The organism is Caldinitratiruptor microaerophilus (genome assembly GCF_025999835.1).
GTDB lineage: Bacteria > Bacillota > Sulfobacillia > Symbiobacteriales > ZC4RG38 > Caldinitratiruptor > Caldinitratiruptor microaerophilus.
In genome coordinates, this window is sequence record NZ_AP025628.1 from 631,434 (window position 1) to 1,087,271 (window position 455,838).

Genomic DNA, 455,838 nt, shown 5'->3' on the forward strand with positions numbered 1-455,838 from the left:
GAGGGGTGAAATCCGGCCGACCAGTTCGTCGGTCCCCTTCATCTCCTGCAGTGCTTTCAAAACGTCCCGGAACGGTGGAATAGCGATGGGCCCACTCGGAACAACGGGGTGAAGCGGTATACCCTTGCTTAGGTATACCTGTTTCATAGCCTCTCGCAACCTGTTTTCCTGCTGCACACCGAGCCCGAAGACCCGCTGCAGGATCCCCGCGATCTTGTAGATGTGGCTTATGGCGTTGACAGTACCACTATGGGGGTCCGGAGGGAGGGCAAGGGGATTGAACGGCAGCCCGTTGGCTGCTACGTCGTACACCTCTAGATGTTCTACCTTAGCATAGTCGCGACCCGAATAGTCGTCCTTGAAGTCTAGGATCAGCGTCGGAAAACCGGCGCGGCGGAGCTGTAGCAGAATGCTTTTAATCGCCTGTGTCTTGCCAGTACCAGTAGCTCCAGTGATGATGATGTGCGGATTAGGAAGCGGATTGTCCGGCCGGTGTGGTTCGAACCAAGCCTGAACCGCTGTCGCTCCCCGCATCCCCTTACCAATAAAGACCCGTGGAAGCTCAGTGGGACCGAGATGGCTTGACGAGTGTTGCCCCGTACTCTGGATAGGTTCGGTTGAGTCATCGGTACCTTTTCCAGGCGTTACACTCAACTGATTCTCTCCGTCAGACGTCCCCTCTCCTTTACCCGGTCCTTTACCTTGGCTTTCTTTTTCCGAGTCATCTGTACGGGGAGAAAGGGGCGTTGCTTCGCCTTCCTGTCCATACGTCACGCTTTGCTCTGAAGGGTGAGGGGCCAGGACCTCCACGAGTTGCTCGTTTAACTGGACTAGACGAACGGGCGTTTGAGGTTGGCCTACGGTCTTAAACTGTCGGATGGGCTGATCCACCGTCTGACCAATAAGGACCATCGCTAAATTTAGTCTAATATCGACCGCCAACTCCCCATCGAACAAGCGATCGAGAATCTTAGACCACGTCTTTCGTTGGTCTGAGGAATAGATGGCCTTGGAGATTTCGCGGTAAAAGTGCTCACGCAGTACCTCCCGGCGGGCGGGAGTTACCAAGAGTTCATTTTCTCGCTCCGAAGCCGATGCGAAAACCTCTCGCAGGGTCGACTCAGTGGCCAGCAACTGGTCGATGGCGGGTCCAGAGATCCAATCGCCATCAATCTGAAATTCGGCGTTTCCATTGTCTATCGTCTTGACTTCTATCACATCAAGGCGGACCGAATCCTCCGCCAAAACCACACCGAGCAAATCAGCCCGGTGCCCATCCGAGCGTAGGCGAAGCCAGCGACGAGATTCCTCGCTGTCAAGACTGACTACCATCGCGTTTTCGGCCTGTTTCTTGTACCAGCGAGCAACAATAAGTGTGCCCAGCAACCCTTTCACCCGGGCCGATTCGTCATTGGACCCCAGGTGAATCAGACCTTGGTCTAGAAGGTTACTTAGTTCCTCAAGCAAACCGTCTAACTCGCCGTCCGTGACAGCCGTATTATAGCGGGTGACCACGTCCCGGAGAATGCGCCGGAAGCGGCCTGCCTGGTCGGTGAAGGCTGCGAGTTGCCGTGCCCCTTCCCTTGCTGTGGCAACGCGGAGCATGCCAAACTTCAGGTCACGATCAACATGGCGATCGGCGATAATCACCCACGGCGCTACTCCCGCTAAATGCCCCAATTGTTCGCGAAATGCCTGGTCTTGATGAGTAGCTACATAGGAAGGATGCGCGTTTTGGTCCAATTGAACGGCCACGTCGTAGTAGGCCTTAAACAGTCCGCCTGGAGCTGGCACGAGCTCAACCTGTTTTGTGTTCATTCGGTACTGGAACTTTCGCGGCTGGTAGAGGGGCTGGATTGCCTGCTCACTGGTCCGGCTGCGCTGCGTTGCGCCTGGAGTTCGATCAAAGACCAACAGGACGTGCATGGGGAGATCCAATTCCCGCACCTGCGCAACCCAGTCCTCGGCTGCTGTTAGCACTTCCAAGGTGAAGGCTCGTTCCCGACCCACACCACGGAAGCGTTCGCCAATTCGTTCTTCATCGTCGTGGGATAGTTCCGCCGTAAAGAGCTCTTGCCCCTTGCCCTCGGTGGTAAGCACGGTCACGTGCGCGCCTTGGATTGTCCCCTCGTCCGCTAGATCACAGATACACTTGAGCAACTCCTGACCAAGGGAGCGAGGGCCTACCAGTGCGACCCTGAGCCCATACCGGGCGTGTCGATACAACTGTACAAACTGGCGCAACCACTCGGCCACAGTCTCCATACCGTCAGAACTATGGAGTCTGCCGGCCGACTCTTCATAATGGGGCAACGGCCCGATTCTCCCTTGGGCTGTTAACACCCTCGTGCCACTCCCAGTTATCCGGTTGGTGATACAGAGATTACTGAGGAAATTCGGCAATCGCAATGAAGTGTTTAGGATCAGTTCCTTCTCCATATCATCCAACCGGTCGACTTGTGTTTTCACTAATCTGCAGAGTTCGGCGTAATGCCAAAGGTAGAGGGGATGGAGAGGGCCGAGCAAACCTGAGAAGCCTCGCGGATGCTTGACGACAATAGTATCAATTTCTAAAACGCGGGCGAAGAGTTCCCGCACGTCCTCTCCATACTCTTCAAACAGCACACCGTATGCCCGATTGAGTAGGGAGAGGAAAGTGGCAAAGGATTCAATGTAGTTATTCACCTGGTGAAGGTACTCGTCCTGTGCAAGGAGCAGCAAGGGAGAGGAGCAGAGAAGCGGGATAGACGGCACGAGCGCAGCGCGCTTGTCCATGTAGTCCCGATAAGCGTGGTGCAGATGAGCACCTGCTTCAACCTCGTGCATGTACTCCAGGTACTCCTCGACCTCGGTTCGCGTCCACTCAAGTCGCAACGAGTCAGGGGTCAGTTTACGCAAGGCTTCTGCGAGATGGGGTACGTCGCTTTCAATCAAGCCCCCGAGACGTGTCTCGGTAAAGAGGGCGGAGCAAACCGCCACGATCGCCGGATCGACCGTAAACACGACTTTTGCGGTCGAGTCCTGATCCTGGAGTCTGAATTCCTTGGGTCTGGGATCGTCCAACGGCAGAGATATGTTGACGCCTGTGAGTTTTTTCTGCGCTTCGGCCAGCAGGTCTTGTAAGAAGTCCGACTCGTCAGTTCCTGACAATAGCGCACGCAGGACGCGTTGATCTAGTTGCGATTGGCTTGTGCGAGCCAGCCGCGCGGCGGCGGGGCGCCATCGCCAGAGTTCTATCACGTCATCAAGAGTAAGCTGCGCGAAGCCCTGTCCGTTGGACTCGTAGAGTCCACGAATTAGCCGAAAGGTGCGCTGGAGCCGCGCCCTGGCCTCCGGGTTGTCGACGAGGCGCAGTGTCTCAGCAATTTTCTTACGGTCGCTCTCAGTCAACTCGGTGATCTTCCCCACAAACTCCCAATTGAGCTCTAAACGGCGGAGGATGTCCTTCTCCTTCGGATAATCAAAGAGATGGGGATCCGGCAATAGCCCGAGTCTGTGAATCTGTTTCGCAGCTTCTTTCACGTACTCCTGATACGGTAGTGACCGGAGGTTCACGTAATAGTCGAGCAGATTACCTAAGGAAACGCGAGGGCTCTCCTTCAGTATTTTCCACCACCGGGGTTGAACCTCGTTACCACCAGGTTCGTTCTGAAGTCGCTGGATCTCGTGTTCGCAGAGTTGTCCCTTCAACTTCGACGAAGTCAGCTGGTAAAAGTCATCAAACGAAGTTAGCTTGGCATGTTCGGAAGGGGCAAAGACGACAATAGCAGCTGATAGGGGAAGCGTATTCCGCCAGTGTTCTGCTTCCTCCACGGAACATACAAAGTTGTCGCCTAGCGCAAAACCGGCAGTCCGGGCATGCTGACATAGGCGCTCTCGCTCGGTTCGCAACTCCTCCGGCGTGGGACAGTCGGGGATGACTGCCACGTGCAGGGGTAGCCCCTGTTGCAGGAGGCCACCCAACGTATCGATGACGGAATGGTAGTTGATTCTCGGGATATCTTTGACCAGTAGGCGTATTGGAGGAGCGCTACGCTTGATAACGGCAGCTACCAATTCGGAAATTATCGCCTGGGCTTCTTTCGTACTCAAACCGCTACCCCTCACTCCACAAGAACTATTGTCGTACCATCAGCGTAAGTATGGGCGTAGCCTATGTCTTCTAGATGCCGCTTAAGCAACTTCACGTTTTGGCGCAACTCATCTTCGTCGACCGGTGTGGGTAACCCAAAGACGTATGGCAGGAGATTGTTACGTCGGATGACATCGTCGTCTTTTTCCTGCCCCACGACAACCCCGAACTGTGACCGCCATTGATCGAGGAGTGCAGGGAATTCAACCGGTTCGCCCTGGTCGACCGTGGCGATGACCAGTACCTCTAGGAAATCACTGGTCACCTGATAGCGTTTCCGCTCGGACCGGTTGCCCCAGGGACCGACAAAACCTGCCCGACGGCCGAGTTCTTTCAAAAAGCCCATAGGACTACCCGTTCTACTCTCGAGTCCTTGATCGACGACGCTACGTACTACGGCATCGGCGACGGAATAACCTTCGGACTGGCGTAGGGCTATGAACCGCTGAAGCAGGCGTTCCCGGTTTTTTTCCTCTCCTGCTAACTGCGTGAGAAATGCTCGGGCGTCGTCATCACTAGTGGGAAGACTCCCTTCCGATTCAAAAGCCACTTTCACTCGATAGCGGAGGAATTGCTCAACAGCTTGGCCAGCAGCGCGGAATGAAGCGTGGCTAGCGATGGCTACGCTTCGTAACGTGCCTTCACTTACATCGAAGAGTATCGGAGGTCGGGCTGCTTGCTCGTCGCTCTTAGCTGTTTCGACCCATCGGGTGATAAGGTGAAGGAAAGTGGCAAAAGAACTCAGAAGCCCCAGTCGCCGCAGGCCACTTAGTTTGCTCCGACGGCGCCGTTCGAATTGAGCTAAGCGGTCAAAGGCAGCTCGGAGGCCGCGCATAATTGGGGAATCAAGGGATTCTACTGCTTCCTCAGACGTTGAATCGGGTCTCCACTGGCTGCGCTCCAGCAGCGGCCATGCTAGCGTGGACCAGGGGTCAGTGTTGTCCTGTAATACCTCTAGCAGCCACGCGACGGTAGGACTCCCCGCTGCCCCCCGCCCAGCGGTTAGCAATCGGTATAGAAATCTACCGACCCCGTTGTGGGACCGGTCGCCGGTCACCGCCCGCTCGTTGGCGAGGGTAAACGAGGATTGATCGCCCTGCTCATACACTGCTCCGTCCGCCCCATAGGTGGCTTTCAGTAGTCTGCGGAAGTCCTCGAAGCGGGCCTGTTGTTGGGAAGTGGCTACGTTAGGCCATAGTGTGGAGTATTCTTCCAGCAGGGCATTCGATGGGTTTCGCTCCTCGTCAAATCCGGCCTTTTGCTTGCGCACCCACCACACTGCCGTCCGGTTCAACGGTCTCGTGTCATAGTAGCCGCCTAAACAGGCCCGGCATAGGCCGTTCACGATGTGGACTGGCTTAATAGAGTTATTTGTCGGTGTGTAGCCGAGTGTTTGGTATATGTCTTTAAAAATCTGCTCGATCCCATCCTGACGAGCCATACTTGCTTACCCCTTGCTCCGCTTCTAGAACTGATACGAGGAGTGTGAGGACCGCTGGACCTTAAAGACTGTACTGAGGCCGTGTTTTATGCTCTGAGCCGTAACAGTGTGGATTGGCTCACTCGTGGACACGACACGGCGTAGGTCGTCGATAAATCGAGTGATCCGCCTGGTGGATGAACGGTTCCAAGTTGGCTCGATAAACCCCCGGGTGGCATCCTGGAGGGTCAGGTAAAGTTCCACATCCACCAAAAGCGTGGCGCGCTTTCCGAGGCTATCTCGCTCCTTGGACGCTACTATAAAGTGCTGGGGTAAGAATGGAAGGCCTTCTCCCATCCATGCCTGCAACCAGGGAGCCGGCTTGGGAATAGCGATTTGTAGGCGATCGAGGGAAACGTAACTGGTAGCAACGAAAACGTCTGGCGCCTTGGCATCGTAGCGGTGACTGGTCCAGAGGTAGAGAATATCATCCTTATGCTCGTCCCAATTCGGGACGAAGAACCGATTGAGCGCCAGGACGATGCTACGGAGCAGGCCGGCCACGTTGGTGTCGCCCTGGGTCAAGAGTCTGTGAAACCGCACGAAATCCTGGGGCATCATCTTAAGCAGCGAGTCGCCGTTTACATGTTCGAAGTAAAACCGCCGTTTGAGTGATCGAAAAAGGGTTTCCTGGTGGTCGGAGGGAGCACTCTGTGGAATCGGTGGGCTTCCGTTTTGCAACCAATCCTCGGACCTAGTCTGCCCTGTCCAGAGAGCTTCGTCGAGCCGAGGGTGGGTCACTACTGCGGGGTCAAAGAACGATCGGAGGGCTTCAAACAAAGGCCCATCCCCTGAGAAGGCCAAGTTGTAGTAATGAAGATCACAGTTACCTTGGGAGCGCTCACGGGTCAGGCGATCCTGTCCACCGGTGAGCAGATAGGCGACGAAACCCACTAGTTGCCGCATCGTCACATGCAGTCCCTGTCGACCAAGGGCCTCGAGGAGGTCACAAAGCCGCTCCTGTACCCGTAGTTCCATGAGGCGCTGCCGGTTCTTCAGCATCGGGTCCAAGTGTGAAAGGCCCTGATAGAAACGGTCATTAGTCAACCGGGCGATGACTGCCTTTACCACTGCTGGCGCCAGGAGGTTGCGGTGATTCAGATCGATAACCTGAACGTTCTCCTGGGGGGGCGCAGGACGTTCATCGTCAAAGTAATATAACGCCTCTTTGACCTGCCGCCACGCCTCTCTCAGTGGAGGGAAGTCGGGGGCTACCCCGAGGAGTTTGTACAGTGGAAATTCGTTAATCGCCAGACAGAACGGTCGCCCTTCTGAACGTGCGAGTTTCCACTGCCTAAGGATCTCCTCATCGGGCACTGCGTTAGCGTCGGTAATCACGATGGCGCCTTCGGCTTCCAGCGATGGCCGCAACCGTTCGATTAAGTGGGTTTTCCCGTCTCCTGGGTTACCCGTCACGATGATGTGCTTATTCCGACCGCAGGCCTCAAGCACGCAGTTGTCGATGGTATCAAAGGGTACATGGATCCAGTTCCGCTCATCTTCAGTTAGGTGATCAGAGTAACTGCCGATGCTACGGTACAGGTGGCGGACAAATTCGCTTCCTTGAGGCCGCCCTGACGGTTCCTGCTGGCTCGCCAGTGCCTTCGCCTCAGTCTCAAGTTCTGCCAAGAAAGTGCGTTGATTGGGCTCTGCCACTAGTTCTTGACTCAAGGCAAACTGCTCCGGCCGGAAGGAAGCAACTTTCGAAAGCACCTCCTGGCCCTTTTCGTGGGAAATGCGACTTGCGAGCCAACGCTGTAGCCAATAGTTAGCTATTTGACGAGTTCGCTCCTTCGGTTGGTCCATCGGCAGGAGGTAATTCAAGTGATCTTCTTCACACCGTAGGACGGCCTCGCTATTACTAGCCAAGAACGCACCATAGATGATTCGTTGGTCAGCATGCTGTAGGAAGAGGTCAGAATTAAGACCCAGCGCGTCGAGGCCCGCACGTAGTTTGCGTAACTTAGGACTATGGCCTTCACCAAAGATGTGGTTTACATTTCTCATCCCTTTAGCCGCTTGGTCCACTCGGTACAAGGCTTCTGCCGCCTCCGTTGAGAAGTGGACCGTTCCGTAACTGTTCGTATAGCCCAACTGCTCTAAGGTCAATAGAGCGTCTCCGGTTCCGCCGACATACCGAACTGGGATTCTCAGACGGTTATATTGGCTGGAGCCTACGGCATAAAGGCTGGTGGTACCGATGAAGGCCAGATCAGCGGGTCGCACCACGGGTTCACCTTTCATGGCTGAGGCGATGTAACTGACTTGCCCGGAATAACGATCGCGGTAGTCGGCCCAGACTTCTGGGGAGAGCATTAACATGCTGACCAACTTGCCTCCAAGCAGGTAAGTATACGGTGGGATTGCCCCACACACCGTCAATTCCATCATATTAGTGCCGACCCGTTCCCTCTTCATCGCCGCTATCGCTAGGGCAATGGCCCGCCGCCCTGACTCGTTTTGTAGTAGTTGACGTATGGCCGATGAAGGATTTTGCAACAGACTGGTCTGACGAAACAACTTGCGGGCAAATAAGGCATCAGCAAGAGTCCTTGCTCTTTTATAGCGGTACAGCTGGGTATCGCTTAGCCGGCGCCAGTCGACTTTCTCGAGACGTCCTTCGGTCGCATCCTGGAAGGCCTGCTTTAAAAGAGTGATTTCTTCGTGATTGCCTTGCTTTAGGTCAAGCCGCCGTTGGTTCGCACTCTGTTCAGCGATGGCGCGTAACTTATTGATTATCTCGTCGGTAGGATCATCAAGCGCAGCAACCTCTTTAGCATCGTCCAATAATCCGTCGAGTCGGATGCCATCAATGGCCTGAGTGATTACTCGCTCCATCGCCATCGCTAAGCGAATCAGGCGGTTTTCCAAGTCTTGCCTGATCTGCACCCCCTTGGCTGGGTTGAACTTCGCAGCCTCTTTCGCTGCTTGCTCCTGCCTGAGTATGAACTGTCTCAGTTCCTCTACGCTCCATAGCAGCCTCTTGTCGCGGGGTGTGAGTTGCATGGGGGCGTTCCCGAGGGCGGCTATACCGATAATCGCTTTGTTGGGAGTAGCTAGATCACGAACGAGGTAAAACATGTTTCTCCCTGGCTGGCTCTGGTACGGAATCGACCAGTAGTGGCGGAAATAGCGCCAGATGTCCTGTAAGCGGAGTCCGGTAACGTCATCGCGGGCTGCTGCCTCAACCAATTGCAGAGACGGGCGGATGATTTGCCGCTCGACCAAAGTTGCAGGCCGCTCCTGGATCGGGATCGCCAGAACGTCCCCCAACCGGCGTGCCAACTCTGCCCCGTTGGCAAGAAGTTTTAGTACCCCCCGGCGTTCCATAGCGCGGATAAACTCCGATGTCGCGGGTTCATTGAGTTGCAGTTCGCGAGCGAATTGATAAGACCGTCGAACTGCATGTTTCGCTTTGGCCGCATCGCTCTTGTCGGTATGTGAGACAGGAGGTGCGACCTCGAGTTGCCCTTCCTTCAACGTAAACTCCCAGCCCTGCGCCGTTAGGTCGCGCACCAGCAGCAAAGCGGCTAAGTATTTACGCGTAGGCAACAACTCCAACTCGGTTGTTCCGCGACTCTCCAGTTCCCGTATATCAAGTCGCACGCGGGCGATCTCGGAGCGAACGATCTCTGGGTTGTTACTGGCGATAAATTCCATCACCGTGCGCTGTAGGCGTTCCGTGTGTTCTTCCGTAAGCGTAGGCGCGAATACTCTAGGACCAATAATGGGAGCCTTACTCATCGACATCAGCTTCAACTCCATCACTCCGCGTGGTCTACACGTCAAACAAATACGCCAAAAAACAGCGCTGGCTAAAAACCTCGTCGAATGTGAACCTCTTTCGCCGCGCGGACGAGTCCCGCTCCTCTACATCTCGCCTCGGGGGATCACTGTATTCGTTCACATTTCGGCTAACCACTTCCAGTTTACCACGGAATACCCCATTAGTATCGCGGCCCGTAGGGGACAGGCCTACCGGAGGTCTATGGGTGGGCGGCGATGACGTCTCGTCCCCCCTCGCTCCAGAGACAAGGTGTAATTTAACCTGCTCACCGGTCCGCTCGTTCCACTACTCGCCGCGCCGGCGAAGGCGGTGCTGCCCGGACTCCGGTGGGCGCCCCGGGGTCGCGGAGGTGCCACAGGACTACCGGGCGCGCATCGACATGGAGTCCCCCACCTCGGCCCCGAGCAGGTGATCCGGGCGCTACACGCGGCCTTTCCCCGCGAAGCTCATCGCCGTGGCCGTGGGCGCGTACAAGATGGCCACGGGTCAGGTGTGGCATAGGACTGTGTTCGGGAGATCTAAGAGCCGAACGGGCTCTCGTCGATGGGCATCGGTCGGGATCACTCGCACCGTACGCCGTCTCGTACTCAGCCCCGTCCCAATCGGATTACACTGTTCGCGCGGCGGCTCTTCGCTCCGCCGCATCCGATTGCCGGCGCACCGTACGCTTGACCTGGACCTTGGCGCCAGTGGGTGTTCCGGACCTCTATTGTCTCATGCGTCAGCCGACCGGGATCCCGCCCACTGCGCCACTGCAGCGGCCCGGGCTGTTCACCGTTACGCTACCCGGCGTTTGTTCCAGGGTTCGCACGAATCGCGTTCAGTGGCCTAACCTCCTGCCCCATCGTTCGTACCTGCCAGGCACTCTCGCATCCGGGGCGAATCCTCCATCACAGTTACGCACTGAAGTGCTGAGTGGGCATCGAACGGAGGCCGAAGCGAATGACAACCGTCGCACGCTGGATCGGTCGCCGGCTCAGGGAAGCTGGCATCCGGCACGCGTTCGGGCTACCGGGCGGCGAGGTGGTCGAGCTCATCGAGGGGCTCCGGCAGGAGGGCGTGGAGTTCATCGTCACCCGCCACGAGGCGGCGGCGGCATTCATGGCCAACGCCTACGGTCAGGCGACGGGCCGGCCGGGCGTCTGCATCGCCACCCTCGGGCCCGGGGCGACGAACCTCGTGACCGGGGTGGCGCACGCGTACCTGGACCGGGCCCCGGTCATCGCCATCACGGCGCAGCTCCCGGACGCCAAGTACACCATCGCCACCCACCAGGCCCTGGACCTGATGGCGCTCTACCGGCCGATCACGAAGTGGCAGGCCCGGATCGACCCCGGGAACGTGAAGGCCGTGGTCGAGCGGGCGCTCCGGGTGGCGACGCAGGAGCGCCCCGGCCCGGTCTACCTCATGCTGCCGTCGAGCCACGCCGCGGCGGAGGTTGACGACCGCCCCTACCCGGCGCCCGAGGTGCCGGCGCGGGGCGGATCGGCTGCTACGGTCGCCCCGGAGGCGATCCGGGCGGCGGCGGAGCGCATCGAGCGCGCCCACCGGCCGGTTCTCCTCGTGGGCCTGAGCGCGGCCCGGGCCGGCGCCTCCGGCCAGGTGGTGGCCCTCGCGGAGCGCCTCGGGGCGCCGGTCATCGTCGGGCCGAAGGCGAAGGGCACCTTCCCGGAGGACCACCCGCTCTTCACCGGCACGATCGAGATGCTGGGCACGGACGTCCTCTTCGACCTGATCGCCTCGAGCGACCGGGTGATCGCCGCCGGCTTCGACCCGGTGGAGCTCGACAGGGACTGGACGTTCGACGCGCCGGTGCTGAACGTCGACACCGTCCCGGCCGACCCCTACTACCCGGTCGACTTCGACCTCACCGGGCCCCTCGTCCCGACCCTGGCCGCGCTGGCGGAGGCGGTGCGGCCCGGGGCACGGTGGGCGCTGGAGGAGGTCGCGGAGGTGCGGCGGCGTCTCCGGGCGCGCATCGACGTGGAGGTGCCCGGCCTCAGCCCCCAGCAGGCGATCCGGGCCCTGCAGGCGGCCTTCCCCCGGGACACGCTCATCGCCGTGGACGTGGGCGCGCACAAGATGGCCACGGGTCAGGTGTGGCAGAGCACGGTGCCCGGGACGTTCTACATGTCGAACGGGCTCTCGTCGATGGGCTACGCCTTCCCGGCGGCGCTGGCGCTGAAGCTCGTGCACCCGGAGCGGAAGGTGGTGGCGGTGGCGGGCGACGGCGCCTTCGCCATGAGCATGGCCGAGCTGGAGACGGCGGTGCGGGTGGGGCTGGGGGTGACCGCGGTCGTCCTGGTGGACGGTGCCCTGAGCCTCATCGAGATGGCCCAGGAGCGCCGGGGCTACCCGAGCACGGGGACGCGGTTCGGCAACCCCGACTTCGCCGCGGTGGCCCGGGCGTTCGGGGTCGAGGCGAGGACGGTCCGCACGCCGGAGGAGGCGGAGGTGGCCTTCGCCGAGGCCGCCCGGGCGGACGGGCCCTTCCTCGTCGCGGTGCACGTGAACCCGGCGGGGTACCGGCTGAAGTGACGTGAGGTGACGCACCGCAGGCCCCGGAGGCGGCGGGCCCGGAGGCGGGGGCGGTGCACCGCCAGGTGCCTGCGGGAGCGGCTACGGATTCGGGCTTGCCCTGCCCAGGTTCGCCCTGCCCGGGCCGGGGCCTGGCACGCGGCGCCGCTGATCCGGGTGCCCCGGCACGGGGCGGGTGGCCGGTTCGTGGGGCCTGCGGTCGGTCAGGCCCGGATCGCGGTCCTTCCCGCCCGCACCGCGGCGATGACCGGTCCCGGCGCCCCGACGGGAGGGATCGGCGGACGGTCTGGCCGCGTGCGGTCTCGTGTTCCCTGGCGAGGTCGCCCTGCCCCCCGATCTGCGGGGGCAGCGGATCGACCGGCTGGGCCTGGTCCCGGCCCGGTATGTGGGCCTGGGCCTGGCGGGCGAGGGCGGCACCGCCGCGGACCCGGCCGGGTTCTCGCGGCGCGTTCCTTTGAACTTCTATCCAGGCCGGGTAGCGCCAGCGGTCTCTGACTCCGGTGACGTCATCACGATGGTGCCCTGAGCGGTGGCGCAAAGCACCTCTTCTGCACTGCCCTTGGCAACGAAGACATCGCAGCGACACACGGCCTGACGTTTACCGGCGTGAACGACGGTGGCCCGCCCGATTAACTTTTCCCCGACAGCGGGTCGCAAATAGTTTATCTTGTACTCGGACGTCAGGACGTTTGGCCCGAGAACGGTGCCGCCAGCGAACGTCAGCGCGTTGTCGGCCGCGTAGCTGAGAACGCCGCCGTGGACGAACCCGTTCTGTTGCAGCAACTCCTGGCGCACCGGGATCTCCAGTACTGCCTCCCCCGGCTGAAACTGCACGAGTCTCGCTCCAACGAGTCTGCTGAATGGTTGTGCGGCAAGGACCTTTTCACCGAGGTGGAGCAGCTCATGTCCGCCCATGTTCTTTCCCTCCCCCAGGATGATCATCGCATGCGTGGGTCTGTGCGCAGTGCCACGGTGACCGGGGCTGCCGTCCCAGGTAAGGGCGCAAGAGGCCTTTGCCCTGGTGGCGGTCGACAAGAATGGTCGCGGGCTTCTTCCCTTCGATATCTGCACCCGGGCCGTTGTCACCTGGGCGCCGGGGGCGATCTGCCAAGCCGTCGGGTTGAAGGTGGGGCAGCGCCCGGTCGCCGAATGGGCTGCAGCCCCGAGGCGATGCCGCGAGCACCTTTGATCACGCCCAACACGGGATCCGGGACACCGATGCAGGCGGCCAGCATGACGTCGGGATGCTGGGACGGGACCTCCTGGATTTCGAGGGGTATACGTTGTGCCGCAGGGCGAACCAGTGCCACCACCTCGCCACGGTCACCGGAGGTATACTGGGTGGTAAGGAAACAGAGTAAGGGGATGTGGTAATGCGAGAGCCTCGACGGAGGGGGAGGCGGCGATGCCCACCTATCGTGCGAAACTTACCCGAAAAGGACAGGTCACCGTGCCGCGTGAGGTACGCCGGGCGCTTGGCGTGGGGGCGGGGGATGAGATCACGTTTCAGGTCGATCCCGATGGCGTGTGGGTGACGCCAGTACGGGAGCGTAGCCGCTTTCGCGAGTTCGAGGGGCGTTGGCGCGAGCCAGGGGGAGAGCCTCCTGAGGCGGTGGACAGCTGGCTGCGCCGGCTGCGGGGGCACGAGAGCGAATGAGCACTGCGGTGGATACGAACGTCCTGATCGACTTCCTGGCCGGTGAGCCCGCGGCGGCGCGACGTGCACACATGGACTTCCTCATCGGCGCACATTCCACGTCCAGGACTTCTGCAGGCCGTCGGGGCGTAGTGCCCCGTTTCAGCCACCTTTGGCCCGACATATCAACTCGATGCCTTCCGATCATGGATTCAGGGCAAGTAACTTACGCAGCTACAAGCCCCGGCCGGGCTCTGTGAGGAACTGGCCGGGGTAGTTGGACCACCGTGGACTAGAGCCTCCGGAGGAAGTGCAGGACGTAATCGGCGAGCCTCCGCTCCATCTCGGCGGGCTGTTCCTCGCGGTTCAGGAGGGCGTGTAACGAGCTGGTGACGTCCACCACGTTGACCTTTCCCTTCCGGGTCACCTGGCGGTTTGCCACCTCGGTGGGCACCCACGCGCTCCGGGCCGCCTCCTCCATGACCTTGATCACCGCCCCGAGTCGGCCCGGTTTCGGGGTGACCCGGATGAGAAAGCGCTCCGCCTTTGCCGGGCTCACGAAGACCGATGCGGCCAGGTCGGATGTCCCCTCACGCAGGTAGAGCTCTACGATGTCGCCCGCCTCGATCCTGTGCCAGCCCAGCTTACGGGCGCCCTGGCGGGTGCTCTCCCACAGCTTGGCGAAGTTCCGCTTGTTACGCCTGATCTCTTCGCTTTGGGGCCCTCTTTTCGGCCCTGCGAATTCGCCGAGCCAGGGGAGCGGCGGTGTGAAGCCGAGCCGCTCGAAGCCCTCCTTGAGCCAGCCCAGGAAGCGGTCCTGATCGTCCAGCAGCGGATAGAAATCCCGCCACAGGAAGTGGTCCCGATTGGAGGGGCGGATGTACCTGGGGTCGGCCAGAACGGTGTCCGGGAGGGAGCGGAACGAGGAGCATACGTACGCCACTCCGTCCACCGGCAGCGCCAGGTAACGCTGCAACTGGTTCCGCTCGCCGGTCTCCCTTTCTACCGTTTCGGGGGCCTCGAGCTTGTGCTCCACCAGGATCACGTGGCCGTCATCAAGGGTGAGCCGTAGGTCGGGCTGGCTCGACGCACCCGGGTAGGATACCTGGGTCTCCACCCTGGCGATGATGGGTTCCGGCCAGCCTTGCCTCGACGCGTACTCACCCAGCAACAGGGCCGCATAGCGGGCCCGGAAGATCGGGGAGAGTTCCAGCGCGGCGGCAAAGAACTCGGTGAGGTGGTCTTCGCGGTTGCTGGTGAGGGAACGAGTGGACCAGAACAGATTCATCTAAATCGGGTCTGGGGTGGAAGGCCCCGACCTACCCGTGGTCGGGAAGGCCCCAGGCGCTCGTCTGTACGAGCGCTATACCCCCTCACCTCCTCTGCGTGGCGGCCTGGAGTGCAGACACGGGTTGTACGGAGGCCGCAGGGTGCTTCGCCGGCGTACCCCTTACCAGGGGTTCCGGATACGGGTTTGACTCAGGCCGCGGTCATTTTCAACAAAGCAGGACAGTTTCCTGTCGGAACGCCGCTCGTACTGGAACCCCGAGGCGGAGGCACTGCAGGTGGCGCCGCCGAAGAGGGGGCCCGGGCACTGCGCGCGTGTCCGGTGCGTCAGGCCCGGTCACGATCCGTCCCGCCTGCACCGCGGCCGCCGCCCCCCGGCGCCCCGGGCCGGGCAGAAGGGCTGCGGGCAGGCGTGATCAAATCCTTCTATCAATCACGAATGCGGACAGGACGGGCAGGCCCCGTCCGCCGCCCCGGCCATGGGCCGGCCCGGGAGGCATGGCGTTGCTACCGCTCTTCGACACGGTGCCCCACCGCTCGCCCCCGCTCACGACGTGGGGACTCATCCTGGCGAACGGCCTCGTGTTTCTCCTCGAAGCCGCCCTGCCTGCGGACCTGCGAGAGCTCCTGATCCACTGGCTCGGGCTGGTGCCGGCCCGGTACGCCGGCCTGGCGTCGCCGGGCGGGGGCGGCATCGCCCCGGACGGCGGGTGGCCGTTTCTCACGTCGCTGTTCCTCCACGGCGGCTGGGTGCACCTTCTGAGCAACATGTGGGCGCTCTACCTCTTCGGCGACAACGTGGAGGACCGCATGGGGCACCTCCGCTTCCTCGCCTTCTACCTCCTGAGTGGGGTGGCGGCCGGCGTGACCCACGTCGTGACCAACTGGGGGTCCGCGGTGCCGGCCATCGGCGCCTCCGGTGCCGTTGCGGGCGTGATGGGGGCCTACATGGCCCTCTTCCCCGGGGCCCGGATCATCACGCTGGTGCCCGTGTTCCTGCTGCCCTGGTTCGTGGAGGTGCCGGCAGCCGTCTACCTGGGGGGCTGGTTCGCCTCCCAGTTCGTCAGCGGCGCGTTCGCCCTGCTCGGCCCCGGCCAGTGGGGTGGGGTGGCCTGGTGGGCGCACGTCGGGGGCTTCCTGGCGGGGCTCCTCCTGTACCGCCTGTTCCTGAAGCCGCGGCGGTACTACCGCGCGTTCTTCCCGGACGAATACCGCCCGTGGTGAGGGTGGGCGTGAGGAGGTTGGCGACGTGCTCGGCGAAATCCTCTGGCTCTTCCTGTTGGCCTCCGCCCTGCAGCCGGTGCTCCGCCAGCGCCTGCTGGAGGCGGCGCGGCAGCGGCTGATCGCCCGGATCGAGGCCGAGCGGGGCTCGCGGGTGATCGTGCTGGTCCACCGGGAGGAGCGGATGAGCCTGCTGGGCTTCCCGGTGTACCGCTACATCGACATCCAGGACTCGGAGGCGGTGATCCGGGCCATCCACATGACGGACCCGGACGTGCCCCTGGACATCATCCTGCACACGCCGGGCGGCCTCGTGCTGGCGGCGCTCCAGATCGCCCGGGCCATCCGGAAGCACCGGGCCCGGGTGACGGCCTTCGTGCCGCACCACGCGATGTCCGGCGGCACCCTGATCGCCCTGGCCGCCGACGAGATCGTCATGGACGAGCACGCCGTCCTCGGCCCCGTGGACCCCCAGCTCGGGGAGTACCCGGCCGCCTCGCTCGTGCGGGTCGTCGAGACCAAGCCGCCCGCCGAGCTCGACGACCGGACCCTGATCCTGGCCGACGTGGCGCAGAAGGCCATCGCCCAGGTGCGCCGCCACGTGGAGGAGTTGCTGCAGGGCCGGTACGAGCCGGAGGCCGCGCGGGAGATCGCCCGCATCCTCTCCGAGGGCACGTGGACGCACGACCACCCCATCACCTTCGAGGAGGCGCAGGCGCTGGGCCTGCACGTGCGCAGCGGCGTGCCCCAGGAGATCTACCAGCTCATGGCCCTGTACCCGCAGCCGGTACGGCAGACCGTGTCCGTGGAGTACCTGCCGGTGCCCCGCCGCGGCCAGCGCACGCGGTGAGGCGGAAGGGGCCGGGCTGGGCCTGAGGTCTCCCTCGCCCCGTGGTCGCCGCGAACGACGGATTACGCCGTGGGACGGGCCCACGCGGGCCGGGCGGTGCATCCCCAGTTCGCCTCGTGTGATCCCTTCGTCCGGCCCACGGGTAGCGGCGTTCGAAACGCACCTGCGCCCAGGAGCGACAGCTCCCGGGCGCCTATTTTTCGGCAGTGCCCGGTCAGCGGGTACCTGCACAACTTCTGTGCCGATCGGCGCGGGGGCATGTGGCACAAGAATTGTGCCAGCGAGGCCACCAGGGCGCTTTTGACCGTTGGCAGCCTCCGTCGGATGCCGGCCAAGTAGACAGAATAACGGGTTGTATGTGACATAACATCGTCATTCCGTAAAGTCAGAGGCGGGCGAAGGGCGAACAGGGACAAAGCTTGACCTATGTACCCGGGGAGGTACATCGGTCGATTTGTGTGCCGGTGGCCTGAGGGTCGCCGGGCGACAGGGCCGGCTCCGGACCGGCGGCCCGCTGGGCGATCTGGCGGCACTCTTCCGGGCTGAGCACCCACAGGGCCTGATCAGCTGACCCCCGCGGTTCCACACGACTGAGCCAGACGGGGGGCGCTTCGACGCAGGCTCGGAGCCGTATGCGCCGCAGACCCGCCAGTCGCCAGTCTCCGGGGTGAGGCAACATGCCGGCGCGGACTGCCCGTCTTCGTGATCTGCCAGCCAGCCCCCCGAAGTTTGCTCGGGTTCGGGGCGACTCCGGGTTGGCCGTTCTTCCCCGAGCGCGACTGCTGAGAAGACCCGGGCACGAGCGCGCGACCGCCTCGGTCTCTCGCCGCCCGAGCCGTAGCAGGCGCCAGGAGATCTGCCAGGCGCCCCCGGCAGGAACGCTGGCGGGCCGGGGCGAACATAACAGGACAATTCGGACGGCCGCGGCTCGGCGGCGCAGGGGGGAGACCCGGCGGTGCGGGTGCGGGGCGGTCGGAACGTGTACGGGGTCCCGATCGGCATCCTCATGCTCGACACCCGGTTCCCCCGCGTCCCCGGCGACATCGGGAACGCGGAGACGTTCCCCTTCCCCGTCCTCTACCGGCGTGTGCCGGGCGCGTGGGTCCCCCGGGTCGTGCAGGAGGGGGACCCGGCGCTTCTGCAGCCCTTCATCGAGGCCGCCCGGGAGCTCGAGCGGGACGGGGTGGCGGCGATCACCACGGGCTGCGGCTTCCTGGCGAAGTTCCAGCGGCAGATCGCGGCGGCCCTCCGCGTGCCCTTCTTCTCCTCCAGCCTCATGCAGATCCCGCTGGTGGCAGCCATGCTGCCCCCCGACCGGAAGATCGGCGTGCTGACGATCGACGCTCGGTCCCTGACCCGGGAGCACCTCGAGGGAGCCGGGGTGTCGCCGGCGATCCCCCTGGTGATCCGGGGCCTGGAGACGGAAGAGGAGTTCTCCCGGGTGATCCTGGGGGACGAGCCCGTCCTGGACGTGGAGAAGGCCCGGGCGGAGCACGTCCGGGTGGCCCGGCGGATGGTGGAGGAGGAGCCGGCGATCGGCGCCATCGTGCTGGAGTGCACGAACATGCCGCCGTACGCCCGCGACATCCAGGCGGCGACGGGGCTGCCGGTGTTCGACATCCAGACGCTGATCCGCTTCGTCCACGCGGCGGTGGCGCAGGCGGGGTACCCTCCGCCACCGGCCGGGATGCGGATGCCGGAGGCGTAGGGGCGGGGCAGGCCGGGCGGCGGGCCTTCCGGGGTGCAGAGTGTACAGGCAGGTGGAGCGAGTGGACCGGGCAGACGTGGTCATCGTGGGCGGCGGCATCATCGGCATGAGCATCGCCTACCACCTGCTGAAGCGGGCGCCCCGGACCCGGGTCGTGGTGCTGGAAAAGGAGGAATCGCCCGGGCTCGGGGCGACGAGCAAGGCGACCGGCGGGATCCGGCACCAGTTCTCGACGGCCGTCAACGTGAAGTTGACGCTCTTGTCGCTGCCGGAGTACGAGAACTTCGAGCAGGAGTTCGGCGTCGACATCGGACTGGTGAAGAACGGTTATCTCTTCGTGACGGCGCAGGAGTCGGTGCTCGGCGGCCTGAAGGAGGCGGCGGCGCTCCAGCGGAGCCTCGGGGTGCCGGCGGAGGTGCTCGCCCCGGCCGACCTGGCCCGGCTCCTCCCCGCCATGCGGCACGACGACCTCGTCGGCGGGACGGTCTGCTGGCAGGACGGGACGGCCGACCCGCACAGCGCCCTGCAGGGTTACTGGCGGCGGGTGCGGGACCTGGGCGGCGAGGTCCGGACGGGGTGGGAGGTGACCGGCTTCCGCCGGGAGGGGGCGGCGATCACGACCGTCGAGACCACGGCCGGGCCCGTCGCCGCCGGCGTGGTCGTGAACGCGGCGGGGCCCTATGCCGGGGTGGTCGGCCGGATGGCGGGGGTGGAGGTGCCCGTGGAGCCGTACCGGCGCTCCGTCTTCGTCGCCCGGCCGCTGCCGGCGCTGGACCGGACCATGCCGCTGGTGGTCGACATGGACACCGGCTGGTACATCCACCGCCAGCACGGCTCCGGCCACCTCCTCCTGGGCGGCACCGACAAGGTGACGCACCCCGGCTTCTCCACCGAGGTGGACTGGGCCGACCTCCAGCGTGTCCTGGAGGCCGGCTTGCGGCGCTTCCCGGTGCTGGCGGAGGCCGAGATCCAGCGGGCCTACGCCGGGCTGCGCGAGATCACCCCCGACTTCCACTGCATCCTGGGGCCGGCGCCGGAGGTGCCGAACTTCTACCTGGCGTGCGGGTTCAGCGGGCACGGCTTCATGCACGCGCCCGCGGCGGGCCGGCTCACGGCCGAGCTCATCCTGGACGGGGCGGCGCGCTCGCTCGACGTCACCCCGCTCGGCCTGGAGCGGTTCCACGGGGGCGAGGTCCACGCCGAGGCGGCCACGTTCTAGCACCGGCGGCAGCGGGAAGGGAGGGAGAGGCGGTGCGGGAGCTCGGCGGATGGCTCGGACAGCTGGTGAAGGCCTACGGCATGCTGGCATCGCTCCTGGCGATCTACACCACGTGGTTCGGCGCCCTGGAGCCCCGGCTGCTCCGGCCGCTGCACGTGCTGCTCCTGCTCCCGCTCGTCTTCTTCCTCTATCCGGCGACCCGCCGGTCGCCCCGGGACCGGCCCACGTGGGCCGACTGGGCCTGGGTGGCGGCCGTGCTGGCCGCGGCGGGCTACCTCGTGCTGAACCACCGGGAGCTGAACCTGCGCTACGACGGGGTGAGCCCGGTCACCCCGGCGGAGATCGTCCTGGGCACGGTCATGATCGGGGCCGCGCTGGAGGCCGCCCGGCGGGCGGTGTCGCCGTGGCTGCCGGTGACGACGCTCGTGGCCATCGCCTACCTCTTCGTGGCCCCGTACCTGCCGGGGGTGCTGCACTACAAGCCGATCCCGTACGCCCGCGTGGTCGAGATGATGTTCCTGCGCGGGAGCGAGGGGATCTTCGGCTTCCTGATGGGCATCAGCGCCACGATCCTGGCGATCTTCATCCTGTTCGCCGTCTTCCTGCTCGAGTCCGGCGTCGGCCAGTACCTCATGGAGCTCGCCACCAGCCTGGCCGGCCGGTTCCGGGGCGGGCCGGCGAAGGTGGCCGTGCTGTCGTCGGCGCTCTACGGCATGGTGAGCGGGTCGAGCTCCGCCGACGTCTACGCCACCGGCTCGTTCACGATCCCGCTCATGAAGCGCACCGGGTACTCGGCCCGGATGGCGGCGGCGATCGAGGCGGTGGCGTCGGCCGGCGGGCCGCTCATGCCGCCCGTGATGGGCGCCGGCGCCTTCATCATGGCCGAGATGACCGGCATCCCCTACTCGAAGATCGTCGTGGCGGCGCTCCTGCCGGCCCTCCTGTACTACGTCGGGGTCATGGCGGTGGTCCACCTGGAGGCGGTGCGCCTGGGCCTGCAGCCGGTGCCGGCGGACGAGCTCCCGAGTGCCGCCGGCCTCCTGCGCCGGTCGTACCGGCTGCTGCCCTTCGCCGCCGTGCTCTACTTCCTGCTCGCGGGCTACTCCCCGGCCAAGGCGGCGCTCTACGGGCTCCTCCTGAGCGTCCTGGTCAGCCTGCCGGACCCGACGACCCGCCTGGGCCCCCGCCGCCTGGCCGGCACCCTGTTCCGGGGTGCCGTCTCGATGGCCGGCATCGCCACGGCGCTGGCGTGCTCGGGGATGATCGTCGCTGCCCTGACCCAGACCGGGCTGGCTCTCGCCTTCTCGAGCCTCATCATGGGGGTCTCCCGCGGGAACGTGGTGCTGGCGCTCCTCATGGTCTTCCTGCTCGTCTCGGTCCTGGGCACGGGGATCCCGACGACGGCGGCCTACGTGATCGCCGTGACGGTCGCGGCCGGGACGCTGACGAATCTCGGCGTGCCGCTCCTGGCAGCGCACCTCTTCGTGTTCTACTACGCGGTCCTGGCCGACGTCACCCCGCCCGACGCCGTGACCGCCTTCGCGGCGGCCCAGATCGCCGGTGCCGACCCCATCCGGACCGGCCTCACGGCGCCCGTCATCGCCGCGGCCGGATTCCTCGTGCCCTTCGTCTTCGCGCTCGAGCCGGCGCTCATCCTGCAGGGACCGTGGCCGGCGACCCTGTGGGTCACGGCCAGCGCCGTGGCGGGTATCGTCGGGCTGGCGCTCGCCGTCGTCGGTCACCTCCGCGGCCGGCTGAGCCTGCCCTGGCGGGTCCTGTTCGCCCTCGTGGCCGTGGTGGCCATCAGCCCGCGGTTCGTCCCCTCCCTGATCGGGATGCTGGGGCTCGGCGCGCTGATCGGGCTGCGGACGTGGCTCGTCCGGGGGGACGGCGCCTGGGTCGATCCCCGCCACCCGGTGGGGGCCGCCATCGACGCCGGTCGCACGGAGGCCGCGGCTCTGGAGTCCGCACGGGAGGTGGAGTGAGGGGTCTTCGGAACGAGTGCGGGACGCCGTAGCGACGCAGGGCTCGGAACTTGCACGGGAGGGACAAGGCGATGCAGAGGCGCAGTGGGTGGAGGGTCGCACTTTTCACCGTATTGGTCGGTGCGCTTCTGGCCGGCTGTGCGGGGCAACCGCAGGGCGGCGGCCAGGGCCAGGGCAGCGCCCCTCCGGCGCAGCAGCAGCCGGCGGCGCAGTCCTCCGGCGGGGGCGCGCAACGCCAGCCGGTGACGCTGACGTGGGCGGCCGGGTCGGTCGGCGGCGGCTGGTACACGCAGGCGGGTGGCCTTGCCGACGTCATCCACCAGAAGGTGCCCTGGATCAACATCAAGGTCGTGCCGGGCGGCGGCGTGCAGAACGTCCTGGCCGTCGACGCCGGTCAGGAGGCGGAGCTCGCCTGGGGCCTGCCGCCCCTGGTCGACGCCGCGATGAAGGGCCAGGACCCCTACAAGGCCCCGGTGAAGAACGTGCGGGCGATCCTCGCCGGCATGGGCATCAACCACTTCCACATGATCGCCGGGGCGGATACGGACATCCGCAGCTTCGAGGACATCTTCGGCGGCAAGAAGCCGCTCAAGATCGCCCTTCCGACCGTGGGCTCGTCGGACGAGTGGGTGTTCCGGCGGATCATGGCGTTCTACAACACGAGCTACGAGGATCTCCAGAAGAAGGGGTACAAGTTCTTCAACGTCTCCTACCAGGAGCAGTCGAACGCCTACCGGGACCGCAACGCCGACGTCTGGTTCACCCAGCTCGCCCTGCCGGCCGCGGCCGTGCAGGAGGGCACGCAGGGCCGCAAGGGACGGCTCATCCCTTTCCCGCCGGAACTGGTCCAGCACCTCCAGGGGATGGCCCTGCTGTCCCAGAAGATCCCGGCCGGGACGTACAAGAACGTGGAGAACACGGAGGACGTCCCCGTCGTGGCCATGGGGAACGTGATCCTGGTGAACGCCAACGTGCCGGATGACGTGGTCTACGCCATCACGAAGGCGCTCAACGAGGACGGCCTGAAAGAGGCGAAGGCCGTTCAGCCCCAGTTCGCCTCCTACGACCCCTCCGTCGGACCCAAGGGGACCGGCGCGCCGCTCCACCCCGGCGCGGAGAGGTGGTACAAGGAGAAGGGGCTGTTGAAGTAACAGGGCGCGTCACCGGCCCGGCGGGTGCATCTCGGCTGGGGGTCGACGGTCGCCCATGGCCGGCTAGCGACAAGCCGGCGAGTGTGCAGTGGGTGCACGGACGCCCGCGGAGGCACTCGCCGGCTTTCACCGCGTTCACCATCCGGAGCGGACCGGCGTACATTATGTCACCCAGGGATCACCGGCCGAACCGAGGTGGACGCCATGTCTGCTGTCGAGCAGGCCTTCGCGGCGGGACAGGGCAAGCGGGCGCTTCTCCTGCTCACGGGTTTCCCCTTTCTCCTCATCGGGACCGTCGAAGGGGTGGCGCCGGGCCTGACCGTCGTGCGGGCAGAGGATGCCGTGCCCTCGGAACTGCGAGGGCGGCCCTTTCACGTGGTGACCGACGTCATCGCGGCATTCTACGTCGAGCGTGCCCCCGGCGAGATTCCACGCCTGGACGGCAGCACGCACCGCAAACGCTACGTGGCGCTCGGCGACATCCCGTCGGCGGACGCCGGGGAGCTCTTGCGCGGGCCGCGGGGGTCGGTCGCGGTGGCTCTTCACGGCCTGCTCGGGCGAGACGTGCTCCTGGTGCTGAGGCCCGACCGACTCCACCTCCTGGGATCCGTCTTCCGTCCCCTCCTCGTCGGTCGCGTCGGTGCCGTGCAGCCCGGTCTCGTCTGGCTCGACGCGCCGAACCTGCGCCTGCCCAGCGCACCTGACTTCGTCTTTCCGCTCCCGCTGGCCGTGCCTCTGGGCCAGATCGGCTCCTTCGCGCCGCTGTCCAGGGACGTGCAGTTTCCACTGGTGTGAGGGGTGTGATGAGCCGAATGCTGCGCCGGTACCACGTGGTGGCCGTGTCCGTGCCCATCACCTACAACCGCCATGGTGATCACGACCCCAACGGAAAGATGCTGGTGCTGGCGGAGCACCTGGACGAACTGCGCCGCCAGGTAGCAGAGCGCCCCGCCGAGCCCGTCCCCCTGGCGCAGCCGCTGGTGCTGCGGGCCTGCCTCGGCGATCGGGTACGCGTCGCCTTCGAGAACCGCCTCGACCAGCCTGCCTCCCTGCACGTGAACGGCTTGACATATGACGTGTACGCGTCGGACGGGGCGAGCGTGGGTGCCAACCCGGACACCACCGTGGTCCCGGGCGGGGTCATGGTCTACGAGTGGCATGCCGACCGTCTGGGAGCCTATCTGTTCCACGACCTGGCCGATCCGCGCGCGGGCGACGCCGGCAGCCAGGTCCACGGCCTGTGGGGCGTCGTCCTCGTTGAGCCCCCGGGCTCCCGCTGGTTGGACCCCGAAACCCATCGCCCGCTCGCCGCGGGGACGGAGGCGGTCGTCGAGCATCCCCTGCTCCCCGACCGGCGCGAATTCGTCGCCTGCTTCCACGACGAGGCCCCCGTGGTGGACCGGGACGGAAACACACCGGTCGATCCGCTGACCGGTCAGCCGGACGCCACGCATGCCATCAACTATCGCGCGGAACCGATGCGGAACCGGATGCGGGCAATCATGCAGGGACGGTGCGCGGGTTGCGTGGGTGAGGACGTGGCGCACGACTCGTGGCCTTTCGGGGATCCTCCGATCGTGTTCCGGGCATACCGCGGAGACCCCGTTACGCTGCATCTGGTGATGGCCGCGATCAAGGAGAGCCACGTCTTCCATCTGCACGTCCACCAGTGGCTCCGCGATCCGGACGAACCCGACTCCAACGTGATCGACTCGATCGCCGCCACGCCCCAGCAGGTCGTCCGCATCGATCTGCTTTACGGAGCGGGCAGCTTCCAGCGCGCCATCGGTGACAGCATCTTCCACTGCCACTTCTACCCACACTTCCACCACGGGATGTGGGGGATCCTGCGCACTCTGGACGTGCAGGAGGACGGGACGCGCCGCTATCCGGACGGGTCTCCCATCCCGGCACTGCTGCCGCTGGCCGACCGCCCGGCGCCCCCCCGGCCGACGCCTTCGCGACCGGGGTTTCCCCACTTCATCCCGGGGAGGTTCGGGCAAAAGGCGCCCAAGCCGCCCCTGGCCATCGCCGGCGGCCGGGCACCCACCCCGCTGGAGGCGGCCCACATGGACGCGCGGGCGACGCCGGGGGCCGTGTTCGCCAATCCCGCGCCGGCCGGCGCTCCCGTGCGCCGCTATCGCCTGGTGGCCATCCAGCGACCCATTGTGTACAACCGCGCCGGGTGGCACGATCCGCAGGGGCGACTGTTCGTGCTCGCCGAGGACGAGGAGGCCGTGCGGCGCGGAGAACTCGAGCCCGAGCCCCTGGTGATCCGCGCCAACGCGGGTGAGGTGCTGGAGATCGAACTGACGAACAAGCTACCGGCGACCTTCGGTGGCACGGCGTTCATACCCGAGGTCGAGACCACCGACTGTGGGCTGCATGTGCACCTGGTCAAGTTCGATCCGCTGGTCGCGGACGGATCCAACGTCGGCTGGAACTACGACAGCAGCGCGGGCACCGGAGAGACCATCCGGTACGTGTGGTATGCCGACTCCGAATTACGGGTCGTCTACTTTCACGATCACCTGTTTGCCACGACGCACCAGCGGAACGGTCTGTTCGGTGCGGCGGTCGTCGAGCCTGCCGGTTCCACGTTTCACCGGCCCGCGGACCTCGCTCCGGCGGACAGCGGAACCCGGGCCGCCATCCTGCATCCCCTCGAACCAGACTACCGTGAACTGGTCCTGGCGGTGCAGGACTTCGCACCCCTCTTCGACCGCGACGGCAACCCGCTTGACCCGCCGCCGGTCCCGGGGCTCTTGGACGACAACGGCGTCATGGCGGTCAACTACCGCAGCGAGCCCCTCCGGGAGCGCCGGGACCGGGGTGACAACGCCTATGCGTTCAGTTCCTGGGTCCACGGCGATCCCGTGACCCCACGCTTGGAAGGCTATGCCGGCGACCCGGTTCGCCTCCGGCTGTTCTCCGGCGCTCACGAGGAGATCCACTCCTTCAACCTCCAGCGCTATCGCTGGCTGGAGGAGCCGCGGAACCCGGACTCACGCAGGCGGCAGCAGCAGGCGTTCGGGGTGTCCGAGGCGTTCACACTGGACTTCAACCTGGCAGGCCACGGAGACCGGGATTTCGACGTGCTGTGGTACTTTGGCGCCATCGATGACCTGTGGCTGGGTTGCTGGGGCCTGGTGCGCGTCTTCGGCCAGGCGGTGCCGCACCTTGCCGCACTGCCCGATCGACCTCCGCCCAGCCCCCGCACCCGTCCGCTGCCGGCTCCGACGGGACACCCACCGGCCCCGGCCGCGCCGCCGGAGCCCGGCGGCCCGGTGCGCCAGATCCGACTGGTGGCTGTCCGGCAGCGGCTGAAATACAACCGGTTCGGCGACCACGATCCCGAGGGGCTGGTGCTGATCCCCGAAGAGGAACTCCCGGCCGTGCGCGCGGGACGGCGCGCACCCCGTCCGCTGGTGCTGTACGCCAGCGAAGGCGAGTGGCTGGAGGTGCGCGTGCGCAACGAGGTGCCGCCGCTCACTCCTCCCGTCCGTCCCGCAGTACCCGTGGACGCACCCTGGACACCGTCCGAACGGGTGGGCGTGTTTCCCCAGTACCTGGCCTTCGACCCCTTCACCGCTAGTGGTGGTGCCGTGGGATTCAACGCGGACGCCACTGCGGGTCGCGGCGGGGAAATCGTGTACCGCTGGCGGGCGGAAACCGGGGTGGGGGCCGGACTGCTCTTTGCGGGGGCGGATCCCCGTACGCACCGCCACCATGGCCTCTTCGGGGCGGTGGTGGTCACCCCGCCGGGAACGGTACCGGTCGACCCGCGCACGGGTCGCCGTGTGGCCTTCGGCGAGCGGGTAGTGCTCCACCACCCGTTGCTCCCGTCGTCGCGCTCCCTGACCCTGTTGCTCCACGATGGGGCATACCTGCTGGACGCGCGTGGCAACCCGGTACCGGACCCCGGTGGCAACCCCACCGGGGGACCGCCCCTCGGGGGCTCGACGGTCGACGAAGAAGACCGCGGGCAGCGGGGATTCAACTACCGCAACGAGCCGTTGTGGCGCCGGCTGCGGCGCGTTCCCCGGGTGCGTCACGTCTTCCGTTCGCAGGTCCACGGGGATCCGGCGACGCCACTGCCCAAGGTGCGGGCGGGCGATCCCGTCGTCATTCACCTGCTTCATGCGGCCGACAAGCCCCGCACCCACAGTTTCCTCGTCCACGGCCACCGCTGGCTCGCGTGGGGCGCTGCCACCGGCGGGGCGACCATCGGTGTGATCAGCGTGGGCGACGGGATGAGCCTCTGGCTGGAAGGGGGGGCGGGCGGCTGGCTCAGGCGCAGGGGTGACTACGCGTACCGCTCTGGGGTCCTGCGCTGGCACCTGGAGATGGGTTTGTGGGGTCTCCTGCGCGTGTACCCGGCCCGATGGGGTCACCGAGACCCGCGGATCGGGTGGGCCGGTGCCGGGGTGGCGCCGGTTCCGCCGCGGGCTCGGGAGCCGGCCAAGGCGGTGCGGGAACCCCTCGGTCCGCGCCGCCCGGGTCGCGGACGCTGAGGTGTGGCACCTGGGAAGGGCCTGTTCAACAGGCCGCGCCCCTCCGGTCGCACGTGGGCGACCGAGAGGGGCGCGGCCGTTCGCTTCGGTGGGGCCGCCGGCATGGCGGGCGGCGCGGGCGGGTTCTCAGAGCGTCGCCAGGAGGGCGGCGAGGAGCGCGGTGCGAGGTGCGAGGCTGGAGACCTCCACGTACTCCCACGTCGTATGGGCGCCGTCGCCGGCGGCGCCGAGGCCGTCCAGGGTCGGCAGTCCCGTTCCGGCCGTGAAGTTTCCGTCGCTGGCCCCGCCCACGGCTGCTTCCGGGAGTGGATAGTCCATCTGTGCGGCCAGGGCGCGGGCATGCTCGTACATTTCCGCGACCGCTGCCGTCCGCTCGAGCGGGGGCCGGTTGATGCCGCCCTCCACCCGGAGCGACGCCCCCGGGCCCGTGGTCAGGCTGCGGACGGCCCGGTCCACCCGGGTGGCCTCGTCGAGGTGGAAGAAGCGGACGTCGACCTCTGCCCGGGCGAACTCCGGGACGACGTTCGCCCGGGTCCCTCCCTGCACCACGCCGATGTTCACGGTGGTGCCGCGCTCCAGGTCCGACAGGGCGTGGAGGGCGAGGATGAGCCGGGCCAGCTCGACGTTGGCGCTGACCCCGCGCTCGAAGTCGTTGCCGGCGTGGGCGGCCTTCCCCTGCACGGTGAGGTCGTAGCGGGCGACCCCCTTGCGCGCCGTCTTGACGGCGCCTCCCGGCGCGGCCGGTTCGAGCACGAGCGCGTACGCGGCCTCTCGTGCCCGGGCCTCGATCAGGGCGCGGGAGGTCAGGCTGCCGACCTCTTCGTCGGTCGTGACGAGGAGGACGACGGGCCGGGCCGGCGCGAGCCCCAGCTCTTGAAGCGAGCGGGCGGCGTGGAGCGCCATGACGATCCCCGCCTTCATGTCGTACGACCCGGGCCCGTAGGCCCGCCCCTGCTCGACCCGGAACGGGTTCCGTGCGAGCGTGCCCACGGGGTGGACGGTGTCCATGTGGCAGAGGAGGAGAGCGGGGCGGGGCGGTGTGTCCCCGGGGCCGGCGGGCGGGGCGCCCGGCCAGCGGATCTCGAGATGAGGCCCCACCCCGGGCACGGGATGGCGGCGCACCCCGGCCCCGAGGGCGCTCCACCGGGCGGCGAGGATGCCGGCCAGCGCCGTGAGGGCGCCTTCGTCCCCGGTGGGTGACTCGTGCTCGACCAGGACGCGGAGGTCGGCCAGCATGGCCTCGGTGCGCTGTTCCAGATGCCGCAGGAGCCGTACGGGGTCCATCGGTCAGATCACCTGTTCCTTCCGGGCCCGGGGGTCCAGGAAGTCCCGGACGCCATCGCCGAGCATGTTGAGGCCCAGCACCGTGAGGGCGATCGCCAGCCCCGGGTAGACCGTCATCCACGGTGCCTGGCGGATGTAAGAGCGCCCCTCGGCCAGCATGCCGCCCCACGAGGGCTGCTCCGGGGGCACCCCCGCCCCGAGGAACGATAGGGACGCCTCGGCCAGGACGGCGTTGGCGAACGTGAACGTCGCCTGGACGACCAGGGGCGACAGGACCCCGGGCAGGATGTGCCGGAAAAGGATCCGGGCGTCGCTGCAGCCCAAGGCCCGGGCGGCCTGGACGTAGTCGGCGTTCCGGAGGGAGAGTGCGCCGGCCCGCACCACCCGCACGGTGCGTGGTGTGTAGACGGCGGAAAGGGCCGCGATGACGTTGATGACGTGGGGGCCCAGCGCTGCCATGATGGCGATGGCCAGAAGAATGGCCGGGAATGCCATGAGGCCGTCCATGAGCCGCATAATCAGATGGTCGGCCCGGGGGTAGTAGCCGGCGAGGAGCCCCAGCACGACCCCAGCCACGGAGGTGACCAGCGTCACGGCGCCGCCGACCAGCACCGACACCCGGGCCCCGTAGAGGATGCGGCTCCACACGTCCCGGCCGAAGTCATCGGTTCCGAGCCGGTGGAGGGGGGAGGGGGCGGACAGGCGGTTGGGCACGTCGAGTGCCGTCGGGTCGTACGGGCTCACCCACGGGGCCAGCGCGGCCCCCAGGCAGACTACGGCCACGATGGCCAGCCCCAGCCAAACGGTCGGGTAACGCCGGAGAGCACGCCACAACCGGCGCGAGATCACCACCTGCCACCCCCCCAAGCCTAGTCATACCGGATCCGCGGGTCCAGCGCCGCATACGCGATGTCGACGAGGAGGTTCACCAGCACGTACACCGTGGCGGTGGCCAGGACCGCGCCCTGGATCACAGGGTAGTCCCGGCGCTGGACCGAGGCGACCACCAGCGAGCCCATTCCCGGGATGTTGAACACCGTCTCCACGACGACGGCGCCCCCGATCAGGAGGCTCAGGCTGATACCCACGACGGTCAGGACGGGGACCAGGGCGTTGCGCAGCACGTGCCGGATGAGCACCCGGGCTTCCGACAGGCCCTTGGCCCTGGCGGTGCGGACGTGGTCCTCGCGGATGACGTCGATCATGGCGGTGCGCGTCATGCGGGCGATGAGCCCGGCGTGGACGCTCCCCAGCGTGACGGCGGGAAGCGCCAGGTACTGGAGGGAGCGGAGGAGGTCCCGGGCCGGCGACACGTACCCCGCTACCGGGAAGAGGCGCCACTTCACGGCCAGCCACAGGATCAGGTTCAGGCCCAGCCAGAAGCTGGGGATCGAGATGCCGGCGAGCGCCAGGGCCATGACGAGGCGGTCGACCCAGGTGTTCCGGCGCCAGGCCGCCAGCACCCCGGCGGGGACGGCGATTGCCAGCGCCACGGCCTCCGAGAGGAGCGCCAGCATAAGGGTGGGCTCGGCGCGCTCGGCGAGGGCCGTGGTGACGGGCTTGTCCAGGAAGATCGACCGGCCCAGGTCTCCCTGGAGCCCCCGCACCACGAATTGAAGGAACTGCACGTGCAGGGGGCGGTCGAGGCCCAGCTGGTGGCGGACCCGGGCGAGGTCCTCCGGGGTGGCGTCCGGGCCGAGCATGTACGCCGCGGGGTCGCCCGGGGTGAGGTGTACCAGCCCGAACGCCACCACGCCCACCACCAGGAGCACCGGGATGAGCGACAAGAGCCGCTTGACGACGTAGGCGGTCACGAGCCCACTCCCTCCGGAGTGCGCTACTCCGTCTTCCAGACGTTCCAGAAAGCGATGTCGAACCGGTTCACGTAGCCCTGCACCTTCCGGGACAGTACGACCTGCTCGAAGGCGTCGCCGTACTTGATCATGGGCGCTTCCTCGTAGAAGGCCTGCTGGATCCGGTCGAACACGGCCTTGCGCTGGGCGGTGTCGGTGGCGGCGTTGAACTCCTTCATGAGGTGCTGGACCCGCTCGCTTGTCCACCACCCCGGCCAGGCGCCTCGCGCGCCGATGAACGGGATCTGGCTCGGGTCCGCGGAAAAGAGGATGCCGGTGAAGAACATGTCCCAGGCGTCCTTCCGCGCGCGCCGCTCGACCAGCGACGGCCAGTCGTACACCTGCAGGTCCACCTTAAAGCCTGCGGCCTCGAGGTGCGACTTGGTCACCAGGGCGGCCTTGTACATGTAGTCGTAGTCCTTGGTCGTCAGGAGGATGACCGGCTGCCCCGCGTACCCGGCCTCCTGCAGGAGGCGGCGCGCCTTCTCGGGGCTGTTCTGGTTGTAATACTCCGCCCCGGCGGTAGAATGGTAGACCTGCTCCTGGAACTGCAAGCCCGGGTCGAGCCGCCAGAACTCCTGTGGGCCGATCGCCGCCGCCATCACCTCGGCCGGGTTGACGGCGGCCAGGGCGGCCTGCCGGACGCGGACGTCGTTGAAGGGCGGCTTCACCGTGTTGAATACGCCGACGACCCATCGGAAGGGCTTCTCGATGACGACCTGCAGCTCAGGGTTGTCCTTGAGCCGTTCGTACTGGTCCGCCGGGATGATGTCGGCCACGTCGTACTCGCCGGTCTGCACCCCGTCGGCGCGGACGGTGGGATCCTTGACCGGGAGGAAGCGGATTTCGTCCAGGTAGGCGACCTTCTTACCCCCGAGGCCCTCGGCGGGTTCGGGGCGGGCGGCGTACCGGTCGAAGCGGACGAGCCGGATGTACTGGTCCTTCTTCCACTCCGCGAGCCGATAGGGACCCGTGCCGACGATCTCCTTGACGGGGTCCTTGCCGGCGGCCTCGGCGATCTCCCTGGGCATGATGGCAGGCGCCTGATCCGTCGAGGCCAGGGCGGGCAGGAGGGAGCTGTAGGGCTCCTTCAGCCGGAACACCACGGTGTGCGGGTCGGGGGCGGTGAGCGACTCCACGTTGGCGAAAAGGGCCCGGCCGCTCGGTGCCAGTTGCGCCCAGCGCTCGAGCGAGGCCACCACGTCTTCGGCGGTCATGATCTTGCCGTTGTGGAACGGGACGTCGCGGCGGAGGGTGATGGTGTAGGTCTTGCCGTCGCTGCTGACGTCCGCCTTTTCCGCCAGCATGGAGACGACCTCGTAGTTCTTGCCGAGAGTGAACAGTGTTTCGTAGATGTGCCAGGCCACCTTCTTGGTCAGTCCGGCCGTGGTGTACTGGTAGTCCAAGGTGGGCGGTTCCGAGTTCAGCGCCACCCTGAGCACGCCCCCGGTGCGGGGTTCCCCGGCCGGAGCGGATCCCTGGGCGGCCGTGCCTGTCCCGGCGGCGCCCGGTTTCCCCGCGGTCCCGGAACCCTGGCGTGCGCAGGCGGCAAGACCGAGCGTGCCGATCAGCAGGATGGCGGCGATGGCCGCGCGCGTGCGCTTCATGGTGCTGACCTCCCGATCGCGTGTCTCAGGCGGCAAAGTCTTTTGCGGTGACCGTGTAGTGGTCCAGGGCCTCCTCATCGATATCCACCCCGATGCCCGTGCCCGTCGGGACCGTGATGGTGCCGTCGGCGTTCAGGGTGAAGGGCGGGCTCACGATGTCCCGCTCCCAGTACCGGTCGCTGGGCGACGTGTCCCCGGGCAGCGTGAAGCCCGGCAGCGTGGTGAGGTGCAGGTTGATGGCCCGGCCGATTCCCGACTCCAACATCCCGCCGCACCACAGCGGTACCCCCCGCTGGCGGGCGAGCCGGTCGAGCGCCTGCACCGCGCTCAGGCCGCCCACGCGCCCGACCTTGACGTTGATGATCCGGCAGGACCCCAGGTCGAGGGCCCGGCGGGCGTCCTCGGGGCTGTGGATGGACTCGTCGAGGCAGATCGGGGTAGAGAGTTCGGCCTGGACCCGCGCGTGATCGACGATATCGTCATGGGCCAGCGGCTGCTCGATCATCATGAGGCCATGCCGGTCGAGTCGACGCAGGAGGTCCAGGTCGGCCAGCGTGAAGGCCGAGTTGGCGTCGGCCATGAGGGGGATGTCCCCGAAGCGTTCCCGGATGGCGGCGATGATCGGCTCGTCCCACCCGGGGCGGATCTTGACCTTGATCCGCCGGTAACCCCGTTGCAGTGCCTGTGCGATCTGGTCCAGCAGGGTCTCCGGGTGCTCCTGGATCCCGAGGCTGATGCCGACGGGGACCGCCTTGCGTGCCGGGTCGCCGCCCAGCACCGCCCAGAGGGGCTGCCCCTGGGCCCGTGCGTACAGGTCCCAGAACGCGTTCTCGAGGCCGGCCTTCGCCATGTGGTTGCGCCGGAAGTGCTGAAGGGCGGCGGCGAGGTCGTGGGGGTGGGGGAAGTCCCGGCCCAGGACCTGGGGGATGAAGTTCTGCTCCAGGATCACCCAGGCGGAGGCCGTCGTCTCCTCGTTGTACAGCGGGGCAGCCATGGTGGAGACTTCTCCGTACCCGCGAAGACCCTCGCCGCGGACCTCGACGATGAGGAACTCCCGGTCGTACTGGCGCCCGAAGCTGGTCTCGAAGTAGCTCTTGAGCGGCATCCGGACCTGGCGGAGCCGGACTTGTTCCACGCGCACGGGCGGGCTGTACCTCCTTGGTTCGTCAGACGATTCGTCGGATGCTTCGTTGTGTGAGCCGGGTCCCGGGTGACCGTGGCATTCAGGGGCCGAGGAACGGGTCGAGGTCCTTGAGGGCTTCCTCGAGTCGCCCGAGGGTCCGGACCACGCGCTCGCGCAGCCCGAGGCTCACCGCCCCGAGGAGCGCTCCGGCCAGCCCGAACGCCGCCGCGTACGAGTCCCAGGTGAAGCCCGAGTCGATTGGACAGGTGAAGGCGACGGTCGAGTGGGGGACGAGGGGCGAGAGCGGGCTGTCGGTGATCCCCACGACCGCTGCCCCCCTGCGTCGGGCGGCCCGGGCGATGTCGACCGTTGTGCGGGTGTAGCGGGGAAAGGTGAAGACGACGGCCACGTGGCCGGGGCCCATCCCGGCGACGTGGGGCGCCGCGTCGCCTACCCCGCCGTCCAGGATGTGGACCATCGGCCCGAGCATGGCACGAAGGATGAAGCCGAGGTACTGCGCCAGGAAGCGGGAAGACCGGGCGCCCACGACGTGGATGGCCTCGGCCTCACAGAGGAGGTTCACGGCCCGCTCGAAGTCTGCCTCGGTGATGTGATTGCGGAGCCCGCGGATGTTGGCGGCCTCCTGTTCCAGAACCCGGTGCAGGACCCCTCCCGGCCCCTGCGCGTCGGCCGCCTGGCGGCTGAAGGTCCGGAGTGTCCGCCCCAGACCTTCTCTGGCGGCTGCCTGCAGTTCCGGGTACCCGGCGTAGCCCAGGGCCACGGCCAGGCGGATCACGGTGGCCTCGCTGACGCCCGCCTCGCGTGCCACCTGCGCGGCTGTCAGGAATGCGACCTGAGGGAACGTGCGCGCGATCCACTCGGCCGCCTGGCGCTGCCGAGGCGTCAGGCGCGGGCCGGCCTGCTGCATTCGTTCGGGCAGGGATGCCCCTTCCGGCACTGCATCGCCTCCTTGTTCTCCGCGCGGTCGGGGGGGTGGCGGAGCCGCACCGCGCGGGTTGGTGTGAAGGAATTACGCCAGAAATGGCTGCTGATGAAGGATGTGCTTCATTACATTCTCGGACCTCTACAGAACTCCTGCCGGTTCCCGTCGCTGTTCGGCAGGCAGTACCCATGTCCTGTGTGGGCCTGCGCCGGGCTGGCCGGTTCGCCGGCGCGAACGAAGGGGGCCCCGGGCGGTTCGCCCGGGGCCCTGGTACGGCCGGTCTCAGTCCACCGAGTGGGCCGACCGCGGCCGGTTCGCGGGGACGATGCAGAGGAACCCGAGCACGTCCGGACCCGGGTTCCGGAACTGGTGCCGTTCCCAGCCCGGAATGTACACCACATCGCCGGTGCGGACCGGGTGCTCCTCATCGCCCAGGAGCACCGTGCCGGAGCCCCGGAAGATGACCACGCCGTGTTCGTAAGCGTGGGACTCGAGCACGCTGTACCCGCCCGGCTGGATTTCGAAGTACCGGAGCGCGAACGTCGGCGCCTCCTCCTGCCGGCCAATGAGCCGCTGCACGGAGGCGCCGAGGGAAGCGCCATCGCCGTAGCGCTGGACTTCCACGCCCTCCCAGGAGTGAGCCTCGCCGTCGCCGGTGTACCGCTTGATGACCGCCATCGACCCGAACTCCTCCCGCCCTTCATCGGTACTGCAACAGCAGATCCACCAACCGGCGGCTGTTCTGTGCCAGGTCCGGGCCGTCCCGGTGGAGGCCACCGCCGATGAGAAAGATCGCGTCCTGACCGTAGAACACCGACATCTCCGGGATCCGCTCCGGGGTCATGCCGCCCGCCGGGGTCGGAAAGGCCGGCTTCAGGTGCCCCATCGGCGCCTCACAGCCTTCGGCGATCTGGCGGCACTCGTCCCGGCTGAACGAGAACCGCCCGCCCCAGTTCGGGTAGATCACCGCGTCGGCACCGGCCAGGCGCATGATCTGGCCGAACAGGGCGTGGTGGGAGATGCCGCTGGTCGGGCTCGTCACCCAGCTCCCCAGGAAGGCGGGGTGGCTCATCACAGGAAGGGCGATGCGGTCGTCTTCCGCCAGACGCCGCATGGTATCGAACCCCGTCAGCCCCGGGCAAACCAGGAGCCCGCCCGCCCCGGCCGCCTTCGCCAGCAGCGCCCGTTCGAGCGCTTCCTCCCCGGGGGCGGTGACGTTGGCCACGTAGATCGAACGACCCCCGGTCTCCCGGTTGGCGCGGCGGACTGCCTCCGCGCACCGCTCCACCCGCTCCCGGAACGGGGCGAAGGGCTGATCCGTGAGACCGTGGTCGTCCTTGATGATGTCGATGCCCCCGAGCGCGAACTGGTAGGCCTGCTCCGCCAGCTCGTGGGAGGTGAGCCCCACGGGTTTGAGGGCAGTGGCGAGGAGCGGCCGTCCGGATGCTCCGAGCCAGTCGCGCAGGCCCTCCCGGCCGAAGCGGGGCCCCCGGTAGCGCTGGAGGAGGCTCTCCGGCAACTCCAGCCGCTCGAGGCGGACCCCGGGCTTCAGGCTGATGTTGCCGAACACCACGTTGAGGAGCTGGGTCAGGTCCGCGCCCACGATCTCCACCGCGTAGCTGACCACGACCTCTACCTGGCCGGGCTCCAGTTCCTCCAGGGCCTCGACGCGGCCCACGAGGTGGTCCCGGATCTCCCCTGCCGGTAGCAGTTCCTCCGGGAATTCCACCGTCTGCTCGAAGCAGATGTCCTGCGCCCGGGCCCAGGCGGCCTCCAGGGAATCGCTGAGGCGGTAGGCCACGGCGAAGCGGTTGCCGGAGAGGTTGAGGGAGCTCTTGGCGGGCATCGGCGACCTCCGTGGGAGCGGAAGGCTGCTGCAGCGCGGCAGCGTGACGGATACGAGGGAAGCCCGGCTCGACGCTGGATCACCACGACTGTACCAACCCCGGGACCCGCGGGGCAAGCCCTGGCCTGCGGGCGAGCGTCCCCGCCCGCCGGCATGCCGCCCGGGAGGCCTTCGCCACAGGACTCCCGCCGGATCGCGTCCAGGAGGCCCCGGGGGATTCCCCCGTGGCTGGTGCCGTCGTGGGCGGACAGTCGATCGGTCGCGGTGAGTGTCAGATCGAGTTCACATGTTCACATGCATTCTTGTCGGTCGACAGCAGGACTTCGTCTGTCCGAGGAGAATGTAACGAACGATACAGATGCGCCCTTTGAAGTAGCAAATGTGACATCCAGGGCGGGGTGCGCGTGGACAGCTTGTCGGAGCGGATTCGTCAGGCTTCGGAGGGCCTCTCGCAGGGGGGGAAGCGGGTAGCGACCCACCTCCTCGAGCGGCCGCAGGACTTCGCGTTCCTGTCGGTCCGGGAGGTCGCGCAGCGAATCCGGGTCAGCACCGCCACGGTGATCCGGGCGGCGCAGGCCCTGGGGTTCGCCGGCTACGCCCAGCTCCAGGCCGAGGCGCAGCGGATCGTCTGGTCCAACCGGTACACGATGCGGCTCTCGGCAGTCGAGCCCGACGCCTCGCCAGGCCAGCCGCCGTCGCTGCAGGCCCTGATGCAGGACGACGTGGACGCCATCCGGACCACGATGAGCCGGGTGGATCCGGGCCACGTCGAACGGGCCGTGCGCCTCCTCGTCCGCGCGCGGCGGATCCTGGTGCTGGGGCAGCGCCTGTCCGCGGGGCCGGCCGAGTTCTTCGGCCGGATCATGGACACGCTGCTCGGAAAAGTCCATATCCTCGGGCGGGAGCCCGGCATGCTCTTCGACGCGCTGGTTGGGGCCGGTCCGGAGGACGTCGCCGTCATCGTGGCGTTCCCGCGTTACACGATGTCGACCCTACAGTTCGCCAGACTGGCCGCCCAGAAAGGGATCCCCCTGATCGCCGTGACGGACAGCCCGCTCTCGCCGTTCGTCTCCCTCGCCCAGTGCTGGTTCTGCGTCGCGAGTGCGTCTTCGGGGCCTGTGGACACCTACGTCGCAGCCGCCTCGCTGCTCAACGGGATCGCCGGTCTCGTCGCTCTCCAGAACCCCGAACTCGTCATGCAGCGGCTCCAGGAGCTGGACCGCGTCCTCGACGCCAGCGACACGTTCGCGCGGCTGAAGTAGGGTCGGCCCCGGAGGCCAGACCGGTCAGGGGAGGTGGGCGGTGTTCCGTAGAACCACCAGCGCTCGCTGTTCTGCCGCAAACCGTACCTTGTGCGAAACGGAGGTCGTACCATGGCTCTGCTGAAGTCGTCCCGACTCACGCCGGCGCTCGTTGCTGCCGCCGCTCTCGTGGTGACGGCGGCCGGCTGCGGGGGCAAGGCGACAGAGACGCCTGCCGGGGGTTCCGGCCCCGCCGCGGCCGGTTCGTCCGCCCAGGCGTCCGGCTCCGCCAAGAAGGGCTCGGACTACCCGAACAAGGCCATCGAATTCGTGGTTCCGCTACCCGCCGGCGGCGGAACGGACGTGGCCGCCCGGGTCATCGCCAAGGCCCTGTCCAAGGAACTCGGCGTACCTGTCAACGTGGTGAACAAGCCGGGCGGCAACCAGATCCCGGGCGTTATGTCCGTCCTGATGGCCAAGCCGGACGGCTACACGCTGCTGGCCGAAGGCGCAGCGTTCAGCTCGCTCCACGCCCTGGTGGAGGACCTGCCCTACAAGCTGGAGGAGCGGACCTTCATCGCCCGCATCTCCGTGGCCCCGCACGCCTACTTCGTGAACGGGAAGTCGCCGTGGAACACCCTCCAGGAGGCGATCGAGGCGGCAAAGAAGGATCCGGCGTCCTTCAGCTGGACCTACCTGGGCGGAAACACGACCACGGACTTCTCCCTGCTGCAGCTCTTCGACGTAGCCGGCATCGACGTCGCCAAGACGAAGCGCGTGCCCTTCCAGGGGAGCGGCCCCGGCGTCCAGGCGGTGGCGGGGGGTCACGTGCAGTTCGGAGCCGCCGGCGCCAGCGCGGTTTTCTCGCTCCGGAAGTCGGGCGACCTGAAGGTCCTGGCCGTGACCGGGGCCAAGCGCTTGCCGGCGCTGGAGGACGTGGCGACCACGGCGGAACTCGGCTACCCGGGCGCCGACATGACTTGGTGGGTCGGCATCTCGGGGCCGAAGGGGCTGCCGCAGGACGTCGTCGACAGGTTGGCTGCCGCGGCGCAGAAGGTCGCGCAGGACCCCGAAGTCGCCAAGGAACTGGAGGCCGTGGGCGCGTACCCCTCCTACCTTGGGCCTGAAGACACCCGGAACTACGTGCTGAAGGAAGCCGACATGTTCAAGACGCTGGCAGCCAAGGTCGGTACGACCAAGTAGGCCGGGAAGCCGGCCACTGGGCGGGGCCGCGGCTATGTGGCGGCCCGGCGGCCGCGGCCCCGCGATCACGAACGCCGGGAGAGGGGGCGTCACCATGCGCCGCACCAAGGCGCTTTTCGCGCTGCTGACCGTCCTGGCCCTCGTGACCGCCGGTGAGGGGTGGCGGCTGATCTCCCGGTACGGGAGCCAGCTCGGTGGGCGTCAGGCCGGTGGGTACCTGGTGCTGCTGGGCGCGGCACTGATGATCCTCACGCTGCTGGGCCGGCATCGGGGAGAGTTTGCTGGGGACCCGGGTCCGGCGACCGGAGGCGGTCCTGCCGGCGGTGCCCGGCGGGTGACCGTGTGCCTGGTCATCCTCGCCGGCTACGTGTTCCTCACCCCGCGGCTGGGGTACCTCGTCTCCACCGTGCTGTTCTTCCTGACCTACCTGCGAGTGTTGGGCAACTACCGCTGGGCCGCAGCGATCGCGCTTTCCGCTCTCTTTGGGGTCGGGTCGGCGGTCGTGTTCGCCCAGGCGGGCATGGTGCTGCCCCGGGGCATGATCGCCTGGCCGTGAGACGAGGGAGGCGCACAGGTTGAGCTTCGTGGGCTTGCTCGAGGGCATCGCGAACGTCATGACCCCGGGAAACCTGCTCTTCGCGTTCCTGGGCTGCCTCCTGGGGACGCTGGTCGGGGTGTTGCCCGGGCTGGGGCCGGTCTCGGCCGTCGCGATCCTGTTCCCTCTGACGACGTACCTCCCCCCGACCGGCATGGTGATCGCCCTCGCGGCCATTTACTACGGGGCGATGTACGGGGGTTCCACGACCGCCATCCTGATGAACATCCCCGGAGAGGTCTCGTCCGTGCCGACCGCGCTGGACGGCTTCGCCATGACCCGGCAGGGCCGCGCGGGGCCGGCGCTGGCCATCGCCGCCATCGTCTCGTTCGTGGCGGGCATCTTCGGCACGGTGGTTCTGTACCTGGTCGGCCCCCCGCTCGCCCGGTTCGCCCTGCTGTTCGGTCCGGCGGAGTACTTCGGACTGGCCGTCTTCAGCCTCACCGCGATCGCCGGGCTCTCGGGTCGGTCCGTGATCCGGGGGCTGATCATGGCCGTTCTGGGGATGGTGCTCGCCGCGGTCGGGATCGACGTCGGGTCGAGCGTCACCCGCCTGACGCTGGGGTCCGAGGCGCTCCTGCAGGGGTTCGACATCGTGCCCGTGATGATCGGCCTGTTCGGTATCGGCGAGGTGCTACGGGAGCTCCAGGAGGGGAGTCCGGGGATCTTTCAGGGGCGTCTCGGCCGGCTGCTGCCGAGCGGGGAGGAACTGCGACAGGGGATGGCCGCCGGCGGAAGGGCCACCGTACTCGGGTTCCTGCTGGGTCTGCTGCCGGGGATGCTGCCTTCGATCACCTCGTTCCTCGCCTACTCTTACGAGAAACAGCGGTCCCGGCACCCGGAACGTTTCGGGCGGGGGGCCATCGAGGGCGTGGCGGCTCCCGAGGCGGCCAACAACGCCGCCGCCATGGCCGGGTTCGTACCGCTCCTGAGCCTGGGGATCCCCACGAGTCCCACCATGGCGCTGATCCTGGCCGCGCTCATCGTCTACGGGCTCATCCCGGGGCCCACCCTCTTCACGGAGAATGCGGCCTTCACGGCTACGGTGATCGCCAGCTTCCTGGTCGCCAACGTGATCCTCCTGATCCTCAACCTCCCGCTCGTGGGTCTGTGGGTCCGGATCGCGCGGATCCCTTACCGCATCCTCGCGCCGGTCATCCTCGGCGTCTGCGTGGCGGGGGCGTACAGCATCCGCAACACGATGTTCGACGTGTGGGTCGCGCTCGCGTTCGGCCTGGTGGGGTGGGTGCTGGCCGAGTGGTCCTGGCCGCTGGCCCCCCTCGTGCTGGGGTTCATCCTGGGACCCATGGCGGAGACGTCGTTCCGCCAGGCGATCTCCATCTCGCCGGCCATCTTCCTGCAACGTCCGATCTTCCTTGGCTTCGTGGTCCTCGCCGGGGTTTCGCTGTGGCTGACCCGCCGGTGGAATCTGGGCGCTGGCGAGAAAGGCGGGGCCGAGGCTGAGGTCCGGGCGGCAAAGTGACCGTTTCGTCAGAACGAGGGGATGAGGCATGCAGGTTCGGGTCGGTGTGGACGTGGGCGGCACGTTCACCGACGTCAGCTTGTTCGATCCGGACTCCGGCACCGTGCACGTGTTCAAGCTGCTAAGTACCCCGCACGACCAGTCCGTCGCCATCGTCGACGGCATCCGGGCGATCCTCGACCAGGCCGGCGCAAGCCCCGCCGACGTGGTGTACCTCGCCCACGGGACCACGGTGGCGACGAACGCTCTCCTCGAACACAAGGGGGCGCGCGTCGGCTTGATCACGACGCGTGGATTCGCGGATCTGCTGGACATCGGGCGGCAGAAACGGCCCAGCCTCTACGACCTGTTCGCGGACAAGCCTCCGGCGATCGTGCCCCGGTACCTCCGCGAGGAGGTGGCGGAGCGGCTTCGCAGCGACGGCACCGTGCTGGTACCGCTCGATCCCGACGAGGTGGAGGCGGCGGTCGAATCGCTGGCGCGCCGCGGCATCGAGGCCCTGGCGATCTGCTTCCTCCACGCGTACCGCAACCCGGAGCACGAGGCCCGTGCCCGGGACGTCGCCGAGGGGACGGCGCCGCACCTCTACGTGTCGGCGTCCCACGAGGTCGCACCGGAATTCCGCGAGTACGAGCGCTTCAGCACGACGGTCATCAACGCCTATCTGGGGCCGGTGATGAGCCGGTACATCAAGAACCTGGGCGACCGGGTGCGCGACCTCGGCGTTGCGGTGGAGCCCTTCGTCACCCAGTCCAACGGCGGCATCATCTCCTTGCGCACCGTGCAGGACAACCCCGTCCGCACGGCCCTCTCCGGCCCCAGCGCCGGCGTCGTCGGGGCTTCGTACGTGGCCCGCACGGCCGGCTTCGAGGACATCATCACCTTCGACATGGGCGGCACGAGCACCGACGTGTGCCTGGTCAAGAGCGGGACCCCGACCGTCTCGAGCCAGCGCAGCATCTCCGGGTACCCGATCCGCGTCCCCATGGTGGACATCCACACCATCGGGGCCGGGGGTGGCAGCATTGCCTGGATCGATCCGGCGGGTGCCCTGCGGGTGGGTCCGGAGAGCGCCGGCGCCCGTCCGGGGCCGGCCGCGTACGGGCTGGGTGGCGACAGGGCGACCGTCACGGACGCCAACGTGGTACTGGGGCGCCTCAACCCGCGGTACCTCCTGGGCGGACGTGTGGCCATCGACTATGCGGCCGCCGAGCGGGCGGTCGGCCGGCTGGCCCAGGGGCTCGGCGTCCCCGCGGTGGAGGCCGCCATGGGCGTGCTGCGGGTGGTCAATTCGAACATGGCCCGGGCGATCCGGGCGGTGTCGGTCGACAAGGGTGAGGACCCCCGGTCCTACGTGCTCCTCGCCTTTGGCGGTGCCGGCCCCGTCCACGCGGCGGAGCTGGCGGCCGAGCTGGGCATGAGCACGGTACTCGTCCCTACCAGGCCCGGCATCCTGTGCGCCATGGGCCTCCTGGCTACGGACCTGCGGAGCGATTACGTCCGCTCGCGGGTGCTGCCGGCGGTGCCCGAGGCCGTACCCGAAGTGAACCGGGTCTTCGCCGAGATGGAGGCGCTGGCCGGAGACTGGCTCGACCGGGAAGGGGTTCCGCCGGAGAAGCGCCGGTTCGTCCGGAGCGTGGACATGCGGTACAGCCGGCAGAACCACGAGCTCCCCGTGGCGGTCCCGGACGGCGAGTTCACCGTGCAGGTCCTCGAACAGGTCGTCGGTGATTTCCACCTCGGCCACGAGAAGAACTACGGCTTCGCCGACCCGTCCTCTCCCGTCCACTTCGTGAACTTCCGCTTGGTGGCCATGGGCGACGCGCCGAAGCTCCCGATCGCCGCGCTGGCGAAGGGCACCGGTACGCCTCCGCCCGACGCCGTGCTCGAGCGCCGGCCGGTCTTCTTCCCGGCCGCGGGGGACTACGTCGAGACCCCGGTCTACGCGCGCGATCACCTGCGGGCCGGCGACCGGTTTGAAGGGCCTGCGATCGTCGAGCAACTCGACACCACCACGGTCGTTCCGCCCGGCTGCGCGGTGACCGTGGACGCATACGGCAACCTGGTCGTGGAGGTGGGACGGGCGTGAACGGAGGTCCATCCGCTCGTGCGCAACTCGATCCGGTAACCGTCCAGGTGCTGGGCAACTACTTCATGTCGATCGCCGAGGAGATGGGCGCCCGGCTGATCCGGTCCTCGTACTCCTCGAACATCAAAGAGCGGGCGGACTGCTCGGCCGCCCTCTTCGACCGGGACGGGAACGTGATCGCCCAGGCCGACCACATCCCCATGCACATGGGCTCCATGCTCGGCATCGTGCGGGCCATCAAGGCGCGCTACGGCGAGTCCGGCGTAAGGCCGGGCGACATGTTCGTGACGAACGACCCGTACAGCGGCGGCGGCACCCACCTCCCGGACATCACCGTGGCCGCTCCGGTCTTCTACGAAGGCGAGCTGGTTGGCTTCGCCGCCAACATCGCACACCACTCCGACGTCGGCGGCCGGGTCCCGGGTAGCAACTCGGGCGACTCCACCAGTATCTACCAGGAGGGGCTGCGCATCCCGCTGGTGCGCCTGGTCAGCGAAGGCCGGTTGCAGACGGAGATCCTCGACTTCATCCTGCTCAACTCCCGGTTGCCCCGGGAGCGGGAGGGCGACATCCAGGCCCAGATCGCCGCCAACCGCGTGGGCGTGGAACGGCTCCAGGAGGCGTGCCGGCGGTACGGGGTGGCCACGGTCACCGGGGCCATGGTCGGCCTGCTCGACTACGCCGAGCGCCGGATCCGTCTCGCCATCGAGAAGGTGCCCGACGGCACCTACACGTTCACGGACTACATGGACGACGACGGGATCACCGACGAGCCCATCCCAATCACCGTCACCGTCCGCGTTCAGGGTGACAGCATCCACCTGGACTTCACCGGCTCGGGCCGGCACGCCGGAGGCGCCATCAACATCGTCCGGACCGCCCTGGAGGCGACGGTGTACTTCGCCTTGAAGGCGGCCCTCGACCCCGACATCCCGGCGAACGGAGGCTACCACCGGGCGATCCGGATCACGGCGCCCGAGGGCACCATCGTCAACGCGGTGCCGCCGGCCGCGGTCGCGGGCCGCACCGATACGGCCCAGCGGATCGTGGACACGGTCCTGGGCGCGCTCGCGCAGGCCATTCCCGACCGGATTCCCGCCGCCTGCCACAGCGCCATGTCCGCGGTCATGTTCGCCGGGTTCGACGCGGAGGGGGCCAACTACTTTGTGTACCCGGAGACCATCGGCGGCGGGTTCGGCGCCCGGCCCTCGAAGGACGGCATGGATGGGGTGCAGGTCCACGTGACGAACTCCTCCAACCTCCCCGTCGAGGCGCTCGAGCTCGAGTACCCCCTTCTCATCGAGCACTACGGCCTCATCCCCGACTCCGGCGGACCGGGGCGGTGGCGCGGCGGCCTCGGGATCCGCCGGGATATCCGGATCCTGGGCCGCGACGTCGAGTTCTCGTCCCACGCCGACCGCCAGAAGTTCGCCCCCTGGGGGCTAGAGGGAGGGATGCCGGCGAAGGCGGGTCGCTTCGTGATCAACCCTGGCACCCCCCAGGAGCGCAGGCTGGCGTCCGGGAAGGTGTCGCACGTCCGCCTCGCTCCGGGCGATGTCCTCAGCGCCCAGACGCCCGGCGGCGGCGGGTTTGGCGACCCGCTGGAGCGGGAACCCGAGCGGGTCGCGCAGGACGTGCTGGAGCGGAAAGTCAGCGTCCGGGCGGCGCGGGAGGTCTACGGCGTCGTCGTGGACGCCGAGGGGCGTCTCGACCTGGAAGCCACCGCGCGCCTCCGCCAGGAGCTGCGTGGCGCCCGGAACCAGCAGGCTGGCTTCTTTCCCAGCGTCTAACCCCGCGAAAAGGCAGGTCATGTAGACATGCTGACCGTTCGCTTCCTGAACCAGGACGACGTGATCGCTTGCGGCGGGGCCGACATGGCCGCTGCCGTGCAGGACATCGAGAACGTGTTCGCGCTCCATGCCCGGGGTGACGTGGTGCTTCCCTCCAAGACCGTGTTGCGCTGGGGGGGTATCGAGTCCGAGTACTCGCACGGGCGCATCAACGCCATGCCGGCGTACGTGGGCGGCGACGTGCACATGGCCGGCATCAAGTGGATCTCCGGTTTCCCCAAGAACCCCTTCACGAACGGGTTGCCGAGGGCCGTCGGCATCACCATCCTCAACGATCCGGACACGGGCGTTCCCCTGGCCATCATGGACGGGACGCTGATCAGCGCCGTGCGAACCGGCGCCGTGACGGGCGTGGCCGCCAAGTACCTGGCCCGCCCGGACAGCGAGATCGCCGGGATCATCGGGACGGGCGTGCAGAGCCGGACCCAGCTCAGGGCCCTCAAAGTTGTCCTCCCGGCGCTGAAGGAGGTGAAGGCCTTCGACGTGGACCGGGGCCGCCGCGAGCGGTTCGCGGAGGAAATGTCCGCGGACCTCGGAATCGAGGTGAGGCCGGTGAACTCCGCCGAGGAGGCTGTCCGCGGCAGCCAGGTACTCGTCACGGCCACCACTTCGAAGGAGCCCGTCGTCAAGGCGGAGTGGATCGAACCCGGGCTCTTCTACTCCGCCGTGGGCGGCCATGAATTCGAGTATGCGGTGGCCGACCGGGCGAGCAAGATCGTCGTCGACAACTGGGAGGAGATCAAGCACCGGGGCAGCCAGACGCTGTGCTTCATGCACCGGGAAGGCCTCCTGCCCGACGATCGCATCCACGCCGAACTGGGCGAGGTGGTGATCGGCCGCAAGGCGGGCCGGCAGAGCGCCGGCGAGTTCATCCTCTTCGCCTCGGTCGGGATGGGCCTGGAGGACGTGGCCGTCGCCAGCCGGGTCCTGCGCACGGCCAGGGAACGAGGGATCGGTAGCGATCTGGTGCTGTGGCGGGAGCCGTTCTCGAAGTGATATTCGAGCGGGCTACCCACCCCACGGAAGCGGGGTGGGTGGCCGGTACGAGATCGCGCGAAAACGTGGGAGCTGACGTATGCGTCTGGCGAGTCATCCGGTTCTCGGACCCGTGCCCCGGGGCGAGCCCGTCACGATCTACGTGGAAGGCCGGCCGGTCGAGGCCCACGCCGGCGAACCGCTGGCCGTCGCCCTGCTGGCGGCCGGGATTCACGCCTTCGGGCACACCCGCAAGCTCGACCGGCCGCGGGGGCTCTACTGCGCCGAGGGGACGTGCGGTGAGTGCCGGGTCGAGGTGGACGGCCGGCCGGGCGTCCTCGCCTGTGTCGCGCCGGTCGTCGCGGGCATGCGGGTCCGCCTGCCCCGGGGCGAGCTCGACCTGCTGGGGGAGGAGCGGCGGTGAGGGCGGACGTCGTGGTCATCGGCAGCGGTCCGGCCGGCCTGTCGGCCGCGCGGGCGGCGGCGGCCGCCGGAGTGCAGGTCGTGGTCGTGGAGGAGGCGCCGTGGGCCGGTGGGCGGCTGGCCTGCCGGGTCGACACCCTCGATTCCCCTCCGGCCCTCGCCGGCCGCCGGGCCGACCAGGCAGCCCGGGAGCTCGTGGCGGCCGCCGGGGCCGCCGGCGCGACGATCGAGACGGGCACCCTGGCGTGGGGCCTCTTTCCCGGCGCTCCCGGCACCGTCGCCGTGCGGCGGGACGGGCGGGTGGAGGCCGTCGAGGCGGGGGCCGTGGTGGTCGCCACCGGGTCGCTGCCGGCGCCGTATCCCTTCACCGGCTGGACCCTGCCCGGCGTCATGACGGCGCCGGCGGTGGAGCGGCTGATCAACCGCCACGGATTCCTCCCCGGCCGGCAGGCCGTGGTGGTTGGCGATACCTCGGAGGCCGGGCGGGTCGCCCGGCTCCTCGAGCTCTGCGGCGCCGCGGTGGAGCAGGTGCAGGACATCGAGAGCGCCGGCGGGCAGGGGCGGGTGGAGGAGGTGACGGTCGGCGGCCAGACCCGGCCCGCCGACCTCGTCGTGCTGGCGGTCGGCCGCCTGCCCCAGGTGGAGCTGCTGAACGCGGCCGGGTGCCCGATCGGCGCCGATGGCGTGCCGCAGCACGACCCCAGCACGGGCCGGACGCCGCTTGTCGGGGTCTTCGTCGCTGGCAGCGCCGGCGGTGCCGGGAACCTGGCGATGTCGATCGGGTCAGGGGCGATCGCGGGGATCTCGGCGGCGGAGCACGTGGGAGCCCTGACCCGAGCGGAGGCGGCGGCCCGCCGGTGGGATCTGATCCGGCAACTGCCGCCTCCGGCCCGGCTCTCGGCCCCGGAGCGGCCGCTTCCCGTGGACGAGTTCGCCCTGGTCTGCCGCTGCGAGGAGATCCCGCGTACCGAGGTGGAGGACGCCATCCGTGCCGGGGCCCGGACGGTCGATGACGTCAAGCGCATGACCCGGTGCGGCATGGGCTTCTGCCAGGGCAAGAACTGCACGCGCACCGTGATGAACCTGCTGGCCTTGCGCGGGGCCGCCACCCGGGGGCAGGCGGGCTCTGGCGCCGCGGCGCCCGGCGGTCCGCTGCGGCCGGACCGGCCGGGGGCGGTGGAACTCCGGCCCATGCGGCTGCGTCCCCCGGTGCGCCCCGTGCGGCTGGGCGAGCTGGCCGCCGCCGGGCGGGACGTCTCCCTGCTGGAGCGGGCCATTCATCCGGAGGGGGAGGAGCCGCACCCGTGAAGTTCGATTACGACGTCGTGGTCGTGGGCGGCGGCATCGTCGGCGGCAGCGTCGCCTTCCACCTGGCCGAAGCCGGCAGGTCCATCCTCGTCGTCGACCGGGCCTTCCCGGCCAGCGGCACCTCCGGGGCGACCCAGTCCTGGGTCTGGGTGCACACGAAGAGCCCGCCCTTCTACGGGGAGTTCAACCACCTCAGCGCGATGATGTACCCGGACTTCGAAAAGCGGCTCGGGGCGGACATCGAGTACCAGCGCACGGGCGGCATCAGCCTTCTCTTCACGCCCGGAGAGGTGGAGAAGGCCCGGGAGCTGGTGGAGCGCCAGCGGGCCGTGGGGATCGACGTGAGCCTGCTCACGCGGGAAGAGATCCTCTCGCTCGAGCCCGCCGTCAGCCCGGACGTCCTGGGTGCCACCTACAGCCCCGCGGACGGCAACGTGAACTCGCTGCGCCTGGTCTTTGCGGTGATGCGGGCCAACCAGGCCCGCGGCGTGACGTACTGGACCTACACGGCCGTGACGGGGATGGAGCTGACGGACGGCGGCGTGCAGGTGCACACGGAGCGAGGGAGCGTCACGGCCCGGCAGGTGGCGATCTGCGGCGGGCCGTGGGCGCCGGAGCTCGGCGCGATGCTCGGCATCCGCATCCCCGTCCGGCCGGTGCGGGGCCAGGTGCTGGTGACGGAGCCCCTGGCGCCCCTCATCCGCCACACGATGGTGGGGATGCGGCAGGCGGTGAACGGGGAGATGCTGATCGGCTTCTCCTACGAGGAGGTGGGGTACGACAAGGGCAATTCGCTGGCCCCCATGCTGGAGGGGGCGCGGCTGGCGCAGCGGATGGTGCCCGCCCTGGCCGCCGCCCACGTCGTTCGGTGCTTCAGCGGGCTCAGGGCCATGCCCCAGGACGGGCTGCCCATCCTCGGGCCGGTGCCGGGGAAGCCCGGGGTGTTCGTGGCGGCCCTTCACAGCGGCTTCACCCTGGCGCCCCTCGTCGGGACGCTCATGGCGGAGGTCATGTGCGGGGAGGAGCCCTCGGTGCCGATGGAGCCGTACAGTATCACGCGTTTCGGGTAGGCCTTTTCGGGTGCGGTCTGGACCCGGTGCGGCGGGGACGGGGATACCCCGCCCCGGGGCGTAACGCCATGGTGTTGCCCGAAGCCTCCGGCCTCGTCTCGTGGCCCGGCCGGGGGTTTCCTCACTTTGCGGCGCTGGCCCCGGACCGGTCGGCGTCCCACCGGTCAGGGCTCGATGCGGGTTCCCAGCACCTCGAGGAATTTCGCCGGCCACTCCGGGCGGGCCGGCCATGCCGGGGGAGGCAGGACTTTGCCGTCCTGCGCCGTAGTTCGGAATAGTGGAAACCGGCTGGATGATCCTTCCATCCGCCGCCGGTGGTCGGAGGCGCCAGGCCGGTTTCCCCATCGGAGAGGAGGTCGGGACGCATGGCGCTGTCGGACGAGCTCGCGTACCTCCCGGCGACCGAGTTGGCCGCACGCGTCCGGCGCCGGGACCTGTCGCCGGTGGAGGTGACGGACGCCTTCATCCAGCGCATCGAACGCCGGAACCCGAGTCTCAACGCGTTCGTCTACCTCGCGTTCGACGACGCCCGGCGCCGGGCGAAGGATGCCGAGCAGGCGGTGCTGCGCGGCGAGGAACTGGGCCCGCTGCACGGGGTGCCCACCGCCATGAAGGACCTGTTCGACTTCCATCCCGGCTGGCCGAGCACCCTGGGCGGGATCCGGGCCCTGAAGGGCCACGTGATCGACGCCTACTGCGCCTGGGCTGAGCGCATCGAGCGGGCCGGAGCGATCATCCTGGGCAAGACGAACAGCCCTATCATGGGCTTCCGGGGCACCACGGACAATTACCTCTTCGGCCCCACGCGCAACCCCTTCAACCTGGCCAAGAACCCCGGCGGATCGTCGGGCGGCAGCGCCGCGGCGGTCGCGGACGGGCTGGTACCGTTCGCCGAGGGGACCGACGGCGGCGGCTCGATCCGCATCCCGGCGGCCTGGTCCGGCGTGTACGGGTACAAGGCGTCGTTCGGCCGGGTGCCGGCGGTGGCGCGGCCCAACGCGTTCTCCCTCGACACACCCTTCATCTTCGAGGGCGTCCTGACCCGGACAGTGGAGGACGCCGCCCTGGTCCTGAGCGCGCTGGCCGGCTACGATCCCCGCGACCCCTTCAGCCTGGACGAGACCGTGGACTTCGCCGGCGCCGTGCGCCGGTCCATTCGGGGGATGAAGATCGCGTACAGCCCGGACCTGGATGTCTTTCCGGTCGACCGGCGGGTACGCAAGGTCGTCGACGAGGCCGTCCGGGCGTTCGAGGAGGCGGGCGCTCGGGTCGAACCGGTCCGGGTGGGCATCCGCCACCACCAGCGGGAGCTCAGCGACGTCTGGTGCCGGCTCATCATGCCGATCAACATCGGCGCGCTGGAGAGCTTCCGGCGCCAGGGGATCGACCTCCTCGGAGAGCACCGGGAGGACTTCCCGCCCGAGTACCTGGAGTGGGTCGACCGGGGTTACCGGATGACCATGCTCGAGTTCATCCGGGACCAGGAGATCCGCACCGAGGTGTACGACGCGATCCAGGGCGTGCTGAACCGGTACGACCTCCTCGTCACGCCCACCCTGGCGACCGTGGCCGTGGACAACGCCACCGACGGGAACACGGTCGGGCCGCGTGAGGTCGAAGGCGAGGCGGTGGACCCGCTCATCGGCTGGTGCCTCACCTACGTCGTGAACTTCACCGGGCATCCGGCCGCCTCGGCACCGGCCGGGCTGTCGGACGACGGCCTGCCGGTAGGGCTGCAGATCATCGGCCGGCGCTACGCCGACGCGGACGTTCTCGCCGCCAGCGCCGCCCTCGAGCGGGTGCGGCCGTGGAAGGACCTGTACCGGATCCCCGCCGCCCGGCCTGTTTGACGTACCGCTTTTCAGCCCCGCCGTCGGGAGAGGCCCGGGCAGGAGGAGGCCGCCCTGCTGGCAAATTCATCCCTGCCGCGATGACGCGCGGTACGTTCTGATGCAGGGGGGTCAAGCCATGAGCCTGATTCGTCCGGACCCGTTCGAACAGTGGTTCCGGGAGATGCGGCAGTTCTTCGAGCGGCCTTTCACCTTGGTGCCACTCCCGTTCATGCGGGAAGGTCGGGAATTCGCCCCGGCAGTGGAGGTCTACGAGCAGGGCGAGGAGATCGTGGTCCGGGCGGAGCTTCCCGGCGTCAGCAAGGACCAGGTGGAGGTCCGGGTCAACCCCGACTCCGTCGAGATCCGGGGTGAGGTCCGGCAGGAGGTCACCCGCGAGCAGGCAGGGTATTACGTGAGTGAGCGGCGCTACGGTAACTTCCACCGCGTGGTCCCGTTCCATGTCCCGGTCGACCCCGACAGCGCCACGGCCCGGTTCCACGAAGGGCTGCTGACGGTGCGCGTACGCAAGGTCAAGGACGAGGGGCGCGGGCGCCGGGTTCCCATCGAAGGCTGACGTAGGGGTCATCCTCCGGCAAAGTTCACCGGAGGCACCTGGGAGGCACCTGGCCTCTGTCTCGCGAAATGCGGCCGGCGGGTCGACGGGCCGGCCGCTTGCCCCCTCCCCGACGGCGGGAGGGGGCGCCTTTCTCGCCGCGGGGCCGGTGTCGTGGCGAAGGGGGAGGCGGTGGGGTGGGGTCCGGGTGTTCGGAGGCAAGCAGGGCTGACCTGGAAGACTCTGGACACAAGGCGCAGAAGTTGCGCGGCAAGGGGTGCGCCTGCCGCGCAACTTCTGCGTGAGCAACGCCCGGCGAGGAGTCCATGGTAGACATAACAACACACGCGGGTCGCCTTGACGCCCCCAAATGGCGTCACCTTTTCCCTCCTGACCCGTGTGATAGGGGGTGGTGGCGCAAAAGTTGAGAGTCGACGGGCCTGTTCGCCGCGCAATCGGTGCGTTTCGTGCCGCAGCGCGCACCGGCATTCTGCACTGCGGGACCCACCACCCGGGGCCGCGCGGCCAAGACCGCCCCCCCGACTCCGGCCCGCTCGGGCCGGGGCCGCGGACTGGGGCGGTGACCCGCGCGGGCGCCGCTCCGTGTACCTGCGAGGCAGGGATGCGCGGCGGTTCGGTGTATTCTTGCCATGGAGCGGCTACGAAGGAGTACCGTCGATGGCGACCATACGCGACGTCGCGAAGCGGGCGGGCGTGTCGATCGCGACCGTCTCGCGGGTCCTGAACAACGTCGGCCACCCGGTCCGCGAGAGCACGCGCCAGCGGGTGCTCGAGGCGGCCCGCGAGCTCAACTTCTCCCCGAACGACCTCGCCAAGAGCCTCCTGCGCGGACGGACGGCGACGATCGGGCTCCTGGTCCCCGACATCTCGAACACCTACTACGCCGACATCCTGAGCGGCGTGGAGGCGGTGGCGAGCGAGCGGCAGCTCGTCGTGCTCCTCGGCAACACGAACCGGGATCGGGAGCGGCAGGTCCGCTACCTGCGCGTCTTCCAGGAGAAGCGGGTGGACGGGGTCATCCTGGCCGGCGGCGACACGGAGCACGGCGTGGAGCCCGGCTCGTTGGCGGAGTCGGGGCTGAAGATCATCTGGATCGGGTACGGCGCGCCGGGGATCCCGGCCATCCACCCGGACAACGAGGGCGGGGCGATGGAAGCCACGCGCCTCCTGGTGGCGCTCGGCCACCGGGCGATCGGCTGTATCACGGGGCCGCCGGAGTCGAACAGCTCCCGGGCGCGGTTTGTCGGGTACCGCCGGGTGCTCCAGGAGGCTGGGCTGCCCCTGAGACCCGAGTGGGTCACCTCCGGCGGGTTCCGGCCGGAGGGCGGCTACGAGGCGGTGCGGCGCATTTTCCGGAGCGGCCACGGCGAACGGCCGACGGCGCTGTTCGTGGCCAACGACCAGATGGCGATCGGGGCGCTGCGGGCCTTCCAGGAGCTCGGCCTGCGGGTGCCGGAGGACGTCGCCGTGGTGAGCTTCGATGACGTGCCGATCGCCCGGTTCCTGCGCCCCGCACTGACGACCGTGGCCATCGCCGGGGCCGATCTCGGCCGGCAGGCGATGGAGATGCTGTTCGAGTTCCTCGACACCGGCAGGCCGCCGGCCTCCCGCCAGCTGACGACCCGGCTCGTGGTGCGGGAGTCGAGCGGTGGCCCTGTAGGGACCCTGCAGGCCTGACGGGGGCCGCTGGCCCCGAGCCCCAGCGGTGTTCCCCCTCTTCTTGGCCCCGGAGAAGAGGGAAACTTCGGTCCAAATGCGCAAAAAGAAACGATATGGCGAGCCAGGAGAGGAAGAATCCAGCCAATTCGCCGTCTGTGCGTTTGACACCCCCAGGCTGGCCCTCCTATCGTAAAGGAAAAGCTTTTCCGCAACCCCCAACTCATCCCGACTGGAGGGTCCGCTGTGGGTCACGCCTACGAGAGCTTCTACCTGCACGATGTCCCGGAGAAGGGTCGGAAGCGCAACATCCTGGCGCTGTCCTTCGCCGAGGTCGCAGAGCGCCTGAAGGAGCCGGGCCAGGACGTGGTCATGGTGCCGCTGGGGAGCACGGAGAAGCACGGGGCGCACATCCCCCTCGGCACGGACAGCTACATCACGATGACGGCCGTGGTCATGGCCTCCGAGATGGCGGACTGCCTCTACACGCCGCTCATGCCCTTCGGTTACTCGCCGCACCACATGGGGCGCCTCCACGAGGGAGCGGGCACGATCACCCTGCGGGCCGAGACGTACCGGCGGATCATGCACGACATCGCCCTGAGCCTCATCTTCCACGGCTTCAACAAGATCGTCTTCGTCAGCCACCACGGGTCGAACACGAAGCCGATCGACGAGCTCCTCCGCTACCTGCGCTACCGCACCGGTGGATTCTTCGCCTTCTACAAGACGCCGACGGAGCGGGAGATCAACGTCCTGAAGGACGTCCTGGAGAACCCGCCGGAGGAGACGCCGGGCTGGCACTCCAGCGAACTCGAGACCTCCTGCGTCATGGCGGTGCACCCTGGTCTGGTCGACATGAACCGGGCCGTCGCCGACCGGGCGCATGCCCCGCACTGGATGGGCCCGAACTTCTCCAAGATCGACGGCACCGGCACGGTGAACTTCCAGGGCTCCGAGAACATCTGGGTGCCGATGGAGCACCACGAATACTCGGACACCGCCGTGATCGGCAACCCGTTCCGGGCCCGGGCGGAGAAGGGCGAGGAGATCTTCAAGCGGATGGCCCGGCACCTCGCCGACTTCATCGAGGAGGTCCGGAAGTTCCCGGTCGAGGTCAGGAACCGGGACTACCCCGAGCGTGCGTGGAATCCCTGAGTCACCCCTGAGTCGAGGGAGACGAGGCCGATGCCGGCGCAGACGGATACCATCGCCGACCTCCGCCGCACCCTGGTCGAGCTTTCCCACCGGGCCTACGCCCTGGGGCTGGTCCCCGGGGTCAGCGGCAACCTGAGCGTCCGGGTGCCGGGCGAGGACCGGGTCCTCATCAAGGCGACGGGCTTCTCGCTGGGTGACATGACCCCCGCGCACACGCTCCTCGTCGACCTGGACGGGCGGGTCCTCGAGGGCACCGATCTGCGCCCCTCCAAGGAGATGTTCTTCCACCTCGCCATCTACCGCCGGCGGCCCGAGGTCGGCGCGGTGGTACACCTGCACCCCCCCTACACGACGGCGTTCGCGGCGGTGCATCAGCTCCCGCCGGCGCTGACGGGCGCCGCCCGGGCCTTCCTGGGCGGGAAGGTGGCGCTGGTTCCGCCGGCTCCCTCGGGGTCCCGGGAGCTCGCCGCCATGGTCGAGGCGGCGTTCCGGGACCCCGAGATCCGGGCGGCGGTCCTGGCCGAGCACGGCAGCATCACCGTCGGCCCCGACCTGTACTCGGCCTTCTACCTAAGTCAGTACCTGGAGGACGCGGCGCGTACCGCCCTCCTGGTGCGGATCCTTCGGGGACCCCAAGACTGACCGCCCGGGAGGGGCACGGATGCGCCCGGAGCGTGTGGTGGCCATCGTCGCCACGCTGGACACGAAGGGCGAGGAGGCGGTCTTCCTCCAGAACTGGTTCTGCCGCCGGGGCTACGACGCCCGCCTGGTGGACGTCGGCACCCTGGGCGACGCTCCGCTTGCCGCCCGGGAACCCGATGTGAGCCGGCGCCGGGTGGCGGCGGCCGCCGGCATCTCGCCCGAGGCGTTCGCGGGGATGCGCCGGGACGAGATCATGGCGGCGATGGGCCGCGGGGCCGCGGCGGTCCTCCGCCGGTGGCACGACGACGGCGTCCTCGCCGGGGTGATCGGGCTCGGCGGGAACCAGGGGACAGCTATCGCCTGCACTGCCATGCGGGCGCTGCCGATCGGGGTGCCCAAGGTGATGCTGTCGACCGTCGCCTCCGGCAACCTCCGCCCGTACATCGGCAGCAGCGACATCGCCGTCGTGTTCTCGGTGGGCGACCTCCTGGGCGGGTTGAACCGGGTCACCCGTGGGGTCCTCGTCCGGGCGGCGGGGATGCTGGCCGGGATGATGGAGGCAGCGGAGGCCCCGGCGGACGGCGGGAGCGTCCCCGCCGTGGCCATCACCGCCTTCGGCAACACGCACCCGGCCGTGAGCCGCATCATGAAGGAACTCCGCCGGCACGGCTACGAGGTCGTGCCGTTCCACGCCTCGGGGGCCGGTGGGTCGGCGATGGAGGCACTCGTGGCGGAGGGCGTCTTCCGCGGCGTGATCGACCTCACGACCCACGAGCTGATCGGTGAGGTCTTCGGCGACGACATCTACGCCCCGGTGCAGCCCGGCCGTCTCACTGTGGCTGGCCGGATGGGCATCCCGCAGGTGGTGGCGCCGGGCGGGCTGGAGTACTTCTGCTTCGGGCCGGAGGAGAGCATCCCGCCGCGCTACCGTGGGCGGCCGACCCACTACCACAATCCGTACAACACCAACGTCCGCGCCACCGCCGGGGAACTCGCGCGGCTGGGCGAAGAACTCGCCCGCCGGCTGAATGAGTCCCGGGGGCCGGTGGCGTTTCTCGACCCCCTCCGGGGCTGGTCCCAGGTGGGCAGCCCGGGCGGGCCGCTCTGGGACCCCGAGGGGAACGAGGCGCTGCGCCGGGCCCTCCGGCGGGCGCTCCGGCTCGACCGGGTGCGGTACGTCGAGGTCGACGCCGCCATCAACGACCCCGTCTTCGCCGATGAGGTCGTGCGGGTGTTCCTCGAGCTCTGCACCCACCCGGTGACCCCGTCGGGGACCCCGTGACAGGCGGACACACCGAGAGCGAGAGGGAGGGGACGGCCTTTGCCGGTCGGATCCGCTGTTCGACCGAATATTCCAGAGACCATGAAGGCTTGGGCGCTGTTCGGGCCCGGCGACCTGCGGCCGGTGGTCAAGAAGGTGCCCCGCCCGGGGCCAGCCGAGGTCCTGGTGAAGATCGAGGCCGTGGCGATCTGCGGCACCGACCTCGAGATCCTCTACAACGGCCTGCCGGCCATGATCGAGGGCGAGTTGCCCTGGGGCCGCGAGCACGTGATCGGCCACGAGTACGTGGGAACGGTGGTCGAGGTTGGCCCGACGGTGGACGAGTTCCAGGTCGGGGACCGGGTGGTCGCCGAGATCCACGCCGGCTGCGGCCGGTGCGAGCGCTGCCGCCACGGCATGTACACGTCGTGCCTCAACTACTCGTACAAGGCGAAGGGTCACCGGGCGAACGGCTTCACCACCGACGGCGCGTTCGCCGAGTACGCCGTGAACCACATCAACACGCTGTACAAGCTCCCGGACCACATCCCCTTCGACGAGGCCACCCTGATCGTCACGGCCGGGACGGCACTGTACGGCATCGACGTGCTGGGCGGGTTCATCGCCGGACAGACGATGCTGGTGACGGGCCCGGGGCCGATCGGGCTCATGGCGGTCGCCTGCGGCAAGGCCCTGGGCGCCGAGGTCATCCTGACCGGCACCCGGGAGAGCCGGCTGGCGCTGGGCAGAGAGCTGGGGGCCGACCACGTCATCAACGTCCGCGAGCGAGATCCCGTCGAGGCCGTCAGGGAGATCACGGGCGGGCTGGGGGTCGACCTCGTCATGGAGTGCTCCGGCGCACCGAACGCCGTGAACGAGGCGCTCCATGCCACCAAGCGGGGCGGCCGCATCTGCCTGGCGGCCTTCAGCAAGGAGCCGGTGCAGCTGGACGCGGCCTACATGGTGCGCAACAACATCTACATGTACGGCATCCGGGGTGAGGGCAACGGCGCGGTCCGGAAGGCCGTCGCGCTCTTCGCCCAGGGGAAACTCAGCGGCAAGCCCTTCATCACCCACCGGTTCAAGCTGGATGAGCTCCCGAAGGCCATCGAGACGTTCGAGAAGCGGATCGGGGACGCGATCAAGGTGGTCGTCACCCCGTAGCGGCAAGACAGGAGGTGGTTCGAGTGAGGCGCAGGCTCATTCTGGCTCTCGTCCCGATGTTCGTGGCCATCCTCGTCGCCGGGTGTGGCGGCAGGGCCGCCGCCCCCAAGTATCCCACGAAGCCGATCGAGATGACCGTGCTCTTCGGCGCCGGTAGCAGCGCCGACCTCGTGGCCCGCCAGCTCGCGTCGGGCCTCGAGAAGGTCCTGGGGCAGCCCGTGGCGGTGGTGAACCGCACCGGGGCGGGCGGCGCTGTCGGTTACAACTACGTCAAGACCAAGCCGGCGGACGGGTACAGCATCGTCTGGAACTCGAACTCGATCTCGACGGCGTATTACGCCGGCAACATGAAGCTCACGTACAAGGACTTCGACCCGGTCGCGCAGGTGAGCGTGGAGACGGCGACCATCGCCGTGGCGGCGGACTCGCCGTGGAAGACCCTGCCGGAGCTCATCGAGTACGCCAGGCAGAACCCCGGCAAGGTGCGGATCGGCAACTCCGGCAACGGCAGCTACACCCACCTGACGGCGGCCGCCCTCGCCAAGGCCGCGGGGATCGAGGTCATCCACGTTCCGTTCGGCCAGGGGCTGGCGGTCTCGAGCCTCCTGGGGGGCAAGATCGAGGCCAGCGTCCAGTTGCCGGCGGAGATCATGTCGCAGTACCAGGCCGGGAAGGTGCGGATCCTGGCGGTGACCGACTCCGAGCGGGACCCGGCACTGCCCGACGTGCCCACGGCGAAGGAGCAGGGCGTCGACCTGGTCATGAACCTGTGGCGCGGCGTGGCCGCACCGTCGGGCACGCCGAAGGAGGTCATCCAGGTCCTCGAGGGCGCCATCCAGAAGGTCGTCACCAGCGACGAGTTCAAGGAGGCCAGCAAGAAGCTCTCGTTCCGGCCGGCGTTCCTGGGCGCCCAGGACTTCGGCAAGCTCATCGCCGACGACGATGCCCGCATCGGACAGCTCATGGCGGACCTGGGCCTGCGCAAGACGCAGTGAACCCCGGGAGGGGTGGGGATGCCGGCTCGAGGTGACCGGATCGTCGCGCTGATCATCGCCGCGGTGGCCATCCTGTGGTGGTTCCCGACCCGGCAGCTTGCCGTGGCCTCGGCCGACCATTCCCCGGGGCCGGGCTTCTTTCCGCGCCTGGTGCTCATCGCGCTGCTGGTGCTGTCCGGGGTGCTGTTCGTGTCGACCTTGCGGCCGCCGGCAGCGGACGCCGAGTGCGGCGACGGAGCGCTGGCGACCCAGGGACAGCCTCCCGCGGCCAGGAGCCGGCGGGAGCCCGTGACCGCCGCGCTCCTTCTCCTGGGCCTTCTCGCCTACGCCCTGTCCCTGGAGCGCCTCGGCTTCCTGGTCGCCACGCCGGTCTTCCTGGGCGGCCTCTTCGTGTGGCAACTCGGGTGGCGGAACTGGCTCAGGGCGGCGGTGACCGCCCTGGCGGTGGCGGTGGGGGTGTGGGCGATGTTCGACCTCCTCCTGGAGGCCGCGCTGCCCACCTGGCCGTCTTTCTGAACTCGTGCCGCCGCCCTGACGAGTCGGAAAGGGGGGAGGATCGTGCCCGAGGCCGTGCAGGCCGCACTGGCGATGGTGCTGAGCGGGGAAGGCCTCCTGTCGATCCTGGCCGGGGTCCTCATCGGGCTCGTGGTCGGGTGCGTGCCGGGGCTCAACGTGACGATGGGGATGATCCTCCTCCTGCCGTTCACGTTCTCCCTGGAGCCCGCATCGGCCGTGGGCCTCCTGATGGGCATCTACATCTCGGCGATGACGGCGGGGGCCGTCCCCCCGGTCCTCTTCGGCATCCCCGGGGTGCCGTCGTCCGCCGCCACCGTGATGGACGGATACGCTCTCTGCCGCCAGGGTCGGGCCGGCAAGGCGCTCGGCGTGGCGATGCTGGTCGGGATCGTGGGCGGGCTCATCGGCGTGGCGCTCCTGATGGTCAGCGCGCCCCTCATCGCCCGGGTGGCCCTGAACTTCGGCCCGGCGGAGATCTTCGCGGTCGTGCTGTTCGGCCTCACCTCGATCTCCGAGGTCACCGGCATGGGGCTCGTCAAGTCCTTGATCGCCGCCGGGCTCGGGCTCATGCTGACGACGATCGGCATGGACCCGCTCCTGGGCACCGCCCGGTACAACTTCGGCTCGGCGGCGCCGGTGGAGGTCGACCTGGTGGCGGCCATGCTGGGCGTCTTCGCCATCCCGCGGGTGATCGAGCAGCTGGTGCGGCGCCCGGGGCGGGAGGCCGTGACGCTGGACTACCGGGTCTCGGCCGAACTGCCCACCTGGGCCGAACTCCGGAGCCTGTGGTGGGTGTTGCTGCTCTCCTCGCTCATCGGGGTCTTCGCCGGGGCGATCCCGGGTCCGGGCGGCCCTGTGGCGGTCTTCCTCTCCTACGACCTCGTGCGCCGCCTGAGCAAGAGTCCCGATCCGCCGTTCGGCCAGGGGAACCTGGCCGGCGTGGCGGCGCCCGAAGCGGCGAACAACGCCATCACCGGCGGCGCCCTCATCCCGATGCTCACCCTCGGCGTGCCCGGTGAACCCCCGGCGGCGGTCCTCATGGGCGCCCTGCTGATCCACGGCCTGCGGCCCGGTCCGCTGCTCTTTCAGCAGAACGCCGCCTTCGTCTACTCGATCTTCCTGGCGATGCTCGTCGGCAACCTCTTCAGCCTCGTCATCTCGGTCTGGGCCATCCGGCTCTACGTCAACGTCCTCCGGATCCCCAAGGCGTACCTGATGCCGGTCATCCTCGTGCTGGCCGTGGTCGGGTCGTACTCGATCAGCCACAACATGGCCGACGTGTACGTCATGCTCGGCCTCGGCCTCGTGAGCTACCTGCTGGAGAAGGGCGGGTTCCCCACCATGCCGATGGTGCTGGGTCTCGTCCTCGGCGGCACGGCGGAGAGCGAGTTCCGGCGGGCCCTCATCCTCAGCGCGGGCGACTACACGGTGTTCCTCCGGAGCCCCATCAGCCTCACGTTTCTTGTCGCCGCCTTCCTGTGGGTCTTCGGCCCCACCCTCTGGCAGGTCGTCCGGGGGCTCCGTCCGGCGGCGACCGAGAGCGACTGACGGGAGGTGGCGACGTGGACGCCCCGATGAAGCGCTACATGCGGCCCGGGATCGTGCACTTCAAGGCGTACCCGGTCGAGAGCGGCGACGGCCCGATCATCGAGAGCCTCCTCAAGCTGGCGGAGGACGAGTTCTTCAGCGCCATCGAGGTCGGCTGGATGAAGGATCCCCGGGTCCGCAGCGAGGCCCGGCAGATCCTGGAGCAGAGCCACCTGGAGGTCTGCTACGCCACCCAGCCGGCGATGTTCAGCCAGAAGCTGAGCCTGAACGCCTTCGATCCGGAGGCGCGGCGGCGGGCGCTGAACCAGGTGAAGAACTGCATCCGGGAGGCCGACCAGCTCGGCGCCCGCTGGGTGCGGCTCACGGCCGGCAAGGACCCGGGCCCCGAGCGGCGGGAGGAGGCCAAGGACATCCTGGTCGACTCCCTCCTCCAGATCTGCGAGTTCGCCAGGGAGTACGGCGACCCGGGGCTCACCCTCAAGATCTTCGACCGCTCGATCGACAAGGAGTCGCTCATCGGCCACTTCTCGGACGCCCGGGACGTGGCCGAGCGGGTGCGCAGGCACTTCCCGAAGTTCGGCCTCCTCGCCGACCTGTCCCACTTCCCCCTGCTCGGCGAGGATCCGGCCGAGGCCATCCCGATGATCCGGGAGTGCCTGGTCCACGTCCACATCGGCAACTGCTACCTCAAGGACAGGCGGCACCCCGTCTACGGCGACCTCCAGCCCCGGTTCGACTTCCCCGACAGCGAGGTCACCACGGACGACGTCCGCCGGTTCTTCCGCCTCCTCCTCGACCTGGGGTTCCTGAACCCGCAGGACCGCCCGGTGGTGAGCGCCGAGGTCCGCCCGCTCGTGGCCGGCGAGCGCCCGGAGCTCATCGTGGCGAACGCGAAGCGGGTCATGGAGGAGGCGTGGGCCCTGGCCTGAAGGCGGTCCCCCGGCAGGTGCGGCCGGTGGCAGGACGAAGAGCTACAGAGGGTCGTGGCGGTAGCACCACACCCCAATGCGGCGGCAGCCGGGAGGGAACGGCGTGATCCACGAGGTGGCGGTGATTCCGGGCGACGGCATCGGGCCGGAGGTGGTGGAGGCGGCGCTGGGGGTGCTGGACGCGGCGGCGGAGGCTCACGGGGGCGTCCGGTTCCGCTACACCCACTTCCCCTGGAGTTGCCGGTACTACGCCGAGCACGGCCGGATGATGCCCGAGGAAGGGCTCCAGACGCTGTCGGGGTTCGAGAGCATCTTCCTGGGTGCGGTGGGCTGGCCGGGGGTGCCGGACCACGTCTCGCTGTGGGGGCTCCTCCTGCCGATCCGGCGCCGGTTCGAGCAGTACATCAACTACCGGCCGCTCCGGCTTCTCCGGGGCCTTCGGAGCCCCCTGAAGGGGATCGAGCCGGGCGACATCGACCTGGTGATCGTCCGGGAGAACAACGAGGGCGAGTACTCCAACATGGGCGGCCGGATCTACGAGGGCACGCCGAGGGAGATCGTCATCCAGAACACCGTGTTCACCCGGACGGGCACCGAGCGGGTGGTACGCTTCGCCTTCGAACTCGCCCGGCGCCGCTCCAGGCGCCTGGTCTCGGCGACCAAGTCGAACGGGATCAACTTCACCATGCCCTTCTGGGACCAGGTCGTGGGGGAGATCGCCCGGGAGTACCCCGACGTGACGGTGTCTTCCTATCACATCGACGCTCTGGCGGCCTACTTCGTCCTCCGGCCCAAGACCCTTGACGTGGTCGTGGGCTCCAACCTCTTCGGCGACATCCTCAGCGACCTGGCCGCGGCCATCGTCGGCGGGATCGGCCTGGCGCCGTCGGCGAACCTCAACCCGGAGCGGAAGTACCCGTCGATGTTCGAGCCGGTGCACGGCTCGGCGCCGGACATCGCCGGGAAAGGCATCGCCAACCCGACGGCGGCGATCTGGTCGGCCGCGCTCATGGCCGAGCACCTCGGACACCCGGACATCGCGAGCGCCATCGTGCAGGCCCTGGAGGACACGCTGGCGGCGGGGATCGTGACGCCGGACCAGGGAGGGTCAGCCAAGACGGCCGACGTGGCGGCGGCCGTGAAGGCACGGGTGCGGGGCCGGAGCTAGCCACAGGATGGCTGTAAGGCCGTCTGCCGGGGCGGGGGGTCGCCGTCCTGGGGCACGCGAGCCGTTCGGCTTCAGGGGGCGGTAGGCGGACGTGCTCGGGTGGAGCGACCTGGCGTGTCGCTTGGTAGGCGTGCACTTCAGGCCCCGCGAGAGTTTCTCTTGCGGGGCCTCTACTGCACTTCTCGGCCTTCGTTCGGGCCGAGAGCGGGGGGTTGGAGGCCGTGTGGGACCCAAATAGTTACTGAGATGGAACCTTATGTAACACCAGCGCGGCCACGCGGCACCAGCACACACGGCCGGGGACCCGTACCACGATCGGGATCGGGGGTGGGAAGGCCGCCGATCCCCGGCCGCCGGACGCCGATCGGCCGTCCACCCCGAGGCTGCCTGTGAAGGCGGTCCTGGACCGGGCGCCGTTGCCTTCGGGCCACGAAGGAACGCGGGCCCCGCGTCGCCAACGTCTTAGGGTGGGGACGACTGTGGCAACCGAAACGTGACAGGATTCTGTGGCAAAGGAGGAGGCCGGATGTTGCCCGACTTGTTCCTGACGCCCCGCCAGGTGCTCGCCCCCGACGGCACCGTGGTGGGGCCGGTCCCGGACCTGCCACCGGACCGGCTGGTGGGCTTCCTGCGCTGGATGTACCTCGGCCGCTACTTCTCCGATCGTATGGTGAACCTGCAGCGGCAGGGCCGGATGGGCACCTTCGGACCGATCGCCGGCCAGGAGGCGGCGTCGGTGGGCCTGGCGGCACCGCTGGAGGGCCGGGACTGGCTCGTGGGGTCGTACCGCGAGCTCCTGTCGTACTTCGTCAAGGGCGTGCCGATGCTCGCCCTGATGCAGGTGTACCGCGGCTACGTCGGCGATCAGTACCCGCCCGAAGCCCGCTGTCTACCGATCCAGATCGTCATCGGGGCCCACATCACCCATGCCGTGGGCATCGCCATGGCGGCCCGGATCGCCGGCGACGACGCCGTGGCGCTGGCCGCCTTCGGCGACGGGGCCTCGTCGGAGGGCGACGTCCACGAGGCGATGAACTTCGCCGGGGTGTACAAGGCGCCGGTGGTGTTCGTGCTCCAGAACAACCACTGGGCGATCAGCACCCACCGCAGCCGGCAGAGCGCCGCCGCGACGCTCGCCCAGCGGGCGGCCGGCTACGGCTTCCCCGGGGTGGTGGTCGACGGCAACGACGTCCTGGCGACCTACGCCGTGGTCAAGGAGGCGGTCGACCGGGCCCGGGCGGGCGACGGCCCGACCCTCATCGAGGCGATCACGTACCGCTACGGCGCCCACACCACCGCCGACGACCCCACCCGCTACCGCCCCGACGAGGAACTGAAGGAGTGGCAGGCCCGCGACCCGATCACCCGCTACCGCCGGTTCCTGCTGGACCGGGGGCTGCTGGACGAGGCCGCCGACCGGCAGCTGCAGGAGCAGGTGGCGGCCGAGGTGGACGCGGCGGTGGAGCAGCTCGAGGCCATGTCGCCGACCCCGCCGGAGCGGATCTTCGACATCGTGTATGCGGAGCCGACGCCGCAGCTGCGGGCGCAGCGGGCCGAGATGGCGGCCCGGACGGGGGGTGGCCGCCGTGGCTAGGATGACGATGGTCGAGGCGCTGAACAGCGCCCTGGCGCTGGAGCTGGAGCGGGACCCCCGGGTGGTGATCCTCGGGGAGGACGTGGGGAAGAACGGCGGCGTCTTCCGGGTCACGGACGGGCTCATGGCCCGCTTCGGGGAGAAGCGGGTGATCGACACGCCGCTGGCGGAGTCGGGGATCGTCGGGACGAGCATCGGGATGGCGATCTACGGCCTGCGGCCGGTGGCGGAGATCCAGTTCGCCGGGTTCCTGTACCTGGCGATGAACCAGATCGCCTCGCAGGCGTCCCGGATGCGGTTCCGGTCGGGCGGGGTGTTCACGGTGCCACTGGTGATCCGGGCCCCGTACGGCGGCGGGGTGCGGACGCCGGAGCTGCACTCGGACAGCCTGGAGGCGCTGTTCCTGCACACGCCGGGGATCAAGGTGGTGATCCCGTCGAGCCCGTACGACGCCAAGGGGCTCCTGGCGGCGGCGATCGAGGACCCGGACCCCGTGCTCTTCCTCGAGCCGATGAAGCTCTACCGCTCCGTGCGGCAGGAGGTGCCGGAGGAGCGGTACACGATCCCGCTGGGGAAGGCGGCGGTGGTGCGGGAGGGCCAGGACGTGACGGTGGTCGCCTACGGGCAGATGGTGCCGGTGGCGCTGGAGGCGGCCCGGCAGGCGGCGGGCGAGGGGATCGAGGCCGAGGTGGTGGACCTGCGGACGATCTCGCCGCTCGATGAGGAGACGATCGCCGCCTCGGTGGAGAAGACGGGGCGGCTGGTGACGGTGCACGAGGCGCCCCGGGCCGGCGGGGTGGCGGCGGAGATCGCGGCGGTCGTGAACGAGCGGTGCTTCTACTCCCTGCATGCTTCGCCGGTGCGGGTGACGGGGGCGGACACCCCGTTCCCGGTGCCGGCGGTGGAGGACTTCTACGTGCCCGACGCGCCGCGGGTGCTGGCGGCCATCCGCCAGGTGATGTCGGCGTGAGGGGGGAGGCGGCGGTGTACGAGTTCCGGCTGCCGGACATCGGCGAGGGGCTGCACGAGGCGGAGGTCGTCCGCTGGCTCGTGGCCGAGGGCGAGAGGGTGGCCCGCGACCAGCCCCTCGTCGAGGTGATGACCGACAAGGCCACGGTGGAGATCCCCTCGCCCGTCGCCGGGACGGTCGTGTCGATCCAGGTGCCGGCCGGGCAGACGGCGAAGGTCGGGGACGTGCTGGTGGTGCTGGAGGCGGCGGGGGCGGCGCCGGCCGGGCGGGCCGGCGGCGCGCCCGCCGGGGCGGAGGGGGCCGCCGCGGCGCCCGGGGTGGCCGCGCCCGCCGGGACCCCGGCCGAGCCTTCGGCGGGCGGCCCGGCCCGGCGCATCCTGGCCGCCCCGTCGGTGCGCAAGCGGGCCCGGGACCTGGGGGTCGACCTCGCCCGAGTGCCCGCCACCGGGCCCGGCGGCCGGATCACGATGGAGGACGTGGAGCGGTTCGCCGGCCAGCGCCAGGGGGCGCCGGACGGCGTGACGGCCCCGGCCGCGCCGGCGACGCCGGCGGCGGATGCGGCCGGGCCGGCCGTGCGCGCCGCGTCCCCGGCGGCGCCGGCCCCCGCGGCCCCTGCGCCCGCGGCACCGGCCCCCGCGGCGGCCCCGGCCGGGACCGAGGACGTGGTGCCGCTCCTCGGGCTGCGGCGGCGGATCGCCGAGCGGCTGTCCCGGGCGTGGCGGGAGATCCCGCACGTCACCTCCCACGAGGAGGTCGACGTGACCGCCCTGGCCGCGCTGCGGGACCGGCTCGCCGCCCGGGCGGAGGCGGCCGGGGTGAAGCTCACCTGGATGCCGCTGGTCGTCAAGGCCGTGACGATCGCCCTGAAGGACCATCCGTACCTGAACGCCACGTTCGACGAGGCCCAGGGGGCGATCGTCCTCAAGCGGTACTACCACATCGGGGTGGCGACGGCGGTCCCCGACGGCCTCCTGGTGCCGGTGATCCGGGACGCCGACCGCAAGAGCGTCCTGGCGATCGCCCGGGAGCTGGCGGACCTGGTGGAGCGGGCGCATGCCAAGACGCTCACGGCCTCCGAGCTCCAGGGCAGCACGTTCACGATCACGAACTACGGGCGCTTCGGCGGCACGTACGGGACGCCGATCATCAACCCGCCGGAGGTGGCGATCCTGGGGGTGGGCCGGGTGGCAGAGCGGCCCGTGGTGCGGGACGGCCAGGTCGCCGTCCGGCTGACGATGCCGCTGTCGCTCAGCTTCGACCACCGGGTGATCGACGGCGAGGGGGCGGCCCGGTTCCTGAACCAGGTGGCGGAGCTCCTCTCGGACCCCGACGAGCTCCTGCTGAGGCTGGGGTAGGCGATGGTGGTCGGCGACATCCCCACCGCCACGGGGCTCCTGGTGCTGGGCGGCGGGCCGGCCGGGTACGTGGCGGCGATCCGGGCGGCGCAGCTGGGGCTGCAGGTGACCCTGGTCGAGCCGGAGCGGGTGGGCGGGACGTGCCTGAACTCGGGCTGCATCCCCCTGAAGGCGTTCCTGGAGGCGGCGGCCGGGGCCCGGCAGGTGGCCCGGCTGGCGGAGATGGGCGTGGCAGCCGGCCCCGGCCGGGTGGACTTCGCCCGGGTGCGGGCCTGGACGGCGTCGGTGGTGGCCCGGCTCACGGGCGGGGTGGAGCAGCTCCTGCGGGCCGCCGGGGTGCAGGTGGTGCGGGGGCGGGGCTGGTTCCTCGGCCCGACGGAGGTGCGGGTAGAGGGCGAGCACGGCTCGCAGCGCTTCACCTTCGACGCGGCCCTCGTGGCCACCGGGGCGGAGCCGGCGGCGGCCGGGGGGCTGGCGGTGGACGGCGAGCGGGTGCTGACGCCGCAGCAGGCGCTGGCCCTGCCGGAGCTGCCCGCCCACCTGGCGGTCTGCGGTGACGACTACGTCGCCCTGGAGCTGGCCACGGCCTTCCGGGGGCTGGGGAGCGAGGTGACGCTTGTCCTGCCGGGGGACCAGCCGCTGCCGGACTTCGAGCCCGCCGCCGTCCGGCAGGTGGTGGCGGGGCTCAAGGGGCAGGGGATCGCCGTGGTGCCCCGGGCGGTGCTGGCCGGCCTGGATGAGGCAGGGCTGCGGTGGCGATCCGGCGGCGAAGAGGGGGTCGTGGCGGCGAGCCACGTGGTGGTCGCCGGCGCGGTGCGGCCCCGCACCGCAGGCCTGCGGCTGGAGGCGGCGGGGGTGCGCACCGGCCCGGACGGGGCGATCGCCGTGGACCGGGCGCAGCGCACCTCCGTCCCCCACATCTACGCCGCCGGGGACGTCACGGGCGGTCCCTTCCTGGCGCACCGGGCGATGCTGCAGGCCCGGGTGGCGGCGGAGTCGGCCGCCGGCCGGGCGGCGGCGTACGAGCCCCAGGCCGTGCCCCAGGTGGTGCTGACCGACCCGGAGGTGGCCCGGGTCGGCATGAGTGCGGAAGAGGCCCGGCAGCAGGGGATCGACGCCGTCACCGCCCGGTTCCCCTTCGGCGCGAACGGCCGGGCCCTCACCCTGGGCCGCCCGGAGGGGTTCGTCCTCGTGGTGGCCGAGCGGGGCTCGGGGGTGGTGCTCGGGGTCACGGTGGTCGGACCCCGGGCGGCGGAGCTCATCGGCGAGGCGGCCCTGGCCGTCGAGATGGGCGCCAACCTGGAGGACCTCGCCGCCGTCATGCACCCGCACCCCGGGCTGGGGGAGGCGCTGCAGGAGAGCGCCGAACTCGCCCTGGGCCGGCCGGTCCACGTGGCGCGGCTCAGATGATCCGGTCCGGCTCGGCCGGCCCCTCCCGCCCGGGCGCGGTGGCGAGGTTCTCCAGGCGCCAGTCGCCGGCCACCCAGACGAAGTAGTCGCCGGCCCCGTCGGCCTTCTGCAGGTCGAACCGGGTCTGGTTGCCGACGCCGTGGTGCAGGCCGGTGACCCGGAACTGTTCCAGGTAGATGGTGCCGACGTTGCCGGTGGCCTCGCTCATCTCCTCCTCGGGCTCGCCGAGGCAGAGGAAGGGCCGGTCGCGGTCGTCGGTGCCGACGGCCCAGATGCCGAGCGTCATCTGGTTGAGCCCGTCGGTCCAGGTGAAGGTCGGGCGGTTCGCCTCGTCCCGGATCTGCGCCTCGATCGCCTTGAGCATCAGGCGCTGCAGTTCGTCGCCCACAGCGTTCACCCCGGCGACAGTGTGCGCGCCGGGGTGAACGGGCGATACCGGCCGACCGGGTCACTCCCCCATGAACTTCAGGACAACGCGCTTGGGCCGGCGGCCGTCCCACTCGCCGTAGAACACGCGCTGCCAGGGCCCGAGGTCGAGCCGGCCGGCGGTGATCGGCAGGATCACTTCGTGGCCGATCGTGAGGCTCCGGAGGTGCGCCGCGGCGTTGTCCTCCCCGGTCCGGTTGTGGAGGTAGTCGCCGCCCCGGGCTGGGTGGCGCTTCCAGGGCGCGATGTGCCCCTCGAGCCAGTCGAGGATGTCCTCCCACAGCCCCGGCTCGTGGTCGTTGACGAACACGGAGGCGGTGATGTGCATGGCGCTCACCAGCACCATGCCCTCCCGGATGCCGCTCTCCGCCAGGGCGCGCTCGACCTCGTCCGTGATGTCGACGATGGCCTGGCGCTTCTCGGTGTTGAAGGTAAGGTACTTGGTGTGAAACCGCACCTTCACCCCTCCCTGCCGCCTGACGGCCGGCGGCGCCTCAGATCCCGCCGAGCTCCCGCAGCGCTTCGAGGAGGGCCGGATCGGCAAGCCCGGCCAGCACCTTGCGGAGGCTGCCCAGGGCCGGCCACCGCCGCCCCGGCGCCGTGAGGGGGAGCGCCAGGAGGTGCGGGGCCCGGGTGCTCAGGGTCCTCAAGAGCCCCGGCATGAGCCTTCGAAGGAGATCCGCCGTCTTCCTGCTGGCTGGGAAGCGGGCGGCACCGGTTCAGCGAATCACCACCCGGTACTCCCGCATCCAGGCGTCGACCTGGATGAGGTAGGCGAAGAACTGCGGCCCGCTCATGAGCTGGCCATACCACGGCAGGTTCGATGAAGCTTGCGCGGACCGGGCCAGGTCCCGCACGGCCTCGGCGTCGAAGAGGGAGCGGAGCGGGGACCCCGGATCGTCCAGGAGGCGCAGGGCCCGGTCGCGCACGAGCTCCAGGTACGCCGGGTCGTGGGTCTTGGGGTACGGGCTCTTGCGCCGCTCCAGCACGTCGTCCGGAAGGACCCCCCGCAGCGCCCGGCGGAGGATGCCCTTCTCCATGCCGTCGGCCATCTTCATGTCCCACGGGATGTTCCAGACGTACTCGACCAGCCGGTGGTCGCAGTACGGCACCCGCACCTCCAGGCCCACGGCCATGCTCATCCGGTCCTTGCGGTCGAGCAGGGTGGGCATGAAGCGGGTGATGCTCAGGTAGGCGATCTCCCGCAGCCGGGCCTCGCGGGGCCCCTCGCCGGGGAGGCGGGGCACCTCGTCGAGCGCCTCCCGGTAGCGCCGGTCGACGTACTCCTCCGGGCGGATCCACTCCCGCACCTCCGGGGCCAGGAAGCGGGCCCGCTCCCGGGTCATCCGCATCCAGGGGAAGGTGGGCGCCGACAGGGCGTCCTCCATGCGGAACCAGGGGTAGCCGCCGAAGATCTCGTCGGCCGCCTCGCCTGACAGGGCGACGGTCGCTTCCTTCTTGATCTCCCGCGAGAAGAGGAGGAGGGAGGCGTCGACGTCCGCCATCCCCGGCAGGTCCCGCGCCCGGGTCGCCGGGACGAGGGCGTCCGCCAGGTCCGGGGTGTCCACCACGACCTCCCGGTGGTCCGTCCGGAGGAAGGCAGAGACCCGCCGCACCCACGGGGTGTCGGCGCCCGGCTGAAAGGCGGTGGGGCGGAAGTGGCGGTCGTTCCCGGCGTAGTCGGTGGAGAAGGTCCGGATCGGCGCCCTCCCCTCCCGGGCGAAGGCCGCCGCGGCGAACGCCGTCACCGCGCTCGAGTCGATGCCGCCGGACAATAGCGTGCACACCGGCACGTCGGAGACGAGCTGCCGCTCCACCGTGTCCTGCAGGAGCTCGCGCACCCGGCGGGCGGTGGTATGCAGGTCGTCTTCGTGGGGCCGGCTCTGTAGCGCCCAGTACCGGGCGACGTGCACCCCGCCCCGGTCGAGGCGCAGCCAGTGGCCGGGCTTCAGCTCGTGGATCCCCCGGAACACGCCGTGCCCGGGCGTGCGGCCCGGGCCCATGACGAGCACTTCTGCCAGGCCCTCGGCGCCGACTTCCGGCCGGACGGCGGGGTGCGCCAGGAGCGCCTTCAGCTCGGAGGCGAAGAGGAAGGCCGTCCCCCGCTGCGCGAAGAAGAGCGGCTTGACTCCCAGCCGGTCCCGGGCCAGGAAGAGGCTCTGGTCCGCCTCGCTCCAGATCCCGAACGCGAAGATGCCGTTCAGGCGGTGCACGCACGCCGGGCCCCATTCGATGAAAGCCGTCAGGAGCACCTCCGTGTCCGAGTAGCCCCGGAAGCGGTGGCCGGCCGCCTCGAGTTGCTCACGCAGGTCCGCCGTGTTGTAAAGCTCCCCGTTGTACGTGATCACGTATGTTCGCCCGCCGAGCGTCTTCACCATGGGCTGCGCGCCGCCCTCGGGGTCAACCACCGTCAGGCGCCGGTGCACGATCGCTGCACGGGGCGAGAGCCACGTGCCGGCGTCGTCCGGCCCCCGGTGGCGGAGCGACTCGCGGAGCGCCTCCGCGACCGGACCCGCCCGTGTCAGGTCCGCTTCCCAGTCGATCCACCCTGCGATCCCGCACATGCCGGCTTCATCCTCCCGGGGGCCGCCCGGGCACCGGTGCGGGTGCACCGGGCGGAACGGGCTTTCGTTCTGCGACGGTGCATCGTACGCTCTTCCCGACGGTATTGCGCGTGCGGTGGGACGGGGAGGTACCGGCAAACGGAGGCGCAACTCCAGGTCCGCGTGCCGGACGGCGGAAATGGAATCGACCCGGCGCGGCTGGCGCCGGGCCTGGGACTTCGTGCAACGGCCGCCCGAAGGCGCGTTCACCCGCCCGGCTCAGGGCGCGCCGCCACGGCTCCCCAGGGCACCGCGACCAGACACGGCGCGAGCCCGGCTGCCGTCCCGGGCGCGAAACCCTTGTGTGCCCGCAGCGGAATGGCCAGCATGACGCCGGCGCCGAACCCGGTGGCCAACTCGGCCAACGGGACGACGCTCAGGATCCTGAGCAGGACCCGCCGGGCCGGACCTTCTCGACCGCACCTTCTCGACCGCCCCTTGACGGCGGCCCCGGCCTCGTGTACGCTTGGGAATGCAATTTGGGTCTTTTGGGGGTGGACAAGGCGGGCCTGACCGAACGCCGCAAGCAGTTCTTGCAGAAGCTGCTCGATCTCTACCGGCGGACGAACCTGCCGGTCCACTACGAGAGCGTTGCCCAGGCACTCGGGGTCAGCAAGTGGACGGCCTACGACATGCTGAAGGCGCTCGAGAAGCTGGGGTACCTGCGGCGCGACTACGCCGTGGGCCGCGGCGAGGTCGGGCGTTCGCTCATCGTCTTCACCCCGACGGCCGAGGCGGAGCGGCTCTTTGCGCGCGCCCGGGCCTCCGTGGCCGCAGCGGAGGAGTGGGAAACCGTGAAGGCCCAGGTCATGGGGGTTCTCCGCCAGCTGCGGGGCATGCACCCCGGCGAAGCGATCCAGCAGCTGCTGCGGGACCTGCCGCACGTGGAGTCCCGGGTGTCGTTCTGCGCGCACCTCCTGGGCCTCTTCATCCTGCACGTCCGGGGGCTGGGGGAACGGACGGTGCGGTGGGTCGAGCGGCTCGTCGGGGCGGCCCCGGGGGCCGAGATGCGGCTCACCCTGTTCGTGGGGGTCGTGTCGGGAACGGCGCTGCAGACCCTGGGCCAGAGCCTGAGCACCGAGCTCGCAGACTTGGTCGGCCGGTTCCTGGGCTACGTGCGGGACCTGGACCCGCGGGAGCAGGAGATGCTGGGCCGGTTTCTCGACAGCGCCCTGGGAGAAGTCATGTAACCCGGTCCCGCCGTGCTCGCGCACGTTCGCCCTGATCCCCAGGGGTCCTTGCGTCGATTTTTTGGGTTTTATAGGTCAGCACAGCCGGGTCGCCGGCGGAGGTACCGGCGGGGGGGACGTCGTGGGTCTCACCGGGTTCGGGTCGGGGCTCGCGCGGGGCGTGGGCGGGGTCACGTGGGGGGCGGCTGCGACGATCGGGAGGTGCTCACGTCATGCACGAGGCGGGAATCGGCCTCGCCCTGGGCGGCGGGGCCGCGCGCGGGCTGGCGCACATCGGCGTCCTGCGGGAGCTGCAGGCGGCCGGGGTCGCCGTGACCCATGTGGCCGGGTGCAGCTTCGGATCGGTGGTGGGCGCCGCATACGTCTGCGGCACCCTCGGAGAACTGGAAGACCGCATCCGAACCCTTGGCCGGGCAGAGCTCGTCCGCTACGCCGATGCGACCTTTTCCGGGGGAGTTCTGCGCGGTGACGCCCTCCTCGACGAGCTCCGGCACCTTACCCGGGGGCTTCACTTCGAGGATCTGGCGGTGCCCTTCGCGGTGGTGGCGACGGACCTGGAGAGCGGCGCGCCGGTCGTGCTGCGCACCGGTTCCATCGCCGAGGCCGTCCGGGCCAGCGTGTCGGTGCCGGGTCTGTTCGCCCCCGCTGTGGTCGGCGGCAGAGCGCTGGTCGACGGGGGGCTCGTGGAACTGGTCCCGCTGAGCGCTCTGCGTGAGCTCCGGCCGCCACGGGTCGTCGCCGTCGACGTCTCCAGCCAGGACGACGTCTGGACACGGGCCGCCACCCGGGCGCGCCTGTCCGTCGGTGGCGTGCGGAGCCGCTGGCGCCGGCTGAGCGAGGCCGCGACCGACCTCGTACCCGGGCGGGTGTTCACCCTCCTCGCCGCGCACGCCCGGACGGGCGAGCAGGGGTGGGGGCTCGTCCGGACGGTCCTCACCGCCTTCGACATCACGGAGGCCCGCCTGCAGCGGGGTACCTCCCACTTCCAGGCCGACCTGGTGATCCGGCCGGACGTCCGGCGCTTCCATGGCCACCAGTTCGACCGCGCGGCGGAGATCATCGCGGCCGGACGGGCCGCGGCGCGGCAGGCCCTCCCCGTCATCACCGGCACGGCCGCGGCGTCCGATCCGGTGTCACGGTCCGGAGCGGTACCCGTGCCGCGGCCCGCCGCGGGAGGGGGAATGGCGGGGTGAGGGTCGCGTTCTTCACCGACTCCTTCCGGAAGAACCTGGGCGGGCTCACCCGCGCGGCCATCTCCCTCCACGACCGGCTCACCCGGGCCGGGTACGCCGTGCGCGTGTTCACGCTGCCGCAGACGGGCGGCCCGCTTCACCCGGGGGATGTCCGTCTGGTGCGGGCCATCCCGCTCCGGCCGGTGCCGGGCCTGCCTCCGGACTCCCACCTCGCCTGGGACTACCGGGAGGTCCGGCGTGAGCTGGCCGCCTGGCGGCCGGACGTGGTGCACCTGCACACCCTTCTGCCGGTGAGCTGGCTCGGCCTGCTGGCGGCCCGGTCCCTCGGGATCCCGGTGGTGGCCACCTACCACGCCAACGTCCGGTCGGCCGCGATGGTACTCCCCGCGGGGAAAGCCGTGGCGGCGGTGGTGGGCCCGCTCGTGCGGACCTTCTACAACCGCTGCGACGCCGTGATCGCCCCCAGCCGGTTCGCCGCGGGGGAACTGCGGCGCTTCGGGGTGAGGCGGCCCGTCGAGGTGATCTCGAACGGGATCGACCTGGACCGGTTCGCCCCGACTCAACCCGTGCGTCCCGAAGAGGCCAGCGGGGCCGCCGGGCCTGCCGAACCCCGCTGGCCGGAACGTCCCGTCACCGTTCTCTTTGCGGGTCGCCTCAGCCCGGACAAGGGCGTGGACAGCCTCCTGGAGGCGCTGGAGATCGCCCTGCGGGAAGAGCCGGGCCTGCGGGCCCGCATCGCCGGCGACGGGCCGCTGGCGGGCGCCGTGCGACGTGCGCTCGCCCCCCACATCGCCGCCGGGCGGGTTACCCTGTGCGGACACGTGCCGTGGGAGGCCATGCCTGCGGAGTACGGCGCGGCGGACATCCTCCTGTTCCCTTCCCGGACCGAGACGCAGGGGCTGGCGGCTCTGGAGGCCATGGCCGCGGGGCTTCCGGTCGTGGCCGTCCGTGCCGGTGCCCTGCCGGAACTGGTCCGCGACGGCGAGAGCGGGATCACCGCTGCGCCCGGCGATGCCGAAGCCCTGGCCCGCGCGGTGCTCCTCCTGGCCCGGGACCCGGATCTGCGGCACCGGCTCGGGGCGGGGGCGCGCGCCGTTGCCGGGGAGCACGAGGCCGGCCGGGTGCTGGAGCAGGTGCTGGCGCTCTATGCCCGCGTGGCGGGTGCGCGTGCCGGCCGCGGCGAGGTGCACCGGCGTGGCGCTGCCTGAGTGGGCCGCCGGCCTGCCCCCGTGGGCGGCGAGCTGGGCGGGCCTGGCGACCGGGTTCGCCCTCCTGGCCGCAGGGTTCCCGCTGTCCTCCCTCGCCCTTTTCGGTCTCCTGGCGGGGACGGCGGCCCAAAGCGGAACTCCCTGGTGGGTGGCGGGGACCCTGGCCGGAGCGGCCACGGCGCTGGGCCACGGCGCCAGCTACGCGGTCTTCGCGCGCCTCGGCCCCCCCTTCCTGCAAGCGGTAGCCGCGTGGATTCCCGCCCTGGCTGTGCCGGTGGGCAGCCTCCGCCTCGTCCTGGCACGCCGGCGGCCGTGGCTGCCTCTCTTCCTCCTCCGGTGGGTCGGGCTCGGCTACACGCAGGTCTTCTGGGTCCTCGGGGCCACAGGGGGCGGACGGCCGGCCCTTCTGGCCTTCCTCCTGCTGAACGACCTCGTGTGGGGGCTCGTCTGGGCCTACGGCAGCGTCGATCTCGTGGTCGCCGCCCCGCCCATCGGTCGGTGGCTGACCCTGGGTGCCCTGGCCCTGCTCGCGATGTCGCTCGTGGCCGGTTCCTGGCAGTTCTACCGGTCCCGCCGCCGGCCCGATCGCACATCCTGAGGCCTTGTCCACGGGCAGGGGTCCACTTCGGGCGGATCGCCAACCGGCGTGTTCAGGTGTTTTCCCAGACGTAGTCCCTGTACTGCTCGCGCAGGGCGGACTTCAAGAACTTGCCCGCTGCGGTGCGGGGGATCTGGTCCGTGAACACGAAGGCGTCCGGCAGCCACCACTTCGCGAAGCGCGGCTCCAGGAAGGCCCGCAGCTCGTCGGCGGTCGCCTGGGCGCCCTCGCGCAGCACCACCACCGCCAGCGGCCGCTCGCCCCACTTCGGGTGCGGCACCGCCACGACGGCCGCCTCCTTGACCGCCGGGTGGCCCATGATGGCGTTCTCGAGGTCGACGGAGCTGATCCACTCGCCGCCGGACTTGATGAGGTCCTTCGCCCGGTCGGTGATGCGCACGTAGCCCTCCGGGTCGATGGTGACGATGTCCCCGGTGCGGAACCAGCCGTCGGGGGTGAACTTGTCCGCCTCGGCAGGGTTCTCGAAGTAGCTGCTGGCGATCCAGGGACCGCGTACCTGGAGTTCACCCATCGTCCGGCCATCCCACGGCACGGGGCCCGAGTCGCCGACCGCCCGCACCTCCACGAAGGGCACAGCGTACCCCTGCATCGCCCGGTAGCGGTACCGCTCCTCCTCCGGCAGGGCCTCGAGGTGGCGCTTGAGCCGGGAGACCGTGCCGAGGGGGGTCGTTTCCGTCATGCCCCAGGCGTGGACGACGTTCAGGCCGTGCCGCTTCTCGAAGCCCTCGATCATGGCCTGGGGCGCCGCCGCCCCGCCCACGACCATCGCCCGCAGGCTCTTGAGGTTGTAGGCGTCCGGCTTTCGATCCAGCAGGTCGAGGATGCCGAGCCAGATCGTGGGCACGCCTGCGGTGAAGGTGACCTGCTCGCTCTCCATCAGGCTCAGGAGGCTGTCCGGGTCCAGGTGCGGCCCCGGGAAGACCTGCTTGGCGCCGGCCAGGACGGCGGTGAACGGGATGCCCCAGGCGTTGGCGTGGAACATGGGCACCACGGGCATGACGACGTCCCGCTGGGACACGGCGAGCGTGTCCACGAGGGCCGAGGCCAGCGAGTGCAGCACGATCGCCCGGTGCGAGTAGACCACGCCCTTGGGCCGGCCGGTGGTGCCGGAGGTGTAGCACATCCCGGCGGCCTGGTTCTCGTCGATCTCCGGATAGGCGAAGGACTCGGGCTCCGGCTCGATGAGCGCCTCGTAGTCGATGAACCCTTCCGGCACGGGCTGCCCGTGCGACCAGACGATCACGTGGCGGGGGTGCACCTCGGCGCGGAAGCGCTCGAAGACGGGGAGGAGCACGTCGTCCACGAGCAGGATGCGGTCGCCGGCGTGGTTCATGATGTACGCGAGGTCGGACGGGTGGAGTCGGGGGTTGAGGGTGTGCAGGACCGCTCCCGTGGCGGGGATGGCGAAGTACGCCTCCAGGTGGCGGTAGTGGTTCCACGCCAGGGTGGCGATGCGGTCTCCCTTCTCGACGCCGAGACGGCGCAGCGCGTTGGCGAACCTGTGGGTGCGGCGGTAGAAGTCGGCGTACGTGTAGCGCGTGATGGACTTGTCCGGGAGCCGGGAGACCACCTCCACCCGCGGGAAGTACTGCGAGACGCGTTCCAGGAGATGGACCAACGTGAGCGGGTAGTTCATCATCAGGCCTTCCATATGAGGTTCCATCCTCCTGTCCTTGTCACCGGTTCGGTGGGCAGGGCTCGGAGACCGGGCCAGCCCCGGTGGCGGTACTCTGTACAAACTGAAAAAGCAAGAAACGTGCCATCCTGCGACGGCACGCTCGGGCGGGAGGATCCCCTGCTGGCGGCTTTCCCTGAGGATGGAGTGCAGTGGGCCGGTGTGTGCGATGCAAGACGGGTGCACAGTCAGTGTACGCGATCGTGGACAACCGCTGCGGGGTCAACCGGTTTCCCGGGTGCGCACGGACGCGGGATCGCTCACGACGCCCGCCTCCAGCAGTTCCCGGATCCGGTCCTGGTCGTAGCCGGCCCATGACAGGATGTCATGCGCCGTGCCACCCTGAGCGTCCCGCTTTTCGGGGGATTCCGGGTGGCGAAAGCCCCCGCCTGTCGCCGGTCGCACGCGCCACGGCGGTCTCGGCCCCTTCACGTCCCCCTGGGCGAAGGCGTCCAGCGCCCGCGCCTGGGGGTGGTGCGGGGCAGCGGAGGGGTCCACGGCGACCTCGAGGCAAGCAGACGGGACCTGGGCAGCGATCCGGGCCCATTCCGCCGCCGGTTTGGCTGCCACGACCGCCGCGACCTCCGCTGCCAGCGCCTCCTGATCCCGATCGTTCTGCCGCGCGATCCACTCCGGGTGACCGGCGGCCAGACAGAACTCGGCCCAGAACCGGGGTTCCAGAGCACCGACGGACAGGATGCCCCCGTCGGCGGTGCGGTAACAGCGGTAACAGGCCATGGTGCCGGCGAGGGGCAGGTCCGACCGGTGCAGGCCTCCCCGGGCGGCAGCGGCCGCCAGGAGGTAGCCGCCCAGGCTCCAGAGCGCCCCGAGGATGGGGATGTCGACGTGAAGCCCGTGCCCGACGGTGCGGGCGTGGAGAATCCCCGCGACGGCCGCCAGGGCGGCCTGGAGACCCGCGGACAGGTCACCCAGCTGGAGAGGGGGGAGGAGCGGCGTTCCGTCCGGTCCGGGCGGGAACAGGGAAAGCAGCCCGCTGGCGGCCAGGTAGTTGAGGTCGTGTCCGGCCCGGTCGCGGTACGGCCCGTCCGCGCCGTATCCGCTCAGCGAGACGATGACCAGCCGGGGATTGCGCTCCCACAGCGCCGCCGGGGAAAGCCCGAGGCGATCGATCACCCCGGGGCGGAAGCCCTCCAGCAGGGCATCGGCCCTGCTCGCCAGGTTCAGGAGCACCTCCCGTCCGTCCGGATGCTTGAGGTCGATCCGGGCTCCTCGCTTTCCGGCGTTCAGCCAGGCGAACCACTCGGGCTGGAGCTCTCGCAGGTAGTCACCGCGCTCGGGGTCCTCGATCTTGACGACCTCCGCGCCCAGGTCGGCGAGGAGGCGGGTGGCGTATGGGCCCGGGAGCAGGCGGGTCAGGTCGAGCACGCGCACGCCCGCCAGGGGGCGCACCGCTGCATCTCCGGGGATCGTGCCGGCGTTCAGGGCTCCCACCTCCGAAAGCGCCCGGGCATGCCGGATGGGCCGGCATCAGGGAGGTCGCTTGCACCGTCTGCGCCTATGACGGACCGCCCAGGAGCCGGTACCGTCGCAGGCGCTGGTAGAAGGCCGAACGGCTCATGCCCAGCAGGCGGGCGGCTCGCACCCGATTTCCGCCGCTTTGCCGCAAGGCGGCCAGGATGGCCTCGCGTTCGGCGGCCTCGACGGCCTCGACGATGCGAGGCGGCCCCGCGGTGCGCGCTGGACCTTCCTGTTCCAGCCTCACCGCCAGCCCCGAGCGGGACACGGCGGCCGCAATCTCTTCGGGAAGGTCGCCCGGGCCGATCTCCCCCGACTCGCAGAACACCATGGCCCGTTCGATGACGTTGCGCAGTTCCCGGACGTTGCCGGGCCACGTGTATCGGCGCATGGCCTCCAGGGCTGCCTCCGAGACACCGGCGACGGTCGTGCCGAGGAGAGGGTTGAGCTCGGCGATGAAGCGCCGGGCAAGCACCTCCACATCTTCTGGCCGCTCGCGCAGCGGCGGCAGGGTGAAGGAGATGACGTTCAATCGGTACAGCAGGTCGGCGCGGAACTCGCCCCGCGCGACCTTTTCCTCCAGGGGCTGGTTGGTCGCCGCGATGATGCGCACGTCCACCCTCACAGGCTCCACGCCGCCCACCCGGTAGAACTCGCCTTCCTGCAGCACCCGGAGGAGCTTGGCCTGCAGGTGTGGGGACATGTCCCCGATCTCGTCCAGGAAGAGCGTGCCGCCGTCGGCCAGGTCGAACTTCCCCAGCCTTCCCTTGCTGCTGGCGCCGGTGAACGCGCCCGGCGCGTAGCCGAAGAACTCCGCCTCCGGCGGCCGGGTTCCGGCCCTGTGCCCGGGCGTCACGCCCAGGCGACAGATGCCCGACGGCCGGCAGCGTGTCCGCGGGCGTCTCGAAGCGCGAGGCACTGACGAGGGTGATCCGGTCGCCGACCGGGCAGCGGAGGCCGACCACCCGTCCGGGATCGGCGAGCACCTGGTCGAGCGGGAAGCCGGGGATGACCTCGGTGAGGGCGAGGCCGGCCAGCTCGCCGGAGGGCCGCCCGGTGAGCTGGCCGAAGGCCGGGTTCGCCAGGACGATGCGGCCCTGCCCGTCCAGCACTGCGGTGCCGCTGGGCATCGCCGTCAAGACGGCCGAGAGGAGGGCGCCCAGGTCCTCCGCCTGTTCGAACAGGTAAGTGATGAGATCGAGCTTGGTGAAGACGCCCACGACCCGGCCGTCCTCGTCCAGGACGGGGCCGCTCCCCACGGGGCTCGTGAGGGTGAGCCGGATGACGCTGGCGTAGTCCAGCGGATAGGAGGCGGAGACGGAGAAGACCTGCCGGGTGCAGACGGTGTGCAGAGGGGCCTCGAGCGGGCCACCCGCCAGGATGTGATCGTAGAGCCGGGAGCGGGTGAGCACGCCGGCAAGCCGGCCGCCGGCGTCCGCCACCGGACACAGGTCCAGGCGGGTGCGCCGGAGGAACCGGATGGCGTCGGCCACCGTGTCGTCCGGCCCCAGCAGGCTCTCCAGCGGGGTCATGCAGTCCCGGACGGTGTGCCGCTGCGGCACCGCTCTTCCCTCCGCGATCGGGCGGCCCCACGGCCGGAGGAGGCGGAGCGGCCCCGGCCTCCGCTCCGGGCCGGGCCTCACGGGGCACCCGGCTCCCGGCCCAGGATCGAGACGAAGGCGACCGACTGCCACGGCAGGCCGCCCAGGTTGTGCGTGAGGCCCAGGCGCGCGCCGGGGATCTGCCGTTCGCCCGCCCGGCCCTGAAGCTGCAGGTACACCTCGTACATCATGCGGAGGCCGCTGGCCCCCACCGGGTGCCCGAAGGACTTGAGGCCCCCGTCCGGGTTCACGGGCAGTTCGCCGCCCAGGTCGAAGACCCCGCTCAGGGCGTCCTGCCAGCCCTTCCCCCGCTCGCTGAAGCCGAGGTCTTCGTAGAGGATGAGCTCCGTCGGGGTGAAGCAGTCGTGCACCTCGGCCAGGTCGAGCTGGCGGCGGGGGTCCGTGATCCCCGCCTGGCGGTACGCCTCCTGCGCCGCGTGCACGTTCTCCCGGATGGTGGTGAAGTCGTAGTCCTGGTGGAGGCCCCCGTGGCCAGGGCCGGCGGCGACGGCCATCGCCTTGACGTAGACGGGATCGGGGCGGAAGCGCCGGGCGTCCTCCGCCCGGACGATGACGGCCGCGGCGGCGCCGTCGGCCACCCCGGAGCAGTCGTAGACCCCCAGCGGCTCGGCCACCATGGGCGCCTTCAGGATGACGTCCATGGGGACTTCCTTCTGGTACTGCGCCCGGGGGTTCAGCGCCCCGTTTTTGTGATTTTTCCACGCGATCCGCGCCAGGACCTCCTTGCCGTGCCGCGGGTCCAGGCCGTACTTGGCGAAGTAGGCCGGGGCGAGGAGGGCGAAGGCGGCGGGGGCCGTGAGGTTCGGACCCGTGCGGTCGGCGGCGTCCAGGTTGGCCACCAGGCCGCTGTAGCCCGAGTCCTTGAGCTTCTCCACTCCGACCGCCACCACCACGTCGTACACGCCGGCGGCCACCGCGTAGGCCGCGTTCCGGAACGCCTCGGACCCCGTCGCGCAGAAGTTCTCGACCCGGGTCACGGGCTTGTACCGGGTCTTGAGGGGGACCGACAGGGTGAGGCCGGAGTTGCCGCTCGAAAGGGTACCGAGCCAGTAGGCGTCGACCTTCTCCGGGCCGATGCCGGCATCTGCCAGCGCCTCGGTCACGGCCTCCACCAGCAGGTCCTCGGGGCCCTTGTCCCACAGCTCGCCGAAGCGGGTGCAGCCCATCCCGACGATGGCCACCCGGTCCCGGATGCCCTGCGCCACGTTCACTCGCCCTCCCCTGCGGTCCGCACCGGGCGGGCCTTCCAGAAGTAGTTCTGGATGCCCTCCGCCTCGTACAGCCGGCGGAAGGTCATCTCGACGGGCATGCCCACGTGCAGTTCGTTTGCCATGCAGTCGGTGAGCTCCACGAGCATGCGGCCGCCGCCCTCGAAGTCGATGGCGCCCAGGAGGGTCGGCGGGTCCACCGCGGCGGCCAGGTGGTCGGCGGTGAAGGTGACGAGGCGGGCCGGGCGGTCGGCGAAACGATAGGGCTCCATGTGGTCGACGGCCTGGCAGTGGACGCACACGCGCTGCGGCGGGAACTGGGGGGTGCCGCAGGCCGTGCACCGGCTGCCGGTGAGGGCCAGGTTCTTGGCCCGCCGGCGCCACAGGGCCGGTGCCGAAGGCCGGGGCCGCGCCGGCCGGCGCCCGGGCTCGGCGGGAACGAGGCCGCGCCAGCGCAGGTAGCGCATGTACGTGAGCCCTTCCCGCCCCACCTCGAGCCAGCCCGCCACCCCCCGGCGGGGCCGGAACTGCGAGGCTGCCTCCGTGACCCGGAAGACCAGGGCGTCGGCGCCGTCGCCGTAGCTCACGTAGAGGAGACGGTCGCCGGGGCGGGCCTGGGCCAGCGCCGCGGCCAGCATGAGGGGGGCTGCGGCCGCCCCCGCCAGGCCCACCGCGGCGAAGAGCGGGTCCTGCACCTGCTCCGGCCGGAAGCCGAGCCCGGCGGCCAGCGCGGCGTGGTGGCGGGGGTGCAGGGGATGGAGGATCACCCGGGCGAAGTCGGCCGGCCCGAGGCCGGTGCGCTCCCGCAGCCCGATGAGCACCTCGCGGACCAGCGCCCCGTAGCCCTCGCTGACTACGAAGCGCTCCTCCCACGAGCGGACGAAGGGGTCCTGGGCGCCCCGCCACTGCCCCACGAGGTCGGCGGTGACGCTGTGGGCCGCCTCCAGGGTCGCCAGTACCCCGGGCCCGCTGCCCACGAGGAAGGCGGCTGCCCCATCCCCGACGATCGACTCCAGGGGGCCCTGGGGCGCGGCGGGCCGCAGGTCGGCCACGGCGACCAGGACGCTCCCGGCCGACCCGGCCCGCACGGCGTCCACCGCCGCCAGGAGGGCCGATGCCCCGGCCTGGAGCGACCCGGAGAACGCGGCGGCCCGCACGGACGGCCGTACCCCCAGGGCGGCAGCCACCGTCGCGGCTGCCTGCTTCTCCCGGTAGGGGGCCGTCGTCGTGGCGAGGTAGACCGCGTCCAGGCCGTCCCCCCGCTGGCCGCCGAGGGCGTCCCGGGCGGCCTCCACGGCCATGGTCACGCTGTCCTCGTCCGGCCCCGCGACGGCCCGCTGCCCGGGCAGGGCCGTCTCGCCCGTGGCCTCGGCGATCGCCTTGCGGCTCAGGCGGTGGTAGGGGATGTACGCCCCGTAGGCGGTGATACCGATCAAGGCGGACCTCCTCTCAGAGCCCCAGCCGGCGGGCGATGATCGTCTTCATGATCTCGGTGGTCCCGCCGGCGATGGTGTGGAAGCGCACGTCCCGGTAGAAGCGCGCGATGGGGTACTCCTCCATGTAACCGTAACCGCCGTGGAGCTGCAGGCAGTGATAGGCCACGCGGTTGGCCATCTCGCCGATCCACCACTTGGCCATGGAGACGCGCGTGACCACGTCCTCCCCCCGCATGTGGGCGGCGATCAGGGCGTCCAGGAAAGCGCGGCCGAGGGCCAGCTCCGTGGCCATCTCGGCGATCTTGAACTGACTGTGCTGGAAAGAGGCGACGGGCTGGCCGAAAGCGACGCGTGCTTTCGCGTAGCGGACGGCGTCCTCCAGCATCCGCTCTGCCATCGCCTGGGAGAGGATGGCCATCACGAGGCGCTCCTGCTGGAGCTTCTCCATGAGGTACTGGAAGCCCCGGTTCTCCTCGCCGATCCGGTTGGCGACGGGCACCCGGCAGTCCTCGAAGAGGAGTTCGGCCGTGTCCTGGCCGTGTGCGCCCAGCTTGTGCAGGTTGCGGACCTTGGTGAACCCCGGCGTTCCGGCCTCGACGGCGATGAGGCTCAGGCCCCGGTGGGCGGGGCGCGCCTCGGGGTCCGTGCGGGCGACCACGATCACGAGGTCCGCCGAGATCCCGTTGGTGATGAAGATCTTCCGGCCGTTCAGTACGTAGTGGTCGCCGTCGCGCCGGGCGGCGGTGCGGATGGCCTGCAGGTCGGAGCCGGCGTCCGGTTCGGTCATGGCGATGGCCAGCAGGAGATCGCCGCTCACGCAGCGGGGCAGCCAGCGGGCCTTCTGCTCCGGGGTGCCGTAGCTGGCGATGTACGGCGCCACGACGTCGCTGTGGAGGGCCACGGCGATGTTCGCCCCCACCCGGGCCAGCTCCTCGTCGATGATGGCCGAGTAGAGGAAGTCGGCGCCTGCCCCGCCGTACTCGGGATCGACCCACGGGCACAGGTAGCCCTGCTCCCCCATCCGCTTCCACAGTGCCCGGGGGGCGAGGCCCGCCGCCTCCCACGCCGGGATGCGGGGCACGACCTCGCGCTCGACGAACTGCCGGAAGGTCTGCCGGAAGAGGCGGTGCTCGTCGGTGTACAGGCTGGACTGCAGCAGCGTCTCAAGCGTCTCAGGCATAGAAGCCACCGTCGACCTTCAGGACCATGCCGTTCACGTAATCCGAAAGGGGCGAGGCGAGGAAGAGGATCGCCGCCGCCGCCTCCCGGGCCTGCCCGGGCCGCTGGAGGGGGATCATGCGCTCCATGGTCGCCCGCATCTCCTGCGGGATGCCCACCGCCTTGCCCTGTACCATCTCTCCTCTTTCCTTGGGCTGGGTGAGGCGTGTCTCGATGAGCCCGAAGGCGACGGCGTTGCAGTTGATCCGGAAGGGACCCCACTCCTTGGCCACGGTCTTGGTGAGCCCGACCACGCCGGCCTTCGCGGCCGCATAGTTGGCCTGCCCCGGGTTGCCCATGAGGCCGGATACGGAGGAGACGTTCACGATCTTCCGATGCACCACGACCCCTTCCGCCATCTCCCTCTTGGCCGCGTCGCGCATGAGGGGGGCCGCGGCCCGGATCATCCGGAATGGCGCCACGAGGTGGACGTCGAGCATCGCCTGGAACTGCTCGTCCGTCATCTTGTGGAGCACGCCGTCCCAGGTGTAGCCGGCGTTGTTCACCAGCACGTCGAGCCGGCCGAAGCGCTCGGCCACCTGCGCCATGATCCGGTCCGGGAGCCTCGGGTCCGTGATGTCCCCGGCGACCGTCAGCACCTCGGCCCCCAGCGCGCGCACCGCCTGGGCGGTTTCCTCGAGGGGCCCGGGGTCGAGGTCGCACGCCACCACCCGGGCGCCCTGCTCGGCCAGCATCTCCGCCGTCGCCCGGCCGATCCCCCGACCCGCCCCGGTCACCACCGCCACCTTGCCGTCCAGGAAGCCCATGTTCAGAACTCCTTTCCTTTGCGGATACGGGGTTTGCGGATGGACCCCGTCTACCGGTGTGCACACGCCAGCGCGCCGTGGGCCACTATGCGCCGCGGGAGGCCTGCACCGGCAAGGCGGCCTCGAAGGAGCCCTTCGCCTTGACCCGCCCTTCCTGGTCCCGGATCACGAGCTCCGCCGTGATCCGGTCCTCCCCTGCCTCGGCGCGCCTGCCCGTGACGGTACCCTCCACGGTGAGGGCGTCGCCCGGCCGGGTGACGTCGACGAAGCGGACCTGAAGGCGCCGCACGGACCGGAGGGGCACCCAGGAGGCCACCGCCTGGGCGGCGAAGCCCATGACGAGCATGCCGTGGGCGATGGGGCCCCCGAAGCCGGCGGCCCGCCCCACCGCCTCCACGGTGTGGACCGGGTTGAAGTCGCCCGAGGCCCCCGCGTAGCGGACCAGTTGCATCTGGGTCACCGGCTCCTTCACCAGCGGGGGGAAGGTGTGGCCAGGCTGCACGCCCTTCACCTCCGCTCGATGATCGTGGCCACGCCGACCAGGACGTCCTGGCCGTGCTGGTTGGTGTACGTGGTCTCCAGCTCGACGATCCGCAGCACGCCGTGGCTCCCTTCCCGCTCGGTCTCCTTGCGGACCCGGGACCGGGCCCGGATCGTGTCTCCGGCGCAGATGGGAGCACGGTACTCGTAGGCCTGCTCCCCGTGCAGCACGCGCACCGGGTCCATCCCAAGACGCCGCACGAGCTCTTCGAAGTCCGGGCCGCCCCAGAGGTCGATGCAGGTCGCAAAGGTCAGAGGCGCGACCAGGTCCGGGTAACCCGCCGCCCGGGCGGCCTCGACGTCGTGGTGGAGGGGGTTCGGGTCGCCGATCGCCCGGGCGAACTCCCGGATCTTGCCGCGCTCCACGGTGAACTCATACGGGGGGAACTCGCGGGGATCTGACTGCGTGTGGGCTTCCATCGTTACCACCTCTCCGCAGGCTTGTGCCGGCACCTCTCCTCTGCGCCCAGGGTCATCGACCGGGCCGGGTCGTAGCTCCCCATCGCCTCATTCCCCCTGGGAGTGCTGCACCGGTTCAGCCGCATCGGGTACGCAAGCTCCGTGCCAGCAGGGCCCGTCGCCTGCGTCGGGTGGTGCCACGGGCCGCGGGAGCGCCGTCGGGTGCCGGTGTGGGCGGAAGAACCATCCAGCCGGTGTCCGATTTTGTGTACAGCCGCCGGTACCTCTTGTCCAGATATGAGGACACCATGGAACGGGGCACCCGCTGCAGGGCCCCGCCGCGCGGGTGGCCAGCGGAAGCGGCACGGCGAGGCCCCCGTGACGGTCCGGGCAGCCCGTTCGGGGTCCCACCGCGGGTTCAGGAAACAAATCGAACCAATCGGTTACAGGATGCTTGGCGGTGAGCAGCGAATCCCATCGGCAAAGGTCCGTTCCATCCGCGTCGGGGGCGGGCGTTCCGGGAGGATCACCGGCATGGACTCCACCAACCGCCCGGCCGCCACGGCGGCCCGGCAGATCGCGGCTGGCATGGGCGCCGCAGCGCTGGTGGCGGTCGCCGGACTGGCCTACGTGAAGTGGTGGCCTTACTACCACCGCATCCTGACCGTGGCCACCACGCACCGGCTGGGTGGCTCCATCTTCGGTCCCCAGGGCCACTTCGCCTCCGTCAGCCTCGCAGCGGCCTGGGAGTACACCGTGAAGTACTTCCAGGCCGTGTGGCAGGCCGCCATCCTCGGCATCGTCCTGGGTGGGGCCGTGGAGGCGCTCCTGCCCGCCGACTGGGTGGAGCGCTTCCTCTCCGGCCGGGGTGTTCGCGCCACGCTGATTGCCGGCATCTCCGCGCTGCCGGGGATGATGTGCAGTTGCTGCGCCACCCCGGTCGTGGCCAGCCTCCGCAGGCGCAACGCCTCCGCCGGCGCTTCCTTCGCCTTCTGGATGGGCAACCCCGTTCTCAACCCCGCCACCCTCGCCGTCCTGTTCCTGGTGCTGGGTTGGAAGTTCGGACTCATCCGGCTGATCTTCGGCGTCGTGATGGTCTTCGGCGTGAGCTACGGGTTGGACCGCCTTTTCCCGGACGAGAACAGACCGCCACAGGCGGCGCCGGCGCTGGTCGAGGTGAACCTGGGCCGTCCGGAGCACTGGTCGTTGCGCTGGCTCAGGGCCAGCGGCCGCCTCGCCGGATGGATCGTACCCGAGTACCTGGGGATGGTGCTCGTCACCGGTCTGCTCGGCGGCTACTTCTTCCCCGCCGGGATCGGGACCTGGACCGGTACGATCCCCGCCCTGCTGCTGATCGCCCTGGCCGGCACCCTGTTCGTCATTCCGACCATGGCGGAGATCCCCATCGTACAGGGTCTCATGGCCATCGGCCTGCCACCCGCGCCGGCGGCAGCGCTCCTGCTCACCCTGCCGGCCGTCAGCCTGCCGTCCCTCATCATGCTGGGTCGCTCGTTCCGGCGGCGCACCCTGGTGGCGGTCACGCTCGCCGTCGCCCTCGTGGGCCTCGCCGGCGGGCTTGCTGCGGCGGTGCTCTTCTAGTTCGGCGGCTGTCCGGGCAGGGACGAGGGCGGCATGCGGGCCTCAGCGCGCACGGTCGTGCGCGGCCGCAGCAGCAGGTTCGGCGGCGATGGCCGGATCGGGCGCCCGCCCCATCTCCTTTTGCGCCCATGTGTAGCACACGGTGACGAACGTGGGCACGAGCACCGCCATGCTTCCGGAGCTTCATCAGGGTGCCGCCCAGTTGCTGGTCTTCCAGCGGGGTCAGCCGGAGTACCCGGGAAGCCAGGGCGTGGCGCGGGTAGAGCACGTGGTCGGCGAAGGTCAACAGGGCGAACACGTCGGGCATGACGCCCGTCTTGCGCCCGCCCGGATCCGGCGCGATGCTGGAAACCGCGGGTGAGGATGGTGCAGGCATCGTCGTCACATGTACGTGGCCCGTCCGTCCCGGAACGCGTGCGGCTTCGCCGGGCCGCCACCGGCGCGCTGGTGGGCGCGGTTCTGATCACCGCCGCCTCGGACCTGACCCACCTGGCGGTGGGGGAGGTGGTTACTGGCCTCTGGCTCCTGGCGTCGGCCGCGCTCTGCGTTCCGCTCGCGGATACGTTCGCCCGGAGGTTCTTCGTCGTCCTGGGCACCGCCAGCGTGGCGCTGGTCCTTGCCCGGCGTCTTCCGTGGTCGGTGGCGTGGTCGGGAGCCGTGACCGGCGGTACGGTGCTCGTGTTCCTTCTCCTGGTCGAGTTCCTGGGCGCGGCCATCCAGGTGGGCGGGTACGATCGCGCGCTGACGGCCTTGCTCGCCCGCCGCGCCCGCTCCGGCAGTTCGGCCCGGCGGGCGGCGTGGATCGGGGCCTTCACCCTGGCGTCGATCGGGATGTTCATGGCCTCCGTTCCGGCCGTGTACTACGCGCTGGGCCTGGGGGGCGACGAGCGCCGGCTCCCGCTGGTGGTCGGCGCCACCCGGGGGTTCGCCGCCGCCGTCCTCGTGAACCCACTCTCCCCCCTGGTGGTCATCGCCCTGAGCATCAGCGGGGCACCATTCGGTCGTTACCTTCTTTACGCGCTCCCCGTGTTCGTCCTCATGCTGGCGGTCGAGTGGTGGGCCGGGGCCCGGAGCGCCGCGGCGCCGCCCGAGTTGCCGGAGGCGGATCCCGCCGAGCCGCTCTGGCAGCGGCGGCACACCCTGGCCCTGATGGGGGCCGTGGTGGCCTTTGTCCTGGCCTATGGCTTCCTGTCGCTGCTCGATGCCGGCGCGCTGATGAGCACGGCGCTGTCCGTCGCTGCGGCCGCCGGCGCCCTCGGCCTGGCCGCCCCGTCGCGGTGGCCCCGGTCCCTGGGGGCGGTGCCCGCCGAGCGCTTTCCGAAGCACTTCGGCGCGGCGCCTCTCTTCGTGGGCGGCGGCCTCTTCGGGAACGTGCTCGTCCACTCCGGCCTCCTCGATCCCGTCATCGGCGCCATGCAAGGCGTGCCGGTCCCCTGGCTCTGGGTGCCATTCATCGTGGCACTCGTCCTCCTCCTGCGGTGGCTCGGGGTGGCGCCGACGGTGAGCGTGCTGATCGTCGGTCCCGTGCTGGCCGGGGCCGTGTCGATCACCCCGGCCCTGTACGCCCTCGCGCTCGTCTTCGGCGGTGTGATGGCCTTCCTCGGGTCGCCCCTGAGCGGGACGAACCTGTTCGTCGCCGGTGCCACGGGGCTCTCGCCGCTGCAGGTGAGCGTGCGGCTCCAGGGCGGGTATGTACTGGCCACGATGGCGCTGTTCCTCGGCTACGCGTGGGTGCTGCAGGTCCTCGGGACGCCGTTCTGATGGGGTACTTCCCGGGGGCTGGTTGCACCGGAAAGGGGGCGGTCGACGCCGTGAGGCGGGGGGAGCCCCGCACCATCGTGGATACGGTCGAACCCTGGTCCGCACGCCTCGGATCCCCATACCGGTCGATTGCGAGGAGGATGGCATGCGCCGTCACGATAAGGCCTTCCACGACCCCCAGGCCATCGCCGACCTGATGCGCCGGGCCCCCACCGGCTTCCTGGCTCTGGCCGACGCCGAGGGTCCCTTCGCCGTCCCGGTCAACTTCGCCTACGTTGCGGAGGAGCAGCGCATTTACTTCCACTCCGCCGCCGAGGGGCGGAAGGTGGCCGCCATGGACGGGTCACCCCGTGCCGGCTTCACCGTGTGCGAGTACCTCGGCACCATGCCCGACCGCGTGCCGGGAAAGGTGGGGACCGCCTACCGCTCCGTCATGGCCCGCGGCCGCCTGCGCCGGGTCACCGACCTGGCCGAGGAGACGCGGGTTCTTCAGCTCCTCCTCGACAAGTACGTGCCCGGGTTCTTCGACCGGCCGCTCTTGCCCTCGCATGTCGACCGCTACCGGTCGAGTCGCGGTTCACGGGTGCTGGTGGTGGCGTTCGAGATCGAGGAACTCACCGCCAAGGCCGCTCTCCCCCGGGGGAGGGCGATCTTCACGCCCGGCATGACGGTCCGGGACCTGCCCCTGGTGCGCACCCGCTCGCCGAGTGCCGGGCATGACCACGGTGTGCCCGGCCCCGGTGGCTTCTGACGGCCGGTGCATGTCCGGCGGGCAACGCCTGTGGACCAAAATCGGGCGGCAGCGTTTGCCCGCAGAACACAACCGGCCCCGCCGTGGGGTACTTCGTGGCGTAAGCCGCGTGTTTTGCAGAGGTCGGCCGCGAGTCAGTCTGCGGAAATCGCCGTTGGTCCCGCGAGACGGTACGGCCTCCCGGGGTGGGGCACGAAGCGGCGGCCCGGGGAGCACCCGGGCCGCCGCGGGGTGCAGGGCGGCGTCACCCCTTCCGGTGCGGCGTCGACTGCACGCGGTAGTCGGGTCCCAGCCGCATCTTGGCGATGTACAGGATCTGCCCGACGTGCTCGGACAGGTGGGTCGCGACGCCGAAGATCAGGTCGAGGACGGTCATCTCCCGGTCGCGCACCCGCCGGGTCTCGGCCAGCTGTTCGGCGGAAAGCGTCTCCAGCACTCGGTCGGCCGCGCCGAAGGCGTCCCCCAGGATCTCCAGGACCCGGTCCCGGGTCAGGAAGTCCCGCGAGTTGAACTCGGCGTCCCGGTCGCGGGTGTCGGGCGCGCCGCCGACGGCGGAGACGAGGCGCTGCCCGATGTTGCCGGCCATGTGCAGCACCAGGTTGGCGATGCTGTTGCTCTCCTCGTTGGGCCGCCAGTTGACGTCCTCGTCCCGGAGCTGCTCGATCGCCGCCCCGGCGCGGCGGTGGAGGTCCCGCAGCCGGTCGCGGTGAATCCGGATCACGGTCTGCCCGAGGTCCACGGTCTTCCCCTCCCTGCGGAAATGGGTCGGTGGTTCCTTCTTGCCCGGTGCGTGGGTTTCCTCTCCGGCCCGGCCGAACGGCCGGCTCGCCGCCGGCTCACACTATCGCCGGGAGGTGTGGGCGACATGGCGAAGACCGGTCGCAGGCAGGATTCCGACAGCGTGGACCGTCCGATCCCCGGCCGGGGGTCCCGCGAACCGGCACCCCTGAGGGAGCCGCACCCGGTGGGGGAGGGCCGGCGCGAGCGGACCCGGTGCCTGTCCGCCCGGCTCACTCGTAAAGGTGGAGGAGGGCGTCGACGGGCGCGTGGTCGTCCGTGAGGACCGGCACGTCGTCGACCGGGAGGGGCCGCGTGTGCAGGGCGGCGGCGTACTCGGGCAGGGAGGGGGTCCCGAGCGCGTCCGCCTGCGCCTCCGCTGCCTTGACGATGTCCTCGCGGCTCCACCGGTGCGGCTCCCTGGGGGCGAGGAGGATGACGTTCTGGTAGGTGTCGGGGCTGCGCCCCCCGACGGGGAAGAGGTACACCTCGGGAAACACCGTCGCAAAGGTGCGCGCCATCGACCGCAGGAGGGCGCTCCGGGGCCCCTCGAGGGCGCCGATGAGGTTCGCGGCCACCAGCCCGCCGTCCGTGAGGCGGGCCCGGACGCGCCCGAGGAACTCCCGCGTGGTCAGGTGGAACGGAATGGCGTCCGCGTAGTACGCGTCGAGGAGGATGACGTCGTAGGCCGGACCGGCGCGGTCCAGGAGCCGCCGGCCGTCCTCCACGTGCACGGTCAGGCGCGGGTTGTCCGGGACGCCGAAGTAGGTGCGGGCGACCTCGACCACCACCGGGTCGAGTTCGGCCACGTCCAGCCGCAGGTCCGGCCGGTAGGCGAGGAGCTTCTTGACCACGGAGCCGCCCCCGAGCCCGACCATCAGCGCCCGCCCGGCGTCCGGTCGCAGCGCGAAGGGGAGCAGCAGGTAGTCCGTGTACTCGAAACGGGCCCGGAGCGGGTCATCAAGGTACATGCCGCTCTGCCACGAGTTGTCGAACCGGAGGTAGCGGCTGCCGCCTGCGTTCTCCACCCGGATGTGGTGGTACAGGCTTTCCTTCTCGAAGACCACACCGTCCTCGAAGGGGCCCCGGATCTCGCCGACCGCCGGGCCGCCGGACACCACCCCCGGCTGCATGCCGCCGCCGACTGCCCGGGGCGGCTCGATCCGCGCCGGCGCACCGGTCTCGAAGAGCGCCGGTGGACGCAGGACGGCCGAGGTGAAGAGGAGCAACGCGGTCAGGGCCGTGACCCCGATTGCCTGGGCCCGCCGGCGCGCGGCGGCCAGGTCGAGGGCGGCCAGGGCGAGGAGGACGAGCCCGCAGCTCCGCAGGAGGTCGGCGACGCCGAAGGCGGGGATCAGGAAGAAGGACGTGACGAGCGTGCCGGCGATGCTCCCGCCGGTCGACAGCGCGTAGAGGACGCCGGCGGTGCTGCCCACGCTCCGGATTTCCCGCGCCGCCAGCCGCACGGCCCAGGGTGACACCAGCGCCAGGAGGAGGGCGGGGCCGGCGAACAGGGCGAGCGAGGCGACCAGGGCCCCGAGCCGGGGCCCCAGATCCCGGGCGGCGAGCCAGGCATTCACCCGCGTGGCCGCCTCCGGCAACAGCCAGGTCCACACCCCCGCCAGCGCCAGGACGCGGGCCAGGGGCGGGAGCGACGGGTGCCGGTCGGCCAGCCGGCCTCCGAGGTAGTAGCCGGCGCTCAGGGCGGTCAAGATCACCCCGATCAGGCTGCCCCAGACGAAGATCGAGTTTCCGAACTGGGGCGCCAGCACCCGGCTGCCCAGCATCTCCAGGGCCATGAGCACGGCGCCGGAGACCAGCACGGTGAGCTGCAGCACGCTGCCGGACCACCTCCCCGGATCGGACTCAGAGCCAGCTCAGGGCCGCTTCCCGGGCCAGCACGACGGCGAAGAAGAGCATGATGGCGCCCGATGCCCGCCGGACCCAGACCTGGTGCGCCGGCGTCAGCCGGGCGCCGAAGAGGGCGCCGCCCAGGGCCAGGGTGAGGAAGAAGAGCCACGAGGCGGCCACCGCGCCGGCCGCGAACGCCGCCCGGGTCGCCGGGGCCCGGCTGGCGATGGCCGAGCCGAGCACGGCCACCGTGTCGAGGATGGCGTGGGGATTACCCCACGAGACGCCGACCCCCGTCAGGACGACGGCACGCGCCGGCGCGGCCGCCGCAGCCGCCTGCCGGCCGGCCGCTGCGTCCCCGGCGGCCAGGACGGCCGGCTCGGCAGGGTCCCGCAGCGACCCGAAGCCGAGGGCCGTCAGGAACAGCGCCCCCACCGCCAGGAGGACGGTCCGCAGCCAGCCCACCCCGGTGAGCAGCGCGGACAGGCCGGCCGCACCCGAGAGGATCAGCACGGTGTCGCACACGCCGGCCACGACGGCAGCGAGGAGGCCCCGCCGCAGCCCGCCGAGCAGGCCCTGGTTGAGGACGAAGACGTTCTGCGGGCCGATGGGGAGGATCATGGAAAGGCCGAGCAGGAGGCCGCTGAGGAACGCCAGCGCTTTCACCCCTGAGGGACATGTGCCGGTATGGATTCGGCTCCGCGCCGGCGCGGTCCTCCCCTGCCCGGGCCGCGTGTCGGGGTGGTGGCGGCGGCAGGACCCGGCCGGGGCAGGCGCGACCTGTCTGCGCGTAGAAGGATGTTCCCAGTACCGCGCAGGAGGTCGTTGCCATGCCGTTCGCTCCCGGCCCCGAGGTTGCCGCGGTGGAGATGCTGCCGGGCGTGTTCCGCAAGACCATGACGACGACGCCGTCCATGATGCTGTGCGAGATCAGCCTCAGTGCCGGCTCGTCGGTGCCCATGCACCAGCACCCCCACGAGCAGATCGGCTACGTGGTGAGGGGGCGCATGCGACTGGTCATCGGCGATGAGGAGCGCGTCCTGAACGCCGGGGACGCCTACGCCATCCCGGGCGGTGTACCGCACATGGCCGAGCCCGTGGACGGCGACTGCACCGTCGTTGACATCTTCCACCCGCACCGGGAAGAGTACCGCTGAACCGGCGGCCACGCGGCGGTGGTCCGGCAGGACTGCCGCCGGCGTGCCACGCCCTGGCAGGCGAGGAGGGGATTCGCCCTGCCGCTTCTCGTCCTTCAGGACATCTGGCGCACGTACCGGGACGGAGCCATCCGGGTCGACGCCCTTCGGGGCGTCGACCTGACCGTGGAGGATGGGGAGTTCGTCTCGATCATGGGGCCGTCCGGGTCCGGGAAGTCCACCCTCCTCAACATCATCGGCTGCCTGGACCGGCCGACGTCCGGCGTGTACACGCTCGCCGGCCAGCGGGTCGACGGCCTGGCCGACGTCCGCCTGGCAGCAGTGCGCAACCGCTTCATCGGCTTCATCTTTCAGGAGTTCCGGCTGCTCCCGGACCTCGACGCCCTGGGCAACGTGGCCCTCCCGCTCATCTACCGGGGCGTGCCGGCCCGGGAGCGGCGACGCAGGGCCGAGGAGGCCCTGGCGGCCGTCGGGCTGGCCGACCGCGGGCGGCACCGCCCCTCGCAGCTGTCCGGCGGCGAGAAGCAGCGAGTGGCCATCGCCCGCGCGCTGGTGGCCGACCCCGCCCTGATCCTGGCGGACGAACCGACCGGCGCGCTCGACTCGGCCAACGGGCGGGCCATCATGGCGATCTTCCAGCGCCTGAACCGGGAGCGGGGCCTGACCGTCGTCCAGGTGACGCACGATCCGACCGTCGCCCGGCACGGCACGCGCATCGTCCACCTGCGGGACGGGGCGGTCGAGCGTGAGGAGGCCGTCGCCGAGCCCCTGGTGGCTCAGGAGAATGCCGCCGGTGGGGAGGGCTGATGTCCGGGTGCTCCGGGAAGGAATGGGTTCTTCGGTGCAGCGCGTGCTGGCCATCGTCTTGATCGTGGCCCTGGCGGTCGCCGGGGGGTACTACGCGTTCCGGAGCCTGGTCCCCCCGCCGGCGGACCAGGCGGCAGGGCCGCTCTACGCCACCGCCGACGTCGTGCGCGGCGACATCACCGTCGCCGTCGACGCCAGTGGCCCCCTCAGCCCCTCGAGCGGCGGCGGCATCCAGGCGCCGTTCCCCCGCGGCCCGGTCCGGGGCGGGATGCCCAGCTTCATCGTCGACAAGGTCCTGGTGCAGGAGGGCGACGCCGTCCGGATGGGGCAGCCGCTCCTCCAGCTCGTCGCCCCGGAACTGGCGTCTCAGGTGCAGACCCTGGCCGCCGAGATCGAGGCGGACCGCCAGGACCTTGCCGACCTCCTGGGCATCCCGCCGGAGGCGGTGGACGCAGCCAACCCGGCGCAGGGGGTCACGCTGCGGGCGCCGATCTCCGGCCGCATCAGCGGCCTCAGGGCCCGCGAGGGCGAAGAGATCCAGCAGGGGCAGATCGTCGCCCGGATCGTGGACGACTCGGAGTGGCGGATGACGGTCCGGCTCAGCCCCCTGGAGTTTCAGGGGCTCAAGCCGGATGACGTCGCCCTGGTCCGCTTCACCCAGTTCGACAGCGTGATCGAGGCCCGGATCACCGACATGAACCCCAACCCCATCCCGACGCCGGCGTCGGCGCTCGGCGCCTGCCCGAGCGGTCCGGTCCTGCGGCCGCCCCAGGGCAGCGAGGGGACGGGCTCCGGCGGTGGGGAAGGCAGCCCGCAGGCCGGCCCGACGTTCTACCAGTTCGCCCACCTGGTCACGATCCAGGGGCCCAACCCGGGGCTGATCCTGCCGGGCATGACGGCCTACGTCGGCTTCCTGCCCAGGGAGGCGCAGGACGTCCAGGATCCCCTGCAGCGTGCGGCCCGGGCTCGCTGGGCGGGCAACTGCGCCACCGTCGAGGGTTACGCCCGGGAGGAGCGGGTCATCAGCCGGACGAACGGCATCCCCACCCAGGTTTTCGTCCAGGAGATGCAGAAGGTGAAGGCCGGCGACCCCATCGTGGCCCTGTCCGGCGACGAGACCCAGGACGCCATCGAGAAGCGCCTGCGCGAGCTCCAGCAGAAGGAGACGGAGCTCGAGGCGATGCAGTCGCAGCTGGACCAGCTGACGATCACGGCGCCCATGGACGGCGTGGTCTCCGAGCTGCGCGCCCAGGCAGGACAGCGGATCGAGCCCGGCGAGTGGCTGGGTTCGATCTTCCACACGTCGAACATGGACCTCTGGGTCGAGGTCGACGACGCCGACGTGCTCAAGGTCCGCCCCGACGCGCCCGTCAAGGTCACGGTGGATGCCCTGCCCGGCCAGACCTTCGAGGGGCGTGTCACGCAGATCGCCATGGCGGGCCAGAACCAGAGCGGCATCACCGTGTTCCGGGTGCGCATCCAGGTGCGGGGCGGGCCCGACCTGCGCCCCGGCATGCAGGCGCACGCGCACATCGAGGCCGGCAGCGCCAGGGGCGTGCTCCTCGTGCCGCTGGAGGCGGTGTTCGAGGAGGACGGCCAGACCAAGGTCGAGGTCCTCCAGCCCGACGGCACGACCAAGGTCGTCCCGGTCGAGCTCGGCCTCATGAACGACCGGGTGGCCGAGGTGAGGAGGGGGCTCGAGGAGGGTCAGAAGGTGGTGACCGGCAGCTCGGCCGACGTGTTGCCGAGCCAGCGCATCCAGTCCCGGGACCTCCTGCTGCCCGGCCAGCAGGAGCGTGAGGGCGGGGGCACGAGCGGGCGCGACGGCGAGCGCGGCGGCGACCGGCCGGCCCCGCCAGGCTCCCGGCGCTGAGGGGGCGAGCCCATGCGGGTGACGCGGTGGCTGCAGCGCACCGGTGTCCGGATCTGGTTCAGCGCGCAGATGGCGGGCCACGGCGTGCTCGCCAACCCCCTGCGCTCCGGGCTCACCGTGCTGGGGGTGGCGATCGGGGTCGCCTCGGTCGTGAGCCTCATGGCGATCGGCGAGGGGGCCCGGCGGGCCGTGGTCGAGCAGTTCCGCAGCCTCGGGGAGAACGTGATCGTGGTGCGGGCGGAGGACCCCTCGGCGGAGTTCGACCCGGACGAGGCCGGGGACCTGGTGGAGCGGGTCGGCGTGCTCACCCACGCCACCCCGGTGATCGAGGCTCAGGCCACGATGCGCTGGCGCCGCACCCGGGGCGTCGTGGGCGTGTTGGGGGTGAACGAGCAGTTCCCCATCATCCGCGACCACCCCCTGGCGGCGGGCCATTTCTTCACGAGTCTCCACGTGAAGCAGCGAGCCGCCGTGGCGGTCCTGGGCTACAACCTGGGCTCCGGGCTCATGGGCGGCCGCAGCCCCGTGGGGCAGGCGTTCACGCTCGGCGGGCGGACCTTTCGCGTGATCGGCGTGCTGGCGCCGAAGGGCGCGGGGCAGGCGGAGGGGATCGACGACAAGGTCGTGATCCCGTACACGGCGGCGCAGCCGATCGCCGGGAAGGTGACGGCCTCCCAGATCTGGGCCAAGGCCCGGTCGGCCCGGGAGGCGGACCTCGCCGTCGTGCAGCTCGGCCGCATCTTCCGGCGCCAGCTCGGGATGGACCCCGGGGCACCGACCCCTGCCGGCACGGACACGGCGGCCGGCCCGGCGGCGGCTCCCGGTCCCGGACCCGGACCCGGAGGCCCGTTCTTCACCAGTCCCGGCGTGGGCGTCTTCCCGAGGGGGGCGTTCGGCTTCCGGGCGCCGCCGACGGGCAGCGCGGGCCCGCCCCGCCCGGGCGCGCCGGGGGCCGAGGGCGGGGAGGCGGGGCCGCTGCTGGGCGGGCGTGCCCTGATCACCGTCACGAACCTCAACCGGATGGTCCAGCAGGCCGACAAGGCGAACCGCATCATGACCCTGCTCCTGGGCGGGATCGCGGCGGTCTCGCTCCTGGTGGGCGGCCTGGGAATCATGAACATCATGCTGGTCGCGGTGACGGAGCGCACGGCCGAGATCGGCCTGCGCCGGGCCCTCGGCGCCACGCAGGGCGACCTGGTGGTCCAGTTCCTCCTGGAGGCGCTCTACCTGAGCGGGATGGGTGCCCTCGCCGGCATCGCCGCCGGCGTCTGGGGCAGCCAGCTCTTCGCCCGGTACGGGCTCGAGACCGCGGTGAACCTGCAGGCGATCCGGACCGCGGTCATCGTGGCCCTGGGTTCCGGCCTGCTGTTCGGCGTGTACCCCGCGGTCTCCGCGTCGTCGCTGCCGCCCGTGGAGGCGCTGCGGCGGTGACGGGGCCGGGGACGCCCGTCCTGCCCGTGTTCCGCCTGGAGCTACCGCCTGGGCGCTGGGCTAGTAGTGCCAGCCCACCAGGTTCACCTGGTGCGCGGCCCAGATGAAGCCTGCGGCCGCTCGTCCGCGGGCTCATCGTGTGCCGGCCGCCGGCACGTCGCCCTGCACGGTGTCCCAGGGGGGACCGCCGGCAGGGCCGGCGGCGGGCGCCGCTCCGGCCAGCTCCAGGGCCAGCCGCACCGCCTCCTCCGGGTCGGAGGCGAACCGGATGGCCACGAGGCGGCGGTGGTCGAGGTACTTCCCCTCGATGAGGACCGGCTGCAGGCGGTCTGCCCATCCCCCGCTGCCCCGCACGGCCACGATGGGCTTTCGGTATAGGTACGCGTTGGAGATCTCGCCCAGCGTGCCGTTGCCACCGCCCACCGCCACGACGGCGTCGGCGGTGTGGATGAGGACCTGGCTGCGGCCTTCCATCGTCAGTCCGGTCGTGATGGGGATGTCGACGTACGGATTGGCCTGGCCGAGGTCGTCCCCGGGGAGAATGCCCACGGTCACGCCGCCTGCCTCCCGGGCCCCCTGGGAAGCCGCGGCCATCACCCCGTCACGGCCGCCCGTGAAGAGGATGGCGCCGGCCGCCGCGACGGCCGCGCCCACGCGGCGGGCCAGTTCGCGCAGCTTGGGCCCGATCTCCCCGGACTGGCCGATCACGGCGATGCGAAGCGGCACCGGTGTTCCTCCTTCCGTGCTCCGGGGGGTGGATTCGCCGGCCCCGCAGCGATTCCTCCGTCGCGCTGCCCTGGCAGGAACTGGCGGTCTTTCGGGGAATTCCAGGCGGTACTCAGCGCGGCCAGGTGCTGGGGCGAATAGGGTCGGCCCGTCCACCCGCCCGGGCCGGGCTCTCCGGAGCCCGGCTCGGGCGTTTCGCGGGTGCGGCCCGGACCCGGGCTCCACGACTGGCGTGGGCGCGGATCGCTGCCCGGGGACGGGGCGGGGCGATGGGACGGGTTTTCCGGGCCACCTCAGGGACAGAGGCCGCACACTGACCTTGACGGACTCGCCAAAATGAACGATACTTTTCCGGGTACTCTGCTTGGTACGAAGACACTGCACAAGACAAGCAGGAGGTGGTCCGCGTGGAGATCGGCAGGGAGGAACTGCTCTGGCTCTACGAGCGGATGCGGAAGATCCGCGAGTTCGAACTGGCCACGCGGGAGCAGTTCGCGCAGGGCAAGCTGCCGGGTTTCGTCCACCTGTACGCCGGCGAGGAGGCGGTGGCGGTGGGCGTGTGTGCGCACCTCACGGACCGCGACTACATCACGAGCACCCACCGCGGGCACGGGCACTGCATCGCCAAGGGCTGTGACGTGAAGGGGATGATGGCGGAGCTCTTCGGCAAGGCCACCGGGCTCTGCAAGGGCAAGGGCGGCTCCATGCACATCGCCGACGTCGACCGCGGGATGCTCGGTGCCAACGGCATCGTCGGCGGCGGGTTCGGCATGGCCACCGGGGCGGCCCTGAGCGCCAAGCTGCGCGGCACCGGTGGCGTGGCGGTCTGCTTCTTCGGGGACGGCGGCGCGCAGCAGGGAGCCTTCCACGAGGCCCTGAACCTGGCGGCGATCTGGAAGCTCCCCGTGGTGTTCGTCTGCGAGAACAACATGTATGCCGAATCGACGCCCGTCTGGTACCACAGCTCGGTCCAGAACATCGCCGACCGGGCGGCGGGCTACAGCATCCCCGGCCTGGTGGTGGACGGTCAGGACGTCTTTGCCGTCTTCGAGGCAGCGGGCGAGGCGATCCGCCGCGCTCGCGCCGGCGAGGGGCCGGCGCTCATCGAGGCCAAGACGTACCGCCACTTCGGCCACTTCGAGGGCGACCTGCAGACCTACAAGCGCAAGGAGGACCTTGAGCTATACACCGGTGAGCGCGACCCGATCCAGGTCTTCCGGCGGACCGTGCTGGGCCGCGAGCTGTTGACCGAGGACGACCTCGCCCGCATCGACGCCGCCGTGAAGGCCGAGATCCAGGAGGCGCTGCGGTTCGCGCTGGAGAGCCCGTATCCCGATCCCTCCGAGGTGACGACCGACGTCTACGTGAACCCGTGACAGCGACCCCATCGCGGTCAGGGGCGAGTCTGCCACCCGAGAGGAGGACCGTGAGATGGTCACGGAGGTAAGGTCCCGGGAACTGACCTTCGCACAGGCGATCAACGAGGCGCTCCGCCTGGAGATGCGCCGGGATCCCGCTGTCATCCTGATGGGCGAGGACGTGGCCGGGGGCGCGGCGGTCGACCACCTGGAGGGCACCGGCGCCTGGGGTGGTCCCCTCGGGGTCACCAGGGGCCTCGTGGAGGAGTTCGGCCGGGAGCGCGTCCGGGACACGCCGATCTCCGAGACCGCGTTCATCGGCGCCGCGGTGGGTGCGGCCGCCACGGGCCTGCGCCCCGTCGCCGAGCTCATGTTCATCAGCTTCATCGGCGTGGCCTTCGACCAGCTGCTCAACCAGGCCAGCAAGCTCCGCTACATGTTCGGCGGGAAGGCGAGGGTGCCGATGACCATCCGCACGCTCATCGGCGCCGGCTTCCGGGCGGCGGCCCAGCACAGCATGGCGATCTACTCCGTGTTCGCCCACATCCCGGGCCTCAAGGTCGTCGTCCCCTCCGACCCGGCCGACGCCAAGGGCCTCCTCGCCGCCAGCATCCGGGACGACGACCCCGTCGTCTTCTGCGAGCACATCGCGCTGTACAACGAGAAGGGCAACGTGCCGGAGGGCGAGTACGTCGTGCCGCTGGGCCGGGCGGCGGTGAAGCGCCCCGGTTCGGACGTGACGGTGGTCGCCATCGGCCGCATGGTGCGCCACGCCCTGGAGGCGGCCAGGGCGCTGGAGCGGGAGGGGGTCGAGGTCGAGGTGGTCGACCCGCGCACCCTCCACCCGCTCGACGAGGACACCATCCTCGAGTCCGTCCGCAGGACCGGCCGGCTCGTGGTGGTGGACGAGGCGAACCCGCGGGCCAGCATGGCGGCGGACATCACCGCCACGGTGAGCACGAAGGGCTTCGATTTCCTCGACGCCCCGCCGGTGATGGTGACCGCACCGCACGCCCCGGTTCCGTTCAGCCCCGTCCTGGAGGACGCGTACATCCCCTCGCCGGCGCGGATCCAGTCGGCCGTCCGGCAGGTCCTCGGCCGGTGAGGTGGGCAGAGTGGCCGTTGCCGTCGTCGTGCCCAAGATGGGTCTCAAGATGGAGAGCGCCACGCTGGTCCGCTGGCTCCGGGCGGAAGGGGAGCGGGTGGAGGCGGGGGAGGCGGTCGCCGAGATCGAGACGGACAAGGTCACGGCCCAGGTGACCGCCCCGGTCTCGGGCTTGCTCACCGGCCTCCGGGCCCAACCCGGGGACACCCTGCCCGTGGGGGCGGTGCTGGCCTACGTGGGCACCGGCCCCGAGGACCGCCCGGAGCCGTCGCCGGGACCGGTCGCCGCCGAGGTCGCGGCCGCCGCTCCTCCCGTGCCGTCGATGGCCGGTGCGGGGGCGCCCACCGCCGCGGAGGCCCAGGCGCCCGGCCGCCTGAGCCCGGCCGCCCGCCGGCTCGCCCAGGAGCTGGGCGTGGACCCGGACGAGATCGCCCGGGCCCACCCGGGCGTCCGGGTGACCCGGGAGGACGTCGAGCGCTGGGCGGCGGCCCGCCGGCCGGCGTCCCCCGTGTCCGGAGAGGCGACGCCGGCGGTGCGGCGGGTCCCGGCCAGCTTCATGCGCCGCACCATCGCCCGTCGCATGGTGGAGAGCCTGCGGGAAGCGGCGCAGCTCACCCTCTCGGCGGAGGTCGACGTCACCGAGCTGGTGCGGGTTCGGGAGGACCTCGCCCCGCGGCTCGAGAGGCGCTACGGCGTCCGCCCCACGTACACGGACTTCCTCGTGCGGGCGATGGCCCTGGCCGTGGCGTCCGTGCCCCAGGTGAACGCCCGCTGGGACGGGGATGCCGTGATCCTGCTCCCCGAGGTGAACGTGGGCGTGGCCGTCGCCCTCGAGGACGGGCTCATCGTCCCCGTCGTCCAGGGCGCCGACCGGCTCTCGCTCATCGAGATCAGCCGGCGCGTCCGCGACCTTGCCGAACGGGCCCGCACGGGGGCTCTCCTGCCCGGCGAGGCGTCGGGGGCGACGATCACCCTGACGAACCTCGGCGCGGAGGGGGTTGACGTCTTCACGCCGATCCTCAACCCTCCGGAGGTGGCGATCCTGGGCGCGGGGCGCATCCGCTCGGTCCCTGTCCTGGCCGACGGGCGGCTCGAGGCGCGGCAGGTGATGACGCTGAGCCTGACGATCGACCACCGGGTGGTCGACGGCGCCCCCGGTGCCCGCTACCTGCGCCGCGTCGGCGAACTCCTGGCCGACCCCCTGGTGCTCCTGGCGGGCGGGGCCTGAGGCAGAAGCGGGCGGACGCCGGCCCGCCGAACCGAAGCCGCCGTCGCCGGTCGCACGTTCAAGGAAGCCCTCTTGGGCAGGGCGCTCGTGTGCCTCCCCGGCGACCTGGTCAATGCCCTGGCGGCCTCCGGCGCGGCGGTGGCGGTCCGGCACCGGTATCCTGCCAGGCGGGCATCGGATCAGACGGCCTGACCGACGGCGCGCCACACGGGCCACAGGGGAAACGGCCCTGGCCGTGGAAGTTCCATGTTCCATGGAAGTGGACACACGGCCGGGGCGCTCCGCGCGCCCCCACCCGCCCTACCGCACCGTGATCACGGCGACCCTGATGGGGTTCGCCCTCCTCGGCGACTCCATGCTGTACGCCGTGCTGCCGGCTCGCGCTCCGGAGGCGGGCGTCACCGCCGTTCAGGTGGGGATCCTCCTCAGCGTGAACCGGTGGGTCCGGCTCGTCACGAACAGTCTGGCGGGTCGAACCGGCGAGCGGGTGGGTTGGTCGTGGGCCTTTGTGGCCGCCTTGTGGCTCGGCGCCGCGACGACGGCCGTCTACGGCCTGGCCTCGTCGTTCTGGCTCCTGCTCGCCGCCCGCCTCGCGTGGGGCCTGTCGTGGTCGTTCCAGCGCCTGGCCGCTTTCGGCGCCATCATCGCCGACAGCAGCCCGGCTGACCGCGGTCGCCTCGCCGGGCTCGCCAACGGCGTGTTCCGGCTGGGCAGCCTCGTGGGTGCGCTGGCCGGCGGGCTCCTGACCGATGCCGTGGGATTCCGGCCCACACTGTGGCTGTTCGCCGGGATCTCCGGGGCCGGGGCCCTGGCGGCGACCTGGGGGGCTCTCCGCCGTCCCGACCTGAGCCCCCCGCACCGGCTGAACGGCCCTGCGGCCCCGCCGGCCCGCCGGGTCGGGGGCCCGACCGCCCCTGCGGGGGACGGCCCGCCACCGGTTCGCCGCGCCGCCCTCTACCTTGGCGCCTTCGCCACGCAGCTCGTCGTCAGCGGCCTGGTGACGGCGACCATGGGCCTCCTCGTCGTCCGCCGCCTCGGGACCATGGTGAACCTGCCGGGCTTCGTCCTGGGGGCCGCCTCGTTCAGCGGCGTGATGCTCACCGCGAGGTGGCTTGTCGACCTGGCCCTGGGAGCGCCGCTGGGCGCGCTCTCCGACCGGATGGGGCGCGACCGCACCCTGGCGGCGGCCGTCGGGCTCTGCATCGTCGGTCTCCTCGCCCTCAGCGTAGCCCGGAGCGCCGGGGCAGTTGCGGGCGGGGCGGCCCTGGTGTGGCTCACCGGCACCACGCTGGCGGCCACGCTGGACGCCCGCGCGGCGGAATGGGCCGGTAGCCGTCCGGAACGGACCCTGGCCCGCTACACCACCGCGGCCGACACGGGCGCCGCGCTCGGCCCGCTTCTCGGAACCCTCCTGGCCGAGCGATGGGACCTCGCCGTGGCGTACCGGGCGGCAGCCGGAATCCTGACGGCGTTCTGGCTGGTCCACGCCGCAGCGGCGTTCCGACGCAGCCGGGACGGATCGACTCCGCCTCCGGTCCGCCCCGATCCGCTCGCGCCACCGTCCGGGCCCTGAGAGTTCGCCACCAGCAGGGACGGCGCAGGTTGCGGGCGAACCCCTTATGGCCGGGGGTGGGGGACCTGCGCGCGGTGGGGATCATCGCCAACCCGGCGGCAGGGAAGGATATTCGCCGGTTGGTGGCGCACGCGTCGGTTTTCGACAACGCCGAGAAGGTGAACATCGTCCGGCGGGTCCTGTTCGGTCTCGAGGCGGTCGGCGTGGAGCGGGTCATCATCATGCCCGACTCGTACGGGATTGGCCTGCGGGCGCTGGACGGGATCCGTCTCTCGATCGACGCGTCGGTTCTGGACATGCCGCTGACCGCATCGCAGGAGGACTCGACCCGGGCTGCGGCGGTCATGGCCGGCCGGGGCGTGGGGGCGATCGTCGTCCTCGGGGGTGACGGCACGAACCGGGCCGTGGCGCGGGCGAGCGGCGACGTCCCCCTGGTCCCCGTCTCGACCGGCACCAACAACGCGTTCCCGGAGATGGTGGAGGGAACGGTCGCTGGGATGGCGGCGGGGCTGGTGGCCCGGGGCGTGGTCCGCGCGGCCGTCCGCCGCGTCCCCTGCCTCGAGGTGCTGCGGGGCGGCGAACCGGTGGACATCGCGCTGGTCGATGCCGTGGTCTATGACGAGCTGTTCACCGGGGCGCGGGCGATCTGGGACGCAGGGAAGATCCGGCGCGTCTTCCTGGCGCGCACGCGGGTGGATGCCACCGGCATGGCGGCGCTCGGCGCCTATCTCGGGCACCGCTGCCCGGGCGACGGGCAGGCAGGGGCGATGATCACGATCGGCGAGGGCCGTGGGAGGGTCCTGGTCCCCATCGCCCCCGGCATGGTGCGCTGGCTCCCCGTCGCCGCCTGCGAGGCGCTCGCCCCGGGCCGGCGTGTGCCGGTGGCGGATCGGCCGGCGGTCATCGCCCTCGACGGGGAGCGGGAGGTCGAAGTGCGGCCGGGGGACGGGACCGAGATCCGTCTGAGCCCGCACGGCCCCCGGGTGGTGCGCATCCGGGACGCTCTGGCCGAGGCCGCGCAGCAGGGGTTCTTCGTCGACTCGAGCAGCCTTGACGGCTGATCGGCTTCACCGGATCGGTTCAACGTCTGTTATACGGGGCGCGCGGGTCCCCGCGCATCCCCGTCCCCGACGATCCTCGCGTACCCGACGATGGGGTGACGGCAGTGTGGCGCGATCCCCCGACCGGACCCCCGGACTCCGCCCGACAGCTGGTGGCCGTGCTGGAGGCGACCACCGACCTCGTCGCGACGCTGGAGGCCGCGGGCCGGCTCCTGTACCTCAATCCGGCCGGCCGGCGCCTGCTCGGGCTGGACGTGGACAGGGACGTGAGGGACCTCCGGGTCGGTGACCTGTTTCCGGAGCGGCTGCGCGCGCAGGTCCTGGACGAGGCGCTGCCGGCGGCGATTCGTGCCGGCGCCTGGAGCGGGGAGACAGTGCTCGCGGCTGCCGGCGGCCGCGAGATCCCGGTATCGATCGTCTTCCTCGCGCACAAGGCACCGGACGGCACGGTGGAGTTCCTCTCCGCCATCGCGCGGGACATCGCCGCGCACAAGCGCCTGGAGGAGGAACTGCTCCACCTGGCGAACCACGACGACCTCACGGGCCTCCTGAACCGCCGCCGCTTTCAGCAGGAGCTCGAACGGGAGCTGGCCCAGGCGCGGCGGTACGGCACCCACGGGGCCCTCCTCTTCGTCGACTTCGACAACTTCAAGGCGGTGAACGACTCGCTGGGCCACCGGGTCGGCGACCAGATGCTGGTCCGGCTGGCGGGGCTCCTCCGGGAGCAGCTGCGGGAAACGGACGTCCCGGCGCGCCTCGGCGGGGACGAGTTTGCCGTGCTGATGCCGCATACCGGGCCGGAGGAGGCGGAGATCGCCGCCCGGCGGATCCTGAAGGCCGTCCGGGAGCACCGCACCGTCGTGGGCGAACAGGCCGTGGGGGTCACCGCGAGCATCGGCATCGCGGTGTACCCCGAGCACGGGACGACGGCAGAGGAACTGCTCACCCGGGCGGATCACGCCGTGTACGAGGCCAAGAAGACCGGCGACCGCCACTGCGTCTACGCGCCGGGCGAGGGGCCCCACCAGCCGATCGGGGGTCCCCGGCCGCAGCCACCCCGGACCCCTGGCTCGCCGGAGCTCGATTCCCTCTGGGCCAGCGGCCTGGCCCGGGGGCTCATCGCCCCGGTGTCGGCCCTTCGCCGGGCGGTCGACGCGCTCGCCGGCCGCCCTCCGGACGCCGGCGAGATCGCGGACGCGGCCCGACTGGAGCTGAGCCGGCTGGAGCGGGTCGTCCAGGCGCTCCACGTCGTGGCCGATCTGGACCGGGTCGGGCCGCGCACCCTGGAGCCGGTCCCGGCCCAGGACCTGCTACTGCAGGCGGCGGAATCGCTCAAGGATCGGGCCGACGCCCAGGGCGTCCGCTTCTTCGTTCCCACCGGCCGGCCGGCCCTGCCGGGGCAGGAGACGCCGGGCGGACAGCCGGTCGGGGACTGGCTGGTGGTGACCGCACACCCGGCGCTCCTGCGGCAGGCCTTCTCGTTCCTGCTCGAGAACGCGCTCGATGCCATGCCGGGCGGCGGCCTCATCCTCCTTGACTGGACGGCCGAGGAAGACGGGGTGCGACTCGACGTCATCGACAGCGGTCCGGGCATCGACCCGGAGGTGCAGGGGCGGGTGTTCGAGCCGTTCTTCACCACGCGCCCCGACCGCCTGGGCGTGGGTCTCACCCTCTGCCAGGCGATCGTGCGGGCCCACGGCGGCACCGTCCGGCTGGGGGCCGGAGTGGCGGGCGGGGTCCGGGCCTCCGTCTTCCTCCCTCGCCGGAGACCGGGCGGGACCGGGCCGCGCCCTGCCGGGATGGCCGGCGGCCAGGAGCCGGCATCCGCCGCGGAGTCCGCCCGCGCTCGCCTGGAACTCTACCGTCTGGTCGATGCGCTCGGGCCGGAGGACGTCCCCGTGGCGCGGCGCTTCCTCGAGCTTCTGAGCCGGGCGGACGGCCCGTGAGGTCACGCGGGGTCAGGCCGGCGCGACCGCGAGTACCACCTTGCCGAATTGCTCGCCCCGTTCGAGCAGGGTGAAGGCCTGCGCCGCCTCGGCAAGTGGGAAGACCCTCGCCACCTGGGGGACCAGGCGGACGTGCCCGACGAAGCGCAGGGCGGCGGCGAACTCGGACTGGTTGCTCATCGTGGTACCCAGGAGGGCGACCTGCTTCCAGAAGAGCGCCCGGAAGTTCAGCGTGCCCTCCGCACCGGTCGTCGCGCCGAAGTAGGCGATCCGGCCGCCCCGGCGCACCGCCTCCACGCTGATCGGGAGGGTCAGCCGGCCGCCGCTGTCGACCACCAGGTCGGCCCCGCGCCCGTCCGTGAGCTCCTTCACCCGTGCCGCCACGTCTTCCCGGCGGTAGTGGATGGCCGCGCTCGCGCCCATCTCCAGGGCGCGGCGGAGCTTGTCGTCGCTGCTGGAGGTCACGATGGCCCGCGCGCCCATCGCCACGGCGATCTGGAGGGCATAGAGGGCCACGCCGCCGCCGATGCCGTGGATCAGCACCGTCTCTCCGGGCTGGAGGCGGCCCCGGCTCACGACCGCCCGCCAGGCCGTCGCCAGCGCGAGCGGGAGCGCGGCGGCCTGGCGGAAGTCGAGATGCTGCGGCTTGGGGTAGAGGTTCTGGGCCGGCACGCGCACGAACTCCGCCAGGGTGCCGTCGCTCGGCCCGCCGAGGATCTGGAAGCGGTCGCACAGGCTGTGCTCGCCGGCCAGGCAGGCGGGGCACGTCCCGCACGACAGGGTCGGGTTGATGACGACCGGGTCGCCGGGCCGGACCGAGGTGACACCGGGCCCGACGGCCTCCACGACCCCGGCGCCGTCCGAGCCCATGACGAAGGGCGGGAACCCCTGACTCGTCGCCCCCGACCTCAGAAAGAGGTCGCGGTGGTTGAGCGCCGCCGCGTGGAGCCGGACCACGGCCTCCCCGGGGCCCGGGGACGGGTCCGGCCGCTCCGTCAGGACCAGGGAGTCCGCCGTGCCGGGCTGGGCAAGAACGACGGCTTTCATCGACGTCCCCTCCTCTCCGCTCCATCCTGCCGGCGCCGGATCGCCTGCCGCTACCCGGTGGGCAGACCCGCCAGACGCTCGAACAGGAGCCCGTACGCTTCCAGCCCCCGGCGGAAGCTGGACAGCCGGAAGAACTCGTTCGGGGCGTGGATGTTCTCGTCCGGCAGCCCGAACCCGAATGTCAGGGTGTGCACGCCGAGCAGCGAGAAGAACATCGCCAGCACCGGGATGGTGGCGCCCGTGCGGACGTACACGGGCGGCCTGCCGTACACCGCCTCGAGGACGCCGTGCGCGATCCGGTTCGCCGGATGCTCCGGCGGGATGCGGTACGGGCGGGCCAGGCCCTCGAGCCGCCGCACGGCGACCCGCACGCCGGGGGGCGTGTGCGCCTCCACGTGCCGGGCGATGAGCTCCTGCACCTCCGCCGGGTCCTGATCGGGGACCAGCCGGCAGGTGATCTTGGCGTGCGCCTCGGCGGGGAGCACGGTCTTCACGCCCTCGCCCTGGAACCCGCCCCAGATGCCGTTCACCTCGAGGGTCGGGCGGGCCCAGCGGCGCTCGAGCGTGGAGTACCCCGCCTCGCCGAAGAGCGCCGGCACGCCGAGTTCGGCCATGTAGTCCTCGTCCCGGAAGGGGACGGTCGCGATCTGCACCCGCTCCTCGTCGGAGAGGGGCCGCACGCGGTCGTAGAAGCCCGACACCCGGATCACCCCGTCAGGCCCCCGCAGGCTGTCGAGGATCCGGACCAGGGCGTGGATCGGGTTCTGGACCGCGCCCCCGTGGACGCCGGAGTGCAGGTCGGAGGCGGGGCCGCGGACATCGACCTGGACGGCGCAGAGCCCCCGGCTGGCGATGCACAGCGCCGGCTGGTCCTCCGACTCCTGGCCCCCGTCCGCGTTGACCACGAGGTCGCAGCGGAGGAGGTCCCGCCGGGCGGCGATCAGCGCGCCCAGCTGCGGGCTGCCGATCTCCTCCTGCCCCTCGAAGAGGAACTTCACGTTGAGCGGCAGGCGGCCCTCGGTCCGGAGCAGCGCCTCGGCGGCCAGGATCGGGATGAGCATGCTCCCCTTGTCGTCCGAGGCGCCCCGGGCGTACACCCGGTCGCTGTCCCGGTGCGGCGAGAAGGGCGGGTGGTGCCAGAGCTCCAGCGGGTCTGCGGGCTGGGTGTCGAAGTGGCCGTACACGAGCACCGTGGGGGTCCCCGGGGCGTGCAGCCAGTTGCCGTAGACCACCGGGTGGCCGCCGGTCGGCAGCACCTGCACGTTCTCGATCCCCGCGGCTCGCATCCGGGCGGCGACCCAGTCCGCCGCCCGGGCGACGTCGGGTGCGTGCTGGGGGAGGGCGCTCACGCTGGGGATCGCCAGGAAGTCGAGCAGTTCGCCGACGTAGCGGTCCCAGTTCCGGTCGATGTGCAGGCGATACCCGGTCATCTCCGTTCAACCCTCACCGTTCCTTCTGCTGCGGCCTCCCTCAACGTTCCACCCGGGGCCCCGCGGCTCCTTCCTGCCCCAGGGCAGGAACGGGCCAGTTCGCGTCCAAGGATCTCCGGGACTGCCAGGCACGCGTGCAGCGGGGAGGCGAGAACATGGCCCTCCAGGTCGAGTGGCTCCGCCATGCGAGCGTCCGGATCCGCACGGAAGAGGGCTTCACCGTTTACGTCGATCCCTGGGAGGTCAGCGGGCCCCCGGCGGACCTCATCCTGGTGACCCACCCGCACTACGACCACTGCTCCGCCCCCGACGTGCGGAAGCTCCTGGGTCCCCGCACCACCGTCGTGGCGACGCCGGCTGCCGCGGCCGACCTGCGCAGAGGTGGCGTCCGCGCCGCGATCGTCGAGGCCCGCCACGGCGAGCCGGTCGAGGTGGAGCCCGCACGCGTGCTTCCCGTGCCGGCGTACAACGTGAACAAGTTCCGCTCGCCGGGCGTGCCCTTTCACCCCCGCCACCCCGACTTCGCCGGCTACGTGCTCACGCTGGGCGGGGAGCGCGTCTACGTGGCCGGGGACACGGACGTGATCCCCCCGGAGGTCGAGCCGCCCATCGACCTCGCCATCGTGCCCGTCTCGGGGACCTACGTGATGACCGCCGAGGAGGCGGCCGCCGAGGTGAACCGGCTGCGGCCCGCCCGGGCGATGCCCGTGCACATCGGGGCGATCGTGGGCAGCATGGCGGACGCCCACCGCTTCGCCGCCGCCTGCCGGGTGCCGGTAGTGCGGCCGGGGGAGTAGGGCGGGGCGCGGTGGCGGTCCGGGCCCTGGCCCGCGTGCCGGGCACCTGGGGGGAGCTGGTACAGGGGGCCCTCGACGGGGTCGACTTTCTCATCACGTGCCCCGTCGACCTGTGGGTGGATGCCCTGGCCAGTGCCGGGCGCGCCGGCGCCGACCTGCGTGGCGCCGGGCGGACCCACGCCGGCTGGCGGGCGCCGCCCGGCCGGGAGAAGGTCGCTGCGGTCCTGGCCAGCCTCCCCGGCCGGGGGCGGGTACGGATCTGGAGCCCCCTGCGGCCCGGAGCCGGCATGGGGAGCAGCACCGCCGACATGGCGGCGGCGCTGGCCGCCGCGGCGGCAGCCGGCGGCCGGCCTCTCGATCCCCTGGACGTCTTTCGCCGCTGCCTGGCCGTCGAGCCCACCGACGGACTGATGCTGCCCGGCATCGCCCTGGTCGACCACCGCCGGGGCCGGCGTGTCGAGCCCCTGGGTCCGGCACCGCCCCTCGTGATCCTGGGAGTCGACCCGGGCGGTGCCGTGCCCACCCGGGATTTCAATCGCCGGGAGGATCTCGACGCGGCCAACCGCCGCAAGGAGCCGCTGGTGCGGGAGGCGCACGACCTTGCCGTGCGGGCCGTCGCCGCCGGGGATCCAGCCGCCCTGGCGGCGGCAGCGACGCTCAGCGCCCGCGCGCACCAGGCAATCCTGCCGAATCCGCTGTGGGAGCGGGCCACTGCCCTTGCGAGGGAGATCCGGGCCCTCGGCCTGAACGTGGCCCACAGCGGGGTGGTGCTCGGCTTCCTGCTCGATCCCCGGCACGCGGACGCGCCGGCCGCCCGGGCGTTCCTCGAGCGCCGGCTGGGCCTGCCGGTCCGGTTCCTGCGCCTGGTCCCGGGCGGGGTGCGGGTCGCGTCACTGGGAAGGGAATTCGTGGGATCCATTCGCGCATCGGAGAGGAGGCGGCCGGATGCCCCCTCGTGTCCGCATCTGGGGCCGGCACGACGCTGACACCCTCCGCCAGCTCGAGATGTGTGCCCGAACGGGCGAAGTGGCGGCCGCGGCACTCATGGCCGACGGGCACAAGGGGTACTCCCAGCCGATCGGGGGCGTGGTCGCCTACCGGGGCCAGATCAGCCCGTCAGGCGTGGGTTTTGACATTGCCTGCGGCAACAAGGCGGTGCGCACCGACCTGCGTGCGGAGGAGATCCGCCGCGACCTGCCGCGGATCATGGACGAGATCGCCCGGACCGTGAGCTTCGGGATCGGACGGAAGAATCCCCGCCCGGTCGACCACGACCTCTTCGACGATCCGGCGTGGACGGTCCACCCCGGCGTGGCGGCCCTCAAGGACCTTGCCCGCCAGCAGCTCGGGACGGTCGGAGGCGGCAACCACTACGTCGACCTCTTCGAGGAGCCGGCAACGGGCCTCGTCTGGGTGGGGGTGCACTTCGGCAGCCGCGGCCTCGGGTTCAAGACGGCCACCGGCTTCCTGAACCTCGCCGCCGGCCGGCCGTTCGACGCGCCGGGCCGGCGGGAGTCGATGGACCAGCCCCCGGTGGTCCTCTCCCTTCGCTCGGACCTCGGCCAGGCTTACCTGGAGGCCATGAAGCTGGCCGGCCGGTACGCCTACGCCGGGCGGGACTACGTGGTGAACCAGGTACTGGCGATCCTGGGCGCCCGGCCGACCCTCGAGGTGCACAACCACCACAATTACGCCTGGATCGAGAAACACGACGGCGAAGAGCTCGTCGTCGTCCGCAAGGGAGCCACGCCGAACTGGCCGGGCCAGCTGAGCTTCATCGGCGGCTCGATGGCCGACATCGCCGTCATCGTGCGCGGCAAGAACAGCCCCGAGGCGCGGGACGCCCTGTACAGCACCGTCCACGGGGCGGGGCGGATCATGAGCCGGACCCAGGCGGCAGGCAAGTGGAAGCGCGTGCGGGGGCGCCGTGTGCGGATCGGGGGCGCGGTGAGCGAGGAGGCGATGCGCCAGGCCGTGCGCGGCTACGGCGTGGAGCTGCGCGGCGGCGGTCCGGACGAGGCGCCCCAGGTGTACCGCCCCCTGCAGGAGGTCCTCGACGCCCACCGGGGGACCCTCGAGATCGTCCACGTCCTGCGGCCGATCGGGGTCGCCATGGCCGGGCCGGAGGAGGAAGACCCGTACAAGGATTAGCCCCTCTTGGTCCCGCAGCGGCGGTCGGTCCTGCCGGGAAGCAGCCGGGCCCCACCCGGCGGCACGTGTAGCCCGGCTCGATCACTCGCCGAGCAAGAGGCCCTCGAGGCGCTCGCCGTAGGCGATCTGAATGAGCCACCGCCCGTGGACGGAAGGCCAGCCCGGGCTGCCGAACCGCCCCGCCTCCCGGCAGGTGGCGGCGCCCGGCGCGCAGCGCCACACGGTGCCCGAGTCGGCGACCACGACCAGCTCGCCACCGGGAGCCGCCACGGCGGCGAAAGGGCTCCAGGGCTCCGCGGGCAGCGGCGGCGCCCCGGCTCCGCCCCACCCGGTCGCGAGGGGCTCGGGCGTCCCGCCGGACACCGACTGGATCTCCAACGCCCACGTGGGGCCCACGGCCACGATCTGCCCGTAATTGCCGCGGGCCTCGCGGACGCGGGTTGCGGGGCCGCGGAGAGGGAGGAGGAACAGGCCGGCGTCGCCAAGCGGCTGCCCCGTGTCGACGTCGGCGTCGGGCGTCACCCCTGGCGCTACCCGCGCGGCCCGCACCACGAGGCCGCTGGAGTCCGGCAGCCAGCGCATGTCGAAGATGAACGGGCCCTCGCCGGGGCGCGCGGACCGGGTCTCCACCGGGAGGGTGAGCGTGGCCACCTCCCGGCCGTCGCGGTCCACCACGCGAACCGCGCCCGCCAGCAGGAACCCCCCGTCCTCGCCCTGGAGCCAGCGCCCCGTGTACCGTTCACTGCGCACCCGCAGGGCCAGCAGCCGGCCGTCCGGCGACCAGGCGCCCCCGCCCGGTTCCACGCCGGCCGGCAGGAGCGGCAGTTCCTCGCCGGTGTCCGCCCGGAGGAGGCCCTCCCCGTAGAAGCCGTACAGGACCCGTTCGCCGTCGGGGGATACTGCCAGGGGCACGGTGCCGGACGGTTCGAACACGGGCATGTTCCGCCGCACCGCTCCCGCGGCGCCCGCCTCGAGGTCGAAGCGGTAGAGCGTGCCCGTGCTGAGGTAGGCGTACCGGCCGGAGAGCCAGCCCTCCTCGAAGTCGATGGGCCGCACCACGGCCGGCAACGCTGCCAGGCGTCGGACGGTGCCCCGGTCGACGTCGTACTCCTCGGCGACGATCGACGGCCGGGCCGGCTTGCCGTCCTCCCCCGTGAAGGTCGTGCGGAGGACGACGAGCCGGTCGGCGCCCCGCCAGCCCAGCGGGAAGAACCCCACGGTCGGGTACGCGTCGGCGGTGTTGTGGCCGCGGGTCGGGAAGACCACCTGCTCCGCCAGGACGCGGCGCACCCCGCGCGCCGGGTCGAGCAGCACGAGGCTTTCCAGGGCGTCCTGTGGCTCCTTACCCTCTCCCTGGCTGAGGAGCACGACGGCCAGCCGTTCCCCGTCCGGGGACGGCAGCCAGCGGGGCGGTGGACCGGCGGGGAGCTGCAGGGACCACCGGGTAGGTTCCGACTGCCACGCCAACCCGTCCCGGAGGGCGCGCAGTCGCTCGAGCCGCGCGCCTGCCGGCACGGGAGGCAGGGGGGTCAACTCGACTTTGCGGGGCGCGTCGCCCGGGTTCATGAAGTAGTACAAGGGCTGGTATCCGGGCGCCAGAAAGGCGAACATCCCGTACTCGGGCAGCGTCACCGGCAGCCGCAGCGGCGTCGTGCCCAGAAGCTCGCCTTCCAGGTACACCTCCGCCCCCGGGGGGTCGGTTTCGACCAGCGCCCCGGTGGCGTTCCCCACTGCCGGTTCCGGCGATTCGCCGCCCGGCCCGGCGCCCGCTTCGGGTTTGCCGGGGGTGGCCGGCGGCGCCCCGGCGAGGTCCCCTGCCGGGCCGGCGGGAGAGCCGGCGTCCGAGGCGGGGGAGCCCGCCCCCGGTCCCTCGGGCCGGGGGCCTGGCGGCGTGCGGGCGGGCGTGCCCCCCGTACACGCGGTGGTGGCGGCGATGAGCGCGATCGACGCGAGCCACGCGGCCCGGCGCCTTGCTGTCATCGGTCTGACCTCCGGCGGAAGCGTCTTCACAGCGTTTGACGTTGCGCACAGCCCCCGGGTTGCCGGCCCGAAGGCTCGGGCCGTGCAGCTTTTCCGATTCGAATCGGCAGAAAGTTTCACTTACGGCTTGACAGAGCCTGACAGTATCATGGCTTCGGGGGAATGATCCGGTGCTGAACGCGCGTCAGCGGACCATCCTCGCCACGCTGATCGAGCAGGCGGACTATGTGGCCATCGCCGATCTCTCCCGGCGCCTGGGCGTCACCCCCCGCACCGTGCGTCTCGACCTGGAGGCCATCGACGAGTACCTGCGCGCCACCCCGTACCGCCTGGAGCGCCACAAGCATCGGGGCGCCCGCCTCGACATCCCACCCGAGGAGCGCGCCGAGTGGCTGGCCCGCCTCAGTCCCCTGATGGACCATGCCTACCGGCTCTCCCCCGAGGAACGCCGGCTGGCCATCCTTGCCGCCCTCTTGCGGCGGAACACCCCGATCAGCTTAGGACGGCTGGCCGACGAGCTCTTCGTCAGCCGTCGCACGGTGGTGGAGGACGTGAAGGCGGCCGAAGCCTGGCTGCGGGACCACGGGCTGGCGCTGCGCCGGCTTCCTTCCGGCGTTGCCGTGGCCGGGCCGGAGTCCGCATGGCGCCGGGCACTGGCGGAAGTGCTGGCCCCGCAGGGGGCGACCACCGGACGTACGCCAGGCTTTCCGCTGCAGCCGCTGCCCCCGGACGAGATGGAGCAGATCCGCCAGGCGGTAGCCGACGCCGCCCGGCACCTGCCGTTCGAGCTGGCCGACGTCGCCTTCGAGGGGCTTGTCTACCACCTGGCCGTCGCGGTCATGCGCCTGCGGTCCGGCCACGACATCGTGATGGATCCCACCCAGATGTCGGAGCTCGAGGGGCGACCGGAGTGGGCGGTGGCCAGTGCTCTCACCAGGGATCTGCAACAGCGGTTTCATCTCCGGCTGCCCCGCGACGAGGTCGGCTACATCACCCTTCACCTGCTGAGCGCCAAGGCGATCGGTACACGCAGCTCCCACCCGGGTGATGAGGATCGGGACGCCCCCTTGGTCGCGGCCGTGGATGCTTTCATCCGGATCGCCGGTGCGCACCTCGGGACCGATCTGACCGGGGACGACGACCTGGTCCGCGGCCTGATCCTCCACCTGCGTCCGGCGGTGTACCGGCTGCGATACGGCCTGCGGCTCGTGAATCCGCTGAAGGACGAGATCCTGCGGGAGTTCCCGTTCCTCGTGGCAGCCGTGAGGGCGGCCGCGCCCGCGCTCGAAGAGCGACTCGGCGTGCGCGTCACGGTCGACGAGCTCACCTATCTGGCGATGCACGTGGGTGCGCACCTGGAGCGGCAGGCCCGGCAGCTGCCCCCGCGAGCGCTCCTGGTCTGCGGGAGTGGTATTGGCACCGCCCGCCTTCTGCAGAGCCGCATGCAGCGGGCGTTTCCCGAGGTGCAGATCGTGGGCGTGGTCCCCTCGGCCAGGTTCCCCGCCGACCCCTCCCTCCGGCAGGCGGACCTGGTCATCTCCACCGTGCCGCTGCCGCCGGGTCCGAAGCCGGTCGTCGTGGTTAACCCGTTCCTGACGCCGGAGGACGTGCGGCAGATCCGGCAGGCCCTCCCGCAGGCGGGCACGGTCACTCCCACAGAAAGGATGCGAGGTCCGATGCTCGATGAAGTACTGAACGACGCGCTCGTGCGGCTGGACGTGCCGGCCGCCGACTGGGAAGAGGCCATCCGGCTGGCGGGTGGCCCCCTGGTGGAGGCCGGCCACGTCGAGCCGCGGTTCGTCGACGCCATGGTGGAGACGGTTCGCCGGATCGGGCCTTACATCGTGGTGGACCGGGGGGTGGCACTGCCCCACGCGCGCCCCGAGGACGGGGTGATCTCGCTGGGCATCAGCTTCGTCCGACTCCGGGAGCCGGTCGCCTTCGGCCACGAAACGAACGACCCGGTGAAGCTCGTGTTCGCCATCGCCAGCCCGGACGCCGAGATCCATCTGCGGGCCCTCCAGCAGCTGGCGGACCTCCTAGCGAAACCGGAAACGCGCGCGGTGTTCGAGCACGGAAGCGCGGCAGACATCCTGGGTATCGTGCGGAAGACGGGCACGGAAGAGAGGAGCTGAGCGCAGTGAAGATCCTGGCCGTGTGCGGGCTCGGACAGGGCACCAGCCTGATCCTGCGGATGAACATCGAGGACGTGCTCCGGGAGTTGGGGGTCGACGCGGAGGTGGACCACATGGACGTCAGCGCCGCGGCCGCGGAGAAGGCCGACATGATCGTCGCCAGCCCGCAGCTCGCCCCTCTCCTCGCCGGGCACAAGGCGAAGGTGGTGGTGGTGAACAGCTACCTCAACAAGGCGGAAATCAAGAAGGCCATCCAGGAGAACCTCTAGGGCCCCGAACCGCTGGCGTCCGCAGTTCTCGTCGAGGAGGGATCGAGCGTGCTCGCCGTCGCTCAGTGGCTGGCCAACAACCTCTTCGGGCAGCCCGCCTTCCTGATCGGTCTCATCGTCCTGGTCGGCCTGCTGGTCCAGAAGAAGACCGCCAGCCAGGTGATCAGCGGTACCCTCAAGGCCGTGGTCGGGTTCCTCATCATCGGCACCGGCGCCGGTGCGATCGTCAACTCGCTGCTGGTCTTCCAGCCCATGTGGGCCGAGGTCTTCGGCCTCCAGCAGCAGGCGCTCTCCAACTTCATGGGCTTCGAGACGTTCAGTCAGAAGTACGGCGGCGCCGTCGCCCTCGTCATGACCTTCGGCTTCCTCATCAACGTCCTCCTGGCCCGCTTCACCCGGTTCAAGTACATCTACCTGACCGGCCACATGATGTTCTGGACGACAGCCATCTGGATGGGCGTCGTCCTCGACTCGCTCGGGTCCGGCACCACCGTCAACACGTGGGGCCTGATCGCCTTCTTCTCGGTGTTCATGGGTCTGTACTGGACGCTGCAGCCCGCTCTCACCCAGCCCTTCATGCGCAAGGTGACCGGCGGGGACGACATCGCCTTGGGTCACACCTCCGCCTCGGTGGCGGTTCTGGGCGCCCTGGCGGGACAGATGTTCGGGAACAAGGAGCAGGACGCCGAGTCCTTGCAGCTGCCGAAGGGGCTCGACTTCCTGAAGGACTCCAACGTCGTCATCGCCCTGCTGATGGGCATCCTGTACGTGATCGGGGCCGCCATCGTGGGTGCGAGGTCGACGCCGGCCGCCCTCGAACTGGTGAAGAAAGCGGGGCAGAACAGCTTCATCCTGTACTCGTTGCAGGAAGCCTTCAAGTTCGCCGGCGGCATCGCGGTGGTGCTGTTCGGGGTCCGGCTCCTGATCGGCGAGATCGTCCCTGCCTTCCGGGGTATCGCCACCAAGATCGTCCCTGACGCCAGACCGGCGCTGGACTGCCCCGTGGTCTACCCGTACGCGCCGACTGCCTCGATCGTCGGCTTCCTGGGCGCCTTCGTCGCCTCCCTGGTGTGGCTGGTGGTCCTGGGCAAGACCGTGGGTTACGTCTTCGTGCCGACCATGATCGTGCTCTTCTTCCACGCTGCGACCGCCGGCGTGTTCGGCAACGCCACAGGCGGCCTGCGGGGGGCTTTCCTGGGTGGGGTGATCACCGCCACCGTGGTGGCCTGGGGCCAGTGGCTCATGGTGACCCGGCTCCTGCCCACGACCATCCCGGACACTGCCATGTGGGCGGCAGACAGCGACATGTTCCTCTTGGGTCCTCTCGTGAAGCTCCTGGGCGGGGTCCTGAGGTTCCTCTTCGTCTAGTCCCACAAGGCGCCGGAGGCCGCCCGCCCCGCCAGGGGCGGCGGCCTCCGGCCTTCCTCAGACAAGGAGTGGTACGACTTGCCGTTCGTCCGCACGCTCCTCGGTGACATTGATCCGGAAGAGATGGGCGTCACCTACTCCCACGAGCACATCGTCTGCCGGCCCCCGTACTGGCAGGAGAAGGGCGAGGACGACCTGCTCCTCGATGATCCGGTGAAGTCCCTGGAAGACGTGAAACGCTTCGTCCAGGCGGGCGGGAAGACCATCGTCGACGCCACCTGCCACGATTACGGGAGGGACGTGCCCGCGGTCGCCGAGATCGCGCGGCAGGCGGGCATCCACGTCATCGGCACGGCCGGGCTCAACAAGGGCTTCCTGTGGTCGGCCCGGCGCCCCGGCAGCGACGAGACCTTCGCCGAATGGATCGAGCGCCTCACGCTGGAGGAGCTCACCCGGTTCGTCGCCGACGAGGTTGAGGTCGGCATGGAGGGGACGCCCTACCGGGCCGGACAGGTCAAGTTCGGCACCGGCTACAACTCGATCTCCCCGCTGGAGGAGAAGGTCCTCCGGGCGGTGGCCCGGGCGCACCACGAGACCGGGGCGCCCGTCCACTCCCACACCGAGGCCGGGACCATGGCTCTGGAGCAGATCGAGCTCCTGAAGGAAGAGGGGGTCGACCTCCGCCACGTCAGCTTCGGCCACATGGACCGGAACCCCGACACCTACTACCACCTGAAGATCGCCGAGACCGGGGCCTACCTGTGCTTCGACGGCATCGGCAAGGTCAAGTACTACCCGGAGTCGGTACGGATCGCCTGCATCCTCGAGCTGGTCCGGCACGGGCACGAGCAGCAGATCCTCGTGAGCGGCGACACCGCCCGCAAGTCGTACTACCGGTCCTACGGGAACGGGCTGGGGCTCGGCTACATCCTCGAGAAGTGGGTACCCCGGTTCATCGAGGAGGCCGAGAAGGCGGGGTTCGACGGGAAGCGGCTCGTGCACCTCTTCTTGGTCGAGAACCCCCGCCGCTGCTTTACCTTCAAGAAAGGGGCGTGACGCGCTGTGCCCTGCTGGGAGATGGAGGCGCTCTCCGGGGAAGAGGCTCAGCGGCGCCTCTTGGAGACGGGGATCGCGATCCTTCCCCTCGGTGCGGTGGAAACGCACGGTCCGCACCTGCCGCTCGGCACCGACAACTACCTGGCGGCCTACGTCGCCCGGCGGGTGGCCGAGGCCCTCGGAGCCGTGGTGCTGCCGGTCATGCCCTACGGCCAGGTCTGGTCGCTCTATGGCTTTCCCGGGACCCTGTCGGTTGACGACCGGGCGCTTGCCGGGATCCTGACCGGGATCGGTCGGAGCCTGCGCGATCTCGGCGTCCCGATCTTCGCCATCGTCAACGCCCATCTCGGCAACGCGAACGCGATGAGGGAGGCGGCTCGGGCCCTCGAGGCGGAGGGCGGCCCGCTCACGTTCTACTTCTCTCACCCGGGTCTGAACGAGGCCGCGGAGCGGGTGCGGGAGTCCCCCCGGTTTCACGGCAGCCTGTTCCACGCTTGCGAGCTCGAGACGTCGATGATGCGCTACGTGGCGCCGGAGCGGGTCGACATGGCGAAGGCGATCCGGGAAGACCCCCGGGTGCCGCCGGACTTCGAGTACCGGCCCACCCGATGGCGCGAGCTCACCCGCACCGGCGTCATGGGCGACGCGACCCTGGCCACGGCGGAGAAAGGCAAGGTCCTCGTGGAGCACACGATCGAGCGGATCGTCGCGGTGCTCGCCGGGGCGAGGGCACGGCTGCGCGGCCCCGGGGAGGCTCAGCCCAGCACCCGCCGGTAGACCTCCAGGTACCCTTCCACCATGCGCTCGGCGCTGTAGTGCGCCTCCGCCCGCCGGCGGCAGGCGGCGCGGTCGATCTCGCCCAGCCGCCGGAGTGCCGTGACCGCCTCGTCCAGGTCCCGGACCACGAAGCCCGTCTCCCCGTGGGCCACGACCTCCGCGACCGAACCGAGGTCCATCCCGATCACCGGCGTCCCGCAGGCCTGGGCCTCGGCGAGCACGAGGCCGAAGGGCTCCGGCACCGTGCACAGGTGCACCAGCGCCCGGGCTCCGCCCAGGAGCCGGGCCCGCTCCTCCCCGCCGACCTCGCCCACGTACCGGATCCGGTCACCGTCCAGATGGGGCTCCACGCGGGTGCGGAAGAACTCCTGCTCGTCCGGCGGGACGTGCGCGGCGATGAGGAGGCGCCAGCCGGCACGGCGGGCCAGCTCGATGGCGAGGTGGAGGCCCTTCTTGGGGGATGCCCGTCCCAGGAACAGGAGGTAGGGGTCCGGGTCGGGTTCAGGCCGGAACGGGAACTCCCGCAGGTCGATGCCGTTCGGGACCAGGCCGGCGTAGTTCAGCTCGGGGACCGCCTCGATCTCCGCCCGGCTGATGGCCACGTACGGCCGGTCCCGGAAGCGGAGGAAGGCCTGCCGGCTGAGGGGCTCCAGCATGGCGGCGCCGTGCAGGGTGGTGACGACGGGCGTCCGGACCAGCTCGGCGTAGGTGAGCGGGAGCCAGTTGAGGTGGTTGTGGATGAGGTCGAACTCCCCGGCGCGGCGAAAGGCGTTGGCGATGTGGAGGGGGAGGTAGAGGGCCGGGTCGAGCGAGGGGTCCTCGCCGGTGGGCCGGGGACAGACCGTCTCGAGGCGGGCCCGTGTCTCGGACGTGCCGGCGGCGAACAGCGTCACGTCGTGGCCCCTGGCCACGAGCCCCTCGGCCAGGAGGCCCGCCACGTGCTCCCACGGGCCGTACCGCCGGGGCGGGACGCGCCAGGTGATCGGCGCCAGGATGCCGATGCGCAGGGGGATCACCTCCGGAGTGGGAAGCCGTCCGCCCCGTACTGTAGGGGGAGGCGGGCAGGGCCGCAACCGCGCCGGGTCCCCGTCAGGAGGGCTCCAGTGCGGCCACGGCCCCCGCGCGCCGCCGGGCGCGCCCTGGGCGATCCACATGGCTCGGACGGAGCGGGAACCCGCCATTCGAGCGTCGAAACGTCTCCGAAGACCGGTGAGTGCGGTGCGTTCCGGCGTGGAACGCTGCTGGTGCCGGATTTCCGGAGGTGATCCCCTTGGCGGTGGCGCCCATCGAGTGGGCCGACGGCCGGCTGCGGCTCCTGGACCAGACGCGCCTGCCGGGGGAGGTGCGTTACGTCGAGCCCGCCACGGCCGAAGCGGTCTGGGAGGCCATCCGGGCGCTGCGGGTCCGTGGCGCCCCGGCGATCGGCATCGCGGCGGCCTTCGGCCTGTACCTGGGGGTGCGCGGGTCGGAGGCGCGGACCCGCGAGGCCTTCCTGGCCGACGTCCGCCGGGTCGCCGAGTACCTGGCCACCGCCCGGCCGACGGCGGTCAACCTCTCCTGGGCGCTGCGGCGCGTGCAGCGCCGGGTGGAGGTCCTGGAAGCACCGGTCGACACCCTCAAGGCGGAGGTCCTGGCCGGAGCGCTGGAGCTCCTGGAGGAGGACCGGCGGACGTGCCGGGACATCGGCCGGCGCGGCGCGCCGCTGCTGGCCGGCGCCCGCGCGGTGCTGACGCACTGCAACGCGGGCGGGCTGGCCACGGCGCAGTACGGCACCGCGCTGGCCCCCATCTACCACCTGCACGAGCAGGGCCACACCCTGCGCGTCTACGTGGACGAGACGCGCCCCCTGCTCCAGGGGGCGCGCCTGACGGCCTGGGAGCTGCTCCAGGCGGGCATCCCGGTCACGCTCATCACCGACAGCATGGCGGCGGTGGTGCTGCGGCAGCGCCGGGTCGACGCGGTCATCGTCGGCGCGGACCGCGTCGCCAGCAACGGCGACACCGCCAACAAGATCGGCACCTACGGGCTGGCGGTGCTGGCCCGCGAGCACGGGGTGCCGCTGTACGTCGCCCTGCCGACCTCCACCTTCGACTTCTCGCTTCCGGACGGGGACAGGATCCCCATCGAAGAGCGCTCCCCCGACGAGGTCACCCACCTGGCCGGCGTGCGCACGGCTCCCGAGGGCGTCGACGTGTTCAACCCGGCGTTCGACGTGACCCCGGCTCACCTGATCACGGCCTTCATCACCGAGGTGGGGGTGATCCACCCGCCGTTCGGGCCGGCCCTCGCGCAGTTGCGGAAGGACCTCGGCCGGTGAGCGCCCACCGCCCGAGGCCGCGCAAGGACCGGCCTACCGCCAGCCCAGCAGGCGGCGGCCCTCCTCGGTGATCCGGTCCGGCGACCACGGCGGGTCCCAGACCAGTTCCACCTCGGCGTTCGTGACTCCGGGCACCCGGGCGAGCGCGTACTCGGCGACCCTCGGCAGCGACCCGCTCATCGGGCAGCCGGGGGTCGTCAGCGTCATCTTCACCCGGACCGAACCGTCCTCCTGGATGTCGATGTCGTAGACCAGGCCCAGGTCGATGACGCTCAGGCCCACTTCCGGATCGATCACGTTCCTGAGCGCCTGCCGGACGTCCTCGATGCGGACCAGCGGCACGGCTTGCACCTCCTCCCGGTCGCGCGGGCCTGACCTCAGGGTACCCGGGCGCCAGCGGTCGCGGTGTGACCGGAATCACCGGCAGACCGCCCCGGAAACGAAACGGGGCTGCACGTGCGTGCAGCCCCTTCCGTACGCCTCCGAGCGGCTAGCCCTTCGCCGCCTGGTACCGCTTCGCCACCTCGTCCCAGTTGACGACGTTCCACCACGCCACCAGGTAGTCCGCCCGACGGTTCTGGTACTTGAGGTAGTAGGCGTGCTCCCACACGTCGACGCCCAGGATGGGGGTGTCCCCGTCCATGTACGGGCTGTCCTGGTTGGCTGTGCTGTAGATGGCCAGGCTCTTGTCCGGCTTCATCACCAGCCAGGCCCAGCCGCTGCCGAACCGCCCCATCGCCGCCTTGGTCAGCTGGTCCTTGAAGGCGTCGAAGCTGCCGAAGGTCCTGTCGATGGCCGCGGCGAGGTCGCCCGTGGGCGACTTGCTGCCGCCCGGCTTCATGATCTCCCAGAACATGGTGTGGTTCGCGTGCCCGCCGCCGTTGTTCCGGACCGCCGTCCGGATATTCTCGGGCACGGTCTGGATCCGGCGCAGCAGATCCTCGACGGAGAGCGCAGCCAGGTCGGAGTGCCCTTCGAGGGCAGCGTTCAGGTTGCTCACGTACGCCCCGTGGTGCTTGTCGTGGTGGATCCGCATGGTCTGCTCGTCGATGTACGGTTCGAGTGCCGCGTAATCGTAGGGGAGCGGCGGGAGCTCGTGTGCCACGGAAGACCCCTCCTTGGTCTGGAATGAAGCGCGACCCCCGGTGACCGGCGAGAGCCGCCCGGGGCGGAGTATCCCCCTGGATGGCGGAGCCATTCGGGGGGCACGCGAGCGGGGTACCGGACGGAACCCCACTTCGGCAACTTGTTGTGAGTGCAAGTTACCGTACGACTCCGGACTGATTCTACGCGGCCCCGGAACTTTCCTCCTCCGCGAAGAGGGCTTGCCGCCAGGGCTGGTGCGCACAGATCCGTGGGAGGTGACGCACGTGGGAGCCGATGGTGCGCACCCTGAAGGCGGCAGAGTCGCTGGCCGAGGGGCAAGACCTCGAGATCCTCAACGACCGCGTGCCCGTCTTCCTGCGGCCGGTGCTCAGAAGCGGGGGTTTGCCTGCAAGGTGCACGAACTCCCCGCCGGCGGGGCGCGCGTTCGGATCGGGCGTAGGCCGGTCGGATAGCGAAACCTTTACCTTCCTTTGGTCTAGCTTGAATGCACCTTTCTCGGGGTGGCGAGTCTAACCGGCCCGCCGCTACGATCTTCCCGGAAACGGGACAGACCCGCCCCGGGTGCAGGCGAGGCCCCCGAGGCGGACGGGAAGGAGCGATGGCTCCATGCGCAGGGTGCTTCTCGCCACGGATGGTTCGCAGGGTAGCCTGCGTGCCGCGCGGACCCTCGGGGCCATGCTCGAGTGCATGCCCGAGGTCGAGGTGACGGTTCTCTACGTCGCCCACGTCCCGCGGGAGCTCTACATGACCGACGTCTACGGGAACAAGGTCGTCCCCGAGATCCCGCTCGACGTGATGATCCGCCGCTCGGCGGAACCGATCCTGAATTCCACCATCGAGGCCCTCGGCATCCCGAAGGAGCGGGTACGGGCCGAGGTCCAGGTGGGTGACCCGGCCGAGGAGATCACCGACCTGGCCCGCCTCGAGGAGTACGACCTCATCGTCGTGGGCAGCCGGGGTCTGGGGCCGGTCAAGGAGATCCTGCTGGGCAGCGTCTCCAACCGGGTCCTCCACACCGCCCCCTGCCCCGTCCTGGTGGTCCGCTGACAACCTCCCCTCCCTTTCCTTGGCCCCCGTGCGCACACGGGGGCGTTTTCTTCGTGCCGGCCTCCGTCATCCGCAAGACGAGAGGCGGCCGCCTTCGCGGCGGCCACCGGTACGGATGAGGGCGGATCAGACCAGCTGGCGGCGGCGCCGGGCCGCCCGCCGGTGGTCCAGCAGGTCGGCCACCAGCGAGGTGAGCCGGACGGCCGCCGGGGGAAGCGGACGTGCGCTGCGGGAGAGGGCGAGGTACGGGAACTCGACCCGGAATCCGCGCACGTCGAGGAGCTGCAGCGTTCCGGCCTGCAGGCCGCGCCGGACGGCGCGCCGCGGCAGCCACGTGAGCCCGACCCCCGTCTCGACGAGGGTCTGGATCGCCTCCAGGCTGCTGAACTCCGCCCGGACCTGCAGGTGCTCGGGGGGCAGGCCGGCGCTCACCATCGCGGCGTGGAGGGCGCGGCGCAGGCCGCAGCCCGTGGGGAAGAGCACGTGGGGCTGCTCCAGCCACTCCTCCGGGGAGAGGGCGGGCCGGACGTTCCACACGTCGGCGGCCGACCCCACCAGGCGCAGCGTATCCCGCCCGATCGTCGTGACGCGCAGCCCCGGCCGGTCGAGCGGCCCTTCTGCGTACACGATGTGCAGGGTGCCGTCTTCGAGGTCCCGGAGTAGCTCGTCCAGCACCCCGATCTGGAGGCTCGTCACGACCTCCGGCGCGACCGTCCGGAGGGCCAGCAGGGCCTGGGGGACCGCGTCGGCGGCCAGGACCGGCGTCGCTCCCACCCGGACCGTGACAGGCTGGGCCGGGTGAGGCCGTTCGACCTGACGAAGCAGCGCGATGGCTCTCAGGGCGACCCGTAGGATCTCGTCGCCCGCCGGGGTGGGGACGACCCCACCCGGGCCGCGCGCCAGGAGCTGCACGCCGAGATCCTCTTCCAGCGCCTTGATCCGCTGGCTGGCGGCGGCCTGGGTGAGGCCGAGGCTGCGGGCTCCGCCGGAGATGCTTCCGGTGCGAACGGCGGCGCAGAAGGCTTCGAGCTGCTCGAGCCGCACAGGCGTCACCCCCGCCGTCGATCTCCGTTCAGCGTACCGGACGCGGATTTAGACCTGGCATCCCCCGGAGGGCTCCCAGGCCCGCCCCGTTCGGGCTACCGGGCGCATAGACCGCTTCGGCGGATGGTCCGCGCCCGGCCGGGCCTCCGGCAGAGCCGGTGCATACCGATGGAACGCGAAGTCTCCGACGCACGACCGAGGAGGAGGACGACGCCGTGCCCAAGCCCCTGGTCTGCCTGGATCCCGGGCATGGCGGGGCGGACCCCGGCGCAGCGGGGAACTCCCTGGCCGAGAAGGATCTGGCCCTCGACCTGGCCCTGCGGATCCGGGAAGAGCTGCTGTCGGGCTACCACGTCGACGTGCTCATGACCCGGGAGACCGATACGTTCGTTTCCCTCGCGGACCGCGCCCGCATGGCGAACGACGCCGGCGCGGACTACTTTCACTCGGTGCACCTCAACGCCTTCGAGCCTTCGGCGCGCGGCTACGAGGACTTCGTCCACACCAGCGTCCGGGACGACGGCCGGGCCGCCCGCATCCGCGCCGCCGTGCACGAGGCGGTCATGGAGCTGCTGACCCCCTACGGCGTGCCGGACCGGGGCTACAAGCGAGCCGATTTCTTCGTGCTCCGGGAAACGGCCATGCCCGCCGTGCTCACGGAGAACCTCTTCGTCACGAACGAGGCCGATGCCGGCCTGCTCCGCCAGGAGCTGTTCCGCCAGGCCCTGGCCAGGGCGCACGTGCGAGGGATCGCCCGGGGGCTGGGCCTGCAGCCCGTGGCCCGGCCGCCCGTGCTCTACAAGGTGCAGGTGGGCGCCTTCACGCAGCGCGAGAACGCGGAGCGCCTGGCTGCGGAGCTGCGCGACAAGGGTTACTCCGTCTACATCGTGCGCACGTCGCCGGACTAGCGCCATCCGGGCGAGGCGCATACGATGGAGCGGAAACCCCCGGGAGCCCGGGCGGACCCTCCTTTCGCATCCACCGCGGGCTTGACGCAGTTGCGGCTCCCGGGGCGTTTCCGCGCCCACCAGGGAAAGGGCGGGTCGGACTCGAACCATCAGGGGGAATCCTGAGGGATCGAGAGGAGACCGTGCATGGAGGACCTGTGGCCCCTGGTACGCGCGCACGCCCTGGGAGCGGGTGCGTTCGGCGCGCTCGTGGCCGTGCTCTATTTCTTCCTGCCCGGGATGAACTGGGTCTTCCTGGCGCTGGCCCTGGCCTACATCGTCGTCCTGAACCGCTACGTCGCCCGCCTGGTGCCCCGGCCGCCCTTCGCCCGGCCGCGCAAGGGGAGCCACAAGCCGCCCAAGAACGCCGGCTGGCAGATCACCGGGTGGGTCCTCCGCACGACCGCGGTCGGCATGCTGGCGCAGATCAGCGGGTTCGGCGTCGCGTTCGTGCTCGTGTACGAGGTCTTGCGGGCGCTCCTGCGCTAGGCCCGGCTACAGCTGGGTCCGGGTGCCGCGCCCCGTGACGATCCGCAGGAAGGCTGCGGCGATGACGGGGTCGAACTGGCTACCGGCGCAGCGCCGCACCTCATCGGCGGCCTCGTCCGCGGAGAGGGCCGGCGCGTAGGGGCGCTGGGATGTCATGGCCTCGTAGGCGGTCACCACGGCCAGGATCCGCGCCCCCCGCGGGATCTGAGCCCCTTGCAGTCCGTCCGGGTACCCCGGGAATCGCCCGCTGGTGGCCCCGTCCCAGCGCTCCCGGTGGTGGCGGAGCAGGGGGGCGACGGGCGCCAGGGGCCCAAAGGCAGCGGCCAGGTTGGCGCCGTACTCGGGGTAACGCCGCACCTCCGCCCACTCGTGCGGCTCGAGGGGCCCCGGGCGGTGCAAGATCGCGGGGGGCACGGGCAGCTTGCCCACCTCCACGAGGAGGGCCGCGACGCCCACCGCGCTGATCTCTTCCGGGGGCAGACCGAGCTCCCGCGCCGTCGCCACGGCGAACCGGCGACGGCGCTCCCCGCGGCTGCGCGCGCCCGGGTCGACCCGCTCGAAGAACTCCGCCAGGGCGGCCGCCGCCTCGAAGGCCTGCCGCTCCCAACGGTGCGCCGGCGCCTCGAGGAGGCTCCAGAGGCGGCGCCGATCCGACCGGCGCTTCGAATCGTACATCTCGGCGTCCGCCCGGGTGAGGATGGTCTGGAGCTCGGACGGGGGGGCCGAGTCCACCCCGATGTTCAGAAGAAGCGGCGGCTCGCCCGGCTTGCGGGAGCGGTTGAACTGGGCCACGGCCTCCTCGACCCGGCGCTTGACCGCCTCGGCCTCCGCCCGGCCCGCCCCCGGCATGAGGACGACGAACTCGTCGCCGCCGTAACGGATCACCGTGTCCCCGGAACGGACGCTGCGCCGCAGGAGGTCCGCCGTCTCCCGCAGGAGGGTGTCGCCCGCCGGGTGCCCCCACGTGTCGTTCACGCGCTTGAAGTCGTAGAGGTCGACCATCAGGACACCGATCTGCTCCGGCGGGTCGTGCCCGGGCTGCGGGGCCAGGTGGGGCACGGCGTCCAGGTAGCGGCGGTTGTACGCCCCGGTGAGCGGGTCGGTGACGGACAGGCTGCGGGCCTCGTCGTACAGGCGGGCGTGGTCGATGGCGATGGCGGCGTGCCCGGCCAGCACCTGGAGGAGCTGGAGGTCCTGGACGTCGAACTGGTTGAGCCCGCGGCGGCTCGCCCGGATCACGCCCAGGAGCCTGTCGCCGGCGGTCATCGGCACGATGCAGACGGACTCGTCGTCCACCGGGGTGCCGGGCAGGTGCGCCGCCCGGGGGTCGCGCTCGGCGTCGCCGGAGAGGATGGGCTGGCGGTGCTTCGCCACCCAGCCCGTCAGGCCTTCTCCGACCTTCACGGTGATCCGCTGCCACGCTTCCAGCTCCTGGGGATCGTGAGCGTGGGGAGCGAACCGGATGACCCGGGGCCGCAACACCTGGACCTGGGGGTCGAGGAGGAAGATCACGCACACGTCCGCCCCGGTCGACTCGATGACCTGGGTGGCGGTGATCTCCAGCGTCTCGGTCAGGTCGAGGCCGCAGAGGATGGCGGTAGAGGCAACGACGGCCCGCAGGTACTGCCTCTGATGCTCGTTCTGGAGGTGGAGGTTGACCGCCCGGGTGGCTGCCCCGAAGATCGTCCACAGCACCACGATGGCGACCAGCCCGGGGAAGAGATGCCGCCCGGGGTAGAGCACGAAGCCCGCGAGCGCGTGCGCGGTGCCCGCGCCGGCGCCCAGGGCCCCCACCCGGGTCCCGTAGGTGAAGGCCAGGTACCAGGTCAGCGAGGCATAGCTCATCGCCAGGATGAGGTCGTTGTGGCCGGCGAGTTCCGTGGCCGTGGCCGCGGACACCGCCATCGAGGCGCTCAGCAGGTGGGTGAAGACGGGGCGGGATCGCCGGTCGGGCAGTTCGAGCAGGCCCACCGTCGCCACGGCGACGGCGACGAGCAGCACGACGGCCAGGGGCGCGCGGGCTCCCGCCGAGCTCGACGCCGCCAGCCCGGCCGCCGCGACGGCGGAGACGAGCCCGAGCAGGCCGGCCAGCCGCCGCTCCCCCGGGGCCCACGACTGCTGGCCCCTCTCCAGCCCGATCCGTTCCCAACCCGACCGCACCATCGGCTGGTTTCACCATCCATTGCATTTCCACAGTATGGCACTCGATTCCTGCCAACCCCAGGCGGCGGGCCTGTCCGGCCGGGATCTGCGCGGCGGGGGCGGAAGAAGGGCCAGGGGGACGGGCGGCGAATCCTGTGGACGAGACGGGGAAGCACCATCGGCGGAGGAGGGGCCGGGATGCGTGCGGTCGTGTTCGATGCTCACGGAGGTCCGGAGGTGCTGCGCCTGGCGGAGATGCCCGATCCCGAGCCCGGTCCGGGCGAGGCGGTCGTCCGGGTGGGGGCGTGCGGGGTCAACTGGCTCGACGTCATCCTGCGGCGGGGGGAGACCCCCGGCAAGCCGGCGCTGCCCCACATACCGGGGTCGGAGGTGGCCGGGGAGGTCGTCGCCCTGGGCGCGGGCGTCAGCGGGGTTCAGGTGGGGGACCGGGTGGCCGTGGCCCCGTACCTCTTCTGCGGCACCTGCGAGTACTGCCTGCGGGGGCAGGAGAGCCTCTGCCTGCGCGGGGACATCCTCGGCCTGATGAGCCAGGGCGGGTACGCCGAGTACGTGCGCGTGCCGGCCCGGAGCGTGGTACCCCTGCCCTCGAACCTGAGCTTCGAGGATGGGGCCGCGCTGGGCCTCAGCGCCCTGACCGCCTACCACATGCTCATCACGCGGGCGCGCCTCTCCCCCGGCGAGACGGTGCTGGTCCTGGCCGCCGGCAGCGGGGTGGGCAGCGCCGCGATCCAGATCGCCCGCCTCGCCGGTGCCCGGGTGATCGCCACGGCCGGGAGCCCCGAGAAGCTCGCGAGGGCGCGCGAGCTGGGTGCCGAGGCGGTCATCGACCACCGGCAGCAGGACATCGCCCAGGAGGTGCGGCGCCTGACCGGCAAGCGCGGGGTCGACGTCGTCTTCGAGCACGTGGGGCAGGCCACCTGGGACCAGTCCGTCGCGGCACTGGCACGGGGCGGGCGGCTCGTCACCTGCGGGTCGCTCACCGGCCCGGACGGGCGGGTGAACATCTGGACCCTCTTCGCGAAGGAACTGAGCCTCATCGGCTCGTATGGCGGCAGCCGGGGCGAGCTGCGCACCGTCCTCGAGCTCGCCTCCCGTGGGGCGCTGCGGCCGGTCATCCACGCCGTCCATCCCCTCGAGGAAGCCGCGGCCGCCCACCGGACGGTGGAGGCCCGGGAGCAGTTCGGCAAGCTGGTGCTCCGCCCGTGAAGCCGGGCTCCCTTGCCTGCCCGCAGCCCATGGGGTAGGATACACGGTGGATCAGGATGGATCAGGAAGCGGGAGCCGAGGGAGCAGCCGCCGATGTCCAAGAGAGAACGGCCCGTTCCGCCCCGTTACGAGGAAATCGCCGTGGACCTGGCCCGCCGGATCGTGGACTACGAGTACCGGGAGGGCGAGCGCGTGCTGGGCCGGTCGCACCTGGCCGGTACCTACAAGGTGTCCCCGGAGACGGTGCGGCGGGCCATCGCCATCCTCCACGACCGGGGGGTCGTCCGCGCGGTCCCGGGGAGCGGCATCCGGATCGTGTCGCGGCAGGCGGCGGTCGAGTACCTCGAGAGCCTCAGGACCCGCAGCGCCATCGTCGAGCTCCAGGAGCAGGTGGCCGATCTCCTGGCCCAGCGGCGGGAGATCGACGAGAAGCTGGAGGACGCCTGCACCCGGCTGGCCGCACTCGCCGGGCGGGCGCTGGCCGCGGCGCGCCGCGTCGAGGAGGTCACCATCCCGGCCGGGTCGTGGCTCGCCGGCCGCACGCTCGGGGAGTCGCGCCTGCGCAACATCTCGGGGGCGACCGTGATCGCCGTCGTCCGGGGGACCGAGGAGTACTACTCGCCCTCGCCCGACTTCACGTTCGCGGCAGGCGACCTCCTGCTCATCGTGGGACCGGAGACCGCCCGGGAACGGCTGGAAAAGGCGCTCGCCCTGCCGGAGCCGCCGCCGGGGGCGGTCAGCACGGACGGCGCCCCGGTGCCGTGACGGTGGGATCGTCCGCAGGCAGAGAAGCCCGGGGGCCGGCCTCCGAACCGAGGCCGGCCCCCGGGCATGTCCCTTCAGCCGCGGTTCGCCCGGTCGCCGGGGCGGGGCTGCTTGGCCCCGTGGGTGACGTTCGGCGCTGTCGGGAACGTCTCCAGGCCACCCACGTGGAACCCGCCGCCCGGTTTCTCCGGCGGACGGGCGGCCTGCTCGAACGTGCCCGGTGCGGGCGTGGCGGCCCCGATCGGTCGCAGCGGACGCCGCGGCGAGTCCTGCCGCTCCGGGTCCTTGGGCTCCAGCACGGTCGTCGCCCCCTGCCCATGCGACGTCGCACCCGTTCCTAGGCTGTCCGCGGCAGGAGGCGCCTACGCGTCGGCGACGTAGACGGCGGCCGCGACGGCCCGGCCGACGACGTGCTCGCGGTTGCCCACCCGGATCCGGTACGTGTCGCCCACCCGGTCCCGGGCCAGGACCTGCACCTCGGTGCGCGGGAAGAGCCCGAGGTCGCCGAGGTGGGCGAGGAGCTGCGGGTCGTGCTCGGCCACCCGGGCCACGACCGCGGTCTCACCCGGACGCAGTTCGGTCAGCGGCCTCACCGCGATCTCGTCCACGTTGCCCGACCGGTCCGGGATCGGGTATCCGTGCGGACAGGTGCGGGGGTGGCCCAGGACGTCGTCGATCCGGTCCACCACCACGTCCGGCAGGGCGTGCTCCATCTGGTCGGTGATGGCGTCCACCTGATCCCACGGGATGCCCAGGATGTCGACGAGAAACCGCTCGGTGAGCCGGTGGCGGCGGATGTACCCGGCCGCCGCCCGCTCTCCGGCCGGCGTCAGCGTGGCGCCGGCGTACTCCTTGTGGTCGACCAGCCCGGCCTCGGCCAGCTTGCGAAACATGTAGGACGTGGAGGCCGGGCTCACCCCCAGGCGCCGTGCCACCGCGCCGGTGGAGGCGGTGCCCCCGTGCAGCGTGAGCCGCCAGATGGCCGCGATGTAGTCCTCCATGGCCCGACTCACCACAGGCACCACCTCGCTCCGGCAAGCAGGTTCATCAGCGCCTTTTAGACGCATTTAAAGCCCGCTACCAGTATCGCGACCGGCCCGGCGGGCTGTCAACGGGCCTCGGGGCGAGCCCCGCGGGCGGGGCAACGCCGGGAGCGGCGGCCGCCCTGAGCCCCAAAGCGGGCGACGGTACGGGGGATACCCGTACCGTCGCCCGGATCGGCATGCCTGGCGGATGGGGTGGGATTTGAACCCACGAGCCAGGTTTAGGCCCGGCTACACGCTCTCCAGGCGGGCGACGCACCAGGATTTAGTATATCACGTCCTCTCCAGACCGCTCTACCATGCGGTTTTCCATATGTTTCCTCGCTGAAAATCGCAGGTTCTATCGTCCGGTTCCAGTCGCCGTTCCAGTCAGGCTGTCTCCTCTCCGCCGGCCCGAGCTCGCGCTCGCTGCCGGCGCTTCTTCTCGCGCTGGCGGCAGGTCTCGGAGCAGAATCGCTCCCGGGGCGGCAGGACGGGGTTAGGGCATCCTTCTGCTTCGCATTTGGTGACGTTCACCGGGGCCATTTCCTGGAAGAACCACTGCAGGAAGGCCGCCTGGAGGGCGCCCTTGGCGATGAAGGAAAAGGTTACGGCCGGAGACCCGGCGCGACCATCCTGCGTGCGAGGGACGATGACGACCTTTTGCATGTACCCACGCACGGCATCGACGGCCGCCCGCCATGCTGCGATGTATAGTTCATCATCCGTGGAGGGGTGGAACCAGTAAACCTGCCGGCGCCGCACGAAGGGCCAGGGGACGAAGTAGATACCGGGCACGTGGTAAACCCCCGCCGATGGGCCGGGGAATAGGGTGACAGAAGCCGGTTCTTGGTCCGTTCGGCGTGGCGCAGACCGGAAGAGGTCCCACAGCGGCCCCGCCTTCTGCTGTTTCACCCATTCGATGATGAGGGTCAAGACCCGGAACCAGTCAAGGGCGGTTGCGACCGTATCCCATCGCTCGGTTCTCTCTGACCTGTCCGCCGGGAAGCCGAAGGCCCCGTATCGCTGGTAGAACTCCCTGACGGCGCCCTGGTCCCCGTCCCGGAACCGGAAGGCCATGCTGCGAACTGCGCGCCAGAAGCCCGGTTCCCTATCGGCTGGGTTCCATAGTTCCTCCGGCCGCAAGTACCGCGGGCGCACCAGTCGGATGATGCCGTCCTCGAATGCGACTTCTTCCCAGGGCGTCGGGACGTAGCCTATCGCCCCGTACAGCGTGAAGAGGCGCTCCGTGTACACTGCCGCGTCCCCCCTCTGTCCCCCCTCATGATAGCGTAGAGGCCAGGACAAAACCAGGGGGTGGCAGAGAGTGCAGGCCACGGAACGGCGATTGGTGCGCGTGCCAGAGGGAGCCCGAATCACGGGGCTGTCTGTCGCGACCATGTACCGGCTGATTGCCAGCGGCAAGCTGCCGGTCGTCCGAATTGGCCGCGCGGCCCGCATCGATATCCGGGATCTCGAAGCGTTCATCGCCGCGAACAAGACCGGGGCCGCCTGATCGGAGCCCCGGTTCTCGCCGCGCCCACGCGGGACAGTGGGTTAGAAGAAGAGCGCCCGCCGGAGCCGCTCGGCCGGGGGAGGAGCCCGGTCTTACGGGGCGACGGCGGGGCCGTGGCGCAGGAGGCGAAAGGAGGCCACTTTCGTTGACAATACTAGCACACCATCGGTATAGTGTCCACCCGCCCCCGAGTGAGCGCGTGCGGGGACAGGTGAAAGACTGGCTCCCCATCTTCGCGGCCCTGGGCGTCACCCTTCGTGGCCGTGGGCCGTGGCTTTCAGGCCGGTGCCCGTTCCACGACGACCACTCACCCAGTTTCTCTGCCAACCGAACGACGGGCTCATGGCGGTGCTGGAGCGGCTGCGGCTCCGGCTCCGTGTTCGACCTCGCCGCCCGGCTAAGGGGAATCCCCTTCGGTGAGGCCGTCCGACTGGTGGCCGACATCGCGGGCGTCCCCATGAACCCGCCGCCTCGGCGCCGCTCCGGCCCCCCAAGGATGTGGGGGACGTGGCGATGAAGGCGCCCGGGGCGGGATTCACCCTGGCCGCCTACGCCGAGGCGAAGGGAATTCCCGTCGAACACCTGCGCCGGAACGGCGTCATCGACATCACGTATCGAGGTCGGTCCGCGGTTGGGTTCCGTACGCAGTTGCTGGACGGCTCCGCCGGACGGACACACGTCCGCCTGCGCCTTGAACCTGGCGACGGTCCGCGGTTCGTGTGGGCGGACGAGGACCGCCCGCAGGCCCCCTGGGGGCTGTGGCACCGGAAGCAGGCCCTGGCACGGGGCCGCGTGTGGCTGGCCGAAGGCGAAACCGATGGCTTAGTCCTGTCCCTCGTCGGTGAGCCCGCCTACGCCCTGCCTGGGAAAGACCGGGCGGACCTGCTGGAGCTCGCGCACGTCGAGGGGTTGCGCGAGCTGTATGTCACCCAAGACCGGGACCAGGCCGGTGAGGAATTCGTCCGGCTGGTGCGCGACCGCTTGAACCGGCTGGGCTGGAACGGGACCCTGTATGTGGTCCGGCCCCCGGCTGAGGTGGGCGGGCACCCCGTCAAGGACTGGGGGGACGTGTGGCTTGCTGTGGGGCGCGACCGGGAGCGGTTCCTTCGGGTCCTGTCGGAACTGGCTGAAGGAGAACGTTACTCACTCCCGGAGGCCGTGGCACAGGCCCACGAGGTGGAGGAGGCGGCTCCCGTCGCACCCCCTGATCCACCCCCCGCCATCGAGCACGGCCCGGTCGAGCGCCAGGACGTACCGTATCCCCTGGATCGGCTGCCCGACTGGCTGCAGGACTATGTGCGGATTGTCCGGCCCGTGGCCGCCAGTCCTACACCGTTCTTGGTTACGGCCCTGCTGCCATTCCTGAGCGCCGCCATCGGGACTAGGGCGTGGGTGCAACACGGCTCCCGGCCCCTCTACCCGTCCCTGTGGACCGCGATTCTCGGGCCGTCCACCATCGCCGCGAAGTCTACGGCGCTGGACCTCGCGGAGAGCGCGACCGTCCGGCCGATCCAGCAGGAGTTTGACCGGCGCTATCGCGAGGCCGAAGCCGCATGGCGCGAGGCGAAGCGGCAGGCCCGTCACAGCGACGATGTGGAGGTTCCCGACCGCCCCGCGGAGCGCCGCCTGCTGTACCCATCCGACGTAACCTGGGAGCGGCTGATCCGCCTTATGGGGCTCAACGCCGAGGAGGCCCCGGACGGGACCACCCGAACGCCCTACGCCATGGTGTCCTTCCCCGAGATTGCGGCGTTCCTCAACAGCCTGAAGCGTAAGTACGCGGCGGGCGTTAAGGAGAACCTGACCGCCATGTACGACTGCGCCCGGGTGGACTACGGGCGGGTCGGACAGGGCGACGAGTCGCCCCGCGTGGTGATCGACGTAGGGTTCCTTTCCATCTCGGGAGCGAGTACGCCCGAGTGGTTCACGGACGCCGTAGAGGCCGGGGACGTGGAAGGCGGCTTCCTGCCCCGGTTCCTCTACGCGAAAGTTGAGCGGATCGACGGGCGCCGGGCCGCCTTCCCGAAGCGGCTGGAGCCAGACGCCCTGGACGGTTTCCGCCAGCTCTACCGGCGCGTGTTTGAGATGCCCGAGCGCCTGCGCGGCGAGTGGGGTATCGACGCAGAGGCCAGGAACTTGTACGAGACCTGGTTCAACGGCGTAGAGGACGCCCTGCACGGGCTGCACCAGGATGGGCGCGCCAAGCTCATCCCGTTCTGGGCGCGCGCCCAGGAGGCCGCCCTGAAGTTGGCCCTGGTGTTCGCGGTGTTCGACGCCGCGGCCGGGAACGGACGGGCCGGCGTGATTGGCGCGGCCGCCATGCGCGCCGCCGTTGCCCAGGCGGATTATCACCGGCAGGTTGCTGAGCGGGTGCTGCAGGCCGACGTAGCAGAGACCCGGCAGGAGCGGCTTGAGAAGATCATCGTCCGCGCGCTGGAACGGCACGGGTCTCTCACGCCGCGGGACCTGCACCGCTACGCGCACCTGCACCGGCACGTCCGCGACACGTACGAGCGAGACGCCCTCCTGTGGAGCATGGCCGAAGCTGGCGTGCTCACCGTGCGGACGGATGAGCGCGGCAACATCGTCCTCGTGGGGTTGCCCGTGCATGGTGGAGAACGTGGCGACATGGCGACGCGGGACCGGAGCACCGCTCCTGGGGCGGCTTAGCAGGTGTCGCCGCGTAATGGCGACGCATGGCGACAGGTGGCGACACCGCGCACCGTGAACGGTCGCCAGTGTCGCCACCTGTCGCCACGGCATGGCGACGGTCCCAGCCTTAGAGCCATGCCCATTAGACGCACCCGTCGCCATTGTCGCCATTTCACCCACCCGACTGCATGAAAGGAGCGTGGCCGACGTGACTGGGCTCATCCGGCAAAGGCGGCTGCACCGACTCTTACCCGACCTTTGCCCGACCTGCCGCCGATTTCCGGCCGCCTTCCCCGTGAGGGTTTCGGAAGGTAACGGGGGTCCTGAAGGCGACTTACATCTGCGGCCGGTGCGGCCGGGTGTGGAACTGCTGGTGGAACGCGCAGGTGGTCCGCGAATGGGCCGCCGGAAAGGAGGCGTGACCCGTGCTCATGGAGGTCGCCAGAATCTGCCACGGCTGCGGCTACGTCGTGCGGCTCGAACTGGTGTCTGACCCGCGCTACGCGGAGCGCCGTGCCAACACTCTGCGTGCCAGGGCGCAGGAGCGCCGCGGCCAGTGCCCCCGGTGCCGGAGCCGTGACGGGGAGATCGTGGCCCGGCCGGTTCCCAAGGGAGGCGGCGCCGCATGAGCCCCCGCCGGCTGAACGCCCGACCCGATGAGGTGCCGCTATACACCCGGGCCCAACGCCTGGAGGGCGCCGCCATGTTCATCGACCTGGCCTGCGAGGAGCTGGAGCGAGGCGGGGAGCACATCCTGATGAACTCCGCGTACGGCCTCCGAAACGAGGTGCTGGCCTGGCGGTTCCGGCTCCTGGATGAGGCGAAGGCGCGGGGCGAGGTGAGGCAGTGCGACGCCTGCGGCGGCTCAGGCAAGGCGCCGAACGGCTGGGCCTGCAAGGCGTGCGCCGGGGTTGGCCTCGTGAGCCGGGACGGCCTGCGGCTGCCGGGCGAGTGAAGCCATGGCGGCACCGATGAAGTCACCCTACTGCCCGACCTGCGGCGGCCCGCTCCGGCGGCGGGCTCCGGGGTGGTGGGCCTGCCCGCAGGGCCACGGCGAGTGGCTCGGGGCGGAAGGCGAGGTGGGAGACGACGTGACGGAACTCATGGCCGTGGGCTCGCTGCGGCCCGACCCGCCGGACCCGCCGGCGGACCCGCTCCATGCCCTGATACCCTGGTTGCCCCGGAAGGCGGCGCGTGCGGCCGAGCCGGTGAGCCGGGCAGAAGTGGGGACGAGGCGCAAGGGAGGAGGCAGGCGAGGCCGCGGGAAGAGCCCGCAGCAGCAGAAGATGGACGCCTGGCAGCGGCGGCGGAAAGGGGGCGGTGCGGCGTGAACGACATCCTCGAAGCCCTGCTGGCGGCCGCCCTGGCCGCAGCGGTGCTGCAAAGCCTGGCGGGCTGGGCGTGGGCGGTCACGACGGCGGTCCGCTGGGTGCGGCGACGGCTGGAGAGGAGGGCCTGAGCCATGGGGCCGCTGCGGTCAACGCTGCGGTGCGGGGAGTGCGGCCAGGCGGTGGACGTGCTCACGAAGGCCCACATCAGGCTGAGTTACGGCATGACCAAGCGGGAGTACCTGCGGTTGCACCCCGAGCACGCGGACCCGGTGTACTGGGGAACCGTGCCGGCCGTGGCACAGCGGATGAAGCAGCATGGCAAGGGCGGGACGGATGCGGCGTAGGGAGGCGTGAAGCACGCCCCGTGGTCGCTTGGTGCTAGTGTCAATCGCAACGCCCTATGATGCTCAAGGCCGTGACGATGAGCTGGATGACGCCCACGACTGCCAACACCCATGTCGCCCGTATCATCGCTTTCGACTGCTTTTCTGCGGCGGTCATCTGGTCGTACGCGACCTTGACCTGCAGTTGATGCTCAAACGTGCGTGCGTTGATGCCGTGATGATACGGGCCTTCAGCGATTCTCTTGAACAGTTCCTCGTACGACTCGGGTACCGGGTTTTCCACGTGTACGATTCCTCCCCAAGCGGTATTGGAGGGGGACTTCGGCGAGGTGTTTCCTGCTCCTTCCTGAGAAGGGGTAGGGGGGTGTAAATTTCTGGTACATGTCAGCCAGAGACCGGGCGGGCGGCTTTCTTCGTGCGAAACCCGGTCAGGCATAATTGAAACGGGTGGTGAAAAATGGCAGCTAAGGCACCGGCGCACCTGAGCGCAGAAGCCAAAAAGTGGTGGAATCGGGTGGTCAAGGAGTTCGAGGTCGACGACACGGCCGGCCTGATGGTGCTGCAGCAGGCGCTGGAGGCATTCGACCGCATGCGGCAGGCGCAGGAGATCCTCGCGGCGGAGGGGCTGGTGATCCGCAACGAGGCGACGGGCATGGTCCGGGCGCACCCGGCGGCGAAGATCGAGCACGACGCCCGCATGGCGCTGTTGCGGTACTGGAAGGCCCTCGGCCTCGACATCGAGCCGCCCGGCCCCGTTGGCCGGCCGCCGGGGAGGTGAGGTGCGGTGTGTGCGGTCAAGCGGCGCCGGCGGGGACGCCGGGTTTCGGACGACGCTCTCACCGACGCCCAGTGGTGGGAACTGACGCTTGGCCCCAGCGCTTCCGACGCCAGGGCCTTCAACCCGAACGCTGGCCCGCACGAGCGTTCGGCCTTCAAGTCCCCGTGGCACCGGCGGTCGGCGTGGCTCCGGCACCGTGAGGCGATCATGGCAGAATGGCTGGAGGACCACCCGGGGCAGCGCCCGTGGGCCTTCTGGCACTACGACCACCCAGACGCCCGGGAGGTCATCGGCGAGGCGGAGGCCACCGACCCGACTGGCCGCCGGACGTACACCTGGACCGTGCGGGAGGACGACGACATGGCCCTGGTGCGGCTGGGCTTTGCGACCGAAGCCGACCTCGCGGAGTTCATCCGAAACACCGAGGTGAATTGGGCGGCCCGGGAGTACCGCTGCAAACACCGGACGGATCCCGATTGGTGGTGCGAGAAGTGGCGGCGCCGCAAGGAGCTGTACCGGAAGGTGACCGGGAGGGAGGCGCCGTTCGGCGCCGGTGACGTTGAAGCTGAAGGGGAGGATGCTCCCGATGGGGATGAACTGGGCGAGTGACACCGCCGAGCTGAAGGCCGAGATGGACGAGCTGCGCCGCCGGCGCGACGAGTTGAAGCGCCGCTTCCACGTGGCCCCGGCAGGAGGGAGCACCGCGCTGCCGGACGAGGGCGCGGAGGGGCCCCCGGCGCCGGCCGAAGCGGGTGATGAGGCCGAGGAGGGCGAGGATGACGACGCCGCGGAGTGGACCGCTGAGGTCTGACACCACACCGCCGCTTCTGCGGGCGTACCACCTTCTCCTGGGCCACGTGACCCAGCAGGGGCGGCCCATGACCGGCGAGGAGCGGGAGGCGCTGCGGGCGATCCTGGACGCCCACGCGAAGCTCGAGCGTGACGCCCTGAAGCGGCGGGAGCGCGAGCTGCGCCGGAAGGCGAAGCGGCGGGCCGCCGGCGGGGGCTGGGCTTGAAGGCGGCAATGGAACGTGGTACCATTGAACCAAAAGACGTGCCCGGCCGAGAGCGCCGTTGGAGGCGCTGACGCCGGGGCCGAAATCCTGGAGCGCGTTGGAGCGCCCGGGAGACGTGGCAGGACTGCGCCCCTGCCATGTTTCCCGGGCGCTTCGCGTTGAGAGGGGGTGTAGAGCATGCGAAACGTGCAGGGCATCGAGTTCGCGGCCCATCCGTTGGCGTACCGCTACGGCGGGATGACCGCCCTGGCCGGTGCCGCGCTAGCGGCACAGATTCGGGCGCTCGGCTTCGTGGTGGAGGAGCTGGTCCGGCGGGTTGAGGCGAACGACGGGCGACGGCGGCAGGTGCATGCGAGCCTTCAGGCGCGGCGCCTGCGGCTCATGAACATGACGGAGGTGTGAGCGTGCTTTCGGCAGTGGAACAGCGGGCACAGGTCCTGGCCCAGGCCCGCGCCATCATCGAAACGGCCGAACGGGAAGGGCGAGGCCTCACCGAGAGCGAGCAGAGGCGATGGGACGGGCTCATGGCAGAGGCGGAGCGGCTGCGGGCCGTCGCCCGAGGAGACGATGCTCCACGGCCCCGGGTGCAGTTCCGGGAGAAGCGGCTCCTGAACCTGGGGCCGGAGTACAGGGCCGCCTTCGCACGGTACCTGGTCCAGGGGAACGAGCTGCTCGGCCAGTCCGACCAGCGCGCCCTGGCGGCCGGCGAGTTCCCCCGGGGCGGATACCTGATCCCCCCGACCATGCTGGCCGAGGCCCAGGTGATCATGGCCGGCGTCAGCCCGCTACGGAACCTTGTCCGGACGTGGCCCCTTGAGCACGAGTACAGTCTGGGCGTCCCGACGGTCGATGTCGGCGACGATGCGGTGTGGTCCCCCGAAACCAGCATCGGGGCCGAGGACACCAGCGTGATGTTCGGCAAGCGGGAACTCCGCCCCCACGATCTGACGGCGTTCTTCAAGGTCTCGAACAAGCTCCTCCAGACCAGCCTAGCGGCCGAAGACGTGGTGCTGGCCGTGCTGGCGGAGAAGCTCGCCATGGCCCTGGAGAGGGCTTATCTCACTGGCGACGGGGTGCAGAAGCCCTTGGGCGTGTTCGTCGCGTCCTCGCAGGGCATCTCCACCGCCAGAGACGTGAGCGTGGGCGCGGGGGCCATCACCTATGACGGCCTCGTGGCCATGAAGTACGCTCTCAAGGCGACGTACTGGCCCCGGGCCCGCTGGGTGATGCACCGGGATGTGGCGAAGGCCATCGCCCAGATCAAGGACACGGCCGGGCAGCCGATCTGGAAGGAGTCCACCCGGGCAGGTGAACCAGACCGGCTCCTGGGCCTCCCCGTGATCCTGAGCGAGTACGCGCCGAACACGATCGCCACAGGGAACTACGTGGTGGTCCTCGGCGACTGGTACTGGTACTGGACCGCGGAGCGCCCGACAGTCTCCGTCCAGGTCCTGAGCCAGCTCTGGGCCGATCAGAACCTGACCGGCTACCTGACCCGCGGCGAGTTCGACGGTGGCCCGGCCCTGGAGGAAGCGTTCGTCCGGGGGAAGGTGTCGTGATTCGAGAGGCGGGGCGTCTCCGTGGCGCCCCGCCCATGCTATTGGGGGTAGAAGGCCATGACGCTGACGAAACGCGGCAAAGCAGCCGTCAAGGCCCTTCTCCGTGGCGAGGGCGTGTCGATGAACGGCTGGCCCCGGGATGAGGTGCTGGCCGTGCTTGACGCTGCACTCACGGAGTTGGAGCGGATGCGAGAGCGGGGCCTGCGCTCTATCGCAAAGATGGAGGCGCTGATTACCGAACTGCAGGGGCATGTCCGGGACTTCGAGGCGGACATCGCCAGGGTGAGGGAACTGCGCGCGCAGGTGGTGGGTGGCCAGTGAAGGCCGAGATCAAGGGCGCCAGGGAACTGATTCGCGCCTTCGACCGGCTCTCGGACGAGCTCAAGGGCCAGGTGCTGGCCGAGGCGGCCAAGGCGGGCGCCGAGGTGATCCGGGCCGAGGCCAGCAGACGGGCGCCGCGCAAGACCGGCGATCTGGCGCGGAGCATCGTGGCCGAGGTGCTTGAGCAAGCCCCGGGCAAGGTCACGGTCGGGGTGGGGCCGGACAAGGACCGTTTCTACGGCCGCTTCGTGGAGTTCGGCCACGCCCTCGTCCGGGGCGCCCGCAAGGCCGAGAAGAAGGTCGTCGGTCACGTCCCCCCGCATCCGTTTCTCCGCCCGGCCCTGGACGAGGGCGCGGAGCGGGCCAAGCAGGCCATCGCTGACGAGTTGAAGGCGGCCATCGAACGGGCCGCAAAGGGGTGAGATCGTGGCGAACATCGGTAGCCTCACCGTGGCCGTGGTGGCGGAGACGAACGCCTTCACGGCGGCGATGAAGCAGATGCAGGACCAGGTGGCCGGGGTCGCCAAGGCCGCCCAGTCGCACATGGGCACCATGCAGGCCGCCATCGAGAAGGCCGCCGGGCCGTCCACGGCCCTGGCCGGGTGGCTCGGGAAGATCGGCGCCCTTGGCGGGGCGGCTCTGGCGGGCGTCGGCGTTGCAGCCGTAAAGATGGCGGCTGACATGGAGCAGAGTCGGATGGCGTTCACCACCCTGCTGGGGAGCGCAGAGGCGGCACAGTCCTTCCTGAAGCAGCTTTCCGACTTCGCGGCCAAGACGCCCTTCGAACTGCCGGGGCTCATGGACGCTAGCCGGAAGCTCCTGGCCTTCGGGTTCGACGCTCAGAGCATCATCCCCATGATGACGGCCATCGGCGATTCCGTGGCGGCCCTGGGCGGCGGGGCGGCGGAGATCGAGCGGGTGACGACGGCCCTGGGCCAGATGCAGGCGAAGGGCAAGGTCTCCGCCGAGGAGATGATGCAGATCGCCGAACTGGGCATCCCGGCCTGGGAGATGCTGGCGCAGAAGATCGGGGTGTCGATCCCCGAGGCCATGAAGATGGCCCAGAATGGCGCCATCAGCGCCAGCACGGGGATTCAGGCCATCCTCCAGGGGGTGAACCAGGCTTTCGGCGGCGCCATGCAGCAGCAGTCGCAGACGCTCCTGGGCCAGTGGTCCACCGCCAAGGATAACGTGAGTTCGATCCTCCGCACCGTGGGCGACGAGATCATCAAGGCTTTCGACCTGGGTGGGGTGCTGACGAAGCTGAACGAGCAACTGGGGGCGCTGGCCGACACCATCAGCACCAAGGGGCTGCGGGGAGCCCTGGCGGAGATCGTCCCCGCCTGGCTGCCCGAGACCATCACCCTGGTGGGCGGCGCCATCGCCGGCGCCCTCGTGCCCGGGCTGGTGAAGATGGCCGTCACCCTGTTCACCCAGACCATCCCGGCGCTGTGGGCGGCCTATGCGCCGCTCTTGCCCTGGGTCCTGGCGGGGACGGCCGTCGCCGGCGTGGCGCTCCTGATCTACAAGAACTGGGGCACCATCTCAGAGTTCTTCTCGAACGTATGGACGGCTGTCGCCACCAAGGTGACGGACGTGACCGGCCGGCTGAATGACTGGCTCTCCGACACGTGGGAGAAGATCCGGACGACCGTATCGAATGTCTGGCAGGGGATCAAGGACTTCTTCGCCAAGTGGTGGGACGAGCTGCTGGTGATCTTCACCGGCCCCATCGGGCTCCTGATCGCCATGATCGTGAAGAACTGGGACCTGATCACGGCCAAGACGAAGGAGATTTGGGACGGCATCAAGTCCTGGCTCGGCGGCATCTGGGACGGTATCAAGGCCACGGCCTCCAGCCTGTGGAACGCGATCCACGACACGATCGCCGAGCCGGTGCGCCGGGCGAAGGAAAGCATCACCAACGCCTTCACGGCCGCCCTCAACTGGCTCAAGGACCAGGTGAAGCCCTGGCTGGACGCCGGGAAGAACCTCATCAAGGCCCTGATCGACGGCATCGCCGGCGTGCGCATCCCGCTGCCCACGTTCGAGATCAAGTGGGCGGTCGGGCCGTTGGGAATCCAGATCCCCAAGCTGGACTTCGGCATTTCGTGGCGCTCCCTGCGCGACTTCATCCCGTTCCTGGCCGAAGGCGGCATCGTCACTGCGCCCACCCTGGCGATGATCGGGGAGCGAGGCCCAGAGGCCGTGCTCCCGCTCACGGGGGCGGCCGGCGGCGGGTTCATCGCGGCCATCGAGGAGGCCGTGGCGCGGGGTACGTTCGAGGGCAACCGGCTGGCCGGGCAGATGAACCGCATCGGCGAGCGAGGCCAGCAGCAGGAGATCGTGATCAAGATCGACAGCATCGTGCTGGCGCGGGCGCTGATTCCGGCCCTGATGAGTGAGGGCCAACGGAGAGGCGTGCGGATCTTGCTGAGCCCTCGGGAGGAGTAGGCGGCCGGCGCCGACACGCACGAAAGCCCCCGGTCGAAAGGCCGGGGGCTTTTCGCGTCCGGTTCCGCGAAGTGGTTCCCGACACCGGTTCCCGAGCGCGCCCACATATAGGGGGTACGGGGGAGGCGCGCGGACACGCTCCGCGGAAACGGCAGGACTGCCGCGGGGGCAAGCGGGGCTGTCGCGGCGCGGGGGGTAAGCCGAATTTAAGCCCTCCTGTGGGTGAACGGCTCGTTGATCCATGCCAAGGGGGTGCTTACTGAGCACCCCCTTCGTGCGGCCGATGGTGTCGGTAATCCCGACGTCCCTGTTGTTATCGGCAACAGGGGGGCTGTGTTCAGCACAGGCCCTTATTCCACGTGTAATACCGCGCCGCGCCAGGTGGCCAATTTGACCACCTGCTTCCACATCCTGCCGTGGCTTCCATTCCTACCGGCCCGTCTGAGGCCCGGATCGTGGCGGGGGGGCCAGAGGCATTGCCCCTGCCCGAAGCGGGCGCAGAAGGGCCGCCGCAGGGGCAAGGGGCAATGCCCTAGCGTGGCGGCTCGTCCTTCGGCAGGCGGCCGGCCTCGTGGAGGCGGCGGAGGATGTACCGCTCCAGGTCGTCCTGAATCGTGATGCCCTCCTCGGCGCAGAGGGCCTTGTAGCGCCGGTGCAGTTCCTCGTCGATACGGACCACGATTCCCCTGCGCTTCTCCAACGTGCATCACCTGTGCCAGATCATACCAGTCAGCAAGCTAAATCGCAACCGAATTTGCGTTCCCTCTTGATAGCAAGCTAGCAAATCACTAGACTGGTGCCCAGGAGGTGTTGTCCGTGGGCACTCACATCGGCGAGACGGTCGAGCAGAGGGCCAAGGCGGCAGCAGCGGCGGGCTCGGAGTGGATGGACCCCGAGGTGGCCGCCTATGTGGTGGGCTTCCAGGACGGCGCCAGGGCGGTTCTTGATGATCTGGCGTGGCGAGTCAAGGACATGTACGTGGACCTGGACGCCTCGCGCTTCAGCCCGATGATGGAGGCGATCTTCAAGCAGATGCAGGCGAAGCGTCCGAGGCTCGACCACATCTCCATGGTGCGTGGGGGGTAAGGGGGGCTTGCCCGATGGCGTTCGCCTCGACGAACGGGGGTTGGTCATGATCACGGAGTGGGTAGAGCTGGAACATAGGCACGTGCAGGTGCTGGTGAAGGCAGCCTGGGCGTGCCACAAGTCGTACCTGGAGACCGGCGCCCCCGACGCAAAGAAGGCGCGGGACTGGTGCATGAAAGGTGCCAGGCTACTGAAGCGGGAGCTTGAATCCGGACGTCAGGTGTGGCTGGCGCCAGGGGGCGGACTCTTGGTCGCCGAGGGAGACGATGTAGGCCAAGGCCAAGGGGCGGAGGACGCCGGCGCCACGGCGGCGAAGTGAGCGAAAGGGTGTCAGCACTGCTTACGCCCCCTGGGTCGCTGGCCAGGGGGCTTCGCATCAGGGGGTGGCGGCATGAGCCTGCGCGGGTTCCTGTACGCCCTGGCCCGACTGCTGGGCGACGTGAACGCCGTCCGGCGGGGCACCGTGGGGAAGCGGATCGTGCGCCGGGCGGTGGGAAGGGCGGTAGGGCGGTCGCTGTGGCGGTGGCTCAGGTAGGCGAGGTCCCGGGCCCGTGGGGCCTGGAGGGAGGATGCACATGGCGAAGAAGAAGGGCGCGAAGGCCAACGGCGAGGGCAACATCGTCAAGCGGAAGGACGGCCGATGGATGGGGCAGGTGATGCTCGGATACCGGCCGGACGGGACCCGGGACCGCCGCACCGTCTACGGCAAGACCCGGCAGGAGGTGGCAAACAAGCTCGCAGAGCTGAAGGTGAAGGCCGCCCGGGGTGAACTGCCGGCGCCGTCGAAGGACACCCTGGGAGCTTACCTGCGGGAGTGGCTTGAGGCGCACCGGCGCTTCGGGGGAAGCGGCGGCCAGGGGCTGCGGCTGAACACGTACCGGGCATACGAGAGCACGATCCGGCTGCACATCGCCCCCATGCTCGGGGACCGGCCGCTGCAGAAGGTGACGGCTACCGACCTGGAGCGGCTCTATCAGGCCATGCTCGACAAGGGCCTGGGGATGCGGATGGCGGAGATGGCGCACAACATCCTGCACCTGGCCTTCACCGCCGCCGTCAAGAAGGGGCTCCTCGCCCGGAATCCATGCGACCAGGTGCCGAGCCCGCCCCGGACCAGATACCGGGCGGAGGACCGCCCCCGGCTGGCCTGGGAGGACGTGCCCCGGGTTCTGGAGGAGGCGCGCAAGACCCGCTACTACCTGCCCATCCTCGTGGCGATGGGGACCGGGCTCCGGCGGGGCGAGGTCCTGGGGCTGACGTGGCGCCGGATCGACTTTGAGGCCGGGGTGATCCAGGTCCGGGAACAGCTCCAGTACGACGCCGACAACAAGTTGCGGCTGGTCCCGCTCAAGACCCGCTCCTCCGTTCGGGACGTGCCCATGCCCGCCGACGTGGCGGCGGCGCTGCGGCGGCACCGGGCGGCCCAGAAGGTGGTGAACCTGGAGGGATTCGTGTTCACGAACCGGAACGGCGGTCCCATCCGGCCCAAGGACCTCGACTACGCCTGGATCCACATCCGCCGTAGCCTTGGGCTGGACGAGCGCCTGCACCTGCACGACCTGCGGGGTAGTTACACAACCTGGCTTGCGGAACGGGGCGTGAACCCGAAGGCAGCGGCGAAGATCCTCGGGCATTCGGACCTCAAGACTACCCTGGCGCTATACCAGAGCGTGACGAAGGGCATGATGGAAGAAGCCGCCCGGGCGCTTGACGGCTTCGCCCGGACGGCCGAAGAGAAGTAAGATGGCTATCACCTGCGCCCGGTGCTGCCACATCGGGCGCTTTTTACTTCGCGGTTCCGGTTCCAGTCGGGTTCCAGTCAAGCCGGCCGTTCCAGTCCGACAGGAACCGTGGACCTGAACCCGGAAACACGCTCCTGAAGCCTGCTGGCGGATGGGGTGGGATTTGAACCCACGAGCCAGGTTTAGGCCCGGCTACACGCTCTCCAGGCGTGCCCCTTCAACCACTCGGGCACCCATCCGTGCCCCAAGGCGGCGCGGACCGCCGGCACCGCTTCATTGTAGGTGCCGCCGGTGCCGGTGTCAACCTCGGCCGCCGCCGACGGGTGGGAAGAGCGCGAGCTCGTCGTCCTCGCCCACCGGGGTGTCGAGCCCCTGCAGCTCGCGGATCGAGCGGCCGCTGAGGAACACGAGCACGTGGGGGAGGAGGCCGGAGCCGTCCGGCGACAGGACCAGGGGCCGCAGGGCGGGGTGCCGGGCGAAGACCCGGCCCAGCACCTCGCCCACGGTCTCACCCGGTTTCGCCGGGACGGTTACCACCCGCGTGCCCGCGACGTCGCGAAGACTCGCGTACAGCCGGACTTCCATCTCAGACGATCTCCAGTTCCCTCAGCTTCTTCTCCGGCACGACGCCGTTCTCCCAGCCCCTGGCCTCGTAGTACTCCCGGAGCATGACGTCCAGCTCCGTCACCTGACCGGCGCTCGCGCCCGTTGCCGGCTCGCTCAGGAGGCGCTTCGGCAGGGTGTCGTCCTTGCCGTCGAAGCCGTTCAGGTTGTTGTAGTACCGCTCCAGGTTGTAGATGCGCTCGCCGGTGCGCAGCACGTCCTCGGCGGTCATCGGGATGCCGGTCATGGCGTGATACAGCGCCGCGTACTGGGCCGGGGTCAGGGAGAACGAGGAGAACTTGCAGATGTCGAGGCTGTCGGTGAAGGCGAACAGGTCCTGGAAGAACTTCGCCAGCTTCCCCTTCCCCTCCACCGCCAGGCGGTCGACCGGCTCGGGGATCCCCAGGACCTCGGCGGCCACGGTGTAGCCCCTGAGGTGGCAGGCGCCCCGGTTGGAGGTGGCATACGACACGCCCATGCCCTTGACGCCGCGGGGATCGTAGGCCGGGATGCCCTGACCTTTCACCGACATCGCCATGTCCGGGTCGCCCAGCCGCTTCGCCGCGCCCGCCGCGCCCTCCGCCAGGGCGTCGCCGAGCCCGCGCCGGTAGGCGGTCGCCTGGATGAGCTCGACCATCTTCTCGGCGTCGCCCCATTCGACCTTCTCGGCCAGGAGCCCTTTCTGGTGCGCCTCCATGGCCACGGCGAGGGCGTTGCCCATCTCGATCGTGTCGAGGCCCAGGTCGTTGCAGCGGTCGATCATGTAGGCCAGGGCTTCCCGGTTCGCGTTGCCGACCTGCGCGCCGAGCGCCCACGCGCTCTCGTACTCGAAGCTCTCCACCCGGACCTTCCACCGGCCCTCCCGGACCTCGACCTCCTTCTTGCAGGCCACCGGGCAGGCGTGGCAGGTGGGGTCGCTCACGAGGATGTGCTCCTTCACGGCCTCGCCGCTGATGGCCTCGGCGCCCTCGAAGTGGGTGCTCTGGGCGTTGCGGGTGGGGAAGGCGCCCAGCTGGTTCAGCACGTTCGTGAGAACGTTGGTGCCGTACACGGACAGTCCGCCCTTGTGCGGGCCGGTCACTGCCCCTTCCAGGATGGCGTGGAGGGCGTCCTTGCGGGCAGAACGGAACACGCCGTCGGCCACGGCGGGCTTCGGCGCGTTGTTCTTGTCCCCGACGATCACGATGGCCTTCAGGTTCTTGGACCCCATGACGGCGCCGGTGCCGCCGCGGCCCGAGGCCCGGTTGTCCTCGTTGAGGATGGCGGCGAAGCGCACCCCGTTCTCGCCGGCCGGGCCGATGGCCATCACCGAGGCGTCGTCCCCGTACAGCTCCCGCAGCCCGGCGATGGTCTCGTACACGCCGTGGCCCCAGAAGTCGCCGGCAGCGTGCAGGGACACCATCCCGTCCTTGACGAGCACGTAGGTGGGTCTCGCCGCCTTCCCGCGGAACACCAGGCCGTCGAAGCCTGCCCAGCGGAGCTTGGCGGCGGTGTAACCGCCCATGTGGGAGTCCGTCACGGTGCCGGTCAACGGGGAACGGGTGACCACGGCGAGCCGGCCGGACATGTTGACCGGGGTTCCGGTCAGCGGTCCGGTCATGACACAGAGGATGTTGCGGGGGGACAGGGGTTCGACCCCGGGGCCGTTGTCGTAGACGTACTTGACGCCCAGGCCCCGGCCGCCGATGTACTTGCGGGCGTCCTCCTCACGGATCCCTTCGTACCGGATGGTGCCCGTGTCCAGGTCAACCCACGCCACCTTGTTGTGGTACCCGCCGATGTTCACCGGTCAGCACCTCCCTGCTTGCTGCCCTGCGCGGTCCGGCAACAGGAACTTCTGAACATAACCTATCACACGCCAGGATTAGACCTGATGGTCTAGAAGCGCTATTCTGTACAGCCGACACAGCCGGTCGGCGATCCGGCGCGCGACCGACCCCCGCGTGCGGATCCGGCGCCCGCCCGGGTCGGGGCGCGGGTGGACGATGCCGCCGACGCAGGCTCCCTTGCGTCGGACGGGCGGTCGGTAGTATGCTCGACCTGGAAGCACCGCCGAGCGGAACAGCGTTACGCTACGCGGGACCGAAACGCCGAGCGGCGCTGTAATGAGTCCAGACCCTTCGACGACAGCCCGTCGGGCGTCAAGAGGAACTCGCGACTCCCGACTCACAACTCACAACTCACAACTCATAACTAGAAGGGGCCGATGAAGGTGCAGTACCGGGATCCCTTCGGGGCGAAGGCGGAGTTCCACACGGGATGGGGCCGGGCGGTCATCTACCGCCTCGACCGCCTGGAGGCGGCGGGGCTCACCCGGATCGACCGGCTACCCTTCTCCATCCGGGTGCTCCTGGAGAACCTGCTGCGGAACCTGGACGGCTACCTGGTCACGGAAGACGACGTGCGCGCCGTGGCGGCCTGGCGCCCGGGTCCGCTGCCTGCCCGCGAGATCCCCTACATGCCGGCCCGGGTCGTGCTCCAGGACTTCACCGGCGTCCCCCTCGTGGCCGACCTCGCCGCCATGCGCGCGGCCACGGCGAAGTTCGGCGCCGACCCGAAGCGCATCAACCCGCTCATCCCTGCCGACCTGGTCATCGACCACTCGGTCCAGGTCGACGCCTTCGGCGCCGAGTGGGCCTACCGCTTCAACGTCGAGAAGGAGTACGAGCGGAACCGGGAGCGCTACGCCTTCCTCAAGTGGGCGCAGAAGGCGTTCGAGAACTTCCGGGTGGTCCCGCCGGGTACGGGCATCATCCACCAGGTGAACCTTGAGTACCTGGCCCGGGTGGTGCAGCTCCGCGAGCGCGACGGGGAGACCCTGGCCTTCCCGGACACGGTCGTCGGCACGGACTCGCACACGACGATGGTCAACGGGCTCGGGGTCCTCGGCTGGGGCGTCGGCGGGATCGAGGCGGAGGCCGTGATGCTCGGCCAGCCTTACTACATGCTCATCCCGGAGGTCATCGGGGTGAAGCTGGTGGGCGAGCTCCCCGAGGGCGCCACGGCCACCGACCTCGTCCTCACCGTGACCCAGATGCTCCGGAAGCGGGGCGTGGTCGAGAAGTTCGTCGAGTTCTTCGGCCCCGGCCTGGCGAACCTCAGCCTTGCCGACCGCGCGACGATCGCGAACATGGCCCCCGAGTACGGCGCGACCATGGGCTTCTTCCCCGTCGACGACGCCACCCTGGAGTACCTGCGCGGCACCGGCCGGGACGAGGGGCTGGTGCAGCTGGTGGAGCGCTACTGCAAGGAGCAGGGCCTCTTCCGGACGGCGGGCACCCCCGACCCCGAGTACACGGACGTCCTGACCCTCGACATGGGCACCGTCGAGCCGAGCCTCGCCGGGCCGCGGCGGCCGCAGGACCGGGTGCCCCTGGTCCAGGTGAAGGCGTCCTTCCGGCAGGCCCTCACCGAGCAGTTCGGCAAGGCGCCGGCCCGCCCCGCCGGCGACGGCGCGGTGGCCGTGCAGGAGAAGGTCGACCTCACCCACGGCTCGGTGGTCATCGCCGCGATCACGAGCTGCACGAACACGTCCAACCCCTCCGTGATGATCGGCGCCGGCCTGCTGGCCAAGAAGGCCGTCGAGGCAGGCCTGAGCGTGAAGCCCTGGGTGAAGACGAGCCTCGCCCCGGGCTCCCGGGTCGTCACGGACTACCTGCAGAACTCCGGCCTCCTGCCCTATCTCGAGCAGCTGCGCTTCCACGTGGTGGGGTACGGCTGCACGACCTGCATCGGCAACAGCGGCAACCTGCCGGAGGACGTCGCCCAGGTCGTCCGGGAGAACGACCTCGTCGTGGCGGCAGTCCTGAGCGGCAACCGCAACTTCGAGGGCCGCATCAACCCGCTCGTGAAGGCGAACTACCTCGCGTCGCCGATGCTGGTCGTGGCGTACGCGCTGGCCGGGACGGTGGACATCGACCTCACCACGGAGCCGATCGGCCACACGTCCGAAGGCAAGCCGGTCTACCTCAAGGACATCTGGCCGAGCCAGCAGGAGATCCGGGAGACCATCGCCCGCAGCCTGAGCCCCGAGCTCTTCCGGGGCCGCTACGCGGAGGTCTTCGAGGGCGACGAGAACTGGCGCGGCCTCTCGGTCCCGGAGGGCGACCTCTACGCCTGGGATCCCGCCTCGACCTACCTGCAGGAGCCGCCCTACTTCCACGACATGCCGCTCGAGCCGCAGCCCGTCCGGGACATCCGGGGTGCCCGGGTCCTGGCCCTGCTCGGCGACTCGATCACCACCGACCACATCTCCCCGGCGGGCTCCATCCCCCTCGACAGCCCCACCGCCCGCTACCTGCAGGAGCACGGGGTCGACCGGGCGGACTTCAACACCTACGGCTCCCGCCGCGGCAACCACGAGGTCATGATGCGGGGCACCTTCGGCAACATCCGGCTGAAGAACGCCCTGGCCGGCGGCAAGGAGGGCGGCTGGACCCTCCACCTGCCGGACGGCGAGCTCCTGTCGATCTACGACGCGGCCATGCGCTACCAGGCGGAGGGCACCCCGCTCGTGGTGCTGGCCGGCAAGGAGTACGGCACCGGCAGTTCCCGCGACTGGGCCGCCAAGGGCACGTACCTCCTCGGCGTGAAGGCGGTCATCGCCGAGAGCTTCGAGCGCATCCACCGGAGCAACCTGGTCGGCATGGGTGTCCTGCCCCTCCAGTTCAAGGAGGGCCAGAGCTGGAAGTCCCTGGGCCTGACCGGCCGGGAGACGCTCGACATCGCCGGCATCGCCGGTGAGCTCAGGCCCCGTCAGGACGTCGAGGTCGTGGCCCGGCGGGAGGACGGCGGCGAGGTCCGGTTCACGGTCACGCTCCGGCTCGACTCCGTGGTGGAGATCGAGTACTACCGCAACGGCGGGATCCTCCAGACGGTCCTGCGCCGGATCGTCAAGGGCAACTGAAGCGGTGGGGAGGCGGGCTCCGGCCCGCCTCTCCCCGTCCTGGCTCCGTCGCCGCCGGCCCCCGCTGCCTCCGTGTGGGCCGGGCCCGGAGCGGGCGGCCGGTGTGTTCCGCCAGGGGGGCTGCCGTTCCGCCGAGTGGTACGTATGGCAGTCCGTGCGCTACAAGCCCGGCGTTGTGTGTCACGATTTGCCCTACAGCCCCGTCGAGCGGGCCGGAGCGCCGGGCGATCGGCAACCGGGTCTACGGTAATGTGACGTTATGTCGAGCCAGAGACGGCCAGAGACCCCGGCGGAGGGGTCGACGGGAGCTCGTCAGGCAATCGGTGACACGCTACGGCTTTCGTCGACTGTCGCTTCTTGCCTGTTGGAGGGTTGGCCAGCCATAACTGTCAGTATATGGAATCTATCACGCCGACAGAAGGGTGCCGGGCCGCCACGGGGTACTTCGCGGGGAGACTCAATTTGGGACAATGTGAGGCTCGTGTAAACGAGGGGCTCAGCCTGGCCCGGCGCACAGCCCTGCACGCTCGTGTTGCCGCCGCGATCGAGGGATTCGGCCGCGCGGGGATGGCCGGCCACCCCGAGGAGCTGGAGCACCACTGGCCCGAGGCCCTGGACGCGGCGGGCCGGGAAAGCCTCGAACAGGACCTGCTCGGGGTCATGGACCGGTTCCACCGCTCGGGCGACGACACGATGGTGGTACCGGCCGAGTACCTGGAGGTGGTCGCGGTCAAACGCTGATGTGGCGGGGCCTGCGTTCCTGTGCCCCGTTCCAGGAGGTCACCCCGTCCCGGCGGGGCTTGACGCCGGCTGCCACGCGTGGTAGGCTCAAGCCGACAATGGCAAAGAGTCTCGTGCGGGAGCTCGGGTGAGCCGGGCTGAGAGGGTGACCTGCACCGTCACCGACCGCTGAACCTGATCCGGGTAATGCCGGCGTAGGGAAGGCGCATTCGGTCGCCGTGTGCACACCGCCTCTCGGGGCGGTGTTCGTTTTCGAGGCCACAGGCCCCGGGCACTCCCGCCGAGGTAGGTCCCGGGGCTTCTGCGCGTCGGCGTCGGACAACCGGTCCCGGAGTAGGGGGGCGGACGGCGTGCTGCAGGCACCGGAGGTGGCCGGACCGGTCCTGTCGGTGGAGGGGGTCTCCTTCTCGTTCCGTCAGGGCCGGCAGGTGGTCCAGGTACTGAAGGACGTGAGCCTGCGGGTCGAGGCCGGGGAGTTCGTCACCCTGATCGGCCCCAGCGGCGCGGGCAAGTCCACCCTGTTCCGCATCGTCGCCGGGCTCCTGGAGCCGTCGGCCGGCCGGATCCGGCTGCGGGGCGGGCGCGGCGGCGTCGCCTACATGCCCCAGAGGGACTGCCTCATGCCCTGGCGGACCGTGCTCGGCAACGCCGCCCTGCTGCTCGAGCTTCGAGGCGTCAGCCGGCGGGAGGCGCGGGAGCGGGCCATGGCGCTCCTGCCCGAATTCGGCCTGGACGGCACCGCCGATCGCTTCCCGCACCAGCTCTCCGGGGGCATGCGCCAGCGGGTGGCCTTCCTCCGGACCGTCCTGGGCAGCCAGGAGCTGCTCCTCCTGGACGAGCCCTTCGGTGCCCTCGACGCCCTCACCCGCACGGCCATGCAGGACTGGCTCCTGGGCCTGTGGGAGCGCCTTCACAAGGCCGTGCTCTTCATCACCCACGACGTGGAGGAAGCGGTGCTCCTCAGCGACCGGGTCTACGTCCTGGGTGGCCGGCCTGCGACCGTGGTGGGCGAGGTGCGGATCGACCTGCCGCGCCCCCGCTCCTCCCATCTGGTGACGGATCCCGGGTTCGTGGCCTACCGCCGGCGGCTGCTCGGGCTGCTCCGGGGGGCGATCGGGTGACTGGTGGGGGCCTCGCGCGGCAGTGGGCGCCCCCCGCGCTCCTGATGGCCGGCCTCCTGGCCGCCTGGGAGGCGGGATGCCGGCTCCTGCGGGTGCCGGCCTTCATCCTGCCGCCGCCGTCGGCGGTGGCGGCGGCGCTCTGGGAGATGCGGGAGCCGCTCTTCCGGGTCCACCTGCCGGTCACGGCGCTGGAGGTCGCCGTCGGGTTCGTGGCGTCGGGCGTGGTGGGGGTGGCCCTGGCGGCGGCGATGCGGCTCAGCCCGCACCTGGCCCGCGCGCTCTACCCCCTGGTCGTGGCCTCGCAGACCATCCCGGTCATCGCCATCTCGCCGGTCTTCCTGCTCTGGTTCGGCTACACCCTGACCCAGAAAGTGGCCGTAACCGTCCTCATCAGCTTCTTCACGGTGACGGTCAACACCTACGACGGGCTGCGCTCGGCCGACCCGGACCTGGTCGACCTGCTCCGGGCCGCCGGCGCCACCCGGTGGCAGATCTTCACGCGGGCGGAGGTCCCGTCCGCGCTGCCGCTCTTCTTCTCCGGGCTCAAGGTCGCGGCGGCGGTGAGCGTGATCGGCGCCACGATCGGCGAGTGGCTCGGGGGCGAGGCCGGCCTGGGGGTGTTCGGGCGGCGGATGGTGTCGAGCCTGCGTGCCGCCCCGCTGTTCGCGTCCGTCTTCCTGCTCTCCCTCCTGGGGATCGGCTTCTTCCTGCTGATCGCCTGGGTGGAGCGGTGGGCGATTCCGTGGCATTTCCGAGAGGTGCAGGGGAGGCGATCCGCTTGAGAATCCGTGCAGTCATGGCTCTCTTGGCGCTCGGTGCCTTCGCCCTCACGGCCTGCGGGAAGGCGGCAGGCCCGGCGCCGTCGGCGCCGGCGGCGGGCGCGGCGACCTCCGGCCAGGCGGCCGGTCCGGCTGCGTCCGGGCAGGTCCCGGCGCAGTCGGGGGCGCAGGCCGGGGCGCAGCGGCCGGTGCGGGACGTGAGCGTGGTCCTCGACTGGTACCCGAACGCCGTGCACTCCTTCCTCTACCTGGCGCAGGAGAACGGGTACTTCGAGCAGGAGGGCCTGAAGGTCACCTTCAAGATGCCCGCGGAGAACCCCACCGACGGCATCAAGCTCGTCGGCGCCGGGCGGGAGACGTTTGCGCTCTACTACCAGCCCGACGTCCTGGTGGCGAGGGCGAACGAGCAGATCCCGATCGTCTCGCTGGGCGCCGTGGTGCGGCACCCCCTCAACGCCGTGATGGCCCGGCAGTCCAAGGGGTTCAAGTCGCCCCGTGACCTGGAGGGCAAGACCGTCGGCTACCCGTCGATCCCCCTCAACCTCGCCATCGTACGCACCATGGTGAAGTCGGCCGGAGGCGACCCGGACAAGGTGACGATGAAGGACATCGCCTGGGACCTCATCCCGGCCGTCGCCACCGACAAGGTCGACGCCATCTCCGGCGGCTACATCAACCACGAGCGGGTGCTGCTCGAGAAGCAGGGGATCCCCCTGACCGTCTTCCGCCCCACCGACTTCGGCGTTCCCGATTACTACGAGCTGGTCGTGATCACCGGTGAGAAGACCGCCCGGGAGGACCGCGCGCTCGTGGAGGCGTTCTGGCGCGCCGCGGCCCGGGGGTTCGCCGACATGAAGAAGGATCCCCGGCACGCCCTGGACGTCCTGCAGAAGCACCAGGCCAAGGAGTTCCCGCTCGACCGGGAGGTGGAGGAGAAGAGCATCCAGATCCTCCTGCCCCTCATGGACCCCGGCGACGGGCGCGCCTTCGGCGTCCAGGACGCGGCCACCTGGCGCCAGGTGGCGGAGTGGATGAAGGGCCAGGGGCTCCTCAAGGGTGACGTGAAGCCCGATGAGGCCTTCATCACGGCGGGCGGCTAGCTGGCGGGGAGGATCGGCGATGGAGGACCGGCTGCAAGCGGCGGAGCGGTACATCGACGAGCACCGAGGGGCGCTCCTCGCCCTCCTGCAGGACCTGGTCGCCTTCCGGACCGAGGCCCCTCCCGCCCGCAACGCGGCCGGGGCGCAGGCCTACGTGGCGCGCTACCTGCAGGAGCTGGGTCTCGTCACCGACGTGTGGGACGTCTTTCCGGGCGATCCCAACGTCGTGGGCGTGCGCCGGGGCGACCCCCGGAAGCACTCGCTCCTGATCAACGGCCACATCGACGTGGCCGAGGTGGGGGAGGGCCACGGGTGGACCCGGGACCCCTTCACCTGCGTCCTCGAAAGCGGCCGGGTCTACGGCCGCGGGACGGCGGACATGAAAGGCGGTCTGGCGGCGGCCCTGTTCGCCCTGCGGGCGCTGGCGGACGCCGGCGTGCCCACCGGTGGCGACGTCATCTTCGAGTCCGTGGTGGGGGAAGAACAGGGCGAGGCGGGGACCCGGTCGTGCAACGAGCGGGGCTACCGTGCCGACTTCGGCCTTGTACCGGACACGTCGGGCCTGGCCATCCAGGGCCAGGGCGGGGTGATCACGGGTTGGATCACGATCCAAAGCCCCCGCACCTTCCACGACGGCATGCGCTCCCGGCTCATCCACGCCGGCGGCGGGGTGCGGGGCTTCAGCGCCATCGAGAAGATGGCGAAGGTCATCCAGGCCCTGGGCGACCTCGAGCGGTACTGGGCCGTGACGCGCGCCTACCCCGGCATCCCGCCGGGCTCGAACACCATCAACCCCGCTGTCATCGAGGGCGGCCGGCACCCGGCCTTCGTCGCCGACCGCTGCGCGCTCTGGATTACCGTCCACTTCCACCCCGACCAGACGTACCAGGAGGTGACCCGGGAGATCGAGGAGCACGTCCTGGCGGCTGCCCAGGCCGACCCCTGGCTCCGGGAGCACCCGCCCACCTTCCGCTGGGGCGGCCGGTCGATGATCGAAGACCGGGGCGAGATCTTCCCCGCGCTGCCGCTTCCGGCCGACCACCCCGCCACCCGTCTGCTGGTGGCGGCGCACGAGCAGGTGGTGGGTCGGCCGCCGGAGCTGGGGATGTCCCGGACGGTGACCGACGCCGGGTGGCTGGGGGACGCTGGCATCCCGGCGGTCATCTACGGCCCGGGCGAACTGGATCATGCCCACGCGGTGGACGAGTCGTGCGACTTCGAACAGATCGTCCAGGCGGCGAAGGTATACGCCCGGTTCATCGCGACCTGGACGAATACGGATCGCCCTTGACGCCGCGCCCGGCCGCATCGAGAGGAGCGGATCACCGATGCGCTTCACCGACCTGCTCCGCCAGGAGGCGGGGCCCATCTGGGAGGCGGAGAAGCAGCACCCGTTCGTGCGGGGCATCGGCGACGGGTCACTGCCACTGGATCGGTTCCGGTTCTATCTCCTCCAGGACTACCTCTTCCTGATCGAGTTCAGCCGCATCTTCGCCCTGGGCGCCGCCCGGGCGGGCGACCTCGCCACCATGCAGCACTTCGCCTCGCTCCTCCACGAGACCCTCCACACGGAGATGGCCCTGCACAAGCGGTACGGCGAGCGCTTCGGCATCTCGCCGGCGCAGATGGAGGCGGCCGAGCCCGCCCCGACCACGATCGCCTACACCCGCTACATGCTGGAGGCCGCCTGGCGGGGCACGACCGCCGACCTCGCCGCCGCGGTGCTCCCGTGCCAGTGGGGGTACGCGGAGATCGGCCGCCACCTGAAGGAGACCGGCGACACGTCGGAGGCGAACCCGTACCGGGACTGGATCCTCCTTTACAGCTCGGAGGAGTTCAAGGCGACCGGCGACTGGCTGCGCGAGCACCTCGACCGCGCCGCGACAGAGTCCGGTACCGGGGACCGGGAGCGGTGGCGGGCGCTGTTCCTCACCGGCAGCCGGTACGAGTACCTCTTCTGGGAGATGTCCTGGCGGCAGGAGCGCTGGCCCGTGTAGAAGTCCCGCGGCACAGGAGGGGGCGCCCGGTCACCGGGCGCCCTGCTTCTTCTTCCACTCCCGCTCCCGCAGCTCCACCCGGCGGATCTTGCCGCTGATGGTCTTCGGGAGCGAATCGACGAACTCGATCTCCCGGGGGTATTTGTACGGGGCCGTCACCCGCTTGACGTGCTCCTGCAACTCCGTGACCAGTTCCGGCGACGGGCTGTAGCCCGGCGCCAGTACCACGAAGGCCTTGACGATCTCGCCCCGCACCGGGTCGGGGCTGGAGACGACCGCCGACTCGGCCACCGCGTCGTGCTCCAGGAGGGCGCTCTCGACCTCGAAGGGGCCGATCCGGTACCCGGAGCTCAGGATCACGTCGTCGGCGCGGCCGACGAACCAGAAGTAGCCGTCCTCGTCCATGTAGCCCCGGTCGCCCGTGATGTACCACGGGCCGATCCGGGTCGAGCGCGTGGCTTCCTCGTTCTGCCAGTAACCCACGAACATGCCGATCGGGCGCTCCGGTTCCACCTTGACGGCGATGTTCCCTTCCTGTCCGGGTGGCAGCACGTTGCCCTGGTCGTCGACGATGGCCACCTCGAACCCGGGCGAGGGCTTGCCCATCGAGCCGGGCCGGACCTCGATGGTGGGGAAGTTGGCCACGAGGCACACCGTCTCCGTCTGTCCGTAGCCGTCCCGGATCGTGAGGCCGGTGGCTTCCCGCCAGGTGTGGATGACCTCCGGATTGAGCGGCTCGCCGGCGCCCACGCAGTGGCGGAGGGTGGGGAACTTCCACCGGGACAGGTCCTCCAGGACGAGCGACCGGTAGATCGTGGGTGCCCCGCAGAGGGTCGTGATGGGGTAGGTCGACAGGATGTCCAGCGTCCGGCGGGCGTCGAAGCCGCCCTTCGGCTGGTGGACGAACACCGCCGCGCCGGCGTTCCACGGCCCGCACAGGCTCGACCACGCCGCCTTCGCCCAGCCGGTGTCGGAGATGTTCCAGTGCAGGTCGGTCGGCTTCAGGTCGATCCACAGCTCGCCGGTCACGCGGTGGCCCACCGGATAGCTCTGCGTGTGCAGGACCATCTTCGGGTAACCGGTGGTACCGGAGGTGAAGTACAGGAGAGCGGGGTCGTCCCGATGGGTGTCGGCGTATGGGGCGGGCTCCGCCGCGGCGAGCGCGTCCTCGTAGGCCGTCCACCCCTCGCGGGCCGGGCCGGTGGTGAGGAAGGCCTTGATCCCCGGGAACTGTTCCCGCACCTCGTCGACCTTGCGGGCACCTGCCTCGTCGGTGATCACCGCCGCCGGGCCCGCCAGCTCGAAGCGGTACCGCAGGTCCCTCGGCGTCAGGAGCACCGTGCCCGGCGCCGCCACCGCCCCGATGCGGAAACAGGCCAGCATGGTCTCCCACCACTCGGGGACGCGGCCCAGGAAGACGATCACCCGGTCCCCGGGACGCACCCCGGCCTTCTGCAGGGCACCCCCGAGGCGCGCCGAGCGGTCGACGAAGTGCCGGAAGGTCAGCTTCTTCTCGTTACCATGGTCGTCGATCCACCACATGGCCAGCTTGTGGGGGTCCTGCGCCCACCGCTCCACGACGTCCCGTGCCCAGTTGAACCGCTCCGGCACCTCGAGCCGGAACTGCCGGCGCGCCACCTCGTAGTCCCCGATGTTCCAGCCGCCATTCTCCACGACGATGACCCCTTTCCGCGCGGCAAAGATGCGGTTGCGAAAGCTCCGTGGGGATCTCGAGTGGAGAATTCTGCGGCAATCCGGAGCTTCCTGCCGACCGTTTGGTTGGGTATGACCGCCAGACGCAAACGTTGCGCGGCACGCCCGGCCTTTGCCTGTCAATCTGTGCGTTTTGGCACGGCTAGGACCTGGTCCAGGTCGACATAACACCAGGATTACGTTACACTACGCCTTCGGAGTCCGCCGAACCCCCGTCCTCCGGCCCCACCACCGGCTGCAAGACGCAGAACTTGACAGGCGAGGCGCCCGTTTGCCTGTCAGTTCGTGCGTTTTGTTCCGCCGGTCGCAACGGCACTCTACCTGTCGGAACAGGGCGATCGGGTGGGCGGCCGCGGCCAGGCCCGCCTCCCTCGAGAGGTGGCTGGAGCGGGAGCTCGCCGCCCTCGGTGCCGCCCTGCGGGAACTCGAGAGCGAGGTCACGGTGCTCGATCCCCGTCCCCCGCACCGGGCGGGAGGGGCGTCCCGGCGCCTCGCCCACCTTCTGGGCGCGGCGTGGGGCGGCCTCGAGGGGCACGGGCCCGCCACCACGCCAGGAGAGCGAGGATCGACACGAGGCTGAGCCCGCCGCCGGCCAGGAACCCGGTGGCGACGCCGAACGCCTCGGTGATCGAGCCGGCGAAGAGGGCGCCGATGGGCGTCACCCCGGCGAAGACGAGCGCATACAGGCTCATCACACGGCCCCGGAGTTCGTCCGGGGCCGTCACCTGTAGCGTGGTGTTGCAGCTGGCCGTGAACAGGATCTGCGAGTACCCCATGACGAACAGCACCGCGGCCGCCAGCCCGAACTGGCGCACGGCGGCCATGCCGGCCGCCGCCGCCGACAGGAGGAGGGCCGGCGCCACCACCGCGGCCAGGGGTGGCCTGGAGCGGCCCAGCGCGGCCAGGGTGAGGGCGCCGGCCAGCGCTCCGCTCCCCAGCGCGGCCATGAGCAGGCCGAAGCCTTCCGCCTCCTGGCCCAGGACGTCGCGGGCGAACACGGGGACGGTGACGTTGTAGTTGATCACGAACACGCTGACGACCAGGAGCAGGCTGAGCACCAGGCCCACGAGCGGCGTGCGGAGGGCGTAGCGAAGCCCGGCGCCGATCTCCTCGAGGATCGACTCGCTCCGGCGCGGGCCCGGGAGCCCCTCGGCCCGGATGGCCCGCAGGGCGGCGATCACCGCCAGGAAGCTCAGTCCGTTGAGGAAGAAGGCCGGGGCCACGCCGTACCGGGCCACCAGCAGGCCGGCCACCGCGGGTCCCACGATGCGCGCGCCGTTGAACATCGCCGAGTTCAGGGCGATGGCGTTCATCAGGTCCTCCTTGCCCACCATGTCCACGATGAACGCTTGCCGGGCGGGCATGTCGACGGTGTTGACCACCCCCAGCAGGGTGGCGAGGACGGCCACGTGCCAGTACTGCACGCGGCCGGACCACACCAGGGCCGAGAGGACGAAGGCCAGCACCATGAGCGCCGTCTGCGTGCGGAGGATCAGCCGGCGCTTGGGCAGCCGGTCAGTGATGGCGCCGGCGAAGAGAGAGAAGAGAAGCATCGGGGTGAACTGCAAGGTGCCGATGAGCCCGAGCTTGAGGGGCGACCCCGTGAGCTCGAGCACGAGCCACGACTGCCCCACCGACTGCATCCAGGTCCCCACGAGCGAAACCAGCTGGCCGGTCCAGAACAGCCGGAAGTCGCGGTGGCGAAGGGCCCGCAGACCTGCCGGAAACCGCATCATTCCTGCAGCGCCGACCGGAACCCGGCCGCGCCCGCCCACAGGCCCAGCAGGCAGAAGCCGGCCACCACGGCCGTCGCCAGGGGAAGGCTGACGTCGGCGGGCACGCCGAAGACGAGCTGCCGGAAGGCGGCGACCAGGTACGTGACGGGGTTGAGCCGGGCGATCCAGGCGAGCCAGGTCGGCAGCAGCCCGAGGGGCACCAGGCCGTTCGAGGCGAAGAGGACCGGCAGGTTGAGGAGGAAGATCACGCCGTGGTACGCGCCGGTGGAGGGGGACTTGCTGGCGGCCGCCGCGGCGATCCCCGCGGCCCCCAGCCCGAAGAGGGTCAGGAGAGCCAGCGCGCCGAACCAGCCAAGCGGGGAGCCCTGGAGGCGCGCACCCATCAGAAGCCCCACGACGAGGATCAGGGCCGACTGGATGAGGGCCTTGGTCGTGCTGGCCGCAATGTTGCCGACCAGGATGGCCGGCCGCGGGATCGGCGCGACGGCGTATTCCTTGACGATGCCGCGCAGGCGCTCGTCCAGCAGGGCCGCCCCGCCGGTGACGGCGCCGGCGAGCGCCGTGAGCGCCGCGATGCCCGGGGTGACGAACGGGATGTACCCGCCTGGCCCCGTGAGCTCACCGACCATGCCCCGCATCGCCGCGCTGAACAGCACCATCCAGAGGATCGGCTGCAGGAGCGTTCCCCCGAGTTCCATCGGGCTGCGGAAGAACTTCGTCATCTGGCGCGACCAGATGGTCACCGCTGCGTTCACTCGTCCCTGAGCCTCCTCCCGGTTACCCGCAGGAACACGTCTCCGAGGCTGGGCCGGTGCACGGCGAGCTCCTCGAGGCTGCAGCCGGCCTCCGCCGCCAGGGCGGCGATGCGCGGCAGGCGCCGGCCGCCGTGGTCGACCCCGATCTGCACCTGCCCGTCCGTCACCTGCACGTCCTGGACGAAGTCCTCCGCCCGCAGCCGTTCGGCCAGCTGGTGGAGGTCGCCGCGGCCCGTCGCGGTCACGAGGTCGGCGCCCAGGCCCTCCACCAGGCCGGCCGGGGTCCCCTCGGCGACCACGCGCCCGTGGTCGATGATGGCGACCCGGTCGGCCAGCCGCTCCGCTTCTTCCATGTAGTGGGTCGACAGCAGGACCGTCGTCCCGAAACGCCGGGGCAGTTCCCGCAGGTGGTCCCACAGGTACGCCCGGTTCTGCGGGTCGAGGCCCTGCGTGGGCTCGTCGAGGATCAGGACCTCGGGGTGGGTGAGGAGCCCCCGCGCCAGTTCGAGCCGGCGCTTCATGCCGCCCGAGTACGTGCGCGTCGGGCGTCCGGCGGCCTCCTGGAGCGCGACGAGCTGCACCAGCTCGTCGATGCGCCGGCGCAGCTCGGCGCCCCGCAGGCCGTACAGGCGCCCGTGGTAGTAGAGCACCTCCCGGCCGGTGAGCTCGGGGTCCAGGACGATCTCCTGGAAGGTGACCCCGATGCGCCGCCGCACCTCGTCGGGCCGGGTCGCGACGTCGATCCCCAGCACTCGGGCCGTGCCGCTGGTCGGCCGCAGCAGGGTGGTGAGGATCGACAGGAAGGTGGTCTTCCCGGCGCCGTTCGGGCCGAGCAGGGCGAAGATCCGCCCCCGGGGCACCTCGAGGTCGACCCCCCGCAGGGCCTCGACGTCCCCGTACCGTTTCGTGAGTCCCCGGGCCACGACGGCCGGGGTGTCGCCTCCGGACTGGACGGCACGCCCGTTCCGAACCAAGCGATCGCCCCCTGGTGTCGGTAGCGATAACAGGTACGCGGCGATTGCAACCGCGCCCGGCGCCCCGGGGTCCGCCCCGCCTAATCGGGGAAACGGGCCAGGTGGGTCTGGAGCAGATGGATCGTCTCCTCCAGCATGGGCCGGATCTGATGGCGGAGTTCCGCCAGCACCTCTTCCCCGGCCGGTGTGAGGCGGTAGAGGCGCGTGGGCCGGCCGCCGGCCGGGGGGCCGCCCTGCTCCTCGACGACCCCGGCCCGGACGAGCCTCCGCAGCAGCGGGTACAGGGTGCCGGGGGACGGCTTCCACTTCCCCCGCGTCTCCCGCTCGATGCAGCCGGCGATCTGGTTGCCGTACTTCGGCCCGTCCTGGAGCAGGGTCATCACGTAATACGGAAGGAGGCCGCGCAGGAGGAGGCGGCCACTCAGCTTCGACAGGTCCAGGACCCGCCGCACGTCCGCCGGCAACCCGGCCTCCCTCCCCGGCTGTTGTCGTCCTTTCTTGCCCCTCGGCACTCGTTAGCGATAGTAAACCCCTGGGATGCGCCTGTCAAGGACGATCAACGCCGGACGCTCGCTGCCCGGGGGACCCTACGCCACCCGCAGGGGGGTGAACTGGAGGGCGTCGCAGGCCACGAGGCGGTACTCCACGCCGTCAAGCATCCCCTGGAAGGCGCGCTCGTGCGCCGGCGCACCGTGGAGGTGGCCGTACACGCAGAGGCGCACCCCGGGCGTGGCGGAGAGCACCTCGCTGAACGGCGTGTGCTCGCCCGGGCGGCTCACCGGCGGGTAGTGCATCATGACCAGGATGTCCCCGGCTCCGGCCTTCCGGGCGCTTTCGAGGGAGAGCTTCAGGCGGCCGACTTCCCGGGCGAGGATCTTCTCGTTGTGCGCGGGGTCGTCGGCCCAGGCGCGGTCGTCCGGCAGCAGCCAGCCCCGCGTGCCGCAGACGAAGGTGTCTCCCCACCGGAAGTGGTCGTTCTGGATGAAGTGCACCGTGCGAAGCGGCAGCCGGCGGAGCCGGGAGATCGATTGCCACCAGTAGTCGTGGTTGCCCTGGATGAGCACCTTCGTCCCGGGCAGCGCGTCGATCGCCTGCAGGTCCACGGTCGCGCCGTCCAGGTCCATGGCCCAGGAGATGTCTCCGGGGACCAGGACCAGGTCGCCGTCGGCGACGACCTCCCGCCAGTTGCGGAAGAGCCGCCCGGCGTGGTCCTCCCAGGCCGGGCCGAAGATGTCCATGGGTTTCGGGTCGGCCCCCGAGAGGTGAGGGTCCCCGATCGCGTAGATGGCCAAGAAATCCTCCTCCGGGCGCGTCCGGCGCCGGGCCGGCGGCAGGGTTGCCGCAGGGCGGGAAGATCGCCCCGAATGGTACTACTTCCTGCGAACGGGCGTCAAGGAGCCGCCGGCGTGCGGCAGCAGCAGGAATTCGGCCGGTAGAGAGAGTATAGCGAACCATCACAACTGATAAGGGAGGGATTCTCTTGGCAGCTCCGTCTCCGAGGGTGGAAACCGTTCAGGCCGGCCGGCTCCCCCCCTGGAAGGTGGTGCCCGAGCTCCCGGCGCCGCCCCCGTACAACTTCCGGAACGCGATCAAGCTCATCGGGCCGGGCGCCATCGCCCTCGGCATCTCGATCGGTTCCGGCGAGTGGCTCCTGGGCCCCACGGTGACCGTCAAGTACGGGGCCGGCCTCCTGTGGATCGCGACCCTGTCCATCCTCATCCAGGTCGTCTACAACATGGAGGCCGTCCGGTACACGCTGTACACCGGCGAGCCGATCTTCACGGGGTTCATGCGCACGGCCCCGGGCCCCACCTTCTGGGGGTGGGTGTACTCGATCCTCGCTGCCCTGCAGATCGGATGGCCGGGGTGGGCCCTGACGGCGGCGACGGCGATCTCGGCCGGCATCCTGGGGCGGCTCCCCGACGCCGCCGGCGCGGACCGGGGGATGGTCCTCTTCTGGGGCTACATGACGTTCATCGCCGCCATCGTGATCATCGCGCTCGGGGACAAGGTCGAGCGCACCATGGAGTACGTGCAGTGGTTCTTCGTCGGCTGGATCATCCTGTACCTCTTGATCATCGGCATCTTCTTCGCCCCCGGCAGTTCCTGGGCCATGGTGATCAAGGGCTTCCTCGGGATGGGGGACCGCCTGCTTCCCAACCGAGGCGACTGGGTCTTCATGGGGGCGTTCGCCGCCTATGCAGGCATGGGCGGCCTGGTGAACGGCACCCTCTCCAACTGGGTCCGTGACAAGGGCTGGGGCATGGGCGGCGTGGTTGGCTACATCCCCGCCGTCGTGGGCGGCCACAAGGTCAACCTCTCGCAGACCGGGAGTGTCTTCCAGCTCACGCCGGAGAACCTCCGCCGCTTCAACGAGTGGTGGAAGTACGTCCGCGCCGACCAGGTCTACGTCTGGATGCTCGGGTGCTTCATCGGGATGGCGCTGCCGGCCATCATGACGGTCACCTTCATCCAGCCCGGCACCAACCCGAACCAGTGGGGCATCGCCGCCATGCAGGCGGAGGCGATCGCCAAGGTGTGGGGGCCCGCCTTCTGGTTCCTCACGCTCCTCAACGGCTTCTGGATCCTGTTCAGCACCCAGCTCGGCCAGACGGAGAGCTTCGTCCGCACCGTCACCGACATCCTCTGGGTCGGCAGCGAGCGGGTCCGCAACTGGTCCGGCGGCGACGTGCGGAAGATCTATTACACCATCCTGGTCCTGTTCGCCGGCCTCGGCATGGTGCTCATCAACTTCGCACCGCCGCTCACCCTGATCGTCATCGGCGCCTTCATCTCCGGCGTGAACTTCGTGGTGCTCGCCGCGCACACCCTGTACGTCAATCGCAACTTCCTGCCGGAAGGCGTGCGGCCGCCACTGTGGCGCCAGGCCGTGCTGGTGCTCATGATGATCTTCTTCGGGTTCTTCGCCACCCTGGGCATCCTGAACTCGGTGTTCAAGATCCGGGTGTAGGACCTCTCCGCGGCTTGCAGCCGGCCCGACGAACGGGGCCGGGAGGACGATCGGCAGTCCTCCCGGCCCCCGGTGTGTATGGGCCTCTTCTTGGACGCCATCGCCGACGTGTGGGGGTCGGGAATCTGCCTGCGCACCGCGGGGTCGCGGCGGCGGGCCGGCAACGGTCCGCCGTCGGTCCGGAGCGTGAGCTGCTGTTGTTCCGATCCGGAAACGTACCGCCCCCAGGTGGTCGAGTGGTGAGCGTCACGAGGGGAGGGGGTGACGGGGTCAGTCAGTGTCTGCGTTCCCGTCAGAAGGGTGTACGTCATCACATCCCGCAGTTTTACCTCGCGGGCTTCCCAGATACGGGGACCCGTGACGGGCGATTGTCATGAGGCTGGAGGCCACATGGCCGCAGGCCGCAGGGGGGCCTGGACTTGACACGCCACCGGCCCGCCGCTAGACTGAGGAAAGCAAACGATACCGGAAACTCCCGATGCGGGGAAGAATGGCCCGCGTGAGCGGCTGATCCCAGAGAGGAAGCCCTTGCGGTGAAAGGCTTCCCGGCTGCGGGGCCAGCGCCACCCCCAAGGGCCCGCCGAGGGCCGGTTTCCGACCGGGGGCCGGGTCCGGAGGCGGAGCGGGTGAGCCCGTTATCGCTCGGAAAGCGACCTGACCGGGGGCCGGCGCCGGGAACGGAGCCGGCCGGGGCCTGGGGGCACCGGGCGGGTAAGCAGGGTGGTACCGCGGGTGATGCCCGTCCCTGGAGCGGAGCTCCAGGGACGGGCTTTCCGTTGGGGGCCGTGGAACAGGCCGGCGGGTCCGGGCGGTCCGTCCCCGCGCTTCGCCCGGAGCCGGTGGCGGCGCAGGGGTGCAGAATCTGCAACTTGGCCCCGGGTGCCCGGGTCTTCAGGCGCTTCGCGGGGCTCAAAACGCAGTTGTTGCCCCCCGCGTGGGGTGCAGGAAGTGCAGGCTGTCCTGTTCAGTGACGACCCGCGCCGCTGGGTGGAACCCCACCGGCCGCACGCAGGCGACGCGGACGGGGGCACCGTGTCCCCCGCACCGGAGCCCACCTCGATGGAGCGAAGCCTCTGGTTTGTACGAGGAGGAACCAGGAGATGAAGACCGGTGCCGAGATCCGGCAGATGTTCATCGACTTCTTCAAGGAGAAGGGACACACCCACGTGCCCTCGTCGTCGCTGGTGCCCGCTGGCGATCCCACGCTGCTCTTCACGAACGCCGGGATGAACCAGTTCAAGGACGTCTTCCTGGGTCTGGAGAAGCGGCCGTACACCCGGGCCGTGACGGCCCAGAAGTGCGTGCGGGCCGGCGGCAAGCACAACGACCTCGACGCCGTGGGCCGCACCGCCCGCCATCACACCTTCTTCGAGATGCTGGGCAACTTCAGCTTCGGCGACTACTTCAAGAAGGAGGCCCTCGAGTGGGCCTGGGAGCTGGTCACCTCGCCCCGCTGGTTCGGGTTGCCCAAGGAGAAGCTGTGGGTGACCATCTACAAGGACGACGAGGAGGCCCACGACATCTGGCGGGCCATCGGCCTGCCCGAAGAACGGATCGTCCGCATGGGCGAGAAGGACAACTTCTGGGCGATGGGCGACACCGGCCCGTGCGGGCCCTGCTCCGAGATCTTCATCGACATGGGCGAGGAGCACCGCTGCGACGCCGAGGTATGTTCGATCGCCACCTGCGGCTGCGACCGGTGGCGGGAGTTCTGGAACAACGTGTTCATGCAGTACAACCGCCAGCCGGACGGTACCCTCGTGCCCCTCGAGCGGCCCGGCGTCGACACGGGCCTCGGCCTGGAACGGATGGCCACGATCCTCCAGGGCGTGTGGTCGAACTACGACACCGACCTGCTGCGCGACGTGATCCGGGCCGTCGAGGACCTGTCCGGCGTGCGCTACGACCCCGGCGAAGGCGGCCTGGCCCACCGGGTGATCGCCGACCACGTCCGGGCCTGCACGTTCCTCATCGCTGACGGCGTGCGCTTCTCCAACGAGGGCCGGGGCTACGTGATGCGGCGCATCCTTCGCCGGGCGGTGCGCTTCGGGCGGACGATCGGCTTCAAGGAGCCGTTCATGTGGAAGGTGTCCCGGGCGGTGGTCGACCTCATGGGCGACGCCTACCCCGAGCTCCGGCAGAACCAGGAGGTCATCGAGCGGGAGCTGAGGCGGGACGAGGAGCGGTTCTTCGCCACCCTCGACCGGGGGATGGAGCGGCTGGAGGAGATCATCGCCCACATGCGCCGCGACGGGAAGACCGTGATCGACGGCGAGGATGCCTTCGTGCTGTACGACACCTACGGCTTCCCGCTCGACATCGTCCAGGACGTGGCGAGGGAGCACGGCTTCAAGGTCGACGAAGAGGGCTACCGCCGGGCCATGGAGGCGCAGCGGGAACGGGCCCGGGCGGCCCGGGACGTCACCTACACGGGCGAGCGGCTCCGGGGCCTGGCCGAGAGCCTGCAGGACACGCCGCCCACCGAGTTCACCGGCTACACCGAGCTCGCCCACGAGGCCACGGTCGTGGCGGTCCTGAGCCCGGAGGGCGAGCCCACGGGCGCCGGGGCAGGGGACCGCTGCATCGTGGTGCTCGACCGCACCCCCTTCTACGCCGAGGGGGGCGGTCAGGTGGGCGACCAGGGCGTCATGACCGCGCCCGGCCTGCGCCTGCGGGTGGAAGACACGAAGAAGCTGCCCGCCGGCCACCACCTGCACTTCGTCACGGTGGAGGAGGGGTTCCTCGAGAAGGGCCAGCGCCTGACCGCCCGGGTGGACGCCCAGCGGCGCCTGCACACCATCAAGAACCACACGGCCACGCACCTCCTGCACAAGGCGCTGCGGGAGGTGCTCGGGACCCACGTGCACCAGGCCGGCTCGCTGGTGGCCCCGGACCGGCTGCGCTTCGACTTCACCCACGAGGGGCCGCTCACGCCCGAGCAGGTGCGGGCCGTGGAGGACCGGGTGAACCGGGTGATCGAGGAGGGCCTGCCGGTCGAGTGGACCTACATGCGCCTGGAGGAGGCCAGGGCGTCCGGGGCGATGGCCCTCTTCGGCGAGAAGTACGGGGACATCGTCCGGGTCGTGTCCGTCGGCGACTACAGCCGGGAGCTGTGCGGCGGCACGCACTGCCGCAACTCGAGCCAGATCGGGCTGTTCAAGATCGTCAGCGAGTCCGGCGTGGCGGCCGGCGTGCGGCGGATCGAGGCGGTGACCGGCCGGAGGGCGTACGAGTACGTCCTCGACCTGGAGGACCGCCTCGGCCAGGCCGCCCTGGCGCTGAAGGCCCCGACGCTGGAGGAGGTCCCGTCCCGGCTGGAGTCGACCCTGGCGCTCCTGCGGGCGCTGGAGCGTGAGGTGGAGGAACTGCGGGGGCGCCTAGCCCGCGACGAGGCGCTGCGCCTCCTCGAGGACGTCCGGGAGGTCGACGGCGTCCGGTTCGTGGCCGGCGTGGTGGCGATCGCCGGGATGGAGGACCTCAGGCAGATGACCGACTTCCTGCGGCAGAAGCTCGGCTCGGGTGTGGTGGTGCTCGGCGCCCGCAGCGGGGACCGGGCGAACCTGGTCGCCGCCGCCACCGCGGACCTGGCCGGCAAGAAGGTCCACTGCGGGAACCTGGTGCGGGAGGTCGCCCGCCTCGTGGACGGCTCCGGCGGCGGCCGGCCGGACATGGCCCAGGCGGGCGGCAAGAGCCCGGAGAAGCTCCGGGAGGCGATGGACCGGGTGCCGGAGATCCTGCGGCTGCAGCTCCGGCCGGCCGGGGTCCAGGGGTAGGACGGGTCCGGGGCCCGGACGGGTCCGGGGTGAAGACGGCAGGGTTTGCCTGGGTGGCCGCCGAATACACCCTGGCAACGATATGGGTTGGCGGGCCCCGGGACCGTGGTCCGTCGGGCGGTCCTGCTTGCGGCGGCGTTCGGAAGGCGGTGAGTCCGTGGCTGACAACCTGGAACGGACCCTCATGTGGCGCGGCAGGCCGGAGGACCGGGACCCCGGAGACATCCTGCGCCGGGTGTACGACGCCTTGAAGGAGAAGGGGTACAACCCCGTCGACCAGATCGTCGGGTACCTCCTCTCCGGGGACCCCACGTACATCACGAGCCACAACGGCGCCCGGAACCTGATCCGGCGCGTCGAGCGGGACGTGCTGCTGGAGGAGCTGGTGCGGGCGTACCTGGAGCGGACGCCGGTCGCCCGGTAGGGCCGGGAGCGGGGCGGGCACACTAACGCGGCGAGCAGCCCGGGTGGGCGGCTCAGTTCGGTACCCGGGAGGCCGGCTGCGTGCTGCCGCTGCGCGACTCGGTCCGCACCCGCCGCCGCGCGTGGATGAACTGGCTCCTGGTGGCCGTGACCACCGCCGTGTTCCTGGTCCAGGATTCCGGCGCGGTCGAGCGGGCCGACCTGTTCCGGACCCTGGCGGTCATCCCCGTGCGCATCTTCGACCTGGGGCTCCTCGCCGGGCTCGGGTACTGGCCGCTGTTGACGCTTCTGACCGCGACGTTCCTGCACGGCGGCTGGATCCACCTGCTCGGCAACATGCTGTACCTCTGGGTCTTCGGGGACAACGTGGAGGACCGGCTGGGCCACCTCCGCTACCTCGCCTTCTACCTGGCCGGCGGCTTCGTGGCCAACCTGGCGCACGTGCTGGCCAACCCGTTCTCGAGCATCCCGACGATCGGGGCGAGCGGGGCGGTGGCCGCCGTGCTCGGCGCCTACGCGGTCACCTTTCCGCAGGCCCGTGTGCTGGCGCTGGTGCCCGTCGGGGCGATCGTCCCGGTCCTGCGCGTGCCCGCCTGGGCCCTCCTCGGCCTGTGGTTCCTGCTGCAGCTCTGGGGAGGCATCGCCGGCCCCGGGGCCCAGCCCGTGGCCTGGTGGGCGCATATCGGAGGTTTCCTGGCGGGGATGGGGCTCGTCCGGCTCCTGGCACCCGCGCGGGAGCCGCAGCGAGTCGGGTGAGGCGAGGTCCGTGCGGGTGGCGGGGCTGGACGTGGGCGAGAAGACGATCGGCGTGGCCGTGAGCGACCCCCTGGGCTGGACGGCCCAGGGGGTCGAGGTGGTGCGGCGGACCACCCTGGAGGCGGACCTCGAGCGGCTGCGGACCCTGTTCGCCGGGTACGAGGTCGGCGAGGTCGTCGTGGGGCTGCCCCGGGACATGTCCGGCGGGGAGGGAGCGCAGGCCCGCCTCGTGCGCGAGTTCGCCGACGCCCTCGCCCGGGCCCTGGGGCTGCCCGTCACGCTCTGGGACGAGCGTCTCACCACCGCCCAGGCCACGCGGGCCCTCCTGGAGGGCGACGTCTCCCGGCGCCGCCGGCGGCAGGTGGTGGACAGGCTGGCGGCGCAGCTGATCCTGCAGGCGTTCCTGGACCGGCGGCGCGCGGCCGGCGGGGCGCGACCCGGGCGGTCCGGAGGCGCCGGTGGGGAAAGATAGTGACAGGAGACTACCAGTGGCGGTATCATGAACCTATCTTAGCGAGCGAGTCGAGGTGGTACCGGGTGGCGGAGCACGTGGAGCACGAGCACGACCACGACGCCGACGACGAGATCATCGTGCTCACCGACGAGGACGGGAAAGAGCACGAGTTCACGCTCATTCAGGTCCTGAAGGTCGATGAGAAGGACTACGCGATCCTCCTCCCCAACGACGTCGAGGACGAGGAAGAGGAGGCCGCCGTCATCCTTCGCATCGACCAGGACGAGAACGGTGAGGAAGTGCTCGTCGAGATCGAGGACGAGGACGAGTTCGACCGGGTGGCCGAGGCCTGGGAAGAGATGCTGGACGAGGAAGAGTGGGAAGAGGCCGGGGAGACCGATGACGACGAGGATGAGAAGTCCTGACTCCGCCCTCGCCAGGCTCTTCGGGGGAGCCCTCTGCGGGGGCTCCCCTTCCTGTGCGGGTGGCGGTTCGGCCCCGGATGGCCGCGCGGACGGCCCCGTTCCCTGGCGACCATGAACGTGCGACGCCTGGCGTGGGCCCTGGCGGGGCTTGGCCTCGTGCTCGCCGCGGGCGGCGCCGCTGCTGCCGGCTGGGCGTACCGGGCCCTGGCGCCCGTCGACCCCGCCGACGCCGCCGCCGTGACCGTGGTGATCCCGGAGGCGGCGACCGCCGGCGACGTGGCCCGGGTGCTCCGGGAGGCGGGGCTCGTCCGCGACGCCCGGGTGGTGCGGCTCTTCGCCCGCTTCCTGCGCCTCGACCAGAGCCTCAAGCCCGGCGAGTACAGCCTGAGCCGCTCCCTGTCCGTCCGGGCGATCCTCGAGAAGCTGGCCCGTGGCGAGGTGGTGGTGCACCGGGTCACCATTCCGGAGGGGTTGACGGTCGAGGAGATCGCCTCCCTCCTCGAGGTCCGGGGCGTGGTCCGCCGGGACGACTTCCTGGCCGCCGCCCGCCGCCGCGAGTACGTCCGGGACTGGCTACCCGACGGGGCTGCTGTGCGCGAGCCGCTGGAGGGCTACCTCTTCCCGGCCACCTACGAGTACCGCCGCGGGGTGACCGCCGAGGATCTGGTGGAGCTGATGGTCGGCCGCCTGCGGCAGGTCTTCACCCCCGAACTGCAGGCGCGGGCGAAAGCGCTCGGCCTGAGCGTCCACGAGGTGCTCACCCTGGCTTCCATCGTGGAGGAGGAGGCCCGGGTGCCGTCGGAGATGCCCCGGATCGCGGGCGTGTACCGGAACCGCCTCAAACGCGGGTGGCGCCTCGAGGCCGATCCCACCGTCCGCTACGCCGTCCGCAAGCCCGCCGGAGCCGACCTCACCTACGCCGACCTCGACTCCCCCGACCCGTACAACACCTACCGCGTGCCCGGGCTGCCGCCCGGCCCGATCTCCAGCCCCGGCGAGGCGGCCATCCGGGCGGTCCTGTGGCCGGAGGAGCACCGCTACCTCTTCTTCGTGGCGCGCCAGGACGGCAGCGGCGAGCATATCTTCTCGGAGACCTTCGCCGAGCACCGGGCCGCCATGGCCCGCGTGCGGGCGGCCCGCCGGCCCTGAGGCCGCCGGGCTATCCGACAAGGAGGGACAGGCGTGGAAGCATGGGCAGTGCGGCCCATCCGCCGCCCGGAGGACGTCGACGAGCTCCTCGCCCCGGAGCGGCCGCGGCCGGTCCTGATCTTCAAGCACTCGACGACCTGACCCGTCAGCGCCCGCGCGCACCTGCAGTTGCAGGACTACCTGAAGGCCCCCGTGGCGGGGGTCGACGTCGCCCTGGTGCGGGTGCGGGAGGAGCGCCCGCTGTCGCAGGCCCTGGCCGAGCGCCTGAAGGTCCGGCACGAGTCGCCCCAGGCGATCCTCGTGCAGCGGGGGCGGGCCGTCTGGCACGCCTCGCACGGGGCGATCACGGCCAGGGCCCTTCGCGAGGCGATCTCCGCCCTGCGCTGACTCCCCGAGCGGTATGCCCCGGGTGCGCCCGGGGCATGATCGCGCGCGGGGGTGTTGCCGTGCGCCGGCGGATCTGGCTCCTCGCCGCCGCCTTCACGGCCCTGTGGCTGGTGCAGGTGGCGCAGCTCTGGCGCTGGCAGGTCCGGGAGGCGCCGGTCCTCGCCCGGCGGGCCGCCGCCCAGCGCATGCGGGCCCTCCAGCTCGCCCCCCGCGGGCTCGTGCTGGACCGGCTCGGCCGGCCCCTCACCGATCCGCAGCCCCGGTGGGACGTGGCCGTGTTCCCCGCCCTGGCGGGGTCACCGGACGAGGTGGCCCGGGCGCTCGCCCGCGCCACGGGGGAACCGGCCCCCGTGTGGGCCGGGCGGCTGCGGGCCCATGCGGGGGCAGGGCCCTACTGGGCCGGGGCGGAGCTGACCGCGGGCCCGGCGCGGGCCGTGGCCGCCGCTGAGATCCCCGGCGTCGCCGCTGTGCCCCGGCCCGTGCGGTACGGCCCGGGGGCGCTGGCGCGGCACGTGATCGGCTACGTGAACCAGGCCGGCGGGCAGCTGGGGCTGGAGGCCGCGTTCGACGCGGAGCTGCGCGGCGACGCCGGACCCCACGTGGCGGCGTTCGTGGACGGCAGCGGCCGGCCTCTCGAAGGGCTCGGGGTCCGAGCCGTCGACGTGCCGGCCGGCAAGCCGCCCCTCTCGATCCGGCTGACCCTGGACGGGCGGGCGCAGGCGGCGGTCGAGCGGATCCTCGACGGGTGGAGCCCGCCCGGTCCCGGCGCCCCGCTGCGGGCGGCCGTGGTGGTCCTGGACCCCCGCAGCGGGGACATCCTGGCGATGGCGAGCCGGCCCCAGTTCGACCCGCTTCGCCCGCCCGTGGGGCCCGGCGCTCCCGGGGCGGCCTGGGCGCCCCTGGTCAACCGGGCCGTGGCCCCCTATCCGCCGGGGTCGGTGTTCAAGCCGGTGGTGGCGGCGGCCGCGCTGGAGACGGGGGCGGTGGCGCCCGGCGAGCCTTTCGAGTGCAGCGGGAGTTACACCATCGGCGGGCAGACGTTCACCGACCCCCGCCCCGGCGGGCACGGGCGCATCACCCTGGCCGGTGCCCTGGCGCAGTCCTGCAACATCACCTTCATCCGGATCGGGTACGAGCGGCTGGGCACCGACCGGATGCTGGCGACGGCCCGCCGCTTCGGGTTCGGGGCGCCGGTGGGGATCGGGCTGCGCGAGGAGGCGGGGGGCTTCCTGCCGGCTCCCCGTTACGGCGGCGAGGTGGCGCAGCTCGCCTTCGGGCAGGGCCTCCTGGTGACGCCGCTGCAGGTCGCCCGCGCCTACGCGGCCCTGGTCCGGGACGGGCTCCTCCCGCCCGTGGGGCTGGTCGACGCCGTGCTGGGTCCGGACGGTACCCCACTCCGGCGGGGCCCCCGTGCCCCGGCCGTCCCGGCGCTCGCGCCGGAGGTCGCGCGGCAGATCGCCCGGGATCTCGAGGGGGTGACGGATCCGAACGGGACCGGCACCGGGCGGAACGCCTGGGTGCCGGGGTGGGGAAGCGCGGGCAAGACCGGCTCGGCAGAGGTGGTGACCCCCGACGGGCTCGTGGTCCACTCCTGGTTCGCCGGCTGGACGCCGCTCCGGGACCCGCGTCTGGTCATCGCCGTCCTGATCGAGGAAGGCGGAGCCGGCGGCCAGGGGGCCGCCCGCCTCTCCCGCGAGGTCGCGCGGGCACTCCTGGACGCCGGCGGACCCCGCCCGGCCCGCGGGCGGGCGCCCTAGGGCCGCGTCCGCTCAGAGCAGGGTGTTGATGTGGCCGCCGTCGACCACGACGGTGCTGCCGGTGATGTAGCTGGCCGCCTCCGAGCACAGGAATGCCGCCACCCGGCCGAACTCGTTCACGTGGCCGTACCGGCCGAGCGGAATGGCGGCTTCCAGCGCGGCCCGCACCTCGGCCGGCGTCCGGCCCGTGCGGGCAGCGGTGTTCTCGTCAAGGCTGCGCACGCGCTCGGTGTCGATCCGCCCCGGCGCCAGGCAGTTCACCGTGATGCCGTGGCGTCCCACCTCGCCGGCCAGCGTCTTGGCCATGCCGGTCACCGCGGCGCGGATGCTGTTGGAGAGGATGAGGTTCTGGATCGGCTGCTTGACCGAGCCGGACGTGATGAAGAGGATGCGGCCCCAGCCCCGCTCCTGCATGCCGGGGAGCACCCCGCGCGCCAGCCGGACGGCGCTCATGAGGAGGAGGTCGACGGCCTTCCGCCAGGCCTCGTCATCCAGCTCGAGGAAACGGCCGGGCGGCGGTCCGCCGCTGTTGCTGACCAGGATGTCGATCCGCCCGTACTCGCCCTGCACGGCGGCGATCAGGGCGTCGATGTCCTCCTTGCGGCTGACGTCCGCCACCCGGGCCAGCACCCGGACGCCGGTCGCCTCCCGGATCTCCTCGGCGGCCTCGCGGATCTGGCCCTCGTCCCGGCTGCAGATGGCGACGTCGGCCCCCTCCTGCGCCAGCGCCAGCGCCACCGCCCGGCCAAGCCCCTTGCTGGCCGCGGTCACCAGTGCTACCCTGCCACTGAGCCCAAGGTCCATGCCACACCACGCCTCCTTGCGTGGTGGACAGTATTCGATCCTCCAGGTTCGCTTCCTTCCGGGGCGGGACGCTCGGGCGGAGGCCGTCGGCGAGGGGGACGGGCCGAACTCGCCCAGGCCATCCTGGACGCCGCGCGCTGAGCAGGAGAACCCGGGGGAAACAGCGAACCGTCCCCGTGGGACAAGTGGTCTAGACCACATTGGTATATACCATGTGTCGTTGCCATGCCATGTCAGGGTAGGTGTTGGGGTTGCCCGGCGCCCCGCGCACGGCGCTCTACTACCGGCTGATCCAGATCCTGCGCGAGCAGATCGAGGCCGGCGGGCTGCAGCCGGGTGACCGGCTGCCCTCCGAGCGCGAACTGAGCGCGCGGTACGGCGTGAGCCGCATGACGGCCCGGCACGCCCTGGAGATCCTCGCGAACGAGGGACTGGTGGAGCGGCGGCAGGGCAGCGGCAGCTTCGTCGCCCGGCCCAAGATCCACCAACAGGGCGAGACGCTCCGCAGCTTCACGGAGGACATGCGCCAGCTGGGCCTGGAGCCGGGAGCCAAGGTCCTGTCCGCCGGGATCCGGGAGGCGAGCGCGCATGTGGCGCGAGCGCTCGGGCTCGGCGCCGACCGGCGGGTCGTCCGGCTCGAGCGCCTGCGCACGGCGAGCGGCGAGCCGGTGGCGCTGGAGGTCTCGCACCTGCCGGCCCGGTTTGCCGGCGTCCTCGAGGAGGACCTCACCGGCTCGCTGTACGCGATCCTGGCGCGGCGGTTCGGGCAGAGCCTGGCCTACGCAGACCAGTACCTGGCCGCCTCGACCGCCGGCGAGCACGAGGCGCAGCTGCTCGGGGTCCGGCCCGGCAGCCCGGTCCTGCGGATCGAGCGGGTCACCTACGGTCCGGACCACGTGCCGGTGGAGTTCGTGTCCTCCATGTACCGGGGTGACCGGTACCGGTTCCACGTCCGCCTGGTTCGCAACGGCCCTGTTCCGGGAGGCGGAGCGGACACGGGTTCGGGGGGATAGCGGGTGTACCGGCTGCTGGTCTTCGACATCGACGGCACGCTGCTGAGCGACGACCGGAGCCTGCCGCAGGCGGTCGCCCACGCCCTGGCGGCTGCCAGGAGTCACGGCTTCGGGGTGACCCTGGCCACGGGGCGCGAGCTGAGCGAGGCAGAACCGGTCATCCGCCAGGTCCGGCCGAACGCACCGGTGGTGGGCTGTAACGGCGCGCTCGTTTACGATCCGAATACCCGCCGGATTCTCTGGGAAGCCCCTATCTCCAGGGGCACGGCCCTCCGTCTCGCCGGACGGCTCGACGAGCTGGGCTGGCACTACGGCGTCTGCGGCCGGGACCGCATCGTGGTGGGCCGGCGTCATGCCTGGCGGCTCCGGCTCGGCCCCTGGCGACGGCTGCGGAACTGGACCGGTCTGGTGTACTACGTCCGGTGGCTGTGGGAGTGGCGCCGGTATGTCAACCTGGAGGTCGTCCCCGACGTCTCCCGGTTCCTCGATACGTGGGACGAACCGGTGATGAACTTCTTCGTCTGGGAACCGGCGGAGAGCGTGGTGCGCCACCTGGGGCCGCTGGCGAAAGAGGTCAGCGTGGACCCGGTGAGCCCCCGCTCGGTCCACATCATGGCGCCCGGCGTCGACAAGGGCACCGGCGTCGAGGTCCTGGCAGGGCTGCTCGGAATCGGCATGGACGGCGTGGTGGTGTGCGGCGACCAGTACAACGACCTGTCGATGTTGCGGCGTGCGGGGCTGGCGGTGGCGGTGGGGAACGCCCCGCCGGAGGTACAGCGTCAGGCCGCCTGGGTGGTTCCCTCCAACCGGGAGAACGGGGCCGCCCTTCTCATCCACCGGCTGATCCGGATGACCGCCCGCAGCGCGGAGCCGGCTGCGGCGGACCGTTCGGGCGCCGCGGATTGAGCGTGCAGGCAGGCGGAAGGGGGTGAGGCACCGCAAGGGTACGAGGTCACGGCTCCGGCGGCCGCAGGCCCAAGCGCAGAGGAGGTCAGGCATATGGAAGGGTACAGCATCTGGGTGGCCGTCATTCTCGCCGTGTGGGCCTACATCGCCATCGTCACCATGCTGGGGCCGGGTCTGTGGTGGCACGAGCCGCTCATCAGCGGCCTGGTCACCGGGCTCGTGGTGGGCGACGTCGGCCTGGGCCTCCAGGTCGGGGCGTCCCTGACGCTCATGTCCCTCGGCATGCACACGTACGGTGGCGCAACCATCCCGGACTTCATGACCGGCGCGATTCTCGGAACGGCATTCGGGGCCCTGGGAGGCGCGGGCCCGGAAGCAGGCCTGGCCATCGCGATCCCGGCGGCCCTCCTGATGACGCAGCTCGACATCCTCGGGCGGGCCGTGACCACCGTCTTCATCCACGGGGCCGACGCCTACCTGGAGCGCGGCGACCTCCGGGGCATCACGAGGATGCATCTCTGGGGCCACCTGCCCTGGGGCCTGTCCCGGGCCATTCCGGTGTTCCTTGCCATCTGGCTCGGCTCCGGCCCGGTCCAGGCGTTCATGAAGTGGCTGCCGCAGTGGTTCATGAACGGCATGAAGGTCACCGGCGCGGTCCTGCCGGCCCTGGGCTTCGCCCTGCTCCTCGCGCAGCTTCCGGTCCGGCGGTACTGGCCGTTCATGGTCCTGGGGTTCGTCCTGTTCGCATACCTCAAGGTGCCGATCACCGGCATCGCGCTGCTGGCCGTCGCGCTGGCGGCCCTGTACGGCTCGCTGAAGGGAGGCGAGCAGCATGGCTGAGGCGGAGGTTCGCCCTGCTTCCCGGGTGACGGAGAGGGACGTCCGCCGAGCGATGTGGCGGCACATCCTCACGCTGCAGTGGTCGTGGAACTACGAGCGCATGCAGGCCCTCGGCTGGCTCTGGAGCATGCTCCCGATCCTCCAGAAGGTGCACCCCGATCCGGAGAGCCTCAAGGAGGCCATGCGCCGCAACATCGCCTTCTACAACACGAACCCGCAGATCGGCTCGCCGCTGATCTTCGGGGCGGCGGTGGCCATGGAGGAGCAGGGGCAGGGGGAGGTCGGCGACAGCCTCAAGGTGGCGCTGATGGGCCCCCTGGCGGGCATCGGCGACACCATCCAGGCGATCCTCCTGCGGCCGATCCTCGCCGTGGTCGCCGCCTCGCTGGCGATGGCCGGCAGCGTCGCCGGGCCGGTCATCATGATCCTGTTCGGCCTGGCCATGATCGCGGTGATGCCGCCGCAGTTCTGGCTCGGCTACCGGCAGGGCGTCGGCCTCGTGCATCAGATGGCCGCCGGCGGTGCCATCGAGCGGCTCACGGAGGCGGCCACGGTGCTCGGCCTGACCGTGATCGGCGGCTTCATCCCGAGCATCATGGCCGGCCTGAAGACGCCCGTGAAGTTCGTCCGGAGCGTGACGGTGGGCGGCCAGGTCACGGAGAAGACCATCGAGCTGCAGGCGGTGCTCGACCAGATCCTGCCCTACATGATCCCCGTGCTCGTCACCGCCTTCGCGTACTGGCTCCTGCGGGGGCTGCGGCTCTCGCCGGCGAAGACGCTCCTGGTCCTCGCCGTGGTCGCCTTCGTCCTGAGCGCGCTGCACATCCTCTGATCCCCGGACCCGGGGAGAGGGGGCCGGCATGGGCCGCCCCCTCTTCCCGTCCGGCCCGGGCGCCTTCACCACGCGAGCGGGGGAGTCGAGTGTGATCGGAATCGTCCTGGCAGGTCACGGCGGCATCGCCGAGGGATTCCGGGATGCGGCCGAGATGATCCTGGGCCCCCAGCCGCAGCTGGCCGTCGTGCCGCTGCGGCCGGCGGAGAACCTGGACGAGTACCGGGACCGACTGGCCGCGGCGGTCGCGGAAGTCGACGCCGGCGACGGCGCCCTCGTCCTCGCCGACCTCTTCGGCGGCAGCCCGTGCAACACCGCCGCCTACGTCCTCACGCCCCGGACCGAGGTCGTGGCGGGGGTCAGCCTGCCCATGTTGCTCGAGGTCCTGGGGGCCCGGCAGCGGGCCGCTCTCGCCGACCTGGTCCGGATCGCGCTGGCGGCCGGTCAGGAGGCGCCCGTCCGCCTCGCCGACCGCCTCGGCACCGGCGCCCCGGCCACACCGTGATTCACGAAGGGGAGGTTCCCGATGCCCGTCGTCCACATGCGGATCGACAACCGGCTCATCCACGGCCAGGTCACCGTGGCCTGGGTGAGTGCCCTGGGTGCCGACCACATGATCGTCTGCAACGACAAGGTCGCCCGGGACCCGATCCAGAAGATGATGCTCCCCCAGGCGGCGCGGGGCGTGAAGACCTCCGTCCTGTCCGTCGACGACACCGTGGCGTACGCCGGCTCGCCCGAGGCGGCCCGGGAGAAGATCTTCGTCATCGCCAAGTTCCCGACCGACGCCCTCGAGCTGCTCGAGAAGGGCCTGCAGCCGAAGGAGATCAACGTGGGCAACCAGGCCCCGATCCCCGGCACGAAGTACAAGATGGTGCTCAAGAGCGTCGCGGCCACGCCCGAGGACGCCGAGGTCTACCGGAAGATCGCCGCCAGGGGATACAAGCTCACCTGCAAGATGATGCCCACGGACCCCGCGGAAGACTTCATCGAGGTCCTGGCCAGGAAGGGGCTCTAGGATGGGGCTTCGTGCCGGCTGCGCCGCGTTTCCCGTCACCCCGCCCGTCCCCGGCCCGATGGGGGGTTACGCCGCCCGGCGCGGCCCGTCCCGCGGGGTCGCCGACCCTCTGTGGGCCCGGGCGCTCGTCCTGGAAGACAGCGGGGTCAAGGCGGCCCTGGTGATCGCTGACCTCCTGGCAATCCCGCGGCCGCTGGCGGAGGCGGTCCGCCTCCAGGCGGCGCCGGCCCTGGGCGTGCGGCCGGAGCACATCGTGGTCGCCGCCACCCACACCCACTCCGGGCCCGCCCTGCCGCCGGTGCCGCCCGAGGCCGACGAGGCCCTCCTCGCCTGGCTGGGGCGGGCGCTCGCCAGCGCCCTCGTCCTGGCCGACCAGGACCTGGAGCCGGTCACTGCCGGATGGGAGACGGCGGCCGCCCCCGGCCTGGCAGCGAACCGGCGCGATCCGGACCTCCCCGCTGACCCGAACGTGACCGGGCTCGCCCTCTGGCGGGCCGACGGCTCGCTCAAGGGGCTGCTCCTCAACCACGCCTGTCACCCCACGGTGCTGGGTCCCTCGAACGACCTGCTCTCGGCCGACTTCCCCGGCGCCGGCGTGGACATGCTCCAGCGAGCTCTCGGCGGCACCGTGTGGGTCGCCTACGCCCAGGGGGCGGCCGGCGACGTCAGTTGCCGCTTTACGCGCCGGGCCCAGACGCTCGCGGAAGTGCGCCGGCTCGGCACCATCCTCGCCGGCGCAGGGCTCGTGATCGCCGGGCGGGCGGCGCCGGGCCGGGCGACCCCGCTGCGGGTCCTTTCCCGGACGGTCCCCCTGGCCCTGCGGGAGTTCCCTCCCGTGGCCGAGCTCGAGGCGCAGGCGGAGGCGGCCGCGCAGGAGCTGGAGCGCCTGGAGGCGGCCGGGGCCAGCCCCCCCGAGAAGCGGCTGGCGGAGTCGCTCCTGGAGGGCGTCCAGTCCTCGCTGGTCTTTGCCCGGCTTGCCGGCCGGCTCGAGCGCGAGGCGGAGGTGACGGCCCTGCGCCTGGGGGATGCCGCCCTGGTGGCGCTTCCCGGGGAGCCGTTCTCTGCGCTGGCCCGGGCGATCCGGGAGCGGTCGCCCTTCGGGACCACCTTCGTACTGGGCTACGCCGGCGGGTATATCGGCTACGTGCCAGACCGGGAAGCCTACCGGCGGGGCGGCTACGAGACCCTGGCGGCCTGGGTGGAGCCGGGGGCGGCCGACCGGCTCGTCGGCGCCGCCGTGTCGCTCCTCGAAGCGCTCTGCGGGGAAGGTGGGGGAGGCGGATGAGCACCGAGCGGCTGGTCTTTCGCTCGCAGGAGATCTACGCCGAGGACGGGGTCGTCGACGGGCACGTGGTCATCGCCGGCGGCCGGATCGAGGCGATCCGCCCCGGCGACCCGCCCCCGGACGGGGACGCCCGGGTGGTCGACGTGCGCCCGCACCGGGTGTTCCCGGGCTTCGTCGACCTCCACATCCACGGCGCGGGCGGCTGGAACGTCGATGCCGCGGACGTGGACGAGCTGCGCGGCCTCTGCCGCTACGTGGCGGCCTGGGGGGTGACCGCCTTGCAGCCCACGGTCTCCGCCCTGCCGGCGGAGCGGCTCGAAGCCGTGGCCCGGGCCGTGCACGCGGCGATGGCGGCCGAACCGGAGGGAGCCCGGATCCTCGGCCTCCACCTCGAGGGGCCGTACCTCAACGCGGCGCGCAAGGGCGCCATGGACCCCCGCCTCTTCCGCGATCCCTCCCGGGAGGAGATCGAGCACCTGATGACGGCCTTTCCCGGCACCGTGCGGCACGTGACCCTGGCCCCGGAGCTGCCCGGTGCCCTGGACTTCATCCGCTGGCTCGCCGGGCTCGGCGACGTCACCGTCGCCGGCGGCCACACCGACGCCACGTACGACCAGACGCGGGCGGGCATCGACGCCGGGATCCGGGTGGCCAACCACGCGTACAACGCGATGCGGGGCCTCACGCAGCGGGAGCCCGGGGCGCTGGCCGCCTACATGCTCGACGGCCGGGTGATGTGCGAGCTCATCGCCGACGGCCGTCACGTGCACCCGGCGGCGATGGAGGTCCTGCTGCGCGTGGCCGGGAAGGACCGCATCTGCCTGGTGTCCGACGCCGTGCCGCCCGCCGGGCTCCCGCAGGGCCGCTACGAGCTCTTCGGCCGGGAAGTGGCGATCACGGCAGAGGGCTTCTGCCTCCTGCCGGACGGCACGCTGGCGGGCAGCGCCCACATGCTCGTCCTGGGCGTCCGCAACCTGGTCGAGATGCTCGGCGTCCCCGTGGCCGACGCGGTGCGGATGGCCAGCCTGAACCCCGCGCGGGTCGCCCGGGTGGACCGGAGCAAGGGCAGCCTGGCCCCCGGCAAGGACGCCGACCTGACCGTGGTGTCCGCCGACTGGAAGCCCCTCTGGACGGTGGTGGAGGGGCGGGTGGTCCACGCGCCCGACATGGCGCCGCCGCCGCCGAGCCCCGCCGTGCGCCCGTCCGCCTAGTCCCGCCCGGCCCCACTACGACGCAAGGGAGATGCACGCGATGCCGGTGAGTGCCGAGACCTTCTTCGCCGAGGCACTGAAGGCGGTGGAATTCGTCCGGACCACGCAGATGGAGAACATCCGGAGGGCCGCCGGGATCCTGGCCGACCGCCTGCTACGGGGCGGCGTCGTCCACGTCTTCGGGACGGGCCACTCCCGGGCGTTCGCCATGGAGATGGCCGGACGGGCCGGAGGCCTGGCGCCCGTCCACGCCATGGCGCTGGAGGACCTGGCCCTGCGCGGGGTGAGGCCCGCCGGCGACCTGGAGGACCCGACCCTGGAGCGGGACCCGGAGGTGGGGCGCCAGGTCCTCCGGCTGTACGACATCCGCCCCGAGGACGCCTTCGTGGTGGTCTCCAACTCCGGCCGCAACGGGTCGACGGTCGAGCTCGCCCTGACGGCGAAGCGCCACGGCCACCCCGTGGTCGCGGTGACCTCGATGCAGCACACCACCCGGGTCACCTCCCGCCACCCCAGCGGCAAGCGGCTCTTCGAGGTGGCAGACGTCGTGATCGACAACGGGGCGCCCTTCGGCGACGCCCTGCTCGACGCCGGGGACGGCCTCCGGGTGTGCTCGGTGTCCTCCATCACGGGCGCCTTCGTCGCCCAGGGGATCACCGCCGAGATCGTCCGCCGGTACCGGGAGGCGGGAAAGGTGCCGCCCGTGTTCATCAGCGCCAACGTCGACGGGGCCGACGAGCACAACGAGCAGCTCCGGCAGGCGTACGCCGGCCGGATCTGAGCCGGGGTGGGGCGCATGTCGTTCCTCGAGCAGTACGGCGAGGCCGTCCGGGAGCAGCTGGAGTGGATCCTGCGCACCCAGGCCGAACCCATCCGCCAGGCGGCCGCGCGGGTGGCCGACACCGTGGCGGGTGGGGGCGTCGTCTTCACCTTCGGCACCGGCCACTCCCACTGCATCGCAGAGGACGTGGTCTACCGTGCCGGCGGCCTCGTGCCGGTCGACGCGATCCTGGAACCGAGCCTCACGGGCAACCAGGACGTGACCAAGAGCGAGTACCTGGAGCGGCTCGAAGGGTTCGGGCGGATCATCCTCGAGCACCGGCGGGTCCGGCCGGGCGACCTCCTCATCGTCATCTCGAACTCGGGCCGCAACGCGGCGCCGATCGAGGTGGCGATGGAAGCCCGGGCACGCGGCATCCCCGTGGTGGCGATCACGGCGCTTCCCTACTCCCGCGCCGTGACCTCGCGCCACTCCTCGGGCCGAAAGCTCTACGAGGTGGCGGACATCGTCATCGACACCGGCACCCGGCTCGGCGACGCGACGGTCCGCCTGGAGGGGCTCGACCAGCCAGTGGGCCCGACGAGCGGCATCGCCGGCATGTTCGTGGTGCACGCCGTCATGGGCACCGCAGCGGAGCTCCTCCTGTCGCGCGGCATCACCCCGCCCGTCTGGGAGAGCGGCAACCTCGACGGAGCCAGCGAGCGCAACGCCAGGCACATGGACCGCTACTGGGGGCGGATCCGCATCTGGTGAGCCGGCGGTGGGGGTGAGCGAGTGGAGGTCAGGGTGACCACCTCGGTGGCGGCGTTCCACGACGAGGCCGCTTCCTTCGTGAGCGAGCGGGTCCGCCAGAGCCCGTCCGCCGTCCTGGCCCTGCCCACGGGCTCGTCCCCGGTCGGGATGTACCGGGAGCTGGTGCGGCGGGTCCGGGACGGTGTGCTGGACCTGAGCCGTACAGTTTGCTTCAATCTTGACGAGTACCTGGGGCTGGGTCCGGACCATCCCCAGAGCTACGCGCAGTACATGCAGCACCACCTCTTCGGACACGTCCGCGTGGGCCGCCACCACATCCCCGACGGGCTGGCGGCGGACCCGGACGCGGAGGCGCGCAGGTACGAGGAGCGGATCGTCGAGGCGGGCGGCTTCGACCTGGCGATCCTCGGGCTCGGCCCGAACGGGCACATCGGCTTCAACGAGCCGGGGTCGCCCCCGGACAGCCGCACCCGGGTAGTCGAGCTGTCCCCGGCGACCCGCCGGGCCAACAGCCGCTTCTTCGGCAGCGTGGAGCTCGTGCCCCGGCGGGCGATCACCGTGGGCATCGGCACGATCCTCGAGGCGCGGGAGATCCTGCTCCTGGCCATCGGGCAGGGCAAGGAGCGGGTCCTGCGTGCCGCACTGGAGGGACCGGTCACCGCGCAGGTCCCGGCCTCGTTCCTGCAGCGCCACCCCCGGGTGACGGTCCTGGTGACCCCGGACCTGGCCCGGCGGGCCGGGATCGGGCAGCGCGTGAGCCTGTAGACGCCTTACTTGAATGGATCCTCAGGGGGAATGTTCGTTGGCGGTCGAGCGCACCGTGACGGTGCAGCATCCGGAGGGGCTTCACGCCCGGCCGGCGGCGATGTTCGTCCAGATGGCCAGCCGCTATGCAAGCGAGATCGAGGTTGAGGCCAAGGGCCAGAAGTCGAGCGCCAAGAGCATCCTCGGGGTGCTCAAGCTCGGCGTGAGCCGGGGCGAGGCCGTCACCATCCGGGCGACGGGCGCGGACGAGGAGGCCGCGGTGGAGGGCCTCGCCGCTTTCCTGGCCGGCGAGGCGGACAGGGGGGCCACATCGTGAGCGTGCGCCTGCAGGGGGTGGCGGCCGCGCCGGGGCTGGCGCTCGGCCGGGCGGCTCTCTGGCACCCCCGCGCCGGACACGGGCCGGAAGCCCCCGGCGACGGGGCGGCGCCCGGCGACCCGGAGCAGGCGATGGCGCGCTACCGGGAGGCGGCCCGGCACGTCCGGGCGGAACTCGAGTCCCTGCAGCAGGTCGTGGCTGGACGGGCGGGAACGGAAGCGGCCGCCATCCTGGGCGCGCAGGCCCTCATGGCGGAGGACCCCGAGCTGGCGGCCGAGGTGGAGCGCCTCCTCCGCCACGGGACGCCCCTCGCCCGGGCGGTCCGGGAGGCCGGCGAGGCCATGGCGGCCCTGCTGGACGCCCTGCAGGACCCGTACCTTCGCCAGCGGGCTGCCGACGTCCGGGACGTGACCGGCCGCATCGCGGCCGCGCTCGCCGGGGGGGAGGAGGCGCCGCCTGCCCCGTACGAGGACACGGTCCTGATCGCCCCGGAGATCCCGCCCTCGGCGGTGGCGCGGCTGGACGTCGGGCGCGTGCGGGCCATCGTCACCGCCGGCGGCGGGGCCACGTCGCATGCCGCGCTCCTGGCCAAGGGGCTCGGCATCCCCGCCGTCATGGGCTGCAGCGGGGTCTTGGAGGCCGCCACGGAAGGGGACGCGGTGGCGGTCGACGGCGACGCCGGCAGCGTGCTCGTGCGCCCGGAACCGGCGGAGGAGGAGGCCTTCCGGAGGCGGGTGGCCAGGGCGGCCGAGGAGGCAGCCGGGCTGGCCCGGCTGCGCGACCTGCCGGCGGTGACGGCGTACGGCCGGAAGGTCATGCTGGCGGCCAACCTGGCCCGGGCCGCGGAGGCCCGGGCGGCGCTGGAGGCCGGCGCGGAAGGGGTGGGCCTCTTCCGGACGGAGTTCCTCTTCCTCGACCGGCCGGACCTGCCGGGCGAGGAGGAGCAGTTCGCCGAGTACCGGGCCGTGGCCGAGGCGATGGCGCCCCGCCCCGTGGTGATCCGCACGCTGGACATCGGGGGGGACAAGTTCCTGCCGGCGCTGCCGCTGCCCCGTGAGGAGAACCCGTTCCTGGGCTGGCGGGGGATTCGCCTCTGGCTCGACCGCGAGGACCTGGCGGTGCCCCAGATCCGGGCGCTCCTGCGGGCGGCCCGCCACGGGGAAGTCCACATCCTGCTGCCGATGGTCGCCGACGTGTCGGAGGTGCGCCGGGCCCGGGCGCTCATCGAGCGGGTGCGGGCAGGGCTCGGCGAGGCGGCGGGTCCGTACAAGCTGGGCATCATGGTGGAGGTGCCGGCGGCGGCGCTGGCGGCCGACCGGCTGGCGGCGGAGGCGGAGTTCTTCAGCATCGGCACGAACGACCTGGTGCAGTACACCCTGGCGGCGGACCGGGGGAACCCGAAGGTGGCGGCGCTCTCCGACCCGCTCCACCCGGCCGTGCTGCGGCTGATCGACATGACGGTGCGCGCGGCGCACGCCCGGGGGATCCCCGTCGCCGTGTGCGGCGACGCCGCGGGGGACCCGCGGGTGATCCCGGCGCTGGTGGCGCTCGGCGTGGACGAGCTGTCCATGCCGCCCGCGGCGATCCCGGCGGCGAAGCGGCAGGTGCGGTCGCTGACGGAGGCGGACGTGCAGGCGGCGATCCGGGGGCTTTGAGGGCCTCAGGAAACCCCGATCAGCTCCCGCACGGTTCCGAACCGAAGAACTGCCCCGGCGACCAGGACCGTGCTGGCGACCAGCAGCCACCGTCCCCAGGGCTTGTCCGGCCGGGCGATGAACGCCCACAGGCCGGCGGCCGGGTGGTTCCACCTACCGCCCCCACAGCCCCCGCCCGGCCCGCCGCGCCTCCCACTCGCAGAGGACGAGCAGGTCGCGGTAGTCCGGGTTGTCCGGGAAGGAGGCCACGCGGGCCAGACCGCGACGGATGACTTCTGCGTTGACAAAGTCACCCCCTGCCGCCCATACCCAGGCCAGCGTCCGCCCGTAGGCGTCGCGAGGGCTCCGGCCCGGCGCCACGAGAACCTGGCGCCCCTCCAGGTAGCGGCGAAGGGCGGTTGCGGCCTGCCGGCCGTAGTGCTCGGGCGGGCGGCGGGGGTCGACCGACTCGGGCGCGTTCACGCCCAGGAGCCGCACGATCTGGCCCCCGGCCGTGACGAAGGTGTCGCCGTCGACCACCCGCCGGACCGTCACCGGCTGGCTCTCCTCCGGGGCCGGCGGCGCGGCCGCGCGGCACCGGTCGGGCTCGAGGGAGCCCGTCAGGGCCCTCGCCCCCAGCGCCCCCAGGAGAACGGTCGCGGCGAACGCGATCGTGCGCCCCCGCGGCTGGGACCACCAGGCCAGTCGCCCCACCCCCGGTTCCCCGTGACCGTTCGCACGGATCGGCGGTACGGGGTCGAGAATATATAACAAAGACTTCTAGAACTGGGGTGAAAATCCTCTCCGCGCCGAACGAGGGCCAGTGCTCCCGGGAGCGCCTGGAACCGATGTCCGCAAGCCGCCGTACCCTGGCCTAGGCGTTGGATGCGCACGTTCCGGGAACCGGGGGGATTGTCCAGTGAAGGCCCTGCTCCTGAGCGGTGGGACCGGGAGCCGGCTCCGTCCCCTCACCTACACCTGCCCCAAGCAGCTGATCCCGGTTGCCAACAAGCCGGTGCTGTACCGCGCGCTCGAAGCCATCGGCGCGGGCGGCATCGCCGACGTGGCGGTCGTGGTGGGTGAGGCCGCGCCGGCCGTCATGGCTTCGGTGGGGGATGGCTCGCGGTGGGGGCTCCGTGTGACGTACCTGCGGCAGGACGCGCCGAGGGGCCTGGCCCACGCGGTGGCGATCGCGGAAGAGTTCCTGGCTGCCGACCCCTTCGTTCTCTTCCTGGGCGACACCTTGCTGAAAGACGGTATCGGGGCTGCCGTCACGCGCTTCCAGGCGACCCGTCCGGACGCGCTCGTCGTGGTTGGACGGGCCGAGGACCCCGGCCGGTTCGGGGTCGTTGAGGTGAAGGGCGGTCGCGTGCACCGTCTGGAAGAGAAGCCCAGAACTCCCCGGAGCGATCTGGTGCTCGTGGGGGTGTACGTGTTCGGCCCCCGGGTCTTCGATGCCGTCCGGGCGATCCGGCCGTCCGCGCGCGGGGAACTGGAGATCACCGACGCGATCCAGCAGATGGCGGACTGGGGATGCACCGTGGACGCCCACCAGGTCGCGGGCTGGTGGAAGGACATCGGGACCCCCGAAGACTTGCTCGATGCGAACCGCCTCCTCCTCGAAGACGTCGAGACGGAACTGCGGGGGCTGGCGGAGGAATCATGGATCGCCGGGCCCGTGCGCCTGGGGGCCGGGACGGTCGTGCGGCGGAGCACCGTCCGGGGACCCGCCGTCATCGGGGAGGGCTGCCACATCGAGGACGCACACGTCGGGCCGTTCACGTCGGTCGGGGACCGCTGCACGCTACGCCGGGTGCAGATCGAGAACAGCATCGTCCTGGAAGGATGCGTTCTCGATCGCGTCGCGTTCCCCGTCGTGTCGAGTGTACTCGGGCGGGAAACCGTCATCGGGTGCGGAGGGACACCCTCACGGGGCCTCGGGCTGGTGGTCGGTGACCGAAGCCGGATCTGCCCCGTTTGAGCCGTCGCGCACCGTCAGCGGCGGCAGGCGGGGACCTGCGGCCGCCAGGACCGGAGGCGGCTTCACTCGAGCGTGTTGATGCGGATCTCCAGCGTGGTGGGGTGTCCCGCCACGGCGGACCGGTACCCGACGCGGGCGAACGCCGCGAAACGATACGGTACCAGTGCGACGAGCTGGTCGGGCGCGACGACCGTCTCGGCGCCGTCGACCAGGAAGTGAGAGCCGTCCGGGCCGAGTTCGAGCCGTACGACCGCGGCGAACCCGCCGGTGTTGTTCACCCACACCGTGTAGGTCGTGAACTCGCCCACGGCGCGGACCTGGCTGCCGGCAAAGGTGTCCCCCGTGGCGACCGTCTCGACTCCGGGGGGTGGGGGAGGCAGGACCTCGAACACGACGGTGAAGCGCGGAGCGAGGGAAGGGGTGGGGGTGAACCGGCTGACGAACCTCGCCACGTTGTCGGTGGTTTCGTTGCCGGACCGGATCATCACCCCGAAGTTCGGAAGCAGGCCTGATTGCCAGGCCGCCACGAGTCCGGTGACGTCCCAGGATTTGAACAGGCCCGCCTCGGAACCGAACGACAACGTGGCCACCGGCACCGGGTCGAAGCCCGGCTGCGAGCTCCACGCGGTTCCGACCTCCGTCCACGGCGAGGTGAGCCGGTAGGCGGCGTATGGCGTCGGTGGCGCCGGTTGTTCACTGCTCGTCAGGAACAGGTCCAGGGTGGCGCTCAGCACGGTGGCGCCTGCGGGGATCGCCGCGGAAGGGAAAGGAGCCCGGACGAGGCTCCGGAACACCGCGCCGCCCAGGAAGCCGGCGAGAAGGGTGGGCGTGGACGGAAAGCTCCGGCTCGGTTGCGAGCTGTCCACGTAGGTGGTCTGCGTCGCAGGGATTACTGCCGTCCCTGGCATCCTGAACCCCCTGAGGTCGCCCTTCCCTGGCGGGTCAGGCGGGCTTGCGGATGGCGCGGAACACGTACTGCACCACGATGGCCTCGGTGGCGTAGGTGGGGGAGACCATGCCGAGGGGTGCGAGGGCCTCGCAGAAGCGTTCGACCAGCGACGTGAGGTCCGGCGTCGTGTTCGCCGCGAGCTGGACGATCATCAGGCCCGCCGACTCGAACATCGAGACGATCTCGCTCAGCGTGAAGAAGCGGAGATGGGTGCGATCCAGGATGCCCGCCGGCTGATAGGGCCACGCGCCGCCCAGGAGCGCCGCCACGACGCTGAAGTGGTTCACGTTGGGGATCGAGGCCACCACCGAGCCATCCGCCGACAGGTAGCGAAGGTGGCGCTTCAGGACCTCCCAGGGGTCCCGCAGGTGCTCCAGCACGTCGCCGTAGACGATGCAGTCGAAGTAGCCGGCGGGGAAGGGGAGGTCCAGCTTCTCCGCGTCCCCCACGAAGACCTGGTCCAGACGGGCGCGGGCCCGCTCGGCGACTTCTGGAACCACCTCGATACCGATCACCTCCGTGCTACCCCTCGCCTTCAGTGCGGCCCCGAGCCGGCCGGCCGCGCACCCCACGTCGAGGACCCGCCGGACGCCTGCCGGGATGAGGGACAAGAGGGTGCCGTGCACGTGTTCGTAGTAGTCCTCCGGTTTGCCGGCCACCGAGGCCCCGACCGCCCCGGCGTCGATGCGGGCGATCAGGTCACGGGCCCGCTCGACCACGTCCTCTGCTTCGCCGTCCGAAGGCCAGTGCGCCACGGGCACGCCCGCCCGGGCCAGCGCGCGCTGGGTCGCAGGTGGCAGGTCCGCCCCTTCCAGGACCACCACGAGGTTGACCTCCCCCACCAGCGCCTCCTCGATCACCGCCGCCGGATCCCGCCTGGCCGTGTACAGGCCGGTGGCGGAGTGGCCGAGGACGGAGAGCGCCCACGCCAACTGGGCGACGCGGTTGGCGTCGGCTGCCTCCGTACCGGGGGCCACGAGGAGTACCTTCACCACCCTTCCCTCCCGTCCGAAAGGCGCGTATGCATGGAGGTGCGAAAGGGGGCTACAGCGTGCGGATCAGCATCGTGATCCCGACCTGGAACCAGTGGGCGGTCACCGAGCGGTGCCTGCAGGCCCTCGCGCGCCATACCCCCCAACCGCACGAGGTGATCGTGGTCGACAACGGTTCCACCGATGGCACCCCTCAGATGCTGCGCAGTCGCTTCCCGGCGGTGCGGCTGGTGCAGAACCCCGTGAACGTCGGGTTTCCGAGGGCGGCCAATCAGGGGCTGCGGGCGGCCAGCGGGGACCTTCTGGTCCTCCTCAACAACGATACGGTGGTGACGCCCCGCTGGCTCACCTGCCTCATCCGGTGCCTGGAGGAGGCTCCACAGGCGGGTCTCGTCGGGCCGGTGAGCAACGCCGTCTCGGGTGTGCAGCAGGTGAGCGTCGCGTACGCCTCGCTGGCGGACATGGAGGCCTTCGCCACGCGCTTCAACGGTCCGGATCCCTCCCGCTGGCGCCAGACCGTCCGCCTGGCAGGCTTCTGCCTGCTGCTGAGCCGGCGCCTGTACGGGTCGGTCGGACCTCTGGACGAAGCCTTCGGGCTGGGGAACTACGAGGACGACGACTACTGCCTGCGCGCCATCGCGGCGGGCTACCGTGTCTGGGTCGCCGGGGACGTGTTCGTGCACCACGACGGCAGCGCGTCCTTCCGCCTGGACGGAGACCGGTACCGGCGGCTCCTGGCCCGGAACCGGGCGCTGTTCCTGCGAAAGCATGGACTCCGCCGCTACCGGTGGAACCCAGACCCTCACCTGGCCGCCTGGTTGCCGGGTTCGCCCCGGCGCGTCGTGGACGTGGGGTGCGGCCTGGGTGCCACCGGCCTCGAGCTCATGCGCCGTGGTGTCGCGGAGGTCTGGGGCGTGACCTGGGATCCTGCCGAGGCGCGGATTGCGGGACGGCTCCTGCACCGCGTGGTCCTCGTCCCGGAGAGGACGGGCCTGCCCCCGGGAGAGATCGGCCCGTTCGCCGGCGCCGTGATCTCGGGCGGGCTGGACGAGTTCCCGGACCCCGTCGCCCTCCTGGCCCGGGTGCTCGACCTGCTCGAGCCCGGCGCTCCCCTGGTGGTGCAGGTTCTCAACGAGGGCCATTACTCGTCCCCCCGCTTCCGGTCATACCTGCCTGCGGGCCTGCCGGCTCCGGAGGAGGGCGTGGAGGGGGTGCCGGTGCGGCGCCTCCGGCTCGACGAGTTCCTGGGGACCCTGCTGCGGCTGGGGCTCGAAGGGATCGAAGTGGGAACCGTGCATGCCCCTCCGCCGGCAGCGGTCGAGCCGGCAGTCCGATCCGTCGCCGCTCAGGTCGCAGGGCCCGGCGAGCACCCCGAACAGGTGTATGCCGACCTGTGCACGTGGCGCTTCGTGGCGCGCGGGCGCAAGCCGTGAGCGAGATCTCTCGCCCGTATGTGGTCGCGGCGCGGGGAGGACCCCGCGGCCGGCGTCAGACGTGGGCCTGCAGGAAGATGCTCAGGGACGTGGTGAGGGCGGCCGTCTGCGACGCGTACTGGATCTTCGCGTACTTGACGAACTTGTAGGGCACGAAGAAGAACTGCGTGGTCGGCGCCAGGGTGATGGTGCCGGTGGTGTCGGTGTCGAACAGCACGCTGTCCGCGCTGAGCTGCAGGCGGACCAGCGCGCTGTTCGACGTTCCGGCGTTCCTCGCCGCGAACGTCACGGTCGAGAACTCGAGGACGTCGACCACGACGGCGTCCTTGAAGGTCGTGTCGCCGGTGTCTGCCACGTTGGTCAGGGAGTCGGCCGTCCGCCGGTCCTCTAGCGTGACCGCGGCCAGTAGGCTGGCGGCCGTCGGGTTCGAGACCTGCACCTGGAGGCTGGCGGGGGTGGGGTTGGAGACCTGGGCCAGGAGGCTGGCCGGCGTGGGGTTGGAGACCTGGGCGAGGAGGCTGGCCGGCGTGGGGTTGGAGACCTGGGCGAGGAGACTGGCGGCGGTGGGGTTGGAGACCTGGGCGAGGAGGCTGGCGGCCGTGGGGTTGGAGACCTGGGCGAGGAGACTGGCGGCGGTGGGGTTGGAGACCTGGGCGAGGAGGCTGGCGGCCGTGGGGTTGGAGACCTGGGCGAGGAGGCTGGCGGGGGTGGGGTTGGAGACCTGGGCCAGGAGGCTGGCAGCCGTGGGGTTGGAGACCTGGGCCAGCAGCGCGGAGGCCTGGTCGTTGAACACCTTGAAGTTCGGCATGGGCGTTCCCCCTCCGGGATCTCGCCACCAGGTTATGTTCGGTCGACCCGAGATGACATAACAGCCGGCCCGGGCCATCCGCCCGGGTCGCTCTCGTGCTGGCCCCGGGGACTCCGGGCGCAATCCCTGCCGACTTGTCATAACCTTGGCATGGAGTTTCCGCCGCGCGGAGGTGATGATGCCTTGGCGGGTGCGCGCGCCCGGATCAGCCTCTGCGTGCTCGCCAGTGACGCCGCCGGGCTTTCCCGCTGCCTCCGCAGCGCGGCAGCGCTCGTCGACGAGGTCGTGGTACTGGCCGGGAACGGTTCCAGGGCGATCCGGCAACTTGTCGGCGCCTACGGGGGCCGGCTCGTGTCCGGCACCTGGGCGGACGACTTCTCGGCCGCACGGAACCGGTTGCTCGACCATGCGCACGGGGACTGGGTGCTCTTCCTGGACGACGACGAAGAGCTGCACGAGCCCGAACCGTCCACGCTGGCGGGCTTGCTCACGGAGACGGCCAGGGGGTACTACGTCCCTGTCCTGAGCCCCCTGGGTGATGGGGCCGAGGCAGAGCTCGAGCACCAGCTACGGCTTTTCCGGCGCAGTCCTGAGCACCGTTACGTGGGCATCTGCTGCGAGGAACTGACCGGGGACTGGTCGCCGGCCAGCCCGGGGGTGCACGTGGCGCCCCTGCTGGTCTGGCACCATGGTTACGTAGGAAACGGACTCGTCTCTCGCACCCGGCGGAAAGTGCAGTTGCTCGAGGCACAGGCGGGCCAGCCCGATGGCCACCGGAGCCTGTGCCTGGGACGTGAGTGGGCACGTCTGGGTCGGTACGCGGAGGCAGCCGGCCATCTCCGCCGTGCGGTCGAGTTGCTCGACGTACAGAGCCGGAACTGGGCACGGGCCTGCCGGGAACTCGCCTCGGCCCTCGTGGAGCAAGGGCTCTACGACGAGGCGCTCGCGCTGCTGGAACGGGGGGTGGAGAGGCACCCGCTGGCCAGCGACCTCTGGTTCCTGCTCGGGAGTGCGGCCGCGCGGCTGGGACGCCACAACCTGGCGATGGCCGCGTTCGGCCGTTGCCTCCAGCTGGGACAGGGCAGCTGGTTCTACGACCCCTCCCCGGGAGTCGGCGACTACAAGGCGGCGCACGCGCTCGGGCTGGTCCACGAGTGCCTGGGGCAGACCGATCGGAGCCTGGACCTCTACCGGACGGCCATGAGAGCGGGCTCTGGTTTCACCGAGCCCCTCTACCGCATAGCGACGATCCTGGGGACCGATCCGCGGAGAAACGCCCTGGCTCCAGCCCTCCTGCGCACCCTGGGAAAGACGTGGCGGACCGCTACGTCCGAGGACCTGCGTCTCGTGGCGGACGTGCTCGGCACGCAGGGTCGCTGGCGCGAGGCGGTCGAGTGCCTGGAGCGGTCCCTGGCGGCGATCACCGGGGCCGAAGGGGCGCTATTGCGGGGCATCTGCCTCGCCATGCTCGGCCGCGTGGACGAGGCAACCGCGGCCCTGACCCAGGTTCCGCCCGGCTCGCCCCTCCGGGGCAAAGCGCTGCTCCGCCTCCTCGCCTTGGACTGGATCCGTGGCGACTGGGCGCGGGCCGAAGCGACCCGCCGGGAGCTGGGCGAGGCGGGGGTCACGGAGCCGGTCCAGAAGGCGGCGGAGCTGGCCCACCGGCTGCTGGAACGCGGTGCGGTGTGGGGTACCCTGGGGATCGATCCGGATGCGTCCGCGGCGATGGGCAACGCACTCCTTCTCTGGATCGAGGTCCTGCTGGCGGCAGGTCGGGTGTCGGAGGCAGAACGCCTCGGGGCGCTGATCGGCGCCCTGGCCTGGCCCCCGGGTCCTGCCAGGCTGGCCGTGGTCGCGGCCCGCTGGGGCCACCCGGAAGTCGTGCGCCCCTTCGAGCAGCGTCTGCGCGCCGCTGCCGTCCCGGAGGCGGCCGAGGCCTGCCTGGCGCTTGCTCGCGCCCACCGGCGGTCCGGGCGGCGAGGGGCGGCAGCCTGGTATCTCGCCAGCATCCGCGGGGGCTCGCCGCTCGTCGCGCCGTATGTCGAACTTGCGAATCTGCTCCGGACGGCGGCGCGGGCGGTCGCCCGCGCGCGCTCGGCCGGGTCCTGCGCCACGGCGGCCGCCGTCCGGAGGGGTTCCCGCCGCGCTCCGAGACAGCCGGCCGGACACGGGGGTGAGGAGCATGGCCGGAAGCCGGCCCGAGATCAGCCTCTGCATGATCGTCCGTGACGAGGCCGAATGCCTGCCGCGCTGCCTGGAGAGCGTTCAGGGCGTGGCGGACGAGATCGTCGTGGTAGATACCGGGTCGGTCGATGACACGGTCGAGATCGCTCGCCGGAGCGGCGCCCGGGTGGAGCACTTCCCGTGGAACGGTGACTTCGCTTCTGCTCGGAACCGGAGCCTCGACCTGGCCACCGGCGAGTGGATCCTCGTCCTGGACGCGGACGAAGAGCTGCACCCCGACGACCGCCACGGCATCCGATCCCTTGTGCGCCAGACCGGTGCCGAGGGGTTTCTCGTCCGCATCGTCAACCGGCTCGACAGCGCGGTTCCGTGGGCGGAGGAAACGAGCGTCAACGTCCGCCTGTTCCGTAACCGCCCCGAGTACCGGTTCACGGGCATCCTGCACGAGCAGATCGCAGAGAACATCGTGCGGGCGCGCCCGGGTGCCCGGCTCGAGCCCTGCGCCCTGCGGATCCTGCACTACGGGTACCAGCAGGAGGTGGTGGCCCGCAAGGAGAAGCGCCTGCGCAACCTCGCCCTGGCGAGGGAGGCAGTGACCCGGGCGCCGGAGGACGCCTTCCTCCGCTTCAACCTCGGCGTCGAGTACCTGCGGCTGGAACGGTACGAAGACGCCCTGGCCGAACTGGAGGCGGCCTGGCGGCTACACGCCCGGGGAGCCCTGTGGGCTTCCAAGCTCGTCAAGAGCCTCCTCGTGTGCCTGCTGCGGCTCGGCAGGCACCAGGACGTCCTGGCGCGGGCGGAGGCGAGCCAGGCCGAGTTCCCGGACTTCACCGACCTCGTCTTCCTGCGCGGGGTAGCCCTCTTCGAGCTGAAGCGTCACGCCGAGGCGGTCGGCGTGTTCCACCAGTGCCTGGCCATGGGTCCGGCCCCGTGTCCGCCGTATTCGGGGGTGGAGCCCGCACTGGGCGGGTGCAAGACGCACCTCGCGCTGGGGATGGTGTACGAGGCCATGGGGCGGCTCCCCGACGCGGTCCGGCACTACCACCAGGCGGCGGTGCTCGGGGGTGGATGGCACGAGCCGCTCGGGCGGCTCGCCGCGCTTCTCATCCCCCGCGAGGACCTGGCGGCGGTCCGCGGATACCTGGAGCCGTTCTTCGATCTCGGGCAGCCCTCCCAGCGGGTGGCGCTGGCGAACCTCTTCTTCACCCATGGCCGTTACGACGTGGCGTTGCAGTACCTGGGGCCGCCCGACCCGGAAGACGGCGGTGCCGGCGGAGCCGCCGCCCTTCTCCGGGGCCGCTGCCTGGCGAAGGTGGGGCAGTACGAGGAAGCGCTGGCCGCGTTCCGGTCCGTTCCCCCCGAGAGCCCCTTGCACCGTGAAGCCCTCGTCCACACGGCATTCTGCTGCTGGTGCCTGGACCGGCCACGGGCCGCCCGGGCCGCCGTCCGAAAGCTCGGCGGGCGGGACGAGGACTACCTGGCGGTCGCCCGGCTGTTCTACTCCGAGGCGGAGGAAATCCTGTCGGAGGGCCTGCGGCGGTTCCCCGAGTCGACGCTCCTGCAAGAGACCCTCGTGGCGCTGCGCGAGGAGATCGCCGACCTGGAGCGTCCGGCGCGACCGGCGTCCGGGGACGATTGAGATGCCGCCGCGCGTGTCGCTCTGCATGATCGTACGGGACGAGGCCGAGGCACTCGCCCGGTGCCTGCGGAGTGCCCAGGGCGCCTACGACGAACTGGTCGTCGTGGATACCGGGTCCGTCGACGACAGCCCCGCCGTCGCGCGCCGGTTCGGTGCCCGGGTGCTCCGCTTCCCCTGGTGCGATGACTTCGCCGCAGCGCGCAATCACGGCCTGGAGCGGGCCCGGGGTGACTGGCTGCTGTGGCTGGACGCCGACGACGAGCTGCCGCCGGGAACGGCCGGCCGCCTGCGCGAGCTGGTCGCGGAGGGCGGCCCGGAGGGCTATTTCTTCCCGACCGTCAGCTTCCTGGGCGGCGGGCTCAGCGACCGTTCCGTCACGTGCCTTCACCTGCGCCTCTTCCGCAACCGGCCGCACCACCGGTTCCGCGGAGCCATCCACGAGCAGGTCACCTGCGATCCCGGGTCCTGCGCCGTCCGTCAGGACATCCGGGTCCTGCACCACGGTTACCGGCAGCACCCGGAGCGGCTGCGGGCGAAGGCGGAGCGCAACCGCCGGATCCTGCTCCAGCAGCTGCGCCGCTACCCGGGCAGCCCGTGGTACCTGTACCACCTCGGCACGGAATACCTGCGCCTCGGGCACCCGGATCGGGCCATCACCTGTTACCGGGAGGCCCGCAAGAGGGCCCTCCGGGAGGGTCTGGTCCTGCCCGAGCTGTGGAAGAAGCTCGCCGCCGTCCTGTCGGAGCACGGCGATCCGGGTGAGGCGGAGGAGATCGTCGCCGAAGGACTGGGCCTCTTTCCGGAGTACACGGACCTCGAGTTCGTCGCCGGAACCGTCGCCCACCGCCAGGGGCGCCTCGGCGACGCCCTCAGGCACTTCCGCCGGTGTCTGGCGATGGGCGACGCCCCGGTCACCTTTCCCAGGGAGGACGGCCTGGGCGGGTGCCGTGCCCTCCATGCCGCCGGGCTGGTCCACTTCGACCTGGGGAACTACCCGGCGGCCTTCGAACTCGCCCTCGCCGCGCTGGCCCGTGGCCCCGCTGACACGGAGACCCTCGGTCTCGCCGTGGAGGCCCTCTCCAGCCATCTGGACGGGCGCGAGCTCGTACGGCGGCTGGAGACCCGCCTGGAGGTCACCCCGGAAGTGGCCTGGCTGCTGGTACAGCTCCTCGCGCGAGTGGGCGCGTACCGGGCGGCCCTCTACTTCCTCCCGCGCAGCACTCCGGCCGCGCCGGCCGCGGCCCGGGCCCTCCTCGCCGGAATCTGCCATCTGGGTGCGGGAGAGCCCTCGCGCAGCGAGACGTCCTTCCTGGAGGCCCGCGAGGCGGGCGCACCGGCGGAGGAGGTGAACCGCTACCTGGCCCTCGTGCACGGGTGCGCCGGCCGGCGGGACCCGGCTGGGTGGCAGGCACTGGCGCCCTCCCCTCAGGCGAGGCTGGAGCTCGCCGAGAAGCTGCTCGAACTTGGCCGTGCCCGCACCGGTCTCCGCATCTTGCGGGAGGTGGTGGCAGGGGGGGAGGTCAGCCTGCGTCTGGAGGCCGGGAAGGCGTGTCTCCGGCGCGGGCGGTACCGGGAAGCGTGCCGGCTCCTGCTCGGCGTTCCGTCACCACGGCCGGACGAGGTGCGCGTGGACCTCTCCCTGGCTGCCGCTGGGGCAGGCAGGGTCGCGTTCGCCCGACGCCTCCTCGCTGAGACGGATCCGCGCCGGTGCAGGTTCGAGACCGTCTGTGCCCTCGCCTGGTCGCTCCTGACGGCCGCCCGGGCAGTGCTGGGGGCGGCCCCCGCCACGGCCGCACGGTGTCGGGACAGGAAGGCGCGGCTCGACCGGCTTCCGATCTGGCGCTGGTCCGTCTTGCGGCCGGTCGGCGGGAAGCGGCCGTGGCGGGTGCGGAAGGGGAACCCGCGCCGGGGCCGGGGCGGGCGGCAGGGGGGTGCGGTGGATGACGGGCGCCTCGGAGACGGCCAGGCGGCCGCGGCTATCGCTTTGCATGATCGTCCGCGACGAGGAGGCAAATCTCCCAAGATGCTTGAAGAGCGTGGAAGGGGTGTATGACGACCTGGTGATCGTCGACACGGGCTCGCGGGACCGGACCGTGGAGGCCGCGCGGGCCTGCGGGGCCCGGGTGCTGTCCTTTCCGTGGCGGGACGACTTCAGCGCAGCGCGCAACCACGCCCTCGACCACGCGACCGGCGAGTGGGTTCTGTGGCTCGACGCCGACGACGAGGTCGTGCCGGAGGACCGCGGAAAGATCCGCCCCCTCCTGGCGGACCCGGCGTGCGCAGGGTACTTCTTCTACACGCTCAGCCTCGTTCATCCAGGGGTCCCCTCCGTTCACGTCCGGAACGTGCATCTGCGGCTGTTCCGGCGCACCGCGGAACACCGGTTCGTCGGAGCCATCCACGAGTACGTGACGACGGGGGCCGGGCGCTACGGCACGGCCGGCGTCCGGATCCTCCATCACGGCTATCTTCCGGGTGAACTCGCCGCGAAGGACAAGACGGGCCGGAACCTCCGGATCCTCAGGCGTCTGGTCGAGGACGAGCCGGGGAACGCTCTCTGGCACTACTACCTGGGATGTGAACTGTGCCGCGCCGGGGACTGGACGGGTGCCGCGGCGAGCTTCGGGCGCGCCAGGGAAGTGCTGGGAGAGTCGGCCGGCTGGGCGCCGGACCTGTGGCGCCGGTCGGCGATCTGCCGAATGCACCTGGGCCAGCACCGCGAGGCACTGGCCGAGCTCCAGGAGGGCATCGCCCGCCACCCCGACTACACGGACCTGCACTTCCTCCTCGGGCTTCTGTGGCATCGCCTCGCGCGCTACGGAGACGCGCTGGCGGCCCTCCGCCGTGCCCTGGAGATGGGCGAGCCCCCTCCCTGGTACACGCACGACCACGGGACAGGCGGGTTCCGGGCGCTGACGGCACTCGCTCAGGTGCACTACGATCTGGGCAACTACCCCGAGGCGGCGCACGCCTGCCTCGAGGCGCTCCGGCGCCAGCCGGACTACCCGGGCCCCTTGCCCGTCCTGGTAGGCGCCCTGTGGGCCATGCACCCGCCCCGGAAGGCCAGTGCCCTGCTCGCTGCCTTCGTGAGAGATCTGCGACTGGCCCCCGCCCCGCGAGTCGCCCTCTGCACACGCGTGGCGGCCGCCCTCCACGAGGTGGGCGCGCATGCCGCCTGCCTGGAGTGGCTCGGTGCTCACCCGCGCCGGAGCCGACACGACGGTGCCGGCCCGCCGGAGGCCGTGGCTCTTCGGGCTCGCGCGCTGGCGGCACTGGGTCGCTCCCTCGTCCGGCCCCGCACACCGCCGCCGGCTCCCGGTCTGCCCGCGGCCCTGGTCCGCCGGGCCGGGCGCCTGCGCGCGGCAGCCCTGGCCGTCCTCGACCGGTCCGGATCTCCCGTCCTGCGGGCGCTCGCCCGGGCGGCCGGACGTAGGCGCCCTGGTCCCCTGCGGGTCTGGTCGGGAGGATGAGCACCATGCGCCTGACCCTGTGCGTGATCGCGCGGGACGAGGAGGAGAACCTGCCGCGCTGCCTGGCGAGCGTCTCCGAGGTGGTGGACGAGATCGTGGTGGTGGACACCGGCTCCCGGGACCGCACCCGTGAGGTGGCGGAGGCGGCAGGCGCCCGGGTCGCCTTCTACCTGTGGGACGGCTCGTTCAGCGCCGCCCGCAACCTCGCCCTCGATCTGGCGACCGGTGACTGGGTCCTCATGCTCGACGCGGACGAGGAACTGCACCCCGGCGACCGGGACTCGATCCGGCCCCTGCTGGCTGGCGAGGCCGAAGGGTACTTCTTCACCGTTCTCAGCTACCTCGGGCCGCGTCCGGGAGCCGACGTCCTCCGCGACGCCCGGCTGTGCCTGTTCCGGCGCCGACCGGGCTACCGTTACGAACGACGCCTCCACGAGGACATCGCCGGCAGCATCCTTTCCGCCCGGCCCGGCGCGGTTCTGGCTCACGCTGCAGTCCGTGTGCTGCACTACGGGTACCTGGACCCCTCCCTCGCCCGGCGGGCCAAGGCGGAGCGGAACCGCGCGGTCCTGCTGGCAGCGCTGCGGGAGACGCCGGACGATCCCTTCCTCCTGTACAGCCTCGCCGCGGAAGCCATGGGCCAGGGCGAGGCGGCCATGGCGCTCGACCTGCTGCGCGAGGCAGGGCGCCGCGCGGACCGGGGTGCTCCCTGGTATCCGGACTGGGTGAAGAAGACGGCCGTGTGCCTCATCGAGCTGGGGCGGCTCGACGAGGCCAGGGAGGTGCTGAATCACGGGGTGGAGGCGTTCCGCGACTTCACGGACCTGCGGTTCCTCCTGGGCGTCCTCCACGTGCGAAGGGGGGACACCGGTGAGGCGGAGGCTTGCTTCGAGGAGTGCCTCCGCCTTGGCGAAGCACCGGTGGGCTACGCCTCGTGGGAGGGGGTGGGTACGTTCCGAGCTTGGGCTGCCCTCGGGAGCCTGGCGGAATCGAGGAACGACTACCAGGCGGCCGTCCGTTGCTACGCCGCCGCGCTGAGTCAACGCCACGACTTCGGCCCGGCCCTGGGGAGACTCTGCCGGATCCTCGCCCGGGTGGCACCACGTCAGGCAACGGCGTGGATCGCCCGCTACTTCGACCTGTCGCACGAGGCGACGGCCATCACGTTGGCCCGCGTCCTCGAAGCCGCCGGCGCCCCGGGGCTCGCGGGTCGGGTCCTGCGGGTGGCCCTGAACGTCACCGGCCGGGCGGGGACGCCGGCGCTCGCCGCCGGGTTCGCCGCACTGCGGCGCCGCCAGGCCGCGGCTTGGCTCGGTGGCCCGGTTCCGGGACGGCCGCCTCACACGGACCCGCCCTCCGTGCCCCGACGGGCCAGCGGCGTTCCGTGACGGGAGGCCCCTCCGACCGGGTAGTACCGGCCCGGCCGGTCCGCCGTGGCCCTGTAAGATCGCACGGGACGGCCCCGCGATGCCGTGTCCCCGGGGTCTCCCCACTGTACCGTCAGCGTTGCTGGTGGCGGGCTGCCGCCCGGGACCGGGCCGGTCTCGCCGCCTGCGACCGGCAGCGGCACGGCAGCGACCCGCGATGGCGGCCCGTCCGGGGCGGCCCCGGGGGGATCGCCGGCGGTGGTCAGTTCCACGACAAGGGGAAGTGCGGCCACCAGTCCGACGCCCGGCGCCGGCTCGACGTGTACGGGACCGGCCTCGACGGTCCGGGCGACCACGCCGGCCCCGGGACCTGCGGGCAGCGGCAGGACACAGCGGAAGGGGGCCGAGTAGCGGACAACCCGCTCGCCGGCCGGGTCGCGGAACACCAAGAGGAGGCCCAGCGTTCCCTCTGCGGTCGCCTGCCGGTCGCGGGCACAGGGAGACAGGCGCAGATGTGTACCGTCGCGGTCCCAGCGTATGTCCGCCAGATTCTCGCCGGGTTGTCCGAACCCGTCTGTTCGGATCACGACCTCTACCCGCCCGCGGCACTTCATACCCGCTCACCTCCTGTCGCGATCACCCTATGCGCCGGCCCCCGGCAGCGCCTCTTCCGCCGCCGGGGGTTCCCGGGGGCCGCGGTGAAGGCCACCGGGCAGTACCGGTGGCCTTCACCACGGGGATGCTGGACAGGGATCAGGAGCCGGTGAACGGCGTGGTGACCCGGTCGGCCACGCTGGACGGCGCCAGAACCACCTTCACCGCTCGGTCCTGGCAGATGGACACGTCGAACGCGCCGACGTCGAGGGTGGCCTGCACGGCGGTGCCCCCGCCGATGATGGTGGCCCCGCTGACCGTGGCGCTCGGCGGCGGGCTGGAGAGCGCGCAGTCCGTGCCGGAACCCAGGTTGTCGGTGAAGTCGGTGTCGACCTGGCAGGTGATGAAGTTGCCGTTCGATAGCTGCAGGAAGAACGCCGACCGGATGGTGAGCGTGAACTGGCCGTTGAAGCACGTCGAGCTGAGCGGGAAGGCGGTGGAGAAGAGCACGGCGACGATGGTGGTTCCGGGCGGCAGCGTGGGGCTGCAGGTGATGGTGGTGGGGGGCGGATCGTAGCTGCAGCGGCGCCGGATCTTGGTCCGGCAGAGCTGGACGATGTCCAGCGTGCCCGGGGTGAGGACGCCGGTCTCGGTGGTGTCCACGCAGACCGTCGGGGTGATCGGTGGGTCGGCGTCACTATGGAAGATCTGGATCTCGCCACCCGCGAGCGGCGGAACGGCACTCATCCAACCACTCCTTTCGGAAGTCCCGTCTCATACTTATGTAGAGCGCTCCACACCCGTTCCTTCGCAGGCTGGGGCCGCGCAGCGAGGCAGAGGAGACGGCCCGGCACCTTGGCCGGGCCGCATTCACCACGTGATCGAGATGTGGACCGGACGGCGCAGCCTGCACCGCCAGGGCAGGACGTGGAGTGTGCCGGTGACCAAACACGGGTCCGCTGGGTCGACCGTGGTGCCCTCGAGCTGAACGGCGGGAGTGTCGGCGTCGACCCCGTCCGCCGGGCCGAGGTGTGCCCTCAGGACGACGTCTTGTGCCAGCATCGCCGGGCGATCCGACGTCTCGAAGGCCAGAAGGACCTTCACCGTCAGCTCGAGGCAGCCCGAATCGGGAATCCACCGCATCGGGCGGAGGGGGGTCGCCTCCGCGTGGAGGATGCGGAGGACGGGGCGGTCGTGCCGGTACGTCATGGCGAACTGTTGGGAGCGGAAGGCTTCGTGGAACTCGAGCCACAGGTTGGCCGTGATGCGGGGCGACGGCGGCCCGCCGGGTGATTCGCCGGGAAACGGGCTCGCGGCGGGCGCGAAGGGCGACTCGGCGCCCCCGGCCTGATGAATCTCGATACGCATCCGGATTCTCCTCGGACTCGGCGCGTCGCCGGTGGCCAATGTGAGGCACCGGCAAGGAGCAGGGAGTCTCGGCGTGTGGGACCGCTTCGGCCGGAGTTCGGACGATCTGCGTCCCGACGCTTCCTGCAGCGGCCCAAGCGCCACCGACTCCCGACCGGGCACGGATACGTAACCGTCGAGGCGCGCAGCCCCCACGGATGATCTCCTCGTCGTGCAGGATTCCAGCCGGTGCCCGTGCTACCCTATGCGTATGGAAACCCGGTGTACGCGCGGCGGACATCCACCGGCCGTTCCCGGGTGCATGCGCTGCTGTGCGGCTGGAAGGGGGGACGGCGTTTGTCCCAGACAGCGCCCCGACCGGAGCGCCGGCACCCGAAGAACCAGCTGAACGACCTCACCGGGCGGGAGTGGCTGCGCTTCACCCGCACCTGGTTCGTCCACGACCCGCCGCCCCGCAGCCGGGAGGAGCTGGAGCACCCCGCCAAGTACCCCGAGGGGCTGGTGACCGACTTCCTGCGGTTCTTCACCAAGGCCGGGGAGTGGGTCCTGGATCCCTTCTGCGGGGTCGGGTCGACGCTCGTAGCGGCCGCCCGGTCCGGGCGCAGCGGTGTCGGGATCGAACTGGTTCCCGCGTTCGCGGCCGTCGCCCGGCGCCGAGTGGCAGCCGAGGCTGCCGGCACCCGGCAACTCGTGGCGGAGGGCGACGCCGTCCGTCTTCCGGAGGTGCTGGGGCGGCTCCGGCAGGCCCACCCGGAGGTACCTGCGCGCTTCGACTTCACCATGACCTCCCCGCCGTACTGGGACATGCTGTCGAAGAGCCGGGGCGGCGTGGAGTCGGTGCACAAGCGGCGAGCGAAGCGCGGCCTGGCCACCACGTACTCGGACCACCCGGACGACCTCGGCAACCGGCCTGACTACGGCTCGTTCCTGGCCGCCCTCGGCGAGGTGTTCCGGCACGTCTACGCTCTCACCCGCCCGGGGCGCTACCTGGTGGTGGTCGCCCAGAACATGCGCACCCCTGCAGGCGCCGTGCAGCCCTTCGCCTGGGACCTCGTGCGCGAGCTGACCGAGCGGGGCCCCTGGGTGTTCCACGGCGAAAGGATCTGGTGTCAGGACTCGAAGCCCCTGGGCATCTGGGGCTACCCCAAGGTCTTTGTCCCGAACTATCACCATCACTACTGCCTGATCTTCTACAAGCCGGAGGGAGGTCGTGACCCGTGACCGACGTGTTCCTCGTGTACGTCACCACTTCGAACGAGGAGGAAGCGGCGCGGATCGGCCGTCAGGTGGTGGAGGAGCGGCTCGCCGCCTGCGCCAACGTCGTGCCCGGCGTCCGCTCCTTCTACCACTGGGAGGGGCGCCTCGTGGAGGACGGTGAGGCCCTGCTGCTGCTCAAGGCCCACCGCGAGCGCCTGGACGACCTCATCGCGCGCGTGAAGGCCCTGCACAGCTACACGGTCCCGGCCGTGAACGCCGTCCCCATCGAGCGCGGGAACCCGGACTACCTCCGCTGGGTGGCTGAGGAAACCGTGGGGCGCTAACCACCGCCCAGCAGCGCTTGAAATCGGGCTGCGTCGGCGGCCATGGACACGTTGTTGAACAGGACCCACGCCGGCGGGCGAATGAGCCCGCGCAACCGGTTCAGATCGGCGTCAGTGTACCGGTAGCCGTAGCCGCCGACCCCGTGCAGGCGGAGGTACTGCAGGTCACCCCATACCGGTTGCGCCACGAAGGGGTCCACGGCGTGGACCAGGTCCAACTCCCGGCACAGGTCCCGGACCACCTCCTCCGGCCATGGCCCGCGGGGCTCCCAGGCCAGCACGAAGGGGCCCCGTTCGGCGTCGCGCAGGAAGCGGCGCATCCGTGTGAGGTTCTCTTGCGTAGGTCGGAAGGAGGCCGGGGTCTGGAGGAGCACGAGGCGCGCCCCGAGGATCCGGGCCGCTCGTACGGTTTCCCTCCACGCGTCTTCCACTTCCGGGGTCCCCTGCAGCGAGCCGTACGCTTCCTTGCAGCCGGGCAGGGGCCGGCGGAGGCGACGGTAAGTCGGGGACGATGCCGGGTGGGTGACGAGCTGCCACGCCTTCATCGTGAACACGAAGCCCTCCGGCGCTGCTTCCCGCCACCGGACCAGCGTGGCCTCACGCGGCGGGTCATAGAAGGTCTGCTGGATTTCCACAATCGGGTACCGCCGAACGTAGTCGGCCTGCCGGAGCGCCCAGCCGCAGCAGCCGACCAGGACGTCTTTCGGCCTGAAGCCGTCCGGTTCGTCCATCGTGCCTGTCGCACCTGTCCTAATGGTGTCTGGCTGGTTTCCAACCACGCGAGGACGTGGCGGGCGAATTCCGTCAGGTGGCCAAGTCGTTCCCGCAGGATCTGGTGCAGTTCGTCGGGGGTGACTTCCGCGTAAAGGTGTACCAGACGGTTCCGGGAACCTGCCATGCCACGGATGTCGATGTAAGTGCTGGCCTCTCGCCAGCGCCGGTCGTCAGGAGAGAACAGCGCCGCCACGTCCACGTCGCTGTCCGGTCCTGCGGTCTCCGACGCCACCGAACCGAAGAGGTACAGAGCGAGGAGACGGTGGTCGCGTGCAACCCGGGACAGACATTCCCGGTCGATCCGTCGCATGCCGCGTCTCCTCCCGACGCCAGCCATGCTTTCATATTACCACAACATGGTGTTGCTGCCAACCGTCACCTCGCCACGGTGCCTGCCACGTGTCGCACCGGTGCAGAGTAACGCAGTACACGCACCGTACGAGAGCTCGTGACGGATCGACCGCCGTACGGCCGGAGGCCGCCGTTCGGACGAAGCCGGCGTGCCAAGGCAGGACTGCGAATCGTCAAGGCGAATCTTTTCTCCGTGTCCACGGCCAGGTGGTCAGACCAGCCCGCCAGTGCGGCGCACGAGGGCAGGGAGGCCGCGGTGACCCGGTTCGAGCGGATCACGAGCCAGCGCATCTACCAGCAGATCGTCGACCAGATCTCCCGGATGATCCGGGAGGGCGTACTCCGGCCGGGCGACCGGCTTCCCCCCGAGCGCCAGCTGGCCGAAGCGTTCGGGGTCAGCCGCGCCGCCGTGCGTGAGGCGCTGTCGGCGCTGAGCATGACCGGGCTCCTCGAGGTGCGCCCGGGAGAGGGCACCTTCATCCGCAGCGCCACGCCGGAAGTGCTGATCGGCCCGCTCGCGACGCTCCTGACCATGGAGCGCGACGAGGCCGTGGGGCGGGAACTGCTGGAGATCCGGATGGCGCTGGAGGCGGACAGCGCCTTCCTGGCGGCCCAGCGGTGGGAGCCGGAGGACCTGGTTGCGATCGAGACCGCTCTGCAGGCGATGGAGGACGAGCACCGGTCGGGGCAGCTGGGCGCTGCGGCCGACTGGCAGTTCCACTACGCGATCGCCGGGGCGTCCGGCAACGGGCTCCTGCTGCAGATCATGCGGACGCTCAGCGAGAGCATGCGGGAGTCGCTCGAGGCCTACCGCCGGCGGCTCCTCCGCATCCCCTCGATGGGCGAGCGCCTGCTCGCCGAGCACCGCGGGATCCTGGAGGCCATCCGGGACCGCGACGCGCCGCTCGCCCGCGAGCGGATGCGGGCGCACATCGAGGGCGTGGAGCGGACCCTGTACCACCAGGCGTCGGAAACCACAGGCACCGGTGACCCGGAGCGCTGACCGGGTCGGCCGGGACGAGAAGGCGGGATGCCGGTTGCGCGTGGCCCTGTTCATCACCTGCCTCGGCGACCTGTTCTTTCCCCGGGCCGGCATGGCGGTGGTCAAGCTTCTCGAACACCTCGGGGTGGAGGTGACCTTCCCGGAGGGGCAGACCTGCTGCGGCCAGCCGCAGTGGAACAGCGGCTACCCGGAGGCGGCGGCCGCACTCGCCCGTCACTTCCTGGACGTGTTCGACGGGGCCGACTACATCGTGAGCCCGTCCGGGTCGTGCGCGAGCATGGTGCAGCACTACTACCCCGAGATCTTCCGTGACGACCCGGCCCGGCTCGATCGCACCCGGCAGATCTCCGGCCGGATCTACGAGTTCACCCAGTTCCTCGTCGAGGTGCTGGGGGTGGAGGACCTGGGCGCCCGCTACCCGGCCCGCGCCACCTACCACCAGTCCTGCCACATGACTCGCCTCCTGGGGGTGGAGGAGCCGCCCCTGCGCCTCCTGCGCAACGTGCGCGACCTGGAGCTGGTGCCCCTCGAACACCCCGAGCTGTGCTGCGGCTTCGGCGGTACCTTCTCGGTGAAGTCCCCGGAGGTCTCCGTGGCGATGGCCGACGAGAAGCTGGACGACGTGACCCGCACGGGAGCGGACCTCCTCGTGGGGGCGGACCCGTCGTGCCTGCTCCACCTGGCGGGCCGGGCGCACCGGCGCCGGCTTCCCCTGAAGATCATGCACGTGGCCGAGGTCCTGGCCGAGGGGGTGGGGCTGTGATGGCCGGGGGCACCTTCCGGGCCCGCGCCCGCAAGGCGCTGGAGAACCCCCGGCTCCGCCGCGCCGTGCGGGTGACCATGAACAACTTCATGAGCGCCCGCCGGGCGGCGATGGCCGAGCTCGCCCAGCTGGCCCGGGAGGGCCTGGCCCTGGGCGACTTTGCGGCCATGCGGGAGCGGGCGCGGGCCATCAAGCAGCACACGCTCGACCACCTGGACCACTACCTCGCCCGGGCGGCGACCGCCATCGGGGAGCGGGGCGGCCACGTCCACTTCGCCGCCGGGGCGCACGAGGTCGGCGAGATCGTGCGCGAGATCGCCCGCCGGCGCGGGGTGACGCTGGCCGTCAAGTCCAAGTCGATGGCCACCGAGGAGGTCCACCTCAACCGTGCGCTGCAGGCGGACGGCATCGAGGTCGTCGAGACCGACCTGGGCGAGTACATCATCCAGCTGGCGGGTGAGACCCCGTCGCACATCGTCGGGCCGGCGATCCACAAGACCCGGGAGGAGATCGCCCAGCTGTTCGGCCGGGTGGTGGGTCGGGAGCTCAGCACCGACACGCCCACCCTGACCGGCGTGGCCCGCCAGGTGCTGCGGGAGAAGTTCGTCCGCGCCGGCATGGGCATCAGCGGAGCCAACTTCGTGGTGGCGGAGACGGGGACGCTCTGCATCGTCACCAACGAGGGCAACGGCCGGCTGGTGACCTCCGCGCCGCCCGTGCACGTGGCAGTGGTCGGGATCGAGAAGCTGGTCCCCACCCTGGCCGACCTCTACGTGTTCCTCGGCCTGCTCGCCCGCAGCAGCACCGGGCAGAAGATCAGCGTCTACACCCACATGATCACGGGACCCAGGCGGCCCGGCGAGGCCGACGGCCCCGAGGAGCTGCACGTGATCTTCCTGGACGCCGGCCGTTCGGACATCCTCGGGACCGAGTACCAGGAGGTGCTGCACTGCATCCGCTGCGGCGCCTGCCTGAACCACTGCCCCGTGTACCGGCAGACCGGTGGCCACGCCTACGGCGCGGTGTACAGCGGACCCGTCGGCACCGTGCTCACGCCGCTCCTGGGCGAGTTCCGGGACTGGAAGGACCTTCCCGCCGAGGCCTGCAGCCTGTGTGCGGCGTGCTGGGAGGCCTGCCCGGTGGGGATCCCGCTCCACGACCTCATCTTGAAGCACCGGCAGAAGACGGCGCGCGAGGGCCTGGACCAGAGCGGCCTGGGCGGGCCGCTGCGCCTTGGGGCCGCTGCCTGGACGAAGCCGTGGGCGTACCGGCTGTCGGTGCGGGTGGGGCGGCTGGCGCTGCGCTGGTTCGCCCGTGAGGAGGAGGGCGGCCGGCGGTGGGCGGTGAAGGCCCCGGGCCCCCTGCGCGCCTGGACCGAGGGCCGGGACCTGCCGGCGCCGCCGGAGAAGAGCTTCCGCGAGCTCTGGGCGGAACACCTGCGGGAAAGGGGGCAGCGGGCGTGACGGAGCGGGCGGAGATGCTGGCGAGGATCGCCCGGCGCCTGGGCCAGCCGGCCCCGCGTGACCAGGTGGCGTGGGACCCGCGGGCGTCCCTGCCGGAGCGCCCGCCGTCGATCCCCGCGGCGGAGCTGGTCCGGCGGTTCGTGGCACAGCTCGGGAGGCTGGGCGGCAAGGCCATCCGGGTGGCTGCCGACGCCGAGGCGGTCGACTACGTGCTCTCGGTGGTCGCGCCGGACGTGGTGGCGGCGGGCCGCGGCATCCCCCCCTCGCCTCCGGCGGGGGGAGAGGCTCAGGGCGCAGCGGCGCCCGGCCCCGTCCTCCTCTGGGATGACCCGCTGCTGACCCGGCTCGAGCTGGCGGCGGCGCTGGCCTCGCGCGGGGTCGAGGTCTCGGTGTGGCGTCCGGACCTGGGCCCCGCCGCCCTCAAGGAGCTGGCGGCCCGCGCCCGGGCCGGCGTCACCGGCGCCTGGTGGGGGGTGGCGGAGACCGGCAGCATCGCCCTGCCGGCAGGCCCCGGGCGAGGGCGCCTCGTGAGCCTCTTGCCGCGTACCCACATCGCGGTCCTGCCGGAGAGCCGGCTGGTGCCGTCGGTGGCCGAGCTCTTCCGCCACCTGGTGGAGGAACCGGACCTGCCGTCCTCGCTGGCGCTGGCCACGGGCCCGAGCCGCAGCGCCGACATCGAGAACGACCTCAGCATCGGGGTGCACGGTCCCGCGGACGTGCACGTGGTCATCGTGCCGGGCTAGTCGACGGAGTGGGGCCGGCAGCAGGGTCGGAGCCCAGGCACCTGGCGGCGACCTGGCCCGACCGCCGCCCGGCGCGGCCCGACCCAAGGCGGGACCCGGGCGCGCCCGGACCTGGGGCGGCCACCGGCCAGAAGTGCAGAAGAGGAACCGCTGGCAGCTGCGTCGCGGTTCCTCTTTTGCACTTCAATCGGGGAAGCGTGCCCCGCGGTCCGGGGTCTTGACCCTGCGGGTCGACATAAGACCAAACCCCGCGGCCTTCTGCCCCGTCCTCCTGACCCCATTCGCCCTCGGATGTGCAGAACAGGAGCCACGACGAAGACGCCAGCGGACCCTGTTCTGCACTTCGTTCCGCACGATAGCACCCCGTGCCGCCTGGGTGAACGCGAGTCGTGTGCGTACGGTCCGGCCCGGCGGGCAGGCCTGCCGTGCTCAGAACGTGAACCGGTGCCGGCCGATCGTCACTGCGTGCGGGCGCCCCCACAGGAACTTGTTCTTCGTCTTCGCGGGGTTGAAGAAGAACAGCGCACCGCCGGTGGGGTCCCAGCCCCGCTCGGCGTCGCGGACCGCCCGGTACGCCGTCGCCGTGGGCTTCTGGAACGCCGTGCCGATCAGGACGGATTCGAACTGCCGCCCACCGCCCTCCATGATCACGCCGCGGACGGTGTCAGGGAAGTGCGGGCTCCTCACCCGGTTGAGGATCACCGCGGCCACCGCCACCTGGCCCTTGTAGGGCTCGCCGCCGGCCTCCGCCGTGACGACACGGGCCAGGAGGTCACGGTCCGCCGGCGAGAGGTGCACCCGGCCCGTCGCCTGGCCGGCGCCATCCGCCCCGCGCCCGGACGGGATGACCAGCCGCTGGCCCGGGTAGATGAGGTCGTCCCACTCCCCGTTGGCCCGTCGCAGCGCCGTGACCGTGGTGCCGAAGCGCCGGCTGATCTTCCACAGGCTGTCGCCCCGCCGCACGCGGTACACCGTGTGCGCCGAGGCCGGAGCCGCCGCGACCGACAGCGTGAACAGGAGGGTCATCACCCCGGTGAGGATGGTGCGCCCGATGCGTCGCATGCTGTCGCCTCCCTTGCTGCGTGTATCGGTGGGTCGGGCAGAAGCGACATACCTTTGGACGTCCACAAAGTTGCCGGTTCGAGTGTACAAGCTCACACCGTGCGTGCCTACCCTGAAGTTGCTGGCGCGAATGGAAAGAGGCCGGACCCTGCAGGGCCCGGCCCCGTGTCCGGCGAGAGGCGTGGGCGCCTAGCGTTCCTCCCGGTCGTACGGCAGCCCGTCGGCGGCCGGCGGCGTCGCCCGGCGCACGACCCCGCTCAGGACGGCGATCGTCAGAACGTAGGGGATCATCTTGATGAACTGGTACGGGACGGCCGAACCCGCCTCGACCGCCCGGAAGCTGACGGCTTCCGCCAGCCCGAAGAGAAGGGCGGCGATCAGGGCGCCGGCCGGGTTCCAGTTGCCGAAGATCATCGCCGCCAGGGCGATGAACCCCCGCCCCTGAGTCATCCCTTCCACGTACATGCCCACGTGTTCCATGGCCAGGTACGCCCCGGCGAGGCCCGCCAGGACGCCGCTCAGGATCACACCCGCGTACCGCATGGCGAAGACGTTCACGCCGAGGGTGTCCGCCGCGAGCGGATTCTCGCCGCACGCACGCAGCCGGAGCCCGAACACGGTGCGGTTCAGGACCCAGGCGCTGAGCGGCACCAGGGCGAAGGGAAGCACCAGCAGTGGAGACAGCCCGGTCACGAGCGGGTGCAGCGCCGGCACCCGGTCGAGGAGCGGGATGTCGAAGGGCGTGAACTTGGGGACGTGCGGGGTGGTGGTCGCCATCTTGAAGATCGTGATGCTGGAGAACCGGGCCACGCCGTAGGCCAGGAGGTTGAGGGCCACTCCGCTCACGATCTGGTCGACCCGGAAGGTGACGGTGGCGAGCGCGTGGAGAAGGGCGAAGGCCACGGCGGCGGCCACGGCCCAGACGACCCCGGCCACGGGACCGTGAAAGTACGCGCCCGTGGCCCCCCAGAAGGCGCCCATGATCATCATGCCTTCGAGGCCGATGTTCACGATCCCGCCGCGCTCCGAGTACACCGCGCCCAGCGCGGCCAGCAGGATGGGCACGCTCATGCGCAAGGCGGAGGCGACGATCTCCAGGACGGCCATGTCAGGACACCGCCTCCTTCTTCTGCTGGCGCCGGACGTAGCGGGTCATGAGCTCGACCGCCACCACGATGGAGAGCACCATGACGCCCTGGATGATGGCGATGGCGTCCATCGGCACCCCCTGGAGCGCCTGCACGCCCTCGGCGCCCCGGTCCAGGAAACCGAACAGCAGGGCGGACAGGACGATCCCGAGCGGGTGGTTCTTGCCGAGAAGGGCCACGGCGATGCCGTTGAAGCCATAGTTCTTGGGAAAGTCGATGTCCAGGTAGCCGATGTACGACAGCAGCGGGCTGAGCCCGGTGAGTCCGGCCACCGCGCCGCTCAGGAGGAACGTGCGCAAGAGCACCCGCCGCGTGTCGATCCCCGCCGCCTCCGCGGCGTCTGCCCCGAGCCCCACCGCCCGCACCTCGTAACCGAAGGGGGTACGCCAGAGGAGGTAGTAGAACCCGACCGCCAGGAGGAGGGCGAGGGGGAAGAACCAGTTCAGGTACACGTGCCGGGGCAACTCGACCCCGAGGCCGGCGAGCAGGCCGTGGAGCGTCGGCATCCGGGCCGACTCGGCGATGTGCGGCGTGCGCACCTGGGGGCTTCCCAGGCCCATGAAGAGCTTCTGCCCCCGGTCCATGTAAAGGTCCGCTACGAAGTAGTGCACCAGCGAGTAGGCGATGTAGTTCATCATGATCGTGGTGATGACCTCGTGCACGCCCCGGCGCACCTTGAGCCAGATCGGGAGGAGCGCCCACAGGGCCCCGCCGGCCATCCCCAGGGCGATGACCAGCGGCAGGTGCACCGCGGCAGGAAGGCCCCGGAGGCCGAACCCGGCCCAGGCAGCCAGCATGGCGCCGATGAAGTACTGGCCCTCCACCCCGATGTTGAACAGCCCCGCACGGAATCCGAGGGCCACGGCCAGCCCGGAGAAGATGAGGGGGGTGGAGCGGAAGAGGATCGCGGCCACGCTGTCGAACCGCTGGAAGCTGAACCGGAACATGCCCGCGTAGACCGCGACCGGGTTCTTGCCGATCCCTGCCAGGATGACTGAGCCCACGAGGCTTGCGAACAGGATTGCCACCAGCGGTGTCAGGGCCTCCAGGATGATTAGGCGCCAGCTCGTCTTCACGGCCCGTCCCCACCCTTCGTGCCGGCCGGCACCGTGGTCCGGGCGGCCCCGAGCATGTAGCGGCCGACCTCCGCGGGGTCGACCTCGTCGGGGCGGAACTCGGCGACCAGCTGGCCGCCGTACATGACCCCCACCCGGTCGGCGAGGGACAGCACCTGGTCCAGGTCCGCGGAGGTCAGCAGCACGGCCTTTCCGGCGGCACGGGCCGCCAGGAGCTGCCGCTCCACGAACTCGGTGGCCCCCACGTCCAGCCCGCGGGTGGGCTGGGAGGCCACGATGAGGCGGGGGCTGTCGGTCAGTTCCCGGGCGAGGATGAGCTTTTGCTGGTTGCCGCCGGAGAGGCTGAGGGCGGGGAGGTCGACCGAGCTGAGGCGGATGTCGTACTCGGCGGCCAGGCGCCGGGCGTGCTCGGCGGCGCCCGCCACGGCGAGGAGCCCCCGGCGGGTGAACCGGGTCCGGTGCCTCCCCAGGATCAGGTTCTCCCACGCTGCCATGGGCAGGACCATGCCCCGCCGGTGGCGGTCCTCGGGGATGTACGCCACGCCCAGGGACCGGATCTCCCGCACGGAAAGCCCGGCGACGTCCCGCCCCGCCAGGCGGACGTGCCCGGCGAGCGGGCGCCGGAGCCCGACGATGGCCTCCACGAGCTCCGTCTGCCCGTTGCCCTCGATGCCGGTGAGGCCGTAGATCTCGCCTTCCCGTACGTGGAGGGACACGTCCCGCACGGCGGGCTGCCCGCCGCGCCCGGGCACGACGAGCTCTTGGACCTCCAGCAATACCCCGCCGGGGCGGACGGGCTCCTTCTGCCGCTGGAGCAGGACAGGGCGGCCCACCATCATCTGGGCGAGCGCCGCGGCCGTCGTGGAGGCGGCCGGCACGGTCCCCACCACCCGCCCCCGGCGGAGCACGGTGATCCGGTCGGCGATGCGGAGCACCTCCTCGAGCTTGTGGGCGATCAGGACGATGGCCTTGCCCTGCTCGCGGAGGCGGGCGAGGTTGCGGAAGAGCTCGTCGACCTCCTGGGGCGCCAGGACGGCGGTGGGCTCGTCCAGGATGAGGGTCTCCGCGCCGCGCAGCAGCATCTTGAGGATCTCCACCCGCTGCTGCTCGCCCACCGACAGGCCGGCGACCACGGCGTCGGGGTCGAGGGAGAAGTCGTACTGGCGGCACACCGCCCGCACCCGTTCCCGGGCCGCGGCCCAGTCCAGCAGCCCGTGGCGGCCCACCTCCGCCCCGAGCACGATGTTCTCGACCACGGTGAACCGGGGGATGAGCATGAAGTGCTGGTGCACCACGCCGATCCCCAGTGCGATGGCCCGCCGCGGCCCGTCGATCCGCACGGGCTTGCCGCCCACCCGGATCTCCCCCGCATCGGGCTGGTAGAGGCCCGTCAGGATCTTTACCAGGGTGCTCTTGCCCGCCCCGTTCTCGCCGACCAGGGCATGAACCTCGCCGGGGAACACGTCGAGGTCGACCCGGTCGTTGGCGGTGATGCCGGGAAAGCGTTTCGTGAGGCCGCGGACCTGGATCACCGGCGCCGCGGCGGTGCGGGGTTCCGACATCGCGAACCTCTCGAATCCCCGGAGCCCGAACACGGGAAGGGGGGTGACCGGTCCGTCACCCCCCACCGCGCACCGGCCCTACCGGGGGAGCTTGGCCAGGAACGCCTCGAGTTCCTTGAGGTCGACCGGTACCTGGATCTCCCCGGCCACGATCCTCTTCTTCAGGTCCTCCAGCCGGGGCTTGATGTCGGCCAGCATCTGTTGATTGTACTGGTTCTCCGCGTACCCCACGCCGTCGTCCGCCAGGCCGAAGACCCGGTAGCCGCCCTTCCACTTCCCCTCCACCAGGCTCTTGATCGTCTCGTAGACGGCGACGTCCACCCGCTTGAGCATGCTGGTGAGGATGTACGGGCGCTGGTCCTCCTTCGCGCTCAGGGACTGGTCCGAGTCGACGCCGATGACCAGCTTCTGCTTGGCAGCGGCCGCCTCGATGACGCCGATGCCGGAGGCGCCGGAGGCGTGGTACTCCACGTCGGAGCCCTTGTTGTAGTGGGCGAGCGCCAGCTCCTTGCCCTTCACCGGGTCCTTGAAGGCGTCGCCCGTGGTGCCGATGTAGTCGGAGAAGACCTCCGCCTTGGGGTTCACGTACTTGACCCCGGCGATGTAACCGGACTCAAACCGTTCGATGAGCGGAATCTTCATTCCGCCAACGAAGCCCACCTTGTTGGTCTTCGTCTTGAGCCCGGCGGCAGCCCCGACGAGGAACGACCCTTCGTGCTCCTTGAAGAGGAGGCTGACCACGTTCGAGTCGTCCTTGAGCCCGTCGATGAAGCCGTCGATCAGGCCGAACTTCACCTGCGGGAACTCCTTGGCGACCTTGGTGATGTGTTCGGTGAACAGGAAGCCGACGCCGAAGATCAGGTCGGTCTTCTCCTCGGCCAGGAGGCGGAGGAGCTGCTCCCGGTTCTCACCGCCGGCCGAAGGCTCCAGGTACTTGACCTCGATCTTGTCGCCGAACTCCTTCTGGGCCCTCTCCAGGCCGGCGTAAGCCGAGTCGTTGAAGGACAGGTCGCCCCGGCCGCCCACGTCGAAGACGAGCCCGACCTTCAGTTTCTTCGCTTCTTGGGGCTGTTGGGGCTGCTGTGGCTGGGGCTGGGCGGCGGCACCCGGCTGCGGCTGCGCGGGCGCAGCAGGCTTCTGGCCACATCCGGCCAGAAGGCTTGCGGCCAGGACGGCGCTGAGCGCGATGGCCGCGACACGGCGAAGGGACACCGGACGGGACCCCCTTCCCAGATTTCTGTGTTGCCGCGTTAGCCTTCGTCACCCTTCGGCGGAATCCCTCCGGTGATCTTGGCTCAACCCCTTGCCAAACACATGTTTGTGTGGTAACGTATGGCAAGAAAGCTGTGGACAAAACTGTCCGCCAGGATTCGCAACGCCCTCGCTGAGAACGATGGGGACGATCGGGAGGGGATCGCCCATGATCGGGCCGGAACTGCCGCCACTCACCCGAGCCGCCCTGGCCGCGATGATCGACCACACGCTCCTCCGCCCCGAGGCGACCCCCGACCAGGTGGAACGCCTGTGCACCGAGGCAGCTCACCACGGCTTCGCCGCCGTCTGCGTCAACCCGGTCTTCGTCCCGCTGGCGGCGCGCCTTCTCGCCGGCACTCGCGTCAAGGTCGGCACCGTGGTCGACTTCCCCTTCGGTGCCGGCACGGCCGCCGACAAGGCACGGCAGGCCGAGGCCGCTCTCGCCGCCGGGGCGGTCGAGCTCGACATGGTCCAGCCCATCGGGCTCCTCAAGGGCGGCCACGACCGGGAGGTGGCCGAGCACCTGCGCGCCGTCATCGAGCCTGCGCACCGGGCGGGGGCCATCGTGAAGGTCATCCTGGAGACGGCGCTCCTCACCGACGAGGAGATCGACCGCTCCGCCCGGCTCGCCGCCGAGGCGGGGGCCGACTTCGTGAAGACGTCGACCGGCTTCGGGCCAGGCGGGGCCACCGAGGCTGCCGTCCGCCGCATGCGGGCCGCGGTCGGGCCGGGGGTGGGGGTCAAGGCCGCCGGCGGCATCCGGGACTACGAGACCGCCTGCCGGATGGTCGCCGCCGGCGCCAACCGGATCGGCACGAGTTCGGGAGTGGCGATCGTGAACGCCGCGCCCGTGGCGTAGGGCCCGGCGCTTGCCCGCCCGGGCGCCGTCCGTGGATACCGCGACCGACCGGCCACGATCAGGTCGACCGGTTCGACGGCCTTGAGCGGCACCTCCTCGCCGAGGTCGCGGTAGTGCGAGAGGCTGGTCGCCTCCCGGTAGCGGCTTGGCGGGATGCGGTCCGGGGATAGCCGGACGAACCCGGCCCGGAGTCGGGGGGTGGGCATGCAGAGGGTCTCGGGGCGCGCACCGGGCGGAGGGGGGAGTCCTGCCCCAGCTTGGGGGTCGCCCCGGTCCGCCTACTTGATCCGGCGAATGTGGCGGCGCCCGTGGGGCCCCGGCGGGCCGTGCCGCCCGGGCGGGCGCTGCGGGAAGTCGTCGTCCTCGTCCTCGTCGTCCTCGTCGTAGTCGTCCAGGTCCAGGTCGTCGAGGGCATCGAGTTCCTCGAAGACGGAGTTCACGAACGCGCCGGCGAGGTAGGGCGGCACGATGGTCGCCTCGTAGTAGACGCCGGGCGGTGGGGCGGGCAGGCGGAGGTGCCGGTGGAAGCACTCGCCCAGCGCCCGGCCGACCGGGTCGCCGACGGCCGCCCACTTCTCCTCGACATAGTCGATCAGTTCCTGTGGCCCGACCACGACCACGGGCAGGAGCAGCACCACGGTCTGGAGGCTGTCCGGGTCGGCCTCGGCGTGCAGGCGCAAGGACCGCGGGACGGGCACCGCCGTCCCCGGCGGGCTGCCCTGCCGGACCTCGCGCAGCACCTGGGACTCGAGGAGCTCCGCCGCGTCCTCGGCGCGGTCCGGGTCGACGAACCGGTTTCCCGGAACGATGGCGATGCCCTCGGACCGCAGCCGCGACAGGGGGGTGAACGGCGGCAGGTCGGCGAGCGAGGCGCGCAGGGTCTCGCCCACCTCGGCCAGGAAAGCAGAGGGCAGGGTCCGCCCGAGCGGCCCCGGGTCCTGGTCCGGGCCGTACATCGTCAGGAACGCGATGAAGAAGGTCGAGGAAGCGGTCTTCTCTTCCGCCGGCGCCCGGGTGAGCAGCGGGACCTCGTCGCGGATGGCCCGCAGCGCGTCCGGGTCCTGCGCCACGTCGAGCGCCCAGGCGCCGTGGCCATCGGGGTCGTCCTTCCAGCCGGGGTGGCCGGCCAGCCACTCGGCGAACCGCTGCGGGACGAACGGCACCCGGACGACGCGGTAGGGCCCGTCGTCACCGTACCGTGCCGCTTCTTCCTGCTCGATGAGGAAGTCGAGATACGCGCGGAGATCCCCGCCGAAGACGCGCCGGTAATCGTCCCAGCGGTAATGGCACAGGGCCGTCAGGGCGTCCTTGCGCGCCACGCCGGGGTAGATGCCGTAAGTGACCAAAGAGGGCCCTCCTGTCGTACCGCTTTGTGTCCGGTGCACCGTCGTCCTTCACCAATTTCCCGTCGGCCGCCGCATTCCTGCTGGTCGACCCATGCAGGAAGCCCGCACCTGCGCCCGAATTCCTCCGCAGAGGTGGTCGCATGACGCTGAAGGAGCAGGTCGAAGCCATCGCTGCCGAATGGGTGGGCCGGACGACCGGTCCGGGGGAGCCGCTCGAGATCGAGCGGGGGGCGATCCGCCGCTACGCCGAGGCGATCGAGGACGACAACCCGCTCTACCGGGACCCCGAATTGGCCGCCGCGTCGATCCACGGCGGCATCCCCATGCCGCCCGGTTTCCTCATCACGGCCATGCGCTCCGGGGGCGAGCGGGACTTCCAGATCCCCTTGCCGGTGAGCCGGCGGATCCGCGGGGAGGACGAGCTCGAGTTCCTGCGGCCGGTCGTGGCCGGGGACACGCTGACGGCCCAGACGCGCATCACCGGGATCGAGGCGAAGGAGGGCAAGAGCGGCTTCTTCGTCGTCATCCAGACGGAAACCACGTACTACAACCAGCGCGGCGAGGCCGTCCTCATCAACCGGGCGAAGGTCATCAAGCGCTGACGGGCGGGCAGGTGCGACGGTGAAGATGCTCACGCAACGCTACGTCGAGGACGTCGCGGTGGGGACGGCCCTCGGCCCGATCGAGTTCGGGCCGGTGACCACCCGCCACCTGGTGCAGTGGGCCGCTGCCGCCAACGACTTCTACGAGATCCACTACGACAAGGCGTACGCCCTTGCCCAGGGGCTGCCGGACGTGGTGGTGCACGGACCGCTCAAGCTCGCCCTGATGGGCCGCCTCCTCATGGGGTGGGTGGGTCCGCAGGGGTGGATCCGCCGCCTGACCTGCCGCTACCTCGGCTTCGACGTCCCCGGCACGGTCCTGCGCTGCACCGGGACGGTGACGGCCGTGCGGCCGGAGTCGGGGGAGGTCGACGTCGAACTGGAGCTGACGAACAGCGACGGTGCCCGCACCGCGGCGGGGACCGCGACCGTGCGGCTGCCGCGTCGGGGCCAGGGAGGCCGCGCACCGGTGCCGGGTGACGACTCGGACGCGCCTTGATCCGGCCCATCACCCGGCGCTGGTCCCTGCGGCGCGGGCGCAGTGGAACGGATGTGCACCACCCGTGATGCCCAGTCTTCCTCAGGGGGTTCAAGGATGGAGCAAACCTCACAGCCACGCTCGACCACCGCGCCCCGGCCGCACGCCCCGTCGCAGGCAACAGCGCCGTCCCTTTCCGCCCTGGCGGATGCCCCCAACGAGCACCGCCACCGCCGCCGGCGGCACCGCCCCGCCTGGCGGCGGCTGTGGGACCGGATGCGGCAGTGGCGGCAGTGGCCGCTCTTCTTCCTCGCCGTGGGGGTGGCCGTGGCGGTGGGCGCTCTCGTCGCGGTGATCAGCCGGCTATGACCGCCACGTCACCCAGCGCCGTTTCCGGAGTCGGTCCAAGGAAGGACTCCGGGGAGATCATGAAGAAGAGAAACGTCGAAAGAGAGAACACCTGGGGACGGCCTGTCCGGCGGGATTCCCGAATGGGCGTCCGGGCTCCAGTCCACAGCAGGGATAGAAAGCCTCTATTTGCACTTCCTGAAATTACGCGGTAGACTCAAGTTGAGCGTTAACTGTTTAGTAAAGGACTTATGCCATCATGAGGCGGGCATGACTTGTCGCCCGGGGCGTGACCGGACCGGAGACGGGGTGGGGGTCGGCACGCCCGAGAGGGCCTGAGAGAAATACGGGTCAACCGCGCCCCTGTGACCGCAGTCGCGGACCTGGGGCGTGTTCGTTACGGACGGTTTGCAGGGGAAGTCCTGGGTAGGGCAGGGCTGGCAAGTGGGGGGAAACGGCCCGTGGCCGAAAAGTGGGAGAATCTTTGGAAAGAGGCGGAGCGAGCCATGGACCAAGGGGTGACCGCCTGGGCGGATGCCCTGATCGAGCGGGCCGTCGAGCTGATGCCCGAGGACCATCCGATCAAGAGGTTGCGGAACGGAAAGCCTTCCAGGCACGCACAGCCGTCCGAACGTCCTCGGGCGTGAGGCCGTCCGCGATCAGGTCGAGCAGGAGGTCCTCCCAGTCGTCGGTGAGGGTGCGGCGGCGGACAGGATCGTCCGTGTTCCCGAGCAGGTAATCAATGGTGACCCCGTAGATCGCGGCGAGGCGGCGCAGCATCTCGTAGCTGGCCTCGGTCACATCCCGTTCGTAGTTGTCGATGGTCTGGCGACTGACGTTCAGCGCGCTGGCCACGTCTTGCTGCGTGAGTCCCTTGCTCTTGCGCAACGCACGGAGTCGAGCCCCAGTGCTCTTCAAATCGAAGCCCCACCTCCCGCCCCCTGGCGTAGAATACCTCGAAGCCGCGTGATGCACCTTCCAATCTGCCCTCGCCGCAAAGAATCCACGACATGGGCCTTGAAGCGCTCGGATCCGTTGCGCCATAATTATCGTTGTCGTGCAAGGAAAATGGGCTATGGCATTCCGTACGCTCGGAAAGCTTGACTCGCACCATCGCATTTCCATGGAGGAGAGCCGCATGACCGCGATCTGTAAGGCCGTGATCCCGGGGTGGTGGGACTCGGAACCTTCCTTCGTTCGACCAAGGCCCACCCGGAAGAGATGCCGCCCATCGATCACCGCTCCTTCGGCCGCGTCCCCGAGCTGGAGCGGCACCGAGAAGACTTGCGCAGGGCGGATCTGATCGAGCGAATCCGCAGCATCCCCGACCTGGCTGACATCCAACTTCGTTCGCCAGAAGGTGCCCCTGAGACCGGGGCACGCGAACCACGAGGCCCGCCACCTGCGTGCGGGCGAGCCGCTCGGTGACGTGCTCTCCCTGGTCGAGTGGCCCGCGCGGCGGACCTGCGGCCAGCCCTGCCGAACCACCTGCGCGATCTCGTGAGCGGGACCGGCTCTGCCGGTGCCCGGGCCGGCGAGCGGTCTGTGGCAGGAGGGTGGGGCAGCGATGATCGACCTGCACGCGCACGTCCTCCCCGGTCTGGACGACGGCCCTGCGGACAGCGCCGGGGCTCTGGATCTCCTCGAAGCCATGGTGCGGGACGGGACGAGCACGGTGGTCGCCTCTCCCCACGGGGTGGGCAGCCGCTACGGCGTCTCCGGTCCACAGGTTCTGGAGGCGGTCCGGAAGCTCCAGGACGCTGCTCGGGCAGCCGGCCTCAAGGTCCGCATCCTACCGGGCATGGAACTGCCGCTACGGGCGGACCTCGTCCGCCTCTTGCGCCGGGGCGATGCCCTGAGCATCGCCGGAACCCGGTACGTTTGCGTAGAGTTGCCCCACCAGGACTTGCCCTGGTTCACTGAGCGGGCTCTCTTCGAGCTCGCGGTGGCGGGGTACGTGCCGGTGATCAACCATCCGGAGCGGAACCGGGCCATTCAGGAGCGCCCGGACCGGCTCGCCCGTATGGCCGAGCGGGGCGTGCTGGCCATGCTGAGCGCCGGCAGTCTGCTGGGCGACTTCGGGCGCACCGCCCAGCGGCTGGCCGAGCGCTTCCTCAAGGAAGGATCGGCCACCCTGGTGGCGAGCGATGCCCACGGGCTCCGCACCCGTCCTCCCGCCCTCGCCGCGGCACTGGAACGGGCTGCCGCCCTGGGCAAGACGGACCAACTCGCCGAGATGGAGATCCTCCAGGAACTGGCCTCGACCGGGCTGACGGCCCGTTGAGACGGTGGAGATCCACGGAGGTGAGGCCATGCGCCGACGGCATCTTCTTGCGGTTGCCCTGATCACCAGCGTCTTGCTGGCGGCAACACCGGCAAGTTCCCTCACGGGCGTGTACGGTGGCGGGGGAACGAGCGCGCCTCCGCCCAAGCCGGTTCCCCTGCCGCCGCATCTCCAACCCACGCCGGTCACTTCCCCGCCGGCGGACGTGCCTGCGGACCACTGGGCCTCGAGTGCGATCAACCAGCTCCGAACCGCGGGGCTCATGATCGGTGATCCGGACGGCAACTTCCGCCCCGACGCCCAGGTATCGACGGCCGAGACGGTCATGGTGTTCCTCCGGCTCCTGGGCTTCAGTCCCAAGGTGGGAGTCGACGGACAGCACTGGGCTGATCCGGCCCTCGAGCTGGCAAGGTCCGTCGGTTGGATCGGCGAGAACCAGGCCAAGCGGCCGGACGACGGGATGGACCGGGTGGGCGTGGCGTTGGTGCTCGCCAGGGCCCTGAAAATTGAGCCCGTATCCGGAAGCCCACCGTGGTCGGACGTCAGTGGGCTGCCCCCGGACGCCCTGGGCTACCTGGTGGCCCTCTATCAGAAGGGGCTATTCATGGGTTACCCCGACGGCACGTTCCGGCCGGACCGTGTCGTGACTCGGGCAGAAATCGCCGTCCTGGTGTCCCGCATCCTGGCAGGGATCCGATAGACTTCGCAGGGACGAGCACCGGCTTCCGCTTGGCATGACCGCTCAGGGCGGGTCGGGCGGCGAGCCGCCGCCCGACCCGCCCTTACCATCCCCTGATCCTGGCGGGAAGGTCCTGGCGGAGAGAGCGGGAGGGAGTGGAATGACCATGGAGGATGAGGAGGTCGACCTCCTGGAGCTACTGGCCATCGTCCGGCGGCGCCTGTGGATCCTCCTGGTCGTGCCCGTGGTGGCCGCACTCACGGCGGCCGGGGTGAGCCTGTACGTGCTTGAGCCCGTCTACGAGGCGTCGACCACTCTCTGGGTCGTCAAGAAGGAATCGGGCGCCATCGATTACCAGACACTGCTCCTGTACCGCAACCTCACCAAGACGTACGGTGAGGTAGCCAAGAGCCGCCGGGTGCTGGAACTGGCGGCGGCCAGGCTGGGGGGCACCCTGACGGCCGACCGGTTGCAGAGGGCCGTCCGGGTCGCCCCGGTACGGGACACGGAGATTCTGCAGATCGCCGTGCAGGACACCGATCCCCGACGTGCCGCCGACGCCGCCAACGCCATCGCCGCCGCCTTCGTCGAAGAGATCCAGCGGTTCATTCGCCTGGACAACGTGGGGACCGTCGACCCGGCCGAGGTACCCCGGACGCCCGTCAGGCCCAAGCCCCTTCTGAACACCGCCCTGGCCCTGGTGCTCGGGGTGATGGTGGCCCTGGGTCTCATCTTCGTGGTGGAACTGGCCGACACGCGCCTCCGAACGCCGGAGGATGTGGAGCGGCGCCTGGCGCTCCCCGTTCTCGGGGTCATCCCGATCATCGAACCGGTGGGCGCTCAGGTGCCGCCCGTGACCGGCCGTCCCGAAACCACCGGCGTGCCGGCTGCGGTGTATCGCTCCCGCCGCAGCGGGCAGCGGAGCGCCGCGGCGGCCATCAGCGGGTCTGGGGGGGAGGAGCCGTGAGCGACGGGCTCGACCCCAAGCTCGTGACCGTCCTGGCGCGAAGGTCGCCGGCCGCCGAGGCCTTCCGTGTCCTGCGCACCAACCTCCAGTTCATGGGCCTCGACCGGCCTCTTGCGAGTCTCGTGATCACCAGTGCAGGGCCCGAGGAGGGCAAGACCCTCACAGCAGCCAACCTGGCGGTCGCGTTCGCCCAGTCCGGGCAGCGCGTCGTGCTGGTGGACGCCGACCTCCGCCGTCCCATGGTGCACCGCACCTTCGGCCTGTCGCACGGGCTCTGGAGAGGCCTCACATCCGTCCTGACCAGTGCCGCCGACCTCGGGTCGGTGCTCGCGCAGACTCCAGTGGAAGGTCTCCGGGTCCTGCCAAGTGGACCGATCCCGCCCAACCCGGCCGAGATGCTCGGCTCCCAGCGCATGCGCCACCTCATGGCGGCGCTGCTCGAGCAATTCGACTTGGTCGTGTACGATACGCCTCCCGTGTTGGCGGTAGCGGACGCCCCCATCCTAGCGGCGGTCTCGGACGGAACCCTTCTGGTCGTCCGGGCCAACAAGGTGAGCCATCCGCTGGCCCGCCGGGCTCACGAAGCCCTGAGCGCCGTGAAGGCGCGTGTGCTGGGTGTCGTCCTGGACGGGGTGCCGGGCCGGGCACGGAGCGGTTACTATGACTACCATTACTACGGCGCACGTAAGAGGTAGCGGGTGCCGGCTGCCCGGTCCACCTGAACGGATCGGAGGGCGCCGCGCACGGGGTTGATGTCCAGGGCCCGAACCCACGGGCGGTTCTTCAACTCTGCAGCCTGGTCTCGTTGGCCGGCCGCTTCCAGTGCCAGGTAGAGCCAGATCTCGGCCTGAATCCGGTGCGCGGCACTTTTCGCTGCTTCTCCGAGGTGAGGAACAGCCCGACGCGGGTCCCCGAGAAGTGCCAGCGCCTGCCCGTACCTGAGATGGAAGACCGGGGTGAGCGCAGGCTGCGCATCGGGCCAGAGGTGCTTCACGGGTTCTGTGGCCTGTCGCCTTCGCACGAGTTGCTCGGCGATATCCACGGTCCGCCTGGCCAATCGTTCACCGGCTGACCGGTCGCCTGTGAGCACGGCTTCGATCGCGGCCTCGCCGTACGCGCCCAGCGCAAGGTAGTAGGCCTGGGCCCGGGTCGGAGCCAGCCGCAGGGCTCGCTCCGCCGACCGGGCGGCGGCAATCCAGTCCTGCCGGGCGAGGTGCGCGGTGGCCTCTTCCTCGTGCCACAGGAACCAGTAAGGATCCCTGGCCTCGGCCGCGGCCAGGTGGTCGATCTGCTCCCGCTTGCCCGGGTTCGCTCGCGCCAGCCCCACGTGCGGCTGCGGGTCCAAAGGGGCCAGCCGGGCGGCCAGCCGGAAAAGTGAGATCGCCCCGGCGGAGTCGCCGGCGTCCAGCCGCTTCCACGCCCGGTGCGTGGCCACCGCCGATGCCGCGTGGGGAAGGGCCACCGCGAGCACCACGGCTCCGGCCGCCGCGGCCAGAGCTGGGTGAACACCGCGCAGGGCGGCGGTACCTGACCTGCGGCTCCGCCCGCAGCGAGGCGAGGTGTTCGGTCCTGTTTGGCGTTGCTCGGCAGGAGCTTCATCGGTTGCGACTTGGTCCACGGTGGGTGTCGGGAAGGACGCGCCGGCGATTGCTCCGGCGAGAGTCCATATCAAGAGCTGAACGAAGAAGTACGAGAGGTCAAAGTCCACAGCGCTGTGAAGCCCGATCGTGAGTGCTGCCGCCGCAAGGGGCCAGACGGCGGCGCGCGTGCCCTCGGGCCCCTTTGCGTGTGCACCTTTCCAGCCCGTGTACGTCAGAACCGCCCAGAAGACGAGGAGTGCCGCGGGGCCGGGCACCCCGGTCTCTGTTGCGGTTTGGAGGAAGCCGTTGTGCGTTTCCGACGCTGCGTACCAGAAGGTCTGGTGCTGGTGGTAGAGCCGTTCCCACGCTCGCCCGCCGCCCCCCAGCCAGGGCCGGTCCTGTAAGATCTTCAGGGCGTCGCGATCGTAGTAAAAACGGAGGAGGGCGTTTCGTGTGCGCCAATCCATGTCCAGGAGCCGGGCGGCGTGCTGCGGGAGGTGGCGACGCACCAGGTCGGCCGGACTCGTCGCTGTGAAACCGACGCCGGACACCAGCCCCCCAACGGCCACCATACCTACGATGAAACAGCCCCGCAGCCGCGGAGGTGCACTCATGAGGGCCGCCAGGACCACGCCTCCTGCCACCGACGCCAGGGTGCCCAGGCTCAGCCACTTCAGGGCTTCGGTCCAATCACGCCACGCACCGCTCTCCATGAACCCACGGGCTGTGGCGGCGGCCGCCACCAGAGGCCCGGCCAGGAGGAGGAAGGCAGGCATGCGCCGACCCGCGGGCAGACCGGCCGGGAGCAGGAGCAGCGCGGATGCCAGAACGAGCACCGCCCCCCGAGAGGCCGCGAGAACGAAGGCAACGGAGAGGATGTACACGGCTGCGGCTGCGGCAGCGTATGCGGGAACGCGCCTGCGACTGGACACGGCGAGTCCGGCCGCCAGCAGGGCTATGGCCTCGAAGTAGATCGCCGCGGTGTTCGGGTATTGGAAAGAAGCCCCGAGCCGCCCGTCCGCGCCGATGAGCGCCATGGCCGTGAGCGTCTCCTGGTCGGCGACTCCCCTGCCCGCATACGGAGAGAGAGCCACGGCCGCGACCGCGAGTCCGCCCGCCACGACTGCCCAGCCGAGGGCGGCGAGGCGACCCGGGCTGCGGGCCACCTCCTCTCGAACCATCCACAGGGCCATGAGCGCCGCGGCGTGCTGGAGCGTAACGTCCACGTGCCCCTGCGGAAACACGGCCACGGCCGTGGCGACGACGTAGAGCGCCAAAAGGGCACCTGCTGCCTGCTCCACTCCGGTTATCAGCGGGCGAAGGAGACCCCCGCCCCACCACACCCCGGTCGACCAGAGCACGAAGCCGAGTGCCAACGCCACGATGGCAGGGCGGAATTCGGCGGGGAAGAACAGTCCTTCCGGAAAAGGGCCCACAAGGAGTGTGGCCAACACGATCGCCACACCCGTTCGGCGGAGCAACACAGGCGTCACGACCGACGTCACCCCGTGACTTGAGCGGAAGCCATTCACGTCCGACGTTCACTGAGCCAAGCAAGATTGACGGAGATGCATATGAGGCAATTATTCCTTGCTCATGTGCCTGGTTCCTCTGCGGAGACAGCCGGGCGTGCGACCCTCCGGGTGCCTTGGGCAGACTCGGGCCCGGGGTCCGGCGATGAAAAGGTCCGTGGGCGTCCGGGTGGACGCCCACGGACCGCCTCGGAGAGGCCGTCGGGAACGGACCTGTCTCAGATCGCCTTCTTCTTGTTGGTCTTCGCCTCGCCTTCCGCCTCTTTCTTGGCGAAGCTGTCCTTGCCGCCGCAGTTCGGGCACTTGCGGGGCTTGCACCGGTTCTCCTGCTCGAAGCCGCACAGCGAACAGCGCCACACCGCCACGGCTGGAACCTCCTTCCCATCAGTTTGCGGAGACTTCCACGCGCACTGCGGGTGTTCCTGTGAGTGAGTTGTTGAGCCCTCGGGTACTGGCTCCGATGATGGCCGGAGGGGAGCGGCCGTCGGTGACCGAGGTCACACCCCAGCCCAGGGCCGGCTGCGGGCGGACTGCAGGCTCGTGCGGTCCCCTCGGGCGGACTGCGCCGCCCCCTTCCGGCGTCCCACGTGGCGGTGTCGGCGGCGTGGGGTTCGTTGTCCGCGCCCCCCCGTCCGGCCATGACCGTGAGGTAACGGGGTGTCATGTAACGCCGGGAGCGGCTAGTCGCCGGGCCAGACCGGCACAGTGCACGCGGGCCCGGCTGCGGCCACGAGGAACGTTCAGGACGGGAGGAGAAGGCGGGCCAGCGTGTAGTAAACCGGGATGCCGACCAGAACGTTGAACGGGAACGTCACGCCAAGCGCGAGCGTGATCGAGAGCGACGGGTTGGCGCCGGGAAGAGCCAGGCGGACGGCGGCAGGAGCCGCGATGTACGACGCGCTGGCGGCAAGCACGGCCAGAAGCGTGGCGCCCCCCGGACTGAGCCCGACGAGTCGCCCCCCCAGCACGCCGAGGCTCCCGCCGATGAGCGGCATTACCACCCCGAAGCCGAGCAGGAACCGGCCGAGGCGGATGAAGTCACCGAGGCGGCGGGCCGCCGTCAGGCCCATGTCCAGGAGGAAGAGGGCGAGCGCGCCCGGGAAGAGGTCGTGGACAAACGGTTTCAGTAGCTCGGTCCCCTCCTTCCCGGTGAGGATGCCGATGGCGAAGCTTCCCAGGAGAACGATCACGCTGCCCCCAAACAGCGCCTCGCGAACCAGAGACCGGAGAAAGACGGTTCGGTTCGTCACCGCACGGTCTGGTTGGGTGGAGAACGCCCGCGCCAGCAGGATTCCGCTGACGATCCCCGGCGCCTCCATGAGGGCCATCATGGCCACCATGTAGCTCTCGTAGCCTACGCCCAGAAAGGTGAGGAAGTTCGTCGTGGTGATGAATGTGACCGCGCTGATCGACCCATAGTGGGCGGCGATCGCCCCGGCGTTCACCGGATCGAGCCGGCCAAGCCGGGTGAGGATCAGGAACGCAATGCCGGGCAAGAGGAATCCGAGGACCAGGGCCGCCAGGGCGGTCTGCACCACCTGCTCGGACAGGCCGGCGTGGGCCAGTTCGGCGCCGCCCCGAAAGCCGATGGCCATCATCAGGTAGAGGGCGAGGGCAGAACTCAGCTCCCGGGGGAAGGACAGGTCGGACTTGAGCAACGCCGCTGTGGTGCCCAGAAGGAAGAAAAGGACAGGCGGGGAGACGAGATTCTCCGCCATGAGCGCTGGCACGTTCAGCATCGTTTACCCCCTGTTTGCGGTCCGGTGCCGGGGGCGAGCGCGGCCCGAACCGCGGCGCAAAATCACGGCCATGATATCACGAAACATATGTCGTATGTCAAGTCGCGCCAGTGGGGGGTTCAAACCTCCATGCACGGAGGAGGCGGGTGGCAAGACGTGAGCGCCTGTCTATTCTTCGGATGGCATGAGGAGGTTCAACAGCTCCTTCACGGCGCGTCCCCGCTGCGCCGGGTGCCGCATCGGCAACTCCGGGTGGACTTCGTAGCGGTTCCGCCTCCCATCGCGGAAACGGCTGATGTACCCGGCCTCCTCGAGGTCGTCCAGAATACGCTGGACTGCCCGTTCCGTGATGCCCACGGTGGCCGCGATCTCCCTCGCTGTCAACCGGCTGTTCCGCGCGATGCAGAGCAGAACCTGGGCGTGGTTGGTGAGGAACGTCCACTCGGACACGGTGGGCTGCCCCCATGACCCAATTGAATGACGACGCCGCTTTCATGATAGCATGGGGGGCGTTGTTCCCGGAGCGACATGACCGACGGGGCGAAGTTCCTGAGGGCGACACGCCGGTGTACCGCGGCGTTGCCGGGGCGGCCGTTGACCCCGGAGCGGACAGGCACACGCGCCTTCTGCCTCCCATATACTGGTGGCACACGCGGCGCGGGTGGCGGGGGCCCGCGCCAGGAGGTGGCTGCCAGTGGTGGGCCTGCTCGGGAGCCTGGCCGAAGCCATCGTGCGTGGCCTGATGCTCCTCATGGGGTACGTCTCGAACTCCAGCACCTTCCCCCAGCCCCTCACGGAAGAGGAGGAGGCCCGGTACCTCAGCCGCCTGCAGCAGGGCGATGAAGAGGCCCGGGCCGTTCTCATCGAGCGGAACCTCCGGCTGGTCGCCCATATCGTGAAGAAGTTCGACAACACCGGGGAGGAGACCGACGACCTGATCAGCATCGGTACCGTGGGTCTGATCAAGGCGATCGGCACGTTCAAGCCCGACAAGGGCACCCGGCTGGCTACCTATGCGGCGCGGTGCATCGAGAACGACTTTTCGATGACTCCGCGGCGCGGGAAACAATGGGAGAAAGCCAGCGTACCGGCTACCGATAGGCGGCAGCCTTGCGGGCACCTCCCCTGATTGATATCATTGTGCTAGCATAGCCGGGAGGTGGGTGCGATGCCCGATATTCTGATCCGGGACGTACCAGGACCGGTCCTAGAGGTCCTCAAGAACCGGGCCAAGCAGCACGGTCGCTCGCTCCAGCAGGAACTGGCCATGATCTTGCGGGAAGCCGCAAGACGCAGCCCGCCCAGGTCGGCAGCGGAAGTGGCAGATGCCATCCGGGCTCGTCTGGCCCAAACCGGCCGCGATTTCGGCGACAGCGCCGAGGAGCAGCGGCATGACCGGAGCCGCTGATGGCCCGCTACGTGGTAGACGCTTGCGTAGCCGTGAAGTGGTACGTCCCGGAGGTAGCCAGCGACCGGGCGGTGGCCATCCTGAAAGGTGGCCATGAACTCCTGGCTCCCGAACTCATCCTGTCCGAATTCGGAAACATCATCTGGAAGAAAGTGAGCCGTGGAAGCCTGTCTGCCCCTGAGGGGGGCGAGATTGTGGATGCCTTTCTGGGTACGCGGCCGGTGGAGTGTTACCCGGTTGAACCGTACGTGCGAGCTGCCTTCGACATCGCGACCCGGTACCGGTGCACCGTGTATGACGCGCTTTATCTGGCCGTGGCCATTGCGGAAGACGGTTTGCTCGTAACCGCCGATGAACGGTTTGCCAACGCACTGCAGAACACGCCCGTTGCCGGCTACGTTTCACTGCTGTGACATACCGTGCCGAATGCGCGTTGGCGGAGCGGCCGGAGTCAATGAATCCCCTGGACACCCGGATGGCGAGCGTGCCTCAAGATACGGGCTTCAACACCATGACCGGGGCGACTTCCGGGGCTCCGCTAGTTGACGTGTAGTGAGGTAGCCGGGCTCGGACCGTGATCCGAGTCTCGCTCACCTCGACTCCGACGACGAGCTGGCGGACGATCTGCTGCCGGGTCTCCATCGAGGGGTCCTCCTGAAGGCGCCGGAGGTAGTGTTGCAGGGCAGCGGCGAGGGCCCGACGTTCCTCTTCGGTGGAACGGAGACGCCCCGCGAGCTGGGCTCGCAGTGTGTCCCGCTTCGCGAGCAGGTGGGTTTGGCGCTCCTTGAGCCGGTTGAGGGAGTCGAGGGCGTCGTCCGGGTTTGCGAGCTGGCGCTCCAACACAAGGAGGATGTGCTTTTGGGCAGCCTCGGTCCTGGCCAGGGCCTGCTCGACCTCCGCGAGCTCGCGCTCGAGGCTCTCGGTGTCGGGCGCATCAATCGTTGCGACTAGGAGGTCAGGATCGTGGAGCCATGCCTCGACCTCCGCCCACACCCGGGCCTCCAACCGGTCTGCCGAGATCTCCTGCCCGCACCCCGGATGGCGGGCGCCGGCAAAGCTCTTGCGGCAGGTGTAGGTACGCCGGTACTTTCCCCAGTGCTTCCGGTTGGCTCCCGTCATGGTGTTGCCGCACACGGAGCACCTGACGAGGCCAGAGAGGAGGTATTGTTCGCGGTGGCGTGACCAGAGTTGTTTGGCCCTGGCCATGAGTTCTTGCGCCCGGTACCAGGTATCCGGGTCGATGATGGCCGGGACCGGAACGGGGATCCACTCCTCCCGGGGGCGCTCGCGCGCCCACACCTTCTCCCCGGGGGGACGGTACCGGTTGAGCCCCACGCCGGTCATGTCACGGCGGTTCGCGTAATAGACGCCCATGTAGACGGGGTTCATGACGATCTGGCGGACGATCTGGCGGTGCCAGTTACCGCCTCGACGGGATGGCACGCCGTCTCGGGCAAGGCCGTGGGCGATGCCGTTGAGGCCCCGTCCCAGCTCTACGTACTCCCGGAAGATGCGGCGGACCACCTCGGCCTCTTCGGGGATCACGCTGATGGATGAAGTGGCGGGGTCGTAGCGGTAGCCATAGGGATCTACCCTGTACGGGAGCCGGCCGGCCTTCGCCTTCTGGCGCTTGCCGGCCATCATGCGCTCGCGGATCTTCTCGCGCTCGTACTGGGCCACTGCACCGCGGAGCTGATAGAAAAGCTGGCCTTCCGGGGTGCCAGTCATGTCGAACTTCACGAAGGTGAGTCGGCTGTAGCGCTCGATCTGTTCGGTAATAAGCAACTGATGGGCCAGGTTGCGGGCGAGCCGGTCGGGATCCCACACGACGACCAGGTTGAATTCCCGCTGCCGGACAGCCTCCAAGAGGGCTTGGAGGCCAGGGCGCTCGAGAACGGCCCCCGAGACTGCCTCGTCGAGGTATTCGCGGGTTTCGGTGGCGCCTAGGCGCTCCGCGTGGCGGCGGCATTCCTCCAGCTGAAATGCGATGCTGTGGCCCCTCTCGGCCGACTCGTCGGATGACACCCGCGCGTAGATCGCGCACCTCACGTACCGGTCTGTACCTCCTTTGCACGCTGACGTTTGATCCAGTCGGCGAGGATTCGCATGGCCCGCTTGCGGGCGGCCTCGGCTTCCTCCGGTGTCCCGACAGGCACGATGATGAGCTCGCGCTCTTGCACGGGCTTACTCAAGCGGCGCGCCACGGGACGTCCTCCTCTCGCTGGGATTCGGCGAGACTGCGAGAAACCCTATGCGGACGGACAGGCCCGATGGGCCTGTCCGTCGGACCAGATGGGCCGTCGAGGAGGACGGCCCGATGGTAACAGGCTACCGGTCAATCCCGGTCCGGTTGAGGGCTCGGGGAAGAGGGATCGGCACCCTGCCGGCGAGCGCCTGGCGGCCCAGGTCGGTGATGGCGTACCCCATGGCCCACACGGGCCGCCCTCCGGGTGAGAGCCCGCGGTGCGCTGCGGGGACGACCTGGATCATCCCGGCCCGGTAGAGCCGTGCCAGGGCCTCGGCTGCCTCCGCGCGGGTCAGACCCGAGTGCCCATGCAGGAAGGTGGCCGCCCGGAGAGTAGCCCCTGCGGGTGCGGCGGCGAGTTCCCGGAGGATCACCAAGGCGACGTCCTTCGCCGGCGGCTCGTGGTCGATGAGCTGCCCGCCCCTCCGCGCGGCCATGTCCTCCACGAGGGCCCGCATCTCCTCTGCCGCGGTAGCGGGGCCCACCACGGATCGGAGGCGGCCGTACTGGTCTCGGAGGGCAGCAGCCGTCCGGTCGGCATCCTGGTCCGACGGGAACAGGTAGGTCCACGTCTCCCGATTCGCTCCGCGCCCGGCGAGGACGTGTAACCTGGCCCGGTACGGCTCCGCGTCGAAGAGCTGCGGGGTCTGGACGTAACGGGACGCGGCGTTCCGCACCCATCGGGCCAGCGCGGCGGCAGAGCGAAGGTGAGCCTGGGCGCGGGCGGTCTCGCCGGCTTCTGCCGCCCGGTAGGCGTTCGAGAGGAGGTCGATGACGGCGGTTTGAAAGGCAGCGTTCTCTGCGAAGGCGCCGAGGTGCCGTAGGGCGGACTCCACGTCGCGCCGCGAAGCATGGGCGCCGTCGAGCCAGTAGCGGAAGCCGACCGCCTGGCCTGTCGCCAGGACTTGTTCAGCGCGTCCCAGGCACGTGAGGTATTCACCCAGTGCGCGGTCGAGGTCGGGGTCAGGCCATACGGTTGCCACGGTGATTCCTCCCCTCAACGTTCAGGGCCGCCGAAGTCGGCGGCCCGTTCACGATCAAGTCCAAGCGCTCGGCTGATCACCTGCACCGCCCGGTGGATGCGGGGCAGCGCCTCCTTGACTTGCTGCGGCGTAACCCCCCTCGGCGAGAGGTAGGCCCACGCCTCGCGCCCGAAGTCGTAGCCCATGACGGCCGCCACGGCGCAGGCGGTGGCGTCGGCCTCCAGCTCCCGGATGGCCTCCGCCCTGGGGATCTCCCCGGCGTCCGGGGCCTTGCGGTTGTGCAGGATCTCGTGGGCCCACTCGTGGAGGAGCACCCGGAGGTGCATCCCGCCCTCCAGACCGGGACGGATGCGGATGCGACCGCCGGCGCTGTAGCCGTACACGCCCGCCTGGTGGATGGGTGCATGCTCGAGGACGATCCCGCTCCTGCGGATCGCCAGCTCGGTGGCCGCGACGTCGGCGGGCCGCACCTGGCTCGTCACGAGCATGGGGGACCTCGGGAGGGGCTGGCCGTCCGTCTGCGACACGTCGAAGACGTAGCCCACGCCGAACCGGACGGCCTGGGCCCGCTCCTCCCCGGGCGGTGCCAGGAGGGTGTCGCGCTCGGTGTCGTCCTTCTGCTGCTCCTGGAGCGCCTGGAGGGGGTCGACCCGCTTCAGCGGCGGAACCCCCAGGGGGACGAGGATGGCGATGCCCTTCTCACCCTTCTTCACGTGCCGCCCGAGCTTCTTCCAGGCGTTGAACCCGGCGACGAGGGTAGCGTCGGGGCGCTGGGTGAAGATGAGGATCTGGTTTCCAAGGCTGTAGCGATGGAAGTGACGCAGGAAGGCGGCGTAGCGGTACACGGCGTCGGGGACGCCGGAGGCGATGTCGGCGGCCAGGCGGTCGAGGGCCGCCACGGCGATTGCTCGAGCGTCTTGGGCCTTTTCGGAAAGCGCTGGCATAGGTCCACCTCTTGTGAAGCGCAAAGAAGAAGCCCCGCCGGCCCGGTGCGGGCGGGGCTCAGGAGATACTTTTCGGCGGATCCGGACTGTCACACGTTCTTACGGAGTAAGGTCGGGGCCTTTTGACTCTGGCAAGAGTTGCTTGAAGCGTTGCGCGATCACGGCGAGAAAGGTCCGTGCGGCTTCCACCTGGCGTTGGGCGTCTCCCGAGGGGATAGGGGCACTCGGGTCATAGTCGGCGGCGTGTCGGAGTTCCTCTGCGTCAATCAGCGAGCGGTGAAGGTGCCGGGGAATAAGTTGAGGAGCTGCGAGCAGGCGGCCGAACTCGCTGATGACCGCTGCATGCTTGTGGAAGGGCCCGGCGCCGAGGAGCCACAAAGCCGCTGAGGCAGCGTGAAACATGGCGTAATAGGCGCGGTTGGCGGCACTTCTCGTCTTGCCGTGATCCAGGAGGATTTCGGCGGCGGACAGACTTTCCTGCGCCAAGAGCCACTCCTGCCTTGCGTTCAGCTTGTTGGGTTCGGCCACAAGACGATCCCCTCTCGGGCAATGCTCTGGGTGATCGGTGCTTGGGTGGCTTCAAGGCGCCGCCAGGCAGATGCCGTTCGGATCAGGGGTGCGAGTACGACTGAATACTTGAGACTGACGTCGGCGGCGACGTCGATCACCTGCTCTCTCGTGGAGCCGTTGCCTTCGACCACGACCAGCACGTCGATGTCGGAATCAGGGCCGGCTTCGCCGCGGGCATATGAGCCGAAGAGTAAGACCCGCTTCAAGGCGGGGCCAAGGGCGCGGACGAGGGAGGTGGTAAACTCCTTGAGGATGGGTTCGATATCACGGTGGTTCATGTTGAGCCCACCTCCCGGTGTCGGGGTTACGCCCTCTGAAGTACGTTATCGAATACGAAGATGTTTCGGTCCAGGAAAGCGCCCGGGTTTTCCACGATCTGGATGGCCCGGATGCTCAGCTCGGGCGGGTAGAACCAGGGCTCAGGCAGGTAGTACGAGTCGCGGTAGACCCACGATAGAACGAGGACCCGGTCGGTCAGCAAGCCGATGCGGTCCTGAGGATGAGGATTAGCGATCCAGCCACTCGGTCTGTGATCTAAGGTTACGTACGTAGAGACGTACCTGGTCTTGAAAGTAGGATTTGATCTTAGGCCAAGTAATGCTCGGGTCGATGAGGCGTGGCATGGGTTCGCGTTCGGCGTCTTCGAAGTACTGAAGGCTGCGGAGCAAATGCGCGAGAGAATATCTGCCCGTGAACTTGCGGGGCAGGCTGTCGAGGGCTTGAGCTAAGGGCCAGACTCGGGTCGAAATGACGTACAAGTCGACAAAATCCTTTCTGGCCCCCCGGTGAGAGATTGACGCAATTTTCATGAGCGAAATGTCGTGCAGGCTTGCCAGGGTGAGGCCCTGATAGTCGACAGTAGGGGCGATCAGCGGGTAGTCGTAGTGGAAGAACGACAAGCGCACCTGATTCAGGAGCACGTGAAGAGTGCCCGGCGCGGTATCGAGCACCTGCATGTTGCCCAGCCGCGCCAATTGCCCTTGCCAGCGTTCCGGATCGAACGCGTGTGGCGAGAAGAAGTCGAGATCCACCGACTCCCGGTGGCCCAGTTGAAGCGCGGCCGCGGTGCCACCCGCGAGGTAAAATCCCGCCTGCGACGCTGGGGGGCCGACGACGGGTAGAAGGAGCCTCACGGGTTCAGGAACTGCCTGGGGAAACACCTGTCCAATCCGCCTCCGCCCCGAGTGACCGCACCTCATCGGGCGGTATGTCATAGATGAGCGCCCAAAAGCTGGCTGCCTTCCGGGTCAGGCGTCTCGAATTCCGGACCACCGCGACGATCGCCTCGTCCGTGAAGGTCCGCCACATCCACTGGATGGCCGGAATATCCCCATAGTTTAGGATGCGTTCGATCACAAACGCTTCATGGCCGGGACCGAGGGAGGCAAGGTTGACGTCCCAGAACAGGGGTGCCAGGAAATCCGGCACGGGCCGTTCGAGGCCCATGGTACCGGCGCCTCCTTTCCGATGAGTGGCGGCAGTTTTGGCGTGACTTCCCTTCTGGCCCCAGTGCCCACGGTGCCTCGAAGCCGGACAGGACGGAGAGCGACATGCTCATGAAGAACCCGCACTGCCGGTGGGAAGATCAACGTCGATCGGAGCGATGAGCGGGGAAGGGCTTGCGGCGCCGAGGGCGTCCTCCAAGTATAGCTCCAGGGCCTCTCTGAGGTTGGAGAGGGCCTGTTCGACAGTGTGGCCTTGACTCGTCACCTCGACTTCGAGACACCGGGCGACATACCAACTGCCTTCCCGAGTGACCGCAGCTGTCAGGTGCATGGGAACTCCTCCCGACACGAACTGGGTGCATCCGAGACGGGAGAGAAGTACAAGGGCAACCGGCCATGAGCAGGGCATCGCCCTTAATTCTGAGTGTACCACGGCCCAGTCGATCCAAAAGGATCTCCTTCTGGAACGCATCAGGGGCTGCCGGAGGGAAGCGCCTTGGCGGCCCCGTCCGAGGCACCCCCGTTTTGGAACACCCGCTCCGCGGTCAGGAGACGGTGGACGGTCGCCACCCCCACCCCGAGTCGGCGGGCAGCGGCGCGGTACCCGATCTCGCCGGCGAGCAGCTAGTCCCGGACTGCCGCCCATCGCTGTTCGAAGCCCGGATGGTGCACGACCGACGGCCGGCCGATGTGCTTTCCCTGCCGGCGTGCTCGGTTCGTGCCGGCCCGCACGCGTTCCGAGATGAGCTCGAGCTCGAACTGCGCCAGTGAGGCGAGGAGGTTCAAGAGGAGACGCCCGAGGGCCGTGCGGGTGTCGAACCCCTCCCGCACAGACTGGAAGCCCACGCCGATCTTCTCCCACGCGTCGAAGGTGTCGTACATGTGCTTGACGGACCGGAAGGCCCGGTCCAGCTTGAACACCAGCACCAGGCTGGAGCGTCGCCGGGCCGCGTCGTCCAGGAGGCGGCGCCAGGCCACCCGGTGCGCCAGGTCGTTTGCCGACGCCTGGTCAACGTATTCGAAGTACACGTCCCATCTCTGGCTACGGGTGTAGTCACGCGGAGCAACGAGTTGCGTCTCGAGGTTCTGGTCTCGGTCATGGGTAGAGACCCTGGCGTACAGCACTACCTTACAGGCAACCCTTTCCAGAACAGGCTGTCGGGCGACTAACGGCCCGCTGCCGATGGTGTGTTCGAGATGGTATACTATTCCTGAACACACGTGTCAGGAACGGGCGATCGGTATAGCCGGACCCGGTGACCCTTGTGAAGCCCCAGTAGCGTTGCCCCACAGAAGGGGCATGGGAAGACCGCCTTGGCAGCATTGCTTGGCAGCATTGATTCATTAGCCCGATGCGTTTCGCTGCCCCCGGTGCGGGTATAGCTGTCGCATCGTTTCCACAGGTGGCCTCTCGTTTGGCACGACGCACCAGGAAGAGTGGTGCTACCGGCTCAACCGGCATCGGGAGCGCGGTGGGTGACGTTGCCGTAGGTCATTTCGTCCCCTTGGTCGCTCACGAGAGGTTGTGTTTCCAAAGTATAGAGACGGCCTGACGCAACCGGAGGGCCGCATGCCACTCAGTTTGTACGGAAAGGAGGAAGCGGCGCCCCTCCCGACTCGAAGACGGGCTTCCGGTGCCGCGGGTCTGAATGAGCAGAGATCACTTTTATCGCGTGACAGTGCCAGTACTTGAATTATTGCTCGACACAGCAAATCCGAGGATCCGGAACGGACTGGATCAGAAGGACTGTATCGCGAAACTCCTCAGGCGGCCACGGACATTTATGAACTTGCTCCGCGATATCGCCGAGCGTGGCCTGACCCCTGAGCCCATCATCGTATCCCGCAATACTGCCGAAAAATGGGTGGTACGGGATGGCAACCGGCGTGTCGCGGCGCTCCAGTTGCTTAACGACCCCGACCTCTGCCCAGCCCCTGCTCTCAAGAAGGAAATTGAAAACCTTGCCACAGAATATGCAGCCAGGATCCCGGATTCCATTGAGTGCCTCGCATGCGATGATGAGGAAGTTATCCTCAGATACCTCGAGCTGAAACATACTGGAGAGAATGAGGGGGTTGGGCAAGAGCGCTGGGATTCCCTACAACAAGCAGTCTTTAACTTTACGCATAACCGCCCAGACCAGAACAAGCGGGCAGTCCAACTGGTGCTTTGGGCCGAGCAGCAGGGCATCCGCGTTGATAACGACTTCCCACTTACAACTCTGAACCGCATACTGAAGCGAGAAACATTGGAGATGCTGGGATTCCAGGTGGTCAATGATAGTCTCGTTCCCATCCTTGACACCGAAAGCGCCCGGCGTCTGGTCGAAACTGTTTTGCACGACCTCGCAACGGGAAGAGTGAAGGTACAGGACGTCTTTGAGCCGAGTCAACAAATCGATTACGTCAGGCGGGTTCGCACAGAAGTCGGTCCGCCCTTATCAGAAACACAGAGTATTGAACCCGCGCAGCACGCGACGTCCGAAACGGAGATGACCCCTACGGGGGCGGGCGCTCAGCCAAACCATCCCGGCAGCGCCACACGTACCGAGGGTACCCCAGCAGGTGACCAACAAGTAACTGCCAGGAGAGTCCGAGTTCCGAAGCCGTCCTGGGAAAGGCGCCGTCTTTTTCCAAGGAACAGTCCGGGTTTCAACGTTCCTTCTGACAAGACAAAGGTGCGAAACGTTCTGGCGGAACTGGGACGCCTGGACGTCACCGAGACCCCGATAGCGGTCGCCGTTCTCCTTCGAATGCTCATCGAGTTTAGCGTTGGGCATTACCGTGAAGTACATGGGTTGGGAAAAGAGGACAAACTAGTACTAGACGTAGCGGCCGTTGCAGACCACATGCATCAACAGGGCGAAATCTCGGATGACCAGCATGAGCTGATCATAAGGCGGAGCCGTGAACAAGGCGGGATGTTACACGTACGTACCCTCCAAAAATACGTCCATTCCCCCGATTTCCACCCCTCGGATCAAGTACTTAACACCCTATGGGACGAAATCTCTTTCTTCGTTGCGAAGTGCTGGGAACGGTAGGTTTAACGCCTCAAGGTAGGTGCCCTGTGGAGGATTAAATTCCCGTAGAACATTACTTCTGTAGCTTTGGGCCGAGAAAGGTGGGTTGAGTAGTAGAGCGAAAAGGTGACAGATGGGAATCCTTGATATAACCCGCGGATAAAGTCGCAGTCATCGTAGGTCACCAGCCAAGGGTGCCTGAGTTGCGAAACAACCTTAGAAATCTTGGTGTGGTCTTCGGAGTTGTAGAAATTCCGGTACAGCTGGCTGCCCTTGCTATAGTAGGGTGGGTCTAGGTACAGCAGGGTTTTTGCGGGCAGATCCGATTGAAGGCCTTCGATAAGTTGCACTGCATCCTCGCAGTAGAGACTGATGTGGCGCCGTCGAGCTGCAATGCGTCTGATGCGTTTGGCGAGTTCTCGCTTATTGTACCTAGCGTCTAGCCTGTACTTGCCAGCTTGTGTTTGGCCTCCGATGACACCACCAGAGAGGATACCGGAGCGGTTGGTACGATTAAGAAAGAAGGTGGCGAACCCCACCTGGGTAGTGGAGTACGCCTCGGGCGAAGCAAGCACTTGCTTTTGAAGGTACCAGGTGCCCAAATTCACCGGTGTCTCAGCGACAAGGCGCAGCAGTTCCTCCGTGTCGTTAAGAACCGCCCACCAAAAGGCGTGTACGAACGGATCTACGTCGTTGATCACTATGTGATCAACATATCCTTCCAGCAGTAAGTAAATAGCTGCTCCAGCGCCGCCAGCATAGGGCTCCACGTACCATCCGCCACTGATTCGGTTGTACCGCATTAGTTCACCGAGCCAGGGGCCCAACCGTCCCTTTCCGCCCGGGTACCGCAGCGGCGTGTAGAAAGGCACGGGCACCACCCCCGGAAGAATCTCGAAGACGCGCTTCTTCTCCTGCAGCGTTAACGCGGACGCAGCTATACTCGTCGTCACTTACCGCGCGCTTCCGTGCGGTTCCGGGCCACGTCCTCGACCTCCTCTGGGGCCGCATCGCAGGCGACGACTGGCCCTTTCGCGTCTGGACCCGGCCCGGCCTCCCTGTGGCTCGGAAACCAAATAGTTATACTTCAGTGAAGTCGACCAAGGAAGTTGCCTAACCGCCGGTCAAGGACTGGGCCACTGGCTGGTCGAATCTCGGGGGCAGCCCTAGTTTAGATTGGCATCGTTTACTGTCAATGTCAAGGCGAACACGAGCACGCGTTTGCCCTAAGCTCAATACGGGAGATGCTTTAAACAACGTCGGGCGGTGTCCCAAGCCGCGTTGTGGGGCTGGTCTAACAGATGCTGGCTAGTCCGACGAACCCAGCGCCAAGACCTAGGTGGACTTTGGGGAGGTAGAAGTGATCCTCTCCCACGGGTGAGGCTGACGCGGCGAGCGGCCGCCCGGATTCTGCTTTCCGCCGCAAGAAGCGCGCGGACGCCCACCGGCCTTCGAAGCCTGGGGAGTGCATGACCGACGGCCGGCCGATGTGCTTTCCCTGCCGGCGTGCCCGGTCCATGCCGGTCCGCACGCGTTCCGAGATGAGCTCGAGCTCGAACTCCGCCAGCGAGGTGAGGAGGTTCAAGAGGAGACACCCGAGGGCCGTGCGGGTGTCGAACCCCTCCCGCACAGACTGGAAGCCCACGCCGATCCGCTCCCACGCGTCCAAGGTGTCGTGCATGTGCTTGACCGACCGGAAGGCCCGGTCCAGTTTGAACACGAGCACCAGGCCGAAACGACGACGGGCCGCATCGTCCAACAGCCGCCGCCACTCCGTCCGGCGCAGCAGGTCGTTGGCCGGCGCGCGGTCCACGTACTCGGCATGGACATCCCATCCCTGGGCCCGAGCGTGGTCGCGAAGGGCCACGAGCTGCGTCTCCGGGTCCTGGTCCCGGTCATGGGTGGAGACGCGGGCATAGAGCGCTACCTTCATCGGCACCCCGTCCCAAAACAGGTTTTGGAACGCCCGGCAGGAATGGGGGTTATCGACCCCTCTGGCGCTCGGGCAATCGGGCCAGCACGCCGGGCCACAGGGGAACGGTGAGGGCCTTCCCCATGGCCCCCTGCGGCACCACGGCGTACCACTCCCGGCGGGTGTCGTTCCACTCGACCCGGGCCGGGACCCATCGCCCGGCAACGAGGATCTCGATCACGTCGCCCGCCAGCAGCTCGCGCTCGCCCACGGCGAGGCGGCCGCTCGGCGCGGCGGACAGGTATTCGGTGGGCAAGGACGGCCACCTCCTTCATCCGGCCGCAGCCCGCCGGCGGGAGGGGCGGGCGCGGCGTTCCCTTCGCTGGCGATCCTTCGCCCGGCCCCGTGGGGCGGGCGGGAACTCGAAGTTGACGCCGCTGCCGTCGTCCCGAAGGACGAGTGCAGCGGCGAACGTCTTGCCCGCCTTTCCCGTGAACCCCTCCAGGACTGGGGTCCGACGGTCCCGCAGCAGGGCGGCCAGCTCGGCGTCCGACAAGGCCCGGCCCAGGATGCGGCGGCTCACCCGGAGACCGCACCCGGCCCGGGTGCAGCGGACCTCGAACCGCTCCGCGACCACAGGGCTACCGCACAGCGGGCACGAGGGCAGGGTGTGGGGCTCGCCGGCCCCGGGCTCCGGCGAGGCAGCCCGGACGGCCGCCACGATCTCTCCGGCGAACGCCCGCATGGCCTGTTCCATGCGTCCGGCCTCCTCTTCGCCCCGGGCCACGTCGTTCAGGCGCTTCTCCCACTCGCCCGTGAGCTGGGGGCTGGCAAGCAGCGGTACAGCAGCCCGGTGCACGAGGTCGATCAGGCGCTCGCCCTTGTCGGTGGGCACGAGCGCCTTCCCGTGGGCGCGGACGTAGCCCGCCTGCTTCAGCCGCTCGATGATGGCCGCCCGGGTGGCCGGCGTGCCGAGGCCGCGCCCCTTCAGGGCCTCCCGGGCGGCCTCGTCGTCGAGGTTCTGGCCAGCCGACTCCATGGCCGCCACCAGGGAGCCCTCGGTATACCGCTTCGGGGGCCGGGTTTGCTTGGCCACGCTCTCGGCCGCGTCCACCCGCACAACCTGGCCCGGGCGCAACTCGGGCACTTCGCTTCCCCCGTCCGCGTCCGCGTCGGGTACTTCCTCTTCGGGACCGGGGCCTGGAGGCCGGTCGGCCGCCCGCCAGCCGGGTTCCATCGCCGTGACGCCCAGTGCCTCGAGGCGCTCCCCGCCGGCGTCGAGGGTGAGGCGGACCCGCCGGTCGAGCGCGTCCGGCATGCAGACGGCGAGGAACCGGCGAACGATCAGGTCGTAGACGAGGGCCTGGTCGCGGGGCAGATTGGCGGCCGGCCGCTCCCCCGTGGGGAGGATGGCGTGGTGATCGGTGACCTTGGTCGGGTTGACGACGCGACGGCTATGGGCGGCACGGGAGGGATCGGTGGCCCTGCCGAGGTGGTCGAAGCCCGGGACGGTCAGGACGGCCTTGAGAAGCCCGGGGAAGGTGGCTGCCAGGTCGGGGGTGACGTACCGGCTGTCCGTCCGGGGATAGGTGATGAGGCGGGCCTCGTACAGCGCCTGCGCAGCCTCAAGGGCCTGGGCGGCCGTGAGCCCGAAGCGGCGGTTGGCCTCGCGCTGGAGGCTGGTGAGGTCATGAAGTTGCGGCGGGGGTTGCGCCTCGTCGCGGACATCCGCCTGGATCACGACGGCGCTGACGGCCCCGCAGATGCGCTGCGCGAGGGCATGAGCGGCATCGGCGTCGTGGAGCCTGTGGCCATGAGGGCCTGTCCACCGTGCCCGGAAGGTGCGACCGCCGGCGGAGAGGGTGGCGTGCACCTCCCAGTACGGCTCCGGCCGGAAGGCCCGGATCTCGTGTTCGCGGCGGACGATCATGGCGAGGGTGGGGGTCTGGACCCGCCCCACGGAGAGGACACCTTGGCCGGGCGAGCCGAAGCGGAGGGTGAACGCCCGGGTGGCGTTGATGCCGACGAGCCAGTCCCCGCGGGCCCGGGCCAGCGCGGAGGCGTAGAGGCCGTCGTAGTCGCTCCCCGGCCGGAGGACGGCGAAGGCTTGGCGAATCGCCTGCGGGGTCAGGGAGGTAAGCCACAGGCGGCGGACGGGGAGCCGGAGGCGGAGGTGCTCGTAGATCTGACGGAAGATGAGCTCGCCCTCCCGGCCGGCGTCGCAGGCGTTGACGATCTCGGCTGCCTGGCGGGCGAGCTTGGCGATGCGACGGAGGTGGGGGGCAGCGCCGTCGCGGGTGCGAAGCTCCCACCGCGCCGGCAGGATGGGGAGGTCGTCCATGCGCCAGTGCTCGTACCGGGGGTCGTAGTCCTCGGGCCGGGCGAGATCGACGAGGTGGCCTGCGGCCCAGGTGAGGAGGTACTGGGGACTCTCCAGGTAGCCGTCGCGGCGAGAGAAATCGCCCAGCGCGTCGGCGATGGCCCGGGCCACGCTGGGCTTCTCGGTGAGGATCAGCGACTTGAAGGGCATGGTGGCACCTCCGGAAAGTACGGTCCGAGAGGGTGCGGGCGTTGGGGCGGCGGCGGGCAGTTGCGGTAGGGAAGGTACCGCCCGCCCGGCCAGCCCGATCCTACCGCCTGCCCCGGCTCCGGCAAGGGCCTCCGCTGCGCTCCGGCCGCCTGCGGCGGCGCCTACCGCGCCCTTGCCTCCGCCCGTGCAGGCCGGCGAACCGCTCTCAAGCCGGGCGGGCGGTTTGCGCGGGACGGCGATCGAGGAACCCGGTCTCGCCGACCGGGCGGGGGAAGACGGACAGGATGAGGCGCGGACCGAGTGCGGTGCTCCCCGTTAGCGGTCTGGACCGGACTGGGCCTTGGACTGGGCGCGCTCGAAGGCTTCAAGCACGGCCTTCTGGATCGCCTGGCGAGCTTCGGCGGTGACGGGGTGGACGGTCTCGTAGTAGTTGCCGTCCCTGCCTTTCTCGGAGGGGAAGGCGACGAAGAGACCGTTCTTGCCTTCGACGATGCGGATGCCGTGGATGGCGATGGCGCCTTCGACGGTCACGTGGGCGAAGCCCTTAGTGGCCTTGTCCTCGGAGCTGGTGAGGTGAACGTGCGAGACCTTGACCTTCATGGCGAGACCTCCTCGTTTGTGTTTCGGGGGCAAAAAAACGCCGGCACAGCGGTTGCTGGCCGGACCGTGCACAGTGGGGTGCTATGGGTCACTCCGGTTCGGGACCGTCGACGTTCTCCTGACGCCGCTCTCGCGTGGCCTCTCGTCGCAGTCTGTTGAGGAAAGTCTCGATGTCCCTACGAACACCGGTATCGATCTGGGGTAGACGGGCGAGGAGGGCGGCCACCCTTTCTGGGTCCAGCAGGTGGCCGTACACGTTGCGAACGACGTGGCGGAAGCGGCGGAGCTCGTCGAGGGCGGCGTAGGTTGGCTGGGATATCAAGCTCGGGCGAAGCCCAGGAATATCAAGGGACGCCTGCTGGAGCAGCTTCTTGTGCCAGTCCTCGCCTGACGGGAGCTGGTGGTCGATGGCTTGAGCTACCGTCTTGCAGATGTTCTCCACGCCGAGGTAGTAGTCTGCAATCGACGCCGCCACGCCCTTGAGGAGCAGGGGATCGTCTTCGAGCTGGACCAGGGAGTCAGGATTGTCCCAGAGCTTCCGGTTGCGAAGCATCTCCCGCACCGCATCGAGGTTGGAGAGCTCGCGCCGGATCTCGGCCTCCAGGAGGAGGAAGGGGCGAAGCTTCACAGCAGGCGAACCCCCTGGGAGAAGACCTTCTCGCGTAGGGTGGGCAAGGCGCGATCCGCAGACACGATGCTGACAGGAAACGGCGCCGCGATGGCTTCGGCGTCGACCTCCATCTGCCACCACTTTGCGGGTGGCGGGCCGCCGACGATCAGGAGGTCGATGTCCGATCCGGGTCGGAAGCCCCCCCAGGCAAGGGACCCGTAGAGGTAGACGGCTGCTGCACCGTAGCGTTCGTGGAGGAGCTCTGCCACCGCCCGAGCCCTTTCCCGGGCGAGCTGGCGTCGACGCCGGGACTCATCACGTTCTTCGGCCCTCAAGAGCCGCCGCATCTCACGAACAGTAGGGTGTCTGGGTGACTGCGGGCGATCGGGAGAGGCGGGCAAGGAGAACCTCCTCCTTCGCAAGGGGTGGCTCTGGCCTCGACTATACCCGTTTCTTGAGATTTAAGACCACCCGCAGATGACGAGCCACCCGGGCCGCAGCACGGGCGCCGAGGGCTGCTTCAAGGCAGCTCCATCCCTTCGCGGAGGATGACGGCCCTCAACTCGTGGTGTTCGGGGCGGTTGAGATCCTCCAAGACAAGAAGGTCCAGGTCAAAAGGGGCGACGATGCGCTCCAGTTCGGCGTAAACAGCGTAGAAAAGGTGCGGAGGCAGGGTGTCGACACAGAGATCGATATCGGAGTCCGCTCGAAAGTCTCCCCGGGCAAGAGAACCGAAAAGGAGCACTCGCTTGACACCGCAGTGTTGGCGGAGGTGCTTCGCGGCAACGGCGGACTTCGTACGCGCCTCAGCCGCCAGCTCCTGCAGTCGCTTGGCGTGTTCCTCGGCACGCCGTTTCCAGCCCTCACGGAATGCCCTTCGCTGTTCCGGTGAGAGCGCCGGTGCGTCTCGGCGAGGGGGCTCTACCAACGGAGTTCACCCCCGACCTTACATCAGCCTGGCCACCACGCGGATCCGACGTCTCGATGGAGCTGCGCTGATGGTCCCGGTGTTCAGTGTAGCATTGGGCGAACTGGCATCAGGTTAGTTGAGGTCAGTAAGTCAGGATTCGAGTTCTGGACCGGGCTGGAGCAGGCGGTCGATGACGCGGACTAGCCTGGGAAGATCCGTGCGGACTGTACTCCACACGACGTCGAGATCCACGCCGAGGTATTCATGGACGACGCGGTTACGCATGCCGATCATGTCGGCCCAGGGGATCTCGGGGTGGGCCTGGCGGAAATCCGCGGAAACGTTGCGGGCGGCCTCCCCGGTAATCTGGATGCAGTGGACAACTGCATCCTGAACCATGGGATCTTCCTCGAGATGCTTGCGTGTTTTGCGACGGAGATAGGCGATGGCCAGTCGGGTCGTTCTTATCTGGGATCGACATACTCGACCCTCGCTGTTGCGCGAACACGTTCTCGAATCAGTGGGTGGAGGGCATTCGGGGTAACGAGGTCAACTTTGCGGCCTCCGCAAAGGGCAGAGAGTTCTCGCTCCATGCGAGCGAGCGCAAAGTACGTAACCGCCGTCCCAGGTCGGAACTCGACGAGAACGTCGATGTCGCTATCCGGGCGGAAGTCGTTGCGGAGGACCGAACCAAAGAACGTGAGTTTCTTGATCCGGTGACGGCGGCAGAAACCGGCGAGGGCTTCCCGGTCGATCGTGAGGTTTGGAAGGGTGATGGTGTCACTCATGCCGATACCCCCACCGTAACCCGCGTCAGCAACTCGATTCCGGGTACGCTTCCAGGGAGGGCGGCTCAGTAGACCTACTCGTCCTCGCCCCCGAGGTGTCTTCTCGTACTCCCATCAGGACGTCCCGATGGCCTCCTGGGACCAGTTTAGCACCAGTCTAGCACATGGTTGGTGCCAGATGTCGAAATTAAGCTGCCCAGGGGTCTACAACCAGACGCACCTTCGCGGCTTCCAGGTGCCAGGCCAGCAGGGGAACGAGGTCAGCCGGGACGGCGAGTACGGCGACAGCGGGTCCGCCGGCGACGCCCATGAGCCCGCCCGGGGCCTTGTCGGGATCGACGTCGGCGCCGGAGCTGGTCTTGAGGGCGACGACACGCAGGCCCCGCGCGACGATCTGGGCGGCGGCCTCCTGCGGCGGCTGCCCGGACTGCGCCCTGTTTTGCGGCGTGGCGATCACGTCCACGGAGTCGCCGGGGCGGAGGTAGAGGCCGGTATTCTGGGCGAGGGGGACCTCGAAGGCGACCTCGCCCTCCAGGAGTCCCCTCCGCATGGGCGCGTCGATCAGCATGCCGGGGAGGAGGACCTGGCCGGGGAGGATGTCCTGGGCAGCGACCTTGCCCGCGGCCTGGTCGACGCCGGCCAGGGCTTCGGCGGGAGCGGCCCGGCGCGGGATCTCGCGCACCTCGAGGGCGGCGGCCGGCAGAGGCTGGAGCGCCCGGACGTGGGCCTTGGCGAAGACCACGGGGACCGGCTCCTCGCCGGGGCCGATGGCCTGAGCTTGGCGGAAGAGGAAGAGGGCGGAGGCGGAGGCCACCGTGAAGGAGAGGAGCAGGGCGTAGGGTTTGCGCAGGTACAAGCCGTTCACCACCTTGGGAAGTGGGGAAGGGCGGGAGGCAGGGGGGCCTCCCGCCCGCATGCGTCAGTCGGGCACGGGCACCACCCAGATGGTGGTCCCCTGGATCGTCACCTGGCCGGGGGCGGTGTCCCGGCCGGCGGGGCCGTCGGCCGTGACGGTGACGGTGTAGGGGTCCAGGGTGCGTTCGGCCATGACGTCCTGCCACTCGTCGAGCGTGATCCAGTCGACCTTCTTGGTACCCCGCCAGACGGTGGTCCCCGGGGCCTGGCCGGAGACCTGGGTCAGGGTGATCACGGGGTTGCCGCCCTTCTGCTCGTAGTCCGACCGGCGGTACTGCACGTACGCGGAGACGCTGGCCGCCCGCCCCGTGAGCTCGACGCTGACGGTCAGGATATCGGCGAACTTGATCGGGTTCGGGGAGAGGGTGACGCTGCGGACGCTCGGCGGGGCGGGCCTCACGGTGACGGACGCCTGGCGGGTGGCTGTCTGGCCTCTGTCACCGGCGACGACGACGGTGATGGGGTAGGTCTTTTCCTGCGGCGCGGCCGGGGCCGTCACGGTCGCCGTCCAGGTGTCACCGGAGCCGGAGAGGCGGGACTGCTGGCCCCAGCCGAACGTGGCGAGGCCCTGGGTCACAGGCCCCATGGTCTTGGCGGTGACGGTGAGGGTCTGTCCCTCAGTGACGGGGTTCGGCGTGACGGTTACGGAAAGGATGCTCACGGGAACGGTGTCAGGCGGCGTGATGGTTACGCCAGGTCCGCTGCCCACGCCGGAACCGCCGCGGCCGGGGCTATTGAGGGAGATGTCAACGATGCCGCCAGGGGTGCGGATGATGCCGGCTCGGGTGTCATAGGACCAGGACCACCCGCCGGGGAAGGTGGAGAGCAGGGTGTCGGCCACCTCCGGCGAGACGGCTCCGACGGGCGTCACCATGTTGAGTTCCCGGGGCGCGCTCGCTTTCCAGCCCACGTCGGCCTTGGGGCCGGAGCTGCCCGTGCCCGTGGCCGCGTAGTAGTGGGCGCTCACGAGGATCATGTTGCCCTCGACGGCGAAGCCGGCGTCACGGAAGCGCCGGAGCTGCTCGGGCGTGAGCTTGTCGGTGGGGATGGCCGAGATGGTGCCGCCCGAGCCCTTGTTCTGGTTGGCGGCGAACTGCGCCACCATGACGGGCTGGCCGTCGCTGCCGATGAGGGGCTTCCCGTCGACCAGGAGGGGGGTGAAGCCTGCGAGGGCGCCGTAACCGATCCGGGCATACGACTCGGGCGGTTGGTAGAGTGAGCCGGCACCGCCGGTGGGATACCGGTCGCTCCTGCCTGCTTGGCCACCCGCGCCGCTGCCGGAGGTGTAGTCCTCCCGGCGGCCGGTGCCCGTGGACAGCAGCCACTCCGGCGGCTGCAGGCCGGTGCTGCGGCTGTAGTCGCTGCGCGCCCGTTCGGCCCGCTCGTGGGCCTCGTTCATCCGCTGCTGGGCGGCCTGCATGGCAGCGGCGTCGTCGCGGGCCTGGGCAGCCCGGAACGCGTCGTAGGCAGTCTGCCAATCCTGTTTTGCCTGCTGGACGGCTTTCTCCATTCGGTCGAAGGCGCTGCTGCCCGAAGTCGGCGATGAGCTTCGGCCGGCCGAACCGCCGGAGGAACTCCCGCCGCCACCACCGGGACGGCCGCTGCTACCACCTCCACCCGAGGTCATCTGGCGGTAGAGGTCCATGGCCTTGCTTTCGTTGGCCCCTTGGGCGCGGAGCTCATTTGTCCGGCGGTGGGCCGCCTCCATGGCGGCGGTATCGCCGCGCTTCTTGGCCTCCTCGTACTTCACCTTCTGCTCGGCGAGCTGCTGCGTGAGGCTCTTGCCGGCGGCAGCGGGGGAGGCGGCGAGGAGGACGAGGGCCACAGAAAAAGCCAGCCATGCTCGACGCGAACGCAAGCGCGTCACCTCCCACGGAAGGGCGAGAAGAAGCAGGCCCGGCACCGGACGGTGCGGGCCTGCGGATGCAGGGTGTGCCGTCAGGCGAGGCCGGAGCTACTCGCGGCACCGGCCGAACTCGTCGCAGTGGTCCTTCGTCCACCAGGCCGGCAGGGCACCCGGCCCGAGCATGTCGCTCTCCTTCCACCCCTCCTGGTCCCGGACATAGAAGAGCATCCGTCCGTAGTACGAGGTGCCCGGCATGAGCTGGTTCGTCACGGCTTCCACGGCATCGAGGACTGCAAAGCGGGTGCCGAGGAAGACGGGGCGGGCGGCGACGATCCGCTGGCGGCCACCCGGGCGGGGGAGCTTGCGTCCGGACCAGGCCCCCGACGCAGCCCCGCCGTCCGCGAAGAGCCCATCCCAAGTGACGTATTTCGGGAGGTCCGACTGGCGGATCCGGTCGTAGATCTGCCGGTAGGTCGTGTCAGGCCGGACCCAGTCGCCGATCTCCCCGTCGATCGCGGCGGCCTTGTTGCTGATCTCGACCAGTTCCTCGACCGTGGGCGGATCATCCGTCAGGAGGTTCGCCAGGACCACGAGCATCTTGGCGGCCTCCAGGCGGGTGACGGGCTGGGCGGGGCGGAAGACCCGACTGCCGCCCTCGTCATAGCCGGACACGACGCCCAGCTGGGCCGCGTAGCGGATGTTCTCGGACCCCGGGTAGCTCATCGACAGGTCCATGAAGGTCGGAGGCACGTCACCGGGCTGGGGGATCTCGACCCACTCCCAGGGGATCTCGTCCCACTTGCCCACCCAGCGGTGCGCGTGCTGAGGGTTGACCCACCGCATGGGCTGGACGTTCTTGAGGTCCTCCGGAGTCACGTCCAGGCGACGGAGGACGGCGCCGATCCAGGCGGCCAGCTCGCCCCGGGTGATGGGCCGCTCGGGCTCGAAGCGGTACGCCTCGCCCTGGCGGTGCTGCGCCATGTCGATGATCCCCTCGTTCTGGAGGGTGTGGACGTAGGGCGCGTACCACGCCGCGTCGTCCACGTCGGCGAACGCAGGAACGCCCGGCCGGAGAGGTACGGTGCCGCCGAACACCCCGAACCCGACGCGGGCCACGGCCGCGGCCGCTTGGGCTCGGGTGAAGGGGACCTTGATGGCGAACTCACGGGGTGCCAGGAGGCCGTCGGTTCCCGGGTAGGTAGGGGGCATGCTGCGGATGACGTCGTTCAGCGGGTCGGGGTCGTCCTTATATCGTTCGTAGAGCTCCCGATACAGGACGGGTGGCTGGCCGTTGCCCGGGTCGATGGGCACATCGCCGCGGTCGAATCCCTTCATGATCTCGAGAGCAGCGGCCAGGGCCACGTACCCATGGGCCCAGGGATGACTGAGCTCGATGGTGGCCCAGTCGTCGAACGCGGTGGCCGGGAAGGCCAGGGCGGGCGAGGCGGTGGAGACGACCACCGCAGCCAGAACGATGGCCACTGCCAGCTTGCGAACGTTCACGTGCATTCACCCCTCCCGTCGATCAGCTCGTCCCGGACCGGGCAGGAGCACCCGCCCGGTCAGCGCGAGGTGGTGGTCGAAGCCGAAGACGTGCTCGACGGACTCCATCTCGAGCACCACGAGGGTCAAGGCGTCCGTGTAGGACAGGTCCTGGTCGGCATAGCGCCGCAGCGTATCCCGGGTGGCCTTGTCCGCTGCCGCGTCGGGGTAGATCACCTTCAGGTGGCCGGTCGCCACCGCGTCCTCGATCGTGTCCAACCATCGGAGCGCGGGTGTCCGCCCGAGGTGGTATCGCAGGAACGTGTACGTCTCCCCCAGGACGGCGGCGGTCGTAAGCCGGACGATCCGGGGGGACAGCGACCGGTAGAACGCGGCGGCCTCGGCGTGCATCCGGTCGGCGGCGTTGGCCAGGGCGATGAACGCCCCCGTGTCGATGAAGAGCTTACTTCCGGGCGTAAAGGTAGCGGTCATGGTTCACCGCCCCGTCCTCCGGCCCGCCCTGGGCGATGCCGATGGTGTCCAGCAGCGGGTCGCGGGTGCGGGCCCGGCTGTACGCCTCGATGGCCCGCCGGACGATCTCCGTCTCGCTCAGCCCTTCCTCCTCGGCCAGGCGCTTGAGGATCCGTTCCTGGTCGTCGGTCAAGTAGACGATCTTCTTGACCGTCGCCATGCGCTATCACCTCGTGACATTAATGTACCACGAGACGATAGCAACACACAACGTAGGCACTGGGCTCCGGTCAGGAGCGTGCCGGAACCGGCCGCCGGTGTGTCCTACCGCACCCGCCCCGCCCGGGCTGAGCGTTGCGGAGCCAGCCGGGGCCGGCAGAGGCAAGGGCGCCCGCAGGGCGTCCCGGCGGGACCGGAGCGGAGCGGAGGCCCTTGCCGGAGCCGGCACGGGCGGCAGAATGGACATGCCCGGGCGGGGGGTCAGCGGTACTGCCAGGAGCCAGAGGGCTGGTCGTAGCTCGGGGCAGCCTGGCGGGTGGCGACGCGCACGTCCATGCGGGAGGCGGGCAGACCGAGGAAGCGGACCGTGACGGGAAAGCGCACCTGGGCGTAGACGCTGGGCCCGGACACGGGCTGGCCGAGGGGGTCCCGGGTGCCTGCGTCTGCGGCGCGGTACACCCGGAAGTCCTCCAGGACGACGGGACCGGCCATCACGGGGTCGGCAGGAGGGGGTGCCCAGCCCGCCGAGAGGCCGGCGAACTGCGGGAAGGCATGGAGGAAGGCCGCACGGGCACGGGGTTCGACGATCTCCGCGCGGCCCGTGGCGGCCATAAGGAGAGGGTCGGTCTGGGCGGCGGCGGCATCGAGGGCGGCGACCAGAGCCTGCTCGATGCGGGAGCGGGCGGCGGCGACCTCGTGCACTATGGCGAAGCCGGCGAGGACGGCGGCGAACAGGAGGAGCAGCGCGGCAGCCAGGATGCCCAGACTGCCGCGCTGGTCCGTGATGATCGGGGCAATCATGGTCTCAGCATCCATCCGTGCGTCATGCCGTCCCGCCGCCGGGGCAAGGCACGTTCTCCACATAGGTCTCCGTTTCGGCGTAGGGGATGCGCCGGGTCCGGGTCTCGTAGACGGGTACGGTCACGGTGTACGGCACCTGCCGGGTGCGGGTCTCGTGCTCGGTGTAGGTCTCTGTGACCTCGTACGGCACCTGCCGGGTGCGCGTCTCATAGATGGGGACGCTGACGGTGTACGGTTCGAGGTCCCGATACGTGCGGTAGGTGCACCGCTTGTACAAGGTGCCCGAGCAGACCTTCTTGCGTTTGGTGACTTCCCGGTACTTGGTTTCCTGCCGCGTCCCCACCTGCACCTGATAGGTCTCCTTGCGGTACCGGGTGACGGTCCGGGTGCGCTGGACCGGCACCTGATAGGTTTCCTCGCGGTACCGCGTCTCCTCCCGGCTGCCGACCTGCACCTGGTACGCCTCGTCCCGGTACTTGGTGACCCTCCGGGTCTTGGTGACAGGCCCGCACTTGGGAGCGTCCGACCGGGCCGGAGTTCCCTCCGAATCCCGCCAGGGCTGGAACGCGTGCTGGTTGGGCTGTGCCCCGGCGCCCGGGGCGGGGCCGTGCTGGGGGGCCGGGGTGCGGGCGTCACCCGACTCGATGCCCGCCGAGCCGGTGGCGCCGGCAAACGTGGGTTGGGTGCAGGCGTTGTTCCGGACCGGGGCGACGTGGTTGGACACGGCGGTTGCGGTGGCCGCCACGCGGACCCTGAGCGGGGTCTCGAGGCCGAGCAGGGTGATCGGCAGCAGGTACTCGACCCGGGCCTGGACGCCCTCGCCATAGGGCTGTCGGTTGGTGGTGGCGCTCAGGGCCAGCCGGGAGGGGTCCAGGCCGGCCTGGTCGAGGTAACTCCGGACCTGGGCGTCGGTGCGGGCGTCGTAGCAGCCGTTCTCGCTGACGTTCTCGGCCACGGCCTCGGCGACCCGCTTGAGGTGGGCCTGCACGGCGGAGGTACGGGCCACCTGGGCACCGCCCAGGAGAGCAGACCCTGCGACAAGGAGGCCGCCCATCAGGCCGATGACCTCGGCGGAACCGCGCTGGCCGTGGGGAAGGCGAAAGCGCAAGCAGACTCACCGTCCTTTCGGCAGGAGACAAGGGGCCGGTGGGCGCCGGCCCCCAGGTGTCTCACTGGATGGCCGTCACCTTGTTGATGACGGCCTGGAGCCAGCTGGTCACGGCCGGCAGGGCGGTGCCGTTCATGAACACGTAGATAGCGGCGGCGAAGAGGAGGCCAATCACGACGTAGACGAGGCTGTCCATCCCGCCACGCTCCTCGCGGACGAGGCGGAGCCAGAAGGCCTTCAGGCGGCCGGTCATGGGGTTCACCTCCGGTGAGTCGGATTGCAGCCGGGCTGGGTCGGCGGGCGGCGCCCGGCTGCGGGCAGGGATGGCCGGCATGGGATCACCTCCCGTACGGGTCAAGGGCGGGCAAGCGAGTGGAGCGAGGCCAGGAGGATCGGCCCGCCGATCACCACCGCCAGGTTGAAGAGCCCAAGCATGGCGATGAGGGCGAAGGCGGCGGGCATCCGGCGGGAGACCTCCCGGACCTCGGCCTCCGCCGTACGGCGGAGGGAGTCGGACAGGGTGGCGAAGGCCTCCTGGCCCGTGGCGCGAGCCTGGAGCGCGGCGGCAAGCCGCGCGGCGACGGCGGCCATCTCGGGGCGGCCGGTCACCTGACCCAGAGAGTGGACCGCAGCGGAGAAGTCCTGGCCGAGTGCCGCCCGGGCGAGGGCCTGCTGCACCTGTAAGCGGAGGGGGCCGGAGAGGAGGGGGGCGGCCCCGGCGAGGGCTCTGAGTGGCGTGTCACCGGCGGCGAGGTGGATCTCCAAGAGGTCGGCCAGCATGGGCAGCTCCCGGAAGATCTCGGCCTGCCAGCGCCGGTACTCGCCCTCCAGGGACCAGAGGGACAGGCCGGCCACGGCGAGGGCGAGCAGAAGCGCCTTGAACCCGAGCGCGGGCAGGAAAAGGAGCGCAGCCAGAATGCCGCCCAGGATCAGGGCGACCGCGCTGGTGGGCGGCCACCCTACGGCGTCAAGGCGCGCCTGGACCGGGCGCGGCAGGCGAGCGGCCAAAGCGTCCGACCATGCTTGGCGCCGGATGAGGGGCACCCGCCGCGGCCGGAGCGGCGGCGGCGCGAGCAGGGTGTAAGCGAAGGCGGTGACGCTGGCGACGAACAGGACGAAGGCGGGGATCATGCGAGGGACCTCCCGGCGCGGACGAGGAGGAAGACGGAGAGGCTGGTGAGGGCGGCCGAGATAGGCACGACGAGGCGACCGGGGCCGAGCAGCGTGTCCCGGACGGCAGGCAAGGCGGCCGTCTCCTCGAAGAGGAGCACCACGGGGCCGGCGGCCAGGAGGAGTGCCATGAGACGGGCGCCGGCGACCTCGGCCCTTCGGTCAGCCTCCAGAACATGCTGCTCGTGCAGGGCCCGGCCCAGGCGCCGGAAGGCGGGCCCGACGTCCTGGAACTTGTACCGGGTGAGCTCGACCAGGCGGGCGAACAGGTGGACCTCGTCACGCCCGGGCGCGGCGGCTGTCAGGGCGGCACCCAGGGGCTCGCCGGTGGCGTGGCGGGCCAGGGCCTCGTGGAGGGCGGACTTCACCGGATCGGGCGCCCGGTCGGCCACCTGGGCGAGGGCGCGGAGGGGCGAGCCCGCCGCCTCCAGGAAGTCGGGGAACAGGTCGATGGCCACCCGCCAGGCGGCCCGAACACGGCGCTCCCGGAGGCGAAGGACGGTCTGCGTAAGGAGCTGCGCGAGCATCCAGCCGGCCGGCGCGGCAGCGAGTGCGGCTAGCACACTGCGGAAGAAGAGCCCGTACAGGGCTGCGGCGAGGGCCGCGGCGGCGAGCGCCGACGCCGCCCGGAGGAAGGGTATTGGCCGGGCAACTAGCCCAGGCAGCAGGGGTCTTGTGGAGCGGGGAGACCGGACTCGGGTGGGGGCGCGGAAGGCCTGCGGAGGGGTGAGGAGCAGGTACGTGCCGGCGAAGACCGCTGCCGCGAAGAGGAGGATGGGGATCACGGCTGCTCGTCCTCCCCCGTGCCGCCGAACTCCTCAGGGAAGGGGACGCCGAACTCCCAGGCGCGGCGGCGCCGGGGCGCCGTCAGGTGGGCGCGGTACTCGAAGTCGCCGACGACGCGGCCGCCTGGGTCCAGGCCGCGGTAGCGGAAGCGGAAGAGATCCCGGAAAGGCTCGCCGCTGTCGAGGGAGCAGACCTCGACCACCCGGACCACCTTGCGACTGCCGTCCTGGCGGAAGCGCCGGCAGAAAACGAGGAGGTCCAGCGTCTCGTGGAGCATCCGCCGGGTCTGGTCCTCGCTGAGCTGGAACCCGGCCCGCATGAGGAGGAGGGTGAGGCGGCGGATCACGTCCTCCGGCGAGTCGCCATGGAAGGAGGTGATGCCGCCCCGGAAAGCCGCGCTCATGGCCTCGATGAGGTCGGCGGCCTCGTGGGGGCCGGTGAGTTCGCCCAGGACGAAGCGGTCGGGCCGGAGCTGGAGCGCGGCCCGGAAGAGCTCGTAGATGGGGATGGGGTCACGGGGTCGCTCGACGGCCTCCAGGTTGACAACGTGGAGGTCCGGGTCGCCCAGGACCAGCTCGGCGGCCTGCTCGACGATGACGAGGCGCTCCTCCGGGGAGACGAAGCGCAGGAGGTTGCGAATGACCGTCGTCTTGCCGCTGCCGGTCTCGCCCAGGACGAGGATGTTGAGCCTGGCCCGTACGGCGAGGGCGAAGAAGTCGAGCATGTCCGGGGTGAGAGAACCCAGTGCGACGAGCTCCTGGGGCCCGATGGGCCGCCCGGGGGACGGGGGCTTGCGGATCGCCATGACGACCCCCTGTCGGGTGGCGGGCGCCTGGACGATGCGGACCCGGATGCCGCCTTCCAGGGTGAGGAGGGCAAGAGGGCGGTTCTCGGTGAGCTCCCGCCCGGCCTGGGCGGCAAGGCGCTGGGCGAGGTGGAGGAGCTCGGGGCCGGAAACGTCGATGGCGGCGCGCTCGAGGCGGCCGGCCCGCTCCACCCACACGGAGCCGGGGCCGTTGACGAGCACTTCGGTGACGGTGGGGTCGTCCACCAGGGGTTGGAGCTTGCCGAAGCCGAGGACCTGGCTGGCGAGCTGGCGGGCCAGGGCGTCGCGCTCGCCGGAGGTGAGGCTCTCCATCCGGAGGGCGGCGGAAATGGCCTCCCGGGCTTCCTGGGCGGCCCCCGGGTCCGCCAGGGCGCGGGCAACGGCCGGGGCGTGACGCTGCAGTAGCCGGGCGGTGACGAGTTCCCCAGCGCTGGCCGTCCGGTGGCCCTCGTGGGTACGGCGCCGACGAAGGATCTCGTCGTGCAGGTTGACCTTAGCCACGGCCGACCACCTCCCGGGTCCGGCGGCGGAAGAGGCGGGTCAGGAAGCCGTGACGGGGGGCCGCCGGGGCTTCGGTGCCGAGGGCGTCGGCGGCCAGGCGGGCCCAGGGGTTGTCCGGCTTGCCGTTCAGGCTGAGGCCGCAAGGCTTTCCCTCCTGGACGGCGCGCAGGTAGGCCAAGGGCTGGGCCGGGATGACGGCCCGGGCGCGCAGGCCCAGGTACTGTTCGATGGCACTCACGGGGATGCCGTAGCCGGGCAGGTAGCGGTTGACGACGAGGCGCACGCGGTCCCGGGGGATGCCGGCGTCGGCGGCGAGGCGGAGGGCCTCCCAGGCCGTCTCCACCGCGACGCGGTCCTGGTCCACGACGAGGTAAACCAGGGTCGCGGCACGCAGGGCGGCGAAGGTGGTGGCTTCGTCGATGGGCGAGGCGCAGTCCGCCACCACCACGTCCCAGGCGTCGAGGCAGGCGGCGATCAGGCGGTCGGCCTCTTCCGCGCCGAGGCTGAGGAGGTCGGAGGGGGAGGCGGTGAGGACGTGGACGCCCGGGGCCCCGGGGGCCGGGCGGGCGTGGTGCCGGACGGTGTCGGTGGTGACCGCCTCCCCGAGGAGCGTGGCCAGACCGCCGGGCGAAGCGAGCCCGAAGTGGACACCCAGGGCGGGCGCCCGGAGATCGAGGTCGAGGGCGAGGACCGGCCGCCCGGTTCGGGCGATGGCGGCGGCCAAGTTGGCGGCGACAGTGGACTTTCCGACCCCGCCCTTGGGGCCCCAAACGGCGCAGAGGAGCCGGGGTCGGAAGCTGGGGGCCACGGGAGGCGGGTCGGATGGCGATGCGGCCCGCCCGAAGGCGGGCCGGGGCACGGAGAGCGACATGCGGGGCCTCCTTTCGATGCATCTTCTCGCGGCGCCCAGCTCAGCGGGCCAGGTTGACTCTTGCCCGTCAGCGTTGTATGATGATGTCACACATCGCGCGCGGAGGGATAGCCAATGGCCACGCTCTCGGTCCGGGTCCCGGACGAGCTGAAGCGTGTCCTGGAAGCCCGGGCGAAGGGTCAGCATCGTCAGCCTTCGGACCAGGTGCGGCGCTACCTGGAGATCGCCATGATCGCCGAAGACAACCCGGACCTGTCGTTCCAGATGATCGAGGCGATCCTTGAGGCCCAGGCAGAACTGGACGCGGGGCTTGCCGAGCCGTACGAGTTCGGGGACGTCGGCGGAGATGCAGGGGTTCAGGGTTGAGGCCGCCCCCAGGTTCAACCGGATGGCGAAGAAGCTGCCGCCTGAGGTCAAGCGGGCCTTGGATGAGGAGATCCGCCGCATCGCCGAGAACCCGTACAAGGGGGACCGAAAGAAAGGCGTCCTTCGGGACGTGTTCGTGGAGAAGTTCGAGGCGCAGAGCGCCAGGTGGCTTCTGGCGTATCGTGTCCAACCAGATCGTCAGGTTGTGCAGCTCTTGGCCATCGGGCAGCACGAGAACTTCTACCGGGATCTGAGCCGGTACCTCAGCGGGAGGTGACCGGCTCGATCTTCTCCGCCATCGGTCCGGCGCAATCTCCGCCCCCGTCGCCGATCAGTCGACCAGGCCGAAGATGCGGAGGATGGCAGCGCCCGGTGCCGCCCAGGCTGGCGGGCGGTCGGCCGGGCCTGACACCAGGGCCAGGCGCGCCCAGGCGGCGGCGAGGTATACGAGGGCGACCGGCAGAAGCACCGGACGGAGCCGGCGCCACAGGCCGGAGACGGCGGGGAGGAGCGCGGCGATCGACCGGCCGGGCCGAGCCTGAGAACGGAGGAGAACGGGCTCCAGGAGGGCCTGAAGCGCGGCGTCCAGGGCGGGATCTGCATGCTCGTACCCCGGCAAGGCGGAAGGCGGCACCCAGGGGAGAGGGTGCAGGGCGGCACCGAGGTTGGCAAAGGGTTCCGGAGGCGAGGTCGCGGGGGTGAGGGCGAAGCGCCAGTGAGATGGCGCGCTCCCCTCCGTCCACCGCAGGGCCTCCCGCAGCCGCCAGGGCGCAGGGCTCAGGATGACGATGCCGAGGTCGGCGCGGGCCAGCTCGGGATCGTCTGGCGGGGAGGCCCCGAGGTCGAGGACGAGGTACTCGTGCCGGGACCGGTCCTGCAGGAGGGGCGCCAGACGCTGGGCGGCATCCGGGAGGTGTGCGGGCTCACCGGCTGCGGGGATGGGGAGGGCGTAGACGGTGACTCCGGGTACGAGGCAAACCCCGTCCGGGCCCGTCCCGGGGTCACGGCTGAGGGAGCGCAGGAGCCAAGCCAGTGCCGGGCGGGGGCAGAGCTCCACGAGGCCGACCCGGTAGCCGTGGCGGGCCAGATACCCCGCCACGGCCAGGGCCGTGTGGGTGGCGCCGGCTCCGGGGGCTGCCGCGACCACGGCGAGGACGACGGGGCGGCCGCCCAGGGGGACGCGCTGGACGCGCTCCACGACGCGCACCCGCTCCGGGGCGGCGCGGGGCTGCCCGACGCCCGGGTGCGCGGCGTCCCAGCGTGCCGCGTGGGCGTAGGTGGCCGGCGGGCCCGTGAGGGCGTCCCGCAGGAGGGACTCCCACCCCGGTGCCTCATCTGGGGCGAGGATGTCGTAGACGCCGATGGCGACCATCCCGGCGACAACGGGGTCGCCCGGGAGGCGGCCGGGGGCCAGGAGGACGACGCGGCTGTCCGGGCGGGCCACGCGGTACTGCCGGGCGCCGGCGAGGAGGGCCTCGGGCGGGCCGGCGCCGGCGTCGAGGAGAAGCACATCCGCCGCGGCGCGGGCGGCGGCCTCGAAGTCGGCTTGGGTGGCGGCCGCGTCGCGCTGCCGGACGCTGACCCAGGCGACCTCGCCGAGAGGGCGGACGGCCTCCAAGACCTCCGCGGTGGCGGGGGAGAGGAGGGCGGCGACGAGCATGAGGAGTCACTCCAGGGGATCAGGGTTCGGGCGCCGGGAGAGCCTGACGGGAGGCCACCTCCAACACCCGCCGGAGCACGGTGCCGACGGGCGGGCTGCCGACGAGCCGGGCCTGGGTGACGGCGAGACTGCCGGCGAGAAGGGCGGCTTCGGGCGAGACGGAGCGCGCGGACTCCGACGAGCGCAGGAAAATCTCCACGAGGGCCTGGAGGGGATGTAGGCCCAGGCCGCCGAGGGAGTGGGTGATCTCCTCGGGTGACATACCCAGGTAGGGATGGCCCGGGGCCACCGCGGAGAGGGCGACGCGGGCCTCATGGGCGGCCTGGGTGGCGAGGGTCCGGGCCTCCTCGTGCTGGGCCAGCGCGAGGAGGGCGGCCCGGTACTGCCGGGCCGCCTCGTCGGGGCTGGACGGCAAGGGGGTGCACCTCCTATAGTTCGGGCACTGGTCCGCTGCGAAGAGCAGCCGTAAGTGCCCGGGACAGGTGCCAGCGCAGGCCGTGGTCAAGCCAGTTCATGGCCTGCCAACGCACGTCCCCCCGGGCGCGGAGCGCGTCGTTGAACGGGTCGCGGAGCCAGCGGTCGGTCCAGGCGAGGGCCTCCCGGAGGGACACAGGCGGAAAGAGGGTTCCGAGGGCACGCAGTGCCTGATCCGTCTCACCGGCGGCCGCCAGGGCCCGGTAGGCCCAGGCGAGGGCCCGGTGGTCGCGGGCCTGGACTGCGGCGCGCAGGGCCTCCAGGCGGTCCACGTAGGAGCCGGTCGACTCCCAAGGCGGGGAAAGTGGCGGCACGGAACCACCTCCAGTGTCAGGGGCGGTAGTAGAGCAGGGGGTCCACAGGGCCGGCGTGCCGGTAGACCTCGAAATGCAGGTGTGGGCCGGTGCTCTTGCCCGTGGAGCCCACGGCGCCGATCACCGCGCCACCGGCGATCCAGCCCCCCGGTCGGATGTCCACCCGGCTCAGGTGGCAGTACCGGGTCGCGGTGCCGTCGAGGTGGTCGATGCGGACCCCGAGCCCGCACGCGCCGGCTGGGCCGGTCTGCGTGACCCGGCCCGGACGGGCCGCGACCACCATGGCACCCGTGGGCGCGCCGATGTCCAGCCCGGCGTGAAAGCCGTCCAGGAGCTCGACGGGATCCACCCGCGGGCCGAAGCAGGAGGTCACGCGGAACACGCCGGGCACGGGCCAGATCCACCCGGGCTGCGGTACGGGCCGCCATCCCGGCGCGGCGCAGGGAGCCCCGTCCCCTCCCGGGAGCGCGTCGTGCAGGTCCCGGAGCGAGGTGAGGTCAAAGGCGAGGAAGGCGCGTACCTGGCCTCGCTCTGCGGCCGACAAGCCCAGGCGGGTCATGACCTCCTCGAGGGACCGGGCTTCGTACCAGCGCACGGTCACGTCGGTCTCGTAGGTACGGCAGCGCGTGCGCCCGTCGGGGGTTGTTTCACACTCCGTGCGGCGGACCCGGGCGGCGCCCTCGTGCTCGTCGGCATACTCCCAGGCCACGGCGCGGGCGGCCTCGTAGGCGGCGCGAGGGTACCACTCGGAACAGACGGTCACGGGGTCCACCGCGCGCTCGCGCCCCCGGCGGTCGCGCTCCAGCCGGACGTACCGGCCCGGTCCGCCGCCGGGGTCACGGACGTAGCCGGGGGGCGCCCGGTCCACACAGGCCGGGAGGGACTCCTCGAGGCCGGCGAAGTCGTTTTCCCGCTGCGTCGCGAGGACGGCCAGAACCTCCGGCCACGGCACGGTGATCCCGTCCGGGTCGTATCCCGCCGGCGCGTCCAGGATGGTGCCCTCGGGCGGCGGGACCCGGGTGGCCTCGCTCACGTGCCGGGCGGCGGCCACGACGGCCCGGACCACGGCGGGGGAGGCCAGGGGGACGTGCTTTACGACGGCGAGTGGTCCGGCGAACATCCGGGCGACGAAGAGGACGAAGAGGAGCGCCAGCCCGGCGGCAAAAAAGGCGGCCGACCGCACGCCGGCTCACTCCACGAGGCCCAAGCCCCGGGCCTGCTCGGGGTCGATGAGCGCGAGCTCGTGGGGCGCCGCCTCGATTCGCACGCGCACCCGCTGGTTGCCGGCGATCAGCAGCCCCTCACCGCGCCGTGCGCTGGCCAGGAGGTCCTTCTCGGCCTCGGTGAGGTTCAGGAGGGGGGCGAGCTTCTCGAGGTCGCGCTCCCCCTGGCGGAGGAGGAGCTTGTAGGTGGCGTTGCCGATCACCGCCTCCCCCTGGCGGGCCACCTCGGGGGCGAGGAAGTCGACGACGTTCTGCGTGATGGTGACGATGGCGCCGTTGTACTTGGCGATGCGCTTGGAGAGCTCGCGAAGGAAGTCGAGGGCGGCCGGCACCTGGGGGTCGGCGAGGAACCAGGCTTCGTCCACGACGAGGAGCTTGCGCTCCGACTGGCGGTCGCGGCGGATGAGGTCCCAGGCGAAGCCCAGGACGTTGAAGTACTGGGCGCGGCGCACGGGCTCGGCGAGGTTGTGGAGGTTGTGCACGTCCAGGACGATGACGTCCGCGTGCTCGGGGACGGTGGTCTGGCCGGCCCACAGCTCGGCGTCGGTCCCCTCGGCGGCCGGGCGCAGGAGCACGGCGAGGCGGTCCCAGCGCCCGGGGTCGCGGCGGGCGCGCTCCTGGAGGCGGGCGTGGAGGTCCCGGGTGGTGGGCCAGACGGGGACGGCGGCCGGGTCGGTGTCCCAGGTGACGCCGAACTCGGCGTAGAGGGCGAGGAGGGAATCCTCCAGGGCGGCACGCTCGAGGTCGGTGAGGTCGCGCAGGTAGAGGTGGAAGAAGGTCCGCACGCGCTGGAGGTGCAGGGCCAGGGGGCTACCGAGGCGCCCGGCGCCGGCGGTCTCGTCCGGCTCCCTGGGCACCGGGCGCACCTGCAGGGGGTTGATCACCCCGCCCCCGCCGGCGACGTCGACCCACGAGCCACCGAGCTTCTCGCAGAGGGGCTTGTACTCCCGCTCGGGGTCGATGAAGAGGACCCGGGCGCCGAGCTGGTACTCCCGCAGGGCCATGACCTTGACCGCGAAGGACTTGCCGGCGCGGGTGCGGGCGAGGACGGTCATGTTGGGGCCATCGGCACCAGCGTCGGGCGGAGGGCTCCAGCGGTTGACGAGCACCACGCCGCCCTGGGCGTCTCGGCCGAAGACGATGCCGCTGCCGTGGTTCAGCCCGCCCCCCACGAAGGGGAAGGCGCCGGCGACGGTCTCGCTGGGGAGGTGCCGGGGGGCGGCCTGGCGGACGGGCTCCGGTAGCCAGGCCCAGGGCCCGGCGGCGGTGAGGCCCTCCTGCTGGAGCCAGGCGAGGGTGCGGGCCCGCATGCCGGCAGCGGCCGCCGCGGCCTCGACCCGGCGGGTGCGCCGGTCCAGCTCCTCGGGGTCACGTCCCAGAACGAGGAGCACCACGACGGCGACGAAGACCTGCTGCTGCTCCTGGTCGATCTTGCGGAGGAGCTCCTGGGCATCCCGGAGGCTCTGCTCGGTGCGCTGGACGATGAGGGCGTTCCGAGGTCCGCCCTGAAGGCGCGCCGAGAACTCCAGGATGCTGCGATTGAGCTGCTGCACCAGGGCGTCCGGGTCGGTGGGGACCAGGTGGAGGCTGCCGACAACGCCGGGGAGACCGAACAGGCGGGCCAGCCAGGCCGGGCCAGCCTTGGGCGGGTACCCGGTGATGGCCAGGACCCGGCCGAACTGGTCGCCGAAGGTGAGGCGGTGGCGCTCGAAGTCAAGTCCGGCAGGGGCGATGAGGTCGGCGAGCCCCGGGGCCAGGAGGGGCGGCGCGGGGGTACGGGCCGGCGGGGTCTGGCGGCGGAGGGCGATCACCGCTCGGGCACCTCCAGGAAGGTGGTGAGGGAAGGAGGCCCGTCCGGCAGCCGCTCGAAGGCGGCCTGGGCAGGGTGGCTCCAGGTGTGGAGGAGGTCGAGGAGCTCGCGGCCCCCGAGGACGTGCGCCTCCAGGTCGGCGCGCCGCAGGCGCTCGGCCAGTTCGGCGGCCCGGCGGAGGAGCTCCTCCCGGGCACCTGGGCCGGGGGGCTGGGGCAGGAGCACGTAGTAGCGGCGCTCCAGGGCCTCGCCGCTGGCGACCAGACCGGAGACGTAGCGGATGTAGGGCCGCAGGAGCCTCTGCCGGGCGGGATCGACCTCCTGGAGCCGGGCCTCGAGCCCCCGCACGTAGGCGTCGAGGTCGACGGGCCGGGCGACGGAGAGGATCTGGGCCGGGTGCTGGAGGGCGTTCAGGGCCTCGTGCACGGCGGCGATGATGCGGCCCTGCTCGGCGCTGCTGCAGAGGCTGAGGTTGACGGGAAGGACCCAAAGGCCGGCCACCAGGGCGCCGTCCCGGCGGACGAGGACGGCGTCGTCCACGTCCTGGACGGGAAACCAGGCCCCCACGGCGGGAGGGAGACTCGAGCGAGCCTGGGCTTGCGAACGGGGGCGGCGGAAGGGGACCACCGCGGACAGAAAGGTCAGAGGCCCGACTCCCGGATGTGTTGCAGGGATCGGCGCGACGGGGGAGGCCCCGCCGAGGCGGTAAAGGTACCGCTGCGGATGGGTGCGGTAGAGGCGCAGCCGCTGGAGCGCGGCGAGGAGGCTGTTCGGGCCGCCCCGGACGAGCTGCCACACCGCGCCGGGGGGCAGGACGAAGAGGGCAGCCCGCACCGGCCGGGAGAGGCCGAGGCCGCCGGCGAGGGCGGCCAGGCCCGCACCGAGCGCGATGGCGGCAGCCAGGGCGAAGAGCTCGGGCCAGCCGAAGCCGGGGAAGAACTCGAAGCGGGTGGTCACCTGCCGGGGGATGAGGTAGCTGCGGTCGGAGATGGGCGACACCCCCTACCAGACGGCGCGGGCGAGCACGTGGGCCGCCGCGTGAGTGGCCAGGCTCATGGTCGCCCGCCCGAAGCCGGAGGAGTAGGCGTAGGTGCGGAGCACCCGGGGGCTGGTGACGCCGACCCAGATGAGGGCCATGGCGAGGACGAAGCTGCGGAAGTCGAAGCCTTTGCCCAGGGTCATGTGGATGACGCCGTACATGACGAGCATCTGCACGGCCTGGGTGAGGCTGACGACGAGCACTTCCCGCCACCAGACGGCGAAGGTGCCGGAGGCGAGGAAGTCGTCGTTGCCGGCGACGGAGACGGCGAGGATCGGGCCCGCGACGTAGGCGACGGCCAGCTCAGCACCGCGGATGGCGGCCTGGAAGTGGAGGATGAGGAGGCCGAGGAGCATCAGGACGACGAAGAGGGCCGCCAGGAGGACAGGAACCGGGGACGGTGTGGGGGAGAGCGGGAAGGGCAGCAGGCCGGCGACGAGGGTCTCCGCCCACTGCTGGACGTCCACGGCGAATCCGGCCCGGGCGAGATCGTCGGTGAGGAGGTTGGCGAAGAGGGTCACGAGCCCGACGACGGACGGGCTGCCCGCCACGGCGGCGGCTCCGAGGGTGGTGCGGCGGAACCAGACGAGGGGGTCGAGATGGGGCTCGCCGGCGGCCCGGAGCTGATAGAGCCGCACGGCGTCGAAGGTGGCCCGCAGCCCCAGCAGGCTCCAAGCCACTCCGGAGGTGACCTGGTAAGCAGACTGGACCCAGGGCTCCGGAACGAGCCAGACGACCTTGAGCAGGTCCGCGGTGTACTGGAGGAGCCAGGTGGCGATCTGACGCACCTGGTCGGCGAGCCATTGCTCCACGGCACCCTGGACGAGCCGGTTGAGGGCGTCGACGAGATTCACGGGCACCTCTTCCCCCCTTTCCCGCCCGGCCTGAGAGCAAGGGATCGGCCGGCCCCGGCAGAGGCAAGGGCGCCGGAGGCGCCGCCGCAGGCGGCCGAAGCGAAGCGAAGGCCCTTGCCGGAGCCGGGGCAGGCGGTAGGATCGGGCTGGCCGGGCGGGCGGGATTACTGGAAGTAGCCGGACAGCCAGTTGATGGTTCCTGCAGCCGTCTCGGCGATGGCCGTGCCGATGAGGACCTTGCGCATGGCGCTGTTGTGGCGTTGGACGTTGGTCTCGTCCGGGTCGACGTTCCGCATGAGCGCGTGGTAGGCGAGCATGGAGCCGCCCGTGCCTGGCACGAGGAGGAGGAGCCATGAGGTAGCCTCGTTCACGAGGCGGGCGGCACCCTGGACGACCGGCGGGGCTGCGGCCCAGGCGGCGGAGGCGCCGGCGAGGGCGGCAACGAGCAGGGGAAACGCGGCGAGAACGCGCACGAGGAGTCGGCGCACCGGGATCGACCTCCTATTCGGGCTGGGGACCGGAAGAGACCCGAGCGGTGTAAAGGGTTCGGAGGCACGAGAGAAGGGCGGTCTCGGCCTGGTGAAGGTGGTGCATGGCCACGTGGAGTCGGGCGTCGGGGGGTGTGGCATCGAGGAGGCCGAGCGCTTGCCCGGCCTTCCCGAGTTCGGTGCACGCGGGCGAAGAAGGTCCGGCCCGCTGGACGGCGATGACGAGGAAGCGCTGCGCCTGGGAGAGCGTGCCGCGAGCCATGCGCATCCACTCGACGTGATCGTGGCCGTACGCGAAGAGGGTTTGGGCCAGGTCCTGGGCGCTCCGGACGGCCGCCAGCGCGCGGCGAACCGCCGAGATGAAGTCGCCGCCGGGCGGAGACGACACTGCCTGTGCCGGCACGGTACACCACCTCCGGGGTCAGGGCTCGGGCCCGCCGGCCTGCTGCCTCTGGGCGAGGGCGGTGTCGAGGGCGCGCTGCAGGGCGCCCGCGGCGAGGGTGATCCCGCGGACGGCGCCGTCCACGTCACGGGCCTGAGCTCGCCGGACGGCAAACTCGACGTGACCGTGGGCACGGTCCACGGCGGTGGCGAGGACCCGAGCCGCCGGCGGCTCCTGCGCTAGGCGGGCGAGACGCTGCTGGACGACTGCCATGACGGCCAGGGCACCGTCCAGGTCGTGGCGGCGGATCAGGGCATGGTGTGCCCGGGCCAGGTCGCGCTGGACGGAGCGAAGCTCGCGGCGCAGGCGGGCGCTGATGCTCGCACGGTCCCGGGCCGAGAGCGGGGGAATGGCAACGGGGGCGGGCGCCGGCGGGGACCCCGCCCGCTGAGGTGGGAGCGGGCGGGCAGGCTGCGTCATGGGCAGGACCTCCTACTTACTGGCTTGCGTGGCGTGGCGGGTACGCGAAGTCGACGCCGCTGCCGTCGCGCCGGAGCACGAGGGCAGCGCTGAACCGGTTGCCGGTCCGGCTGCGGAAGCCGTCCAGGACCGGTGTCTGACCGTCCCGGAGGAGGGCGGCGAGTTCCTCGTGGGCCAGGGCACGGCCGGCCACCGCGCGCCGGACGTTCAGGCGGCAACCGGGGCCGGTGCAGCGAACGGCGAACCGGCCCAGCTCCAGAGGGCTGCCGCACAGGGGGCAAGGCGGCAGGTCCGGCGGGCCCGGCTGTGTCCCCGTGGGAGCCTCGTGCGCGCCGGCTTCGGCGGGAGGGCGCTCCCCCGTGTGACCCCGCCGCGCTCCGCGCGCCCAGAGAGGCACGCGTCCCCCAGGCCCGGGAGGGGTTTCCGCCACGTCCGGGCCCGTGGCCTCGGGGCTTTCCCCCGCTGAGTGATCGCCATCCATGCCGCGCGTGCCCCCGGTGTCGGCAACGCTCGCGACGGCCGCCCAAACCGGGGTGCGGGCGCGGCCGCCCGTCCCGGGGGGAGGAGCCGAGCCCGGGGCAGAGCCCTGCCCGCCGGGGGCGCCCGCGCTCGCGTCGTGGCCAGTGCGGGGGTCAGCCGGCACAGAGGACGCGGCGCCGTCGTCGGGGGGTGATGCGGCCACGTCGGATGGCGCGAAGGATTCGCCGGCCAGGAGCTGTGCCAGGGTGGAGGCCGCGCCGGCGAAGGGCACGGGAGACCAGAGCGGGGGCGGCCCGTCGTCTTGCCGCACGGGCGGAGGGGATCCGGGCGCCTCGAAGTCCATGGCGAAGGGCCAGGCGGCCAGGTCGGGCAGCGGCAGGCGGACCGGGTGCTGGCCGGACTGGAGGACGAGGGCCTGTCCGGCGGGCCAGCGCAGGACCTCGTCGGGGGTGAGGAGGCTGCGGCCGGAGAGGTGCTCGCTGCTGCCCGTGCTCAGGTCGTTCCGGCGGGCGGTGGTGGAGCCGGTGCGGGTGCGGATCGTGTACTGCCCGAGCTTCTCGGCGATCTCCTTGGCGGTCTCCCGGTCGGCCGTGCGGAGGAAGATCCAGGTGTCGCAGTTGGCGGCAATCACGGCGGCCGTCTCCTTGCCGTACCTGGCGGCGAGCTGGGGCAGCGCTTGGAGGATCATCACCGCGGCCATGCGGCGCCCCCGCATGACGGCGACCATCTTGTCCCAGTCCCGGATCTTGCCCAGGTTGGCGAACTCGTCGAGCACCCAGTACAGGGGCACCGGCAGGCTTCCGCCGGTCGCGTGGGCCAGGCGGACGAGGGCACTGTACATCGGGGCGATGTACAGGGCGGCGATGGGGTTGCGGGTGCTGCGGTCGTCGGGGATGAGGAGGTAGACGACGGTGGGCCGGCGGCCGGGGTCGGCAAGGTCGCCGCCCTGACGGGCCGTCATGCGGGCGACGGCGGGATCGGCGAAGAGGCGGAGCTTGCTGGCCGCCGTGGTGAGGACGCCCGCCCGGGTCTTGTCCTGGCTGAGGCGGACCGTGCCGTAAGCCTGCCGGGCCGGGTGATCTTCCGGGAGGGCGTCCATGAGGAAGTCCAACTCCGCGCCGGTGTCCGCGCCCGACGTGCTCAGCAGATGACACACGCTGGCCATGTGCCGGGCTTCGGCCGACGCCTGGGTGGCGACGTACAGGGCCAGGGCGGCGATGAGGGCCTCGGCGGACTGGGCCCAGAAGGGGTCCTTGCCGTAGGGGTCGGCTCCGGAGGCGTCCCCGGTGACGAGGGTGTGCGCCAGGTCCCAGGCGAGCTGGGAGGCGTAATCGAGGTCCCCGGCCGCGGCCGCCGCGGCCACGGCCGCCAGCGGGTTGTAGGGGTCGGAACGGGCGGGGTCGATGAGGTTGAGGGTGCGTACCTGGTAGCCCTGGCGGCGGAAGTGGTCGGCAGTGGCAGCGTAGAGCTCGCCCTTGGGGTCGGTGACGACGATGGAGACGCCCGCCTGCCCCAGCAGCCACAGGGTCGGGAGGACGAGGCGGCGGGTCTTGCCGCTCCCGGGCGAGCCGATGACGAGGACGTGCGGGTTGACGGTGGGCGAGGGGACGCTGACCCAGGCGGCCATGCGCCGGCCCCGGCCGGCGGCGCCCAGCACGACGCCGGCAGGCGGCGGTCGCGAGGCGGTGCCCTCCAGGAGAGGTCGCACGGGCACCCGGGCGAGGGTGCGCCGGATCTCCTCCGGGCGGCGCCAGCGGGCCGTCCCGTGGGCGCCCGAGGGGTCGGGTGGCGGGGCCACCCCCGCCGGGCCGCGAACGGACCGCCGCCCGAACGGGTCCGGGAGGAGGAGCCAGAGCGCTCCGACGCCGACGAAGCCCTGGAGGATGAGCCAGCCGGTACGGGCCGAGCGGTCGGCGTCCGTACGGGGGGCCAGGAGACTTGCGGCCGCCCGCAGGGGGTGGCGCAGCCATCCGTCGCGCCAGTCGGCGATCCGTGCGGGCCGGCGTCCGGGCACGGGGAGGTAGGGCGGGAGGCGGGCGAGGGCGGGGAGCAGGCGGAGGTCCGCCACGAGCAGGAGCGCGAGGAGGGCGAGGCGGACGCGCAAAGGACAGCACCTCCAAGTCCGCATGGGGGGCGGGCGGGACGGTGCGGGGCGAAAGGAGCGTACCCAAAACGTACCGGAAATGTACCGCACGGAGAGGGGAGGAACCGGCAGACGAAGGCGAGAGGTACAGAAACGGTACGGAAAGGGTACGAAAAAACCTACAGGCGCTGTTTGCACGGCTGTGGAAGCGGTGGTCAGGAATCGCCAAAGAAGTCTTGGGCGAGGACTTGCGCCAGCTTGGGTGACGACGCGGGCGCGGCGGCCGGAGGCGGGCGGGTGCCCGGGGCTGCGAGCGCGCCCCGGAGCGCCAGGGCGAGGAGCGTCAAGGCGGCCGTGATAGCGCCGTGCGCGTCGCTCCCGTAAAGGGCCAGCACCTCCGCGGGAGGGCCCGGGGGTACCTCGTAGAGGAGACGATCCCCCGGCTGGATCGGCCGACGCTTGCGCCGAACGGCGTTGCGCGTGCCCATCACGCCACCACGGCCTCGGCGCGGCCCCAAGCCCGGTGCCACAGGCCTGCCGCGTTGGCCCACAGGGGGTCGTCAGCCAGGGTTACGGGCAGCCGGCTCGAGTCTTGCAGGTAGGGTGCCAGCAGGAGGCCTCCGCCGCCGATCAGGAGGAGGCGCGTGACGTTGCCGGCCCGCGAAACCGCCTCCGTGACGAGTCGGGTCACGTCCCGGGCGAGGCGCGTCAGCTCGTGCCGGGCGACGTCGGTGAGGTCGTAGGGCCGCCCCAGCCCCCAGAGCACGACCGGCCCCCCGGTCCGCGCCGCCTCGTGCAGGGCGTTCAGCACGTCGCCGCGGTGGCGGGCGACGTGAGGGCCGTGCCGCTGGCGAGCCGCCGCAAGGATGCGGTCCGCGGCGGTGGCCAGGCCGCCGTCCGTCGTGCCGCCGGAAGGGCCGGGCTGGAACCGGCCCTGGGTGAAGATCGCCCAGTCGACAGAGCGCACGCCCACGTCGACGACGGCAACGGTTTCGTCGAGGAGCCCGGGGTCCAAGGCCGCCATCGCCAGGAAAGCGGCAGCGCCTTCGGGGATCACGTCCACCATGTCGACCACCAGGTCGAGGGAGCGGCCATCCCACGGAGGGGTCGAGAGCCAGCGCACGGTGTGGCGGCCGCGGAGGCGAGCGGCCAGGGTCTGCCGGGCCGCTGGGTCGGCGGCCTCGGCCATGGGCAGGGCGACGGCCAGGCTCAAGCGGGCCACGGTGGTAAGACGGTCGGTGCGGTGAACGGCCGCGGCGAGAGCCGTGAGGGCGAGGAGCAGCAGGCGGTCGCTCCCGGCCTTGCGCTCGCCGGCTTCGACCTCGAGCACGCGGTCGGGGTACTCACGGAGGGCGAGTTCGCCGGCGAAGATCTGCCGGGGGCCGTCGAGAAAGGGCGCTCGGATCTCGGCGTGCAGGTGCTGCACGGGGTCTTCGCCGGGGGACAGCATGTACAGGTCCCGGTGGACGCCCTCCGCAGGGGCGAGGGCGTGCGGAACGAGGAGCCGGTCCCCGGGGCGGGGACCGGCCAGCTTGAGCAGGCCATTACCCAGGTCGAGGCCGACTGCGATCATGGCTTCTCCGTCCTTCCGTGGGCCGCCGGGTGGCCAGCGGCCAGGTCGTCGAGGGTGAGTTGGCGCCCGGCGGGGGTCACCGCGGGTGAAGCGCCCGCCGGCTCGCCCAGCCACGCGGCAGGCACCGGCAGAGCCAGGAGCGCTTCTCGCTCCGCTTCCAGCCGGTCACAGGCTGGCCCGAGCTCGTGCTCGAGGTATCCAGCGAGGTCAGATAGGGATCGGCAGGGGCGCACGTCAATCCCTCCCACGCCCGTCGCGCCGGCGGGCGCGCTCCTCCTCGGTAGGAGCCCGCTCCTCGGCGCGGCGTTGGGCTTCGCTCAGGGCCGCGCTGGCAGCCAGAAGGAGGCCCCGCACAGCTCCGAGCGCGACCGGCGGAACCGTGGGGGCAGTAGACGGGACGATCGGCCCTCCCCGGATGTCCCGGTTCAGCTGTGCGGCGGCCCGGACGATGAGCTGGGCGATTCGGCCCCGGAGGTCTCGCATCGCTTTTTGCTCGGCGACGTCCAGAGCGCGGTTCCTGGACGTGTACAGCCCCGCCATCTGCCGGACGGTCTGGCGGTACAGATTCACGGCGGCCGCCAGGGACGGGTGTTGGAGGAGGCGCTCGGCAACCCGGAGAGCTTCGTCTTTCACGTCCTGGGGCATGAAGGCGAGGACGGCCCGACCGCGGCCAGGCATGCGGCCAGCGAGGGTCAGGAGCCGGGAGGCGAGTTCTTGCTCCAGAGGAGACGGCTTCGGACCCGAGAGCCGGCCGGGGGCTTGCAAAGCCTGACCTGCCCGAGCCCGGAGCGCCCTGCGCCGGGCACCGGCCTGAAGGGCGAGGGAAATGCTGTGTTGGAGCACGTCGTTCGCGGCAACGCGCAGGGAATCACGAAGGATGGTCTTGCGGGCCGCCAGGGGCGCGCGAACGGGGGCCAGCACCTGGCGCGCCCATGCCTGCCGGACCTCCCTGAGCTCGGCCGGCCGGAGCTTGCCTTGCCGCCGGGTAGGCGGGTCCTCCCAGAGGACGACGTGGAGGTGCGGGTGGCCAGGGGCCCGGTGCAGGGCGGCCGCCCACCGTACAGCCCCAGGGTCGAGTCCCATGCGGGCCGCGATCTGCGGCACGGCCAGACGGGCCAGGCGCTCCCAGTCGGCCCGGGCCTGGTAACCCCAGCGGAGGGCATCGTCCTCCCGCAGGCTCAGGACGAGGCGCCAGACGGGACCGGTATGGTCACGGACAGCCCTCTGCACCTCGACCCGGTCGGGGGGCCTTTGGGGATCGGGGCCGAAGAGCGCCCGGCCCACGCGGCCGCCGTCCGCCCCGTGGGTGGCGATGTAGTAGACGTGTGCGGCGTTGCGGGCGCCGATGGTGGGTCCGGGCTCGCGGAAGCTCAACTTGGCGACGGGGATGGCCATGGGTCATCAACTCGATGGGGATTAGTTTGCCCACAGGGGGCGCCGTCCGTTGCCGGCTCCCTTTGTTTCGTGGGTCTGTGGCTGCGGGGTATCCCGTTGCCGGGGGATGAGGCGGTTGGCGAGCTTGATTGCCTCGCCGTTGAGGTGTCGGATGTCCTCTTCCGGCAGGTCCAGGGCGCCCAGGATCATGAGCGCGAGCTCCGCTGCCCGTGCCGCCTGAACGGCGCCCCGGTGGACTTCGTTCCGAACATGCTGGAGGTGAAGGACCAGGCGGTCGTCCAGGGCTTGGGTGTTGCTGCCCGCGCTATTTGTCGCTCCGGTGACCAGCGACGATGTCATGGCCGTTCATGAGATGTGACCGGTCCGCTGGCGCTGAAGGGGCGCAGCCCGTGGTAAGGATGCGCCCCAGAGTCCGAAATGCAGGGCCGGCAGCCACTAGAATCCACCAGGGCCGTACGGGTGGTTGACCCCGGGGCTGTGAACGAACTCCCGGTAGAGGCGCCACCACCAATGCTCGTAGTCCTCGATATACCGGAAGACGGGAAGGTCGAGCCGGCACGTGGGCCGGCTCTTCAGGTCCCGTAACCGGTGGAGCAGACGGTAGCCCAGGATGAACGCCGTGACCGCCTGGCCGCGCCGGACCCCATCTCCGGTCGTGGCCTGCCGGATGGCGGCCTCCAGCAGGTCGAGCAGGTCGGTGATCTCGTACCCGTAAAGCCGGAGTGAAACCCCGGCGTGTTGCAGGCGAAAGTCTGTCACCACGGGCTACCTCCTCTGGGGGCCTGGGTATCCTGCAGCTCCAGCAGCACCCGCTCGACGTGGGCCTCCTCCACTAGGCGCTGGTCATGGGCGCAAGCGTCCAGGAGGCAGCTCGTGCAGATCGTGTTGATGACCCGCGGGATGCCCCGGGACTCCGTGACGATCTTGCGCAGGGCCTGCTCGGAGAAGAGGGGCCGGTCGGCGCCGGCCAGGTGGAGATGGTGCTGGATGTAGGCCAGAGTCTCGGCCTCCCCGAGGCCGGTGAGGTGGAAGCGCACCTGAACCCGCTGGGCGATGGCCTCGAAGGTGCGAAGCCGGAGCAGCCCCCGGAGTTCGCTCTGGCCGGCGAGGATGAACGTCAGCGGCGAGATGGAGTCCATGTGGAAGTTCAGGAGGAAGCGGACCTCCTGGAGCATGGCGCCGCTGAGGAGGTGGGCCTCGTCGATGACGATCACTGGCTGACGGCCGTTGGTGGTGTAACCGTCCAGGATGGTGCGCTCGAAAAGCCGTTTCACCTCCCGCCCGTGGAACAGAGAAGGCGGGGCCACCCCAAGCTGGGTGAGCACGTCTCGGTAGAACGCGCTGGGGGTGAGACGGGAGTCGGCGATGTACACGAACAGGTGGCGGGTCCGGTCGAGCTGATCGTACAGGGCCCGGATGGCGGTGGACTTCCCGGCGCCGACCTCACCCGTGACGACCGCGAACGCGCGGTGGCGGATGGCGTACTGGAGGCGAGCAAGCAGTTCCTGGTGCTGGGGAGCGGGGAACAGCCGGTCGGTGGGAATCTCCCTGGCGAAGGGCACCGCTTTGAGGCCGAAGTACTCGGTCAGCGTGACGGCTCACCGTCCTTGTGGCCGACCAGGCGAGCGTAAGAGGTCTGACCCAGGCGGCGCTGCTTCTCGGCCTCGTGGTGCTTGCGGGCCAGGGTGAGGAAGTTCATCCCGTCGCTGGACGGGGGTTGGGCCGGGGCAGGGACGGCGTGGTGGTGAGTGCGGCGGAGCTGGAGGGGGGCAGCGTCCGGGAAACGCTTTCCCTCGTGCCAGACCTGGATCTGGCTGAGGTCGTAGGGGTCGTAGCGCAGGAGCACCCGGTGGCCGCTGAGGGCGGCGTCGACCTCGTAGCGGTTCCCATGCAGGGAGAAGCATCCGGTCTTGTCGACGACCCGCTGCTCCTCCCAGAGGAACACCTCCCGCAGGGCCGTAGGGTCGATGCGGCGCAAGGGCTCGGTGTCCGCCTCGAACCGCTGGCGGGGGGTCTGGTGGGTGCTGCCGTGGGGGCGACTGAGGTAGGCCACCTCGAGCCAGGCCCAGAAGAACTCGTTGAGTTCGTCCAGGGTGCGGAGCTGGCCGGCTTCGACCAGCGCGTGCGCTTCGGGCGGACGTACTGGAAAAACTTTTCAACCTTTCCCCGCCCCTGGGGTCGGTAGGGGCGGGAGTGGCTGAGGCGGATCCCGAGCTTGGCGCAGATCCGGGCCAGGTGGCGGGTGGAGTAGATCGCCCCGTTGTCCACGTAGATCTGGCGGGGCAGGCCGTAGCGGAGGATGGTGCGTTTGAGGCAGTCCTCCAGGCGGGGGAGCTTCTCCTCGAAATACATCTGGCCGTAAACGACTCGGCTATGGTCGTCGAGGAAAGCCATGAGGTAGACTTGGCGCCGCTTCCCGGGTTGTCCCGGCACCGGCAGCGACAGGGCGTGCAGGACGTCTCCTTGCCACAGGTCGTTGCGGTGTTGGGCCTCAAACCGGCGGAGCAAACTCCGGGCGGCTTTGCTGCGCAACTCCTGGCGGGTGCAGCCTGCCCGGGCCAGGTAGCGGCCCAGGGTGGTGCGTTTGAGACGCCCGGGTGCGACCTTTCCGTCCAGCTCGAGCAAGGCGATGATCTGTTGCACACTGCGGTCGGGCACCGCCCGCCGCAAGGCGATCGCCGCTTCCAGGACCTCCGGGGGAACGGCCCGTCCCTGGTCCGCATCCGCCCGGGTGTGCGGTTTGAGCCCCTCGAACCCGTGCTGCCGGTAGGCCTGGACCCAGCGCTGCAGCGTCCTGAGCCCGACTCGGGTCTTGTCACTGGAAGGGATCTCGTGCGGGTGCCCGGCGATCTCCCGCAACAGGCGCTGGCGCTCGGACGGGCTCAGGTTCTGGGTCAGTACGGGGGCGATGAGGCTCCAGCGGAAGGTGGCGATCTCTTCCCGCTGCTGCTCGTCCATGGAATCCCTCCCCTGCTGGCGTCGTTGCCGCCATTATGGCCGGCACGCCGAGCCAGCCGGGAGGGACAAAGTTTGTGGTGGGGGGTATAGCCGTACCTCACAGGGGTGCCGGCGCCTCGCAAAAACTGTTCAGGAACGCAAACAGCCCACGGTGGCGGACAGGGTCCACAGGCATCTGCCGCCGGAGCCAGTCACCCAGCGCGAGCAAAAAGTGGAGGGCGGCGTCGGGACCCTCGTGGCGGGGGACCAGCGTGAAGACGTCGACGGCGGGTCGCTGTTCCAGCAGCCAGGCGGTCAGGAACTGTCCCCAAGTCCCCGCGATACCGCGAACCGTACGCACCCACCGGCGCAACGTTCGCTCCGACACCACACTGACCGCCGGTGAACTGATTTCCCAGGCGAGATCCCTCCACGACCTCCCTTGCTGAAGGCGCCGGCGCACGACCACTTCCCGCAGCAGCGTGACAAAGCGGGCGTACGGACACAGAAAGTCCGGCAGGACTGAGCACGTGTGCTTGCACCGGGGACAGAACCAGCGGTAGATGGGGATGCGGTAGATGCGCCGGCGGGTAACCACTGACCGATGGTGGGCGCCATGCTCCCGCATCTGCCGGCCGCAGCCTGCACAACGAAGCGCCAGTGCGGGTCCGTCACGGCCGTACCGGCGTAAGTACGCTTTGACTGAGACCGCAAGGGGCAGTATGATGGACACGCAGAGGTAACTCCTCTGAAGCCTGCCCCGGGGCTTGGCTGCGAAACTCGACCCGGGGCAGGTGTCTTTATTTCCACCCCCCGCGCGAAAAGGGGGAGGCTCGACCTCCCCAGGCTCTTCCACACCCATCTCCTCGTCCCCTTCCAGCGCCAACCACTCCGGTCAACGCGGCGACAAATAGCGTGGGCGAAAACAGCCGCCCTGGTGCTGGCGTGCATCGCCGACCTGGACCTGCCTCCCGACCGGGTGAACGTCTGGGGCGGGGCGCTGGCCCTGGGACACCCGTACGCGGCCACCGGCGCCATCCTCCTGGTGCGGCTCCTCTACGGTCTGCACCGGACGGGCGGGCGGCTGGGTGCCGTCGCCCTGGGTAGTGCCGGGGGGCTGGGGATGGCGGCCCTGGTGGAGCGGGTGTGAGGGGGGACACGCGGTGATCGTGAGCGGCGGCGTGCAGGCGGCAGCCGCACGGGCGCCCGGGCGGACCGCCCTCGTGGCGGGCGCGTCCCGGCTGAGCTTCGGGGAACTCGACCGGGCGATCGACGCGGCCGGGTCCGGGTTTCGGGCGGCGACAACAAGCGTGGGCGAAAACAGGGCCTGGGCCGTGAGCGCCGCCAGGGCGACCGCGGGGGCCGTGTCGCGCCCCTCCGGCTCGACCGGGAGGTTGTCCTCCGGGAGCTCGGGCAGATGCTCCCGGACGCCGGAGACCACAGGGGCGGCCGTCACCACCAGCAGGTTCGCCCAGTCGCCGGCCAGGGGGGAGCAGGCGCTCGGCGGTCGCCCGGAGGAGGCTCCGCCCGGTGCCGTCGAGGGCGAGGAACTGCTTGGGCCGGTTCTGGCGTGAGAGCGGCCAGAAGCGCTCTCCCCGACCGCCGGCGAGGATCACGGGGACGATGGGCGCGGACGTGGCTGCCGCTCACCCCTCGGGCACAGATCCACAAGGGAATGCCCGGCCACCGCACCTGGGACCTGCCGCGGCGGCAGTGAGGGGGGCCGGTGCGACGCCAACCCGGGGAACTGTGTCGGCACCCACCTGCCGGACACGCCCGGCGATGGCTCCGGACGCGCGACGCCGGCGCGGCTCCCGGGGCTCGCCCCGGCCGGCGAGGAGGAGCCCCAGCGGCGAATCGGTGTCCGTGGGAAGGTGGAGGAGGGAGCGGACCTCCCGGACCGGCGCGCCGTTGAGGGGGTGGGCCCTGTCCCTGGCGATCACGGGCAGCCGGCCCCCGGGCGTGGAACCCCCGTTCTCCCCGCCAGGCGCCGGGCCACCGTCGCCAAAAGGGTTATCCAGAATTCGGGTTCGGGGGTTCTGGTTGCGTTTATTGCGGTTATAGGATACCCTGAGAGCAGCAGCACCGCATTCTGTGTCTACAGAATCCGATAGGAGGGACTACAACATGGCCGCCACAGACGTGGTGAGCGGCCCGGTAGCGGCGAGCCCGGAAGAGGTCTCCCAGATCCGGCTCCTGAGCGACGCTCTCTCTGGAGATGCCGCCCGGGAAGTCCGATATTTCTTGTCGGACTCCACAGGCCGGAAACTGGAGCTGCCTCGGTCCGTCTTCCTGGTCCTTGCCGCCGTCGCCAGGGAAATGGCTCTGGGGCACTCCGTAGCGATCCTTCACTACGATCATGAACTCACAACCCAACAGGCTGCGGAGATCCTCAACGTCTCGCGCCCGTTTCTGATCCGTCTCTTGGAGGAGGGAAAGATCCCTTTCCACATGGTTGGCACCCACCGGCGAATTCGGATGAGGGACCTCCTGGAATACAAGAAGCGCCGTGACAGCATGCGCCGGGAGACTCTCAAGGAGCTACAGCGGGTTTCCGAGGCGCTTGGGCTGTACGACCAGGATTCCACGGAGTAGCGCCTATGGCGTTCGTGGCTTTCCTTGATGCCTGCGTGCTCTATCCCGCTACGCTCAGGGATGTGCTGCTCAGCATCGCCGAGAGCGGCGTGTGTCAGATCCGGTGGAGTCCCGACGTTCTGGAAGAGCTTGAACGGAACCTTGCCAGGCGGGCCAACGCCCCGAGTGAAAGTGTGGCTGCGCATGGGGCACGTTACACAGTGACGCTGATGCAAGAGGCTTTTCCGGAAGGGATGGTGGAACGGGAAGCCTACCAGAATTTGATTGATGCTATGACAAATGATCCTGGAGACCGGCACGTCCTCGCGGCAGCAGTCGCGGGCCGTGCCGATGTTCTTGTGACATTCAACACAAGAGATTTCCCGCATGCGTCGTGCGTGCTGTATGGGGTTGACGTCCAGGATCCGGATACATTTTTGGTGCACCAGTTCGGGTTGATACCGGATCGGATAATGGACGTACTGAGAAGCCTTTCCGAAGAACGGAAGCCTCCGATGGACACCCCGGAAGGAATCCTTCGGGCACTGAGCAAAGTCACACCGCGCTTCTGTGCGCTGGCGTTGGAACATCTGTCCAGACGAGCTACGGCAAATGACTGAACCCATCCAGCTCTAGGTCCAGCACCTCGTTGTAGCCCCGCGGCGGGGATCGGCGTCCCCGCACGCGCCTCGGCGGCCTGGGCGAGCGCCGTGCCCCGTGGGCTCGGCGGCCGGCGGAGGCGTGCGTGCACGGAGCCCTCGATGGAGGTTTCCCGGCCGGCCTCTGCGGGTACTGCCGGTGACGTGGCGTGTGGGGGATCTGCACCGCAGCTGGGGCAGTGGAGTGAACACGGCTCGGATCGCCGGTGACATACGCACGGCACAGACACCTCGGCCGTAGGAGGACGGCGTGGAAGGCGTTCTGGTACTCGACTGCAGAATCGCAATCGCATACAATGTGTACGCGAGAGTACACAAGGGGGTCGCGCGGACGTGACCGAAACGCTCATCCGTGTCGGTGTTCGGGAATTCCGTGAAGAGCTGGCAAAGTACTTGGAGTCCCGGTCGCCTGTCGCCATCACCCGGCACGGCCGAACAGTGGGGTACTACATTCCGGCTGAGCCGGAGCCGGACGAAGCCGAACTGGAAGCCCTGAAGCGGGCTGTGGCGAGGCTCGAAGGCCTTCTGGCCGAACGGGGCATCAGCGAGGAGGAAATCCTGCGTGAGTTCCGAACTCGCAGAGCCCGGCGATAAGATCATCGTCCTGGACGCGAACATCCTCATCCGGGCGATCCTCGGGACTCGGGTACTGTCGCTCCTCCGCCAGTACGCCGGTCAGGTGCGATTCGTGTCGGCGAACTCGGAATTGGACCGGGACGGGTAGGCGGAGGCAGCGCCCGACGTGTGCGCCCGCGCCGATCGGCGAATCGCCCCCTTGACGGGCCTGGCGCTTCCGTTTGCCCTGGGCCTCGTTTGTTGACGCCCGCCGGCCTGCGCGCCCCGGTCTACGCCGTCGCCTGCCGGCCGGGGTCGGGCGGGTGTGGGGGAGGCGAGGCGGCGGCCCGCAGCGGTTCGCCGGGCCGCAGCCGCCCGGTGCCCAGCGGCCCGTGCGGCGTGTTTCTCGACCGGGGGCGAGGGCTTCGTCGAGAGGGGCCGTGGCCGGGTGCACCATTCGGCGACGCCATGGTAGACTTGAGCCAGAGAGAGCAAGGGGGGCGCGCCGGTGAGCACCGCCACGAGGAAGCCCTGGACCGCCGAGGAACTGAACCGGCTCCCCGAGGGGTGGCGCTACGAGATCGACGAGGGGGAGCTGGTCATCATGGCGCCGGCGGGGTGGCGGCACGGGAAGGTCACAAACCGGGTGGCGTTTGTCATCAGCCAGTTCGTCTACCCGCAGCGGCTGGGCGAGGTGCTCTCTGGCGAGTCGGGCTTTTTCGTCCGCCGTGCGCCGGACGTGCTGCGTGCTCCCGACGTGGCCTTTTACTCGACCGAACGGACGGCCCGTGTGGGAAACGCAAGCGACTTCACCCGCATTCCGCCGGACCTTGCCGTGGAGGTCCGTGACCCCTCCGAGCCGGACCTGAGCCGGAAGGTCCGGCAGTACCTCGAGGCCGGCGTGCGGGCCGTCTGGGTCGTGGACCCGGAGGCCCGGACGCTGACGCGCCACGCGCCGGGGGAGCCGCCGCGAACCTGGGCGGACGGCGAGGCGGTGGTGGAGGAGCCCGTTCTGCCGGGGTTCACCTGCCGGCTCCGGGATCTCTTCGGGGAGGAGTAGCGCGCCTGCCGGCGCAGGCCGCCCGCCCGAGGCTGCCTCCGGGCCCATCGCCGTTTCGCCGGCAGGACCCGGGGGAGCCCACAGCCGGGTGGGCGCCCGGCCACTACCGCCCTCATCCTGCCGCTGGAGACCCCTGGGCAGCGTGGTCTTCGATATCCGGGACCAGGCGTGTACCGGACTGGTGCCAAACTGATACCGGGTGTGGCCCGTGCACGGGAAGCGAGGTCCTCGGGTTCTTCTGGCGTGAGCCCCTCTGCGGGCTCTGTCGCCTGTGGGCCCGGGTGGGGGCGCTTCCATACGGGGGGGTGGACCCATGCAGACCCACAGACGGTTACCCGCAGATGCCGTCCGGCAGTGGCTGGCTGGGCACCGAGAGGCTCAAGTGGTGATCGAGCGGGAACGACGCGACTGGCTCGTGACCCTCGGTCGGGACGAGGCCTTGCGTATTTACCTGGAGCTTGCGTCGTTGCCGCGTCCAAGGTGCGCCGCCGAAACGGTTTCCCCGGTACTGCTCGCGATGCGCCGGGCCATCGAGCGGCGGAACAGGGTGGGAAGCGGTGAATAGCGGAACCCCACCGTCACCTGTCCGGGCTGCGCTGGAGATCGCGTCCTACCTGGAGGCGCGTGGAGTCCCATACGTGATCATCGGCGGGCTGGCGGTTCAGCACTGGGGAGAACCCAGGGCAACCCGGGACGTGGATGTGACGGTCATGGTCAGCGCGGAGTCGGTCGACGCATTCCTGGAGGAAGTGACTCGCCGGTTCAGGCCACGGATCGCCGATGCCGTTGATTTTGCCCGTCGCTCCCGTGTCTTGCTGCTGCAAAGCAGTGAAGGAGTCCCCATTGACCTTTCGCTCGGTGTACCTGGCTACGAGGAAGAGGTCATGCGGCGGGCCGTTACCGTGACCTGGCCGGGCGGCAAGTCGATTCGGCTTGTCGGATGCGAGGATCTCATCATTCACAAATGCGTGGCAGGACGCGCGCGGGATCTCGAGGATGTCCGCAGTATCCTGAGACGCCAGCAAGGGCGGGTGGATCTCGAATACATTCGGCTATGGCTGAAGGAGTTTGCCGAACTCGTGCCAGAGCACGATGTGCTCCGTGCCTTCGAGGATTCGCTGTCGTCACTGGAGTAGATCGGAACCTCCCCGGAAGCCACCCGGAGGGTCGTGCCGTCGGGCCGTGGGGCCGTGCGGGAATGGCTTGACGGCTTCGGGCGCGGGTTGTGCGCCTCTTCTGTGCCTGCGGACTGTTCAAATCGGGTAGGGCCTGACTTCGTGGAATCCCGGCCGTGGCGGTCTGCCCGCGGTGCAAGAACGCAGTCCGCGAATGGGAGGTCGCCCAGGAGGTCGAGGACCTGGTACAGCCACTTCTGCAGTGGGCGGCGACCTACAAACTCGCCGATCCGGTTGTAAGGATCGTCTTCCCGCTTCCGGCGTGACGGGAGACGGTGCTCGCGCCGGGCGCGCGGGGCGGCGATACGGCAGGGTAGCGTGGTGGAAGCCGCTCGCCAAGAGGTCGTATCCGCCGGGTCCCGCCCGTCGGCGTCAACCGAAGACGGGCTCCAGGTCGAGCGCGAACCCCGGTAGCTCGGGGTCGAGAGCGACGCGGGGCGGGTTCGCGTGGCGTTCGGGTTCCCGCTCAGGGCGGTAGACCTCGACGGCCCGCTCGTAGGGATCGACGAGCACGGCGATGCGGGCCCCGTTGGACAGGTAGGCGCGCATCTTCTCCCGCAGCTCGTCGGCCGTCTGGGAGGGGGAGCGCACTTCGAAGACGGCTTCGGGGCACAGGGGAACGAAGCCCTTCCGCTCTTCCCGCGTCAGCGCTTCCCAGCGCCCGCGCGGGAGCCAGGCGGCGTCGGGGGAGAGGAGGGACCCGTCGGGGAGGCGAAAGCCCGTGGACGAGTCGAAGACGACGCCGAGGCCGGTGCGCTTGTTCCAGGCATGCAGCTGGCCTGCCACTTCCATGCTCAAGCGCCCGCTTTCACCGCCGGTCGGGGTCACGACAAGCCTCCCCTCCGCCGTCCGTTCGAACTGATAGCCTGGGTTGCGCTCGGACAGCCGCATGAGCTCCTCGTCGGTCACGGGGCGCAGCAGGTCGAGCCGAATCGCCACCGGCATCACCACCGCTTTCACTTGTGTTGGAGGTCCAGCCCCCGCCGGGCGGAACATGGCTACTTCAATCTTATCCCTACGGGCAGGGCTAAGTCCCTGCAGGGCGACCACGCACTGCCGGTGCGGGCGGCCCCGGTAGCCGGAAGTTCCTCTCGCGTTGCGGTCCAATCCGGGAGCTGGCGCACCAGCCGCCGCAGCCGCGCGCCCTTGCAGGAGCCCGCCCGCGTCCAGGTCTTCCGCCACGATCACCGACTTGGTTTTCGCCAGATGCGTGCTGTGCTGCAGCTGGCGGCGGCGCAAATTCACCTTGGGGTCGGACGCCAGGGCATGAGCCCGGGCCTGCAGCCATTCAGGCCGGATCTCGGAGATGGTCCTTGTCACAACCAGGCCCTGCTCGCCGGTGTATGCGACAAGTCTGACGAGTTTCCGGTCCAGGCCGGCTTTCCGGCCGGCGCTGGACACGCGGCTGTCGTGGGCGACGGCGCCTTAACCGACCGACAAGCTTCATGACTTGCTCTCAACAAGGGGGAGCTGTCGCTCGTTGGCTGCTTCAGCCGCACTCGGATGCAGGGCGCGCCGCCCATCTGGTCCGGATGGAAGGTGATGCGGGGAAAGCGTTACGCCACACCTCACACCTCCGCGACCAGTATAGCCCATTCAAGCCGTGTGCTGGAGCAATCTCCGAGATAACCGCTGGCGCGACGCTGGGCGCCGGCCGGGTAACGAGAACGGGTCGGCGCCGTGAGGGGTGCACGCGAGGTCGCCACAGCCCGACCCCACCGGGCTGTGCGGGGGTTCCTCGCCCGGCGGGGGAAGGCGGGGTCTTCGGGTGACGGCGGGTAGGTTGGCCGGAGCGGGGATCGGCACCCGGTACGAGCCGCGGCCTGCGCGCCCGGGTTTACGCCGCCGCGCCCCGCGCATGGCAACCTGCTGTAGCGCCGTAGCCCCGCAGTGACGGCCCCGTCCGGGGCCGCGCGGTTCCCCTGCGCGGCCGATGTGGCGCCAGATTGTAAACCTAAGTCGAATATAGGGTTGACATTTCGCCGGCCCTGGGATACGTTGGACCATGGCAAACCGTCGCAGGAAAGGAGGCGGGACCGGACGTGAGCAGCACACAGAGCAGCCGTACGGTGCGGCAGGTGGTCCTGGCCGGTCTTTTCGCCGCCGTGGTCGCGGCCCTGGGCATGGTTCCGCCGCTGACCCTCCCCATCAGCCCGGTACCCATCACCCTGCAGACGCTGGGGGTGATGCTGGCCGGTTCCCTGCTGGGGCGCCGCACGGGCGGGCTGGCGCTCCTGGTCTTCCTGGTTCTGCTGGTGGCCGGCGTACCCGTCCTGGCCGGTGGCCGCGGCGGCGCGGGGTACCTGTTCGGGCCGAGCGGGGGGTACATCCTGAGCTGGCCGCTGGCGGCCTACACGATCGGCTGGCTGGTCGAACGGGTGCCGCCGGGGCGCTTCTGGGGCTACCTCGTGGCCAACGTGGTGGGCGGGATTCTCCTCGTCTACCTGATCGGGGCCCCGGTGCTGGCCCTGGTCACGGGCCGGACGTTCAAGGAGGCGCTGGTGGGCGGGGCGCTGATCTTCGTCCCCGGCGACCTGCTGAAGGCACTTGTGGCCTCGGCGGTGGCGGTGCAGGTCCGGCGCCGCTACGCGCCCGGCCGGGCGGAGGATCGCGCCGCCTAGGCGAGGCGGGCGGGTTCGGGCTGTGCGCGACGTCTTCATCCTGGGTGCGAAGCGCACCCCGGTCGGCAAGCGAAACGGCCGGTTCCGGTCGCTGCCGCCGGAGGCCCTGGCGGCGCCGGCGATCCGGGCGGCGATCGATCAGGCCGGGATCGGCCCGGAGGCGGTCGACGAGGTGATCTTCGGGAATGCGGTCGGGCCGGGCGGCAACATCGCCCGGCTCGCGCTGCTGCAGGCCGGGCTGCCGGTCCGGGTGCCCGGCTTCACGGTCGACCGGCAGTGCGCCGGCGGACTGGAGGCGGTCCGGCTGGCCGCGGCCCTCATCCGGAGCGGGGCGGGCCGGTGCTGCGTGGCCGGCGGCGTGGAGAGCACCAGCCAGGAGCCGGTCCGCCTTGCGCCGGACGGCTCCCGCCTGGCGCGTCCCCGCTTTGCGCCCCCTTCGCTGGGCGATCCCGACATGGGGGAGGCGGCGGAGGCGGTGGCCCGAGCGTACGGGATCCCGCGGGAGGCCCAGGACGACTGGGCCCGGCGAAGCCAGCAGCGCTTCCTGGCGGCGGCCGCCGCCGGGCTGTTCGACGAGGAGATCGTCCCGGTCCCGGTGCCGGGCCCGGGCGAGCCCCCTCGGGAGGTTGCCCGGGATGAGACCCTGCGCCGCCCGCTGCCGCCGGCTGCGCTCCGGCGGCTCCCACCCGCCTTCCGGCCCGACGGCACCGTCACGGCCGGCAACGCCTGCCGCCACAGCGACGGGGCGGCCGCGCTGGTCCTGGCCGGTCCGGAGGTCCTGGAGCGACCGGAGCCGGCTGCGTGCGGCGTTCCCCGTCCCCTCGGCCGGCTGGTCGAGGTCGTCGCCGTCGGGGTGCCTCCCGACCTTCCGGGCACGGGGCCGATGGCTGCGCTGCGGGAGCTGGTCGCCCGCACCGGGGTGGACCCCGGCGAGATCGACCTCTACGAGATCAACGAGCCCTTCGCCGCCCTGGTGCTGGCGTGCATCGCCGACCTGGACCTGCCCCCCGACCGGGTGAACGTCTGGGGCGGGGCGCTGGCCCTGGGACACCCGTACGCGGCCACCGGCGCCATCCTCCTGGTGCGGCTCCTCTACGGTCTGCACCGGACGGGCGGGCGGCTGGGGGCCGTCGCCCTGGGCAGTGCCGGGGGGCTGGGGATGGCGGCCCTGGTGGAGCGGGTGTAGGGGGGACAGGAAGTGATCGTGAGCGGCGGGGTGCAGGCGGCGGCCGCACGGGAGCCCCGGCGGACCGCCCTCGTGGCGGGCGCGTCCCGGCTGAGCTTCGGGGAACTCGACCGGGCGATCGACGCGGCCGGGTCCGGGTTTCGGGCGCTGGGCCTCGAGCGAGGGGCGCGCCTGGCGATCGGTCTGCCGAACTGCGCCGAGTACCTCATCGCCTTCTTCGCCGCGGCGCGCTCGGGCATGGTGGCGGTGACCATCCCGTCCGGGGCCGGCGCCACGGACCTGGCGGCGGCCCTCGCGCAGGCCCGTCCGCAGGCGGTGCTGGGCACCGCGGCATGGGTGGCAGCCCGGTGGGAGATCCTCCGGGCTCACGCCCCGGGGGCGCGGTGCATCGCCGTCGCGGACGGGTCCGATCCCCGCGGGGAGGCCAGCCCGGCCCGGGACGGCGTGGTGCCCTGGCACGCGCTCGTGCAGTCCGCCGGCGCTCCGCCGCCCCCGGCCGTGCCGGGCGATCCCTTCTACATCGGGTACACCTCCGGCAGCACGGGCCGGCCGAAGGGGGTCGTGCGCCGGCACGAGGCGTGGGTACGCACCTTTGCGGCGGCCACGGCGATGTTCGGCCTGGGGCCCGGGGATCGCTTCCTGGTACCGGGGCCGCTGCACTTCTCCGCCTCGCTGTTTCACGCCTGTCACGTTCTCGAGATCGGCGGGACCGTCTACCTGGAGACCCGGTTCGACCCGCGGGGGCTGGCGCGCCGGCTCGCTGCCGAGCGCATCACCGGTGCCTTCATGGTCCCGACGCTCTACCAGGCGCTGATCGATCCGGACGCTCACCACCTGGCCGGGATCGACACGGCTCCCGTTCGGACGCTCATCAGCTGCGGGGAGAAGTTGCGCCCATCGGTGAGGGAAAGCCTGCAGCGGCACTTCCCCAGGGCACGGGTGTTCGAGTACTACGGCTCGTCCGAGCTGGGTTTCACCACGGTCGCCGGCCCCGGCCCCTGGCCGGCGGGGTCCATCGGCCGGCCGGCGCCCGGGGTCGAGGTGGTCATCCGGCGGCCGGACGGGACGCAGGCGGCTCCGGGGGAGGTGGGGGTGCTCTACGCTCGCAGCCCCATGATGGCGGCGGGTTACGACGGGGACGGCGGCTGCATCGTCCCCTTCACCGACCCGGACGGGTGGGCCACGGTGGGCGACCTCGCCCGGATGGAGCCCGACGGCACGGTTTTCCTGGAGGGCCGGGCGGACGACGTGATCAACACGGGCGGCGCCAAGGTCTACCCCGTGGAAGTCGAGGCGGTGCTCGCCGCTCATCCCGCCGTGTCGGAGGTGGCCGTCTTCGGCCTCCCGGACGCCCGGCGCGGCGAGGTCGTGGCGGCCGCCGTGGTGCTCCGGCCCGGGGTACGGGCGAGCAAGGCGGACCTCCACGCGTTCTGCGCTATGAGGCTGGCGCCGTACAAGCGCCCGCGCGTGTTCCACTTCGTGCCTGAGCTCCCCCGCACGGATACCGGGAAGGTGAGCCGGACCGCGCTCCGGGCCCGGCTGGTGCCCGGCAGCGCTGACGGCCGCTCATGGTCCGGTCGGTGACGGTTCGCCCGGCTCATGTCTCACCCTCGCCACCCCGATCATCGCCTTTGGCAGCCTGGGCATGGGCAAGGACCTGGCCGACTCCAGCGCGACCCTCGTTGCCGAGGTCACGGTGGCATTCAGGCTTCGCCGCCCCTGAGCGCCGGGTACGAACCCGGCGTTAGGCCCTAAGCTTGGGGGGAGCAGGAACGCCACGGTCGACGCGCAAGATTTCCCCGTCACCTCTTGGGTGGGGAAGGGCGCAGGAGCGTGAGGCGGAGGTTAGGCCAGAGTGGGTCACGTTCAGCAGCTGCTCAAACTCTTGTGTAGGCGACTGCCTCCTGCGTACCGCCTACATGGGGCCGTGCACGCTCCACAACCAGGGCAGGATCTACAGGGGTCAACGGTGAAATCCCCGTCCATAGGCGAAGGCTCAGAGGTGGTGTTCCATGCAGTCGGTATTGACGAAAGAGCAATTTTCCGCCCTCTCATTTGGTACGGTAGATGCTGAAAATGATGACCTACTAATCGAAGCATTTGTTAAGACAGAATCGTTCCATAACATCCTCAACGGGCCTGCCTGGTTAGTTCTTGGCCCGAAGGGATCCGGTAAGTCTGCGATTTACAAATACCTTAATTCCACGAGAGATCATTCGACCTTTGTGCGGACACTATTATTTAAAGAGTACCCTTGGGCCGCCCACGAAGCCCTCGGCACGTCAGATACATACGCTTACACTGCTAGCTGGGATTATTTTAACGTGCTTCAATTAATGCAACTGGTAGTCGAGGATCAATCGGCCGCGACAGATGCCGACCTTTACAAGACGATCGAGACCTTCTTCAGAACCAACTGGCTAACCCTATCGCCTGCCCCAGAGATAATTACTAGAAAGCAGAAAGTTGTTTTTGCACCTGAAGCTGGTGGATTTAAACTGTTCAACGTAGATAGTAATGAAATAGGTCTCTCGGATCTTGTAAAGACACTTTCGTTTGTTTTGAAGGACCTGACAGTTAGGCTTCTGGAAGCCCTGAACCGCGACCATAGGTATTGGATTATATTTGATGAACTTGATCATGGTTTTGATGCCGGAGAATCCAGATATAATGCGATGCTTATTGGGTTGCTGCAGTCGGTGCGAAAGATGAACGAGTATGCGCGAGACGTCGGTAGGTCGGTCAAGTTCCTAGTCTTACTAAGGAGCGACATATTTAATGTTTTAGAGTTTGGTGATAAGAACAAAATCCGAATGAGTAACTCCATTACCCTTAGATGGTCCGATAAAGAAGATAGCCCTGAGTCTCTTAAACGGCTCATGGAGCGCCGCATCATTGCGTCTCTAGGCGAGCAGTTTCCGGAATCATGGAGATCCGATCCATGGAGCTTGGTTTTCGACGAGACTCAGGAAATGCCAGGTCGCCGAAGCAAATTCAGTTTTATGTGTGATCTGACTCGATTGCGCCCTCGAGATGCTATCGCTTACTGCAACATCGCGCTTGAAAAAGCTCGGGCGAGAAATTGCCCGCCGTACCGTATTACAAACGATGATATGAATGCGGCTCGTGAGGAGTATTCTACGTATTTTAAGTCTGAAGTTGAGGATGAGACTAGACGCCACAAATTCCCGTACGATGAAGCACTGGCGCTACTAGAAGCCCATCGAATCATGTCCTTTACTCGCGATGATCTTGCAAGGACGTTTGAACGTCAGAGAAAGGTGCTGTCAAGGTTAGCTACGTATGGTTTGGAGGATATCTTGAAGAGTTTGTGGGAGTTGGGTGTAATAGCTCAACAAACTCCTGGCAGAGCATATGAGTTTGTATTCGAAAAGCCCACGGCAACTTTCTCACGGATTGCCGAGCGATTTCGAGTACACTATGGCCTCAAGGAGGCCTTGCAACTGATACAGGAACGGAGTTGAGCGATGTGGGGGGTCCCCTAAGAGTCGGCCTCCGTAAGCTGCAAGTTTCGAGCTGCCTGGTATTCAAGGGCCAAGGCATTCGAAAGAACACTTTCCAGTCGCGCGAGCCGAAGCAGGTGATGCTCCTGCCGCCCTCTCTGGGCGAGTGGTTGCCGGCGAACCACGTTACCCGCTTCATCGACGACGTGACCGCTTCCGTCGGCCTCTCGCCGATTACACAGGGCTACGAGGGAGAGCAGCGGGGATAAGCGCCGTACCACCCGGCGATGATGGTCGGCAGGTCCTGTGCCTGTATAAGGAGGCCAGCTTGGTCAAGGTGGGACACGTGGCCCTGGACGGAACGAAGATCAAGGCCAACGTCTCCAAGCACTAGGCCATGAGCTACGGCCGGATGGTGAGCGAGGAGGAGCGGCTGGAGGCCGAGATTCGGAGTATGCTCCACAAGGCGGCGACGATCGACAACCTGGAGGACCAGAAGTTCGGGGATCGCCGTGGGGATGAACTCCCGGACGAGCTGGCGAACCGGCAAGCCCGGTTGGCCAGGAACCGAGAGGCCAAGGCGGCCCTGGAGGCCGAGGCCCGTCAGCGGGCCGGGGAGGACTCGGAGCCGGATACCGACCCGCCCGGGGGCGACTGGATAAAGCCGAGGCGTCGGCAGAGCAAGGCGGGGACCCCGGAAGCGAAAGCGCAGCGGAACTTCACGGACCCGGATTCCCGAATCATGCGGAGTTCGAACGAGGACTTCCTACAGGCTTACAACGCCCAGGTCGCCGTCGACGCCGACAGCCAGGTGATCGTCGCCGCAACCGCGACCAACCAGGCCGCTGACGCTGCGCACTTGATCTCCATGGTCAGCCAGATCGAGTCGAAGGTGGGCGAGAAGCCTGCCGAGTTATCAGCGGACGCCGGGTACTTCAGCGAGGCGAACGTCACTTGGCTGCTGAAGCAGCGGATTCGCCCCTACATCCCACCGGACAAGCAACGCCATGGCGAGCTACGTCGGGTGAAATCGCTCCGGGGTCCGATTCCGAAGCAAGCCACGCTGCGGGACCGGATGCGAAGGAAGCTGCAGATCCGACGCCACGCCGAGCCGTACCAGAGACGGGAGCAGAGCGTGAAGCCGGTGTTTGGCCCGATCTTAAGGAATCTCGCCTTCCGCCAATTCCGTCTCCGTGGACTACCGGCCGTCCAAGGGCAGCAGCTGCTTGTTTGCACGGTGGACAACCTCTTGAAGCTGTACGGTGCAAAGCACGTAGCGTGAAGGGGCAGACGCGTCCCAGCCAGGACCCAAGATTCCTGGGATCCAGCCGGACTCCTAACTGGCTCCGGTTCGGCAACCGCTCAGGTCAGCGACTTCGTCTACCCCCGACGTTACAGATGCTGAATTACGGAGTCATACTCTAAGATCTTGTCACGGTCTGGGCTCTCGTGCGGATCCCCGGCCACCACCCGCAACCGGCTCAGCCGCCCGGACGGGGGTCGCCGGTGCGGGGCGAGGGCGTTGGGGGGTACCGGGCGGCGCAGTCGACGTATCGGCAGGAATTGCTCCGCACGAACGGGAAGTGCATTTCCGATGCGATCTCGGGCAGCCGACGTGGTTGTGGCACCACACCCACCGGGATCGAGCAAATGCACACACTACTCCACACCGACGCACAGGGGGTATCGAGACGCAGTGAAGGCGGTTGTATACCATGGTCCGGGCAAGAAGGCGTGGGAGACCGTTCCCGATCCCGCCATCGAAAAGGATACGGACGTCATCGTCCGCGTCACGACGACGACCATCTGCGGCACGGACCTCCACATCCTGAAGGGCGACGTGCCGGAAACGGCTGCCGGCACCATCCTCGGTCATGAAGCGGTGGGGGTCGTCGAAGAGGTCGGGGCCGGTGTTCGGAACTTCCGCAAGGGCGACCGGGTCATCATCCCGGCGATCACCGCCTGTGGCCAGTGCGAGTACTGCAAGCGTGGCATGTACTCGCACTGCCTGAACGGCGGGTGGATTCTCGGCCACACCGTCAACGGGCTCCAGGCGCAGTTCGCACGGGTGCCCTTCGCCGACACCAGCCTGTACAAGGTCCCGGAGGGGCTGCGGGATGAGGACGTGCTCTTCCTGACGGACATCCTCCCGACGGCCTACGAGTGCGGCGTGCTCAACGGCAGGGTCGGGCCCGGGGACACCGTCGTCGTGGTCGGGGCCGGCCCCGTCGGGTTGGCGGCGGTCATGCTGAGCCGGCTCTACAGCCCGGCGGCCGTGATCGCGGTCGACCTGGACGCCCGGCGGCTCGAGCGGGCGCGCCGGCTGGGCGCCGACGTGACCGTCCAGAGCGATCGGGAGGACCCGGTGGAGGTCGTGCGCAAGTACACGGGCGGCCGGGGCGCCGACGTGGCCATCGAGGCCGTGGGGATCCCGGCGACCTTCGAGCTCTGCACCGAGCTGGTGGGCCCGGGCGGGCGGATCGCGAACATCGGTGTGCACGGCAAGCCCGTCACGCTGCACCTGGAGAAGCTGTGGGCGCACAACGTCACGATCACGACCCGGCTGGTCGACACGGAGACGATCAGCCAGCTCATGAAGCTCATCGCCTCCAAGCGGATCGACCCCACGCCGCTGGCCAGCCACACGTTCCGGATGGACGAGTTCATGAAGGCGTACGAAGTGTTCGGCCAGGCGGCGGCCAACGACGCTGTGAAGGTCGTGGTCAAGCAGTAGCGCGGGGCGCGTACCGACGCCACGGCACGGACGGTGAACGCGCGCAGCGCCGATCCCCCTCGGGATCGGCGCTGAACGTCTTTCGCTTTCGGCCGTGGTTCAGAGCGGGGGAACGTAGTCCGACGATGCCGCCAGGGTGCGGTCCGCACGGCCACCCCCGAGCCGGCGCCGGGGACGAGCTCGGCCCGCCCTTCCGCCCCCGATGGAGGGGCGCGCCGCCAGGCCGGCGGCGGAGACGGCGCCGCGTCCCGGGGTCAAGCAGGACGCTGTCGTCGGAGCGATCGGGCAGGTACTCCCAGACGGCGCAGACAAGAGGGGCAGCCGTCACCTTCCGGTTCACCTTGCCTCCGGCCAGCAGTGCAGTCCGAGAGTCTCCCCGACTTTCTCTGGCACGGTGATCTCTCCCTTGCTCGTGACTGGCGCCACGCGATAGTCCCTTTCCCTCATCGGTTGACCGGACCCGCCGGGGGGCGAAAATGGATGCGGATCAGTGTGCCGGTGAGAAGGCGGGGTTGAGACATGGCCACCACCAAGGAAGACCTGCATGCCCTGGTTGACCGTTTGACCAACGACCAGGCGCAAGAGCTGCTAGAATACGCCCGCTGGCTGCTGGGCGAAGAAGACGACCGGTTGTCGGCCGACGACCTGGCGGCGGTGAAACGAGGCCTGGCCGACATTCGTGCAGGTCGGGTGCGGCCCTGGGAAGAAGTGCGGCGGACACTGGGGCGGTGAGCCGCTGGCGGATCGAGGTGTCCCGTGAGGCGGAACGCGGCCTGAAGCGCCAGTCAGAACTGGACGCGCTGCGGCTTCGCCTCCGCGAGGCCCTGGACGAATGTGCCAGGCTGCGGGAGGAGAACGCCCGCCTGAGGAGCATGCTCGGAATTCCCGCGGACACGGTCCTGGCAGGGGGTGATTCGTCGCGAGCGACCCCTGCCGCTTCGCCGGGTCCCCGCGGTCCGGCCCCGCCACGTACCGCCCCGCAGAGTGCACCCCCGAGGGGCATGCAACTCGCTCTGCCCTTACCGCCGGTCCCCGTCCCCGCAGCCGCAACGGCCGCCCCGTCCACGCCCGACGAGAAGATCGCGCTCTTCCGCAGCCTCTTCCGGGGCCGGGAGGACGTCTATGCCGTCCGGTGGGAGGCGAAGAACGGCCGCTCGGGGTACTCGCCCGTCTGTGCCAACGAATGGGCACCCGGTATCTGCTTCAAGCCCAAGGTCAAGTGCGCCGAGTGCCCGCATCGGGCGTTTCGGCGCCTCACCGACGAGGTCGTTCGCGATCACCTCACAGGACGGTACGCCGTGGGGATCTACCCGCTTCTGACCGACGAAACCTGCTGGTTTCTGGCAGCCGACTTCGACAAGACGACATGGCTCGAGGATGCGGTGGCGTTTCTCCGCACCTGCGACGATCCGGGCGGCGGGGGCGCTGGGCCGTGCTTTTGAACCACCCCCCAACCAGTTCCCCCCAGGTCACCGGCTGATCCGGTCGCCTGGGGGGGTGTGATGACGTCACCGCAAACCTCCGCTCTGGCCTGGTTCATTCGCGTCGCCTTACGGGAAGGCGGCGGACCCGAATCCGCCGATCTTCGATCACCACGATGCTGCCATGCTCCAGCGCGTCTGCGATCGTGGGAAGGTTTGCCAGGATTACGGCCAGGACCCGCTCGGGCCGTAGGTCGGTCCGCCGCAGGAGGAGCACGGAAGGACCGGACGTCGGTTCTTGTACGAGAAGCGTTCCGAAGTCGGTATCGGCAGACACCACGACACGGCCTTCTGCTCGTGCCCGCTCGAGGATGGCGGCATCGCTGGCCGCCTGCATGCCCACGTCACGTACGTGCACGACGTCGTGCCCACGTGCTCGGAGTTCCAGGGCGAGGCGGGGTGAGAGGGCGTTGTCAACGAGGAACTTCATGACGTGCTCTCGACAAGGGGGAGCTGTCGCTCGTTGACTGCTTCAGCCGCAAACGCGAGGGCTTCTCGTATATCGTCTCGCTCCAGGTCGGGGTAGTCCTGGAGGATCTGGTCCTCCGTCATTCCGGCGGCCAGAAGCTTGACGATGGTCGCAACGGGGATACGCAATCCCCGGATGCAGGGCGCGCCACCCATCTGATCCGGATTGATCGTGATGCGAGGAAAGCGTTTCGACACACCTCACCCCCCCGAGACCAGTATAGCCGATTCAAACGGTGCTCTGGAGCGATCTGCAGCATAGCGATCTCCAGGACAACCGCTGGCGCGGGACCCGGTTCCGGCCGGGTGGGGACGGAACGGGTCGGTGGCGTGAGGGATCTACCACAAGAGAGGATCGGCGCCGGGAGCACGATGGGGCTGGGGGAACTCCAGCGCTCTACCAGCCGGAACCGTGCACCCCGAGGACTCGGGAGGGTGCCGGTTCTCTCCGTCACCGACGCCAGGCGGCTGGGGTGCCTTCCTCACGGAGGCGGTGGCTCCGGCAGGATGTCGCCGCTGCCGGCCGAACCCATCCTCGGGGGGATGTGCTTGCCCGAGGAACACGTTCACGTGGACTTCGACGCCGCCGGCGTCGCGGTGGTGACGATCGACAACCCGCCCCTCAACACGCTGGCGAGACGGGTGCGGGAAGAGCTGCTGGCCGCCCTCGACAGCCTGGCGGCGGACGAAACTCTCCGCGCCCTCGTCCTGACGGGGCAGGGCGACCGAGCCTTCAGCGCCGGGGCCGACCTCCAGGAGGAAGAAGGGCTCGAGGGCGAGGCGCTGCGGGCGTTCATGCAGGAGTGGGAGCGGCTGTACGAGGCCGTGGCCGGGTTCCCTGTCCCGGTGATCGCCGCCGTGAACGGCTGGGCGCTTGGCGGGGGCTTCGAGGTGATGCTGGCCGCCGACCTCCGGGTGGCGGCCGAGACGGCCCGGATGGGCGCCATCGCCCTCCGCATCGGTCTGGTGAACAGCATCCCCCGGCTGGTGCGCCTCGTGGGGGAGAGCCGGGCCCGGGACCTGGTCTTCACCGCCCGGCACGTGGACGGTACCGAGGCGGCCGCCATGGGCCTCGTCCACCAGGTGGTGCCGGCGGGGAGGGCGCTGGCCGCGGCCCGAGAACTCGCCGGGCAGATCGCCGCCCTTCCGCCGCTGGCCGTGCGCCGCGCCAAGGCCCTGCTCGGCCGGGTGGGGGACCTCACGCTGGCGGAGGCCCAGGCGCTGCAGCTGGAGACCTTCCTGGAGCTCCACCCCACGCCCGACCACCACCAGGCTGTGCGGGAGTTCCTCGCCCGACGGGGGAAGGCGGAGTCTTCGGGCGACGGCGGGTAGGTCGGGCGGGGCGGGGATCGGTGCGCAGATCGCCTAGTTTCTCGCCTCGCTGACCGATCGGGGGGCGATCGACCTCTACGCCGAGCTCTTCGACCCCCACGAGCGGGCGATGGGGCACCATCTGCGATAGGGCGGAGGGCTGACCGGGATGCGCTTCGACCACCTTCTGCACTGGGTCCCCGACCGGGAAGCCGGCGTGCGGGCGTACCGCGACGCCGGCTTTCACGTGGCGATCGGCGGCGAGCACCCGGCCTGGGGCACGCACAACGCCCTGGTCCACTTCGGCCTGCCGTACGTCGAGATCATCGCCTTCCGGGAACCCGGGCGGCAGGACCCCGCCGGGGTGCACCTGTTCCGGGGCGCCGGACGCATGCTGGGCCGGGGCGGCGGGGCGGCGACCTTCGCCGTGGCTGTCCCCGACATGGCCCGGGCGGCGGCCGAGCTGCGCGCCCGAGGGCTGGCGGTGGGGGAGCCCGAGCCGGGCCGGCGGGTGCGGCCGGACGGGTCGGAGCTGCGCTGGCGGACGGCCGCGCTCACGGGCGGCCCTGAGTGGCGGCCGTTCCTGATCCAGTGGGAGCAGCCGGACCCGGAGCGGCTGGCCGACCTCCGGGCCAGGGGTATTGACGCCCCGCACCCGCTGGGGGAAGTGCAGATGCGCCACATCGTCATCGCCAGCCGGGACCCTGCCGGCGACGCCGAGTGGTGCGCGCACCTGACGGGCCACCCGGCCCGTCGGGAGGGGGCGGGGTGGCGGGTGCCGCTGGCGGGGTGCGACATCGTCCTGGTGGCGGCGGATGCGGGCGTTGCGGACGGGGAGGCGCCGCGGATCACGCGGCTCGTCCTGGCGGGACCGATCGCCCGCCGGATCGGGCTGTTCGGCCTCGACGTGGTGGTGGAGTAGGCAGCGGGCGTTCGTGGCGCCCGGTCGTCCCGACGGGCGGACGGACATGGGCGGGCCGGGGGCGCACCGGAGCCGAACCGGCTGTACGTTGCCAACGCCGGCCCCGGCGTGGCGGGAGGCACCCGGAGCCGGCCGGGATCGAAATCGAATAGGATAGGCCGGGAACGCGTTGTGGTAGAGGGTGCAGCGTTGGAGCCGAAAGCCGTGGAGCCCCGGAAGTTCCGTGCCGTGAGCCGGGAGCGGATCGACGGCGTGAAGGTGAAGCCGCTCCGGGTGATCCCCGACGAGCGGGGACGGCTCATGGAGATGCTGCGGGCGGACGACGAGATCTTCATCCGGTTCGGCCAGGTCTACATGACCACGGCCTACCCCGGCGTGGTCAAGGCCTGGCACTATCACCGCAAGCAGTGGGACCACTTCGTGGTGGTCAAGGGCATGATGAAGGTCGTGCTCTACGACGACCGCGAGGGCTCGCCCACGCGGGGCGTGGTGAACGAGTTCTTCCTGGGCGAGCACAACCCGGTGCTGCTCCAGATCCCGCCCCTGGTGTACCACGGCTTCAAGTGCATCGGCGAGACGGAGGCCATCTGCATCAACGTCACCACGGAGCCGTACAACCACGCCGACCCCGACGAGTACCGGGTGGACCCGCACGAGAACGACATCCCGTACGACTGGGCGCGGCGGGACGGGTGAGGCGGAGGGGCAGATGGCGCGGCGCATCCTGGTGACGGGCGGGGCGGGGTTCATCGGCAGCAACTTCATCCGGTACGTGCTGGACCGTCACCCGGACTGGCGGGTGGTGAACCTCGACCTCCTGACCTACGCCGGCAACCCGGCGAACCTGCGGGACGTGGAGGGCCATCCGGGGTACCGGTTCGTGCACGGGGACATCGGCGACATGGGCCTGGTGCGGGCGCTCCTGGCGGAGGAGGCGCCCGACGCGGTGGTGCACTTCGCCGCCGAGTCGCACGTGGACCGGAGCATCGCCGGGCCGGAGGTGTTCGTGCGCACCAACGTGCTGGGGACGCAGGTGCTGCTGGAGGCGGTGCGGCAGGAGATCGCCCGGCGGGAGGCGGCCGGCCCGGCGGTGGGGCCGGCGGGGCCACGGGCGGCCCGGGGTGCAGCCCCGGACGGCGGCCGGCCGGGGCTGCTCTTCGTCCAGGTGTCGACGGACGAGGTGTACGGGTCGCTGGGCCCGACGGGCCTCTTCACGGAGGAGACGCCGCTGGCGCCGAACAGCCCGTACTCGGCCAGCAAGGCGGGGGCGGACTTGCTGGTGCGGGCCTACCACCACACGTACGGGCTGCCGGCGATCATCACCCGCTGCTCGAACAACTACGGGCCGTACCAGTACCCGGAGAAGCTGATCCCGTTCTTCATCACCCGGGCGCTGGCGGACGAGTACCTGCCGGTGTACGGGGACGGTCTGAACGTGCGGGACTGGCTGTACGTGGAGGACCACTGTGCGGCGCTGGAGCTCGTGCTGCTGCACGGCCGGCCGGGGGAGGTCTACAACATCGGGGGTGGGAACGAGCGGACGAACCTGGAGATCACCCGGCGGATCCTGGCGGAGCTGGGCAAGCCGGAGTCGCTGATCCGGTTCGTCCCCGACCGCCCGGGGCACGACCGGCGGTATGCGATGGACACGACGAAGATCCGGCGGGAGCTGGGGTGGGAGCCCCGGCACGGGTTCGAGGAGGGGCTCCGGCGGACGATCGAGTGGTACCTGACCCACCGGGAGTGGTGGGAGCCGCTCCTCAAGAGGTAAGACCCGTCGGGCTCGGCCCGTCGGTGTCCACGGCAGGGACCCGCTCCTCCTGTCGAATCCGGGTGCGACAGCGTCCTGGTTGCGGCGCCGGATGCGGGCATGCCGATGGAGGAGGGGCAGCGGATCACCCGAGGCGGGATCAGCTGCAGCCGCCAAGCCGGGCGGAGCCCTTCGTCGGGCTCGGCGGCTTCGACCATGTGTGCCCGGTCACTTCGCGCCGGGCACGATGAGTTTCAGGCTGGGGAAGTGGCTCCGGTAGTATCCCCGGTCCCGGGTGAGCAGAGCGTCGGCTTGCACCGTCGCGTGCGCTCCGACCAGGAAGTCGGGCATCAGGTGCTGGCGCCACGCCACCGCCCTGCCGCAGGCAGGGCACTCGGGGGTGAACGCCTGCCCGCACTGGGCACACTGGACCTGTTGGCCCCGAGCGCGGGTATAGGTCTTCCAGGTCCTGCCAGCCGCGTAGAGGGACCGCACGTCGAAGGGGTCGAGCCTGATGGTGAGGTCGCGTAAGAACGTTTCCAGCACGTCGGCTCTGTCGAAGAAGGCAGCCAACTCGGCGTGGACCACCGGGCAGATGACCACGGAACCGAGGCGAAGGGCGTCGCGCAGGGCCTGGAGCGAGGCTTCTGCGAAGCGCGGGTCGTCTGTGAGAACGTCGAGGAGTACGTTGGTGTCTACCGCTGTCTTCATTCGCCGCGCAGCTCTTTCATGATTTCATCGGTACCCTCGCCGCCGATCTGACCCCGGAGAAAGCCGCGCCACCGTTGGAAAACCTCTCCGGGAACGCGCTTGCGAAGAACCACCTCTTCCCCCCGGATCTCGAAGTCGACCTGCGAACCAGGGTGCAGCCCGAGCGCGTCCCGGACTTTCTTTGGCACGGTGATTTGCCCCTTGCTCGTGACCGTCGCCATGCGATCGCCTCCTTACCCTCATGGTAAGGAGAGAGGAACAAGGGGTCAAGCAAGGGGAGCGGAAGCAGGAGCTGCGCCGGCCCGGAACGGTCCCCACGGGGTACCGGTGTCACTGCCGCCAAGGTCATCGAGGAAACTGTGGTGCCCGGATTCCGTTGCCGGTTGGGGCAGCTGTTCGGGCGTTGCCCCCCGCCGGTCGCCGGTTCAGGCGTTCCGCGGGGGTCAAAGCGCGGTTTCTGCCCCCCACCCGGAGTGCAGAAGGTGCAGGTCATCCTGCCCGGTGACGACGGGTTCCCTCCGGTGGAACGCGAACCGGCACCTAGCGGCTCCCGGACCCTGGCGCCCAGGTACACGCGACCCGACCCCGGTCCGGCCCGTACCGGTCCGGGGAGCGCAGACCACGAGTGCCGACCTCACACCCGCCCCATTTGCCCGAAGCAGGAAAAACACGTCTCGAAATCCTCCCATATGATACACGATCCCACATGTTGAAACAGAGGGAACGGATGAGTCGCACACGGCATGACCGATCCTCCACCGATCGTCCCACCGCTCCTTCTCCTGGCACCCAGGCGCTGGAGAGGGGCCTCGCGCTGCTGGAGATCCTCCGGGGCGCGCCGGGGGGGCTCGCCCTCGCCGACCTCGCGGCGGCCTCGGGGCTCCACAAGAGCACGGTCCACCGCCTGGTGGCGGCCCTCAGCCGGTGGGGGTACGTCTCCCGGAGCCCGGATGGAGGCCGGTACCGGCTAGGGATCCGCCTGGCAGAACTGGGGCAGGTCGCCCTGCAGGCCCTGGACCTGCGGGCGGAGGCGGCGCCGCACCTCCGGGAGCTGGTCGCTCGCACGGGGATTACGGCGCACCTCGGGGTGCTGCACGGGACCGAGATCGTCTACCTCGACAAGGTGGAGAGCGACACGGCCACAGTCCGCATGGCGGCGACGATCGGCGGGCGGATGCCGGTCCACTCGACGGCCATCGGCAAGGCGATCCTGGCCCACCTGCCGGAGGACGACGTCAGGGCCCTGCTGGCTCGGACGGGCCTTCCCGCCCGGACCCCCCGGACCATCACCGACATGGAGGTCCTCATCGACCAGTTGCGGCTGGTCCGCCGCAGCGGCTGGGCGCTGGACGATACCGAGAACGAGGAGGGGATCCGCGCGCAGCCTCCGGAGCGCGCGGTCGCCGGCCGTCACGCCGGCGGATCCGAAGGCAATGGAGGGGTCACTCCGATGACGGCGGACGATCTGAGTCGCCTCATGGCCTACCGCCTCTGGGCACGCGGCCGGGTGCTGGCGAGCCTCGAAGTCCTCCCGGCCCAGACCTTCACGGCGCCGGCCGTCAGCAGCTTCCCGTCGATCCGCGACACGCTCGTGCACATCCTCAGCGCCGACATGATCTGGGTCTCCCGGCTGGGCGGCGTCTCCCCGGACGCCCACCTCCAGCCCGGGGACCACCCCGACCTGGCCTCGCTCCAGGCGCGCTGGGAGGTGGTGGACCGGGCCCTGCGCGCCGCCGTCGAAGGACCCCCTCCCGCCGACCCCGGCCGGGTGGTGACCTATCGCACCACCGCGGGCGTCGAGTACCGCCAGCCCCTCGGCCAGATCGTCCAGCACCTCGTCAACCACCAGACCTACCACCTGGGGCAGGTGGCCACGCTCGTCCGCCAGTTCGGCGGCCGGCCGCCAACGATCGACCTCGCCGTGTTCGATCGCGAGGGGGGTGCCGGATGAGGGAATCTTGAGGGTCCGATGCGACGCACCCGAGAGGGCGCGTACCAGGGCGCCATCCCGGGTGTGTCGCTGGGCCATCCGCGCATACGGCGTGAAGACCACGAAGCATCGAAGAACCCGCCAGGGCGTACAGTGTGGGCTATCGCAACCGTTGCGCGGGGCACGAGAACGATGGCCACCGCCGACGGGCATCCGTGCTGGTGCGGCCGGCGTACCCTTCGGGGGCAATCGAGGAACTGTACAGCCACTTCCGTCACGAAACGCTTGACATCCAGGCCAATCAGGTATACTGATTTCATTGATCACACGGTCGGTAGAGGGAGGGGTGATGTCCCTGGACTCCGCCAGCCGCCACCCCGAGCCCGCATTCCTCGCACAAAGCCGGTCGCGCCGGCGCCCGCTCCACCAGAGCCAGTTGCTGGCGGATCAGTTGCGCGAGCACATCGCCGCTGCCGCGCTTCCGGAGGGCGCGCGGCTGCCGAGCGAGCGGGAACTGATGCAGGCCACGGGTTACAGCCGGGCCACCGTGCGGGAAGCCCTCCGGCTGCTGGCCGACCAGGGCCTGGTCCGGACGCGGCCGGGGCCGAACGGAGGGGTCTTTGTCGCCCGGCCCGGCCCGGACCGGCTGGCCCATTCGCTCGGGATCCTCCTGGAGGCGTCGCACGTGGACCTGGCCCAGCTCCTCGAAGCACGGGTCGAGCTGGAGTCCGCGGCGGCCCGTCTCGCCGCCGCCCGCATCACGGACGACGAGCTCCGTGCCCTGCGCGAGTCGTGCGGCCGGTTCGCCGCGGCCGTGGAGCGAGCAGACCTCGACGCCTGCGTGGAGGAGAACCTCGAGTTCCACGTTCGCGTGGTGGCAGCAAGCCACAACGAGGTCCTCGTACTGCTTCACGATGCCATCCGGGAGCTGGTCCGGGTTTCGACCCGGGATCCCGTGTACAGCCTGGAAGTCCAGCGGCAGGTCGTGCGGGCGCACGATCGGATCGTGGACGCACTGGAGGCACGCGACGCGGAGGCGGCAGCTCGTCGGGTTCGCAAGCACCTCGCAGCCTTCGAGGTTTACCTGCAGCAGACGAACCAGTACGAACTGCTGCGGCGGCGGTTTCGACTCTAGGAGGCCGAGGACCGACGCGGGGAGGGGACCGACTTGGCAGGCGTGGGATTGCCGCCAGAGCACGAAGCACTCGCAGAGGCCGCGCTACAATTCGCACGTCAGATCATCGGGCCAGTGGCAGAAACGATCGATCGCGAAGACACGTTCCCCGTTGCAGTATGGAAGCAACTGGCAGAGCAGGGGTACACGGGGCTCGGAATCCCCGAGGAGTACGGAGGGAGCGGGGGCGACGTCCTGGCGGCGGCTCTGGTCGGTTGGGCGCTCACCCGTGCGAGCCCGGCCGTGGCGCTCTCCTACGGGGCGCATCTCAATCTCTGCGCCCACAACCTCTATCGCAACGGCAACGAGGATCAGCGCAGGCGGTACCTCCCGCGCCTGGCCAGGGGGGAGTGGATCGGCGCCCTCGGTCTGACGGAGCCCAACGCCGGATCGGACGCCACCGGCATTCGCGCGACGGCCCGCCGGGAGGGCGACGTGTACGTCCTCAACGGTACCAAGATGTTCATCACCAACGGTCCGGTCGCCGACGTGGTGCTGGTCTACGCGAAGACCCGGCCGGACCTGGGACAGCGCGGGATCAGCGCGTTCATCGTCGAGCGGACGTTCCCCGGCTTCCGGGTGGCTCAGACCCTCGACAAGCTGGGGATGCGCGGCTCACCCACCGGGGAGCTGGTCTTCGAAGACTGCCGCGTTCCGGCAGAGAACCTGTTGGGGCAGGAGAACGAGGGCCTGCGCATCATGATGAGCGGCCTTGACATGGAGCGGGCGTTTTTCGCCTGGGCGGGGGTGGGCATCGCCGAGGAGGCCTTTGAGCTCGCCCTTCGCTACGCCACCCAGCGGGAACAGTTCGGACGCCGGATCGGAGAGTTCCAGCTCATTCAGGCCAAGCTGTCCGACATGTACACCGGGATCCAGGCGGCACGGCTCCTGGCGCTTCACGCCTTGCAGCTCGTCCAGGAAGGGCGCAGGGCGAGCAAGGAAGCCGCGGCCGCTCTGCTGTTCGCGAGCCAGGTTGCCCGGCGAGCGACGGACGAGGCCGTACAGATCCACGGAGGCTACGGGTACGTCCGCGGCTCCGTCGTCGAGCGGCTGTTCCGCGACGCCAAGCTCATGGACATCGGTGCCGGGACGAACGAGATCCGCCGGACGCTGCTGGCGAGGGAACTTCTGGGCCTGCGGTGACCTGTGGAGCCTGATTGGGAGAGGGAGAAGGGAGGAAGGAACTATGCCCACCGGCCTCGAGATGAACCTCCTCCGCCGGTTCAACGTGGGCGACATCTTGCGGCGAAGCGCCCTCCGCACCCCTGACCGCCCGGCCCTGCGCTTCGGGGGCCGCAACATCTCGTACGCCGACCTGGACGGCATGGCCAACCGGGTGGGCAACGCTTTCCGGGCTCGGGGCGTTCAGCCCGGCGATGTCGTCGCCGTCCTGGCACTGAACTCCCCCGAGTTCGTCGCGACCTGGTTTGGCCTGGCCCGGATCGGCGCGGTCCTGCTACCGGTGAACGCCATGCTGCGAGGCCCGGAGATCTCCGCCATCCTGCGCCGGGCGCGGGTGAGAGGTCTCATCGTCGAGGAGGTCCTCCACCCCCTGGTCCAGACCGAAGCCGAGACGCTGGCGTCCGTTCCCTTCCGCTTCTGGCTGCCTTCCGGGCAGGCGGCGGACCCTCCGTCCGGTTGGGAAAGCTACCCTGCCGTGTTGAACGAGGCGGCGCCGGAGTTCCCGGAGGTCCAGGTGGAAAACGAGGCGCCGGCCACGCTCCTCTTCACGAGTGGAACAGAGTCAGCGCCCAAGGGTGTCGTCAACACCCATCTCAACTGGTACGCCGCACTTCTCTCCGCCCTGGCCGACCTTGAGCTCAACCGCCGCCACCGGCCGCTGCTGGCGCTTCCCCTGTTCCACGTCGCCGGGCTCTACCTGCTTCTCGGGACCCTGGCGACGGGGGCCACGGGTGTGCTCCTCCGCCGGATCGACGGCGCGGAGGTGGTCTCGGCCATCGAGTCGGAGCAGGTGACCTACCTGGTGCTGCCCGCCACGGCCTACGCCGGCCTTCTGCGCCTGCCCGACCTCGAACGGCGAAACCTCGGTTCACTCCGGCGGTGCGTGGTGTTCCAGTACCTGCCCGGCGAGGCGCTCGACCGCTGGCTGCAGTTGGTGCCGCAGGCAGAGTGGGTAGGGTATTGGGGCCAGTCCGAACTCACGCCGCTGGGGGCGAGCACCCCGCCGGAGGAACTCCGGGAACACCGGAGCCGTCCGGACCCGATCGGGAGGGCGCATCTGCCACTGGAGGTCCGCCTGGTCGACGGGGACGACCGGCCGGTTCCCCCGGGACAGGTCGGCGAACTGGTGGTCCGGGGTCCGGCGGTCATGGCCGGGTACTTCGACGACCCCGAGCGCACGGCGCAGGCGTTCCGGGGCGGGTGGCATCACACCGGGGACCTGGCTGTGGCCGACGAGGACGGCTTCCTCTACTTCGTGGACCGCCTGAAGGACATCGTCAAGACGGGGGGCGAGAACGTCTCGTCCCAGGAGGTGGAGGAGGTCATTGCCCGTCATCCCGCCGTCGCCGAGGTGAGCGTGATCGGGATTCCCGACCCCTACTGGGTCGAGGCCGTCGCGGCGGTGGTGGTCCGCCGGGGCCCGGTGACCGAGGAAGACATCATCCAGCACTGCCGTGCCCACCTGGCCTCCTTCAAGGTGCCGAAGCAGGTCTTCTTCGTGGAGGACCTCCCCCGGAGTCCGAGCGGCAAGATCCTGAAGCGCGAGCTGAAGCAGAAGTACGGTGGAAAGGCGTGACCGGATGCTAAGACGTCGTGTAGAGAACGGAGTATGTTGGCTGAGCCTCGACCGGCCGGAACGCCGCAACGCCCTCGGCTCCGAGCTCATGTCGGCCCTGGAGGACGCCCTGCGGGACGCCGCCCGTGACCCCGCCGTCCGGGCGATCCTTCTCACCGGCGAGGGGGAGAGCTTCTGCGCGGGCGGGGACCTCGACGAGTTCCGGACGTACGGTTCGCTGGATCCGACGGCTCTGTACGAACGAGCCCGCGGTGGCACGGGCCTCCTGCGCCTCGCCTTCGAGCTGACGACCCCGCTCGTGGTGGCGGCCCACGGCCACGCGCTGGCCGGGGGCATGGGCCTCGTGGCGATGGCTCACGTGGCGCTGGCCGCCGAGGGAACCGTGTTCGGCCTCACCGAGATCCAGGTAGGCCTGTTCCCGTACACGATCCTGCCCCTGGTGGTGCGGGCGGTGGGGCCCCGCAGGGCCCTCGAACTGGCCCTCACGGGGCGCCGGTTCCAGGCGCAGGAGGCGCTCGGGATGGGACTGGTGCACCGGGTGGTGCCGCGGGACCAGTTGCTCGGGGCGGCACAGGAGGTGGCACTCGAACTGGCCGGCCGCAGCCCGGTGGCGGTGCAGACCGGCCTGGAGGCGTGGAACGCCCTGAGGACCTGGGACCCGGGCCCGGCGCTCGATCACCTCAGCCTGCTTCGCAACGTGGCATTCGGCAGCCCTCAACTCCGCGCGGGCATCGAGCGGTTCCTGGGCCGGCGCCGGGGCTCCGGAGACGGGGACGCCGGCACAGGTGGGGCGGGGGGACGCGAATGAGGACGGTACGGATCGGCGGAGGGCTGGGCTTCTACGGGGACAGCCTCGTTCCGGCGCTTGAGATGGCGGAGCGGGGGGAAGTCCAGTACATCGCCTTCGACCACCTGGCGGAGCTGACCCTGGCGATCCTCCAGAAGGATAGGCAACGGGATCCTTCGCTCGGTTACACCCGGGACCTGATCCCTCTCATGGCGTCGATTCTCCCCGTGGCCCGCCGCAAGGGGATCCGTCTCGTGACGAACGCCGGCGGACTGAACCCACTCGAGGCTGCGCAGGTGGTGGCCCGCCTGGCCGGGCAGCTCGGCCTGTCCCTGCGGATCGGGGTGGTGGCGGGCGACGACCTGCTGGGCCGCCTCGACGAACTGCGTGGAGCCGGCGCCGACCTGGCGCACGCGGATACGGGCGAGCCGCTGGAGACGGTCCGGGACCGGCTGGTCTTCGCCAACGCCTACCTGGGAGCGCTGCCGATCGCCCGGGCGTTGGCCCAGGGGGCTCATGTGGTCATCACCGGCCGTGTGGCGGACAGTGCCCTGTTCCTGGGACCCATCCTGCATGAGTTGGGCTGGGTTCTCCCGGCTCCCGGAGGCGCAGAACCGGACGCTTCGCCGGCGGCCTGGGATCGGATCGCCGTCGGGGTGGTGGCTGGGCACCTCCTGGAGTGCTCCGGTCAGGTGACCGGCGGGAACCACAGCGGCAACTGGGCCGAGGTGCCGGACCTCGACCGGATTGGCTTTCCCGTCGCCGAGGTGGGAGAGGACGGGACACTTCGGATCACCAAGGTACCCGGGACGGGCGGCCGGGTGAACTTCGACACCGTGCGGGAGCAGCTCCTGTACGAGGTGCACGACCCCTCCGCGTATCACACGCCGGACGTGACGGTGGATCTCACAGGCGTCGAACTGGACGAGGTCGGGCCCGACACGGTCCGGGTGCGCGGTGTGCGGGGCCGCAGGCCTCCGTCCGCGTACAAGGTCGTCATGGGCTACCGGGACGGCTTCCTGGGGCAGGGGGTCGTGGGCTTCTCCTGGCCCGACGCGCTCCGCAAGGCGGAGGCGGCGGCGGAGATCCTCCGCCGCCAGGCCGGCGCCCGCCGGCTGCCGATCGAGGAGTTCCGGGTCGAGTACCTGGGCCTGGACTCCCTGCACGGCCCCCTGGCGAGCCGCCGGCACGCCGAGGACCTCAACGAGGTGTACCTCCGGGTCGCCGTCCGCACCCGGAGCCGTGAGGCCGCTGAAGCCTTCGCCCGCCTGCTCCCGCCCCTCGGTCTCAGCGGCCCTCCCACGGCCAGCGGGTTCATCGGCGTCGACCGGGTGCGGGAGCTGCTGGGCGTCTGGCCTACCCGTGTGCCGCGGGAATGGGTCGACCCGTTTGTGGAGGTCCAGGTCATGGAAGTGTGACCCGGTGAGTTCGGCGCAGAGGATTGACGGACGAGGGGAGGCTCACGGGTGCGGCTACAGTTGGTGCAGATTGCCACAGCACGTGCCGGAGACAAGGGGGATATCGCGGACATCAGCCTCTTCGCCCCCAACAAGGAAACGTACGAGGTACTGGAGCGGCAGGTGACGGCCGATCGAGTTCGCGCCCACTTCGAGGGGGTGGTCCGGGGCCCAGTCTTCCGTTACGAGCTTCCCCTCCTGCGAGCGCTGAAGTTCGTCCTCCACGGGGCGCTCGACGGCGGCGCTGCCCGGTCGCTGAGGGCGGACAACCTCGGCAAGACGCTGGGGGCCGCACTTCTGCGCATGGAGATCGACTGGCCGGAGGGCGTGCCGGCACGTGCTGCAGGGAAGCGTCGCGAGGAGGGAGGCCGGTGAGTTCCCCCATCGAGCGCCTGCACGCAGAGCGCGCCCGCATCATGGCCGGCGGGCGTGAACAGTACCACCGTCAGCTCGCCGAGCAGGGCAAGATGTTCGTTCGCCGGCGCCTGGAGCGACTTTTCGGGCCCGGCGGCATCGAGTGGGAGGACGGCCTCTTCGCCGAGGTGCAGAACCCCGAGTTGCCGGCGGACGCGGTGGTCACTGGCGTCGGACGGGTCGGCGATCGCCGCGTCGCGTTCGCCGCGACGGATTCGACCGTCAAGGCCGGCTCCATGGGCCCCAAGTCCGTCGAGAAGATCCTGCGCATCCAGGAGACCGCGATGCGACTCGGCATCCCGATCCTCTACCTGATGGACTCGGCCGGCGCCCGCATCGTGGACCAGGTGCGCAACTTTCCGGGACGCAGGCACGGGGGGCGGATCTTCTACAACCAGGTGCACATGTCCGGCGTGGTTCCGCAGATCAGCGTCCTGTTCGGGCCGTCCCCGGCGGGGGCAGCATACATTCCGGCGTTCTCGGACGTCGTGATCATGGTCGAGGGCCAGGCGAGCGCCTACCTCGGGTCTCCCCGCATGGCGGAGATGGCCATCGGCGAGAAGGTCACCCTGGAGGAGATGGGCGGAGCCCGGATGCACTGCACGGTGAGCGGCCTGGGCGACTTCCTCGTCGAGTCGGAGGAGGAAGCCATCCGCCTGGTGCAGGCGTACCTCAGCTACATGCCGTCGAACTGGCAGGAGCTCCCACCCCTGGCGGAACCCCAACCGCCGGAGGAAGGGATCGACCTCGAGACGACCGTGCCCGCCGACCAGAACCGGCCGTTCGACATGTATGCCTTCATCCGGGGACTCGTGGACGCCGGCTCGTTCCTGGAGGTGAAACGGCTCTTCGCCCCCGAGTTGATCACGGGGCTGGCCCGCCTCGGGGGCCAGGTCGTCGGCGTCGTGGCGAACCAGCCGCGCGTGAAGGGGGGGACCCTGTTCGTCGATTCCGCGGACAAGGGGGCCCGGTTCATCTGGCTCTGCAACGCCTACAACATCCCTCTCCTGTTCCTCGCCGACGTCCCCGGCTTCATGATCGGGTCGGCGGTGGAGCGTCAGGGCATCATCCGTCACGGCGCCAAGATGATCGCCGCCGTCTCCGAGGCGACCGTGCCGAAGATCTCGGTGATCGTGCGAAAGTGCTACGGCGCCGGCCTGTACGCCATGGCTGGTCCGGCCTTCGGCACCGATGCGGTCCTGGCCTTGCCCTCGGCGCAGGTGGCGGTGATGGGGCCCGAGGCGGCCGTGAACGCGGTCTTCTACAACGACATCCAGGCCATCCCGGATCCCGACGAGCGCCGTCGCTTCGTCGCCGAGCAGAGGGAGCGGTACGCCAGGGACATCGACATCTTCCGCCTGGCGGGCGAGCTGATCGTGGACGACATCGTCGCTCCGTCCGAACTTCGCGACCAGTTGATCCGGCGGTTCCGGGCGCTGCGCGGCCGGCGAGGCACGCTGCCGGCGAAGCACTGCCCGGTACACCCCGTGTGAAACAGAAAAGGAGGCAGGGTTCATTCCCATGGTGGTCGCCAACATGGCCGGTGTTGTTCGCACCGTCCTGGTCAAGCCAGGCGATACGGTCGCCGCCGGACAGGACGTCATAATCCTCGAATCCATGAAGATGGAGGTTCCCGTACCGGCCGCGTCGGGCGGAGTGGTCCGCCACGTGAAGGTCCGGGAGGGTGACTTCGTCGACGAGGGGGACATCCTGGTCGAGCTGGAGTGAGTTCGAACAGCGTAACGGGCGCGACCCCCGTGACGGGGCCAGGATGCCACCCCGGTCCGGGTGCGATCGCCGGGGTGCCATTCGGAGGCACCCCGGCTCATCGTGCCCTGCATCGGGCCATACTAGGCCCGGCAGGCGGATCGGAGAAGGGGGTGGGCCGTTGCGCGACCGGGTCGCGCTGACCGGAGACCTCGATCGCGACGTCCAGGCCCTCAAGCACCTCATCCCCGCCGACGACCTCCAGGACCGGCGCCTCGTCTTGGGGCGGGGGCGCGGGCCGGAGGCGGCGCTCCTGTACATCGAGGGGCTTGCCGACCCGCAGGTCCTCAACCGGGACATCCTGGGCCCGCTCCTCGGCGGGCTGGCGGGCCAGAGCGAGGGTCCGGCGGGCGCGGCCGCCGGAGCCGTGACCGCGGCCGAGGCGATCGCCCGCCAGTGCACGTCCGTCTCCCGCATCCAGGCCAGCGCCGACCCGGGCCGGCTGGCCGGTGCGCTCCTGGACGGCGAGGCGGTGCTCCTGGTCGGCGGCAGCCGCACCGGGGCGGCGCTGCAGGCCGCCGGCGGCCCGGATCGTCCGGTCGAGCCGCCGGGCGTGGAGGCGAGCCTGCGGGGCCCCCGCGACGCATTCGTCGAGAGTCTCGTGAACAACGTCGCCCTCGTCCGCCGGCGGATCCGGGACCGGTCCCTCCGAGTCCGGATCTTGCGCGTGGGCAGGCGCAGCCGCACCCGCGTGGCGCTGCTGTACCTCGGGGACGTGGCCCGGCCGGAGCTCGTCCGGGAGGTGCGGCACCGGCTGGAGACCATCGACTTCGACGGGATCCTCGACGCGCACCAGCTGGCGGAGATGCTGGGGCACGAGGGCAGATCCCCCTTCCCACGTGTGGAGAAGACGGAACGCCCGGACCGAACGGCGGCCGCCCTCTTCGAGGGTCGGGTCGCGGTGCTGGTGGACGTGTCGCCCTTCGCCCTCCTGGTCCCGGTCATCTTGCTGGATTCGTTTCAGGCGCCGGACGACTACTACACGCTCCCCGCGCTGACGGCGTTCGTCCGCATCGTCCGTCTCCTCGGCTGGGCGGTGGTGACGTACCTGCCAGCGCTGTACGTGGCGGTGGCGCAGTACAACCCCGACTTGGTGCGCACCGAACTCACGCTGTTCATGCAGGCGGACCGCACGGGGATCCCCTTGACGCCGGTGGTCGAGGTGATCTTCCTGGAGTTCACCATGGAGATGATCCATGAATCGCTCATCCGCCTGCCCGAAAAGGTGGGTTCGGCGGCGACGATCGTGGGCGGCCTGATCATCGGCCAGGCGGCCGTGCAGGCCCGGCTCATCTCCAGCGTGGTGGTCATCGTGGTGGCGTCCTCGGCCATCGGTTCGTTCACGTTCCCGAACGCCGAGATGGGGCTGTCGTGGCGTCTGGTGAAGTGGCTCAACATCGGGGCGGCGGCGCTGTTCGGCCTGCACGGGCTGTTCATCGCCTCGCTTTGCCTCCTGGCCTACCTCAACAGCATCGACTCCTTCGGCGCGCCGTACCTGGCTCCGATCAGCCCGCACCTCCCGCGGGACGCCGCCCGTGACACGCTGCACCGGATGCACTGGGGGCGGCTCCGGTGGCGGGGATCGGTGTTCCGCCCGACCGACCCGGACCGCGCGCCCCGCAGCGTTGCGCAGCAACAAGGCCTGACGCCGACCTCCGCGCCACCCGGCCGTCTCGGTCCGAAGGGGCGTGGTTCGCCGTGAACTGCCGCCTACAGGGGTGCCTGCGCCGCGTGGCCCTGGCCGGCGCGCTCGCCGTGTCGAGCGCCGGGTGCTGGGACCTGCGGACGCTCGACCAGCGGGCCTTCGCCCTGCTCATGGCAATCGACCGCCAGGAGGGACAGTGGCAACTCACGGCGCAGATCGCCGTACCGGGCGGACAGGACCGGGGAGGCGGCGCCGAGGGCACGCCCGCGGCCATCGAGCTCGTGTCCGGCAGGGGAAACTCGCTCCGGGAAGCGCTGGACGACCTCCGCAGCCGCCTGCACCGGGAACTGGACACGAGTCACATGGACACGGTGGTCATCGGCGAGGCGGCCGCGCGGGAGGGGCTCGACCGGCTCCTCTTCCTGAGCCGGTCGCTGCGCGTGCCCGTGGTGGCGTCCGTGGCCGTCAGCCGGGGCCCGGCCGCCGAGGTGACCCGGGCGCGCAGCCCGGCCCTCAACCTGCCGGCGCTCTTCACCGCCCGGGCCTTCACGGGCTCGTTCACGCGGCACCCCGGGGTCATCCCGGTACCCGTCTGGATGCTGTTCAACCGCCTCCTTCCGTCGCCGTTCCAGGACCCGTACGCCCCGGGCCTGGTCTCCCGCGAGGGGCAGATCGACTTCGCCGGGGTCGCCCTCTTCTCGGGCCCCCGCATGGTCGGGTGGCTGGACGGGCACGATGCGGCGACCCTCGGGGTGATCCGGGCGCGCCGGGTGGTCGGTTCGGTGAGTGCCGACGTGCCGGCACAGGATGGGCAGCCCGGCGGCCGCACCGTCCTGCGGGTGGTCACCGGCCGCATCCGGTACTCGGCCGACCTTCGGGACGGGCGACCGGTATTGCGCCTGAACGCGTCCTTCCACGGCGACCTCGATGAGGCGCCGCCGGGACTTCTTCGGGACGCTCAAGGGCAGGCGCGGGTCGAGCAGGCCCTGGCGCGCGAGTCCGAGGCGCGCCTGGAGAGCCTGCTCCACCGGCTGCAAGAGATCGGCAGCGATCCGATCGGGTTCGGGGAAGACTTCCGGGTACGGTGGCCCGACTCCCCGTTCGTGCGGGACAAGGCGTCCTGGCAGGCCGCCTACCGGCAGGCGGAAGTCGAGGCGCGGGTCGACATCTCGATCACCAGCTCGGGTCACCGGGAGTGAGAGGGGGTGGCCGCGCTGGCAAGCGCCGGGATGGGCCCGGGGAGCCGGGCTCGGATCGCCTCCGGGGAGTTCGTGGCCCTGGTGGCGCTGGGAACGCTCTGAGGTTCGATCTTCCTCCTGCCCGGGCTGGCCGTCGAGGCGGGAGGACGCGCGGCCTGGATGGTCGCCGTGCTGGCCGGCGTGACCGCCTGGCTGGCGGGGCTGGTGGTGGCCGGCCTCAGCCGGCGCTTCGCCCCCGTCAGCGTGTTCCGCTACGCCGGCGTGCTGGTCGGGCCCTGGCTCGGGAAAGCCCTCGGCGGCGCCATCGTGCTCACGGCGTTGGTGAACGCGCCCGTGGACCTGCGCGTGGCGGTGCAGGCGCTGTTCGGCGTGTTCTACCAGCAAACGCCGCCGTGGGTCGTTGTCATCATCTCGGCCGTTGGCGCCCTCGCCCTCGTGTGGTGGGGCCCGGTGCGGCTGGCCCGGCTGCAGCCGCTCCTGCTCGGGATCGTCGGGGCGGTGACGATGCTGCAGGTGCCGTTCCTGTGGCAGCGCAGCGAGTGGCGGCTGCTCCTCCCCGTTCGGTTTGAGGACGTGGCCGTCGGGAGCCGGGCGTTCCTGGCGGCGCTCGGCACCTTCCGGCTTCCCCTCATGCTGGCCTGGGTGGTGGCGCTCCTGGAAGAACCGCACCGGGCGCTGGAGCTCTACACGAAGGGGTTCTGGCTGGGGTGGCTCCTCGTGTTCCCCATGGTGGCGTTCCCGGTCGCCATCTTCGGTCCGGAAGGGGCACGTGAACTGAACAACCCCTTTCCCTACGTGCTATCGATCATCCGCCTGCCCAACTTCCCGGTGGAGAAGGTCGACTACCTGGCGCGGCTTACCTACAGTCTCACCGCGCTCGTGGTGGTGGCGCTCTTCTACCACATGGTCGCCGCAGGTGTGGGAGAGCTGACGCGGACGCGGCGGGACCGGCCGGTTCTGGCCCTGGCGGCCGCCGCGTCGGTACTTCTCACGGTGTGGATGCTGCCGGACGAGCCCGGGGAGCGCCTCAGCCGGGCCGTCCTGGTCGCGACGCTTGCCCTGGAGACCGGGTTCGTCGTTCTCTGGGCGCTGGGCCGGCTGCGCCGCCCCTCCCCGGCGACCCTCCGCCGATCGACGGACGGGGGGTAGGCGGGTCGTCCAGAACCCGGGTGCCGCGGGGCCGGTACGCGTCCAACCGGGAATCTTGCGTCTCGCAGGGGCCGCGGGTACGCTGGAACCGGGCGGGGGGTCGTGCACGTACGGGGAGGAGGCCGGTGTGGTGGGCCCATCGGGCAAGACCGTCCTGGTCACCGGGTACGCGAAGGCCCCGCAGGGCACGTCGATGTACGAACAGTACAAGTACGCGGGGATCGTGCTGGAGGTCGAGACGGCGACGCACCGCGTGGTGGACGTCGAGTTCACCTTCGTGACGCAGCTGGCTCGGGACTTCGTGCGCCGTCTCATCGTGGGGTACTCCCTCCTGGATGAGGTCGACGAGATCGTCGCCGTGCTGAACGAACGGTACCTGGCCCCTTCACGGGAGGCGGTCGTGGTCGCGCTGCGGGCGGCCGCGCAGCGGTATCAGGAGCACGTCAAGTCCCGCAGGTGAGCGATCGTCTCAGGGTAACGAATCGATCTTCTTCGAGTGACCTGTGCGCGAAGGGAGGAATCCACGTTCTTCCCGTCGTAATGTGCATGTAACAAACGACAGCCAAGACGGGGCGGAGCCCTCCGGCCGCCGGGTGGCGGCGGGGGGTCCGCCACCGGGGCAACGGGTGGTTCACCTGTGCCGGGGGGATCACCTCCCTCCGGGGAAGCAGGCGAGACCTAGCCCCTGGTGTGTTCCCTGCCTCGACAGGCGCTCGGCCGCGGCGGTGGGGGACCCCTGGGTGCTAGGTTTTTGTTATCGATCGAGCCCGGTCGCGGAGGGTTGTGGTCGGGATTGGTGCACTCGTCGAAGCTGCGGACGGCCGCGGAGGCCGTGTCCGCCGTCCGTGACGGGGACACGGTCATGGTCGGGGGCTTCGGGTTGGTCGGGGCTCCCCTGACCCTCATCGACGCACTGGCTGCCTCAACGGCGAAGGACCTGACGGTCATCAGCAACAACGTGGGGGAGCCCGGGCGGGGCCTGGGTGTGCTGCTGCGCCAGCGGCGCATCCGCCGGGCGATCGGCTCGTTCTTCACCAGCAACCCGGAGGTGGCCGAGGCGGCCGGCCGGGGCGAGCTGGAGGTCGAGCTGCTGCCCCAGGGGACGCTGGCCGAGGCCATCCGGGCTGGCGGCGCAGGTATCGCCGGGTTCTACACCCCCACCGGGGCGGGTACGGAGCTGGCGAGGGGTCGGGAGACCCGGCGGATCGGCGACCGGGAGTACGTGTTCCAGCCGGCCCTCACGGCGGACGTGGCCCTCATCCGGGCGCACGTGGCCGACGAGTACGGCAACCTCGTGTACTACAAGACGGCCCGGAACTTCAACCCGATCATGGCCACGGCGGCCCGCCACGTCATCGCGGAGGTCGACGAGGTCGTGCCGGCGGGTCAGCTGGACCCCGAGCGGATCGTCACCCCGCACCTCTACGTCGACGTCCTCGTGATCGCCACTCACAAGCTCGAGGGGGTGCCACGGGGTGTCTGAGGACGTGCGCTGGCGCATCGCCCGGCGGGCCGCTCTGGAACTGCGCCCCGGGGACGTGGTGAACCTGGGGGTCGGAATCCCGACCCTCGTGGCCGACTGCCTGCCCCCCGGCCTGACCGTCTTCCTCCACACGGAGAACGGGATGCTGGGGGTGGGCCCGTCGCCGGCGCCGGGCTCGGAGGATCCCTACCTCATCAACGCCGGCAAGCAGCCCGTGACGGAGTTGCCGGGCGCCTCCTACTTCCACAGCGCGGACTCGTTCGCCATGATCCGCGGCGGCCACATCGACGTGGCCATCCTGGGCGCGCTGCAGGTGGACGAGCGGGGGCGCGTCGCGAACTGGGCCGTTCCGGGCCGGTCGGTGCTTGGCGTGGGCGGGGCGATGGATCTGTTGACCGGCGCGCGGCGGGTCATCGTGACCATGACCCACACCGGGCCCGGAGGGGAGCCCAAGCTGGTCCCCGAGTGCACCTATCCCATCACCTCCGTGCGCCCCGTGGACGTGGTGGTCACCGACCTCGCGGTTTTCCGCTGGGTCAACCGGGAGGGCCTGGTGCTCACCGAGGTCGCTCCGGGCGTCACGGTCGACGACGTGCGGGCCCGCACGGCCGCCCGGTTTCGCGTTGCCCAGGAGATCCAACCCTGGCAGGAGGTGCCCGGCGTTGCGTGAGGTGGTGATCGTCTCGGCTGTCCGCACCGCCGTGGGGCGGCTCGGAGGCGTGTTCAAGGACGTGCCTCCGGAGGTGCTGGCCGCCCGCGTCATCACTGCCGCCCTGGAGCGGGCCGGCGTGCCGGGGGAGATGGTCGAGGAGGTGATCATGGGCCAGGCCAAGCAGACCCAGGATGCGGCCAACCTGGCCCGGGTGGCGGCGCTGAAGGCGGGCCTGCCGGTTGAAGTGCCGGCCTACACCGTGAACCGGCAGTGCGGCTCCGGCATGCAGGCGGTCCACAACGCCGCGCAGGCCATCGCCTGCGGGCTCATCGACGTTGCCGTCGCGGGCGGGGTCGAGAGCATGAGCACTGCCCCCTTCTACCTGCGCGGGGCGCGCTTCGGCCTTGGCTCGGGCAACGCGGTGCTGGCGGACCCCAACACGGAGAGCCAGCCCGGGTCGCAGCCCCAGGAGACGTACGGCCGGCTGACCATGGGGATGACGGCAGAGATCCTCGCCGAGCGGTACGGCATCTCCCGGGAGGAGCAGGACCGCTTCGCGCTGGCCAGCCATGAGAAGGCGCTGGCGGCCATCGCCGCCGGGGCCTTCAAGGACGAGATCGTCCCGGTTCCGGTGACCGCCGGCAAGGGCGAGACCGTCCTGGTGGACACCGACGAGCATCCCCGGCAGACGAGCCTGGATGCCCTCGCCCGCCTCAAGCCGGCGTTCAAGCCCGACGGCACGGTCACCGCCGGCAACGCGTCGGGGCGGAACGACGGCGCCAGCGCGATGGTCGTGATGTCCGCCCAGCGGGCGAGGGAACTGGGGCTGCGGCCGCTCGCCTACATCCGCGGACAGGCCGTGGCGGGGGTGTCGCCCGAGGTGATGGGCCTGGGCCCGGTCCCGGCCACCCGGAAGGTACTCGAGCGGACGGGGCTGCGGCTCGACCAGATGGACCTGGTCGAGATCAACGAGGCCTTTGCCGCCCAGACGCTGGCCGTCCTGCGCGAACTCCCGGTCGACCCTGCCCGGCTCAACGTGCGCGGCGGGGCGATCGCCCTGGGCCACCCGATCGGGAATTCGGGGGCCCGCATCCTGGTTACGCTCGTTCACGCCCTGCGCCAGACCGGCGGGCGTTACGGCCTGGCCACGCTGTGCATCGCCGGGGGCCAGGGCATCGCCACCGTCGTCGAGGCAGCGGGCTGATTCCTGGATTCACCGCAGGATCATCGCAGTCCAATCAGGGAGGGGCATAGCACGATGCATGGTCTGAGCAAGGGGCGTGGGTTTTGGGGTGGCCGTTCTTCTCGCCGGGTCCTGCTGGCCGCCGCGCTCTCGGTCGCGCTGCTGGCTGCCGGCTGCGGCGGTGGTGGGGGCGCCGGGACGGCGGGGTCCGGTCAGAAAGCGCCGGCCGGAGGGGGTTCCGCCTCCGCCGAGGTGACGTACCCGTCCGAGGTGACCATCGGGGCCCTGGTTCCGCTCACGGGCACGGGGGCCTCGTACGGTGTGCTCGACTCGAACGGCGCCAACCTGGCCGTGGAGCAGCTCAACGCCAAAGGCGGCGTGAAGGGGATCAAGATCAAGATCGAGTACGAGGACCACCAGGCCAAGCCGCAGGTGGCGATCACGGGCTTCAACCGGCTCGTCGACGTGCACAAGGTGCCGTACGTTCTGTCCAGCTACTCCAGCGTCACGCTGGCGGTCGCGCCCCTCGCCGACGAAAAGAAGGTTGTCGTGATGAACGGTGGTGGCCAGAGCGATAACCTCGCCGGCGCGGCGAAGTACTTGTTCAACGACATCCCGCTGGTGGGCTTCGAGGCCCGGTCGCTGGCCCAGTACCTGGTCAAGGAGCGCGGCGTCAAGACGGCGGCGATCATCTTTGCCAACGACGACGGGGGCCGCTCGAGCCTCAAGGCGTTCAAGGAAGCGTTCACCCAGGCCGGCGGCACGATCGTTGCCGAGGAGGCCAGCGAGCTCGGCGGCAGCGATTTCCGGCCGCAGCTGGCGAAGATCAAGTCCAAGAACGCGGACGTCATGTTCATCGCCACGTACGGGCGGGACACGGCCGTCATCATCAAGCAGGCGCGGGAGGTCGGGGTCCCTGGGGTCTACGCCAACACGTCCTGGTCCGTGATCCCCGACGTGTTCAAGCTGCCGGAGGCAGAGGGGCTCCTGTTCACGGCCCTGCACTTCACCCCGGAGGCGGGGTTTGCTGAGGCGTACAAGGCCAAGTATGGCGAGGACCCGGCTCTCTACTCCCTCACGTTCTATGACGGCGTCATGATCTTCGCCAAGGCCCTGGAGTGGGTGGTGGACCACAAGTTGCCGCTCAACGGCGAGAGCATCTACAAGGCCATCAAGGAGATCCGTACCTTCCCCGGCGGCGCTGGCCCGGTGACCTTTGCCGACGACGGCACCAGCACGAAGGACGTGGCCATCCGTGTGCTCAAGAACGGGAAGGGTGAGGATGTGAAGATCCTCAAGGCGGGTCAGTAGCAGTGCCCGGGGTCCTGGGCGGCGGGTACGCCGGGTGCGCCCCGTCGCCCGGGGCCATCCCAGCTGCGTGACGCCCATCGGGGGTAGGAAATGTGGACCTGACCCTTCAGCTCCTCTGGACTGGCCTTGCCCTGGGCGGTATCTACAGCATGCTCGCCATGGGCTTCACGCTCATCTATGGCACCACCCGACAGTTCCATGTAGCCCATGGTGGCATCTTCACGGTGGCCGGGTACGTGGGTTACATCGTTGCAGAGCGCCTGGCTCTTGGTTTGGTACCTGCCCTGGTGGTTGCGGTGATGGCCGCGGGCCTCGGTGGGCTAGCCGTGTACGAGGGGGTGTACCGCCCGCTCGTGCGCCGGGGCGCCACGCCGCTCGTGGTGTTCATCGCTTCCCTGGGACTCCTCTATACGCTAGATAACCTGTGCGCTCTCCTCTTCGGCCAGGACCCCCTCGTGGTGGAGACCGACCTGAAGGTACCATGGTCCCTGGGGAGCGTGTCGGTCACGCCGCTCCAGGTTGTCACCGTCGCGGTCGGGCTCGCGGTTTTTGGCGCCGCAGAGGCCATTCTGCGGTGGACCTCGGCGGGCAAGGCGCTACGCGGGGTGGCCGACTCGCCGGAGATGGCGCAGATCGTCGGAGTCGATGTCCGCAAGGCGTACCGCCTGGCCTACGTCATGGGGTCGGCAATCGCCGCCCCTGCGGCCCTCCTGATCGCCGCTGACGCCGGCATCACGCCGTTCCGGGGCAGCCTCCTGGTGCTCCTCTCTGCTGTCATCATGATCATGGGCGGTCTGGGGAGCCTCCCCGGAGCGCTGCTGGCCGGGTTTTCCGTGGCGCTGGCGGAGAGTCTCTCGGTTTCTGTTGTGTCTGCCGAATGGTCGGCAGCACTCGTGTTCACGGTGTTCATGGTCTTCATCGTGGTGCGGCCCACCGGCTTTTTCGGCGACAAGGTGACATCCGCCAAGCTGTGAGGCGGTCGTCACTCGGAGGAGGTCGCCTGCCCTGTCGTACGTGCTGAATTTCCTGATCATGGCCGGGATCTACAGCATCCTCTCCCTTTCGCTGAACCTCCTGATCGGATACGTCGGTGTCTTCTCCCTTTCGCACGCCGCGCTCTTTGGCATCGGCGCGTACGTCAGCGCGCTGACCGTGAAAGAGCTCCACCTACCGTGGCTTCTCGCCGTGTTGGGGGCCGTGCTCGTGACCGGCATCGCCGGCAGCCTTGTGGCCGGGCCCGCGCTACGAATCGCCGGTGACTACTACGTCGTGGCATCCTACGCCCTGCAGGTCATCGCGTATGCGGCCTTCGTGAACCTGACGGAGATCACGCAGGGTCCGGCGGGGCTTCCGGGCATCCCCCGGCCGGAGATCTTCGGTTTCCGTGTCGCCGGTCCGGTTCCGTACCTCGTCTTGACGGCCGCGTGTGTCTTGCTGGCCCTCGGCGTCGTGTGGAGGGTGGCACACTCCCCCTTCGGTCGGGTTCTGCGGGCGGTTAGCGAGGACGAGGTCGCGGTGATGGCCCTCGGCAAGGACGTCGTAGGCGCGAAGGTGAAGGTCGCGATGGTGTCCGCTGCTCTGGCCGGTATGGCCGGCAGCCTCTACGCCCACTACGTGACGTTCGTCAACCCGTCCAGTTTCACCGCGGACGAGTCGGTGTTCATCGCCACCCTGGTGATCGTGGGCGGCACGGGCAGCGTATGGGGATCCATCCTGGGCGCCCTGACTCTCACCGCGCTCCCGGAGGCCATCAAGGTCCTGCCGGTCCCGCTTTCCGTGGTCGGCCCGTTGCGGCAGTTGCTGTATGGTGTGCTGCTTGTCGCTTTCATGTTTCTCCGGCCACAGGGCCTGTTGGGGCGGAGCCCCTCCCGGACCTTGCGGAAGCCCACGCCTCAGGTCGCCGGCACCCCCGAAGTGGAGGTGTGAACATGCTGCTGGAAGTGGACCACGTCAGCATGCACTTCGGCGGTCTGGTGGCAGTCAGCGACTGCACCTTCGGGGTCCGGCAAGGCACGGTGACATCGCTGATCGGCCCGAACGGCGCCGGCAAGACCACCGTGTTCAACCTCATCACGGGGTTCCTCCGGCCCACCACCGGCCGCATTCGTTACGAGGGCCGGGACGTCACGGGCCTCTCGCCGCAGCGACTCCTGCGCATGGGCGTTGCGCGCACCTTTCAGAACCTGCGCCTGCACCTCCAGATGACCGTCCTTGAGAACGTGATGCTGACCGCTCAGCGCCAGCCTGGCGAGGACATGTGGTCGCTCTTTCTGCGGCCCCGCATGACGTCCCGGGCCGAGGCAGAGGTGCGGGAACGGGCCCTCGAGCATCTGGACTTCGTGGGCCTGGCGGACAGGGCAGGGGAACTGGCCGACAACCTGTCGTACGCCGAGCAGAAGCTCCTGTCGATTGCCCGGATCCTCATGACGGAGGCTCGCTTGCTCCTTCTCGATGAACCGGCTTCCGGGCTGGACCCGGACTCGCTTCGCACGGTGCTGCCCGTTGTGCGGCGGCTGGTCGAGCGCGGCAAGACGGTACTCCTGATCGAGCACAACATGGACCTGGTCAAGGAACTGGCGGACGAGATCGTCTTCCTTCACCAGGGAACCGTGCTGGCCCAGGGCAAGCCGGCCGACGTCATGTCCAACGCAGAGCTCACGGCCATCTACTTCGGGGGCGGGGTGACGGCATGAGCAGGGCGGTGCTGGAGGTGGACGGCCTCCGGGCCGCATACGGCAACAAGGAGGTCCTCCACGGGATCCACCTGCACCTGGCGCCCGGAGAGATCGTTGCGCTCTTGGGCCACAACGGGGCCGGGAAGTCGACCACCTTGCGCGCCATCTTCGGGCTCGTGCCGCCCACGGATGGCGTGGTCCGGCTGGACGGGCGGCCGGTACACCGGCTCCCGCCTGCTGACCGTGTCCGGGCCGGCCTGTCCATGACCCCGCAGGGCCGTGGGGTGTTCCCCCGGCTGACCGTTCAGGAGAACCTCGACCTGGCCGCCTACACCGTGCCGCGCGGTGAGCGCCCGGAGAGGCTGCGGCAGGTACTGGAGACGTTCCCCATCCTGGGCGAGCGCCTGAGGCAGCGGGTTGGCACCATGTCCGGCGGCCAGCAGCAGATGGTTGCCCTTGCCATCGCCCTCATGCAAGGCCCCCGGGTCCTCATGCTGGACGAGCCCTCCGTGGGTCTCTCTCCTGTCATGGTCGAGCAGGTCCTCAAGAGCATCCTCGAGATCAACCGCCGGCTGGGGACTGCCGTTCTGCTGGTCGAGCAGAACGTGCCCGCTGCCCTTTCCGTGGCGAAGCGGGTGCTGGTGATGAAGACCGGGCGCATCGTCGCGGAGGCCCGGCCTGAGGACCTCTCGGGCAACGCCCTCTGGGACCTGTTCTGAGGCGGCGCGGCGGCAGGCGTCTCAGGCACGTGCCGAGCCCCAAGCCGCTCCGGAGGTGGATGGAGCCATGCTGGCGGTTGTCAAGCGCGGTCCCGGTCCAGGCATCGGAGTGGAGGAGGTACCCGATCCGGAGCCGGGCCCCGGTGAGGTCCTGGTCCGCGTGCGGGCCGCGGCGATCTGTGGCAGCGACCTGCACATGTGGGCGGGGCACTCCGGGTACGAATGGGTTCAATACCCGTTGATCCCGGGGCATGAAGTGACGGGGGTGATCGTCGCCACCGGCGCCGGGGTCCCCCGGGAGCGGGTGGGCGAGCGCATCGTGGTGAACCCCTACGTCCCCTGCGGCCGGTGCTCGGCGTGCCTCTCCGGGAGTCCCCAGCTTTGCGACGGAGGTGGGTCGGCCATGGAGAAGGTGCCGGCCCGCTCGCTCCAGATCGGTTTCCGACGTCCCGGAGGCTTTGCGGAGCTGGTTACCGTTCCAGCTACGTCGGCAGTACCGCTCCCGGAGGGCCTGGGCTTCCGGGAGGCCGCTCCGCTCGAGGCCTTCGCCGTCGCCGTGCATGCGGTGGAACTGTGCAGCGTCCGGCCGGGGGACCGCGTGGCCGTGCTGGGTCCCGGCCCCATCGGACTGGGCGTGGTCCTGGCGTTGGCCGGCATGGGCCTGGAGCTCCTGATCCTGGCGGGGCTGTCGTCCGATGCCGCGCGCCTGGCCCGCGGCCGCGATCTGGGGGCGACCCACACAGCGTTCGTCGATGAGGTGGATCTGGCGCAGTACGTAGCGGCTCTGACCGGGGGCGCCGGACTGGACGCGGTGTTCGATGCCACCGGGAACCCGGCTGCCGTGGGTCCGGCCATCCGGTCGCTGCGGCGAGGTGGGGAGCTGGTGCTCGTCGGGATCAGCGGCCGGCCCGCCGAGTTGCCGCTCAACCAGATCGTCCGGGGGGAGATCGTCCTCCGCGGTAGCTACGGCATCACTCCCAGATCGCTGCAGCGCGCGGCTGCCATGGTGGCGTCCGGCCGTGCGCCCCTCGGGCGGCTCGTGACCCACGTCCTGCCCCTATCCGAGGCCGCCAGCGCCTTCGAGCTCGCCCACTCCGCCCAAGCGGGCAAGGTCCTCCTGGCGCCCGTACCCGAGGAGGTCTGAACGGATGCAGATCATCGACCTGAGCCTTCTGATCCGAGACGGACTGCAGTCGTACCCCTCGCATCCACCCATCCGGATCGCCCCGCACAACACGTTCGAGGAGACGGCGCCGCGCTACACGCCGCCCTGCCAGGGCTTCTCCTCCAAGATGATCTCGATCTCCGACCACGGCGGCACCCACGTCGACGCCCCGGTGCACTTCGTGCCCGGCGGCGCGTCGATCACGGACCAACCCCTGGGACGACACATGGGGCCAGGGGTGTTGTTGGACGTCTCCTCGAAGCCGGCGAGTCAACCGGTCACCGGCGCCATGCTGGAGCAAGCCGAGCGGGCCGCCGGGGTCCGCGTGGGAGAGGGGGACATCGTCCTCATCCGGTGCTGGCCCGGCCAGTGGGGTGACCCCGGCTTCCTGGAAGCCGCCGCGCTGGCCGCGGACGCGGCCGACTGGCTCCTGGCCCGGAAGGTGCGGGCGGTGGGGCTCGACCTCGGGAACGTCGACACCGGCCGGGACATGGCGCGGCCCGTGCACATGAAGCTCCTTCCGGCTGGCATGCCCGTTTACGAGAACCTGTGCAACCTGGACAAGCTGCCCCCTCGTTTCTTCTTCATCGGCCTGCCCCTCCGGCTCGAGGGCGCCACCGCCTCCCCCGTCCGGGCGGTCGCGCTCGTGGGGGAGCCCTGGACGTCTCTGACCGGCGTCTCTGACGCTTCCGGAAGCGCCGCCGGGGGGCGGTGACGCCATGGCGTTTCGGGACCTGTTCGATCTGACCGGCAAGGTGGCGATCGTCACCGGGGGGGCAGGGACGATCGGGCGTGTACTCACGGTCGCCCTGGCCGAATTCGGCTGCGATGTGGCGGTTGCAGACCTGCGGCCCCAGGCTGCGGCGGATCTGCGCGGCGCCGTCGAGGGGTACGGGCGCCGGTTCCTCACGGTGGGCGTCGACGTGACCAAGCCCGACCAGGTACAGGCGATGGTCGACCAGGTCGTGCGGACCTTCGGGCGGGTCGACATCCTGATCAACCACGCCGGGTTGAACATTCGCAAGCCGGCGGTGGAGATCACGGAGTCCGACTGGGACACGGTGCTCGACGTGAACCTGAAGGGGATCTTCCTCGTGGCCCAGGCCGTGGGCCGCCAGATGATCCACCAGGGCACGGGGGGAAAGATCGTCAACACCGCGTCCGTGTCAGCCGTCCGGGGGCACCCCCGGTTGGCCGCGTACGCCGCAAGCAAGGGCGGGATCGCGCAACTCACGCGGGTGCTGGCCAACGAGTGGGCCCCGTACCGGATCAACGTGAATGCGATCGGTCCGGGATACCTCGAGACGGACCAGACCCGAACCTACCTCGCGGATCCGCAGCGCCGGGCGGAGATCCTGTCGAAGATCCCCATGGGCCGGCTGGGCACGCCGGAGGATCTCGTCGGGGCCGTGGTCTACCTGTCGTCGCCGGCGTCGGACTACGTCACCGGGCATGTCCTGTTCGTCGAGGGAGGCCGTCTGATCGACTGACCCCCAGGTCGACCGGGCGAAGTGTCCCCGGCCCGGTCAGGGAGGTGCGTGTGAGGTGGGGGCCGACAAGCGACTTCCGGGGTTCAACGGAGCCGCAGGGCCGGACGGGAGCGCCGCCGGCGTGGATTCGCCGCGGCCGCAGGAGGATACCGGGAGCGGCGGCCGGGTGCATGAGGTGCTCCAGGTCTTCGCGTCGATCTACGGGGAGGTTCCTGACTGGGTTGTCGCCCTGGCATCCGCCTCGCCAAAGGCGCTGGTCGGGTACTACGACCTGAGGGCGGCTGCTCTGCCTGATGGCGCTCTCCCCCGGCGGTACAAGGAGCTGATCCTCGTCGCCATCAACGCCGCCCGGCGGTACGAGCCGAGCATGCTCATGCACACCCGGGGCGCGATCCAGGCCGGGGCCACGGCGGCGGAGGTCGTGGAGATCCTTCTGCCCTGCATCCTGTCGCGAGGCATTCCGGCGTGGTTTACCGGGATGAAGGCGGTGGACCTTGCCCTGCAGTTGGCGGGAGCATCGTCTCCACGTGGGAGTTCCACTGCCGACGAAGTTGCGCCGGCGCTCTCGGATGCCCTTGCCTACTTCAAGAGCGATCTCGGAGACGTTCCGGCGTGGGCCGCGGCCCTGCATGCGGCCAGTCCCAAGGCTGCGCGGGCGTACGCCATCCTCCGGGCAGCCATCCTCCGCGACGGCGTGTTGCCACGGTGGGTGAAGGAACTCGCCCTGGCTGGGGTCAACGCGGCGGAACGGTATCCGCAGGGCTTCGAACTACACGCCCGTACGGCGCTCCGGCTGGGTGCGACGCGGCAACAACTGGCGGAAACCCTGCTGGTGGCCGTGCTCACCGCCGGTATCCCTGCCTGGTTCACGGGGTTTCCTGTTCTGTCGGAGGGGTAGAGATTCGAGACGTTGACCGGCAGCAGGTGCCTGTGCACGGCGTTCCACCGGCCTGGGCATGAGACAGAGGTCTACCGCGGCTGGACGAGGGGAAGCTGCTTGACGCCAGGGTGGTCGATCCATACCCTGAAAGCGGACGACCATCGACAGGGGATATGTGGAATGCGGTCTGTTGTGACGGTCAGCAGCAAGTATCAGATCGTCATCCCCAAGGAACTACGGGAGGCGCTTCACATTTCTCCCGGTGACCAACTGCTCGCGGAAGTGATGGAGACGGGAGAGATCCGGCTGCGCCGGCGGCCGCGGAGCTATACCCAGGCTCTGCAAGGGCTCCACAAGCATGTCTGGAAGGGAGTCGATGCCGTAGACTACGTGCACGAGGAGCGCGCCGGTTGGGAGAACCTGAAGTGAACGGAAAACGTGGTGAGTCGCCATCCGGGGCCGGTCAACCGCGACCAGACTCGGCACCGACCGGCACCATCCTGATCAGGGCCTGGAACCCGGCCGTCCAGGGTAGAGGGGGGACAGAGGATACCCCTCGCCCCATGCGGACCAGTAGGCGCGCTCCAGCGTCACCTGGATCGACCAGGCCCAGTCCTCGAACCGCGGGGTCAGGTCCCCACCCGCAGCACGATCTTCCCGAAGTTCCGGTTCTCCTCCATGTACCGGTGGGCGGCGGCGACCTCGTCCAGCGGGAAGACCCGGTCGACGACCGGCCGGACCTGGCCCGACTCGAAGAGGGGCAGCACCTGGCGGGCGAAGCGCTGGGTCAGGACCATCTTCTGCTCGACCGGCCGGGCGCGGAGGGTCGTCCCGGCGAGGCGGAGCCGCTTGCGCATCGCCAGGCCGATGTCGAACTCGCCCCGGGCGCCGCCCATCGTCCCGATGAAGACGATCCGCCCCTCCACGGCGGCGGCCTTCAGGTTGCGCTCGAGGTACGAGGCGCCGACGAAGTCAAGGATGACGTCGGCGCCGCGCCCGCCGGTCTCCCGGAGCACGACCTCGTCGAACGCCTCGGTCTTGTAGTTGATCGCCCGGTGGGCGCCGAGCTCGACGGCCCGCCGGGCCTTCTCGTCGCTGCCGGCGGTGACGAGGACGGTCGCGCCCATCGCCCGGGCGAGCTGGATGGCGGCGGTGCCCACGCCGCTCCCGCCGGCGTGGACCAGGACCACGTCGCCCATGCGCAGGCCGGCCTTGTCGGTGAGGGCGTCGTAGGCGGTGAAGAACACCTCGGGGATCGCGGCGGCTTCCTCGAAGGACAGGCGGTCCGGGACGCGCAGGAGCATCCGCTCGTGGGTGACGACCTGCTCGGCGTAGCCGCCGCCTGCCAGGAGGCCCATGACCCGGTCGCCCGGCCGCCAGGCGGTGACGCCGGGCCCCACGGCGTCCACGGTGCCCGCGAACTCGAGCCCGGGGACCTCGTGCTCGGGGCGGGGTTCGGGGGGCGGGTAGCGGCCCTGGCGCTGGAGGACGTCGGCGCGGTTGACGGCGGTGGCGGCCACCCGGACGCGGACCTCGCCCGCACCCGGCTGGGGATCGGGGATCTCCCGGATGCGGAGGACCTCGGGGCCGCCGTACTGATCGAGCACCACGGCGCGCATGGGGGTGAAGACCTCCTCGTCGGGCCGGTGATGGCAGCGCCTGCCGCCTACAGCAGCGCCCCCACGTACCAGCCCGAGTTGTTGTGGAAGTCGGCGACGGCCGAGCCGGGCGGGACGAGCTCGTCGACCCGCCGCATGGCGTCGTCGGGGATGCGGACGTCGAGGGCGGCGACATACTCGCGGTACTGCTCCAGGCTGGCCGGGCCGATGATCGGCGCCGTCACCCCGGGGCGGTGCAGCAGCCAGGCGATGGCGAAGCGGATGGGATTCGTGCCGACTGCCTCCGCCAGGGCCGCCACCTCCCGGGCGACCTCGAACCCGCGCCGGGTCGCCCGCTCGCGGAGGAGGGCCATCTCGGCCAGGCGGGTGCCTGGCGGCGGGCTCTCCAGGGCGTCCACCGGGTACTTGCCCGTCAGGATGCCCCCGGCGAGCGGCGACCACGGGATGAGCCCCCAGCCGTACTCCTGCAGGAACGGCAGGCGCTCGTTCTCCACCCGCCGGTCCAGGATGTTGTACGGCGCCTGCTCGCAGACAGGCTTCGCCCAGCCACGCAGCTCGGCCCGCCACCAGGCCTCGGCCATCCGCCACGCCGGGAACACGCTCGTGCCCCAGTAGCGGATCTTGCCCGCCCGGACGCAGTCGTTCAGCGCCTCGACCGTCTCCTCCAGCGGCGTGCTGAAGTCGGGCCGGTGCAGCTGGTACAGGTCGATCCAGTCGGTGCCGAGGCGGCGCAGGCTCTCGTCGACCTGCTGCATGATGTGGCGGCGGCTCGATCCCCGGTCGTTGGGGCCGTCGCCCATCTTGTTGGTGACCTTCGTCGCCAGGATGACCTGGTTCCGGGCCCCGTAGAGCCGCAGGGCCTTGCCGACGATCTCCTCGCTGCGCCCCTTGTTGTAGACGTTGGCGGTGTCCCAGAAGATGAGGCCGTCGTCGAGGGCCTGGCGGAGGATCTGCAGGGACTCCTCCTCGCTCGTCCGCCCGCCGAAGTTCATGCAGCCGAGGCACAGCCGGCTCACCTTCAGGCCGGTGCGGCCCAGGGACACGTACTCCACGGCGATCCCCTCCCGGGGCCGGGGGATTCGACGCCGGGGGCGGGATCTCCTCGCGAGGCCGACCGGGCCGGGCGTGCCCGGTGACCCGGCGCCTGCCGGGGGGCCCCGGCAAGGAGATTCGTGCGGCGATAGTTGGCGATGAATGCGCTCGGTCGGCAGATCCTATCAATTAGGTACTGACAACAGTTGGCGAACTGGTCTCATTTGCCGAGCGCCTATGGATCTATCCGCAACCGCCAACTATGTGAGTCGCTAGATCCCTTTCCTATTCATTCGCCAGGGTGGCTTTCGTTACTTTGGTTAGCAGTTGTTCAGCCTCTGCAATACCCCTTGCCGTTAGGCGGCATAAGTGATCCCTGTACTCGATGAGCCGCTCCTTGTGGAGAGGGATTAAGACTCTAGTCCGGAAGTTGCTTTTGTGCTGGTATTCTACCCATATGCGCAAAACTTCATCCGAGACCGGTTCAGCGTGGGTGTAAAGGAGCACCAGCACCTGTTGACGTGCAGGCATCCTCGGGTCCAATACCCGCTTGACGGTATCGTCTTCATATACTAAGCTAATGCGTCGCTGCACCAACGAGTCGACCAGCTGTTGGCATTGAGCCGGTGATGATCCTGAGCTCAAGCGAATCAACTCGGCAAGTACCCAGCTACAGCTTCCTAGGATGTAAGTCGCATCCATGAAATTTGGGTTAACCGGCGACAGATGCCCCACACCCCGTTTGTTCCGCAGGTTATACACGGACCATAGTGCTCGGGGCAGGTGAATGCGAAAGGATACGTCACCGCTAGTGGCGCTTTCATAGCGTTTGATTTCAGCATCGTTGAATTGATTCAGCGGCTTCCCGATTGGTTGTGTAACACCGAACAACTCAAGTTCAATGATTCGCCTAGCAGCCTCGACGAAGAAACCGGCTTCCAATTCACTCGGCTTCCAACGACGTTGTGCATAGCTGGTCTGCATCTGAAGATAACTATCGATCAAGGCGGCGACAACATCCGGAGGATACTTACTGCTGAGCAGGGCCTCAATATGAGATCTCACGACGGCACGCCGACTAGGGCCGCGAGTACCCTGCGGGCTTCCTCCCTTCCAGGTGCGGTCAACCTATACGATGCGGACGCTCCTTTCCCGGTAACGACAAAAAACTTAGTTCCCTTTAAGTTTGAAGCAAAGTTATTCTGATCGTAGCATGCGTGCTCTTTGCATAGCTCACGGAGTTCTTCGGCGCTCGCCGGCTGATCAGAGGTTAAGAAATCTTTGGTCAACAGATAGAGCAGACAGAGTTTGCGCTGCTGTTCGGCTTTCGATCCCTTCACCCCCGCCAGAATCTTAATTGCCCCATCGGAATCGAAATGCACTACACGCTCTAGCTGCTCCCTGGAAACCCCAAAATGCCGTTCGAGGGCTTCCTCCGTTTCCGTCTTAGCGGGGGTGGCGGCCGTCGGAGCTACTGTAGATTCCTCCGCGGCGGGGACTTCGTTAAATCGATCAAAGGTACCCTTCTTCGTAAGTACCATTTCAATCAAGTCGTGATACCGCTCTAACTGCTGAGCCACGAAGTCTGTCGGCCCATGAAATTCGAAGGTGCCATCACGCAGGTTGATACGTGCCGTGGCTGCAGCCGCTTCAGACATGCAGCTTACCCCCCTCGCACATATCATTTTGCAAACTAACATTCGCCAGTGCTTGACCCAAATCCTTCAAGGCTTGCTGCAACAGTTTGTCACCTTAGCACCTGAGCCCGTCTGGTCTCTGTCAGTCTGCGCCGAGTCCCTATCGGGGGATGCTAGGATGAAGATAGCGGCGCTCGGCGTGACCATAAGGTTAAGATGAACTTGCGATGAAGGTCCATCGGTCGCTGACGTTGGTTTCATATCGGACTAGGTGAGAGGGCTCTGACCGAGAAGTCGCTTCTATTTCGGAGCAGTCCGTGTTGCTGGCCCGCGAAATCTTGGACTTTGTGCGGTCCGTGCTCGATAGGACTGGTACCGGGCATGCGATGAGTTGATAGATCGTATCAATAGATGCTATTGATACGTATTGGCTTGACAAAGGCATGGTCCGCCCGCCATAATACGGTAGCGTGATCCGCGGCGCGGGGGACCCGCCGGCGGGCGCAGATCCGGCGGATTCGCGGATGAAAGGAGGGTGAGCGAGGTGCAAGCGGTCGGCATCATCGGCGAGCGGAAAGCGATCACCGGCCTCACCACGGGGACCGGGACGGCGGTCACGCTCGTTCTTGGCGGGCGTCTTGGCGCGCGCCGTACCACCCTGCGCGGCGAGCCCCAGCCCCGTCCCACCTTCGACGTCCTCGTCTCGCCCACCATCCGCGGGACGCCCCAGTTCCGACGAGGGGGACCCGGTTCCCCGTCGGACTTCGGGATCCGGCTGGAGCCGTGGGCGGAAGCCCACGGCTCCAGTGTTTTCTCGGGCCGGATCGCCCGGGAGGCCGGCGGCCGGCCGGCGGTCAGGAGGGAATGGCCATGATCCTGAGGATCGGTTTCCTGGAGATCAACCTGAGCGTGCAGATTCAACCGCGGCAGGCCGTGGCGGATCCCCGCCGGGTGCCGGGGCATCCGGACCGGTACGTGGAGGCGCTGCGCGAAGAGATCCTGCGGATCCTGCGGTACGAGCCGCCGCCGAGGCCGTGATGCGCGCCGGCAGGAAGTTACGCAGGCAACGCCGGGAGGCGCTGGCAGGGGTCTCCCGGCATCTCGTTCCCTTGTCTTGCAGACGGGGTGGCGGCGGGAGTCGGTCGTCCGGGACAGTGTGCAGTTCCTGCACGGTACCCAGGGTGCAGTTTCTGCCTCTTGAGGGGCCGTGGCAGGCGGTAGCGGTGCAGAAAGTGCACCTTGACCCTGGGTCTTGTGGTACAGGAGCGGTCTCGCGGGGCTCAAGCCGCAGTTTCTGCCCCCCACGTGGGGTGCAGAACCTGCACGGCGTCCCGCATGGCGGCAGCCGGTTCCGCCAAGCGGAACCGAGGCGGGCGGCCCCACGCCAGGTGCCGTGCCGGGCGCCGAGGCCGGCCCGGTGCCGGTGCAGCCAGCGGCGCCGCACGGCCGGCCCGGAAGGATCCCCACCCGTCCGGGGCGAAGGCGTGAAGGGCCCATCATTCCCACATGCACAGGTGAACCATGCGCATTCTTGTGACCGGCGCCGGCGGGATGCTCGGGCAGGACCTGGTGCGGGCGCTGCGGGAGCGGGGGCACGAGGTGGTGCCCCTCGCCCGGGCGGACCTCGACGTGACCGACCTCGGCGCCGTGCGGGCGGCCGTGCGGACCCTGCGGCCGCACGTGGTGGCGAACTGCGCGGCCTGGACCCGGGTCGACGACGCCGAGTCGCACCCCGACGCCGCTTTCCGGGTGAACGCGCTCGGCCCGCGCAACCTGGCGGTCGCCTGCCACGAGGCGGGCGCGGCGCTCCTGCACATCAGCACGGACTACGTCTTCGACGGCCGGAAGGGCGCGCCGTACCGGGAGTTCGACCCGCCCGCCCCCCTGGGCGTGTACGGGGCTTCCAAGCGCGCGGGGGAGGAACTCGTGCGGGGCCTGTGCCCGAAGCACTGGATCGTCCGCACGCAGTGGCTCTACGGCGCCGGGGGGCCGAACTTCGTCCGGACGATCCTCCGCCTCGCCCGGGAGCGGCTGGAGGCCGCAGGGGCGGGAGAGGCGCCGGATCCGCTGGCCGTCGTCGACGACCAGGTGGGCTCGCCCACGTACACCCGGGACCTGGCCCAGGCCCTGGCGGACCTGGTGACCTCGCCGGCCTACGGCACGTACCACCTGACGAACCAGGGCGCGTGCACCTGGCATGAGTTCGCCCGGACGATCCTGACCCTGGCCGGCCTCGACCGCGTGAAGGTCCGCCCCGTCGCCACGGCGGAGTTGGGCCGGCCGGCCCCCCGGCCGGCCTACTCGGTCCTGGATAACCATCTCTGGCGGGTGGAGGGCCGGGCGCCGCTGCGGCCGTGGGCGGAGGCGCTGGCGGCTTTCCTCCGCGAGGGGCAGGCCTGAACGTCCCCGGGGGCGGCCTAGAGCCCCAGGAACAGGTCGCCGGCAGGCCGCGCGCCGTCCGGTAGCCCCGGGCCGGCGCCGAGCTGGTAGGTCTCGTACCGGAACGCCCAGCGGGAGGCGCGGCGGTCGGCGAAGAAGATGCGGTCGATGCTCAGGTGCTGCGTGCGGTGGGCGCGCAGCGCCTCTTCCTTTCGCGTCGCGAAGGCCCGGATGTCGACGAGGAAGTCCACGTCCGGATGCCGGCGCGGATCGGCCATGGCCCAGGGGGGCGTCGGGGTGGTGTACAGGAGGCGCACCTCGCCGAGGCCCCCGGCCCGTGCCCGGTCGACCGCCCGCCGGGTGAGGGCGCTGATGGCCACGTGGTCGGGGTGGCCGTTCGAGCCGGTGGGGTCGAACGTGACCACGACCTGCGGGCGGTGGCGGAGGAGGAGCCCGGCCAGGCGGCCGGCGGCCTCGTCGGGGTCGGCGTCGCCCAGGCGGCGGTCGATGTAACCCAGGAAGTGGACCTCGGCGATCCCCAGGATGGCGGCCGCCCGCCGGAGCTCCTGCTCGCGGACGGCAGGCAGCTCGTCGCGCGTGCAGATCGGGGGGTCGCCGGGCTTGCCGGCCTCGCCCCGGGTGGCGGTGCTGAGGACGACCTTCACCCCCGCCTCGGCGTAGCGGGCCGCCGTGCCGGCGGTGAGGAACGACTCGTCGTCCGGGTGAGCGAAGCTCAGGAACAGGCAGCGATCCACCGGACTCTGGTCACCTCGTCCCCGGGTATTCGAACCGCGCCCGCCCGGGTCCTCCTGGGCCCGCCGGACGGCCGGGAGCACGCACGAGCCCGGGGGGAGCGGCCCGTGGCCCGGGCCACCCGTGCCGGGGCCCGCATGAGCCTGACCACCGCCGCCGGGTCGTGCGGGAACCGGCCGTCACGTTCACGCCGGCGGCAGGATCAGCCGGATGGTGGGAACGCCGGCCCCGGAGATGTCCACCCGGTCGACGTTCGCACCGGGCACGATCAGGCCGGAGAGGCCGGCGATCAGGGCGATCAGCCGGGCGGGTCCGGTCACGGGCTGGGTCGAGGGGGTGAAGTTGATCTCGACCCGGCCCCGCTCCACCCGCACCATGCTGATCGTCAGGTTCCCCAGGATCCCGAGCAGTGCGACCAGCAGGCGGTCCAGTTCAGGCAACGGGATCGCCTCCCCGTGACGTTTCCTCTGTTTATGTTACGTGCCGTTCCCCTCGGCGGTGCGGGGGCGGGCCGGGTGTCGCACCCCGTCCTCGGTGACGAGCGCCGTGACGAGGTGCGCCGGCACCCGCTCGAAGAGCGGATTCCAGCAGGCGACGCCGGGGGGCGGCTGCAGTTCGGCCGGATCGCCGTCCTCACCGGGCGGCCCTGCGGCGCCTGCGTCCTCCGGCCAGAACTTGAGGGTTTCGGCGCAGACGTAGAGCGGCACGCCGGCCGTCCGCGCCGCCAGCGCGAGGAGGTGGGTACCCACCTTGTTGACCACGGACCCGTCGGGGAGGACCGCATCGGCGCCCACGAGGGCCAGGCTGGTCCGGGTCGCCGCCACCGCCAGCGCCGCGTCCGGGACCAGCGTGACCGGCACGCCGGCGTCCCTGAGGTCGGCCGCCATGTCCCTGCCCTCCCCGAGCGGCCAGCCGGTCGTGACCCAGGCCGACGGGCGCCTTCCCTGCGCCACCGCCTCGCGGAGCACGGCCAGGACGGCCCGCGAGCGGCTGTGGACCAGGACCCGGGCCCCTTCCGGGATGAGGGCGGCGCCGTGCCGGGCCAGCTCGGGGAGGGCCTCGCGAGCCCGCCGCAGGTAGTCCGCCAGCGCGCCGGGCGGATCCGGACTCCTCGCCGCCGCGACTGCACGGTGTACGGTCGCCATGGCCGGCTTGAGGCGCAGGGCCTCCTCGCAGGCCGCTCCCAGGTCTCCCTCCTCCTGAATGCACGCCAGCAGGGCCTCCGCCACACGGGCCCCGATGTCCCCCGCCCCGGCCGTGGCGAAGAACGCAGGGTCGTCGAGAAGGCGTCGCCATCGCAAGGCCATTCCCTCCGCCATCGACATTTTTTGCCTGCAACATAGGGACATCGAAGCGATTTGGGTGTAAAATAGATGCAGGTTGCCTGGGCTCAGGCATTCCTGGCGCTCGGTTCCATGTCACGAGGCGCAAGGGGTTGGAGCACCGGATGAAGCGCCTGATCCTGGGATTCGTCCTCTCCCTGGCGATGGCCTCCACTGCCGCGGCCCACACCGTGTATCCCCGGGACCCCGAGGGGCTGAACGTGCGGAGCGGCCCGGGAACCGGGTATCCCGTCGTGTCGACGCTGGCGCAGGGGCAGGGGGCCGCGTTCCTCGAGCGGCAGGGGAAGTGGTACCGGGTCCGCCTGCCGGACGGAAAAGAGGGCTGGACCGCCTCCTGGGTGGCCAGGCTGCGGTACGATCCGCCGGCCGCCGGTCGGGTGACGGCGGACGTCCTCAATGTCCGCGCCGGCCCCGGCGTCCAGTTTCCGATCGTCGGGACGGTGACCCGGGGTCAGGTGCTGGAGGTCCGGGAGATCGCCGGCGACTGGTGGCAGGTCGCGCCCACCGGCGGTCGGGTCGGGTGGGTGAGCGGCGCGTACATGGAGGAGGTCACCCCGGCCTCGCCGGAGCCCGCCCCCTCGCAACCGCCCGAGCCCCAGCCGGAGCCGGGCGCGCCCTCCCCGGAGGCGCCACTGCCCCCCGTTCAGAGCGAGATGCCCGAATGGCTGCGAACCGGGGACGTGACGGATCCGCCATCTTCGGTGTCCGCTTCCGAACCGGCCGCACCGGGGTCCGCACCCGGGACGCCGGCCGGCCCCGACCCAGCCACCTACCGCCTCCCGTCCGAACGGGAAGACGGGCGGGCCGGACCGCCGAAGCAGGTGTCGCTGGCGGCAGCCGAAGCGCCGCTGCGGACGGGACGCAGCCCGAGGTACCCGGCGGTGGACCGCGTCCGGGCGGGCGAGCCTCTCACCTATGTGGCCGCCAGCGAGGGATGGGTCCGGGTCCTCTCGCCCCGGGGGATGGAGGGCTGGGTGCCCGGCCCCCTCGTGAACCTGGAGGACCCGGGGCAGGATCCGCTGCGCGGTCCGATCTACCGGCTTTCCGAGAACCTGTGGTCGATCGCCCGGCCGGAGGTGCGGGAGGTCCGGCCGGCCGACGGCCTGCGCCTGCGCGCGGGTCCGGACCTCTCCGCCCGGGTGCTGGACGTCCTGCCGAAGGGGACCCGTGCACTCGTCCTCGCGCGGCAGGGGGAGTGGCTCCAGGTCCGGCTTCCGGGCGGCCCCGTCGGGTGGGTGGCCGGCTCCTACACGCGCCCGGTGGGCACCGGGGCGGGCCGGGTGACGTCGGCCGTGCTGGAGCTGGTCCAGGCGGGCGTCTTCCGGCTCGAGGTCGCCGGCGACCTCCGCGGCGCGAAGGTGGACGAGACTGACCGGGGCCTCGCCGTGGCGGTGCCGGATCCCCGCTCGGGTGCCGCCCACCTGCCGGTGGTGACCGGGCCCGTGCGAGCCCTCGAGATGGGCCCCGCCGGCGTCACGCTGGAGTGGCGCAGCCCGTCGTTCTGGCGGGTGGAGGAGTCCTCGGCCAGCCGGCTTGTCGTGGAGGTACGCCCGGCCGTCACGGCGGTCGAGCGACGCGATGGGGATCCGGAGTCGTGGCGGGTGGAGGTCCGGGGGCAGGTCCAGCCCGATGCGGCCTACGTGGACGGGTCGATCGTGATCTCCCTGCCAGGTGCCGTCCTCCAGGCCGGCCGCCTGCCGCGCGGGGTGGAGACGCGCCCGGGGCCGGACGGCCTCGAGCTCCGCATCCCGACGGACCGGGCCTTCGCGCTGCGGCCGGATGAGAGCGGTTTCACGGTGCTGCTCTACCGGCCCGGGCTCGCGGGCAAGCGCATCGTCATCGACCCCGGCCACGGCGGCGACGACCCGGGGGCGCAGAACCGGGCCCTGGGGGTCGAGGAGAAGGCGGTGAACCTGGCCATCGCCACCTACCTGCAGGCGGTGCTCTCCTCCCGGGGTGCAGAGGTGTACATGACCCGGACGCAGGACGCCGCCGTGCTCCCTCCGGACCTCCGGGCCCGGGTCGGCGAGGGGGAGAAGGAGCGGGCCGAGCTCGACTACCGCACGTTCGTGGCGAACGCGCTGGGGGCCGACCTCTTCCTGTCCGTCCACGCCAACGCCGGCGGCGCCCTGCAGGGGACGGAGACGTACTGGTCCGCGCAGAACTACAACGCCGGCCGCAGCCGCCGGCTGGCGGCGCTCGTCCAGGAGGAGCTGGTCCGTGAGCTGGGCCGCCCCGACCGGGGGGTGAAGGAGGCCCTCTTCTACGTGATCCGGTACAGCCACGCTCCCTCCGCCCTCGCCGAGGTGGCGTTCGTGAGCGACCCCACGGAGGCCCAGCTTCTCCGGGACCCGGCTTTCCAGCAGCGGGCGGCGGCGGCGCTCGCCCGGGCGGTGGAGCGGTTCTTCGAGGGGCCCGGCTGATGGCCGGGCCCCTCTGTCGGTGGGTGCCCTCTGTCACTGGATCCCGAAGACGACCCGCACCCGCACCTCGAGCCGGCTGGTGCCGGGCAGCACGGGCATGGAGGCGCCGGCGCCCGCAGGGACGGCCGCCTCGGCGCGGACGAGCACCGGCGGCGGCGTGGCGCCCTCGTCGAGCACGACCACCTCGAGCGGTGCTCCCACCTGCACCCCGAGGCGACCGGCGACCTGCCCGGCCTTCGCGCGGGCGTTGTCGACGGCGCGCTGCAGGGCGTCGCCCAGCGCACGCTCCTGCTCCCAGACGAGGAACTCGACCCCGTCCACCGTGTTGGCGCCGGCGGCCACGGCCGCGTCGATGAGGGACCCGACCTGATCGAGGTTCCGGGTGGTGGCCGTCACGCTCGTGAGCGCGCGGTAGCCCCGGAGCTCCTGCCGCTCTTTCTCGCGGTTCCAGTCGTACTCGGGATGGAGGGCCAGCGTCGCGGTGCGGAGGGAGTCCTGGTCGATCCCCTTGCCCCGCAGGGCGGCCACCACGGCGTTCATCGCCCGGGCCGCCTCCGCGTAGGCGGCCGCCGCCGTGGCAGCCTGGCGCTGGACGCCCACGGTGATTCGGGCCGCGTCGGGCCGGGCCTCGACCACCGCCTCGCCCGTGACCTCGATCCCGCGCCTCTCGGAACCCGGGTCGGCGGCACGGGCCGGCGAGCCGGGCAGGACCGCCGGCGCGGCGAGGGCGGCCGCGCCGGCGGCCGCCAGGGCGAGGGCAAGAGATCCGAGCCAGCGCTTCATGGCGAATCCCCCTTGTCTCATCGGAATGGTTCGCCCCTTGGACGGGGGAACCCGGGGGTCGGTTGCACGAAGAATGCGTCGGCCTGCCGGTGGCACCGGCAGGCCCGTTTCCGTAAACTGTGGCGGAGGGTGATGAAGATGTTCGAGACCTCCCAGCAGATCAGCCCCACCCTGCTCATCGTGCTGGTGCTGGTCCTGCTTCTCCTGATGCCCACCCGGTGACTGCGTCCTCCTCTGGCTGCGGGGCGGGCCCCGGTTCCCCGTCCTCCCGGCGGGCCGGGGCCCACGCGCCAGGGTAGGGCGGGACAGGGCGCCCTGCCTCCAGGTCGATCAGGATCCGGTGCACCAGGGCCTCGAACTCGGCCCAGTCCCGGACACGGTAGGCGTCGTGGAAGTTCCGGTTGTAGGGGTAGTCCATCAGCACCCGGATGCCGTGGAAGTGGCGGAGGTTGCGGGGCGCGTCGTCGAAGAGGACGTCGCCCCGGACGAGGTCCTTCCGGTACGTGATGATCACGTTCTCCTTCCGGACGAAGGGGAGGTGCCGGCGGACCCAGGCCACCTTGTCCGCCATCGCCTGGCGGGGGCTCGCGGTCAGGACCACCAGCTCGGCGCGCTCTTGCAGGCGCTCCAGCACCGGCACGGCGCCGGGGATCGGCTCCAGGTCGGCGAAGAACCCGGGCCGGCTCAGGTAGTGGTAGATCCGCTTTCCGCACTCGGGGCGGACGAAGCGGTGCCACTCCCACTCGACGATCTCGTCCAGGGTGAGGTCGTCGTCCCACTCCCGGTTGTAGGCCGCCAGCCACTTCGCCGCCAGGTTGGCGCAGATCCCGTCGAGGTCGAAGAGGAGCACCGGCTTGCCCTTTGGCCCGAGAACCTCTTCGCCCACGCTCACGCCTCTCCCTTCGCCGCGCGCCGCTCCTGCGCCCGCCGCTCCGCCGCCTCGTACCGCCTGCGCTCGTCGTCCGTCTCGGGGACGACCGGGGGCACCGGCGCGGGCCGCCCGTCCGGGCCGAGGGCCACGAAGGTCAGGCTGGCGCTGCAGGTGTGGGAGCGGCTGCCGGTGGCGAGGTCCTCGCTGAACACGTCGACGTCCACGGCGACCGAGGTGCGCCCCGCCCAGGTGGGCCGGGCGTGGAGGATGAGCGCCTGCCCCACCCGGACCGGCCGGAGGAAGTCCACCCGCTCGATGGAGGCGGTGACGCAGACCCGCTCGGCGTGGCGGATGGCCGCCATCGAGCCCGCGATGTCGATGAGGTACAACACCCGGCCCCCGAGCATGTTGCCGAGGGGGTTCGTATCGTTGGGGAGGACGAGCTCCGTCGTGTGCACCTCGGAAAGGCGGGGTGGCTTGGGGCTCAGGGGTTCCGGCATCGCATCCACCTTCTGACGGTCTTGCCCTACAAGTTAGCGGATTCGCCGGTCGCTGCCAAGGCCTCGCTGGGCGCGCTGTGTGCGGGTACAGGGTGCATGCCGGACTGGCTCAGGGAATCACGGGCCACGGGGGTCTCTGGCAGCGTGGGCAAGGTCGCGGCTTCCGCTTGCTGCGTGGCCGAGCCTCTGGAGGAAGGCCGAAGAGAATACCTGCACCTGGTACTTCTGGGCTCACTTCCCTCCAAGCGACAAGAAATGCGCTCCAACGCGCTCCGTTGACTCACACAGATTGTCTCACCACCCTTGGCCGCTGCCTCCACGGCGCGCCGGCGCCGGCTCAAAGTCTACAGAAAGTGACATTATGGTTGCGCTGGCCCCAGGTCGACCGGGGATTCGGCCGTCCAGACGGGGCGATGCGCCAAGATTTGCGAGTCAAGGCCGGCGCCTGACCCCCACGGACTGTCGCACATTCCACGGAGCGGAACAGCGGCATGGGATGCGGGACCGCCAGCCTGTGGCGTGGGCCCCGAAGCACCGCGCGGGGAGCTCCGGGGGTCGCAATCCACGGCCGCGGGAGGTTGGCCGGGTGGCACCCCGTGGCAGGTGGACCCGAACGCCGGGCCGGTTGGGCTCGGCCGGCAACCTCACTTGGCGGAATGAGGTTGACAGACGACGCTGCCGCCGGTAGAATGAACCCGGAACGCAAAACCGAACCGCCCGCGCTCGTGCGGGTGGCCGCCTGGATCGCCGAATCCCCCGCCGGCAGGCGGGGGAGCGGGGGACCCACCGTTCGGGGCGAATTCGGCTCCCTCCCGTCCGGGAGGCGGCCGATAGGGCAACCTCCACTGCCCGAGCCCGTCAGCTAACCTCGTAGGCGTTGCGGAGGAGGCAGGGGTCACGGAGGCGCACGGCTCCAGGGCCGCCTGGCCCTGGAGCGATTCGCGTTCCGGGCCGAGCCGCCGCCTCCCCTCCCGGTCGAGCGGCCGCCGACCCGCGCAGCGCGGGCACGGAGGGAGGGCACGTCCATGTTTCGAACCCGACCCGCCGCAGCCGGCCGCCGCGCGGGACCGCGCGGATCGGGGCGCTCGCTCCCGCCGGTGGCGGTGCTCGGCGCGGGGCACGGGGGATTGCCGCTGGCCGCCTACCTGGCGCTGCAGGGCGCTCCGGTGCGCATCTGGAACCGTTCGCCCGGCCCGGTCGCCGCAGTCGAGGTCCAGGGCGGCATCCAGCTGGGCCTTCCGGACGGCACCGAGCTCCTGGCCGAGCCCGAGCGGGCCACGTGCGACATCGGCGCGGCGGTCGCCGGCGCCCGGGTCCTGCTGGTGGCCCTCCCGGCGACCGCCCACGCCGGCGTGGCAAGCCTCCTGGCGCCGCACCTGCGCCCGGGGCAGGCCGTCCTGCTCCTCCCCGGGCGGACGGGCGGGGCGCTCGAGTTCCGGCGCACCCTGCGCGAGCATGGCGCCCCACCGGGGGTCGTCGTGGGGGAGGCGCAGACGTTCCCGTTCGCCAGCCGCGTGGTGGCGCCGGGGGTCGCCGCGATCCACGGGATCAAGCGGGAGGTGCCGGTCGCCGCCCTGCCGGCCGGAGACACCCCGCTGCTCCTCGCCGCCGTGAGCCCGCTCCTGTCGATGGTGACGGCGGCCCCGTCGGTGTTGCACACCTCGCTCGAGAACGTCGGCGCGATGCTGCACCCCGTCATCACGCTGCTGAACGCCGGCCGCATCGAGAACGACGCCCGCGGCTTCGAGTTCTACGGGGACGGGGTGACCCCCGGCGTCGCCGCGGTCCTGGCGGCCGTGGACGCCGAGCGGCGGGCCGTAGCGGCGGCGTACGGGGTGCAGGCGCGCGCCCTGTCCGAGTGGATCGAGGCCGCCTATGGGCACCGCGCCCCCGACCTGCACACGGCGGTCGCCCGCAACCCGGCCTACCGGGGCATCCGGGCTCCGACGGTCCTGAGCCACCGCTACCTGGAGGAGGACGTCCCCACGGGGCTCGTCCCCCTGGCCGAGCTGGGCATGGCGGCGGAGGTGCCCTGCCCGACGATGGTGGCCCTCATCCGGCTGGCTTCCGCCCTGCACGGGGTGGAGTACTTCCGGACCGGGCGGACCCTCGAGCGGCTCGGCCTGGGCGGCCTGACGCCCGACGGCATCCGGCGGTTCGTGCTCGAAGGGGAGGTGGAAGCATGCCCGGCCTGATCCTGGGCGCGGCGGTCGGCGAGTGCGTGCACGTGGCGGGGGTGGCGAACTTCCTCCGCCTGGCGGAGGAGGTCGGGTACCGCACGATCCTGCTGGGGCCGGCGGTGCCGGTGCCGAGGCTCATGCAGGCGGTCCGGGAGCACGATCCGGACATCGTGGCGGTGGGCTACCGCCTCACGCCGGAGGCCTGGGAAGGGGTCCTCAAGAGCCTCGTCCGGGCGGTGGACGGGGCCGGGGAAAGGCGCCGGCGCTGGGTGTTCGGCGGCACGGAGCCCACCGCGAGGGTGGCGGCGGCGTCAGGGCTCTTCGAGGCCGTCTTCGACAGCCGCTCCACCCCGGCCGACGTGCTGGCCTTCCTGCGCGGCGCCGGGGCACGGGAGAGCGGGCGCATGCCGCCCCAGACGCTGGTCGAGCGCATCCTGTGGAAGCACCCCTACCCGCTGATCCGCCACCACTTCGGCCAGCCCACGGTGGCCGCGACCGAGGCCGGGATCGCGGCGATCGCCGACGCCGGCGTCCTGGACGTGCTCTCCCTGGGCCCCGACCAGAACGCGCAGGAGCACTTCTTCCGGCCGGAGGAGATGGACCCGGCCCAGGACGGGGCGGGCGGGGTGCCGGTGCGCACGGCGGACGACCTCCGCCGGCTCTACGCCGCCTCCCGCCGCGGGAACTACCCTCTCATGCGCTGCTACAGCGGGACGCGCGATACGCTGCGGTGGGCGCCGATGCTTGCGGAGACCATCCGCAACGCCTGGCTCGCCACCCCGCTCTTCTGGTACGGCGTCCTGGACGGCCGCAGCCGCCGGCCGCTGCGCGAGTCGATCCCCGAGGCGCAGCGGCTCATGCGCTGGCACGCCGAGCGGGGTATCCCGGTGGAGATGAACGAGTCCCACCACTGGAGCCTCAGGGACGCGCCCGACGTGGTCGCGGTGGCGGCCGCCTACCTGGCCGCGCGCAACGCCCGTGCGGCCGGCGTGCGGGACTACGTCCAGCAGCTCATGTTCAACACGCCGCCCGGCACCTCGCCGGCGATGGACCTGGCCAAGATGCTGGCGAAGCTCGACCTGGTGGAGTCCCTCGCCGGCCCGGACTTCCGGGTGTGGCGGGAGACGCGGGGCGGCCTGACCTCGTTCCCCGCCGACCCCGACGTCGCCCGGGGGCACCTGGCGGCCACGACGTTCCTGCAGATGCAGCTGCGGCCCCACATCCTCCACGTGGTGGCGGCCTCCGAGGCGCACCACGCGGCCACGGCGGACGACGTGATCGAGAACTGCCGCATCGCCGACGGCGCCATCCGGCAGGCGCTGCTGGGCCTGCCGGACATGACCCTCGACCCCCGGGTGGCGGCGCGGAGGCGCCGGCTGGTCGAGGAGGCCCGGCTCCTCCTGGCGGCGATCGCCCACCTGGCCCCGCCGGGCACGCCCGATCCGCTCACCGACCCGGAGACGCTCGCCCGGGCGGTGGAGGCCGGGCTCCTGGACGCGCCCCACCTGCGCGGCAACCCGGCGGCCCGCGGGCAGATCGTGACCCGGATGGAGGACGGGGCCTGCGTGGCCGCCGACCCGGCCACCGGCCGGCCGATCGCCGAAGCCGACCGGATCCGGTCGCTCCTCGGCTTCGTCCCCGATCCGGACGAGCCCGGCGTGCTTCTCACGCCGGCGGGGAGGTGAGGCGGAGTGTGCGGGGTCGCCGGGTACCTGGTCCCCCGGGGGCGGCCGGAGCCGGACGTCGGGGCGGTGCTCGACGCCATGCCCTGGCGCGGCCCCGACGGCCGGGGCGTGCTGCATGACCAGGGCGGAGGCTACGCGCTGGGCCTGGGGCACCTGCGCCTCGCCATCATCGACCCGGCCGGAGGGCGGCAGCCCATCTGGAACGAGGACCGGAGCCTGGCCATCGTCCTGAACGGGGAGATCTACAACTACCGGGAACTGCGGGAGCGGCTGGGACACCACCGCTTCCGCACCCGGTCGGACGCCGAGGCCGTCCTGCACCTGTACGAGGACGAGGGCCCGGCCATGTTCCGGCGCCTGATCGGCATGTACGCCCTGGCCATCTGGGACCGGCAGGGGCGGCTCCTCCTGGCCCGGGACCCGCTGGGGATCAAGCCCCTCTACTGGGCCCGGGACGGGGCGGGCGGCGTGTTCTTCGCCTCGGAGATCAAGGCGCTCCTGCGCATGCACCCGGACGTGCACGCGTTCCCGCCCGGGGCCTGGTACCGCACCGGCGACGGCCTGCGCCGGTTCTGGACGGTGCCGGCGGGCGGCGGCCTGCGGGACCCCGAGGAGGCGGTGGCGTCCGTGCGCCGCGAGCTGGTGGCGGCGGTCGACCGCTGCCTCGTGGCCGACGTCCCGGTCGGGGTCTTCCTGTCCGGCGGGCTCGACTCCAGCCTGGTGGCTGCCATCGCCCGGCGCCTCCACGGGCCGGGGCTCAAGAGCTTCGCCGTGGGGATGGCGGGCTCGCCCGACCTGGCGATGGCCCGGCGGGTGGCGGCCTTCCTCGGCACCGACCACCACGAGCACGCCTACACGCCGGCCGAGGTCCGGCGCGTGCTGGGGCCGGTCATCTTCCACCTCGAGTCGTTCGACCCGCCGCTCGTGCGCAGCGCCGTCGCCACGTACTTCGCGGCCCGCCTGGCCTCCCGCCACGTGAAGGTCGTCCTGACCGGCGAGGGTGCCGACGAGCTCTTCGCGGGGTACCATTACCTCAAGGAGTTTGCCGGCGACCCCGCGGCGCTCGGCGCCGAACTCCGCCGCATCGTCCGGCGCCTGCACCGGACGAACCTGCAGCGGGGCGACCGGCTGACCATGGCCCACGGCGTGGAGGCCCGGGTTCCCTTCCTCGAGGTGCCCGTGGTGGAGGCGGCCCTCCGGATCGACCCGGCCCTGCTCCTCGGCCCGGAGCGCACCGCGGAGAAATGGCTCCTGCGCCGCGTGGCTGAGCCCTACCTCCCGGAAGAGGTGGTAGGGCGGCGCAAGGAGAAGTTCTCGCTCGGCACCGGGACCGGCCAGTACCTCGAGGCGCTGGCAGCGGCGATCCCCGACGCCGAGTTCGAGGCCGGACGCCGTCTTCCGTGGGGCGTGCGGCTGTCGGGCAAGGAAGAGTTCCTCTACTGGCGCCACTTCGCCCCGTCGCTCGGCCAGGAGCACCTGGTCCGCCGCATGGGGCGGAGCCGGACGCTTGGGGACTACGACAAGAACGCCGCCGCCTGGCGTTGAGCGCGCCGGGGGAAGGATGGCAGCTCACGTGACGCCAGCGGCTCGCCTCGTGCTCTTGCTGAACCGCCTGGCCCCGCGCCCGCCGCACCCGTTCAACCTGGCCGCGGCGGGCCGGAGCACGTATGCGTGCTCGAACGCCCGTAGCCGGGCGGCTCCACACTTCCTCCACACCGCCGCCAAACCGCCACAAGGCGGGCCGGGTACACTGAGAGTGGGTCGGGCGAGAGCCCCGGTGACCGGTTCCGCCCGGCCGCAAGAAGGAGGTAATGGCCATGATGTGGCACTGGGGAGCCGGCTGGGGCACAGGCTGGATGTGGCTGTGGATGATCCTCTGGGGCGTCCTGTGGGTGGCGCTGATCGGCGGGTTCGTTTACGCCCTCGTGCGGGTTCTCGGCAACCTCGGGGGGCGCGACCGGACGGCCCTGCGCATCCTCGAGGAACGGTTCGCCCGCGGGGAAATCACCGCCGAGCAGTTCCGGGAGATGCGCCGCCAGCTCGAGGGGAAGTAGGCCGGCGCCCGTGTCCGGGTGGCGCCGGCCCTCCGCCGGCCCTCTCGGGGTCATCGCTGCACCTGCCGCACCCACGCCGTGAGGGACTGCACCGTGGCCGCGCCCAGCAGGGACTCGGTGATACCCCTCGCGGCGGCGATGTGGCCCGCCGTGGTCTCGATCAAGCCCCCGAGCCGCTCAAGCAGGCCGCGCACCGACGGGTCCCGGGGCGCGGCCGCCGTCATCCGGCCCCAGGCCTCCGCGGCACGGGCCTGGTGGCGCGCCGCCGCCTCCTGGCAGGCCACGACGAGGGCCAGGAAGCCCGGGTGCCACTCCCCGGCGAGTAGCCGGCGCAGCGAACCGACGGCGGTGACGAGGTGGTAGCTCACCTCGTAGTTTTCCCGATGAAGGGTCCGAAACCCCGGCAGCACGCGCACGGACGGGATGAAGTGGCCCAGCGAGGCGTCGGCGCACTGCAGTTCGAGGCTGTGGCGGGCGGCCATCAGGCGCTCCAGGACCCGCCCCAGGTACGGCGCCGCGTAGGCCGGGGCGACCGGCAGTGCGGGTGCCGGCGCCGCGGCCGGGGGAGCCAGGAGGAACAAGTCGCTCGCCTCCCCGATCGTCGCTTCGGTTCTCCGCGGATCGCGGATTTCGTCCTCAGCTTATGTGGTGCAGCGGGCCGGCGGGCCTGCCCCTGTGCTATAGTGGAACCAGGACCCGCCCAGGCCACGCCCGGCGGGTTCGTAACGAGGAGGCAGCGACTCCGAGGAGGCGTCGGCCCCGTTGGATCCCAACACCGCCTGGCAACGAGAGGCCCCGGCCGCCCCGGCCGGGGCGGTGGAGCGCGTCCCCCGGGGGGCCGCCACCCCCGGGGCTCTGGCGCGCACGTATCACGGCTCCGTCCGAGTGGTTCACTGGACCGACCTGGCGCTCGCGCTGCTGGTGGCCGGCACGGGGGTGCTGGCCGCCGCGCTGACCCAGGCGTTCGACGAGGCGATCCAGTGGCTCTACCGGTTTGACTTCGGGACGCTCCCGGCCTTCCTGTCCGCCCGGGGGTGGCCGGGGTGGCTGCCCTACGTGGGCGTGCCGGCCCTGATGGGCGTCGTGGTCGCTGCGCTCAAGGCGCTGGTTCCGGCGGAGAACAAGGGCCACGCGATCCCGGAGGTCATCGTCGCCCTGCTGCGCCGGGAGGGGCGGATCCCGCTGCGGTCCACGGTGCTGAAGACCCTTGCTGCCGTGGTGACCCTGGGGTCGGGCGGCTCGCTGGGACGGGAGGGGCCGGTCGTGCTCCTGGGGGGCGGCGCCGGGTCGGCGGTCGGGCAGGCGCTGCGGCTCCCCGGCGAGTGGGTGAAGGTGCTGGTGGCCGCCGGGGCCGGCGCGGCCATCGCCACGGCGTTCCACGCCCCGATCACCGGCGCGTTCTTCGCCCTGGAGATCATCCTCACCCAGTTCACCGCCCGGGCCTTCGCACTCGTGGCGCTCGCCTCGGTCACGGCCGGGGCGGTGGCCCGCTTCATCATGGCGGCGCCGCCCTTCCCGATCCCGGCGTACCGGCTCCACAGCGCGGGCGAGGTGGTGGCGTACGTGGGGCTGGGCCTGCTGGTCGCCCCGCTCGCCCTCCTCTACATCCGGGCGCTCCACGGGGCGGAGGAACGGGTGGCCCGGGTGCGGCGCGTGCCGGCGTGGGCCAAGGCGGCGCTGGGCGGGGTGCTCTTCGGCCTGATCGGCCTCGCCGTGCCCGGCACCCTGGGGCCCGGGTACGAGGTCATCGTCGCCGCGCTCGCCGGCGGCCTGCCCCTGGCCACCCTCCTGGTCCTGCTGGCGGGCAAGCTCGCCACCTGTTCGATCACCCTCGGGTCGGGGTGGAGCGGGGGCGTGTTCGCCCCCGCGATGTACCTGGGCGCCATGGCCGGAGGCGCTTACGGCACGGTGCTGGGGATGCTGCTGCCCGGCCGCGTGGGTCCTCCCGGCGCGTACGCGGTGGTGGGGATGGCGGCGATGATCGCCGGCGCCACCCAGGCGCCGCTCACCGGCATGACCCTGATCCTCGAGGTGACCCGGGACTACCAGATCGCCCTGCCGGCGATGCTCGCCTGCGGCATCGCCAGCGTGTTCAGTCACCGGCTGACGCCGTACTCGATCGACACCCTGCACCTGCCCGAGAAGGGCGTGGTCCTGCCCTGGCAGGTGCAGGACCTCCGCGGCATCCCCGTCCGCGAGGCGATGGTCACCCCGGTCCACACCGTCCGGGATGATCAGGTCCTGGGCGACGTGATCCAGCTCATGCAGCGGTACCACCACGACGGCTACCCGGTGCTCGACCGGCAGGGCCGGCTGGTCGGGATCATCACGCTGGGCGATATCCGCGACGTGCCGCTCGAAGGCCGCCTCCGCGTCCCCGTGGGGCAGGTCATGCACCGCGACCTCGAGGTGGTCACGCCCGACCAGTCCCTGGCCGACGCCGCCCTCGCCCTGGCGCGGCGGGGCGTCGGGCGTCTGCCCGTCGTCGACCCCGACGACCCCCGGCGGCTGCTCGGGATCATCACGCGCAGCGACATCCTCCGGGCGTACCAGGGGCGGATCGGGCAGGGCGGCGGCCTCTTCGGCGTGTAGGCGGACGTGTGAGGACGTGCGACAAGGAATCCGGCGCAGGGGGGATGGCAGACTGACGAGCCTGCTGTACGCCTCGGTCTACGGAAACCCGGTGTGGCGGTGGCTGGTGGCCGCCGGGACGGCGGTGGCGGCGTACGTCGCCCTTCGCGTCCTCCAGCGGCTGGTCGCGGGCCAGCTCGGCCGCCTGGCAGCGCAGACGGCCAACGAGGTCGACGACTTCCTCGCCGACCTGATCCGGCGCCGCACGAAGGCACCCTTCCTCTTCATCGCGGCTCTCTTTGCCGGCACCCTGGTGGTGTCCCTCCCCGACCGCGCCCAGCAGGTGGTGCGGGGCGCCTTCCTGACCGCCCTCTGGCTGCAGGTGGCGGTCTGGGGCAACGCCGCCATCGCCTGGTGGCTGCCGCGGCTTTACCGCCGGCAGGGGGAGCTGGACGCCGAGACGGCCTCGGTCTACAGCGCCCTGTCGCTCATCTCGCGGGTCGGGCTCTGGGTGCTGGTGCTGCTCCTCGTCCTGGAGGGCGTGGGGGTCAAGGTGACCGCCCTGGTCGCCGGCCTGGGGCTCGCCGGGGTGGCCGTGGCGCTGGCCGTCCAGAACGTCCTCGGGGACCTGTTCGCGTCGCTCTCGATCGTGCTGGACAAGCCCTTCGTCGTCGGCGACTTCATCGTCGTGGGGGACTTCCTGGGCACCGTCGAGCACGTGGGGATCAAGACGACCCGGGTCCGCAGCCTTTCCGGCGAGCAGATCGTGTTCTCCAACGCCGACCTGCTCCAGAGCCGGATCCGGAACTACAAGCGGATGCAGGAGCGCCGGGTGGTCTTCGAGCTCGGCGTGACCTACGAAACCCCTTACGAGAAGCTCGCCGCCATCCCGGACATGGTCCGGGCGATCATCTCGGAGCAGCCCCACGCCCGCTTCGACCGGGCGCACTTCGCCCGCTACGGCGACTTCTCCCTGGTGTTCGAGGTCGTGTACTACGTCACCAGCCCGGATTACAACCTCTACATGGACACGCAGCAGGCCATTAACCTGGCGATCTTCCGCCGGTTCCAGGAGGAGGGCATCGAGTTCGCCTACCCGACGCAGAAGCTCTACTTGAGCCCGGCCCACACGGCCAGGGCGTAGCCGGCGAGCCCGCCGTCCTCAAGCCCCCTGCAGGATCTACGCAACTCCGGTTTGTGAGAGGCCGAAAAGGTCGGTTGGAGTAGGTCTCAGTGGGGACCGGGAAAGAGAGAGAGAAGGAGAACATACAGAGCAAGGGCTCTGTGTCTGCCAGTAGATGGATTTTGCGCTTCGTTCCTGCGTCTCCCGCCCGCCCGTGCCCGGGAGCGGTTAGCCGGCGGCCAGGTAAGGGAGTAGCTCAGCAGGGGCGACCCGGAGGGCGGCGTACAGTTCGCCAGCGAACCACCGGGCCGGCTTCTCACCCTGCCTGGCCATGCGGAGGCGGCGGTAGACGAAAGTGAGGAAGAGGTTGAAGGCCACCGCCAGGAGCAGCCAGGTGCTGAGCAGTGCCTCCGGGCTTTGGTGGGCGAACGGGTGGTTCCAGTGGAACTCGTGCTTGAGCTGGTGAAAGCCGGTGTTCTCGAGGTTCCAGCGGTGATGAGCCGCCTCCCACAGAGCCCGGGTGGGAAGCTGTCCCGGGGACAGGTTGGTGGCGTAGAAGGCCCTGGGGCGGAGCCTGCCGGGGAAGGGGGTCTGGCGGCGGCGGGTGGCGGGTTCGGGGAGTTCCTCCTCGTCCACGATCAGAACCCGCAGGGCGCCGGGGTACGAGTCCCACGAGGTGAAGTGGTCCTCGTCCCATGCCTGGACCCGGAGGCGGCGGTGGCCCCACGAAGTGACCCAACGGGCGGGTTGGGAGCGGGCGGCCAGGGCCTGAGCGTCGCGGAGCAGCAGGCGGCGCTCCTGGTCTTTGACCCGGACGATGAACCCGCGGCCAAGCCGGTCGATCTGGGCGAGGAAGGGTCCCTGGGCGAAGCCGGCGTCGAGGAGGAAGACGTGGACCCAGGGAAAGGCGTTGGCGAGCCGGTCGACGAGGCGGCCAGCCGCGGCCACTTCGGACTCGCCCCGCTGGACGGGTTCGAGGTCGAGGAGGATGCGGGGGTGGGTGCCGACGATGGAGGCGACGACAACCCGGTGGTAGTATTCGGTCTGACCGTCGGCCCGGGTACGGGAGAGGCAAGCGGCGCAGTGGCGGTGGGGGGTGTGGAAGGGCTCGCTGCCGTCGATGGCGACCATGACGAAGGGGCCGACGGAGCCGGGGGACCAGAGCTTGTTGCGGCGCATGCGGCGGATGAGGGGGACGAGGAGCTGGGTGCGGAGGGAGTCGTGGTCGAGCTGAGCGGCGATGCGGGCGAGGGAGTCGGCGCTGATGTGGCGACCGGTGAGACGGTGCAGGGCGGGACGGTCGAGAAGGCGGCCGAGTTCCTCGCGGCTGTGGACGCGGGCGACGAAACCGAGGATCCAGGCAAGCAGGGCGGAATGGGTAGGGATCTGGGCACGGGCGGGATGGCGGTGGGCACGGACAGGGGCGAGGAGCTGGGGGAGCAGAAACGTGCTGGAGGCATAGCGAAGGAACTGGCTGAGGAGTTTCATTCTCGACCTCCCCGGCCACCCATTTGGGAGAGGATGGGTGGTCCGGGATTCTTCTTCGCGCCTTACCAACAAATTCCTCCTAGGCAGGCCGCGAATTTTGCGGGTCACACCAACGGCCGCGAATTGTCACTGCGATCCGGGGTAGCGCGGGGAGCTGCGTAACTCCTGCGCCCCCTGTGGCCGACTTGCGGGGCCGGCGGCCCGGATGCTACACTAGCGCGGGCGACTTGCCGGAAGGGGGGCGCACGGCGTGGCGCGGGTGCTGGTCCTGCACGGCCCGAACCTGAACCTCCTGGGGGTGCGGGAGCCGGGGATCTACGGCACCACCACGCTGGCGGAGATCGACCGGCAGCTCGCGGAGCGGGGACGGGAGCTGGGCCTGGAGGTCGTGACCTTCCAGTCCAACCACGAGGGCGCGCTGATCGACCGCATCCACGCCGCCCGCACCGAGGTCGACGCGATCATCCTGAACCCCGGGGCGCTGACGCACTACAGCTACGCGCTGCGGGACGCGCTGGCCGCGGTGGGCCTGCCCGCAGTCGAGGTGCACCTCTCGAACATCCACGCCCGGGAGCCCTTCCGTCAGCACTCGGTGACCGCCCCGGCCTGCCGGGGCGTCATCGCGGGATTCGGCGCCCGGAGCTACCTCCTCGCGCTGGAGGCCGTGAGGGCGATCTTGCAGGAAGGAAAGGACTGACCGGACCCGAATGTCGCGGGTAGAGAAAGTCCGCGCGGAGATGCAGCGGCGCCAGCTCGACGCGTTCATCTCCCTGCGGCCGGAGAACCGGTCGTACCTGACGGGCTTCACGGGAACCGCCGGCATGGCCGTCGTGACCGCGACGGGGGCGTACCTCCTGACGGACTTCCGCTACGTGGAGCAGGCCCAGGCCCAGGCGCCGGGGTTCGCGGTCCGCCAGGTGGGCAGGAGCAACCGGTACGCCGAGGAGCTCAAGAAAATCCTCCAGGAAGAGGGTATCCGGCGCGTCGGTTTCGAATCGGACTACTTGACGGTGGATGCCCACAACCGGTATGCGGGCGAGCTCGCGGGGGTCGACCTGGTGCCCGCCGCCGGCCTCGTGGAAGGGATCCGGCGGGTGAAGGAGCCGGAAGAGATCGAGGCGATCCGGCGCGCCGCCGCGCTGGCGGACGAGGCGTTCGACCACATCCTCCGCTTCCTGCGGGCCGGCGTGACCGAGCGGGAGGTGGCGCTCGAGCTCGAGTTCTTCATGCGCAGGCGGGGGGCCGGCGCCCTGGCGTTCGACACGATCGTCGCCTCGGGGCCGCGCTCGTCTCTCCCCCACGGGGTGGCCTCGGACCGGGCGATCGGCCGGGGCGACCTCGTGACCCTGGACTTCGGCTGCGTCGTCGACGGCTACTGCTCGGACATGACCCGCACCGTGGCGGTGGGCGAGCCGGACGAGAAGCAGCGGGAGATCTACGCCATCGTCCTGGAGGCGCAGGAGCGTGGGCTGGTGGCGGTCCGGGCCGGGGTGGCTGCCAGGGACGTGGACGCCGCCTGCCGGGACTTCATCGCCGCCCGGGGCTACGGCGAGAACTTCGGACATTCGACGGGCCACGGCGTCGGCCGGGCCGTGCACGAGGAACCCAGGCTGGCGGCGGAGGTCGACGACGTCCTGGTCCCGGGCAACGTCGTGACGGTCGAGCCGGGCATCTACCTCCCCGGGTGGGGCGGGGTGCGCATCGAGGACCTGGTCCTGGTCACGGAGACCGGGTGCGAGATCCTGAGCCGGTCACCCAAGGCACTCATCGTCCTGGAATGAAGGCTCCGATACAAGGCCGGCGGGCGTGTGGCCCTGGTCTGGCGGGGGAATTGCAGGCAGGAGGTTCGCACGCGTGATCAACGTGAACGATTTCAGCCGGGGCGTGATCATCGAGTACGAGGGCTCGGTCTACCAGGTCCTCGAGTTCCTCCACGTGAAGCCCGGCAAGGGGGCGGCGTTCGTCCGTGCCAAGCTGAAGAACCTGCGCACCGGCGCGGTGATCGAGACCACGTTCCGCGGCGGCGAGCGGGTGCCCCGGGCGCAGGTGGAGCGCGCCGAGTACCAGTACCTGTATGAGAGCGACGGCCTCTACACCTTCATGCACTCGGAAACGTACGAACAGGTCACCCTCACCGCCGATCAGGTCGGGGACGCCAAGAACTTCCTCGTCGAGAACATGACCGTGTACCTCGTCAACTGGGCCGGGCAGATCATCGGCATCGAGCTGCCGAACACGGTGGAGCTCGAGGTGGTGGAGACCGAGCCCGGCGTGCGCGGCGACACCGCCCAGGGCGGCAGCAAGCCGGCCAGGCTCCAGACGGGGTACGTGGTGCAGGTGCCGCTCTTCGTGAACGTCGGCGACCGGGTGAAGGTCGACACACGAACGGGCGAATACCTGGGCCGGGCCTGAGCTCGGCCCTTCCAGTTTTCCGCTCCCTGCCGGACTACATGGCGCGGGCCGGGCCCGGTCATGCTAAACCTGGTCATCGAAGACACGCATGCGCGCGATCAGGGGAGGCTCTGGCCCATGGCAGACCTGCGGGCCCGGGTCGCCTACCTGTCCGGCCTGATCGAGGGCCTGGACGTCGAGGCCGGCTCAGCCGAGGGGCGCGTGCTGGCCGAGATGGTGGGCGTGCTCGGCGAGATGGCGGAGGCCGTCGAGGCGCTGAGCCGGCAGGCCGAGGAACTGGAAGAGTACGTAGACGAGGTGAGCGAGGACCTGGACGACCTCGTGAGCGAGATCGCCTTCATCCCCGACGGCCAGGTCCTCAACGAGGAAGGCGACGACGGCGACGCGGACGAAGAGGCCGCGGGGGCGGACGTCACCGAGATCCGCTGCCCCAACTGCGGGGCGACCGTCGCCGTCACGGCAGGGGAGGGCACGGACGGGGCGGTGTCCGTCACCTGCCCGAACTGCGGCGCGCCGGTGAGCTGAGGCCGGCGACCCGAGCGCGGGGGCCCGTCCGCACGGACGGGCCCCCGGCGCGCAGGCATAACCTGTCCCGCCCGGGCGTATCCATGCGGCGTGGGAGGTGGCCGGGGCGGTGGAAGCGGTCCTCCCGTACCTGGCCCCCTCGCTCCGGGAGCCCGTGGCCGGGGCCGCCCGCCGCCTGCCCGGGCTGGAGGAGATCCGGCTGCGTGCCGGCCGCCCCGTCGAGCTGGTGGCAGCCGCCGGCAGCGGGTTCGTGACCGAGGACGGCCGGCTCGCCGCCGAGGCGGAGGCTGGGCGTCCGATCGGGGCCGAGGAGGTCTCCCGCACCTTCCAGCTGGTCTGCCAGGGCTCCGTCTACGCCTGGGAGGAGGAGCTGCGGGGCGGGTTCGTCACCCTGCCCGGCGGGCACCGGGTCGGCGTGGCCGGGCGGGCCGTCGTGGAGGGGGGCCGGGTGCGGACGATCCGGCCGGTGGGAGGGCTCAACATCCGGATCGCCCGCCAGGTGCGCGGCGCGGCGCTTTCCCTGCTGCCGCGCCTCCGCCGTGCCGGCGGCCGGCTGGCCTCGACGATCCTGCTGGCGCCGCCCGGCGGAGGCAAGACGACCCTCCTCCGGGACCTGATCCGGCTGGTCTCGGGCGGGGTGCCGGCCCTGGGGCTCGCGGGGGCGAGGGTGACGGTGGTGGACGAGCGGTCCGAGATCGCCGGGTGCGTGGCCGGGGTGCCCTCCCTCGACGTCGGGCCCCGGACCGACGTGCTCGACGGCTGCCCCAAGGCGGAGGGCATGATGCTCGCCATCCGGGCACTCTCGCCCGAGGTCCTCGCGGTGGACGAGATCGGCCGTCCGGAGGACGTGGTCGCGCTGCGGGAAGCCCTGCGCACCGGGGTCACGGTCCTCGCCACCGCCCACGCGGGGTCGGTGGAGGAGGCGCGGCGCCGCCCGGCCCTGGGCCCGCTTCTGGGCGAGGGGGCGTTCGAGCGGGCGGTCGTCCTGAGCCGGCGCTCGGGTCCCGGAACGGTGGAGGCCGTCTGGCCGGCGGGGTGAGGTGGTGCGGATGCTCCTGCGGCTCCTGGGAGCCGGCGCGGTCTTCTGCGCCGGGGCGGCGATCGGCTGGCAGCTCGCGCAGCCCCTGAGGCGCCGGCCGGAGGAACTGCGGTCGCTGGCCGCGGGGCTGGCGCTCCTGGAGACCGAGATCGCCTACGGGGCAACGCCGCTTCCTGCCGCCCTGGAGCGCGCGGCCTCCGCCGGCCCGCCGGCCGCTGCGCTCTACGGCCGGGCGGCGGCGCTCTGCCGGCAGGGGAGGCTGCCGTCCGAGGCCCTGGAGGAGGCCCTCGCGGAGCTGTACGCGAACTCGTCGCTCACCGCCGCCGACCGCCAGGCCCTGTCCCTGCTCGCGCGCGTGCTGGGCGCCTCGGACCGGGCCGACCAGGCCCGCCACCTCCGCCTGTGCCGGGAGCGCCTGGCCGCCGCCGAGGCGCAGGCGGAGGCGGAGCGGCAGCGGCACGAGCGGGTGTACCGCCAGCTCGGGCTGGCGGCGGGGGCGGCGGCCGCCATCCTGCTCTTGTAGGCCGCCTAGACCGCCGGGACGAGGGGGAGCCTGGCGTGGACGTCGAGGTGATCATGAAGATCGGGGCCATCGGGATCCTGGTGGCCGCCCTGTTCGTCGTGCTCAAGCAGGCCGGCCGGGAGGAGCACGGGCTCCTGGTGACCATCGTCGGCGTGGTGGTCGTGCTCACCATGGTCATGACCCTCGTGGCCCGCTTCTTCGAGACGGTGCGCACCATATTCCGTCTGTACTGAACCGGGGGTCCCGCGATGGAAATGCTCCAGGTCCTCGGGCTCGCCCTCGCCGCGGGCGTGGTGCTCGTGGTCCTGCGCCAGCAGCGGCCTGAGATGGCCCTGCTCCTGTCGGTGGCGACGGGGGTGGTGCTCTTCACCCTCGTCGTGGGCCGCCTCCTGGCCGTGATCCAGACCCTGGAGGCGCTCGGCAGCCGGGCACGGATCGACGTCGCGTACCTCGGCACGGTGCTGAAGATCATCGGGATCGCCTACCTGGCCGACTTCGGGAGCCAGGTCCTCACCGACGCCGGCGAGCGGGCGATCGCCGCGAAGGTGGAGATGGCGGGCAAGGTCCTGATCCTCCTCCTGGCGGTCCCGATCCTGGTCGCGATCCTCGAGCGATTGCTGGACATGGTGGGGTGAGCCATGCGTCCGGCTGCGGGGGAGGGGGAGGCGGTGGGGTGGCGTGCGCGGGTGCTCCTGTCGGCGGGGGTCGTCCTGGCCTCCCTGGCCGCCGGACCCCGGGCGGCGGCGGCGGGGAGCCCGCCGCCGGGCGCGGCCGGGCCGCCGGGTGCCCTCGCAGCCCCGTCCGCCTCCCACGCGGAGGCCACGCCGGATCCCCGCCAGCTGCTCCAGGACCAGCTGGAAGCCCTCGACACGGCGCCGCTCGAGGGCGTCCTGAGCGAGATGAACCGGGCCTGGGCGGGGTACGGGCCCGAGCTCAGCCTGGAGCAGGTCCTGGACCTCTACCGGGGCGAGGGCCGCCGGTGGGACCCGGTCTCGATCCTGCGGGGGCTGGCCCACTACTTCCTGCGGGAAGTCCTCGGCAACTCCGGTCTCCTCCTCAAGCTCGTGGTGCTGAGCGCGCTGGCGGCCCTCCTGGGGCACCTCCAGGGAGCGTTCGCGCACGAGGCCACGTCCCGCATCGCCCACGCGGTGGTGTACCTGGCGCTGGCCGGGCTGGCCCTCACCGGCTTCGGCCTGGCCGCCGAGGCCGCCCGGCAGGTGATGTCCGACCTGCAGGGCTTCCTCCTCGCTCTACTCCCGACCCTCCTCGTCGCCCTCGGGGGGCTCGGCGGGGCGGCGACCACCGCCCTCCTCCAGCCTGCGCTGCCGGTCCTGACGGGCGGGGTCATCGCCATCACGTCGACGGTCGTGTTCCCGCTCATCTACCTGGCCGCCGTCCTCGACATCGTCAGCGGCCTGGGTGAGGGGTTGCGCCTCACCCACCTGGCCTCCCTCCTCCGCCAGTCGGCCCTGGTGGTGATGGGGCTGGCGCTCACGGTGTTCCTCGGGGTGACCGGGGTCAAGGCGGTGGCGGGGACGGTCGGCGACTCCCTGGCGCTGCGGACCGCCAAGTACATGAGCGGCGCCCTCATGCCCGTCGTGGGGAAGATGTTCGCCGACGCCGCGGAACTGGTCTGGTCCTCCGGGCTCCTCCTCAGGAACGCCCTGGGTCTCCTCGGGCTGGCCGGCATCTTCTTCATCACGGCGTTCCCGTGCCTGAAGATCCTGTCCCTGATCCTGGTCTACCGCGGCGCCGCCGCCCTCGTGCAGCCCCTGGGCCCCACGGGCGTCGCCTCGCTCCTCCACACCATGGCCGGCGCCCTCACCCTGATGTTCGTCTCCGCCTCCCTTGTGGGGCTCATGTTCTTCCTGGGCGTGGGGGTGCTCCTGGGGGCGGCGAATGCGGCCGCCATGCTGCGCTGAGGGGAGTCCCATGGACGCACTGCGGGAGATGGCCCGTAGCCTCGTGATCCTCGCCGTTCTCGCCCTGGGCCTGGAGATGGCCCTCCCCCAGGGCGCCATGCGCCCTTACGTGCGGGCGACCGTAGGCCTCCTGGCCATGCTGGTGATCCTCGACCCCGTCCTGGCCCTCGCCCGCCGCCCGGTCGCCGCCCTGCCGGCGGGCCCGCTGGACCCCGGCTCGACCCGCTTCCCGACGCTGGAGGAGATCGCCGCCGCCACGAAGCGCCTGCGCCAGGAGAACGAGGGTCTCATCGCCCGGGAGTTCGGGGAGCAGGTGCGGCGGGCTGCCGAGCGGGCGGCCCGGGCCCTGCCCGGCGTGGCGTCCGCCCGCGCCGACGTGCACCTCGGCCCTCCCGAGGCGCCCCTCGGCCCGCCGAAGGTGACCCTGGTCCGGCTCGAGGTCCGGCCCGGGTCCCGGCCGGAACCGGAGGCGGCCGCCGTCGAGCCCGTCCGGCCGGTCGAACCGGTGCGGGTGGGCGCCGGCGAGGGGCCCGGGAGGAGCCTCCCGACCGGCCCCCCGGCGGGGGCGCTGGCGCGGGAGGTGCAGCGGCACGTGAGCGCCGCGCTGGGGCTGCCGGCGTCCCGGGTGCTCGTAACCGTCCGGGAGGCGGCGCCGGCTGGGGGGCCGTGAGCGAGCGCAGACAGGGGAGGGACGGCCGATGGAGGGCGAGCGACCCACCATTGAGGGGCTGCTGAGCCGGTGGCTGAACCTCAAGGACCGGCAGGTGCGGGCGATCCTGTACATCCTGGTGCTGGGCCTGGCCGGCATGTGGATCGTCCAGTTCGACCGGTTCCTCGGCGCCGGGCGGATGCGCCAGGGTCCAGCCGGCACGCTCGTGACCGGGCCCGCTGCCGGTCCCGCCGACCCCGTCGCGTCGGACCTGCGGAGCCAAGAGACGCTCCTGGCGCAGGACCTCGAGCGCGTGCTGTCCGCCGTCGCCGGCGCCGGCGAGGTCCGCGTCCAGGTGACCCTGGCCTCCGGGCCCGAGCGTGTGCCGGCCCTCGAGTCGCGGCAGGGCACCCGCACGATCGAGGAGCAGGACGCGGACGGGGGACGGCGCCGGACGACCGACCAGAACCAGGAGACCCGCCCGGTCATGGCCGGTGCCGGCGGGGGCTCCGAGCCCTGGGTGCAGGAGACCCGGGGGGCCGAGGTCGCCGGCGTCCTGGTGGTGGCCGAGGGGGCGCGCTCGGCGCGCGTCCGGTACGAACTGCAGCGGGCCGTCGAGGTGGCGCTCGGCATCCCCCCGAACCGGGTGGTCGTGATGCCGATGGGCGGGGACAGGACAGGAGGTGGCAGCCGGTGAAGGGGAGAGGGCGGGCGGACCTCGTGCGGTTCGCGCTCTTCCTGGTGATCGTGGCCGGGCTCGTGGCGTACGTGGCGGCCTGGCGGCGCGGGCTCGGGCGTGACCGGGCGGGCCGCTGGGAGGCGCCGGGCGCCGCCCCGCCGGTCGGGTTGTCCGCTCCGCCCGCGGCGGACGGAGGCGCGGAGGGCGGCGACTTCTTCGCCGACTTCCGCCTCGAGCGCGACCGGGCCCGGGGTCGGGAGCGGGAGATGCTGCGGGAGCTCATGACCCCGTCGACCCCGGAGGAGGCCCGCCGGCAGGCGAACGAGCGGTACCTCCGGCTGAGCCGGCTCATGGGCCTGGAGGTGGAGCTGGAGGGGCTCATCCGCAGCCGGGGTTTCGAGGACGCGGTGGTCTTCCTCGGGGACAGCGCCGCCCAGGTGGTGATCCGGACCCCCTCGCTCACGCCGGTCCAGGTTGCCGCCGTCGCCGACCTGGTGCACCAGGTCGCGGGGGTCGACCCGGACCGGATCCGGATCGTGGCACGTGAGCGGTGATGGCATCCACTCCATGTGCTAGAATGCCAGTTGGGCGGAAGGGGGGATCCCGTTGACCCCGGATGGAGCTCCGGGCGCGGAGGAGTCGGCCAGCGTCCGCATCGCCGACGACGTGGTGGCCGTGATCGCCAGCATCGCCGCCACCGAGGTCGAGGGGGTCGCCGGCATGTCCGGCGGACTGGTGAGCGGCATGGCGGAGATGCTGGGCAAGAAGCAGCTGTCCAAGGGCGTGAAGGTCCAGGTGGGCGAGAAGGAGTGCGCCCTGGACCTCTTCCTCGTCGTGGAGTACGGCGTGCGGATCCCGGAAGTGGCCCAGCGCGTGCAGGAAAACGTGAAGCGCGCGGTGGAGAGCATGACCGGCCTGAAGGTGGTCGAGATCAACATCCACGTGCAGGGGATCTCGATGCACAGCGAGGACCGGACCGACGAAGTGAAGGTGCGCTGAGGGGAGCGGAGACGTTTGGGCACCCTGGACCGGGTCATCCTCACCCTGTACACCCTGTCCCTGGCCATCCTGTCCTTCCTGACGGCTCTCTACGCCGTGAGCCCGGACTGGGTGCCGATCGTGCGGTGGTTCGAGGAGGCGCGTTCCGGCCCGAACCGGCTCGTGCTCGGGCTGGTCGGGGCCGCCTTCTTCGCGGTCAGCGTCCGGCTCATCTTCTTCGCCTTCGCCCGCCGCGGAGCCGGACAAGCCGTGGTGCACGAGACCGAGGTCGGCGAGGTGCGGATCTCGCTCAGCGCGGTCGAGAGCCTCGTCCGCCGGGTGGCCCGGGGGATCAAGGGCGTCCGGGACGTGAAGGCGGGGGTCTTCCTGGGCCCCTCGGGGCTCGTCGCGGAGATCCGGGGCACGCTCAGCCCGGATGTCAGCATCCCCGACGTGTCGGCGGAGATGCAGTCGGCCGTGAAGGCGCAGGTCCACCGGGTGGTCGGGGTCGAGGTCGCCGAGGTGCGGGTCCGGGTGGAGAGCCTGGCCACCGAACCCCGCCGCCGGCTGGACTGAGGACGGGGGGTGCGGGCGGTGTGGGAGGCGTGGGTCCGGGAACTTCTGACCCGCCACCGCTACAAGACGCTGGGAGCGCTGTCCGGCCTCGTCTTCGCCCTCCTGGTGGTCTGGCTGGGTCTCCTTTGGGCGCTGTTTATCGTCCTGTGCACGGGCACAGGTTACTGGGTGGGAAAGCGCCTGGACGAAGCACCGGAGAGCGTGGCGGAGTTCCTGGAGCGGTTCCTGCCGGGGTCTGGCGGCCCGCGGCAGGGGTAGGGGGCATCGGCGGTGAAGCGGCGCCGCGCGAGGGCGCTGGCCCTGGAGGTTCTGTACGAGATCGACCTGACCGGCCACAGCCCCGAGGAGGCGTGGCAGGGCGCCCGGGCGCGCTCGTCCGGGCTCGACGACGAGGGCGGGGCGTACGCGTGGCGCCTGGTGTCGGGGGTCACGGCCCACCGGGCGGAGCTGGACGCGGAGATCGCGTCGCGGGCCCGGGACTGGACCCTGGAACGCATGGCCGCCGTCGACCGCAACGTGCTCCGCATCGGCCTCTACGAGCTCCTCTACGTCCCCGAGGTTCCGGAGAGCGTCCTGGCGAACGAGGCCGTCGAGCTCGCCAAGGTGTACGGCACGGAAGATTCCCCCCGCTTCGTGAACGGTATCCTGGGGGCCGCCATCCGTGACGGCCTGCGCAAGTCGCGCACGGGCGCGTGACCGCCTGCCCCGGGGCTCTGCTCCCACGACCTCGCCGAGGAGGGCGCACACATGCCGGCACGCATCATCGACGGGAAGCAGATCGCCGCAGACCTGCGGGCCGACCTGGCCCGGGAGGCGGCAGCGCTCAGGGAGCGCGGCCTGGTACCGGGGCTCACCGTCATCCTGGTGGGCGAGGACCCGGCCTCCGTGATCTACACCCGGAACAAGCAGCAGGTGGCCGCGGAACTGGGGTACAAGTCGGAGCTCATCCGACTGCCGGCGACCACCACGCAGGACGAGCTGCTGGAGCTCATCGCCCGCCTGAACGCGGACCCGACGGTCCACGGGATCCTGATCCAGTCCCCGCTGCCCCCCGGCCTCGACGAGGAGTTCATCTTCTCCCAGGTGCACCCGGACAAGGACGTCGACGGCTTCCACCCGGTCAACGTCGGCCGGCTGTGGACCGGGCAGAAGGGGCTCGTGCCCTGTACGCCGGCCGGGATCATGCACATGCTGCGGGTGACCGGCATCGACCCGAAGGGGCTGCGGGCCGTGGTGGTGGGGCGCTCGAACATCGTGGGCAAGCCGATGGCGGCCCTTCTCCTGAACGCCCACGCCACCGTGACGCTCTGCCATTCCCGCACCCGGGACCTGCCCGCCGTGTGCCGCGAGGCGGATATCCTGGTGGCGGCCGTGGGGCGGGCGCGGATGATCACGGCCGACTACGTGAAGCCGGGCGCCGTGGTGATCGACGTCGGGGTGAACAAGGTGCCCGGGACCAAGAACAAGATCGTGGGCGACGTCGACTTCGAACCGGTTGCCGAGGTCGCCGGCCACATCACCCCGGTGCCGGGGGGCGTCGGGCCCATGACCATCGCCCAGCTCATGAAGAACACCCTCATCGCCGCCCGCAGGGCGTGGGGGCTGCCGGAGGAGGGGTGAGGGCGTGTCGGTCCTCCCGGCGCTGCCGGAGCGGCGAGAGGTCCTTTCCGTACGGGCGCTGACCCTTTACGTCAAGAACCTCATCGAGGGCGACGAACTGCTCGCCGACCTCTGGGTGCGGGGCGAGATCTCCAACTGGCGGCGCCACGTCTCCGGGCACTGCTACTTCACGCTGAAGGACGAGCACGCGCAGGTCCGCTGCGTGATGTTCCGCTCCCAGGCCGCCCGGCTCCGGTTCGAGCCGGAGGACGGGATGCGGGTCCTGGCGCGCGGGCGGGTCGGCGTGTTCGAGCGCGACGGGCTGTACCAGTTCTACGTGGCCGAGCTCGAGCCGGACGGCCGCGGCGCCCTGCACCTGGCCTTCGAGCAGCTCAAGGCCCGCCTGCAGGCGGAGGGCCTCTTCGACCCGGCCCGCAAGCGGCCCCTGCCGAGGCTGCCGCGCAAGATCGGCATCGTGACGTCGCCCACGGGGGCGGCGATCCGCGACATGATCACGGTTGCCCGCCGCCGCTTCCCCAACGTGCACATCGTGCTGGCGCCCGCTCTCGTGCAGGGCGACGAGGCGCCGGGAAGCCTCATCGCCGCCCTGGCCCGGGTCGTCCGGGTGCCGGGGGTCGACGTGGTGATCATCGGCCGGGGCGGCGGGTCGCTCGAGGAGCTGTGGGCGTTCAACGACGAGGCCCTGGCGCGGGCCATCGCGGCCTGCCCGGTCCCGGTCGTCTCGGCCGTCGGGCACGAGACCGACTTCACCATCGCCGACTTCGTCGCCGACCTGCGGGCCCCGACGCCGTCCGCGGCGGCCGAGCTGGTCGTCCCGAGCAAGAGTGACCTCGTGCGCCTGCTGCGGACGGCGGAGGCGAGGCTGGAGGCGGCGGCGCGCGCGCAGATCGCCCGCCGGCGCGAGCGCCTGCGGCTCCTGACCGGCCGGCGGGTCCTGCAGCGCCCCGTGGACGGCATCCTGGCGGCCCGCCAGCAGATCGACGGCCTCACCCGCCGGCTCGCCCTCGCGGCGGATGGGCTCATCCGCCGCCACCGCGCCGCCCTCGGCGGGCTGGCCGGCCGGCTGGACGCGTTGAGCCCGCTCGCCGTCCTGGCACGGGGATACGCCATCGTCCGGGACGAGGCCGGCCGCGTGGTGCGGGCGCCCGGCGACGTCACCGCCGGCCAGCGCCTGGAGGTGATCCTCCAGCACGGCCGCCTCTGGGCGCGGGCCGAGGGCCCCGGGCCGGCGGCAGGTGCGGCCCGGGACAAGGGCGAATAACCATAGGCGCCGCAGGCGGTACGGGCAGGGAGTGGTCGTGACGGAGGCGCGGAGCGAGGGCGCCGGGGCCCTCACGTTCGAGGAGGCGCTGGCCCGGCTCGAGGAAGTGGTCCGGGCGCTGGAGGCCGGGGACCGGAGCCTGGAGGAGTCGCTGGCGCTCTTCCAGGAGGGAATCGAGCTGGCCCGGCTGTGCCAGGCGCGCCTGGACGAGGCAGAGGCCCGGATCGAGAAGCTGCTGGAGATCCGCGACGGCGCCGCCGTCACGGAGCCGTTCGAGCCGCCCGGAGGCCAGAACCCGTGACGTCGCGGACGCTGGCGGAGGTCCTGGCGGAGTCGGCCGCCCGGGTCGAGGCCGCACTCGAGCGCTACCTGGGTCCGGAGGCGGGTCCGCCCCGGCTGGTGGAGGCGATGCGGTACAGCCTCCTGGGGGGCGGCAAGCGGCTGCGGCCTTTTCTGGTGCTCACCGCCGCCGAGGTGTGCGGCGGCGACCCGGAGGCGGCGCTCCCCGCGGCCTGCGCGGTCGAGATGGTGCACACGTACTCCCTCATCCACGACGACCTGCCGTGCATGGACGACGACGACTTCCGCCGCGGCCGGCCGAGCGCCCACCGCGTCTTCGGCGAGGGATTGGCCGTGCTGGCGGGCGACGCCCTCCTCACCCTGGCCTTCGAGGTCATGGCGGGGCTCGAGGGCGACCCGCGCGTCGGCCCCGGGCGGGCGATCCGCGCCGTGGCGGAACTGGCCCGCGCGGCCGGGCCGGCCGGCATGGTCGGCGGCCAGGTGCTGGACCTGGAATGGGAGGGGCGGGACGCGCCGGTGGCCGTCCTGGAGGATCTCGACCGGCGGAAGACGGGGGCGCTCATCGCCGGCAGCCTCCGGATCGGCGCCATCGTCGCCGGGGCCAGCCCCGCCCAGGAGCAGGCCCTGACGGCGTACGGGCTGCACCTGGGACTGGCCTTCCAGATCCAGGACGATATACTGGACGTGGTGGGCGATCCGGCCGTGCTGGGCAAGCAGGCCGGGTCGGACGAGCGGCAGGCCAAGTCGACCTACGTGCGGGCGCTGGGCCTGGAGGGCGCGCGGGCGCGCGCCCGGGCGGCCGCGCAGGCCGCCACCGAGGCGCTGGCCCCCCTCGGGCCGGGCGCCCGGGTCCTGGCCGAGCTGGCGGCCTACGTGATCGAACGGGAGCGCTGAGGCCATGCTGCTGGAGGGCATACGAGGCCCCGAGGACCTGCGGGGCCTGAGTGTCCCGGAACTGGAACGCCTGGCCGGCGAGATCCGGCAGGTCGTGGTGGAGACGGTGGCCCGGACCGGTGGCCACCTCGCCCCCAACCTGGGGGTGGTGGAGCTCACCCTGGCGCTGCACACCGTCTTCTCGAGCCCGCAGGACAAGATCCTCTGGGACGTGAGCCACCAGAGCTACCCGCACAAGCTCGTGACGGGGCGCCTGCCGCTCTTCCACACGCTGCGCCAGGTGGGCGGACTGGCGGGGTACACCCACCCCGCGGAGAGCCCCCACGACCACTTCCACTGGGGCCACGCGTCCACGGCGCTGTCGGCGGCCATCGGCCTGGCGAAGGCGCGCGACCTGGCGGGGGAGACCTACGACGTGGTGGCCGTGGTGGGCGACGGGGCGCTCACCGGCGGCATGGCCTTCGAGGCGCTGGACCACGGCGGCCACGACAAGACCCGCGTGATCGTGGTCCTGAACGACAACTCCATGTCGATCTCCCCGAACGTGGGCGGGATCAGCCAGCTCCTCGCCCGAATCCGCACCGGGCCGCACTACCAGGCCCTGAAGCAGCAGGCCGCCGAGGTCCTCAAGGGCCTGCCGGTGTTCGGCCCCCAGGCCTTCGACGTGGTCGACCGCATGAAGGAGGGGGTCAAGCACCTCCTGCTGCCCACGATGTTCTTCGAGGACCTGGGCTGGACGTACCTGGGTCCGGTCGACGGCCACAACCTCACGGCGCTCCAGGCGGCGCTCCGGCAGGCCCGGAGCCTCCGGGAGCCGGTGGTGGTGCACGTCGTCACCACCAAGGGGAAGGGCATCCCCTACGCGGAGGAGCTCCCGGACAAGTACCACGGCGGCGGTCCCTTCGACATCGCCACCGGCAGGTTCCTGCCCGGGGCGACGACGTACAGCGAGGTCTTCGGCAACACGATGGTCCGGATCGCCCGGGAAGACCCGGACGTGGTGGCCATCACCGCCGCCATGCCCGGCGGGACCGGGCTGAGCCGGTTCGCCCGGGAGTTCCCGGACCGCTTCTTCGACGTGGGGATCGCCGAGCAGCACGCGGCAGCCTTCGCCGCCGGCCTGGCCAAGGGCGGGAAGAAGCCGGTCTTCGCCGTGTACTCCACCTTCCTGCAGCGGGCCTACGACCAGGTCATCCACGACGTGGCCCTCCAGGGGTTGCCCGTGGTGTTCGCCATCGACCGGGCCGGCCTCGTGGAGGACGGCGCCACCCACCAGGGCGTGTTCGACGTCGCCTACCTGCGGTGCGTGCCCGGGATCGTGGTCGGGGCACCCCGGGATGAGAACGAACTCCAGCACATGCTGTACACGGGGATCCGGTACCGGGGCGGGCCCTTCGCGCTGCGGTACCCGCGCGGCAAGGCGCAGGGCGTGCCGCTCGACGCGGAGCTGAGGGAACTGCCGATCGGCAAGGGCGAGGTGCTGCGGCCCGGCCGGGACGCGGCCGTGCTCGCGCTCGGCGTCTGGGCGCCCGCCGCCCTGGCGGCGGCCCGAGCGCTGGAGGCCGAGGGCCTGGACGTGATGGTGGCCGACGCCCGCTGGGTGAAGCCCCTGGACCTCGACCTCGTGCGGGAGGCCGCCGCCACGGGGCGGATCGTCACGGTCGAGGAGGCGGCCCTGGCGGGGGGCTTCGGGTCCGCGGTGCTCGAGGCCCTGGCCGACCTCGGGCTGAGCGGGGTCGAGGTGCGCCGCCTCGGGGTGCCGGACCGCTTCGTCCCCCACGGCCGGCCTGCCCACTACCTGGAGGAGATCGGACTGAGCGCCGAGGGCATCGCGGCGGCGGTCCGGGACGTCGTGCTCGCAGGTCGGCGCCAGATGCCGGCACGGCGCCCCGGGGCGCGGAGCCGCGTCGCGGCGCACCGGTCGGGCGGGGCGTGAGGGACTCGGGCGAGACGGAACCGTCCCCCCGAACCCGAACCGACGGACAGCCGGCGCGGACCGGTTCCGGCTGGTGGGACACCGTCACTCGGGGTGGCACGAAACGCACGGCATGACAGGCGAGACCCCGGTTCGAGTGTCAAGGTTTGCGTTTTGCTGCCCCTGCGGAGGCGCAAGGTCGGGCAGAAGAGGACGACCGGCGTTGCGAGGTCAACGCGATCGGGGCGTTATGTCAACGGGAAAGGTCGAAGCGACCGGCCCAAACGCAATACTTGAGAGGCGACGGCCGCGTTTGCCGCGCAACCTTTGCGGATCGCAGGGCGGCCACACCATGTAACAAAAAGATATCGGTATGATCACACGGCTCCACGAGTGACACGCTGTACCTGGACTCACCCCACACTGCGCACGCTGCACAGGATGAAGACCCGGAAGATCGCCCGGGGGTTGACCCCCGGGCTTCGTGCGTTCCCAGGGGGGGTACTGGTGGTCCGCGGTGGAGATCTTCTGGGGGCCGCCGCGCGTGGGTTCGCCCAGCTGGCCGAGGTCGTTTGGGGCACCCCCGTGGTGATCGTGCTGGCGGATCGCCGGGGGAGAGTGGTGTGCCAGGCCGGCGGAGAGGGCGGGGTGGGGACGCGGTCTCTCCACCTGGACCCCGCGTGGGAGAGCGTTGTACGCGTCCTGCCCCGGGTGCTCGGAGAGGTGGAGAACCGGACCGCGCTCTGGGTGGAGGTGGGACCTGAAGGCGCCGGCTGGGCGGTGGCCGCCCTGCGAGATCCCGGCGGGGAGGTGGCCGGGGTGGTCGGCGTTCAGGGGCGGGACGGCGTCACCGGCCGGGCGACCGCCATGTGCCTGGCCGGGATCGCGGCCCGAGCACTGGCGGCGGTCCCCGGCGGGGCCGGAGCGGCGGCGCCGGTGGCGGCGACCCGACCCGGCAGGGGGGCCGCAGCGCGGTACACGTTCGACGACCTCGTGGGCCGGAGTCCGGCGTTCCTCCGGGCCGTCGGGCTTGCGCGCGCCGCCAGCCGGGTGGAGGCCAACGTGCTCCTGGAGGGCGAGAGCGGAACCGGGAAGGAGCTGTTCGCGCAGGCCATCCACCGGGCCAGCCGGCGCGGCGGCGGCCCGTTCGTCGCCATCAACTGTGCAGCGATCCCGCGAGAGCTCATCGCCAGCGAGCTGTTCGGCTATGCGGCCGGTGCCTTCACCGGCGCCAGGCCGGGGGGAAACCCCGGCGCCTTCGAGGCGGCGAGCGGCGGGACGCTCTTCCTGGACGAAGTCGGCGAGATGCCGGTGGATCTCCAGGCGGCGCTCCTCCGGGTGCTGGAGGAGCGGGCGGTGGTGCGCGTCGGGAGCCGGACCCCGGTGCCCGTCGACGTGCGGGTGATCGCCGCCACCAACCGCAACCTCGAGCAGGAGGTCCGCCGCGGCCGCTTCCGGCTCGACCTCTTCTTCCGCCTCAACGTGATCCACATCGTCCTTCCGCCGTTGCGGGAGCGCCGGGAGGACATCCCACTCCTGGTGCGCCACTTTCTCGCCGGCTTTGCCCCGCCCGGGGCGCTCCCCTCCGAGCCGGGGCCTGAGGTGGCCGCGGCCCTGGCTGCCCGGGACTGGCCGGGGAACGTGCGCGAGCTCCGCAACGTGGTGGAGCGCGCCGTGCTCCTGGGAGGGCCGAATCCCTCGCCGGACGACTTTCGCCTCGCGCTCGGGGCCGGACCGGGAGCCGGGCCGTCGCCGGAGGCAGGGCAGCGGGAGTCCGAGCGTGAGCGGCTGCGCGCGGTCCTCGAGGCTACCGGTGGCAACCGGGTCCGCGCGGCGGCGCTCCTGGGCATCGCCCGCAGCACCCTCTACAGGCGGATGAGCCGGCTGGGTCTGGCCGGCGAGGCGGGGCCCCGCGGGCCAGGTGTGGATTTCGCGGCGCGCCGGGTCCGGCGTCCCGACGATGTCACCGGCGGCCGTTGATCCATGACCGATGTCGCGCGGCACCGCTGTCCCGCGGGACAGGTCGTCGGGACAGCCGGCCCGGGGAAAGCCCCGGGGCTGCGGGTTCTGCCGGCCGCCCCCGACGTGGCACGGGACTTGCTGCGAGAAACCCCCGGCCGGCGGCAGGTGCCGCCGGGAGCACAGAGCCGGAGGGTGATGCACATGCCGGTGGGTACCATCTCCTCGTCGCGCGACACGGTCGGCGTTGCGGTGGTGAATTACCGGGTTCCGGTGGTGGAGAGCAAGGCGGAAGTCCTGGAGAACTGCAAGCGCATCGCCAGCTTCATCGATGGCGCCAAGCGGGGCTACCCCGGTCTGGACCTCATCATCTTCCCGGAGTACAGCACGCAGGGATTCCACCCCACCAGGTGGCTGGAGCTGAGCACCACGGTGCCGGGGCCGGAGACCGACATCTTTGCCGAAGCCTGCCGGCGCAACAAGGTCTGGGGCATCTTCTCGATCACGGGGGAACTCAACCCGAAGGGAAACCCGTGGAACTCGCTCGTCATGATCAACGACCGCGGCGAGATCGTGATGAACTACCACAAGATCCACCCGTGGGTGCCTCAGGAGCCGTGGTACCCGGGGAGCGAAGTCCTGGTCGTCGAGGGGCCCAAGGGTCTCAAGGTCGCCGGCACCATCTGCTACGACTGCAACCAGCCGGAGATCGTGCGCGAGGCGGTGATGAAGGGCGCCGAGCTCGTTGTCCGGATCCAGGGCTACATGCACCCGACCAGCCTGCAGCAGAAGCTGATCTCGCAGGTCCGCGCCTGGGAGAACCTCACGTACTTTGCCGTCGCGAACATGGCGGGACGTGATCTGGTCTACTCGTACTTCGGCGGGTCGAACATCGTGAACTTCGATGGCACCGTGCTCGCCGAGTGCGGCCAGACGCCTGACGAGGTGACCTACGCCCTGCTCTCGCTCTCGGCGATCCGGGACGCCCGCCGGAACTGGACGGCGGAGAACCACCTCTTCAACATCACCCACCGGGGGTACACGGCCGTGCAGGACGGGGTGGCCGAGTGCCCGTACGAGTTCTACCGGACCTGGGTCACCGACCCGGCCAAGGCGCGCCAGATGTCCGAGCGGCTCACCCGGAGCACGGTCCAGCCGGAGGAGCACGCGGCCGACTGAGCGGGCGCCGCTCGAGGCGGCGGGGGAGGCCGCCCTCCACCGGGGCGGCCTCCCGCATGCGGGGGTGAGCCGGTGTACCCGGACGACCGCCGCTACACCCATGACCACGTGTGGGCCCGCCGGGAGAACGGCGGCTGGCGCGTGGGGATCAGCGAGCACCTCGCCCGCCAGCTGACGTGGGTGACGGCGGTCCGGTTGCCGCGGCAGGGTACCCACGTGGAGCGCGCACAGGACCTGGCCTCGATCGAGGCCACGAAGGTGACCTGGAGCGTGCCGGCGCCCTTCGCCGGCCGGGTTCTCTCCGTCAACGCTCCCCTTTCGCACCGCCTGGAGCGCATGCAGGATCTGAAGCGTGACCCGTACGGCGAGGGATGGCTGGTCGTGCTGGTTCCGGACGATCCGGGCGACCCGGAGCGGCTCCTGGACGCATCCGCCTACGCGGTCCACGCGGCAGGGTCGGACGGGGGTTTCCCCGGCTGAGCGCGCCGGGGACACGGATGGAGGTGTCGATGTGCTGGGGCTGGGGCTTCTTTACGTGGGGGCGGTGCTCTTCCTGAACGCGCTCTCCCTCCTCGGGCGGGTTTCCGCCCGCGGGGCGTCCGTCATGAACTTCTTCACCGGCGTGCTCACCTTCATCATCGCCATGTACACCGCGCTGGCGCGGCCGGCCGGCGACGCTTCCTACTTCGCGGCCGCGCAGACGCTCCTGTTCTCGTTCACCTATCTGTGGGTCGCGATCAACGGGTACTTCGAGGTGGAGGACGGGTCGGCGCTGGGGTGGTACTGCCTCTTCGTCGCCGCGGTGACGGTTCCCACGGCGGCCCTCACGTTCGCGGCGGGGGACCTTCGCTTCGGCCTCATCTGGCTGGCCTGGGGATTCCTCTGGTTCCTGTTCTGGCTGCTCCTGGCCCTGAAGCGCAACCTCGCGAGGTTCACCGCCTACGTCACGCTGGCCGAGGCCGTCCTCACCTGCATGGTGCCGGGCTTTCTGATCCTGACCGGGAGGTGGTGAGGCGCCGGGACGAGGCGGCGGGCGCGTGACAGTGCGCTTCCGGACGGGATACACTGGGGCGAGGACACCACGGATTCCTGGGAGCGCGTCCGATCATGCGCGTCCGCTGCCTGGGGTGCGGACAGGTCTACTGGATTCCCCGGCCGTACGTCGCGGACGCCTGCCCACGGTGCGGGACGTACGTGTACGAGAGGTTCCCCGCCGGCCGGGCAGGCGCTGCGCGGCCCGGGAGCGCGGGGGCTGTGGCCGGTGGCGGCCGCGGCCAGTTGCGGGTGATCCCGGGCGCTTCGGGCTCGGCAGGCGGTGCAGAGACGCACCGCCAGCGTCTCGACCGCGCCCTGGTCGAGCGCGGCCTGTACCCCAGCCGCGAGCGGGCGCAGCAGGCCGTGCGGGCCGGACTGGTCACGGTGAACGGCCGTGTGCTCACGCGCCCGGCCGAGCCGGTGGGGGCGGAGGACCGGATCGAGGTCCACGGCGACCCCGTGGGTTACGTGAGCCGCGGCGCCCTCAAGCTGGCGGCGGCGCTGGACCACTGGCACATCGACCCGGCCGGGCTCGTCTGCCTGGACGTGGGGGCATCGACGGGGGGATTCACGGAGGTCCTCCTCCGCCGGGGTGCGGCGCGGGTGTACGCGGTCGACGTCGGGCACGGGCAGCTGCATCCCCGGCTGCGCGCGGATCCCCGGGTGGTCGCGATGGAGGGGACGGACGTGCGCGCGCTCGCCGCCCTGCCGGGGCCGCCGCCTGCGCTGGTCACGGTGGACGTGTCCTTCATCTCGCTGACTCACGTGCTGCCGCACCTCCTCCGCCTGGCGCCGGGCGCCCCCGTCGTCGCACTCGTCAAGCCCCAGTTCGAGGTCGGACGGGGGCGGGTCGGCAAGGGTGGGGTCGTCCGGGACGAGGCCGCGCGGCGGGCGGCGCTCGAGCGGGTGCTGGCGGCCGCCGCCGCCCTGGGCTACCGGCCCGAGGCGCCGATCCCGTCCCCTGTCCCCGGCGGCGACGGGAACGTGGAGTTCCTCGCCCTCTTTCGTCCCCCGGAGCCGACGGATCCCGTGCCTGCGCCGATCGATCACGAACCGTGATCGTTTCAATCAGAAATCGGAAAGCCCCCTTGCATGAAAAAACCTGACAAGCAAAGTTGACATGGGTCCTGCGCAGATGGTACCATGCGCACTAACATGAGCCTGTGTTCACAACCCGTGCCGCCTTCTTCCGACAACTGCATCCTGTGATGGAGAAGTGCGCCTGAGGGTTCCGCCGCCTGCGTGCGGGACAGCGACCGAGCGGCGCAGCCTGCCGGGGAGGGCAGGTACACCGGGTGGCCAAAAACCAGGGCGGGGAGGTTCTTCCAGGTCCGGTGGAACCGTCCCGCCCTGGTCTCGTACGGAAGGAGGGATTGTCGGTGCGCTGCGTTCCGATCCGTACCGGCCGCACGCGCGGGAAACGCGCGCCGGCCTTCCGCACCGGGGCGATCCCTCCTTCTTCGTGGGGGAAATCGCTCCGCGCGGCCCTGGTGAGTCCGTCCGGCACCGCCGGCCCGAAGGAGGGATCCCCGTGCCCGAGATGAACCCGCGCCGTGTGGAGGAGTACCTGCGGAACTGGGAGCACGACGCCTGCGCGCTGCTCGCCGTGGTGCACAAGGACGGGGAAGCCACGCGCGGCCTGGTGGACGAGGCCCTGGAAGCGCTCGTGGCGATGGCGCACCGCTCGGGCGACGTCGACGGCGAGGGCGACGGGTGCGGGATCCAGACCGACATCCCGCGGGCGCTGTGGGCGCGGGTGCTGGCCGAGGCGGGGCAGCCGTCCGAGCGGGCCTTCGACCCGCGCTTCGCGGTCGGCCACTTCCTCATCCCGCGGCCCGAGGTGTACTGGGCCCGGGCCCTCAAGGAGCAGGTCCTGCGTCGCCTCGGCGCGGATGGCGCCACCGTCCTGGTCGAGCGCTCCGCTCCGGTCGACCCCTCCGCCCTCGGGCCGCAGGGGCGGCTTGACGAGCCCGAGTTCTGGCAGGTCGCCGTCCTCGTCCCGGAGGGGACCAACGCCGAGGCGCAGCTGTTCCGCTGGACCCTGGCCATCGAGGAGGAGACCCCGGTCCACGTCGTCTCCTTCTCGACGGAAACGGCGGTGTACAAGGTGCGGGGCGGCCCCCAGACGCTGCGCCAGTACTTCGGCGACCTGGGGGATCCGAACTTCGCCACCCGCGCGGTGATCGGCCACAACCGGTACTCGACGAACACGTCGACGGCCTTCGAGCGGGTGCAGCCCTTCCACCTGCTCGGCCACAACGGCGAGATCAACACGATCCGCCAGCTGCGCGAGCAGACCGAGATGCTCGGCATCCCGCTGACGCGGGGCGGCTCCGACTCGCAGGACCTGGACCGGCTCCTGATGGGGCTGCTGCACGTGTACGGCCTCACGCTGGCCGAGGCGATGGAGATGGTCTTCCCGCCCGTGATCGGGGAGATCAAGCTCCTGCGCCCGGAGCTGCAGGACCTCTACATGTACCTCCGGCAGGCGTGGGGCCCGTTCGCCCAGGGCCCGGCCGCCGTCGTGGCCCGGGCCGGGGCGGAGGTGGTGGCCTCGGTCGACGCGATGGGGCTCCGGCCGCTGTGGCTCGTGGAGACCGAGGACACGCTCCTCCTCTCGTCCGAACCGGGCGTGGTGCCCTTCGGACGGATCGTGCGCGACCCCAAGCCCCTCGCCCCGGGCGAGAAGGTCCTGGTGGTCCTGGCGCCCGAGGGGCCGGTGGAGGTCGTCCCCCACCACCGGATGCAGGACCTGGTCCTCGAGCGCATGCACCGGCGGGTGCGGACGCCCTCCGGCTGGCGGCGGTTCATCGAGGTGGGCGGCCCGCCCGGCTACTTCCCCCTGGTGCCGGTGCCCGACGCGCCGGCGGCGCCGCCGCCCTCCGAGGCGCTCCTGGCGGCGATGGGCTGGTCCCAGGAGGACCACCAGCTCATCCGGGAGATGGCCGCCAAGGGCTCGGAGCCCATCGGCTCGCTCGGCTACGACGGCCCCCTGGCCTGCCTGAGCGAGGAGCGCCAGAACCTGGCCGACTTCTTCAAGGAAACCGTCGCGGTGGTGACCAATCCGGCGATCGACCGGGAGCGGGAGATCGAGCACTTCTCCACCCGGGTGGTGCTGGGCGCGCGCCCGCCCTTCGCGATCCGCAACCGGGCCGACGAGGCGCTCGTCCACCGGACCCGGGTCGAGCTCCGCCTGCCGGTGCTCCTCGGCGGGCACACCGGCCAGGCGCCCGTCGACCGGGCCACCTACCGGGAGCTCGCCCGCGCGCACGGGACCTACGTCTTCGAGGACCTGCTGCTCGAGTGGGACCCCGTCTACGGGGCGCCCCGGGACCCGGGCGTGGTGCGGATCCTCCCGACCAGCTTCCGGCCGACCGAGAGCCTGGCGCAGGCCCTCGCCCGCCTCGGCCGGCAGGCGGTGTCCGCCGTCCTGGAGGGCGCCGAGCTCCTCGTCCTGGACGACACCGAGTGCTTCCGGGACGAGAACCTCTGGATCGACCCCCACCTGGCGGTGTCCACGGTGGACCTGGCCCTGAAGCGCCACCCGGTCCAGGAGGGCCAGACGAACTTCCGCCGGCGGGTGAGCATCGTCCTGCGGAGCGGCGCCATCCGCAACCTGCACGACCTGGTGATGGCGATCGGCCTGGGCGCCGACGCCGTGAACCCCTACCTCCTCCTCGAGGTGGCGGCGCAGAGCGACCCCCGGGCGGGGATCGACAACATCCTCTCGGCCCTGCACAAGGGTCTGGAGAAGGTCATCTCCACCCTTGGCATCCACGAGCTGCGGGGATACGCCCGCCTCTTCAGCAGCATCGGGCTGAAGCCGGAGGTCGCGAAGTACTTCGACACGGTGAACTACTGCGGGTCGGAGCACGGCGGCCTGGGGCTTGCCCGGCTCAAGGCGGACGCGGCCGAGCGGTACGCCATCGCCAACGGCCTCGTCCCCGGCGCCCGGATGGCCCGCACGTTCCGCATCTGGCCGCGCCTCTGGAAGGCCCTGGGCGACGTGGCCGCCGGCCGCAGCCCCTACCGGGCGTACGCCCAGAAGCTCCAGGCCATCGAGCGGGAGACCCCGGTGAGCCTGCGCCACCTTCTCGACCTGCGCGAGCAGCGGCCCGTCGACCCGGCCCAGGTCGACACCACCATCGAGGACTACGCGTACCCGATCACCATCTCCGGCATGTCCTTCGGCTCCCAGGGCGAGGTGGCGTTCCGGGCCTACGCCGAGGCCGCCAAGCGGCTCGACATCGTGTGCATGAACGGCGAGGGCGGCGAGATCCCGGACATGGTCGGCCGCTACTTCAAGTGGCGGGGGCAGCAGGTCGCCTCCGGCCGCTTCGGGGTGCACGCCCGGATGCTGGCCGGCAGCCGGTTCATGGAGATCAAGATCGGTCAGGGCGCCAAGCCGGGGGAGGGCGGGCACCTGCCGGGCAAGAAGGTCACGGAGAAGGTGGCCCGGGCCCGCAACGCCGTCCCCGGGATCGACCTCATCTCGCCCTCGAACAACCACGACATCTACTCCATCGAAGACCTGGCGCAGATCGTGGAGGAGCTCCACACCGTCAACCCGCGCGGCAAGGTCGTGGTGAAGGTGCCGGTGGTGCCGGGGATCGGCACCATCGCGGTCGGGATCGCCAAGTCGGGCGCGGACGTGATCGCCCTCTGCGGTTACGACGGCGGCACCGGTGCGGCCCGCAAGCACGCCCTGCGCCACGCCGGCCTGCCGATCGAGATCGGGGTGCGGGAGGCGCACCTCGCGCTCACGGCCGCCGGCGTGCGTGGGCGGGTCGAGATCTGGGCCGACAGCGGCATGAAGAGCGGCCTGGACGTGGTGAAGCTCATCCTCCTGGGCGCCAACCGGGTGGGCTTCGGCACCCTGGCGATGGTGGCCGCGGGCTGCACGGCGTGCCGCGGCTGCCACCTCGACACCTGCCACGTGGGCATCGCCACCCAGATCGAGTCGGTGGAGGAGGCCCGGGAGCGGGGGCTCAAGCACTTCGTCCCCCGGGAGTTCGAGACGGCGGTGCAGCACCTCGTGACGGTGCTCGGCGCGATCGGCGAGGAGGTCCGGGAACTCACGGCCCGGCTCGGCTTCCAGCGTACCCAGGACATGGTGGGCCGGGCAGAACTGCTGCAGCAGGTGCGGGGGCTCGGCCAGGCGGACCTGCGGGAGCTGACCATGCCCACCCCGCTGCCGCTCGAGCTCCAGCCCGACCGGACGCGGGGCCCGGTGCGCCGGGTGACGAACCCGCTGGCGGTGGAGATCGCCGCCCTCGCCCACGTGCACGCCGGCTCCCCCGGCGCGCCGGCCCGGTCGCAGTGGAGCGGGGTCACGGCGCGGGACCGCATCCTGGGCACCGCCCTGGCGGGGGAACTCGCCCGGGGGATGCTTGCCGTGGAGGACGGCGCCGCGCCCCCGGTGGACGGCGCGCCCGCCGGCGCGGAGCTGGGTCCGAAGGCGGAGATCCTTCTGGAGGAAGGCTCGCTGGCGGGCCACGGGCTTGGCGCCTTCAACCTGGACGGCATGCGGCTCGTGGTCCGGGGCGGCGCCCAGGACGGCGTCGGCAAGGGTATGCTCGGCGGCGAGGTGATCGTCCTCAAGGGGGCCAACCGGCACGGCAAGCTGGTGGGCGGCTCCGTGGGCAAGAGCTTCGCCTACGGCGCGCAGGGCGGTCTGCTGATCGTGCAGGGCGATGCGGACGCCCGCTGCGGAATCCGCCTGTCGGGCGCCGACGTGATCATCGGCGGGCGGCTGCGAGGGCCGATCGACGACTCCCTGGGGCTCCTGGCGGAACGGGCAAACCTCAAGGGGTTCGCCTTCGAGTACATGACCCGGGGGCGGGCCGTGGTCCTGGGCGATCCCGGCCCGTGGCTGTGCTCCGGCATGACCGGCGGCGTGGTCTACGTGCTCCTGCAGCCCGAGCTGGGCCTCGACGAGGCGGCCATCCGCCGGCGCCTCGCCAAGGGTGCCCGAGTGAACCTGGCGCCCCCCGGCAGCCGGGGCAAGAAGGACCTCACCGAGCTGCTCGGGATCTACCACCAGGTGCTCCTCGACAGCGGTCAGAGCGAGGAGGCCGCCGAGGTGCTGCAGATGATGCTGGACTGCGAGCGGCGCTTCATCGCGATCCTGCCGGTCACGCAGCAGGTGGACCCGTCCGTGGCCACGGAGTGACCCGGCGGGGTTCGAGCCGGAGCCGGCCTGTTCCTGCTCCGCCTGCCGTCAGGCCGACGCTGCGCCTGACGCAGGCGGTTCCTGTTTCAGCCGGCTCACGACACGCGGCCGGCCGGCCCCTGCCGGGGGCCGGCCGGCCTCCATGGCAGCCCGTCTATGTGCTGCCCTGTCGCTGGGGTGGCTGGGGCACCGGAACGCCGCCGTGCGCGGCGAGCGCCGTCAGTGCGCCCAGCAGCGAGCCGGCCCGGGCGGAGGCACTGCTGCCGGCTACCTGCCCGGTCGCGCTCGGTCCGGTGCCGGCCGCTGCGGGAGGGTCAGCCTGAGACCCCGGAGCGAGAACGGGCGCAACCGGGGCGGGGGCCGGAAATGCGCCTGCCGGCCAGCCGGCGTGGAGCGAGGGGGAGTGGGGCAGCAGCCCCGGCAGGGACCCGATCGGCCCGAACGCCGGCAGGGGCGTGGCCATGGGGGTCGCCGGCCAGCCCCCGGCGCCCGCCGCGGGGCCAGCCAGCAGGCTGGGGAGGCCGGCCACTCCGGTGGGGAACAGTGTGGCCGTCCAGGGGCTGGCGGGGACGCCGCCAAGGGGGCCGCCCCGCCCGGCCGGGCGCATTGCCGGCACCATGCCGGGCATCGTACCCGGCACCATCCCCGGCATCATGCCCGGCGCCGGCCACGGGGCCACGCCGGCCCCCGCGCCCGGTCCCCACGGCAGCGTCCCCGGCAGGATCCAGGTGCCCGAGGGCATGAAAGTCGCCTCCTCGTCAACCGGTTCCCCGTAACCTATGCCGACCGCTCCCCGCCCGCCACCGGAACGGAGCCGGGCGCGCACCCGCACACCTCCCCCGGCGGGCGGCGCGTAGACTGTAGCGGGCCGCTACGCCTGTGAAGGGGCATGTCCGTTTCACGAGAGGGGGAGGGTCATGTCCGGAACGTCCGAACTGGCGGTCTCCGTGCGGGGTGGGACCGCCGGCACCTTCTCGACCTTCGCGCGGGACGTCGCCCGGGGCAGGGTGTTCTCCAGCCGGCTGTCCTCGGACACCCCGCTGGTGTTCGACCCGGCCACGCGCCAGCTCGTTCCGTTCCCACCGGCACCGTCCGGCCGGGGTCCGGTCTTCCATTTCGCCCTGTCCAACCAGGGCTTTCCGCCCACCTTCTTCAGCGCGCCCGGCGGGATTGCCGGCAGCGCGCGGGGGACGGCGGAACTGCGGGAGACGGGTACCGACCCGGGTACCCTGACGGTCTCCGTGACGGGGCTGGGCCCGCTACCCCCCGGGGCCGAACTGGCGGCGTGGCTCATCCACGACCTCGTGGTGCCGCCGTCCCTCGATCCGGCCGATCTGGCCGCCCTGCCCCGGGTCGCGCCGGAGGCGAACACGCCGGGCCAGTTCTTCACGGTGGACGGGGCGCCGCCGACCGTGGGCCGGCCGGACGTGCCGGTCTGGAACACCGTGTCCGTCCCCGTGCGGGCCGGCACCCTGACCGTGCGTCCGGAAGGCACCGCCTCGCTCCGGGTCTCGCTGGCCGACGCCGCCCGGGTGGCGCTCGACCCGCGGGCGCTCCTCGGCATGGGGTTCTCCCCGGGGTTCGGGGGAGCGCTGCCATCGGGTCTGGTGGCAGCCATACTCACCGACGTGTTCATGCGCCCCGCAACCGTGTTCCCGCAGCTGCCACTGGCCACGGCATTCCCGCAGCGCCTGGCTGCGATCACCCAGGCCGCGGTGGCCCGCTTCGACCGGGACGGCGACGGCACCGTGTCCGTCCAGGAGGCGCAGTCCATCCCCGGTGCGTTCCTGCGGGCACAGGACTTCACCCGGGTCGCCCTCACGGTCGAGCCCAGCGTGAGGAGCACCTCGCCGCTCCTGCCGACCGAGCACGCGGTCGCGCTGGCCGGCCTGCGACGTACACAGTCGGCGGTCAACTGACCGTCACGGGCGCGCTCCGGGGCCCCGGCCGGCGCCGGGGCCCCGGTTCGCGGCGCGCCGCCGTCAGCGGGGCTGGCGCGCGACCAGCCCGTGCATCTCCAGCAGCGTGCGCAGGCGGCTCGAGAAGAGTTCGCCGAAGCGCGAGCTGTCCAGCGCTCCGGTGACCAGGTCGCGCAGGGCCGACTGGCACTCGGCGGAGGTGAGCACCCCGGTGGCGACCCCGAGCACCAGCTGGGCGAGGTCCGGCCGGCTCTGCAGGGAGTCCAGGGCGGGACCCAGGCTGGTCCGCACGGCGCTGGACTGGAGGAGCTGCCCCGCGAGCTGGACCCAGGGCGCGAGCGCCTGCAGGAAAGCGGCGGGGGGCGGCGCGGGAAGTCCGGCCGCAGCGGCGGGCGCGCCGGGACCGGCCGCCGGCGGTGTCCAGGCGGGGAAGGCCGGCCCCGCGGGTGCACCCCACGGACCCGGACCGGCAGGCGCCACCGGCATCCCGAAGGGCACCCCCATGCCCGGCGTGCCCGCTGTCGCGCCGGCGGGCACGGGCATCGGGCCGGCAGGCATGGGCATCGGGCCGGCAGGCATGGGCATCGGGCCGGCAGGCATGGGCATCAGGCCGGCGCCGGGAGCGGGCGCGCCGGGCGGGAGCATCGCCGGCCGGCTCACCGCGACGGGCACCCCGGCGGGCGGGCCGAACAGGGCAGGCCCCGCCACGGCCCCGGGCAACGGCCCGCCGGCCGGCAGCGGTGCGCCGTACGCGCCGCCGGGTGGCACCGGCACGGGTCCGGGGACCGGTCCGCCCATCGGCATGGGCCCCGGTACCGGGCCGGCGAAGGGTATCGGGCCGCCCATCGGGTCCGGCGCCGGCATCCCCGCGAGGGCAGGGTTCGGGATGGCGCCGGGCGGGATCGCCGGCATCCCCGGCGAGGCCATGGGGGCCTGGCGAGTCGCGAACGGATTCGGGAAACCGGCAGGGACAGGGGCCGGCGGGAGCGACGGGATCGGCGCCGGCTGCCCGGCCGGGGCGGCAGCGGCGACCGGGGCAACCCCGGCGGCGCTCACCCCCGGGACAGCTGCGGCCAGGTTACCGGGGGCAGGCCGGGCGGGTCCGAAGGTCACACCGGGCCCGGGCGGGGGCGCGAAGGTGACGCCGGGCCCGGGCGGCCAGAAGGCCGGCGGGTATGGCGCCGGCCCGCGAGGCATCACGCCGGGGGCCGGGCCTGCTGCCGGGCTCATGCCGCCGCCCATCGCCGGGAGAACCGTGGGACTGCGGGTGATCGACGGGGCCGGGGGCGGGGGCAGGGTCGGACCGGTCACCCCGGGTACCCCGGCGACGGGCAGGACGGACGGGGATGTACCGTGAGCGCCGGAGGCCGGTGCGGGCCCACCGGCAGCCGGGAAACCTGACGACATGGTTCGACACCCTCCTCGGCACGGCGGGGCGGGATGGGACGTGAGGGGCACCAGGGGCCTCCGCCCGTTGCCCCCTGCAGGGTATGCGGGGGCATCGCCGGGGGGTGCGCGCCGCCCCGGGAGGGATCGCCGGGGCGGCGGGAGAAAGCTATGAGCGATCCGGACCCGCCTGACGAGCACAGGTGCTGGAGGCGTTGGCGTGGACGTGATCGGGATCGTGTGCAACGCTGCCAAGCCGGCGGCGGTCGAGGTCGCCCGGACCCTCGTGCGCGAGCTGGACGCCCGGGGGCTGCGGGTGGTACTGACCCCGGAGGCGGCGGCCGCCGTGGGGGCTCCCGACCGCAGCCGTCCCTTCCCGGGCGGATGGCACGGGGTGGACCTGGCGATCGTCCTCGGCGGGGACGGCACGCTCCTGCGGGCCGCCAAGGCGGCGTCCCCCCTGGGCTTGCCGGTCCTGGGGGTGAACACGGGCCACCTCGGCTTCCTGACCGAGATGGAAGCCAGCGAGCTCCTGCCCTCGCTGGACGGGATCCTCTCGGGAGACTGGCAGGTGGAGGAGCGCATGATGCTCCGGGCCCGGGTGATGCGGGGCGGGCAGGAGGCGATGGGCGGCGAGGCCCTGAACGACGCCGTCATCGCCCGGGGCACGCTGGCGCGCATGGTCCACTTCACCGCCCGGGTCGGCGCGATCCCGGTCGCCGACTACGCGGCGGACGGCGTGATCATCGCCACGCCCACCGGCTCGACCGCATACTCGCTCTCGGCTGGCGGCCCGATCCTCCACCCCGGCCTCTCCGTTCTCCTCATCACCCCGATCTGCCCGCACACCTTCAACGCCCGCTCGCTGGTGGTCCCGGGCGGTGAGGCGGTCACCGTCGAGCTCCACGACCCCGGCGAGGTGCTCCTGCAGCTCGACGGCCAGACCGCCGGCCCCCTCCTGCCCGGCGACGAGGTGGTGGTCGAGCGGGCCCCGCAGGTCGCCCGCCTGGTGCGGCGAAGCCCGTTCCGCTTCTACGACGTGCTCCGGCGCAAGCTCGCCGAGCCGCAGCGGATCATCGGCACGTCCTTCGGGGGTTAGGGTCCGGCGCCTCCGCCGGCCCGGGCCGTCTTGCATATACAGCGAATGCCTTGTATATGCAGAGGTGGGAGTTGCCACGGGGCGGAGGTGCGCCGATGATGAAGGCCCGCCGGCAGGCCAAGATCCTCGAGCTGATCAAGAACCACGCCATCGAAACCCAGGAAGAGCTGGCGGCGCGGCTGACCCGGGAGGGGATCCCGGTCACGCAGGCGACGATCTCGCGGGACATCAAGGAACTGCACCTGCGGAAGGTCCCTGCCGGGAACGGACGGTACCGCTACGCCCTGCCGGACGACGGCACCCCGGGCAGCTGGGACAAGCGCCGCCGGATCCTGCAGGAGTCGGTGCTGTCCGTCGATCACTCCGAGAACATCATCGTGATCCGGGCCCTCCAGGGTACCGCGCCCACGGTGGCGTACGCGATCGACCACCTCGCCTGGAAGGAGGTCATCGGGACGGTGGCCGGGGAGGACACGGTCCTGGCCATCGTGCGGCCGAAGGAGGCCGCCCCGGAGGTGGTCGAGCGCTTCCGCGCGCTGATCCGCTGACGCCGGCGGGAAGGGAAGGACAGCCCTTGCTGGTGGAGATCGCGATCGAGCAGTTTGCCCTCATCGACCGGGTCCGGCTCCAGTTCGGGCCGGGCCTCAACGTGCTCACGGGCGAGACCGGGGCCGGGAAGTCGATCATCCTCGACGCGCTGGCCGCCTCCCTCGGCGGCCGCACCCCCGCGGACGTGGTGCGGGCGGGCGAGGAGCGGGCCGTCATCGAGGCCGTGCTGGACCTCTCGGGCCAGCCCGACCGGGTTCGGGCCGCCCTTGACCTCGGGATCGACATCGCCGAGGACGGCCTCCTCGTCATCCACCGGGAGGTCGCCCGGCAGGGGAGAGGGCGGATCCTCCTCAACGGCCGCTCCGTGACCGGCGCCATGCTGCGCCAGGTGGGCGAGGGCGCAGCCGACCTGCACGGCCAGCACGAGCACCAGTCCCTCCTGCAGCCGCACCGCCACCTCGAGCTGCTCGACCAGTACGGCGGCATGCTGCTGCGCAGCCAGGGCCACGCGCTCGAGGTGCTCGACCGTTACGGCGGCGACCCCCTGCTCGCGCTGCGGGAGCGCGTCGCGGAGGTGCACGCTCGCCTGCAGGCGCTCCGGGCCGAGCGGGCTTCCCTGGCCGGGGACGCCCGGGAGCGGGCGCGCCGCCTCGACCTCCTGCACTATCAAAAGGAGGAACTGGACCGGGCCCGGCTGCGGCCCGGTGAGGAGGAGGAAGTCGAGGCGGAGCTCCGGGTCCTCGCCGCCGCCGGTCGGCTCCGCGCCGCGGCCGAGGAAGCCTACGCCCTCCTGTACGAGGGAACCCGCGGGCAGGAGTCGGCGGCCGACCTCCTCGGCCGGGTCCTGGGCCTCGTGGACGAGATGGCCCGCACCGACCCGGCAGCGGGCGCGGCGCGCGAGCTCCTCGAGGCCGCCTCGGTGCATGTGCGCGAGGCCAGCCGCTTCCTCGCCGACTACCGGGAGCGCGTCGAGGACGACCCCGCCCGCCAGGCGGCGCTGGAACGCCGGCTGGAGGAGCTGGCCGCCCTCCGGCGCAAGTACGGCAACACGGTTGAAGAGATGCTGCGGTACCGCGAGGAGGTGGCAGCGGAGATCGAGCGGCTCGGGGCCGCGGAGGCGCGCGCCGCCCGGCTCGACCAGGAGATCGCCGCCCTCGGCCGGGAGGCGGAGGAACTGGCATCCCGGCTGAGCGAGGCCCGCCGGGAGGCCGCTGCCGCCCTGTCGGCGCAGGTCGCCCGCGAGGTGGCCGACCTGGGCATGCCCCACGCCCGATTCGAGGTCGCGGTGGAGCCGCCCGCCCGGCGGTCGTGGGAGGAGGTCGGACCGCGGGGCTGGGACCGGGTGGAGTTCCTCTTCAGCCCGAACCCCGGCGAGCCCCTCCGGCCGCTGGCGAAGATCGTCTCGGGGGGCGAGATGAGCCGGATCATGCTCGCCCTCAAGGTGATCCTCGCCCGGGTCGACGGCGTGCCCACCCTGGTCTTCGACGAGGTGGACACCGGGCTCAGCGGCCGCACGGCCCAGGCGGTGGCGGAGAAGCTCGCCCGGATCGCCCAGAGCCGCCAGGTCCTCTGCGTCACCCACCTGCCCCAGGTGGCCGCGATGGCCGACGTGCACTTCGCGATCCGCAAGGAGACGGACGGCGACCGGACGGTCACCCGCGTCGAGCGACTCGACGAGGAGGGCCGGGTGCAGGAGATCGCCCGGATGATCGGCGGGGCGGAGGTCACCCGGCTCACCCTGGAGAACGCCCGCGAGCTCATCCGGTCGGCGGCGGCGTGGCGGCAGGCGCTGGGGCGCGGCAACACCTCCGACCTGGCGGGCCGCTAGCTCCCGGCGGCCGGTGCGACGGTCCGGCACAGGACGTGACCGGGACCTAGCCTTCGGGTGGTTCGGGCCCTGCGCCGAAGAGGCGCAGGGCCTCCTCGTACTCCTGCGGCGTGTTGCAGTTGAAGAAGAGGCGGCGGGGGGGACCGAACCGGGCCAGTTCGGCCTCCTCCACGGCCCGCACGCGCACGCGGGGGAAGAACCGTGCCACCTTGAAATCGCCCGAGTCGAGCTGCGCGGTGACCGCGGGCAGCGCGTCCCGCGTGTACACGGCGTGCAGGGTCTCCCACTGGCCGTCCACCCGGGGCACGACGGCGTCGTGGTCCGCCGCCAGCGACACGAGGTAGGCGATCAGGTCCCGGTTCAGCAGCGGCATGTCGCAGGCGGCGAAGAAGGCGGCGCGGAAGCGGCTCGCCTTGAGGCCCGCCTCGATTCCGCCGAGCGGGCCGGAACCCGGGATGCGGTCGGCCACCGCCGGCAGGCCGAGAAAGGCATACGTCTCGGGCTCGTTGGTGCTGACGAGGACCTGCTCGAAGAGGTCCCGGAAGAGATCCGCGACATGTTCGACCAGACGCCGGCCGCCGACCGGGAGGAGCGCCTTGTTCCGGCCCATCCGGGTCGACCGTCCGCCGGCCATGATCACGCCGCACGCTTGCAGTCTGGCCACCGGCCGAACCCCCTGAGGCGATTGTAGCCTGTCGAGGGCGTGCGGGAAACGCCGGCCGGAACGCACCGCGGACGCGTGCGGCCGGCCGGAGCCGCGCCGCAGGCGCCCCGCCCGCCGGACGGCCTTGACGGCCGTCGGACGCAGATGTTGACAGGGAACGGGGGGCCTCGTCTGTCAGTGCGTGCGTTTCGTGCCGGCGGCGGATGACGGGGTTCCAGACCCGCGCGAAAACTCCCTTTGAGGCCGATCTCCGGGCGTGACGGTTCACCACAGGACGTGGCGGTTCACCGACGCCAGCGGCGGAAACAAGTCGTCGGCTTATGTCAGCATAGCCCCGCTCGCGCAAGGGGACGATAACGGCTGCCGGCGCAAGGCGCTCCGATCTCTCTTGCGGGGTGGTGGCGACGGTGACTACCCGGGCCAGAGTGCCGGGGGCCGCAAGGCTGCTCGGTCTCGCTCTGATCCTCGCGCTGGTGGCAAGCCTCCCCGCCTGGGCCGTCGCCAGACTGCCGGCGCACCTGCGCCTGGTACAGGGAGAGGGTCAGCAGTTCCGCCTGCCCCTCCCGGTGCCGGTGACGGTGCGGTCCACCCGGGGCGCCGTGGTGGAGACCGGCGCGGGAGACGGCCCGCTCCGGCTGGCGAGTGCCGTGAACCTTTCCCCGCTCCGGTTGGGGCAGGAGCAGCTCGACTTCCGACTTTTCGGCTGGATTCCCTTCCGCCGGGTCACGGTCGACGTGATCCCGCCCCTGCGGCTCGTCCCCGGCGGGCATTCCATCGGCGTGGTGATGCGGTCCGACGGGGTGCTCGTCGTGGGATTCGGTCGCCTCACCACCGCGGACGGGCGCACGGTGCAGCCTGGCCGCGACGCCGGGATCCAGGTGGGTGACGTCATCGTCCGGGTGGGGGGAGTCCCCGTCGAGGACCAGGAGCACGTGAGCCGTCTCGTGCAGGCGGCCGGCGAGGCAGGCAGGCCCGTCGAGCTGACCGTGAGCCGGCAGGGGCGCCTGCTCGGGCGCACGGTGGTGCCCGTCCGGGACGCGTCGTCCGGCCGGTTCCGGCTGGGCCTGTACGTTCAGGACGGGGCCGCCGGGGTCGGCACCCTGACCTTCTACGATCCGGACACGGGGCGCTTCGGTGCGCTGGGCCACGTGGTGGCCAGCCCGGAGACCGGTCAGCCCATCGCCATGCGTGAGGGGCACATCCTCGCCGCCTCCGTGATGTCCGTGCACGAGGGGCGTCGGGGCGAGCCGGGCGAGAAGGTGGCCACTCTCGTGGGGGAAGGCCGGTGGCTGGGGGTCATCGAGCGGAACACGCCGTACGGCATCTTCGGGCGGATGCAAGAGCTCCCCGGCAACCCGCTGTTCCCCGAGCCGGTGCCGGTGGCGGTGGCCACCCAGGTCCACGAGGGTGCCGCCGAGATCGTCACCGTGCTGAGCGGGCAGCGCCTCGAGCGCTTCTCCGCCGAGATCCTGCGGGTGAACCGCTCGCCCGGGGCGGCGGGGAAGAACCTCGTCATCCGGATCACGGACCCGCGGCTACTGGCCAGGACCCGGGGGATCGTCCAGGGGATGTCGGGGTCCCCGATCCTCCAGGACGGGCGTCTCGTCGGGGCCGTGACGCACGTCTTCGTGAGCGACCCCTCGCGGGGTTACGGCGTGCTCCTGGAGTGGATGCTGCAGGAGGCGGGTCTTCTGGACGGAGGGCAGCAGCGGGCCGGCTCCGGGGGCTTTGCCCCCCGGGCCGCCGCGGCCTGAGCGGCGCGCCGCCGGCCCTGCTGGCGGAGGTGCGGATCACGCCGGTGTGCGCCTCGTGACGCGGCCGTCGCGAGGCGCACGCCGCATCTCCGCGAGGTTCAGCCATGAACTGTGAAAGCGTTAACCAATATCTTGGTTTTCGTCTTGATCCTGGAAGGAATCCGCGGTATCCAGGGCGAACCCCCTATGGCGATTCCGGCGACTCGCCTGCTGGGGGGCCCAGGGATCGTGGGCGGTAAACCCATTCGGATTGTCGTGGTGGAGGATCAGCCCCGGACGGGGGAGACGCTCAGGCGCCTGTTGGGTGGCCAGCCGGACATGCAGGTGGCGGCGCTCGTCACGGACGGGGCGGAGGCCGTACCGGTCATCACCCGGGAGCGGCCCGACGCCGTGACGCTGGATCTCGTGCTGCCCCACCTGGACGGGCTGGCCGTGCTCGAACGCCTGGCCGGCCTCCAGCTCGAACGGAGGCCCCGCATCGTGGTGGTCACCGCGCTGGGGAGCGAGGCGGCCCTGCGCCGCGCGCTGAGCCTGGGGGCCGACTACTACCTGCTCAAGCCGTTCCGACCGGAGGTCCTGGTCGAGCGGATCCGCCAGCTCGTGCGCCCGGCGCCCGAGCCGGGCGGCTTGACGGCCGCGGGGCCGGGGGCCCGGAGAGCGCCCCTCTCGCCGCCGTCGCCCGAGCGGCAGCGCCTCGAGGCGGAGGTAGGGCGGATGATCCACGAGATGGGGATCCCGGCCCACATCAAGGGGCACCGGTACCTGCGGGAAGCCATCCTGCTTCTCCTCGACCGGGACGGGGAGATCGGAGGCATCACGAAGGAGGTGTACCCGGCGATCGCCCGGGTGCACCAGACGACCCCGAGCCGGGTGGAGCGGGCGATCCGCCACGCCATCGAGGTGGGCTGGAACCGGGGCAACACCGAGGTCCTGGCGAGCCTCTTCGGCCACAGCGTGAGCCGGGAGCGGGGCAAGCCCACCAACGCGGAGTTCATCGCCATGGTGGCGGATCACCTTAGAACCATGCGGGTTTCGTGAATCAACACCCCCCGTCTTGTGTGCGCATGGTGTGCGAACTGCGAGCGACTCACCGCACCGACCCGGGCTTCCGCCTGGCGAACAGGGCCGCCTCGACCTTCTCCGCCGCCGCCTTCTGCATGCCCGGGGCCAGGTGGCTATACAGGTCGAGCGTCATGCTGATGCTGCTGTGGCCGAGCCGCTCCTGCACAACCTTCGGGTGGACGCCTTCGGCCAGCATGACGCTGGCTGCCGTGTGCCGCCATGCTTTGTGGGAGGAGAGGACCGGTAGCCCCGCGCGCCGCATGAGGGTCTTGAGCCGCTTGTTCACGTTGCTGCGGTCCTCCGGGGAACCGTCCGCCCGGCAGAACACCAGCCCGTGGTCCTGCCAGTTGGGTCCGGCCTGGAGGCGCAGTTCGTTCTGCCGCGCCTTGTGCTCCCGAAGCGCGCGCACCACCTCGGGGCTTAGGTCCACGCGGCGGGCGCTGCTCTTCGTCTTGACCACCTTGAGGTAGACCCGGCGGTTCTCGTCCACGGCCTGGGTGTGCCGGATGGAGATGGTGCCTGTGGTGAAGTCCAAGTCGTCCCACCTTAAGGCGCAAATCTCGCCAACCCGCATCCCGGTTGTGAGCCCCAGGAGCACGGGGATGTAGAGGTCCGTGCCCTCCGCCGCCTCGAGGAGCCGGGCCGCCTGGTCGGGGGTGAGGGCCTGCACCTGGCGCCGCTGCACCCTGGGCAGGTCCGCGCCCGCCGCGGGGTTCGAGGTGATCAGCTTCCACCGCACGGCGGCGGCCATCGCCTGGTTCAGCACGGCGTGCACGATCCGGAGGGTCGCCGGCGCCTTGCCCTGCTCGCGCAGTTCGGCGTAGAAGTCGTTGATCGTCAGCGTGTTGACCTTGGAGAGGGGGAGGTACCCGAGCGCCGGCTTGATGTGCTTGTCGGCCGCCCACCTGTACCGCAGGAGCGTGGTCTTGGAGACCCGCTGCTCCGCCCAGTCCCGGAGCCACCGGTCAAGCAGTTCGCCCACGAGCACCTTGGACGGCTCGACGTAGCCGCCTGCCTCAATTTCCCGAACCCAGTTCCGCAGCTCCGCTTCGGCCTGCTTCTTGGTGAGGCCGTGCACGGTCTTTGCCTTGTACTGGCGCTTGCCGTTCACCTCGCCCAGGTACACCCGCAGGAGCCAGGTCTTTTCTCCCCGCTGGATCAGCTGCCCCCGCATCTTGCCAACCCCCTACCCGAACTCTGGCAATCTGAGCGTATCATAGGCAATGTCCGCACACAAGGACGCACACAACGCGGCACACATGACCCGATAAGCCGCTGTGATAGCGGACTTGCACCGTCAACGCCATTTCGCTAGTGTTCATCGCCAATCATTCAAATCTGGCATACCTCGGGGCAGTTCCATGCCGCTAGCGTATGGAACCTCGCTGGCACCCGCGACAAAGCCCCGGTTGCCCGGGGCCTCGCCTACCGAAACGCCACCCTCGATGTGAAGCCCCCGGGCCAGTGGCCCAGGGGCTCAGCAATCCTGATACCCTTCCGTTCACTTCGCCGCCGCCGTGCCGGCGTCCTCCCCCTCGTACGGGTCGAACATGACGCGGACCACAACCTCCCGCACGGCCTCCAGCCCGGGCAGAGCGCGCCGGTCGCCGTGCTGGTTCTCCAGGTACCATGTGTCGCCGTTGCGCACGAGCCAGCCGAACCGCTCCTCGCCGTCCACGACCGCCAGCACCAGGTTGGCGTCCTGCGGCGGGCGGTACTCGACGGCCTGGCAGAGCAGCGTGTAGCCGGGCTTGATGTCGCCGAACCCTTCGAGCTCGGGGCCGGCGGTGCGGGAGCGCCAACCCTGGTAGTCGTGGGTAGTCAGTGTCTGGTTCGGCATCAGGGATTCGCCTCCTCTGCGTCATCGCCGGCCACGGGGCTCACGACCGTGGCCAGGATATCCTCCGCCCGGACGTACTCCGGATCGGGCAGGCGCCGGTCGATCTCCTTCACCAGCGGGTGCTGTGCCAGCGCCAGCGTAACCCTCGACATCTCGCCCACGAGCCACCGCACGCCGTCAAGCCAGCCGATCACGTAGACGGCGTCTTCGTACATGATCCCCGGGTTCCGCTCCAGCGCCCTGGCCTGCTTCATCGCGTCGTGAATCCGGTTCTCTGCGTGCCTGGTCAGCAGCACGCCGTCCGAGAGCTGCACGCCGTTGACCCGCCGTACGCTCACTTGCCGTCGCCCTCCCCGTAGGTCAGTTCGGTCGCACTCAGCACGTCCTCCGGCAGCGGCCACAGGGCACGGAGCCCGTCCGATGCTTCCCGCATGTGCCGGTTCTCGCCCAGGAGCCGCATGGCGACGTTCTCCAGGTGCAGCGCCGCTCCCATGAGGCCGTCACGGTAGCCCAGCATGTACGCCGCGTGGGCCACCTCCACCGGCCCCGTCGACAGGGCCATGGCCTGCCGCTCCACCTCCTCGATGCGCTCCTTGAACCGGGGGTTGCCAACCAAGATCACCGGCGTCACCTCCTGAGCAACACCATAGCAGGTGTACGTCAATACGTCAATACGTCAGGAGCGTTTGACGCATCGACGTATTGCTGCCATAATCAGGGCGGGTGATGAACGGATGGAGAAGAAGCGCAGTCTCACGCTGCGACTCGAAGAGCGCGTGTATAGGGCCTACCGCGTATGGCTTGCCGAACGCGGGCGCACGGCGCAGGAAGACCTTGAGGAGTGCGTCCTCCGCCGCCTCCAGGACGCCGGCCGCCTGCCGAAGGACGAGCGGCCACGGTAGGGCATTGCCCCTTGCCCCTGTGGCGGCCCTTCTGCGCCCGTTTGGGGCGGGGGCAATACCCTCTGGTGCCCCCCCGCCACGATCCGGGCCTCAGACGGGCCGGTAGGAATGGAAGCCACGGAAGGATGTGGAAGCAGGTGGCCAAATCGGCCACCTGGCGGGGCGTGATTACGCGCGTAATCAGGTGGGGAAATCGCCCGCTTCGCCCGGCGCGATCAATCGCTTTATCGCGGCCCCCGAAACGTCAACGCGCGTTGACGGCCAGCCCGGGGGTGGGTTCAGTTCAGGTGAAGCCAGCACTCCACCCCACCGCCTTGCCGACGAGGTCGCGGGCTTTCTGCCGTTCAGCTTGGTGGAACGGTTCCACCGAGCTGCCTTGCCGTGCTCGCCCGCCCTTCCGTCGCCCTTCGTCCTGCCTCTCCCTCGCCTTCTGCCGCTCCCGCGCCATGAGCTCGCGGGCGAGGGCTGCGCAGAATGCCCCGCCCGCCGTGGGCTCCTTGTAGAGCCCGCCTCCGAAGCGGCCTCCGCGGCGGGTCCGTGCGGAAGCGCGTGCGCCGGTACTTCCGGCTACCCCTGAGTCCAAGTCAGGGGTCTGTGCTGAACGCAGGTCCTTGTTGACGATGGCAACAAGGGCGTCGCCACTACCGACACCCCGCGGGGTCACATCGGTTCCGGCCCCGGCGCGCCGGTGAGTGGAGCGGGACTCCGGTCACGTAGGGGGTGCATACTGTGCACCCCCTCGGCATGGGCGAACGGCCCGTTCACCCCCCGGAGTGCTTAAATTCGGCTCACCCCCCGCGCCGTTTCCGCGGAGCGTGTCCGCGCGCCTCCCCGTACCCCCTATATAGGGGCGCGCTTGGGAACGGGTGTCGGGAACCGCTTCGCGGAACCGGACGCGAAAGCCCCCGGCCTTTCGACCGAAGGGCTTTGGTTGACACCTGTTCGCCCAGTGGCAGGCACAATCAGTTGCTTGCCTTCCTGGTCTTCGACAGCTCCCGCTTCGCGGCCTCGATCAGCTTGTCCGTCCGCGCCAGCCTGGCGGCCTTGGCCCTGGCGCTGCGGATGAGGTAGTCGGTCCTCGCCGTCCCGCCCGGCGCGGGCGACCGCCTCGCGATCTCCTGGAGGGTTGGCCACGGGCGGCCAGAAGCCCGCTGTAGGTCCTGGAGCCGCCGGGCCTCCGCCTCCGCATTCCGCGCCCGGTTGTACTCGGGGTCTGCCGCATAAACCCCTGGCACAAACTGCCGCACCAGAGACGTTGCCCCCGCCGCCTTCTCCCACGGTTCGCCGGTCGCAAGCCGCCACGCGGCCTGCGCGGTCTCGCCCGGGCGGCCGCCGTATGCTCCCAAGGCGAACTTCGCCACGTCTCCCGGTCCCCGGAACGGGCGCTGCGTGCGCGGGTCGACCTGGGTGAACGCGGCGCCGATGGTCTGCGGGATGGGGCCACCGGCCCCGCGGACAGACTCGCCCGGCTGCTCCACAATCGACAGCGCGCTCATCACCGGGTCGATGCTGGCCGGGCCGGCGATCACCGGCAGCCCCATCGCGGTCGTGCCGACGGGCATCCCGTAGCGGAGCCACTCCGGGCGCTCCTCCCGGCCCCGTCGCGAAGCCTGCTCGTAGGCGTTCAGGTAGGCCCGGTACAGGGTCGGGCGGCGCAGGAAGTTGGTCGTGTGGAGCACGAGGTTGTTCCGGTGGAAGACCCAGAAGGGGATGAGGTACTCGCGGATCGTGTTCTCCAGCGCCCCGTAGCTCTCGGGTCGGTAGTCGAATTGCGTTCGGAACACAGCCTGAGCGGCCTGCTGTGGGGTTTCCCCTTTCGCGAGCCGGTCGATGAAGATCGCCAGACGGTTGGCGTCCTCGACGGCCTCGTTCGAGCGGACCACGAACGAGCCGAACCGTTTCGCCGCGGGGAGTTTCCCGACGGCCTGCTGCGCCTCGGTCAGCAGGTTCTCCGTGCCGCGCACGTCCCGGACGATGGACTGTAGCGCCCCCGTCTCCTCGGCGGCCCGGACCACCTCAGCGAAGGTCATCGGCCCGCGCGGGGTCTGGACCACGCCCTGGAGTGGCCTGCGATAGAACCGCTGTGCGGCGATCTTCAGGGCCGGGCCGTAGGCGCTCGGGTCCATGCCCCACATGATGTTGTTCACGAAGCCGCCGATAGCGTTGTTGATCGTGAAGCCGGGGAACCGCCAGAGGGTCGTGGCGCGCTTCCAGAAGCTGTGGAAGTCCCGAACCGCCTTCGCCAGTCTCGCCGCGCCGTCATCGGTCCCGAAGGTGATGACGTACCGGCTCATGGCGTCGAAGATCGGCTTGGGCAGCACCGACGCACCCTCTGGCACAGGGCCGGACTTGATCGGCACGAGCCCTTCCGTGGGGCTGTAACGGGCCGCCACGAACCCTTCCTGTGCCAGTTCCTCCACCGTGCGCCCCGTGGCCGGTCGCCCGAACCGCTGCAGGGCCTGCTTGATGTAATCGTCCAGGACGATACGCTGCTGCGCTGCTGCGGCCCGAACGGCCAGGGGAATGCGGAAGTCCTGACGGTAGGCGGGGACGCTCTCCCCGGCCTCGCGGAGCTTGGCGAGTTCGTCAATCGACAGTTCCGGCTCCACCACGCGGGCCTTCGTGAACGGGTCACGCCCCCGCCACAGGTTCCGGGCGGCGATCCGCAGCTTCTCCGTCAGGGGTCGGCCTTCGACGATGCGCGGGAAGTACGCCTCGCGGGCCTCCAGGGGAATGCCCCGCTTGGCGTACTCCCTGGCGATCTGCTGCGTCAGTTGCCGCCCCTGGATCGCCGCCCTTGCCACCCGTGGTTCGACACCGTACTGCCCGACGAGGAACGCTTCGGCCTTGTCGAGGTCGACCGTCGGGCGGCGGACCGGCACCTTGCCACCGGCCTTGGCCCGCATGGCCTCCAGGCGGCGCTGCACGGCGGTGGGTTGCTTCGTAGGGGCCTCGCCCACGGCGCGGCTCAGGAGCCGATCCAGGGGTTCTGTGGGGCGGAATGTGCGCGGCGTGCTGGCCCGCTGAAGCGCCACGTCCACCGGGGCGGTGGGGTGTTCAGGACCCAACCGTTCCATGAGTCTGCGGGCGGCCTGCTCCTGTTCCGGGGTCAGGCCCTCGCCGATCCTCAGTCCCCGTGCGATACCCTCCTCCGCTGCCCGCTGGCGGGCTAGACGAAGGCCCTGAACCATTTGCCGGGCCTCGGCGGCTTGTTCTCCGCGCTGGACCAAGCGCGCGACCTGCGGCACGCCGCGGACCGTCCGTGAGGCGGCGCCGATGACCTTGCCGGCAACGTCGGGGGTGGCGGCAGCCGCCGCGAAATCGGCCAGCGCCGCCGTCGTCGGATGCCGCTTTGCCCACTCGGGGTACGCCTCGGAAAAGAGGTTGCCGTAGGTCTCGCCGCGCCAGCCGCGCCGGAATCCCTCGCCGAAGGCGCGCCACACCTCGGGGTCGGTCAGGGCCAGTCTCCCCGGCCTCTCGGCCCGCTCCGACGCCGCCATGGCGCTGAAGAGTGCTCGGCGGGGCGTGTCGATGGCCCACAGGCCGCGCCCGACGAAGCTAGCCACCTTCTGCCCGAGCGTCCGTGGGGCGGGCTGTCGGTACGGGTCGGTCAGGTAGCCGGTGATCGTGGGCGGCGTTTCGGCGCGCCGGATCTCCTCTTCGGGCACACCCGCCGCCCGCGCCCGCACCTTCAGGGCCTCGGCCTCGCGCTGGGATTTACGAAGGCGTTCCTCCTCTTGCGTCAGCGCCGGGCCGGCCGTCTCCACGGAGCGGGGCGCGCGGAACGTAACCGTTGGTAGCGCGCCCCGGTTCCTCTCCGCGAGCCTTGCGGCCAGCCATGCGTCGGTCCTGGCCACGCGTCATCACCTCAGCAGTTGCCCGACGGTCGGGCGCGCTGTCCGAGCCACCTGGTCGATCCACCGGAGGACGGCGTGCGGGTCAACGCCAACCGCCTGGAGCGCCTCCCGGTTGTCCCAAACGTCGGACTGCGCCTGGTCGATGGTCTTGGAGCCGTCCTCCAGGTCGGCGGCGAGGTTGCGAATGTAGTCGAGCGTCGCGTCCCCGCCGCTAGAACCGCTACCCCGCGCCCGGCGCTGGGCCTCCTGGCGGCGGATCTCCAGTTCCTTTGCGCGGTAGTCCGTCTCGAGCTGGAGTTCGAGGAGCTTCAGTTCCTGCTCGTACTGCCACTTCTCGTCCTCTTTGGCGTCGCGGTACTGCTCGTAGAGCCGGTCATACTCCTTCAGGCGCCGCTCAATGTCTCGGTCGTACCGCGCCACCGCGTCCTCGTACTGCTGGCGGCGCTGTTTCACCCTCATCTCCATGAACGCCTTGGCGAAGTCGGCCCTGCGCTTCTCGTAGTCGAGGGCCGCCTCGGCCTGGCTCTTCGCCGCCTGGGAGTAGAGGTCGCCGGCGGTCTTGAGCCGCCACTCCCGGATCTGGTTCAGCCGCGTCTCGAGCTTGTCCCGCAGGGCCTGGAGGCGCTGGGCCAGGATCTTTTGCTGGTCCGTCAGTCCCTGCTTGCGGATGCGGTTCTCCAGTTCAAGAAGGATGCCCGACTCGAACAGGCCCCGCCGGTTCAGGTCCTCACGGGTTGCCTGGAGCGTGAGTTCCATCTGCTCCCGGAGGACACGCAGGGCCTCTTCGGTCTGCGGGTCCAGGACGGTCTGCTGCTTCTCGAACTCCTGCCGGATCTCTTGTTCGAGCTGCTTGGCGAGTTCGAGGATCTGCGACGCGGCGGCCGTGAAGTACGCCTGCACGTCGATGGGCTCGTTCTGGATCGCCCGGAACAGGGCCGCGCCTTCCTGCAGGTCGGAGCGGAGTTGTTCGGCCGACTCCGGCTCGTACGGCGCCGGCGGCTCGGGCAGCTCAGGACGCCCGGGCGGCTCCTCCGGCGGTAGGAGCCACGCGGGCGGCTCGGAAGGCGGAGGCTGCGGGGGCTCCTGGGGCGGGGGCTGCGGCTGGGACGCTCCTCCGGCTCCTGTGCGGCCCGTTCCCGCCGATCCTGCCGGGCGCGAAGGCGCCGCCGCTCCCGTCTGCGCCGGGGCCATGCCGCCCGTAGGGGCAGTGGCGGGCCGCTGCGGAAGCCCCTCGGGCCGCCCCGTGGCGATCTGGTTAGCCGCCCGCTCGGCCTCCTGGGCGTAGTTGCCGAGCCGCGCCCGGATCTGGTTCGCCCGCTCGTGAGCCTGCTGCATGGCGGCGGTGTCGCCCCGGGCCTGTGCCTCCATCCAGGCCCGCTTCGCCGCCGCCAGTTCCATGATGGCGTCGTTCACCTCGGCGGGGCGGGCCGCCTCGGCGTAGGGCGTCGTCCGGGGCATGGTCCCGGTGCTGCTGTAGGCGCTCGTCATGACCGCGGAGCGGAACGCCTTCGGCCCCTGCTGGACCGAGCCCAGGATGGTGTTCATTTGCTCGGCCTGCCGCTGAATGTTCGCTTCCCGGTTCAGGAAGTAGTCGAGGCCCGCGGGGAGTTTTGGTGCCTGCGGAGCCTGGGGTAGGCGGACGACGGACGGGACGTAATCCGATCCTTGGGACCCAAGTCGCCGCTGGATCGCCCCAAGCCCAGGGGATTGTGCTTCGGTACGGCGCACGTCACCCATCCCCGCACCTCCGGACGGACGGGAAGGCGCGGGCGCACGAGGAATCTGTGCCAGTCCTTCATTCACCGACGTGCCTACCGGCGTCCGGTCACGACGCGGCGTGGAAGGCGTAGACGGACGGCTCGGTGCAGACGGCGCAGGACGGCTCACGAGCCCTTCCGGCCTGCCGGTCGCCATGCGGTTCGCCTCGGCCTCGTTCGCGCCCATCGCCCGAAGCTGATTCGCACGGGCATGGGCCGCGGCCATAGCGGCGGTGTCGCCGCGCTGGCTGGCGGCGATCCAGTCCTGCTTCGCCTTCGCCAGTTGCTGCGTGAGGGAAGCGGTATTCGGCTTCGGAGCGGGCTTGCTGGCAGCCTGCACGTCGCCCATGCCGGGCTTCTTCTTGGTGCTACCGCCGAACCCTGCTCCCGCTGCGATGGCCATGTGCTCTACCTCCTTCGGATGCGCAACCGGCGCTGCCGGAGCGCCCTGGGCGCCTCGGCGTCGCCGCTGTCCTGCTGAACGTCGTTCTGGTCAGCCTGGTCGGCCGGCGGCTCAGGGTCCGGGAACTGCATGCCGTCCACCTGCCGTGCTGCCTCGAAGAGCGCCTGGGTCGGGCCGGCGCCGGAGTCGAGCAGCCGCGCCACGAGGTCCAGGGCTCCGCGGGCGCCCGTGCGCCACCCGGCACGATACCCCTCGCGGAACGCCTCCATCTGCGCCTTCACCGTGTCCATGGGCGCACCTCCTCAGCGGTCGCCGTACACTGCCCGCCATGCTTCGGCCGTCGCCTCCGCCGCCGACCGCTCGAAGGGGTCGTCCTGCCGCAGCGAGCTACCGGCGGTGCGGGCGCCGCTGTTCGCGGCCTCCCATGCCTTGCGGGCTGCCTCCCGGTGCTGCCGGATGCGGGCCTCGTCCCGCTTGAGCGATGCCCGCCGCTCGGCGTTCTCCTGTTCGATGCGCTTCACGTAAGCCTCGTGCTCTTCCTGAAGGGCCTTCTCCAGGCGGGCCCTGCCGCCCCGGAACGCCTGGTCGAAGTTCTTGGGCCCTGAGCCAGGCGGGCGCCAGTGCAGCTCGTCCTCGGGCCGGGGGGCTGCCTGCTGCTGCGCGACCTTCAGTTGGGCCAGGGTGGTGAAGTCCCGCTCGCGCTGGGCGCGGTTCCACTCCTGCTGCAGGATCGGGTCGTCGCCGTCCTGCCGGGCCGCTTCCACGGCCAGGCGCTGGCGGGCTCGCTTCATGGCCTCGTCCAGCGGGTTCGTGTACCGCATGCCGCTCGTCCTCCTTCGGGGTCTTTTCGGTCGGGCACGTAGGGGTGTAGCGGGGCGCCGTTTTTGTGCATGGGGGCTGTTCTCGAAACTGGCTTCTGTGGCGGGCTTCAGGGTTGGAAGAAAGTGCTAAAGCGTGACATGCAGCCCCTCAGGCGGCGCCCTCGCGCTGCCTTCGCTTTCGCTGTCGGGCCGCTTCGCGCGCGGCGGCCTTCATGCATGCCGGGCAATAGCGCTGCCGGTTCGAGCGGCGGTCGAACGCGGTGCCGCACCTCTCGCACTGGCCCCGCAGGACCGTGATGGCCAGGGCGGCTTCCCGCTCCCGGCGGCTGAGTTGCCGCCCCTCGGCGTCCGCCTTGCGCTCCGCCCAGTACAGCTTCTCGAGCTGCGGGTCGAGGGGTAGGACAGCTTGCTCGAACCACCTGCACCTGGGCAGCCGGCCCTCCGGCGGGGCGAAGTACCGGCACGGCGCGTCGGCCGGCAGGCAGCGGTCAGGGCCGGAAAAGTTGGCGCACACCTCAGCGACCAGGCCCTTCACCGTCCGGGTCCGCACCATCCCCGTCCACCTCCTCGGCCAGGATGTAGGCCGTGCTCCGTAGCACTTGCTGCAGCCACCGGGCTGCCGCCACCGGGTGCAGGCCGGCCTTCTTTGCTGCGGCCCGCACCGGAAGCGTGGGCGCCGTCCAGAACGTGAGCCGCACGAGGCGCTGCACCTCATCGGGGAGCCCGCGGACGAGGCTCCAGGTCCGGAGCGCCACCCGGCGCCGCTGGCCCTCGGCCAGCAGTCGGGCCGCCGCCCGGTGCGTCGGGTCCGGTACGCTACCCCTGTCCCGGCGCGGGCTCACCACGATGCCCTTCGCGTGCCGGTAGGCCGCCCATTCGGCCAACTCGTCCTGCTCCCGCAGCAGGTCGGGCAGGTCCCGCAGGAACGCCGCCGCCTCGTCAAGCCACGTGCTGGCGGGCAGGGCCATGGGCGCACCTCACCAAGTCCTCGGCCGGCCGTAGGCGATGAACCCGACGTTCGCCACGGCCGACAGGTCGGTGCCCGCGGCGACTTCGACCGCCGGGCCGGCTGCAGCGGCGGGGTAGTCGAACCGCAGCACCTTGACCTTCTTCGCAGCGCGGTCGTACTCGAACAGGTACCCAGCCCGCTGCTCGAAGAGGACCACGTGCACTTCGGTGAGGTCATCCCCGAAGTCGAGCGGGTAGCCGCCGGTGGGGTAGCTGTTGTCGAGGGTCAGGAGACCGGCGATGTGCGGCACCTCGGCCTGCGTGCCCTGCCAGCGGCCAGTACGCCATTCCTCAGTCCGCACAATCTGAATCGCCATGGTGGCACCTCCGCTCATGTGTTCGCTTGGGTCCAGCATAGCAGCTATGCCATTGACTGGGAAGCGCGGTGTGAAGGCGGCGGTCGCGCGTCCCTACCCATAAGGGTGAGGGCGGCGCGCGGGGACCCCAGGAGTCCCAGGAACCAGCACGGGGCACCAGCCGGGGCGAATACTTCGCATAACGTTGCGAAGTTGGCCTCGTGCCTACGGCGATGCGGGATGCGCGGCGCGCAGGCGAGCATGGGCACGGCCCGCACACAGCACCGGCGACCAACCGCAGATTCATGGCGCACGCCTGAGCCCGCTTCACAGGCCGTGTCCAGGGTGGCGGTGTGCGGGTTGTGTGCGGACGGGCTGCCTGCGTGTGACTGCTTGACTGGACATTTGAGGGTCGCGCCGCGCGCTTAGAACCATGCGGTGTCCAAATGGTGTTCAGGAACCGTTCAGGAACGCCAGCCATCCCTTGGTACCTCATGCCGTCCAGCCTGCGGGTCGGCCGGGCGGCCCCGGCTCCCTGCCGCCCCCGCGCGAGCCCGTGTCGCATGTGCGGAAAGCCCACACCCCGCCGCCTCCCACTTCCCGACACGAACCTCTTCCAGCCCGCTTGCATGGCGGTTTGCACGCCTCTCACGCCTCCGTCCAGAGCCGAATAATCGTCAGCAGATAGGTGCTTCATGTGCGTGTAGATCCGAACAATATGCGCGCGATGCGTGGTGAATGTACGTCAGAAGCTGAGGAACTCTTGCCCATTCACGAGCACGGTCGTGCGCACCGCGCCCCCGCACCGCGGGCACGGCTTCGCCTTGCGGCCCGGGTGGCGGGTTTTGGCCGCTTGGGCGTAGACGAAAGGTATCTCGTCGCCCACGTGGAGTTCCTCCGCGGTCCAGTGGCATTTCTGGCAACGGCGCTTCACGGTCGTCGCGATCATGCCGCGCCGCCTCCCTCGCGAATCGGCCGGGAGATGATCTCCACGTCCCGGCTCTTGCACACCGGGCACCGCTTCAGCCGCTCCGCGAGCTGCCGCTGCCGGCGCTCGGCCATGCGGCCCGGGGGCACCAGTTCCAGACGTGCAGTAAGGCCGCAGGTGTGGCAGAGCTGGACGAGTTCGAGCACCGAGAGCACCTCCTAACGTCCGCTGGGGCGAGAGTTTGCCAGCGCCGTCCACGCGGCCAGGGTTTCGTCGTCGGGCTCGTCCGGCGCCACCTCGAGACGCCAGAGGCCACCCGGTCCGCGCCAGAGTCCGTTGCCGACCGCCTGGAACCTTGCGGGCTTGCCCTTGGCCCCCCGGGCCGTGAGGTCGCCACCTCTTGCTTCGTCCGCCAGGAGCGCCCCAGCGGGCGCCTGTTGCCCGGGCCTGAAGGCGTAGAGGACGTTGCCGGGTTTGATTTGTGCTTGAACCATAGCGGCGAGACCTCCAATCGAAAGACATCTCTGTCAGTTCCATTTCGGGGTGGAACCAAAGGAGGCCGGTGGAACCTGTTCGCGCCGCTTCGGGAGCCGGTTTCAGGTTGGTTCCACGTTCCGCCCCCCCCTTATAAGGGGGGCGGTAACGTGGAACCTGAAACCCGGCGTTCCATGGAACCGACATGGAACCTCAATGGAACCTGGAACTGACGGAATCTTTGCCACGGTCAGTCAGTCTGAACCTCTTTCGCTTCAGGTCCTTCGTCACGTAACCCGTGGCCTCCAGGTCCCGAAGAATCCGACTCAGCGTCGCCTTCGGAGTCTTGGTCGTCTCCTCGAGCTGCGACCACGAGACGCCGTCGCCGTGGTCGAGGTCGTAGATGGTGTCGATGACCTTCTGCTGGTTTGGCTTCAGGTGGCCAGACTCCAGCGCCTCGATCCGCTCCCGGTGGGTCTCGAACCGCACCACGCAACTCGTCTGCCCGTCCGGCAGGTTCACGACCTCAAGCTTCAGCGGAAGCGGGTCGAAACGCGCGCCGTAGCGCATGGCATCGCAGGAGAGGGTCAAAGAGCCGCTGTCATCCACCAGCACGAACATGCCGTCCACGGCGCCACGGAGGGCCGTGCTGCCGCGTTCCTGCTGGCCGGCCTTGTTCGTATGGTGCAGCACGAGCACGGCGGCGCCGGTTTCGGCACGGATGCGGTCCAGGGCCTGCACGGCCTCGCCCACGTCCTTGGCGCTGTTCTCGTCCCCGGCGGGCAGGCACCGGGCGAGGGTGTCGAAGATGATCAGCGCCGGCGGTTCCGGCATTGTGGCCGTGTACTGAAGGAACCCGTCCACGTCGGCCTGCGACAGCAGGTTGACCGGCCGCAGCACGAACGTGACGGCATCATCTGGCACCGGGACGCCGCGGTGCTGTTCTAGCCATGCCCGGATGCGGTTGCTGAGGTCGCCCTGACCTTCGGCGAGCACATACACCACGCGCCCCTTCCGGGTGGCGTGCCCCATCCAGACGACTCCGGAGGCCACGTGGAGCGCCAGATCCAGGGCAAGGAAGGACTTGCCGGTCTTTGGCTGGCTGTATAGCACCGACAGGCTACCCCGCACCGCCACGCCCTCGATGAGCCAGTCCGGCGCCGGCATGTCCAGCACGTCGCGGATGCTCAACCCGGCGAACTTCGTGGGCTCCCGTGGACGCTCCCCAACCTGCTCGCGCCTCTCCGCGCGCGCCCTCTCCAGGCGTGTGCGCCAGCCGGGTTCGAGCACGTCCCGAAGGTCGGCGAAGTTCTTCCCCTGGCAACCGTTGTGGTGGCACCCCGCCGAGATGTGACCGTCGGGCCACTGGATGACGAAGGCGCTGCGGTTCGTATGAGCCGGATTCCAGGGGCAGGGGTTTAGGATGTACTTGGTGGCGCCGTTCCCGTAGGGACCTTCGGCGACGATTGGAGCGCCGTGTTGGCGCAACCACCACCCGACATCATCGATCCAAAGCGGCCCCAGGTCCTGCCTTCTGGCCGGCCGCTCCGGCGCTTTCTCGGGCGGCGCCAGGGCCAAGAGCTGGTCCATCATCTCCAGCGTGACGATGCCATCCTCAAGGCTCATGCGGCTCGCTCCTTGGCCAAGTAAGGAGGCACGTACAGAATCCGGCTCAGCCGGTGCGGGCGCTCCGGTGTGCTGTCGCCCTTGCGGGACGTGGTTCCGTAAAGTTTCCAGATGCGCGCCGCGTTGGCGACACTCGTGTCGATGGACACCATCCGGTCGGAGAACTGCGAGGCGAGAGTCTTGAGGACGCGCTCAACCGTCTGCCGGGCGTCGTCGTTGTTTGGAAGGTCGATGCGGTAGAGCAGGTGCGCGCCGTTCCCCGAGTCGGCCATGACCGGTTCGGGCCATCCGAGCCCCGCAAGGTGATCGAAGATCCTCGCCTGGGCCTGAAGGGCCAGGTCGTGCTCCAGGTCGGTGGACGAGACGCCGGACGGGCGCACCGGGTCCAGGTCGATTGGCAGCCAGCGCCTGCGGAGGATGTCCTGGTCCGATGTGGACGACTCGCCTTGCTGAACGGGCACGCGCAGCCGGTTGGCGGCCCGGGCGAGCACGTCAGGGCGGACGGGGTTTAAGGTGACGTATACCCCCCGGCTCCGCCCGTCCCACTCGGCCGCTGCCTGGACCAGATCTTCGAGATGGTCGTAATCGTAGTAGCCGGAAAGGGTTCCGACGCGGCCACGGGCATACTCGGCGCCCACGATGCGCAGCTCCGTGACCCCGCCGGGCTCGACCAGGATGTGCAGCGCCCGGCGGATCTCCGCCGGGTCAGCCATCGCGGGTCGCCCCTTTCGCCAGGCGGTCGATTAGCTCCGACGCCTCGGCCCGATTGGAGGGGGGCGAGCCGGCGTACCCAAGGCGGTACAAGTAGGCAAGCTGCCGCTCGGTTGGCGGCTGATGGGCCATCCACTCCCGGCGGTAACGCTCCGCGCGTTGTACCTTCACCTGCTCACGAACGCCGGCAGGCAGTGACGCCCAGGAAATCGCCCACGATGCGAAGCGCCGCGCCTCCTCGGGGTGGGCCTCGATCACGTCCCGGATCTCGACCAAGGCGTCCAGGTCGCGCCCACCCCAGTACATGGCCTCTCGGATCCGCTGGTCTAGGTCTTGTCGGACGTGCGCCAGCAAGGCGTCGGACGAGACGAGGCGAAGATTTCGGGCGGGCACTGTGAACAGGTTGACGACGCGACTCCGGCGCTCCGTGGCGAACCGGGAGAGGAATTGATCCCGGAACTTGCTGGTAGCCGAGCCATCGTGTAGAGTAAGCACGAGAGCCACCTCACGCGAGAAGCGCCAGCCGCCCCAACGGCGGGCGCCTGTCTCAGAACGGGATATCGTCTTCCTCCTCAGCACCGGATGCGGCCGCGTCCCAGTCGAAGTTGCCGCCTTCGGTAACCACCGTGTAGGCCTGGTACGAAGCCCCGTTACGGCCTGTCTGCTTGCCCAGGTACTTGATCCCGATCTTCTGCCCAACCTGTGGCCGCCGGCGGGCCAGTTCACGCCGCAGCACGGCGTGGCTGGCCCATACGGCCACGAGCGGGCCGCCGTCGTCAGGCCGTACCGTGACGACCGGGACTGCCCCGTAGCGCGTCGCGAGGGTCTCGATCCGCACCACGACGCCGACCAACACGCCGCCGGGTTCCGGCCGCCAGCTCTCGGGTTGGGGCTGGTTCAGGAGTTCCCGCAGGTCCATTGAAGTGCCGCTCCTTTCATACCCCGCCGCGCTACCGGCGGGTTTTTTCCCGTCTGTTACGCGCCCCGCCGCCACCCGCCGGGCAGGGCCTGGCCGCCGGCTTCGATCCATCGTTCCACGGCCAGGCGGTCGAAGCGAACCGACCGGCCTACCCGCACGTGCGGGATCAGCGACTGTCGAGCTAGCTCGTACACCCGCTCTACCCGCAGCCCGTACTCTGCGGCGATCTCCCGGGCCGTAGCCAACCGGGCCATCGTCTCACCTCCGGATCATCGAGGGGTGGATCGTATCGTCAACCACATCATCGCCTGGCAACGACTGGGTGAAAATGAGAAAACGCTCCAGCGCGTTTTTGCCGGAGCGTCCTACGGCGAAGCCAGTTTCAGGGTTGTTTCGACTTTGGCCGCCCTCGCGGCCGAACGGGGATGGCCAGGAGCCTTTCTACGCGGTTCACGGCTTCAAGGATGGGGCGAACGTCAAGCTGCCAGGCCGGGCGTGAGTCGGCGCCGGGCAGCAGCTCCAGCGGCGATTCGCCGCCCAGCCGGGTGCGGATGAACGCCTGTATGTCCTTCGTGAGGGCCGAAGGGCGCTGGGCCTGCGCCGGCAACCCGTGCTCCTTCGCCCATCGTGCCAATGCGGGCAACAACCGCCTCAGCTTCGGATGGTACTGCGCGAACGGCCGCACCGCCGCCACCGAGCCCCTCCAGCCGGCAAACGACGGGCTGCGCCCTCGGATCGGGCGGAGGCGTACCGGCGGGAGCGGGCAGCATGCGCCCGCGAGGTCATCGCCGGGAACGAACCAGAGTTGCGAGGGCACAAGCCGTCTTCGAGCCCACGCGACGAGGGTGGCCAAGGCCACATGGCCTAGCCACGGCCCTTGGAGACACCATCGGGCCTGCCACTCGGCGATGTCCGCGGCCAGGGCGGGCGGCGCGTCGCTGGGCTCAATCACATCGGGCGCCGGCAAGGCGGCCAGCGCTGCAGCGTGCCGGTGCCAGAGCGCCCGGAGGTCATCAGCCCAGGTCGCGACCCGCCAACGCACGGCTTCCGGGTAGGCGGTGTCGCCCCCCAGGACCGCGTCGATCTCGAGCACGAACGTGACCCGGGCGTTCCACCGCTCGACCATCTCCCGGTAGGGATTCCCCCCACCGCCGTCGAACATCGTGCTTGCCTCCTACCCGGGGCGGCGCTCAACCTCTGGCAACACAGCGCCGCCCCTTTTTCGTTTCGGCCTACCCCCGGGAGTACCCTTCTCCGCGCGCGGATTGTGTGCGAACTCGACCCAAAACGGCCGATTTCAGGGCACCTGGGAGCAACTCCCAAAACCAGCTATCCCGCATGGGAAGCGGCCGGAGCGGCTTGGTTAGCGGCACGCGGGAACCGGGCAACACCAACGCGGAGTTCATCGCCATGGTGGCGGATCACCTGCGGCTGCTGGCGCGGTCCGGCTGATGCACAGGCAACCGAACTGTAACCCGACGACCCGCGAACTGTCACACCCGGCGCGACACGGGGCGGCATAGGATGAAACGGGGGAGGGATGGTCTGAGCCCGCAAGCACAGGAGAGGAGGAGCCGCCATGCGGCTCGTACGGCTCCTCACGCTGGTCGCCGCCCTGGCGCTCGTCGTTTCGTCGTCCGGGTGCGGCCGGATCTTGCGGGGACGGACGGGGCCCGCCAGGGGCCGGCAGACGCCGGCCGAGATCGGGATCCCCGCGGCCGTCACCGGCGTTCCCGGCGGCACGTTCCGACTGCCTGAAAACGTATATCTGGCGTCCCTCATCACCATGGGGGTCACGGCCGAGCTCGGCATGCCCGTGGCGATCGGCCCCAATGTAGGTACGTTCACCACAGGCGACATCCGCTTCGTGATCCTGAACAAGTGGGGCGGCCTCTCCGTGGGGCGGCACCGGGAGGAAGTGGTGGTGCTGGCCCCGGATGGCAAGACGGTCCTGGCCAGGGACCAGACCGAGTTCGAGTACGGACGGGAGGCCGCCTTCACCACCGTCGTGACGCCGCTGTCGTTCGAGGCCAGGGAACCGGGCTTCTACCACGTGACGGTCAGCCTCGACGGAACCCCGGTCGCCCAGTACCGATTCCAGGTGCGGGAGGAGAAGAAAGACGGCTGAACGGGACCCAGCACCCCACCGCCCGCGGTGGGGTGTTCTGTTGCAGGATTGTGCACGCGCGAGGCGAACGAGGAGTGCAAGAACGTGCACAACCTGCGCAGGGACCCGACAGGAGGTGGGCGCCGTGCAGGCTCCGGTCCTGCACGTGGCGGTCATCGGCGCCGGCGAGAAGTCGGCGGCGCTCCTGCGCGCGCTCGCGGGGATGGAGCGCGTCCGCGTGGCCGGGGTGGCCGCCTCCGACCCGGAGGCGCCGGGCGCGCGCCTGGCCAGGGAACTCGGCATCCCCGTGACCGCCGAGTGGCGCGCGCTGGTGGGGCGGCCGGACCTCGACGTGGTCGTCCAGCCCGACCCCGACCCTGCCGTCACCGCCGAGATCCGCCGGCTCGAGCCGGTCCGGGCACACCTCTTGCCGCCCGGGGCGACGGAGCTCGTGCTCGCCCTCGTCGAGGCCGGCGAGCGGCTCATCCGCCGGCTGCGAGAACGGGATCGGGAGCGGGACCTGATCCTCGACTCGACCCACGACGGGGTGCTCGCCGTGAACGGCGAGGGACTGGTGACGGTGTGCAACACGGCGGCGGAGCGGCTCCTCGGCGTCGGGCGCGAGAAGGTGCTGGGCCGGCCGGCCGCCGAGGTCATCCCGGGCACCCGGCTCCACGCCGTCCTCCAGAGCGGCAAGCCGGAGCTGAACCAGCAGCAGGACCTGGGCTCCACGACGATCGTGACGAACCGCATGCCGGTCCGGGACGAGTCCGGCCGGGTGGTCGGCGCGGTCGCCGTGTTCCGGGACATCACGGAGGTCAAGGCCCTCGCCGAGGAGATCACCGACCTCCGGGAGACGAAGGCCCTCCTCGAGGCGATCATCCATTCCACCCAGGACGCGATCTCGGTGGTCGACAGCCGGGGGATGGGGCTCCTCGTCAACCCGGCCTACACGCGGCTCACCGGGCTCACGCCCGAGCAGGTGATCGGCAAGCCGGCGACCGTCGACATCGACGAGACCCAGGAGTCGATGCACCTCCAGGTCCTGCGCACCCGGCGACCGGTGCGCGGCGTGCCGATGAAGGTCGGACCCCGCCGGCGCGACGTGATCGTGGACGTGGCCCCCATCCTGGTCGACGGCGAGCTCAAGGGCAGCGTCGGCGTCATCCACGACGTCTCGGAGATCCTCCGCCTGACCGAGGAGCTGGAGCAGCAGAAGAAGCTCGTCCGGCGGCTGCAGTCCAAGTACACGTTCGAGGACATCGTGGCGACCTCCCCGACCATGCAGATGGCCGTGGAGCAGGCCCGCCGGGCGGCCGAGACCCCGGCCACGGTGCTCCTGCGGGGCGAGAGCGGCACCGGCAAGGAGCTGTTCGCCCACGCGATCCACAACGCCTCGGGGCGTCCGGGGGAGTTCGTGCGGGTGAACTGCGCGGCCATCCCGGACCAGCTGCTGGAGAGCGAGCTGTTCGGCTATGCGGACGGCGCCTTCACCGGGGCCCGGCGGGGCGGGCGCCGGGGCCTCTTCGAGGAGGCGCAGGGCGGCACCATCTTCCTCGACGAGATCGGCGACCTGAGCCTGGGCCTGCAGGCCAAGCTCCTGCGGGTGCTCCAGGAGAAGGAGATCCGCCGGGTGGGCGAGACAACCCCCATCCCGGTCAACGTGCGGATCATCGCGGCCACGAACGCCAACCTGGAGGACAAGATGGCCCGCGGCGAGTTCCGGGAGGACCTCTACTACCGCCTGAACGTCATCCCGATCTTCATCCCGCCGCTACGCCACCGCCGGGAGGACATCCCGACCCTGGTCGAGCGCTTCGTGGAGCGGTTCAACCGGGAGTACGGGCGCGCCGTCACCTCGATCGACCCGGCCGTCATGGAGCCCCTCATGCGTTACCACTGGCCGGGCAACGTGCGGGAACTCGAGAACGTGATCAGCCGCGCCATGGTCAGCGTGGACGTGCGGGAGTCGGTGCTCCTCCCGCGCCACCTGCCGCCGCTGGACGGCCTGTCGGGCGGGCGGCATGCCCCGGCCCCTGCGGGGCCTGGCCGGACCGCGACCGCGGTCCTGCCGCTGGCCGACGTGGTGGCCGCCGCCGAGCGGGAAGCCCTCCGCAGGGCCCTGGAGGCGACGGGCGGGAACAAGACCGAAGCGGCCCGCCGGCTGGGGATCGCGCCGCGGACGCTCTACTACAAGCTCGAACGACACGGGCTCCTCGGCGCCCGTTGAGGGGGGTGAGGGATCCCCGCCGGGCCGCGGCCGGCGGGGATCTTCCTTATCCGATGTGTTGGGGTGGGATCGATCCCTCGCGGGGTCGGCGATCACGAACTTCGATCTGTATCGAGGCAGGATCTGGAGTGAAAGCATAGAATTACCTGGGTAAACGAGCCAGAGCAGGAAGGTGGAGGATGTGTGGGGCGCGCACCGCGGGACTGCCCTGATGCTGGCGGGAGCCCTCGTTGCAGGGGCTCTGGCAGCGGTCACCGCCCTCGCACGGCTGCGGGCGCTCGAGGCGCAACTGGGGGAGGAGGTACCCGCCGTGGTGGCCCGTGTCCCCCTGGCGGCGGGCGAGGTGATCGCCCCCGCCTCCCTCTCCACCGTGGGCATCGCCCGCCGCTACGCCTTCCCTTCGTTCTACAGCGACCCGGCGCAGGTGGCAGGGCGGGTGACCCGGGTCCCGATCGCGGCGGGAGAGCCGGTGCTGGCGAGCATGGTCGCACGGGCCGACGGGCTGGCCCTCGAGCAGCGGGTCTACACCCTGGTGGAGAGCGAGCGTGTGTTCCTCGAGCCCGACCTGGCCCCGGGGGACCGGGCCGACGTCCTGGTGGCCTACGAGCGCGGGGATAACCGCCTGGCGGAGGTCTACCTCCAGGACGCCCTCGTGGTCCGGGTCGACACACCCCCCGCCCCGGAGGCGGTTGCGGCCGACCTGGCCGGGCCCCGGGGAACCCGGATCTCCCTGCGGATCCGCCTCGAGGAGGCCCGCCGGCTTGCCTGGGCCGAGAACTTCGGCCAGCAGATCCGCGTGGTGCGCCGGCCCGCCGCGGCGGCCGGGTCTGCGTGGACCTCCGGCGGAACGGACGGTGCCACCGAGTCCTCCGGGGAGGAAGGCGGAACGGATGGCAGATAGGAACCCATGGCCGGACGCCGGGGACCGGGTGCCGGACCCATCCGGCGCGGTGCCGGGGAGGGCGTACACGATCGCCGTCTGGAGCGCGCGCGGCGGCAGCGGCAAGACCTTCCTCGCCTCGTCCATCGCCCTGGCCGAACGAGAGCGGACGGACCGGCGCGTCCTCCTCGTCGACCTGAGCCTGGACTTCGGGGGCGCGGAGGTGTTCCTCGACCTGCACCCGGAGCGGGGGGTGGCAGATCTCCTCCCGGTGCTGGAGGAACTCGAACCGTCGCAGTTCGAACGGGCCCTCACCGTCCACCCGACCGGACTGCGGGTCCTGTGTGCGGGGGACCGCACGGGCCCGGCGCCATCGGCAGCCCAGGTTCGCGCCCTCCTCCGGTTCTGCCGGGCCCACCACGACCTCGTCTTCCTGGACGTTCCCTCCGCTCTCGGCGAGGTGACGTGGGCGGCCCTCACCGAAGCCACGGCCATCCTCTACGTCCTGACCCCCGACCTCCCCGGTGTGCAGGGGCTGCGCCGGGCGGTCGCCCGCATCGAGGCGGAGCGCCCGGCGCTCCTGCACCGCATGGGGCTGGCCGTGAACCGATCCGCCCGGGGCAACCAGTTCGGCTTTCCGGATATCGAGCGCCTCACCGGACTCCCGGTCCTGGGACAGGTTCGTGCCGCCTTCTGGGAGCTCCAGGGGTACCTGGCCCGGTCCCGGCTCCCCCTGAACCCCGGGGGGAGGCTCACCCCGCTCCTGCGGGACGTGGTTCGACTGGCTACGAGGCTGGTGGGCTGACGTGAACGAGCACGCGCGTGCGGCGGGGACCGAGTACGTGGAGCGGCTCCTGCGCGAGGCGGACGTCGAGGCGCTTGCCGCCCTGCCGCCGGAAGAGCTGCGGCGCGGCGTCGAGCGCCGGGTCAGCCGGATGCTGGAGGAGGCCCGCGTGATCCTGCCCAGGGCCGAGTACCAGCGCGTGGTCCAGGGGGTCGTGGACGAGGTGGCGGGCTACGGCCCTCTGGAGCCGCTCCTGCACGACCCGGCGATCACGGAGATCATGGTGAACGCCCCGGACGCGGTGTTCGTGGAACGGCAGGGGCGCATCCAGCCGGCCGCCGTCCGATTCCGGGATCGGGATCACATCCGGCACATCATCGACCGCATCACGGCCCGGGTGGGCCGCCGGGTCGACGAGTTCTCGCCGATGGTCGACGCGCGCCTGCCTGACGGGAGCCGGATCAACGCCGTCATCCCTCCGGTATCGGTCGGTGGCCCGATCCTCACCATCCGCAAGTTCCAGCGGCGTCCCCTGTCGCTGCGGGATCTGGTCGAGCTCGGAGCCCTGACCCCCGAGGCCGCCGGGTTCCTGCGGGCTGCGGTCCGGGCACGCCTCAACATCCTCATCTCCGGGGGTACAGGGACCGGCAAGACGACCCTGCTGGCCGCTCTGGCCGCGGAGATTCCCCCCACCGAGCGGGTCATCACCATCGAGGACATGGTGGAGCTGCGGGTGCCCCACCCGCACGTCCTCGCCCTGGAGGCCCGGCCGCCGAACGTCGAGGGGAAGGGCGAGGTCCCCATCCGCCAGCTCGTGCGCAATGCCCTGCGCATGCGGCCGGACCGGATCATCGTGGGCGAGGTCCGCGGCGAGGAGGCCCTGGACATGCTGCAGGCCATGAACACGGGCCACGAGGGCTCCTTGACCACCCTGCACGCGAACTCGCCCGCCGACGCCTTCTCGCGCCTCGAAGCCATGGTCCTCATGGCTGGCACGCTTCTCCCCGTGCGGGTGGTCCGGGAGCACCTCGTGGCGGCGCTGGACCTCGTCGTGCAGGTGCAGCGCCTGCCCGACGGACACCGCCGGGTGGTCGAGATCGCGGACGTCACGCGGGTACCCGGCGGGCGGATCGTGACGTCGCCGGTGTTCACCGCCACGCGGACGGGCCCCGGTTCGGGCCCGCACCTGGCGGGTCACGGGTCCCGGAGCCGCCACTGGCCCCGGCTGGTGGAGGCCGGCGCGGGTCCCCGTCCCGATTGATCGGACCGGCTGGGCGACGCGGGATGCTCCGGGGGGATGATCCGTGGTCGTTGCCGCCGTACTGGTTGGGTTGGCCGCCGCGCTGGGGGCGGCCGCGCTCGCCGCTCTAGCCCGCACCGGCGGGACGCGGGTCCGGCTCGCCGGCAGGCTCCGGCACCTGGTGCAGCCCCACCGGGAGGCGGGGGGCCGGCGGTGGCTGTGGGCAGCCTCGTGGGCGGAGGGCACCGCCGTGGGCCGCGCAGCCGCTGCCGGCCTCGTTCGTGCCGGAATCGAGGTCAGTCCGCTGGCGTGGGCCGGCGCCACGCTGGGGATGGCCCTCGCCTCCTGGGTACTGGTCCGCCGCTGGCTCGGCGTGGGGTTCCCGCTCGACGTCCTGCTGGCCTCCATCGGTGGTCGCGCGCTCAGCGGCCGGATCCTTGCCGCCCTTGCCTGGCGGCGCCGCGAGGAACTGGGGCGGCAGTTGCCCGAACTGGCTCGGATCCTGGCCAGTAGCCTGAGGGCGGGCCAGACCGTGCCCCAGGGGCTCGCCCGGGCCGCGGGAGAGCTGCGGCCGCCCCTCGGGGATCTCGTCCGGCGGGCGCACGGGGAGCTGTGCCTCGGGCGTCCGCTCGAGGAGGTGCTGGAGCGTCTCGGCGAACGGTCCGGAGAGCCCGAGGTCCGGCTGATGTGCGCCGTGATCGAACTCCACCGGGAGATCGGCGGGGACCTTGCACGAGCGCTCGACGGGGTCGGCCACGCCCTCCTGGAGCGCCACGCCGTGAAAAGGGAGGCGGCCGCCCTGACCGCCGAGGCCCGGGCGGTCGCCGGCCTGATCCCCCTCCTGTCCGTCGGCGGGGTCCTGCTGCTCAATCTCATCGCCCCCGGCGCGCTGGACCTCCTGCGAACCCTGCCCGGCATGGTGCTGTTCGCCGTCTTCACCGGTCTTCAGCTACTCAGCGGGTGGTGGATCCGGCGGCTGGCGGCGGTGGAGGTGTGAGATGGCCCTGCTGACCGAGCTTCTGGCGTTCGTGAGCCTCGCCCTCCTGGTGCTCTCCGCCTGGGCGTGGTTGCGGGACGGCGTGCTCCGCCGGCGGGTGTTCATGCGGGCCGGCGACGGGCGGGCCGCGCGGGCCCCGGCTTCCGGGACGCCCCCCACCACCCGGGTTCGCGGTGAACCGGCGAGGGATTCCCTGCCCTTTCCTCGCTTCCTTCTCGGCCTCGCCGGCCGTCTTGAGGGGTGGGCCGTCCGGCTTGCCGGGCACCGTGCGCTGGAGGCGGCACGGCGCATCCTCAGCTGGGCCGGCCGGCCGGGCGGCCTCGGGCCGGAGCGCCTTCTCGGCCTGCAGGCGGCATCGGGGCTGGTGGGCCTGGCCTCGGGACTCCTGCTCTGGGCTGCCGGGCCGGGCGGTCCCTGGATCACCATCGGGACCACGACGGCAGGCTGCCTCGCACCTGCGCTGTGGGTGCGGCGGATCGCCCGCCGCCGGCAGGCGCGGCTGGGCCGGGACCTGCCGGACCTTCTCGATCTTCTGGCTGTGGCGCTCGGGGCCGGCGCCGGACTCGACGCGGCCCTCTCCGCCGTGGTGTCCCGCCTCGAGGGCCCGCTGGCGGAAGAGTTCCGGCGATACCTGACCGAGGTCGCCCTGGGGGCGAGCCGCCGCGACGCCCTCTTCCGGCTCCGGGAACGCAACGACTGCCGGGACCTGGACTGGCTCGTCGCCACCCTGGCGCAGGCGCACGCGCTCGGGGTGCCCCTGGCCGGCGTGCTGGCGACGGAGGCGAGCCACCTGCGCCGGATCCGCCTCGCACGGGCCAGAGAACAGGCCGCGAGGGCGGGGCCCCGGATCACGCTGGTGACCACGTTCGTGGCGACGCCCGGAGCCCTGGTCTTCTTTCTCGGGCTGTTGCTGTTGAGTGTGTGGAAGAATCCCGCAGAGTTCGGTCTCACGGGCATCCTGTTCGGCCCGTGAGGAGGGGTTTCGGGAGCCGATCCGGCGGCTGCGTTGACGGGTACGGAGACTTTTCGTGAGGAGGGGAACCCATGCGGCGGATTCTGCAGCGAGTGGTCCACCGGCTGCTGCGCGACCAGGCAGGGATGCAGACCATCGAGTGGCTGGGTCTGGGGCTGGTGGTGCTGGCCCTGATGGGCGTGATGATCTCGTGGTTCGGCGGAGACGGCGGTGTGGAGATCTCGGCTCTGGTGGGGCAGAAGGTCAAGGCGATGGTCAACCGGCTGAGCCCTTGATGGCCGGGGGGTCTCCAGAGCGGTTCGCCGGGCCGGCGGCTGCCGGAAGCCGGGGGCCGGTTCCCCGCCGGCGGGGGGAGGAGGGCAGCCAGGTCGTCGAGTTCCTGGGCCTCCTGCCCGTCCTCCTCCTGGTCACGGCGGTGGCGTGGCAGTTCATCCTGGCTGCGTACGCCGTGGTCGTGGCGGAGTCGGCCGTCCGCGACGCCGCCCGGGTTGCGGCGGTGGCCCCGGAAGCGGACGTGGAGCTGGCAGCCCGAAGGGCGGTGGTGGCGGCCGCCGGTTCCCTCCGGGTTCAGGACGTGGAAGTCCGCCTCCGCCGGTCTCCCCCATCCCGGGGCATGCCGGGACGCGTCTCCCGGGAGGTGGAGGTGCGCGCCCGGTTTGCCGTTCCTCTCGTGCGGCTGGGTCCGTCGGGCCGGCAACTCTTGCCCGTCACGGTCGAGCGAAGGGTGGTGATGCCGTGGGAGGGCGGCGCGTGAAGGGCGGCGAGGGATCGAGAGGGGCGGCCGGAGCCGCCCTTCTCGCCGCCGCAGGCCTGCTGGTCTTCCTCGGCTCGGCCTCGCTGGATCTGCTCGCCGTCCACGCGGCGCACCGGCAGGCACAGGCAGCGGCGGACGCCGCCGCCCTGGGCTCCGCGCGGGCGTTGGGAGCGGCGTGGCGGAGCGAGATCGACCGGATGGGCGGGAGCCCGTCTCCGGCGGACCGGTACGGTGCCGCCTGTCGGACCCTGCGGTCAGGCTGGGCTCTCGCGCGATCCCGGGCCGCGGCCTGGCTCGCAACAGGCGGGGCGCGACTCGACCGTCTTCGCCTGACCCCGGACGGGCGAGTGGAAGTCCGGGCCAGCGTGGCACTGCCTCTTCGCCTCGCCGGCCCGCTGCGGGTCCGCGTCCCGGCGGCGGCCGCCGCCCGGCCCGTCCTGGACGGGGTGACCTTCCCCCGCTGCCGGCGTTGAGATCATCTCCGGACCTATGAGCCGGTGCCGGCTTACTCGTTGCTGCTGTCGCATGGCTGTCCGAGTCCATCCGCCGGCTGGCGGTCTCCCACGGCGAGCCCCGCCAGTTCCTGGACCAGGTGTTCCGGCGGCTCTGTCCGGCACACGACCACCGCGCCGGTCAGGCCGATGGAAGCGAAGAGCGGAGGCCGGGGGTTCCCCCGGCCTCGCCTTCACGCCTCGGGACCTCGCGGTCCTCCAGGGCGTCCACTTTTTACGGCGCCCACGGGTTCACCACCAGCCGCACCTTCGCGGTCTCGACGTGCCAGACGAGCGTGGAGACCAGTTCAGCCGGCACGGCCAGGACCGCGACGGCGGGGCCGCCGGCGACCCCCATCAGGCCGGGCTGGGGCTTGTCCGGGTCGACGTCCGCTCCCGAGCTGGCCTTCAGGGTCACGATCCGCAGCCCCCTGGCGACGAGGAGCGAGGCGGGCTCTTGCGGTGGCTCGGCCTTCGGCGCGTTCGTGTGGACTGTTGCGATCACGTCGACCCGGTCGCCGGGGCGCAGGTAGAGACCACTGCCCTGGCCGAGGGGAACCTCGAGCGCGACCTCACCCCGCAGCAGACCCCGGCGCACCGGGGTATCGGTCAGCATGCCGGACAGGAGGATCTGACCGGGAAGGACGTCCTGGGCGGCGAGCTTTCCCGCCGCCGCCTCGGGGCTGGTCAGGGCGGTCTCGGGTACAGCCTCCCGGGGAAGCCGGCGCACTTCCACGGCGGACGCGGAGACCGCCTCCAGGGCCCGGACGGGGGCTCTGGCGAAGAGGACGGGGACGAGGTCCGGGGCAGGCGCCAGGGCCCGGGCCTGGCGCACCAGCATGACGGCCGACGCGGAGGCGACGGCAAACGACAGTAGAGCGGCATACCGCCTTCTCAGCCGCACCTTGGATCACCCGCCTTTGCCATGGAAACCGGAGGGGATCCGGATCCCCCTTCCGGATCCCCCTGCCGTATGTCAGTCCGGCACCGGAACGACCCAGACCGTGGTCCCCTGGACCGTGACCTGGGCCGAGCCGCTGTCCTCGCCGGCCGGGCCGGTCGCCGTGACCGTGATGGCGTAGGGCGGCAGAGCCCGGCCGGCCATCACGTCCTGCCACTCGGCCGGCGTGATCCAGTCGACCTGCTTGCTTCCCCGCCAGACGGTCCTCCCGGGGGCTTCCCCCGAGACCTTCGTCAGGGCGATGGCCGGATCGCCGCCCCGGTCCCGGTAGTCGGGACGGCGGTAGAGGACACGGGCGGAGAGGGCGGACGCCCGGCCGTCGAGTTCCACGGTCACGGTGAGGGTGTCGGCGAACCGGACCGGGTCCGGCGCGACGTCGACCCGGATCACCTCGGGCGGGGCCGGCCGGACGGTGACGGTGGTGCGACGGGTGGCTGTCTGTCCGCTCGCGCCCGCCACGACGACGGTCACCGGGTACGTGGTCTCCTGCGGGACCGGAGGAGCCACGGCCGTCGCGTACCAGGTGCCCGCCGGGCCGGAGAGCCGGACCTGCAGCCCCCAGCCGAACGAGACGAGGCCCTCTGTGACCGGTCCGGTCGTCTGTACGGTCACGACCAGCGCCTGCCCTTCGACTACCGGGTTCGGGCGCACGTGGACGGAGCTGATGCCCACCGGCAGGGTTTCGGGCGGGGTGACGACCACCTCGCTGCCGCCCCCGCCGGGTCGGTCGGGGGCGGAGCCGCCGAGGGAGATGTCCACGAAGCCGCCGGGGGTATGGAGGGTGCCGGAGCTCCCCGCGTAGAACCACGGCCAGCCGTTCGGCGCGAGCACCGTCCGGGTGAGCGTGGCGAGGACCTCCGAGGACACGGCGCCCACCGGCGTGACCATGTGGAGATCGTTTCCCCCGGAGAGCCGCCAGCTGACGTCTCCCCTGGGCCCCCCGCCGGTGGCGGTGGCCGCGTAGAAGTGCGCGCTCACGAGCACCATGCCGCCGTCGACCACAAATCCTGCTTCGCGGAACCGCTGAACCTGCTCGGGCGTCATCCGGTCGGTCGGAATGGCGGAGATCGTCCCGCCGGCCCCCTGGTTCTGGTTGGCAGCGAACTGGGCGGCCATGATAGGCTTGCCGTCGGTGCCGATGAGAGGTCTGCCGTCGACGGTCAGCGGGTTGAAGCCGACCAGGGTCCCGTAGCCGAGGGCAGCGAAGGCCGGGGGAGCCTGGACGTACGTGCCCGCGCCGCCGGCGCCCGACCCGGCGCCTCCGTGGCTACTAGCGCCTCCCGGGCCGGCGTGATCCTCCCGGCGGCCGGTTCCGGAGGAAAGGAGCCACTCCGGGGGTTCGAGCCCCGTGCGCTCCCTGTATTCCCTGCGGGCGCGTTCCGCCTGTTCGTGCGCCTCCTGCATCCGCCGGCCGGCGGCCTGCATCGCCGCGGCGTCGCCCCGGGTCCGCGCATTCTCGTAGTCCGCGTAAGCCCTTCGCCAGTCGTCCTTTGCCCGCAGGACCGCCTGTTCCATGCGATCGATGGCGCTGCCCTGCGAATCGCGCGCTGGGCTTCGCTCCCGGCCACGGTCCGTGTCCCGGGAGCGGTCGGGGTGGGTCCGATCTCCGCCCTGGCGGCTGCCCGAGCGGAGGTCGCCCTCATCGTCCGCATCCCGATTGAGGTCAGGAGCCGCCCACCTGTCCGGGGCGAGCCATGCCGGGGGCTGTGAGCCGCACCCGTGGTCGTAGCACCTGCCTGCCGCCAGGGCAGGGGACGGTGAGCCGGGGCCCAGCCACGCGGCGGTGAGGACCGCCAGCGCCAGACGGAGCCGGGCAGTGCGCCTCCTCATCCGGGGGTCCCTCCTCGTCGGACTCTGCCCCAAGCCGGGCTGCTCAGCGATACTGCCAGGAGCTGGAGAGCTGGTCGTAGGCGGGAGCGGCCTGGCGGGCCGCGACCTGCACCTCCAGGCGTCCGGCCGGTACCCCGAGAAGACGAACGGTGACCGGGAACCGCACCCGGGCATATACACTCGGGCCGGAAACGACGTGTCCGAGGGGATCGGGCGTCCCGGCGTCGGAGGCCGTGTAGACCCGGAAGTCCTCGAGGACCACGGGACCCGCCAGGACCGGATCGGTGGGAGAGGGCCCCCAGGCCGCCGTGAGGCCGGCGAGCTGGGGGAACGCGTGCAGGAAGGCACTGCGGGCCCTCGGCTCCAGGATCTCGCTCCGACCGGCGCGCGCCGTCAGGAGGGGGTCCGTCTGTGCGGCCGCCGCATCCAGGGCGGCCACGAGGGCTTGCCGCAGGCGCGACCGGGTGGCGGCCACCTCGTGTACGCCGGCCAGGCCCGCGGCGAAGGCGGCGAAGAGGAGGAGCAGCGCCGCGGCCAGGATGCCGAGGCTACCCTGCTCGTCCGACGGACGGGAGGTCACGCCCGACCCCCTCCTTCCCGGGAACAGAAGGGTCCGTGAGGCCGGACCCGCCGCCGGGTCGGGAAGAAGTCCCCTGGGCGGACCGGGTCTCGCAGGTATTCTCGACGTACGTTTCCGTCACGGTGTAGGGGACGCTGCGGACCCGGGTCTCGTAGACCGGCACCGACACCGTGTACGGCACCTGCCGGGTTCGCGTTTCGTACGCGGTGTAGGTTTCCGTGGTCTCGTAGGGCACCTGGCGGGTGCGGGTCTCGTAGACGGGCACGACCTCGGTGTAAGGCTCCAGGTCCCGGTAGGTTCGGTAGGTGCAGCGCTTGAAGAGAGTCCCGGTGCAGACCTTCTTCCGGCGGGTGACCTCCCGGTACCGGGTCTCCGCACGCGTCCCCACTTGCACCTGGTAGGTCTCCGTCCGGTACCGGGTGACGGTGCGGGTGCGCTGCACGGGCACCTCGTAGGTTTCCTCGCGGTAGCGGGTCTCCTCCCGGGTGTCAACCTGGACCGGGTATTCCTCATCCCGGTATCGGGTGGCCGTCCGGGTCCGCGTGACGGGACCGCACGCCGGAGCCTCGTGCCCCTCGCCCTGCGCTGTGTCCTGCCAGGGACGGAACGCCGGGGAATCGAAGTCGGTACCCGCCGCCTCCGGGGAGGCGGGCGACGGGCTGGGGCTACCGGCCTGTGCGCCTGCACCCACGGTGGCCGGCTCGACGCCGGCGTTGCCGGTGGCGGCACCGAAGGAGGGGCGGGTGCAGGCGGCGTTGCGCACGGGCGCGACGTGGTTCGACACTCCCGTCGCGGTCGCCGCCACCCGGACCCCGAGCGGCGTGCCGAGCCCGAGGAGGGCGACCGGCCTCACGTACTCCACCCGGGCCTGAACCCCTTCGCCATAGGGCTGGCGCACGGTGGTGGCGCTGAGCGCCAGGCGGCCAGGGTCCAGCCGGGCGCGGGAGAGGTACTCGCGGACCTGCGCGTCCGTGCGGGCGTCGTAGCACCCGTTCTCGCTCACGTTCTCGACCACCACCTCGGCGAGCCGCTTCAGGTGGTTCTGAAGGGCGCCGGTGCGGGCAACCTCGACGCCGCCCACGAGCGCGGTGCCGGCGACCAGTAGGCCGCCGACCAGGGCGATGGCCTCGCCCGAACCGCGCGAGTCAAGGAGAAGCCGGAGAGGCACGCGCCTTCACCGTCCTTTCCGTTCCGAGAGGTCCGGGCCGTCAGGCCCGGCGGCGCTCCTACTTGATGGCCGTGATCGTGTCGATGACGCCCGTGAGCCACTGGATGACAGTGGGCAGGGCCGTGCGGCTGAAGAACGCGTAGATGCCCGCTGCGAACAGGAGTCCGGTCACGATGTAGACCAGGCTGTCGATGCCGCCTCGCTCTTCGCGGAGCAGGCGGAGCCCGAAGGTCACCAGGCGGTGGCGGATCATGGTTTTCCCCTCCCGAAAGAATGTTCAGTCCAATAGGCAGGATCATCCCCGACTCCCGGAAGCCGCACCGGCACCGCAGGGTTTCGAGCCTCACGGCCCCGCCAGGGCATGAAGCGAAGCCAGGAGGATGGGCCCGCCGATGACCAGCGCGAGGTTGAACAGGCCGACCATGGCGATCAGGGCAAACACCGCCGGCATCCGGCGGGATGCCTCACGGATCTCCGCCTCCGCGGTCCGGCGCAGGGACTCGGAGAGGGCGGCGAAACCGGGATGCGACGGGGTACGGGCGTGAAGGGCAGCCCCGAGCCGGGCGGCCACGGCCGCCATCTCCGGCCGGCCCGTGACCTGTCCGAGGGACTGCAAGGCCGACACGAAGTCCTGGCCGAGCGCGGCCCGGGCCAGCGTCCGGTCCACCTGGGGCCGGAGGGGACCGGAGAGGAGCGATGCGGCCCCGGCCAGGGCCTGCAGGGGCGTATCGCCGGCGGCGAGGTGGATCTCGAGCAGGTCGGCCAAGACCGGCAGCTCCCGGAAGATCTCGACCTGCCAGCGCCGGTACTCGGCCTCCAGGGTCCAGAAGGAGACGGCGAGGACCGTCAGGGCCAGGAACAGGGCCGTGGCTCCCAGGGCGGGGAGGAGGAGCAGCGCCGTCAGGGTGCCGCCCGAGACCACGGCGGCGAAGGCGGCCGGCGGCCACCCGACGGCCTGAAGACGCACCCGCAGGGGACGAGGGAACCGTCCCGTCAGGTCGGGCGGGCGGACGCCGCGCCGGCGGGCGGGCAGGCGGCGGATGCGGAAGGGAGGCGGCTCCAGGAGGGTGCGGACCAGGGCGGCGATGCCCGCCACGAGGACGGCAACCGTCGCGATCATGACAGGGCCCTCCCCGCCCGGGACAGCAGGAACGCCGAGAGGCTCGTGAGCGCGGCGGAGACGGGCGCCAGGGCGCGGGCGGGGCCGAACAGCGTCTCCCGGAGCTCGGGCAGGGCTGCCCCTTCGACGAGAAGAAAGGCGACGGGGCCGGCGGTGAGGGCGATCGCCATCAGGTGGGCGCCCGCGACCTCGGCACGGCGGTCTGCCTCCAGCACGTGCTGTTCGTGGAGGGCGCGACCCAGGCGCCGGAACACCGGACCGACGTCCTGCGACTTGTGCTGGGCGACCTCGAGCCAGCGGGCGAAGAGGCGGACCTCCTCCCGGTCGGGCGCGGCGCCGGCGAGGGCGGCTCCCAGGGATTCGCCCGTCGCATGTCGGGCAAGCGCCTCGTGCAGGCGAACCCGGACCGGTTCCGGCGTCCGGTCGGCGACCCGAGCCAGCGCACGCACGGGCGAACCGGCCGCTTCAAGGAAGTCGGGGAAGAGGTCGATGGCGACCCGCCACGCCCCGCGCACGCGCCGTTCCTGGACCTGCCTGAGCGACCGGAGCAGGGCCGCGCCGGCGAACCATCCGCCCGGGGCGATCGCCGCCCCGGCGAACAGGTTCTGAAAAGAGAGTGCGTACGCAGAAGCGGCCAGAACAGCGGCGAGAGCCGGGACGCCCACCGCGGAAAGGGCCGACCGCCGGGAGACCGTGCGCAGGGGCCGCCCCGGGAGGTGCCCGGGGCGCCGGGCTGCCGGCATTCGCCCGAAGACCCGCTCCGGCTTGAAGAGCAGCCGGGTGCCCGTGTACACCGCCACGAAGGTCACGGCGAGGAGAGCGAGCGTCACCGGCCCACGTCCTCCTCTCCTGTGCCTCCGAACCGGTCCGGGAAGGGGTGGCCGAACTCCCACGCCCGCAGGCGCTTGGGGGCGCTCAGGTGGCGGAGGTACTCGAACTCTCCCGCCACCCGCCCCCGCGCGTCCAGTCCGCCGTAGCGGAAGCGGATGAGGTCCCGGAACGGTTCGCCGCCGCCGAGAGGGCACACCTCGACGACCCGCACCACCTTGCGGCTGCCGTCCTGCCGGAAGCGGCGGCAGAAGATGAGGAGATCCAGCGTCTCGTGGAGCATGCGCCGGGTCTGGTCCTCGCTGAGCTGAAAGCCTGCCCGCATGAGGAGGAGGGTGAGGCGGCGAACCACGTCCTCCGGCGAGTCGCCGTGAAAGGACGTGATACCGCCCCGGAAGGCCGCACTCATGGCCTCGATGAGGTCGGCTGCCTCCTGCGGACCGCTCAGTTCGCCCAGGACGAACCGATCGGGCCGCAACTGCAGCGCCGCCCGGAAGAGTTCGTAGACGGGAACGGGATCGTGCAGGCGGTCCACGGCCTCCAGGTTGACGGTGTGGGGCAGGACGTCGTCGAAGACGAGTTCGGATGCCTGCTCGACGATCACCAGGCGCTCCTCGGGCGGGACGAAGCGCAGGAGGTTGCGGATGACCGTGGTCTTGCCGCTGCCGGTCTCGCCCAGGACGAGGATGTTCAGGCGGGCACGCACGGCCAGGGCGAAGAAGTCCAGCATGTCCGGGGTGAGGGAGCCCAGGGCCACGAGCTCCTGGGGTCCGATGGGACGCGCGGGTGTGGCGGGTTTCCGGACGGCCAGGACGAGCCCCTGGCGGGTGGCGGGGGACCGGACGATGCGGACCCGGACGCCGCCGGTCAGGGTCAGCAGTGCCAGGGGCCGGCTCTCGGTCAGTTCCCGGCCGGACTGCGCGGCGAGGCGCTGGGCCAGGTGCAGGAGTTCCGGCCCGGAGACGTCCACCGGGGCGCGCTCCAGGCGGCCGCCCCGCTCGACCCACACGGACCCCGGTCCGTTCACGAGCACCTCGGTCACGGTGGGATCGTCGACGAGGGATTGCAGCTTGCCAAAGCCCAGGACCTGGCTGGTGAGTTCCCGGGCCAGGGCGTCCCGCTCCTGCGAGGTGAGGGCCTCCGCCCGGACAGCGGCAGAGATCGCCTCCCGGAACTCCTGGGCGGCGCCCGGATCTGCCAGGGCGCGGGCCACCGTGGCGGCGTGCCGCTCGACGAGGCGCGCCGTGACGGACTTGTCCGGTGCGACCGGGAGGCCCGCTTGGTCGCGGCGGCGGCGGAGGATCTCGTCGCGCAGGTTGACCCTAGCCACGCCCGGCCGCCCCCTGCCAGCGGAATAGACGGGCCAGGAGGCCCGGGCGAGGACTCGCCGCCGCCCCCTCCCCGCCAAGGGCGTCGGCGGCGAGGCGTGCCCAGGGATCCTCCCCCAGGCCCCGCGCGCGGGTGGCGACCGGCGTGCCCTCGTGAATGGCCCGGAGGTAGGACAGGGGCTCGGCCGGGATGACCACCCGGGCCTGAAGGCCCAGGTACTCCTCGATCGCCTGCGGCGGGACGCCGTGACCCGCAAAGTACCGGTTGATCACGAGCCGCATGCCGTCCCGGGGGACGCCGGCCTCGGCGGCGAGGCGCAAGAACTCCCACGCGTGCTCGACGGCGACGCGGTCCTGGTCCACGACGAGATAGGTCCTCGCGGCGGTGCGCAGGGCGGCGTACGTGGTGGCCTCGTCGAGGGGGTGCGCGCAGTCCGCCACCACCACGTCCCACGCGTCCAGGCAGGCCGAGATGAGCCGGCCGGCTTCCTCTCCGTCCAGGCTGAGGAGGTCGGACGGCGCCGCGGTGAGGACGCAGAGCCCCGGCACCGACGGGACGGGGCGGGCGTGGCGGCGGACGGCCTGGGCGGTGACGGCCTCCGCGTGCAGGGGAGCGAGGCCGCCGGATGAAGGGAGCCCGAAGTGAACGCCCAGCGCGGGGGCCCGCAGGTCGAGGTCGAGGGCGAGCACGGGGCGGCCCGTGCCGGCGATCGCGGCGGCCAGGCCGGCGGCCACGGTCGACGTGCCCACGCCGCCCTTGGGCCCCCACACGGCGCAGAGGAGCCGTGGGGAGAACGTGGACACGGATGGCGAGACGTCTGCGTCGACCTGGGGTACCCCGAAAGTGGCTCGCGGCGCGGCGGATGTCATGGGTGCACCTCCCTTCGACCGGGGAAACAGGGCATGCGCGGGGCGCAGCCGGCCGAGCACCCCCGCCAGACCCCTGCGGCCGCGCCAAACCGGTGCCTGCGGGGGCTTCCCGGCGGCCTCGGCGGGGGCAGGACGGCGATAGAGGTGGCGCACTTCCGCAGGCGACCGTGGCTCCCGGATCAGGCGCAGCAGGTCGTCCGGTCCGGGTGACCCGATGGCGAAGTCGTACACGCCTGCGTCCAGGAGCGCCTGGATGAGGGGATCGGCGCGGGGCCCTTCGGCGAGCAGGTACACGACCCGTGTCGCCGGCGCTGCCTGCCGTACCCGGGCGAGGAAGGGGACCGGGTCACGCGGACCGGGAAGGAGTTCGTGCAGCACGAGCACGGCCGGCGGCGCCTGGCGCCGCAGGGCTGCGAGCAGGGCGTCCTGGAAGGGGAAGACCGCCGCCGGGATCTTCAGCCCGTGAAGGATGAGGTCGTCCGTCGCCGTGCCGGTCACCGGGTTGGCCGTGGCAACCCACACCTCGCTCTCCTCGCTCACCTCCCGCACCCCCCCGGCACCCGTCTGCGGCATTTGATTTCCATTTCCATATCTGGCTCACCCCGCCAGCGACCCCAGTTTACTACATCCGGCCAGGCATGTCAACCTCTTCCAAACACCGCGCGGGGCAGGGATTGCGGTGGGCCGACGTGAATTATCGCCCTGGGGGAGCGTGCCCCGGGGCGACCGCTGGGCCGCCAGGGCGCGGGGAACCGGGAACATTACTGCCGGAGCCGCCTGAGACATCGATGTCGACACAGGGGTGGTGTTGCGTGCGTTCCTTCGCCGAACTCCTGGCTGCCGCGAAGGCTCGCGGGCCCCGCACGCTGGCGGTGGCGGCGGCGGCGGACCGGGAGGTGCTCGCCGCGGTCGACATGGCGCACCGGGAAGGCCTCTGCCGGGCGGCCCTGGTGGGGGACGCCTCCCGGATCGCAGCGCTGGCCGGCGAACTCGGCGTGGACCTCGGCCCCCACCGCGTGGTGGACGAGCCGGACGCCGAACGGGCCGCAGTCCGGGCCGTGGAACTGGTGGCCATGGGCGAGGCGGATTTCCTCATGAAGGGCATGCTGCCGACCGCCGCGCTCCTGCGGGCGGTGCTCGACAAGGAGCGGGGGCTTCGCACCGGGCAGATGCTGAGCCATGTCGGCCTCCTCGAGGTCCCCGGGTTCGGCCGGCTCCTCGGCATCACCGACTTCGTGATGAACGTGGCCCCGGACCTCAAGGCCAAGGCGGCGATCCTGCGAAACGCGCTCGAGGTCCTGCGCCGGATCGGCCTGTCCGAGCCACGGGTCGCCGTCCTCGCCGCGGTCGAGGTGGTCAACCCCGAGATGCCGGCCACCCTGGACGGGGCCCTCCTCAGCAAGATGGCCGAGCGGGGCGAGTTCGGCCCGTGCCACGTGGACGGCCCCCTGGCCATGGACCTGGCGGTGTCGGAGGAGGCCGCGCGGCACAAGGGGGTGGGCGGGCCGGTCGCAGGCCGGGCAGACCTCCTGCTGGTCCCGGACCTGAACGCCGGCAACATCCTCTACAAGGCCCTCGTGTACCTCGCCGGGGCCCGGGTGGCCGGCGTGGTGGTGGGGGCGCGGGCGCCGGTCGTCCTGATCTCCCGTGCAGACACTGCAGAGAACAAGTTGTACTCGATCGCCCTGGGTCTGATCGCGAGCTGAGGGGCGACGGTGCCGGGAACGCCCCGTGGCCAAGCCCGTGAGACCCGATCACCGACCGAAAGGGAGGGCGCGCCGGTGGCGATCTTTTCCGAGGTGGCCACACACGGCCACGAGCAGGTCGTCTTCTGCCACGACAAGGTGTCCGGGCTCCGGGCCATCATCGCCATCCACGACACCACGCTGGGGCCCGCCCTCGGCGGAGCCCGGATGTGGCCCTACCGGTCCGAGGAGGAGGCCCTCACCGACGCGCTCCGTCTGGCCCGCGGGATGACGTACAAGGCCGCGGCGATGGGGCTGGACCTCGGCGGCGGCAAGGCGGTCATCTGGGGCGATCCCCGCCGGGACAAGACGGAGGCGCTCCTGCGCGCCTTCGGACGCTTCGTGCACAGCCTTGCCGGCCGGTACATCACGGCGGAGGACGTCGGCACCACCGTGGAGGACATGGCGGTCATCCGCCGGGAGACCCCCTTCGTCGCGGGCCAGGCGGAGCTCTCCGGCGATCCCTCGCCGGTCACCGCCTTCGGCGTGTACCGCGGGATGAAGGCCGCCGCGCGCTGGGTCTGGGGCAACGAGAACCTGAAGGGGCGGACCGTGGCGGTCCAGGGCGTGGGCAAGGTGGGGTACCACCTCTGCCGGCACCTCGCCGACGAAGGCGCACGCCTCGTCGTCACCGACGTCAGCCCGGAGGCGGCTGAGCGGGCCGTCCGGGACTTCGGGGCCCGGGCGGTCCCGCCGGAGGCCATCTACGACGTGCCCTGCGACATCTACGCGCCCTGCGCGCTCGGTGCGACCCTGAACGACGACACGATCCCCCGGCTGAAGTGCCAGATCGTGGCCGGATCGGCCAACAACCAGCTGCAGGAGCCCCGGCACGCCCAGGCCCTGCAGGACCGGGGTATCCTCTACGCGCCCGATTACGTGATCAACGGCGGCGGCCTGGTCAACGTGTCAGAGGAGTTTCATCCGTCGGGGTACAGCCGGGATCGGGCCTACGCCCGCGTCGCGACCATCTACGACAAGCTGCTCGAGATCTTCACGATCGCCCGGGACCGCGGCATCACCACGGCCCAGGCGGCGGACGTGCTGGCCGAGGAGCGGATCGCCACGATCCACCGGCTGCGGCGCATCCACCTGCCGCGGGGGCGGTGACCCGGCTCCGGCTGGTTCCCGGGCGCCCGTTGTGGTAGGGTGAGGAAGGACCGGCGTACCAGCCGGCGACCTCGCTCACAGGGGGAACCTCCGCCGATGCCACAGGAGCCGAACCTGACCCGGCTGTCCTCCGAGACGATGTACGAGAGCCGGGTCTTTCGCGTTCACCGTGACCGGGTGCGCCTCCCGGGAGGTCTCACCGTCACCCGGGAGGTGGTCGAGCATCCCGGCGCGGTGGTCATGGTGCCGATCCTCGACGGCGGGCGGGTGCTCATGGTCCGCCAGTTCCGCTACGCCGCGCAGGAGACGCTGCTCGAGCTGCCTGCCGGAACGCTGAAGCGGGGGGAGGACCCGCGGGAGGCGGCGCAGCGGGAGCTGCAGGAGGAGGTCGGCTACCGCGCCGGCCGGCTCACGCACCTGACCAGCTTCTACTCCGCCCCCGGCTTCTGCACCGAGTTGCTGCACCTGTACCTGGCCGAGGAGCTGACGCCGTCGAAGCTGGACGGCGACGAGGACGAGGACATCGAGGTCGAGGTGCTTCCGATCGGGACGGCCCTGGAGCGGGCCATCGGGGGCGGGCTGCGGGACGCCAAGACCCTCGCGGGGCTCTTCCTCGCGGCGGCGCACCTCGGGGTGCTGCGGTGAACCGACCCCTGTACTGCGACCTGCACGTCCACCTGGCCGGGATCAAGATGGCGGCCGCCCGCGACCTCACCGTCGCCGGCGTGCTGGACGAGTGCGTGCGGCGAAAGGGCATCGGGATGGTCGGCATCATCGACGCCGCCGCCGTACCTGCCCGGGCCGTCCTGCGGGACCTGGTCCGGGAGGGCGACCTGTTCCCCCTGCCGGGGGGCGGGCTGTCCTTCCGGGACCGGGTGACCCTCATCCCCGGCGCGGAGGTCGAGGTGTACCACGAGGGTCCGATCCACCTCCTGTGCTACTTTCCGGACCTCGCCGCGCTGGAGGAGTTCGGCCGCTGGCAGGAGAGCGTGGTCCGCAACCCTTCGCTGTCGACCCAGCGCCACCGGGCGACGGGGGAGGAGGTCGTGCGGCGGGTCGCGGCGACCGGCGGGTTCGTGGTCCCGGCGCACGCGTTCACACCTTACAAGAGCATCCTGGCGGCCGCCGGGTCGGTGGAGGCGGTGATCCCCCGCGAGCTCTGGGCGCACGTGCCCGGGGTGGAACTCGGCCTCTCCTCGGACACCGCCCTCGCCGACCGGGTGCCGGAGCTGCAGCACTTCACCTTCGTGACGGGCTCGGACGCACACTCCCGGGGAAAGATCGCCCGGGAGTACATGGCGCTGGGGGTGGAGGCGCCGTCCTTCGCCGAGCTGAAGCTCGCCCTGGAGGGAGCGGACGGGCGGCAGGTGCTGGCGAACTTCGGGCTCGACCCCCGTCTCGGCAAGTACCACCGCTCGTTCTGCCTGGACTGCGACGGTCCCCTCACGGGGCCGCCGCCGCAGGACCGCTGCCCGCGCGATCCCGCGCACCGGCTCGTGCTGGGGGTGCTGGACCGCATCTACCTCCTGGCCGGCCCCCCGGCCGGCGAGGAGTCGGGGCAGTCTGTCGGGTGGCCCCTGCCGGGGCGGCCAAGCGGCCGGCCGCGGCCACCGTACGTCCACCAGGTGCCGCTCCAGTTCGTGCCCGGCCTCGGGCCGCGGGCGCTGGACCGCCTCCTGGCCGCCTTCGGCTCGGAGATGGCGGTCCTGCACGAGGCCACCCGGGAGCAGCTGGCCGAGGTGGTCGGCCCGGCGCTCGCAGGGCGGATCGACGACGCCCGCTCCGGGCGGCTTGGCATCGCGCCCGGGGCGGGCGGGGCGTATGGGAAGCTGACTTACCAGTTGTGAGTGGTGAGTTGTGAGTTGTGAGATTGGCCACGCCCGTCAACATTCGCGGACCGCAGCGGACTGCAGCGGACCGCAGCGGCCCGGCCGCGCGCCGGGCGGCTTGCCCCCTCGCCTCACACGGGTGACTCACCACTCACCACTCACAACTCACAACTGAATGAACGGCATTCGTGGCCGTCCGGGGACATACCCATTCCTGGGGGGCTCGGCCCCCCCAGGGGGTGGCCCGCGTGCGACGCCTGCAGCGCCTTTCGGAGCTCGTGGCCGAGGACCTGGAGGAACGGGTCGGCCCCGTGCTCCTCGCCCTCGCGCTCTTCGTGGCCGGGGTGATCTTCGGCGCGCTCGCGGTCGGGTCCCTTGGCGAGGCCGACCGGCGGGAGACCATGGCCGCCGTCACCGATCTCTTCCGGGGCCTGGCGAGGGGCGAGCGCCCGCTGCCGCCCCTCGTGGCGCTCGGCGCGGCGGCCCGGGACTACGTCCGCCTCATCCTGTTCTACTGGGGGCTGGGGCTCTCGGTGGTGGGGAGCGTGGTCGCCCTCGGCGAGACCTTCCTCCGGGGGTTTGCGGCCGGCTTCGCCGCGGGCTTCCTGGGGGCGGAGCTGGGGTGGCGGGGCGTCGCCTACTCGGCGGCCGCGCTGCTGCCGCAGGGCCTCCTGACCGTGCCGGGCCTGGCCGCGGCCGCCGGGGGGACGGTGCACTTCGCGCTCCTCCTCGCCGGCGGGCAGGCGCGGAAGAGCCGCAGCGCGTTCTACGCCGAACTCTCCCGGTACACGCGCTGGATGGGCCTGAGCCTGCTCCTGCTCCTGTGCGCCGCTGCGGTGGAGGCCTACGCGGCGCCGGTCCTCATGGGGCTGGCCGGACGTATTCCCTGAGCGGGGCGGGGAGGTGGGGCGGCCAGTCAGTTGCGGCAGGCCGGGAGGATCTGGGATAATCGTTCTGGATCACGAACGCCGCAGAAGGGGAGGCAATGGCGCCCGGTCCGGGCGGGCCGGGGTGCCGACGCGCAGTGGACATCGGCGTGGTCAAGGAGATCAAGCCATACGAGAACCGGGTGGCCGTCACGCCGGCGGGGGTCCGGGCGCTCGTGCGGGCGGGCCACCGCGTCTTCGTCGAGGCCGGAGCCGGTCAGGGGAGCGGGTTTGCGGACGAGGAGTACGCCGGCGCAGGCGCAGAGGTGCTGCCGCAGGCCCTGGACGTGTTCGCGGCGGCCGAGATGATCGTCAAGGTCAAGGAGCCGCTGCCTCAGGAATACGGACTTTTCCGGGAGGGCCAGATCCTCTTCACCTACCTCCACCTGGCGCCCGAGCCGGAACTCACCCGGATGCTCATGGAGCGCCGGGTCGTGGCGATCGCCTACGAGACGGTGCAGCTGGAGGACCGGAGCCTGCCCCTCCTCACCCCGATGAGCGAGGTCGCAGGCCGGATGGCCGTGCAGATCGGCGCGCACTTCCTCGAGAAGCACTCCGGCGGGCGGGGCGTCCTCCTCGGGGGCGTACCGGGCGTACCGCCGGGCCGGGTGGTCATCGTGGGCGGCGGCACGGTCGGCACGAACGCGGCAAAGATGGCCGTGGGGCTGGGGGCGCACGTGACCATCCTGGACATCAACGCCGACCGCCTCCGCTACCTTGACGACATCTTCGGCGGCCGGGTCGAGACCGTCTACTCCAACGAGGGGAACATCGGCGCGGCGGTCGAGCGAGCCGACCTCGTGATCGGCGCGGTACTCATCCCCGGCGCCCGCGCGCCGAAGCTCGTGACGGAGGAGATGGTCCGGAGCATGCAGCCCGGCAGCGTCCTGGTCGACGTGGCGATCGACCAGGGCGGGTCCATCGCCACCATGGACCGGACCACCACCCACGCCGATCCGGTCTTCGAACGGCACGGCGTGCTCCACTACGCGGTCCCGAACATGCCGGGCGCCGTGCCCCGCACTTCCACGCTGGCCCTGACGGGGGTCACGCTGCCATACGTGCTCAAGATCGCCGGCCGCGGCTGGCGTCAGGCCCTGCGGGAAGACCCCGCGCTGGCGAGGGGGGCCAACGTGGTCGAGGGCCGCGTGGTCCACGAGGCGGTGGCCCAGGCGCACGGGCTGGCGTACACGCCGCTGGCGGAGGTGCTCGGCTGAACCGGGGGAACCGTACCCGGCGCCAGGGGCAAGCGGAGGACCCGCCCGGAACGGGCGGGTCCTCCGCGCGTGTCCTGAGGACGAGCCTGACGGCGTGCGAGAGCTTCCGGAGGTCCTGTTTTGCATGGCTGTGCCGCGGTCGTCATAAGGTAGACTGGAACCGGCGGCCGAGGCGGGCGAACCGTGGGCGGGGATCGCCGGGGCAAATTCAGGCAGAACCGGCTGCCGGCGGAAGAGGAGTCTACCATGTTATGTAGAATTGACGGAATGACTTCGTGGCGCATAACCCGCCCCGGCAGGCGAAAACAATACTTCCAGATCCGGCACGAAGGGGATGCTCCATGAAAAAGCTGATCAATGAGTTCATCAATTACTTAAGCGTCGAACGCGGCCTCGCCATGAACACCCTGGAAAGCTACGGCCGGGATCTGCGCCAGTACTCGCAGTACCTGGAGAGCGACTCGGCGACCCTGGACAGCGCCACGCGGCAGACCATCGCCAACTACCTGCTGTACCTGCAGAAGCAGGGGAAGGCCACGGCCACGATCGCCAGACGCCTGGCGGCGCTCAAGGCCTTCTACCAGTTCCTGGTCAGACAGAAGTACGTTGAGTCCGACCCCACGGCGAACCTGGAGTCGCCGAAGCTGGAGAAGCGGCTGCCGAAAGTGCTGAGCGTGCGGGAGGTGGAGCTGCTGCTGCAGCAGCCGAACCCCTCGCAGCCGGCGGGCCTCAGGGACCGGGCGATGCTCGAGCTCCTGTACGCCACCGGGATCCGGGTGTCGGAGCTGGTGGCCCTCGACCTCCCGGACCTGAACCTGGAGATGGGGTACATACGCTGCCGGGGGCGGGGTTCCAGGGAACGGCTCGTGCCGGTGGGCTCGCTGGCCCAGCGCAGCCTGAAGGAGTACCTGGAGAGCGGGCGCCCGCGGCTGGTCAAGGACCCGGCGGAGCAGGCGCTTTTCGTGAACCACCACGGCCGGCGGCTCACCCGGCAGGGGTTCTGGAAGATCGTCAAGCGGTACGCGGACGACGCCCGGATCGAGAAGGAGATCACGCCCCACACCCTGCGGCACTCGTTCGCCACCCACCTGCTGGAGAACGGGGCCGACCTGCGGTCCGTGCAGGAGATGCTGGGGCACGCGGACATCTCGACCACGCAGATGTACAACCAGCTCGCCCTAAAGGGCCGGATCCGGGAGGTGTACGCCCGGACCCACCCGAGGGCGTGAGCGGCTGCCGTCCCAGGAGGGGGTCGGGTTCCCGCCGGCCCCCGTTGGCCTTTTGTGACGGGCATCGTCGCGGAGGTGCTGGGCGTGGCACGCGTGGACCGAGTGGTGCTGATCGTGCTCGACAGCGTGGGCATCGGCGCCCTTCCGGACGCCGGGGAGTACGGCGACGAGGGCGCCAACACGCTGGGCAACCTGGCCCGCCGCCTGGGCGGCCTGGATCTGCCGAACCTGGGCCGGCTCGGCCTGGGGAACCTGCTGGACCTGCCCGGCGTGCCGCCGGTCGGCGCCGGGGCCGCGGGGGCCTACGGGCGCATGGCCCTGCGCAGCGTTGGTAAGGACACGATGACCGGGCACTGGGAGCTGGCGGGCATCGACATCCGGGAACCGTTCCGGACCTATCCCGACGGATTCCCCCCGGAGGTCATCGCCGAGTTCACCCGCCGGGCCGGGGTGGTCGGCGTGCTCGGGAACAAGGTGGCCTCCGGCACCGAGATCATCGCCGAACTCGGCGAGGAGCACATGCGCACGGGCTGGCCCATCGTGTACACGTCGGCCGACAGCGTGTTCCAGGTCGCCGCCCACGAGGACGTGATCCCGGTCGAACGCCTGTACGAGATCTGCCGGGCCGCCCGGGAGATCCTCCACGGCGAGCACCGCGTGGGGCGCGTCATCGCCCGCCCGTTCGTGGGCGTGCCGGGCGCCTTCCGGCGCACCGAGCGGCGCAAGGACTTCGCCATCCCGCCGCCCCCCATGCTCCTCGACTTCCTGCGCGAGGCGGGCCGAACGGTCTGGGCGGTCGGCAAGATCCACGACATCTACAGCGGACACGGGATCGACCGCAGCCAGAAGACCCGGGACAACGCACACGGCCTTCAGACCATCGAAGCCTTCATGGCCGACGGGGCCGCGGACTTCATCTTCGCCAACCTGGTCGACTTCGACATGCTCTACGGCCACCGCCGCGACCCCGAGGGGTACGCCGCGGCCCTGCGGGAGGTGGACGCCTTCCTGCCCCGGCTGCTGGCGCGCCTCGGGGACCGCTCGGTCCTCGTCCTGACCGCCGACCACGGCAACGACCCCACGTTCCGGGGCACGGACCACACGCGGGAGTACGTCCCGCTCCTCGTCACCGGCCGGCCGGTCCGGCCCGGGGTGGACATCGGCACCCGTCCCACCCTCGCCGACCTGGGGGCCACCGTGGCCGAGCTCCTGGGGGCGCCCTACCGGGGAATCGGCGAGAGCTTCGCCGGCCGGATCCTGCGCCCGGACGGCCCGTGAGCGGGGCCGTCACGGATTGAGACGCTTCCTGCGGCGGGCATCCTATGCACCGGAGATGCCCGGCTCCCGCCGGGGATCGGCGGCGGGCCTGCCGGACGCTGCGGGAGGCGAAACGGTGCACAGGCGCAAAGACGCGGTAGGGCTGTCGGCCCTCGTGCTGCCCCTCGTCCTGGTCGCCGCGTGGCTCGTGCTCCCGGCGCGGGCGCGCGGGCAGGAGATGGGGCAGGCGCCGACCGGCCCGGCGGGCGCGGCCATGCCCGCTCTCGAGCTCGAAACGCCCTCGGCTGTCCTCATGGACGTGCGCAGCGGCGCGGTCCTCTTCGCCAAGGGCGCCCACGAGCGGCGGCATCCGGCCAGCGTGACGAAGATCATGACCCTCCTGGTCGCCTACGATGCCCTGGCGGAGGGCCGCATCCGCCTCACCGACGAGGTGGTCACGTCGGAGGAGGCGTCCCGCCTGGGGGGCACGACCGCGTTCCTGGAGGCCGGCGAGCCACAGCCCGTCTCGCAGCTGCTCAGGGCGATCGCGGTCGGCTCCGCCAACGACGCGGCGGTGGCCATCGCCGAACGGGTCGCGGGCTCCCACCAGGGCTTCGTCGCCCTCATGAACGCCAGGGCGAGGGAGCTCGGGCTCCAGAACACGCACTTCGCCAACGCCACGGGGTTCGACGCACCGGACCACTACACCAGCGCCTACGACGTCGCGGTCATGTCGCGTCACCTCGTGCAGACGTACCCGGAAGTGCTGAAGCTCACGAAGATCTTCCTGGACTACATGGACCACCCCGATGGCCGGCGCACCGAGCTCCTGAACCGGAACCGGCTCGTGCGCTTCTACGACTGGGTCGACGGGCTGAAGACCGGGTGGACGAACCTGTCGGGGTACAGCATCGCCGCCACCGGCATGCGGGACGGCACACGGCTCATCGCCGTGCTGCTGGGTTCGCCGTCGGCCAGGGTCCGGCAGGCGGAGGCGCTCAAGCTCCTGGAGTACGGTTTCGCCAACTACCGGACGGTCGCCCTCGCCGCGGCGGGCACCGAGCTGGGACGGGTCCCGGTCGCCCGCGGGGCCGAGGCCAGCGTGGCGGCGGTCCCCCGGGAGGACCTGGCCGTCACCCTCCCCCGATCCCAGCGGAAGCGGCCCGAGCTGCGGGTCTCGCTCGTGGAGCGAATCAAGGCCCCGGTCAGCCGGGGCCAGGTGCTGGGGACGGCCACCGCGGTGCTGGACGGCCAGGAAGTCGCCCGGGTGGAACTCGTCGCCCGTGACCCGGTGCCCCGGATCACGGCCTGGGAGGCCGTGCGGCGGGCGTTCGGGGCGGTGTTCTTCCTGCGCTGACGGCCGCCGGGAGCCGGCGTCCGCTCCGCCGGGCCGGCGCGCACCCGGCCGGCGCCTTCGACTCCGGACCGCCGGCGCTGCCGGCGGTGTTTCGTTTGCGCACGGGGCCGGGTCGGCGCCACGCGAATCCTGTCGAAACGCCACGAACGATTTCTGGTGATTCTGAGAGGAACTGGCTGCCAAGGCGGCGAATCCTTCCCCCCGAGACCGGACAAGCCCGGGTTCCCTACCGGGGCGGCCCGGAACGCGGAGGGAGAACGCGCGTGAAGCTGGATCTGGAGGTGCAGGGACCGAACCTCGTCGCGCACGTGTCCGGGGACCTGGACGTGATGACGGCGGAAGCCTTCCGGCGTCAGGTGGATCTCGCCCTGAGCCGCTACCGTCCGCGCCACCTCTACGTCGACATGGCGGGGGTGACCTTCGTCGACTCCTCCGGGCTGGGGGCGATCCTCGGCCGGTACAAGCGCGTCCGGCAGATGGGAGGGCGGATGGTGCTGAAGAACCCCCCCGCGGCCATCCAGCCCGTCCTCGAGCTCGCCGGCCTCTTCCGGCTCATGGAGGTCGTGCAGGAGATGGACCCCGCCCGTTCGGGTGGCGGGTCCACCGCACGGCGGCGGGAGGAATGAGCATGGTGGACGAGAACCGGGTGGTCCTGGAGCTGCCGAGCCGGCCGGAGAACGTGAGCATCGCTCGCCTCGTGGTTGCCCAGATGGCCGCCCAGCTGCAGTTCACCGTCGCCGAGGTCGAGGAGGTCAAGGTGGCGGTCTCGGAGGCCGTGACGAATGCCATCGTGCACGGCTACCGGGGTCGCGCGGGGATCGTGCGGGTCGAGGTGTGCGCGCGGCCCGGCGAACTCGAGATCGCCGTCTCGGACCAGGGGGTTGGAATCGAGGACATCGACCTGGCCCGGCAGCCCGCCTGGTCCACCGACCCCGAGCGCATGGGGCTCGGCTTCGTCTTCATGGAGAACTTCATGGACAGCGTCGAGGTGGAATCCCGCCCCGGCCACGGCACCCGCGTGGTGATGCGGAAGCGTGTCGGCTCCGGATACGGTTCGGCGGCGGCTTCGGGCGGGGCCGTCTGAGGGGGCGGGCCGGTGGCGCAGTACACCAGTCCGCCGGCGCCCGAGTCCCCGCGCGGTGACGGGGAGATCCGTGACCTCATCGCCCGCGCGCAGCGGGGGGACAGGGAGGCGAGGAGCCGCCTCGTGGAAGCGAACCTGAAGCTGGTGCGCTCGATCGCCGGCCGGTTCGCCGCCAGCGGCCGTGACCCCGAGGACCTTTTCCAGCTCGGCTGCATCGGGCTGCTCAAGGCGGTGGACCGGTTCGACCTGCACTACGACGTCCGGTTCTCGACCTATGCCGTGCCGATGATCCTGGGCGAGATCCGCCGCCACCTGAGAGACGACGGCCCCCTGCGGGTGAGCCGCTCCCTGAAGGCCCTCGCGCAGCAGGTATACCGGGTCCAGGACGACCTGTCCAAGGAGCTCGGGCGGGAGCCCACCGTGGCCGAGCTTGCGGCCCGCCTCGGGGTGCCGGTCGAGGAGATCGTCGCCGCGCTGGAGGGCTCGCGGCCGCCGGCCTCCATTCAGGAGCCCATCCACGAAGGGGACGGCGACCCCATCTTTCTCGGCGACCAGCTGACGGAGGGGGACGTGGAACCCGCGTGGCTGGACCGCGTGGCGCTGCGCGAGGGGATCAGGCGGCTCCCGGAGCGGGAGCGCGAGGTGCTGCTTTTGCGATACTTCCGCGACAAGACCCAGGTGGAGGTGGCGCGGCTTCTCGGCATCAGCCAGGTCCAGGTGTCGCGCCTCGAGCGGCGGGCGCTCGCACAGGTGCGACGGTACCTGACCGGTGAAGCGTGAGCGGCGCATACCGCCGGAGCACGGTTGCACACTAGTAGCACCTGTAGTCCGGGGGGCGGGCGGCTGCTGTACGGCTCGGCCGGCGGCTGGGCGCTCTGCCGGACTGCAGCCTTAGAGACGAGCCCCGGCCGCCCGGTTCGGCGCCTCCCCGGAGGTGGATCCATGCCGACCCACGTGTACCGCCAGGGCAAGCCGGTGGGAACGCGCATCGAACCCGGCGCCAGCCGGGTGTGGCCCGGCGAGCCGCTCCTGCAGGGTACCCACGTCGTCCTCGCGGGCGGCGCAGGAGACCAGCAGGGGCAGGGCACTCCGGAGGAGGCCGGCAGGCCGGCGGGCTCGCAGCAGAAGGAGGCAGGTAACCCGTGAGCACCGTGGTCAAGGTCACCGAGCTGGTGGGCCAGTCGAAGCAGTCCTGGCAGGACGCCGTGGCGAACGCCGTGAAGGAGGCGGCCAAGACGGTCCGCAACATCACCGGCGTGGAAGTCTACAACATGACGGCCGACGTCTCCAACGGCGAGATCGTGGAGTACAAGGCGAACGTGAAGATCGCCTTCGCCGTCGACCCGAACCGGTAGGCGGTATGCAGGAGGAGAGTGGTACCACGGGAGCGTGGACCCCGCTCGCAGAGCGGGGTTTTCGTGTGTGTCCGGCGCAGGCCGGATCTGTCCGTCCGGGGTGCCCCGTAGCGGGCTCTGCGGACCGGCGCAGGAGGGAAACGGGGGAAGAACCCGAACTACTGACCGCAGCTGCTGCCCAGAGGCGCTCGTCGGTTCACCCGGGCCAAGACGAGCCAAGCGCGAGGGTGTGATCGGATGCAGCCGAAAGACCTCCCTGTCTGGCGTTCCCTCCTCTTCGTTCCGGTCAACGTCGACCGCTTCGTCGACAAGGCGCACACCCGGGGGGCGGATGCGATCCAGCTCGACCTGGAGGACAGCATCCCTCCGGGCGAGAAGGACGCCGCCCGGGCAAGGGTGCAGGAAGCGGCGAAGAAGGTCGCCCGGGGCGGCGCCGACGTCGTGGTGCGCATCAACAGGCCGTGGCGCCTGGCGCTCAAGGACCTGGAGGCCACGATCTCACCCCTGGTGCAGGCCGTGGCCCTGCCGAAGGTGGATAGCGGCGACCACGTGCGCATGATCGACGAGGTCGTCTCCGAGCTCGAGCGGGAGCGCGGGATGGAGGTGGGCACCACCAAGTTCATCGCCATGGTGGAGACCGCCCCGGCCTTCTTCCGGGCGGCGGAGATCGCCGCGGCGTCCCCCCGGGTCGTGGCCCTCACTCTGGGGGCCGAGGACTTCGCACTCTCGGTCGGCATGCTGCCCGAGCCGGAAGGCCTGCTGTACCCGCAGATCCACATCGTGATCGCGGCGCGGGCGGCCGGGATCCTCCCGCTCGGCTTCGTGGGCACCGTGGCGGAGTACCGCGACATGGAGGCGCTGCGCGCCACCATCCGCCGCTCCCGCCGGCTCGGGTTCATGGGGGCCAGCGCCATCCACCCCGACCAGGTGCGCGTGCTGAACGAGGAGTTCCGCCCGACCGAGGAGGAAGTGGCGCACGCGCGGCGGGTGATCGCCGCGTACGAGGAGGCGCAGGCGGCGGGGCGGGGGGCGATCACGGTGGACGGCCAGATGGTCGACATCCCGATCGTCGAGCGGGCCCGGCAGGTCCTGAAGCGCCACGAGGCGATCCTGCGGCGGGAGGCTCAGGCCCGTGCCGGCGGCGACCCCGTGTGATCCCGTCGGATTTCGGCTGCGACATAACACCCGTAGAAGAGCACCCGCAACGCTGGCGGTCGCGGGTACTGTGCTGCACTTCGTCCCGCGTCGCGGCACCATGTCCCGCGAATCGGAACCCCGGCGGCTCCCGCGGCACCGGCCGGCGCCCCGGCCGGCCCCGCGGACGAGGCCGCCGTCCGGGCCGGGCCGCCGGGCCGGGCACGTTTGACACATGTCCGCCCGCCATGCTAGCGTAGAGACTAAAATTTACGGAGTTACGCGGGCCGGGCGGCAGGGCCGGCCCCGGCGGAGCGGAGGGCAGTCGGGTGCACCTGTACGGTACGCAGACGGTGAACGACAAGGGCCACCTGGTGGTGGGCGGGTGCGACGCGGTGGAACTCGCCCGCGAGTTCGGCACGCCCCTGTACGTGATGGACGAGGCGTTCATCCGGCAGAACGCCCGCGCCTACGTGCAGGCGTTCCGGGAGCGCTGGGACCGGTTCGCCGTGGCGTATGCCGCCAAGGCCTTCTTCTGCACGGCGATGGCGGCACTCGCCCACCAGGAGGGTCTCCACCTCGACGTGGCGTCCGGTGGCGAGATCGCCACCGCGCTCGCCGCGGGCGTGCCGGCGGAGCGGCTGTTCTTCCACGGCAACAACAAGTCGCCGGACGAGCTGGCGCTGGCCGTCGCCAGCGGGGTCGGGCGCATCGTCGTGGACAACCTGTACGAGCTGTCCCTTCTCCGGGCCGAGGCGGCCCGGCAGGGCGCGCGGCCCCGCATCTACCTGCGGCTGACGCCCGGCGTCTCCGCGCACACCCACCACTACATCACGACAGGGCAGCTCGACTCGAAGTTCGGCATCCCCATCGAGACCGGCGACGCCCTGGCGGCCGTCCGGGAGGCGCTGCGAACCCCCGAGGTCGAGCTGGTGGGGCTGCACGCGCACATCGGCTCCCAGATTTTCGACCTGAACAGCTTCCGGGTGGCGGCCGCCCGGATGATGGCGTTCTGCGCGGCAGTCCGCCGGGAGACGGGCTGGACCTGCTCCGAGCTCGACCTGGGCGGCGGGCTCGGCGTGCGCTACACGGCGGAGGACGACCCGCGGCCGATCGAGGAACTGGTGGCGGTGCTGACGGAGGCGGTGGCCGAGCAGGCGGCGGCGCTCGACCTGCCGCTGCCGCGCCTCGTGGTCGAGCCCGGCCGCTCGATCGTCGGCGAGGCCGGGGTGACCCTCTACACGGTCGGGGCGATCAAGGAGATCCCGGGCGTACGCACGTACCTGGCCGTGGACGGCGGTATGAACGACAACCCCCGCCCGGCGCTGTACCAGGCACGGTACGAGGTCGTGGTGGCCAACCGCATGCGCGCCGAGCGGGTGCGGCGCGTGACGGTGGCCGGGCGGGCCTGCGAGTCCGGCGACATCCTCGTCCACGACGCCGACGTGGCCGCCGACGTGGAGCCCGGCGACGTGCTGGCCGTGCTCGTCACCGGGGCATACAATTACAGTATGGCCTCCACCTACAACCGCTTCCCCCGGCCGGCGGTCGTGTTCGTGCAGGACGGCCGGGCCGAGGTCGTGGTGCGGCGTGAGACCTGGGACGACGTGCGCGCGCACGACGTGCTGCCGCCCCGGCTGCGGCCCGCCGGCGCCGCCGAGGAGGCGGCCGCGACGGGGGCCGGACCCGACGCCGTGCCGGTCGAAAGGGGATAGACGGCCGGTGGGGGAGAAGCTTTCGACCCACTGGACCCGGCAGGGCCCGGGCCCGATCGCCACGAAGGGCTACCGGTCCTGGGTGGAGGAGCAGATCGAGGAGGCCCGGGCCCGGGGCGACTTCGACAACCTGCCGGGCAAGGGGCAGCCCCTGGACCTGAGCCGCGACCCGTTCGCCGAGCGGGACTGGCTGGTGCACCACGTCCTCCGGAATGCCCGCGTCCTGCCCGAGTGGATCGAACTGGACCGCGAGATCCGCGAGGGGATCCGCTGGCTGAAGGCCCACCCGGGCCACCCCGAGCGGGCGGCCAGGGTGCGGGAGCTGAACCGCCGGATCGACCGGTTCAACCTGCTCGTGCCTTCGGTGTCGCTGCAGAAGCCCCGGCTCCCCGAGGGATTCTGACCGCATGCAGCTCATCGTCCCCCACGCCAGCACCGACCTGGACGCCCTGGGCTCGGCGGCCGGTCTGCGGGTCCTGTACCCCGGGGCGACCATCGTGCTGCCCGGCCTGGTCCTCCCGGGGGCGGCGGCGTTCGCCTCGCTGCACCGGTACCACCTGCCGACCAGGACCCCCCGGGACGTGGACCTCGACCGGGTCGAGCTCCTGGTGGTCGCCGACACCGCCGACCCGGGGCGCCTCGGCGCGCTGTCGGCGGTGGCGCGACGCCCCGGGGTCCGGGTCCACCTGTACGACCATCACCCCCGGGAGCCGGGGGACCTCCAGGCCGAGGTCGAGGTGACCGAGCCGGTCGGCGCCACGGCCACGCTGGTCGCCGAGCTCCTGGAGGAGTCGGGGGCGCCCTTCAGCCCGCAGGTGGCCACGGCGCTGCTCCTCGGCATCTACGCGGACACCAGCTTCCTGACCCTCCCGTCCACGACGCCCCGCGACGCCCGGGCCGTCGCCTTCCTCCTCGAGCGCGGCGCCAGCCCGGCCCTGGCCGAACGCTTCGTGAGCCCTGACCTGACCCCGCCGCAGCAGGAGCTTCTTTCCCAGCTCCTGCGGACCGAGCGCCTCCACACCGTCCGGGGGGTCAAGATCCGGATCGCCCCGGGCGAGACCCGGAACTACGTGGGAGGGCTCGCCCTCGTCGTGCACCGGCTGCTGGACCTGCGCCCGGCGGCCGCGACGTTCGTGGCCGTGCGCATGGGCGACCGCGTCCACGTGGTGGGACGGAGCGAGGTGCCCTGGGTGGATGTGCGCTCGGTGCTCGCCACCTTCGGCGGGGGAGGGCACCCCGGGGCCGCCTCGGCGGTGGTGCGAAGTACCGACGTCGGTGGGGTCGTGGCGGCCCTCCTCGAGCGGCTGGAGGCCACGGTCGGCCCCCCGCTCACCGCCCGCGACCTGATGAAGAGCCCGGTGCGGGCGATCTCGCCGGACCGGACGGTCGCCGAGGCGGAGCGGCTCATGCTGCGGTACGGCTACTCCGGCCTGGTCGTCACCGAGGGGGAGCGCGTCGTGGGGGTCGTGTCGCGGGCCGACGCCGAGCGGGCCCGGCGCCACGGCCTGGCCCACGCCCCGGTGAAGGGGGTCATGGCCCGCCAGCCGATCGTGGTCGGCCCCGACACGCCGCTGGACGAGATGCAGGCCGTCATGATCGAGCGCGGGGTGGGGCGGTTGCCGGTGGTCGAGGGGGGCCGCCTGGTGGGCATCGTCACCCGGAGCGACCTCCTGGGCGAGCTCTACGGCAGCGCCGCTCCGCACTGGCACCGGCGGCTTCACGGCTCGCCCGGCGAGGGGGCGGCGGAGGCGACGGCCCGCATCCGGGAGCGTGCGGCAGGGCTGCCGCCGGCCGCCCTCCGGATCCTCCTGGCCGCGGGCCGGATCGCCCGGGACACGGCCCAGCCCGCCTACGCGGTCGGCGGGTTCGTCCGGGATCTCCTCCTGGGCCGGCCGAACATGGACATCGACATCGCGGTCGAAGGCGACGGCATCGCCTTCGCGGAGCAGCTCGCCCGGGCGCTCGGCGGTCAGGTGCACCCCGTGCCCCGCTTCGGCACCGCCCATGTCCATCTCCCGGACGGGGTCCGGGTCGACGTGGCCACCGCCCGGCGCGAGTTCTACGAGTACGCCGCCGCCCTGCCCCGGGTTGAGGACGCTGACCTGCGGGAGGACCTCTACCGGCGGGACTTCACCATCAACGCGCTGGCGGTCCGCCTCACCCCCGAGGGCCCCGGCGAAGTCGTCGACTTCTTCGGGGGGTACGCCGACCTGCGGGCCGGCCTCATCCGGGTGCTCCACTCCCTCAGCTTCGTCGAGGACCCGACCCGGGTGCTCCGGGCGATCCGCTTCGCGTGCCGCTACGGCATGCGCCTGGAGGACGAGACCGCCCGGCTCGCCGGGGAGGCGGTCCGCAGCGACCTGCTGCTGCGGGTGAGCGCCGAGCGGCTCCGGAACGAGCTGATCCTCATCCTGGGGGAGCCGGCCGCCGGTGCCTGCCTGGCCGCCCTGGCCGACCTCGGCGCCCTGGAGCAGGTCCTGCCCGGCGTGCGCTGGGGCGAACCGGTGCGGGCGGCGCTGGCCGGGGCGGAGCGCCTCCTTTCCGGGGACGGCGCCGCGGATGAGCCCCTGCCGGCCGCCATCCGGCAGCTCGCCGGCGCGGTCGAGCCCTGGCTCCTGCGGGCGGCCTGCCTGGCGCCGGGCCTGGCGGCCGGCGGACCTTCCGCCGGCCTCCCGGAGCGCCTCAGGCTCCGGCGGCGTCCCCGGACGGTGCTCGCGCACGTGCTCGGCCACTGGCGGGAAGCGCTCGGCATCCTGAACACCCCGGGGCTTCTGCCGTCCCGGGTCGTCGAGGTTTTGGAGGGCTGGCCCGCCGAGGGACTGGCGCTGCTCTGGATCCTCGGCCGGGGGTCGCCGGTGGCGGGGTACGTCCTCCGCTTCCTGGAATCGTGGCGGCACGTGCGGGCCCGGGTGAGCGCCCGCGACCTGCAGCAGGCCGGGATCCCGGAGGGACCCGCGTACCGCCACGCGCTGGCCGCGGCGCGCCGGGCGCGCCTCGATGGCCGTGCAGCGACCCGGGAAGAGGAACTGGCCGCCGCCATCGCCGCCGCCCGGGCATGGGCGGCGCAGCGGGAGGGGGAAGCGCATGCCGGGTGACGACTTCCTGACGCGGCTGCTCCTGGCCGCGCCGGGGATCCTGATCGCGCTGGTCTTCCACGAGTACGCGCACGCCCGGGTGGCGTACGCCTTCGGCGACCCGACCCCGCGCCTCCAGGGCCGGCTCACCCTGGACCCCCGGGCGCACCTGGACTGGCTGGGCGTGATCGTGCTCCTCATGAGCAACTTCCGGTTCGGGTGGGCCCGGCCCGTGCAGGTCAACGTCTACAAGCTCCGGCCGCGGGTGGCCGGCGAACTCGCCGTGTCGCTGGCGGGGATCGCGATGAACGTCCTGCTGGCGATCCTGTTCGTCGTCGCCGCGGGCCTGAGCCGGCCGCTGGTTCAGGGGCCGCTCGGCTTCAACGTGGTCCGGATGTTCGGGCTCGCGGCGGAGATCAACCTCTGGCTGGCGATCTTCAACTTCCTCCCCGTCCCGCCCCTGGACGGCTGGCGGTTCTTCCGCCGCCTGATCCCCGGCTTCGCCGGCAGCCGCCTCGCCGACTGGCTCGATCAGTTCGGCATGTTCGCCCTCATGCTGCTCATCGTCTTCCCCTCCGGTCAGGTCATCCTGCGCCTGCTGCTGCAGCCCTTCCGGTGGCTCCTCGTCGGCACCGTGGAGGGCGTGTCCGGGTTCCTCCTGGGACTCCTGTCGTGAACGGGATCGCCCCCGGGGCCGGCCGGGACCTGACCGTCCGGCTGGAGAACTTCGAAGGCCCCCTCGACCTGCTGCTGTACCTCATCCGGAAGGAAGAGGTCAGCATCCACGACATCCCGATCGCACGCATCGCCGAGCAGTACCTGGCCTACATCGCCGACCTGTCGGACGTGGAGATCGACCGGGCCGCGGACTTCCTCGTGATGGCCGCCACCCTCCTCGACATCAAGGCCCGCATGCTGCTGCCGCGACCGCCCCGCCCCGAGGGCGAGGCCGGGGCGGAGGACGGGGAGGACGAGGACCCCCGGGCGGAGCTGGCCCGCCAGCTCGAGGCCTACCAGCGGTTCAAGGAGCTGGCCGCCGAGCTTCGCCGCCGCGAGGAGGCGGCGGGCCGGTCCTACCCCCGCGGCTGGTACCCCGAGGCGCCGCGCGGCCCCGCGCCCCTCGTCGGTGTGAGCCTCGCGGACCTGGTGGCTGCCTTCCGGGCGCTCCTGGAGGAGCGCGGCGCGTGGCGTGAGGTTCCCCGCGAGACGGTCACTCTCCGGGACAAGCTGCGCGAGATCCTCCAGCGGCTCGGCCGGTCTCCCGCCGGGGTGCCGTTCCGCAGCCTCTTCCGTCCCGGCGCCGGGCGGCTGGAGATCCTCGTCACGTTCCTGGCCCTGCTCGAACTCGTGCGCCAGCAGCGGGCCAGGGCCGTGCAGGAGCGACCCTTCGCCGAGATCCTGATCCTGCCCGCGCCGCAAGGCCAGGGAGGGATTGACGGGGCATGATCTGGGACCGGGGCAAGGCCATCGTCGAGGCGCTCCTCCTCGCCTCGCCGGAACCCCTGTCCGCCGAGCGCATCGCGGAGGTCATCGGGATCGGCGCGCACGAGGCCGCCCTCCTGGTGGAAGACCTGCGCCGGGACTACGCCTCGCCGGCCCGGGGGCTGGCCATCCGGGAGGTGGCGGGGGGCTTCCAGCTGGTCACCCGCCCCGACCTGGCCGAGTACGTCGAGCGCCTGCACGCCCCCCGGGGTCGCGGCCTCTCGCACGCGGCCCTGGAGACGCTGGCCATCATCGCCTACCGCCAGCCCATCACCCGGGCGGAGATCGAAGCGATCCGCGGCGTGAGCGTGGAGGGCACCCTGAACTCGCTGCTGGAGCGCGGGCTCATCCGGGAAGCGGGCCGGAGGGACGGGCCGGGGCGCCCCATCCTGTACGTCACCACGCCCGAATTCCTGAAGCACTTCGGCCTCGCCGACCTCAGCGACCTGCCGCCGGTCGAGCCGCCGGGCGGCGGGCTGTTCGGCAGCGGTTCGTGACGGCCGCCAGGGTGGGGGGAGGGCCGACGTGGTTCGGCCGGAGGCGGTGGGCGGCCAGCCATTCGGCGGCCGGTGGGTGCCAATATCCTACATTTCTGGCGCTATGCCCCTCCAAGGGGCAAACCGTGACGGTCGAGCCAAGCCGTTGACTCGCATTCTCTGCCCCACCGTGGGCCCGCCGGCGGGCGAAGCGGCCTGCGGGTTGACAGAAGCCCCGGTTCCGGTAACCATCCTGCCCCTGCAGGGGCGCTTCCCCGGGGGTCGGGGGCGGTGGGGCAAAGAATGCGCCATGACGAAAACGCTTGCCAGTCACCGATTGCCTCACGCCTCACCAGGCGAAACCGCGTCACATGGTGCGGAACGACGGCGCGCTCCACGATGCGGGCGGCAGGGGAGGCAGGGCGCAAACCTGCGCGCACGCCGTGCAGCGGACACGGGGACCCGGTCCCCCGCCGGGGCATGCTAGGCGTGAAGGCCGCCGCGGAGGTTCGAAGAGTGCAGAACGCGTACGTCCTGTTCCTGGCGGCGCTCGTGGCGATCCCCGGCTGCGCGACCCTGGTGGCGCCCGTCCGCATCGCCGTGACGGCGCGCCTCGACGGGGCGCGCGGCCGGGCCCTCCTGGAGGTCCGCTGGCTGGCCCTGACCGTCCGCCGCGCGCTCCGGTTCGACCTCCCGCGCGAACCGAGCCGCCTCTTCCTGCGCTGGGCGCTCGCCGCCCGAGGCGGGCGTCCGGTGCTGGACCGCTCCCGCCTCGGGCTGGCCCGCAGCCTGACCGAAAGCCTGCTCCGGCTGGCGCGGGCGATGGCCCCCGCCTCGGGCTACCTGCGGCGCCGGGTGCGGGTGGAGCGGCTCGACATCGAGGCCCGGATCGGTGCGGGGGACGCGATGGAGACCGCCCTGGCGTACGGCACCGCCTGGGCCGCGATCGGCCAGGTCCTGGCGGCCGCGGCCGCCGCGGTGCACCTCCCGGCCGATCGGGTGCGGGTGAGCCTGATCCCGGAATTCGAACGCGAAGGCCTGTGGGGGGCGGTGCACGTCGGGACGCGCGTGCGGGCCCTCGATCTCGTCGGTACGGCCTGGGCCCTACTGCGGGCCGGCGGGCTCTCCGCGGCCCGGCAGGCGCTCCTCCGGGCGCGGGCCGCGCTCCGGGGGCTCCGGGGCGGCAGTGCGCCGCGCGGGGCGCTCCGCATAGCCCCCCGCCCGCGCCGCGCAGGTTAGTGGGAGCCGGGACCGGCCCAAGGAGGAACCCAACGTGGCCGAGCATCCGATCCAGGGCCTCATGCGGACCGCCCTGGAGAGCCTGAAGGAAATGGTCGACGTCAACACGGTGGTGGGGGACCCGGTCCGGACCCCCGACGGACAGACTGTCATCCCGGTGAGCCGGGTGACGTTCGGCTTCGCGGCCGGAGGTACGGAGTTCGGCCGCGGGGGGCAGCGGTACGGGCGGGACGAGACCGCCGGGGAGTACGAGGGCGGCTACGGCGGGTCGTCGGACGGCTTCCCGTTCGGCGGCGGCAGCGGCGCTGGCGTGTCAGTGCAGCCGGTGGGGTTCCTGGTCGTCGGCCGGCAGGGGATCCGGATGCTGACGGTCAGCGGCGGGAAGGCGATGGACCGGCTGCTGGACGTCGCCCCCCAGATCCTCGAACGGCTGACGGGCACGAGGGAGCGCCGCCGGGTCCGGGACGGGGAGCACCCTGCCGACGAGCTGGCCGGGAAGGTGGTCGAGGCAGCGCTGACCCGGGGGCAGGAGAAGGCCGGGGTCGACGGCAGCGAGGATGCGGACGGAGGGGCCGGGGAGCTGGAAGACCTGCCCCGTGCGCGGGCGGGCCGTACGGCGGCGGACGGCAAGCGTGAGGGCCGGGAGGCGGGCAAGGCGGACCGGGTCGTCCGCCGGGTGATGCGCACCCTCGACGACGCCGGCCGGGGCGGGAGGCGCCGGCCGTAGCCATGCGGAGCCTGTGGCGGGGCACGATCAGCTTCGGCCTGGTGACCATCCCGGTGAAGCTCTACGCGGCCACCGAGGACCGGGACGTGCACTTCCGCCTGCTGCACCGGGAGTGCAAGACGCCCATCCGGTACCGCCGCTGGTGCCCTCGCTGCGAGCGCGAGGTGGAGGCCGGGGACCTCGTCCGGGGGTACGAGCACGAGCCGGACCGGTTCGTGGTGATCGAGGAGGAGGACCTCGAAAGCCTGCCCGTCGCCGCCGCCCGCACCGTGGAGATCCTTGACTTTGTACGGCTCGAGGACATCGACCCGATCTACTTCCTCCGGACCTACTTCGTGGAACCCGGCGACGGCGGGGCGAAGGCATACGCCCTCCTGCGCCGCGCCCTGCAGGCAACGGGCCGCATCGGCCTGGCAAGGGTGGCGCTGCGGGGCCGGTCGTCCCTGGCCGCGGTGCGGGTGTACCGCCAGGATTGCCTCTGCCTCGAGACCATGCGCTTCCCGGACGAGATTCGCTCCCACGCCGGGCTCCAGATCCCGGCCGACGAGGGGTACCGCGATCAGGAACTCGAGATGGCCCGGCTCCTGATCTCGACCCTGTCCACGGAGTTCGTGCCGGAGCGGCTGCGCGACGAGTACCGGGAGGCGCTGCTCGAGCGGATCCGGGAGAAGGTGGCCGGGGACCAGGTGTACCGGGTGGAGGCGCCGGAGCCCACGGCGCGGGTGGCCGACCTGATGGAGGCCCTCCGGCAGAGCGTGCGCCTGGCCGAGGCGGCGCGCGGCCCGGCGAGCGGGGTGCCCGCGGCGGACGGGGCCGGACCCCGCCCGGCGCCGCCGCACTGACCCGCCGTGGAGGTCCCCTTCGTGCCCATGGAGCCGGTTCCGGCCGACCGCGCGGAGGACGACCCGGCGTGGAGCGGCGAGGTCAAGTGGGACGGCGTCCGCTGCATCGCCCTCGTCCAGGGGGGCCGGGTGCGCCTCTGGAGCCGGCGGCTCCGGGAGCGCACGCCCCGCTTCCCGGAGATACAGGCGCTGGCCGGCCAGCTGCCGCCGGGGCGGTACGTTCTCGACGGCGAGCTGGTCGTCCTCCGGGACGGGCGCCCCAGCTTCCCGGGGATCCTCGAGCGGGACCTGGCCCAGGGCGCGGCGGCGGCCCGCGCGGCGGCCCGGGACCCCGCCGTGTACATGGTGTTCGATCTCCTGGAGGCGGCCGGTCGCGAGGTGGCCGGCTGGCCGCTCGAGCGCCGGCAGGCCCTCCTGCGGGAGTCGCTGCGCCCCGGGGGCCCGGCGGTGGCGGTCGAGGGCTTCCCCGGCGCCGGGGCCCGGCTCCTGGCGGCAGTGATGGAGCAGCAGCTCGAGGGGGTGGTGCTGAAGCGCCTCGACTCGCCCTACCGGCCGGGCGACCGGTCCGAGCTGTGGCGCAAGGTGAAGCGCCGGCTGCGCCTCCTCTGCGCCGTCGGGGGATACACGGTGACCGGCGGCAGGGCCGGCGCCCTGCTCCTCGGCGCCTACGATCGGGACGGCCGGCTGCGCTACCTCGGGCGTGCGGGCTCGGGGCTGTCCGAACGTGACCTGGAGGCGGCGCGGGAGCTGGAGCCGGGGCCGTGCCCGTTCGACCCCGTCCCCGACCTCCGGGGCGAGCGCTTCTCCCGCCCGCCCGACCGGGTGGTCTGGGTGCGGCCCCGGGTGACCGTGTGGGTCGAGTTCGCCGAGTGGACGGAGGGGCTGCGGCTGCGGAGCCCGGTGGTGAAGGGCCTGTCCCCCGAGCCGCCGGAAGCCGCCCGCCTGCCGTGACCCGATCCGGGGGAGGAATGGGGTTGCCTGCCGGAGGACAGCCCACGGTGGTACGGGTGGCCGGACGCGAGGTCCGAGTGACAAACCCGGACAAGCGGCTCTGGCCCGTGGACGGGCTCACCAAGTGGGACCTCGTCGACTACTACGTGCGGGTGAGCCCCTTCCTGCTGCCGCACCTCCGGGGCCGGCCCCTGGTGCTCACCCGCTACCCGGACGGGATCGACGGGGAGTGGTTCTACAGCAAGAACGCGCCCGAGGGCGCGCCGGAGTGGCTGCGGACGTGGACCTACCACCACGAGTCGGGGCCGAACCACTACATCGTGGCCGAGGAGGCCGCGGCGCTCGCCTACGTGGCCAACCTGGCGGCCATCGAGTTGCACCCGTGGCTCAGCTCGTGCGACACGCCCGAGGAGCCCGACTTCGCCGTGGTCGACCTCGACCCCGCCGAAGGCGCCACCTGGGAGGACGTCCGGCAGGTGGCGCTGCTCGTCCGGGAGATCCTCCGCGCCGTGGGGGTGGAGGGCTTTCCGAAGCTGTCCGGCGCCACCGGCCTCCACGTCTACTGCCCGTGCGCGCCCGGCCACTCCTTCCGGGACACCGCCGAGTTCGTGCGGGCGATCGGCCGGCTCCTCCTCCGGATCGACCCGGAGCGGGTGACCCTGGAACGGGTGGTCGCCCGGCGGGCGGGGAAGGTGTACGTGGACTACCTGCAGAACCGCCTCGGCCAGACCATCACGGCCGTCTACGGCCTGCGGCCCCGCCCGGGGGCGCCCGTGTCGATCCCCGTGACCTGGGACGAGCTTCGCACCGGCGACGTGCCCGAGGTGAACCTGCGAACCGTGTGGGAGCGGCTGCGGCGGGTGGGCGACCTCTTCGCTCCCGTCCTCGACCGGCGGCAGGATCTCCGCCCCGCCACCGCGGCCTTGCAGGCGGAAGCCGGTACCCAGCGCCCCGCGCCAGCGCATGAGCCAGGATCTGGAGAGGCAAGCAACTGGCAACATCTGAGTGAGGACGTCCCACCGTTGGGAGCGATATAATCATCCGTGCGCGTGAAGCGGCGGCAAGCCCGCGGGGCGCCGCCGCCCGGCGCACTGGAGGATGGGCATGCCCCCGAAACGCTTCACGGTGGGACGGAGCGTCGTGGTGGCCACGTTCCTGGCCACCCTCTTGCTCGCCGCGGCGTCCGTGGGGGCCGGCCCGGTCGGACGCCCCGCGGAGCCCGCGGCGGCGCCGGCCCGGGTCCCCGCTGCCGGTCCCGGCGACCCGCAACCCGGCTCTCCGGCGCCGCCGGCAGCGGCGGGTGCACACCTCGAGCCGGTGCTGCAGGAGCACGGCCTCCTCCGACAGGCCCGCCGCTCCCGGCCCGGCGCCCCGGCCGTCGCGTCCGCCACGGTCGGGCCTCCGACGGCCGAATCCCCGCCACCGGAGCCCTCCGGCATCCCGCCGCGTGCGGCCGCCCCGTCGCCTGCGCCCGCCCCGCTCTCCCCGGCTCCGGCCCCGCCGGCGCCCGGCCGCGAGGACCCGGCCCCGTCCCTGCCCCGTGACCGCCTGCTCGTGCTCGGGTACTACACCGAGGACTGGGACGGTGACACCCGGTCGCTGGAGAGCCTGCGGCGGGCAGGCACCCGGGTCGACCTCGTGGCCAGTTTCCAGTTCCGGGTGACCGCCGGGGGCGAGCTCGCCGGGCGGGCATACCCACGCCTCACGGACCGGGCGCGGCGGAGCCGGACCCCCGTGCTGGCCCTGTTCCACAACTACGCCGGCAGCGGCTTCGACCGCGGGATCGCCCGGTCGATCCTGGCGACGGCGGAGGCGCGCGAGCGCTCGGCGCGCGCCGTGGCCTGGACGGTGCGCGAAGGCGGCTTCGCCGGCGTCAACATCGACCTGGAGAACATCCCGCCCTCGCTGCGGGGCGCGTTCACGGACTACGTCCGGCGCATCGCCGCCCACCTGCGGCCGGACGGCTACCTGGTCACCATCTCCGCCCCCGCGAAGCTCGGCGACGAGCGCCAGAACGGCTGGACGGGCGCCTTCGACTACCGCGCCCTGGCGCCGCTGGTGGACCTCTTCGTCGTCATGGCCTACGACCAGCACCTCCCCGGAGGCCCGGCCGGCCCGATCGCCGCGCCGGACTGGGTGGAGGCCGTGATCCGGTACGCGCGCTCGCAGATCCCGGCGGAGAAGATCCTGCTCGGGGTGCCCCAGTACGCCTACGACTGGATCGAGGGCACCACGCAGGGCCGCGGCCTGAGCGTCCCCGGGGCCCACGGCCTCGCGGAGAAGAGCGGCGCCCCCGTCCTGTGGGACGAGGGCGCCGGCAGCGGCCTGTTCCGCTACACGGATCCCGAGGGTCGCCGGCGGGTCGTGTACGTCGAGGACCGCCGCGGGCTCGAGCAGAAGCTGGTCCTGGCCCGGAAGTACGGCTTGCGGGGGGTCGCCATCTGGCGCCTGGGCCTGGAGGACCCGGGCATCTGGCCCCTCATCGACGGCTACCGGCGGTGACGCTCTCCCCCGGCTCACCCGACGCCGGCGGGTTGGCCCCCGGACCCGTCTCCGGGAGGATCTCCGCCAGGGTCACCGTGCGCAGGCCTTTCTCCCGCAGGGCGTCGAGGGCGGCGGGCAGCGCCCGGCGGGTCGGGTCGGTGGGGTGAAGGAGGATGATGTCGCCCGCCCGCGCCTTGCCCACCTCGCGCAGCACGTCCTGGGAGCGCACTCCCGGCATCCAGTCCCGCGTGTCGAGGCTCCACATCACGGTGGTGTAGCCGAGTGCCCGGGCCAGGCGGACCATCTCCCGGTTCCACTCGCCCCGGTGGGGCTGGTAGAAGCGCGGCGCGCGGCCGGTGATCTCGCGGATGATGCGGTCGGCCCGTTCGATGTCCGCCCGCAGTTGCCCTGTCCGGTACATCTCGAGGGGCGAGCGGCGGTCGTCGTAGCCGTGGTTCCCGATCTCGTGCCCGCCCGCGGCGATGGTGCGGAGGAGGTTCTGGTTCTTCTCTGCCCACCGGCCGGTGACCAGGAAGGTGGCCCGGGCCCCTGCCCGCTTGAGGGCGGTCAGCATCTCGGGGAGGTGCTCGGTTCCCCAGGCCACGTTGATGACGAGAGCGACGGCCTGCCGGGCCGGATCGCCCGAGTGCACCGGCAGGTCCGGTTGCACGCGGCTGGCGCCGGCCGGGCGCACAGGCGTCCAGGCCGGCAGCACGGCCTCTCCCCTGGGGGCGGTCATGACGCGCAGTACCGTGGCCTCCACGTCCACCTGGAAGCCCGGCGCCGGCGCGGCGGTGGCCGGCGCCGCCCGGTCCGGGCCGGAGGCGGGCCCGAGCGAGGAGGCCGACCCGGTCTCCAGGCTTCGGGCCAGCTCCTGCACCACGGCCCGCACCTCGTCTTCCGTGAGCCCCGCCATGGACCGCCCGAGGAGTGTCACGCCCGGGCGCACGCGGGGCTCGCCCAGCAGCGGGAGGCGCCGGCCGAGGGGGTACAGCAGCACGCCCAGGATGGCCAGGAGGACCGCCGCCAGGGACCAGCGGTTGATGCGGATCACGCGAAAGCTTGCCCGCGCCTCACGCTCCACCGAGGCTTCCCCCTTCACCACTCCACATATGGGGAAGCGACGCCGGATAGAACCGGGCGCGCCGCGGGCGGTTGTGCGGCGTGTGGCCGGGGTCCGCTTCTACCGGTTCCTCGCGCCCCATAGCCATAGGCCGGGGGCGCCCGACCTGCCGGAGAGGGCGGCCCCCCGCCGGGGGGAAGCGCATGCTGGGCGGCGTCTGGCTCGTCCTGATCGTCACGGCGGTGGCGGTCGCCGGGGCCACCGGCCGGGTGGAGCAGGTCACGCAGGCGGCCATGGAGTCCGCCCGGGCGGCGGTGGAGACGGCCCTGAACCTGGCCGGGGTGATGGCGCTCTGGCTGGGCCTGAGCCGCATCGCTCAGGAGTCCGGCCTCATGCAGGCGCTGGCGCGCCTCCTGGCGCCGGTGACGCGCCGGCTCTTCCCCTCGGTGCCGCCGGACCACCCTGCCCTGGGCGCGGTGGCCATGAACCTGAGCGCCAACCTCCTGGGCCTCGGGAACGCCGCCACGCCCATGGGGCTCAAGGCGATGCAGGAACTGCAGAAACTCAACCGGGGCGACCCCGAGGAGGCCACCCCGGCCATGTGCACGTTCCTGGTCCTCAACACCTCGTCCGTCACCCTGATCCCGGGAACCCTGATCGCCCTGCGGGCCGCCCAGGGAAGCCGGTCGCCGGCCGACATCGTGGTGCCCACTCTCGTGGCGACCGCCGTGTCGGCGGCGGTGGGGATCGCCGTGGACGCGATGCTGCGCCGGCGGTGGGCGCGCCGGGGGGGATGAGAGGGTGCACGCGCTCGACGCCGTCGCCACCTGGGCCATCCCCGCGCTCCTCGCCGGCATCCCGCTGTGGGGCTACCTGCGCGGGGTGGCTGTCTACGAGGCGTTTCTCGCCGGCGCGGAGGAAGGCCTGCGTGTCACGGTTCAGATCCTGCCCTACATGCTGGGCATACTGGTGGCGCTGGGGGTGTTCCGTGCCTCCGGCGCGCTGGACCTCGTGGCGCAGGTGGCGCTGCCGCTCACGGGCCGGCTCGGCTTTCCCCCGGAGGTGCTGCCGCTCATGCTCATCCGCCCGCTGTCCGGCAGCGGTTCCCTGGCGGCGGTGGCGGACCTCCTGCGTGCACACGGGCCCGACTCGTTCGTCGGCCGGCTGGCCTCGGTGATGCAGGGCTCCACCGACACCACCTTCTACGTCCTCAGCGTCTACTTCGGCTCGGTGGGGGTCAAGAAGCCGCGTTACGCCCTGTGGTCGGGCCTGTGCGGCGACGCCGCCGGCTTCGTCGCCGCCCTCTGGGCGTGCCGCTGGTTTTACGGCGGACCGCCATGAAGGAAGGAAAAGGTCGGCGGACCGACGAAAGCCTGTGGGCCGGTACATGCCAAGGAGTGTGAGGCTGTGAGTTACGAGGCCAGGCTGAAGGAACTCGGCATCACGCTTCCGGAGGTCCCCCGGCCCGTGGCGGCCTACGTTCCCGCCGTGCGGACCGGGAACCTGGTGTTCACGTCGGGCCAGATCCCCATGGTGGAGGGTACCCTCCGCTACAAGGGTAAGGTCGGCAAGGACGTCAGCCCGGAGGAGGCCTACCAGGCGGCGCGGCTCTGCGCGCTCGGCGCGCTGGCGGCGATCCGGGCGCAGGTCGGCTCCCTGGACCGGATCGAACAGATCGTCAAGGTCACGGTGTTCGTGAGCAGCGACCCGTCGTTCACGGGACAGCCCGAGGTGGCGAACGGCGCGTCCGAACTGTTCCTGCAGATCTTCGGTGACGCCGGCCGGCACGCGCGCTCGGCGGTCGGGTGCCCCGTGCTGCCCCGGGATGCCGCCGTCGAGGTCGAGGTCCTCGCGCGGGTCGCCGACGGGGCCGGCCCCGGGTAGCGCGGCGCCTCAGGCGGCCGGCAGGAGCCGGCCCAGCCCGATGCGGTACCGGCCCGGCAGCATCTCCTCCGCGACGAGCCGGGGATCGTCCAGCGTCGCCGACACCGGCTCGGCCAGGTCGGTCCGGAGCACCAGGTGCACGCCGTCCACGAGCGCGGGCAGGTCTCGGAACACGTTGGTCCTGAGCCCCAGGACCACCTGACTGCCGGCCGGAAGGGGGACCGGTACGGGAAGGCAGGGGCGGGCCTGGTTCGGGCCGAGGCCGGCGGCCTCGGCGTCGATCTGGCAGATGTAGGTGCGACCCGTGCCCGCCAGTCGCCGCCCCGCCTGGATCACGACGGGCAGGTGATACTCGTCGCGGCCCAGGGAGCGGCGGAGGACGCCGGCGGGCAGCATGAGCCAGGTCTCGAAGAAGGAGCCGAGGCCGAGCCGGGTGGGGGAGCGGGCCACGAGTTCGACGCCCAGGCGCACGGAGCCGTCACCTACCTGCGCGCGGCTGCCCTATCGTATTCCCGGGCTCGGAGCGGGGTGAGGTGCTGGCCATGGCAAGGCGGGACAAGCCCACGTCACGGCCGGAGTCGGGCAGGAAAAAGGTTCCCGGCCGGGAGGACACCGCCCGGCGGCGGCCGGCCCCGGGCCGGCGCCGCGCCGCGGAGACCGGCCTGGTGACCGGGGAGCCGGAACGCCTGCAGAAGATCCTGGCCCGCGCCGGCGTGGCCTCCCGGCGGCACAGCGAGGAGCTCATCCTGGCCGGCCGCGTCCGCGTCAACGGAGAGGTGGTCACCCGGCTCGGCACCCGGGCGGTGGCCGGGGTGGACCGGATCGAGGTCGACGGCCGGCCCATCGGCGAGCGGGAGCCGCTGGCCTACGTGGTCCTGAACAAGCCGAAGGGCTACGTGACCACGCTTCACGACCCCGAGGGGCGCCCCACGGTGGTGGATCTCATCGAGGGCGCCCCGGTGCGGCTGTACCCGGTCGGCCGTCTCGACTACGACACGGAGGGGCTCTTGCTGCTCACCAACGACGGCGAGCTGGCCCACGCGCTGGCCCACCCGTCCTCCGAGGTCAGCAAGACGTACGTGGCCCGGGTCCGGGGGGTCCCGACGGCCGCCAAGCTCCGGACCCTCGAGCAGGGCGTGAGGCTCGAAGACGGCATCACCGCCCCGGCCCGCGTGCGGCTCCTGGCGGTGCGCACCGACCGGCGAAACCCCCGGAACCAGGTGGCAACGGTGGAGCTCACCATCCACGAGGGCCGCAACCGCCAGGTTCGCCGCATGCTGGCGGCGGTGGGGCACGAGGTCATCCAGCTGACCCGGACCCGGGTTGGCCCCCTTCGGCTGGCCGGCCTGGCCCCGGGGGAATTCCGCTACCTGACGCTGCGCGACATCAAGAGCCTGCGGCACGCCGCCGGGCTCCCGGCCGACCCGCCCGGCCCGCTGGCCCCGGTGCCGGCCGGGCCGGAGCGCGGCGCAGCCGGCGTGCCCGAGCCGTCGCCGGCCCCATCGCCCCGGCGCCCGCCGTCCCGGCGGCCCGGGGCCCGCCAGGGGCCGGCCGGGGCCGCGGGGAAGCCGCCCCGGAAGGAGATGCGGCGCTCCGCAACGAAATCTTCGCGAGCCTGAGTGGGCCGGCCGTTCGCGGGACCAGCCGGCGTTCCGCCGGGGGCCGGCCGGCTCGCGCGAATACACCAGGGCTCAAGGGGCCAAAGGGGGACAAGCGGCTTGGCCAGGGTCGTGCTCCGCGGCGTCACCAAGAAGTTCGGCGAAGTCGTGGCGGTGAGGGATTTCAACCTCGAGATCGAGGACCGGGAGTTCGTCGTGTTCGTGGGCCCATCGGGCTGCGGCAAGTCAACCACCCTGCGGATGGTCGCTGGGCTGGAGGAGGTCACGTCGGGGGAGATCTATATCGGCGACCGCCTCGTGAACGACGTGCCGCCCAAGGATCGGGACATCGCCATGGTGTTCCAGAACTACGCCCTGTATCCGCACATGAACGTGTACGAGAACATGGCCTTCGGGCTCAAGCTGCGGAAGTTCCCCCGCCACGAGATCGACCGGCGGGTGCGGGAGGCGGCCGCGATCCTGGGTCTGGAGAACCTCTTGGGGCGCAAGCCGCGTGAGCTCTCCGGTGGCCAGCGGCAGCGGGTGGCGCTCGGGCGGGCTATCGTCCGCAACCCCAAGGTGTTCCTCATGGACGAGCCCCTCTCGAACCTCGACGCGAAGCTCCGCGTGCAGATGCGGACCGAACTGGCCAAGCTGCACCAGCGGCTCCAGACGACGACCATCTACGTGACCCATGACCAGGTCGAGGCCATGACGATGGGCGACCGGATCGTGGTCATGAAGGACGGCGTGATCCAGCAGGTCGCCCCGCCCCAGGAACTGTACGACCGCCCCGCCAACGTGTTCGTGGCAGGCTTCATCGGTTCCCCCGCCATGAACTTCCTGCGGGGCCGGATCGTCGTCGAGGGCGACCGGACCGTGTTCGACGGCGGTGCGCTCCGGATCCACCTGAACGGCGCTCTCCGGCAGCCGGCGGCAGCCTACGCAGGCAAGCCGGTCATCCTGGGCATCCGCCCGGAGGACATCGAGGCCGATCCCGCGTTCGTGGAGACGCACCCCGGGACGCGTGTGGAGAGCGTGGTGGAGGTCGTGGAGCCCCTGGGCTCCGAGGTATACCTCTACCTGCGCGCGGGTGAACATAACCTCACGGCCCGCGTGGACCCCGGTCTCCGCGTGCAGGACGGCGACCGTCTCACCATCGCGCTGAACACGGACAAGGTGCACCTGTTCGACCCGGAGACGGAGCGGGCCATCCGGTAGGCGGCGCGTGCTGCTCCAGGGGGGAGGTGGGGGGAGTGGCGATCTCGGAAACGCCCTCCTTCCCGGCGCGAGACCCGCGGTGGTGGCGCATGGAGGAGCTCCTCCTCGAGATGCGGACCATCTGGTTCGGCGCGGTGCCACGCCCGTTCCACTCGGGCACCCTCCTGGTGGAGCCCGAGGGGGAGCTCGTCGGGCTCGTCGACGGGACGCCCGAGGAGGCCGACGCCCTGGTGGCGGAGGCCCGACGGCGCCAGGCGTACGTGGTCGTCACCCCGTTCACCCAGCCCCATGACCTGTCCAGTCGCCTGCGCGCCGCCGGATACCGGCTGGTGCAGCGACAGGGGACCTACATCTACGAGCCCGGCGACCAGCCGGCCCCCCTCCGGCCCGCCCGGCGCGGCCTCATCCGGCTCCTGCGCCGGCCGCTGCCGATCCGGATCGAGGTCGTCGGCGAGGACCGGCTGCCGCTCTGGAACCGGATCTGTTACACTGCGTTCGGGCCCCGCGGCCAGACCGAGGAGGAGTCGCTCCGGGAGAAGGAGCGGGCCTTCGCCAACATGGGCCCGGCCGGCACCTGGTACCTGGCGTACGCGGGCGACGAGCCCGCCGCCACCGCCATCCTCTACCAGGGCCGTGAGGCCTCGGAGCTCCTCGCCGTCGGCACCGTGCCCCGGTTCCGGGGCCGCGGGCTGGCCACGGCGCTGGTGCGGCGGGCCATCGCCGATTTCTCCCGTCGCGGGCAGGGGTTCCTGTTCCTCGACACGCGGCCCGGCAGCGGGCCGGAGCGGCTCTATGCCAAGCTCGGGTTCCGGCCGGCCTACGTTCGCTCGATCTATGGCCTGTGATCCGGAGGGATCCCGTAGTTGACGACCGTGACCATGACCGCCTTGTTGAAACACAAGCTCTTCGGCGACTACTCCCGGGGGCTACGGCCGCTTCAGTACCGGCAGAACGAGTGGAAGGAACTCACCCGTGGGAAGGAGCGGGCGGCGCGCCTCATCGCGAAGTCCATCCTGGGCGTTCCCAGCGCCCACCACGGTGACCAGGACCACCCGATGTGGTGCTTTTCCTTCGAGGACGGCGGGCTCCTGACCGTGTTCATCCACCGCGGCAACAACCAGGTACAGCTTTCCGCCCGGGGGGAGGCCGAGTCCGCCGGCCTGCGGGAGGCGGTGGACTTCCTGCTGGCCGAGTTCGGGGCGCGCCTGCGCCAGCTCTGAAGGAGGACCTCCGTGGACCCCGGGGAGCTCATTCGCAGGTTCGGGCTCTTGGTCCCGTTTCTGAACGCGCTGCTGGAGAACAGCGGGATCCCCGTCCCCTCCGAGGCCACGTGGCTCCTGACCGGGTACCTCGCGGGGCGGGGACACCTGGGCTTTCTGGGGGCACTGGGAGCGGGCCTCGCCGGCGCGCTCGCCGGCGCCACCCTCAGCTACCGCATCGGGGCTGCGGTCGGCACCGGGTGGCTGCTCGGGGCCGGCCGGCGGTTCGGCGTCCGGCCGGAGCACGTCCGCCTGGCGGAGGCGTGGCTCTCGCGCCACGGCACCTGGGCGGTGTTGCTGGGACGATTCGTGCCCCTCGTTCGCGCACTCGTGGGCTACCCGGCAGGGATGGCCGGGATGCCCTTCGGCCGCTACCTGATCCTCAGCCTGGTCGGGTACGGGGCCTGGGCGGCGGCATCCCTCACGGCCGGCTACCTCCTCGGTGAGAACTGGCAACTGGTGCTCGCCTACCTCGAGGAGTTGCTCCTCGTGGGCGGGCTGCTGGCGGTGCTCTACGCCGCGGTTTGGGCCTGGCGGCGGGGGGCACGCCGCGGTGCCCGGGCGCCGGGCGCGGACTGACCGCCGGGAAGCCCCGGCCGGGCCTCAGCAGCGTCCGCCCAGCCTCCGGATGATGTCCAGGGCTTCTTCGAGCCGCTCCTCCGGCACCACCGCGGTGAGGAGGACGCCATGGCCCCCGGCCACGAGGGGGCCGGCCATGCCGCTCACCTCGGGCATCGCCGCCACGAGCGGTCGGACGTCGTCGCCGGGCAGCTTGCCCGTCTCGTCCTGCCACACGACCCCCTGTGTGGGGGTCTCCCCCGTGCGGAGGCGGGCCCGGTCGGGCTCGGGGTCGTAACCCCCGGCTCCGATCCGGTCCACCTGGACCGTCCGGAACCCGGCCCCGAGGAGGGCTTCCCGGGCGGCGACGGCCCGGGGATACTGGCCAAAGGTGGCCAGGATGCTGCGCTCACCGGGGTCTAGCCTCACGATTCATCCCCCTCGCAGCAGTATGCACCGGGAGGCGGGGCGCCGTTGCACTGGTGGGACGAAGCCGAGCACCGCGCGCTCCGCCAGCGCGGGCAGGCGACGCTGGCGCTCGGCATCTGGCGCCGGCTGCGGGAGGCCGGCTTCGACGCGCACCTGAGCCTCCTTCCGGCTCACGGCCTCGCACGGCTGTACCTGGCCGCCTGCGATCTCGTGCAGGTGACCGAATCCCTCCTGGTTGCGCCGGCCGGAGAGCTGTCCCTGCACCTGTACGAACTGGCGGACTGGTGCCGGGCGGCGTGGGCCGCCGTCGACTGGAGCGAGCGGCCGTTTCTCGTCCTCCTGGACAGCCTGCGCCTCGACCCCGACGACTGGCCTCCCGCCGCCGCGGCGGGTGCCGGGGCGGTGACGCCGGCGCCGCCCCCGGAGGAGGCTCCCAAGCTGGAGGGGCGTTACGAGCGCCGCCACCTCCTGTACGAGCGCCTGGACCTCCGGATGGAGGCGGAGGGGCTCCCCGCCGAGGTGCGCCGGCCCCTGGCCCGCGACCTCGCCACCGTCTACGAGGAGTTCCTCGTGACCCTGTGGCAGGTGCACGACCTGCTGTCGGCGGGAGAGAGGGCGCGCCGCCGGGCGTGGGAGCGCCTGCTCGTGGACGTGAACGCTACCTTCCACTTCCACGTGGGGCCGCGCTACCTGCGGCCGGGGCCGCCGGACCCGGGGGCGCCGGGGGGATTCCCTCTCCCCGGCTGGGTCGCGCTGGCGCTCTCGGGCGGTATGGCGGGCCCAGCGCCCGTGGGAGGCGAATCTTGACACAAGAGAACTGCGGGCGGTATGCTAACGCGTAGATTCGCGTCGGCATGTGATCCCCCATCAGGTTCTGCATAGATCGGCAGCAGGGTCTGTAGCGTGGCCCCGTTGCCGCCCTATCGGGCGACGGAACATATCCGGGTGCACACTGCACCCGCTGTGGCCGGAAACACGGTCCGGACTTCCGGAACTACGCCCGGCGGAGGGTTGCACGACCGGAACGAATTTTGTTTATGGCGGTTGCGGCGAAGCCGCGTCCGGCGGGAGCCCCCGGGGGGCGTCCCGCGACATAAGCAAAATGACCCAGGTCGGCCGCGCGATGGGAACGATCCATGCCGAACCGGATCGCACAGGTTCGGCTTCTTCTTTTTCTCTGCTCATAGGCTCACACGGGCAGAGACCCTGGACCGGAGGGGGTGAAGAGCACGACGGCAGGTATCACGATCGGGATCGCAGCGGTGGCGCTCGTTGCCGGGGCCGCCGCCGGCTACCTGTTCCGCAAGGTGCAGGCCGAGCGCGGGGTGGCGGCCGCCGAGGCCCGGGCGCGCGAGATCCTCGAGGAGGCCCAGCGGCAGGCGGAAGCGCACCGCAAGGAGGCAGTGCTGGAGGCGAAGGAAGAGGTTCACCGCCAGCGCCAGGAGTTCGAGCGCGAGCTCCGGGAGCGCCGGGCGGAGATCCAGCGCCTGGAGCGCCGCCTCGTGCAGAAGGAGGAGCACCTGGACCGCAAGGTCGAGAGCCTCGAGCGCAAGGAGGAGCAGCTCGCACGCCGGGAGCGGGAGCTCCAGCGGCAGCAGGAAGTGCTCCAGGACCTCGAACAGCAGAAGCGGGCGGAACTGGAGCGGATCTCCGGGCTCAGCCAGGAGGAGGCGCAGCGGCTCTTCCTCGCGCAGGTCGAACAGGAGGCCCGCCAGGATGCGGCCCGGCTGGTCCGGGAGATCGAGCAGCAGGCCCGCGAGGAGGCGGAACGCCGGGCGCGGGACATCCTGTCCACCGCCATCCAGCGGATCGCCGCCGACCACACGTCGGAGACCACCATCACGGTGGTGCAGCTGCCCAACGACGAGATGAAGGGCCGGATCATCGGCCGCGAGGGCCGGAACATCCGGACCCTGGAAACCCTGACGGGCATCGACCTCATCATCGACGATACGCCGGAGGCCGTTGTCGTCTCCGGCTTCGACCCGATCCGCCGCGAGGTGGCCCGGGTGGCTCTCCAGAAGCTCATCGCCGACGGCCGGATCCACCCGGCCCGCATCGAGGAGATGGTGGAGAAGGCGCAGCGGGAGATCGAGCAGCGGATCCGGGAAGAGGGCGAAGCGGCGTGCTTCGAGACCGGCGTGCACGGCCTGCACCCCGAGCTGGTGAAGCTCCTGGGCCGGCTCCGGTTCCGCTATTCGTATGGCCAGAACGTCCTGAAGCACTCGATCGAGGTGGCCCACCTGGCA

The 455,838-nt window shown here is 70.8% G+C and carries 456 protein-coding genes, 1 tRNA gene, 7 pseudogenes and 2 riboswitches (2 of these 466 running past the window's edge); of the genes and pseudogenes, 285 read left to right on the forward strand and 179 right to left on the reverse strand.

The annotated features are described in order from the left end of the window. The 3 genes from caldi_RS02995 to caldi_RS03005 all read right to left on the reverse strand — a co-directional run. Positions 1–3,927: the 5' portion of an ATP-binding protein gene (locus caldi_RS02995; RefSeq protein WP_264843633.1), read on the reverse strand. Its footprint begins 534 nt before the window's first position; 3,927 of the gene's 4,461 nt are visible here — the first part of the coding sequence; its start codon is at positions 3,925–3,927; its stop codon lies off the left edge, out of view. A 176-nt stretch (positions 3,928–4,103) separates the two neighbouring features. Further along, complete coding sequence (locus tag caldi_RS03000; RefSeq protein ID WP_264843634.1) at positions 4,104–5,573, reverse strand: hypothetical protein; 1,470 nt, start codon at positions 5,571–5,573, stop codon at positions 4,104–4,106. A 24-nt stretch (positions 5,574–5,597) separates the two neighbouring features. After that, complete coding sequence (locus tag caldi_RS03005; RefSeq protein WP_264844717.1) at positions 5,598–9,362, reverse strand: DUF4338 domain-containing protein; 3,765 nt, start codon at positions 9,360–9,362, stop codon at positions 5,598–5,600. Positions 9,363–10,341: 979 nt separating this feature from the next. On the opposite strand from caldi_RS03005, the gene caldi_RS03010 reads away from it, so the two are divergent. After that, positions 10,342–11,937, forward strand: a complete 1,596-nt coding sequence (locus caldi_RS03010; RefSeq protein ID WP_264843635.1) for a thiamine pyrophosphate-binding protein — start codon at positions 10,342–10,344, stop codon at positions 11,935–11,937. Between the two features lie 462 nt (positions 11,938–12,399). Here the strand turns inward: caldi_RS03010 and caldi_RS03015 are convergent, their stop codons facing one another. After that, the gene (locus caldi_RS03015) at positions 12,400–12,852 is read right to left on the reverse strand and encodes a PaaI family thioesterase (RefSeq protein WP_264843636.1); all 453 of its coding nucleotides are present in this window, start codon (positions 12,850–12,852) and stop codon (positions 12,400–12,402) included. Positions 12,853–13,342: 490 nt separating this feature from the next. Between caldi_RS03015 and caldi_RS03020 the strand changes: the two genes are divergently transcribed. Next, a complete protein-coding gene (locus tag caldi_RS03020; protein WP_264843637.1) occupies positions 13,343–13,594 on the forward strand; it encodes an AbrB/MazE/SpoVT family DNA-binding domain-containing protein in 252 nt (83 codons plus the stop codon). A 271-nt stretch (positions 13,595–13,865) separates the two neighbouring features. Here caldi_RS03020 and caldi_RS03025 read toward each other — a convergent pair whose 3' ends face one another. Further along, entirely contained in the window at positions 13,866–14,861 is a 996-nt protein-coding gene (locus caldi_RS03025) for a hypothetical protein (RefSeq protein WP_264843638.1), read from the reverse strand. A 503-nt stretch (positions 14,862–15,364) separates the two neighbouring features. On the opposite strand from caldi_RS03025, the gene caldi_RS03030 reads away from it, so the two are divergent. From caldi_RS03030 to caldi_RS03065, 8 genes are all read left to right on the forward strand, one after another. Next, positions 15,365–16,084, forward strand: a complete 720-nt coding sequence (locus caldi_RS03030) for a rhomboid family intramembrane serine protease (protein ID WP_264843639.1) — start codon at positions 15,365–15,367, stop codon at positions 16,082–16,084. Positions 16,085–16,109: 25 nt separating this feature from the next. Further along, positions 16,110–16,931, forward strand: a complete 822-nt coding sequence (locus tag caldi_RS03035; protein WP_264843640.1) for an SDH family Clp fold serine proteinase — start codon at positions 16,110–16,112, stop codon at positions 16,929–16,931. Between the two features lie 955 nt (positions 16,932–17,886). Then, on the forward strand, positions 17,887–18,639 hold the full coding sequence (locus caldi_RS03040) for an aspartate/glutamate racemase family protein (RefSeq protein ID WP_264843641.1): 753 nt from the start codon (positions 17,887–17,889) through the stop codon (positions 18,637–18,639). A 61-nt stretch (positions 18,640–18,700) separates the two neighbouring features. After that, a complete protein-coding gene (locus tag caldi_RS03045) occupies positions 18,701–19,858 on the forward strand; it encodes an NAD(P)/FAD-dependent oxidoreductase (protein WP_264843642.1) in 1,158 nt (385 codons plus the stop codon). Between the two features lie 32 nt (positions 19,859–19,890). Next, positions 19,891–21,843, forward strand: a complete 1,953-nt coding sequence (locus caldi_RS03050; RefSeq protein ID WP_264843643.1) for a TRAP transporter permease — start codon at positions 19,891–19,893, stop codon at positions 21,841–21,843. Between the two features lie 71 nt (positions 21,844–21,914). Beyond that, the gene (locus tag caldi_RS03055; RefSeq protein ID WP_264843644.1) at positions 21,915–22,994 is read left to right on the forward strand and encodes a TAXI family TRAP transporter solute-binding subunit; all 1,080 of its coding nucleotides are present in this window, start codon (positions 21,915–21,917) and stop codon (positions 22,992–22,994) included. 204 nt (positions 22,995–23,198) lie between these two features. Beyond that, positions 23,199–23,789 (forward strand): hypothetical protein, encoded by a 591-nt coding sequence (locus tag caldi_RS03060; protein WP_264843645.1) that lies wholly within the window; start codon positions 23,199–23,201, stop codon positions 23,787–23,789. A gap of 8 nt (positions 23,790–23,797) precedes the next feature. Beyond that, a complete protein-coding gene (locus caldi_RS03065; protein WP_264843646.1) occupies positions 23,798–27,508 on the forward strand; it encodes a multicopper oxidase domain-containing protein in 3,711 nt (1,236 codons plus the stop codon). A 126-nt stretch (positions 27,509–27,634) separates the two neighbouring features. On the opposite strand, the gene caldi_RS03070 is transcribed toward caldi_RS03065, so the two are convergent. The 8 genes from caldi_RS03070 to caldi_RS03105 form a co-directional block, all read right to left on the reverse strand. Continuing rightward, positions 27,635–28,792, reverse strand: a complete 1,158-nt coding sequence (locus caldi_RS03070) for a M20 family metallopeptidase (protein WP_264843647.1) — start codon at positions 28,790–28,792, stop codon at positions 27,635–27,637. A 3-nt stretch (positions 28,793–28,795) separates the two neighbouring features. Further along, the gene (locus tag caldi_RS03075) at positions 28,796–29,644 is read right to left on the reverse strand and encodes an ABC transporter permease (RefSeq protein ID WP_264843648.1); all 849 of its coding nucleotides are present in this window, start codon (positions 29,642–29,644) and stop codon (positions 28,796–28,798) included. Between the two features lie 17 nt (positions 29,645–29,661). Further along, complete coding sequence (locus caldi_RS03080) at positions 29,662–30,606, reverse strand: ABC transporter permease (protein WP_264843649.1); 945 nt, start codon at positions 30,604–30,606, stop codon at positions 29,662–29,664. Between the two features lie 23 nt (positions 30,607–30,629). Beyond that, positions 30,630–32,252, reverse strand: a complete 1,623-nt coding sequence (locus caldi_RS03085; RefSeq protein ID WP_264843650.1) for an ABC transporter substrate-binding protein — start codon at positions 32,250–32,252, stop codon at positions 30,630–30,632. A 25-nt stretch (positions 32,253–32,277) separates the two neighbouring features. Beyond that, complete coding sequence (menC, locus tag caldi_RS03090; RefSeq protein WP_264843651.1) at positions 32,278–33,393, reverse strand: o-succinylbenzoate synthase; 1,116 nt, start codon at positions 33,391–33,393, stop codon at positions 32,278–32,280. A gap of 82 nt (positions 33,394–33,475) precedes the next feature. Next, on the reverse strand, positions 33,476–34,333 hold the full coding sequence (locus tag caldi_RS03095) for a MurR/RpiR family transcriptional regulator (protein WP_264843652.1): 858 nt from the start codon (positions 34,331–34,333) through the stop codon (positions 33,476–33,478). Positions 34,334–34,600: 267 nt separating this feature from the next. Continuing rightward, the gene (locus tag caldi_RS03100) at positions 34,601–34,996 is read right to left on the reverse strand and encodes a cupin domain-containing protein (protein ID WP_264843653.1); all 396 of its coding nucleotides are present in this window, start codon (positions 34,994–34,996) and stop codon (positions 34,601–34,603) included. Between the two features lie 22 nt (positions 34,997–35,018). Next, positions 35,019–36,164 (reverse strand): RuBisCO large subunit C-terminal-like domain-containing protein, encoded by a 1,146-nt coding sequence (locus caldi_RS03105; RefSeq protein WP_264843654.1) that lies wholly within the window; start codon positions 36,162–36,164, stop codon positions 35,019–35,021. Positions 36,165–36,568: 404 nt separating this feature from the next. Here caldi_RS03105 and caldi_RS03110 point away from each other — a divergent pair, with 404 nt between their 5' ends. From caldi_RS03110 to lpdA, 26 genes are all read left to right on the forward strand, one after another. After that, a complete protein-coding gene (locus caldi_RS03110; protein ID WP_264843655.1) occupies positions 36,569–37,426 on the forward strand; it encodes a MurR/RpiR family transcriptional regulator in 858 nt (285 codons plus the stop codon). Positions 37,427–37,537: 111 nt separating this feature from the next. Beyond that, positions 37,538–38,608 carry a tripartite tricarboxylate transporter substrate binding protein gene (locus caldi_RS03115; protein ID WP_264843656.1) on the forward strand — a complete coding sequence of 357 codons (1,071 nt, stop codon included), beginning with the start codon at positions 37,538–37,540 and terminating at the stop codon, positions 38,606–38,608. Positions 38,609–38,702: 94 nt separating this feature from the next. After that, positions 38,703–39,164 carry a tripartite tricarboxylate transporter TctB family protein gene (locus tag caldi_RS03120; RefSeq protein ID WP_264843657.1) on the forward strand — a complete coding sequence of 154 codons (462 nt, stop codon included), beginning with the start codon at positions 38,703–38,705 and terminating at the stop codon, positions 39,162–39,164. A gap of 28 nt (positions 39,165–39,192) precedes the next feature. After that, positions 39,193–40,686 carry a tripartite tricarboxylate transporter permease gene (locus caldi_RS03125; RefSeq protein WP_264844718.1) on the forward strand — a complete coding sequence of 498 codons (1,494 nt, stop codon included), beginning with the start codon at positions 39,193–39,195 and terminating at the stop codon, positions 40,684–40,686. Between the two features lie 28 nt (positions 40,687–40,714). Beyond that, positions 40,715–42,775, forward strand: coding sequence for a hydantoinase/oxoprolinase family protein (locus caldi_RS03130; protein WP_264843658.1), 2,061 nt, complete (start codon positions 40,715–40,717; stop codon positions 42,773–42,775). Next, on the forward strand, positions 42,772–44,565 hold the full coding sequence (locus caldi_RS03135; protein WP_264843659.1) for a hydantoinase B/oxoprolinase family protein: 1,794 nt from the start codon (positions 42,772–42,774) through the stop codon (positions 44,563–44,565). Before caldi_RS03130 ends, caldi_RS03135 begins: the two co-directional genes overlap by 4 nt. Before the next feature lie 27 nt (positions 44,566–44,592). After that, entirely contained in the window at positions 44,593–45,621 is a 1,029-nt protein-coding gene (locus caldi_RS03140) for an ornithine cyclodeaminase family protein (protein WP_264843660.1), read from the forward strand. Between the two features lie 79 nt (positions 45,622–45,700). Then, entirely contained in the window at positions 45,701–46,024 is a 324-nt protein-coding gene (locus caldi_RS03145) for a (2Fe-2S)-binding protein (RefSeq protein WP_264843661.1), read from the forward strand. Continuing rightward, complete coding sequence (locus caldi_RS03150) at positions 46,021–47,331, forward strand: FAD-dependent oxidoreductase (RefSeq protein ID WP_264843662.1); 1,311 nt, start codon at positions 46,021–46,023, stop codon at positions 47,329–47,331. The genes caldi_RS03145 and caldi_RS03150 overlap by 4 nt, the downstream gene beginning before the upstream one ends. Further along, positions 47,328–48,401, forward strand: a complete 1,074-nt coding sequence (locus tag caldi_RS03155) for an NAD(P)/FAD-dependent oxidoreductase (protein ID WP_264843663.1) — start codon at positions 47,328–47,330, stop codon at positions 48,399–48,401. The genes caldi_RS03150 and caldi_RS03155 overlap by 4 nt, the downstream gene beginning before the upstream one ends. A gap of 365 nt (positions 48,402–48,766) precedes the next feature. Then, positions 48,767–50,251, forward strand: a complete 1,485-nt coding sequence (locus caldi_RS03160; protein WP_264843664.1) for an amidase — start codon at positions 48,767–48,769, stop codon at positions 50,249–50,251. Positions 50,252–50,369: 118 nt separating this feature from the next. Continuing rightward, the gene (locus tag caldi_RS03165) at positions 50,370–50,807 is read left to right on the forward strand and encodes an Hsp20/alpha crystallin family protein (protein ID WP_264843665.1); all 438 of its coding nucleotides are present in this window, start codon (positions 50,370–50,372) and stop codon (positions 50,805–50,807) included. A gap of 657 nt (positions 50,808–51,464) precedes the next feature. After that, positions 51,465–52,484 (forward strand): LacI family DNA-binding transcriptional regulator, encoded by a 1,020-nt coding sequence (locus tag caldi_RS03170; protein WP_264843666.1) that lies wholly within the window; start codon positions 51,465–51,467, stop codon positions 52,482–52,484. Between the two features lie 225 nt (positions 52,485–52,709). Then, positions 52,710–53,621 (forward strand): creatininase family protein, encoded by a 912-nt coding sequence (locus tag caldi_RS03175; protein WP_264843667.1) that lies wholly within the window; start codon positions 52,710–52,712, stop codon positions 53,619–53,621. A gap of 30 nt (positions 53,622–53,651) precedes the next feature. Further along, on the forward strand, positions 53,652–54,263 hold the full coding sequence (locus caldi_RS03180; protein WP_264843668.1) for a class II aldolase/adducin family protein: 612 nt from the start codon (positions 53,652–53,654) through the stop codon (positions 54,261–54,263). A 19-nt stretch (positions 54,264–54,282) separates the two neighbouring features. Next, positions 54,283–55,545, forward strand: coding sequence for a Tm-1-like ATP-binding domain-containing protein (locus tag caldi_RS03185; RefSeq protein ID WP_264843669.1), 1,263 nt, complete (start codon positions 54,283–54,285; stop codon positions 55,543–55,545). Between the two features lie 81 nt (positions 55,546–55,626). Continuing rightward, a complete protein-coding gene (locus caldi_RS03190) occupies positions 55,627–56,688 on the forward strand; it encodes a zinc-dependent alcohol dehydrogenase (protein ID WP_264843670.1) in 1,062 nt (353 codons plus the stop codon). A 23-nt stretch (positions 56,689–56,711) separates the two neighbouring features. Then, complete coding sequence (locus tag caldi_RS03195; RefSeq protein ID WP_264843671.1) at positions 56,712–57,683, forward strand: Bug family tripartite tricarboxylate transporter substrate binding protein; 972 nt, start codon at positions 56,712–56,714, stop codon at positions 57,681–57,683. A gap of 18 nt (positions 57,684–57,701) precedes the next feature. After that, positions 57,702–58,199, forward strand: a complete 498-nt coding sequence (locus caldi_RS03200; protein ID WP_264843672.1) for a tripartite tricarboxylate transporter TctB family protein — start codon at positions 57,702–57,704, stop codon at positions 58,197–58,199. Between the two features lie 42 nt (positions 58,200–58,241). Continuing rightward, a complete protein-coding gene (locus caldi_RS03205) occupies positions 58,242–59,747 on the forward strand; it encodes a tripartite tricarboxylate transporter permease (protein ID WP_264843673.1) in 1,506 nt (501 codons plus the stop codon). Between the two features lie 14 nt (positions 59,748–59,761). After that, positions 59,762–60,676: a sugar phosphate isomerase/epimerase family protein gene (locus tag caldi_RS03210; protein WP_264843674.1), complete on the forward strand. Its 915-nt coding sequence runs from the start codon at positions 59,762–59,764 to the stop codon at positions 60,674–60,676. 103 nt (positions 60,677–60,779) lie between these two features. Further along, positions 60,780–61,844, forward strand: a complete 1,065-nt coding sequence (locus caldi_RS03215; RefSeq protein ID WP_264843675.1) for a tartrate dehydrogenase — start codon at positions 60,780–60,782, stop codon at positions 61,842–61,844. Positions 61,845–62,373: 529 nt separating this feature from the next. Then, positions 62,374–63,438: a pyruvate dehydrogenase (acetyl-transferring) E1 component subunit alpha gene (gene pdhA / locus caldi_RS03220; RefSeq protein ID WP_264843676.1), complete on the forward strand. Its 1,065-nt coding sequence runs from the start codon at positions 62,374–62,376 to the stop codon at positions 63,436–63,438. Beyond that, positions 63,431–64,408 carry an alpha-ketoacid dehydrogenase subunit beta gene (locus tag caldi_RS03225; protein ID WP_264843677.1) on the forward strand — a complete coding sequence of 326 codons (978 nt, stop codon included), beginning with the start codon at positions 63,431–63,433 and terminating at the stop codon, positions 64,406–64,408. The genes pdhA and caldi_RS03225 overlap by 8 nt, the downstream gene beginning before the upstream one ends. Beyond that, positions 64,405–65,763 (forward strand): dihydrolipoamide acetyltransferase family protein, encoded by a 1,359-nt coding sequence (locus tag caldi_RS03230; RefSeq protein WP_264843678.1) that lies wholly within the window; start codon positions 64,405–64,407, stop codon positions 65,761–65,763. The genes caldi_RS03225 and caldi_RS03230 overlap by 4 nt, the downstream gene beginning before the upstream one ends. 3 nt (positions 65,764–65,766) lie before the next feature. Beyond that, positions 65,767–67,173 carry a dihydrolipoyl dehydrogenase gene (gene lpdA / locus caldi_RS03235; protein ID WP_264843679.1) on the forward strand — a complete coding sequence of 469 codons (1,407 nt, stop codon included), beginning with the start codon at positions 65,767–65,769 and terminating at the stop codon, positions 67,171–67,173. Here lpdA and caldi_RS03240 read toward each other — a convergent pair. Genes caldi_RS03240 through asnB form a run of 4 tightly spaced genes read right to left on the reverse strand, consistent with a single transcriptional unit; the run spans position 67,166 to position 70,163 of the window. Next, positions 67,166–67,561: a hypothetical protein gene (locus caldi_RS03240; RefSeq protein ID WP_264843680.1), complete on the reverse strand. Its 396-nt coding sequence runs from the start codon at positions 67,559–67,561 to the stop codon at positions 67,166–67,168. The genes lpdA and caldi_RS03240 overlap by 8 nt on opposite strands. Before the next feature lie 60 nt (positions 67,562–67,621). Continuing rightward, positions 67,622–68,056: a secondary thiamine-phosphate synthase enzyme YjbQ gene (locus caldi_RS03245; RefSeq protein ID WP_264843681.1), complete on the reverse strand. Its 435-nt coding sequence runs from the start codon at positions 68,054–68,056 to the stop codon at positions 67,622–67,624. 37 nt (positions 68,057–68,093) lie between these two features. Next, positions 68,094–68,261, reverse strand: coding sequence for a hypothetical protein (locus tag caldi_RS03250; protein ID WP_264843682.1), 168 nt, complete (start codon positions 68,259–68,261; stop codon positions 68,094–68,096). 57 nt (positions 68,262–68,318) lie between these two features. After that, positions 68,319–70,163: an asparagine synthase (glutamine-hydrolyzing) gene (asnB, locus tag caldi_RS03255; protein ID WP_264843683.1), complete on the reverse strand. Its 1,845-nt coding sequence runs from the start codon at positions 70,161–70,163 to the stop codon at positions 68,319–68,321. A gap of 533 nt (positions 70,164–70,696) precedes the next feature. Between asnB and caldi_RS03260 the strand changes: the two genes are divergently transcribed. The 4 genes from caldi_RS03260 to caldi_RS03275 all read left to right on the forward strand — a co-directional run bounded on the left by caldi_RS03260 (position 70,697) and on the right by caldi_RS03275 (position 74,391). After that, on the forward strand, positions 70,697–71,392 hold the full coding sequence (locus tag caldi_RS03260; protein WP_264843684.1) for a LexA family protein: 696 nt from the start codon (positions 70,697–70,699) through the stop codon (positions 71,390–71,392). 212 nt (positions 71,393–71,604) lie between these two features. Continuing rightward, entirely contained in the window at positions 71,605–72,585 is a 981-nt protein-coding gene (locus caldi_RS03265) for a patatin-like phospholipase family protein (RefSeq protein ID WP_264843685.1), read from the forward strand. Further along, positions 72,582–73,793 carry a glycosyltransferase gene (locus caldi_RS03270; RefSeq protein WP_264843686.1) on the forward strand — a complete coding sequence of 404 codons (1,212 nt, stop codon included), beginning with the start codon at positions 72,582–72,584 and terminating at the stop codon, positions 73,791–73,793. The genes caldi_RS03265 and caldi_RS03270 overlap by 4 nt, the downstream gene beginning before the upstream one ends. After that, positions 73,780–74,391 (forward strand): hypothetical protein, encoded by a 612-nt coding sequence (locus caldi_RS03275; RefSeq protein WP_264843687.1) that lies wholly within the window; start codon positions 73,780–73,782, stop codon positions 74,389–74,391. Before caldi_RS03270 ends, caldi_RS03275 begins: the two co-directional genes overlap by 14 nt. Positions 74,392–74,443: 52 nt before the next feature. On the opposite strand, the gene caldi_RS03280 is transcribed toward caldi_RS03275, so the two are convergent. From caldi_RS03280 to caldi_RS03320, 10 genes and pseudogenes are all read right to left on the reverse strand, one after another. Then, complete coding sequence (locus caldi_RS03280) at positions 74,444–76,063, reverse strand: long-chain fatty acid--CoA ligase (protein WP_264843688.1); 1,620 nt, start codon at positions 76,061–76,063, stop codon at positions 74,444–74,446. Between the two features lie 246 nt (positions 76,064–76,309). After that, positions 76,310–77,497, reverse strand: a complete 1,188-nt coding sequence (locus caldi_RS03285) for a CaiB/BaiF CoA transferase family protein (protein WP_264843689.1) — start codon at positions 77,495–77,497, stop codon at positions 76,310–76,312. Between the two features lie 106 nt (positions 77,498–77,603). After that, positions 77,604–78,419 (reverse strand): sigma-54 interaction domain-containing protein, encoded by an 816-nt coding sequence (locus caldi_RS03290; protein WP_264843690.1) that lies wholly within the window; start codon positions 78,417–78,419, stop codon positions 77,604–77,606. 148 nt (positions 78,420–78,567) lie between these two features. Then, positions 78,568–79,095 (reverse strand): annotated as a pseudogene (locus caldi_RS17700) (CBS domain-containing protein); the annotation flags it as partial. Between the two features lie 107 nt (positions 79,096–79,202). Beyond that, positions 79,203–80,390 carry an acetyl-CoA acetyltransferase gene (locus caldi_RS03295; RefSeq protein ID WP_264843691.1) on the reverse strand — a complete coding sequence of 396 codons (1,188 nt, stop codon included), beginning with the start codon at positions 80,388–80,390 and terminating at the stop codon, positions 79,203–79,205. Positions 80,391–80,392: 2 nt separating this feature from the next. Further along, a complete protein-coding gene (locus caldi_RS03300) occupies positions 80,393–81,829 on the reverse strand; it encodes an OB-fold domain-containing protein (protein ID WP_264843692.1) in 1,437 nt (478 codons plus the stop codon). Positions 81,830–81,842: 13 nt separating this feature from the next. After that, positions 81,843–83,009, reverse strand: coding sequence for an acyl-CoA dehydrogenase family protein (locus caldi_RS03305; protein ID WP_264843693.1), 1,167 nt, complete (start codon positions 83,007–83,009; stop codon positions 81,843–81,845). Next, positions 83,002–83,814 carry an SDR family NAD(P)-dependent oxidoreductase gene (locus caldi_RS03310; protein WP_264843694.1) on the reverse strand — a complete coding sequence of 271 codons (813 nt, stop codon included), beginning with the start codon at positions 83,812–83,814 and terminating at the stop codon, positions 83,002–83,004. Before caldi_RS03310 ends, caldi_RS03305 begins: the two co-directional genes overlap by 8 nt. An 85-nt stretch (positions 83,815–83,899) precedes the next feature. Next, entirely contained in the window at positions 83,900–84,316 is a 417-nt protein-coding gene (locus caldi_RS03315; RefSeq protein WP_264843695.1) for a MaoC/PaaZ C-terminal domain-containing protein, read from the reverse strand. A 5-nt stretch (positions 84,317–84,321) separates the two neighbouring features. Beyond that, positions 84,322–84,774 (reverse strand): MaoC family dehydratase N-terminal domain-containing protein, encoded by a 453-nt coding sequence (locus caldi_RS03320; RefSeq protein WP_264843696.1) that lies wholly within the window; start codon positions 84,772–84,774, stop codon positions 84,322–84,324. A gap of 513 nt (positions 84,775–85,287) precedes the next feature. Between caldi_RS03320 and caldi_RS03325 the strand changes: the two genes are divergently transcribed. Further along, positions 85,288–86,352 carry a permease gene (locus tag caldi_RS03325; RefSeq protein WP_264843697.1) on the forward strand — a complete coding sequence of 355 codons (1,065 nt, stop codon included), beginning with the start codon at positions 85,288–85,290 and terminating at the stop codon, positions 86,350–86,352. A 42-nt stretch (positions 86,353–86,394) separates the two neighbouring features. On the opposite strand, the gene caldi_RS03330 is transcribed toward caldi_RS03325, so the two are convergent. Then, entirely contained in the window at positions 86,395–86,523 is a 129-nt protein-coding gene (locus caldi_RS03330) for a hypothetical protein (RefSeq protein ID WP_264843698.1), read from the reverse strand. Positions 86,524–86,766: 243 nt separating this feature from the next. Between caldi_RS03330 and caldi_RS03335 the strand changes: the two genes are divergently transcribed. Then, the gene (locus caldi_RS03335) at positions 86,767–88,113 is read left to right on the forward strand and encodes a GntP family permease (protein ID WP_264843699.1); all 1,347 of its coding nucleotides are present in this window, start codon (positions 86,767–86,769) and stop codon (positions 88,111–88,113) included. 145 nt (positions 88,114–88,258) lie between these two features. Beyond that, a complete protein-coding gene (locus caldi_RS03340; RefSeq protein ID WP_264843700.1) occupies positions 88,259–88,864 on the forward strand; it encodes a pyridoxamine 5'-phosphate oxidase family protein in 606 nt (201 codons plus the stop codon). A gap of 244 nt (positions 88,865–89,108) precedes the next feature. Here caldi_RS03340 and caldi_RS03345 read toward each other — a convergent pair whose 3' ends face one another. The 3 genes from caldi_RS03345 to caldi_RS03355 form a co-directional block, all read right to left on the reverse strand. Continuing rightward, a complete protein-coding gene (locus caldi_RS03345) occupies positions 89,109–89,603 on the reverse strand; it encodes a DUF1572 domain-containing protein (RefSeq protein WP_264843701.1) in 495 nt (164 codons plus the stop codon). Between the two features lie 271 nt (positions 89,604–89,874). After that, a complete protein-coding gene (locus caldi_RS03350) occupies positions 89,875–91,479 on the reverse strand; it encodes a fused MFS/spermidine synthase (RefSeq protein WP_264843702.1) in 1,605 nt (534 codons plus the stop codon). Between the two features lie 28 nt (positions 91,480–91,507). Next, on the reverse strand, positions 91,508–92,158 hold the full coding sequence (locus tag caldi_RS03355) for a LysE/ArgO family amino acid transporter (protein WP_264843703.1): 651 nt from the start codon (positions 92,156–92,158) through the stop codon (positions 91,508–91,510). Between the two features lie 164 nt (positions 92,159–92,322). Between caldi_RS03355 and caldi_RS03360 the strand changes: the two genes are divergently transcribed. The 4 genes from caldi_RS03360 to caldi_RS03375 all read left to right on the forward strand — a co-directional run bounded on the left by caldi_RS03360 (position 92,323) and on the right by caldi_RS03375 (position 96,760). Further along, complete coding sequence (locus caldi_RS03360) at positions 92,323–92,649, forward strand: cupin domain-containing protein (protein WP_264843704.1); 327 nt, start codon at positions 92,323–92,325, stop codon at positions 92,647–92,649. A 78-nt stretch (positions 92,650–92,727) separates the two neighbouring features. Further along, positions 92,728–93,456: an ABC transporter ATP-binding protein gene (locus tag caldi_RS03365; RefSeq protein ID WP_264844719.1), complete on the forward strand. Its 729-nt coding sequence runs from the start codon at positions 92,728–92,730 to the stop codon at positions 93,454–93,456. A gap of 7 nt (positions 93,457–93,463) precedes the next feature. Then, positions 93,464–95,329 carry an efflux RND transporter periplasmic adaptor subunit gene (locus caldi_RS03370; RefSeq protein WP_264843705.1) on the forward strand — a complete coding sequence of 622 codons (1,866 nt, stop codon included), beginning with the start codon at positions 93,464–93,466 and terminating at the stop codon, positions 95,327–95,329. A 12-nt stretch (positions 95,330–95,341) separates the two neighbouring features. Then, the gene (locus tag caldi_RS03375; RefSeq protein WP_264843706.1) at positions 95,342–96,760 is read left to right on the forward strand and encodes an ABC transporter permease; all 1,419 of its coding nucleotides are present in this window, start codon (positions 95,342–95,344) and stop codon (positions 96,758–96,760) included. A gap of 132 nt (positions 96,761–96,892) precedes the next feature. Here the strand turns inward: caldi_RS03375 and caldi_RS03380 are convergent, their stop codons facing one another. Beyond that, on the reverse strand, positions 96,893–97,486 hold the full coding sequence (locus tag caldi_RS03380; protein WP_264843707.1) for a TIGR00725 family protein: 594 nt from the start codon (positions 97,484–97,486) through the stop codon (positions 96,893–96,895). Between the two features lie 449 nt (positions 97,487–97,935). On the opposite strand from caldi_RS03380, the gene caldi_RS03385 reads away from it, so the two are divergent. The 6 genes from caldi_RS03385 to caldi_RS03410 all read left to right on the forward strand — a co-directional run bounded on the left by caldi_RS03385 (position 97,936) and on the right by caldi_RS03410 (position 105,757). Then, positions 97,936–98,862 carry a thiamine pyrophosphate-dependent dehydrogenase E1 component subunit alpha gene (locus caldi_RS03385; RefSeq protein WP_264844720.1) on the forward strand — a complete coding sequence of 309 codons (927 nt, stop codon included), beginning with the start codon at positions 97,936–97,938 and terminating at the stop codon, positions 98,860–98,862. A 55-nt stretch (positions 98,863–98,917) separates the two neighbouring features. Next, positions 98,918–99,949: an alpha-ketoacid dehydrogenase subunit beta gene (locus caldi_RS03390; protein WP_264843708.1), complete on the forward strand. Its 1,032-nt coding sequence runs from the start codon at positions 98,918–98,920 to the stop codon at positions 99,947–99,949. Positions 99,950–99,959: 10 nt separating this feature from the next. Next, entirely contained in the window at positions 99,960–101,177 is a 1,218-nt protein-coding gene (locus tag caldi_RS03395) for a dihydrolipoamide acetyltransferase family protein (protein WP_264843709.1), read from the forward strand. Between the two features lie 253 nt (positions 101,178–101,430). Continuing rightward, positions 101,431–102,750, forward strand: a complete 1,320-nt coding sequence (locus tag caldi_RS03400) for an MFS transporter (RefSeq protein ID WP_264843710.1) — start codon at positions 101,431–101,433, stop codon at positions 102,748–102,750. Between the two features lie 29 nt (positions 102,751–102,779). Further along, positions 102,780–103,811 carry an ATP-NAD kinase family protein gene (locus tag caldi_RS03405; protein ID WP_264843711.1) on the forward strand — a complete coding sequence of 344 codons (1,032 nt, stop codon included), beginning with the start codon at positions 102,780–102,782 and terminating at the stop codon, positions 103,809–103,811. A 104-nt stretch (positions 103,812–103,915) separates the two neighbouring features. After that, positions 103,916–105,757, forward strand: coding sequence for a diguanylate cyclase domain-containing protein (locus tag caldi_RS03410; RefSeq protein ID WP_264843712.1), 1,842 nt, complete (start codon positions 103,916–103,918; stop codon positions 105,755–105,757). A gap of 12 nt (positions 105,758–105,769) precedes the next feature. Here caldi_RS03410 and caldi_RS03415 read toward each other — a convergent pair whose 3' ends face one another. Beyond that, positions 105,770–106,804: a zinc-binding dehydrogenase gene (locus tag caldi_RS03415; RefSeq protein WP_264843713.1), complete on the reverse strand. Its 1,035-nt coding sequence runs from the start codon at positions 106,802–106,804 to the stop codon at positions 105,770–105,772. A gap of 50 nt (positions 106,805–106,854) precedes the next feature. Continuing rightward, positions 106,855–108,234 (reverse strand): dipeptidase, encoded by a 1,380-nt coding sequence (locus tag caldi_RS03420; protein ID WP_264843714.1) that lies wholly within the window; start codon positions 108,232–108,234, stop codon positions 106,855–106,857. 155 nt (positions 108,235–108,389) lie between these two features. Here caldi_RS03420 and caldi_RS03425 point away from each other — a divergent pair, with 155 nt between their 5' ends. Genes caldi_RS03425 through caldi_RS03435 form a run of 3 tightly spaced genes read left to right on the forward strand, consistent with a single transcriptional unit; the run spans position 108,390 to position 111,182 of the window. Then, positions 108,390–109,031 carry an MBL fold metallo-hydrolase gene (locus tag caldi_RS03425; protein ID WP_264843715.1) on the forward strand — a complete coding sequence of 214 codons (642 nt, stop codon included), beginning with the start codon at positions 108,390–108,392 and terminating at the stop codon, positions 109,029–109,031. Between the two features lie 11 nt (positions 109,032–109,042). Then, complete coding sequence (locus caldi_RS03430) at positions 109,043–110,017, forward strand: GHMP family kinase ATP-binding protein (RefSeq protein ID WP_264843716.1); 975 nt, start codon at positions 109,043–109,045, stop codon at positions 110,015–110,017. Then, complete coding sequence (locus caldi_RS03435; protein ID WP_264843717.1) at positions 109,977–111,182, forward strand: RtcB family protein; 1,206 nt, start codon at positions 109,977–109,979, stop codon at positions 111,180–111,182. The genes caldi_RS03430 and caldi_RS03435 overlap by 41 nt, the downstream gene beginning before the upstream one ends. An 81-nt stretch (positions 111,183–111,263) precedes the next feature. Here the strand turns inward: caldi_RS03435 and caldi_RS03440 are convergent, their stop codons facing one another. Further along, the gene (locus caldi_RS03440; RefSeq protein ID WP_264843718.1) at positions 111,264–113,162 is read right to left on the reverse strand and encodes a PEGA domain-containing protein; all 1,899 of its coding nucleotides are present in this window, start codon (positions 113,160–113,162) and stop codon (positions 111,264–111,266) included. Positions 113,163–113,332: 170 nt separating this feature from the next. Between caldi_RS03440 and caldi_RS03445 the strand changes: the two genes are divergently transcribed. The 5 genes from caldi_RS03445 to caldi_RS03465 all read left to right on the forward strand — a co-directional run bounded on the left by caldi_RS03445 (position 113,333) and on the right by caldi_RS03465 (position 118,767). Next, positions 113,333–115,297 carry a BglG family transcription antiterminator gene (locus caldi_RS03445; protein WP_264843719.1) on the forward strand — a complete coding sequence of 655 codons (1,965 nt, stop codon included), beginning with the start codon at positions 113,333–113,335 and terminating at the stop codon, positions 115,295–115,297. 5 nt (positions 115,298–115,302) lie between these two features. Beyond that, complete coding sequence (locus tag caldi_RS03450; RefSeq protein ID WP_264843720.1) at positions 115,303–115,566, forward strand: PTS sugar transporter subunit IIB; 264 nt, start codon at positions 115,303–115,305, stop codon at positions 115,564–115,566. A 48-nt stretch (positions 115,567–115,614) separates the two neighbouring features. After that, positions 115,615–116,934, forward strand: coding sequence for a PTS ascorbate transporter subunit IIC (locus tag caldi_RS03455; protein ID WP_264843721.1), 1,320 nt, complete (start codon positions 115,615–115,617; stop codon positions 116,932–116,934). A 78-nt stretch (positions 116,935–117,012) separates the two neighbouring features. Continuing rightward, the gene (locus caldi_RS03460) at positions 117,013–117,990 is read left to right on the forward strand and encodes a phosphotriesterase family protein (RefSeq protein ID WP_264843722.1); all 978 of its coding nucleotides are present in this window, start codon (positions 117,013–117,015) and stop codon (positions 117,988–117,990) included. 6 nt (positions 117,991–117,996) lie between these two features. Continuing rightward, complete coding sequence (locus tag caldi_RS03465; protein WP_264843723.1) at positions 117,997–118,767, forward strand: creatininase family protein; 771 nt, start codon at positions 117,997–117,999, stop codon at positions 118,765–118,767. Here the strand turns inward: caldi_RS03465 and caldi_RS03470 are convergent. After that, positions 118,746–119,783, reverse strand: coding sequence for a glycosyltransferase family 4 protein (locus tag caldi_RS03470; protein WP_264843724.1), 1,038 nt, complete (start codon positions 119,781–119,783; stop codon positions 118,746–118,748). The two genes, caldi_RS03465 and caldi_RS03470, sit on opposite strands and share 22 nt — an antisense overlap. Positions 119,784–120,043: 260 nt before the next feature. On the opposite strand from caldi_RS03470, the gene mtnA reads away from it, so the two are divergent. Continuing rightward, the gene (mtnA, locus tag caldi_RS03475; protein ID WP_264844721.1) at positions 120,044–121,084 is read left to right on the forward strand and encodes an S-methyl-5-thioribose-1-phosphate isomerase; all 1,041 of its coding nucleotides are present in this window, start codon (positions 120,044–120,046) and stop codon (positions 121,082–121,084) included. Positions 121,085–121,117: 33 nt separating this feature from the next. On the opposite strand, the gene caldi_RS03480 is transcribed toward mtnA, so the two are convergent. Together caldi_RS03480 and caldi_RS03485 are read right to left on the reverse strand one after the other, a co-directional pair. Then, positions 121,118–121,426, reverse strand: a complete 309-nt coding sequence (locus caldi_RS03480) for a metal-sulfur cluster assembly factor (RefSeq protein WP_264843725.1) — start codon at positions 121,424–121,426, stop codon at positions 121,118–121,120. Positions 121,427–121,574: 148 nt separating this feature from the next. Continuing rightward, positions 121,575–122,189: a superoxide dismutase gene (locus caldi_RS03485; protein ID WP_264843726.1), complete on the reverse strand. Its 615-nt coding sequence runs from the start codon at positions 122,187–122,189 to the stop codon at positions 121,575–121,577. A gap of 275 nt (positions 122,190–122,464) precedes the next feature. Here caldi_RS03485 and caldi_RS17705 point away from each other — a divergent pair, with 275 nt between their 5' ends. Next, on the forward strand, positions 122,465–122,704 hold the full coding sequence (locus tag caldi_RS17705; protein WP_406568099.1) for a hypothetical protein: 240 nt from the start codon (positions 122,465–122,467) through the stop codon (positions 122,702–122,704). A gap of 93 nt (positions 122,705–122,797) precedes the next feature. Beyond that, complete coding sequence (locus caldi_RS03490) at positions 122,798–123,238, forward strand: universal stress protein (protein WP_264843727.1); 441 nt, start codon at positions 122,798–122,800, stop codon at positions 123,236–123,238. Between the two features lie 126 nt (positions 123,239–123,364). Here the strand turns inward: caldi_RS03490 and caldi_RS03495 are convergent, their stop codons facing one another. Beyond that, positions 123,365–124,282 (reverse strand): LysR family transcriptional regulator, encoded by a 918-nt coding sequence (locus caldi_RS03495; RefSeq protein WP_264843728.1) that lies wholly within the window; start codon positions 124,280–124,282, stop codon positions 123,365–123,367. A gap of 215 nt (positions 124,283–124,497) precedes the next feature. Here caldi_RS03495 and caldi_RS03500 point away from each other — a divergent pair, with 215 nt between their 5' ends. Both caldi_RS03500 and caldi_RS03505 read left to right on the forward strand, forming a co-directional pair. Then, positions 124,498–125,190, forward strand: coding sequence for an N-acetylmuramoyl-L-alanine amidase (locus caldi_RS03500; protein WP_264843729.1), 693 nt, complete (start codon positions 124,498–124,500; stop codon positions 125,188–125,190). Positions 125,191–125,376: 186 nt separating this feature from the next. After that, the gene (locus caldi_RS03505) at positions 125,377–125,718 is read left to right on the forward strand and encodes a hypothetical protein (RefSeq protein ID WP_264843730.1); all 342 of its coding nucleotides are present in this window, start codon (positions 125,377–125,379) and stop codon (positions 125,716–125,718) included. Positions 125,719–125,724: 6 nt separating this feature from the next. Here caldi_RS03505 and caldi_RS03510 read toward each other — a convergent pair whose 3' ends face one another. Next, positions 125,725–127,881 carry a diguanylate cyclase gene (locus tag caldi_RS03510; RefSeq protein ID WP_264843731.1) on the reverse strand — a complete coding sequence of 719 codons (2,157 nt, stop codon included), beginning with the start codon at positions 127,879–127,881 and terminating at the stop codon, positions 125,725–125,727. 177 nt (positions 127,882–128,058) lie between these two features. Here caldi_RS03510 and caldi_RS03515 point away from each other — a divergent pair, with 177 nt between their 5' ends. After that, positions 128,059–129,087: a zinc-binding dehydrogenase gene (locus tag caldi_RS03515; RefSeq protein WP_264843732.1), complete on the forward strand. Its 1,029-nt coding sequence runs from the start codon at positions 128,059–128,061 to the stop codon at positions 129,085–129,087. A gap of 93 nt (positions 129,088–129,180) precedes the next feature. Then, on the forward strand, positions 129,181–129,852 hold the full coding sequence (locus tag caldi_RS03520; RefSeq protein WP_264843733.1) for a TrkA C-terminal domain-containing protein: 672 nt from the start codon (positions 129,181–129,183) through the stop codon (positions 129,850–129,852). Between the two features lie 74 nt (positions 129,853–129,926). Here the strand turns inward: caldi_RS03520 and caldi_RS03525 are convergent, their stop codons facing one another. From caldi_RS03525 to caldi_RS03535, 3 genes are all read right to left on the reverse strand, one after another. Further along, positions 129,927–130,151, reverse strand: coding sequence for a hypothetical protein (locus tag caldi_RS03525; RefSeq protein WP_264843734.1), 225 nt, complete (start codon positions 130,149–130,151; stop codon positions 129,927–129,929). Positions 130,152–130,214: 63 nt separating this feature from the next. Further along, a complete protein-coding gene (locus caldi_RS03530) occupies positions 130,215–130,865 on the reverse strand; it encodes a metal-dependent transcriptional regulator (protein WP_264843735.1) in 651 nt (216 codons plus the stop codon). Positions 130,866–131,264: 399 nt separating this feature from the next. Beyond that, positions 131,265–132,131 (reverse strand): hypothetical protein, encoded by an 867-nt coding sequence (locus caldi_RS03535; protein WP_264843736.1) that lies wholly within the window; start codon positions 132,129–132,131, stop codon positions 131,265–131,267. A 70-nt stretch (positions 132,132–132,201) separates the two neighbouring features. On the opposite strand from caldi_RS03535, the gene caldi_RS03540 reads away from it, so the two are divergent. The 8 genes from caldi_RS03540 (at position 132,202) to caldi_RS03570 (ending at position 136,717) form a co-directional block, all read left to right on the forward strand. Continuing rightward, positions 132,202–132,390, forward strand: a complete 189-nt coding sequence (locus tag caldi_RS03540; protein ID WP_264843737.1) for a helix-turn-helix transcriptional regulator — start codon at positions 132,202–132,204, stop codon at positions 132,388–132,390. 211 nt (positions 132,391–132,601) lie between these two features. Next, entirely contained in the window at positions 132,602–132,907 is a 306-nt protein-coding gene (locus caldi_RS17710) for a CHC2 zinc finger domain-containing protein (protein ID WP_406568119.1), read from the forward strand. Continuing rightward, on the forward strand, positions 132,904–135,060 hold the full coding sequence (locus tag caldi_RS03545) for a YfjI family protein (RefSeq protein ID WP_264844722.1): 2,157 nt from the start codon (positions 132,904–132,906) through the stop codon (positions 135,058–135,060). Before caldi_RS17710 ends, caldi_RS03545 begins: the two co-directional genes overlap by 4 nt. A 407-nt stretch (positions 135,061–135,467) precedes the next feature. Then, a complete protein-coding gene (locus caldi_RS03550) occupies positions 135,468–135,671 on the forward strand; it encodes a hypothetical protein (RefSeq protein WP_264843738.1) in 204 nt (67 codons plus the stop codon). Further along, positions 135,668–135,997 (forward strand): hypothetical protein, encoded by a 330-nt coding sequence (locus tag caldi_RS03555; RefSeq protein WP_264843739.1) that lies wholly within the window; start codon positions 135,668–135,670, stop codon positions 135,995–135,997. Before caldi_RS03550 ends, caldi_RS03555 begins: the two co-directional genes overlap by 4 nt. Before the next feature lie 4 nt (positions 135,998–136,001). Next, positions 136,002–136,373 carry a hypothetical protein gene (locus caldi_RS03560; protein WP_264843740.1) on the forward strand — a complete coding sequence of 124 codons (372 nt, stop codon included), beginning with the start codon at positions 136,002–136,004 and terminating at the stop codon, positions 136,371–136,373. After that, the gene (locus tag caldi_RS03565) at positions 136,370–136,501 is read left to right on the forward strand and encodes a hypothetical protein (protein ID WP_264843741.1); all 132 of its coding nucleotides are present in this window, start codon (positions 136,370–136,372) and stop codon (positions 136,499–136,501) included. The genes caldi_RS03560 and caldi_RS03565 overlap by 4 nt, the downstream gene beginning before the upstream one ends. A 3-nt stretch (positions 136,502–136,504) precedes the next feature. Next, on the forward strand, positions 136,505–136,717 hold the full coding sequence (locus tag caldi_RS03570) for a hypothetical protein (RefSeq protein ID WP_264843742.1): 213 nt from the start codon (positions 136,505–136,507) through the stop codon (positions 136,715–136,717). Positions 136,718–136,757: 40 nt separating this feature from the next. Here caldi_RS03570 and caldi_RS03575 read toward each other — a convergent pair whose 3' ends face one another. Beyond that, positions 136,758–137,000 carry a hypothetical protein gene (locus caldi_RS03575; RefSeq protein ID WP_264843743.1) on the reverse strand — a complete coding sequence of 81 codons (243 nt, stop codon included), beginning with the start codon at positions 136,998–137,000 and terminating at the stop codon, positions 136,758–136,760. 174 nt (positions 137,001–137,174) lie between these two features. Between caldi_RS03575 and caldi_RS03580 the strand changes: the two genes are divergently transcribed. From caldi_RS03580 to caldi_RS03620, 9 genes are all read left to right on the forward strand, one after another. Then, positions 137,175–137,495, forward strand: a complete 321-nt coding sequence (locus caldi_RS03580) for a phage terminase small subunit P27 family (RefSeq protein WP_264843744.1) — start codon at positions 137,175–137,177, stop codon at positions 137,493–137,495. A gap of 6 nt (positions 137,496–137,501) precedes the next feature. Then, the gene (locus tag caldi_RS03585; RefSeq protein WP_264843745.1) at positions 137,502–138,104 is read left to right on the forward strand and encodes a hypothetical protein; all 603 of its coding nucleotides are present in this window, start codon (positions 137,502–137,504) and stop codon (positions 138,102–138,104) included. Beyond that, positions 138,082–138,306, forward strand: coding sequence for a hypothetical protein (locus tag caldi_RS03590; RefSeq protein ID WP_264843746.1), 225 nt, complete (start codon positions 138,082–138,084; stop codon positions 138,304–138,306). The genes caldi_RS03585 and caldi_RS03590 overlap by 23 nt, the downstream gene beginning before the upstream one ends. Beyond that, positions 138,272–138,511 carry a hypothetical protein gene (locus tag caldi_RS03595; RefSeq protein ID WP_264843747.1) on the forward strand — a complete coding sequence of 80 codons (240 nt, stop codon included), beginning with the start codon at positions 138,272–138,274 and terminating at the stop codon, positions 138,509–138,511. Before caldi_RS03590 ends, caldi_RS03595 begins: the two co-directional genes overlap by 35 nt. Before the next feature lie 177 nt (positions 138,512–138,688). Then, positions 138,689–138,913 carry a hypothetical protein gene (locus tag caldi_RS03600; RefSeq protein WP_264843748.1) on the forward strand — a complete coding sequence of 75 codons (225 nt, stop codon included), beginning with the start codon at positions 138,689–138,691 and terminating at the stop codon, positions 138,911–138,913. 2 nt (positions 138,914–138,915) lie between these two features. After that, a complete protein-coding gene (locus caldi_RS03605; RefSeq protein WP_264843749.1) occupies positions 138,916–140,070 on the forward strand; it encodes a phage major capsid protein in 1,155 nt (384 codons plus the stop codon). A 57-nt stretch (positions 140,071–140,127) separates the two neighbouring features. Beyond that, positions 140,128–140,391: a hypothetical protein gene (locus caldi_RS03610; RefSeq protein WP_264842924.1), complete on the forward strand. Its 264-nt coding sequence runs from the start codon at positions 140,128–140,130 to the stop codon at positions 140,389–140,391. After that, complete coding sequence (locus tag caldi_RS03615) at positions 140,388–140,813, forward strand: HK97-gp10 family putative phage morphogenesis protein (RefSeq protein WP_264842925.1); 426 nt, start codon at positions 140,388–140,390, stop codon at positions 140,811–140,813. Before caldi_RS03610 ends, caldi_RS03615 begins: the two co-directional genes overlap by 4 nt. A 4-nt stretch (positions 140,814–140,817) precedes the next feature. Further along, a complete protein-coding gene (locus tag caldi_RS03620; protein WP_264843750.1) occupies positions 140,818–142,845 on the forward strand; it encodes a tape measure protein in 2,028 nt (675 codons plus the stop codon). A 532-nt stretch (positions 142,846–143,377) separates the two neighbouring features. On the opposite strand, the gene caldi_RS03625 is transcribed toward caldi_RS03620, so the two are convergent. Next, positions 143,378–143,545 carry a plasmid partition protein ParG gene (locus tag caldi_RS03625; RefSeq protein ID WP_264843751.1) on the reverse strand — a complete coding sequence of 56 codons (168 nt, stop codon included), beginning with the start codon at positions 143,543–143,545 and terminating at the stop codon, positions 143,378–143,380. Between the two features lie 116 nt (positions 143,546–143,661). Here caldi_RS03625 and caldi_RS03630 point away from each other — a divergent pair, with 116 nt between their 5' ends. The 4 genes from caldi_RS03630 to caldi_RS03645 all read left to right on the forward strand — a co-directional run bounded on the left by caldi_RS03630 (position 143,662) and on the right by caldi_RS03645 (position 145,673). Then, positions 143,662–143,931: a hypothetical protein gene (locus caldi_RS03630; RefSeq protein WP_264843752.1), complete on the forward strand. Its 270-nt coding sequence runs from the start codon at positions 143,662–143,664 to the stop codon at positions 143,929–143,931. Positions 143,932–143,938: 7 nt separating this feature from the next. Continuing rightward, a complete protein-coding gene (locus caldi_RS03635) occupies positions 143,939–144,250 on the forward strand; it encodes a hypothetical protein (protein ID WP_264843753.1) in 312 nt (103 codons plus the stop codon). Between the two features lie 72 nt (positions 144,251–144,322). Continuing rightward, the gene (locus caldi_RS03640; protein ID WP_264843754.1) at positions 144,323–144,466 is read left to right on the forward strand and encodes a hypothetical protein; all 144 of its coding nucleotides are present in this window, start codon (positions 144,323–144,325) and stop codon (positions 144,464–144,466) included. A gap of 40 nt (positions 144,467–144,506) precedes the next feature. Then, positions 144,507–145,673, forward strand: coding sequence for a tyrosine-type recombinase/integrase (locus caldi_RS03645; RefSeq protein WP_264843755.1), 1,167 nt, complete (start codon positions 144,507–144,509; stop codon positions 145,671–145,673). Between the two features lie 145 nt (positions 145,674–145,818). Here the strand turns inward: caldi_RS03645 and caldi_RS03650 are convergent. From caldi_RS03650 to caldi_RS03660, 3 genes are all read right to left on the reverse strand, one after another. Continuing rightward, positions 145,819–145,912, reverse strand: a tRNA-Ser gene (locus caldi_RS03650). Between the two features lie 61 nt (positions 145,913–145,973). Then, positions 145,974–146,258, reverse strand: a complete 285-nt coding sequence (locus caldi_RS03655; protein ID WP_264843756.1) for a ubiquitin-like small modifier protein 1 — start codon at positions 146,256–146,258, stop codon at positions 145,974–145,976. 1 nt (position 146,259) lies between these two features. Further along, positions 146,260–148,062: an aldehyde ferredoxin oxidoreductase family protein gene (locus tag caldi_RS03660; protein ID WP_264843757.1), complete on the reverse strand. Its 1,803-nt coding sequence runs from the start codon at positions 148,060–148,062 to the stop codon at positions 146,260–146,262. 420 nt (positions 148,063–148,482) lie between these two features. Between caldi_RS03660 and acnA the strand changes: the two genes are divergently transcribed. The 7 genes from acnA (at position 148,483) to tenA (ending at position 156,920) form a co-directional block, all read left to right on the forward strand. Next, positions 148,483–151,182, forward strand: coding sequence for an aconitate hydratase AcnA (gene acnA, locus caldi_RS03665; RefSeq protein WP_264843758.1), 2,700 nt, complete (start codon positions 148,483–148,485; stop codon positions 151,180–151,182). 462 nt (positions 151,183–151,644) lie between these two features. Next, entirely contained in the window at positions 151,645–151,923 is a 279-nt protein-coding gene (locus caldi_RS03670) for a hypothetical protein (RefSeq protein WP_264843759.1), read from the forward strand. A 105-nt stretch (positions 151,924–152,028) separates the two neighbouring features. After that, a riboswitch (TPP riboswitch) is annotated at positions 152,029–152,141 on the forward strand. 132 nt (positions 152,142–152,273) lie between these two features. Further along, positions 152,274–153,044 carry an ABC transporter ATP-binding protein gene (locus caldi_RS03675; protein ID WP_264843760.1) on the forward strand — a complete coding sequence of 257 codons (771 nt, stop codon included), beginning with the start codon at positions 152,274–152,276 and terminating at the stop codon, positions 153,042–153,044. Then, entirely contained in the window at positions 153,041–153,826 is a 786-nt protein-coding gene (locus caldi_RS03680; RefSeq protein WP_264843761.1) for an ABC transporter permease, read from the forward strand. The genes caldi_RS03675 and caldi_RS03680 overlap by 4 nt, the downstream gene beginning before the upstream one ends. Then, positions 153,823–154,923, forward strand: a complete 1,101-nt coding sequence (locus caldi_RS03685; protein ID WP_264843762.1) for an ABC transporter substrate-binding protein — start codon at positions 153,823–153,825, stop codon at positions 154,921–154,923. Before caldi_RS03680 ends, caldi_RS03685 begins: the two co-directional genes overlap by 4 nt. Before the next feature lie 19 nt (positions 154,924–154,942). After that, positions 154,943–156,214 (forward strand): acetylornithine deacetylase, encoded by a 1,272-nt coding sequence (locus caldi_RS03690; protein WP_264843763.1) that lies wholly within the window; start codon positions 154,943–154,945, stop codon positions 156,212–156,214. Positions 156,215–156,251: 37 nt separating this feature from the next. Then, positions 156,252–156,920, forward strand: a complete 669-nt coding sequence (tenA, locus tag caldi_RS03695; RefSeq protein ID WP_264843764.1) for a thiaminase II — start codon at positions 156,252–156,254, stop codon at positions 156,918–156,920. Between the two features lie 30 nt (positions 156,921–156,950). On the opposite strand, the gene caldi_RS03700 is transcribed toward tenA, so the two are convergent. The 6 genes from caldi_RS03700 to caldi_RS03725 all read right to left on the reverse strand — a co-directional run bounded on the left by caldi_RS03700 (position 156,951) and on the right by caldi_RS03725 (position 163,390). Then, positions 156,951–158,594 (reverse strand): AMP-binding protein, encoded by a 1,644-nt coding sequence (locus caldi_RS03700; RefSeq protein ID WP_264843765.1) that lies wholly within the window; start codon positions 158,592–158,594, stop codon positions 156,951–156,953. 476 nt (positions 158,595–159,070) lie between these two features. Then, positions 159,071–160,369 carry an MFS transporter gene (locus caldi_RS03705; protein WP_264843766.1) on the reverse strand — a complete coding sequence of 433 codons (1,299 nt, stop codon included), beginning with the start codon at positions 160,367–160,369 and terminating at the stop codon, positions 159,071–159,073. Continuing rightward, on the reverse strand, positions 160,366–161,124 hold the full coding sequence (locus caldi_RS03710; protein ID WP_264843767.1) for an ABC transporter permease: 759 nt from the start codon (positions 161,122–161,124) through the stop codon (positions 160,366–160,368). The genes caldi_RS03705 and caldi_RS03710 overlap by 4 nt, the downstream gene beginning before the upstream one ends. Further along, positions 161,121–162,098, reverse strand: coding sequence for an ATP-binding cassette domain-containing protein (locus tag caldi_RS03715; protein ID WP_264843768.1), 978 nt, complete (start codon positions 162,096–162,098; stop codon positions 161,121–161,123). Before caldi_RS03715 ends, caldi_RS03710 begins: the two co-directional genes overlap by 4 nt. A gap of 80 nt (positions 162,099–162,178) precedes the next feature. Next, positions 162,179–162,562: a PadR family transcriptional regulator gene (locus caldi_RS03720; RefSeq protein ID WP_264843769.1), complete on the reverse strand. Its 384-nt coding sequence runs from the start codon at positions 162,560–162,562 to the stop codon at positions 162,179–162,181. Between the two features lie 123 nt (positions 162,563–162,685). Next, positions 162,686–163,390, reverse strand: coding sequence for a metallophosphoesterase (locus tag caldi_RS03725; RefSeq protein WP_264843770.1), 705 nt, complete (start codon positions 163,388–163,390; stop codon positions 162,686–162,688). A gap of 188 nt (positions 163,391–163,578) precedes the next feature. Here caldi_RS03725 and caldi_RS03730 point away from each other — a divergent pair, with 188 nt between their 5' ends. From caldi_RS03730 to caldi_RS03775, 10 genes and pseudogenes are all read left to right on the forward strand, one after another. Continuing rightward, complete coding sequence (locus caldi_RS03730) at positions 163,579–165,069, forward strand: Nramp family divalent metal transporter (RefSeq protein WP_264843771.1); 1,491 nt, start codon at positions 163,579–163,581, stop codon at positions 165,067–165,069. A 1,100-nt stretch (positions 165,070–166,169) separates the two neighbouring features. Further along, entirely contained in the window at positions 166,170–168,842 is a 2,673-nt protein-coding gene (gene alaS, locus caldi_RS03735) for an alanine--tRNA ligase (protein WP_264843772.1), read from the forward strand. 184 nt (positions 168,843–169,026) lie between these two features. Next, positions 169,027–169,266: an IreB family regulatory phosphoprotein gene (locus tag caldi_RS03740; protein WP_264844723.1), complete on the forward strand. Its 240-nt coding sequence runs from the start codon at positions 169,027–169,029 to the stop codon at positions 169,264–169,266. An 80-nt stretch (positions 169,267–169,346) separates the two neighbouring features. Further along, the gene (locus caldi_RS03745) at positions 169,347–170,021 is read left to right on the forward strand and encodes a rhomboid family intramembrane serine protease (RefSeq protein ID WP_264843773.1); all 675 of its coding nucleotides are present in this window, start codon (positions 169,347–169,349) and stop codon (positions 170,019–170,021) included. A 16-nt stretch (positions 170,022–170,037) separates the two neighbouring features. Then, the gene (gene ruvX, locus caldi_RS03750; protein WP_406568100.1) at positions 170,038–170,493 is read left to right on the forward strand and encodes a Holliday junction resolvase RuvX; all 456 of its coding nucleotides are present in this window, start codon (positions 170,038–170,040) and stop codon (positions 170,491–170,493) included. A gap of 65 nt (positions 170,494–170,558) precedes the next feature. Beyond that, positions 170,559–170,900 carry a DUF1292 domain-containing protein gene (locus caldi_RS03755; RefSeq protein ID WP_319951794.1) on the forward strand — a complete coding sequence of 114 codons (342 nt, stop codon included), beginning with the start codon at positions 170,559–170,561 and terminating at the stop codon, positions 170,898–170,900. Positions 170,901–171,017: 117 nt separating this feature from the next. Beyond that, the gene (gene mltG / locus caldi_RS03760) at positions 171,018–172,049 is read left to right on the forward strand and encodes an endolytic transglycosylase MltG (RefSeq protein ID WP_264843775.1); all 1,032 of its coding nucleotides are present in this window, start codon (positions 171,018–171,020) and stop codon (positions 172,047–172,049) included. A 33-nt stretch (positions 172,050–172,082) separates the two neighbouring features. After that, positions 172,083–172,190: a thioredoxin family protein gene (locus tag caldi_RS03765; protein ID WP_264843776.1), complete on the forward strand. Its 108-nt coding sequence runs from the start codon at positions 172,083–172,085 to the stop codon at positions 172,188–172,190. Between the two features lie 12 nt (positions 172,191–172,202). Then, positions 172,203–172,436, forward strand: a pseudogene (locus tag caldi_RS03770) (monothiol bacilliredoxin BrxC family protein); the annotation flags it as partial. A 59-nt stretch (positions 172,437–172,495) separates the two neighbouring features. Continuing rightward, complete coding sequence (locus caldi_RS03775; protein WP_264843777.1) at positions 172,496–174,193, forward strand: peptidoglycan D,D-transpeptidase FtsI family protein; 1,698 nt, start codon at positions 172,496–172,498, stop codon at positions 174,191–174,193. A 12-nt stretch (positions 174,194–174,205) separates the two neighbouring features. Here the strand turns inward: caldi_RS03775 and caldi_RS03780 are convergent, their stop codons facing one another. Then, entirely contained in the window at positions 174,206–174,997 is a 792-nt protein-coding gene (locus caldi_RS03780) for an SDR family oxidoreductase (protein WP_264843778.1), read from the reverse strand. Between the two features lie 251 nt (positions 174,998–175,248). Here caldi_RS03780 and caldi_RS03785 point away from each other — a divergent pair, with 251 nt between their 5' ends. The 13 genes from caldi_RS03785 to ptsP all read left to right on the forward strand — a co-directional run bounded on the left by caldi_RS03785 (position 175,249) and on the right by ptsP (position 186,372). Next, positions 175,249–176,010 carry a GntR family transcriptional regulator gene (locus caldi_RS03785; RefSeq protein WP_264843779.1) on the forward strand — a complete coding sequence of 254 codons (762 nt, stop codon included), beginning with the start codon at positions 175,249–175,251 and terminating at the stop codon, positions 176,008–176,010. Between the two features lie 3 nt (positions 176,011–176,013). Then, positions 176,014–176,916, forward strand: coding sequence for an HAD family hydrolase (locus caldi_RS03790; protein WP_264843780.1), 903 nt, complete (start codon positions 176,014–176,016; stop codon positions 176,914–176,916). A gap of 93 nt (positions 176,917–177,009) precedes the next feature. Next, positions 177,010–177,756 (forward strand): PTS mannose/fructose/sorbose/N-acetylgalactosamine transporter subunit IIC, encoded by a 747-nt coding sequence (locus caldi_RS03795; RefSeq protein WP_264843781.1) that lies wholly within the window; start codon positions 177,010–177,012, stop codon positions 177,754–177,756. Further along, the gene (locus caldi_RS03800; protein ID WP_264843782.1) at positions 177,749–178,588 is read left to right on the forward strand and encodes a PTS system mannose/fructose/sorbose family transporter subunit IID; all 840 of its coding nucleotides are present in this window, start codon (positions 177,749–177,751) and stop codon (positions 178,586–178,588) included. The genes caldi_RS03795 and caldi_RS03800 overlap by 8 nt, the downstream gene beginning before the upstream one ends. A gap of 28 nt (positions 178,589–178,616) precedes the next feature. Next, positions 178,617–179,093: a PTS sugar transporter subunit IIA gene (locus tag caldi_RS03805; protein WP_264843783.1), complete on the forward strand. Its 477-nt coding sequence runs from the start codon at positions 178,617–178,619 to the stop codon at positions 179,091–179,093. Positions 179,094–179,114: 21 nt separating this feature from the next. After that, positions 179,115–179,606, forward strand: coding sequence for a PTS system mannose/fructose/N-acetylgalactosamine-transporter subunit IIB (locus tag caldi_RS03810; RefSeq protein ID WP_264843784.1), 492 nt, complete (start codon positions 179,115–179,117; stop codon positions 179,604–179,606). Between the two features lies 1 nt (position 179,607). Further along, positions 179,608–180,891 (forward strand): hypothetical protein, encoded by a 1,284-nt coding sequence (locus tag caldi_RS03815; RefSeq protein ID WP_264843785.1) that lies wholly within the window; start codon positions 179,608–179,610, stop codon positions 180,889–180,891. Then, on the forward strand, positions 180,888–182,102 hold the full coding sequence (nagA, locus tag caldi_RS03820) for an N-acetylglucosamine-6-phosphate deacetylase (protein ID WP_264843786.1): 1,215 nt from the start codon (positions 180,888–180,890) through the stop codon (positions 182,100–182,102). The genes caldi_RS03815 and nagA overlap by 4 nt, the downstream gene beginning before the upstream one ends. A gap of 40 nt (positions 182,103–182,142) precedes the next feature. Continuing rightward, positions 182,143–182,883 carry an SIS domain-containing protein gene (locus tag caldi_RS03825; protein WP_264843787.1) on the forward strand — a complete coding sequence of 247 codons (741 nt, stop codon included), beginning with the start codon at positions 182,143–182,145 and terminating at the stop codon, positions 182,881–182,883. 15 nt (positions 182,884–182,898) lie between these two features. Further along, entirely contained in the window at positions 182,899–183,636 is a 738-nt protein-coding gene (locus caldi_RS03830) for an SIS domain-containing protein (RefSeq protein ID WP_264843788.1), read from the forward strand. Positions 183,637–183,657: 21 nt separating this feature from the next. Further along, on the forward strand, positions 183,658–184,401 hold the full coding sequence (nagB, locus tag caldi_RS03835; protein WP_264843789.1) for a glucosamine-6-phosphate deaminase: 744 nt from the start codon (positions 183,658–183,660) through the stop codon (positions 184,399–184,401). A 37-nt stretch (positions 184,402–184,438) separates the two neighbouring features. Continuing rightward, on the forward strand, positions 184,439–184,717 hold the full coding sequence (locus caldi_RS03840; RefSeq protein ID WP_264843790.1) for an HPr family phosphocarrier protein: 279 nt from the start codon (positions 184,439–184,441) through the stop codon (positions 184,715–184,717). After that, positions 184,714–186,372 carry a phosphoenolpyruvate--protein phosphotransferase gene (ptsP, locus tag caldi_RS03845; RefSeq protein ID WP_264843791.1) on the forward strand — a complete coding sequence of 553 codons (1,659 nt, stop codon included), beginning with the start codon at positions 184,714–184,716 and terminating at the stop codon, positions 186,370–186,372. Before caldi_RS03840 ends, ptsP begins: the two co-directional genes overlap by 4 nt. Positions 186,373–186,525: 153 nt before the next feature. Here the strand turns inward: ptsP and caldi_RS03850 are convergent, their stop codons facing one another. Next, positions 186,526–187,065, reverse strand: coding sequence for a thermonuclease family protein (locus caldi_RS03850; RefSeq protein WP_264843792.1), 540 nt, complete (start codon positions 187,063–187,065; stop codon positions 186,526–186,528). 205 nt (positions 187,066–187,270) lie between these two features. Between caldi_RS03850 and caldi_RS03855 the strand changes: the two genes are divergently transcribed. Continuing rightward, positions 187,271–188,332 (forward strand): glucose-1-phosphate thymidylyltransferase, encoded by a 1,062-nt coding sequence (locus tag caldi_RS03855; RefSeq protein WP_264843793.1) that lies wholly within the window; start codon positions 187,271–187,273, stop codon positions 188,330–188,332. A gap of 62 nt (positions 188,333–188,394) precedes the next feature. On the opposite strand, the gene caldi_RS03860 is transcribed toward caldi_RS03855, so the two are convergent. Both caldi_RS03860 and caldi_RS03865 read right to left on the reverse strand, forming a co-directional pair. Then, positions 188,395–189,240 (reverse strand): DNRLRE domain-containing protein, encoded by an 846-nt coding sequence (locus caldi_RS03860; protein WP_264843794.1) that lies wholly within the window; start codon positions 189,238–189,240, stop codon positions 188,395–188,397. A gap of 34 nt (positions 189,241–189,274) precedes the next feature. After that, positions 189,275–190,273, reverse strand: coding sequence for a class I SAM-dependent methyltransferase (locus caldi_RS03865; protein ID WP_264843795.1), 999 nt, complete (start codon positions 190,271–190,273; stop codon positions 189,275–189,277). 59 nt (positions 190,274–190,332) lie between these two features. On the opposite strand from caldi_RS03865, the gene caldi_RS03870 reads away from it, so the two are divergent. Next, positions 190,333–191,706: a glycosyltransferase gene (locus caldi_RS03870; RefSeq protein WP_264843796.1), complete on the forward strand. Its 1,374-nt coding sequence runs from the start codon at positions 190,333–190,335 to the stop codon at positions 191,704–191,706. A gap of 55 nt (positions 191,707–191,761) precedes the next feature. On the opposite strand, the gene caldi_RS03875 is transcribed toward caldi_RS03870, so the two are convergent. After that, positions 191,762–192,514 carry a DUF6385 domain-containing protein gene (locus tag caldi_RS03875; protein ID WP_264843797.1) on the reverse strand — a complete coding sequence of 251 codons (753 nt, stop codon included), beginning with the start codon at positions 192,512–192,514 and terminating at the stop codon, positions 191,762–191,764. Between the two features lie 183 nt (positions 192,515–192,697). On the opposite strand from caldi_RS03875, the gene caldi_RS03880 reads away from it, so the two are divergent. Genes caldi_RS03880 through caldi_RS03900 form a run of 5 tightly spaced genes read left to right on the forward strand, consistent with a single transcriptional unit; the run spans position 192,698 to position 201,195 of the window. Further along, the gene (locus tag caldi_RS03880; protein ID WP_264843798.1) at positions 192,698–194,743 is read left to right on the forward strand and encodes a tetratricopeptide repeat protein; all 2,046 of its coding nucleotides are present in this window, start codon (positions 192,698–192,700) and stop codon (positions 194,741–194,743) included. Further along, the gene (locus tag caldi_RS03885) at positions 194,697–196,337 is read left to right on the forward strand and encodes a glycosyltransferase (protein WP_264843799.1); all 1,641 of its coding nucleotides are present in this window, start codon (positions 194,697–194,699) and stop codon (positions 196,335–196,337) included. The genes caldi_RS03880 and caldi_RS03885 overlap by 47 nt, the downstream gene beginning before the upstream one ends. Before the next feature lies 1 nt (position 196,338). Then, positions 196,339–198,390 carry a tetratricopeptide repeat-containing glycosyltransferase family 2 protein gene (locus caldi_RS03890; protein WP_264843800.1) on the forward strand — a complete coding sequence of 684 codons (2,052 nt, stop codon included), beginning with the start codon at positions 196,339–196,341 and terminating at the stop codon, positions 198,388–198,390. Beyond that, on the forward strand, positions 198,374–199,807 hold the full coding sequence (locus caldi_RS03895; protein ID WP_264843801.1) for a glycosyltransferase: 1,434 nt from the start codon (positions 198,374–198,376) through the stop codon (positions 199,805–199,807). The genes caldi_RS03890 and caldi_RS03895 overlap by 17 nt, the downstream gene beginning before the upstream one ends. Positions 199,808–199,812: 5 nt before the next feature. After that, a complete protein-coding gene (locus tag caldi_RS03900) occupies positions 199,813–201,195 on the forward strand; it encodes a glycosyltransferase (RefSeq protein WP_264843802.1) in 1,383 nt (460 codons plus the stop codon). Here the strand turns inward: caldi_RS03900 and caldi_RS03905 are convergent. The 3 genes from caldi_RS03905 to caldi_RS03915 all read right to left on the reverse strand — a co-directional run bounded on the left by caldi_RS03905 (position 201,147) and on the right by caldi_RS03915 (position 203,136). After that, positions 201,147–201,788 carry a hypothetical protein gene (locus caldi_RS03905; RefSeq protein ID WP_264843803.1) on the reverse strand — a complete coding sequence of 214 codons (642 nt, stop codon included), beginning with the start codon at positions 201,786–201,788 and terminating at the stop codon, positions 201,147–201,149. The two genes, caldi_RS03900 and caldi_RS03905, sit on opposite strands and share 49 nt — an antisense overlap. Positions 201,789–201,927: 139 nt before the next feature. Beyond that, positions 201,928–202,515 (reverse strand): hypothetical protein, encoded by a 588-nt coding sequence (locus caldi_RS03910; protein ID WP_264843804.1) that lies wholly within the window; start codon positions 202,513–202,515, stop codon positions 201,928–201,930. Positions 202,516–202,638: 123 nt separating this feature from the next. Beyond that, positions 202,639–203,136 carry a hypothetical protein gene (locus caldi_RS03915; RefSeq protein WP_264843805.1) on the reverse strand — a complete coding sequence of 166 codons (498 nt, stop codon included), beginning with the start codon at positions 203,134–203,136 and terminating at the stop codon, positions 202,639–202,641. A gap of 336 nt (positions 203,137–203,472) precedes the next feature. Between caldi_RS03915 and caldi_RS03920 the strand changes: the two genes are divergently transcribed. Together caldi_RS03920 and cutA are read left to right on the forward strand one after the other, a co-directional pair. Beyond that, a complete protein-coding gene (locus caldi_RS03920) occupies positions 203,473–204,357 on the forward strand; it encodes a class I SAM-dependent methyltransferase (RefSeq protein WP_264843806.1) in 885 nt (294 codons plus the stop codon). Then, positions 204,354–204,677 (forward strand): divalent-cation tolerance protein CutA, encoded by a 324-nt coding sequence (cutA, locus tag caldi_RS03925; RefSeq protein ID WP_264843807.1) that lies wholly within the window; start codon positions 204,354–204,356, stop codon positions 204,675–204,677. Before caldi_RS03920 ends, cutA begins: the two co-directional genes overlap by 4 nt. On the opposite strand, the gene caldi_RS03930 is transcribed toward cutA, so the two are convergent. Both caldi_RS03930 and caldi_RS17715 read right to left on the reverse strand, forming a co-directional pair. Next, positions 204,674–205,408 (reverse strand): DUF72 domain-containing protein, encoded by a 735-nt coding sequence (locus tag caldi_RS03930; RefSeq protein ID WP_264843808.1) that lies wholly within the window; start codon positions 205,406–205,408, stop codon positions 204,674–204,676. The genes cutA and caldi_RS03930 overlap by 4 nt on opposite strands. A 65-nt stretch (positions 205,409–205,473) precedes the next feature. Beyond that, positions 205,474–205,788: pseudogene (locus caldi_RS17715) on the reverse strand (nucleotidyltransferase family protein); the annotation flags it as partial. Positions 205,789–206,058: 270 nt separating this feature from the next. Here caldi_RS17715 and caldi_RS03935 point away from each other — a divergent pair. The 4 genes from caldi_RS03935 to caldi_RS03950 are packed head-to-tail and all read left to right on the forward strand — an operon-like array spanning position 206,059 to position 209,774. Beyond that, on the forward strand, positions 206,059–206,805 hold the full coding sequence (locus tag caldi_RS03935; RefSeq protein WP_264843809.1) for a FadR/GntR family transcriptional regulator: 747 nt from the start codon (positions 206,059–206,061) through the stop codon (positions 206,803–206,805). Positions 206,806–206,845: 40 nt separating this feature from the next. Further along, complete coding sequence (locus caldi_RS03940; RefSeq protein ID WP_319951819.1) at positions 206,846–207,568, forward strand: (Fe-S)-binding protein; 723 nt, start codon at positions 206,846–206,848, stop codon at positions 207,566–207,568. Continuing rightward, the gene (locus caldi_RS03945; protein WP_264843811.1) at positions 207,568–209,031 is read left to right on the forward strand and encodes a LutB/LldF family L-lactate oxidation iron-sulfur protein; all 1,464 of its coding nucleotides are present in this window, start codon (positions 207,568–207,570) and stop codon (positions 209,029–209,031) included. Before caldi_RS03940 ends, caldi_RS03945 begins: the two co-directional genes overlap by 1 nt. After that, positions 209,028–209,774 carry a LutC/YkgG family protein gene (locus tag caldi_RS03950; RefSeq protein WP_264843812.1) on the forward strand — a complete coding sequence of 249 codons (747 nt, stop codon included), beginning with the start codon at positions 209,028–209,030 and terminating at the stop codon, positions 209,772–209,774. Before caldi_RS03945 ends, caldi_RS03950 begins: the two co-directional genes overlap by 4 nt. 429 nt (positions 209,775–210,203) lie before the next feature. Here caldi_RS03950 and caldi_RS03955 read toward each other — a convergent pair whose 3' ends face one another. The 5 genes from caldi_RS03955 to caldi_RS03975 all read right to left on the reverse strand — a co-directional run bounded on the left by caldi_RS03955 (position 210,204) and on the right by caldi_RS03975 (position 215,834). Then, the gene (locus caldi_RS03955) at positions 210,204–210,836 is read right to left on the reverse strand and encodes a cell wall hydrolase (protein WP_264843813.1); all 633 of its coding nucleotides are present in this window, start codon (positions 210,834–210,836) and stop codon (positions 210,204–210,206) included. A 189-nt stretch (positions 210,837–211,025) separates the two neighbouring features. Further along, on the reverse strand, positions 211,026–211,943 hold the full coding sequence (locus tag caldi_RS03960; RefSeq protein ID WP_264843814.1) for an ABC transporter permease: 918 nt from the start codon (positions 211,941–211,943) through the stop codon (positions 211,026–211,028). Between the two features lies 1 nt (position 211,944). Next, entirely contained in the window at positions 211,945–213,060 is a 1,116-nt protein-coding gene (locus caldi_RS03965) for an ABC transporter permease (protein ID WP_264843815.1), read from the reverse strand. Then, entirely contained in the window at positions 213,057–214,622 is a 1,566-nt protein-coding gene (locus tag caldi_RS03970) for an ABC transporter ATP-binding protein (protein WP_264843816.1), read from the reverse strand. Before caldi_RS03970 ends, caldi_RS03965 begins: the two co-directional genes overlap by 4 nt. A 78-nt stretch (positions 214,623–214,700) precedes the next feature. Next, positions 214,701–215,834 carry a BMP family lipoprotein gene (locus tag caldi_RS03975; RefSeq protein WP_264843817.1) on the reverse strand — a complete coding sequence of 378 codons (1,134 nt, stop codon included), beginning with the start codon at positions 215,832–215,834 and terminating at the stop codon, positions 214,701–214,703. Between the two features lie 208 nt (positions 215,835–216,042). Here caldi_RS03975 and deoC point away from each other — a divergent pair, with 208 nt between their 5' ends. Beyond that, the gene (deoC, locus tag caldi_RS03980) at positions 216,043–216,735 is read left to right on the forward strand and encodes a deoxyribose-phosphate aldolase (protein ID WP_264843818.1); all 693 of its coding nucleotides are present in this window, start codon (positions 216,043–216,045) and stop codon (positions 216,733–216,735) included. A 278-nt stretch (positions 216,736–217,013) separates the two neighbouring features. On the opposite strand, the gene caldi_RS03985 is transcribed toward deoC, so the two are convergent. Beyond that, positions 217,014–218,081 carry a hypothetical protein gene (locus caldi_RS03985; protein WP_264843819.1) on the reverse strand — a complete coding sequence of 356 codons (1,068 nt, stop codon included), beginning with the start codon at positions 218,079–218,081 and terminating at the stop codon, positions 217,014–217,016. A 140-nt stretch (positions 218,082–218,221) separates the two neighbouring features. Between caldi_RS03985 and caldi_RS03990 the strand changes: the two genes are divergently transcribed. The 3 genes from caldi_RS03990 to caldi_RS04000 all read left to right on the forward strand — a co-directional run bounded on the left by caldi_RS03990 (position 218,222) and on the right by caldi_RS04000 (position 219,530). After that, positions 218,222–218,683 (forward strand): MaoC family dehydratase N-terminal domain-containing protein, encoded by a 462-nt coding sequence (locus tag caldi_RS03990; RefSeq protein WP_264843820.1) that lies wholly within the window; start codon positions 218,222–218,224, stop codon positions 218,681–218,683. A 25-nt stretch (positions 218,684–218,708) separates the two neighbouring features. Next, the gene (locus caldi_RS03995; RefSeq protein WP_264844725.1) at positions 218,709–219,182 is read left to right on the forward strand and encodes a MaoC/PaaZ C-terminal domain-containing protein; all 474 of its coding nucleotides are present in this window, start codon (positions 218,709–218,711) and stop codon (positions 219,180–219,182) included. 96 nt (positions 219,183–219,278) lie between these two features. Then, positions 219,279–219,530, forward strand: a complete 252-nt coding sequence (locus caldi_RS04000) for a hypothetical protein (protein ID WP_264843821.1) — start codon at positions 219,279–219,281, stop codon at positions 219,528–219,530. A gap of 561 nt (positions 219,531–220,091) precedes the next feature. Here caldi_RS04000 and caldi_RS17605 read toward each other — a convergent pair. Continuing rightward, positions 220,092–221,162, reverse strand: a complete 1,071-nt coding sequence (locus tag caldi_RS17605) for a helix-turn-helix domain-containing protein (protein ID WP_319951820.1) — start codon at positions 221,160–221,162, stop codon at positions 220,092–220,094. On the opposite strand from caldi_RS17605, the gene caldi_RS04010 reads away from it, so the two are divergent. The 4 genes from caldi_RS04010 (at position 221,077) to caldi_RS04025 (ending at position 224,134) form a co-directional block, all read left to right on the forward strand. After that, positions 221,077–221,793 (forward strand): tyrosine-protein phosphatase, encoded by a 717-nt coding sequence (locus tag caldi_RS04010; protein ID WP_264843822.1) that lies wholly within the window; start codon positions 221,077–221,079, stop codon positions 221,791–221,793. The genes caldi_RS17605 and caldi_RS04010 overlap by 86 nt on opposite strands. Positions 221,794–221,821: 28 nt before the next feature. Beyond that, on the forward strand, positions 221,822–222,493 hold the full coding sequence (locus caldi_RS04015; protein ID WP_264843823.1) for an S-layer homology domain-containing protein: 672 nt from the start codon (positions 221,822–221,824) through the stop codon (positions 222,491–222,493). A gap of 139 nt (positions 222,494–222,632) precedes the next feature. Next, complete coding sequence (locus tag caldi_RS04020) at positions 222,633–223,439, forward strand: YveK family protein (RefSeq protein WP_264843824.1); 807 nt, start codon at positions 222,633–222,635, stop codon at positions 223,437–223,439. Next, a complete protein-coding gene (locus caldi_RS04025; RefSeq protein ID WP_264843825.1) occupies positions 223,436–224,134 on the forward strand; it encodes a CpsD/CapB family tyrosine-protein kinase in 699 nt (232 codons plus the stop codon). The genes caldi_RS04020 and caldi_RS04025 overlap by 4 nt, the downstream gene beginning before the upstream one ends. Here caldi_RS04025 and caldi_RS04030 read toward each other — a convergent pair. The 4 genes from caldi_RS04030 to caldi_RS04045 form a co-directional block, all read right to left on the reverse strand. Continuing rightward, entirely contained in the window at positions 224,113–226,296 is a 2,184-nt protein-coding gene (locus tag caldi_RS04030; protein WP_264843826.1) for an O-antigen ligase family protein, read from the reverse strand. The two genes, caldi_RS04025 and caldi_RS04030, sit on opposite strands and share 22 nt — an antisense overlap. Before the next feature lie 473 nt (positions 226,297–226,769). After that, the gene (locus caldi_RS04035; protein ID WP_264843827.1) at positions 226,770–226,916 is read right to left on the reverse strand and encodes an RCKP-type rubredoxin-like domain-containing protein; all 147 of its coding nucleotides are present in this window, start codon (positions 226,914–226,916) and stop codon (positions 226,770–226,772) included. Between the two features lie 375 nt (positions 226,917–227,291). Further along, positions 227,292–228,290: a sodium-dependent bicarbonate transport family permease gene (locus tag caldi_RS04040; protein WP_264843828.1), complete on the reverse strand. Its 999-nt coding sequence runs from the start codon at positions 228,288–228,290 to the stop codon at positions 227,292–227,294. 168 nt (positions 228,291–228,458) lie between these two features. Further along, complete coding sequence (locus caldi_RS04045) at positions 228,459–228,740, reverse strand: helix-turn-helix transcriptional regulator (protein WP_264843829.1); 282 nt, start codon at positions 228,738–228,740, stop codon at positions 228,459–228,461. Positions 228,741–228,984: 244 nt separating this feature from the next. Between caldi_RS04045 and caldi_RS04050 the strand changes: the two genes are divergently transcribed. The 3 genes from caldi_RS04050 to caldi_RS04060 are packed head-to-tail and all read left to right on the forward strand — an operon-like array spanning position 228,985 to position 230,111. Continuing rightward, positions 228,985–229,419: a sigma-70 family RNA polymerase sigma factor gene (locus tag caldi_RS04050; protein WP_264843830.1), complete on the forward strand. Its 435-nt coding sequence runs from the start codon at positions 228,985–228,987 to the stop codon at positions 229,417–229,419. Positions 229,420–229,458: 39 nt separating this feature from the next. Further along, the gene (locus caldi_RS04055) at positions 229,459–229,698 is read left to right on the forward strand and encodes a FitA-like ribbon-helix-helix domain-containing protein (protein WP_264843831.1); all 240 of its coding nucleotides are present in this window, start codon (positions 229,459–229,461) and stop codon (positions 229,696–229,698) included. Next, positions 229,698–230,111 carry a type II toxin-antitoxin system VapC family toxin gene (locus caldi_RS04060; protein WP_264843832.1) on the forward strand — a complete coding sequence of 138 codons (414 nt, stop codon included), beginning with the start codon at positions 229,698–229,700 and terminating at the stop codon, positions 230,109–230,111. Before caldi_RS04055 ends, caldi_RS04060 begins: the two co-directional genes overlap by 1 nt. A gap of 76 nt (positions 230,112–230,187) precedes the next feature. Here caldi_RS04060 and caldi_RS04065 read toward each other — a convergent pair whose 3' ends face one another. From caldi_RS04065 to caldi_RS04110, 10 genes are all read right to left on the reverse strand, one after another. Continuing rightward, positions 230,188–231,747 carry a recombinase family protein gene (locus tag caldi_RS04065; protein ID WP_264843833.1) on the reverse strand — a complete coding sequence of 520 codons (1,560 nt, stop codon included), beginning with the start codon at positions 231,745–231,747 and terminating at the stop codon, positions 230,188–230,190. Then, the gene (locus tag caldi_RS04070) at positions 231,744–231,902 is read right to left on the reverse strand and encodes a hypothetical protein (protein ID WP_264843834.1); all 159 of its coding nucleotides are present in this window, start codon (positions 231,900–231,902) and stop codon (positions 231,744–231,746) included. The genes caldi_RS04065 and caldi_RS04070 overlap by 4 nt, the downstream gene beginning before the upstream one ends. A gap of 124 nt (positions 231,903–232,026) precedes the next feature. After that, the gene (locus tag caldi_RS04075; protein WP_264843835.1) at positions 232,027–232,926 is read right to left on the reverse strand and encodes a hypothetical protein; all 900 of its coding nucleotides are present in this window, start codon (positions 232,924–232,926) and stop codon (positions 232,027–232,029) included. Between the two features lie 14 nt (positions 232,927–232,940). Then, on the reverse strand, positions 232,941–233,870 hold the full coding sequence (locus caldi_RS04080; protein ID WP_264843836.1) for an ArdC family protein: 930 nt from the start codon (positions 233,868–233,870) through the stop codon (positions 232,941–232,943). A gap of 99 nt (positions 233,871–233,969) precedes the next feature. Then, positions 233,970–234,398 (reverse strand): HEPN domain-containing protein, encoded by a 429-nt coding sequence (locus caldi_RS04085; RefSeq protein WP_264843837.1) that lies wholly within the window; start codon positions 234,396–234,398, stop codon positions 233,970–233,972. Then, positions 234,377–234,718 carry a nucleotidyltransferase family protein gene (locus caldi_RS04090; RefSeq protein ID WP_264843838.1) on the reverse strand — a complete coding sequence of 114 codons (342 nt, stop codon included), beginning with the start codon at positions 234,716–234,718 and terminating at the stop codon, positions 234,377–234,379. Before caldi_RS04090 ends, caldi_RS04085 begins: the two co-directional genes overlap by 22 nt. A 26-nt stretch (positions 234,719–234,744) precedes the next feature. Further along, positions 234,745–234,921, reverse strand: a complete 177-nt coding sequence (locus caldi_RS04095; protein WP_264843839.1) for a hypothetical protein — start codon at positions 234,919–234,921, stop codon at positions 234,745–234,747. A 25-nt stretch (positions 234,922–234,946) separates the two neighbouring features. Further along, positions 234,947–235,471 (reverse strand): hypothetical protein, encoded by a 525-nt coding sequence (locus caldi_RS04100; protein WP_264843840.1) that lies wholly within the window; start codon positions 235,469–235,471, stop codon positions 234,947–234,949. A 106-nt stretch (positions 235,472–235,577) separates the two neighbouring features. Then, the gene (locus caldi_RS04105; RefSeq protein WP_264843841.1) at positions 235,578–235,886 is read right to left on the reverse strand and encodes a DUF6922 domain-containing protein; all 309 of its coding nucleotides are present in this window, start codon (positions 235,884–235,886) and stop codon (positions 235,578–235,580) included. 623 nt (positions 235,887–236,509) lie between these two features. After that, positions 236,510–237,106: a recombinase family protein gene (locus tag caldi_RS04110; RefSeq protein ID WP_319951795.1), complete on the reverse strand. Its 597-nt coding sequence runs from the start codon at positions 237,104–237,106 to the stop codon at positions 236,510–236,512. Positions 237,107–237,669: 563 nt separating this feature from the next. Between caldi_RS04110 and caldi_RS04115 the strand changes: the two genes are divergently transcribed. Then, the gene (locus tag caldi_RS04115) at positions 237,670–238,929 is read left to right on the forward strand and encodes a ParB/Srx family N-terminal domain-containing protein (protein WP_264843843.1); all 1,260 of its coding nucleotides are present in this window, start codon (positions 237,670–237,672) and stop codon (positions 238,927–238,929) included. A 2-nt stretch (positions 238,930–238,931) separates the two neighbouring features. On the opposite strand, the gene caldi_RS04120 is transcribed toward caldi_RS04115, so the two are convergent. The 22 genes from caldi_RS04120 to caldi_RS04225 all read right to left on the reverse strand — a co-directional run bounded on the left by caldi_RS04120 (position 238,932) and on the right by caldi_RS04225 (position 257,254). Then, positions 238,932–239,861, reverse strand: coding sequence for a DNA adenine methylase (locus caldi_RS04120; protein WP_264843844.1), 930 nt, complete (start codon positions 239,859–239,861; stop codon positions 238,932–238,934). 341 nt (positions 239,862–240,202) lie between these two features. Then, positions 240,203–240,841: a recombinase family protein gene (locus tag caldi_RS04125; RefSeq protein WP_264843845.1), complete on the reverse strand. Its 639-nt coding sequence runs from the start codon at positions 240,839–240,841 to the stop codon at positions 240,203–240,205. A 49-nt stretch (positions 240,842–240,890) separates the two neighbouring features. Beyond that, the gene (locus tag caldi_RS04130; RefSeq protein WP_264843846.1) at positions 240,891–241,136 is read right to left on the reverse strand and encodes a DUF5348 domain-containing protein; all 246 of its coding nucleotides are present in this window, start codon (positions 241,134–241,136) and stop codon (positions 240,891–240,893) included. 15 nt (positions 241,137–241,151) lie between these two features. Further along, a complete protein-coding gene (locus caldi_RS04135; RefSeq protein ID WP_264843847.1) occupies positions 241,152–243,350 on the reverse strand; it encodes a type IA DNA topoisomerase in 2,199 nt (732 codons plus the stop codon). Positions 243,351–243,665: 315 nt separating this feature from the next. Continuing rightward, positions 243,666–243,950 (reverse strand): SpoVG family protein, encoded by a 285-nt coding sequence (locus caldi_RS04140; protein ID WP_264843848.1) that lies wholly within the window; start codon positions 243,948–243,950, stop codon positions 243,666–243,668. 88 nt (positions 243,951–244,038) lie between these two features. Next, positions 244,039–244,578 (reverse strand): ribonuclease toxin HepT-like protein, encoded by a 540-nt coding sequence (locus caldi_RS04145; RefSeq protein ID WP_264843849.1) that lies wholly within the window; start codon positions 244,576–244,578, stop codon positions 244,039–244,041. Next, positions 244,575–244,829: a nucleotidyltransferase family protein gene (locus tag caldi_RS04150; RefSeq protein WP_264843850.1), complete on the reverse strand. Its 255-nt coding sequence runs from the start codon at positions 244,827–244,829 to the stop codon at positions 244,575–244,577. The genes caldi_RS04145 and caldi_RS04150 overlap by 4 nt, the downstream gene beginning before the upstream one ends. A gap of 251 nt (positions 244,830–245,080) precedes the next feature. Continuing rightward, positions 245,081–245,305 carry a nucleotidyltransferase family protein gene (locus tag caldi_RS17720; RefSeq protein ID WP_406568120.1) on the reverse strand — a complete coding sequence of 75 codons (225 nt, stop codon included), beginning with the start codon at positions 245,303–245,305 and terminating at the stop codon, positions 245,081–245,083. A gap of 315 nt (positions 245,306–245,620) precedes the next feature. Further along, on the reverse strand, positions 245,621–245,938 hold the full coding sequence (locus tag caldi_RS04160) for a HepT-like ribonuclease domain-containing protein (protein WP_319951821.1): 318 nt from the start codon (positions 245,936–245,938) through the stop codon (positions 245,621–245,623). Beyond that, a complete protein-coding gene (locus caldi_RS04165; protein ID WP_264843852.1) occupies positions 245,935–246,258 on the reverse strand; it encodes a nucleotidyltransferase family protein in 324 nt (107 codons plus the stop codon). Before caldi_RS04165 ends, caldi_RS04160 begins: the two co-directional genes overlap by 4 nt. 187 nt (positions 246,259–246,445) lie before the next feature. Next, positions 246,446–247,114, reverse strand: coding sequence for a Flp pilus assembly protein CpaB (gene cpaB / locus caldi_RS04170; RefSeq protein WP_264843853.1), 669 nt, complete (start codon positions 247,112–247,114; stop codon positions 246,446–246,448). A 63-nt stretch (positions 247,115–247,177) separates the two neighbouring features. After that, on the reverse strand, positions 247,178–249,031 hold the full coding sequence (locus caldi_RS04175; protein ID WP_264843854.1) for a hypothetical protein: 1,854 nt from the start codon (positions 249,029–249,031) through the stop codon (positions 247,178–247,180). Between the two features lie 96 nt (positions 249,032–249,127). Then, positions 249,128–250,522, reverse strand: a complete 1,395-nt coding sequence (locus caldi_RS04180) for an S-layer homology domain-containing protein (protein WP_264843855.1) — start codon at positions 250,520–250,522, stop codon at positions 249,128–249,130. Positions 250,523–250,528: 6 nt separating this feature from the next. Further along, a complete protein-coding gene (locus caldi_RS04185; RefSeq protein ID WP_264843856.1) occupies positions 250,529–250,993 on the reverse strand; it encodes a type II toxin-antitoxin system VapC family toxin in 465 nt (154 codons plus the stop codon). Then, positions 250,965–251,192 carry a ribbon-helix-helix domain-containing protein gene (locus tag caldi_RS04190; RefSeq protein WP_264843857.1) on the reverse strand — a complete coding sequence of 76 codons (228 nt, stop codon included), beginning with the start codon at positions 251,190–251,192 and terminating at the stop codon, positions 250,965–250,967. Before caldi_RS04190 ends, caldi_RS04185 begins: the two co-directional genes overlap by 29 nt. A gap of 260 nt (positions 251,193–251,452) precedes the next feature. Continuing rightward, positions 251,453–251,992 carry a hypothetical protein gene (locus caldi_RS04195; protein ID WP_264843858.1) on the reverse strand — a complete coding sequence of 180 codons (540 nt, stop codon included), beginning with the start codon at positions 251,990–251,992 and terminating at the stop codon, positions 251,453–251,455. Positions 251,993–252,014: 22 nt separating this feature from the next. Next, positions 252,015–253,100, reverse strand: a complete 1,086-nt coding sequence (locus caldi_RS04200) for a hypothetical protein (RefSeq protein WP_264843859.1) — start codon at positions 253,098–253,100, stop codon at positions 252,015–252,017. A 61-nt stretch (positions 253,101–253,161) separates the two neighbouring features. Further along, a complete protein-coding gene (locus caldi_RS04205; RefSeq protein ID WP_264843860.1) occupies positions 253,162–253,434 on the reverse strand; it encodes a hypothetical protein in 273 nt (90 codons plus the stop codon). Between the two features lie 20 nt (positions 253,435–253,454). Next, positions 253,455–254,231: a type II secretion system F family protein gene (locus tag caldi_RS04210; protein WP_264843861.1), complete on the reverse strand. Its 777-nt coding sequence runs from the start codon at positions 254,229–254,231 to the stop codon at positions 253,455–253,457. Further along, positions 254,228–255,055 (reverse strand): hypothetical protein, encoded by an 828-nt coding sequence (locus caldi_RS04215; protein ID WP_264843862.1) that lies wholly within the window; start codon positions 255,053–255,055, stop codon positions 254,228–254,230. The genes caldi_RS04210 and caldi_RS04215 overlap by 4 nt, the downstream gene beginning before the upstream one ends. After that, complete coding sequence (locus caldi_RS04220; RefSeq protein ID WP_264843863.1) at positions 255,052–256,383, reverse strand: CpaF family protein; 1,332 nt, start codon at positions 256,381–256,383, stop codon at positions 255,052–255,054. Before caldi_RS04220 ends, caldi_RS04215 begins: the two co-directional genes overlap by 4 nt. After that, complete coding sequence (locus caldi_RS04225) at positions 256,376–257,254, reverse strand: AAA family ATPase (RefSeq protein ID WP_264843864.1); 879 nt, start codon at positions 257,252–257,254, stop codon at positions 256,376–256,378. The genes caldi_RS04220 and caldi_RS04225 overlap by 8 nt, the downstream gene beginning before the upstream one ends. 114 nt (positions 257,255–257,368) lie before the next feature. Between caldi_RS04225 and caldi_RS04230 the strand changes: the two genes are divergently transcribed. Further along, a complete protein-coding gene (locus caldi_RS04230) occupies positions 257,369–257,620 on the forward strand; it encodes a TA system antitoxin ParD family protein (protein ID WP_264843865.1) in 252 nt (83 codons plus the stop codon). Continuing rightward, the gene (locus caldi_RS04235) at positions 257,601–257,897 is read left to right on the forward strand and encodes a type II toxin-antitoxin system RelE/ParE family toxin (RefSeq protein ID WP_264843866.1); all 297 of its coding nucleotides are present in this window, start codon (positions 257,601–257,603) and stop codon (positions 257,895–257,897) included. Before caldi_RS04230 ends, caldi_RS04235 begins: the two co-directional genes overlap by 20 nt. Before the next feature lie 54 nt (positions 257,898–257,951). Here caldi_RS04235 and caldi_RS04240 read toward each other — a convergent pair whose 3' ends face one another. From caldi_RS04240 to caldi_RS04330, 19 genes and pseudogenes are all read right to left on the reverse strand, one after another. Beyond that, positions 257,952–259,280, reverse strand: a complete 1,329-nt coding sequence (locus tag caldi_RS04240) for a P-loop NTPase family protein (RefSeq protein ID WP_264843867.1) — start codon at positions 259,278–259,280, stop codon at positions 257,952–257,954. Positions 259,281–259,299: 19 nt separating this feature from the next. Beyond that, complete coding sequence (locus caldi_RS04245) at positions 259,300–259,695, reverse strand: hypothetical protein (RefSeq protein ID WP_264843868.1); 396 nt, start codon at positions 259,693–259,695, stop codon at positions 259,300–259,302. Positions 259,696–259,708: 13 nt separating this feature from the next. After that, positions 259,709–260,068 (reverse strand): hypothetical protein, encoded by a 360-nt coding sequence (locus caldi_RS04250; RefSeq protein WP_264843869.1) that lies wholly within the window; start codon positions 260,066–260,068, stop codon positions 259,709–259,711. Positions 260,069–260,084: 16 nt separating this feature from the next. After that, positions 260,085–261,251, reverse strand: coding sequence for a M23 family metallopeptidase (locus tag caldi_RS04255; RefSeq protein WP_264843870.1), 1,167 nt, complete (start codon positions 261,249–261,251; stop codon positions 260,085–260,087). A gap of 6 nt (positions 261,252–261,257) precedes the next feature. Beyond that, positions 261,258–263,102 carry a VirB4 family type IV secretion system protein gene (locus caldi_RS04260; protein ID WP_264843871.1) on the reverse strand — a complete coding sequence of 615 codons (1,845 nt, stop codon included), beginning with the start codon at positions 263,100–263,102 and terminating at the stop codon, positions 261,258–261,260. Further along, positions 263,099–264,100: a hypothetical protein gene (locus caldi_RS04265; protein ID WP_264843872.1), complete on the reverse strand. Its 1,002-nt coding sequence runs from the start codon at positions 264,098–264,100 to the stop codon at positions 263,099–263,101. The genes caldi_RS04260 and caldi_RS04265 overlap by 4 nt, the downstream gene beginning before the upstream one ends. A 3-nt stretch (positions 264,101–264,103) precedes the next feature. Next, positions 264,104–265,000 carry a conjugal transfer protein TrbL family protein gene (locus caldi_RS04270; protein WP_264843873.1) on the reverse strand — a complete coding sequence of 299 codons (897 nt, stop codon included), beginning with the start codon at positions 264,998–265,000 and terminating at the stop codon, positions 264,104–264,106. A 158-nt stretch (positions 265,001–265,158) separates the two neighbouring features. Next, positions 265,159–265,482, reverse strand: a complete 324-nt coding sequence (locus caldi_RS04275; RefSeq protein WP_264843874.1) for a hypothetical protein — start codon at positions 265,480–265,482, stop codon at positions 265,159–265,161. Positions 265,483–265,495: 13 nt separating this feature from the next. Continuing rightward, positions 265,496–265,885, reverse strand: coding sequence for a hypothetical protein (locus caldi_RS04280; RefSeq protein WP_264843875.1), 390 nt, complete (start codon positions 265,883–265,885; stop codon positions 265,496–265,498). 18 nt (positions 265,886–265,903) lie between these two features. After that, the gene (locus tag caldi_RS04285; protein WP_264843876.1) at positions 265,904–266,344 is read right to left on the reverse strand and encodes a hypothetical protein; all 441 of its coding nucleotides are present in this window, start codon (positions 266,342–266,344) and stop codon (positions 265,904–265,906) included. A 16-nt stretch (positions 266,345–266,360) separates the two neighbouring features. Next, entirely contained in the window at positions 266,361–268,928 is a 2,568-nt protein-coding gene (locus caldi_RS04290; protein ID WP_264843877.1) for a VirD4-like conjugal transfer protein, CD1115 family, read from the reverse strand. 194 nt (positions 268,929–269,122) lie between these two features. Further along, positions 269,123–269,395, reverse strand: coding sequence for a hypothetical protein (locus caldi_RS04295; RefSeq protein ID WP_264843878.1), 273 nt, complete (start codon positions 269,393–269,395; stop codon positions 269,123–269,125). Next, positions 269,395–270,480, reverse strand: coding sequence for a ParM/StbA family protein (locus caldi_RS04300; protein WP_264843879.1), 1,086 nt, complete (start codon positions 270,478–270,480; stop codon positions 269,395–269,397). The genes caldi_RS04295 and caldi_RS04300 overlap by 1 nt, the downstream gene beginning before the upstream one ends. Before the next feature lie 234 nt (positions 270,481–270,714). Next, the gene (gene mobP3 / locus caldi_RS04305; RefSeq protein WP_264843880.1) at positions 270,715–271,875 is read right to left on the reverse strand and encodes a MobP3 family relaxase; all 1,161 of its coding nucleotides are present in this window, start codon (positions 271,873–271,875) and stop codon (positions 270,715–270,717) included. A gap of 435 nt (positions 271,876–272,310) precedes the next feature. Next, positions 272,311–272,634 (reverse strand): hypothetical protein, encoded by a 324-nt coding sequence (locus tag caldi_RS04310; protein ID WP_264841554.1) that lies wholly within the window; start codon positions 272,632–272,634, stop codon positions 272,311–272,313. After that, positions 272,631–273,437, reverse strand: coding sequence for an ExeA family protein (locus caldi_RS04315; RefSeq protein WP_264841555.1), 807 nt, complete (start codon positions 273,435–273,437; stop codon positions 272,631–272,633). Before caldi_RS04315 ends, caldi_RS04310 begins: the two co-directional genes overlap by 4 nt. 23 nt (positions 273,438–273,460) lie before the next feature. After that, complete coding sequence (locus caldi_RS04320; RefSeq protein ID WP_264843881.1) at positions 273,461–273,928, reverse strand: Mu transposase C-terminal domain-containing protein; 468 nt, start codon at positions 273,926–273,928, stop codon at positions 273,461–273,463. Positions 273,929–274,110: 182 nt separating this feature from the next. Then, positions 274,111–274,833 (reverse strand): annotated as a pseudogene (locus tag caldi_RS04325) (helix-turn-helix domain-containing protein); the annotation flags it as partial. A 97-nt stretch (positions 274,834–274,930) separates the two neighbouring features. Then, a complete protein-coding gene (locus tag caldi_RS04330; RefSeq protein WP_264842460.1) occupies positions 274,931–275,545 on the reverse strand; it encodes a DUF6431 domain-containing protein in 615 nt (204 codons plus the stop codon). Between the two features lie 204 nt (positions 275,546–275,749). Between caldi_RS04330 and caldi_RS04335 the strand changes: the two genes are divergently transcribed. Both caldi_RS04335 and caldi_RS04340 read left to right on the forward strand, forming a co-directional pair. Then, positions 275,750–275,962, forward strand: a complete 213-nt coding sequence (locus caldi_RS04335) for a hypothetical protein (protein ID WP_264843882.1) — start codon at positions 275,750–275,752, stop codon at positions 275,960–275,962. Between the two features lie 13 nt (positions 275,963–275,975). After that, positions 275,976–276,386: a hypothetical protein gene (locus caldi_RS04340; RefSeq protein WP_264843883.1), complete on the forward strand. Its 411-nt coding sequence runs from the start codon at positions 275,976–275,978 to the stop codon at positions 276,384–276,386. Here caldi_RS04340 and caldi_RS17725 read toward each other — a convergent pair. After that, positions 276,360–276,428, reverse strand: a pseudogene (locus caldi_RS17725) (sugar phosphate nucleotidyltransferase); the annotation flags it as partial. The gene caldi_RS04340 and the pseudogene caldi_RS17725 sit on opposite strands and share 27 nt — an antisense overlap. Positions 276,429–276,939: 511 nt before the next feature. On the opposite strand from caldi_RS17725, the gene caldi_RS04345 reads away from it, so the two are divergent. From caldi_RS04345 to caldi_RS04375, 7 genes are all read left to right on the forward strand, one after another. Then, the gene (locus caldi_RS04345) at positions 276,940–277,407 is read left to right on the forward strand and encodes a helix-turn-helix domain-containing protein (protein WP_264843884.1); all 468 of its coding nucleotides are present in this window, start codon (positions 276,940–276,942) and stop codon (positions 277,405–277,407) included. A gap of 5 nt (positions 277,408–277,412) precedes the next feature. Continuing rightward, positions 277,413–278,006, forward strand: a complete 594-nt coding sequence (locus caldi_RS04350) for a PIN domain-containing protein (RefSeq protein ID WP_264843885.1) — start codon at positions 277,413–277,415, stop codon at positions 278,004–278,006. Between the two features lie 372 nt (positions 278,007–278,378). After that, entirely contained in the window at positions 278,379–278,639 is a 261-nt protein-coding gene (locus caldi_RS04355) for a hypothetical protein (protein ID WP_264843886.1), read from the forward strand. Beyond that, a complete protein-coding gene (locus caldi_RS04360; protein WP_264843887.1) occupies positions 278,608–278,769 on the forward strand; it encodes a hypothetical protein in 162 nt (53 codons plus the stop codon). Before caldi_RS04355 ends, caldi_RS04360 begins: the two co-directional genes overlap by 32 nt. Positions 278,770–279,108: 339 nt before the next feature. Continuing rightward, the gene (locus caldi_RS04365; protein ID WP_264843888.1) at positions 279,109–279,660 is read left to right on the forward strand and encodes a Uma2 family endonuclease; all 552 of its coding nucleotides are present in this window, start codon (positions 279,109–279,111) and stop codon (positions 279,658–279,660) included. A gap of 385 nt (positions 279,661–280,045) precedes the next feature. Beyond that, a complete protein-coding gene (locus caldi_RS04370) occupies positions 280,046–280,225 on the forward strand; it encodes a hypothetical protein (RefSeq protein WP_264843889.1) in 180 nt (59 codons plus the stop codon). After that, positions 280,218–280,796 carry a nucleotidyltransferase gene (locus caldi_RS04375; protein ID WP_264843890.1) on the forward strand — a complete coding sequence of 193 codons (579 nt, stop codon included), beginning with the start codon at positions 280,218–280,220 and terminating at the stop codon, positions 280,794–280,796. The genes caldi_RS04370 and caldi_RS04375 overlap by 8 nt, the downstream gene beginning before the upstream one ends. A 411-nt stretch (positions 280,797–281,207) precedes the next feature. On the opposite strand, the gene caldi_RS04380 is transcribed toward caldi_RS04375, so the two are convergent. Then, on the reverse strand, positions 281,208–281,774 hold the full coding sequence (locus caldi_RS04380) for a Uma2 family endonuclease (RefSeq protein WP_264843891.1): 567 nt from the start codon (positions 281,772–281,774) through the stop codon (positions 281,208–281,210). Positions 281,775–282,877: 1,103 nt separating this feature from the next. On the opposite strand from caldi_RS04380, the gene caldi_RS04385 reads away from it, so the two are divergent. From caldi_RS04385 to caldi_RS04420, 8 genes and pseudogenes are all read left to right on the forward strand, one after another. After that, a complete protein-coding gene (locus caldi_RS04385; RefSeq protein ID WP_264843892.1) occupies positions 282,878–283,456 on the forward strand; it encodes a biotin transporter BioY in 579 nt (192 codons plus the stop codon). Between the two features lie 22 nt (positions 283,457–283,478). Then, on the forward strand, positions 283,479–284,642 hold the full coding sequence (locus tag caldi_RS04390; RefSeq protein WP_264843893.1) for a thiolase family protein: 1,164 nt from the start codon (positions 283,479–283,481) through the stop codon (positions 284,640–284,642). Positions 284,643–284,654: 12 nt separating this feature from the next. Beyond that, a complete protein-coding gene (locus caldi_RS04395; RefSeq protein ID WP_264843894.1) occupies positions 284,655–286,226 on the forward strand; it encodes a class I adenylate-forming enzyme family protein in 1,572 nt (523 codons plus the stop codon). Between the two features lie 428 nt (positions 286,227–286,654). After that, positions 286,655–288,127, forward strand: coding sequence for a P-loop ATPase, Sll1717 family (locus caldi_RS04400; RefSeq protein WP_264843895.1), 1,473 nt, complete (start codon positions 286,655–286,657; stop codon positions 288,125–288,127). A gap of 77 nt (positions 288,128–288,204) precedes the next feature. After that, positions 288,205–289,388 (forward strand): annotated as a pseudogene (locus caldi_RS04405) (transposase). 414 nt (positions 289,389–289,802) lie between these two features. After that, positions 289,803–290,840, forward strand: a complete 1,038-nt coding sequence (locus caldi_RS04410) for a zinc-dependent alcohol dehydrogenase family protein (protein ID WP_264843896.1) — start codon at positions 289,803–289,805, stop codon at positions 290,838–290,840. A gap of 519 nt (positions 290,841–291,359) precedes the next feature. Next, positions 291,360–291,572 (forward strand): hypothetical protein, encoded by a 213-nt coding sequence (locus caldi_RS04415; protein WP_264843897.1) that lies wholly within the window; start codon positions 291,360–291,362, stop codon positions 291,570–291,572. Between the two features lie 269 nt (positions 291,573–291,841). Next, positions 291,842–292,282: a TOTE conflict system archaeo-eukaryotic primase domain-containing protein gene (locus caldi_RS04420; protein WP_264843898.1), complete on the forward strand. Its 441-nt coding sequence runs from the start codon at positions 291,842–291,844 to the stop codon at positions 292,280–292,282. A 94-nt stretch (positions 292,283–292,376) separates the two neighbouring features. Here the strand turns inward: caldi_RS04420 and caldi_RS04425 are convergent, their stop codons facing one another. Continuing rightward, positions 292,377–292,751 (reverse strand): DUF5615 family PIN-like protein, encoded by a 375-nt coding sequence (locus caldi_RS04425; RefSeq protein ID WP_264843899.1) that lies wholly within the window; start codon positions 292,749–292,751, stop codon positions 292,377–292,379. After that, a complete protein-coding gene (locus caldi_RS04430; RefSeq protein WP_264843900.1) occupies positions 292,748–292,987 on the reverse strand; it encodes a DUF433 domain-containing protein in 240 nt (79 codons plus the stop codon). The genes caldi_RS04425 and caldi_RS04430 overlap by 4 nt, the downstream gene beginning before the upstream one ends. A 351-nt stretch (positions 292,988–293,338) precedes the next feature. Between caldi_RS04430 and caldi_RS04435 the strand changes: the two genes are divergently transcribed. The 4 genes from caldi_RS04435 (at position 293,339) to rfbB (ending at position 296,793) form a co-directional block, all read left to right on the forward strand. Beyond that, a complete protein-coding gene (locus caldi_RS04435; protein ID WP_264843901.1) occupies positions 293,339–294,121 on the forward strand; it encodes an enoyl-CoA hydratase/isomerase family protein in 783 nt (260 codons plus the stop codon). A 148-nt stretch (positions 294,122–294,269) separates the two neighbouring features. Beyond that, positions 294,270–295,022 carry a VOC family protein gene (locus tag caldi_RS04440; RefSeq protein ID WP_264843902.1) on the forward strand — a complete coding sequence of 251 codons (753 nt, stop codon included), beginning with the start codon at positions 294,270–294,272 and terminating at the stop codon, positions 295,020–295,022. A gap of 189 nt (positions 295,023–295,211) precedes the next feature. Next, entirely contained in the window at positions 295,212–295,718 is a 507-nt protein-coding gene (locus caldi_RS04445; RefSeq protein ID WP_264843903.1) for a dTDP-4-dehydrorhamnose 3,5-epimerase family protein, read from the forward strand. A 13-nt stretch (positions 295,719–295,731) separates the two neighbouring features. Next, positions 295,732–296,793: a dTDP-glucose 4,6-dehydratase gene (gene rfbB / locus caldi_RS04450; RefSeq protein ID WP_264843904.1), complete on the forward strand. Its 1,062-nt coding sequence runs from the start codon at positions 295,732–295,734 to the stop codon at positions 296,791–296,793. Between the two features lie 207 nt (positions 296,794–297,000). On the opposite strand, the gene caldi_RS04455 is transcribed toward rfbB, so the two are convergent. Then, on the reverse strand, positions 297,001–297,483 hold the full coding sequence (locus caldi_RS04455) for a type II toxin-antitoxin system VapC family toxin (RefSeq protein ID WP_264843905.1): 483 nt from the start codon (positions 297,481–297,483) through the stop codon (positions 297,001–297,003). Beyond that, positions 297,480–297,704, reverse strand: coding sequence for an AbrB/MazE/SpoVT family DNA-binding domain-containing protein (locus tag caldi_RS04460; RefSeq protein ID WP_264843906.1), 225 nt, complete (start codon positions 297,702–297,704; stop codon positions 297,480–297,482). Before caldi_RS04460 ends, caldi_RS04455 begins: the two co-directional genes overlap by 4 nt. A gap of 506 nt (positions 297,705–298,210) precedes the next feature. On the opposite strand from caldi_RS04460, the gene caldi_RS04465 reads away from it, so the two are divergent. The 26 genes from caldi_RS04465 (at position 298,211) to caldi_RS04590 (ending at position 323,750) form a co-directional block, all read left to right on the forward strand. Beyond that, the gene (locus caldi_RS04465) at positions 298,211–299,434 is read left to right on the forward strand and encodes a DinB family protein (protein WP_264843907.1); all 1,224 of its coding nucleotides are present in this window, start codon (positions 298,211–298,213) and stop codon (positions 299,432–299,434) included. 328 nt (positions 299,435–299,762) lie between these two features. Next, a complete protein-coding gene (locus caldi_RS04470; protein WP_264843908.1) occupies positions 299,763–300,548 on the forward strand; it encodes a FadR/GntR family transcriptional regulator in 786 nt (261 codons plus the stop codon). Between the two features lie 42 nt (positions 300,549–300,590). After that, on the forward strand, positions 300,591–301,730 hold the full coding sequence (locus tag caldi_RS04475) for an acyl-CoA dehydrogenase family protein (RefSeq protein WP_264844728.1): 1,140 nt from the start codon (positions 300,591–300,593) through the stop codon (positions 301,728–301,730). A gap of 43 nt (positions 301,731–301,773) precedes the next feature. After that, positions 301,774–303,345 (forward strand): AMP-binding protein, encoded by a 1,572-nt coding sequence (locus caldi_RS04480; protein ID WP_264843909.1) that lies wholly within the window; start codon positions 301,774–301,776, stop codon positions 303,343–303,345. A gap of 4 nt (positions 303,346–303,349) precedes the next feature. Continuing rightward, complete coding sequence (locus caldi_RS04485) at positions 303,350–304,153, forward strand: enoyl-CoA hydratase/isomerase family protein (RefSeq protein WP_264843910.1); 804 nt, start codon at positions 303,350–303,352, stop codon at positions 304,151–304,153. Then, positions 304,150–305,550: an acyclic terpene utilization AtuA family protein gene (locus tag caldi_RS04490; protein WP_264843911.1), complete on the forward strand. Its 1,401-nt coding sequence runs from the start codon at positions 304,150–304,152 to the stop codon at positions 305,548–305,550. The genes caldi_RS04485 and caldi_RS04490 overlap by 4 nt, the downstream gene beginning before the upstream one ends. 48 nt (positions 305,551–305,598) lie before the next feature. After that, positions 305,599–305,964 (forward strand): AtuA-related protein, encoded by a 366-nt coding sequence (locus caldi_RS04495; RefSeq protein WP_264843912.1) that lies wholly within the window; start codon positions 305,599–305,601, stop codon positions 305,962–305,964. Between the two features lie 41 nt (positions 305,965–306,005). Beyond that, entirely contained in the window at positions 306,006–307,496 is a 1,491-nt protein-coding gene (locus caldi_RS04500; protein ID WP_264844729.1) for an acyl-CoA carboxylase subunit beta, read from the forward strand. A 28-nt stretch (positions 307,497–307,524) separates the two neighbouring features. Then, positions 307,525–307,731: an acetyl-CoA carboxylase biotin carboxyl carrier protein subunit gene (locus tag caldi_RS04505; protein ID WP_264843913.1), complete on the forward strand. Its 207-nt coding sequence runs from the start codon at positions 307,525–307,527 to the stop codon at positions 307,729–307,731. Between the two features lie 160 nt (positions 307,732–307,891). Then, the gene (locus tag caldi_RS04510) at positions 307,892–309,472 is read left to right on the forward strand and encodes a spore germination protein (protein WP_264843914.1); all 1,581 of its coding nucleotides are present in this window, start codon (positions 307,892–307,894) and stop codon (positions 309,470–309,472) included. Beyond that, positions 309,469–310,614 carry a Ger(x)C family spore germination protein gene (locus caldi_RS04515; protein ID WP_264843915.1) on the forward strand — a complete coding sequence of 382 codons (1,146 nt, stop codon included), beginning with the start codon at positions 309,469–309,471 and terminating at the stop codon, positions 310,612–310,614. Before caldi_RS04510 ends, caldi_RS04515 begins: the two co-directional genes overlap by 4 nt. 117 nt (positions 310,615–310,731) lie before the next feature. Then, entirely contained in the window at positions 310,732–311,763 is a 1,032-nt protein-coding gene (locus caldi_RS04520; protein ID WP_264844730.1) for a spore germination protein, read from the forward strand. Between the two features lie 130 nt (positions 311,764–311,893). Next, positions 311,894–312,223, forward strand: a complete 330-nt coding sequence (locus caldi_RS04525; RefSeq protein ID WP_264843916.1) for a DUF3870 domain-containing protein — start codon at positions 311,894–311,896, stop codon at positions 312,221–312,223. A gap of 336 nt (positions 312,224–312,559) precedes the next feature. After that, positions 312,560–313,246 (forward strand): CoA transferase subunit A, encoded by a 687-nt coding sequence (locus caldi_RS04530; RefSeq protein ID WP_264844731.1) that lies wholly within the window; start codon positions 312,560–312,562, stop codon positions 313,244–313,246. Further along, entirely contained in the window at positions 313,239–313,916 is a 678-nt protein-coding gene (locus caldi_RS04535) for a 3-oxoacid CoA-transferase subunit B (RefSeq protein ID WP_264843917.1), read from the forward strand. Before caldi_RS04530 ends, caldi_RS04535 begins: the two co-directional genes overlap by 8 nt. A 1-nt stretch (position 313,917) precedes the next feature. Continuing rightward, positions 313,918–315,102, forward strand: a complete 1,185-nt coding sequence (locus tag caldi_RS04540; protein WP_319951822.1) for a thiolase family protein — start codon at positions 313,918–313,920, stop codon at positions 315,100–315,102. A 54-nt stretch (positions 315,103–315,156) separates the two neighbouring features. Next, the gene (locus tag caldi_RS04545; RefSeq protein ID WP_264843919.1) at positions 315,157–316,392 is read left to right on the forward strand and encodes an ABC transporter substrate-binding protein; all 1,236 of its coding nucleotides are present in this window, start codon (positions 315,157–315,159) and stop codon (positions 316,390–316,392) included. Between the two features lie 92 nt (positions 316,393–316,484). Next, on the forward strand, positions 316,485–317,366 hold the full coding sequence (locus caldi_RS04550; protein ID WP_264843920.1) for a branched-chain amino acid ABC transporter permease: 882 nt from the start codon (positions 316,485–316,487) through the stop codon (positions 317,364–317,366). Between the two features lie 40 nt (positions 317,367–317,406). Further along, the gene (locus caldi_RS04555; protein ID WP_264843921.1) at positions 317,407–318,318 is read left to right on the forward strand and encodes a branched-chain amino acid ABC transporter permease; all 912 of its coding nucleotides are present in this window, start codon (positions 317,407–317,409) and stop codon (positions 318,316–318,318) included. Positions 318,319–318,320: 2 nt separating this feature from the next. Continuing rightward, a complete protein-coding gene (locus caldi_RS04560) occupies positions 318,321–319,085 on the forward strand; it encodes an ABC transporter ATP-binding protein (protein ID WP_264843922.1) in 765 nt (254 codons plus the stop codon). Continuing rightward, a complete protein-coding gene (locus tag caldi_RS04565) occupies positions 319,082–319,786 on the forward strand; it encodes an ABC transporter ATP-binding protein (protein WP_264843923.1) in 705 nt (234 codons plus the stop codon). Before caldi_RS04560 ends, caldi_RS04565 begins: the two co-directional genes overlap by 4 nt. A 67-nt stretch (positions 319,787–319,853) precedes the next feature. Then, positions 319,854–320,930: a zinc-dependent alcohol dehydrogenase gene (locus caldi_RS04570; RefSeq protein ID WP_264843924.1), complete on the forward strand. Its 1,077-nt coding sequence runs from the start codon at positions 319,854–319,856 to the stop codon at positions 320,928–320,930. 4 nt (positions 320,931–320,934) lie between these two features. After that, a complete protein-coding gene (locus caldi_RS04575; protein ID WP_264843925.1) occupies positions 320,935–321,666 on the forward strand; it encodes a cyclase family protein in 732 nt (243 codons plus the stop codon). Between the two features lie 4 nt (positions 321,667–321,670). Continuing rightward, positions 321,671–322,441, forward strand: coding sequence for an SDR family NAD(P)-dependent oxidoreductase (locus caldi_RS04580; RefSeq protein WP_264843926.1), 771 nt, complete (start codon positions 321,671–321,673; stop codon positions 322,439–322,441). 55 nt (positions 322,442–322,496) lie between these two features. Beyond that, positions 322,497–323,339, forward strand: coding sequence for a carboxymuconolactone decarboxylase family protein (locus caldi_RS04585; protein WP_264843927.1), 843 nt, complete (start codon positions 322,497–322,499; stop codon positions 323,337–323,339). Between the two features lie 162 nt (positions 323,340–323,501). Further along, a complete protein-coding gene (locus tag caldi_RS04590; protein ID WP_264843928.1) occupies positions 323,502–323,750 on the forward strand; it encodes an AbrB/MazE/SpoVT family DNA-binding domain-containing protein in 249 nt (82 codons plus the stop codon). A 200-nt stretch (positions 323,751–323,950) separates the two neighbouring features. On the opposite strand, the gene caldi_RS04595 is transcribed toward caldi_RS04590, so the two are convergent. The 4 genes from caldi_RS04595 to caldi_RS04610 form a co-directional block, all read right to left on the reverse strand. Then, positions 323,951–324,940, reverse strand: coding sequence for an NAD(P)H-quinone oxidoreductase (locus tag caldi_RS04595; protein ID WP_264843929.1), 990 nt, complete (start codon positions 324,938–324,940; stop codon positions 323,951–323,953). A gap of 47 nt (positions 324,941–324,987) precedes the next feature. Beyond that, positions 324,988–325,992: an aldo/keto reductase gene (locus caldi_RS04600; protein ID WP_264843930.1), complete on the reverse strand. Its 1,005-nt coding sequence runs from the start codon at positions 325,990–325,992 to the stop codon at positions 324,988–324,990. 265 nt (positions 325,993–326,257) lie between these two features. Next, positions 326,258–326,977 (reverse strand): hypothetical protein, encoded by a 720-nt coding sequence (locus caldi_RS04605; protein WP_264843931.1) that lies wholly within the window; start codon positions 326,975–326,977, stop codon positions 326,258–326,260. A gap of 56 nt (positions 326,978–327,033) precedes the next feature. Next, on the reverse strand, positions 327,034–327,630 hold the full coding sequence (locus caldi_RS04610) for a hypothetical protein (protein ID WP_264843932.1): 597 nt from the start codon (positions 327,628–327,630) through the stop codon (positions 327,034–327,036). Positions 327,631–328,144: 514 nt separating this feature from the next. On the opposite strand from caldi_RS04610, the gene caldi_RS04615 reads away from it, so the two are divergent. From caldi_RS04615 to rfbD, 3 genes are all read left to right on the forward strand, one after another. Further along, positions 328,145–328,483, forward strand: coding sequence for a hypothetical protein (locus tag caldi_RS04615; protein WP_264843933.1), 339 nt, complete (start codon positions 328,145–328,147; stop codon positions 328,481–328,483). After that, positions 328,480–328,647, forward strand: a complete 168-nt coding sequence (locus caldi_RS04620; protein WP_264843934.1) for a hypothetical protein — start codon at positions 328,480–328,482, stop codon at positions 328,645–328,647. The genes caldi_RS04615 and caldi_RS04620 overlap by 4 nt, the downstream gene beginning before the upstream one ends. Positions 328,648–329,130: 483 nt before the next feature. Further along, positions 329,131–330,009, forward strand: coding sequence for a dTDP-4-dehydrorhamnose reductase (gene rfbD / locus caldi_RS04625; protein ID WP_264843935.1), 879 nt, complete (start codon positions 329,131–329,133; stop codon positions 330,007–330,009). 17 nt (positions 330,010–330,026) lie between these two features. Here the strand turns inward: rfbD and caldi_RS04630 are convergent, their stop codons facing one another. From caldi_RS04630 to caldi_RS04640, 3 genes are all read right to left on the reverse strand, one after another. Beyond that, positions 330,027–330,743, reverse strand: coding sequence for a PIG-L deacetylase family protein (locus tag caldi_RS04630; RefSeq protein WP_264843936.1), 717 nt, complete (start codon positions 330,741–330,743; stop codon positions 330,027–330,029). Between the two features lie 183 nt (positions 330,744–330,926). Next, on the reverse strand, positions 330,927–331,181 hold the full coding sequence (locus caldi_RS04635) for a hypothetical protein (RefSeq protein WP_264843937.1): 255 nt from the start codon (positions 331,179–331,181) through the stop codon (positions 330,927–330,929). Positions 331,182–331,217: 36 nt separating this feature from the next. Beyond that, positions 331,218–332,042 (reverse strand): translation initiation factor eIF-2B, encoded by an 825-nt coding sequence (locus caldi_RS04640; RefSeq protein ID WP_264843938.1) that lies wholly within the window; start codon positions 332,040–332,042, stop codon positions 331,218–331,220. A gap of 146 nt (positions 332,043–332,188) precedes the next feature. On the opposite strand from caldi_RS04640, the gene caldi_RS04645 reads away from it, so the two are divergent. Further along, positions 332,189–334,507 (forward strand): SH3 domain-containing protein, encoded by a 2,319-nt coding sequence (locus tag caldi_RS04645; protein ID WP_264843939.1) that lies wholly within the window; start codon positions 332,189–332,191, stop codon positions 334,505–334,507. A 33-nt stretch (positions 334,508–334,540) separates the two neighbouring features. Here caldi_RS04645 and caldi_RS04650 read toward each other — a convergent pair whose 3' ends face one another. The 3 genes from caldi_RS04650 to caldi_RS04660 form a co-directional block, all read right to left on the reverse strand. Further along, positions 334,541–335,290, reverse strand: a complete 750-nt coding sequence (locus tag caldi_RS04650) for an SIMPL domain-containing protein (protein ID WP_264843940.1) — start codon at positions 335,288–335,290, stop codon at positions 334,541–334,543. 175 nt (positions 335,291–335,465) lie between these two features. Further along, a complete protein-coding gene (locus tag caldi_RS04655; RefSeq protein ID WP_264843941.1) occupies positions 335,466–336,176 on the reverse strand; it encodes a 5' nucleotidase, NT5C type in 711 nt (236 codons plus the stop codon). 2 nt (positions 336,177–336,178) lie between these two features. After that, positions 336,179–336,661: an acyl-CoA thioesterase gene (locus tag caldi_RS04660; RefSeq protein WP_264843942.1), complete on the reverse strand. Its 483-nt coding sequence runs from the start codon at positions 336,659–336,661 to the stop codon at positions 336,179–336,181. A 735-nt stretch (positions 336,662–337,396) separates the two neighbouring features. Beyond that, positions 337,397–337,553, forward strand: a riboswitch (cyclic di-AMP (ydaO/yuaA leader). Between the two features lie 133 nt (positions 337,554–337,686). Between caldi_RS04660 and caldi_RS04665 the strand changes: the two genes are divergently transcribed. The 4 genes from caldi_RS04665 to caldi_RS04680 all read left to right on the forward strand — a co-directional run bounded on the left by caldi_RS04665 (position 337,687) and on the right by caldi_RS04680 (position 342,580). Continuing rightward, a complete protein-coding gene (locus caldi_RS04665) occupies positions 337,687–338,856 on the forward strand; it encodes an NAD/NADP-dependent octopine/nopaline dehydrogenase family protein (RefSeq protein WP_264843943.1) in 1,170 nt (389 codons plus the stop codon). Beyond that, positions 338,844–340,526 (forward strand): cobalamin B12-binding domain-containing protein, encoded by a 1,683-nt coding sequence (locus caldi_RS04670; RefSeq protein ID WP_264843944.1) that lies wholly within the window; start codon positions 338,844–338,846, stop codon positions 340,524–340,526. Before caldi_RS04665 ends, caldi_RS04670 begins: the two co-directional genes overlap by 13 nt. A gap of 6 nt (positions 340,527–340,532) precedes the next feature. Continuing rightward, a complete protein-coding gene (locus caldi_RS04675) occupies positions 340,533–342,071 on the forward strand; it encodes an asparagine synthase-related protein (protein ID WP_264843945.1) in 1,539 nt (512 codons plus the stop codon). Between the two features lie 272 nt (positions 342,072–342,343). Then, entirely contained in the window at positions 342,344–342,580 is a 237-nt protein-coding gene (locus tag caldi_RS04680) for an SHOCT domain-containing protein (protein WP_264843946.1), read from the forward strand. Between the two features lie 50 nt (positions 342,581–342,630). Here caldi_RS04680 and caldi_RS04685 read toward each other — a convergent pair whose 3' ends face one another. After that, complete coding sequence (locus tag caldi_RS04685; protein ID WP_264843947.1) at positions 342,631–343,161, reverse strand: hypothetical protein; 531 nt, start codon at positions 343,159–343,161, stop codon at positions 342,631–342,633. Positions 343,162–343,342: 181 nt separating this feature from the next. On the opposite strand from caldi_RS04685, the gene caldi_RS04690 reads away from it, so the two are divergent. Both caldi_RS04690 and caldi_RS04695 read left to right on the forward strand, forming a co-directional pair. Then, complete coding sequence (locus caldi_RS04690; protein WP_264843948.1) at positions 343,343–345,172, forward strand: chloride channel protein; 1,830 nt, start codon at positions 343,343–343,345, stop codon at positions 345,170–345,172. A gap of 16 nt (positions 345,173–345,188) precedes the next feature. Next, a complete protein-coding gene (locus tag caldi_RS04695; RefSeq protein WP_264843949.1) occupies positions 345,189–346,295 on the forward strand; it encodes a mechanosensitive ion channel family protein in 1,107 nt (368 codons plus the stop codon). A gap of 207 nt (positions 346,296–346,502) precedes the next feature. On the opposite strand, the gene caldi_RS04700 is transcribed toward caldi_RS04695, so the two are convergent. Continuing rightward, positions 346,503–347,762, reverse strand: a complete 1,260-nt coding sequence (locus tag caldi_RS04700) for a transposase (protein WP_264843950.1) — start codon at positions 347,760–347,762, stop codon at positions 346,503–346,505. 250 nt (positions 347,763–348,012) lie between these two features. On the opposite strand from caldi_RS04700, the gene aroQ reads away from it, so the two are divergent. From aroQ to caldi_RS04835, 27 genes are all read left to right on the forward strand, one after another. After that, positions 348,013–348,459 carry a type II 3-dehydroquinate dehydratase gene (aroQ, locus tag caldi_RS04705; RefSeq protein ID WP_264843951.1) on the forward strand — a complete coding sequence of 149 codons (447 nt, stop codon included), beginning with the start codon at positions 348,013–348,015 and terminating at the stop codon, positions 348,457–348,459. 10 nt (positions 348,460–348,469) lie between these two features. After that, positions 348,470–349,543: a M24 family metallopeptidase gene (locus caldi_RS04710; RefSeq protein ID WP_264843952.1), complete on the forward strand. Its 1,074-nt coding sequence runs from the start codon at positions 348,470–348,472 to the stop codon at positions 349,541–349,543. A gap of 73 nt (positions 349,544–349,616) precedes the next feature. Next, positions 349,617–350,174, forward strand: coding sequence for an elongation factor P (gene efp / locus caldi_RS04715; protein WP_264843953.1), 558 nt, complete (start codon positions 349,617–349,619; stop codon positions 350,172–350,174). 117 nt (positions 350,175–350,291) lie between these two features. Continuing rightward, positions 350,292–350,699 (forward strand): CD1247 N-terminal domain-containing protein, encoded by a 408-nt coding sequence (locus caldi_RS04720; RefSeq protein WP_264843954.1) that lies wholly within the window; start codon positions 350,292–350,294, stop codon positions 350,697–350,699. A gap of 109 nt (positions 350,700–350,808) precedes the next feature. Continuing rightward, on the forward strand, positions 350,809–351,738 hold the full coding sequence (gene spoIIIAA, locus caldi_RS04725) for a stage III sporulation protein AA (RefSeq protein WP_264843955.1): 930 nt from the start codon (positions 350,809–350,811) through the stop codon (positions 351,736–351,738). A gap of 10 nt (positions 351,739–351,748) precedes the next feature. Then, positions 351,749–352,261 carry a stage III sporulation protein AB gene (locus tag caldi_RS04730; RefSeq protein ID WP_264843956.1) on the forward strand — a complete coding sequence of 171 codons (513 nt, stop codon included), beginning with the start codon at positions 351,749–351,751 and terminating at the stop codon, positions 352,259–352,261. A gap of 35 nt (positions 352,262–352,296) precedes the next feature. Next, positions 352,297–352,494 (forward strand): stage III sporulation protein AC, encoded by a 198-nt coding sequence (spoIIIAC, locus tag caldi_RS04735; protein ID WP_264843957.1) that lies wholly within the window; start codon positions 352,297–352,299, stop codon positions 352,492–352,494. Positions 352,495–352,509: 15 nt separating this feature from the next. Then, complete coding sequence (gene spoIIIAD / locus caldi_RS04740; protein ID WP_264843958.1) at positions 352,510–352,896, forward strand: stage III sporulation protein AD; 387 nt, start codon at positions 352,510–352,512, stop codon at positions 352,894–352,896. 33 nt (positions 352,897–352,929) lie between these two features. Then, a complete protein-coding gene (gene spoIIIAE / locus caldi_RS04745; protein WP_264843959.1) occupies positions 352,930–354,183 on the forward strand; it encodes a stage III sporulation protein AE in 1,254 nt (417 codons plus the stop codon). A gap of 10 nt (positions 354,184–354,193) precedes the next feature. Further along, complete coding sequence (locus caldi_RS04750; protein WP_264843960.1) at positions 354,194–354,853, forward strand: stage III sporulation protein AF; 660 nt, start codon at positions 354,194–354,196, stop codon at positions 354,851–354,853. 28 nt (positions 354,854–354,881) lie between these two features. Beyond that, complete coding sequence (locus tag caldi_RS04755) at positions 354,882–355,529, forward strand: hypothetical protein (protein WP_264843961.1); 648 nt, start codon at positions 354,882–354,884, stop codon at positions 355,527–355,529. Continuing rightward, the gene (locus caldi_RS04760; RefSeq protein WP_264843962.1) at positions 355,526–356,065 is read left to right on the forward strand and encodes a SpoIIIAH-like family protein; all 540 of its coding nucleotides are present in this window, start codon (positions 355,526–355,528) and stop codon (positions 356,063–356,065) included. Before caldi_RS04755 ends, caldi_RS04760 begins: the two co-directional genes overlap by 4 nt. Before the next feature lie 52 nt (positions 356,066–356,117). Continuing rightward, positions 356,118–356,510, forward strand: coding sequence for an Asp23/Gls24 family envelope stress response protein (locus tag caldi_RS04765; protein ID WP_264843963.1), 393 nt, complete (start codon positions 356,118–356,120; stop codon positions 356,508–356,510). Between the two features lie 15 nt (positions 356,511–356,525). Beyond that, positions 356,526–357,065, forward strand: coding sequence for an alkaline shock response membrane anchor protein AmaP (amaP, locus tag caldi_RS04770; RefSeq protein ID WP_264843964.1), 540 nt, complete (start codon positions 356,526–356,528; stop codon positions 357,063–357,065). Between the two features lie 18 nt (positions 357,066–357,083). Next, positions 357,084–357,323, forward strand: coding sequence for a DUF2273 domain-containing protein (locus tag caldi_RS04775; RefSeq protein ID WP_264843965.1), 240 nt, complete (start codon positions 357,084–357,086; stop codon positions 357,321–357,323). 12 nt (positions 357,324–357,335) lie between these two features. Further along, the gene (gene nusB / locus caldi_RS04780) at positions 357,336–357,761 is read left to right on the forward strand and encodes a transcription antitermination factor NusB (protein ID WP_264843966.1); all 426 of its coding nucleotides are present in this window, start codon (positions 357,336–357,338) and stop codon (positions 357,759–357,761) included. Positions 357,762–357,812: 51 nt separating this feature from the next. Further along, positions 357,813–358,685 (forward strand): bifunctional methylenetetrahydrofolate dehydrogenase/methenyltetrahydrofolate cyclohydrolase FolD, encoded by an 873-nt coding sequence (gene folD / locus caldi_RS04785; RefSeq protein ID WP_264843967.1) that lies wholly within the window; start codon positions 357,813–357,815, stop codon positions 358,683–358,685. Between the two features lie 4 nt (positions 358,686–358,689). Continuing rightward, positions 358,690–359,946 (forward strand): exodeoxyribonuclease VII large subunit, encoded by a 1,257-nt coding sequence (xseA, locus tag caldi_RS04790; protein ID WP_264843968.1) that lies wholly within the window; start codon positions 358,690–358,692, stop codon positions 359,944–359,946. Between the two features lie 37 nt (positions 359,947–359,983). Further along, positions 359,984–360,247, forward strand: a complete 264-nt coding sequence (gene xseB, locus caldi_RS04795; RefSeq protein WP_264843969.1) for an exodeoxyribonuclease VII small subunit — start codon at positions 359,984–359,986, stop codon at positions 360,245–360,247. Further along, positions 360,244–361,140: a polyprenyl synthetase family protein gene (locus caldi_RS04800; protein WP_264843970.1), complete on the forward strand. Its 897-nt coding sequence runs from the start codon at positions 360,244–360,246 to the stop codon at positions 361,138–361,140. Before xseB ends, caldi_RS04800 begins: the two co-directional genes overlap by 4 nt. 4 nt (positions 361,141–361,144) lie before the next feature. Next, complete coding sequence (gene dxs / locus caldi_RS04805) at positions 361,145–363,076, forward strand: 1-deoxy-D-xylulose-5-phosphate synthase (RefSeq protein ID WP_264843971.1); 1,932 nt, start codon at positions 361,145–361,147, stop codon at positions 363,074–363,076. 486 nt (positions 363,077–363,562) lie between these two features. After that, positions 363,563–365,035, forward strand: coding sequence for a sigma-54 interaction domain-containing protein (locus caldi_RS04810; protein WP_264843972.1), 1,473 nt, complete (start codon positions 363,563–363,565; stop codon positions 365,033–365,035). A 183-nt stretch (positions 365,036–365,218) separates the two neighbouring features. Continuing rightward, positions 365,219–366,193, forward strand: a complete 975-nt coding sequence (locus caldi_RS04815) for an aliphatic amidase (RefSeq protein ID WP_264843973.1) — start codon at positions 365,219–365,221, stop codon at positions 366,191–366,193. Between the two features lie 72 nt (positions 366,194–366,265). After that, complete coding sequence (locus caldi_RS04820; RefSeq protein WP_264843974.1) at positions 366,266–366,673, forward strand: glycine cleavage system protein H; 408 nt, start codon at positions 366,266–366,268, stop codon at positions 366,671–366,673. Positions 366,674–366,704: 31 nt separating this feature from the next. Beyond that, on the forward strand, positions 366,705–367,205 hold the full coding sequence (locus caldi_RS04825) for an AmiS/UreI family transporter (RefSeq protein ID WP_264843975.1): 501 nt from the start codon (positions 366,705–366,707) through the stop codon (positions 367,203–367,205). 95 nt (positions 367,206–367,300) lie between these two features. Then, positions 367,301–368,287: a TlyA family RNA methyltransferase gene (locus tag caldi_RS04830; protein ID WP_264843976.1), complete on the forward strand. Its 987-nt coding sequence runs from the start codon at positions 367,301–367,303 to the stop codon at positions 368,285–368,287. 481 nt (positions 368,288–368,768) lie between these two features. Further along, positions 368,769–373,400, forward strand: coding sequence for a glutamate synthase-related protein (locus tag caldi_RS04835; RefSeq protein ID WP_264844732.1), 4,632 nt, complete (start codon positions 368,769–368,771; stop codon positions 373,398–373,400). A gap of 154 nt (positions 373,401–373,554) precedes the next feature. Here caldi_RS04835 and caldi_RS04840 read toward each other — a convergent pair whose 3' ends face one another. Then, positions 373,555–374,142: a hypothetical protein gene (locus tag caldi_RS04840; protein WP_264843977.1), complete on the reverse strand. Its 588-nt coding sequence runs from the start codon at positions 374,140–374,142 to the stop codon at positions 373,555–373,557. Positions 374,143–374,317: 175 nt separating this feature from the next. On the opposite strand from caldi_RS04840, the gene caldi_RS04845 reads away from it, so the two are divergent. After that, positions 374,318–375,319 (forward strand): hypothetical protein, encoded by a 1,002-nt coding sequence (locus caldi_RS04845; RefSeq protein WP_264843978.1) that lies wholly within the window; start codon positions 374,318–374,320, stop codon positions 375,317–375,319. A 63-nt stretch (positions 375,320–375,382) separates the two neighbouring features. Here caldi_RS04845 and caldi_RS04850 read toward each other — a convergent pair whose 3' ends face one another. After that, a complete protein-coding gene (locus caldi_RS04850) occupies positions 375,383–376,726 on the reverse strand; it encodes a hypothetical protein (protein ID WP_264843979.1) in 1,344 nt (447 codons plus the stop codon). Between the two features lie 199 nt (positions 376,727–376,925). Between caldi_RS04850 and caldi_RS04855 the strand changes: the two genes are divergently transcribed. The 3 genes from caldi_RS04855 to recN all read left to right on the forward strand — a co-directional run bounded on the left by caldi_RS04855 (position 376,926) and on the right by recN (position 380,181). Beyond that, complete coding sequence (locus caldi_RS04855) at positions 376,926–377,804, forward strand: NAD(+)/NADH kinase (protein ID WP_264843980.1); 879 nt, start codon at positions 376,926–376,928, stop codon at positions 377,802–377,804. Between the two features lie 98 nt (positions 377,805–377,902). Beyond that, on the forward strand, positions 377,903–378,352 hold the full coding sequence (argR, locus tag caldi_RS04860) for an arginine repressor (RefSeq protein WP_264844733.1): 450 nt from the start codon (positions 377,903–377,905) through the stop codon (positions 378,350–378,352). Between the two features lie 32 nt (positions 378,353–378,384). Then, positions 378,385–380,181, forward strand: coding sequence for a DNA repair protein RecN (gene recN / locus caldi_RS04865; protein ID WP_264844734.1), 1,797 nt, complete (start codon positions 378,385–378,387; stop codon positions 380,179–380,181). A 46-nt stretch (positions 380,182–380,227) separates the two neighbouring features. Here the strand turns inward: recN and mobA are convergent, their stop codons facing one another. Further along, positions 380,228–380,845, reverse strand: coding sequence for a molybdenum cofactor guanylyltransferase (mobA, locus tag caldi_RS04870; protein ID WP_264843981.1), 618 nt, complete (start codon positions 380,843–380,845; stop codon positions 380,228–380,230). Positions 380,846–381,243: 398 nt separating this feature from the next. On the opposite strand from mobA, the gene spoIVB reads away from it, so the two are divergent. Next, positions 381,244–382,599, forward strand: coding sequence for a SpoIVB peptidase (gene spoIVB / locus caldi_RS04875; RefSeq protein WP_264843982.1), 1,356 nt, complete (start codon positions 381,244–381,246; stop codon positions 382,597–382,599). A 228-nt stretch (positions 382,600–382,827) separates the two neighbouring features. After that, entirely contained in the window at positions 382,828–383,637 is an 810-nt protein-coding gene (gene spo0A, locus caldi_RS04880; protein ID WP_264843983.1) for a sporulation transcription factor Spo0A, read from the forward strand. 49 nt (positions 383,638–383,686) lie between these two features. Here spo0A and caldi_RS04885 read toward each other — a convergent pair whose 3' ends face one another. The 4 genes from caldi_RS04885 to caldi_RS04900 form a co-directional block, all read right to left on the reverse strand. Continuing rightward, positions 383,687–384,835, reverse strand: a complete 1,149-nt coding sequence (locus caldi_RS04885) for a tyrosine-type recombinase/integrase (RefSeq protein WP_264843984.1) — start codon at positions 384,833–384,835, stop codon at positions 383,687–383,689. A 327-nt stretch (positions 384,836–385,162) separates the two neighbouring features. Next, positions 385,163–385,501 carry a hypothetical protein gene (locus caldi_RS04890; RefSeq protein ID WP_264843985.1) on the reverse strand — a complete coding sequence of 113 codons (339 nt, stop codon included), beginning with the start codon at positions 385,499–385,501 and terminating at the stop codon, positions 385,163–385,165. Further along, on the reverse strand, positions 385,501–385,839 hold the full coding sequence (locus tag caldi_RS04895; protein ID WP_264843986.1) for a hypothetical protein: 339 nt from the start codon (positions 385,837–385,839) through the stop codon (positions 385,501–385,503). Before caldi_RS04895 ends, caldi_RS04890 begins: the two co-directional genes overlap by 1 nt. Further along, positions 385,836–386,123: a hypothetical protein gene (locus tag caldi_RS04900; protein ID WP_264843987.1), complete on the reverse strand. Its 288-nt coding sequence runs from the start codon at positions 386,121–386,123 to the stop codon at positions 385,836–385,838. Before caldi_RS04900 ends, caldi_RS04895 begins: the two co-directional genes overlap by 4 nt. 112 nt (positions 386,124–386,235) lie before the next feature. Between caldi_RS04900 and caldi_RS04905 the strand changes: the two genes are divergently transcribed. Then, the gene (locus caldi_RS04905) at positions 386,236–386,403 is read left to right on the forward strand and encodes a hypothetical protein (protein ID WP_264843988.1); all 168 of its coding nucleotides are present in this window, start codon (positions 386,236–386,238) and stop codon (positions 386,401–386,403) included. 962 nt (positions 386,404–387,365) lie between these two features. On the opposite strand, the gene caldi_RS04910 is transcribed toward caldi_RS04905, so the two are convergent. The 16 genes from caldi_RS04910 to caldi_RS04985 form a co-directional block, all read right to left on the reverse strand. Continuing rightward, positions 387,366–390,170, reverse strand: coding sequence for a hypothetical protein (locus tag caldi_RS04910; protein ID WP_264843989.1), 2,805 nt, complete (start codon positions 390,168–390,170; stop codon positions 387,366–387,368). Between the two features lie 96 nt (positions 390,171–390,266). Then, positions 390,267–391,805, reverse strand: coding sequence for a coiled-coil domain-containing protein (locus tag caldi_RS04915; RefSeq protein ID WP_264843990.1), 1,539 nt, complete (start codon positions 391,803–391,805; stop codon positions 390,267–390,269). Positions 391,806–392,425: 620 nt separating this feature from the next. Then, the gene (locus tag caldi_RS04920) at positions 392,426–392,710 is read right to left on the reverse strand and encodes a hypothetical protein (RefSeq protein WP_264843991.1); all 285 of its coding nucleotides are present in this window, start codon (positions 392,708–392,710) and stop codon (positions 392,426–392,428) included. A gap of 12 nt (positions 392,711–392,722) precedes the next feature. After that, a complete protein-coding gene (locus tag caldi_RS04925; RefSeq protein WP_264843992.1) occupies positions 392,723–393,241 on the reverse strand; it encodes a hypothetical protein in 519 nt (172 codons plus the stop codon). A gap of 148 nt (positions 393,242–393,389) precedes the next feature. Then, positions 393,390–393,794: a cysteine-rich VLP domain-containing protein gene (locus caldi_RS04930; RefSeq protein ID WP_264843993.1), complete on the reverse strand. Its 405-nt coding sequence runs from the start codon at positions 393,792–393,794 to the stop codon at positions 393,390–393,392. Continuing rightward, complete coding sequence (locus tag caldi_RS04935; RefSeq protein WP_264843994.1) at positions 393,757–394,209, reverse strand: hypothetical protein; 453 nt, start codon at positions 394,207–394,209, stop codon at positions 393,757–393,759. Before caldi_RS04935 ends, caldi_RS04930 begins: the two co-directional genes overlap by 38 nt. Positions 394,210–394,218: 9 nt before the next feature. Then, a complete protein-coding gene (locus caldi_RS04940) occupies positions 394,219–394,566 on the reverse strand; it encodes a hypothetical protein (RefSeq protein ID WP_264843995.1) in 348 nt (115 codons plus the stop codon). Between the two features lie 724 nt (positions 394,567–395,290). Further along, positions 395,291–395,494, reverse strand: a complete 204-nt coding sequence (locus caldi_RS04945; protein WP_264843996.1) for a hypothetical protein — start codon at positions 395,492–395,494, stop codon at positions 395,291–395,293. Then, on the reverse strand, positions 395,491–395,679 hold the full coding sequence (locus caldi_RS04950; protein ID WP_264843997.1) for a hypothetical protein: 189 nt from the start codon (positions 395,677–395,679) through the stop codon (positions 395,491–395,493). The genes caldi_RS04945 and caldi_RS04950 overlap by 4 nt, the downstream gene beginning before the upstream one ends. Before the next feature lie 12 nt (positions 395,680–395,691). Next, positions 395,692–395,967, reverse strand: coding sequence for a hypothetical protein (locus caldi_RS04955; RefSeq protein WP_264843998.1), 276 nt, complete (start codon positions 395,965–395,967; stop codon positions 395,692–395,694). A gap of 193 nt (positions 395,968–396,160) precedes the next feature. Beyond that, entirely contained in the window at positions 396,161–397,573 is a 1,413-nt protein-coding gene (locus caldi_RS04960; protein WP_264843999.1) for an AAA family ATPase, read from the reverse strand. Beyond that, positions 397,570–398,286, reverse strand: a complete 717-nt coding sequence (locus tag caldi_RS04965; protein ID WP_264844000.1) for a hypothetical protein — start codon at positions 398,284–398,286, stop codon at positions 397,570–397,572. Before caldi_RS04965 ends, caldi_RS04960 begins: the two co-directional genes overlap by 4 nt. Next, a complete protein-coding gene (locus caldi_RS04970) occupies positions 398,279–398,863 on the reverse strand; it encodes a hypothetical protein (protein WP_264844001.1) in 585 nt (194 codons plus the stop codon). Before caldi_RS04970 ends, caldi_RS04965 begins: the two co-directional genes overlap by 8 nt. Further along, positions 398,832–399,203, reverse strand: coding sequence for a hypothetical protein (locus tag caldi_RS04975; protein ID WP_264844002.1), 372 nt, complete (start codon positions 399,201–399,203; stop codon positions 398,832–398,834). The genes caldi_RS04970 and caldi_RS04975 overlap by 32 nt, the downstream gene beginning before the upstream one ends. A 56-nt stretch (positions 399,204–399,259) precedes the next feature. Then, positions 399,260–399,457 carry a helix-turn-helix domain-containing protein gene (locus caldi_RS04980; protein ID WP_264844003.1) on the reverse strand — a complete coding sequence of 66 codons (198 nt, stop codon included), beginning with the start codon at positions 399,455–399,457 and terminating at the stop codon, positions 399,260–399,262. A 128-nt stretch (positions 399,458–399,585) separates the two neighbouring features. After that, on the reverse strand, positions 399,586–400,365 hold the full coding sequence (locus caldi_RS04985; protein ID WP_264844004.1) for a hypothetical protein: 780 nt from the start codon (positions 400,363–400,365) through the stop codon (positions 399,586–399,588). 197 nt (positions 400,366–400,562) lie between these two features. On the opposite strand from caldi_RS04985, the gene caldi_RS04990 reads away from it, so the two are divergent. From caldi_RS04990 to caldi_RS05040, 11 genes are all read left to right on the forward strand, one after another. Then, positions 400,563–400,655, forward strand: coding sequence for a sporulation initiation factor Spo0A C-terminal domain-containing protein (locus caldi_RS04990; RefSeq protein WP_264844005.1), 93 nt, complete (start codon positions 400,563–400,565; stop codon positions 400,653–400,655). 127 nt (positions 400,656–400,782) lie between these two features. Further along, the gene (locus caldi_RS04995) at positions 400,783–401,331 is read left to right on the forward strand and encodes a DUF6941 family protein (RefSeq protein WP_264844006.1); all 549 of its coding nucleotides are present in this window, start codon (positions 400,783–400,785) and stop codon (positions 401,329–401,331) included. A 124-nt stretch (positions 401,332–401,455) separates the two neighbouring features. After that, a complete protein-coding gene (locus caldi_RS05000; protein ID WP_264844007.1) occupies positions 401,456–403,540 on the forward strand; it encodes a sigma 54-interacting transcriptional regulator in 2,085 nt (694 codons plus the stop codon). A 172-nt stretch (positions 403,541–403,712) separates the two neighbouring features. Next, positions 403,713–404,441 carry an SAF domain-containing protein gene (locus caldi_RS05005; protein ID WP_264844008.1) on the forward strand — a complete coding sequence of 243 codons (729 nt, stop codon included), beginning with the start codon at positions 403,713–403,715 and terminating at the stop codon, positions 404,439–404,441. Further along, positions 404,431–405,225 carry an AAA family ATPase gene (locus caldi_RS05010; protein WP_264844009.1) on the forward strand — a complete coding sequence of 265 codons (795 nt, stop codon included), beginning with the start codon at positions 404,431–404,433 and terminating at the stop codon, positions 405,223–405,225. The genes caldi_RS05005 and caldi_RS05010 overlap by 11 nt, the downstream gene beginning before the upstream one ends. A 1-nt stretch (position 405,226) precedes the next feature. Beyond that, entirely contained in the window at positions 405,227–406,465 is a 1,239-nt protein-coding gene (locus caldi_RS05015) for a CpaF family protein (protein ID WP_264844010.1), read from the forward strand. Between the two features lie 43 nt (positions 406,466–406,508). Next, positions 406,509–407,441, forward strand: coding sequence for a type II secretion system F family protein (locus caldi_RS05020; protein ID WP_264844011.1), 933 nt, complete (start codon positions 406,509–406,511; stop codon positions 407,439–407,441). A gap of 1 nt (position 407,442) precedes the next feature. Beyond that, the gene (locus caldi_RS05025; protein WP_264844012.1) at positions 407,443–408,414 is read left to right on the forward strand and encodes a type II secretion system F family protein; all 972 of its coding nucleotides are present in this window, start codon (positions 407,443–407,445) and stop codon (positions 408,412–408,414) included. Positions 408,415–408,485: 71 nt separating this feature from the next. Continuing rightward, positions 408,486–408,689 (forward strand): hypothetical protein, encoded by a 204-nt coding sequence (locus caldi_RS05030; RefSeq protein ID WP_264844013.1) that lies wholly within the window; start codon positions 408,486–408,488, stop codon positions 408,687–408,689. Continuing rightward, positions 408,689–409,168, forward strand: coding sequence for a TadE/TadG family type IV pilus assembly protein (locus caldi_RS05035; RefSeq protein WP_264844014.1), 480 nt, complete (start codon positions 408,689–408,691; stop codon positions 409,166–409,168). The genes caldi_RS05030 and caldi_RS05035 overlap by 1 nt, the downstream gene beginning before the upstream one ends. Beyond that, positions 409,165–409,641, forward strand: a complete 477-nt coding sequence (locus caldi_RS05040; protein WP_264844015.1) for a hypothetical protein — start codon at positions 409,165–409,167, stop codon at positions 409,639–409,641. Before caldi_RS05035 ends, caldi_RS05040 begins: the two co-directional genes overlap by 4 nt. A gap of 253 nt (positions 409,642–409,894) precedes the next feature. Here the strand turns inward: caldi_RS05040 and cpaB (caldi_RS05045) are convergent, their stop codons facing one another. The 9 genes from cpaB (caldi_RS05045) to caldi_RS05085 all read right to left on the reverse strand — a co-directional run bounded on the left by cpaB (caldi_RS05045) (position 409,895) and on the right by caldi_RS05085 (position 418,884). Beyond that, a complete protein-coding gene (cpaB, locus tag caldi_RS05045) occupies positions 409,895–410,563 on the reverse strand; it encodes a Flp pilus assembly protein CpaB (RefSeq protein WP_264844016.1) in 669 nt (222 codons plus the stop codon). 72 nt (positions 410,564–410,635) lie between these two features. Further along, entirely contained in the window at positions 410,636–412,450 is a 1,815-nt protein-coding gene (locus caldi_RS05050) for a hypothetical protein (RefSeq protein ID WP_264844017.1), read from the reverse strand. Between the two features lie 43 nt (positions 412,451–412,493). Next, on the reverse strand, positions 412,494–413,030 hold the full coding sequence (locus tag caldi_RS05055; RefSeq protein WP_264844018.1) for a hypothetical protein: 537 nt from the start codon (positions 413,028–413,030) through the stop codon (positions 412,494–412,496). After that, a complete protein-coding gene (locus caldi_RS05060; RefSeq protein WP_264844019.1) occupies positions 412,999–414,198 on the reverse strand; it encodes a hypothetical protein in 1,200 nt (399 codons plus the stop codon). Before caldi_RS05060 ends, caldi_RS05055 begins: the two co-directional genes overlap by 32 nt. A 58-nt stretch (positions 414,199–414,256) precedes the next feature. Beyond that, entirely contained in the window at positions 414,257–414,451 is a 195-nt protein-coding gene (locus caldi_RS05065; RefSeq protein WP_264844020.1) for a hypothetical protein, read from the reverse strand. A 90-nt stretch (positions 414,452–414,541) separates the two neighbouring features. Further along, on the reverse strand, positions 414,542–415,318 hold the full coding sequence (locus caldi_RS05070; RefSeq protein ID WP_264844021.1) for a type II secretion system F family protein: 777 nt from the start codon (positions 415,316–415,318) through the stop codon (positions 414,542–414,544). Continuing rightward, entirely contained in the window at positions 415,315–416,148 is an 834-nt protein-coding gene (locus caldi_RS05075) for a type II secretion system F family protein (RefSeq protein ID WP_264844022.1), read from the reverse strand. Before caldi_RS05075 ends, caldi_RS05070 begins: the two co-directional genes overlap by 4 nt. Next, positions 416,145–417,476 (reverse strand): CpaF family protein, encoded by a 1,332-nt coding sequence (locus caldi_RS05080; protein WP_264844023.1) that lies wholly within the window; start codon positions 417,474–417,476, stop codon positions 416,145–416,147. The genes caldi_RS05075 and caldi_RS05080 overlap by 4 nt, the downstream gene beginning before the upstream one ends. Further along, positions 417,469–418,884, reverse strand: a complete 1,416-nt coding sequence (locus tag caldi_RS05085) for an AAA family ATPase (RefSeq protein ID WP_264844024.1) — start codon at positions 418,882–418,884, stop codon at positions 417,469–417,471. Before caldi_RS05085 ends, caldi_RS05080 begins: the two co-directional genes overlap by 8 nt. A 272-nt stretch (positions 418,885–419,156) precedes the next feature. Between caldi_RS05085 and caldi_RS05090 the strand changes: the two genes are divergently transcribed. The 27 genes and pseudogenes from caldi_RS05090 (at position 419,157) to caldi_RS05220 (ending at position 445,595) form a co-directional block, all read left to right on the forward strand. Next, positions 419,157–420,050, forward strand: coding sequence for a bifunctional enoyl-CoA hydratase/phosphate acetyltransferase (locus caldi_RS05090; protein ID WP_264844025.1), 894 nt, complete (start codon positions 419,157–419,159; stop codon positions 420,048–420,050). A gap of 75 nt (positions 420,051–420,125) precedes the next feature. Beyond that, positions 420,126–421,199, forward strand: a complete 1,074-nt coding sequence (locus tag caldi_RS05095) for a Glu/Leu/Phe/Val dehydrogenase dimerization domain-containing protein (protein WP_264844026.1) — start codon at positions 420,126–420,128, stop codon at positions 421,197–421,199. 96 nt (positions 421,200–421,295) lie between these two features. Then, complete coding sequence (locus caldi_RS05100) at positions 421,296–421,844, forward strand: NUDIX hydrolase (RefSeq protein WP_264844027.1); 549 nt, start codon at positions 421,296–421,298, stop codon at positions 421,842–421,844. After that, positions 421,841–423,046 carry an endonuclease Q family protein gene (locus tag caldi_RS05105; RefSeq protein WP_264844028.1) on the forward strand — a complete coding sequence of 402 codons (1,206 nt, stop codon included), beginning with the start codon at positions 421,841–421,843 and terminating at the stop codon, positions 423,044–423,046. The genes caldi_RS05100 and caldi_RS05105 overlap by 4 nt, the downstream gene beginning before the upstream one ends. Positions 423,047–423,276: 230 nt before the next feature. Continuing rightward, complete coding sequence (gene spoIIM, locus caldi_RS05110) at positions 423,277–423,918, forward strand: stage II sporulation protein M (RefSeq protein ID WP_264844029.1); 642 nt, start codon at positions 423,277–423,279, stop codon at positions 423,916–423,918. Positions 423,919–424,052: 134 nt separating this feature from the next. Then, positions 424,053–425,171, forward strand: coding sequence for an alanine dehydrogenase (gene ald, locus caldi_RS05115; RefSeq protein WP_264844030.1), 1,119 nt, complete (start codon positions 424,053–424,055; stop codon positions 425,169–425,171). A gap of 341 nt (positions 425,172–425,512) precedes the next feature. After that, a complete protein-coding gene (gene xerD / locus caldi_RS05120) occupies positions 425,513–426,400 on the forward strand; it encodes a site-specific tyrosine recombinase XerD (protein WP_264844031.1) in 888 nt (295 codons plus the stop codon). 84 nt (positions 426,401–426,484) lie between these two features. Beyond that, positions 426,485–427,678 (forward strand): phosphopentomutase, encoded by a 1,194-nt coding sequence (locus caldi_RS05125; RefSeq protein WP_264844032.1) that lies wholly within the window; start codon positions 426,485–426,487, stop codon positions 427,676–427,678. Positions 427,679–427,793: 115 nt separating this feature from the next. Beyond that, positions 427,794–429,014 (forward strand): D-alanyl-D-alanine carboxypeptidase family protein, encoded by a 1,221-nt coding sequence (locus caldi_RS05130; RefSeq protein WP_264844033.1) that lies wholly within the window; start codon positions 427,794–427,796, stop codon positions 429,012–429,014. A gap of 263 nt (positions 429,015–429,277) precedes the next feature. Continuing rightward, positions 429,278–429,640: an STAS domain-containing protein gene (locus tag caldi_RS05135; protein ID WP_264844034.1), complete on the forward strand. Its 363-nt coding sequence runs from the start codon at positions 429,278–429,280 to the stop codon at positions 429,638–429,640. A gap of 2 nt (positions 429,641–429,642) precedes the next feature. After that, positions 429,643–430,098 carry an anti-sigma F factor gene (gene spoIIAB, locus caldi_RS05140; protein WP_264844035.1) on the forward strand — a complete coding sequence of 152 codons (456 nt, stop codon included), beginning with the start codon at positions 429,643–429,645 and terminating at the stop codon, positions 430,096–430,098. Positions 430,099–430,110: 12 nt separating this feature from the next. Beyond that, entirely contained in the window at positions 430,111–430,878 is a 768-nt protein-coding gene (sigF, locus tag caldi_RS05145; protein WP_264844036.1) for an RNA polymerase sporulation sigma factor SigF, read from the forward strand. 162 nt (positions 430,879–431,040) lie between these two features. Then, positions 431,041–431,244 carry a hypothetical protein gene (locus tag caldi_RS05150; protein ID WP_264844037.1) on the forward strand — a complete coding sequence of 68 codons (204 nt, stop codon included), beginning with the start codon at positions 431,041–431,043 and terminating at the stop codon, positions 431,242–431,244. Continuing rightward, a complete protein-coding gene (locus tag caldi_RS05155; protein ID WP_264844038.1) occupies positions 431,241–431,453 on the forward strand; it encodes a dodecin family protein in 213 nt (70 codons plus the stop codon). The genes caldi_RS05150 and caldi_RS05155 overlap by 4 nt, the downstream gene beginning before the upstream one ends. A gap of 237 nt (positions 431,454–431,690) precedes the next feature. After that, positions 431,691–432,608 (forward strand): HpcH/HpaI aldolase/citrate lyase family protein, encoded by a 918-nt coding sequence (locus caldi_RS05160; RefSeq protein ID WP_264844039.1) that lies wholly within the window; start codon positions 431,691–431,693, stop codon positions 432,606–432,608. A 308-nt stretch (positions 432,609–432,916) separates the two neighbouring features. Then, positions 432,917–434,302 (forward strand): diaminopimelate decarboxylase, encoded by a 1,386-nt coding sequence (gene lysA, locus caldi_RS05165; RefSeq protein ID WP_264844040.1) that lies wholly within the window; start codon positions 432,917–432,919, stop codon positions 434,300–434,302. Positions 434,303–434,309: 7 nt separating this feature from the next. Beyond that, complete coding sequence (locus caldi_RS05170; RefSeq protein WP_264844041.1) at positions 434,310–434,705, forward strand: DnaJ family domain-containing protein; 396 nt, start codon at positions 434,310–434,312, stop codon at positions 434,703–434,705. Between the two features lie 4 nt (positions 434,706–434,709). Continuing rightward, entirely contained in the window at positions 434,710–437,397 is a 2,688-nt protein-coding gene (locus caldi_RS05175) for a CBS domain-containing protein (RefSeq protein WP_264844042.1), read from the forward strand. Next, the gene (locus tag caldi_RS05180; protein WP_264844043.1) at positions 437,387–438,052 is read left to right on the forward strand and encodes a site-2 protease family protein; all 666 of its coding nucleotides are present in this window, start codon (positions 437,387–437,389) and stop codon (positions 438,050–438,052) included. Before caldi_RS05175 ends, caldi_RS05180 begins: the two co-directional genes overlap by 11 nt. Then, positions 438,049–438,822: a segregation and condensation protein A gene (locus caldi_RS05185; RefSeq protein WP_264844044.1), complete on the forward strand. Its 774-nt coding sequence runs from the start codon at positions 438,049–438,051 to the stop codon at positions 438,820–438,822. Before caldi_RS05180 ends, caldi_RS05185 begins: the two co-directional genes overlap by 4 nt. Further along, positions 438,819–439,355, forward strand: coding sequence for an SMC-Scp complex subunit ScpB (gene scpB, locus caldi_RS05190; RefSeq protein ID WP_264844045.1), 537 nt, complete (start codon positions 438,819–438,821; stop codon positions 439,353–439,355). Before caldi_RS05185 ends, scpB begins: the two co-directional genes overlap by 4 nt. A gap of 495 nt (positions 439,356–439,850) precedes the next feature. Next, positions 439,851–440,573, forward strand: a complete 723-nt coding sequence (locus caldi_RS05195) for a DUF2953 domain-containing protein (protein ID WP_264844046.1) — start codon at positions 439,851–439,853, stop codon at positions 440,571–440,573. Between the two features lie 34 nt (positions 440,574–440,607). Continuing rightward, a pseudogene (gene ytfJ, locus caldi_RS17730) lies at positions 440,608–441,027 on the forward strand (GerW family sporulation protein); the annotation flags it as partial. Between the two features lie 275 nt (positions 441,028–441,302). Beyond that, positions 441,303–442,142 (forward strand): non-homologous end joining protein Ku, encoded by an 840-nt coding sequence (gene ku, locus caldi_RS05205; protein WP_264844047.1) that lies wholly within the window; start codon positions 441,303–441,305, stop codon positions 442,140–442,142. A 27-nt stretch (positions 442,143–442,169) separates the two neighbouring features. Further along, positions 442,170–443,093 (forward strand): ATP-dependent DNA ligase, encoded by a 924-nt coding sequence (locus caldi_RS05210; protein WP_264844735.1) that lies wholly within the window; start codon positions 442,170–442,172, stop codon positions 443,091–443,093. A 23-nt stretch (positions 443,094–443,116) separates the two neighbouring features. After that, positions 443,117–444,130: a non-homologous end-joining DNA ligase gene (ligD, locus tag caldi_RS05215; protein ID WP_264844048.1), complete on the forward strand. Its 1,014-nt coding sequence runs from the start codon at positions 443,117–443,119 to the stop codon at positions 444,128–444,130. Positions 444,131–444,197: 67 nt separating this feature from the next. Then, entirely contained in the window at positions 444,198–445,595 is a 1,398-nt protein-coding gene (locus caldi_RS05220) for a glycosyl hydrolase family 18 protein (RefSeq protein WP_264844049.1), read from the forward strand. Here the strand turns inward: caldi_RS05220 and caldi_RS05225 are convergent. Continuing rightward, positions 445,573–446,661, reverse strand: coding sequence for a polysaccharide deacetylase family protein (locus tag caldi_RS05225; RefSeq protein ID WP_264844050.1), 1,089 nt, complete (start codon positions 446,659–446,661; stop codon positions 445,573–445,575). The genes caldi_RS05220 and caldi_RS05225 overlap by 23 nt on opposite strands. 182 nt (positions 446,662–446,843) lie before the next feature. Between caldi_RS05225 and caldi_RS05230 the strand changes: the two genes are divergently transcribed. The 3 genes from caldi_RS05230 (at position 446,844) to caldi_RS05240 (ending at position 448,524) form a co-directional block, all read left to right on the forward strand. Further along, complete coding sequence (locus caldi_RS05230; RefSeq protein ID WP_264844051.1) at positions 446,844–447,437, forward strand: nucleoside recognition domain-containing protein; 594 nt, start codon at positions 446,844–446,846, stop codon at positions 447,435–447,437. A gap of 4 nt (positions 447,438–447,441) precedes the next feature. Continuing rightward, on the forward strand, positions 447,442–447,981 hold the full coding sequence (locus caldi_RS05235) for a spore maturation protein (protein ID WP_264844052.1): 540 nt from the start codon (positions 447,442–447,444) through the stop codon (positions 447,979–447,981). Positions 447,982–448,047: 66 nt separating this feature from the next. Beyond that, positions 448,048–448,524 carry a RidA family protein gene (locus tag caldi_RS05240; RefSeq protein ID WP_264844053.1) on the forward strand — a complete coding sequence of 159 codons (477 nt, stop codon included), beginning with the start codon at positions 448,048–448,050 and terminating at the stop codon, positions 448,522–448,524. Positions 448,525–448,533: 9 nt separating this feature from the next. On the opposite strand, the gene caldi_RS05245 is transcribed toward caldi_RS05240, so the two are convergent. Beyond that, on the reverse strand, positions 448,534–448,995 hold the full coding sequence (locus caldi_RS05245; RefSeq protein ID WP_264844054.1) for a hypothetical protein: 462 nt from the start codon (positions 448,993–448,995) through the stop codon (positions 448,534–448,536). A gap of 71 nt (positions 448,996–449,066) precedes the next feature. On the opposite strand from caldi_RS05245, the gene caldi_RS05250 reads away from it, so the two are divergent. From caldi_RS05250 to caldi_RS05270, 5 genes are all read left to right on the forward strand, one after another. After that, the gene (locus caldi_RS05250) at positions 449,067–450,143 is read left to right on the forward strand and encodes a pseudouridine synthase (RefSeq protein ID WP_319951798.1); all 1,077 of its coding nucleotides are present in this window, start codon (positions 449,067–449,069) and stop codon (positions 450,141–450,143) included. A 99-nt stretch (positions 450,144–450,242) separates the two neighbouring features. Then, positions 450,243–451,343: an ABC transporter ATP-binding protein gene (locus tag caldi_RS05255; RefSeq protein WP_264844055.1), complete on the forward strand. Its 1,101-nt coding sequence runs from the start codon at positions 450,243–450,245 to the stop codon at positions 451,341–451,343. 35 nt (positions 451,344–451,378) lie between these two features. Beyond that, entirely contained in the window at positions 451,379–452,188 is an 810-nt protein-coding gene (locus caldi_RS05260) for a GNAT family N-acetyltransferase (RefSeq protein WP_264844056.1), read from the forward strand. A gap of 18 nt (positions 452,189–452,206) precedes the next feature. After that, positions 452,207–452,563, forward strand: a complete 357-nt coding sequence (locus tag caldi_RS05265; RefSeq protein ID WP_264844057.1) for a hypothetical protein — start codon at positions 452,207–452,209, stop codon at positions 452,561–452,563. A 12-nt stretch (positions 452,564–452,575) separates the two neighbouring features. Beyond that, on the forward strand, positions 452,576–453,181 hold the full coding sequence (locus caldi_RS05270; protein ID WP_264844058.1) for a DedA family protein: 606 nt from the start codon (positions 452,576–452,578) through the stop codon (positions 453,179–453,181). A 24-nt stretch (positions 453,182–453,205) separates the two neighbouring features. Here the strand turns inward: caldi_RS05270 and caldi_RS05275 are convergent, their stop codons facing one another. Next, positions 453,206–453,589: a hypothetical protein gene (locus tag caldi_RS05275; RefSeq protein ID WP_264844059.1), complete on the reverse strand. Its 384-nt coding sequence runs from the start codon at positions 453,587–453,589 to the stop codon at positions 453,206–453,208. 45 nt (positions 453,590–453,634) lie between these two features. On the opposite strand from caldi_RS05275, the gene caldi_RS05280 reads away from it, so the two are divergent. After that, positions 453,635–454,396, forward strand: coding sequence for a hypothetical protein (locus tag caldi_RS05280; RefSeq protein ID WP_264844060.1), 762 nt, complete (start codon positions 453,635–453,637; stop codon positions 454,394–454,396). Between the two features lie 413 nt (positions 454,397–454,809). Beyond that, a protein-coding gene (gene rny, locus caldi_RS05285; protein ID WP_406568101.1) for a ribonuclease Y crosses the window boundary here: on the forward strand, positions 454,810–455,838 show its 5' portion. The gene runs 522 nt beyond the window's last position; only the first 1,029 of its 1,551 coding nucleotides appear in the window; its start codon is at positions 454,810–454,812; the stop codon falls past the right edge of the window.

What these genes read in the sequence shown, in the direction of transcription:
- caldi_RS05065 (WP_264844020.1), bottom strand. Translation starts at nt 414,451, where the DNA reads ATGATCCGCCACCGCCTGGTGACCTTCGGGCTCCGCCTGCTCCGCGAA.
- caldi_RS05230 (WP_264844051.1), top strand. Translation starts at nt 446,844, where the DNA reads ATGCTGGGCGGCGTCTGGCTCGTCCTGATCGTCACGGCGGTGGCGGTC.
- caldi_RS04350 (WP_264843885.1), top strand. Translation starts at nt 277,413, where the DNA reads ATGGCGTTCGTGGCTTTCCTTGATGCCTGCGTGCTCTATCCCGCTACG.
- caldi_RS04105 (WP_264843841.1), bottom strand. Translation starts at nt 235,886, where the DNA reads ATGGGCCTCGAACGGCCCGTGCCGGATTTCCTGGCACCCCTGTTCTGG.
- caldi_RS03280 (WP_264843688.1), bottom strand. Translation starts at nt 76,063, where the DNA reads ATGGAAGGCCTGATGATGAACTACCCGCTCACGTTGGTCCATCTCCTG.
- caldi_RS05010 (WP_264844009.1), top strand. Translation starts at nt 404,431, where the DNA reads ATGGCAGATAGGAACCCATGGCCGGACGCCGGGGACCGGGTGCCGGAC.
- caldi_RS03420 (WP_264843714.1), bottom strand. Translation starts at nt 108,234, where the DNA reads ATGACCGGGTATCGCCTGCACATCGACCGGAACTGGGACCGCTACGTC.
- caldi_RS04470 (WP_264843908.1), top strand. Translation starts at nt 299,763, where the DNA reads ATGTCCCTGGACTCCGCCAGCCGCCACCCCGAGCCCGCATTCCTCGCA.
- caldi_RS04490 (WP_264843911.1), top strand. Translation starts at nt 304,150, where the DNA reads ATGAGGACGGTACGGATCGGCGGAGGGCTGGGCTTCTACGGGGACAGC.
- caldi_RS04680 (WP_264843946.1), top strand. Translation starts at nt 342,344, where the DNA reads ATGATGTGGCACTGGGGAGCCGGCTGGGGCACAGGCTGGATGTGGCTG.
- caldi_RS03010 (WP_264843635.1), top strand. Translation starts at nt 10,342, where the DNA reads ATGACAACCGTCGCACGCTGGATCGGTCGCCGGCTCAGGGAAGCTGGC.
- rfbB (WP_264843904.1), top strand. Translation starts at nt 295,732, where the DNA reads ATGGCGCGGCGCATCCTGGTGACGGGCGGGGCGGGGTTCATCGGCAGC.
- caldi_RS04080 (WP_264843836.1), bottom strand. Translation starts at nt 233,870, where the DNA reads ATGCCAGCGCTTTCCGAAAAGGCCCAAGACGCTCGAGCAATCGCCGTG.
- caldi_RS03915 (WP_264843805.1), bottom strand. Translation starts at nt 203,136, where the DNA reads ATGCGTATCGAGATTCATCAGGCCGGGGGCGCCGAGTCGCCCTTCGCG.
- caldi_RS04645 (WP_264843939.1), top strand. Translation starts at nt 332,189, where the DNA reads ATGAAGCGCCTGATCCTGGGATTCGTCCTCTCCCTGGCGATGGCCTCC.
- caldi_RS03960 (WP_264843814.1), bottom strand. Translation starts at nt 211,943, where the DNA reads ATGGCCGTCCTGGAGATCGTCGCCTCCGCCTTGCGCATGAGCGTGCCC.
- caldi_RS03020 (WP_264843637.1), top strand. Translation starts at nt 13,343, where the DNA reads ATGCCCACCTATCGTGCGAAACTTACCCGAAAAGGACAGGTCACCGTG.
- caldi_RS03115 (WP_264843656.1), top strand. Translation starts at nt 37,538, where the DNA reads ATGGCTCTGCTGAAGTCGTCCCGACTCACGCCGGCGCTCGTTGCTGCC.
- caldi_RS04590 (WP_264843928.1), top strand. Translation starts at nt 323,502, where the DNA reads ATGCGGTCTGTTGTGACGGTCAGCAGCAAGTATCAGATCGTCATCCCC.
- mobP3 (WP_264843880.1), bottom strand. Translation starts at nt 271,875, where the DNA reads ATGGCCATCCCCGTCGCCAAGTTGAGCTTCCGCGAGCCCGGACCCACC.
- caldi_RS04845 (WP_264843978.1), top strand. Translation starts at nt 374,318, where the DNA reads ATGTCCGGAACGTCCGAACTGGCGGTCTCCGTGCGGGGTGGGACCGCC.
- caldi_RS03200 (WP_264843672.1), top strand. Translation starts at nt 57,702, where the DNA reads ATGCCGGCTCGAGGTGACCGGATCGTCGCGCTGATCATCGCCGCGGTG.
- caldi_RS04670 (WP_264843944.1), top strand. Translation starts at nt 338,844, where the DNA reads ATGCCCGGCCTGATCCTGGGCGCGGCGGTCGGCGAGTGCGTGCACGTG.
- caldi_RS03440 (WP_264843718.1), bottom strand. Translation starts at nt 113,162, where the DNA reads ATGACAGCAAGGCGCCGGGCCGCGTGGCTCGCGTCGATCGCGCTCATC.
- caldi_RS04960 (WP_264843999.1), bottom strand. Translation starts at nt 397,573, where the DNA reads ATGAGCCTTGAGGATGGCATCGTCACGCTGGAGATGATGGACCAGCTC.
- caldi_RS03435 (WP_264843717.1), top strand. Translation starts at nt 109,977, where the DNA reads ATGCCCCCTCGTGTCCGCATCTGGGGCCGGCACGACGCTGACACCCTC.
- caldi_RS04720 (WP_264843954.1), top strand. Translation starts at nt 350,292, where the DNA reads ATGGCAGACCTGCGGGCCCGGGTCGCCTACCTGTCCGGCCTGATCGAG.
- caldi_RS05160 (WP_264844039.1), top strand. Translation starts at nt 431,691, where the DNA reads ATGCAGCCGAAAGACCTCCCTGTCTGGCGTTCCCTCCTCTTCGTTCCG.
- caldi_RS04190 (WP_264843857.1), bottom strand. Translation starts at nt 251,192, where the DNA reads ATGGCGACGGTCAAGAAGATCGTCTACTTGACCGACGACCAGGAACGG.
- caldi_RS04915 (WP_264843990.1), bottom strand. Translation starts at nt 391,805, where the DNA reads ATGAACACCATCCTGGGCTCGGTCCAGCAGGGGCCGAAGGCGTTCCGC.
- caldi_RS04620 (WP_264843934.1), top strand. Translation starts at nt 328,480, where the DNA reads ATGATCCTGAGGATCGGTTTCCTGGAGATCAACCTGAGCGTGCAGATT.
- caldi_RS05210 (WP_264844735.1), top strand. Translation starts at nt 442,170, where the DNA reads ATGGAGCCGGTTCCGGCCGACCGCGCGGAGGACGACCCGGCGTGGAGC.
- caldi_RS03520 (WP_264843733.1), top strand. Translation starts at nt 129,181, where the DNA reads ATGTCCAAGAGAGAACGGCCCGTTCCGCCCCGTTACGAGGAAATCGCC.
- caldi_RS05250 (WP_319951798.1), top strand. Translation starts at nt 449,067, where the DNA reads ATGGCAAGGCGGGACAAGCCCACGTCACGGCCGGAGTCGGGCAGGAAA.
- caldi_RS03055 (WP_264843644.1), top strand. Translation starts at nt 21,915, where the DNA reads ATGCAGAGGCGCAGTGGGTGGAGGGTCGCACTTTTCACCGTATTGGTC.
- caldi_RS03640 (WP_264843754.1), top strand. Translation starts at nt 144,323, where the DNA reads ATGAGCCTGCGCGGGTTCCTGTACGCCCTGGCCCGACTGCTGGGCGAC.
- caldi_RS03415 (WP_264843713.1), bottom strand. Translation starts at nt 106,804, where the DNA reads ATGAAAGCCGTCGTTCTTGCCCAGCCCGGCACGGCGGACTCCCTGGTC.
- caldi_RS03860 (WP_264843794.1), bottom strand. Translation starts at nt 189,240, where the DNA reads ATGCCAGGGACGGCAGTAATCCCTGCGACGCAGACCACCTACGTGGAC.
- deoC (WP_264843818.1), top strand. Translation starts at nt 216,043, where the DNA reads ATGATCGGGCCGGAACTGCCGCCACTCACCCGAGCCGCCCTGGCCGCG.
- caldi_RS04455 (WP_264843905.1), bottom strand. Translation starts at nt 297,483, where the DNA reads ATGAAGACAGCGGTAGACACCAACGTACTCCTCGACGTTCTCACAGAC.
- caldi_RS03505 (WP_264843730.1), top strand. Translation starts at nt 125,377, where the DNA reads ATGGAGGACCTGTGGCCCCTGGTACGCGCGCACGCCCTGGGAGCGGGT.
- caldi_RS04165 (WP_264843852.1), bottom strand. Translation starts at nt 246,258, where the DNA reads ATGAGTGACACCATCACCCTTCCAAACCTCACGATCGACCGGGAAGCC.
- caldi_RS04565 (WP_264843923.1), top strand. Translation starts at nt 319,082, where the DNA reads ATGAGCAGGGCGGTGCTGGAGGTGGACGGCCTCCGGGCCGCATACGGC.
- caldi_RS03570 (WP_264843742.1), top strand. Translation starts at nt 136,505, where the DNA reads ATGGGGCCGCTGCGGTCAACGCTGCGGTGCGGGGAGTGCGGCCAGGCG.
- spoIIAB (WP_264844035.1), top strand. Translation starts at nt 429,643, where the DNA reads ATGGTGGACGAGAACCGGGTGGTCCTGGAGCTGCCGAGCCGGCCGGAG.
- caldi_RS03400 (WP_264843710.1), top strand. Translation starts at nt 101,431, where the DNA reads ATGGAAGTGGACACACGGCCGGGGCGCTCCGCGCGCCCCCACCCGCCC.
- caldi_RS03890 (WP_264843800.1), top strand. Translation starts at nt 196,339, where the DNA reads ATGCCGCCGCGCGTGTCGCTCTGCATGATCGTACGGGACGAGGCCGAG.
- caldi_RS03600 (WP_264843748.1), top strand. Translation starts at nt 138,689, where the DNA reads ATGCGAAACGTGCAGGGCATCGAGTTCGCGGCCCATCCGTTGGCGTAC.
- caldi_RS04750 (WP_264843960.1), top strand. Translation starts at nt 354,194, where the DNA reads ATGGACGCACTGCGGGAGATGGCCCGTAGCCTCGTGATCCTCGCCGTT.
- caldi_RS04890 (WP_264843985.1), bottom strand. Translation starts at nt 385,501, where the DNA reads ATGCCGAACCAGACACTGACTACCCACGACTACCAGGGTTGGCGCTCC.
- caldi_RS04205 (WP_264843860.1), bottom strand. Translation starts at nt 253,434, where the DNA reads ATGCCGGCCATCCCTGCCCGCAGCCGGGCGCCGCCCGCCGACCCAGCC.
- caldi_RS03250 (WP_264843682.1), bottom strand. Translation starts at nt 68,261, where the DNA reads ATGCCGGGGCTCTTGAGGACCCTGAGCACCCGGGCCCCGCACCTCCTG.
- caldi_RS03000 (WP_264843634.1), bottom strand. Translation starts at nt 5,573, where the DNA reads ATGGCTCGTCAGGATGGGATCGAGCAGATTTTTAAAGACATATACCAA.
- caldi_RS04400 (WP_264843895.1), top strand. Translation starts at nt 286,655, where the DNA reads ATGCAGTCGGTATTGACGAAAGAGCAATTTTCCGCCCTCTCATTTGGT.
- nagA (WP_264843786.1), top strand. Translation starts at nt 180,888, where the DNA reads ATGAGCACCGAGCGGCTGGTCTTTCGCTCGCAGGAGATCTACGCCGAG.
- caldi_RS04240 (WP_264843867.1), bottom strand. Translation starts at nt 259,280, where the DNA reads ATGCTCGTCGCCGCCCTCCTCTCCCCCGCCACCGCGGAGGTCTTGGAG.
- caldi_RS03515 (WP_264843732.1), top strand. Translation starts at nt 128,059, where the DNA reads ATGCGTGCGGTCGTGTTCGATGCTCACGGAGGTCCGGAGGTGCTGCGC.
- caldi_RS04415 (WP_264843897.1), top strand. Translation starts at nt 291,360, where the DNA reads ATGGCCACCACCAAGGAAGACCTGCATGCCCTGGTTGACCGTTTGACC.
- caldi_RS03510 (WP_264843731.1), bottom strand. Translation starts at nt 127,881, where the DNA reads ATGGTGCGGTCGGGTTGGGAACGGATCGGGCTGGAGAGGGGCCAGCAG.
- ku (WP_264844047.1), top strand. Translation starts at nt 441,303, where the DNA reads ATGCGGAGCCTGTGGCGGGGCACGATCAGCTTCGGCCTGGTGACCATC.
- caldi_RS04465 (WP_264843907.1), top strand. Translation starts at nt 298,211, where the DNA reads ATGAGTCGCACACGGCATGACCGATCCTCCACCGATCGTCCCACCGCT.
- caldi_RS03165 (WP_264843665.1), top strand. Translation starts at nt 50,370, where the DNA reads ATGAGCCTGATTCGTCCGGACCCGTTCGAACAGTGGTTCCGGGAGATG.
- caldi_RS03390 (WP_264843708.1), top strand. Translation starts at nt 98,918, where the DNA reads ATGGTCACGGAGGTAAGGTCCCGGGAACTGACCTTCGCACAGGCGATC.
- caldi_RS05100 (WP_264844027.1), top strand. Translation starts at nt 421,296, where the DNA reads ATGCCACAGGAGCCGAACCTGACCCGGCTGTCCTCCGAGACGATGTAC.
- caldi_RS03385 (WP_264844720.1), top strand. Translation starts at nt 97,936, where the DNA reads ATGCGGAAGATCCGCGAGTTCGAACTGGCCACGCGGGAGCAGTTCGCG.
- caldi_RS04055 (WP_264843831.1), top strand. Translation starts at nt 229,459, where the DNA reads ATGCCCGATATTCTGATCCGGGACGTACCAGGACCGGTCCTAGAGGTC.
- caldi_RS03590 (WP_264843746.1), top strand. Translation starts at nt 138,082, where the DNA reads ATGGGGATGAACTGGGCGAGTGACACCGCCGAGCTGAAGGCCGAGATG.
- caldi_RS03310 (WP_264843694.1), bottom strand. Translation starts at nt 83,814, where the DNA reads ATGGGCTTCCTGGACGGCAAGGTGGCGGTGGTGACCGGGGCGGGTCGG.
- caldi_RS04700 (WP_264843950.1), bottom strand. Translation starts at nt 347,762, where the DNA reads ATGAAACTCCTCAGCCAGTTCCTTCGCTATGCCTCCAGCACGTTTCTG.
- caldi_RS04905 (WP_264843988.1), top strand. Translation starts at nt 386,236, where the DNA reads ATGGAGAAGAAGCGCAGTCTCACGCTGCGACTCGAAGAGCGCGTGTAT.
- caldi_RS03875 (WP_264843797.1), bottom strand. Translation starts at nt 192,514, where the DNA reads ATGCCGAACTTCAAGGTGTTCAACGACCAGGCCTCCGCGCTGCTGGCC.
- caldi_RS04185 (WP_264843856.1), bottom strand. Translation starts at nt 250,993, where the DNA reads ATGACCGCTACCTTTACGCCCGGAAGTAAGCTCTTCATCGACACGGGG.
- scpB (WP_264844045.1), top strand. Translation starts at nt 438,819, where the DNA reads ATGATCTGGGACCGGGGCAAGGCCATCGTCGAGGCGCTCCTCCTCGCC.
- caldi_RS04020 (WP_264843824.1), top strand. Translation starts at nt 222,633, where the DNA reads ATGACCATGGAGGATGAGGAGGTCGACCTCCTGGAGCTACTGGCCATC.
- caldi_RS17605 (WP_319951820.1), bottom strand. Translation starts at nt 221,162, where the DNA reads ATGGCTTCGAGGAGATCCAGAGCCCCGGCGCTGTCCGCAGGGCCGTCG.
- acnA (WP_264843758.1), top strand. Translation starts at nt 148,483, where the DNA reads ATGAAGGTGCAGTACCGGGATCCCTTCGGGGCGAAGGCGGAGTTCCAC.
- caldi_RS04345 (WP_264843884.1), top strand. Translation starts at nt 276,940, where the DNA reads ATGGCCGCCACAGACGTGGTGAGCGGCCCGGTAGCGGCGAGCCCGGAA.
- caldi_RS05025 (WP_264844012.1), top strand. Translation starts at nt 407,443, where the DNA reads ATGGCCCTGCTGACCGAGCTTCTGGCGTTCGTGAGCCTCGCCCTCCTG.
- caldi_RS03105 (WP_264843654.1), bottom strand. Translation starts at nt 36,164, where the DNA reads ATGCCCGCCAAGAGCTCCCTCAACCTCTCCGGCAACCGCTTCGCCGTG.
- dxs (WP_264843971.1), top strand. Translation starts at nt 361,145, where the DNA reads ATGCTGCTGGAGGGCATACGAGGCCCCGAGGACCTGCGGGGCCTGAGT.
- caldi_RS03830 (WP_264843788.1), top strand. Translation starts at nt 182,899, where the DNA reads ATGTCGTTCCTCGAGCAGTACGGCGAGGCCGTCCGGGAGCAGCTGGAG.
- caldi_RS04285 (WP_264843876.1), bottom strand. Translation starts at nt 266,344, where the DNA reads ATGACGCAGCCTGCCCGCCCGCTCCCACCTCAGCGGGCGGGGTCCCCG.
- caldi_RS04835 (WP_264844732.1), top strand. Translation starts at nt 368,769, where the DNA reads ATGAACCCGCGCCGTGTGGAGGAGTACCTGCGGAACTGGGAGCACGAC.
- caldi_RS03100 (WP_264843653.1), bottom strand. Translation starts at nt 34,996, where the DNA reads ATGGCGGTCATCAAGCGGTACACCGGCGACGGCGAGGCTCACTCCTGG.
- caldi_RS05050 (WP_264844017.1), bottom strand. Translation starts at nt 412,450, where the DNA reads ATGAGGAGGCGCACTGCCCGGCTCCGTCTGGCGCTGGCGGTCCTCACC.
- caldi_RS04010 (WP_264843822.1), top strand. Translation starts at nt 221,077, where the DNA reads ATGATCGACCTGCACGCGCACGTCCTCCCCGGTCTGGACGACGGCCCT.
- caldi_RS04225 (WP_264843864.1), bottom strand. Translation starts at nt 257,254, where the DNA reads ATGTCGCTCTCCGTGCCCCGGCCCGCCTTCGGGCGGGCCGCATCGCCA.
- caldi_RS04135 (WP_264843847.1), bottom strand. Translation starts at nt 243,350, where the DNA reads ATGCCCTTCAAGTCGCTGATCCTCACCGAGAAGCCCAGCGTGGCCCGG.
- caldi_RS04500 (WP_264844729.1), top strand. Translation starts at nt 306,006, where the DNA reads ATGGCCGGCGGGCGTGAACAGTACCACCGTCAGCTCGCCGAGCAGGGC.
- caldi_RS03005 (WP_264844717.1), bottom strand. Translation starts at nt 9,362, where the DNA reads ATGTCGATGAGTAAGGCTCCCATTATTGGTCCTAGAGTATTCGCGCCT.
- caldi_RS03825 (WP_264843787.1), top strand. Translation starts at nt 182,143, where the DNA reads ATGCCGGTGAGTGCCGAGACCTTCTTCGCCGAGGCACTGAAGGCGGTG.
- caldi_RS04730 (WP_264843956.1), top strand. Translation starts at nt 351,749, where the DNA reads ATGCTCCTGCGGCTCCTGGGAGCCGGCGCGGTCTTCTGCGCCGGGGCG.
- spoIIIAD (WP_264843958.1), top strand. Translation starts at nt 352,510, where the DNA reads ATGGAAATGCTCCAGGTCCTCGGGCTCGCCCTCGCCGCGGGCGTGGTG.
- caldi_RS04230 (WP_264843865.1), top strand. Translation starts at nt 257,369, where the DNA reads ATGGCCACGCTCTCGGTCCGGGTCCCGGACGAGCTGAAGCGTGTCCTG.
- caldi_RS04985 (WP_264844004.1), bottom strand. Translation starts at nt 400,365, where the DNA reads ATGTTCGACGGCGGTGGGGGGAATCCCTACCGGGAGATGGTCGAGCGG.
- lpdA (WP_264843679.1), top strand. Translation starts at nt 65,767, where the DNA reads ATGGTGGTCGGCGACATCCCCACCGCCACGGGGCTCCTGGTGCTGGGC.
- caldi_RS04235 (WP_264843866.1), top strand. Translation starts at nt 257,601, where the DNA reads ATGCAGGGGTTCAGGGTTGAGGCCGCCCCCAGGTTCAACCGGATGGCG.
- caldi_RS04295 (WP_264843878.1), bottom strand. Translation starts at nt 269,395, where the DNA reads ATGGGCACGCGCAACGCCGTTCGGCGCAAGCGTCGGCCGATCCAGCCG.
- caldi_RS04125 (WP_264843845.1), bottom strand. Translation starts at nt 240,841, where the DNA reads ATGAAGGTAGCGCTCTATGCCCGCGTCTCCACCCATGACCGGGACCAG.
- caldi_RS04850 (WP_264843979.1), bottom strand. Translation starts at nt 376,726, where the DNA reads ATGTCGTCAGGTTTCCCGGCTGCCGGTGGGCCCGCACCGGCCTCCGGC.
- caldi_RS04975 (WP_264844002.1), bottom strand. Translation starts at nt 399,203, where the DNA reads ATGGACCTGCGGGAACTCCTGAACCAGCCCCAACCCGAGAGCTGGCGG.
- asnB (WP_264843683.1), bottom strand. Translation starts at nt 70,163, where the DNA reads ATGTGCGGGATCGCAGGGTGGATCGACTGGGAAGCGGACCTGACACGG.
- caldi_RS03320 (WP_264843696.1), bottom strand. Translation starts at nt 84,774, where the DNA reads ATGGAAGCCCACACGCAGTCAGATCCCCGCGAGTTCCCCCCGTATGAG.
- caldi_RS04140 (WP_264843848.1), bottom strand. Translation starts at nt 243,950, where the DNA reads ATGAAGGTCAAGGTCTCGCACGTTCACCTCACCAGCTCCGAGGACAAG.
- caldi_RS03015 (WP_264843636.1), bottom strand. Translation starts at nt 12,852, where the DNA reads ATGGGCGGACATGAGCTGCTCCACCTCGGTGAAAAGGTCCTTGCCGCA.
- caldi_RS04920 (WP_264843991.1), bottom strand. Translation starts at nt 392,710, where the DNA reads ATGGACACGGTGAAGGCGCAGATGGAGGCGTTCCGCGAGGGGTATCGT.
- caldi_RS04660 (WP_264843942.1), bottom strand. Translation starts at nt 336,661, where the DNA reads ATGCCGGAACCCCTGAGCCCCAAGCCACCCCGCCTTTCCGAGGTGCAC.
- caldi_RS03265 (WP_264843685.1), top strand. Translation starts at nt 71,605, where the DNA reads ATGCACGAGGCGGGAATCGGCCTCGCCCTGGGCGGCGGGGCCGCGCGC.
- caldi_RS03800 (WP_264843782.1), top strand. Translation starts at nt 177,749, where the DNA reads ATGGCTGAGGCGGAGGTTCGCCCTGCTTCCCGGGTGACGGAGAGGGAC.
- caldi_RS04980 (WP_264844003.1), bottom strand. Translation starts at nt 399,457, where the DNA reads ATGGCCCGGTTGGCTACGGCCCGGGAGATCGCCGCAGAGTACGGGCTG.
- caldi_RS03140 (WP_264843660.1), top strand. Translation starts at nt 44,593, where the DNA reads ATGCTGACCGTTCGCTTCCTGAACCAGGACGACGTGATCGCTTGCGGC.
- caldi_RS03690 (WP_264843763.1), top strand. Translation starts at nt 154,943, where the DNA reads ATGGAGGACCGGCTGCAAGCGGCGGAGCGGTACATCGACGAGCACCGA.
- caldi_RS03340 (WP_264843700.1), top strand. Translation starts at nt 88,259, where the DNA reads ATGCGCCGTCACGATAAGGCCTTCCACGACCCCCAGGCCATCGCCGAC.
- caldi_RS04595 (WP_264843929.1), bottom strand. Translation starts at nt 324,940, where the DNA reads ATGCGCGCCGTGGTGCTCGATCAGTACGGCGGCCCCGAGGTCCTCCGC.
- caldi_RS04505 (WP_264843913.1), top strand. Translation starts at nt 307,525, where the DNA reads ATGGTGGTCGCCAACATGGCCGGTGTTGTTCGCACCGTCCTGGTCAAG.
- caldi_RS03425 (WP_264843715.1), top strand. Translation starts at nt 108,390, where the DNA reads ATGGCCCTCCAGGTCGAGTGGCTCCGCCATGCGAGCGTCCGGATCCGC.
- caldi_RS03160 (WP_264843664.1), top strand. Translation starts at nt 48,767, where the DNA reads ATGGCGCTGTCGGACGAGCTCGCGTACCTCCCGGCGACCGAGTTGGCC.
- caldi_RS03170 (WP_264843666.1), top strand. Translation starts at nt 51,465, where the DNA reads ATGGCGACCATACGCGACGTCGCGAAGCGGGCGGGCGTGTCGATCGCG.
- caldi_RS04935 (WP_264843994.1), bottom strand. Translation starts at nt 394,209, where the DNA reads ATGGCCCTGCCCGCCAGCACGTGGCTTGACGAGGCGGCGGCGTTCCTG.
- caldi_RS03070 (WP_264843647.1), bottom strand. Translation starts at nt 28,792, where the DNA reads ATGGACCCCGTACGGCTCCTGCGGCATCTGGAACAGCGCACCGAGGCC.
- caldi_RS03130 (WP_264843658.1), top strand. Translation starts at nt 40,715, where the DNA reads ATGCAGGTTCGGGTCGGTGTGGACGTGGGCGGCACGTTCACCGACGTC.
- caldi_RS03375 (WP_264843706.1), top strand. Translation starts at nt 95,342, where the DNA reads ATGCGGGTGACGCGGTGGCTGCAGCGCACCGGTGTCCGGATCTGGTTC.
- caldi_RS03705 (WP_264843766.1), bottom strand. Translation starts at nt 160,369, where the DNA reads ATGATGCGGTTTCCGGCAGGTCTGCGGGCCCTTCGCCACCGCGACTTC.
- caldi_RS03810 (WP_264843784.1), top strand. Translation starts at nt 179,115, where the DNA reads ATGCCCGTCGTCCACATGCGGATCGACAACCGGCTCATCCACGGCCAG.
- caldi_RS04755 (WP_264843961.1), top strand. Translation starts at nt 354,882, where the DNA reads ATGGAGGGCGAGCGACCCACCATTGAGGGGCTGCTGAGCCGGTGGCTG.
- caldi_RS04560 (WP_264843922.1), top strand. Translation starts at nt 318,321, where the DNA reads ATGCTGCTGGAAGTGGACCACGTCAGCATGCACTTCGGCGGTCTGGTG.
- caldi_RS03065 (WP_264843646.1), top strand. Translation starts at nt 23,798, where the DNA reads ATGAGCCGAATGCTGCGCCGGTACCACGTGGTGGCCGTGTCCGTGCCC.
- caldi_RS04570 (WP_264843924.1), top strand. Translation starts at nt 319,854, where the DNA reads ATGCTGGCGGTTGTCAAGCGCGGTCCCGGTCCAGGCATCGGAGTGGAG.
- caldi_RS03955 (WP_264843813.1), bottom strand. Translation starts at nt 210,836, where the DNA reads ATGCGACGCATCGGGCGCACCATCCTCACCGGGGTGATGACCCTCCTG.
- caldi_RS04420 (WP_264843898.1), top strand. Translation starts at nt 291,842, where the DNA reads ATGCAACTCGCTCTGCCCTTACCGCCGGTCCCCGTCCCCGCAGCCGCA.
- caldi_RS04940 (WP_264843995.1), bottom strand. Translation starts at nt 394,566, where the DNA reads ATGGCGATTCAGATTGTGCGGACTGAGGAATGGCGTACTGGCCGCTGG.
- caldi_RS04830 (WP_264843976.1), top strand. Translation starts at nt 367,301, where the DNA reads ATGCGCGTCCGCTGCCTGGGGTGCGGACAGGTCTACTGGATTCCCCGG.
- caldi_RS03025 (WP_264843638.1), bottom strand. Translation starts at nt 14,861, where the DNA reads ATGAATCTGTTCTGGTCCACTCGTTCCCTCACCAGCAACCGCGAAGAC.
- caldi_RS04425 (WP_264843899.1), bottom strand. Translation starts at nt 292,751, where the DNA reads ATGAAGTTCCTCGTTGACAACGCCCTCTCACCCCGCCTCGCCCTGGAA.
- caldi_RS03655 (WP_264843756.1), bottom strand. Translation starts at nt 146,258, where the DNA reads ATGGAAGTCCGGCTGTACGCGAGTCTTCGCGACGTCGCGGGCACGCGG.
- caldi_RS04955 (WP_264843998.1), bottom strand. Translation starts at nt 395,967, where the DNA reads ATGGTTCAAGCACAAATCAAACCCGGCAACGTCCTCTACGCCTTCAGG.
- caldi_RS03490 (WP_264843727.1), top strand. Translation starts at nt 122,798, where the DNA reads ATGCGCAGGGTGCTTCTCGCCACGGATGGTTCGCAGGGTAGCCTGCGT.
- caldi_RS03305 (WP_264843693.1), bottom strand. Translation starts at nt 83,009, where the DNA reads ATGCCTGAGACGCTTGAGACGCTGCTGCAGTCCAGCCTGTACACCGAC.
- alaS (WP_264843772.1), top strand. Translation starts at nt 166,170, where the DNA reads ATGAAGACCGGTGCCGAGATCCGGCAGATGTTCATCGACTTCTTCAAG.
- caldi_RS05035 (WP_264844014.1), top strand. Translation starts at nt 408,689, where the DNA reads ATGGCCGGGGGGTCTCCAGAGCGGTTCGCCGGGCCGGCGGCTGCCGGA.
- caldi_RS05070 (WP_264844021.1), bottom strand. Translation starts at nt 415,318, where the DNA reads ATGATCGCGACGGTTGCCGTCCTCGTGGCGGGCATCGCCGCCCTGGTC.
- tenA (WP_264843764.1), top strand. Translation starts at nt 156,252, where the DNA reads ATGCGCTTCACCGACCTGCTCCGCCAGGAGGCGGGGCCCATCTGGGAG.
- caldi_RS04815 (WP_264843973.1), top strand. Translation starts at nt 365,219, where the DNA reads ATGCCGGTGGGTACCATCTCCTCGTCGCGCGACACGGTCGGCGTTGCG.
- caldi_RS04090 (WP_264843838.1), bottom strand. Translation starts at nt 234,718, where the DNA reads ATGAACCACCGTGATATCGAACCCATCCTCAAGGAGTTTACCACCTCC.
- caldi_RS03930 (WP_264843808.1), bottom strand. Translation starts at nt 205,408, where the DNA reads ATGGACGAACCGGACGGCTTCAGGCCGAAAGACGTCCTGGTCGGCTGC.
- caldi_RS04925 (WP_264843992.1), bottom strand. Translation starts at nt 393,241, where the DNA reads ATGCGGTACACGAACCCGCTGGACGAGGCCATGAAGCGAGCCCGCCAG.
- caldi_RS04210 (WP_264843861.1), bottom strand. Translation starts at nt 254,231, where the DNA reads ATGATCCCCGCCTTCGTCCTGTTCGTCGCCAGCGTCACCGCCTTCGCT.
- caldi_RS03060 (WP_264843645.1), top strand. Translation starts at nt 23,199, where the DNA reads ATGTCTGCTGTCGAGCAGGCCTTCGCGGCGGGACAGGGCAAGCGGGCG.
- caldi_RS03185 (WP_264843669.1), top strand. Translation starts at nt 54,283, where the DNA reads ATGCGCCCGGAGCGTGTGGTGGCCATCGTCGCCACGCTGGACACGAAG.
- caldi_RS04195 (WP_264843858.1), bottom strand. Translation starts at nt 251,992, where the DNA reads ATGATTGCCCCGATCATCACGGACCAGCGCGGCAGTCTGGGCATCCTG.
- caldi_RS03085 (WP_264843650.1), bottom strand. Translation starts at nt 32,252, where the DNA reads ATGAAGCGCACGCGCGCGGCCATCGCCGCCATCCTGCTGATCGGCACG.
- caldi_RS04575 (WP_264843925.1), top strand. Translation starts at nt 320,935, where the DNA reads ATGCAGATCATCGACCTGAGCCTTCTGATCCGAGACGGACTGCAGTCG.
- caldi_RS04440 (WP_264843902.1), top strand. Translation starts at nt 294,270, where the DNA reads ATGCGCTTCGACCACCTTCTGCACTGGGTCCCCGACCGGGAAGCCGGC.
- caldi_RS03945 (WP_264843811.1), top strand. Translation starts at nt 207,568, where the DNA reads ATGGCCGGGGGCACCTTCCGGGCCCGCGCCCGCAAGGCGCTGGAGAAC.
- caldi_RS03795 (WP_264843781.1), top strand. Translation starts at nt 177,010, where the DNA reads ATGGAAGGGTACAGCATCTGGGTGGCCGTCATTCTCGCCGTGTGGGCC.
- caldi_RS17705 (WP_406568099.1), top strand. Translation starts at nt 122,465, where the DNA reads ATGGTGCGCACCCTGAAGGCGGCAGAGTCGCTGGCCGAGGGGCAAGAC.
- caldi_RS04300 (WP_264843879.1), bottom strand. Translation starts at nt 270,480, where the DNA reads ATGATCGCAGTCGGCCTCGACCTGGGTAATGGCCTGCTCAAGCTGGCC.
- caldi_RS03595 (WP_264843747.1), top strand. Translation starts at nt 138,272, where the DNA reads ATGACGACGCCGCGGAGTGGACCGCTGAGGTCTGACACCACACCGCCG.
- caldi_RS03995 (WP_264844725.1), top strand. Translation starts at nt 218,709, where the DNA reads ATGCTCACGCAACGCTACGTCGAGGACGTCGCGGTGGGGACGGCCCTC.
- caldi_RS03740 (WP_264844723.1), top strand. Translation starts at nt 169,027, where the DNA reads ATGTGGCGCGGCAGGCCGGAGGACCGGGACCCCGGAGACATCCTGCGC.
- caldi_RS04480 (WP_264843909.1), top strand. Translation starts at nt 301,774, where the DNA reads ATGCCCACCGGCCTCGAGATGAACCTCCTCCGCCGGTTCAACGTGGGC.
- caldi_RS03805 (WP_264843783.1), top strand. Translation starts at nt 178,617, where the DNA reads ATGGGCCGCCCCCTCTTCCCGTCCGGCCCGGGCGCCTTCACCACGCGA.
- caldi_RS05030 (WP_264844013.1), top strand. Translation starts at nt 408,486, where the DNA reads ATGCGGCGGATTCTGCAGCGAGTGGTCCACCGGCTGCTGCGCGACCAG.
- caldi_RS04710 (WP_264843952.1), top strand. Translation starts at nt 348,470, where the DNA reads ATGTCGCGGGTAGAGAAAGTCCGCGCGGAGATGCAGCGGCGCCAGCTC.
- caldi_RS03910 (WP_264843804.1), bottom strand. Translation starts at nt 202,515, where the DNA reads ATGAGTGCCGTTCCGCCGCTCGCGGGTGGCGAGATCCAGATCTTCCAT.
- caldi_RS04040 (WP_264843828.1), bottom strand. Translation starts at nt 228,290, where the DNA reads ATGCTGAACGTGCCAGCGCTCATGGCGGAGAATCTCGTCTCCCCGCCT.
- caldi_RS03330 (WP_264843698.1), bottom strand. Translation starts at nt 86,523, where the DNA reads ATGGCGGTGCTCGTGCCCACGTTCGTCACCGTGTGCTACACATGGGCG.
- caldi_RS03970 (WP_264843816.1), bottom strand. Translation starts at nt 214,622, where the DNA reads ATGTCGGAACCCCGCACCGCCGCGGCGCCGGTGATCCAGGTCCGCGGC.
- caldi_RS03815 (WP_264843785.1), top strand. Translation starts at nt 179,608, where the DNA reads ATGGGGCTTCGTGCCGGCTGCGCCGCGTTTCCCGTCACCCCGCCCGTC.
- caldi_RS04015 (WP_264843823.1), top strand. Translation starts at nt 221,822, where the DNA reads ATGCGCCGACGGCATCTTCTTGCGGTTGCCCTGATCACCAGCGTCTTG.
- caldi_RS03190 (WP_264843670.1), top strand. Translation starts at nt 55,627, where the DNA reads ATGAAGGCTTGGGCGCTGTTCGGGCCCGGCGACCTGCGGCCGGTGGTC.
- caldi_RS05220 (WP_264844049.1), top strand. Translation starts at nt 444,198, where the DNA reads ATGCCCCCGAAACGCTTCACGGTGGGACGGAGCGTCGTGGTGGCCACG.
- caldi_RS03885 (WP_264843799.1), top strand. Translation starts at nt 194,697, where the DNA reads ATGGCCGGAAGCCGGCCCGAGATCAGCCTCTGCATGATCGTCCGTGAC.
- caldi_RS03360 (WP_264843704.1), top strand. Translation starts at nt 92,323, where the DNA reads ATGCCGTTCGCTCCCGGCCCCGAGGTTGCCGCGGTGGAGATGCTGCCG.
- caldi_RS04000 (WP_264843821.1), top strand. Translation starts at nt 219,279, where the DNA reads ATGGAGCAAACCTCACAGCCACGCTCGACCACCGCGCCCCGGCCGCAC.
- caldi_RS03780 (WP_264843778.1), bottom strand. Translation starts at nt 174,997, where the DNA reads ATGGACCTTGGGCTCAGTGGCAGGGTAGCACTGGTGACCGCGGCCAGC.
- caldi_RS04650 (WP_264843940.1), bottom strand. Translation starts at nt 335,290, where the DNA reads ATGAAGCGCTGGCTCGGATCTCTTGCCCTCGCCCTGGCGGCCGCCGGC.
- caldi_RS04580 (WP_264843926.1), top strand. Translation starts at nt 321,671, where the DNA reads ATGGCGTTTCGGGACCTGTTCGATCTGACCGGCAAGGTGGCGATCGTC.
- caldi_RS05175 (WP_264844042.1), top strand. Translation starts at nt 434,710, where the DNA reads ATGCAGCTCATCGTCCCCCACGCCAGCACCGACCTGGACGCCCTGGGC.
- caldi_RS03900 (WP_264843802.1), top strand. Translation starts at nt 199,813, where the DNA reads ATGCGCCTGACCCTGTGCGTGATCGCGCGGGACGAGGAGGAGAACCTG.
- argR (WP_264844733.1), top strand. Translation starts at nt 377,903, where the DNA reads ATGAAGGCCCGCCGGCAGGCCAAGATCCTCGAGCTGATCAAGAACCAC.
- caldi_RS04930 (WP_264843993.1), bottom strand. Translation starts at nt 393,794, where the DNA reads ATGGTGCGGACCCGGACGGTGAAGGGCCTGGTCGCTGAGGTGTGCGCC.
- caldi_RS03145 (WP_264843661.1), top strand. Translation starts at nt 45,701, where the DNA reads ATGCGTCTGGCGAGTCATCCGGTTCTCGGACCCGTGCCCCGGGGCGAG.
- folD (WP_264843967.1), top strand. Translation starts at nt 357,813, where the DNA reads ATGCCGGCACGCATCATCGACGGGAAGCAGATCGCCGCAGACCTGCGG.
- caldi_RS03180 (WP_264843668.1), top strand. Translation starts at nt 53,652, where the DNA reads ATGCCGGCGCAGACGGATACCATCGCCGACCTCCGCCGCACCCTGGTC.
- caldi_RS03560 (WP_264843740.1), top strand. Translation starts at nt 136,002, where the DNA reads ATGGCGGCACCGATGAAGTCACCCTACTGCCCGACCTGCGGCGGCCCG.
- caldi_RS04945 (WP_264843996.1), bottom strand. Translation starts at nt 395,494, where the DNA reads ATGATCGCGACGACCGTGAAGCGCCGTTGCCAGAAATGCCACTGGACC.
- caldi_RS04060 (WP_264843832.1), top strand. Translation starts at nt 229,698, where the DNA reads ATGGCCCGCTACGTGGTAGACGCTTGCGTAGCCGTGAAGTGGTACGTC.
- caldi_RS04965 (WP_264844000.1), bottom strand. Translation starts at nt 398,286, where the DNA reads ATGGCTGACCCGGCGGAGATCCGCCGGGCGCTGCACATCCTGGTCGAG.
- caldi_RS03610 (WP_264842924.1), top strand. Translation starts at nt 140,128, where the DNA reads ATGACGCTGACGAAACGCGGCAAAGCAGCCGTCAAGGCCCTTCTCCGT.
- caldi_RS04665 (WP_264843943.1), top strand. Translation starts at nt 337,687, where the DNA reads ATGTTTCGAACCCGACCCGCCGCAGCCGGCCGCCGCGCGGGACCGCGC.
- caldi_RS03905 (WP_264843803.1), bottom strand. Translation starts at nt 201,788, where the DNA reads ATGAAGTGCCGCGGGCGGGTAGAGGTCGTGATCCGAACAGACGGGTTC.
- xerD (WP_264844031.1), top strand. Translation starts at nt 425,513, where the DNA reads ATGAAAAAGCTGATCAATGAGTTCATCAATTACTTAAGCGTCGAACGC.
- caldi_RS03325 (WP_264843697.1), top strand. Translation starts at nt 85,288, where the DNA reads ATGGACTCCACCAACCGCCCGGCCGCCACGGCGGCCCGGCAGATCGCG.
- caldi_RS04545 (WP_264843919.1), top strand. Translation starts at nt 315,157, where the DNA reads ATGCATGGTCTGAGCAAGGGGCGTGGGTTTTGGGGTGGCCGTTCTTCT.
- caldi_RS04115 (WP_264843843.1), top strand. Translation starts at nt 237,670, where the DNA reads ATGAACTTGCTCCGCGATATCGCCGAGCGTGGCCTGACCCCTGAGCCC.
- caldi_RS04460 (WP_264843906.1), bottom strand. Translation starts at nt 297,704, where the DNA reads ATGGCGACGGTCACGAGCAAGGGGCAAATCACCGTGCCAAAGAAAGTC.
- caldi_RS03545 (WP_264844722.1), top strand. Translation starts at nt 132,904, where the DNA reads ATGAAGGCGCCCGGGGCGGGATTCACCCTGGCCGCCTACGCCGAGGCG.
- caldi_RS03990 (WP_264843820.1), top strand. Translation starts at nt 218,222, where the DNA reads ATGACGCTGAAGGAGCAGGTCGAAGCCATCGCTGCCGAATGGGTGGGC.
- rfbD (WP_264843935.1), top strand. Translation starts at nt 329,131, where the DNA reads ATGCGCATTCTTGTGACCGGCGCCGGCGGGATGCTCGGGCAGGACCTG.
- caldi_RS05180 (WP_264844043.1), top strand. Translation starts at nt 437,387, where the DNA reads ATGCCGGGTGACGACTTCCTGACGCGGCTGCTCCTGGCCGCGCCGGGG.
- caldi_RS04995 (WP_264844006.1), top strand. Translation starts at nt 400,783, where the DNA reads ATGCGGCTCGTACGGCTCCTCACGCTGGTCGCCGCCCTGGCGCTCGTC.
- caldi_RS03120 (WP_264843657.1), top strand. Translation starts at nt 38,703, where the DNA reads ATGCGCCGCACCAAGGCGCTTTTCGCGCTGCTGACCGTCCTGGCCCTC.
- caldi_RS03645 (WP_264843755.1), top strand. Translation starts at nt 144,507, where the DNA reads ATGGCGAAGAAGAAGGGCGCGAAGGCCAACGGCGAGGGCAACATCGTC.
- caldi_RS04485 (WP_264843910.1), top strand. Translation starts at nt 303,350, where the DNA reads ATGCTAAGACGTCGTGTAGAGAACGGAGTATGTTGGCTGAGCCTCGAC.
- caldi_RS04885 (WP_264843984.1), bottom strand. Translation starts at nt 384,835, where the DNA reads ATGCGGGGGCAGCTGATCCAGCGGGGAGAAAAGACCTGGCTCCTGCGG.
- caldi_RS04610 (WP_264843932.1), bottom strand. Translation starts at nt 327,630, where the DNA reads ATGTCTGAAGCGGCTGCAGCCACGGCACGTATCAACCTGCGTGATGGC.
- caldi_RS03580 (WP_264843744.1), top strand. Translation starts at nt 137,175, where the DNA reads ATGGCAGCTAAGGCACCGGCGCACCTGAGCGCAGAAGCCAAAAAGTGG.
- caldi_RS04840 (WP_264843977.1), bottom strand. Translation starts at nt 374,142, where the DNA reads ATGCCCTCGGGCACCTGGATCCTGCCGGGGACGCTGCCGTGGGGACCG.
- caldi_RS05150 (WP_264844037.1), top strand. Translation starts at nt 431,041, where the DNA reads ATGCCGACCCACGTGTACCGCCAGGGCAAGCCGGTGGGAACGCGCATC.
- caldi_RS03555 (WP_264843739.1), top strand. Translation starts at nt 135,668, where the DNA reads ATGAGCCCCCGCCGGCTGAACGCCCGACCCGATGAGGTGCCGCTATAC.